Origin of the sequence: Tropicibacter sp. Alg240-R139, assembly GCF_900537075.1 — a bacterium.
Classification (GTDB): domain Bacteria; phylum Pseudomonadota; class Alphaproteobacteria; order Rhodobacterales; family Rhodobacteraceae; genus Falsiruegeria.
In genome coordinates, this window is the sequence record NZ_UNRA01000001.1 from 848493 (window position 1) to 1309865 (window position 461373).

At 58.0% G+C, this 461373-nt stretch carries 426 protein-coding genes, 5 tRNA genes, 1 other RNA gene and 2 pseudogenes (2 of these 434 running past the window's edge); 232 read left to right on the top strand and 202 right to left on the bottom strand.

The window, feature by feature from the left end:
• A protein-coding gene (gene xdhA / locus G6R15_RS04170) for a xanthine dehydrogenase small subunit (protein WP_164658513.1) crosses the window boundary here: on the bottom strand, positions 1-451 show its beginning. 935 nt of this gene lie to the left of the window's left edge; the window shows 451 of its 1386 coding nt (coding positions 1-451); the start codon lies at positions 449-451; the stop codon falls past the left edge of the window.
• Positions 452-797: 346 nt separating this feature from the next.
• On the opposite strand from xdhA, the gene dnaE reads away from it, so the two are divergent.
• The gene (gene dnaE / locus G6R15_RS04175) at positions 798-4301 is read left to right on the top strand and encodes a DNA polymerase III subunit alpha (protein WP_164658514.1); all 3504 of its coding nucleotides are present in this window, start codon (positions 798-800) and stop codon (positions 4299-4301) included.
• Between the two features lie 40 nt (positions 4302-4341).
• Here dnaE and G6R15_RS04180 read toward each other — a convergent pair whose 3' ends face one another.
• Positions 4342-6291, bottom strand: coding sequence for a DUF3604 domain-containing protein (locus G6R15_RS04180; RefSeq protein WP_164658515.1), 1950 nt, complete (start codon positions 6289-6291; stop codon positions 4342-4344).
• Between the two features lie 153 nt (positions 6292-6444).
• Complete coding sequence (locus tag G6R15_RS04185) at positions 6445-6639, bottom strand: SlyX family protein (protein ID WP_164658516.1); 195 nt, start codon at positions 6637-6639, stop codon at positions 6445-6447.
• A 102-nt stretch (positions 6640-6741) separates the two neighbouring features.
• Between G6R15_RS04185 and G6R15_RS04190 the strand changes: the two genes are divergently transcribed.
• The 4 genes from G6R15_RS04190 (at position 6742) to hisG (ending at position 10980) form a co-directional block, all read left to right on the top strand.
• Positions 6742-7545 (top strand): crotonase/enoyl-CoA hydratase family protein, encoded by an 804-nt coding sequence (locus G6R15_RS04190; protein WP_164658517.1) that lies wholly within the window; start codon positions 6742-6744, stop codon positions 7543-7545.
• Between the two features lie 121 nt (positions 7546-7666).
• Positions 7667-9193, top strand: a complete 1527-nt coding sequence (gene hisS, locus G6R15_RS04195; protein ID WP_164658518.1) for a histidine--tRNA ligase — start codon at positions 7667-7669, stop codon at positions 9191-9193.
• A gap of 3 nt (positions 9194-9196) precedes the next feature.
• The gene (locus tag G6R15_RS04200) at positions 9197-10285 is read left to right on the top strand and encodes an ATP phosphoribosyltransferase regulatory subunit (RefSeq protein WP_164658519.1); all 1089 of its coding nucleotides are present in this window, start codon (positions 9197-9199) and stop codon (positions 10283-10285) included.
• The gene (gene hisG, locus G6R15_RS04205; protein ID WP_164658520.1) at positions 10282-10980 is read left to right on the top strand and encodes an ATP phosphoribosyltransferase; all 699 of its coding nucleotides are present in this window, start codon (positions 10282-10284) and stop codon (positions 10978-10980) included. The genes G6R15_RS04200 and hisG overlap by 4 nt, the downstream gene beginning before the upstream one ends.
• A 19-nt stretch (positions 10981-10999) precedes the next feature.
• Here the strand turns inward: hisG and G6R15_RS04210 are convergent, their stop codons facing one another.
• Entirely contained in the window at positions 11000-11455 is a 456-nt protein-coding gene (locus G6R15_RS04210) for a cupin domain-containing protein (RefSeq protein WP_164658521.1), read from the bottom strand.
• A gap of 95 nt (positions 11456-11550) precedes the next feature.
• Between G6R15_RS04210 and G6R15_RS04215 the strand changes: the two genes are divergently transcribed.
• On the top strand, positions 11551-12090 hold the full coding sequence (locus G6R15_RS04215) for a LysR substrate-binding domain-containing protein (RefSeq protein ID WP_164658522.1): 540 nt from the start codon (positions 11551-11553) through the stop codon (positions 12088-12090).
• 97 nt (positions 12091-12187) lie between these two features.
• Here G6R15_RS04215 and G6R15_RS04220 read toward each other — a convergent pair whose 3' ends face one another.
• Complete coding sequence (locus G6R15_RS04220; protein ID WP_164658523.1) at positions 12188-13192, bottom strand: AraC family transcriptional regulator; 1005 nt, start codon at positions 13190-13192, stop codon at positions 12188-12190.
• Positions 13193-13352: 160 nt separating this feature from the next.
• Between G6R15_RS04220 and G6R15_RS04225 the strand changes: the two genes are divergently transcribed.
• The 5 genes from G6R15_RS04225 (at position 13353) to rpsD (ending at position 18826) form a co-directional block, all read left to right on the top strand.
• Entirely contained in the window at positions 13353-14741 is a 1389-nt protein-coding gene (locus G6R15_RS04225; RefSeq protein WP_164658524.1) for an amidohydrolase family protein, read from the top strand.
• Between the two features lie 60 nt (positions 14742-14801).
• Positions 14802-15551 (top strand): DUF3299 domain-containing protein, encoded by a 750-nt coding sequence (locus tag G6R15_RS04230; RefSeq protein WP_164658525.1) that lies wholly within the window; start codon positions 14802-14804, stop codon positions 15549-15551.
• Complete coding sequence (locus tag G6R15_RS04235) at positions 15541-16725, top strand: carbohydrate porin (protein WP_164658526.1); 1185 nt, start codon at positions 15541-15543, stop codon at positions 16723-16725. Before G6R15_RS04230 ends, G6R15_RS04235 begins: the two co-directional genes overlap by 11 nt.
• Before the next feature lie 164 nt (positions 16726-16889).
• Complete coding sequence (locus G6R15_RS04240) at positions 16890-17954, top strand: Hint domain-containing protein (RefSeq protein ID WP_164658527.1); 1065 nt, start codon at positions 16890-16892, stop codon at positions 17952-17954.
• Positions 17955-18205: 251 nt separating this feature from the next.
• Positions 18206-18826 (top strand): 30S ribosomal protein S4, encoded by a 621-nt coding sequence (rpsD, locus tag G6R15_RS04245; protein ID WP_164658528.1) that lies wholly within the window; start codon positions 18206-18208, stop codon positions 18824-18826.
• A gap of 140 nt (positions 18827-18966) precedes the next feature.
• On the opposite strand, the gene G6R15_RS04250 is transcribed toward rpsD, so the two are convergent.
• Positions 18967-19428: an Lrp/AsnC family transcriptional regulator gene (locus tag G6R15_RS04250; protein ID WP_164658529.1), complete on the bottom strand. Its 462-nt coding sequence runs from the start codon at positions 19426-19428 to the stop codon at positions 18967-18969.
• A 102-nt stretch (positions 19429-19530) separates the two neighbouring features.
• Between G6R15_RS04250 and G6R15_RS04255 the strand changes: the two genes are divergently transcribed.
• The 4 genes from G6R15_RS04255 to G6R15_RS04270 all read left to right on the top strand — a co-directional run bounded on the left by G6R15_RS04255 (position 19531) and on the right by G6R15_RS04270 (position 23882).
• Positions 19531-20946 (top strand): aminotransferase class V-fold PLP-dependent enzyme, encoded by a 1416-nt coding sequence (locus G6R15_RS04255; protein WP_164658530.1) that lies wholly within the window; start codon positions 19531-19533, stop codon positions 20944-20946.
• Positions 20947-21010: 64 nt separating this feature from the next.
• Positions 21011-22096, top strand: coding sequence for a histidinol-phosphate transaminase (gene hisC / locus G6R15_RS04260; RefSeq protein ID WP_164658531.1), 1086 nt, complete (start codon positions 21011-21013; stop codon positions 22094-22096).
• Positions 22093-23013 carry a prephenate/arogenate dehydrogenase family protein gene (locus G6R15_RS04265; protein ID WP_164658532.1) on the top strand — a complete coding sequence of 307 codons (921 nt, stop codon included), beginning with the start codon at positions 22093-22095 and terminating at the stop codon, positions 23011-23013. The genes hisC and G6R15_RS04265 overlap by 4 nt, the downstream gene beginning before the upstream one ends.
• The gene (locus tag G6R15_RS04270; protein ID WP_164658533.1) at positions 23010-23882 is read left to right on the top strand and encodes an extensin family protein; all 873 of its coding nucleotides are present in this window, start codon (positions 23010-23012) and stop codon (positions 23880-23882) included. The genes G6R15_RS04265 and G6R15_RS04270 overlap by 4 nt, the downstream gene beginning before the upstream one ends.
• On the opposite strand, the gene G6R15_RS04275 is transcribed toward G6R15_RS04270, so the two are convergent.
• Positions 23879-24880 (bottom strand): DUF2125 domain-containing protein, encoded by a 1002-nt coding sequence (locus tag G6R15_RS04275; protein ID WP_205520465.1) that lies wholly within the window; start codon positions 24878-24880, stop codon positions 23879-23881. The two genes, G6R15_RS04270 and G6R15_RS04275, sit on opposite strands and share 4 nt — an antisense overlap.
• 68 nt (positions 24881-24948) lie before the next feature.
• Between G6R15_RS04275 and G6R15_RS04280 the strand changes: the two genes are divergently transcribed.
• From G6R15_RS04280 to G6R15_RS04290, 3 genes are all read left to right on the top strand, one after another.
• Complete coding sequence (locus tag G6R15_RS04280) at positions 24949-25479, top strand: gamma-glutamylcyclotransferase (RefSeq protein ID WP_164658534.1); 531 nt, start codon at positions 24949-24951, stop codon at positions 25477-25479.
• 72 nt (positions 25480-25551) lie between these two features.
• A complete protein-coding gene (locus G6R15_RS04285) occupies positions 25552-26736 on the top strand; it encodes a biopolymer transporter ExbB (protein WP_164658535.1) in 1185 nt (394 codons plus the stop codon).
• 4 nt (positions 26737-26740) lie between these two features.
• Complete coding sequence (locus tag G6R15_RS04290; protein ID WP_164658536.1) at positions 26741-28792, top strand: peptidoglycan -binding protein; 2052 nt, start codon at positions 26741-26743, stop codon at positions 28790-28792.
• Between the two features lie 3 nt (positions 28793-28795).
• Here G6R15_RS04290 and G6R15_RS04295 read toward each other — a convergent pair whose 3' ends face one another.
• The 4 genes from G6R15_RS04295 to gloB form a co-directional block, all read right to left on the bottom strand.
• Positions 28796-29311, bottom strand: a complete 516-nt coding sequence (locus G6R15_RS04295) for a DinB family protein (RefSeq protein WP_164658537.1) — start codon at positions 29309-29311, stop codon at positions 28796-28798.
• Between the two features lie 30 nt (positions 29312-29341).
• On the bottom strand, positions 29342-30301 hold the full coding sequence (locus G6R15_RS04300) for a M23 family metallopeptidase (protein WP_164658538.1): 960 nt from the start codon (positions 30299-30301) through the stop codon (positions 29342-29344).
• The gene (gene clpA, locus G6R15_RS04305; protein WP_164658539.1) at positions 30301-32625 is read right to left on the bottom strand and encodes an ATP-dependent Clp protease ATP-binding subunit ClpA; all 2325 of its coding nucleotides are present in this window, start codon (positions 32623-32625) and stop codon (positions 30301-30303) included. Before clpA ends, G6R15_RS04300 begins: the two co-directional genes overlap by 1 nt.
• A 174-nt stretch (positions 32626-32799) precedes the next feature.
• The gene (gloB, locus tag G6R15_RS04310; protein WP_164658540.1) at positions 32800-33567 is read right to left on the bottom strand and encodes a hydroxyacylglutathione hydrolase; all 768 of its coding nucleotides are present in this window, start codon (positions 33565-33567) and stop codon (positions 32800-32802) included.
• 62 nt (positions 33568-33629) lie between these two features.
• On the opposite strand from gloB, the gene G6R15_RS04315 reads away from it, so the two are divergent.
• The 7 genes from G6R15_RS04315 (at position 33630) to G6R15_RS04345 (ending at position 40039) form a co-directional block, all read left to right on the top strand.
• Positions 33630-34400: a methyltransferase domain-containing protein gene (locus tag G6R15_RS04315; RefSeq protein WP_164658541.1), complete on the top strand. Its 771-nt coding sequence runs from the start codon at positions 33630-33632 to the stop codon at positions 34398-34400.
• A gap of 319 nt (positions 34401-34719) precedes the next feature.
• Entirely contained in the window at positions 34720-35280 is a 561-nt protein-coding gene (locus G6R15_RS04320; protein ID WP_164658542.1) for a F0F1 ATP synthase subunit delta, read from the top strand.
• A complete protein-coding gene (gene atpA / locus G6R15_RS04325; RefSeq protein ID WP_164658543.1) occupies positions 35281-36819 on the top strand; it encodes a F0F1 ATP synthase subunit alpha in 1539 nt (512 codons plus the stop codon). It abuts the gene before it with no gap.
• A gap of 12 nt (positions 36820-36831) precedes the next feature.
• The gene (locus G6R15_RS04330) at positions 36832-37710 is read left to right on the top strand and encodes a F0F1 ATP synthase subunit gamma (protein WP_164658544.1); all 879 of its coding nucleotides are present in this window, start codon (positions 36832-36834) and stop codon (positions 37708-37710) included.
• Positions 37711-37727: 17 nt separating this feature from the next.
• On the top strand, positions 37728-39152 hold the full coding sequence (gene atpD, locus G6R15_RS04335) for a F0F1 ATP synthase subunit beta (RefSeq protein ID WP_164658545.1): 1425 nt from the start codon (positions 37728-37730) through the stop codon (positions 39150-39152).
• Between the two features lie 12 nt (positions 39153-39164).
• On the top strand, positions 39165-39569 hold the full coding sequence (locus G6R15_RS04340; RefSeq protein WP_164658546.1) for a F0F1 ATP synthase subunit epsilon: 405 nt from the start codon (positions 39165-39167) through the stop codon (positions 39567-39569).
• Between the two features lie 119 nt (positions 39570-39688).
• Complete coding sequence (locus G6R15_RS04345) at positions 39689-40039, top strand: H-type lectin domain-containing protein (protein ID WP_164658547.1); 351 nt, start codon at positions 39689-39691, stop codon at positions 40037-40039.
• 257 nt (positions 40040-40296) lie between these two features.
• Here G6R15_RS04345 and G6R15_RS04350 read toward each other — a convergent pair whose 3' ends face one another.
• Positions 40297-41406, bottom strand: a complete 1110-nt coding sequence (locus G6R15_RS04350; protein WP_164658548.1) for a hypothetical protein — start codon at positions 41404-41406, stop codon at positions 40297-40299.
• Between the two features lie 160 nt (positions 41407-41566).
• On the opposite strand from G6R15_RS04350, the gene G6R15_RS04355 reads away from it, so the two are divergent.
• The 3 genes from G6R15_RS04355 to G6R15_RS04365 all read left to right on the top strand — a co-directional run bounded on the left by G6R15_RS04355 (position 41567) and on the right by G6R15_RS04365 (position 46228).
• Complete coding sequence (locus G6R15_RS04355; protein ID WP_164658549.1) at positions 41567-43321, top strand: amidohydrolase; 1755 nt, start codon at positions 41567-41569, stop codon at positions 43319-43321.
• Between the two features lie 264 nt (positions 43322-43585).
• Positions 43586-44956 carry a transposase gene (locus G6R15_RS04360; protein WP_164658550.1) on the top strand — a complete coding sequence of 457 codons (1371 nt, stop codon included), beginning with the start codon at positions 43586-43588 and terminating at the stop codon, positions 44954-44956.
• A gap of 222 nt (positions 44957-45178) precedes the next feature.
• Positions 45179-46228, top strand: coding sequence for an Ldh family oxidoreductase (locus G6R15_RS04365; protein WP_164658551.1), 1050 nt, complete (start codon positions 45179-45181; stop codon positions 46226-46228).
• Between the two features lie 59 nt (positions 46229-46287).
• Here the strand turns inward: G6R15_RS04365 and G6R15_RS04370 are convergent, their stop codons facing one another.
• Entirely contained in the window at positions 46288-46827 is a 540-nt protein-coding gene (locus G6R15_RS04370) for a DUF4375 domain-containing protein (RefSeq protein ID WP_164658552.1), read from the bottom strand.
• A gap of 123 nt (positions 46828-46950) precedes the next feature.
• Between G6R15_RS04370 and G6R15_RS04375 the strand changes: the two genes are divergently transcribed.
• A complete protein-coding gene (locus G6R15_RS04375) occupies positions 46951-47154 on the top strand; it encodes a hypothetical protein (protein ID WP_164658553.1) in 204 nt (67 codons plus the stop codon).
• Positions 47155-47319: 165 nt separating this feature from the next.
• On the opposite strand, the gene G6R15_RS04380 is transcribed toward G6R15_RS04375, so the two are convergent.
• From G6R15_RS04380 to G6R15_RS04395, 4 genes are read right to left on the bottom strand one after another with little or no spacing between them, the layout of a single operon-like run.
• The gene (locus G6R15_RS04380; RefSeq protein ID WP_164658554.1) at positions 47320-48633 is read right to left on the bottom strand and encodes an aspartate aminotransferase family protein; all 1314 of its coding nucleotides are present in this window, start codon (positions 48631-48633) and stop codon (positions 47320-47322) included.
• An 11-nt stretch (positions 48634-48644) separates the two neighbouring features.
• A complete protein-coding gene (locus G6R15_RS04385; protein WP_164658555.1) occupies positions 48645-51056 on the bottom strand; it encodes an FAD-dependent oxidoreductase in 2412 nt (803 codons plus the stop codon).
• Positions 51053-53446: an FAD-dependent oxidoreductase gene (locus G6R15_RS04390; protein ID WP_164658556.1), complete on the bottom strand. Its 2394-nt coding sequence runs from the start codon at positions 53444-53446 to the stop codon at positions 51053-51055. Before G6R15_RS04390 ends, G6R15_RS04385 begins: the two co-directional genes overlap by 4 nt.
• Complete coding sequence (locus tag G6R15_RS04395) at positions 53446-54984, bottom strand: trimethylamine methyltransferase family protein (protein ID WP_164658557.1); 1539 nt, start codon at positions 54982-54984, stop codon at positions 53446-53448. The genes G6R15_RS04390 and G6R15_RS04395 overlap by 1 nt, the downstream gene beginning before the upstream one ends.
• A 107-nt stretch (positions 54985-55091) precedes the next feature.
• Here G6R15_RS04395 and G6R15_RS04400 point away from each other — a divergent pair, with 107 nt between their 5' ends.
• From G6R15_RS04400 to G6R15_RS04425, 6 genes are all read left to right on the top strand, one after another.
• A complete protein-coding gene (locus tag G6R15_RS04400; protein ID WP_164658558.1) occupies positions 55092-56075 on the top strand; it encodes a LysR family transcriptional regulator in 984 nt (327 codons plus the stop codon).
• Entirely contained in the window at positions 56072-57124 is a 1053-nt protein-coding gene (locus G6R15_RS04405; RefSeq protein ID WP_164658559.1) for a TauD/TfdA family dioxygenase, read from the top strand. The genes G6R15_RS04400 and G6R15_RS04405 overlap by 4 nt, the downstream gene beginning before the upstream one ends.
• Before the next feature lie 107 nt (positions 57125-57231).
• Entirely contained in the window at positions 57232-58170 is a 939-nt protein-coding gene (locus tag G6R15_RS04410; RefSeq protein ID WP_164658560.1) for a pirin family protein, read from the top strand.
• Positions 58171-58418: 248 nt separating this feature from the next.
• Positions 58419-58691 (top strand): hypothetical protein, encoded by a 273-nt coding sequence (locus G6R15_RS04415; RefSeq protein ID WP_164658561.1) that lies wholly within the window; start codon positions 58419-58421, stop codon positions 58689-58691.
• A gap of 77 nt (positions 58692-58768) precedes the next feature.
• Positions 58769-58845: transfer RNA gene (locus G6R15_RS04420), tRNA-Asp, on the top strand.
• A 75-nt stretch (positions 58846-58920) separates the two neighbouring features.
• A tRNA-Asp gene (locus G6R15_RS04425) sits at positions 58921-58997 on the top strand.
• 90 nt (positions 58998-59087) lie between these two features.
• On the opposite strand, the gene G6R15_RS04430 is transcribed toward G6R15_RS04425, so the two are convergent.
• Positions 59088-59405, bottom strand: coding sequence for a hypothetical protein (locus tag G6R15_RS04430; protein WP_164658562.1), 318 nt, complete (start codon positions 59403-59405; stop codon positions 59088-59090).
• Positions 59406-59723: 318 nt separating this feature from the next.
• On the opposite strand from G6R15_RS04430, the gene G6R15_RS04435 reads away from it, so the two are divergent.
• Positions 59724-60572 carry an MBL fold metallo-hydrolase gene (locus G6R15_RS04435; protein WP_164658563.1) on the top strand — a complete coding sequence of 283 codons (849 nt, stop codon included), beginning with the start codon at positions 59724-59726 and terminating at the stop codon, positions 60570-60572.
• A 51-nt stretch (positions 60573-60623) separates the two neighbouring features.
• Here G6R15_RS04435 and G6R15_RS04440 read toward each other — a convergent pair whose 3' ends face one another.
• The gene (locus G6R15_RS04440; RefSeq protein WP_164658564.1) at positions 60624-61994 is read right to left on the bottom strand and encodes a M20/M25/M40 family metallo-hydrolase; all 1371 of its coding nucleotides are present in this window, start codon (positions 61992-61994) and stop codon (positions 60624-60626) included.
• 352 nt (positions 61995-62346) lie between these two features.
• Between G6R15_RS04440 and hemA the strand changes: the two genes are divergently transcribed.
• The 3 genes from hemA to ispG all read left to right on the top strand — a co-directional run bounded on the left by hemA (position 62347) and on the right by ispG (position 66170).
• Complete coding sequence (gene hemA, locus G6R15_RS04445) at positions 62347-63570, top strand: 5-aminolevulinate synthase (protein ID WP_164658565.1); 1224 nt, start codon at positions 62347-62349, stop codon at positions 63568-63570.
• A 130-nt stretch (positions 63571-63700) separates the two neighbouring features.
• A complete protein-coding gene (locus tag G6R15_RS04450) occupies positions 63701-64912 on the top strand; it encodes a helix-turn-helix domain-containing protein (RefSeq protein ID WP_164658566.1) in 1212 nt (403 codons plus the stop codon).
• 136 nt (positions 64913-65048) lie between these two features.
• Complete coding sequence (gene ispG, locus G6R15_RS04455) at positions 65049-66170, top strand: flavodoxin-dependent (E)-4-hydroxy-3-methylbut-2-enyl-diphosphate synthase (protein ID WP_164659257.1); 1122 nt, start codon at positions 65049-65051, stop codon at positions 66168-66170.
• 627 nt (positions 66171-66797) lie between these two features.
• Here the strand turns inward: ispG and G6R15_RS04460 are convergent.
• Positions 66798-67556 carry a DsbA family protein gene (locus G6R15_RS04460; protein WP_205520466.1) on the bottom strand — a complete coding sequence of 253 codons (759 nt, stop codon included), beginning with the start codon at positions 67554-67556 and terminating at the stop codon, positions 66798-66800.
• A complete protein-coding gene (locus G6R15_RS04465; protein ID WP_240336657.1) occupies positions 67553-68938 on the bottom strand; it encodes a M48 family metalloprotease in 1386 nt (461 codons plus the stop codon). Before G6R15_RS04465 ends, G6R15_RS04460 begins: the two co-directional genes overlap by 4 nt.
• Positions 68939-68960: 22 nt before the next feature.
• Between G6R15_RS04465 and G6R15_RS04470 the strand changes: the two genes are divergently transcribed.
• Both G6R15_RS04470 and G6R15_RS04475 read left to right on the top strand, forming a co-directional pair.
• Entirely contained in the window at positions 68961-70106 is a 1146-nt protein-coding gene (locus G6R15_RS04470) for a pyridoxal phosphate-dependent aminotransferase (protein WP_164658569.1), read from the top strand.
• Positions 70107-70332: 226 nt separating this feature from the next.
• Positions 70333-71553 carry an N-acetylmuramoyl-L-alanine amidase gene (locus tag G6R15_RS04475; RefSeq protein WP_164658570.1) on the top strand — a complete coding sequence of 407 codons (1221 nt, stop codon included), beginning with the start codon at positions 70333-70335 and terminating at the stop codon, positions 71551-71553.
• Between the two features lie 3 nt (positions 71554-71556).
• On the opposite strand, the gene G6R15_RS04480 is transcribed toward G6R15_RS04475, so the two are convergent.
• Together G6R15_RS04480 and G6R15_RS04485 are read right to left on the bottom strand one after the other, a co-directional pair.
• Positions 71557-72537 (bottom strand): Hint domain-containing protein, encoded by a 981-nt coding sequence (locus tag G6R15_RS04480; protein WP_164658571.1) that lies wholly within the window; start codon positions 72535-72537, stop codon positions 71557-71559.
• Positions 72527-73051, bottom strand: coding sequence for a toxin-activating lysine-acyltransferase (locus G6R15_RS04485; RefSeq protein WP_164658572.1), 525 nt, complete (start codon positions 73049-73051; stop codon positions 72527-72529). Before G6R15_RS04485 ends, G6R15_RS04480 begins: the two co-directional genes overlap by 11 nt.
• A 212-nt stretch (positions 73052-73263) precedes the next feature.
• On the opposite strand from G6R15_RS04485, the gene G6R15_RS04490 reads away from it, so the two are divergent.
• Together G6R15_RS04490 and G6R15_RS04495 are read left to right on the top strand one after the other, a co-directional pair.
• On the top strand, positions 73264-75756 hold the full coding sequence (locus G6R15_RS04490) for a penicillin-binding protein 1A (protein WP_164658573.1): 2493 nt from the start codon (positions 73264-73266) through the stop codon (positions 75754-75756).
• 19 nt (positions 75757-75775) lie between these two features.
• Positions 75776-76168 carry a RidA family protein gene (locus G6R15_RS04495; RefSeq protein ID WP_164658574.1) on the top strand — a complete coding sequence of 131 codons (393 nt, stop codon included), beginning with the start codon at positions 75776-75778 and terminating at the stop codon, positions 76166-76168.
• On the opposite strand, the gene G6R15_RS22985 is transcribed toward G6R15_RS04495, so the two are convergent.
• A complete protein-coding gene (locus G6R15_RS22985) occupies positions 76165-76527 on the bottom strand; it encodes an aminoglycoside phosphotransferase family protein (RefSeq protein ID WP_164658575.1) in 363 nt (120 codons plus the stop codon). The genes G6R15_RS04495 and G6R15_RS22985 overlap by 4 nt on opposite strands.
• Positions 76521-76889 (bottom strand): annotated as a pseudogene (locus G6R15_RS22990) (aminoglycoside phosphotransferase family protein); the annotation flags it as partial. The pseudogene G6R15_RS22990 and the gene G6R15_RS22985, both read right to left, overlap by 7 nt.
• A 188-nt stretch (positions 76890-77077) precedes the next feature.
• On the opposite strand from G6R15_RS22990, the gene prfB reads away from it, so the two are divergent.
• From prfB to G6R15_RS04520, 3 genes are all read left to right on the top strand, one after another.
• Positions 77078-78205: a peptide chain release factor 2 gene (gene prfB / locus G6R15_RS04510; RefSeq protein ID WP_164658576.1), complete on the top strand. Its 1128-nt coding sequence runs from the start codon at positions 77078-77080 to the stop codon at positions 78203-78205.
• A gap of 181 nt (positions 78206-78386) precedes the next feature.
• Positions 78387-79811: an amidase gene (locus G6R15_RS04515; protein ID WP_164658577.1), complete on the top strand. Its 1425-nt coding sequence runs from the start codon at positions 78387-78389 to the stop codon at positions 79809-79811.
• Between the two features lie 44 nt (positions 79812-79855).
• A complete protein-coding gene (locus tag G6R15_RS04520) occupies positions 79856-80581 on the top strand; it encodes a DUF2189 domain-containing protein (RefSeq protein ID WP_164659259.1) in 726 nt (241 codons plus the stop codon).
• A 141-nt stretch (positions 80582-80722) separates the two neighbouring features.
• On the opposite strand, the gene G6R15_RS04525 is transcribed toward G6R15_RS04520, so the two are convergent.
• From G6R15_RS04525 to G6R15_RS04535, 3 genes are all read right to left on the bottom strand, one after another.
• Entirely contained in the window at positions 80723-80950 is a 228-nt protein-coding gene (locus G6R15_RS04525; protein ID WP_164658578.1) for a hypothetical protein, read from the bottom strand.
• Positions 80947-82104: an aromatic ring-hydroxylating dioxygenase subunit alpha gene (locus G6R15_RS04530; protein ID WP_164658579.1), complete on the bottom strand. Its 1158-nt coding sequence runs from the start codon at positions 82102-82104 to the stop codon at positions 80947-80949. The genes G6R15_RS04525 and G6R15_RS04530 overlap by 4 nt, the downstream gene beginning before the upstream one ends.
• 125 nt (positions 82105-82229) lie before the next feature.
• A complete protein-coding gene (locus G6R15_RS04535) occupies positions 82230-83027 on the bottom strand; it encodes a helix-turn-helix domain-containing protein (RefSeq protein WP_164659260.1) in 798 nt (265 codons plus the stop codon).
• A gap of 222 nt (positions 83028-83249) precedes the next feature.
• Between G6R15_RS04535 and G6R15_RS04540 the strand changes: the two genes are divergently transcribed.
• Complete coding sequence (locus tag G6R15_RS04540) at positions 83250-83642, top strand: hypothetical protein (protein WP_164658580.1); 393 nt, start codon at positions 83250-83252, stop codon at positions 83640-83642.
• A gap of 27 nt (positions 83643-83669) precedes the next feature.
• Here the strand turns inward: G6R15_RS04540 and ilvN are convergent, their stop codons facing one another.
• Together ilvN and G6R15_RS04550 are read right to left on the bottom strand one after the other, a co-directional pair.
• A complete protein-coding gene (gene ilvN / locus G6R15_RS04545; protein ID WP_164658581.1) occupies positions 83670-84230 on the bottom strand; it encodes an acetolactate synthase small subunit in 561 nt (186 codons plus the stop codon).
• A gap of 76 nt (positions 84231-84306) precedes the next feature.
• Positions 84307-86058, bottom strand: a complete 1752-nt coding sequence (locus G6R15_RS04550) for an acetolactate synthase 3 large subunit (RefSeq protein ID WP_164658582.1) — start codon at positions 86056-86058, stop codon at positions 84307-84309.
• Between the two features lie 419 nt (positions 86059-86477).
• Between G6R15_RS04550 and G6R15_RS04555 the strand changes: the two genes are divergently transcribed.
• Positions 86478-87326, top strand: a complete 849-nt coding sequence (locus tag G6R15_RS04555) for a hypothetical protein (RefSeq protein ID WP_164658583.1) — start codon at positions 86478-86480, stop codon at positions 87324-87326.
• Between the two features lie 105 nt (positions 87327-87431).
• Here G6R15_RS04555 and G6R15_RS04560 read toward each other — a convergent pair whose 3' ends face one another.
• Both G6R15_RS04560 and G6R15_RS04565 read right to left on the bottom strand, forming a co-directional pair.
• Complete coding sequence (locus G6R15_RS04560; protein WP_164658584.1) at positions 87432-88079, bottom strand: response regulator transcription factor; 648 nt, start codon at positions 88077-88079, stop codon at positions 87432-87434.
• A complete protein-coding gene (locus G6R15_RS04565; RefSeq protein ID WP_164658585.1) occupies positions 88076-89506 on the bottom strand; it encodes a cache domain-containing protein in 1431 nt (476 codons plus the stop codon). Before G6R15_RS04565 ends, G6R15_RS04560 begins: the two co-directional genes overlap by 4 nt.
• Before the next feature lie 245 nt (positions 89507-89751).
• Here G6R15_RS04565 and G6R15_RS04570 point away from each other — a divergent pair, with 245 nt between their 5' ends.
• From G6R15_RS04570 to G6R15_RS04585, 4 genes are all read left to right on the top strand, one after another.
• Positions 89752-90837: a TRAP transporter substrate-binding protein gene (locus G6R15_RS04570; protein WP_164658586.1), complete on the top strand. Its 1086-nt coding sequence runs from the start codon at positions 89752-89754 to the stop codon at positions 90835-90837.
• 123 nt (positions 90838-90960) lie between these two features.
• Positions 90961-91896: a TRAP transporter small permease subunit gene (locus tag G6R15_RS04575; RefSeq protein ID WP_164658587.1), complete on the top strand. Its 936-nt coding sequence runs from the start codon at positions 90961-90963 to the stop codon at positions 91894-91896.
• Between the two features lie 17 nt (positions 91897-91913).
• Entirely contained in the window at positions 91914-94268 is a 2355-nt protein-coding gene (locus tag G6R15_RS04580; RefSeq protein WP_164658588.1) for a TRAP transporter large permease subunit, read from the top strand.
• A gap of 113 nt (positions 94269-94381) precedes the next feature.
• The gene (locus G6R15_RS04585; RefSeq protein WP_164658589.1) at positions 94382-95008 is read left to right on the top strand and encodes a hypothetical protein; all 627 of its coding nucleotides are present in this window, start codon (positions 94382-94384) and stop codon (positions 95006-95008) included.
• 6 nt (positions 95009-95014) lie between these two features.
• Here G6R15_RS04585 and G6R15_RS04590 read toward each other — a convergent pair whose 3' ends face one another.
• The 5 genes from G6R15_RS04590 to G6R15_RS04610 form a co-directional block, all read right to left on the bottom strand.
• Complete coding sequence (locus G6R15_RS04590) at positions 95015-96103, bottom strand: DUF2855 family protein (protein WP_164658590.1); 1089 nt, start codon at positions 96101-96103, stop codon at positions 95015-95017.
• A 237-nt stretch (positions 96104-96340) separates the two neighbouring features.
• The gene (locus G6R15_RS04595) at positions 96341-96730 is read right to left on the bottom strand and encodes a VOC family protein (RefSeq protein ID WP_164658591.1); all 390 of its coding nucleotides are present in this window, start codon (positions 96728-96730) and stop codon (positions 96341-96343) included.
• 6 nt (positions 96731-96736) lie between these two features.
• Positions 96737-97552, bottom strand: coding sequence for an arginyltransferase (locus tag G6R15_RS04600; RefSeq protein WP_164658592.1), 816 nt, complete (start codon positions 97550-97552; stop codon positions 96737-96739).
• A gap of 241 nt (positions 97553-97793) precedes the next feature.
• Complete coding sequence (locus G6R15_RS04605; protein WP_164658593.1) at positions 97794-98231, bottom strand: RDD family protein; 438 nt, start codon at positions 98229-98231, stop codon at positions 97794-97796.
• Between the two features lie 78 nt (positions 98232-98309).
• Positions 98310-98747: a DUF2852 domain-containing protein gene (locus tag G6R15_RS04610; protein ID WP_164658594.1), complete on the bottom strand. Its 438-nt coding sequence runs from the start codon at positions 98745-98747 to the stop codon at positions 98310-98312.
• Between the two features lie 401 nt (positions 98748-99148).
• On the opposite strand from G6R15_RS04610, the gene G6R15_RS04615 reads away from it, so the two are divergent.
• On the top strand, positions 99149-100780 hold the full coding sequence (locus G6R15_RS04615) for an arylsulfatase (RefSeq protein WP_164658595.1): 1632 nt from the start codon (positions 99149-99151) through the stop codon (positions 100778-100780).
• A 235-nt stretch (positions 100781-101015) separates the two neighbouring features.
• Here G6R15_RS04615 and G6R15_RS04620 read toward each other — a convergent pair whose 3' ends face one another.
• From G6R15_RS04620 to G6R15_RS04655, 8 genes are all read right to left on the bottom strand, one after another.
• Positions 101016-101822 (bottom strand): DNA adenine methylase, encoded by an 807-nt coding sequence (locus tag G6R15_RS04620; RefSeq protein WP_164658596.1) that lies wholly within the window; start codon positions 101820-101822, stop codon positions 101016-101018.
• The gene (locus G6R15_RS23085) at positions 101813-102049 is read right to left on the bottom strand and encodes a Com family DNA-binding transcriptional regulator (RefSeq protein WP_373456002.1); all 237 of its coding nucleotides are present in this window, start codon (positions 102047-102049) and stop codon (positions 101813-101815) included. The genes G6R15_RS04620 and G6R15_RS23085 overlap by 10 nt, the downstream gene beginning before the upstream one ends.
• Positions 102050-102139: 90 nt before the next feature.
• Positions 102140-103849, bottom strand: coding sequence for a tail fiber domain-containing protein (locus tag G6R15_RS04630; RefSeq protein ID WP_164658598.1), 1710 nt, complete (start codon positions 103847-103849; stop codon positions 102140-102142).
• A 20-nt stretch (positions 103850-103869) separates the two neighbouring features.
• Complete coding sequence (locus tag G6R15_RS04635) at positions 103870-107226, bottom strand: phage tail protein (RefSeq protein WP_164658599.1); 3357 nt, start codon at positions 107224-107226, stop codon at positions 103870-103872.
• A complete protein-coding gene (locus G6R15_RS04640) occupies positions 107223-107639 on the bottom strand; it encodes a C40 family peptidase (protein WP_164658600.1) in 417 nt (138 codons plus the stop codon). Before G6R15_RS04640 ends, G6R15_RS04635 begins: the two co-directional genes overlap by 4 nt.
• Entirely contained in the window at positions 107636-108160 is a 525-nt protein-coding gene (locus G6R15_RS04645) for a hypothetical protein (protein ID WP_164658601.1), read from the bottom strand. The genes G6R15_RS04640 and G6R15_RS04645 overlap by 4 nt, the downstream gene beginning before the upstream one ends.
• Complete coding sequence (locus tag G6R15_RS04650; protein ID WP_164658602.1) at positions 108157-108579, bottom strand: hypothetical protein; 423 nt, start codon at positions 108577-108579, stop codon at positions 108157-108159. Before G6R15_RS04650 ends, G6R15_RS04645 begins: the two co-directional genes overlap by 4 nt.
• Entirely contained in the window at positions 108576-109079 is a 504-nt protein-coding gene (locus tag G6R15_RS04655) for a hypothetical protein (protein ID WP_164658603.1), read from the bottom strand. Before G6R15_RS04655 ends, G6R15_RS04650 begins: the two co-directional genes overlap by 4 nt.
• A gap of 589 nt (positions 109080-109668) precedes the next feature.
• Here G6R15_RS04655 and G6R15_RS04660 point away from each other — a divergent pair.
• The 5 genes from G6R15_RS04660 to G6R15_RS04680 all read left to right on the top strand — a co-directional run bounded on the left by G6R15_RS04660 (position 109669) and on the right by G6R15_RS04680 (position 115479).
• The gene (locus G6R15_RS04660; RefSeq protein WP_164658604.1) at positions 109669-112455 is read left to right on the top strand and encodes a glutamine-synthetase adenylyltransferase; all 2787 of its coding nucleotides are present in this window, start codon (positions 109669-109671) and stop codon (positions 112453-112455) included.
• Positions 112455-112733: a hypothetical protein gene (locus G6R15_RS04665; protein ID WP_164658605.1), complete on the top strand. Its 279-nt coding sequence runs from the start codon at positions 112455-112457 to the stop codon at positions 112731-112733. Before G6R15_RS04660 ends, G6R15_RS04665 begins: the two co-directional genes overlap by 1 nt.
• Before the next feature lie 165 nt (positions 112734-112898).
• Entirely contained in the window at positions 112899-113678 is a 780-nt protein-coding gene (locus tag G6R15_RS04670; protein WP_164658606.1) for a DUF6778 family protein, read from the top strand.
• 38 nt (positions 113679-113716) lie between these two features.
• The gene (locus tag G6R15_RS04675) at positions 113717-114940 is read left to right on the top strand and encodes an RSP_2647 family RNA methyltransferase (protein WP_164658607.1); all 1224 of its coding nucleotides are present in this window, start codon (positions 113717-113719) and stop codon (positions 114938-114940) included.
• Positions 114937-115479 (top strand): RSP_2648 family PIN domain-containing protein, encoded by a 543-nt coding sequence (locus G6R15_RS04680; protein ID WP_164658608.1) that lies wholly within the window; start codon positions 114937-114939, stop codon positions 115477-115479. The genes G6R15_RS04675 and G6R15_RS04680 overlap by 4 nt, the downstream gene beginning before the upstream one ends.
• Before the next feature lie 85 nt (positions 115480-115564).
• Here G6R15_RS04680 and G6R15_RS04685 read toward each other — a convergent pair whose 3' ends face one another.
• The 6 genes from G6R15_RS04685 to G6R15_RS04710 all read right to left on the bottom strand — a co-directional run bounded on the left by G6R15_RS04685 (position 115565) and on the right by G6R15_RS04710 (position 122245).
• Entirely contained in the window at positions 115565-116251 is a 687-nt protein-coding gene (locus tag G6R15_RS04685) for a M48 family metallopeptidase (RefSeq protein WP_164658609.1), read from the bottom strand.
• 55 nt (positions 116252-116306) lie between these two features.
• Positions 116307-118226, bottom strand: a complete 1920-nt coding sequence (locus G6R15_RS04690; RefSeq protein WP_164658610.1) for a DUF3604 domain-containing protein — start codon at positions 118224-118226, stop codon at positions 116307-116309.
• A gap of 97 nt (positions 118227-118323) precedes the next feature.
• Positions 118324-119508, bottom strand: a complete 1185-nt coding sequence (locus G6R15_RS04695; RefSeq protein WP_164658611.1) for a VWA domain-containing protein — start codon at positions 119506-119508, stop codon at positions 118324-118326.
• Between the two features lie 4 nt (positions 119509-119512).
• Positions 119513-119680, bottom strand: a complete 168-nt coding sequence (locus G6R15_RS04700) for an apolipoprotein acyltransferase (RefSeq protein ID WP_164658612.1) — start codon at positions 119678-119680, stop codon at positions 119513-119515.
• Between the two features lie 6 nt (positions 119681-119686).
• On the bottom strand, positions 119687-121057 hold the full coding sequence (locus G6R15_RS04705) for a DUF2927 domain-containing protein (RefSeq protein ID WP_164658613.1): 1371 nt from the start codon (positions 121055-121057) through the stop codon (positions 119687-119689).
• 342 nt (positions 121058-121399) lie between these two features.
• Entirely contained in the window at positions 121400-122245 is an 846-nt protein-coding gene (locus tag G6R15_RS04710) for a MoxR family ATPase (RefSeq protein WP_164658614.1), read from the bottom strand.
• 451 nt (positions 122246-122696) lie between these two features.
• Between G6R15_RS04710 and dksA the strand changes: the two genes are divergently transcribed.
• On the top strand, positions 122697-123119 hold the full coding sequence (dksA, locus tag G6R15_RS04715) for an RNA polymerase-binding protein DksA (RefSeq protein WP_164659261.1): 423 nt from the start codon (positions 122697-122699) through the stop codon (positions 123117-123119).
• Between the two features lie 74 nt (positions 123120-123193).
• Complete coding sequence (locus G6R15_RS04720; protein ID WP_164658615.1) at positions 123194-124393, top strand: FAD-dependent monooxygenase; 1200 nt, start codon at positions 123194-123196, stop codon at positions 124391-124393.
• Here the strand turns inward: G6R15_RS04720 and xth are convergent.
• Positions 124360-125166: an exodeoxyribonuclease III gene (xth, locus tag G6R15_RS04725; RefSeq protein WP_164658616.1), complete on the bottom strand. Its 807-nt coding sequence runs from the start codon at positions 125164-125166 to the stop codon at positions 124360-124362. The two genes, G6R15_RS04720 and xth, sit on opposite strands and share 34 nt — an antisense overlap.
• Before the next feature lie 367 nt (positions 125167-125533).
• On the opposite strand from xth, the gene G6R15_RS04730 reads away from it, so the two are divergent.
• The 3 genes from G6R15_RS04730 (at position 125534) to G6R15_RS04740 (ending at position 128053) form a co-directional block, all read left to right on the top strand.
• The gene (locus G6R15_RS04730; protein WP_164658617.1) at positions 125534-126013 is read left to right on the top strand and encodes a DUF6749 family protein; all 480 of its coding nucleotides are present in this window, start codon (positions 125534-125536) and stop codon (positions 126011-126013) included.
• Positions 126014-126083: 70 nt separating this feature from the next.
• Positions 126084-127157 (top strand): hypothetical protein, encoded by a 1074-nt coding sequence (locus G6R15_RS04735; protein ID WP_164658618.1) that lies wholly within the window; start codon positions 126084-126086, stop codon positions 127155-127157.
• Entirely contained in the window at positions 127154-128053 is a 900-nt protein-coding gene (locus G6R15_RS04740) for a DMT family transporter (protein ID WP_164658619.1), read from the top strand. The genes G6R15_RS04735 and G6R15_RS04740 overlap by 4 nt, the downstream gene beginning before the upstream one ends.
• Before the next feature lie 9 nt (positions 128054-128062).
• On the opposite strand, the gene G6R15_RS04745 is transcribed toward G6R15_RS04740, so the two are convergent.
• Positions 128063-128386 (bottom strand): iron-sulfur cluster assembly accessory protein, encoded by a 324-nt coding sequence (locus G6R15_RS04745; RefSeq protein ID WP_164658620.1) that lies wholly within the window; start codon positions 128384-128386, stop codon positions 128063-128065.
• Positions 128387-128465: 79 nt separating this feature from the next.
• Here G6R15_RS04745 and G6R15_RS04750 point away from each other — a divergent pair, with 79 nt between their 5' ends.
• Positions 128466-129620, top strand: coding sequence for a deoxyguanosinetriphosphate triphosphohydrolase (locus tag G6R15_RS04750; protein ID WP_164658621.1), 1155 nt, complete (start codon positions 128466-128468; stop codon positions 129618-129620).
• On the opposite strand, the gene G6R15_RS04755 is transcribed toward G6R15_RS04750, so the two are convergent.
• The gene (locus tag G6R15_RS04755) at positions 129621-130178 is read right to left on the bottom strand and encodes a hypothetical protein (RefSeq protein ID WP_164658622.1); all 558 of its coding nucleotides are present in this window, start codon (positions 130176-130178) and stop codon (positions 129621-129623) included.
• A gap of 133 nt (positions 130179-130311) precedes the next feature.
• Here G6R15_RS04755 and argS point away from each other — a divergent pair, with 133 nt between their 5' ends.
• The 6 genes from argS to G6R15_RS04785 all read left to right on the top strand — a co-directional run bounded on the left by argS (position 130312) and on the right by G6R15_RS04785 (position 136024).
• Entirely contained in the window at positions 130312-132057 is a 1746-nt protein-coding gene (gene argS / locus G6R15_RS04760; protein WP_164659262.1) for an arginine--tRNA ligase, read from the top strand.
• 87 nt (positions 132058-132144) lie between these two features.
• Positions 132145-133254, top strand: coding sequence for an SPOR domain-containing protein (locus tag G6R15_RS04765; RefSeq protein ID WP_164658623.1), 1110 nt, complete (start codon positions 132145-132147; stop codon positions 133252-133254).
• The gene (gene nagZ / locus G6R15_RS04770; RefSeq protein WP_164658624.1) at positions 133251-134258 is read left to right on the top strand and encodes a beta-N-acetylhexosaminidase; all 1008 of its coding nucleotides are present in this window, start codon (positions 133251-133253) and stop codon (positions 134256-134258) included. The genes G6R15_RS04765 and nagZ overlap by 4 nt, the downstream gene beginning before the upstream one ends.
• Complete coding sequence (locus G6R15_RS04775; protein ID WP_164658625.1) at positions 134248-135036, top strand: ScpA family protein; 789 nt, start codon at positions 134248-134250, stop codon at positions 135034-135036. The genes nagZ and G6R15_RS04775 overlap by 11 nt, the downstream gene beginning before the upstream one ends.
• 68 nt (positions 135037-135104) lie before the next feature.
• Positions 135105-135710, top strand: a complete 606-nt coding sequence (gene scpB / locus G6R15_RS04780; protein WP_164659263.1) for an SMC-Scp complex subunit ScpB — start codon at positions 135105-135107, stop codon at positions 135708-135710.
• A gap of 68 nt (positions 135711-135778) precedes the next feature.
• Complete coding sequence (locus G6R15_RS04785; protein ID WP_164658626.1) at positions 135779-136024, top strand: hypothetical protein; 246 nt, start codon at positions 135779-135781, stop codon at positions 136022-136024.
• Between the two features lie 272 nt (positions 136025-136296).
• On the opposite strand, the gene G6R15_RS04790 is transcribed toward G6R15_RS04785, so the two are convergent.
• From G6R15_RS04790 to G6R15_RS04825, 8 genes are all read right to left on the bottom strand, one after another.
• Entirely contained in the window at positions 136297-137373 is a 1077-nt protein-coding gene (locus tag G6R15_RS04790; protein WP_164658627.1) for a 2'-deoxycytidine 5'-triphosphate deaminase, read from the bottom strand.
• Between the two features lie 85 nt (positions 137374-137458).
• Positions 137459-137535: transfer RNA gene (locus G6R15_RS04795), tRNA-Pro, on the bottom strand.
• Positions 137536-137594: 59 nt separating this feature from the next.
• Positions 137595-138386, bottom strand: a complete 792-nt coding sequence (locus tag G6R15_RS22835) for a MerR family transcriptional regulator (protein ID WP_240336658.1) — start codon at positions 138384-138386, stop codon at positions 137595-137597.
• Positions 138387-138404: 18 nt separating this feature from the next.
• Positions 138405-138707: an integration host factor subunit alpha gene (gene ihfA, locus G6R15_RS04805; protein ID WP_164658628.1), complete on the bottom strand. Its 303-nt coding sequence runs from the start codon at positions 138705-138707 to the stop codon at positions 138405-138407.
• Between the two features lie 122 nt (positions 138708-138829).
• Positions 138830-139801 (bottom strand): beta-ketoacyl-ACP synthase III, encoded by a 972-nt coding sequence (locus tag G6R15_RS04810; RefSeq protein WP_164658629.1) that lies wholly within the window; start codon positions 139799-139801, stop codon positions 138830-138832.
• A 3-nt stretch (positions 139802-139804) separates the two neighbouring features.
• Entirely contained in the window at positions 139805-140923 is a 1119-nt protein-coding gene (gene plsX / locus G6R15_RS04815; protein WP_164658630.1) for a phosphate acyltransferase PlsX, read from the bottom strand.
• Positions 140924-140950: 27 nt separating this feature from the next.
• Complete coding sequence (gene rpmF, locus G6R15_RS04820; protein ID WP_164658631.1) at positions 140951-141157, bottom strand: 50S ribosomal protein L32; 207 nt, start codon at positions 141155-141157, stop codon at positions 140951-140953.
• Between the two features lie 205 nt (positions 141158-141362).
• Entirely contained in the window at positions 141363-141899 is a 537-nt protein-coding gene (locus G6R15_RS04825) for a DUF177 domain-containing protein (protein ID WP_164658632.1), read from the bottom strand.
• Between the two features lie 84 nt (positions 141900-141983).
• On the opposite strand from G6R15_RS04825, the gene G6R15_RS04830 reads away from it, so the two are divergent.
• From G6R15_RS04830 to G6R15_RS04840, 3 genes are all read left to right on the top strand, one after another.
• A complete protein-coding gene (locus G6R15_RS04830; RefSeq protein WP_164658633.1) occupies positions 141984-142454 on the top strand; it encodes an outer membrane protein assembly factor BamE in 471 nt (156 codons plus the stop codon).
• Positions 142455-142542: 88 nt separating this feature from the next.
• On the top strand, positions 142543-143289 hold the full coding sequence (locus tag G6R15_RS04835) for a GNAT family N-acetyltransferase (RefSeq protein ID WP_240336659.1): 747 nt from the start codon (positions 142543-142545) through the stop codon (positions 143287-143289).
• 40 nt (positions 143290-143329) lie between these two features.
• Entirely contained in the window at positions 143330-145135 is a 1806-nt protein-coding gene (locus tag G6R15_RS04840; RefSeq protein ID WP_164658635.1) for an ABC-F family ATP-binding cassette domain-containing protein, read from the top strand.
• A gap of 4 nt (positions 145136-145139) precedes the next feature.
• On the opposite strand, the gene G6R15_RS04845 is transcribed toward G6R15_RS04840, so the two are convergent.
• The 3 genes from G6R15_RS04845 to G6R15_RS04855 are packed head-to-tail and all read right to left on the bottom strand — an operon-like array spanning position 145140 to position 147380.
• Positions 145140-145685: a sugar O-acetyltransferase gene (locus G6R15_RS04845; protein WP_164658636.1), complete on the bottom strand. Its 546-nt coding sequence runs from the start codon at positions 145683-145685 to the stop codon at positions 145140-145142.
• Between the two features lie 19 nt (positions 145686-145704).
• The gene (locus G6R15_RS04850) at positions 145705-146460 is read right to left on the bottom strand and encodes a 3-hydroxyacyl-CoA dehydrogenase (protein WP_164658637.1); all 756 of its coding nucleotides are present in this window, start codon (positions 146458-146460) and stop codon (positions 145705-145707) included.
• A 53-nt stretch (positions 146461-146513) separates the two neighbouring features.
• Positions 146514-147380 carry a GNAT family N-acetyltransferase gene (locus G6R15_RS04855; RefSeq protein ID WP_164658638.1) on the bottom strand — a complete coding sequence of 289 codons (867 nt, stop codon included), beginning with the start codon at positions 147378-147380 and terminating at the stop codon, positions 146514-146516.
• Between the two features lie 45 nt (positions 147381-147425).
• On the opposite strand from G6R15_RS04855, the gene G6R15_RS22995 reads away from it, so the two are divergent.
• Entirely contained in the window at positions 147426-147554 is a 129-nt protein-coding gene (locus G6R15_RS22995; RefSeq protein WP_255456118.1) for a hypothetical protein, read from the top strand.
• Positions 147555-147611: 57 nt separating this feature from the next.
• On the opposite strand, the gene tyrS is transcribed toward G6R15_RS22995, so the two are convergent.
• Positions 147612-148859, bottom strand: a complete 1248-nt coding sequence (tyrS, locus tag G6R15_RS04860; protein WP_164658639.1) for a tyrosine--tRNA ligase — start codon at positions 148857-148859, stop codon at positions 147612-147614.
• Between the two features lie 107 nt (positions 148860-148966).
• On the opposite strand from tyrS, the gene G6R15_RS04865 reads away from it, so the two are divergent.
• Positions 148967-150079 (top strand): anhydro-N-acetylmuramic acid kinase, encoded by a 1113-nt coding sequence (locus tag G6R15_RS04865; RefSeq protein ID WP_164658640.1) that lies wholly within the window; start codon positions 148967-148969, stop codon positions 150077-150079.
• 70 nt (positions 150080-150149) lie between these two features.
• Here the strand turns inward: G6R15_RS04865 and G6R15_RS04870 are convergent, their stop codons facing one another.
• A complete protein-coding gene (locus tag G6R15_RS04870; protein WP_164658641.1) occupies positions 150150-151040 on the bottom strand; it encodes a fatty acid desaturase in 891 nt (296 codons plus the stop codon).
• Positions 151041-151080: 40 nt separating this feature from the next.
• On the bottom strand, positions 151081-151500 hold the full coding sequence (locus tag G6R15_RS04875) for a cupin domain-containing protein (protein ID WP_164659264.1): 420 nt from the start codon (positions 151498-151500) through the stop codon (positions 151081-151083).
• A 91-nt stretch (positions 151501-151591) separates the two neighbouring features.
• Here G6R15_RS04875 and G6R15_RS04880 point away from each other — a divergent pair, with 91 nt between their 5' ends.
• On the top strand, positions 151592-153010 hold the full coding sequence (locus G6R15_RS04880) for a YdiU family protein (protein WP_164658642.1): 1419 nt from the start codon (positions 151592-151594) through the stop codon (positions 153008-153010).
• 128 nt (positions 153011-153138) lie between these two features.
• Here the strand turns inward: G6R15_RS04880 and G6R15_RS04885 are convergent, their stop codons facing one another.
• On the bottom strand, positions 153139-154014 hold the full coding sequence (locus G6R15_RS04885) for a DMT family transporter (protein ID WP_164658643.1): 876 nt from the start codon (positions 154012-154014) through the stop codon (positions 153139-153141).
• A 136-nt stretch (positions 154015-154150) separates the two neighbouring features.
• Here G6R15_RS04885 and G6R15_RS04890 point away from each other — a divergent pair, with 136 nt between their 5' ends.
• Positions 154151-154837, top strand: coding sequence for an endonuclease/exonuclease/phosphatase family protein (locus G6R15_RS04890; RefSeq protein ID WP_164659265.1), 687 nt, complete (start codon positions 154151-154153; stop codon positions 154835-154837).
• 78 nt (positions 154838-154915) lie between these two features.
• Here G6R15_RS04890 and G6R15_RS04895 read toward each other — a convergent pair whose 3' ends face one another.
• Positions 154916-155167 (bottom strand): hypothetical protein, encoded by a 252-nt coding sequence (locus G6R15_RS04895; RefSeq protein ID WP_164658644.1) that lies wholly within the window; start codon positions 155165-155167, stop codon positions 154916-154918.
• Positions 155168-155275: 108 nt separating this feature from the next.
• Here G6R15_RS04895 and G6R15_RS04900 point away from each other — a divergent pair, with 108 nt between their 5' ends.
• Positions 155276-155998 carry a helix-turn-helix domain-containing protein gene (locus G6R15_RS04900; RefSeq protein WP_164658645.1) on the top strand — a complete coding sequence of 241 codons (723 nt, stop codon included), beginning with the start codon at positions 155276-155278 and terminating at the stop codon, positions 155996-155998.
• 89 nt (positions 155999-156087) lie between these two features.
• On the opposite strand, the gene G6R15_RS04905 is transcribed toward G6R15_RS04900, so the two are convergent.
• From G6R15_RS04905 to G6R15_RS04915, 3 genes are all read right to left on the bottom strand, one after another.
• On the bottom strand, positions 156088-157395 hold the full coding sequence (locus G6R15_RS04905) for a DEAD/DEAH box helicase (RefSeq protein ID WP_240336660.1): 1308 nt from the start codon (positions 157393-157395) through the stop codon (positions 156088-156090).
• Between the two features lie 250 nt (positions 157396-157645).
• Positions 157646-158749, bottom strand: coding sequence for an acyltransferase (locus tag G6R15_RS04910; protein ID WP_164658646.1), 1104 nt, complete (start codon positions 158747-158749; stop codon positions 157646-157648).
• A gap of 4 nt (positions 158750-158753) precedes the next feature.
• Positions 158754-159734 (bottom strand): sterol desaturase family protein, encoded by a 981-nt coding sequence (locus G6R15_RS04915; protein ID WP_164658647.1) that lies wholly within the window; start codon positions 159732-159734, stop codon positions 158754-158756.
• Between the two features lie 139 nt (positions 159735-159873).
• Here G6R15_RS04915 and G6R15_RS04920 point away from each other — a divergent pair, with 139 nt between their 5' ends.
• Positions 159874-160287: a Fur family transcriptional regulator gene (locus G6R15_RS04920; protein ID WP_085795788.1), complete on the top strand. Its 414-nt coding sequence runs from the start codon at positions 159874-159876 to the stop codon at positions 160285-160287.
• On the opposite strand, the gene G6R15_RS04925 is transcribed toward G6R15_RS04920, so the two are convergent.
• Together G6R15_RS04925 and G6R15_RS04930 are read right to left on the bottom strand one after the other, a co-directional pair.
• Positions 160284-160676, bottom strand: a complete 393-nt coding sequence (locus G6R15_RS04925) for a hypothetical protein (RefSeq protein WP_164658648.1) — start codon at positions 160674-160676, stop codon at positions 160284-160286. The two genes, G6R15_RS04920 and G6R15_RS04925, sit on opposite strands and share 4 nt — an antisense overlap.
• Positions 160677-160726: 50 nt before the next feature.
• On the bottom strand, positions 160727-161590 hold the full coding sequence (locus tag G6R15_RS04930) for a DMT family transporter (RefSeq protein ID WP_164658649.1): 864 nt from the start codon (positions 161588-161590) through the stop codon (positions 160727-160729).
• Between the two features lie 149 nt (positions 161591-161739).
• On the opposite strand from G6R15_RS04930, the gene G6R15_RS04935 reads away from it, so the two are divergent.
• The 3 genes from G6R15_RS04935 to G6R15_RS04945 all read left to right on the top strand — a co-directional run bounded on the left by G6R15_RS04935 (position 161740) and on the right by G6R15_RS04945 (position 164221).
• Entirely contained in the window at positions 161740-162609 is an 870-nt protein-coding gene (locus tag G6R15_RS04935; protein WP_164658650.1) for a DMT family transporter, read from the top strand.
• A gap of 68 nt (positions 162610-162677) precedes the next feature.
• Positions 162678-163952, top strand: a complete 1275-nt coding sequence (gene eno, locus G6R15_RS04940) for a phosphopyruvate hydratase (RefSeq protein WP_164658651.1) — start codon at positions 162678-162680, stop codon at positions 163950-163952.
• Positions 163953-163990: 38 nt separating this feature from the next.
• A complete protein-coding gene (locus tag G6R15_RS04945; protein ID WP_164658652.1) occupies positions 163991-164221 on the top strand; it encodes a hypothetical protein in 231 nt (76 codons plus the stop codon).
• Positions 164222-164510: 289 nt separating this feature from the next.
• Here G6R15_RS04945 and G6R15_RS23090 read toward each other — a convergent pair whose 3' ends face one another.
• On the bottom strand, positions 164511-164678 hold the full coding sequence (locus tag G6R15_RS23090; protein ID WP_373456006.1) for a DUF1330 domain-containing protein: 168 nt from the start codon (positions 164676-164678) through the stop codon (positions 164511-164513).
• A 27-nt stretch (positions 164679-164705) separates the two neighbouring features.
• Here G6R15_RS23090 and G6R15_RS04955 point away from each other — a divergent pair.
• A pseudogene (locus G6R15_RS04955) lies at positions 164706-165545 on the top strand (IS5 family transposase).
• Here G6R15_RS04955 and G6R15_RS04960 read toward each other — a convergent pair.
• The 5 genes from G6R15_RS04960 to mazG form a co-directional block, all read right to left on the bottom strand.
• Positions 165529-165714 carry a DUF1330 domain-containing protein gene (locus G6R15_RS04960; protein WP_164658654.1) on the bottom strand — a complete coding sequence of 62 codons (186 nt, stop codon included), beginning with the start codon at positions 165712-165714 and terminating at the stop codon, positions 165529-165531. The pseudogene G6R15_RS04955 and the gene G6R15_RS04960 sit on opposite strands and share 17 nt — an antisense overlap.
• A gap of 201 nt (positions 165715-165915) precedes the next feature.
• Positions 165916-166365, bottom strand: a complete 450-nt coding sequence (locus G6R15_RS04965) for an N-acetyltransferase (RefSeq protein WP_164658655.1) — start codon at positions 166363-166365, stop codon at positions 165916-165918.
• Entirely contained in the window at positions 166362-166874 is a 513-nt protein-coding gene (locus G6R15_RS04970; protein ID WP_164658656.1) for a GrpB family protein, read from the bottom strand. Before G6R15_RS04970 ends, G6R15_RS04965 begins: the two co-directional genes overlap by 4 nt.
• Positions 166871-167812 (bottom strand): nucleoside hydrolase, encoded by a 942-nt coding sequence (locus tag G6R15_RS04975; protein ID WP_164658657.1) that lies wholly within the window; start codon positions 167810-167812, stop codon positions 166871-166873. The genes G6R15_RS04970 and G6R15_RS04975 overlap by 4 nt, the downstream gene beginning before the upstream one ends.
• Positions 167813-167900: 88 nt before the next feature.
• Positions 167901-168722 (bottom strand): nucleoside triphosphate pyrophosphohydrolase, encoded by an 822-nt coding sequence (mazG, locus tag G6R15_RS04980; protein WP_164658658.1) that lies wholly within the window; start codon positions 168720-168722, stop codon positions 167901-167903.
• 66 nt (positions 168723-168788) lie between these two features.
• Between mazG and G6R15_RS04985 the strand changes: the two genes are divergently transcribed.
• From G6R15_RS04985 to G6R15_RS05005, 5 genes are all read left to right on the top strand, one after another.
• Positions 168789-169955 (top strand): M20 aminoacylase family protein, encoded by a 1167-nt coding sequence (locus G6R15_RS04985; protein WP_164658659.1) that lies wholly within the window; start codon positions 168789-168791, stop codon positions 169953-169955.
• Between the two features lie 69 nt (positions 169956-170024).
• Positions 170025-170987, top strand: coding sequence for an agmatinase (speB, locus tag G6R15_RS04990; protein ID WP_164658660.1), 963 nt, complete (start codon positions 170025-170027; stop codon positions 170985-170987).
• Positions 170984-171379, top strand: a complete 396-nt coding sequence (locus G6R15_RS04995; RefSeq protein WP_164658661.1) for a DUF5360 family protein — start codon at positions 170984-170986, stop codon at positions 171377-171379. Before speB (G6R15_RS04990) ends, G6R15_RS04995 begins: the two co-directional genes overlap by 4 nt.
• A gap of 49 nt (positions 171380-171428) precedes the next feature.
• Positions 171429-172376: an agmatinase gene (gene speB, locus G6R15_RS05000; protein WP_164658662.1), complete on the top strand. Its 948-nt coding sequence runs from the start codon at positions 171429-171431 to the stop codon at positions 172374-172376.
• Positions 172377-172446: 70 nt separating this feature from the next.
• Positions 172447-172848 (top strand): DUF1499 domain-containing protein, encoded by a 402-nt coding sequence (locus tag G6R15_RS05005; protein WP_240336661.1) that lies wholly within the window; start codon positions 172447-172449, stop codon positions 172846-172848.
• Here G6R15_RS05005 and G6R15_RS05010 read toward each other — a convergent pair.
• Complete coding sequence (locus tag G6R15_RS05010; RefSeq protein ID WP_164658664.1) at positions 172789-173076, bottom strand: hypothetical protein; 288 nt, start codon at positions 173074-173076, stop codon at positions 172789-172791. The genes G6R15_RS05005 and G6R15_RS05010 overlap by 60 nt on opposite strands.
• Positions 173077-173138: 62 nt before the next feature.
• Here G6R15_RS05010 and prfA point away from each other — a divergent pair, with 62 nt between their 5' ends.
• The 3 genes from prfA (at position 173139) to G6R15_RS05025 (ending at position 175867) form a co-directional block, all read left to right on the top strand.
• Entirely contained in the window at positions 173139-174194 is a 1056-nt protein-coding gene (gene prfA / locus G6R15_RS05015) for a peptide chain release factor 1 (protein WP_164658665.1), read from the top strand.
• Entirely contained in the window at positions 174191-175036 is an 846-nt protein-coding gene (prmC, locus tag G6R15_RS05020) for a peptide chain release factor N(5)-glutamine methyltransferase (protein ID WP_164658666.1), read from the top strand. The genes prfA and prmC overlap by 4 nt, the downstream gene beginning before the upstream one ends.
• A gap of 234 nt (positions 175037-175270) precedes the next feature.
• On the top strand, positions 175271-175867 hold the full coding sequence (locus tag G6R15_RS05025; RefSeq protein WP_164658667.1) for a DUF4167 domain-containing protein: 597 nt from the start codon (positions 175271-175273) through the stop codon (positions 175865-175867).
• Positions 175868-177189: 1322 nt separating this feature from the next.
• Here the strand turns inward: G6R15_RS05025 and rsmA are convergent.
• The 6 genes from rsmA to lptF form a co-directional block, all read right to left on the bottom strand.
• Positions 177190-178032, bottom strand: a complete 843-nt coding sequence (gene rsmA, locus G6R15_RS05030; protein WP_164658668.1) for a 16S rRNA (adenine(1518)-N(6)/adenine(1519)-N(6))-dimethyltransferase RsmA — start codon at positions 178030-178032, stop codon at positions 177190-177192.
• A gap of 72 nt (positions 178033-178104) precedes the next feature.
• A complete protein-coding gene (pdxA, locus tag G6R15_RS05035; RefSeq protein WP_164658669.1) occupies positions 178105-179073 on the bottom strand; it encodes a 4-hydroxythreonine-4-phosphate dehydrogenase PdxA in 969 nt (322 codons plus the stop codon).
• Entirely contained in the window at positions 179070-180257 is a 1188-nt protein-coding gene (locus G6R15_RS05040; RefSeq protein ID WP_240336662.1) for a peptidylprolyl isomerase, read from the bottom strand. The genes pdxA and G6R15_RS05040 overlap by 4 nt, the downstream gene beginning before the upstream one ends.
• Before the next feature lie 59 nt (positions 180258-180316).
• The gene (locus G6R15_RS05045; protein ID WP_164658671.1) at positions 180317-182482 is read right to left on the bottom strand and encodes an LPS-assembly protein LptD; all 2166 of its coding nucleotides are present in this window, start codon (positions 182480-182482) and stop codon (positions 180317-180319) included.
• Positions 182482-183579: an LPS export ABC transporter permease LptG gene (gene lptG / locus G6R15_RS05050; RefSeq protein ID WP_164658672.1), complete on the bottom strand. Its 1098-nt coding sequence runs from the start codon at positions 183577-183579 to the stop codon at positions 182482-182484. Before lptG ends, G6R15_RS05045 begins: the two co-directional genes overlap by 1 nt.
• Entirely contained in the window at positions 183576-184712 is a 1137-nt protein-coding gene (lptF, locus tag G6R15_RS05055) for an LPS export ABC transporter permease LptF (RefSeq protein WP_164658673.1), read from the bottom strand. The genes lptG and lptF overlap by 4 nt, the downstream gene beginning before the upstream one ends.
• A 134-nt stretch (positions 184713-184846) precedes the next feature.
• Here lptF and G6R15_RS05060 point away from each other — a divergent pair, with 134 nt between their 5' ends.
• Together G6R15_RS05060 and G6R15_RS05065 are read left to right on the top strand one after the other, a co-directional pair.
• Positions 184847-186313 carry a leucyl aminopeptidase gene (locus G6R15_RS05060; RefSeq protein ID WP_164658674.1) on the top strand — a complete coding sequence of 489 codons (1467 nt, stop codon included), beginning with the start codon at positions 184847-184849 and terminating at the stop codon, positions 186311-186313.
• Between the two features lie 5 nt (positions 186314-186318).
• Positions 186319-186777: a DNA polymerase III subunit chi gene (locus tag G6R15_RS05065; RefSeq protein ID WP_164658675.1), complete on the top strand. Its 459-nt coding sequence runs from the start codon at positions 186319-186321 to the stop codon at positions 186775-186777.
• A 137-nt stretch (positions 186778-186914) separates the two neighbouring features.
• Here G6R15_RS05065 and G6R15_RS05070 read toward each other — a convergent pair whose 3' ends face one another.
• The 4 genes from G6R15_RS05070 to G6R15_RS05085 are packed head-to-tail and all read right to left on the bottom strand — an operon-like array spanning position 186915 to position 190404.
• Positions 186915-187502 (bottom strand): TIGR02281 family clan AA aspartic protease, encoded by a 588-nt coding sequence (locus G6R15_RS05070; RefSeq protein WP_164658676.1) that lies wholly within the window; start codon positions 187500-187502, stop codon positions 186915-186917.
• Positions 187503-187535: 33 nt separating this feature from the next.
• A complete protein-coding gene (locus tag G6R15_RS05075) occupies positions 187536-188156 on the bottom strand; it encodes a MarC family protein (RefSeq protein ID WP_164658677.1) in 621 nt (206 codons plus the stop codon).
• Positions 188153-188545 (bottom strand): ACT domain-containing protein, encoded by a 393-nt coding sequence (locus G6R15_RS05080; protein WP_164658678.1) that lies wholly within the window; start codon positions 188543-188545, stop codon positions 188153-188155. Before G6R15_RS05080 ends, G6R15_RS05075 begins: the two co-directional genes overlap by 4 nt.
• Positions 188542-190404 (bottom strand): ABC-F family ATP-binding cassette domain-containing protein, encoded by a 1863-nt coding sequence (locus G6R15_RS05085; protein ID WP_164658679.1) that lies wholly within the window; start codon positions 190402-190404, stop codon positions 188542-188544. The genes G6R15_RS05080 and G6R15_RS05085 overlap by 4 nt, the downstream gene beginning before the upstream one ends.
• Positions 190405-190520: 116 nt before the next feature.
• Here G6R15_RS05085 and G6R15_RS05090 point away from each other — a divergent pair, with 116 nt between their 5' ends.
• On the top strand, positions 190521-191723 hold the full coding sequence (locus G6R15_RS05090; RefSeq protein WP_164658680.1) for a multidrug effflux MFS transporter: 1203 nt from the start codon (positions 190521-190523) through the stop codon (positions 191721-191723).
• 111 nt (positions 191724-191834) lie between these two features.
• Positions 191835-192257, top strand: a complete 423-nt coding sequence (gene ndk, locus G6R15_RS05095; RefSeq protein ID WP_164658681.1) for a nucleoside-diphosphate kinase — start codon at positions 191835-191837, stop codon at positions 192255-192257.
• Between the two features lie 30 nt (positions 192258-192287).
• Here ndk and G6R15_RS05100 read toward each other — a convergent pair whose 3' ends face one another.
• Entirely contained in the window at positions 192288-192620 is a 333-nt protein-coding gene (locus G6R15_RS05100; RefSeq protein ID WP_164658682.1) for a TfoX/Sxy family DNA transformation protein, read from the bottom strand.
• A gap of 462 nt (positions 192621-193082) precedes the next feature.
• Between G6R15_RS05100 and G6R15_RS05105 the strand changes: the two genes are divergently transcribed.
• Positions 193083-194309: a cytochrome P450 gene (locus tag G6R15_RS05105; protein ID WP_164658683.1), complete on the top strand. Its 1227-nt coding sequence runs from the start codon at positions 193083-193085 to the stop codon at positions 194307-194309.
• Positions 194310-194323: 14 nt separating this feature from the next.
• On the opposite strand, the gene G6R15_RS05110 is transcribed toward G6R15_RS05105, so the two are convergent.
• The gene (locus tag G6R15_RS05110) at positions 194324-194905 is read right to left on the bottom strand and encodes a carboxymuconolactone decarboxylase family protein (RefSeq protein ID WP_164658684.1); all 582 of its coding nucleotides are present in this window, start codon (positions 194903-194905) and stop codon (positions 194324-194326) included.
• 172 nt (positions 194906-195077) lie between these two features.
• On the opposite strand from G6R15_RS05110, the gene G6R15_RS05115 reads away from it, so the two are divergent.
• Positions 195078-196184: a hypothetical protein gene (locus G6R15_RS05115; RefSeq protein ID WP_164658685.1), complete on the top strand. Its 1107-nt coding sequence runs from the start codon at positions 195078-195080 to the stop codon at positions 196182-196184.
• 313 nt (positions 196185-196497) lie between these two features.
• Here G6R15_RS05115 and G6R15_RS05120 read toward each other — a convergent pair whose 3' ends face one another.
• The 3 genes from G6R15_RS05120 to G6R15_RS05130 are packed head-to-tail and all read right to left on the bottom strand — an operon-like array spanning position 196498 to position 198364.
• Positions 196498-196833, bottom strand: a complete 336-nt coding sequence (locus tag G6R15_RS05120) for a carboxymuconolactone decarboxylase family protein (RefSeq protein ID WP_164658686.1) — start codon at positions 196831-196833, stop codon at positions 196498-196500.
• Positions 196834-196850: 17 nt separating this feature from the next.
• On the bottom strand, positions 196851-197609 hold the full coding sequence (locus tag G6R15_RS05125) for an amino acid ABC transporter permease (protein ID WP_164658687.1): 759 nt from the start codon (positions 197607-197609) through the stop codon (positions 196851-196853).
• Between the two features lie 14 nt (positions 197610-197623).
• Positions 197624-198364: an amino acid ABC transporter ATP-binding protein gene (locus G6R15_RS05130; protein WP_164658688.1), complete on the bottom strand. Its 741-nt coding sequence runs from the start codon at positions 198362-198364 to the stop codon at positions 197624-197626.
• 130 nt (positions 198365-198494) lie between these two features.
• On the opposite strand from G6R15_RS05130, the gene G6R15_RS05135 reads away from it, so the two are divergent.
• On the top strand, positions 198495-199265 hold the full coding sequence (locus G6R15_RS05135; protein ID WP_164658689.1) for a transporter substrate-binding domain-containing protein: 771 nt from the start codon (positions 198495-198497) through the stop codon (positions 199263-199265).
• Between the two features lie 48 nt (positions 199266-199313).
• Here the strand turns inward: G6R15_RS05135 and G6R15_RS05140 are convergent, their stop codons facing one another.
• Positions 199314-199940, bottom strand: coding sequence for an XRE family transcriptional regulator (locus G6R15_RS05140; protein ID WP_164658690.1), 627 nt, complete (start codon positions 199938-199940; stop codon positions 199314-199316).
• A 56-nt stretch (positions 199941-199996) separates the two neighbouring features.
• On the opposite strand from G6R15_RS05140, the gene G6R15_RS05145 reads away from it, so the two are divergent.
• The 3 genes from G6R15_RS05145 to G6R15_RS05155 all read left to right on the top strand — a co-directional run bounded on the left by G6R15_RS05145 (position 199997) and on the right by G6R15_RS05155 (position 202938).
• Positions 199997-200755 carry a creatininase family protein gene (locus G6R15_RS05145; protein ID WP_164658691.1) on the top strand — a complete coding sequence of 253 codons (759 nt, stop codon included), beginning with the start codon at positions 199997-199999 and terminating at the stop codon, positions 200753-200755.
• 338 nt (positions 200756-201093) lie between these two features.
• The gene (locus G6R15_RS05150; protein WP_164658692.1) at positions 201094-201384 is read left to right on the top strand and encodes an adenylate/guanylate cyclase domain-containing protein; all 291 of its coding nucleotides are present in this window, start codon (positions 201094-201096) and stop codon (positions 201382-201384) included.
• Positions 201385-201483: 99 nt separating this feature from the next.
• On the top strand, positions 201484-202938 hold the full coding sequence (locus G6R15_RS05155) for a hypothetical protein (RefSeq protein ID WP_164658693.1): 1455 nt from the start codon (positions 201484-201486) through the stop codon (positions 202936-202938).
• Positions 202939-203126: 188 nt separating this feature from the next.
• Here the strand turns inward: G6R15_RS05155 and G6R15_RS05160 are convergent, their stop codons facing one another.
• From G6R15_RS05160 to G6R15_RS05175, 4 genes are all read right to left on the bottom strand, one after another.
• Positions 203127-204434 (bottom strand): HAMP domain-containing sensor histidine kinase, encoded by a 1308-nt coding sequence (locus G6R15_RS05160; RefSeq protein ID WP_240336663.1) that lies wholly within the window; start codon positions 204432-204434, stop codon positions 203127-203129.
• Positions 204435-204483: 49 nt separating this feature from the next.
• The gene (locus G6R15_RS05165; protein ID WP_164658695.1) at positions 204484-205164 is read right to left on the bottom strand and encodes a response regulator transcription factor; all 681 of its coding nucleotides are present in this window, start codon (positions 205162-205164) and stop codon (positions 204484-204486) included.
• 208 nt (positions 205165-205372) lie between these two features.
• On the bottom strand, positions 205373-206806 hold the full coding sequence (locus G6R15_RS05170; protein WP_164658696.1) for a Do family serine endopeptidase: 1434 nt from the start codon (positions 206804-206806) through the stop codon (positions 205373-205375).
• A 95-nt stretch (positions 206807-206901) separates the two neighbouring features.
• The gene (locus G6R15_RS05175) at positions 206902-208308 is read right to left on the bottom strand and encodes a M20 family metallopeptidase (RefSeq protein WP_164658697.1); all 1407 of its coding nucleotides are present in this window, start codon (positions 208306-208308) and stop codon (positions 206902-206904) included.
• Positions 208309-208478: 170 nt separating this feature from the next.
• On the opposite strand from G6R15_RS05175, the gene G6R15_RS05180 reads away from it, so the two are divergent.
• A complete protein-coding gene (locus G6R15_RS05180; protein ID WP_164658698.1) occupies positions 208479-208934 on the top strand; it encodes a rhodanese-like domain-containing protein in 456 nt (151 codons plus the stop codon).
• Between the two features lie 189 nt (positions 208935-209123).
• Here the strand turns inward: G6R15_RS05180 and G6R15_RS05185 are convergent, their stop codons facing one another.
• On the bottom strand, positions 209124-209987 hold the full coding sequence (locus tag G6R15_RS05185) for a GTP-binding protein (RefSeq protein ID WP_306432339.1): 864 nt from the start codon (positions 209985-209987) through the stop codon (positions 209124-209126).
• Entirely contained in the window at positions 209987-211615 is a 1629-nt protein-coding gene (locus tag G6R15_RS05190; protein WP_164658700.1) for an amidohydrolase, read from the bottom strand. The genes G6R15_RS05185 and G6R15_RS05190 overlap by 1 nt, the downstream gene beginning before the upstream one ends.
• 96 nt (positions 211616-211711) lie before the next feature.
• Here G6R15_RS05190 and G6R15_RS05195 point away from each other — a divergent pair, with 96 nt between their 5' ends.
• The 7 genes from G6R15_RS05195 (at position 211712) to G6R15_RS22840 (ending at position 224748) form a co-directional block, all read left to right on the top strand.
• On the top strand, positions 211712-212653 hold the full coding sequence (locus tag G6R15_RS05195) for a LysR family transcriptional regulator (RefSeq protein WP_164658701.1): 942 nt from the start codon (positions 211712-211714) through the stop codon (positions 212651-212653).
• A gap of 102 nt (positions 212654-212755) precedes the next feature.
• Positions 212756-214309, top strand: a complete 1554-nt coding sequence (locus G6R15_RS05200) for an ABC transporter substrate-binding protein (protein WP_164658702.1) — start codon at positions 212756-212758, stop codon at positions 214307-214309.
• A gap of 60 nt (positions 214310-214369) precedes the next feature.
• On the top strand, positions 214370-215344 hold the full coding sequence (locus G6R15_RS05205) for an ABC transporter permease (protein ID WP_164658703.1): 975 nt from the start codon (positions 214370-214372) through the stop codon (positions 215342-215344).
• A gap of 114 nt (positions 215345-215458) precedes the next feature.
• Positions 215459-216334, top strand: coding sequence for an ABC transporter permease (locus G6R15_RS05210; RefSeq protein ID WP_164658704.1), 876 nt, complete (start codon positions 215459-215461; stop codon positions 216332-216334).
• On the top strand, positions 216331-217305 hold the full coding sequence (locus G6R15_RS05215; protein ID WP_164658705.1) for an ABC transporter ATP-binding protein: 975 nt from the start codon (positions 216331-216333) through the stop codon (positions 217303-217305). Before G6R15_RS05210 ends, G6R15_RS05215 begins: the two co-directional genes overlap by 4 nt.
• A complete protein-coding gene (locus G6R15_RS05220) occupies positions 217302-218288 on the top strand; it encodes an ABC transporter ATP-binding protein (RefSeq protein ID WP_164658706.1) in 987 nt (328 codons plus the stop codon). Before G6R15_RS05215 ends, G6R15_RS05220 begins: the two co-directional genes overlap by 4 nt.
• Before the next feature lie 772 nt (positions 218289-219060).
• Positions 219061-224748 carry a Hint domain-containing protein gene (locus G6R15_RS22840; RefSeq protein ID WP_164658707.1) on the top strand — a complete coding sequence of 1896 codons (5688 nt, stop codon included), beginning with the start codon at positions 219061-219063 and terminating at the stop codon, positions 224746-224748.
• Positions 224749-224854: 106 nt separating this feature from the next.
• On the opposite strand, the gene G6R15_RS05230 is transcribed toward G6R15_RS22840, so the two are convergent.
• Both G6R15_RS05230 and G6R15_RS05235 read right to left on the bottom strand, forming a co-directional pair.
• Positions 224855-225454 (bottom strand): NTP transferase domain-containing protein, encoded by a 600-nt coding sequence (locus G6R15_RS05230; RefSeq protein ID WP_164658708.1) that lies wholly within the window; start codon positions 225452-225454, stop codon positions 224855-224857.
• Positions 225455-225485: 31 nt separating this feature from the next.
• Positions 225486-227903 carry an FAD-dependent oxidoreductase gene (locus G6R15_RS05235; RefSeq protein ID WP_164658709.1) on the bottom strand — a complete coding sequence of 806 codons (2418 nt, stop codon included), beginning with the start codon at positions 227901-227903 and terminating at the stop codon, positions 225486-225488.
• A 464-nt stretch (positions 227904-228367) separates the two neighbouring features.
• Here G6R15_RS05235 and G6R15_RS05240 point away from each other — a divergent pair, with 464 nt between their 5' ends.
• Complete coding sequence (locus tag G6R15_RS05240; RefSeq protein WP_205520467.1) at positions 228368-229072, top strand: LytTR family DNA-binding domain-containing protein; 705 nt, start codon at positions 228368-228370, stop codon at positions 229070-229072.
• On the opposite strand, the gene G6R15_RS05245 is transcribed toward G6R15_RS05240, so the two are convergent.
• From G6R15_RS05245 to G6R15_RS05255, 3 genes are all read right to left on the bottom strand, one after another.
• Positions 229069-230376 carry an HlyC/CorC family transporter gene (locus tag G6R15_RS05245; RefSeq protein WP_164658711.1) on the bottom strand — a complete coding sequence of 436 codons (1308 nt, stop codon included), beginning with the start codon at positions 230374-230376 and terminating at the stop codon, positions 229069-229071. The genes G6R15_RS05240 and G6R15_RS05245 overlap by 4 nt on opposite strands.
• Before the next feature lie 64 nt (positions 230377-230440).
• On the bottom strand, positions 230441-231400 hold the full coding sequence (locus G6R15_RS05250; protein ID WP_164658712.1) for a tyrosine recombinase: 960 nt from the start codon (positions 231398-231400) through the stop codon (positions 230441-230443).
• A 4-nt stretch (positions 231401-231404) separates the two neighbouring features.
• Positions 231405-232928 carry a hypothetical protein gene (locus G6R15_RS05255; RefSeq protein ID WP_164658713.1) on the bottom strand — a complete coding sequence of 508 codons (1524 nt, stop codon included), beginning with the start codon at positions 232926-232928 and terminating at the stop codon, positions 231405-231407.
• A gap of 218 nt (positions 232929-233146) precedes the next feature.
• On the opposite strand from G6R15_RS05255, the gene G6R15_RS05260 reads away from it, so the two are divergent.
• Both G6R15_RS05260 and aroB read left to right on the top strand, forming a co-directional pair.
• A complete protein-coding gene (locus G6R15_RS05260; RefSeq protein ID WP_164658714.1) occupies positions 233147-233746 on the top strand; it encodes a shikimate kinase in 600 nt (199 codons plus the stop codon).
• A 6-nt stretch (positions 233747-233752) separates the two neighbouring features.
• Positions 233753-234865, top strand: coding sequence for a 3-dehydroquinate synthase (gene aroB / locus G6R15_RS05265; protein WP_164658715.1), 1113 nt, complete (start codon positions 233753-233755; stop codon positions 234863-234865).
• A 4-nt stretch (positions 234866-234869) separates the two neighbouring features.
• Here aroB and G6R15_RS05270 read toward each other — a convergent pair whose 3' ends face one another.
• Positions 234870-235940 (bottom strand): site-2 protease family protein, encoded by a 1071-nt coding sequence (locus tag G6R15_RS05270; RefSeq protein WP_164658716.1) that lies wholly within the window; start codon positions 235938-235940, stop codon positions 234870-234872.
• Positions 235941-235961: 21 nt separating this feature from the next.
• Entirely contained in the window at positions 235962-236513 is a 552-nt protein-coding gene (gene ssb, locus G6R15_RS05275) for a single-stranded DNA-binding protein (protein ID WP_164658717.1), read from the bottom strand.
• A 215-nt stretch (positions 236514-236728) separates the two neighbouring features.
• Here ssb and G6R15_RS05280 point away from each other — a divergent pair, with 215 nt between their 5' ends.
• The gene (locus G6R15_RS05280; protein WP_164658718.1) at positions 236729-237307 is read left to right on the top strand and encodes a lytic transglycosylase domain-containing protein; all 579 of its coding nucleotides are present in this window, start codon (positions 236729-236731) and stop codon (positions 237305-237307) included.
• A gap of 109 nt (positions 237308-237416) precedes the next feature.
• Entirely contained in the window at positions 237417-238568 is a 1152-nt protein-coding gene (locus G6R15_RS05285) for a cytochrome-c peroxidase (protein ID WP_164658719.1), read from the top strand.
• A 247-nt stretch (positions 238569-238815) separates the two neighbouring features.
• On the opposite strand, the gene G6R15_RS05290 is transcribed toward G6R15_RS05285, so the two are convergent.
• The 6 genes from G6R15_RS05290 to miaA all read right to left on the bottom strand — a co-directional run bounded on the left by G6R15_RS05290 (position 238816) and on the right by miaA (position 247363).
• Positions 238816-240903, bottom strand: coding sequence for an ABC transporter ATP-binding protein (locus G6R15_RS05290; protein ID WP_164658720.1), 2088 nt, complete (start codon positions 240901-240903; stop codon positions 238816-238818).
• Between the two features lie 93 nt (positions 240904-240996).
• On the bottom strand, positions 240997-242463 hold the full coding sequence (locus G6R15_RS05295; RefSeq protein ID WP_164658721.1) for an ABC transporter permease: 1467 nt from the start codon (positions 242461-242463) through the stop codon (positions 240997-240999).
• Positions 242464-242477: 14 nt separating this feature from the next.
• Positions 242478-243524, bottom strand: coding sequence for an ABC transporter permease (locus tag G6R15_RS05300; RefSeq protein WP_164658722.1), 1047 nt, complete (start codon positions 243522-243524; stop codon positions 242478-242480).
• A gap of 148 nt (positions 243525-243672) precedes the next feature.
• On the bottom strand, positions 243673-245337 hold the full coding sequence (locus tag G6R15_RS05305; RefSeq protein ID WP_164658723.1) for an ABC transporter substrate-binding protein: 1665 nt from the start codon (positions 245335-245337) through the stop codon (positions 243673-243675).
• Positions 245338-245562: 225 nt separating this feature from the next.
• Positions 245563-246381 carry a helix-turn-helix transcriptional regulator gene (locus G6R15_RS05310; protein ID WP_164658724.1) on the bottom strand — a complete coding sequence of 273 codons (819 nt, stop codon included), beginning with the start codon at positions 246379-246381 and terminating at the stop codon, positions 245563-245565.
• Positions 246382-246478: 97 nt separating this feature from the next.
• Entirely contained in the window at positions 246479-247363 is an 885-nt protein-coding gene (gene miaA, locus G6R15_RS05315; RefSeq protein ID WP_164658725.1) for a tRNA (adenosine(37)-N6)-dimethylallyltransferase MiaA, read from the bottom strand.
• A gap of 119 nt (positions 247364-247482) precedes the next feature.
• Here miaA and pyrH point away from each other — a divergent pair, with 119 nt between their 5' ends.
• The 14 genes from pyrH to G6R15_RS05380 all read left to right on the top strand — a co-directional run bounded on the left by pyrH (position 247483) and on the right by G6R15_RS05380 (position 260067).
• The gene (pyrH, locus tag G6R15_RS05320; protein WP_164658726.1) at positions 247483-248232 is read left to right on the top strand and encodes a UMP kinase; all 750 of its coding nucleotides are present in this window, start codon (positions 247483-247485) and stop codon (positions 248230-248232) included.
• Positions 248233-248280: 48 nt separating this feature from the next.
• Positions 248281-248847, top strand: coding sequence for a ribosome recycling factor (frr, locus tag G6R15_RS05325; protein ID WP_164658727.1), 567 nt, complete (start codon positions 248281-248283; stop codon positions 248845-248847).
• Positions 248848-248859: 12 nt separating this feature from the next.
• A complete protein-coding gene (locus G6R15_RS05330) occupies positions 248860-249591 on the top strand; it encodes an isoprenyl transferase (protein WP_164658728.1) in 732 nt (243 codons plus the stop codon).
• A complete protein-coding gene (locus tag G6R15_RS05335; RefSeq protein ID WP_164658730.1) occupies positions 249588-250370 on the top strand; it encodes a phosphatidate cytidylyltransferase in 783 nt (260 codons plus the stop codon). The genes G6R15_RS05330 and G6R15_RS05335 overlap by 4 nt, the downstream gene beginning before the upstream one ends.
• The gene (gene dxr / locus G6R15_RS05340) at positions 250370-251545 is read left to right on the top strand and encodes a 1-deoxy-D-xylulose-5-phosphate reductoisomerase (RefSeq protein ID WP_164658731.1); all 1176 of its coding nucleotides are present in this window, start codon (positions 250370-250372) and stop codon (positions 251543-251545) included. Before G6R15_RS05335 ends, dxr begins: the two co-directional genes overlap by 1 nt.
• Before the next feature lies 1 nt (position 251546).
• The gene (gene rseP / locus G6R15_RS05345) at positions 251547-252893 is read left to right on the top strand and encodes an RIP metalloprotease RseP (RefSeq protein WP_164658733.1); all 1347 of its coding nucleotides are present in this window, start codon (positions 251547-251549) and stop codon (positions 252891-252893) included.
• Positions 252894-252988: 95 nt separating this feature from the next.
• Positions 252989-253114 (top strand): hypothetical protein, encoded by a 126-nt coding sequence (locus G6R15_RS23000; protein WP_255456122.1) that lies wholly within the window; start codon positions 252989-252991, stop codon positions 253112-253114.
• A gap of 129 nt (positions 253115-253243) precedes the next feature.
• Positions 253244-255604 carry an outer membrane protein assembly factor BamA gene (gene bamA, locus G6R15_RS05350; protein ID WP_164658734.1) on the top strand — a complete coding sequence of 787 codons (2361 nt, stop codon included), beginning with the start codon at positions 253244-253246 and terminating at the stop codon, positions 255602-255604.
• A 7-nt stretch (positions 255605-255611) separates the two neighbouring features.
• Positions 255612-256202 carry an OmpH family outer membrane protein gene (locus G6R15_RS05355; protein ID WP_240336664.1) on the top strand — a complete coding sequence of 197 codons (591 nt, stop codon included), beginning with the start codon at positions 255612-255614 and terminating at the stop codon, positions 256200-256202.
• Positions 256203-256273: 71 nt separating this feature from the next.
• Positions 256274-256738 (top strand): 3-hydroxyacyl-ACP dehydratase FabZ, encoded by a 465-nt coding sequence (fabZ, locus tag G6R15_RS05360; RefSeq protein ID WP_164658736.1) that lies wholly within the window; start codon positions 256274-256276, stop codon positions 256736-256738.
• A gap of 3 nt (positions 256739-256741) precedes the next feature.
• A complete protein-coding gene (gene lpxA / locus G6R15_RS05365; protein ID WP_164658737.1) occupies positions 256742-257527 on the top strand; it encodes an acyl-ACP--UDP-N-acetylglucosamine O-acyltransferase in 786 nt (261 codons plus the stop codon).
• A gap of 2 nt (positions 257528-257529) precedes the next feature.
• Positions 257530-258324 (top strand): LpxI family protein, encoded by a 795-nt coding sequence (locus G6R15_RS05370; protein WP_164658739.1) that lies wholly within the window; start codon positions 257530-257532, stop codon positions 258322-258324.
• Positions 258324-259484, top strand: a complete 1161-nt coding sequence (lpxB, locus tag G6R15_RS05375; protein WP_164658741.1) for a lipid-A-disaccharide synthase — start codon at positions 258324-258326, stop codon at positions 259482-259484. The genes G6R15_RS05370 and lpxB overlap by 1 nt, the downstream gene beginning before the upstream one ends.
• A gap of 4 nt (positions 259485-259488) precedes the next feature.
• A complete protein-coding gene (locus tag G6R15_RS05380; RefSeq protein WP_164658742.1) occupies positions 259489-260067 on the top strand; it encodes a cadmium resistance transporter in 579 nt (192 codons plus the stop codon).
• 246 nt (positions 260068-260313) lie between these two features.
• Here the strand turns inward: G6R15_RS05380 and mnmA are convergent, their stop codons facing one another.
• On the bottom strand, positions 260314-261459 hold the full coding sequence (gene mnmA / locus G6R15_RS05385; RefSeq protein WP_164658743.1) for a tRNA 2-thiouridine(34) synthase MnmA: 1146 nt from the start codon (positions 261457-261459) through the stop codon (positions 260314-260316).
• A gap of 130 nt (positions 261460-261589) precedes the next feature.
• On the opposite strand from mnmA, the gene G6R15_RS05390 reads away from it, so the two are divergent.
• From G6R15_RS05390 to recG, 4 genes are all read left to right on the top strand, one after another.
• On the top strand, positions 261590-261868 hold the full coding sequence (locus G6R15_RS05390; protein ID WP_164658744.1) for a DUF1153 domain-containing protein: 279 nt from the start codon (positions 261590-261592) through the stop codon (positions 261866-261868).
• A gap of 98 nt (positions 261869-261966) precedes the next feature.
• Positions 261967-262683 (top strand): response regulator transcription factor CtrA, encoded by a 717-nt coding sequence (gene ctrA, locus G6R15_RS05395; RefSeq protein WP_164658746.1) that lies wholly within the window; start codon positions 261967-261969, stop codon positions 262681-262683.
• 147 nt (positions 262684-262830) lie between these two features.
• Complete coding sequence (gene ligA, locus G6R15_RS05400) at positions 262831-265056, top strand: NAD-dependent DNA ligase LigA (RefSeq protein ID WP_164659268.1); 2226 nt, start codon at positions 262831-262833, stop codon at positions 265054-265056.
• Complete coding sequence (gene recG / locus G6R15_RS05405) at positions 265053-267143, top strand: ATP-dependent DNA helicase RecG (protein ID WP_164658747.1); 2091 nt, start codon at positions 265053-265055, stop codon at positions 267141-267143. Before ligA ends, recG begins: the two co-directional genes overlap by 4 nt.
• Positions 267144-267623: 480 nt before the next feature.
• Here recG and G6R15_RS05410 read toward each other — a convergent pair whose 3' ends face one another.
• The gene (locus G6R15_RS05410; RefSeq protein ID WP_164658748.1) at positions 267624-268256 is read right to left on the bottom strand and encodes a MarC family protein; all 633 of its coding nucleotides are present in this window, start codon (positions 268254-268256) and stop codon (positions 267624-267626) included.
• A gap of 59 nt (positions 268257-268315) precedes the next feature.
• Complete coding sequence (locus tag G6R15_RS05415; protein WP_164658749.1) at positions 268316-268768, bottom strand: iron-sulfur cluster assembly scaffold protein; 453 nt, start codon at positions 268766-268768, stop codon at positions 268316-268318.
• 48 nt (positions 268769-268816) lie between these two features.
• Between G6R15_RS05415 and hisI the strand changes: the two genes are divergently transcribed.
• Positions 268817-269194: a phosphoribosyl-AMP cyclohydrolase gene (gene hisI, locus G6R15_RS05420; RefSeq protein ID WP_205520468.1), complete on the top strand. Its 378-nt coding sequence runs from the start codon at positions 268817-268819 to the stop codon at positions 269192-269194.
• 38 nt (positions 269195-269232) lie between these two features.
• Here hisI and gluQRS read toward each other — a convergent pair whose 3' ends face one another.
• The 4 genes from gluQRS to G6R15_RS05440 all read right to left on the bottom strand — a co-directional run bounded on the left by gluQRS (position 269233) and on the right by G6R15_RS05440 (position 273170).
• The gene (gene gluQRS, locus G6R15_RS05425; protein WP_164658753.1) at positions 269233-270096 is read right to left on the bottom strand and encodes a tRNA glutamyl-Q(34) synthetase GluQRS; all 864 of its coding nucleotides are present in this window, start codon (positions 270094-270096) and stop codon (positions 269233-269235) included.
• Complete coding sequence (locus tag G6R15_RS05430) at positions 270093-270707, bottom strand: class I SAM-dependent methyltransferase (RefSeq protein ID WP_164658755.1); 615 nt, start codon at positions 270705-270707, stop codon at positions 270093-270095. The genes gluQRS and G6R15_RS05430 overlap by 4 nt, the downstream gene beginning before the upstream one ends.
• Before the next feature lie 23 nt (positions 270708-270730).
• Complete coding sequence (gene trmFO / locus G6R15_RS05435; protein ID WP_164658757.1) at positions 270731-272086, bottom strand: methylenetetrahydrofolate--tRNA-(uracil(54)-C(5))-methyltransferase (FADH(2)-oxidizing) TrmFO; 1356 nt, start codon at positions 272084-272086, stop codon at positions 270731-270733.
• Between the two features lie 298 nt (positions 272087-272384).
• Positions 272385-273170 (bottom strand): enoyl-CoA hydratase, encoded by a 786-nt coding sequence (locus G6R15_RS05440; protein ID WP_164658759.1) that lies wholly within the window; start codon positions 273168-273170, stop codon positions 272385-272387.
• Positions 273171-273231: 61 nt separating this feature from the next.
• Between G6R15_RS05440 and G6R15_RS05445 the strand changes: the two genes are divergently transcribed.
• A complete protein-coding gene (locus G6R15_RS05445; RefSeq protein WP_164658761.1) occupies positions 273232-273675 on the top strand; it encodes a PaaI family thioesterase in 444 nt (147 codons plus the stop codon).
• A 69-nt stretch (positions 273676-273744) separates the two neighbouring features.
• Here G6R15_RS05445 and G6R15_RS05450 read toward each other — a convergent pair whose 3' ends face one another.
• Positions 273745-273972, bottom strand: coding sequence for a DUF1127 domain-containing protein (locus tag G6R15_RS05450; protein WP_164658763.1), 228 nt, complete (start codon positions 273970-273972; stop codon positions 273745-273747).
• A 98-nt stretch (positions 273973-274070) separates the two neighbouring features.
• On the opposite strand from G6R15_RS05450, the gene G6R15_RS05455 reads away from it, so the two are divergent.
• From G6R15_RS05455 to G6R15_RS05475, 5 genes are all read left to right on the top strand, one after another.
• The gene (locus tag G6R15_RS05455) at positions 274071-275483 is read left to right on the top strand and encodes a PLP-dependent aminotransferase family protein (protein WP_164658764.1); all 1413 of its coding nucleotides are present in this window, start codon (positions 274071-274073) and stop codon (positions 275481-275483) included.
• 490 nt (positions 275484-275973) lie between these two features.
• A complete protein-coding gene (gene rplM, locus G6R15_RS05460; RefSeq protein ID WP_164658766.1) occupies positions 275974-276432 on the top strand; it encodes a 50S ribosomal protein L13 in 459 nt (152 codons plus the stop codon).
• 6 nt (positions 276433-276438) lie between these two features.
• Positions 276439-276924, top strand: a complete 486-nt coding sequence (gene rpsI, locus G6R15_RS05465) for a 30S ribosomal protein S9 (protein WP_164658767.1) — start codon at positions 276439-276441, stop codon at positions 276922-276924.
• Positions 276925-277067: 143 nt separating this feature from the next.
• The gene (locus G6R15_RS05470; protein ID WP_164658769.1) at positions 277068-277436 is read left to right on the top strand and encodes a group 1 truncated hemoglobin; all 369 of its coding nucleotides are present in this window, start codon (positions 277068-277070) and stop codon (positions 277434-277436) included.
• Positions 277433-278482 carry an adenylate/guanylate cyclase domain-containing protein gene (locus tag G6R15_RS05475; RefSeq protein ID WP_164658771.1) on the top strand — a complete coding sequence of 350 codons (1050 nt, stop codon included), beginning with the start codon at positions 277433-277435 and terminating at the stop codon, positions 278480-278482. The genes G6R15_RS05470 and G6R15_RS05475 overlap by 4 nt, the downstream gene beginning before the upstream one ends.
• 2 nt (positions 278483-278484) lie before the next feature.
• On the opposite strand, the gene G6R15_RS05480 is transcribed toward G6R15_RS05475, so the two are convergent.
• Positions 278485-279321: a glycosyltransferase family 25 protein gene (locus G6R15_RS05480; protein WP_164658773.1), complete on the bottom strand. Its 837-nt coding sequence runs from the start codon at positions 279319-279321 to the stop codon at positions 278485-278487.
• A complete protein-coding gene (locus G6R15_RS05485; protein WP_164658774.1) occupies positions 279318-281555 on the bottom strand; it encodes an FkbM family methyltransferase in 2238 nt (745 codons plus the stop codon). The genes G6R15_RS05480 and G6R15_RS05485 overlap by 4 nt, the downstream gene beginning before the upstream one ends.
• 270 nt (positions 281556-281825) lie before the next feature.
• Here G6R15_RS05485 and G6R15_RS05490 point away from each other — a divergent pair, with 270 nt between their 5' ends.
• Positions 281826-282437, top strand: coding sequence for a class I SAM-dependent methyltransferase (locus G6R15_RS05490; RefSeq protein WP_164658775.1), 612 nt, complete (start codon positions 281826-281828; stop codon positions 282435-282437).
• Positions 282438-282444: 7 nt separating this feature from the next.
• On the opposite strand, the gene G6R15_RS05495 is transcribed toward G6R15_RS05490, so the two are convergent.
• The 8 genes from G6R15_RS05495 to guaA form a co-directional block, all read right to left on the bottom strand.
• On the bottom strand, positions 282445-283059 hold the full coding sequence (locus G6R15_RS05495; RefSeq protein ID WP_164658776.1) for a TetR/AcrR family transcriptional regulator: 615 nt from the start codon (positions 283057-283059) through the stop codon (positions 282445-282447).
• Positions 283052-283921 carry a polyphosphate kinase 2 gene (gene ppk2, locus G6R15_RS05500; protein ID WP_164658778.1) on the bottom strand — a complete coding sequence of 290 codons (870 nt, stop codon included), beginning with the start codon at positions 283919-283921 and terminating at the stop codon, positions 283052-283054. Before ppk2 ends, G6R15_RS05495 begins: the two co-directional genes overlap by 8 nt.
• A gap of 58 nt (positions 283922-283979) precedes the next feature.
• Positions 283980-284933 (bottom strand): alpha/beta fold hydrolase, encoded by a 954-nt coding sequence (locus tag G6R15_RS05505; protein WP_240336665.1) that lies wholly within the window; start codon positions 284931-284933, stop codon positions 283980-283982.
• Positions 284923-285840, bottom strand: a complete 918-nt coding sequence (gene metA, locus G6R15_RS05510) for a homoserine O-succinyltransferase (RefSeq protein ID WP_164658782.1) — start codon at positions 285838-285840, stop codon at positions 284923-284925. Before metA ends, G6R15_RS05505 begins: the two co-directional genes overlap by 11 nt.
• Positions 285841-285876: 36 nt before the next feature.
• The gene (locus tag G6R15_RS05515) at positions 285877-286749 is read right to left on the bottom strand and encodes an ATPase (protein ID WP_164658784.1); all 873 of its coding nucleotides are present in this window, start codon (positions 286747-286749) and stop codon (positions 285877-285879) included.
• Positions 286750-286810: 61 nt separating this feature from the next.
• Positions 286811-287713 carry a DMT family transporter gene (locus G6R15_RS05520; protein WP_164658785.1) on the bottom strand — a complete coding sequence of 301 codons (903 nt, stop codon included), beginning with the start codon at positions 287711-287713 and terminating at the stop codon, positions 286811-286813.
• Positions 287714-287771: 58 nt separating this feature from the next.
• Positions 287772-288650, bottom strand: coding sequence for a DMT family transporter (locus G6R15_RS05525; protein ID WP_164658786.1), 879 nt, complete (start codon positions 288648-288650; stop codon positions 287772-287774).
• 632 nt (positions 288651-289282) lie between these two features.
• A complete protein-coding gene (gene guaA / locus G6R15_RS05530) occupies positions 289283-290842 on the bottom strand; it encodes a glutamine-hydrolyzing GMP synthase (protein ID WP_164658787.1) in 1560 nt (519 codons plus the stop codon).
• Positions 290843-290929: 87 nt separating this feature from the next.
• Here guaA and G6R15_RS05535 point away from each other — a divergent pair, with 87 nt between their 5' ends.
• Positions 290930-291361, top strand: coding sequence for a GNAT family N-acetyltransferase (locus G6R15_RS05535; protein WP_164658788.1), 432 nt, complete (start codon positions 290930-290932; stop codon positions 291359-291361).
• 136 nt (positions 291362-291497) lie between these two features.
• The gene (locus G6R15_RS05540) at positions 291498-293042 is read left to right on the top strand and encodes a trimethylamine methyltransferase family protein (RefSeq protein WP_164658789.1); all 1545 of its coding nucleotides are present in this window, start codon (positions 291498-291500) and stop codon (positions 293040-293042) included.
• Positions 293043-293075: 33 nt separating this feature from the next.
• Here G6R15_RS05540 and G6R15_RS05545 read toward each other — a convergent pair whose 3' ends face one another.
• Positions 293076-293363, bottom strand: a complete 288-nt coding sequence (locus G6R15_RS05545; RefSeq protein ID WP_255456124.1) for a DUF6477 family protein — start codon at positions 293361-293363, stop codon at positions 293076-293078.
• A gap of 254 nt (positions 293364-293617) precedes the next feature.
• Between G6R15_RS05545 and G6R15_RS05550 the strand changes: the two genes are divergently transcribed.
• Both G6R15_RS05550 and G6R15_RS05555 read left to right on the top strand, forming a co-directional pair.
• On the top strand, positions 293618-294760 hold the full coding sequence (locus G6R15_RS05550; RefSeq protein ID WP_164658793.1) for a DUF6456 domain-containing protein: 1143 nt from the start codon (positions 293618-293620) through the stop codon (positions 294758-294760).
• Between the two features lie 241 nt (positions 294761-295001).
• Positions 295002-295931 (top strand): hydrogen peroxide-inducible genes activator, encoded by a 930-nt coding sequence (locus tag G6R15_RS05555; protein ID WP_164658795.1) that lies wholly within the window; start codon positions 295002-295004, stop codon positions 295929-295931.
• A 246-nt stretch (positions 295932-296177) separates the two neighbouring features.
• On the opposite strand, the gene G6R15_RS05560 is transcribed toward G6R15_RS05555, so the two are convergent.
• Positions 296178-296726: a peroxiredoxin gene (locus G6R15_RS05560; RefSeq protein WP_164658797.1), complete on the bottom strand. Its 549-nt coding sequence runs from the start codon at positions 296724-296726 to the stop codon at positions 296178-296180.
• 267 nt (positions 296727-296993) lie between these two features.
• Between G6R15_RS05560 and lipA the strand changes: the two genes are divergently transcribed.
• Both lipA and G6R15_RS05570 read left to right on the top strand, forming a co-directional pair.
• Positions 296994-297947 carry a lipoyl synthase gene (gene lipA / locus G6R15_RS05565; RefSeq protein ID WP_164658799.1) on the top strand — a complete coding sequence of 318 codons (954 nt, stop codon included), beginning with the start codon at positions 296994-296996 and terminating at the stop codon, positions 297945-297947.
• Positions 297944-299086, top strand: coding sequence for an amidohydrolase (locus tag G6R15_RS05570; RefSeq protein WP_164658801.1), 1143 nt, complete (start codon positions 297944-297946; stop codon positions 299084-299086). The genes lipA and G6R15_RS05570 overlap by 4 nt, the downstream gene beginning before the upstream one ends.
• 5 nt (positions 299087-299091) lie before the next feature.
• Here the strand turns inward: G6R15_RS05570 and G6R15_RS05575 are convergent, their stop codons facing one another.
• Positions 299092-299445 (bottom strand): hypothetical protein, encoded by a 354-nt coding sequence (locus tag G6R15_RS05575; protein ID WP_164658802.1) that lies wholly within the window; start codon positions 299443-299445, stop codon positions 299092-299094.
• Between the two features lie 404 nt (positions 299446-299849).
• On the opposite strand from G6R15_RS05575, the gene G6R15_RS05580 reads away from it, so the two are divergent.
• A complete protein-coding gene (locus G6R15_RS05580; protein ID WP_240336697.1) occupies positions 299850-300461 on the top strand; it encodes a thermonuclease family protein in 612 nt (203 codons plus the stop codon).
• A 363-nt stretch (positions 300462-300824) separates the two neighbouring features.
• Here G6R15_RS05580 and hpt read toward each other — a convergent pair whose 3' ends face one another.
• Positions 300825-301373, bottom strand: coding sequence for a hypoxanthine phosphoribosyltransferase (hpt, locus tag G6R15_RS05585; protein WP_164658804.1), 549 nt, complete (start codon positions 301371-301373; stop codon positions 300825-300827).
• 72 nt (positions 301374-301445) lie between these two features.
• On the opposite strand from hpt, the gene G6R15_RS05590 reads away from it, so the two are divergent.
• Positions 301446-301892, top strand: coding sequence for a type II toxin-antitoxin system RatA family toxin (locus tag G6R15_RS05590; protein WP_164658805.1), 447 nt, complete (start codon positions 301446-301448; stop codon positions 301890-301892).
• 37 nt (positions 301893-301929) lie between these two features.
• Positions 301930-303222 (top strand): MmgE/PrpD family protein, encoded by a 1293-nt coding sequence (locus G6R15_RS05595; protein ID WP_164658806.1) that lies wholly within the window; start codon positions 301930-301932, stop codon positions 303220-303222.
• Positions 303223-303555: 333 nt separating this feature from the next.
• Here G6R15_RS05595 and G6R15_RS05600 read toward each other — a convergent pair whose 3' ends face one another.
• The 4 genes from G6R15_RS05600 to G6R15_RS05615 all read right to left on the bottom strand — a co-directional run bounded on the left by G6R15_RS05600 (position 303556) and on the right by G6R15_RS05615 (position 306995).
• On the bottom strand, positions 303556-304737 hold the full coding sequence (locus tag G6R15_RS05600; protein WP_164658807.1) for an ammonium transporter: 1182 nt from the start codon (positions 304735-304737) through the stop codon (positions 303556-303558).
• 139 nt (positions 304738-304876) lie between these two features.
• Positions 304877-305368, bottom strand: coding sequence for a CinA family protein (locus tag G6R15_RS05605; RefSeq protein WP_164658808.1), 492 nt, complete (start codon positions 305366-305368; stop codon positions 304877-304879).
• On the bottom strand, positions 305365-305862 hold the full coding sequence (locus G6R15_RS05610) for a phosphatidylglycerophosphatase A (protein ID WP_164659270.1): 498 nt from the start codon (positions 305860-305862) through the stop codon (positions 305365-305367). Before G6R15_RS05610 ends, G6R15_RS05605 begins: the two co-directional genes overlap by 4 nt.
• The gene (locus tag G6R15_RS05615) at positions 305862-306995 is read right to left on the bottom strand and encodes a bifunctional 2-C-methyl-D-erythritol 4-phosphate cytidylyltransferase/2-C-methyl-D-erythritol 2,4-cyclodiphosphate synthase (protein ID WP_164658809.1); all 1134 of its coding nucleotides are present in this window, start codon (positions 306993-306995) and stop codon (positions 305862-305864) included. The genes G6R15_RS05610 and G6R15_RS05615 overlap by 1 nt, the downstream gene beginning before the upstream one ends.
• 184 nt (positions 306996-307179) lie before the next feature.
• Between G6R15_RS05615 and dusB the strand changes: the two genes are divergently transcribed.
• The 5 genes from dusB (at position 307180) to G6R15_RS05640 (ending at position 314420) form a co-directional block, all read left to right on the top strand.
• Positions 307180-308163, top strand: a complete 984-nt coding sequence (gene dusB / locus G6R15_RS05620; protein ID WP_164658810.1) for a tRNA dihydrouridine synthase DusB — start codon at positions 307180-307182, stop codon at positions 308161-308163.
• On the top strand, positions 308160-309236 hold the full coding sequence (locus G6R15_RS05625; RefSeq protein ID WP_164658811.1) for a nitrogen regulation protein NR(II): 1077 nt from the start codon (positions 308160-308162) through the stop codon (positions 309234-309236). The genes dusB and G6R15_RS05625 overlap by 4 nt, the downstream gene beginning before the upstream one ends.
• 5 nt (positions 309237-309241) lie before the next feature.
• Positions 309242-310609 (top strand): response regulator, encoded by a 1368-nt coding sequence (locus tag G6R15_RS05630; protein WP_164658812.1) that lies wholly within the window; start codon positions 309242-309244, stop codon positions 310607-310609.
• Positions 310610-310708: 99 nt separating this feature from the next.
• Positions 310709-312997, top strand: a complete 2289-nt coding sequence (locus tag G6R15_RS05635; protein WP_164658813.1) for a PAS domain-containing sensor histidine kinase — start codon at positions 310709-310711, stop codon at positions 312995-312997.
• Positions 312990-314420 (top strand): sigma-54 dependent transcriptional regulator, encoded by a 1431-nt coding sequence (locus G6R15_RS05640; RefSeq protein WP_164658814.1) that lies wholly within the window; start codon positions 312990-312992, stop codon positions 314418-314420. Before G6R15_RS05635 ends, G6R15_RS05640 begins: the two co-directional genes overlap by 8 nt.
• A 9-nt stretch (positions 314421-314429) precedes the next feature.
• On the opposite strand, the gene G6R15_RS05645 is transcribed toward G6R15_RS05640, so the two are convergent.
• Positions 314430-314918: a hypothetical protein gene (locus G6R15_RS05645; RefSeq protein WP_164658815.1), complete on the bottom strand. Its 489-nt coding sequence runs from the start codon at positions 314916-314918 to the stop codon at positions 314430-314432.
• A 98-nt stretch (positions 314919-315016) separates the two neighbouring features.
• Between G6R15_RS05645 and trkA the strand changes: the two genes are divergently transcribed.
• From trkA to hflX, 4 genes are all read left to right on the top strand, one after another.
• Positions 315017-316393, top strand: coding sequence for a Trk system potassium transporter TrkA (gene trkA / locus G6R15_RS05650; protein WP_164658816.1), 1377 nt, complete (start codon positions 315017-315019; stop codon positions 316391-316393).
• Positions 316393-317931 carry a TrkH family potassium uptake protein gene (locus tag G6R15_RS05655; protein ID WP_164658817.1) on the top strand — a complete coding sequence of 513 codons (1539 nt, stop codon included), beginning with the start codon at positions 316393-316395 and terminating at the stop codon, positions 317929-317931. The genes trkA and G6R15_RS05655 overlap by 1 nt, the downstream gene beginning before the upstream one ends.
• A 134-nt stretch (positions 317932-318065) precedes the next feature.
• The gene (gene hfq / locus G6R15_RS05660) at positions 318066-318305 is read left to right on the top strand and encodes an RNA chaperone Hfq (protein ID WP_007119530.1); all 240 of its coding nucleotides are present in this window, start codon (positions 318066-318068) and stop codon (positions 318303-318305) included.
• A complete protein-coding gene (gene hflX, locus G6R15_RS05665; protein ID WP_164658818.1) occupies positions 318305-319579 on the top strand; it encodes a GTPase HflX in 1275 nt (424 codons plus the stop codon). Before hfq ends, hflX begins: the two co-directional genes overlap by 1 nt.
• Before the next feature lie 12 nt (positions 319580-319591).
• Here hflX and G6R15_RS05670 read toward each other — a convergent pair whose 3' ends face one another.
• The 5 genes from G6R15_RS05670 to hemB all read right to left on the bottom strand — a co-directional run bounded on the left by G6R15_RS05670 (position 319592) and on the right by hemB (position 325607).
• Positions 319592-320584 (bottom strand): nitronate monooxygenase family protein, encoded by a 993-nt coding sequence (locus tag G6R15_RS05670; RefSeq protein ID WP_164658819.1) that lies wholly within the window; start codon positions 320582-320584, stop codon positions 319592-319594.
• 257 nt (positions 320585-320841) lie between these two features.
• Positions 320842-321237 (bottom strand): nuclear transport factor 2 family protein, encoded by a 396-nt coding sequence (locus G6R15_RS05675; protein WP_164658820.1) that lies wholly within the window; start codon positions 321235-321237, stop codon positions 320842-320844.
• 50 nt (positions 321238-321287) lie between these two features.
• Complete coding sequence (locus G6R15_RS05680) at positions 321288-323753, bottom strand: penicillin acylase family protein (protein ID WP_164658821.1); 2466 nt, start codon at positions 323751-323753, stop codon at positions 321288-321290.
• Between the two features lie 129 nt (positions 323754-323882).
• Positions 323883-324467 (bottom strand): YSC84-related protein, encoded by a 585-nt coding sequence (locus tag G6R15_RS05685; RefSeq protein ID WP_164658822.1) that lies wholly within the window; start codon positions 324465-324467, stop codon positions 323883-323885.
• A gap of 141 nt (positions 324468-324608) precedes the next feature.
• Positions 324609-325607 (bottom strand): porphobilinogen synthase, encoded by a 999-nt coding sequence (gene hemB / locus G6R15_RS05690; protein ID WP_164658823.1) that lies wholly within the window; start codon positions 325605-325607, stop codon positions 324609-324611.
• Between the two features lie 123 nt (positions 325608-325730).
• Here hemB and G6R15_RS05695 point away from each other — a divergent pair, with 123 nt between their 5' ends.
• The 3 genes from G6R15_RS05695 to G6R15_RS05705 are packed head-to-tail and all read left to right on the top strand — an operon-like array spanning position 325731 to position 330834.
• Positions 325731-326255 (top strand): component of SufBCD complex, encoded by a 525-nt coding sequence (locus G6R15_RS05695; RefSeq protein ID WP_164658824.1) that lies wholly within the window; start codon positions 325731-325733, stop codon positions 326253-326255.
• Between the two features lie 22 nt (positions 326256-326277).
• Positions 326278-329745 (top strand): transcription-repair coupling factor, encoded by a 3468-nt coding sequence (gene mfd, locus G6R15_RS05700; RefSeq protein WP_164658825.1) that lies wholly within the window; start codon positions 326278-326280, stop codon positions 329743-329745.
• A 51-nt stretch (positions 329746-329796) separates the two neighbouring features.
• A complete protein-coding gene (locus G6R15_RS05705; protein ID WP_164658826.1) occupies positions 329797-330834 on the top strand; it encodes a DUF3616 domain-containing protein in 1038 nt (345 codons plus the stop codon).
• Here the strand turns inward: G6R15_RS05705 and G6R15_RS05710 are convergent, their stop codons facing one another.
• The 4 genes from G6R15_RS05710 to G6R15_RS05725 all read right to left on the bottom strand — a co-directional run bounded on the left by G6R15_RS05710 (position 330835) and on the right by G6R15_RS05725 (position 336020).
• Positions 330835-332499 carry a tetratricopeptide repeat protein gene (locus G6R15_RS05710; protein WP_164658827.1) on the bottom strand — a complete coding sequence of 555 codons (1665 nt, stop codon included), beginning with the start codon at positions 332497-332499 and terminating at the stop codon, positions 330835-330837.
• Between the two features lie 57 nt (positions 332500-332556).
• On the bottom strand, positions 332557-333765 hold the full coding sequence (locus tag G6R15_RS05715; protein ID WP_164658828.1) for a multidrug effflux MFS transporter: 1209 nt from the start codon (positions 333763-333765) through the stop codon (positions 332557-332559).
• 90 nt (positions 333766-333855) lie between these two features.
• On the bottom strand, positions 333856-334506 hold the full coding sequence (locus tag G6R15_RS05720) for a DsbA family oxidoreductase (RefSeq protein ID WP_164658829.1): 651 nt from the start codon (positions 334504-334506) through the stop codon (positions 333856-333858).
• A gap of 2 nt (positions 334507-334508) precedes the next feature.
• Entirely contained in the window at positions 334509-336020 is a 1512-nt protein-coding gene (locus tag G6R15_RS05725; RefSeq protein WP_164658830.1) for a class I adenylate-forming enzyme family protein, read from the bottom strand.
• 64 nt (positions 336021-336084) lie between these two features.
• Between G6R15_RS05725 and G6R15_RS05730 the strand changes: the two genes are divergently transcribed.
• Positions 336085-336708 carry a helix-turn-helix domain-containing protein gene (locus tag G6R15_RS05730; RefSeq protein ID WP_164658831.1) on the top strand — a complete coding sequence of 208 codons (624 nt, stop codon included), beginning with the start codon at positions 336085-336087 and terminating at the stop codon, positions 336706-336708.
• A 15-nt stretch (positions 336709-336723) separates the two neighbouring features.
• On the opposite strand, the gene G6R15_RS05735 is transcribed toward G6R15_RS05730, so the two are convergent.
• From G6R15_RS05735 to G6R15_RS05755, 5 genes are all read right to left on the bottom strand, one after another.
• Positions 336724-336951, bottom strand: coding sequence for a hypothetical protein (locus G6R15_RS05735; protein ID WP_306432340.1), 228 nt, complete (start codon positions 336949-336951; stop codon positions 336724-336726).
• A 174-nt stretch (positions 336952-337125) separates the two neighbouring features.
• Positions 337126-337788, bottom strand: coding sequence for an MIP/aquaporin family protein (locus tag G6R15_RS05740; protein ID WP_164658832.1), 663 nt, complete (start codon positions 337786-337788; stop codon positions 337126-337128).
• On the bottom strand, positions 337785-338261 hold the full coding sequence (locus tag G6R15_RS05745; protein ID WP_164658833.1) for an arsenate reductase ArsC: 477 nt from the start codon (positions 338259-338261) through the stop codon (positions 337785-337787). The genes G6R15_RS05740 and G6R15_RS05745 overlap by 4 nt, the downstream gene beginning before the upstream one ends.
• Before the next feature lie 21 nt (positions 338262-338282).
• Complete coding sequence (locus G6R15_RS05750; protein ID WP_164658834.1) at positions 338283-339128, bottom strand: helix-turn-helix domain-containing protein; 846 nt, start codon at positions 339126-339128, stop codon at positions 338283-338285.
• Positions 339129-339160: 32 nt separating this feature from the next.
• A complete protein-coding gene (locus G6R15_RS05755) occupies positions 339161-340975 on the bottom strand; it encodes an extracellular solute-binding protein (protein WP_164658835.1) in 1815 nt (604 codons plus the stop codon).
• Positions 340976-341305: 330 nt separating this feature from the next.
• Between G6R15_RS05755 and G6R15_RS05760 the strand changes: the two genes are divergently transcribed.
• Together G6R15_RS05760 and G6R15_RS05765 are read left to right on the top strand one after the other, a co-directional pair.
• Positions 341306-342079 (top strand): 3-hydroxybutyrate dehydrogenase, encoded by a 774-nt coding sequence (locus G6R15_RS05760; protein WP_164658836.1) that lies wholly within the window; start codon positions 341306-341308, stop codon positions 342077-342079.
• 82 nt (positions 342080-342161) lie between these two features.
• Positions 342162-343187 (top strand): patatin-like phospholipase family protein, encoded by a 1026-nt coding sequence (locus G6R15_RS05765; protein WP_164658837.1) that lies wholly within the window; start codon positions 342162-342164, stop codon positions 343185-343187.
• A 1-nt stretch (position 343188) separates the two neighbouring features.
• Here G6R15_RS05765 and G6R15_RS05770 read toward each other — a convergent pair whose 3' ends face one another.
• The 4 genes from G6R15_RS05770 to G6R15_RS05785 form a co-directional block, all read right to left on the bottom strand.
• Positions 343189-343878 (bottom strand): DUF502 domain-containing protein, encoded by a 690-nt coding sequence (locus G6R15_RS05770; protein WP_164658838.1) that lies wholly within the window; start codon positions 343876-343878, stop codon positions 343189-343191.
• 90 nt (positions 343879-343968) lie between these two features.
• Positions 343969-344883 carry a pseudouridine-5'-phosphate glycosidase gene (locus G6R15_RS05775; protein WP_164658839.1) on the bottom strand — a complete coding sequence of 305 codons (915 nt, stop codon included), beginning with the start codon at positions 344881-344883 and terminating at the stop codon, positions 343969-343971.
• Positions 344880-345773 (bottom strand): PfkB family carbohydrate kinase, encoded by an 894-nt coding sequence (locus tag G6R15_RS05780; protein WP_164658840.1) that lies wholly within the window; start codon positions 345771-345773, stop codon positions 344880-344882. The genes G6R15_RS05775 and G6R15_RS05780 overlap by 4 nt, the downstream gene beginning before the upstream one ends.
• A 45-nt stretch (positions 345774-345818) precedes the next feature.
• Positions 345819-346622 carry a DUF4198 domain-containing protein gene (locus G6R15_RS05785; protein ID WP_164658841.1) on the bottom strand — a complete coding sequence of 268 codons (804 nt, stop codon included), beginning with the start codon at positions 346620-346622 and terminating at the stop codon, positions 345819-345821.
• Between G6R15_RS05785 and G6R15_RS05790 the strand changes: the two genes are divergently transcribed.
• Entirely contained in the window at positions 346597-347757 is a 1161-nt protein-coding gene (locus tag G6R15_RS05790) for a HupE/UreJ family protein (protein ID WP_240336668.1), read from the top strand. The genes G6R15_RS05785 and G6R15_RS05790 overlap by 26 nt on opposite strands.
• Here the strand turns inward: G6R15_RS05790 and G6R15_RS05795 are convergent.
• The gene (locus G6R15_RS05795; protein ID WP_164658842.1) at positions 347754-348374 is read right to left on the bottom strand and encodes a thiamine phosphate synthase; all 621 of its coding nucleotides are present in this window, start codon (positions 348372-348374) and stop codon (positions 347754-347756) included. The genes G6R15_RS05790 and G6R15_RS05795 overlap by 4 nt on opposite strands.
• Before the next feature lie 154 nt (positions 348375-348528).
• Here G6R15_RS05795 and G6R15_RS05800 point away from each other — a divergent pair, with 154 nt between their 5' ends.
• The 4 genes from G6R15_RS05800 to G6R15_RS05815 all read left to right on the top strand — a co-directional run bounded on the left by G6R15_RS05800 (position 348529) and on the right by G6R15_RS05815 (position 353235).
• On the top strand, positions 348529-349275 hold the full coding sequence (locus G6R15_RS05800; protein ID WP_164658843.1) for an RNA methyltransferase: 747 nt from the start codon (positions 348529-348531) through the stop codon (positions 349273-349275).
• A gap of 60 nt (positions 349276-349335) precedes the next feature.
• Positions 349336-350490, top strand: coding sequence for a heme A synthase (gene ctaA, locus G6R15_RS05805; RefSeq protein ID WP_164658844.1), 1155 nt, complete (start codon positions 349336-349338; stop codon positions 350488-350490).
• Positions 350487-351956, top strand: a complete 1470-nt coding sequence (locus G6R15_RS05810) for a carboxypeptidase M32 (RefSeq protein WP_164658845.1) — start codon at positions 350487-350489, stop codon at positions 351954-351956. The genes ctaA and G6R15_RS05810 overlap by 4 nt, the downstream gene beginning before the upstream one ends.
• 649 nt (positions 351957-352605) lie before the next feature.
• Complete coding sequence (locus tag G6R15_RS05815; protein ID WP_164658846.1) at positions 352606-353235, top strand: GNAT family N-acetyltransferase; 630 nt, start codon at positions 352606-352608, stop codon at positions 353233-353235.
• Between the two features lie 262 nt (positions 353236-353497).
• Here G6R15_RS05815 and gyrA read toward each other — a convergent pair whose 3' ends face one another.
• The gene (gene gyrA / locus G6R15_RS05820) at positions 353498-356227 is read right to left on the bottom strand and encodes a DNA gyrase subunit A (protein WP_164658847.1); all 2730 of its coding nucleotides are present in this window, start codon (positions 356225-356227) and stop codon (positions 353498-353500) included.
• A 192-nt stretch (positions 356228-356419) separates the two neighbouring features.
• Between gyrA and G6R15_RS05825 the strand changes: the two genes are divergently transcribed.
• Positions 356420-356689 carry an usg protein gene (locus tag G6R15_RS05825; protein WP_164658848.1) on the top strand — a complete coding sequence of 90 codons (270 nt, stop codon included), beginning with the start codon at positions 356420-356422 and terminating at the stop codon, positions 356687-356689.
• A 10-nt stretch (positions 356690-356699) separates the two neighbouring features.
• Here the strand turns inward: G6R15_RS05825 and G6R15_RS05830 are convergent, their stop codons facing one another.
• Together G6R15_RS05830 and G6R15_RS05835 are read right to left on the bottom strand one after the other, a co-directional pair.
• On the bottom strand, positions 356700-357728 hold the full coding sequence (locus G6R15_RS05830) for a Hint domain-containing protein (protein WP_164658849.1): 1029 nt from the start codon (positions 357726-357728) through the stop codon (positions 356700-356702).
• 125 nt (positions 357729-357853) lie between these two features.
• Entirely contained in the window at positions 357854-358807 is a 954-nt protein-coding gene (locus G6R15_RS05835) for a radical SAM protein (RefSeq protein WP_164658850.1), read from the bottom strand.
• Positions 358808-358963: 156 nt separating this feature from the next.
• Between G6R15_RS05835 and zwf the strand changes: the two genes are divergently transcribed.
• Genes zwf through pgi form a run of 3 tightly spaced genes read left to right on the top strand, consistent with a single transcriptional unit; the run spans position 358964 to position 362714 of the window.
• The gene (gene zwf, locus G6R15_RS05840) at positions 358964-360430 is read left to right on the top strand and encodes a glucose-6-phosphate dehydrogenase (RefSeq protein ID WP_164658851.1); all 1467 of its coding nucleotides are present in this window, start codon (positions 358964-358966) and stop codon (positions 360428-360430) included.
• Positions 360427-361098, top strand: a complete 672-nt coding sequence (pgl, locus tag G6R15_RS05845; protein ID WP_164658852.1) for a 6-phosphogluconolactonase — start codon at positions 360427-360429, stop codon at positions 361096-361098. The genes zwf and pgl overlap by 4 nt, the downstream gene beginning before the upstream one ends.
• An 8-nt stretch (positions 361099-361106) precedes the next feature.
• The gene (gene pgi, locus G6R15_RS05850; protein ID WP_373456007.1) at positions 361107-362714 is read left to right on the top strand and encodes a glucose-6-phosphate isomerase; all 1608 of its coding nucleotides are present in this window, start codon (positions 361107-361109) and stop codon (positions 362712-362714) included.
• Between the two features lies 1 nt (position 362715).
• On the opposite strand, the gene G6R15_RS05855 is transcribed toward pgi, so the two are convergent.
• On the bottom strand, positions 362716-363192 hold the full coding sequence (locus tag G6R15_RS05855; protein ID WP_164658854.1) for a thioesterase family protein: 477 nt from the start codon (positions 363190-363192) through the stop codon (positions 362716-362718).
• Between the two features lie 176 nt (positions 363193-363368).
• On the opposite strand from G6R15_RS05855, the gene G6R15_RS05860 reads away from it, so the two are divergent.
• Positions 363369-364988: a long-chain-fatty-acid--CoA ligase gene (locus G6R15_RS05860; protein ID WP_164658855.1), complete on the top strand. Its 1620-nt coding sequence runs from the start codon at positions 363369-363371 to the stop codon at positions 364986-364988.
• Between the two features lie 93 nt (positions 364989-365081).
• On the opposite strand, the gene G6R15_RS05865 is transcribed toward G6R15_RS05860, so the two are convergent.
• From G6R15_RS05865 to G6R15_RS05880, 4 genes are all read right to left on the bottom strand, one after another.
• A complete protein-coding gene (locus G6R15_RS05865; RefSeq protein ID WP_164658856.1) occupies positions 365082-365315 on the bottom strand; it encodes a hypothetical protein in 234 nt (77 codons plus the stop codon).
• A gap of 46 nt (positions 365316-365361) precedes the next feature.
• Positions 365362-366645, bottom strand: coding sequence for a mechanosensitive ion channel family protein (locus G6R15_RS05870; RefSeq protein ID WP_164658857.1), 1284 nt, complete (start codon positions 366643-366645; stop codon positions 365362-365364).
• A 272-nt stretch (positions 366646-366917) separates the two neighbouring features.
• Positions 366918-366991, bottom strand: a tRNA-Gly gene (locus tag G6R15_RS05875).
• 75 nt (positions 366992-367066) lie between these two features.
• Positions 367067-369112: an ASKHA domain-containing protein gene (locus tag G6R15_RS05880; RefSeq protein WP_164658858.1), complete on the bottom strand. Its 2046-nt coding sequence runs from the start codon at positions 369110-369112 to the stop codon at positions 367067-367069.
• Positions 369113-369437: 325 nt separating this feature from the next.
• On the opposite strand from G6R15_RS05880, the gene G6R15_RS05885 reads away from it, so the two are divergent.
• The 4 genes from G6R15_RS05885 (at position 369438) to G6R15_RS05900 (ending at position 375098) form a co-directional block, all read left to right on the top strand.
• On the top strand, positions 369438-369932 hold the full coding sequence (locus G6R15_RS05885) for a hypothetical protein (protein WP_164658859.1): 495 nt from the start codon (positions 369438-369440) through the stop codon (positions 369930-369932).
• Positions 369933-370062: 130 nt separating this feature from the next.
• Positions 370063-371511: an IMP dehydrogenase gene (gene guaB, locus G6R15_RS05890; protein ID WP_164658860.1), complete on the top strand. Its 1449-nt coding sequence runs from the start codon at positions 370063-370065 to the stop codon at positions 371509-371511.
• A 10-nt stretch (positions 371512-371521) separates the two neighbouring features.
• On the top strand, positions 371522-372691 hold the full coding sequence (locus G6R15_RS05895; protein ID WP_164658861.1) for an RsmB/NOP family class I SAM-dependent RNA methyltransferase: 1170 nt from the start codon (positions 371522-371524) through the stop codon (positions 372689-372691).
• Positions 372692-372788: 97 nt separating this feature from the next.
• On the top strand, positions 372789-375098 hold the full coding sequence (locus G6R15_RS05900; RefSeq protein ID WP_164658862.1) for an ATP-binding protein: 2310 nt from the start codon (positions 372789-372791) through the stop codon (positions 375096-375098).
• 12 nt (positions 375099-375110) lie between these two features.
• On the opposite strand, the gene G6R15_RS05905 is transcribed toward G6R15_RS05900, so the two are convergent.
• Complete coding sequence (locus G6R15_RS05905) at positions 375111-375704, bottom strand: gamma-glutamyl kinase (protein ID WP_164658863.1); 594 nt, start codon at positions 375702-375704, stop codon at positions 375111-375113.
• A gap of 193 nt (positions 375705-375897) precedes the next feature.
• Between G6R15_RS05905 and recA the strand changes: the two genes are divergently transcribed.
• The 5 genes from recA (at position 375898) to G6R15_RS05930 (ending at position 381722) form a co-directional block, all read left to right on the top strand.
• Positions 375898-376968 carry a recombinase RecA gene (gene recA / locus G6R15_RS05910; RefSeq protein ID WP_164658864.1) on the top strand — a complete coding sequence of 357 codons (1071 nt, stop codon included), beginning with the start codon at positions 375898-375900 and terminating at the stop codon, positions 376966-376968.
• A gap of 178 nt (positions 376969-377146) precedes the next feature.
• The gene (alaS, locus tag G6R15_RS05915; RefSeq protein WP_164658865.1) at positions 377147-379819 is read left to right on the top strand and encodes an alanine--tRNA ligase; all 2673 of its coding nucleotides are present in this window, start codon (positions 377147-377149) and stop codon (positions 379817-379819) included.
• Positions 379820-379894: 75 nt separating this feature from the next.
• Positions 379895-380182, top strand: coding sequence for a DUF1330 domain-containing protein (locus tag G6R15_RS05920; RefSeq protein WP_108787358.1), 288 nt, complete (start codon positions 379895-379897; stop codon positions 380180-380182).
• Positions 380183-380306: 124 nt separating this feature from the next.
• Positions 380307-381152, top strand: a complete 846-nt coding sequence (locus G6R15_RS05925) for a class I SAM-dependent methyltransferase (RefSeq protein WP_164658866.1) — start codon at positions 380307-380309, stop codon at positions 381150-381152.
• Positions 381153-381251: 99 nt separating this feature from the next.
• Positions 381252-381722, top strand: a complete 471-nt coding sequence (locus tag G6R15_RS05930) for a hypothetical protein (RefSeq protein ID WP_164658867.1) — start codon at positions 381252-381254, stop codon at positions 381720-381722.
• A 6-nt stretch (positions 381723-381728) separates the two neighbouring features.
• Here the strand turns inward: G6R15_RS05930 and G6R15_RS05935 are convergent, their stop codons facing one another.
• The gene (locus G6R15_RS05935; RefSeq protein WP_164658868.1) at positions 381729-382322 is read right to left on the bottom strand and encodes a L,D-transpeptidase; all 594 of its coding nucleotides are present in this window, start codon (positions 382320-382322) and stop codon (positions 381729-381731) included.
• A 176-nt stretch (positions 382323-382498) separates the two neighbouring features.
• Here G6R15_RS05935 and G6R15_RS05940 point away from each other — a divergent pair, with 176 nt between their 5' ends.
• On the top strand, positions 382499-383365 hold the full coding sequence (locus tag G6R15_RS05940) for a hypothetical protein (protein ID WP_164658869.1): 867 nt from the start codon (positions 382499-382501) through the stop codon (positions 383363-383365).
• Between the two features lie 54 nt (positions 383366-383419).
• Here the strand turns inward: G6R15_RS05940 and G6R15_RS05945 are convergent, their stop codons facing one another.
• Complete coding sequence (locus G6R15_RS05945) at positions 383420-384919, bottom strand: CoA-acylating methylmalonate-semialdehyde dehydrogenase (protein ID WP_164658870.1); 1500 nt, start codon at positions 384917-384919, stop codon at positions 383420-383422.
• A 102-nt stretch (positions 384920-385021) separates the two neighbouring features.
• Here G6R15_RS05945 and G6R15_RS05950 point away from each other — a divergent pair, with 102 nt between their 5' ends.
• The 4 genes from G6R15_RS05950 (at position 385022) to G6R15_RS05965 (ending at position 388824) form a co-directional block, all read left to right on the top strand.
• The gene (locus tag G6R15_RS05950) at positions 385022-385918 is read left to right on the top strand and encodes a LysR family transcriptional regulator (protein WP_164658871.1); all 897 of its coding nucleotides are present in this window, start codon (positions 385022-385024) and stop codon (positions 385916-385918) included.
• A 61-nt stretch (positions 385919-385979) separates the two neighbouring features.
• On the top strand, positions 385980-386414 hold the full coding sequence (locus G6R15_RS05955; protein ID WP_164658872.1) for a CBS domain-containing protein: 435 nt from the start codon (positions 385980-385982) through the stop codon (positions 386412-386414).
• A 71-nt stretch (positions 386415-386485) separates the two neighbouring features.
• A complete protein-coding gene (gene coaD, locus G6R15_RS05960; RefSeq protein WP_164658873.1) occupies positions 386486-386977 on the top strand; it encodes a pantetheine-phosphate adenylyltransferase in 492 nt (163 codons plus the stop codon).
• Between the two features lie 107 nt (positions 386978-387084).
• Entirely contained in the window at positions 387085-388824 is a 1740-nt protein-coding gene (locus tag G6R15_RS05965; RefSeq protein WP_164658874.1) for an adenylate/guanylate cyclase domain-containing protein, read from the top strand.
• Positions 388825-388829: 5 nt separating this feature from the next.
• Here the strand turns inward: G6R15_RS05965 and G6R15_RS22705 are convergent, their stop codons facing one another.
• Both G6R15_RS22705 and gap read right to left on the bottom strand, forming a co-directional pair.
• Positions 388830-388973: a hypothetical protein gene (locus tag G6R15_RS22705; protein ID WP_205520470.1), complete on the bottom strand. Its 144-nt coding sequence runs from the start codon at positions 388971-388973 to the stop codon at positions 388830-388832.
• Positions 388974-389046: 73 nt separating this feature from the next.
• Positions 389047-390048, bottom strand: coding sequence for a type I glyceraldehyde-3-phosphate dehydrogenase (gene gap, locus G6R15_RS05970; RefSeq protein ID WP_164658875.1), 1002 nt, complete (start codon positions 390046-390048; stop codon positions 389047-389049).
• 182 nt (positions 390049-390230) lie between these two features.
• On the opposite strand from gap, the gene G6R15_RS05975 reads away from it, so the two are divergent.
• From G6R15_RS05975 to G6R15_RS05985, 3 genes are all read left to right on the top strand, one after another.
• Positions 390231-391202, top strand: coding sequence for a DUF808 domain-containing protein (locus tag G6R15_RS05975; protein WP_164658876.1), 972 nt, complete (start codon positions 390231-390233; stop codon positions 391200-391202).
• 85 nt (positions 391203-391287) lie between these two features.
• Positions 391288-392778: a right-handed parallel beta-helix repeat-containing protein gene (locus G6R15_RS05980; protein WP_164658877.1), complete on the top strand. Its 1491-nt coding sequence runs from the start codon at positions 391288-391290 to the stop codon at positions 392776-392778.
• A 70-nt stretch (positions 392779-392848) separates the two neighbouring features.
• On the top strand, positions 392849-393646 hold the full coding sequence (locus G6R15_RS05985; protein WP_164658878.1) for a thioesterase family protein: 798 nt from the start codon (positions 392849-392851) through the stop codon (positions 393644-393646).
• A 90-nt stretch (positions 393647-393736) separates the two neighbouring features.
• On the opposite strand, the gene tkt is transcribed toward G6R15_RS05985, so the two are convergent.
• Positions 393737-395758 carry a transketolase gene (gene tkt, locus G6R15_RS05990; RefSeq protein WP_164658879.1) on the bottom strand — a complete coding sequence of 674 codons (2022 nt, stop codon included), beginning with the start codon at positions 395756-395758 and terminating at the stop codon, positions 393737-393739.
• Positions 395759-396015: 257 nt separating this feature from the next.
• Here tkt and G6R15_RS05995 point away from each other — a divergent pair, with 257 nt between their 5' ends.
• Together G6R15_RS05995 and G6R15_RS06000 are read left to right on the top strand one after the other, a co-directional pair.
• Positions 396016-396816 carry a hypothetical protein gene (locus tag G6R15_RS05995; protein WP_164658880.1) on the top strand — a complete coding sequence of 267 codons (801 nt, stop codon included), beginning with the start codon at positions 396016-396018 and terminating at the stop codon, positions 396814-396816.
• Entirely contained in the window at positions 396816-397214 is a 399-nt protein-coding gene (locus G6R15_RS06000) for a cell division protein ZapA (protein WP_164658881.1), read from the top strand. The genes G6R15_RS05995 and G6R15_RS06000 overlap by 1 nt, the downstream gene beginning before the upstream one ends.
• A gap of 86 nt (positions 397215-397300) precedes the next feature.
• On the opposite strand, the gene grxD is transcribed toward G6R15_RS06000, so the two are convergent.
• The 7 genes from grxD to G6R15_RS06035 form a co-directional block, all read right to left on the bottom strand.
• On the bottom strand, positions 397301-397675 hold the full coding sequence (grxD, locus tag G6R15_RS06005; RefSeq protein ID WP_164658882.1) for a Grx4 family monothiol glutaredoxin: 375 nt from the start codon (positions 397673-397675) through the stop codon (positions 397301-397303).
• 4 nt (positions 397676-397679) lie between these two features.
• The gene (locus tag G6R15_RS06010; protein WP_164658883.1) at positions 397680-397868 is read right to left on the bottom strand and encodes a hypothetical protein; all 189 of its coding nucleotides are present in this window, start codon (positions 397866-397868) and stop codon (positions 397680-397682) included.
• Between the two features lie 144 nt (positions 397869-398012).
• Positions 398013-398249, bottom strand: a complete 237-nt coding sequence (locus G6R15_RS06015; RefSeq protein ID WP_164658884.1) for a BolA/IbaG family iron-sulfur metabolism protein — start codon at positions 398247-398249, stop codon at positions 398013-398015.
• Positions 398250-398404: 155 nt separating this feature from the next.
• On the bottom strand, positions 398405-400564 hold the full coding sequence (gene purL, locus G6R15_RS06020) for a phosphoribosylformylglycinamidine synthase subunit PurL (RefSeq protein ID WP_164659273.1): 2160 nt from the start codon (positions 400562-400564) through the stop codon (positions 398405-398407).
• A 100-nt stretch (positions 400565-400664) separates the two neighbouring features.
• Positions 400665-401699 (bottom strand): BamA/TamA family outer membrane protein, encoded by a 1035-nt coding sequence (locus G6R15_RS06025; protein ID WP_164658885.1) that lies wholly within the window; start codon positions 401697-401699, stop codon positions 400665-400667.
• A gap of 143 nt (positions 401700-401842) precedes the next feature.
• Positions 401843-404089 carry a mechanosensitive ion channel family protein gene (locus G6R15_RS06030; protein ID WP_240336669.1) on the bottom strand — a complete coding sequence of 749 codons (2247 nt, stop codon included), beginning with the start codon at positions 404087-404089 and terminating at the stop codon, positions 401843-401845.
• 345 nt (positions 404090-404434) lie between these two features.
• Complete coding sequence (locus G6R15_RS06035) at positions 404435-405340, bottom strand: LysR family transcriptional regulator (RefSeq protein ID WP_164658887.1); 906 nt, start codon at positions 405338-405340, stop codon at positions 404435-404437.
• Positions 405341-405521: 181 nt separating this feature from the next.
• Between G6R15_RS06035 and G6R15_RS06040 the strand changes: the two genes are divergently transcribed.
• The 10 genes from G6R15_RS06040 to G6R15_RS06085 all read left to right on the top strand — a co-directional run bounded on the left by G6R15_RS06040 (position 405522) and on the right by G6R15_RS06085 (position 417003).
• Entirely contained in the window at positions 405522-408944 is a 3423-nt protein-coding gene (locus G6R15_RS06040) for an indolepyruvate ferredoxin oxidoreductase family protein (RefSeq protein ID WP_164658888.1), read from the top strand.
• A gap of 79 nt (positions 408945-409023) precedes the next feature.
• Positions 409024-409902, top strand: a complete 879-nt coding sequence (locus tag G6R15_RS06045; protein WP_164658889.1) for a lysophospholipid acyltransferase family protein — start codon at positions 409024-409026, stop codon at positions 409900-409902.
• 7 nt (positions 409903-409909) lie between these two features.
• Positions 409910-410719 (top strand): glutamate racemase, encoded by an 810-nt coding sequence (locus G6R15_RS06050; RefSeq protein ID WP_164658890.1) that lies wholly within the window; start codon positions 409910-409912, stop codon positions 410717-410719.
• A 96-nt stretch (positions 410720-410815) separates the two neighbouring features.
• The gene (argC, locus tag G6R15_RS06055; protein ID WP_164658891.1) at positions 410816-411844 is read left to right on the top strand and encodes an N-acetyl-gamma-glutamyl-phosphate reductase; all 1029 of its coding nucleotides are present in this window, start codon (positions 410816-410818) and stop codon (positions 411842-411844) included.
• Positions 411845-411862: 18 nt separating this feature from the next.
• A complete protein-coding gene (ccmE, locus tag G6R15_RS06060; protein ID WP_164658892.1) occupies positions 411863-412306 on the top strand; it encodes a cytochrome c maturation protein CcmE in 444 nt (147 codons plus the stop codon).
• A gap of 152 nt (positions 412307-412458) precedes the next feature.
• Entirely contained in the window at positions 412459-413070 is a 612-nt protein-coding gene (locus tag G6R15_RS06065) for a holin-associated N-acetylmuramidase (protein WP_164658893.1), read from the top strand.
• Complete coding sequence (locus G6R15_RS06070; protein WP_164658894.1) at positions 413061-413645, top strand: holin family protein; 585 nt, start codon at positions 413061-413063, stop codon at positions 413643-413645. Before G6R15_RS06065 ends, G6R15_RS06070 begins: the two co-directional genes overlap by 10 nt.
• 74 nt (positions 413646-413719) lie before the next feature.
• Positions 413720-415684 carry a heme lyase CcmF/NrfE family subunit gene (locus tag G6R15_RS06075; protein ID WP_164658895.1) on the top strand — a complete coding sequence of 655 codons (1965 nt, stop codon included), beginning with the start codon at positions 413720-413722 and terminating at the stop codon, positions 415682-415684.
• Entirely contained in the window at positions 415681-416151 is a 471-nt protein-coding gene (locus G6R15_RS06080) for a cytochrome c-type biogenesis protein (protein WP_164658896.1), read from the top strand. The genes G6R15_RS06075 and G6R15_RS06080 overlap by 4 nt, the downstream gene beginning before the upstream one ends.
• Before the next feature lie 75 nt (positions 416152-416226).
• A complete protein-coding gene (locus G6R15_RS06085; RefSeq protein WP_164658897.1) occupies positions 416227-417003 on the top strand; it encodes an enoyl-CoA hydratase-related protein in 777 nt (258 codons plus the stop codon).
• A gap of 88 nt (positions 417004-417091) precedes the next feature.
• Here the strand turns inward: G6R15_RS06085 and bmt are convergent, their stop codons facing one another.
• Together bmt and G6R15_RS06095 are read right to left on the bottom strand one after the other, a co-directional pair.
• Entirely contained in the window at positions 417092-418105 is a 1014-nt protein-coding gene (gene bmt / locus G6R15_RS06090; protein ID WP_164658898.1) for a betaine--homocysteine S-methyltransferase, read from the bottom strand.
• A 131-nt stretch (positions 418106-418236) separates the two neighbouring features.
• Positions 418237-418554 (bottom strand): DUF1476 domain-containing protein, encoded by a 318-nt coding sequence (locus G6R15_RS06095; protein ID WP_164658899.1) that lies wholly within the window; start codon positions 418552-418554, stop codon positions 418237-418239.
• A 160-nt stretch (positions 418555-418714) separates the two neighbouring features.
• Here G6R15_RS06095 and purC point away from each other — a divergent pair, with 160 nt between their 5' ends.
• The 6 genes from purC (at position 418715) to G6R15_RS06125 (ending at position 427148) form a co-directional block, all read left to right on the top strand.
• Entirely contained in the window at positions 418715-419476 is a 762-nt protein-coding gene (purC, locus tag G6R15_RS06100) for a phosphoribosylaminoimidazolesuccinocarboxamide synthase (protein ID WP_164658900.1), read from the top strand.
• An 86-nt stretch (positions 419477-419562) separates the two neighbouring features.
• On the top strand, positions 419563-419796 hold the full coding sequence (purS, locus tag G6R15_RS06105) for a phosphoribosylformylglycinamidine synthase subunit PurS (protein WP_164658901.1): 234 nt from the start codon (positions 419563-419565) through the stop codon (positions 419794-419796).
• A complete protein-coding gene (gene purQ, locus G6R15_RS06110; protein WP_164658902.1) occupies positions 419793-420461 on the top strand; it encodes a phosphoribosylformylglycinamidine synthase subunit PurQ in 669 nt (222 codons plus the stop codon). The genes purS and purQ overlap by 4 nt, the downstream gene beginning before the upstream one ends.
• 36 nt (positions 420462-420497) lie before the next feature.
• The gene (locus G6R15_RS06115; protein WP_164658903.1) at positions 420498-422273 is read left to right on the top strand and encodes an ATP-binding protein; all 1776 of its coding nucleotides are present in this window, start codon (positions 420498-420500) and stop codon (positions 422271-422273) included.
• A 12-nt stretch (positions 422274-422285) separates the two neighbouring features.
• Positions 422286-423620, top strand: a complete 1335-nt coding sequence (locus G6R15_RS06120) for a sigma-54 dependent transcriptional regulator (RefSeq protein WP_164658904.1) — start codon at positions 422286-422288, stop codon at positions 423618-423620.
• 516 nt (positions 423621-424136) lie between these two features.
• The gene (locus tag G6R15_RS06125) at positions 424137-427148 is read left to right on the top strand and encodes a ribonuclease E/G (RefSeq protein WP_164658905.1); all 3012 of its coding nucleotides are present in this window, start codon (positions 424137-424139) and stop codon (positions 427146-427148) included.
• Positions 427149-427192: 44 nt separating this feature from the next.
• On the opposite strand, the gene G6R15_RS06130 is transcribed toward G6R15_RS06125, so the two are convergent.
• The gene (locus G6R15_RS06130) at positions 427193-427423 is read right to left on the bottom strand and encodes a sulfurtransferase TusA family protein (RefSeq protein WP_164658906.1); all 231 of its coding nucleotides are present in this window, start codon (positions 427421-427423) and stop codon (positions 427193-427195) included.
• Positions 427424-427528: 105 nt separating this feature from the next.
• Here G6R15_RS06130 and G6R15_RS06135 point away from each other — a divergent pair, with 105 nt between their 5' ends.
• From G6R15_RS06135 to G6R15_RS06150, 4 genes are all read left to right on the top strand, one after another.
• Positions 427529-428281, top strand: coding sequence for a cytochrome c biogenesis CcdA family protein (locus G6R15_RS06135; RefSeq protein ID WP_164658907.1), 753 nt, complete (start codon positions 427529-427531; stop codon positions 428279-428281).
• Between the two features lie 258 nt (positions 428282-428539).
• Positions 428540-429784 (top strand): hypothetical protein, encoded by a 1245-nt coding sequence (locus tag G6R15_RS06140; RefSeq protein ID WP_164658908.1) that lies wholly within the window; start codon positions 428540-428542, stop codon positions 429782-429784.
• Entirely contained in the window at positions 429781-431130 is a 1350-nt protein-coding gene (locus G6R15_RS06145) for a cytochrome P450 (protein WP_164658909.1), read from the top strand. The genes G6R15_RS06140 and G6R15_RS06145 overlap by 4 nt, the downstream gene beginning before the upstream one ends.
• Positions 431131-431199: 69 nt before the next feature.
• Positions 431200-432081 (top strand): fructose bisphosphate aldolase, encoded by an 882-nt coding sequence (locus G6R15_RS06150; protein ID WP_164658910.1) that lies wholly within the window; start codon positions 431200-431202, stop codon positions 432079-432081.
• A gap of 50 nt (positions 432082-432131) precedes the next feature.
• Here the strand turns inward: G6R15_RS06150 and G6R15_RS06155 are convergent, their stop codons facing one another.
• Genes G6R15_RS06155 through fumC form a run of 4 tightly spaced genes read right to left on the bottom strand, consistent with a single transcriptional unit; the run spans position 432132 to position 434585 of the window.
• The gene (locus G6R15_RS06155) at positions 432132-432740 is read right to left on the bottom strand and encodes a DNA-3-methyladenine glycosylase I (protein ID WP_164658911.1); all 609 of its coding nucleotides are present in this window, start codon (positions 432738-432740) and stop codon (positions 432132-432134) included.
• Between the two features lie 50 nt (positions 432741-432790).
• Entirely contained in the window at positions 432791-433018 is a 228-nt protein-coding gene (locus G6R15_RS06160) for a ribbon-helix-helix domain-containing protein (protein ID WP_164658912.1), read from the bottom strand.
• The gene (locus G6R15_RS06165; protein ID WP_164658913.1) at positions 433015-433191 is read right to left on the bottom strand and encodes a DUF4169 family protein; all 177 of its coding nucleotides are present in this window, start codon (positions 433189-433191) and stop codon (positions 433015-433017) included. Before G6R15_RS06165 ends, G6R15_RS06160 begins: the two co-directional genes overlap by 4 nt.
• Positions 433191-434585: a class II fumarate hydratase gene (gene fumC, locus G6R15_RS06170; protein ID WP_164658914.1), complete on the bottom strand. Its 1395-nt coding sequence runs from the start codon at positions 434583-434585 to the stop codon at positions 433191-433193. Before fumC ends, G6R15_RS06165 begins: the two co-directional genes overlap by 1 nt.
• Before the next feature lie 241 nt (positions 434586-434826).
• Between fumC and G6R15_RS06175 the strand changes: the two genes are divergently transcribed.
• A complete protein-coding gene (locus G6R15_RS06175) occupies positions 434827-435366 on the top strand; it encodes a hypothetical protein (RefSeq protein WP_164658915.1) in 540 nt (179 codons plus the stop codon).
• Positions 435367-435427: 61 nt separating this feature from the next.
• On the opposite strand, the gene G6R15_RS06180 is transcribed toward G6R15_RS06175, so the two are convergent.
• The 8 genes from G6R15_RS06180 to G6R15_RS06215 all read right to left on the bottom strand — a co-directional run bounded on the left by G6R15_RS06180 (position 435428) and on the right by G6R15_RS06215 (position 440970).
• Positions 435428-435898: an SspB family protein gene (locus G6R15_RS06180; protein ID WP_164658916.1), complete on the bottom strand. Its 471-nt coding sequence runs from the start codon at positions 435896-435898 to the stop codon at positions 435428-435430.
• 77 nt (positions 435899-435975) lie between these two features.
• Positions 435976-437223 carry a chromate efflux transporter gene (gene chrA, locus G6R15_RS06185; protein WP_164658917.1) on the bottom strand — a complete coding sequence of 416 codons (1248 nt, stop codon included), beginning with the start codon at positions 437221-437223 and terminating at the stop codon, positions 435976-435978.
• The gene (locus G6R15_RS06190) at positions 437220-438032 is read right to left on the bottom strand and encodes a chromate resistance protein ChrB domain-containing protein (protein ID WP_164658918.1); all 813 of its coding nucleotides are present in this window, start codon (positions 438030-438032) and stop codon (positions 437220-437222) included. The genes chrA and G6R15_RS06190 overlap by 4 nt, the downstream gene beginning before the upstream one ends.
• Positions 438033-438188: 156 nt before the next feature.
• A complete protein-coding gene (locus G6R15_RS06195; RefSeq protein WP_164658919.1) occupies positions 438189-438620 on the bottom strand; it encodes an ester cyclase in 432 nt (143 codons plus the stop codon).
• A 103-nt stretch (positions 438621-438723) separates the two neighbouring features.
• Positions 438724-439071, bottom strand: a transfer-messenger RNA (tmRNA) gene (gene ssrA, locus G6R15_RS06200).
• Positions 439072-439108: 37 nt separating this feature from the next.
• Complete coding sequence (locus G6R15_RS06205; protein WP_164658920.1) at positions 439109-439471, bottom strand: DUF4345 family protein; 363 nt, start codon at positions 439469-439471, stop codon at positions 439109-439111.
• 49 nt (positions 439472-439520) lie between these two features.
• Complete coding sequence (locus G6R15_RS06210; RefSeq protein WP_164658921.1) at positions 439521-440168, bottom strand: TenA family protein; 648 nt, start codon at positions 440166-440168, stop codon at positions 439521-439523.
• A gap of 64 nt (positions 440169-440232) precedes the next feature.
• On the bottom strand, positions 440233-440970 hold the full coding sequence (locus tag G6R15_RS06215; protein ID WP_164658922.1) for a FadR/GntR family transcriptional regulator: 738 nt from the start codon (positions 440968-440970) through the stop codon (positions 440233-440235).
• A gap of 77 nt (positions 440971-441047) precedes the next feature.
• Here G6R15_RS06215 and G6R15_RS06220 point away from each other — a divergent pair, with 77 nt between their 5' ends.
• The 12 genes from G6R15_RS06220 (at position 441048) to G6R15_RS06275 (ending at position 454026) form a co-directional block, all read left to right on the top strand.
• Entirely contained in the window at positions 441048-441839 is a 792-nt protein-coding gene (locus tag G6R15_RS06220) for a DUF2182 domain-containing protein (protein ID WP_240336670.1), read from the top strand.
• 3 nt (positions 441840-441842) lie between these two features.
• Positions 441843-442547, top strand: a complete 705-nt coding sequence (locus G6R15_RS06225) for a DUF1326 domain-containing protein (protein ID WP_164658923.1) — start codon at positions 441843-441845, stop codon at positions 442545-442547.
• Between the two features lie 65 nt (positions 442548-442612).
• A complete protein-coding gene (locus tag G6R15_RS06230; protein WP_164658924.1) occupies positions 442613-443707 on the top strand; it encodes a dimethylsulfoniopropionate demethylase in 1095 nt (364 codons plus the stop codon).
• 105 nt (positions 443708-443812) lie between these two features.
• Entirely contained in the window at positions 443813-444808 is a 996-nt protein-coding gene (acuI, locus tag G6R15_RS06235; RefSeq protein ID WP_164658925.1) for an acryloyl-CoA reductase, read from the top strand.
• 560 nt (positions 444809-445368) lie between these two features.
• The gene (locus tag G6R15_RS06240; protein WP_164658926.1) at positions 445369-446595 is read left to right on the top strand and encodes an aminotransferase class V-fold PLP-dependent enzyme; all 1227 of its coding nucleotides are present in this window, start codon (positions 445369-445371) and stop codon (positions 446593-446595) included.
• Positions 446596-446795: 200 nt separating this feature from the next.
• Positions 446796-448004: a class I SAM-dependent methyltransferase gene (locus G6R15_RS06245; RefSeq protein WP_164658927.1), complete on the top strand. Its 1209-nt coding sequence runs from the start codon at positions 446796-446798 to the stop codon at positions 448002-448004.
• Positions 448005-448030: 26 nt separating this feature from the next.
• Positions 448031-448471, top strand: a complete 441-nt coding sequence (locus G6R15_RS06250) for a TrgA family protein (RefSeq protein ID WP_164658928.1) — start codon at positions 448031-448033, stop codon at positions 448469-448471.
• Between the two features lie 25 nt (positions 448472-448496).
• Entirely contained in the window at positions 448497-449618 is a 1122-nt protein-coding gene (locus G6R15_RS06255) for an NUDIX domain-containing protein (RefSeq protein WP_164658929.1), read from the top strand.
• A gap of 84 nt (positions 449619-449702) precedes the next feature.
• The gene (locus tag G6R15_RS06260; RefSeq protein WP_164658930.1) at positions 449703-450737 is read left to right on the top strand and encodes a cysteine synthase A; all 1035 of its coding nucleotides are present in this window, start codon (positions 449703-449705) and stop codon (positions 450735-450737) included.
• 1 nt (position 450738) lies between these two features.
• Positions 450739-453168, top strand: a complete 2430-nt coding sequence (locus tag G6R15_RS06265) for a DUF3772 domain-containing protein (RefSeq protein WP_164658931.1) — start codon at positions 450739-450741, stop codon at positions 453166-453168.
• Positions 453152-453880: an alanyl-tRNA editing protein gene (locus G6R15_RS06270; protein WP_164658932.1), complete on the top strand. Its 729-nt coding sequence runs from the start codon at positions 453152-453154 to the stop codon at positions 453878-453880. The genes G6R15_RS06265 and G6R15_RS06270 overlap by 17 nt, the downstream gene beginning before the upstream one ends.
• Before the next feature lie 56 nt (positions 453881-453936).
• A tRNA-Ser gene (locus G6R15_RS06275) sits at positions 453937-454026 on the top strand.
• Between the two features lie 67 nt (positions 454027-454093).
• Here G6R15_RS06275 and G6R15_RS06280 read toward each other — a convergent pair.
• From G6R15_RS06280 to G6R15_RS06290, 3 genes are all read right to left on the bottom strand, one after another.
• Complete coding sequence (locus G6R15_RS06280; RefSeq protein ID WP_164658933.1) at positions 454094-455215, bottom strand: AI-2E family transporter; 1122 nt, start codon at positions 455213-455215, stop codon at positions 454094-454096.
• Positions 455216-455488: 273 nt separating this feature from the next.
• Positions 455489-456670, bottom strand: a complete 1182-nt coding sequence (locus tag G6R15_RS06285; protein ID WP_164658934.1) for a cytochrome P450 — start codon at positions 456668-456670, stop codon at positions 455489-455491.
• A 209-nt stretch (positions 456671-456879) separates the two neighbouring features.
• A complete protein-coding gene (locus G6R15_RS06290) occupies positions 456880-457863 on the bottom strand; it encodes an AEC family transporter (RefSeq protein ID WP_240336671.1) in 984 nt (327 codons plus the stop codon).
• Positions 457864-458083: 220 nt separating this feature from the next.
• On the opposite strand from G6R15_RS06290, the gene G6R15_RS06295 reads away from it, so the two are divergent.
• The 6 genes from G6R15_RS06295 to G6R15_RS06320 all read left to right on the top strand — a co-directional run.
• Positions 458084-458944 carry a hypothetical protein gene (locus tag G6R15_RS06295; RefSeq protein WP_164658935.1) on the top strand — a complete coding sequence of 287 codons (861 nt, stop codon included), beginning with the start codon at positions 458084-458086 and terminating at the stop codon, positions 458942-458944.
• Positions 458945-459214: 270 nt separating this feature from the next.
• The gene (locus G6R15_RS06300; protein WP_164658936.1) at positions 459215-459538 is read left to right on the top strand and encodes a hypothetical protein; all 324 of its coding nucleotides are present in this window, start codon (positions 459215-459217) and stop codon (positions 459536-459538) included.
• A gap of 253 nt (positions 459539-459791) precedes the next feature.
• The gene (locus tag G6R15_RS06305) at positions 459792-459938 is read left to right on the top strand and encodes a DUF5993 family protein (protein ID WP_164657741.1); all 147 of its coding nucleotides are present in this window, start codon (positions 459792-459794) and stop codon (positions 459936-459938) included.
• A gap of 10 nt (positions 459939-459948) precedes the next feature.
• A complete protein-coding gene (locus G6R15_RS06310) occupies positions 459949-460530 on the top strand; it encodes a disulfide bond formation protein B (RefSeq protein WP_240336672.1) in 582 nt (193 codons plus the stop codon).
• A 62-nt stretch (positions 460531-460592) separates the two neighbouring features.
• On the top strand, positions 460593-461147 hold the full coding sequence (locus G6R15_RS06315; RefSeq protein ID WP_164658937.1) for an HdeD family acid-resistance protein: 555 nt from the start codon (positions 460593-460595) through the stop codon (positions 461145-461147).
• A gap of 28 nt (positions 461148-461175) precedes the next feature.
• Positions 461176-461373 carry the beginning of a DMT family transporter gene (locus tag G6R15_RS06320; protein ID WP_164658938.1) on the top strand. It continues 663 nt past the right edge of the window, so 198 of the gene's 861 nt are visible here — the first part of the coding sequence; its start codon is at positions 461176-461178; its stop codon lies off the right edge, out of view.

Consider the following 461373-nt stretch of genomic DNA (forward strand, 5'->3'; position numbering starts at 1 on the left):
CGCAAGCTTCAGCCGCGCGGATGATCGGGGCGTATCCGGTGCAGCGGCACAAGTTGCCTGCCAGTTGCGTGTCGTGATTGGTGGCGCCGTTGGCATGGGCCGCCGTCATCGACATCACGAAACCGGGCGTGCAGAACCCGCACTGTGATCCGTGATGCTCGATCATTGCGTCCTGCACGGGGTGCAGCGCGCCGTCGGATTCACCGACACCTTCGACGGTGCGGATCGCCTTGCCGTGCAGCTGCGGCAGAAACAGGATGCAAGAGTTCAGCGCCTTTGCGCCGTCCGCGTCGCTGATCATGACTGTGCAAGCCCCGCAGTCGCCCTCGTTGCAGCCTTCTTTGGTGCCACGCAGATGACGTTCCTCGCGTAACCAATCCAGCAGCGTGGCCGTGGGGGACACCCCGGTCAGCTCCACAGTCTCTCCGTTCAGAAGAAACGTGATGTCCATATTCGAAAACCCGTCGCGTTACCCCGTTGTGCCTGTAAGCGCGCCCCTTCGATGCGACGTAAAAAGAGCGCAGGCATATAATTGCCTCTCAGATTAGAAAGGAGGCGCGAGTTCTGGCAAGAAAAAGTCATTCTGCGATGCAACATTTTGACGCAAATTTAGTGCTATTTGGGGGGCGATTTACATCTTAATGGTTTGAAAAGTATGCCCAATGTATGTTTTGCTGCAAGTGCGGTGGTTGAAACACCTTCAAGAATACCCGAATAGTTATGCCTATTATTTCGACAATCCGAATAGCGGTCGCTTGCGTCTTTCCCCTCTTCACGGGCTGCGTTAGCTTGAGCGGATGAGCAGCGATCCCCGATTCATTCACCTCCGCGTCCACACCGAATACTCTCTTCTCGAAGGGGCCATGCGGCTGAAAAAGCTGCCTGGGCTCTGTGTGAACATGGATATGCCCGCGGTGGCCGTCACGGACACCAACAACCTGTTTTCCGCGCTTGAGTTTTCGGTGGGTGCTGCAGGGGCCGGGGTGCAACCTATCATCGGCTGTCAGGTCGATCTTGCCTATCTGACACCGCAGCCGGGGGAAAAGCCCAAGAACCCTGCAGGCGTCGTATTGCTGGCGCAGACGGAGCGTGGGTACGAGAACCTGATGAAACTGAACTCGTGTCTCTATGTGGACAAGGGCGGACAGCTGCCGCAGGTAACGATTGACGAGCTCGAAACATATTCCGAGGGTGTGATTTGCCTATCCGGTGGCCCCGAGGGCCCGATTGGGCGGCTCTTGCAGGGTGGTCAGCGTCCGGCAGCCGAGGCGCTTATGGACAGGCTCGCTAAGATCTATCCTGACCGGTTGTATGTCGAGTTGCAGCGCCATCCGGGCGAGGACGGTCAGCCCGAATCTGAACGATTGACCGAACGTGGTCATGTGGAAATGGCTTATGCCAAGAACCTGCCGCTGGTGGCGACCAATGACGCCTATTTCCCGACCACCAAGATGTATGAGGCGCATGATGCGCTGATCTGTATTTCCGAAGGGGCCTATGTCGACCAGCAAGAAGGACGGCGGCGTCTGACGGCGCAACACTATTTCAAATCTCAGCAGGAAATGGTGACGCTGTTTGCAGATCTGCCTGAAGCCATCGAAAACACGGTCGAGATCGCCAAGCGCTGCGCCTTCATGGCTTATCGCCGCGACCCGATCCTGCCAAAGTTTGCCGATGACGAGGTGGCCGAACTGCGCCGCATCGCCAACGACGGTCTGCAGAAACGACTGGCGGTGATCCCGCATGCTGTTTCTGTCGAGGAGTACCAAGAACGGTTGGACTTTGAACTGGGCATTATCGAGGGCATGGGATTCCCCGGCTACTTCCTGATCGTTGCCGACTTTATCCAGTGGTCCAAGGATCACGACATTCCGGTCGGACCGGGGCGGGGCTCGGGTGCGGGGTCGTTAGTGGCTTATGCGCTGACAATTACAGACCTTGATCCCTTGCGATATTCGCTGCTGTTCGAACGCTTCCTGAACCCCGAACGGGTTTCAATGCCCGACTTCGACATCGATTTTTGCATGGATCGCCGCGAAGAGGTGATCCGCTACGTGCAAGACAAATATGGTCGCGACAAGGTCGGGCAGATCATCACCTTTGGTGCGCTTTTGTCCAAGGCCGCCGTGCGCGACGTGGGCCGCGTGTTGCAGATGCCTTATGGCCAGGTGGATCGCCTGTCCAAGATGATTCCGGTCGAAGGAGTCAAACCGGTCAGCATCGAAAAGGCGCTACAAGACGAACCGCGCTTGGCTCAAGAGGCCCGAAACGAAGAGGTTGTTGACCGGTTGCTGACCTATGGTCAGCAGGTTGAGGGGCTGCTGAGGAACGCCTCGACCCACGCCGCCGGCGTTGTCATCGGGGACCGGCCGCTCGATGCGCTGGTGCCTCTGTATCAGGATCCGCGTTCGGACATGCCCGCAACCCAGTTCAACATGAAATGGGTGGAACAGGCCGGGCTGGTCAAATTCGACTTTCTGGGCTTGAAGACCCTGACAGTCATTCAGAACGCGATGGACCTTGTCTTTAAATCGGGGCGTGATTTGCACGTCGCAGCTGATGGGACCGAGCTTTATGAGCCCGCCGAAGGGGCCCAAAATCAGATCAACGCCATCCCCCTGGATGATGAGGCGACGTATAAACTCTATTCCGCTGCCAAGACGGTGGCCGTGTTCCAGGTGGAATCCACCGGTATGATGGATGCGCTCAAGCGCATGAAGCCGACCTGTATCGAGGACATCGTCGCTCTTGTGGCGCTTTATCGTCCCGGCCCGATGGAGAACATTCCGACCTATTGCGAGGTCAAAAACGGGCTCAAGGAAATTGAATCCGTCCATCCGCTGATTGACCACATTCTGTCCGAAACCCAAGGCATCATCGTTTATCAGGAGCAGGTGATGCAGATCGCGCAGGTCATGGCGGGATACTCGCTTGGCGGCGCTGACCTGCTGCGCCGCGCGATGGGTAAAAAGATCAAAGAGGCGATGGACGCCGAGCGCCCGAAATTCGAAAAGGGCGCTGCAGAAAACGGTGTCGCCAAGAAAAAGGCGTCCGAGGTTTTCGACCTTCTTGAGAAGTTCGCCAACTACGGCTTTAACAAATCTCACGCGGCGGCCTATGCGGTGGTGAGCTATCAGACCGGCTGGCTCAAGGCGAACCACCCTGTCGAGTTCATGGGCGGCGTCATGAACTGCGATATCCACCTGACCGACAAGCTGGCGATCTACTTTGAGGAAGTCCGCAAAGGACTGAAGCTGCCGTATGTGCCGCCCTGCGTGAACCGGTCTTTGGCCACGTTTGATGTAGTCAATGGCGAGTTGGTCTATGCGCTGGGCGCTTTGAAAAACGTTGGCGTCGAGGCAATGAATCTTGTCGTCGAAGGCCGCGGTGACAAGCCATTTGTCAATTTGTTCGACCTTGCGCGGCGTGTGGATTTGAAGCGGGTTGGCAAGCGGCCTTTGGAGATGATGGCGCGGGCGGGGGCCTTTGATCAGCTTGATCCGAACCGCCGCCGCGTGTTTGAAAGCCTGGAGCCGCTGGTGAATTATTCAGCGGCCATTCAGGAGCAAAAGAACTCGAACCAGGTCTCTCTGTTTGGTGAGGCGGGTGATGACCTGCCCGAACCGCGCCTGTCGAACTCGCCCGATTGGTTAGCGGCAGAACGCCTGAGCGAAGAATTCAAAGCGATTGGTTTTTACCTTTCAGGTCACCCACTGGACGATTACATGCCCGCGCTTAAACGCAAGGGCGTGCTGACGCTGGACGAAGTGATGGAAAAGGCGCGCTCCAGCCCTTTGATTGCCAAGATCGCCGGTGTTGTGGCCGGTCGGCAGGAACGCAAGTCTGCACGCGGCAACCGTTTCGCCTTTGCGCAGCTGTCGGATCCGACAGGGGCTTATGAGGTCACGCTGTTTTCCGAGGCGTTGGAAAAATGCCGGGAGCATCTGGAAACTGGTGCGCATGTGGTCGTTCAGGCCGAGGCGACGATGGAATCCGATCAATTGAAGCTGCTGGGTCGCTCGGTCGGGCCAATTGATGCAGCGATTTCTTCGTCCACAGGCACAAGTGGGCTGAGAGTGTTTCTTGAGGCGCCCGAAGCAGTGTCCACGGTCGCCAAGGTTCTGGCCGATGCCGCCGATGCCGCCAAGGGCGCGTCACGTGGACCGATTCAGGTGTGCCTGATCGCCGCTGGTTTGCCGGGTGATGTCGAGATGGATTTGGGCCGTGACTTTCCCATCAGTCCGCAGATCAAAGGTGCGCTCAAGTCGCTTGATGGAGTGATGGCGGTCGAAGAACTCTAAGACATGCGCGCCACACGTTGATGTGGCGCGCATGTTTTCCTTATCCTTTCGCTGGCGTGTACCAGATCGGCGAGGAATAGGCGCGTTCCTGATGGATCAGCTGTGCCTCTTCGGGCAGTTCGATGCCAAAGCGCAGTTTGTCATAGACCACCCAACGCGGCGTCGGGATTTCCAGCACGCGCACATAGTAGAACGCGCTCTCTCCGGTGTCGAAATCGGGATCGGTCCAGACTGTGGCCAGCTCCGCCGCGCCGATGGAATTGGTCCAACTTGCGGTTTCCAGATCGACGGTATTGCCAACCTCGGGCAGTTTGCCGTCCCCGTCCATCTCGCGGTCACCCGACCAAACGACATTAAAGACCTTTTCGTGCAGCTCTCCGTCCGCATCCATCCAGCCTTTGACAACCTGAACACGGTCCAGATTGGCGCCGATCGGATCGCGCAAGGCAAAGATCAGGAAACTGGGTGCTGCATCGCTGTCACGCGGACGCATATCGCCGCCCATGGGAACGCCCTTGTTATAGCCGATCAGGGCAGGCGAGCGTGACTTCAGGTCGTCATCGGTGAACTCCCACCCGCCAAAGAAGCGCAGCCCGATGCGCGGGCCAGTGGTGGCATAAGTTTCGCGCCGCTTGAAGGCGTCAAAGATGGAGCTGCGGGTGTTCTCCTCGGCCCAGACCGCAGTGTAACCAGACGCGACCAGCTGATAGCCTTCGATCCGACCCAGATCACTGGCGATAAACGGGTGTTCGATCCGTGTGGGTGAGGGTTCAACACTGGTCGACTTGCCAAAGAAATTGTCTTCTTCCGCTGTTGCCAGCGACGTGTGGCTGTCCGTCGCCCCGCCAAGACCGAACTTATAGGGGTTGGTCCCCAGCTTCGCCTCAAGCGCCAGACCTTGCTTGAGCGCCTCGCGGGCATATTCGCCCTTGAGCATCTCGTCGGTCTTCAGTTCGGTCAGATCAAGATTGCCGACATCCCAGTTCTCATAATCGGCGAAATCGTCATCCGGGCTCAGGAATGGGTGCGCTTCGCCGTCGCCCTTGATCTGGGTGATCTCATAATGTGGTTCCCACTTGGCACGCTGTTTGACGTAATCCTCATCAACAACCCCACCGTGATAGGTGTCCGTGGTAGGGAACATCCAGCCGTTCGACAAGTTGCCATTGTGGGAAAAGGCCACGGCGCGACCGCCGGTTTTTTCCTGATACATCTCAAGCCAGTCGTACAGGTAGTTGGGATCGGTATCGCCAAAAGGCGCTTGCGTAACAGGCGGTACGACTTGCATGGCGCGCGAGGGCCCGTCGCGCAACATCACGTTACGATGCAGGTTGAACCCCTTGGGGACGGACGTCCATTCAAACCCGATAAAGGCGGTGAATTCGCCCGGCTCGTTGGCATCCTCGGCCGCTTGAACAATCTTTTCCCAGACAAAGGCAAAGGCATCCGCGCCGGGACTGTAGGATTCCAATAGCAGCTCGGGCAAGGTGCCCTGCGAGAAGTTGGTGATCAGGTCAAAGGCGGATTTGCCAGCGGCCTCGCCACCCTTAGTGTAGCCTTCGTACCATTCGCGACCCTTTGGGTCGGCCAGAACGCCGGGTTTGCCCGCTTGCAGGTCGGGCGCAAAGCCCATCAGGTCGGTGTGATCGGTCAGTACCATCCAGTCCAGCGGACGACTGAGTTTCACCGGCAAGCCGGTGGATGACGTGACCTGCTCGCCTTTGGCAAAGGCCCAGGCATCATCAGGCCCTAGGATATTGCCGAATGCGCCTGCGTCCAGCGACAGGCTGGTGTGCAGGTGCGTCTCACCCCACAAAGGTTGAATCGGAATGGAACGGTTGGCATAGGGCGAAAAGGCCTCGGGCGGGAATGCGCTGGCGGCGGCCTCTTCCGTGGTTTTGATTTGGGCCTGTCCCGTTGTTGGCAGAGCCAGTGCAGCAGACAGGGCCACCGAGGACAGGAGTGTTTTTGAAAGTGTCTTGGTCTTCATACTGATCTCCCCGAACAGATTTTGGGACCGTACGCTCGTGGCAGCGGCAGGCCGTCTGGTTTAGGTATTCAAGTATTCAATTGGCAGTATGAAATTACTATCTGTTTTAAAACAGATAGTTGTCAATAGTCAGCTATGGGTTGAACCAACTGTTCAGTAATGTGGTGGACGTTCATCGCCCAGAACGACACCACCACCACCTGTTTGATCACGGTGGGCCTCACGCTCCATCAGCATCTGAACACGGCGGGTCAGGATCGCGATCTGGGTCTCTTGCCGCGCCACGACGTCGCTCATTTCCTCGACCGTACGGGTCAGGTGGGCGATCTGTTCCTCAAGCTGTTGCATGGGCGGGGTCCTTTGGGTTGCCGCCCCGTCATACAGGCGCAACGTCACGCTTGCCAGCCCGATATGTCAGGCCCGAAGCTGGACCAAATTGGAGAGAGCGCCATGACCATCACCATCGACAAACGCGACGGCATTACCGTTATCGCCATAAATCGGCCAGAGGCCCGCAATGCGGTGAACCCGGAAACGGCGCGACTGCTGTATCGGGCGTTTCTTGATTTCGAGGCGGAAGGCAGCCAGCAAGTGGCAATTCTAACTGGCACCGATGGGTACTTCTGCGCCGGTTTCGACCTCAAGGCAGCGGGCGCAGGGAACGCGGCAGAATGGATGGCCGAGGTTCAGATCCCCGAGGGTTGGAACGACCCGATGACCCGCCCAATTCCTGGACCAATGGGCCCCTCTCGTCTGATGCTGTCGAAACCGGTGATTGCCGCCATCGAAGGCCCTGCGGTGGCAGGTGGGATGGAGCTTGCCGCGTGGTGCGATATGCGTGTGATGGCGCAAGGCGCAGTGACCGGTGTGTTCTGTCGTCGCTGGGGCGTGCCGTTGATTGATGGCGGTACGGTCCGATTGCCGCGTATTATAGGGCAAGGGCGGGCCAATGACCTGATCCTGACCGGCCGTGAGGTCGATGCGGATGAGGCATTGGCGCTTGGGTTTGCCAATCGGGTCTGCCCGCAAGGCGATGCATTGAACATAGCTCAAGAGATTGCGGCGGACCTGATCCGCTTTCCCCAAGCATGCATGCGGGCCGACCATCTATCGGCGCGCATGACGCCTGCTGATCTGACTGATGCATTGCAACGTGAATGGCAGTCCTTTGCAGCCTTTGCCGCCGAAGGGCAGGCCGGTGCTGCCCGTTTTGCTTCTGGCAAAGGGCGGTCGGGGGACTTTGGCGACATCTGATCCGGTTCAGGGGCGCGCGCTCCAAGCAACATGGCGTTCGGTGTGCGCTGCCGTCACCTTGCCCCTTGGCGGGGCATGGGCTAGACCCCGCGCGACAGTTATGCCCCCTGAGGATACTTCAATGGCAAAGACCAAGAAACAGCCCCGCCCCAAGGCCGCAACGCCAAAAGGGTTCCGCGATTATTTCGGCTCCGAGGTCACGCAGCGCACCCAGATGCTGCAGCAGATTGCCCATGTGTATCATCAATACGGGTTTGACGCGTTGGAAAGCAGTGCCGTTGAGACGGTAGAGGCGCTTGGCAAGTTTCTGCCCGATGTCGACCGCCCGAACGAGGGTGTTTTCGCGTGGCAAGAGTTCGACGAGAAAGATAACGGCGACTGGATGGCGCTGCGCTATGATCTGACCGCGCCCTTGGCCCGCGTCTATGCGCAACACCGCAACGATCTGCCGACGCCTTATCGCCGCTACGCGATGGGTCCGGTCTGGCGCAACGAAAAGCCGGGACCGGGGCGTTATCGCCAGTTCTATCAGTGCGACGCGGACACCGTCGGCACGGCGTCCATGGCGGCGGACGCCGAGATCTGCGCGATGCTTTCCGATACGCTGGAAACCGTCGGCATTCCCCGCGGTGACTATCTGGTTCGTGTCAACAACCGTAAAGTTTTGAATGGGGTGCTCGAAAATGTCATGAGCATGGCTCTGCGGCCTGAAGAAGGTCCCCCTAGCTATTGGGATAATGCGAGTGAAAACGAAGCGAACATCCTTCGCACAATTGATAAATTCGACAAGGTCGGCGAAGATGGCGTTCGCGAATTGCTAGGGAAGGGGCGTCTAGATAGTTCAGGCGCCTTTATCGAAGGCGTTGGCTTGGAGGACTATCAAATCGAACCAGTGATAGGTTTCTTGACGTCGAAGGGCCCCACTTCCGAGGAAACTCTGGCGAACCTAGATTTGACAGTAGGTTCGTCGGAAATTGGTTTTGAAGGAATTCGGGAGCTGCGTCAGATCGTGGATTTGCTCGAGGCGCAAGGCTACGGCCCAGATCGAATCGTAATTGATCCTTCAGTCGTGCGTGGTCTGGGCTACTATACCGGCCCGGTCTATGAGGCTGAGCTGACGTTTGAGATCTTCGACGAAAAGGGCCGCAAGCGGCAGTTTGGTTCTGTTGCTGGTGGCGGTCGCTACGATGATCTGGTGAAACGTTTCACCGGGCAAGAGGTTCCGGCAACCGGTGTGTCCATCGGCGTTGACCGCCTGTTGGCAGCCTTGCGCGAAAAAGGCCGCATTCAGGCACATGAAGCCGGCCCCGTTGTCGTGACCGTCATGGATCGCGACCGCATGGCGGATTATCAGGCGATGGTCGCCGAGCTGCGCAATGCAGGCATCCGGGCAGAGGTTTACCTGGGCAACCCCAAGAACTTCGGCAACCAACTGAAATATGCGGACAAACGCAACTCTCCTATCGCGGTCATCGAAGGTGGCAGCGAGAAAGAAGCGGGTGTTATCCAGATCAAGGACCTGATCCTGGGCGCCAAGATTGCCGAAAGCGCCACGCTGGAGGAATGGAAAGAGCGCCCCAGCCAGTTCGAAGTGCCGCGCGGTGATCTGGTCGCCAAGGTGCGCGAAATTCTGGACGGGCGGGGCTGATCCATGGTCAAACGATCCGACATTCAGGCCCGCGCCGCAATGATGCGAGTGCGGTTCGAAGCGGCGGGCGGCCAGGTGGTCGATCCGCCTTTGTTGCAACCCGCGGGCACATTGCTAGATCTCTACGGCGAAGACATTCGTGCGCGCGCTTACGTCACCACTGACGCTTTGCGCGGCGAACAGATGATGCGCCCGGATTTCACGGTGCCGGTGGTGCAGATGCACATGAGAGATGGGGCAGAGCCCGCGCGCTATACCTACTCGGGCGAGGTGTTTCGCCGGCAGGAGCACGACCCCGACCGGTCCAACGAATATGTGCAGGTCGGGTATGAGGTCTTTGACCGCGATGACCCGGCAGCAGCGGATGCCGAGGTTTTTTCGCTCTTCGCATTGCAACTGCGCGGGCTCAGCTTGCGCGCTGCGACGGGCGATATTGGTATCCTGATCGCGGCCGTGCAAGGCCTGAAAACCACCGAACGCCGCAAGGCGGCGTTGATGCGCCATCTGTGGCGTCCGCGCCGGTTCCGCGCACTGCTAGATCGCTTTGCCGGGCGCACGCCGGTGCCTGCCAGCCGCGAGGCGTTGTTGGCGTCCGAGAACCCCATGGGGTTCGACACGCCGATGATCGGCAAACGCAAGGCGGCCGAGATCGAAGCACGGATCGAAGCGCTGCGCGAAGATGCAGACACGGGCCCGATCTCGGACACAGAAATGGTTGGCCTCGACAGCCTGCTGGCCGTGCGCGAAACGATGCCATTTGCCCTGGAACAGTTGCGAGATGTGGCGGTGGACTTGCCGCAGATTTCACCCGCGCTTGACCGGCTAGAGGCGCGGATCGCGGCGTTGGCGGCGCGGGGCGTCAATGTGCATGATCTGGATTTCGAAGCCGCTTATGGCCGCACCTCGATGGAATATTACGACGGATTTGTCTTTGGCTTTTATGCCGAACGCCGCCCCGATCTGCCCCCTATCGCTACCGGCGGGCGCTATGACGCGCTGACCCGGCAATTGGGCAATGGCACCGAAATTCCCGCTGTAGGAGGTGTGTTGCGTCCTGACCTGATGCTTGAAATCGAGGAGGGTGCGCAATGAGCCTGAAACTCGGTGTGCCGTCCAAGGGGCGGCTGATGGAAAAGACCTTTACCTGGTTCGAAAAGCGCGGCGTCAGCCTGTCGCGCACCGGATCGGATCGCGAATACGCGGGCAAGGTCGATGGGATCGAGAACGTGCAGTTGGTGCTGCTGTCGGCCGGGGAAATCCCGCGCGAGCTGGCCGCCGGGCGTGTTCATCTGGGCGTGACCGGCACCGACCTTGTGCACGAAAAGCTTCCCCGGTGGGAACAACAGGTCGAAGAGATTGCGCCCCTGGGGTTCGGTCAGGCCGATCTGATCATCGCTGTGCCGAACTGCTGGGTCGATGTTGATACGCTTGATGATTTGGACGCGGCAGCGTCAGCCTTTCGCGAGGTGCATGGTCACCGGATGCGGATCGCGACCAAGTATCACCGGCTGGTGCGCGAGTTTCTGACGGACAGCGGCGTGGCGGATTTTGCGCTGGTCGACAGTCAAGGCGCAACCGAGGGAACAGTGGCCAACGAAACAGCCGAGGGCATCGCCGACATCACGTCGACCGGGGAAACCCTGCGGGCCAACCATCTCAAGATCCTGTCAGATGGTTTGATCTTGCGGTCTCAAGCGACGCTTTGGCGGAGCCGCGAAGCGCAGTATTCTGCGCGGGACAAGGCGACGCTGGAAACGCTGTTGGACATGTTCGAAACCGTAAAGTGATCGGCGCTCGGGGTCGTCGTTAGAGCGGCGGCCCGACAAACTCCTGACCATGTACCTTGGCGATCCGTGCCATTTCGTCCGGCGTCAGTGCATCGGCCGTCAAGGCAGCGTGAAAGGCGCGGAACATTGCCTCGACCTGTAAGGCGGGGGAGAAGATGTACCGCAACCGCCCCGGCGTATTGCCTACATTCTTGAACGCATGCACCGTGCCGCGCGGAATAAAGGCCACGTCGCCGGGCGTCATGTGGTGCAGCTTGCCATCAATCTCGACGTCGAATTGCCCTTCGAGAAAGAAGAAGGTCTCGTCCTGGTTCAGGTGGATGTGACGACCGGGGCCGATGCCGGGCTGCACGATGTCCTCGAACACCTCCATAGAACCGCCGGTTTGATCGCCGGTCAGCAGAATGCGCAACGTGATGGCACCGGGAAATTCCAGCGTTTCGGCATCAGAATAGGGTCTCAGGGCTGGGGTCATGGGGCTCTCGTTCTGGCTGTTGTGAACGAGGACTAAGCATAGCGAAAAGGCACGACCTGTCAGGCCCGAAACCCCTGCGTGCGCGCACACGGGCTGTGCGGATCATCTGTTCGCCCGGCCTGTTCATCCGCTGGCTGTTTCGGCGCTTGCAAAGGTTTCGTGATCAGCACCCGGACATTCGCGTGCGTCTGACGACTGAAATTTATGGGGACCGGGGATTTGATGCAGCAGAGCAGGATGTAGAGATCTCGCTAGAGCATTGGCCCGGCCGCCCTGACGATATCAAAGCGCAATTCCTGTTTCCCATGTCGCTGATCCCAGCGTGTGCGCCGTCCCTTCGTGAACAAGGGCCGCTGCCGGTCGAACCTACCTATCTGCGCCGCCACCTGCTGTTGCACGAAAGTGCAAGGCGCGAGGACTGTGCAACCTGGTTGTATGCTTTTGCTGTCGACGGCACCGATGTGCAAACCGGCGAAGTGTTTCCAAATCTCGATATGTCAACCAAGGCGGCTGTTCTGGGCGCCGGTGTGGCTATGGTCGATCCGCTGCTCTGTGCCGAGGAGTTGGAGCGAGGGCTGTTGGTTTGTCCGTTTCCGGATATGGTTTGTGGTACCCAATTTGGCGGCTATCGGTGATTGCGGCACAAGACAAATGGGACAGCCCGCAGGTGCGTGCATTTCGGGCATGGGCAGTTGAAAACGCGGCGAAACCTGTTGGCGGGTGATCAACGTTTCAACTGTCGCCAGTTGATTTCAAAGATTGGCGGAACTCTTGCGGGGATTGGCCAGTCTGTGAGCGGAAAAACCGCGCAAAATGGGATTGATCTGCATAGCCAATGCTATGCCCAACGTCGCCAACGGACAGCGATTCATCTGCCAAGGCCTCGCGTGCGATCTCGATTTTCAACCGTTTGACTTCGCGAGCAGGGGTGGTCTGGTGCAACCGCAATGCGGCCTCAAGCCGACGTTGATCCAAGCCCAGGGCGCGGGACAGATCCTGAGAGGTCAATTTATCCTTCCACAGCAAGGGGCGGGCCGCACTGCGCAGGGCCGCCACGATTGACATGTCGGGCTCGTTTTTCGCAGGGGGCAGGGCCCGCTCTTTGGCGCGCAGCTTTAGCTCGGCATTCAGCCACTCGGACGGAAAAGAAAATGTGAGTGCCGGGTTTTCCGTGCGCGCCAAACGCGCGCCCATAAATCCGCGCGGAACGGCCTCGGGGAAGGCGGTTTCAACCAACACGTCCTGCGGCATCCAGGCCGGTCCCATGGCCGTTTTCAGCAGCCGCAGGTGTAGTGCAATCCCAAACCCGTCGACCTGGCGAGGTGGGTTTTCGGTCCGCACAAGCCGATTGACGCTATAGCTGGCACGATCAGCTTCCACGACCAGCTTATGCCTCACCGAGCTCGATTCCTGTGGCACCTGCATCAGATAGTTGATCAGGAACGCGCCGACTTTGTCCGACGTCCTGGCCGCGGTCGCGATTGGGGGCCAGACACTCAGGTCGAACTGTTGTCCGACCTCACACCCCAGATGCGGAATTTCGGATTGCTCGGCCAAGGTGTTGCACAGGCCGTAGATGATTTCAGCATGCACCGTGGTGTTCGAGTCTCGCAGCATTTGTTTGCTCAGCCCAAGCGTGGTCAGGGCAGGTCTTGGGTCGGTGCCGGTTCGCTCTATGTGTTCAAGAAACGGTTGAACCAGGATCAATCGAATAAAGCCGTCGTGAGTGCTTGGCATGGGGAAAGTCCGTACAAAAGGTATGGGCCACTATCGCACATTCCTGCAGCCTCTTTCGGCCATTTATTCGACTTTTTTGTTCCTAACTGTAAGGGAACTGGCCGACATGACGAATTCATAAGTGTTAATATTTATCCAATTTAATGACTTGGAGGGAATTATGATTCGAAGATTGGCCTTGGCCGCGATGTCCGTCGCGCTCTCGTTTTCCGCTTATTCCGCGCATGCGCAAGACGACGCCCCCGCCCAAACTCTCTTTACCAATGTTCATGTCTTTGACGGCGTGAACGAGTCCCGGATCGAGAACGCTAGCGTTCTGGTCGAAGGCAACCTGATCAAATCCGTTTCAACCGAAGCGATTGACGCACCAAACGCCACCGTGATTGACGGGGGCGGGCGGACGTTGACGCCAGGATTTATCGAAAACCACGCCCACTTGATGTTGCCGGGGCCGACCTTGCCTGCGATGGAGGCTAACGCGACATGGGAAGATTTCGGCATTCACGGAACCCGTATGGCCGAGATGTACTTGATGCAGGGCTTTACGACTGTCCGGGATGCGGGCGGTGCCAATGGCGGCTTGCGCCGCGCCATTGATGCCGGTCAGATTGTTGGGCCACGGTTCTACCCGTCTGGTGCATTCCTTGGCACCCGCGGCGGACATGCCGATTTCGCAAATTTCACTTCGCCAGTCGGTCAGAGCACCAATTTCAGCCGCTTGAACTTGGCACAGGAAGTTGACAGCGTAGCGGATGTGACGAAGTTTGGGCGTAACAACTTCCGCATGGGGGCGACGCAACTGAAGTACATGCAGTCTGGCGGTGTGGTGTCTGCTTTTGATCCCTGGCAACTGCTGGCTGGATCGCCCGAAGAAATCGCCGCAGCCGTGCAGGTGGCCGAATCCTATGGCAGCTATGTCATGGCACATTCCTACCGCAGAGAAGCGATCATTGATGCGCTGAACGCAGGTGTAAAGTCGATTGAGCACGGATTTGCTTTCGATTGCGAAATCGCTGCCCTGATGGAGGAGAAGGGTGCCTTCATCACAACAAACATGACCGCATTTGACCCGAATCTCTTCGATGTTCCGGCTGTGCGCGATGTTCCGGCCAGCCTGCGCAAGGCCGAATCCGCCGTGGCCGCGTTCTCGGGATATCTCGACAATATGCGGGAATGTCCGGTCAAGCGGGGCTGGCAGACCGACTGTGTCGGGTCGGTCGACGCCTGCAACATCCAGATTGCCTATGAAAAACATCTGAACAACGAGTTTTTTGGACCCTACACTTCGATGGTGGCCCTGACATCCGTAGGCGGTGAGATCGCAGCTCTGAGCGGTGCCTTCTCCAATCCCTATCCCGAAGCAAAGCTTGGCGTGATCGAGGAGGGTGCCTATGCGGATGTTTTACTGATCGACGGCAATCCGCTCGAGGACTTCTCTGTTGTCGGCACCGGAGACCAATGGTTTGGCGCTGACCCGCGCCCCGAAAGCCCGGAAACCCTTCGCATCATTATGAAAGATGGCGTGATCTACAAGAACACGCTGAACTGATCCCTTGGGGCGGCGTGGGCGTTTTGGTGCCCGCGTCGTCTTTTCAACAGGATATGAGATATGCGATTTTATCTTTGTCTGTGCGTTTTGATTCTGGGGGCGGTCACGGCCAACGCTGAACGCAGGATACTGGATTGGCCGGACCTGATTGACGAGACCGCTCAACATTATGAAGACCCGTATCGGGATTTGAGTGCTAAACAGCTTAACGCTCTGGTGAATGTGGCGCGTTTGCAGTCGCAGCTGGAGGGGGCACCCAAGGCCGATGAGCGTGAAGCGCTTGCGCAGAGCCTATCTGATGTAAAGGCTGCTTTTGCCGACGATGGTATTGATGCGGATTGGCTTATCGCCCAACGTTGGGTGGTGGCCGAGCGCCGAAAGAATGCGGCTTGGGCCGGGAATCCGGATGTGGACGGGCAGACGGTGACGCTGGGTGGTTATGCCATTCCGGCCCCCGCGGATAAGGACGGGGTTCCGACCGTGTATCTTGTTCCCGAGCGGGGCATGTGCAGCCACATGCCGCCGCCGTCTCCCAACCAGATGGTTCGGGTGCGCCTGAGTGGCGATTGGCGACCTCAGACCATGTATGAGCCGGTGCGTCTGACGGGGAGCATGTCAGTTGTGGCTACAGAACGAGACGTCGTCGTTGTGGACGGGCCCGTGCGCATGCAAGCTGCATTCACGATGGAGGCGACAGCCGTCGAGTCCCTCGCGTTCACGGGGGAGACGTCGACAGGCGGCAACGCCTGGGCCGAGAAGATGGCGCAACAGCTGCGTGGTGTGAAAGGGCAGGGCTTGGATGAAAACTAAGATGTTCACGGCCGCGTTCCTGCTGTTGTGGTTTGCCCTGCCGGGCTTCGCGCAAAGTAGTGGATTGAATGGCCCGTCCTCGGTGGGGGCAGAGTTGGACGGGGATGGCCTAACCGACCCACAGTTCCGCTCAAACTTTCCCAAGAATATTGCGCCGGGTTGGTTTGCCTGGAAAGACAGGCTGGCCGAAAACGGGTTTCGTTTCAGCGTAGACTATCTGACTCTGGGCCAGTCATCGGATTCCAACGTGGGCAACGGTCGTGCAGGTGGCGGCATTGCCCGGTTTTATGGGGCTTGGCAGGCGACGGACAATGGATCGCTGACGTTCAAAGTCGAGAACAGGCACGCATATGGAACGGTTGCGCCGCAATTCCTGGGTCTAAACGGGGGTGCTTTATCGATCACCGGCACGGCCTTTAACGACAATGGTACCATGCTGACGAACCTGTTCTGGACCCAGCGTGCCGCAGATGGCGGCTGGACGCTGCAAGTCGGGCAGATCGATGTCACCGATTTTGTCGATGTCTACGGGTTGGTCAGCCCATATACCGGATTTCAGAACCTGGCATTCAACACCAACCCGGCAATCAACGCACCGAACCCGGGCCTGGGGATTGCTGGGGGTATCAAACTGGGGGCAAACTTTTACGCGGTGGCCAGCGTGGCGGATGCCAATGCCGACCCTTCCAGCCCAGATTTCGACGTCTTTGACCACGGTGACCTCTTCAAGAGCCTCGAGATCGGCTATACGTCAGGCTTTGATCGGATCTATTTCGACAACGTGCACCTGACCCTATGGCATGCAGATGCTGCAGATGATGGCAGCCGAGCCGAGGATTATGGCGCGGCCTTTTCCGCAGCCTGGTTTATCGACAATCAATGGATGCCGTTTGTGCGGGCGGGGTGGGCCAAAGGCACGGCAGCGCTTTACGAGCGGTCGTTTTCGACTGGGATCGGGTATTATGGCCGCAACACGGATCTGGCGGGGCTTGGGTTGAACTGGGCAGAGGCGCGGGGCGTTCCGGGCACGCAGTTCACGACAGAGCTGTTCTACCGGTATTCCATCTCGCCGAATTTCCAGATTACACCTTCGGTGCAGTTCATCAATAATCCCCTGACCTCGGCACAAAGTGGCTTTGCTGTTCTAGGGCTGCGCGCGCGGGTGGTTTTCTGACGCTGTTTGGTGGCAATAATGCGTGTTGAATCAATAGGCTCTCATCCTGACACTGCGATATTAAGAACACGCTCTAACATTCTGTAATTATGCGTCTTCCTTTTGAACGCCCAAATTGTTAACGCTTCCTCAATAAAAAAATAAATAGGCAGGCATACAGGCAGATGAAAACGGGCTTTCGTGGCACGTTCGTCATTTCCTGGTCGCAAACAGATCTCGACGGCCTTGAGGCCGCTCCACTGGACTCGCTTTCGGTGGGCGCAGTCTGGTCGTGGCACGGTGAGGCAGTGCGCGTGGATGGTCCCACGGGTTTGTTGCGATTGGATCATGCGGACGGTGAAGATGCGCTCAGAAAACGGGCCGCGCGTACAGTGCGGCGTCTGGTGGGCGCGGCAGTACAACATAGATCAGATGTGGACGAGATAGAATTCGACGAACCTTTGGCGGATCAGAGTTTTGTCGTCACCAATGGGGCACAGAGTTACACAATCACGGTCATTGATCCCGAAAACGGTGCAGCGCCGCTGTTGATGTTTCTAGATCAGATTCCGCCGCGCAACACAGATTTGTGGGTGGTGCATCATTCCCTTTCACCTTCGGAGCCCGCGCATGCAGATACCAGCGGGCGTGGGGTTATCTGTTTCACGCCTGGCACGCGCATCGCAACGCCCACCGGCCCACGACTGGTCGAGGAGCTGCGCGAAGGCGATAAGGTGCAGACTCGCGATAGTGGTCCGCAGCAGATACAGTGGATCGGCCACCGCCGCATGAGTGGCGCGCGGCTGTTTGTCATGCCAAAGCTGCGCCCGGTTCGGTTGCGGATGGGGGCCTTGGGGATCGACCGTCCCGATGCTGAATTGCTGGTTTCACCCGAACACCGGATGCTGGTCAAAGGGGCGGCGGCGCAGGCGTTGTTCAACACCTCCGAGGTGCTGGTGCCCGCGCGTGAGTTGATCAATGGTTCGACAATCTCTGTTGATCTGACGGTGCGCCAGGTGACCTATATTCACTTGCTGCTACCCAGCCATCAGATCCTTTGGGCTAATGGCGTGGAAACCGAAAGTTTCCACCCGGCGAATGCATCCCTGACCTCACTTACGGACGAGGATAGGGTGCGACTGCTGGGGCAGATGCCGGGTCTTGAGGCGGACCCATATAGTTATGGTGGTTTCGCTCGTCGCAATCTGACGGACACCGAATCCGCGCTCTTGCGGCACGAGGCCGCTTGAGCCCTCAGAAAACTTGCTAACTGTTGTTGACTCTGGAGGCCGCGCAGATATAAGCGCGGCTTCATTGGTGTTGGTGGCCCTCGCAAGGGGATTCCTGTCATGTCTGCAAAGGCAAGAGGACAACGCCCTTTTAACGGCATAACGGCCCATCCGCCAGTTGCCCCTGTTCGAGTTGAAGCGCGATTTCAGCCCGAAAAGTGGGAACCGGTTTTCGGAGCAAGCTGAAATGCCACTCATAAAGGAGATCAGCCGTGACAAAACGCACGTCTGCCAAGTACAAAATTGACCGCCGTATGGGCGAAAACATCTGGGGCCGTCCCAAGTCGCCGGTTAACCGTCGTGAATATGGCCCCGGCCAGCACGGTCAGCGCCGCAAGGGCAAACTGTCCGACTTCGGTATCCAGCTGCGCGCCAAGCAGAAGCTCAAGGGTTACTACGGCGACCTGACCGAAAAGCAATTCCGCCGCATCTATGCCGAAGCTGTTCGTGTGAACGGCGACACTGGTGAAAACCTCATCGGTCTGCTGGAGCGCCGCCTGGACGCGGTTGTTTACCGTGCCAAGTTCGTTGCAACCGTTTTCGCCGCACGTCAGTTCGTAAACCACGGCCACGTCAAAGTGAACGGCAAAAAGGTCAACATCCCCTCCTACCGCGTCAAAGAAGGCGACGTGATCGAGGTTCGCGACAAGTCCAAGCAGTTGGCATTTGTCATGGAAGCTGTTGGTCTGGCCGAGCGTGACGTTCCAGATTACATCGAAACCGACCACTCGAAAATGACCGCCACTTTCGTGCGCACCCCCGGTCTGGGCGACGTGCCGTACCCGGTTCTGATGGAACCGAACCTGGTCGTCGAATTCTACGCGAAGAACTAAGGTTCTTCGCAGTAGTCAGAGTTTTGAAAGAGCCGCTCCGATTGGGGCGGTTCTTTTCATTTATTCGGTCGATTTTGGGGGCTCTGCCCCCGTCGCTGTGCTCCTCCCCCGGGATATTTTGAGCAAAAAGAAGAGGAGGGTCAGAGCGGGAGAGGGCGGCTTTCGGCAATGGCTTCCATCGCGAAATACGACGTTACGCTGTCCAGTTCGACCTTTTCGATCAAGCGCTGATAGACCTGATCATAAGACGTCATATCCTCGGTCACGACCTTGAGCTGATAGTCGTAGTCGCCCCCGATGCGGTGGAAATCGACCACTTCGGGGATGGTCAGGACGTGGCTGCGAAAGGCCTGTAGCCATTCAGACGAATGATGGCGGGTGCGCAGCATCACAAAGACCACCAGGTTCAGGCCCAGTTGTTGCCGGTCGATCCGCGCGGTAGAGCCTTGCAACACGCCGCTGTCGTTCAGCGCTTTCAGGCGCCGCCAGCAGGCGTTTTGAGACAGGCCGACGCGGTCGGCCAGTTCCCGTTGAGACAGGTTACCGTCTTTTTGCAGTTCGCGCAGCAAGCTGATGTCGATCTGATCGAGTATTTTCTTCATTCTAAATCATATGACCCAAAAATCCTGAACAACAAGCAAAATCTGGGTAAGTTTCTTCACTTCGACAATATCACATTGGTCCATGTAATAGGAGCCAATGCCATGACCCTGACCCATTTTCGCGAAACCATCGAAGCCTCCACTCACGACAACATCCTCGCGGATGGGCTGATCGGAGAGAATGTTCTGATTCCGGGTCTGCATGGGGACGTGCCGCTTGTTTACGCGGATTACGTCGCCTCGGGGCGGGCATTGAAACAGGTCGAGGAGTATGTGGCGACACATATCCTGCCGTTCTACGCCAACAGCCACACCGAGGCCTCTTATTGCGGTTCCTACATGACTCGGTTGCGTCGTGACGCGCGCGCCGAGATTGCCCGCCTGGGGGGCGCTACAGAAAAGGACGCGGTTATTTTCACCGGGTCCGGCGCAACGGCGGGTCTCAACCGGCTAGTCAACTTGATGGGAGTTGAGCAGGCTGACCGGCCGGTTGTACTGATTGGGCCGTATGAGCATCACTCTAACATTCTGCCCTGGCGCGAGAGCAAGGCTCAGGTGATCGAGATCCCCGAAGGGATCACAGGCGGCCCGGATCTCGCAGCGCTTGAGGCGGCACTGATCGAACACAAAGCGGCGGATCTGGTCATTGGCAGCTTTTCGGCCGCATCGAACGTGACCGGCATCATCACCGATCCCGACCCCGTAACCAGGTTGCTCAAGCGTTATGGCGCCTTGTCGGTTTGGGATTATGCAGGTGGCGGGCCGTATTTGCCTATGACAATGGGGCAGGGCGCGGTGCGCAAGGATGCTATCGTCGTCTCGCCTCACAAATTCCCCGGCGGTCCGGGGGCATCCGGCGTGTTGATCGTGAATAAGGCTGCTGTCAAACGAGATTGCCCCAGTTGGCCGGGCGGTGGGACTGTTTCTTTTGTCTCGCCTTGGGGGCACGATTATTCGGATGATCTTGCCGTGCGTGAAGAGGCCGGGACGCCCAACGTCATCGGAGACATCCGCGCAGCGCTGGCCTTTATCGTCAAAGATGTTGTGGGTGCTGACGAGATCGCAGCGCGTGAAGCGAAATACAACAAGATGGCTTTGGACGGCTGGGCCGACAACCCGCATCTGACGCTGCTGGGAACCGACGTCGGGCATCGCCTGCCGATCTTTTCCTTCCTTGTGCAGGATAAATCCGGCGCGCCGGTGCATCAGCAGCTATTCACCAGGATGCTCAGCGACATCTACGGCATTCAGGCCCGTGGCGGCTGTGCCTGTGCCGGGCCTTATGCGCACCGTCTGTTGGGCATCGACCATGAGATGTCGATGGCGCTGCATGCTGACCTTGAAGCCGGTCGCGAGTTGCAAAAGCCGGGCTGGGTGCGCTTAAACTTCTCTTATCTGATGGATGAAGGAACAGCTCAGTTCATCATCGACAGCGTCAACGATCTGTCGCGCCGAACCGAAGAATACGCGCCGTTCTACAACGTTGATCCCACCACCGCGCGGTTCAAGGCAGCGTGAGGGTTTTGGCGCTTTTCTACAAAGGGTGAGAGGGGTATGAGGGGCTATCCAAGGGAGCCCTGACATGAACAAACTCACCCCGCAGCCTGGCATCATGGACATCGCCCTGTACCAAGGGGGGGCGGCCCATGTGAAGGGCGTCGAGAATGTCATCAAGCTCAGCTCGAACGAGAACCCGTTCGGACCAAGCCCCAAGGCGATAGAGGCTGTGCGCGACAGCGCGGCAGACCTGCATCGCTATCCCAACACAGATCATGGCCCGTTGCGGGCGGCCATTGGCGCGCAGCATGGGCTGGACCCTGAGCGGATCATTTGCGGCGTCGGCAGTGACGAGGTGTTGCAATTTGTGGTGCAGTGCTATGCCGGTGTGGCCGACGAGGTGATCTATACCGAGCATGGGTTTTCCATGTACCCCATCCTGGCCCGTGCCGCAGGTGCAGTGCCGGTGCAGGTGTCCGAGAAGGATCGGATGGTTGATGTGGACGCTATTTTGGGGTCGTGCAATGACCGCACGCGGGTGGTGTTCCTGACCAATCCGGGCAATCCGACCTCGACCATGATCCCCGAAACAGAGGTTATGCGCCTTGCTGCAGGTCTGCCAGATCATGTGATCCTGGTGGTCGATGGGGCCTATACCGAATATGTCGATGGCTTTGACGGCGGCGCAGCCGTGGTCGATGCCCATGACAACGTGATCATGACGCGCACGTTTTCCAAGATTTACGGATTGGGTGGCATGCGCGTCGGGTGGGGCTATGCGCCCAAGTCGATCATTGATGTGCTGAACCGCGTGCGCCAGCCCTTTAACCTGTCCGCAACTGCTCTGGCTGCTGCTGAGGCCGCAGTGCGTGACCAAGGATACGTTGAGCACTGTCAGTCAGAAAACACGCGCCTGCGCGGCTGGCTGGCTGACGAACTGGCAAAACTTGGGGTGTTGTCGGACGCATCGCACACAAATTTCATACTCGCCCGCTTTGCCGATCAAGCGGAGGCCGACGCCTGTGACGCGCATTTTCAGCAGCAGGGGTTGATCGTGCGGCGGGTGGCTGGCTACAACCTTCCTACTGCCCTGCGGATCACCGTGGGCGATGAAGCGGCCTGCCGTCGTGTTGTGCGGGCGATTACCGAGTTCAAGGAGCGTACCCAATGAGCCAGGTTTACGACCGCGTCGCGTTGATCGGCCTGGGCCTGATCGCGTCGTCTATGTTCTGGGCGATCAAGCGTGCAGGGCTGGCAGGCGAAGTGACGGGCTATTCGCGCTCTGCCAAGACCCGCGACACCGCGCGCCAGATCGGGCTATGTGATCGTGTCTGTGACAGCGCGATTGAGGCAGTCAAAGACGCGGACCTTGTGGTGCTCTGTGTGCCGGTCGGAGCGATGGAAGCCGTGGCGCAAGAAATTTCGGGCGCGCTGAATCCCGGCGCGACTGTGACGGACGTGGGGTCGGTTAAACGCCACGTGATCCAAAGCGTGGCGCCATACATCCCCGAGGGTGTGCATTTCGTACCCGCACACCCGTTGGCCGGAACCGAGCATTCGGGACCCGAAAGCGGTTTTGCCGAGCTTTATGACAACCGTTGGTGCCTGCTGGTTCCGGCCGAAGGGTCGGACCGGGGCGCGGTCAAAAAACTACGGTCCTTGTGGGAAGGTATGGGCGCCAACGTCGAAGAAATGGACGCTGATCACCATGACTTGGTCCTTTCGGTGACCAGCCACGCGCCGCACCTGATTGCCTATACTATGGTTGGGGTCGCCGATGACCTGAGCCGCGTGACCGACAGCGAGGTGATCAAATACTCGGCCGCCGGTTTCCGCGATTTCACCCGGATCGCCGCGTCAGATCCAACCATGTGGCGCGATGTGTTCCTGACAAACAAAGACGCCACGTTGGAAATTCTGGGTCGGTTCACTGAAGAGCTTTTTGCGCTTCAGCGGGCCATTCGGACAGGCGATGGCGAACAACTGTTCGACTACTTCACCCGAACCCGCGCGATCCGGCGCGGTATCATCGAGGCGGGGCAGGACACCGACGCGCCCGACTTTGGCCGCGGGAAAGCGTCACAATGATCGCTCGGGCGCTCTTTCCTGCAACTTTGGCAACGGTGCTTTGTGCCCTGCCGGTTGCAGCGACGGCGCCCGAAACCTCGCTTAGACCTCAAGCACGCGCCACTCAATCCGTGGCCGTGTCGGCAGCCGTGCAAGAGGCATCCGTCCAGGTGGCCGCAGCCGAAGCGGCAACTTTTGTTGTCAGCAGTCGGGCCCGGCCAGTGTCACGCCCGGTGTCCGATCAATTGGTTCAAGTGGCCGCACGCCCTGCGGATTTGCCATCGTTGGGGCCTGACGTGTCGTTGCGCCCTTACTTGCGGCCCAAAGCGGTCGAGGAAGAAGCGTTCTTCAAGAGACGTAAGAAACGCAAGGGTTCGGTCTGCGGGAATATCGAAATCCAAGGGCAGGCGGCTGGGGACATTCCGGGTAAGATCCGTGGATGTGGCATTGATGATGCAGTGCGCGTGACGTCGGTTTCAGGCGTGCGACTAAGCCGCCCGTCTCTGATGACCTGCGACACAGCACGCAGCCTGAACAAGTGGGTTGATCGCAGTGTCATCCCAACGTTCCGGCGCCGTGGTCCCGTCGTGGAACTCAAGGTAGCGGCCCACTATTCCTGTCGAACCCGCAACAACAGGCCAGGTGCCAAGATTTCCGAGCATGGCAAGGGCAAAGCCATCGACATTTCGGCCTTTCGCATGAAGGACGGCGAAGAGATCACCGTGCTTGATGGTTGGAAACGTGGTTCAACCCGCAAGATGCTGCGCCGGGTGTGGAAAGCAGCCTGCGGTCCGTTCGGGACGGTTTTGGGCCCCAACGCCGACCGCTATCACCGCGATCACTTTCACTTGGATACGGCCCGTCACCGGGGTGGCTCTTACTGCCGCTAACGCAGGATTAATCGCGGGGAAGGGCCGATGGGCAAAGGCCCAAGGGCGACAAAACCATCGCGGAAATTCAACTGCACATCCAACGCGCTTGGGTTACCGCCCAGGCTGGCCAGCATGTTCAGAACACGTTCGGCGGGATCAACGGCTTTTGACGGAATCGCGCCAGCAGCCTCGGCCATGGCCAGCATCTCGCGCCAGTTCTCGGCCTTCAGGGCTATCTCTCCGGTCGGTATACCTTGCGCATCCACGGTCAGTTTACCTGCCGCGAACAGGCGCAATTCGCCCCAGTGCAGTTCGGCCAGTTTCAAATCAATCGCCACCGGCTGGGGGCGCATTTCTTCAAGCGCGCTGCGGTCCCATTGCTTGTCGAACTCAATGGCAGTGTCCAATTTCAACGCATCAAAACTGCGCGGCAATACGGCTGAGCTTGCCAGCACCCGGCGAATTTCCTCGCCCGGCGTGAAATCGGCCGCGTCCACGGTGATCTGATAGGTTTCGGGCTGCTCGGCCTGGACCATCGACAATGTCAAATCCCCAGCATTGGCGACGGGTCCCTTGGGGCTGGAAATCGCCCACTGACCGGCAGTCAGTGCAAGCCGGTCCAAAGCCAGGGCGATGCCCGGATGCAGATGCAAGTCTGCCTGCATGTTCTGCGCTTCGATGACCAGCGTTTGGTCAAAATACGACAAGCGTTGCGGTGTCGGTGCAAACCGGAGTGTCTGACGACCGGGCCAGATCGCGGGGCTGTCCAACTCTAGCCAATCGGCCTGCCAGGCGGCGCCAGTGGTGGGATCAGCCAGCGCAGGGCTGGTTATCATCGTGCGGTGCCGGGAGGGATAGCCCGAGGTCTCGACGGCAGCATAATCCGCCTGCCAGCCGCGCGCTCCTTGTGTGGCAAACCAGCCCTCGATCCCGGAACGCAGGCCAAATCCCGCGATGTACCAGTAGGCTGACCACAGCAAACCCAGAACAATGACCACTCGTATCAGCCGCAGCATGTGCAAAGGCCCCTTTTTCCTGCCCGTGTTTTGATGTTTATAGGTCGAAACAGGCAAGGACCAGCACCATGACGATGTGGGTATTCGGATACGGATCGCTTTTGTGGAACCCGGGATTTCCGGTGGCGCGTAGCGAATTGGCAACGCTGCATGGCTATGCGCGCTCGTTCTGCATGAGCTCAATTCACCACCGCGGGACCGAGGACAAGCCAGGTTTGGTTCTGGCGCTGGACGAGGTAACGGATGCCCATTGCCGTGGCCTGGCCCTGGCGGTCGAGCCGGGTCACGAAGAAAAGACGCTGGCCGAGCTTCGCGAACGCGAGTTGGTGTCGTCGGCCTATCTGGAGCGGATGCTGGATGTGCATCTGGATGACGGCAGTGTCGTGAATGCCGTCACCTATGTCATCGACGCCGACCACGTGCAGTATTGCGGCGGTATGGAGCTGGAACGTCAGGCTCAGATTATCGCGCGCGCCGTAGGTGGTCGCGGACCAAATACCGAATATCTCTACAACACGGCTCAACATCTGACTGAAATTGGTCTGCATGACCCAGATCTCGACTGGCTGTCGACCCGCGTGCGCGTGCTTTCGGTATAAATCCTTGGCGCAGCGCGCAATTCTTCGTTAGGTTCGGGCCAGAGCAGGCAACCCGTGTCAGGAAGACCGCGCATGGCGCAACTAGAACAAGAGACGAGACCGCAGTTCTCGCAACCGATTCAACAGATCGTAACTATGCTGATCGTTCTGGGCCTCTCCGGTGCCGGCGCGTTTCTGGCACTGCCGCGTGTTTTGCCGGTTTTCGAAGCGAACCCTTACCTGAACGGGTTTATCGTCTTTGTTTTTGTCATCGGCGTGTTGGCCTGCTTCTGGCAGGTGGTTCAGTTGATCGGCTCGGTCCGTTGGATCGAAACTTTTGCCGTGGGAGAGCACAACGCCAATGTCGTGCCGCCCCAACTGTTGGCGCCCTTGGCCTCGTTGTTGCGGTCTCGGGGTGCGCGGATGCAGCTGGGGTCATCATCGACTAGATCGATCCTGGATTCGGTGGCGCAACGGATTGATGAGGCGCGGGAAATCACCCGCTACATCGTTAATCTTCTGATTTTCCTTGGCCTTCTGGGCACATTTTACGGATTGGCCACCACAGTACCTGCCGTAGTCGACACCATTCGCAGCCTCGCCCCGCAGGAGGGCGAAGAGGGGATTACCGTTTTCAACCGCCTGATGACCGGGCTTGAAGCTCAGCTTGGCGGCATGGGCGTTGCTTTTGCTTCGTCTTTGTTGGGTCTGGCGGGGTCGCTGATCGTGGGTTTGCTGGAACTCTTCGCCGGGCACGGCCAGAACCGGTTCTATCGCGAGTTGGAAGAGTGGCTGTCCTCGATCACCCGCGTGGGCTTTAGCTCGGGAGACGGCGATGGCGACGGGAGCGGCGTTGATACAGGCGCTATCACGAATGTTATGGACCACATGGCCGAGCAGATGGACGGCCTGCGTGCCATGTTCGAAGCATCGGATAAATCTCAGGCCGAGGTAAACGCCCGGCTTGGCCATCTGGTTGACGCCATCAGCGCCATGAGTGACCGGGATGCGAGAACCGAAGGCACGATTGCTGCGCTTGATCGAGTTGCCGCAGGGCAGGACGCTCTGGTCGAGATCATGCGGACGCAGGGCCAGCACGAGGGATTGGATGCCGAAAGCCGGATGCGTCTGCGGTCAATTGACGTGCAGATGCTGCGTATCCTGGAAGAAATATCCGCAGGTCGTCAGGAAAGCATGACAGAGCTGCGCAAGGATATCGAGTTGCTGGTCGCGGCGATGTCAGCTGGACGGGTGCCAAAGCCAAGCAGCGGGGGCTGATCCCATGCCTCTGTCACGCCGCACAGGTCAAAGGTTCCAAGGGTCGATCTGGCCCGGTTTTGTGGACGCGATGACCGGCCTTTTGCTGGTTCTGATGTTTGTATTGACCATTTTCATGGTCGTGCAATTCGTCCTGCGCGAGACAATTTCAGGCCAGGAAACCGAGCTGGACGCGCTGTCGTCCGAAGTGTCGGCGCTGGCCTTGGCACTTGGGCTAGAAGAGCGTGAAAGCAATCAACTAGAGGCGCGTCTGGGTGCGCTCAATTCAACGCTCAATCAGGCGCAGGACAATCTGGATGCAGCGCAGGCAGAGCTGGTTGAACGTGCCTCGATCATCGCAACTTTGACCGCCGAGCGTGATGCGCAAAACGCGGCCCTGAGCGCGGCCCAAACGCAGATCACCGGATTCGAGGCGCAGGTTGCCGCGCTCTTGGCGGATCGTGATCGGGCGTTGTCGGACATTGCATCGCTTCAACAGGAACGGGACGCCTTGGATCAGGCGCGCACGGAATTGCTGTCCGAGCAAGAGGCACTGAACTTGGCGCTTGCGCAATCGCGCAGCGAGATCGACGCCCAGACCGAGGCCGCTCGCCTAGCTGCGGCCCGCCGCGAAGCGCTTGAGGCGCTGGTAGCGGATTTGGAAAAAGAGGGCGAGGCAAACGCCGGTCGCATCACTTCGCTAGAGCAGAAACTGACAGACGAAGAAGCCGCACGTTTGGCTGAGGCCACCGCCGCCGAAGCCCTGCGTGAGCGGTTGCAGAATGCCGATGCCGAGCTGACGGCGATGACGCTCGCATTGGAGCAACAGAGGCAAGACGCTGAGGACACCCTGACCCTTCTCGCTGCGGCCGACGTCGCGCGCGACGCCTTGCAGCAAGAGCTGGCGCAGGCTTTGGAGCAGATTGAGATTGCTCAAGCACAGGGGCGCGAGCGGGATGAATTGGCCGAACGCCTGACCCGCGCTTTGGCGCAGATGGAGCTGACGCAGTCAGAACAGACGGCCCAAGTGGACACGTTGGAAGGGCAACTGGCTCAGGCTCAGGCCGATTTAGATGCCGCTCGTGCGCGTGTCGCGGGCACCCAGGACAGTAAGGTCGAGGTTGAGGCGCGGCTGCTGCAAGCGCTTGAAGAGTTGGAGCGCGCGCAGGTTGCCGTTTCGGATCAGGACGTGTTGCAGGCCCGTTTACTGGCGGCGTTGAACGCGCAAGACAGTGCCAGTCAAGAAGCCGCCAGCCAGCGCAGCCTGGCCGAAGAGCGCGCGGCCCTTTTGGCCAAGGCGCGCGAAACACTGGCCGACGAACAAGAAATCTCGGCCGAAGCACAACGTCAGACGGCCCTGCTGAACCAACAGGTGGCTGCCCTACGCACGCAACTTGGTGGGTTGCAGGCACTGCTGGACGATTTTAAAGATCGCGATGCAGCGGCCCAGGTGCAGTTGCAGACGTTGGGGCAGGACTTGAATGCCGCTCTGGCTCGCGCCGCATCCGAAGAGCGCAAGCGCCGACTATTGGAAGAGGCCGAGCGTAAGCGGTTGGAGGCAGAGGCTATTAAACTGGCAGAAGAGGCCCTCGCGTTGCAAGCTCAGGCCAAGGATCTGGAGCAATACCGGTCTGAGTTCTTTGGCCGCTTGCGGGGACTGTTGGGCGACCAAGAGGGCGTGCGGATTGAGGGCGACAGGTTCGTGTTTTCGTCCGAGGTTTTGTTTGACCCTGGCAGCGCCGATCTGTCCGTTGATGGTCAGTTTGAAATCGCCAAAGTGGCGCGCATCCTGCAATCCATCGCCAGCGAAATCCCAAGCGAGATTGATTGGGTGATCCGTGTTGACGGTCACACCGACAATGTACCTCTGTTTGGAACGGGCAAATTCTCGGACAACTGGGAGCTTAGCCAGGGCCGGGCTTTGTCCGTGGTTCGCTATATGGTCGAATTTCTAGGCATCCCACCTGATCGCCTGTCGGCTAACGGCTTTGGCGAATACCAACCGCTCAACACCGCAGATTCGCCCGAAGCGCGGGCGCAAAACCGGCGCATCGAGCTGAAACTGACCGAAAAGTGACGTTCAGAGCGCGGCGTAGCTGTCAGGCATGAAGGGGATGTCAGTGTCGCCAGGGCGGGCGCCTGCGGCGGTCAGCATGGCGTGGATCTGACCCCTATGGTGGGTCTGGTGGTTGAAGAACTGCAAAACCAGCAGGGTTTTGGGCTTGGTCACTTCACGTTCAATCGCGCCTGAGTACCAGCTCAAGTCGCCCTCGAACCATTGATCCGGCACCTCTTTGGTCCACCTTAGGATTTGCTGATCCAAATCCTTGCGGTATGCGCAGAATGTTTCCCACTCTGGCAGGAATTGCGCAGAATCCTTGATCGCCAGATCGGGGGGGTAAATTCCGGCAAAGCGGCTGAACCACAGCGTGTCACCCCAGGCAAGATGCGAAAACGTGCGTTGAATCGAGTCGAAGAAGGCACCGCGATCTTTCTGGCGTTCGGCCTCGGTCAATGTGTTCGCTGCGGCGACTAGATTGTCGTTTTGCCAAAGGTTATAGCGAGCCATGTTCTGGCAATAAGCAACGTTGGGCATGAGATGCACCTGCTTGGTTGTTTCGGGGGGTCAGTTGATCGTCGCTTGGGTGGTGGCTCGGCTGAGCACCTGGCCATCGCGGATCATGGTCACGATGCCATCATATTCCCCACTTGGCCATCGTGATTTTTTCAACCGCTTGCCATAGGCGCGAAAAAACCGCGCCAGGTTCTTTTCCAGAATCGAGTCGTAATTGGCCATCAATCCTTCAGGCCCATGGATCTCGATCCGGATGACGTCGCCTTTGCGACCCCCATAGGCAAATCCATATAGAACCAGTGCCCCCGAGGCCGGTGACATCTGTGTCTGTTTTGCGGTTCCGGCGTGAATTTCGTCATAATCCGGCACACGATCGGCGAACCCTGCCTCGATCAAGGCGCCGGGCAGATAGTCGGGGACCGAGCGCCAAAGGTTCTCTCCCGCGACATCGCAGGCGACGACATCGCCAGTGTTGAACGGGTCAACCACCTTACCATTGTGGCGCACTGACATATGCAGGTGGGGGAATTGGGTTTTGCCGCTTAGGCCAATTTCGCCCAGCACTGTGCCCCGTTTGACTTTATAGCCAGTGCGCACCCGCACCGACCCCTTTTTCAGGTGGCAATACTGTGTTTCCCAGCCGTCATCATGGCGCACGACCACCCCGTTGCCGCATTCCTTGCCCTTGACGTCTTTGGCATTGTCGATGGTGTAAAGCTGGTCTTCCATCCCATCGCGTACACCACGCACCATACCCGGCGCAGCGGCGATAACATTCACGCCGTCCTGCATGGCTCTTAGGGTAGGAAGGGAGAAATCAGTGCCCTTGTGGCCATCATAAGCGAGGTTGCCGCACTGGTAGTCGCGATAGCCATCCCCGGCGTCGCGGTCGACATATTGTTGGATGTGGCAGGTTTCACCCAAGACGCAGTCAACGGGTAGGGTTAATATTGGTTCGCTCGCCGCAGGATATGCGGCAAGCGAGAACAGTGCGATCAGCGCCGCACGCATTAGTCCGCGGTCAAAAGCGGAGGCTTGTCGCCAGAAATGCGCGGTTTGTCGGGGCCGTCAATCTTCAGATCCAACTCGCCATTTTTGACGCCGACGAGGACGACGCCGCCTTTGGCAAGCTTACCGAACAGCAGCTCTTCGGCGAGTGGTTTCTTGATATATTCCTGAATCACTCGACCCAAGGGGCGTGCGCCCATTTTGTCGTCGTACCCTTTGTCTGCTAGCCACGCCGCTGCCGGACGCGTCAATTCGATCGACACATTGCGATCCATCAATTGGGCTTCCAACTGCAGCACGAACTTTTCAACCACCTGTAGAATGACCTCTTTCGGCAGTGGTGCGAATGAGATCACGGCATCCAGACGGTTGCGGAATTCAGGCGTAAACGTGCGCTCGATGGCAGCGGTGTCTTCGCCCTCGCGTCGGTCACGAGCAAAGCCGATGGCCGCCTTGGCCTGTTCTTGCGCGCCCGCGTTCGAGGTCATGATCAACACCACGTTGCGGAAGTTCACAGTACGCCCGTTGTGATCGGTCAGCTCGCCGTGGTCCATGACCTGCAGCAGAATGTTGAACACATCGGGGTGCGCCTTTTCGATCTCGTCAAGCAGCAGCACACAATGCGGGTGCTGGTCGACACCGTCGGTCAGCATGCCACCCTGATCGAAACCGACGTAACCCGGAGGGGCACCGATCAGACGCGAAACTGCGTGTTTCTCCATGTACTCAGACATGTCGAACCGCAGTAGTTCTACACCCAAGGTGTCAGCCAATTGCTTGGCCACCTCGGTTTTGCCCACACCTGTCGGACCGGCGAACAGGTAGTTGCCGATGGGTTTTTCAGGTTCACGCAGGCCGGCGCGAGCCAGTTTGATGGCGCTCGACAGTGCTTCGATCGCCTTGTCCTGACCAAAGACCACGCGCTTGAGCGACGCTTCCAGATCCTTGAGAACCTCGGCATCGTCCTTGGTGACATTCTTGGGCGGAATGCGGGCGATCTTGGCCACGACGGCCTCAATCTCTTTGACGCCGATGGTCTTGCGCCGCTTGCTTTCAGCGACCAGGTGCTGCGCTGCTCCAGCCTCGTCAATGACGTCGATGGCTTTGTCGGGCAGTTTGCGGTCGTTGATGTAACGCGCCGACAACTCGACCGCGGTTTTGATCGCATCCGCAGTGTATTTGATGTCGTGATGTTCCTCAAAATAGGGCTTCAGACCTTTCAGGATCTTGATGCTGTCTTCGACCGTTGGTTCGCTGACGTCAATCTTTTGGAATCGACGGCTTAGCGCACGGTCTTTTTCGAAATGCTGGCGGAACTCCTTGTAAGTGGTTGACCCCATGGTCCGCAGCTTGCCGCCTTGCAGCGCAGGCTTCAGCAAGTTGGACGCGTCCATCGCACCTCCCGACGTGGCACCAGCACCGATTACGGTGTGGATCTCGTCGATGAACAGAACTGCGTCGGGGTGGTCTTCCAGTTCGGTCACCACTGCCTTCAGGCGTTCTTCGAAGTCACCGCGATAGCGGGTGCCTGCAAGCAATGCGCCCATGTCCAGCGAATAGATCGTGGCATTCGACAAAACCTCGGGCGTGTTGCCGTTAACGATCTTGCGCGCCAAGCCTTCGGCAATCGCAGTTTTACCCACGCCGGGATCACCCACCAAAAGCGGGTTGTTCTTGCGGCGGCGGCACAGCACCTGAATGCAACGTTCCACTTCGGAATCGCGACCAATCAGTGGGTCAATGTCGCCTTCACGCGATTTGGCGTTCAGGTCGACGCAGTATTTGGCCAGCGCGCTTTCTTTCTGCTCGCCTTCGGTTGTGGCGGTGTGCACCTCTTCTTCGGCATCGGTTGCACCCGACACTGGGCGGCTTTCACCAAATTCCGGGTCTTTGGCGACGCCGTGCGCGATAAAGTTCACCGCATCATAGCGGGTCATATCCTGCTCTTGCAGAAAGTAAGCAGCGTTGCTTTCACGTTCAGCAAAGATCGCGACCAGAACGTTGGCGCCGGTGACCTCTGTGCGGCCCGACGACTGTACATGGATCGCGGCGCGCTGGATCACGCGCTGAAAAGCGGCTGTCGGCACGGCCTCGGATCCATCTATGTCTGTGACAAGGTTTGACAAATCCTCGTCGATAAACTCGACCAGAGTGCTACGCAGTTCGTTCAGATCCACACTACAGGCCTTCATGACACGCACCGAATCGGGTTCGTCCAGAAGCGCCAGAAGCAGATGCTCCAGCGTGGCAAATTCGTGACGCCGTTCGTTAGCAGCGGCCAGGGCTGCGTGAATGGCTTGTTCAAGTGTGCTCGAGAATGAAGGCACGCGGGTGCTCCTCTGTCTTGGGTCGGGCGGGGCGTGGGATGGAGGCACCCCCAACAGCCAACCATGTCCTCATAGTATTAGAGTTTGGTTGATGTTTGCCCGGCTTCAAGGGTTTTCTTTCATTTAGCGGTCACATTTGTTGTGACTGTTGTTATGTTCCAGGGTGCTAAAGGGTCAGAAACTGTCCTTGCGCGACCGGATTTCGGTGAACACAGCCGCCGGATCAGCGCCTGACATGTTCAGATTGTCTGCAATACCCGGCTCTGCGGCGCGCAGAAAGGGGTTAGTTGCCAATTCCAGTGCCAAAGATGACGGCACGGTAGGTTTTCCAGCCGCGCGAGCCTGTGCGATGTCGGCCACGCGGGCTTGCAAATCAGCGTTTTCGGGTTCAATCGTGATCGCAAAGGCACCATTTGACTGGGTGTATTCGTGGCCCGAACAAACGGTTGTTTCAGGGGGCAGGGACGCCATTTTGCACAGCGAGGTCCACATTTGATCCGGTGTACCCTCAAACAAGCGTCCACATCCAAGCGCCATCAGGCTGTCGGCGGTGAACAGAACGCGACTGGCAGGCATATGAAAGGCGATGTGGCCAATCGTGTGACCTGAGACGTCCATGACATTTACGGTCTCTCCGGCAAATTCGAAACTGTCCCCGTCCCTAACTTGGCTGTCCAAGGCAGGCAGGCGGTGCACATCAGCGGCAGCCCCGATGACCTTTGCCGGGTGTTTGGTCAGAATGTCTCCCAGGCCGTCCACGTGGTCCCAGTGGTGGTGTGTAAGCAACACATGGCTGAGCGCCCAACCGCGCGCTGCAAGCTCGGCCAGAATGGGGTCGGCTTCGGGCGTATCAACCAGAGCGGTTTCTCCGCTTGCGCGATCATGGGCCAGAAAGGCATAGTTGTCAGAGAGGCAGGGAATGGTGACGATCTCGAGAGGCATGGCCTTTTGACCTTTCGTTGCTAAACTGGCCCGCAGCTTGGCCGATCATACGGGCGTCCGCAATGCATCTTGATGTGCAGGATCTAAGGAATTTCTATTACCGCAGCACATTGGGGCGCGCGGCACAGGCGGCTGTGCGCGGACGTGTCCAGGCGATCTGGCCGCAGGCGACCGGGCAGACCATCGCGGGCTTCGGCTTTGCTGTACCCTTGTTGCGCCCTTATTTGGGGGATGCGCGCCGGGTGATTGGACTGATGCCGGGGCCGCAGGGGGTCATGGCTTGGCCCGCAGGGCAGCCCAATGTCTCGGTCCTGGTCGAAGAAACGCTCTGGCCGATCGAAACTGGTCACATTGATCGTTTGATCGTGATGCACGGGTTAGAGACGTCCGAGCGTCCTTCGGATCTGCTTGATGAATGCTGGCGGGTATTGGGACCGGGGGGCAGGGCGTTGTTTGTGGTGCCGAACCGGGCGGGGCTGTGGTCACGCTCGGACAAAACCCCATTTGGATATGGTCGACCCTATACGCTCACCCAACTTGAGGCACAGTTGCGCAAGCATGAGTTCGAGCCAGAATTTCATTGCTCCGCCCTATACCACCCACCGTCGTTCAAGCGGTTCTGGCTGAAAACGGGCCCGATGTTGGAGCGTACCGGCACCCGCATCCCGACGATCATGGCGGGCGGCGTGTTTCTGGTTGAGGTGTCAAAGCGCCTGCATCCTCCGCGCGGGGCCGGGATCAAGGACAAGGTTCCAAGCCGCATTCGCATTCTCGAAGGGTTGTCGAACCCGCTACCGAAACCAGCTTGGCGTGGTCCGACGGAGGTGGGATAAATTTCCGTTGAAACTGGACCTATTGATGAGGCCAGTTTCGCGGCAATCTGCAAGAAATCTGTCGCAGGAATCGCAAAAACCTGCAATTCGGTAACATTTTTCAACCCGGCAACCCGACACAAACGGTCGCAGTTTCGGTAAGGTATTGAAAAGAAACGATATGTGGATAATTCCGTTACCGCTATAGGTTATTGCTAGGTCGCAAACGCTCTGCTACATCCCCCAAGAATTTGATGCCCTGCCGTCCCGGCGGGGTTTCTTCACGCCCCCGTGTTACCTGCTCAGGTGATCTCGGGGCCAACGTATCGGAAGGGTGGACGTGTCCGAACCAGCTTCGATTTCCGCAGGCATCGCTGAACGCTATGCCACCGCGATCTTTGAGATCGCGAAAGAGAACAAAAACCTCGACGGTCTGGAAACCGGCATCAACGATCTGGTGGCAGCTTTGGCTGACAGCGACGATCTGCGTGACCTGATTGCATCACCGCTCGTGTCGCGTGCTGATCAGGAAGCCGCCATCGCGGCTGTCGCCACCAAGATGGGTCTGGATCCGGTTCTGACCAACAGCTTGGGTCTGATGGCGCAAAAGCGTCGACTGTTCGTCGTGCCGCAGTTGCTGACCGCGTTGCGGGAGGCTCTGGCAGACGCCCGCGGCGAAGTGACAGCTGATGTTGCATCGGCCAAGGCGCTGACCAAGACCCAGGTTGAAAAACTGTCCAAGACGCTGTCCGAGCGTGTGGGCAAGACTGTTACTATCAATGCGACCGTTGATGAGAGCCTCATCGGCGGTCTTGTCGTTAAAGTGGGCTCGAAGATGATCGACACCTCGATCCGCTCCAAGCTCAACTCCCTCCAGAATGCAATGAAAGAGGTCGGATAAATGGGTATCCAAGCTGCAGAGATTTCTGCAATCCTGAAGGACCAGATCAAGAACTTTGGTCAGGACGCAGAAGTGGCCGAAATCGGTCGCGTGCTGAGCGTCGGCGACGGTATCGCCCGCGTATACGGCCTCGACAATGTTCAGGCCGGTGAAATGGTCGAATTCCCCGGTGGCATCATGGGTATGGCGCTGAACCTGGAAAGCGACAACGTCGGTGTGGTTATCTTTGGGTCCGACCGTGACATCAAAGAAGGCGACACCGTCAAGCGCACCAACTCGATCGTGGACGTGCCAATCGGCAACGGTCTGCTGGGTCGTGTTGTTGACGGTCTGGGTAACCCCCTGGACGGCAAAGGCCCCATCGAATCCACCGAGCGCGGCGTTGCTGACGTCAAAGCGCCGGGCATCATCCCGCGTAAATCGGTTCACGAGCCGATGGCAACCGGCCTGAAGTCGGTCGACGCGATGATCCCGATTGGCCGTGGCCAGCGCGAGCTGATCATTGGTGACCGTCAAACTGGTAAGACCGCTGTCGCCCTCGACACCATCCTGAACCAGAAGTCGGTCAACGACGCTGCTGGCGATGACGAGAGCAAGAAGCTGTACTGTGTGTACGTTGCGATCGGCCAGAAGCGTTCGACCGTTGCTCAACTGGTGAAGAAGCTGGAAGAGTCCGGCGCGATCGACTACTCGATCGTTGTGGCTGCGACCGCGTCCGACCCGGCACCGATGCAGTTCCTGGCACCCTACGCCGCAACCGCGATGGCCGAATTCTTCCGTGACAACGGCAAGCACGCCCTGATCATCTATGATGACCTGTCCAAACAGGCCGTTTCGTATCGTCAGATGTCGCTGCTGCTGCGTCGTCCGCCCGGACGTGAAGCTTATCCTGGTGACGTTTTCTACCTCCACTCGCGCCTGCTCGAGCGTTCGGCAAAGCTGAACGAAGACTTCGGTGCCGGTTCGCTGACAGCTCTGCCGGTCATCGAAACCCAGGGCGGCGACGTTTCGGCGTTTATTCCGACCAACGTGATCTCGATTACCGACGGCCAGATCTTCCTGGAAACCGAACTTTTCTATCAGGGCATCCGTCCTGCTGTGAACACCGGTCTGTCGGTTTCGCGTGTGGGCTCTTCGGCTCAGACCAACTCGATGAAATCGGTTGCTGGTCCGGTGAAACTGGAACTGGCTCAGTATCGCGAAATGGCTGCGTTTGCGCAGTTTGGTTCCGACCTTGACGCCGCAACTCAGCAGCTGCTGAACCGTGGTGCGCGTCTGACCGAGCTGATGAAACAGCCGCAGTATTCGCCGCTGACCAACGCCGAAATCGTTTGCGTCATCTTTGCAGGCACCAACGGCTACCTCGACAAGATCGACGTAACCGATGTTGGTCGCTACGAGGCTGGCCTGTTGTCGCACCTGCGCGGCAAGCACGCTGACCTGCTGGAGTGGATCACCAACGAAGATCCTAAGATCAAGGGTGATGCGTCCGACAAGATCAAGGCTGCGCTGGACGAATACGCCGCAACCTTCGCCTAAGGAGACGCGGCAATGCCAAATCTTAAGGACCTTAAGAACAGGATCGAGTCGGTCAAATCGACCCGCAAGATCACCAAGGCCATGCAGATGGTCGCGGCCGCAAAATTGCGCCGCGCCCAGGAATCTGCCGAAAGCGCACGTCCCTATGCCGAACGGTTCAATGCCGTGATGGCGGGGCTGGCGGTCTCGGTCGGGGGCAGCGACAGCGCCCCCAAGCTGCTTCGTGGTACGGGCAGTGATGATGTGCACCTGCTGGTCGTAATGACAGCCGAACGCGGTCTCTGCGGCGGCTTTAACGGCAACATCGCCAAACTCGCCCGCGCCAAAGCGGGTGAACTGCGCGCGAACGGCAAGACGGTGAAAATCCTGACGGTCGGTAAAAAAGGTCGCGACGCGATCAAGCGCGATTACGGTGATATGTTCGTGGGTCACGTCGACCTGAGCGACGTCAAGCGTCTTGGCTATGCCAATGCGCAGGACATCGCCAAGGACGTATTGACCCGTTTCGATGCCGGGGATTTTGACGTCGCAACGATCTTCTACTCGAAGTTCGAAAACGTCGTCACGCAGATCCCGACCGCACAGCAGATCATCCCTGCCTCGTTCGAAGAGACCGAAGGCGGAGACGACAGCGGTGCGATCTTCGACTACGAGCCCAGCGAAGAGGCCATTCTGGCCGACCTGCTGCCCAAGGGGGTTGCCACGGCGATCTTCTCGGCTCTGCTCGAAAACGCGGCCTCGGAACAAGGTGCACGGATGTCCGCAATGGACAACGCGACACGCAACGCGGGTGAAATGATCGACAAGCTGACGATCCAGTTCAACCGTTCGCGTCAGGCCGTGATCACCAACGAGCTGATTGAAATTATTTCCGGCGCCGAAGCGCTGTAAGAAACCGGAGACACAACATGGCGAATGCAAAAGGCAAAGTCACACAGATCATCGGGGCCGTCGTCGACGTCCAATTCGATGATGCACTGCCTGAAATTCTGAACGCGCTGGACACCACCAACAACGGCAAAAAGCTGGTTTTGGAGGTTGCACAGCACCTGGGCGAAAACACTGTCCGTACCATTGCGATGGACGCGACCGAAGGTCTGGTTCGCGGCGAAGCCGTCACCGACACCGGCGCACCGATTGCGGTTCCGGTCGGCAACGCGACCCTGGGCCGGATCCTGAACGTTGTGGGCGAGCCCATCGACGAAAAAGGCCCGGTTGAAACCGACGAAACCCGCGCCATCCACCAGGACGCACCGGATTTTGCGGATCAGGCAACTGAATCCGAAGTTCTGGTCACCGGCATTAAGGTTGTTGACCTGCTGGCCCCTTACGCCAAAGGCGGTAAAATCGGTCTGTTCGGCGGCGCCGGCGTTGGTAAAACCGTTTTGATCATGGAACTGATCAACAACATCGCAAAAGTGCACTCGGGCGTGTCCGTGTTCGCGGGTGTTGGTGAGCGTACGCGTGAAGGTAACGACCTGTACCACGAGATGATTGAATCCGGCGTTATCGTTCCCGAGAACCTGAGCGAATCCAAAATCGCCCTGGTTTACGGCCAGATGAACGAGCCTCCGGGTGCGCGTATGCGTATTGCTCTGTCGGGTCTGACCCTGGCGGAACAGTTCCGTGATGCGACCGGTGCCGACGTTCTGTTCTTTGTCGACAACATCTTCCGCTTCACTCAGGCCGGTTCCGAAGTTTCGGCTCTGCTGGGTCGTATTCCTTCGGCTGTTGGCTATCAGCCGACACTGGCGACCGACATGGGCGCGATGCAGGAACGCATCACTTCGACCAAGTCCGGCTCGATCACGTCCGTTCAGGCCGTTTACGTGCCTGCGGATGACTTGACCGACCCTGCGCCTGCTACCTCGTTTGCACACCTGGACGCGACTACCGTTCTGAACCGTGCGATCTCGGAAAAAGGTATCTACCCGGCTGTTGACCCGCTCGACTCGACCTCGCGTCTGCTCGACCCCGCCATCGTGGGCGAAGAGCACTATGCGGTTGCGACCGAAGTTCAGCAGATCCTTCAGCGCTACAAGTCGCTGCAGGACATCATCGCCATCCTTGGCATGGACGAACTGTCCGAAGAGGATAAGATGACCGTTTCGCGCGCTCGTAAGATCGAGCGTTTCATGTCGCAGCCGTTTGACGTTGCTCAGGTGTTTACCGGCTCGCCGGGTGTTCAGGTTCCCCTGGATGTCACCATCGCTTCGTTCAAAGCAGTTGTGGCCGGTGAATACGACCACCTCCCCGAAGCAGCCTTCCTTATGGTTGGTGGCATCGATGAAGTGATCGCCAAAGCCGAGAAGATGGCCGCAGAAGCTGCCTAAGGAGTATCCCTGATGGCTAACACGATGCAATTCGACCTCGTCAGCCCGGAGCGGAGCCTTGCTTCGCTTCAGGTCAGCGCGGTCCAGATCCCGGGTGCGGACGGAGACATGACGGCAATGCCCGATCATGCTCCGACCATCACCACCTTGCGCCCTGGTGTGCTCAAGGCCGAAGGTCCCGAAGGTACCACCGAGTATCTCGTGACCGGCGGTTTTGCCCAGATCAACGGCGACGGTCTGTCGGTACTGGCTGAAAAAGCCATCCCGGTGGACGAGGTGACCCGTGCACATCTGGACGAGCTGATCGCAGAGGCACGTGGCGCCCATGAGGCGTCGCAAGAGCACCCCTCGATCGTTGATGAAGCAGCCAAGCTGCTCGCCGACATGGAAGCTCTGGGTGACCACATGAGCCTTTAAGCTCAACGTGAAATGAACATGAAAACCGGCCCTTGATACAGGGGTCGGTTTTTTTGTGCCTTGTTGTTGCCCAAGTTTTTCGGACAATGGCGGATGTAGGGAAAAGACCAGTAAGTTAAATGAGAACATTCAAAACCCATCCGATTGGAATTGCCCAAGGCGACGAACAGATTTTCGCAGACTTCGAAAACGACGGAGAGATGTGGACAGGACACGGTACCCGTGAACGGCGACATCCGGTTGTTTTTGACGAGGCGTTTCGCTCAAGCCCGGCTGTTCAGGTCGGGATTTCTCTGTGGGACGTGGACACGTCAGCGGCTGTCCGGGCCGAGGTGATTGCTGAGAACATCACATCTGACGGGTTCGAGATCGTATTCCGGACCTGGGCCGACAGCCGCGTCGCCCGCGTCCGCGTCGCCTGGACTGCCATTGGCGATGTGACGACGGATGATGATTGGGATGTGCCATAGTGCTTGCGACGACGTGTGGCCAGTGAATGTCGGTTGTGAGCCCAAAGGCGACCTCGGTCGGGGCCTCAATATCCGACGCGAAGGGCGAAATCCGGACGTTTGTAGTGCTCGATTATGGCAACCAAAAACACCTCGAAAGCGGAGAAATGTAAGATCAAGTTTCACAAATGAAACATGATGCCGGGTTTCATCCAAACCGTTTCAAAACAGACCAGTTTTTGATTGCAGAGGTTTGGCTCAATCACAGGTGCCGCCAGTTACTGAAGTCTCCTCAGGCCGGCTCTTTCCAAACCTTCCAACACATGCGCAGAAGCATCAGGATTTGTAATGTAGCGGGACAAGAAATAGACTGGATCACTCAAGAATTTCGGATTCAGGGCGTCGGCTTTCGAAAGCTCGTCTGATGCGGCGAGGTCCAAGCCAAGCTGAGCGAAGGCCGCTGCTCTTTCCAAATGGGACCAGAAGAAACCGGGCATCCCAAAATTGTTGGCATGAATCAATGCTTGCTCGTAGTCACCAAGTTCATAAGCGCGAACAAAGCTGTTGTGGTGCAGCCAACCAACGCCTTCGGTAGCCTGACGCGGAATGGATCCCTCCATCTCTGGTGAGGTTTGATTGCCGTTGGCAACTTCAAGAACCCATTGACCTCTGATCGCCCAGTTTTCATCTTTGGACTGGATCAGTGACCGGCCGCAATTCCTGACCTTGTCGAAATCGCCGTCTTCCAGAGACAGAAAAGCCCGGGCCAGCAATGCCCGTGGATTGGAGGGGGTGATGGAAAACGCCTTTTCCAACAGCCTGCCAGCTTTCTCAACCTGACCATGGTCACGCTGGTACCCGTGTTTGACGCCGTCCAGAAGAAGATCAGCAAAGGCCGCCAGAACATCCGGGTCTTCAGGTTGCAATGCGCTCATGTTGGCAAGCCGTCGATATGCGACGGAGTGGGCCTGTCTGGTTGCGACGCCCTGATACCAGTTGGCGATCTGCAGCGCGTTCTCCACGTCATCTGACTGGGTCAGATTCCAGCCAATGCGAAGCTTGTAGTTGCCCGGGTCCAACCCAATCACGACCTCCGGCCTGTTCCGTGCGTTGTAGAGTTCAAGCTCTGTCCGCAACCGTTTGACCGCGACCCGGACCCGTGAATCCTTTTTGCTGCGAAAATCTGGCCCAAGCCCAAACACATTCTGTGCGATCAATGAGGCGGTCGGCTTTTCATCGCGTATTTCCAGTTCGCATTCGACCAGGACCGTCAGAAGGTCGGAAAGGTAGTCGGAACCGCGAAAGCTCTTGCTTTGGCAAATCCTCTCCGCTGCGTGCAAAACCCGGTCTCTTGGGACATCGCCGCAACTATGGTCGTTGATTGGCATCGCGGAACTCCTTGATAGGGTGCCGTAAATGGAGGGGTGTTAGTCACATCTTCTCCAAAGTTGCCGGGATGCTAACTTTAGTCAATCTTTGTTGCCGGGAGGGCTACGGACAATGTCAGGCAAACTTGTTGCTACTTCAATCGCAGTATTTGCGTTTTCAATGGGACAAGTGCACGCTCAGTCTGCGGATACTGTTTACATCAATGGGAAAATCTACACGGTGAATGAGGCACAGCCCTGGGCTGAAGCCGTGGCAATCAACAACGGTATTTTCGAGGTTGTTGGCACGAATGACGAGGCTATGGCGGCTGTGGGCGATACAACCAAGATTATCGACCTGGATGGCGCGTTCGTCATGCCGGGGTTGATCGACGTTCATGCCCATCCGTTGTCGGTGGGAATTGATCGGGCCAATCTGAGCTTCTCGGACCCTACCAACGTCGATACTATGCTGGCCGACCTAAAGGCATTCGCCGAAGCGAACCCTGACCTTCAGGTGATCCGGGGTGGGAGTTGGAATCTCGGTGTCTTCGCTGGTGACAGTCCTACGAAGGATCTGCTGGACGCGGTTGTCTCAGACCGACCAGTGTATCTGGTCAGTCAGACGGGACACTCGGCGTGGGTCAATTCCAAGGCACTTGAGAACGCCGGAGTGACAGGCGAAACTGAAAATACCGCGACCATCATCTTCGACCGCGATAATGTCACAGGCGATCCAAGTGGCACAGTGCGTGAGTTCGCAATGGGCGTGATCCTTCAGTCCCTGCCAGAGGTAGCGATCGAACCAGTCGCCGAAGCGCAAGCTGGTATTTTTGCTGAGTGGAACTCCTTCGGGTTCACTTCGATCAAGGCTGCGGAAGGCCATCCGGTGCCGGTGGGAGCCGCCAACATTCTGGACAGGCGTGGCGATTTGACGATGCGGATCTTCGCGTCCTGGGACTGGCGCAGCCACTATATGGAGCAGTCCGCCGAGAAGCAGGCCGAAACGATTGCCGACTGGGAGTCCTACAAGAGCAGGCTGGTGGCACCTAATGCCGTCAAGATGTTCTTTGACGGCGGCCCAGACAGCTATACTGCCTTTCTGCTTGAAGATTATGAGGGGCGATCCGGTTTCCGCGGGCAGACAAATCTTCCGATCGAGCAATTCGAAGCGGAGGTACTCGACTTCAACCGCAAAGGTCTCGGGGTCATAGTGCATGTGATTGGGGACGCCGGCGGACGCGAATTGGCAAAGCTGTTCAAGCGCGTACGCGAAGAGATGGGACCGGACGGGCCGCTTCTACACTTTTCACACGCCTGGATGACGCGGCCGGAGGAATTTGACGTGTTGGCCGACTTAGAGGGTGTCTGTATGGATTTCTCACCTGCCCTTGCTTATCCGGCAGCCGAGATCGAAGGTAGCATGGCCCCTCCGGTGGGTGATCGCTACCAAACGTTCTTCAACGTTGTCGACTCCATCAAGGCATTTCAAACCGCCCGTGCGATAGATATGAGCATTCCTATTGGTTTCGGTAGCGACTGGGCTTCCGCGCTAATTCCCGACCCAAATGGCTTTCACCAGATGCAGGCATGGGTGATGCGTACCGACCCAGAGAATCCGTCTGGACCGGCACTAAATCCGACTCAGGCGATCACACTGGAAGAAGCAATTTATGGCTTCACGCAAGGTGGCGCACATTGCCTTGGTCAAGGATGGGAGGACAAGCTCGGGTCGCTGGAAGCCAGAAAACTCGCCGATTTCATCGTACTGGACTCCAATCCATTCGAAACCCCAATTGAAAACCTGTGGCAGACAAAGATCGAACGCACAGTGGTCGACGGACGCGTGGTCTATGATCGCACCTTGGACATCGTCGACGATCTAATCGACGAAGAAACCTTCAATCCAGGCACACGCTACACCACCGAGCCGTAAATGTTTGGCTCAACGCGGAGGACCCTTGATGCGAATCATGCTTATTGCGGGCGCAGTGGCGTTTCTGGTGTGAATAGGTTCCTATTGCGCTGACTCAAATGCCCGGTGTTCGTCTCACGTGATTTATTCGATGTCGCGAACCACAAACAGCAGCCATTCGAGAGCCGAGGCCGAACGGCGGGAACGTCCGGATCCTGTTGAAAAAGTCCGTTGATTGGTTGTTGTTGCTCTGATTCACTTGTTTTGAAAGTGGAGGGTTCGGCGATGATGGGACCAAGGCAGATGGCTCAAGGCGCGCTGTTTTATGAGTTCTCAATTGAATCGTTTGTGCCGCGGGACCACCCGATGCGGGGGATTGATCGGTTTCTTGACCTATYAGATGTGCGTCCGTTGCTTTCGCCGTTTTACAGTTTGCATGGCCGCCCTTTGATTGATCCTGAGCTGATGATCCGGATGTTGTTGCTTGGCTATTGCATGGGCATCCGGTTCGAGCGGCGGCTTTGCGAAGAGGTGCATGTCAATCTGGCCTACCGCTGGTTTTGTAGGCTGGACCTGGTCGATCCAGTGCCGGATCATGCTACCTTCTCGAAGAACCGTCACGGCCGTTTCCGTGAAAGTGGCCTGTTCCGGCATCTGTTCGAGACGGTTTCGCAGCGCTGCATGGATGAAGGGCTGGTCGGTGGTCACAGCTTTGGTGTCGATGCCAGTCTGATCCCGGCCAATGCGAACCAGACGCGTGGGGTTGATAGCAAAGAAGGATTGCCATCGAATCTGACGTCGCGCGCAGTAGATGAATATATTGAGACACTCGATCACGTTGCTTTCGGGGCAGCGACAAAGGTAATCCCCAAATACATCTCGCCGGTCGATCCCGCTGCTCGTTGGACAGGAGCAGATGGAGGTGCCGCATACTTTGCTTATTCTACCAACTACTTGGTGGATTTGGACAATGCGGTCATTGTGGATGTCGAACCGACAACCCCGATCCGGCCCGCTGAAGCGCGGGCCGCAAGGGACATGATTGACCGGGTGCAGGATCGGTTTGGGATCAAACCCGATAAGCTTGTGGGTGATACAGGCTATGGATCAGCCGAGATGTTGGGCTGGCTGGTGGAGGACCGTCAAATCGAACCCCACATTCCGGTCTGGGACAAATCCAAACGAACCGACGGAACATTCTCACGTGAGGATTTTGCATATGATCCAGCGACCGATAGCTACTCTTGCCCAGGAGGCCAATCGCTTCAGACGTACCGAAGGAAGTTCTCAAAGCCGCGTGTTGCGAACGGCGGAAAAGACGGGTTCATCAAATACCGCGCATCCAAACTGGATTGCGACGCATGCCCCTTGAAGCCAATGTGCTGCCCAACCCAACCGGCGCGAAATTTGCTCCGCTCGGTTCATGAAGCTGCACGCGATGTCGCCCGCGATATCCGCAAGACAGACGCCTACATTACCTCGTTCATCCAGCGACGAAAGGTCGAGATGCTATTTGCGCACCTAAAACGATACATCGGCCTGCGGATGATGCGGCTTCGCGGACCCAAAGGTGCAACAGAACAGTTCCAACTCGCAGCAACAGCCCAAAACCTCCGCAAACTGGCTAAATTGCTGCCAACACCAGCGCCTGCGTGAAGGGAAACGCGGCTGGCCTGTTTCTTGATCAACATCAAGCCCGCCAAAACACCGACTTCTTCAACAGTATCTCCGCGTCTCCGTCATCGGGTCCGATTTGAGGGTTGCGATGATCTAGATTTTTCGAAAACTCGATTTCCTCCTGACAAAGATCGGTTACCGTCAACAATGGGCGAGCGTGATCGGGTGAAGTTTTGGCCTTGAACGACGAAGGGGGCAGGGATGGCAAGCAAATACAGTGCAGATACGGAGCGGGTAGCGGTGGCGGCGGTTCAGGCGCAGTCGTTGGCTCGGGGCATTATGGTGGCCAATGGGTGCCCTGATGACATTGCCGAGGAGGTTGCGGCGCATCTGATCGATTCGGAATGGTCGGGAGTGGAGTCGCACGGGGTGTGGCGCATCTTGCCATATGCCGGGTATTACGACAGCGGGTACCTAAAGGCCGGTGTGCGGCCCGAGCTGAAACAGAACGCACAGGGCGCCTGGATGGTGGATGGGCATGGCGGCATCGGTATCCCCGCGATGAGCATTGCTACACGGGATGTCGTGGAACGCGCCAAGGCAGGCGGGCTGGCGGCCATTGCTTTGCAGAACGTGGGGCACACCGGGCGGCTGGGGGCCTTTGCCGAAGAGGCCGCCAAACAAGGCTGCCTGATGATTATCATCGGTGGGGGCGGGCGCGAGAACTGGCGGCTGGTGGCCCCATACGGGGGGCGCAAGGCGCTGATGTCCACCAACCCCTATAGCATCGGCATCCCCGGTGGTGATCGTGGGCCGGTGGTGGTGGACTTTGCCACCTCTGCTGCGGCAGCGGGCTGGGTTTATGGTGCCAAGATTGCAGGCGCGCAGCTGCCCGAGGGGGTGTTGATCGACATGGAGGGCGCGCCGACCACCGACCCGCAGGACTATTTCGACGGCGGTGCGATCCTGACGGCGGGCGGGGCCAAGGGCTATGCCCTGTCCGTGGCCGCCGAGATGATCGCCGAGGCGCTGTTGGGACCCGCAACGACCGAATGCAACTGGCTGATGCTGGCGATGGATTGCACGCTCTACCGCGCGCCCACACAGATGCAGAACATCGCCGAGGGAATTTTGGATGAGTTTCGCAATTGCCCCCCGGCGGCAGGTTTTGACCGGGTCGAGATCCCCGGAGAGCGTGAGGCGGATGCACGGGCGCGCAATGCCGATCAACCGATCCACCTGCCTCGGGCGACGTGGGAGAAGATCGTGACGTTGGCAGAGGAGTTGAGCGTGCCGACTGGCTCGCATTGATTTTTCGGTTTCACGAGAGTTCAAGGCGAAGGGAACAGAGGTCACCCGTTGGAATTTACCTACCCTGGAACAGCTGCATAGGCGTCAGCGAAAGGGACGCAGTCTGGCAGCTTGCGAAAGAACGTCTCAGTGTCCGCGAGCTCGTAAAACGCGTCATTAAGCTCACCAATGTCCATTCCGTCATCCCAAGGTCCAACAATGACCTCTCGCGTTGCTTTGTCACCAGGGTACGGCGTGCCAAGTTTTGACATAGCGTCTTGAACAATCGAACAGACTTCCGGCATCCCAATGGTGGCAAAACCCTCGACGACTTCTGGAGCAGACGTGCCCGTCGAGTTGTAGAAATATTGCCAAAAGCCGCCATTGTAGACGACCAAGTGAAGCCAATGGAGACTGAACAAGTGGACCGCCTTGAGGGGGGGGGTCGAAATACTCCTCAACCACTCTTTGCGGCCTTCACAGAAATTGAACGTATCGTAGTACGGCTCATAAAACGCTTGATACGCCTTGGTGCATTGAAAATGAAGCACATCGTCAAACTCGATTTTACGCTGTCTCTGCACGCGTCGCACGACAAGATGACGGTTCTCTGACTTCATTGGGCTGGCAACGGCCAAAAAAGTATCTAGCACAGTTTTATGAGACACGCCGAACGCTGGCTGGGTAAGCTGCGGCCTGACGAGGAGTTGCCTGCTCAATTCAGGCAGTCCCGCTCGAGGATCATGTTTATCGAGAACAGGTTAAAAGGGCAGGAAGGCCCCTCCGTGATCGGGCGCGTCTATCTTTCGAAATCTGGCAAGACGCCCTTCTACAACGGCGTCAAGTTTCGGAGCTTCAATCAGGAACGTACGGGCTGTCGAGTGAACCGGTCGCCACAAGCGGGCCAGGCGCCGCGCGCAGCGCGGCGCCTGGCCCAAAGCCGCTAGCGATGTCGACGAAGTCGGGATCGCTCGGGTGCGGGAGAGCCCCGAGTTCCTACAAGCCAACGGGTGCGAATAGAAAACGCCCGCTCCAAAAGGAACGGGCGTTGGCGCATATTTCTGCGCCACCTCACGGAGACCAATCATACCCCGCGAGAGATCTGGGATCCTTCAGAGGGACGAGAACGCTTGGTCCAACCCGTCCGCCACACGGTCCACATCCTCGAGCAAGAGGCACATAGGCGGAACCATACGCAGCGAGCTCTGGAAAGGACCGGATTTGGACAGGATCAGGCGTTGCGCGCGGCAGTGTTCGAACACCGCCGAAGTGGTTCCCGCATCCGGTTCCTTGTTCTTGCGGTCTTTGACCATCTCGATGGCCAGCATCAACCCGCGCCCGCGCACGTCGCCGATGGCGGCGTGTTTATCCTTTAGCGCGTGCAGGCGTGCCAGCAGGGCGGCGCCAACAGTTTTGGCGTTCTCCATCACCTTGTCTTCGCGAATGACTTGCAGAACTGCACGACCTGCTGCGCAGGAGGTCGGGTTGGCGCCATAGGTGTGGAACATGAACTTCTCGGCCATCGGCGCGGCGATCTCTTTCTTCGCCACCACGGCCCCGATGGGAAAGCCGTTGCCCAGCCCCTTTGCCATCACAACGATGTCCGGCACCACGCCGTCGGCCTCGAAACCCCACATGTGATCGCCGGTGCGTCCGAAACCTGACTGCACTTCATCCGCGATATAAAGGCCACCTGCAGCGCGCACTCGTTCGGCGGCACCCGACATGTAGCCCAGTGGCATTTCGATGATACCGCCGTAGCCCTGGACGCTTTCAACGAACATCCCCGCAATCTGCCCGGTGGTGGCGGTGCGGATGGTCTGCTCGATCTCGTCCAGATAGGGCGCGGCCCCGGCGTTTTCACCAAAGATGCCGCGATACTGGTTCGGCTCGGCGACAAAGGCCACGTTGCCGGGCATGCCGGGATGGCGCCAGCCCGAGATGCCGGTGAGCGACTGCGCCGATGCAGTCGGGCCATGATAGGCGGTGCGCAGTGCCAATAGGTCAAGGTTGCCGGTGTAGCTGCGCGCCATGGTCATCGCCAGATCCACCGCCTCGGACCCGGAATTGGTGAAATGCACCACCCACTCATGCCCTTTGGGCATGGTCGCAGCCAGTTCTTCGGCCAAATGCGCCGGAGTGGGGTGGTAGAACATCGTCGTGCAATGCGTCAGCTGTTGCGCCTGTTCCATCGCGGCGGCCACCACGGTGGGATGAGAATGCCCGACCGAGATGCAGACGTTCATGCCCAGAAGATCGGTATACTTGTTCCCCTCGGCGTCCCACAGGTATTGCATCGAGCCCTTCTGGAACACGATGGGGTCCTTGAAGGGGACAAATTTGCGCTGACTGGCAGCGTAATAAGCGTCGCGCCGGGCGGCGGTGGCCTCGGTGGACCATTCGGTGTTGAGCGGTTGGTGGGTCATGCTTGCCTCCCTCAGGCTTTCAAGCGCAGGTTTTTGGGGTCAAAGGGCGCGTCAGTCAGGATCGTGGCCTGCGTCTTGCGCCCTAGGATGGAAACAGTGAGACCCTCACGCGCCGTACGGTCGCGCAAATAGGCCAGTGCCAGTGTTTTTCCGGTGCGGTGCCCATGGGCACCAGAGGTGACAACGCCAACGATTTCATCGCCTCGCAGGACGGAATGCGCGTAGAACGGATCGAATTCCGGGTCGTGGATTTCAAGTAGGACCATGTCCCAGCGGTCGTCTTTGGCCTTACGCTCCTGCATGGCCTCGCGCCCGGTGAATGCGCGATCCTTGGCGCGGGCAAATAGACCAACGCCTGCTTCGTGCAGGGTGCGTTCGGTGGTCAGATCGCCGCCCCAACCGCGATACCCCTTTTCAAGGCGCATAGAGTTGGCTGCATAAGCGCCGTAGTACCCCATGCCGAGCGGTTTACCTGTGGCCTCAAGCGCAAGGAACACCTGTTCTGCGTCGGCGCGCTCCATGTGCAGTTCCCACCCCAACTCGCCTAGGTAAGACACCCGCAGGGCGCGCACCTGCGCGCCCGCCACGTCGATCACTTGCGCGCTGAGCCAAGGGAAACCCAAGCCCAGATCGGCGCTTGTGTGCTGGCAGAGGATGTCGCGCGACAGAGGCCCCATCAGGCCAATCACCGCCAGTTCCTCGCACCGGTTGGTCACGGCCACGTCGAAGCCTTTGGCATGCGCCACCAGCTGGTCCATGTCGATCTCTTCCGCCGCTGCGGCCGAGGTCAGATAGGCATGATCGTCGCTAAGCATCGTCACGGTGAATTCCGACAAAACACCTCCCGCCGGGGTCAACACATGGGTCAGCCCAATGCGCCCATTGGCAGGCGCGCGATTGGCGCCCAGGCTGTCGATGAACGCGCGGGCTTCCGGGCCGGTGACGTCGAATTTTGAAAACACCGACAGATCGGCCAGCCCGGCCTTGGTGGTGACGGTCTCGACCTCAGCTGCCACATGGAGGAACCAATTGGGGCGGCGAAAGCTTTCATGGGCGATGTCGCCCTGTTTGTCCGAAAACCAGTTGGGCCGTTCCCAGCCATAGGCCGCGCCCATGACCGCGCCGCGCTCGACCATCAGATCATGCAGCGGCGACAGGCGCTTGCCGCGCCCGGCGGTGCGTTCTTCGAACGGGTAGTGCACGCCAAACTGCAGGCCAAAGCATTCGATCGCTTTTTCGACGCGATAGTCGCGATCGGCCCAGCTCCCGAACCGGCGGCTGTCTACCGCCAAGGCATCTATCGGCGGACCGCCATGGGTCATCCAATGCGCCAGAAACCAGCCCGCGCCGCCGCCCTCCATCACGCCCATGGATGATCCGGTCAGCAACCATGCGTTTTCTAGCCCATGGGCGGGACCAATCAGCGGGTTGGCGTCGGGGGTAAAGGTGATCGGGCCATTCACCACGGTTTTCACGCCGCCATTCATCAGGGCTGGAATGCGCTCCATAGCCGCTTCGATGATATGTTCCACGCGGTCCAGATCGGGTGGCATCAGATCCGCGCCGAACTCGGGTGGCACGCCGTCAACTGACCAGACCTGCGCCTCTTTCTCGTAAGGCCCCAAGATCAGCCCGTCGCGCTCCTGTCGCACGTACCAGCTTTCTTCCGGGTCCCGGATCATCGGCAGTTCGGGCAGTTTGGCGTCAATGCGCTGGGTCACTTCGGGCACTGCATCAGTTACCAGATACTGGTGCAATACCGGGACCGAGGGGATATTGAGCCCCATCATATGCCCAATTTCCCAGCCCCAGGTTCCTGCGGCGTTGACGATATGGGTGGCGCGAAAGGTCTCTTTCGCCGTCTCAACGATCCACTTGCCATCCTCGCGCCGGATGGATTGCACCGCGCTGTAGCGGCTGATCTTGGCCCCATTGCGTGCGGCGACCTGCGCCATCGCATTGGTCGCCAGCGTCGGGTCCACATGGCCGTCGTCCGGTTCGTAAATGCCTCCCAACAGCCCATCCAGCTTGGCCAGCGGGTGCAATTCGGCTATCCGCTCGGGCGTCAGAACCTCCAGCGGATAGCCGGTGAACTCCGACAGGCCAGCGACATGGCGGAACTCGTCCATCCGGTCGGGGTTCGTCGTGATGCGCATCGCGCCCGAGCGGTGAAATCCGCAGTCCTGCCCGGTCTCTTCCGGCATGATATCGCGATAGAGGCGGACAGAAGTGGCGCGCAACTCCTGAATGGTTGGGTTGTGCGCAAAATGCGTGCACAGACCGGCGGCATGCCAGGTCGAGCCATGGGTGAGATCGTTCTTTTCGACCAGCACCACGTCGGACCAACCGGCTTTGGTAAGATGGTACATCAGCGACACGCCCATGGCGCCGCCGCCAATGATCAGAACCTGAGCGTCGCTCATCCGCGCATCCTTTCGCCTTTGGGGTCATATGGGGGGCGGGGCAGGGCCCGCGCCAGATAGGTCTTGCCTGCGATGTCAAAGGTGAAATCGCGGGCGCAGGTGTCTGTTAGCTTTTCGCCCGGCGCGATTTCGATCATCCCCAAGGCCAGCGTCAGGCCTGTGCGCGCGCCTTTTGCGCCAGACGTGGTCAGGCCGACGACGCGGTCACCCTCAAGGATCGGCTCGTCATGCAAAATCAGCGGATGGCCTTCGACCTGGAACAGGCACAGCTTGCGTGTCAGACCTCTGGCGCGTTGTGCTTCTAACGCCGCTTTGCCGGTAAAGTCCTTGTCCCAGTCGATGGTAAAGCCAAGTCCGGCCTCTAGCGGCGTGATCTCGGGGCCTAGATCGTGTCCCCAGTGGCGAAACGCTTTTTCGATCCGGCACGCCTCCAGCGCATACATGCCCATCGGTTTGGCACCGGCTGCAGAGAGCGCGTCAAAGACCGCACGGGACTGGGCGGCAGGCACATTCAACTCCCAGCCCAACTCGCCCACAAAGCTCATCCGCGTGGCCTGGCAGGGAATGCCTGCCAAAGCCACGTCCCGTGCGGTGGAGAAGGGGAAATCGACCCAATCGGCGTTGCTTAACTTGCTCAAGATATTTCGAGCGGCAGCGCCCATCAGGCCGATCACACACTCGTTCTCGGTGACATCGTGCAAGGAAACCCGCCAGACCGCGAAGCGGCGGCGCAGCAGCGCCCCGTCCCGCCAGCGCGTCGCAGCACCAGAGGTGATGCGGTAATGCTGGCTCCCAAGCCGGGTTACGGTCAAATCGCCCTCGATTCCGCCTTGCTCGTTCAGCATCGGCGTATACACCGCGCGGCCCACCGGCACGTCCATCTGTGCACAGACCAACTGGTTCATGGCGGCTACGGCATCGGGTCCAATGATGTCGAACTTGCCAAAGGGTGACAGATCCAGCAGCACCGCGCCGTTTTCCATCCGGGCCGTCTCGCGCTGCGCGATTGGATACCAGGGTTGTGCGCCCACCGAGTAGGGCAGATTGCGTTCAGCCTCAGTTTTTGCATACCACAGCCCACGCTCCCAGCCAGCGGTCAGGCCAAATACAGCACCCTGCGCCTTCCACGCCTCATGCAAGGCAGAACAGCGCAATCCACGTCCCGCCTTGGGTTGCTTGAACGGCCAGTGCATCGCCATCAGGTCGGCCACGCTTTCGGCCATGCGATCCGCCATATGGGTGTCGCGCGCCGCCAGGGGATCGGCCCGGGCCACATCGACCTCCCACAAATCCATGGGCGGCTGACCATCCACAACCCAATCCGCCAGAACCCGGCCAATCCCTGCGGACGACATGATGCCGACCGAGTTCATACCGGCAGCCACAAACAACCCATCGACGGCAGGTGCCGCGCCAACAAGGGGTCGCGTATCATTGGTGAAGCTCTCAGGCCCATTCATGAAGTGCTGAATGCCAATCTCAGCCAAGCCAGGAACCAGTTCCAGCGCAGCCTCCATGAACGGCATGAACTGTTCCCAATCTTCGGGCATCTCCAGGAAAGGCCGGTTGCCTTCAGGGCCAAAGGCATCCCATACCTTGGCGTCGGGTTCAAACCCGCCAATCACCAGTTTACCCGCATCCCCTTTGATGTAGATTCCTGTGTCCATGTCACGGATCACCGGAAAGGGATCAGGTAGGTTGGGTATGGGTTCGGTGACCACATACATATGCTCCGCGGCCTGCAGCGGCAGGTGTAACCCAGCACCTTCGGCCAAAGGTTTCGACCACGCTCCGGCGCAGATGACCACGCTCTCGGCTTCAATCTCTGTCCCATCGGCCAGCGCGACGCCCCGCGCGGTCCCGCCCTCTGTAGGGATACTGGAAACGGCGCAATTCTCGCGGATTTCCACACCTTTGGAACGGGCCGCGCGGGCATAGGCCATGCACAGGTCAACCGGGTTCACATTGGCATCCTCGGCGACCCACATGGCGCCTGTATGTCCCGAGACATCCAGCCCCGGCACATCCACCTCATCCGCACCTATGACCTGCGCGTTCAGCCCGAAATGCCGACCCAGAGTCGAAATCCGGTGCAGTTCATCCAACCGCTCAGATCGCCGGGCCAGCCAGTAGCCGCCGGTTTGACGGTAGCCGGTTGCCATGCCTGTCTCGGCTTCAAGCCGGGGAAACAACTCCAGCGCATAGCTCGCCAGCTTGGTCATGTTGGGCGTGGCCCTCAGCGGGCCGACGATGCCCGCAGCATGCCACGATGTGCCAGAGGTAAGCTGGTTGCGCTCCAACAGCAACACGTCCTCGGCCCCGCGATGTGCCAGGTGATAAGCGACTGATAGGCCGATGGCACCGCCGCCGATGATGATCGTGCGCCCCATCAGAAGTAATCCATATCTGGCGTCTCGGACTTGCGCTGCGCGATATAGGCCTGCAGCTCTTCGTCGATGGCCGGATCAAGGCCCGGGTCCTCATAGGCCTCCAGATGCGATTTCCACAACGCGTTGGCGCGCTGTGCGGTGTCCAGAGAGCCGGCCGCTTCCCAGTGCTCATAGGCGTTGTTGTCTGGCGTCTCAGGTCGGAAGAGGGCGGACATGAAGTTTGTCTGCGTGTGTTCCGACCCCAGAAAATGCGCGCCGGGGCCGGTGGCGGCGATGGCGGACATGGCCTGTGCGTTCTCGCTCAAGTCGATGCCATCAAAGAAGCGCCCCAGCTTGCCGCAGAGATCGGCGTCGATCATGGTTTTCTCGAAACTGGTCACAAGCCCGCCTTCCAACCAGCCAGTGGCATGGTTGATCAGGTTGGCGCCAGCAAACATCGACATCATCAGGCCCCAGGTGGCTTCCTGTTGGCTCTGCGCGTCCGGGATTTTCGACGCCGACAGCGTTCCGACCGTATGCAGTGGCACGCCCAGACGGCGCGCCAATTGTCCAGCGGCCAGAACCATCTGACCGGCCTCGGGCGTGCCAAAGGTGGGCGCGCCCGATTGCATCGACATGGTCGAAGCGAACGAGCCCATCAGCGCCGGTGCTCCGGGTTTGACCAGTTGAGTCAGCGTCAGGCAGGCCAAAGCCTCGGCCAGAACCTGCGCCATGGTGCCGGCAACGGTGCAGGGACTCATGGCACCTGTCAGAACCCAAGGGGCCGTGGCCACCGGCTGACCCGCGCGGGCGTAGGTTTTCAAAGCACCCGACATATGCGAATCCATCACCAGCGGCGCGTTGGTGTTCGACACGCAGTATAGCACCGGGTTTTCGGCTACATACTCCGCGCTAAAGACGATCCGCGCCATATCCAGCGCATGGCCCGCACGTTCCGCCCCGATAAAGGCGCCCATGAAGGGGCGGTCGGAATAGCGGATGTGGGCATAGAGCATGTCCAGATGGCGCTTGTTGGCGGGCAGGTCGACAGGTTCACAGACCACACCGCCAGAATGATGCAGCCACGGAATCGTGTGATGCAGTTTCACCAGTGCCTGGAAATCGTCAAAGGTCGCATAGCGGCGACCCCGGTCCAGGTCGTGCACAAATGGCGGCCCCCAGGACGGACAGAGCACCGTGGCATCGCCGCCCATTTGCACCGAATTGGCCGGGTTGCGGGCGTGTTGCATGAACTGTTTGGGGGCGGTGGCCTGAATGGTCTTGCGGCAAAATCCGCGTTCAAACCGTACCCGCGTGCCATCCACGTCGCAGCCCGCGTTCGCAAAAATCTCAAGGATCTCGGGGTCGTCCACAAACTCCATTCCTGTCTCTGCCAGGATGGTGTCGGCGTTTTCCTCAATCAGGCTCAAACCTTCTTCGCCAAGGATGTTGAAGGTGCCCAACTTGCGTAGGATGAACGGAGCACGAGGCTGTCCGACCTGACCACGCGCGGCCCCCCGGTCGCGTTTGCGACGACGTTTTACAGGTGTCTCAGTCATGGCCCGCCTCCCTCAGCTGCCTGCAATCTGGCGGTTGGCGGGCATTCGATCAATTGACAGTTGGTAGTATTAGGAATTCTAATGGTGATACATATGAAGGGCTGATCATGGACGTCAAATTCACAACCAATGCGAATATTATCAAAGCGTTAGAGGTATTTGTTGCAGTTGTCGAGGCCGGGCAAATGACAGCGGCTGCTCGGCTGGTGGGCATGACACAATCAGCGGCGTCCCAGCACATTGGTACTTTGGAAAAACACTATGATGTCAAACTGTTGGACCGCTCAACGCGCCCCATTAAACCGACGCAGGCAGGCGTCTTGATGTACCGCCACGCAGGCCGCATCTTACACGCAGTGGGTGAGTTGGCCGGTGACATGCGCCATCAGGGTCCGACGCCCATAAGTCGGCTGCGCCTGGGATTGCAGGCCTCGATCGCCACGACGCTTTCGCCCGGTCTGGTGCGGATGGCCAAGGACCGTTTCGGCGTACAGGACATGGCGCTGCATGCAGGCCAGAGCGGCGATCACGAGGCGCTTTTGAGGACCAAGCAGGCCGATATTGTCATCACCTCGGACCCGTTGTTGGACATGGACGGGTTGGAGCGTCATGAGGTTCTGACCGAAGCGTTCTTGTTGGTGCTGCCGCCCGGATTTGACCAGCCCGTGGAGGACTTGGAACAAGTGTTGCGCCACCTGTCTCTGGTGCGGTTTGCCGACACGACCAATGTGGGCCGCCGGATTGAGCAGCATCTTCGCCGCCTGCGCCTTCAACCCGAACGCGTGATCCAAGCTGACCGGTCCAGCATGGTGACGGCCTGTGTTGCGGACGGCATGGGGTTCACGTTGCTGACGCCGACCTTGCTGATTGATGGGCTCGTCGAACGGATGCCGCTGGATCTGCGGCCCTTGCCGGGCGCGGGAATGAGACGTTCGATCACCGTGGTTGCACGGGATGGAGAGTTGGGGGAGCTGCCCAAAGCATTTGCTGAATATGCCCGCGTGTCGTTGGTGGATCAGATAGCCGGGCAGATGGGCCAGATTGGCAGCGCCGCCGTAACAGAGCTGGAGTCCGAGGAGGAGCCCGCATGACACCGAATGAGTTGCCGCCCCAAATCGACACGCCTGCCGCATGGGTGGGACGCGACTTGGCCGAGCGGCCCGAGGACTGGTTGTATCAACTGAACCCCGGCGACATCAAAGATTTGGAGCAGGCAGCTCGGCAATTTCTGACTTTGGATCGCGATGTCGGAGAGATCACGGCAGAGGATTTCCCTCTGATGCAGTTTGCGGGGCACCTAAGCGCCCTGCGCAACAAGCTGCTGAACGGTGTCGGGGTCGAGGTGCTGCGCGGTTTGCCAATAGAACGCTACGATCAACGGACGGCCGCTGCCATATTCTGTGGCATCGGTGCGCATCTTGGTTCGGCCCGGTCACAGAACGCACAAGGCCATATTCTGGGCCATGTGCGCGATGTGGGGCGCGACCCGAACGATCCCACGGCACGGATTTATCAGACTTCGGCCCGGCAAAGCTTTCACACCGACAGCGCGGATGTGGTGGGCTTGCTGTGTTTGCGTGATGCGAAAGAGGGGGGCGACTCGCTGCTAGTGAGTGCCGAGACGATTTATAACCGGATGCGTGCCACGCGTCCCGATCTGCTGGCGCTGCTGTTTGACCCTATCGCCACCGATCGGCGCGGCGAGGTGCCCGACGGCATGGACCCCTATATGACCATCCCACCGTTCAGCTGGCATGCGGGCCGGTTAACTGTGTTTTATCAACGCCAATACATTGATAGCGCGCAGCGGTTCGAGGGGGCCTTGCTCCTGACGCCCGCTCATGTCGAGGCTTTGGATTTGTTCGATGCTTTGGCCAACGATCCTAATCTGCACATCACCATGCGGCTGCACCCCGGCGACATGCAATTTGTCTATAATCACGCGATGTTGCACGACCGGACTGGCTTTGTGGATTGGCCCGACCCGAACCAGCGCCGCCACTTGTTTCGCTTGTGGCTGTCTTTGCCGGGTGACCGGCTGCTGCCGCCGGTGTTTGCTGAACGCTACGGCGATTTGACGGTGGGTGCGCGTGGCGGAATCATCACCGACAAGACACGCCTACACGCACCGTTGGATTGACTTGGCACCGATCTGTGCAATTGCGCACTAATTGTATTCGGTTTCGCTCAATTGTTTGAACGGCACAGGTTGTTACGTTGAGGCTCAGGCAATCAGGAGGCACTGCAATGAGCTGGAACCCCATTCTTGACGCCGACATTCCCATTGGCGAAGCCGTGGACGCCATTGAAACCGTCATCGTGCCCCGTGCACGCGATCTGGGCGGGTTTGAAGTGCGTCGCGCCTTGCCCGCGCCCAAACGGCAAATGGTCGGGCCCTTTATCTTTTTCGACCAGATGGGGCCGGTGGAGTTTCTGACCGGGCAGGGGATCGACGTGCGCCCGCATCCCCATATTGGGTTGGCGACGGTCACCTATCTGTACAAGGGCAAGATGCACCACCGGGATTCACTGGGCACCGATCAATGGATCGAACCGGGGGCGGTGAACTGGATGGTCGCAGGCCGCGGTGTGACTCATTCCGAGCGCACGGATGAAGAGGCGCGCAAATCCCCCTTGTCGATGTTTGGCATTCAAACCTGGGTGGCGCTCCCGGATGAGCTGGAGGACATGCCAGCCTCGTTCGAGCATGTAGGGGCGGCTGACTTGCCAGAACTGAAAGGCGAGGGGAAAACCGTGCGCCTCATTCTGGGCGATGCCTACGGTGAGCGGGCATCGGTTAAAACACCAACAGAGATGTTCTATGTCGACGCGGTTCTGGACGCGGGCGCTGCTATCCCGATGCCCGACAATCACGAGGATCGCGGGCTTTATGTCGTTAGTGGCTCGGTCACTATCGCCGGGCAAGAATTTGAGGCGGGACAGATGGTTGTATTCCGTCCCGGCGACCGTATCAGCGCCAAGGCCGGGGCAGCGGGCGCGCGGTTGATGTTGCTGGGTGGCGCGACCATGAATGGGCCGCGCCACATCTGGTGGAATTTCGTCGCCTCGTCGAAAGAGCGGATCGAGGCCGCCAAGGAGGCTTGGCGCGCGGGCGATTGGATGCACGGCCGTTTCCAGCTACCTCCGGGTGATGATCAGGAGTTCATTCCCTTACCCCCACGCTAGGGGGCTGGCACCACGGGCGGCATGAAGATTCACCTGACGATCTGCCCGCACTCTGCGATATACATGTTCGGGGCTAGCGGACTTACCTATGCCGGTATGCTGCCCGATGACTTCCCGGATGCACGGCTTGAGGGCGCGATGACAGACCGATGGCGGCAGATACCAGGCCGCGAGCCGCTGTTGGTGGCAGGGGGAGAGAGGTTTCTTTGGTTTGCCTGTGTCCGCTGGAATCACACAGATCGCCCCTGTTGGAAAAACTGCATATGGCCCAGGCCGCGCAGGCACAGCGCGTCGGGTTGTGGTTGATGCGGGCGGTGGCTAAGCATCTGACAGTAATGGGGAAAGCCACGGTCCGGTTTGAGGTTTTAGAAACCGATGTCGCGGCACGGCGATTTTATGCAGGCCTTGGGGGCGTCGAAGGTCCCGTTTTTCAGGACGTTCTGGTCAGCAACCCGGTTCCTGTCCACAAGGTGATCTGGAACCGGTTCGAGAAAATCTTCTTACGGGGTGAAAAAAGTTGAACTCGCCGCTTGACGATGCCGAACCGTACCCATAATACACCCCAACGTTCCGCAGGGAACGACGACTAAAGCAGCGAGCGGTTGTAGCTCAGTTGGTTAGAGTACCGGCCTGTCACGCCGGGGGTCGCGGGTTCGAGCCCCGTCAACCGCGCCACTGCTTTGCCCCTTTCCCGGGGAATTGGGATCCGGCCCGGACAGGGCATTGGTGGTTTCCACCAGACTAAAATGCGCGGTTGTAGCTCAGTTGGTTAGAGTACCGGCCTGTCACGCCGGGGGTCGCGGGTTCGAGCCCCGTCAACCGCGCCATTTTAATCCTTCCCTCTCACGTCGAGCCCCAAATTTAGCAGTTGCGAGAAAGATCGCTGCCGCCCTCTCTCTTGGATTACGTCGGTGCGCCTAGACCTTGCACTTGCTGGAAATCGCAGCGATCCGTGCATCGATCTGCTTTTCGTACTCGCCGGACAAGACTTCTAACCTCTGGTTTTCGGTGCCTGTGACAAGGCCGAACAATGCACCAGCCGGCGTGACGGCAAGCACATCTTTGGCCTGTTGTTTCTTCGCGTATTCCTTTTCCGAGTTCAGGGCGCGAATATCGCCCTTGGCTGTTGAGCAGTTGATTGGGCCGTGTGGCACATTGCCTAGGGTGTCGGCTGCAAAGGCTGGATTTGTACTGACGATAACGGTTGCGAAAGAGATTGCGAAAAAGGTTCTCATGTGTGTCTCCGACCAAATAACCCAAACAGAAGTGTGAACTGATTTGAACTATCGAGGACGCTTTGATGTTTCGCAAGGGATCACAGTGTTATGGATCAAGCGCATTGCAACTGCTTGACGCTCATTGCCTGATCGGCCTCACATGCGCGGGTGTAGCTCGGTTGGTTAGAGTGTCGGCCTGTCACGCCGGGGGTCGCGGGGTCGAGTCCCGTGAACCGCGCCCCCTTCTTTTCTCACCTTTATGTGGATTTCCGTCTTGAAGCAGCGGCGCGCGGCGTATCTGATTGATGTAAGGGGTATTCCGGAAAGGGTATTCTCATGTTGTGTCGCATCGGTGAGGTTGAAGTTTGGCGAATCCTTGAGATCAACGGGCCATTCGTAGAACCCGAAAAGCTCTATCCAAATGCGGGACCAGAACTGCATCATATCCTGCGTGAACATGCGCCAGGGCAGCTGTGCGAACACAGTGGCAAGCTGATTTTGCCGATCCAAGGTTTTTTGCTGAAAACACCTGATCACGTGATCCTGGTGGATGCCTGTGTTGGCAACGACAAGACGGTGAAATCGCTACCAGATTGGAACCATCGTTCGGATGGAAGATTCATGTCTGCGCTGACAGCCGCCGGCGTTGCGCCCGCGGATGTGGATTATGTGCTCTGCACGCATCTGCACACCGATCACATCGGATGGAATACGCGGCTGGTGGATGGTCGTTGGGTGCCCACTTTTCCGAAGGCCAGATATCTGATCCCGGCTGAGGACAACCACGCCGATAGTGCAGACCCAACAGATTCATACACCGAAAGCGTTCTACCGGTGATCGAGGCCGGGCAGGCGGAAATGGTGCAACCGGGGCATTGCCTGGGCGATTATGTGAGGTTGGTGCCGACGCCTGGCCACACACCGGGCCATGTCTCGGTTCTGGTGCATAGCGGTGGGGCCGAAGTGCTAATCACCGGGGATGCGCTGCATTCGACCGCACAGTGTCACCGTCCCGATTGGCATTTCGCATATGACGACAACCCGGAGCTTGCGGTGCAATCCCGTGTGGCGCTGCTTGAGGATTCGTCAGAAGTGGGTCGACGTGTTCTGGGGAGCCATTTCACTTTGCCCTCGATTGGTCGCGTCCGTGCAGTCGGGGATGCATTCCGGTGGGAGCCGGACTGAAAAAGGCCGGAGTTGTGCTCCGGCCTTTGATATATTGATTTACTGCGGCTTTCAGCTCAACGCGGCCAATACGCGAGCCCACGAGCGGATGCCCTTGTGAAAACTCTCCATATCGTATTTCTCGTTTGGCGAGTGGATCTGGTCATCGTCCTTGCCAAAGCCGATCAGCATCGCGTCAGTATCCACGATGTCCTTGAAGAACCCGGCAATCGGGATCGACCCACCGCAACCCACGTAGGCCGCAGGAATACCCCATTCGTCGCTAAGTGCTTGGCGGGCCTTTTCGAAGGCCGGATCGTCGACTGACATCTGTGAGGCGGGGGAGCCTTTTTCGGTGCGGTACTCGACGGTGAAGCCATCAGGCAGATTGCTTTCCAGATAGTGACGGAAAGCATCGCGGATCGTGTCCGGGTCTTGCTGGCCGACCAGACGGAAGCTGACTTTGGCGCTTGCTTTGCTGGGCAAAACGGTCTTGAAGCCGTCGCCCGTGTAGCCACCCCAGATGCCGTTCACGTCACAGGTCGGGCGCGACCAGATCTGTTCCAGGGGCGTGCGGTCCTGTTCGCCTGCGGGCGCTGTCAGGTTGACGTCGCCCAGAAACGCCTGGTGGTCAAAGTTCAGGCCTTGCCACTGCGCGCGCATCTCGTCGGACAATTCTGTCACGCCATCATAAAAGCCGGGCAGGGTGATCGCGCCAGTGTCGTCGTGCAGACCGGCGAGAATCTTGGTCAGCACGCGGATCGGGTTCATCCCGATGCCGCCGTACATGCCAGAGTGCAGGTCGCGGTCGGGGCCGGTGATGGTGAAATCCTCGCCCAGCAGACCGCGCAGCATGGTGGTGATCGCTGGAACCTTGCTTTCGAACAGGCCGGTGTCACAGATCAACGCGATGTCCGATTTCAGCTCGTCGCGGTTTTCTTCCATGAAAGGGACCAGCGAGGGCGAACCCGATTCCTCTTCACCCTCGAAGAAGAACGTCAGCTTGCAGGGCAGGGCGCCGTGCACCTCTTTCCACGCCCGACACGCCTCGACAAAGGTCATCAGCTGACCCTTGTCGTCAGAGGAGCCGCGCGCGCGGATCACCTTGCCGTTGGGTGTGTCCTGAATTTCGGGATCAAATGGGTCGCGGTCCCAAAGTTCCAGCGGATCAACGGGTTGCACGTCATAGTGACCATAAAACAGCAGGTGTGGGCCGGGTCCGTCAACATGCCCGACAACCATCGGGTGGCCCGGCGTGGGGCGCTTCTGTGCGTCAACACCAAGGCCCTGCAGGTCAGCCACCAGCCAGTCGGCGGCGGCGTCACAGTGTTCCTTGAAGGCTGGGTCAGTCGAGATTGACGGGATCTTGAGCAGGTCGATCAGGCGATCGGTGGCAGCGGGCAGGTCGGCATCAATGCGCGACAGGACATCATCCAGGGACATCGCGGGTTCCTTTTGTTTGGGTGAAACGATTTGGCGCAAAAGGTATCAGCGCGGGCCGCACTGTCCAGAGGGGGCAAGCTGATCCCAATTTATTTCTATGAGCTCAATTCTCGGATCGGAAACTTTTGAAACTGCTTCAGGGCGACTTGCGACGTTTTCGCGCCCCCAAGAGACGCAGTTTGTCTTGTTACATGAGAATTGGGTGTATATTTGATGCAAATCAATGTCGCGTCCGTGTGTCCGGATATAGGCAATTGAGAACCATGACCTTTGTGCGTTCCGTTTGAGACGTGAAAATCCAAACGTCATGTGCCAAACTGGCCCTTGGGCCGAAAGACCAATGGAGACCTCGGTGGACTATACCGCGAAACTCGACGACGCCATTCAGAAGCTGCACGACGAAGGCCGCTATCGTACGTTCATCGACATTGAGCGTCGCAATGGTAATTTTCCCCATGCGGTCTGGACCCGTCCGGATGGCAGCGAGCAAGACATTACCGTCTGGTGTGGCAACGACTATCTGGGCATGGGCCAGCACCCGGTTGTTTTGGAAGCGATGCAAGAAGCCATTGAATCGGCCGGCGCAGGATCGGGCGGCACGCGCAACATTTCGGGCACCACAGTCTATCATAAGCAGCTTGAGGCCGAGTTGGCCGATTTGCACGGCAAAGAAGCTTCGCTGCTTTTCACCAGCGCCTACATCGCCAATGACGCAACGCTTTCGACGTTGCCCAAACTGTTTCCGGGTTTGATCATCTATTCAGATGCGCTTAACCATGCCTCGATGATCGAAGGGGTGCGCCGCAACGGCGGTGCCAAGCGCATCTTCCGTCACAACGATGTGGCGCATCTGCGCGAGCTGCTAGAGGCCGATGATCCGGCCGCGCCCAAGCTGATCGCGTTTGAATCGATCTATTCCATGGACGGTGATTTCGGTCCCATCGAAGAGATCTGCGATCTGGCGGATGAATTCGGCGCGCTGACCTACATCGACGAGGTGCATGCGGTTGGCATGTACGGCCCCCGTGGCGGTGGCGTGACCGAGCGGGATCGTCTGGCGCATCGCATTGACATCATTAACGGCACGCTTGCCAAAGCCTATGGCGTGATGGGCGGCTACATCGCCGCGAGCGAGAAAATGTGTGATGCGATACGCTCTTACGCGCCGGGGTTCATCTTTACCACCTCGCTGCCACCAGCGGTCGCAGCGGGTGCAGCCGTGTCCGTCGCTTACTTGAAAACCGCGCCTGAACTGCGCGAACGGCACCAGACACAAGCTAGCATCCTTAAGCTGCGCCTTAAGGGTATGGGCCTGCCGATCATCGATCACGGGTCGCACATTGTGCCAGTGATCGTGGGCAACCCGGTGCATACCAAAAAGCTCAGCGACATGTTGCTGGAGAATTTTGGCATCTACGTGCAGCCGATCAACTTCCCGACCGTTCCGCGCGGTACAGAGCGTCTGCGTTTTACCCCGTCGCCTGTTCACGGCCCGGATGAAATGAACCGTCTGGTACAAGCAATGGACGAGCTGTGGTCGCACTGTGCGCTGAATCGCGCCGAATTGGCGGGCTAAGTTCACGCGACTGTGTGCAAAACACTTGCCTCATGTTAAGCTAATGGTAACAAAAAGCGCGGACGAATCGTGATAGGGACGATTCCACGCGCTGCTGGCACATCGCGGCAGGCAACATGGGGCGGCAGGTATGATTGGGCGCAGATCACAGCGCAAATCAGAGGACGTAGAAATCGACAAACCGAAGGGGTTTGACGATTTCAAAGTGAGTCTCGGTGACATGATGCGCGGCGAACGGGCGACGATGGGGAAATCCCTGCTCGACGTTCAACGTGAATTACGCATCAAGGCGAACTATATCGCAGCCATCGAAAACTCGGACCCGACCGCTTTTGACACACCCGGCTTTATTGCCGGATATGTGCGGTCCTATGCTCGGTATCTGGGGATGAACCCGGATGATGCCTTTGGCACCTTCTGCGAGGAAAGCGGATTTGAGGTGGCACACGGCATGTCGGCCGAAGCCTCGAGTATTCGAAAATCCGGCCCTGATCTCATTTCGAGAAGATCCAAGTCCAGCGATCCATTCATAACACCTAACACGCCATTTGTTCCAACTGGCGAGAGTTTCCTTACTCATATCGAACCGCGCGCCATTGGCTCGACTCTGGTTTTGTTGGCCTTGATCGGCGGCATTGGGTACGGCGGTTGGTCGGTTCTGAAAGAAGTTCAGCAGGTGCAATTGGCTCCGGTTGAGCAGACACCTGCCGTGCTGTCAGATCTGGATCCGCTGGATCAGGCCACGCGCCAGACCACGGCGACCGCCAATGCCGGTCTGACACAGCCCACCGCGGACGCGCTGGACCGTCTCTATCGCCCGCAGGCGCTGGATGTTCCGGTACTTGTGTCGCGCGACGCGCCGATTTCTACGCTTGATCCGCGCACGGTTGGGAACTTTACCGCGCCGACACTGCCGGATGTGCAGTTGGCCGAGGTTCTTTCAACGCGAGACACCACGGGCCAGTCGATCCCGCAAGTGGTCGAAAATCTGGCACCTTCGCTTACTATGGTGGCGCTACGCCCATCCTGGGTTCGTGTAACGGCGGCGGATGGGACACATATCTATGAAGCCATCATGGAGCCCGGAAGCACCTACCAGGTGCCCCTGACCGAAGATGCGCCGACTCTGCACGCTGGAGAATCGAGCGGCATCTACTTTATCGTTAATGGCGAACATCGTGGCCCGGTGGGGGATCGTGGTGTTGTCACGCGCGGTGTGGTGTTGTCGCCAGACGCAGTGGAAGAGCGCTATCTTGTGGCAGAGATCGACGGCGATGATCGTGTGCTGCTCGAAAAGGTGGCCGAGGCGTTGACAGCTCCGGTGACCGAGACAACCGACTGATCTTTTTACATTGTGACTGTTTTTGCTGCCTGAGAATGGCCGCGGGCATTGGACTGTGTGTCAAGCGACCATTGCACCATGGGTGCCATCAGCCTATCTAGGGCACAGGCCCAACTGGATGCGGAATCCCAAAGCGATGTCACTCAACCACGTGCGCCCCTGGCGCAACATCTACCGCCGAAAATCTCGACAGATCATGGTTGGGAACGTACCCGTGGGTGGCGATGCACCGATTGCAGTGCAGACCATGACCAACACGCTTACTACCGACGCGCCGGCGACCATCGCGCAGGTGCAGGCCGCAGCCGAGGCGGGCGCGGACCTGGTGCGGGTGTCGGTGCCGGATGAAGCATCATCGAAGGCGCTGAAAGAGATTGTGCGCGAAAGCCCGGTGCCGATCGTGGCGGACATCCATTTCCACTATAAGCGCGGGATCGAGGCCGCCGAGGCGGGCGCTGCCTGCCTGCGCATCAACCCGGGCAACATTGGCGACGAAAAGCGCGTGGCCGAAGTGATCAGAGCGGCAAAGGACAACAACTGTTCCATTCGCATCGGCGTGAACGCCGGCAGCCTGGAAAAGCACTTGCTTGAGAAATACGGCGAGCCCTGCCCGGACGCGATGGTGGAATCCGGTCTGGATCACATCAAGATCCTGCAGGATCACGATTTCCACGAGTTCAAGATTTCCGTGAAAGCATCTGATGTGTTCATGTCGGCGGCTGCTTATCAGGCCTTGGCCGAGGCCACGGATGCGCCCATTCATCTGGGTATCACCGAGGCGGGCGGGCTGGTGTCGGGCACCATTAAGTCCGCTATCGGGCTGGGGCAGCTTTTGTGGATGGGTATCGGGGACACGATCCGTGTCAGCCTGTCCGCTGATCCGGTCGAGGAGGTCAAAGTCGGCTTCGAGATACTCAAGAGCCTCGGTTTGCGGCACCGGGGCGTCAACATCATATCCTGCCCGTCTTGCGCGCGTCAGGGGTTTGACGTGATCAAGACGGTGGAAACGCTGGAAAAGCGTCTGGAACACATTAAGACGCCCATGAGCCTGTCGATCATCGGCTGCGTGGTGAATGGCCCCGGAGAGGCGCTGATGACGGATGTGGGGTTCACGGGCGGTGGCGCCGGGTCCGGGATGGTTTATCTGGCAGGCAAGGCCAGCCATAAGATGTCCAACGACCAAATGGTCGATCACATCGTCGAAGAAGTCGAGAAGAAAGCCGCAGAGCTGGACACGACCAAGGACGCGGCCGAGTAATCGGACCGATTCCCGATGCGGTCCCGCCCGTCGTCAATGCCCCTAGTGGGACATCTCCTCCCGTTGGGCCAGGCTCATGCGGGCTTTGCCCGCATGAGCCTGGCCCCCCGCCGTCCGCAGGACGCAAGGCCGACAGGCCGCGCAGGTTGGGTGAGTTGGCAAAACCGATAGGTTCCAAGTGTATTGAGGTGGTGGGCTTCGGTGCGATGCAACGCCACCTCAAAGAAACACCAGCCGGGCGCTTGTCATACCGGCCGAGGGGCCAAATCACTGAACGAGGTCACGAGCCTTCAGTCGACCCGGTCGGGCAGGTTCCAAAAACAGAGGAGTCAAACGCGGGCAAACTTCGCACCCAACGCGATACAGAAAAACGGGTGTTGGCAGATGCCCCCCAAACGCGCAGGCCTTTAGGAGAAAACGAGGCCTGCCGCCCCTCTGACCTGGCCTCTCGCCCGCCGCACATGAGCGAAAAGCGCCTTGCCGGAGCGACGCGCGCAGAGGATTTTGGAACACGGGTGCACATGCTCCATTTGCCTGGTCTGACAGGGTGAAGATAGAGAACAGACGGCCGCGCTCTTTTGAGCCCGCTGCGAATATTGCGCCGTCTGCGCCCAATCCCGGCGCGTATTAGCCTCGCTCGGCGCGGATGCCTTCTGCGATCAGCTCCAATTGATCCGCAGGCAGGTAGCCACGCAGCAGTTCGGTGCCCATAACAAAGGTCGGGGTGCCCGAGATGTTCAGCTTTTGGGCCAAGGCACGGGTCTGCGCGATCTCTCGTGTCACGCTGTCGCTGTCCATTGCCGCAAACACAGCGTCCGTATCCAAGCCCAGGCTATCGGACAGGCGACGCAGGGTGACTTCGGTAGGCTCGCCACCAAACTCCAGCAGGGCATCGTGCACCTGTTTGTAGGCATCGTCCCCAGCAACATGTTTGGCCGCGACTGCAAAGCGGGACGAGACAACAGATGCCTCGCCGAGGATCGGAAACTCCTTGATCACCAACCGGATGTTACCGTCACTTTTTAGCAGCTTGGCCACCTCGGGCACGGCGCGACGGCAGTAGCCGCAGCGGTAGTCCATGAATTCGACCAACGTGATGTCCCCGTCAGGGTTGCCGCCAACCCACGAGTAGCCGTCGTTGAACAATTCGTCCTGGTTGGCCTCGACCAGTTGAATATCGGCCTGGGCCTCGGCCACCTCACGGCGTTGTTCCAAAATCTGGAAGGCTTCGAGGATCAGATCGGGGTTCTCAAGGATATACTCGCGAACCTGCGCGCCAAAGGCTTCGCGCTCAGTGGGCGACATGTCGGACAGGTCCAGGGCCTGAGCGGGCCCGGCGATCAGAGCCAGAGCAGTCAGGGCGGGGGCGGCAAGGCGGAGCATCATCTTTTCCTTTTGTTTGCACGTTCAGAAGCAAGGAGCACATCCTGCGCCCGTTGCCAACCCGTTGAACCAACGGGCAGTTGCCCGACGGCGCGCCGGGCGTGGAGTTCTGCGTCCTCAGTCCGACCTTGCAGCGCATAGCGCTCGGCCGTGACCAGTGAGGCCATTCCGTTTTGGCCGGTGCTGGCATAGGCAACACCCAGATCGCGCAGCATCCGCGCGTCGCGGGCCTCACGCGCACGGGCCCTTTCTAGGACCTCAAGCGCGGCTTTAGGCTGTTTGGCAGCCAGCAGAGCACGGCCGTGACCAGCCAGGATCAATGGATCGCGGGGAGCGAGTTCGACAGCTTTACCGTAAGAGTTTACAGCGGCATTGATACGCCGACTTTCCAGCAGGATCTGCCCCTTGAGCTCATAGTAGAATGGATCGTCTGGGCGCAGGGCGATGGCGGCATCAATAGCGGAGCGGGCTTTGGACAGGTTGTGATTGCGGTGGTGCGCCACAGCTTGGCGCATCAAGCGAACGTCTGCATGAGCTTCTTCGTCGGCGCGCAGCAGCGTCCACTTGGGCGCACGGGTAAAGGCCGAGATTTTGCCCCGAATGCGAGCAAACCAGTAATCTGCGTTAGGGTTGGTTTGCGAATGATCGCCGTGAGCCTCGAAATAGGACTGCGCGGCACGAATGCGGTCCTTGGACAGCGGGTGCGAGCGCATGTAGGGGTCTTGATTGCTGGGGGTCAGCAGATCTTGCCCTGCAAAAGCGCGGTGCAGATCCACCAATCCTTGGACGCTGATGCCCGACAGGCGCAAATAGTTGGCGGCTGAACGATCAGCTGACGATTCCTCGGCCCGGGTGTGCGCCAAAAAGGACCGGAACGCCGAGGATTGCGTGCCTGCCGCGATCCCTGCTGCCGCTTCACCTCCGCCCGCGGCTGCGGCGATTAGTGCCAGAGCAATCCCAAGGTTGGACACTGTACGTGCGCCCTCAAGGTTGCTGATCCGACGCTGGATGTGGCCATTGGCGATATGAGCGGCCTCATGGGCGATCACCGCCTGAAGCACATCGGCGCGGGGCACTTTCAGGATCAGACCGTAGTTCAGGAAGATCGTGTTGTGATCGACGACAAAGGCGTTGAAACCGCCGTCGTTGACCAACAGGATTTTGACGCGGTTGGGGCTGAGGCCGGCGGCCCTGAGAATGGGAAAGGCCAATTCTCGCAAACCGTTTTCGATATCCGGATCACGCAGCAGCCCGATGGCCGTGGCCGGAACTGCACTCGCCAGATAGACGGCGAGGCTGAGTACCATTGCCGACATTTGACGCAGGCCCCACCGACGCCAAATGCGCGGGATTGACGTCAGCCGGGATACGCGTTCAAAAGCCATGGCGGCAACATGGGAGAAGGCCATGCGAAACTCAACCCGGTCCAATGTCGATCCCTTCATTGTGATGGATGTGATGGAGGCCGCGCGCCGCGCTGAGGAGGCGGGCAGGCGTGTGATCCACATGGAGGTTGGCCAGCCCGGTACCGGCGCGCCCAAAGGGGCGCTCAAGGCTGTGGCAAGTGCTCTGGAGACAGACCCGCTTGGCTATACGGTTGCTTTAGGTCTGCCCGCGCTGCGCCGTCGGATCGCGCAGATGTATGGCGAATGGTACAATGTCGATCTGAACCCTGAGCGGGTTGTGATCACGCCCGGATCGTCGGGCGGATTTCTGCTGGCTTTTACTGCGCTATTCGACAGCGGCGACCGCGTGGGCATCGGCGCGCCCGGTTACCCGTCCTATCGCCAGATACTCTCGGCGCTTGGTCTGGTGCCCATTGACCTGCAGACTGCGCCGGAAAACCGGTTGCAACCAGTGCCTGCGGATTTTGCAAAGATGGACTTGGCGGGTCTTTTGGTGGCGTCGCCTGCGAACCCCACGGGCACCATGTTGGACCGCCCAGCCATGAGCGCGTTGATTGAGGCGACGCAAGCGCAGGGCGCCTCGTTTATCAGTGATGAGATTTATCATGGCATCGAGTATGAGGCCAAGGCCGTGACCGCGCTTGAAGTGTCGGATGAGTGTTATGTGATCAATTCGTTTTCCAAGTATTTCTCAATGACCGGGTGGCGCGTGGGGTGGATGGTCGTGCCAGAGGATCAAGTGCGTGTGGTCGAGAGGATTGCGCAGAACATGTTCATTTGCGCGCCCCACGCCAGTCAGGTTGCCGCGTTGACGGCGATGGATTGCCCCGACGAATTGCAGGCCAATCTGGATGTCTACAAGGCCAATCGGGCGCTGATGCTGGAAGGGCTGCCCAAAGCGGGCTTTACCAAAATCGCGCCGCCCGATGGGGCGTTTTACGTATATGCGGATGTGTCGGAAATCACCGATGACAGCCGCGCCTTTGCGGCCGAGATCTTGGAAAAGGCGGGTGTAGCCGTCACGCCGGGTTTGGATTTTGACCCTGTTCGGGGTGGCGGCACGCTGCGGTTTTCTTACGCGCGCTCGACCGAAGACATCGAAGAGGGGTTGCGCCGTTTGGCAGAGTTCATGGCTGGTCGAAGCTAGCAATTTTAAGGTGGTGGGAGTGGAGGGAGAACTCCCGCCCGTCGTCGATGTTTCTGGTGAAACATCTCCTCCCGCATGAGCCTGGCCTTCCTCTCGGTGTCGCGGCTTTCCGCAGGTCGCCTGGGCGGCAGGCTGCGCTGTTACTTCCCGAAAACGGTTCGTGATGCGTTGCCCCCAGCCTTGCCCTTAGGATAGGTTGTCGAAAAACAGGGGAGACGCCCGGCAAATGAGCAGGATTTTGACGAGCATTGCCCTGATTGGGTGGATGGCGGGCGCAGGACTAGCGCAAGAGTTTTCCGGGCTTGCCCGGATCGATCCTGACCAATCCAGCGTGTCTGACGAGGGGCGCAAGGGTGTAGCGGTGACGCTCGAGTTGAGCCAGGGTGTTCCTTACCGCCTGTTCACCTTGTCCGAGCCACCACGCCTGGTGATGGATTTCAAAGAGGTCGACTGGACCGGATTGACCCAGGATGCCTTTGTTCAGACAGACCTGATATCACAAGTGCAATTCGGCACTTACGTTCCTGGCTGGTCGCGTTTGGTTCTTAATCTTTCTTCCCCAATGGAGGTGTCTCAGGCGGGTTTGAGGATTAATCAGACCACAGGCAGTGCGCGGTTGGAAGTTGAGTTATCTCCGGTCTCTGGTGACGTCTTTGCCGCGCAGGCGGGCGCGCCGAGTGACGCGCGTTGGGATTTGCCTGACCCGGCCGAGATCGCCGCGCCGCCCGAGCGGGCCGAAGACGCGCCCTTGCGGGTGGTATTGGACCCGGGTCACGGCGGTATTGATCCGGGCGCAGAAAGCGGGGCTGTCACTGAAAAGCACCTGATGCTGACCTTTGCCCGAGAGTTGGAAGAGCTGTTGTTGCGGACGGGCGGGTTCGAAGTGGCCCTGACCCGCAACAACGATTATTTTGTTTCGCTGGAACAACGCATTGCGCTGGCCCACCGTGCCGGGGCGGATGTGTTCATTTCTTTGCATGCGGATTCGCTGGCCGAAGGGTTGGCGCATGGCGCGACCGTGCATGTTTTGTCAGCCGAAGCTTCGGACATTGCCAGTGCCAAACTGGCCGAACGGCAGGACCGAGCGGATTTGTTGTCAGGAGTGGATCTGAGCGAAACAGATGATCAGGTCACGGATGTGTTGCTGGACTTGGCCAGAACCGAGACGCAACCGCGCACCAACACGCTTGCGCGTGCGCTGGTTGAGGGGATGGCGCAGCAGGGGGGACCGATGAACCGCCGTCCGTTGAGGTCAGCGGCGTTTTCGGTGCTCAAAGCCGCTGATATTCCATCTGTTCTGATTGAGATCGGTTTTTTATCCAGCCCGCGCGACCTGAAGAACCTGCAAAACCCCGAATGGCGTCTGTCCATGGCCGAAGGGATTCGCAACGGTTTGGTCAATTGGCGCAAACAGGACCTTGAGAACAAGGATCTGGTTCGCCAGTAAGTTTCAGGCGTCTATCAGGGCTGGTTTTAAAATAGCTTGCGCCTCATAGCTGCGCAGCAGCATGCGGGCTGCCTGGCCAAATCCGGCGCCCGGGGGGCCTGGCACATCTTCGTCAAATATTGCCGCGAGTTCTTGCAAGGCCTCTGATGACAGTTGATAGAGCGCTTCTTCCCCCAAAAACAGGGATTCTGCCGGAACGCCGTCTGCATCCAGAATTTCATGGCGATCAAGAAGGATGTGATAATAACGGATGTCGTCATCCGGCAACACGATTTCGACCCCCGGCCAATGACATAGGTCGCTGGCACACACCAGTGCCTCGGGCTCTCCGAACAGCAATTCGACCGCTGGCCCGCAAACCAAAATGCGGTGCTGCTGCGAGACATAGATGTCGTTGCGCGGTTGGCCACGTCCCAACGCGTCTTTGCCGATCCGCACCGGCTGCAAAGCGGGATCACGCTTCATCCGCCCCAGACGCACCGCGCTGGATTCAATCCACTTGATGTGTTGCAGGCCGCGATCCCGGGTCCAGACTTTATCACCGGGCTTCAACTCCTCGATCGGAGTGTAGCCGCGCACTGCCCGGATCAACGTGCCCATGACGAAACAGACGCCTTCGATGTTGATCGTGATCTGCTGTGTGTCGGTTTCCACAAAAAGCTGACCGCCCGGGCTGAAGGCAAAGACGCTGATCTCAACCTCGAATGTGTCTTGCACGATTTCACCATCGTCGAGTGCATCAAACTCGGCTGGGTCGACGGTGTAGGTCCAGACACCGGTGGTGCCATTGATGGTCGCTGTGCCCAGATCCGGAGCGTCAGAGATTTCCCAGGATGAAAAGAAGAATGACCAGCCAGGATTGGGAAGATCAACGATAGCGTCCAGATCGCCTATCGCGACATTGGGCGGGGATCCGGTGACGGATCCGGTTGTGTCTCCGGTGATCGTGATGTCGATCGCATCGCGTGGGGCGTTAGAGACCATCGTCGTTCTCCTCGGCCTTCAATTGCTTGCGAAACGCAGAGTCGCGGTACAGGCGCATGCGAACCCCGCCCTGTTCATCCCGGCGCCATTCCACGATGCGATTGGTGCCCAGATCGCTGTCCAGTCGGTTGGCGCGGACACGCGGGTGCGGGATCGATGTCTTGAGCTGCTCAACCATCTGCCGAACCTGCCCGAAAGGGGCCACCAGATCAATCAACCAGAAGGACTTGCCAGATGCGTAATCTTCGGGTTTGAGCGCCTGGCGTTTCAGCCCAAAGCGGCGTTCGGCCTGGTTCGACAACCCGGCAAACGTGACAAAGCCCCGCGGATACCCGTTCTGGCGAAAGATGTGATACTGGCCCAGACGCAAAGGCGTTTCGAAAGTATAGACGGCTTGGGTGAGCATGCGATCACGGTGTACTGGTGTCAGGGATGACAGGTACAGCATCGCGCCAATGTCGGCGTATTTCTCGGGTGGCAAGTCAAACCACCCTTTGGGAAAGTGCTTTGCCAAGCGCTGCTCGCCTTTTGGACTTGTGTTAGTTTTGTACAATGATGGTCCTTTGGGAGGCAGTTTGGCAAGAACCAAGAGCTTTCCATTTAGTTCTGTTGCCGTTTGCCCCCACGGCATTGGCCAAAAAACGGCGGATATTGGCCATTGCAGAGCTTTGACCCTGTGCGTAAGCCACCCTATATAGGGTCCACTTATCAAAGGTGGGCAGCTACGTGATCCGGTTCATTCTTTCGTTCTTTGGGGCGATCTTCAGTCTTGTGACCCTGGGGGTCTTCATGGTCGCTCTGACCATTGGCGGGGTGTTCTGGATGTATGGCCGGGACCTTCCCAGCCATGAATCATTGGCCCAGTACAAGCCCCCCACCATCAGCCGGATCTATTCTGGCGAGGGGCACTTGATCGACGAGTTCGCCAAGGAACGCCGCCTGTTCACACCATCCGAAGAGATTCCGGACCTGGTCAAACAGGCGTTCATTTCGGCCGAAGACAAGAATTTCTATACCCACCAAGGCTATGACATCCGCGGGATCGCCGCTGCGGGGTTTGAGGCCGTGCGCTCGCGTGGGCAAACTGTGCGTGGCGCGTCGACCATCACCCAGCAGGTAATGAAAAACTTTCTGCTCTCGGGCGACCGTAAGGCAGAACGCAAGATCAAAGAGATTATCCTTGCCGCGCGTCTTGAAGATACACTCGACAAGGAACAGATCCTTGAACTGTACATGAACGAGATCTTCCTGGGTCAGAACTCTTACGGTGTGACGGCTGCCGCACAGACCTATTTCAACAAGACCTTGCAGGAGCTTGCCCCGCACGAGGCGGCATTCCTGGCCTCGCTGCCCAAAGCGCCGTCGGATTACCATCCTGTGCGCCGCAAGGATCGCCTGCAGTCCCGTCGTGATTTCGTTCTGAAAGAGATGTACGAGAACGGCTATATCGATCAGGCAACCTATGAGGTTGAGGTGGCGCAACCGCTGCGCTCGGTTCAGAACGGCGATTTTGAAAGCTTCCGCACTGCATTGCCGCCCCGCGATTACTTTACCGACGAAATCCGCCGCCAGCTGAGCGAAGATTTTGGGGAGGGTGAATTCTTTACCGGTGGCTTCACAGTGCGGGCCTCGATCGACGAGCAAATGCAAGTCGAGGCGGCGGATGCTCTGCGCACCGCATTGCAAAAGTATGACCGTGGTCGCGGTCTGTGGCGTGGCACCGAACAGACCATCCCGACCGAGGCTTTGGGGGATGAGGCCAGCTGGCGCGAGGCGTTGCGCAAGACCGAGGTGTCGCGTGATGTTGATCTGGGGGGCAAATGGTATCCGGCGGTGGTGCTGAATGTCGCCGACCAGTCCCTGACCGTGGGTGTCGAAAAGAATGCGGGCACCGGCACTGTGCCGCGCTCGGACATCAAATGGATGAAGGGCAATTTCAAAGACAACTTTACCACTGGTGATGTGGTGCTGGTGCGCAAGGCCGAAGAGGGAGGTGACTGGTCGCTGCGCCAGGTGCCCGAAGTGCAGGGCGGCTTTGTCGCGATGGACGTGAATTCGGGCCGTGTTCTGGCGATGCAGGGCGGGTTCTCTTATCAGGATTCTGTGTTCAACCGCGCTACGCAGGCGCAGCGTCAGCCGGGGTCGAGCTTTAAGCCATTTGTTTACGCCGCAGCGCTGGACAGTGGATACAGCCCGGCCACAATCGTGGTGGACGCACCGATCGAAGTGAACACGCCACAGGGTTTGTGGCGGCCCAGGAATTCGTCGAACAAATTCTACGGTCCCACTCCGTTGCGGACGGGGATCGAAAGGTCGCGGAACCTGATGACCATCCGTCTGGCACAAGAGGTGTCGATGCCGGTGGTTGCGGGATACGCTGAACGGTTCGGGGTCTATGACCACATGGGGCCGTTCCTGGCTAATGCTTTGGGGTCAGAAGAAACCACGCTGTATAAAATGGTTGCGGCCTATGCGATGTTTGCCAACGGTGGCGAGCGGGTGGAACCCACGTTGGTGGACCGGATTCAGGATCGGTACGGCGAGACGATCTATCGCCACGATGACCGCGATTGCGTCAACTGTAACTCGGCCAACATTGCACCAAACGCGGCGCCCACCATCGTGACCAACCGCGAGCAGGTGATGGATGCGATCACCGCCTATCAGCTGACGTCGATGATGACTGGCGTTGTGGATCGCGGCACCGCCAGCCGCACTGTGAACTTGCCGGTGCCCGCAGCGGGCAAGACCGGCACCACAAACGAGGCCAAGGACGTCTGGTTCGTGGGCTTTACGTCAAACATCGTGGCGGGTTGTTACATCGGTTATGATCGCCCGCGCGCGCTTGGCCGTGGGGCTTCGGGTGGGGGCATGTGTGGCCCCGTGTTCCAGAGTTTCATGGAAGAAGCGGTCAAGAAATACGGTGGTGGCCCGTTCGACGTGCCGCCCGGTGGTCATTTCATCAAGATCGATCGCTTTACCGGTGGCCGTTTGCCGGACGATGCTTCGGGTGAATATGTGGTGGCGGAATATTTCCGCGACGGCGAGCAGCCGATCTTTGGCCTGACGTATGACGGAGGCTTTGCCATGGGGTCTGATTTGCCGCTCTTTGACGAAGTGCAGCAATCGGGGCAGCAGGTCACCACATCGACCGGCGAAACCACCACAGTGGGACCCAAAGCAAACTTTGGCACCGTCAGTTCCGGGGGGCTTTACTAATTCCCACAGGGAACAAGACATGCCCAAAAAACCATTGATCCCGCCGACACTGTCAGCGCGCCCCGATCAACTTGCGATCTCGCCTGGCATACTGTCAGGCGGTCATGTCTTTTTGACCGGAATGACGGGCAGCGCGGCCGATGGCACTATGCCGCAGGACGCCGAAGCCCAATTCCGGTCGGCTTTTGGGAAAATTGCCGAGGTGCTGGCCGAAGCTGATCTTACCCTGGACGCAGTTGTTGAGATGACCACCTATCATGTCGGTATGGAGGATCATTTCGAGGTGTTCGACCAAGTGCGCCTAGACGTGTTGTCCGCACCATATCCCGCTTGGACTGCGGTCGAAGTGGTCGGGCTGCGCCGCAAGGGGGCTCTGGTCGAGATCAGGGCAATTGCCGCTGTTGAGTGCTAGGTGTTTCTTGCACAGGCAAGAAGAACTGAAAGCAAATTGGCCTCTGGGTCGTCGGTTAACGCACCGTTGGCGCGCCAGACAATGGAGAGCGCGCATTTGACAGCGGCCCACTGCGCCAGCCTTGCTTGAGGAAGGTTCAACGCTTCCGCATAAATGCCACGGCTCCAGGCGATCCAGGCTGGGTCGCGCAGCAAGTCGGGCAGGGCGCCGGGATAGCGAAAGGCGTTGGCCAGCTCGTATCCGATGTCACCATGATAGCCCTTGGCGTCCAACACGCGCGGACCTGCTTGTGTCACGATAACGTTTGAATGGTGAAGATCCCCGTGCAGGGGGCGCAGGTCCGTGGCAGTGCTCAGCAAGTGTCGCGCCAGAGAACAGGCATCTTTAGGTTTCTGCCCACGAGGGTAGGGTATTCATCTGTGCGGTGGACGCTTAACAAAGGTGCAAGTACATCGCCCACATCGGGCAGGTCCAACACAGGATGGATCGGCGTTTCATGCAGGCGGTGCGCGACCTCGGCCAACACCAAAACGGCCCGTTTTGGGTCATCCTTGGTCGCTATTTCCGCCAGCGACGTTCCCTCCAGCCACTCCATCAAAACGGCAGGTCCATCTTCGGCCAGAATACGCACGGCGCCCCGGTCGGCCCAGGCCCGTAACAGCATAGAACCCGCCGCTTCATTCCCGCGATTGGCGCGTTTGTGCAGTTTGAGAACGACCTGTGCGCCATCCGCCTACCGAACATGCCACAAGGTCGCCCCAGCCGTCTGGGTCAGCGGTTCCGGATCGCTTAAAACAAGCCGTGCAAGCGCTTGTTTCAACCCTTGATGCATTCCCACCTCAGTCACCTTGTAGAGCGTCTCTGGTCTTGGTATCACGCAAGCCTGACCAAGCAAATCGAGACCCGACCATGCGCGCCGAGACCCAAAACATCGTGACCGAGATCGAAAAATCGCTGGAGCTTCTGGCTCAGCGGATGGATCACGAAACGGCGCCCTTTCGGCTTGAAGAATTCAACGCCCGCGTCGAGGACCCCAACTTGTGGGACAACCCCGAAGCGGCGCAAAAGCTGATGCGCGAGCGTCAAGCGCTGGTCGATGCCTTGGACACGTTCACTTCCATCAAGACCGACCTGAGCGACAACATCGAGCTGATCGAATTGGGCGAGATGGAAGAGGACGAAGAGGTCGTCAAAGACGCCGAAGAGGCGTTGGCCGCTCTTGGAGTGAAGGCGGCAGAGAAAGAGCTTGAAGCGTTGCTGGATGGCGAAGCGGACAGCAATGATACCTTCCTTGAGATCAACTCGGGCGCGGGTGGCACCGAAAGCTGTGACTGGGCGTCGATGCTGGCGCGGATGTACGTCCGCTGGGCCGAGAAAAAAGGCTATAAGGTTGAACTCCAGTCCGAGAGCGCGGGCGAAGAGGCAGGGATTAAATCGGCGGCTTACAAGATTTCCGGGCACAACGCCTATGGCTGGTTGAAGTCCGAAAGCGGCGTGCACCGTCTGGTGCGGATTTCGCCCTTTGACAGCGCCGCCAAGCGTCACACCTCGTTCAGCTCGGTCTGGGTTTATCCGGTGGTGGATGACAACATCGAAATCGAAGTGAACCCTGCCGATATTCGCATCGACACCTACCGGTCGTCTGGTGCCGGTGGTCAGCACGTGAACACCACCGACTCGGCTGTGCGGATCACCCACAACCCAACGGGTATCGTTGTGACCAGCTCGGAAAAGTCACAGCATCAGAACCGCGACATCGCCATGAAAGCGTTGAAATCGCGGCTCTATCAGATGGAGTTGGACCGCCGGAACGCCGACATCAATGCTGCGCATGAGGCAAAGGGCGATGCAGGTTGGGGCAACCAGATCCGGTCGTATGTTTTGCAGCCCTATCAGATGGTCAAGGACCTGCGCACCAACCACGAAACCTCGGACACCAAGGGTGTGCTGGATGGTGATCTGGATGGGTTCATGGGGGCCACGCTGGCCATGGACGTATCGGGTAAGTCTCGGGCCGAGGCGCGAGGCGAAGACTAAGCGCCTTGGGGGCGTTAACTCTATTCCACGCGGCGACTCCCTCCTGACTGATTTTTGAGAAGATAAGGTAGCGATGGCTCCGCATTGGCGGCGTCCGGAAAAGATTCATTCAAACTGTGGCTTTTAATGGAAATTCCGCACGGCTAGGCTGACCCGACACCAAGATGCAAGGGGGAGCGGAATGGATGTGAGCCAGGTTTCGGCCACAGAGCTGGTAGCGGATTTGCGGGGAGGGCGGTTAAGCGCTGCTCAAATGATGCAAGCCACATTGGATCGGATTTCTGCGGTCAATGGGCAGGTCAACGCAATCGTGGCCCTGCGCGATGCCGATGCCCTGATGCGTGAGGCTGAAGCGGCGGATCAGGTCAAAGAGCGTGGGCCGTTGCATGGGCTGCCGATAGCGGTCAAAGACCTGGTTAATGTCGCAGGCATAGCATCAACCAGCGGCTCGCCGTCACTCAAGGATTTTGTGCCGGAAAAGGATGATGAGCTGGCTCGGCGTCTGCGCGCAGCAGGTGCCATTCTGATCGGCAAGACCAACACACCCGAATTTGGGTTGGGCTCTCACACGTTTAATCCGGTTTATGGCGCGACCTGCAATCCCTATGATGCCAGCCGCAGTTGCGGCGGATCATCGGGTGGCGCGGCGGTGGCGCTAGCGACAGGGATGCTGGCGTTGGCTGATGGGTCCGACATGATGGGCTCGCTGCGCAATCCAGCGGCTTGGAACAATGTCTATGGTCTGAGGCCAAGCTGGGGGCATGTACCGTCCGAGCCGGTAGGCGAGGTGTTTCTGCACCAGTTGTCCACCCTTGGACCCATGGCGCGCAGTCCAGAAGACATCGGACTGCTGCTCGACGTGCTCTCGGGTCCTGACCCGCGCCACCCGCACGGGATGCCAAGCGCGCCGGTGTCGCCGGTTGAGGCTCGTGACATGGATGGGCTGCGCATCGGTTGGCTTGGTGATTGGGGCGAGGCCTTTCCGACAGAGGATGGAATTCTTGCGCTTTGCGAGCAGGCGCTTGGTGTCTTTGCTGATCTGGGATGTCGCGTCGAGTCTGTACCGCCTCCTTTTGCGAGCGAAGAGATATGGGAGAGCTGGGTGAACTTGCGGTCTTGGGCCGTGTCGAACTCACTTGGTCCGCTGTTAGAAGCGCACGAAGACCTCAAGGACAGCGCCATTTGGGAGGTCGAGCGCGGGTTGGCCCTGACCGGTCGTCAGATCCAGCGGGCGAGCGCCATCCGGTCGGATTGGTTCCGCTGTGCGGCAGAGATATTCGAGCGTTATGATGCGCTGGTTCTGCCATCGGCGCAGGCCTGGCCTTTTGACGTAAGTCAACCTTATCCGACGCAGATAAATGGGATCGGGATGGACACCTACCACCGCTGGATGCAGGTAACGGTTCCGGTCAGCCTGATTGGGCTTCCCGCTCTGGCGGTTCCGGCTGGTTTCGGCGCGACAGGTTTGCCGATGGGCTTGCAACTGTTCGGTAAACGAGGGAGCGACGCGGCTTTGCTGAGCTTGGGCGCGGCCTACCATGCGGCAACGCAATGGCCACAAGTACGACCTGCTAAATCGGGTGCAATGGAGAGAGCAAAACAGTGACGAAACCTTTTGGCGTTCCCCCTCTTTATCCGGCGTCGGTGTCGATGTTGCGGCTTGCATTATCCTTGGGATGGTCTGACTTTCTCAAAGCACCTCTTTATGGGGTGTTGTTTTCGGGCCTTTACATCATCGCGGGTTGGGCGATGTATTGGATCACGGTGAGCACCGGGACAACTTTTTGGCTGGTGCTGGCCGCGATTGGCTTTCCCCTGATCGGGCCGTTTGCCGCCGTTGGTCTTTACGAAGTGTCACATCGGTTGAAACAGGGTCAGCCGTTGGAGTTTGGCGCGATCCTGGGGGTCGTCGTGCAACAAAGCCGCCGTCAGTTGCCCTCGATCTGTGCCATTATCGTGGTGGTGTTCCTGTTCTGGTTCTTCCTGGGCCACATGATCTTTGCGCTGTTCCTGGGTCTTTCGACGATGACCAATATCTCGTCTTCCTTCGAGGTGTTCCTGACTTTGAACGGGATCACGATGCTTGCATTTGGTACGATCGTGGGCGCACTTTTTGCCCTGTTGCTGTTTATGATCACTGTTCTGGCCATACCGATGTTGCTCGATCGCGAGCTGGACTTCGTGACCGCGATGATTTCAAGCTTTGCCTATGTTAAAACAAATGCTGTGGTCATGCTGGGGTGGGCGGCCTTCATCGCATTGGCGACATTTGCGGCACTGATCCCGGGCTTCTTGGGTCTTTTTGTCGTCTTGCCATGGTTGGGGCACGCAAGCTGGCATCTGTACGAACAGATCACCACCGAGCCTGCGACCTGAACCAAGACCGCTGCCGCAGGTGTTTTGTCCGGCGGGCTGCCACAAGAGAGGCTCACGCGGGCGCAGCCCGCGTGAGCTCGGCCCAACGGGAGGAGGTGTTTCGCCAGAAACATCGACGACGGGCGGGAGCGCCTCTTTCACTTAAAGGACAGGGGTGTTTGTTTCTCGACCATGTTGTGCCAGTTGGCTGCGCAGCTCATCGGCAATGGGCAGGCCCAGTTCCAGCGCAAAGATCATGGCGTGGGTTAGAAAGAAACACGCGGTGTCCATGTCTTTGGCTTGGTCTGCGGCCTCGGTGTACAAATCCACCAAGGCACGTGTGTCCCCTGTTTCATGCGCCGCCAGCAACCGGTCGTTCAGGTCGCTCATTCCGCGGCCTTCAACCCTCGGTAAGCTTGCAACTTGCTCGCGACCCAGTCGTGAAACACATGCGTTGGCCCATCCATCGCCGGAGAGAAGCGGCCGCCATCGAATCCGGGTGCCGCGCGACCCTTTTGCATGCCTTCGACGACAAAGATGTCTTCTTCGAAAACCGTTTTCCACTGCTCAGAATTCTTACGACGCAGCTCAGGGCTCGTGTCGTCCGTTGTATAGAATAGGTGCACATTCTCTACCGTGCGATCCTGCGCCTCGGGCACCAGAATGATGGCAAAGCTATGATCTCGGTGAACGCCTAGAAGAACGTTGGGATAAACGGCAATGTATTCGGCGGCTGTGTCCCACTTTTCGCTCAACCCCTCAAAGTCGGCAAAAACTTCGCCGTTGTCACCGGCAAGCTGGCGATAAACCAGGGTGCCCTGACCGGAATACGATCCGCGTTGTTGGATGTGATAGTGATCTTCCAGCCGAGAATAGCTGTTAAGCCCCGGATGCACCCAAGGCAGGTGATAGCTCTCGCAATAGTTCTCGACCGCAAGCTTCCAGTTGCAGTTTACCGCCAGTTGGAACCGACTGTCGGCGCCGCCGTGAAAGATGGGTTTGTCGAACTCGGACCAGCGACGCAGCAAATCGGCGTTTGCCTCTTCGAATGCCGGAGCGTTTCCAGAAATATTGATCCAGACTACCCCCATCCAGATGTGGCTGCGCACCTCGATCAGGCCCAAAGTGTCGCGATCAATGCCGTCATGGGTGTTCTGCCCGGGCCCACCCACGTGCGGGGTTGAGACCAGGCGCCCTTGGGTGGAATAGCACCAGCTGTGATAGGGGCAGCGGATTGCGCCTTCGATCTTGCGCGGCTCTTCCACCAGGATCATGCCGCGATGGCGGCAGATGTTTTGAAACACACGAACAGCGCCGTCACGTCCGTGCAGAAGCAGTAGAGGCATGCCCAGATACGTCAAAGGTACGGCATCGCCTGCCTCGGGCACGTCCGCGGTCACGGCCAGACCAGCCCATCCGTTGGCCAAAAGCGCCTGGTTTTCTTCGGCAAACACGGCCGGATCGGTGTAATGGGCGTTCGGCAGACCGTTGGCACGTTCAATCGGTTGGGTCACGTCCGAGAGGCTGGTGGTGGCTGTTGTCATGTCTGGCTCCATATTCCTGGGGACCAGAAAACACGAACAGCAGATGCCAGCCATTCAATCAGCGACGTGGGTTTGCAGGAAACGACATAGGTGTCGATTCCCGCAAACGAAGTCTGCGCAAGGTGTTATCTAAAGGGATCTTGCGGTTGCAACAGCCGCCGATGGAACGGCATCAAATCCTCTTCGGACAAGAAACCCGATGTTCGGGCCGCCTGAAAGATGCTGCCGCGGTCGCTTCCTAAATGTTCATACACCATGCGTGCTGCACGGGTGCCTGTGACGCTTTCGCGGACAGTGCGAGTGACATAGCCGACCCAAAAATTGTTTTCGAACGAGGCCACGCGCGACAGGTAGTTGAATGAACATGTCATTGCATTGCGACGCGAGATGACAAGAGCAACCCCATCTTCCTGTCGCGTTACAAATCCGCGGAATTCCCGTGTGGGGGCATCCGTTGATAAGCCTTGTTGCGCCATCGCGTCCTTGGCTTCATAGCCACGGACATATGTTTGCCCTTCGAAGCGATAGACATAAACCAGGCCAACAATGAACTGCGTGTCGTTCACAAAACTTCGACGCGAGAAGCGATAAAACCCACTCGGGAATGACTCTTCCGGCAAGTTGTTGACGCCAGCACCGAAAAATTCGTCCAGAATGGGACCGTTCAGGATATGGCCCTGAGACGGGATATTTGCGACAGGGTCTAGCAGAATGCGCGCATCGACGTCAAAAAAGACGCAAATCCGCTCCAGAACATCTGGTCTAGGAAAGCTCTCTCCGGACAAGTAACGGTTGAACTGTGTCCTGTTGATGCCCAACCTTCGAGATAACTCAGAGATTGAACGGTATTGCCGGGCAAGGCTGCGCAAGTTTTCCCCAAACATGTTGCGCAACTCCGCCGGTGTGCGTGTTGACTTGGTCATTTGTGCCCCAGCACTGTTATTCATTCTTTGTTCGAAACCAAAAAACGGACGAGTGGCGGCCGTTTTTGAACCAATATCGCACCATTGACGCAATTTAACGTCAAGTGAGACGCGCAAATGCGTCACAAAGCTATCGAGCTAGACACAAAAAGCAATAGCAAGACGCGCAAATAAGCATGTTTGTGGCATCAAATTTGTCCCAATCTTAAGGAAAACGATAGAATGGAATGGAATATGTTTGGTGTAGTTCTTTGGAGTGATCCAACCGACCACAAAGCGGTCATCTGGTGCGAAGATCAAGGTGACCTGGCGTTCTATCGCCATAAGGATGAAACGCAGAATTTGTCGTTAGAGGCAGGCGACTGGGTACAGTTCGACGTGGAGATGCAGCGCCAGCAACGACTTGCCTGCAATCCTAGGCTGATTCAGGGTGGCGCGTGCCGGTCTTTGCCGGACATGCTGACCGCTGCGCGCGAAGAAATGAGTGCAGGCTTGGAGCAGGGGGCCAATGATCGGGGGACTAGCAACGGTCAAGCGGCTAATGTCATTCCGTTCACGCCTGTTGGTCGCCCCGTTGGGGCAACCAAGATCGAGAGCAAAGCCCGCCACGCATAAGCGTCAGGCCCAGGTCCCAAAAATGCGTCAGTCGCCGCGTAACAGTGCGGCGACACCAGTGCGGGCAATCTCAGCTAGACCCAAAGGGCGCATCAGATCGGCAAAGGCGTCGATCTTGTCGGGCGCACCGGTGATTTCAAAGACAAACGAGGTCAGCGTGCTGTCGACAACATTGGCGCGGAAAATATCCGCCAACCGCAGCGCCTCGACCCGCTTTTCGCCGTCGCCGACAACTTTCAGCATCGCCAGTTCACGTTCGACTGAGGGGCCTTCGACGGTCAGGTCATGAACATCGTGAACAGACACGATGCGACCCAGCTGCGCCTTGATCTGTTCAATCACTTGCGGTGTTCCGGTGGTGACGATGGTGATGCGGCTCAGGTGGCCGGTGTGATCCACTTCGGCAACGGTCAGGCTTTCGATATTGTAACCGCGTCCCGAAAACAGGCCAATGACACGCGCCAGAACACCGGGTTCGTTTTCCACCAGCACGGCAATGGTGTGGCGTTCCTGAACATCTGAAAAGTTCGGACGTAGGTTATAGGCGGAATGGCGCGTGGCGCCTTTTTTGATGTGTAGGGCAGACATTTGCGTCCCTTTCCTAAAGTCGTTGGCGCATCTAGGGTGTGGCCTGCGCCGAATTCCGTAAGACAGGCGGTGTTGGTTAAACCAGCACCGAACCCTTTGAATCGATCACGCCCTGCGTCTCGGCCTCGCCAAGCAGCATTTCGTTGTGCGCCTTGCCCGACGGGATCATCGGGAAGCAGTTCTCGTGCTTCGCGACCAGACAGTCAAAGATCACTGGTCCGTCGTGGTTGATCATTTCCATGATCGCGTCATCCAGATCAGCCGGATCAGAGCACAGGATACCCTTGGCACCAAAGGCCTCGGCGAGTTTGACGAAGTCGGGCAGCGCCTCGGACCAGCTGTGCGAATAGCGTTCGCCATGCAGCAGCTCTTGCCACTGGCGCACCATGCCCAGGCGTTCGTTGTTCAGGATGAACTGTTTGACCGGCAGACGGTACTGCGTCGCCGTGCCCATTTCCTGCATGTTCATCAACCAAGATGCCTCGCCGGCCACGTTGATCACCAGTGCATCAGGGTGGGCCATTTGCACACCGATAGAGGCGGGAAAACCGTAACCCATGGTGCCCAGGCCGCCGGATGTCATGAAACGGTTAGGATCTTCGAAGCCCAGGTATTGCGCCGCCCACATCTGGTGCTGGCCCACTTCGGTGGTGATGTAGCGGTCGTGGTCCTTGGTCAGTTCCTCAAGCCTCGCCAGCGCGTGCTGAGGCTTGATGGTTTTGCCTTCTTGCGTGAAGGCCAAACAGTTGACCTTGCGCCAGTCGCTGATCTGCGCCTGCCACTGGGCTACGTTCGCGGAATCTGTCTTGCGACCACGTGATTTCCAGACTTTCAGAATATCCTCGAGCACATGGGCCACATCGCCCACGATCGGGATGTCGACGCGGATCACCTTGTTGATCGAGCTGGGGTCGATGTCGATGTGTGCTTTTTTGGAATCCGGGCTAAACGCATCAATGCGACCGGTGATCCGGTCGTCAAAGCGGGCCCCGATGTTGATCATCAGGTCGCAGTCGTGCATCGCCATGTTGGCCTCGTACAAACCATGCATGCCCAGCATCCCGATCCAGTTGTCACCGGATGCCGGATAGGCGCCAAGGCCCATCAACGTCGAGGTGATCGGAAAGCCGGTGGCTTCCACCAGTTCGCGCAGCAATTGGCTGGCCGCAGGGCCAGAGTTGATCACGCCGCCACCGGTGTAGAATACCGGCTTTTTGGCGGTTTCCATTGCAGCGACCAATTCGGTGATCTCTTGCATGTCACCCTTAACGGTCGGGTGATAGTGCGAGGCCGAAGGTTTCGGACCTTGGTATTCGCCGTTGGCAAACTGTACGTCCTTGGGTATGTCGATCAGAACCGGGCCGGGGCGGCCAGCAGTTGCGACGTGGAATGCCTCGTGGATGGTGCTCGCCAGCTTGTCGGTCTCTTTCACCAGCCAGTTGTGCTTGGTGCAGGGGCGGGTGATGCCCACGGTATCGGCCTCTTGGAAAGCGTCTGAACCGATCATGAATGTCGGAACCTGACCAGTCAAAACCACAATCGGGATTGAATCCAACAGCGCATCGGTCAGGCCGGTCACCGCATTAGTGGCACCGGGACCCGATGTCACCAGTGCGACACCCGGTTTCCCTGTTGATCGTGCATATCCCTCGGCGGCATGCACCGCGCCCTGTTCGTGGCGTACCAGGATGTGGCGGATGTCGTTTTGCTGGAAAATCTCATCATAAATCGGCAGAACGGCGCCGCCTGGGTATCCAAAGACGGTGTCGACGCCCTGATCCTTGAGGGCTTGAACTACCATTTTTGCGCCGGTCATTTCACGTGTCATCTGCTTTGCTCCATTGGCGACATGCGTCCTGTTTGCATAAAAAAAGCCCCCGAACTTTCGGAGGCGCATGGGTCAGATTGTGGTCTACCGTTACCGGCCCATGCGCGTTGTTCCTACGATTACGACTAGCTTTGTCATCGCCAGCGGCTCCTTTTTGCTTGGAGGGGACATTATGAGCGGCGCGCGGGGGCGTCAACAGGCAATGTGGGTGAATTAGTATCTTCAAGAGGTGATTTTGCGACATTTTCTTGCGTAAGCCGGGGGTATCGGTGAAATATCCGCGAAATTACCTGGCGCGACACCTGTGTGACGGCAATACCCGAGGTCTGAATCCGTCATTGCCTTGTCCAAAACATGCCAGATCGGCGAAGTTTGGAGTGGCAGGCTGAAGGCATTGGAAGGTTTTCAGGAGGTGAGCGATGGAATTGCACGATCTTGTGGATCTTGGGCGCTATCCCATCGACCGGCCCGACAGCCCGGCTTTTGAACGCATGATCATGGACCTGCGCCGCGAGCTGGACACTGACGGGTGTGCAGTGTTGCCGGGGTTCGTGCACGGAGATGGGATTGTGGCGCTGGTGAACGAAGCTGATGGCGTAGCGCCACAGGCGCATCGCTCGTTTGGGCGCACCAATGCCTATTTCAGTCAGGATGATCCCAAGTTGCGGCGCACCCACCCGATACGGCAGTTTTTCGATCGCTCCAACGCTTTTGTGCCCGCCGACAACTTCCCCGCCAAGGGATCATTGCGGCGGATTTACGAGTATCCGGGGTTCATGCCGTTCATTCGCGCGGCTCTGGATGAGCCCGAGGATCGGTTCTTTCGCTATGACGACCCGCTGGCGGATGTGATCATAAACGTGGTGGAGGAAGGGCAGGGGTTCCCTTGGCATTTCGACACCAACAATTTCACGGTTACGCTGGCGATCCAGAACGGCGAGACAGGCGGCCAGTTCGAATATGTGCCGGGATTGCGGACCAGCGAGGACGAGAATTTCGGGGGCGTTGCACGAGTGTTGGGTGGTGACATGCGAAATGTCCGGCAGCTGGAGTTGCAACCCGGTGATCTTCAGATCTTCAAGGGGCGCTATTCCTTGCACCGAGTGGCCGCAGTCAAAGGCGAGCGGACACGATACGTCGGAATCTTTTCCTTTGTCGAAACCGAAGGCATGTGTGGTGGGGTCGAACGCACCAAGCAGCTGTATGGCCGCGTTTTGAAGCACCACTATGACCGCGAAGGGCGTCGATCGGATCAATTGTTGGATTAATCCAGAAGGGCTCCCGCCCGGTTCACGCGCATCGTAGATGCACTGAAACCCGTTGGGCGTGGCAGCCCTGCGGGGCTTTGCCCCTTGTGCTGCTGGGCGTGGCGCTTAGAGCGGGGCGCCGGTGCCCTGTAGCATGCCGTGTTCCATGGCGTAGCGGGTCAGCCCAGCCGTCGAAGAGATGCCCAGCTTGCGTTTGATATTTTTGCGGTGAGTTTCCACCGTACGGACCGAGATGTCCAAGGCGATGGCGACCTCCTTGTTGGACTTGCCCTGTGCCAGTTGCAGCAGAATGGTCTGCTCGCGCCCCGTCAAAGCCTCGCGCGTGGTGCCGTCCTTGGGCTCCAGCGATCCCTTGGCCCCTGTGCACAGATAGCGTTCGCCATTCATGACCGTGTCGATGGCCTGTTTGATCTCGTCCGTGGGTACGTCTTTGAGCACATAGCCCATGGCACCGTGACTGAGGGCCGTAGAGATGTATTCGGGGCTGTCATGCATCGACAAGATCAGGATACGGGTGTCCGGGGCACGTTCCAGAATAATCTCGGTGGCAGAGAGCCCGCCCAGACCGGGCATGTTCAAATCCATCAGGATCACGTCTGGTTTCAAGGCAACGGTTTGATCCACCGCCTCCTGGCCGTTGCCGAGCGTGCCGACAACTTCGATATCTTCATAGCTTTCCAGAATTGACTGAATCCCTTCGGCGACCATGGGGTGATCGTCGACGATCAGCACGCGCACGGTGTCTGTTGTCATGACGTCATCTCCTTTGGCACGGTTTCGTCGTGTGGTGGCAACAAGTGGGACAGGGGCAGATGCACTTCGATCACCGTTCCGCTTTGCGCGCCGCGTGATGACAGAATGCGCAGGGTGCCGTCAAGTTGCTCGATCCGTTCCTGCATGTTGCGCAGGCCAAGGCCCGAGCTGACGTGATCGGGGCCAGAGCTGATGCCGCGCCCGTTGTCGGTGATCCGCATGGTAGCACCTTTTTTGTGGCCACGCAGGTCCATGGTCATGTGGGTTGCGCCGGAGTGGCGTTCGATGTTTGTCAGTGCCTCTTGCGCGATGCGGTAGAGCGCAATTTTGGCGTCCTGATCCAGACGGTTGCGGAAAACCACCGTCGTGAAATCGGTCTCGATCCCGGTGCGTTCGCTGAAATCGTCTGTCAGCGCCTTGAGCGCGGGGCCAAGGCCCAGATCATCCAATACGCCAGGACGCAGGTCGCGGCTGATGCGGCGCACTTCGGTGATGGCGGTGCCCAGGTTATCAAGGCCCTTGTCCAGCGGTTCCTGCGCGCCGTCATGATCGCCGCGCGCCAAACGGCGGCGGGTGTTGTCGAGCGCATAGCGCACCCCAACCAGAATCTGGCTGATCCCGTCATGCAGCTCGCGCGCCACGCGGCCGCGCTCTTCTTCTTGGGCGTCAAACACGCGCTGGGTCAGTTCCTTAAGCTTGGCATCGGCAAGGCGGCGTTCGCGGATATTGAGCATCATGCCTGACAGAAACACACTCAGCAGCGCGCCAAGGGTGATCGCGCCGATATAGACGAACGTGCGCTGAACGCGGGCCTCGACTTCGGCTCTTGCGGCAGCGACCGAGGCCAGGACATCGTCGATGAACACGCCCGTGCCTACGGCCCACCGCCAGCTTTGAAAGCCGGTGACATAGGCGACCATCTGCGCCTCTTCGCCGGTGGATGGCTTGGGCCACATGAAGGTGTGCCAACCCGCGCCCTGTCGGGCCAGGCGGATCAGCTCGTCCACCACCGGCGTACCGGCGCTGTCGGTCAGGCCGACCCAGTTTTCATTGATCATCTCGGTCTGGCGGGGACTGACAATGTTGGTGCCGTCGTATTCGTAGACAAAGAAGAAGCCGTCAGTGCCATAAATCATGGCCGACAGTATCTGCGTGACTTGATCCTTGGCGTTTTGGTCGTCTGGCTGAGCTGAGCCATAGATGTAATAGAACCCGTTGCGCGCCTGGGTGACATAGTTGCGCAGCTCGGCCTTCTTGGCCTCAAGCAATTGCTGTTCCAGTGCATCTATTTCACGGTCGGCCAGAGCGCGGCTTTGATAGGCGACCAGCGCAGCAATAGCGGCAACGGCACAGATCAAAGGCAATGTCGCCAAAAGCGAAAGCTTCTGCGCATAGTTGGGCCGTAGGATGTTGGTCAGAAACCGCATGGCGAATCGATACGAGAAGTTGAGCCAAAAAGCAAAGCGGTGAGAAAAATACATGTAACACTTGATCCAAATCGAAGTGATTTCAGTAACTTTCCGCACGTCAAAGGCAAAAAAAACGATTTCTACGCAGTACTAGGTATTCACATCAAAATGAGGTTCGCTAGGCTTGCGACACTGACAACGATCCGTCCGCGCCTTGTAAGAGGGGGAGCGGGCAACGAACAATTTTGGGAGGAATGTCTCTAATGGATCGCCGTTCTTTTTTGAAAACATCCGCACTGGGCGGTAGCGCCGCAGCTGCCACCACTCTGGCAGCCCCGGCCTATGCACAGGGCAAGAAGGTCCTGACCATGGTTCAGTCCTGGCCGCGCGGATTTGCGGTTTTGGATGATGCATCCAGCTATATGGTTGAAATGGTTGGCGCCATGTCCGACGGTCAGTTGACCATCGACAAGAAAGCTCCGGGCGAGTTGGTGGGTGCGCTGGAAGTGTTCGACGCCGTGTCGTCGGGCCAGGCGGACATGTATCACTCGGCTGACTACTACTATATCGGTCAGCACCCGGGGTACGCCTATTTCACCGCTGTGCCTTTTGGCGGTACCGCGCAGGAACTGACCAACTGGTACTACCACGGCGGCGGCGAAGAGCTGCACGACGAGCTGGGTCAGATCTTTAACATGAAAGGTCTGCTGGCCGGCAACTCGGGCTCGCAGTCCGGTGGTTGGTTCCGCAAGGAAATTAACTCGGCCGCTGACTTTAACGGTCTGAAGTTCCGTATGCCGGGTCTGGGCGGTAAAGTCCTGGGTAAACTGGGCGCATCCGTGCAGAACATCCCCGGTGGTGAACTGTATCAGGCGCTGTCTTCGGGCGCGCTGGACGGTCTGGAGTGGGTTGGCCCGTTCGCCGACGAACGCGCCGGTTTCCAGGAAGTCGCCAAGGTCTACTACACCGCTGGTTTCCACGAGCCGGGCTCGGGCCTGTCGTCGTCGGTTAACCTGGACGTCTGGAACGACCTTTCGCCTGCGCATCAGGCGATCTTGCGCAATGCATCGATGGCTGTGACCCATTATCAGCTGTCGGAAACTCTGGCCAACAATGGCGCGGCACTGGCCCGTCTGCAGGCACAGGGCGTCAAAACCCTGCAGTTCAGCGATGATGTCTGGGATGCGTTTGGCGCAGCTTCGAAAGAAGTTATGGACGAGAACATGAACGACGAGCTGTTCGCAAAGATCCGCAACAGCTTTGAAGATAGCCTCAAGACTTCGTCCGCATGGATCGAAAAGTCGGACGGCTACTATGTTCAGCAGCGTAACCGCGTACTGGGCGGTTAATCTGACCGTTAACACGAAAGGGGCCCCGGTTCGGGGCCTCTTTTGCAGTTCACCCGGACCCATCTGAAAAGGACCCGAATACGGGCGACAGATGGGCAGATCGGGGACAAACTGGGGGACACCATGCAGGAAGAGAGTTCTGCCAGCCTCGGCTCGGCGTTCGGGGCCCTATGGAATGGGCTGCTGTGGACGCTGCAAAACATTGCCGAAGCGTTTTGGAATATTGGATACGCCGTTGCGAACCCGTCGCTGTGGCTGGATTGGTCCAACAAAGAAGCGGTCATGCGCTTCGTTTACTACGGGGGATCGGTGGAGTTCTTCTTTGCCGTCTTTGCTATTGTTCTGGTGATCACGATCATCGGCATGATCCGCAATCAGTTCATGTGGGGCTGTGTGCGTGTCCTGGAAGGGTTCGCCAACACGGTTGGCCGCTTCTTTGCCTGGGCCGGTCTGCTGATGGTTCTGCAACAGATCATCATCGTCTTTATCCAGCGGATTTTCACCCGCCCGGACATCGTGTTCGCCTTTGGCATTCCGCTTCAGTATGACATCAGCTGGTACGCGGAAATGTTGAAGTTCTACAATGCGTTGGTGGTCTCTCTTTGTGTGACTTATGCCTTTGTACAGGGTGGTCATGTGCGTGTTGACCTGATCTACTCGGCGGTCAAATTCCGCACCAAAAAGGTCATCGACATGTTCGGCTCGGTCTTCTTCATGATTCCGACCGCAACGCTGATTTGGATGTACGGCTGGTACTTCATGTGGCGTCACTTGATCGTGCCGAAACCTTCGGCCAGTGACACGCTGGACCGCCTTCTGCTTAAATCGCGCGCGATGCGCTGGAATGTGGAAACCATCGGCTTTTCGCCCAACGGGTTCACCGCCTACTTCCTGTTCAAGATCCTGCTGGTGGCGTTCGCCGGTCTGGTCTTTCTGCACGCGATTGCCTTTTTCTACCGCTCGTATCTTGAGTTCATTGAGGGCGAAGGCAGCGAAAACAAATACCTCGACAAGGACAGCCTTGGTGAGGGTGAAGAAGCCTTTGAAGGCGTTCATTGAGAATAGGAACTTAAGCTATGCTATTCGGTCTTGATGGCGTCGAAGTCGGCCTCATTATCGTGTTCTTCTGCCTCTTCGGGGGCATCCTGTCCGGGTTTCCGGTGGCTTTCGCCATCGGCGGCGCCGGCATCATCTCATTCGGTATCATCGCCGCGCTCGACAGCGCGGGGCTGCTGATCCACCAAGCCATCGACACATCGTCGACGGTTTACCGGGATCTGGTCAATTCGGGCGTTAAAGCCGATAGTATCTCGGTCTTCCGATACCCAGACTTGCCAACGGTCGCCGAAGCGGTCTTTCCCAAAGGCTGGGAAACCGCCATGGACCGTAACATCTCGTTCATCGTCAACCGTATGAACGAACGGGTTCTGGCGGGCCAGTCGATCGAAACCCTGTTGGCGGTTCTGATGTTCGTCCTGATGGGCATCACGCTGGAGCGGTCCAAGATCGCTGACGACCTGCTGACCACCATGGCGCGAGTCTTTGGCCCGCTGCCCGGCGGTCTGGCCGTGTCGATTGTTGTTGTGGGGGCGTTCCTTGCGGCCTCGACCGGTATCGTTGGTGCGACTGTTGTGACCATGGGGCTTCTGGCGTTGCCTACGATGTTGCGCAACGGGTATTCACCCGAGCTGGCAACTGGGGTCATCGCCGCGTCAGGCACGTTGGGGCAGATCATTCCGCCCTCGATTGTGATCGTTCTGCTCGGTACATTGGCCGGTGACTTGTATTCGGCCGCACAAGAAAGCCGTGCAGTTGCCGCGGGTTGTACCGATGCGTTGACCTATTTGGGCAAACCGGCTGTTGTGTCTGTTGGTACGCTGTTCCAGGCGGCACTGTTGCCGGGGATCATGTTGGCGCTGCTCTATGCGTTGTATGCCTTTGGTTATGCGATGCTGAACCCGGACAAAGCACCTGCGGTGGCTATGGGTGAATCCAACAACGAACCTATTACCCGTAACGAGGGCCTGTTGTGGTTCCTTGCAGCACCCATCGGCCTGATCGGCGGCGCGTTCCTGTTGGGCAGCGTTGGTCTGATCGGCTCGCAAGACATTACCGTCTCGGCGTTCTCGGACATCGGTGAAGGTGCCAGCTTGCGCACCAACGTTGGTCCGGAATGCCAGGCGTCGATGATCGAACTGCACGGGCAAGAAGCGTGGGATACCGCAATCACCGAACAGAAAGCGATTTCTGATGCGGGTGGGGTGACACAAAGCGAACGCCTGAGTGATGAGCAGATCGCCGAGGCCCGCACGGCCAAGATCGCCGCCGCTGCGCCGATTGGCACAGGGTTGGCTGTTCTGGCGGTTTTGCTGGGGCTGACGCTGATCCTGGGTCGCGGTATTGCGCCGTCCAAGGACACCAAGCCGCTGATTGTCGGGGCCATTGGCCTGCTGCTGGTGGTGTTGGTTGATGTGCTCTTGGTCACGCCAACGACGTCCGCGGGTGTGATGGTGATCATGATGGCGATCCCGGCGGTGATTACCCTTTATGGCTGTAAAGAGGCCGCGATCCGCGCCACCAAGAATGAGCTGATCCGCGTGGTGTTCCCACCGTTGGTTCTGATCATCGCGGTTCTGGGCTCGATCCTGGGCGGTATCACCAACCCGACGCCGGCTGCGGCGCTTGGGGCAGGTGGGGCCATTATGCTTGCGGCCTATCGCAAGCTGCAAGACGACGGGCGTTCGGGCAAGGTCATCATCATGTCCACCTTTGCGATCCTGATCTGTATCCTTGTGGGCATCAACTTTGACCTGCGGATCAATCAGGACGGTGTCAGCGTCGAAAGCTGGATCGCTTTCTTTGTGGCCTATGCAGCGTATCTGTACGCTCTGTTTGGTCTGATCTTTGGCTGCTGGGTTCTGTATGGCGGTGGGGTTCTGTCACCGGTCGTGCGTGAAACGGCCAAAGTGACGTCGATGGTCTTTACCATCCTGATCGGTTCGCAGTTGCTCAACTTAGTGGTCATTTCTTTTGGTGGTGAGCATTACATTCAGCAGTTCCTGAAGAGCTTTGACAATGAGTTCACGGTCTTCCTGATCGTGATGCTGGTGCTCTTCATCCTGGGCTTTGTGCTCGACTTCCTGGAGATCATCTACATCGTGATCCCGATCGTGGGGCCGGTGATATATGGTGGGTCGTTCGACCCGAAATGGGTCACGATCATGGTGGCGGTGAACCTGCAGACCTCGTTCCTGACGCCACCCTTTGGCTTTGCGCTGTTCTACCTGCGCGGCGTGGCCCCAAAAGAGGTGACAACAGGGCACATCTACCGCGGGATCCTGCCGTTTGTGCTGATCCAGGTTGCGGGACTTGCGATCCTGTGGACCTTCCCCAGCATTGTGACCATCATCCCGGACCTGATCCCGAATTGATGTCGGTACTGATCTGAAACACCAAAAAGGGGCCGCAAGGCCCCTTTTTTCTTGTGCCGCGCCCGGTTGCCCATCGATGATAGGGGCACGCAGAAATTCAGAGCCAAGAGACCATGGAAATCGCGATCCAACCCCTGAAAGCCCACAACCTTGACGAGGCGTTCGAGTTGGCGACCGAGGTGTTTTCACACGCCAGCACGTTGCATCGGGCGCTTGGTGTGACATTGGAAGACTACCGCACCTATCTGCGGCCCCAGTTTCAACAGGTCGTCGCCCAAGGGCTGTCTGTTGTGGCCATCGACACCCGGACGGGTGACGTGATGGGGTGCATGATCGTCACCGATTACGCCAAACAGTCTGCCGGAGATGTCGGTACGCATCCAGTGATGACGCCTCTTGCTGCGTTGGCACGGGAGCTGGATCACCAGTACACCGCCGCCGGAACGGTCTCACCGGGGCAGGTGATCCTGATCGACATGGGCGCGGTCCGACCTAAGGGACAAGGCAGGGGGATTTATCAATCCATGCGGGCCCAGGTCCACACGATCGCAAAATCCAAAGGGTTTCTGCGTGTGGTCGGGGAGCTTTCCTCAGAGGCAACTCAGCATGTCGTGCTGACCCAACTCGGCCATGCCAAAGCGGCCGAAGTCTCACTTCATGATTTCGAATGCGATGGTGCATTTCCATTTCGCACCATCACCCAACCCCGCAGCATCGTGTTGGCCGAGGGGCAGTTGTAGCTGGCATCATTCGATCAAAGAGATCGTCCATGCCTGATCAGCTGGTGTTCCGCCCCCCAGCACCTCGCGATAGGCGGATTGTGCCTGGGCCAATCCCTGCGCGTGGTTGATCGTCAGCCAGTCCGTGCTCTTACGCATGGCTTGGCTCCAGAAGTCGCCCGAACGCCGTTCAAACTCACCCGGTCCCCAATCGGCATTGCGTTTGGCGATATGGCCGGGTGCAAAGAACATCTCGGACCGCTCGCGAATGTAACCATCGCCCATTCCGGCCTCGGAATAATGTGTCAGACCCACGTGGCTGGTAAAGCGCATGTTGTCGCCCAAGTGCTGGTGCAGGCGCGAGATCACCGGACCAGAGCCGGACATGTCGATGATCAGGGTCGGGACGTTTTCCAGTTCGGCCTCGATCTGATCATAGGTCAGCACCTGATCATAGAGATCCAGCGCATCGACCTTGGCCTTGTTCCCGGTTGAGGTCATCCCGACGATTTTGGGCGTATCTGGATCGGCCTGAAAGGCATAGCCCGTACCGATCCCGGTTTTGGACGAGGCCGAAACGATGAGAACCTGTTCGGCGCCATACCATTCCCCGGCCAGAGCAAAGTCATAAAGGCAGAAGGAGGTCGCATAGAGCGGCCAGAGCACCATGCGCATGTCATCAGTCGCGGGATCGTCCTGCGGATCGTTGGACAGGCGCAAATAGCGATTGTAAACGGCAGCAAGCTCCTTGCGATGCTCCGAGGCGTCGAAAAACCGTGATTGGTCAATGCGGCCAGGTTCCAGTACGGCATGGCTGCCCATTGGCCAATATCCATAAAGCCGTTCGCCAACCGCGATCTCGGGTAGGCCGCTGGCCTCGACAACGCCAATGCCCCAAACCGGGATGACACCGAAAGTGGTGTCCTCGGTTGGGAAAAACTTCCAATAGCCGATGCGGTCACCGACAACGCCATACGTGATGTTGTTTGCAGTCATCCCAAACCGCTCGATCCGCACAAGGATCTTTCCGCTTAGGTCTTCGGGGCTGTGGGTCGTGCTGACTCCAAGTTCGTCCAGGTTTGCCTTGCGGACCTGCATGGTTGTGATCTCGGTCATGCGCCTCTCCCATTTCACCTGATCTCTTTCCTGTCACACAGTGCCACGTCCGTTTTGAATGGGTAACGGTGACGTTGCGCTGCCGAATAGTACCTGTTTCTGCCATCAAGGACGATGAGCGTTCTGCGATGATGCGCCGAGCGACAAGCGAGGCGCCCGGCCCAACGGGAGGAGATATCCCGCAGGGGGCATCGACGACGGGCGGGAGAGCCTGGTTTGTTCTCAAGCGCGGAGGCGTCACGAGAACTGCAGCAAGTCCCACCGATTGCCAAAAGGATCGCGCCAGACTGCGACGGTGCCATAGGGCTCCTGGCGGGGGGATTCTTCGAAGTCGATCCCCTGGGTCAGCATGGCAGCGTGGTCCCGGGCAAAATCATCAGTGGTCAGAAAGAACCCCACACGCCCGCCGGTCTGCTTGCCAATCGCGGCCTCTTGCGTCGGTCCATCTGCCTTGGCCAAGATCAGCGATCCGGCTGTCCCACCTGGCGGTGTCACCCGAATCCAGCGTTTTCCATCTCCCAGGTCTTCGTCCTGATCCAGGGTGAACCCTAGCCGGTTGACGTAAAAGTCCAGCGCCGCGTCATAATCAGGCACCACGAGGGAAATTGCAAAAAGTTGTTGAGGCATATCGGCTCAGGTCGCGCGTCGGTCAGGCAATTGGATGTTGGCGACTTGTTCCGCAATCGGGTCGGTCGACAAAGGGTGTGAGGCGGATTCGTAGTCGCCCGGGTCTTTCATGGGTTGCCATTTGCCTGCGATATAAACCTCAAGCCCTGAAAACCGCGCCTTGTAGCCCATCTTTGGGCTCTCGGGCACCCAGTAGCCTAGGTAAACATATGGCAAGTCGGCCTCGCGGGCGATTTCGATATGATCCAAAATCATGAACGTGCCTAACGAATTGCTGCCCAACTCGGGCTCATAAAAGGAATAGACCATACTTAATCCGTCCTCGAGCACATCTGTCAGGCTCACGGCCGCCAGAGCGTCTGTTTCACGGTCGCTGTACTCAATGACCCGGCTGCGGATTGGGGTTTCCTCGATCATGGCGGCGAATTCGAACACATCCATATCGGCCATGCCGCCATCGGCGTGTCGGGTATCCAGGTAGCGCCGAAACAGATCGTATTGTTCGTCCGTGGCCCAAGGCGAAGTCGCGCGACGCCCCAGATGAGCATTTCGGCGACGCGCACGCCTTTGGCTCTTGTTGGCGACGAAATCGCTCACCTTGATGCGGGCTGACAGGCAGGCTGCACAGTCGGCACAGGAAGGGCGATAGAGCACATTTTGCGAACGCCGAAAACCCTGCCGGGACAAGGCGTTGTTCAGTTGATCAGCTCCGTCGCCCTGCAAAGCGGTGAACAGTTTCCGCTCCATTCGATTCTCAAGATAGGGGCAGGGTTGAGGGGCCGTCACGTAAAACTGTGGAACAATCGGCAGCGTGTGGCGCATCAAAAACTCTTAAAACGGCTCGCGGTTTCAGGGGATGATAGCAACCGACGCCAAAGCCGCCAAGTGGCGATTGCATGACCTGTCGATTGCAAGCCCGGTGGACGGTCCAATTGGAAATTGGAGGGCTGGGAAGGCGTGGGCAAAAGTTGTGCCCACCCAGCCCAAAGAGAACGTGTGTTTCGACGGAAACATCAGTGATTGGCCGCAGCGCCTTCGGGCGATTTTTCAGCAGGTTCAGAGGCTAGGCAACAGCACGCCGGTTGATCGCAACCGTACCTAGAAACGCGTCGGTCAAACCCTGGGCGCGTGCACTGGTCAGCATCATGATGATGGAGATCACCTGCAACACTGGCAGGGCCATCGACACAGTATAGCCTGCAGTATGCGCCAGCGCCAAACCGCCGTCCAAACGCGCGCCATGAGCGTCGCGCAGCTCGATCCCGACAAAGCGCATCCCCCAGGTGGCTGATCCGCTGGAGATGGATACCACACGGTAGACAAAGCCAATCGCCAAATAGAGCAACGGCCAAACAAATAGGCCCACAAAGGCGGTCATCAATACGGCGACCACACTCAGCGCCAGGATGATGCAGCTGTCCAGGATCCAGGCAAACAGTCGCTTCATTGCGACGGTTTCATAGAACTCAGGCTGGTGGTCGGGATGGGGAAGATGTGTCATCGCGCTCGTTGTCCGGGGAAGGGAAGGCTTTGGCCCCCGCAACATATGCGGGGACCAGTGGGGAGAGGCGCCTGCAAATCAGGCTGCGTCGTTCTTTTTGTCATCGTCATCGATGGCCGCCTCACGAGCGCGGTCATTCATGAACTGGTCGAATTCGGACTTGTCCTTGGCCTCGCGCAGACGTTCCAGGAAGGCCTCGAAGTCCACCTGCTCCTTTTCCAGACGGGCCAGTGTGTCGGCCTTGTAGCTGTCAAAAGCGGTGTTTCCGGTCTGGCGCATGGCGTGCATGCCATGACGTTTCCAAGATTTGCGTTGGCTGTTGCAAGATTTGCTGAACATGCGGTCACTCCAGATCATGTAGAACAGTAGGGCAAGGCCAATGGGCCAGAAAAAGACAAAGCCAAGGACCATGGCGGCGATCCATGCGCTTTTGCCCTTGCTGTCGAGCCAAGCTTCGGTGCGATGCAGCCAGCCCGGGTTCGAAGGGGCGGCAACGGGGTCGGTCATTGAGGTCATTGTCAGTCTCTCCAGATCAAGGTTTATGTGAATGCCTTTCACATTGATCAAGATGGGGACTGTGTTTGGGGATGCAAGGGCTGATGTGAATGTTTTTTACATTTGGTGTTGCGCGTGTAGCGCGACACAGATTTTTTCAATTTGGAACACATTGTAGCGCGACACATATTTTTGCAAATTGGAACACAGATAGTTGCAGCAACTCGTTTTTTGATTCTGGGGCAGGGGTGAAGCTCCAAAGGTCCGAGGTCAGCCCAAAGCAGACATGGCCTCTTGAGTGAATTTGGCGGAAGCGGACACTCACACAACTGAGCTGGACCTAGAGTGGGGTTGCTACAACAATCGATTGCGTCGTTAATGAACTCATCTTTTGGATAAAATCATAATTCCGGAGTTTTCTGATGCAGCGTCTAGTTCTCAATTTGTTTGTCCTATTTAGTTCGATCTTGTTTTCAGGGATTGCCCAAGCGGGGGATCGGCCAAACATCCTGCTGGTGATGGCGGACGATATGGGTTGGAGCGACATTGGCTCTTACGGCGGAGAAATCGATACGCCGCGCCTCGACCAACTTGCGGCGCAGGGAATGCTCTTTACTGATTTCCATGCATCGGTGTCCTGCTCTCCCACTCGGGCCATGTTGATGTCGGGAAATGACAATCACATCGCGGGGCTTGGAACCATGAGCGAGATGCTCGTCGATAACCAACGCGGCCAACCGGGATATGAGGGCTACTTGAATGATCGCGTTGCAGCGTTACCGGAAATCCTGAAGAGCGCGGGGTACAACACATACATGGCCGGTAAATGGCATCTGGGCCATTCAGAAGACCGGCTACCTTTCACCCGTGGATTCGACACAACCCTGACGATGCTTGTCGGCGGAGCCAGTCATTGGGCCGACAGGCTGGGGATACTGCCTGAAGACGACCCCGCCAAATATGCATCGAACGGAGCGTACCTAGAGACACTACCAGCGGATTTCTATTCCAGCCGCAGCTATGCGGATTTTCTGATCGATTCAATCAGGGCGGGTCGAGACAACGGAAAGCCGTTCTTTGGCTATCTGGCTTTTACCGCGCCACATGATCCTGTTCATGTACCAGAACCATGGATGTCGAAATACGACGGTTGGTACGACGAGGGATACGATGTCTTAAAGACGAAACGCTGGACCACGGCCAAAGATCTTGGCCTGATCCCAGAAGATGCGCCATTGCCGGGCCCTCAACCTCTGACGACACCATGGGAAAACCTGCAACTCTATGAGCGTCAAACAGAAGCGCGCGGCATGGAGGTCTATGCTGGCATGGTGGATGCTATGGACTATCACTATGGACGCGTCGTTGATTTTCTGGAGGACATTGGTGAGCTGGACAACACAATAATCGTATTCTTGTCCGACAACGGATCCAACCCGTTTTATTCAGTCGATTACCCGGGTGCAGATGATCCTGAATTCATTGCCCAGTTTGATCATAGTTACGAAAACCTCGGTCACCCGGGCTCAAACTATGCCTATGGTCCCGGATTTGCGGCCGCCTCAAGCGGCGCTCTTGGGTTATACAAACAAACCGTCGGCGAGGGTGGTATTCGTGTTCCCTTGATAATTTCGGGCCCGGGTATATCGAAGGACCAAAAAACAGGGGCATTTGCCTATGTTTGGGACATCCTTCCCACGCTGCTTGACGCCGCTGGTGTTGAATATCCTGCGACTTTCGATGGTCGTCAGGTTGAACCCCCACGAGGCCGTTCGATGCTGCCGCTTCTGACCGGCGACGTAAATTCGCTCTACGGTCCTGACGAAATTGTTGCCGGAGAAATGGCAGGGGGAAAATGGGCGCGCAAAGGCGACTTCAAAGCGGTTCTGGTTCCCGCACCCTATGGGGATGGGAATTGGCGTCTATTTGATCTTGCGTCTGACCCGGGCGAAAGCATCGACCTTTCAGGAAACATGCCAGAACTGCTCCTTGAACTGACGACCGCGTGGGAAGCCTATTCAGAAGAAGTCGGTGTTGTTCCGGCTCAACTGTAGTGCACCGCGCTTGTTCGACCCGGACGTATGAGATTAGTGCGACTTGCCGGTAGGGCAGTCGCACTGTGAGCTTCGACGTGTTGGGCTCTTCGTTGGCATTCTCTGAGCTCAGGATTAAAGTCCGCTTCAGGTAAACCGCTCAGACTTTGCAAAGCTCACTACCTGCGCATAGCAGGCCGTGGCCGGTCAAGGCCCACGGCAAACGAGGCGGCCGAACTTGTTGGTCCTTCCTCGCCTACAACTCGAAATTCGACACCAGCAACTCCCCTCGTTTCCCGCGAGATTTGGACTGTTTCGCAACGGTATAGGTTACCTTCACCTCTTCTATATGATGCGCCTTGAAGATCCGGCGGATCTCTGGCGTGTCGTTGATCGACATGAGCACCTTGCCAGTTGCGGTGGACATAATGTCCGCGAGCGCTTCGAAGTCCTCGGGGGCGAACATGGCCTTGCCGTAGTCGTCTTCACATCCCCAATAGGGCGGGTCCAGGTAGAAGAGCGCGCCAGGGCGATCATAGCGGCGCATGAAGTCGCCATAAGGCAGACACTCGATGACAACGGCCGAGAGGCGCGCGTGGACGTCCTCGAGCATGGGTTCCAGCGTGGACAGATTGAACGTCGCACGACCGCCACCGGAAATTCCGAAGTTGCGCCCAGTGACTTTGCCGCCGAAGGCCGTGCGCTGCAGGTACAGGAAGCGCGCAGCGCGCTCGAGGTCGGTCAGCGTTTCCGGCCGGGTGACGACGAGGCGCTCGAATTCGGCCCGTGTTGTGAGCTGGAAGCGCAGGCAGTCGATGAACTGGGGATAATGGCGCTGCAGGATGCGGAACAGGGTGGCGATGTCTCGACTTAGGTCGTTAATCACCTCAACACGGGGGCGCATGGAGCGGCGCAGGAAGATCCCGCCCATGCCAACGAAGGGCTCGCAATAGCTGTTGTGCGGAGTTCGATCGAGGATCGCGGTGATCCGTTTGGCCAGGTTGCGCTTGCCACCAAGCCAGGGTGCTACGGGATGAACAGGTTGGGTAGGAGTTAAAGGCATTCGAGATCCGCTTCATCACGCTCCAGGCGCTTGGGTGAAGGGCTCGTCTGTGGCCTCAGTTCGGTGATTGTCCCGCAGCGCGGGCATTTGATTTCGAGTGCGCCGCGCAGGGCGTTCTCTTCCATTTTGAGTAGCAGGCGGCGGCACCGCCCGCAACGTTGTTCATGTTTCATTAACCAGAATCGTCTCACCGTGGCCGAACCCCGCGCGGGGTGGGGAGCGGCCATAAGTTATGTCTGGTCGGCGGGGGTCATGTCAGAATTTGGACCCCGTGTCGGGCGGCGCTACAACGCTGCCTGGCCTCCCTTTCGGGGGCCTTAGAGCGCCGCGATGATGAAGGCCAGCAGCTCTTCGTAACGGATGCCGTACCGATTGCCTGCCTCTCTTGCTGGCTCGATCACCTTGTCGTCACGCACTACGGCTTCCTGGGCCTCCCATTCGTCATAGCAGACGATGCCGTACCGGAACGGATCGAGGCCGTTGGCCTCAAAGGCGGCGATCACCTCTTGTGCAATGACGCCCACGTGAATGCGGGCCGCATCGCCCTTTTGCTCAACCGCGTCCTTGTAGCGGAAGGTTCTGATCAAACCCTTGCAAGCGCGCGACGTCGCCTGCTCAGCGGCGTCGAGCAGGTTGATGTCGACCTTAGCGCGCGCATCCGAAACGTTGATTGTTCCATTGGTCGCATAGATGTTGGCCCAGCGGTTCGACGGCCCGCCCAGGTTGTCAGCCCCGTCGCCAATTGGACGAAAGTAGCCATCGGCCCACTGGTATTCGGATGTCCCGGAAACGGCCATGTAGCCGCCAGCAGACCCGCAGTTGATCATCGACCAGTTTGCACCCGTATCAGCGCCGAACGTGAAGTCATCCGACGCTGACAAAGTGACGGCGCTCTGAGGTGTCCCGCCGCCGTCCTTAATGCGAAAGGACTTGCCGTTCTCTAGTCCGATCGAACCGGGGAAAATCATATCGCCTGCTGTCGGGTCAACCGACTGCACAACACCATCCCCATCACCATAGGCAATCTTGTTTGTGCCGCCAGTCGATGTCTCGCGCATGATCAGATTGTTGGCGTTCCCGTCGTTGGTGATCGACTTAGGGCTAAGGTTGCTGACATCCCAGCGGCATCCGGAGGTTCCTGCCGCAAAGGTGACGTCGCATTCAGAGGACTCTGGCTGGTTGGCCACAAATACGGCGTTGGATTGTTCGACCAGAATATCTCGACCGATCCGACACCCCATGGTCATCCCGCCGTTGACACCACCAGGCTGAGTGCCCGCCTGGATGGTCAACTTGCCAAACAGCCCTCCGGCCAGGTAGTGCGACCCGGTGTCGATCAACAGAATGCCGCCATTGAAAGACCCCGCGTCCCAATTGACGATCCGGTGATAGAGCGTTGCAACACCACTCTGGCCCAGTTCGATGTCATAGCCGTCGCCGCTGGTATCCGCCGTGGCAATTGGGCCAATCGGGTCAGTGATCAAAACCTTGCCGCCCGTTGCCTTGATGGCCCGCCCCGGCGTCCACATCGACGCACAGCGCACGAACTGCGGTCTTTGCCCGGTCAGCATAACATTGTCACCGGTAAACCCGCCCGTCAGAGCGGCGTCTTCGTCGCCCCGGAACATCACGCCTGATAGGACCAGATCATCACCCGCGCCGCTGAACAATGGCCCGTTGCCAATCTTGGTGATCGTGGTGAAGCCAGAGCTGACAATGTGTTGTTGGTTTGCGCTCTGGGTCAGGTTCGCCGCCAGCAGTGGGATCTGCGGCATGAGGATGCTTTCGCCAGACGCAAAAGCGGCATTCAAAACCGCGCTGTGGTCCTGTCCGGGTACGATGGAACCGAACTCTTCCAAAGCCACCATGGGCGTTCTCTTCTTGACTTGGTCCACGCCCATGGCGGCTTCCATCTGGGCTTGCACGGCGGCAAATGAGACCTGCGCGGTTGCCCCTTCTCGGTTGCCCAGGAAAGCATCAATCAGCGTCTGCGGGGGGAGGTCGGTGGATCTAACTCCTGCGGGCATGAATTCGTCCTTTCGGTTGGTTAGCGAACCGTGACGCTGAACGGACCGCTGAGCGATCCCGGCAATCCGGCGTCTGTTTTGGGTTCCAGGTAGTAGGTGTAGGCACAGGGGCTGAGCGTTGCCCCGGTTGCCAGATAAAGCGCCGCCTCAGTGAGGCTGGCCACGCAGGCCGCCGAGGCCCCGATGGCAAAGCCGGTCTGGCCGGTCGGCACCACCAGGCTTTGCAGTTCGAGCCCGGCCGCGTTGATCGCATCGCCGTTCTGTGTCGTCGCGCCTGTCAGCTTTGGTGTCAGGGATCCGCCGCTCAACGTTCCCACATCGGTGCTGAAGTTGTAGGTCTCGCCCTCATCGAGGGCGATGGCCTGGCTCAGATCACCAGCGGTGCCATCTGCATGATCGGCAGTGCCGCCCGCGACGGTCCAATCGGTGCCAAGTGTCCAGCCAGCCCCGTCAAAGCTGGGATCGGCCAGCAGGTTTTGCCGGGTGGCGTCGCCGTCGGTGAAGGTGACAGTGGACCCGGTCGCGCCGGTCACGGGGGCGGCCAAAGCATGGGCATCCCGATCGAGCGCCTGGCCAAAGGGCACACGGTAGACGATGACCTGCGAGGCAGGTGCGGCAGGCATAGCCAACGTCAGTTTGGCGTGTCCCAGCCCGCCTTCGATCATGACCGAGGCATCCTCGACAGCCTGGGGAAGCTGCACGTCAGTGCCCCCCACATCAACCGGCAGGATCGGCGTCGGGTCGCTTTCGGTGCCATCATAGCTGACGGCATAGGCACGCAGCTCGATCTCATCCTCGGTGATGTAACCGGTGATGGTGGCGCGGGCGCTGGCTGCGGGCACGTCGATCGAAGCCCAGCCGCCGCCTGTTTGCGGGCGATGCTCGACCCGGTATCCGTTCAGGGCCACGCCGCCGCCCTGGGCAGGGGCCAGGTGCATGGTCACAGTCGTGGCCGCTGGCTCGGCTGGATCGCCAGGGTCTTCGCCGCCTGTATATTGCGGCTCGGTCACGATGCGCACCACACGCGGTGTGGGCGGCGTCTGATTGGCGATGACAATGGCCGACCCAACCCGCCCGGTCCAATCGGGCGGCACCTCGGCGTCGGTCAGCTCATCGATCTCAGGCGCGGCCGGGATCAGGGTCAGGGTTGAGGTGAAAGAGGTGCCGCTTTCCACCCCTCGGATCTTCATGGGCTCGCTGACTTTGGTGTAGGGGCCGATGTGAACCAACTCACCTACTGCGGGCAAGGGACCGTCGCCGACCAGCGCGAGCAAGGGCGCGTCGGGGACCGGTAACGTGACGGGGCGCACAACAGAGGCACCGATCACGTCATTCTCGTGCGCAAAGACCCGAAACCGAATGGCCATGGCCTGATCGTCCTCGGCCTCGATCACCTGATCCAACTCCACCAAACTGCCCTCAATCATCTTGACCCGTGCATCCTGCTGCTGATGGGACAACACATCGTAGGACCCCATCACCAGATCCCCTCTGGTCGCGACCCGCGCGGCTCCGCTCTGCGAGGTGGTGAAGGTGTCGGGCCGGTGCATCAGCTCATACATGCGGCGGCGCGCCTCGATCCAGATCTCGCGCGGGTCGGTTTTGCCGGGAAGCTGGATCTCTTCGGTGATGGTGATGTCGCCGGTGTGATCTGGCCACGGAATGATCCGCTCAGCCTCGGCATAATCGTTGGTCTCGTCCCGGAACCGGACCCGGAACGCATGCGGGGGATCAAAGTAGGACCGTGACCAGCTAAAACCGCCTGAGTTGCGCGGGCTGATGTGATCGACCACCAGATCCTCGGGCCGGTCGATGACCACGCCCCATCTGACGCCGTCGTGTCGGTGGAACGCGCGACCGGCGGCGCAAATCTCATTGGCCAGCTCGCGAAAGCTCAAGCCCCCCTCGAGCTCGCGGTCATATTTGAGGCCCTTGGCATCGCACCATTCATGCCAGTCGCGAAGGCCGTCCCAATCAACCTCGGCATCAGCCACGGGAAAGGGGTTTGACGGGCTTTGCAACAGGCCCACAAAGGCGGCGGCCGGGTTGCGCGATGTGCCCTCGCTCCAGGCCGTGCCATCCCACCGCCTGCCGATCCGTTCAGCAATGACGTTCAGGCTGTCCAGCGGCCCGTTGAGCTGGTGAGTAGCGCGAACACGCACGGCGAACAGCGCCAACGGCTGATCCATGTTGATCGGGTATTCCGGCCGGATCGACTGCAGGGCGGCCAGTTGCACAGTGCTGCCCGCTGGCGTGTCCTGCACATCGTCGGACATGCGGGTGATCTCGATCTCCCATTTGCCCCGGCTCGGCATTTGCCAGCGGTGCTGACGGAACATAGAGCTGTTCTCGTTGCCCCAGATGTCCAGCGTGGCCACGTCCTGCCAATCCTGATCGCCCTTCAGGCGTTGACGGATGCGGATGGTGATCTCGCGCCCGACACGGCGTCCTTTGTCGTCATACGCGTGCAGGCCTTGCGGGAACTGCAGGATCACATTGACGTCTTGTGTGTCCGCCGCTGTTTCTCGCACCACAGGGGTTTCCACGTTGGGCCCGGCGATTACTTCACCCGCGTCGTCATATTGGGGCGGGCGCACAAGCTCGGCCCCTTCGCTGTCCTCCAAAACCTGCTGGGGGTAGAGCGTCAACGGGGCATCGCCTGGATAGCCTTCGCGGATCTCGATCTCGACATCCTTGTATTCGTCGATCGACGTGTTGCCGATCCGAATGTCACTGATCTTGACCGGCCCGACGCCCAGGCAAAACAGCGCCCGGATGAACTGCTGATCCCCGACAATCTCGGAATAGCTGCGCGCGGCAAATGGCGGGGCAACGCGATGCCGGCCAAAGACCTCGGGCAGTGCCTCATTGGGTCGCGCCGTGTTCTGCCAGCCGGAAATCGAATAGCTGTTCTTCTGCCGTTCCTGTTCCGGTTCCGGCATTGGCACCAGGGCGTTGACCAGGAGGCTGCCGACAATCGTCAAACCCGCGCGAACCAGGGCCGTGCCGAAGGTAGAAGCCCCAACCCCCAAAGCACCTGCCAACGGACCGGTGAGGGCAAAGGCCGCAACGGTCACCACGGCCAGCAGAACCGAGCGCAGCGATTCCTTGCCCGGCACAATGCGAATGACCACCTGCACACCGGGCTTGGGGCGGGTCATATGCCAATACCGCGCATCGATCGCGGCCGCGCCGATCGGCGTGACCAGGACAACGCGCAGCGCGCCATGATTGGCCCGGCTCATCCCCGGAAAAGCATGCTCCACCATCTGCGCCAGGCTCAGGCCCTCGGGCACCTCCAATTCTTGCCGCGCCATGCCCGGATCGATGAGCGGGGCCGTCAGGATTGGGACGGTCTTCTTGGGTGCTTTGCTCATGTCCGCCGCTCCAGATCGCGGTGGCGGTAGGCCCCGCAGAAGCGGGTTTTATGTCGGGGCAAGCTGACATCGACATGGCAGGCCTGGCCGCTCTCATCCATATGCAGCATGCGCGGAAAATTGACCGCAAGCCCGACGTGCGAGCGGAACCGCCCACGCCTGAAGAGCAACAGATCGAAGGGGCGCACGGTCCCGGCCACCGCCCGCCAAGGCCCCCCGTCTTCGATCCGATCGACCAGGGCGGCGACCTCGCTGTGCTCATCGGGCGAGACATAATCGCCATCATAGCTCGGCAGTTTGATCCCCAGCTCTTGGCGATAGACCAGGCGCGTCAGCCCCCAGCAGTCACAGCCGCGCTCTGACGCCCCTTTGTCGGCCTGGGGAATGCCCACGTATGTGTTTGACCAGCTCATGAGAACAGCCCCGGAAAACGGTGTTTGGTGAACCGAAACTGCGGGATCGTCTCTTCCTCGATCATGGCCCGCGAGATCTGGATGCGAACTTCACCGGCATCACCGTCCGCGCTCATCATCCGCAGATCGCGGTATTCGACCTCGGCCAGATCCGGGCTGGAGGCCAGGACCACGGCCATATGCACCACGGGCCGATCGGTGAAGCTGCGCAGCTGCTCGGCGATCCGGTTGTCCACGTTCGACAGAACAATCGACCCGGCCGCGGGCGCGTCTTCCAGATCCGAGGGCACCTCGGCCGAGGCCAGGACAAACAGATACGGCTCGACCTGAGGGTCTGCTCCAAAGAGCCGCGAGCGGGTGGCGTACATCATCGGCGCGTCCGAGATCCGCTCGGTCGGATCGGTGGACAGGCGCACCGGCGTCTCGAGCGAGGGGTGTTCGATCGAGAACAGCGCCACCTCGACCTCGCCGCTATGGATGTCCTGGCTCGCGTTCCGGGCGTTCAGGGACACACGTCTCATGGCATCACCGAAACACTAAAGCTGATTTCAAAGCGGACACCCCGAATGCGCTCACGCGGCATCTCGTCGCCAAACAGGCAGAGCCAGCGGGCCGACAGTTCGATCGGAGTGCCGTCCTCCGTCAGCAGCGGTGCGTTCGCGTCATCCAGGAACGCCCAGCCTTCGGTTGTTGGATCGGGCATGTAGAAGGTGCCGGAGCCATGGCCGGTCATCTCCGTCAGGAAATTGTCAAAGACCGCCTTTTCCGAGCGCTCAACCTTGATCATCAGCGACACCTGGCGCGCCACATTGGACCAACCGCGCCGATAGCCGGGCAAGCCCTTGTCCGCCTTGCGCTTGAGGCGCGGGTCCATGTCCTGCGCCTGCCACCCCGATCGGGTGGGGCGCGGCAGTGTCTCTGGCCAAACCGCCGGGCTCATCGTTTCGGCCCCTGTGGTTTCAGCCCGTATTTCTGCTTCAGCGTCTTGCGGGCACCACCGCCCGGAAGGTCGATGGCTTCAGCAACCTTGGACGACAGGCCAAATACGAATTTCCGCCCACCATCAGCCTCACGCTCTTCCCCTTCAAACTTGGTTTGAACGCCCGATGAATAGTCGTTGAAGACGAATGTGTGAGCGCCGCCAGATGCACTACGAAGTGAGCCAGCGGCGGTACCCGCCACGGAAAGGGGGCCACCATTTGCGAAGCGGGGCAGGGTTCGGTTGCGAACGGCTTCCATGAAGTCGTGCCCATAATAGGCGACGGAGGCTTCTAGCTGCATGAACTCGCCAGCAGAGCCCCAGAACAGAATATCGTCCTGCTTGGGGCCGCCACGCCCGGCAAGCAGCCCGGCAGCCTGCCCGCCCATTTGCAGATCACCGCCACCCGCCAGGCAGGGGAGAGCGCTCAATGTCCGCAATGCAGGCAGCGAACGCAGCATGTCGGCACCGCATCGAGCGACCGCAATGGGCCGTTCGGGCGGCTTTGCAAAGCCCGCTCTCTGCGCATCGCCACTGCTCAGGCAATGTTTCAAACTCCGTTTGAACAAACTCTACGCAGGGCAGGTGCGACCAAGAGCCTGACCTCCCCAGGTGTGTGGGTCTCTCCGATTAGGTGGCGATAGTGGCGATGGACTTGAAGACAGCGGTCCCTCCCACGCCGCCCGTGGTGCAGATCCATCCCAAGTCTCCGCCGGGTGTGGGGGTATCGTTCCAGATCACGTCAGCGGCCACTTAGATCACGTCAGAATCGTTCGACACGGCGTCTGCCACAGTGTGCGTTAGGTCGCCGAACTGTTTGAAGTTCGAGCAACCCTGCACCCGGCCGTTGATCACTTTGAAATAATGTTCGTAGGATGAGCCAAGACCACACTCTCTCTATCAAATCACCCTATTTGAACCCATTGGCATTGACGTCAGACATTCGGTTCTAGGACGAAGGGCAATTTGGACGTCGATGACACGAGGCAAAGTGTTTGCCGTTGCTTTGACGCATTGACGCGGGCGGCAGGGGGTGGTCACCCTGCGGGCATGACCACACCGCTGCACATATCCCGGACGCCCCGACCTTTTGACACTGACCTTGGCAGTGAAACGTTAGACCGTTATCCCGCGCTGTCGCCCGAGCGAGCCGCGTTAATTGCTGGCACGGCAGGTAGCAGTCCCTATCTGAAGGGCGTGTTGGAGCATGAGTCTGAATGGTTGGCCGAGGCGTTGGATGATCCCGAGGGCGCAGTGGCACGTGTATTTGCTGATTGCCGAGCGCTGCCCTTTGATCAGCTCAAGCCGGGGCTGCGGCAAGCCAAGAGACGGATTGCGGGGCTGACAGCCTTGGCAGATCTGTCAGGCGGTTGGCAATTGGAGCAGGTGACGGGCGTGCTCACCGATTTTGGCGCGCTTGCTGCGGATGTGGCGGCCAAGGGCGAAATTGCCAACTTGATCCGCCGAAAGAAGCTGCCGGGTCAGGTCGAGGATGATGTCGAAACGGCCGGTGGTATGGTCATTCTGGCTATGGGGAAGATGGGCGCGCATGAGCTGAATTACAGTTCCGACATCGACCTGATCGTGCTCTTTGATGAAACCCGCTATGACCCGGACGATTTCTATGAGGCCCGCCAGGGGATGGTGCGCGCCACGCGAAACTTCTGCGCTACTCTCAGTGACCGAACGGCGGATGGCTATGTGTTTCGGACTGACTTGCGCCTGCGTCCTGATCCGGCGGTGACGCCTGTTTGCCTCGCGACCGAGGCGGCTGAGAGGTATTACGAAAGCCTTGGACGCACTTGGGAGCGAGCTGCTTACATCAAGGCCCGTGCCTGCGCCGGCGATATCGCAGCGGGCGAGCAGTTTCTGCAAACGTTGACGCCCTTTGTCTGGCGGCGGCATCTGGACTTTGCCGCCATCCAGGACGCCCACGACATGCGTCTGCGCATCCGTGAGAACAAGGGCACTGGTGGGCCGATCACGGTGCCCGGCCACGACATGAAGCTGGGTCGTGGCGGTATTCGTGAGATCGAGTTTTTCACACAGACGCGCCAGTTGATTGCAGGCGGTCGGGACCGTGATCTTCGGGTGAGGGGCACCGTGCCGGGGCTTGCGTCACTGGCGGACAAGGGTTGGATTCCACAGGACGTGGCCGAAAAGCTCGCCGATCACTACCGAGCACATCGCGATGTCGAGCATCGCATCCAAATGATTCATGACGCCCAAACCCACAGGGTGCCCAAATCCCAGGATGGGATGGAACGTGTGGCCTGTCTGATGGATCTGAATTTGGCCGACTTGCAAGCCGAGCTCAAAGAACGCCTGACCGAGGTGCATGACTTGACCGAAGGGTTCTTTGCGCCTGATGCGGCGCCAATTCCCGCACCTGAATCCGTGCCGGTGACGTTTGACACCGACGTCATTGCCCGGTGGCCCACCTATCCGGCGCTCCGGTCACAGCGGGGCGCGCAGATTTTCGAACGTATCAAGCCCGAGTTGCTGTCGCGCTTGTCGCGTACCGCCAAACCTGACGAGGCGCTGATGGCTTTGGACGGGTTTTTGTCGGGGCTGCCTGCCGGAGTGCAGCTGTTTTCTTTGTTCGAAGCCAATACACAGCTCATTGACCTGTTGGTGGATATTGTCGGCACTTCGCATGCTCTGGCGAGTCATCTGTCGCGCAATGCGTCCGTGTTTGACGCCGTCATTGGCGGTTCGTTCTTTGACGAGTGGCCAGGACAACAGGCCCTCCAGGCTGAACTCTCCGAGGCTTTGGGGGCCGAGGGCGACTATGAACGCCAACTCGACATGGCGCGACGCTGGACCAAGGAATGGCATTTCCGCATTGGAGTGCATCACCTGCGCGGATTGATCGACGGGGCCACGGCTGGACACCAGTATTCCGACCTGGCCAGTGCGGTGATCGCCTCGGTTCTTCCGATCGTCACGGCGCAGTTCGAGGCCAAACATGGGGCTGCACCGGGGCGCGGCATGACGGTTTTGGGTATGGGATCGTTGGGGGCTGAACGGCTTAATTCCACCTCTGATCTGGACTTGATTGTGATCTATGACCCGCAAGAGGTCGAAATGTCAGATGGCAAGCGCCCTTTGTCAACACGACCATACTTTGCGCGTTTTACGCAGGCGTTGATCACGGCGTTGACTGCGCCCATGGCGCAAGGGCGGCTTTATGAGGTGGACATGCGACTGCGTCCATCGGGCAGCCAAGGGCCGGTTGCCACGAGTTGGAGCAGCTTTGCCAACTATCAGCAGAACGAGGCGTGGGTTTGGGAACATCTGGCGTTAACCCGAGCGCGCGCCGTAGCGGGCGATCAAACTCTTGGTGAGGATATCGAGGGGTTCCGGCAAGAATTGCTGAAGCAACCGCGAGACCGTTCAAAGGTATTGACCGAGGTGACCGAGATGCGGGCGCGTCTTGCTGCTGCCAAGCATCCTACAGGCATTTGGGACGCCAAGACCGGTCCGGGCCGGATGCTGGATATTGAACTGATGGCGCAGACCGGAAGCCTGTTGGCGGGCAATCCTGCGCGCGATGTGCACTCAGGTCTTGATGCGGCGGTCGCTGTTGAGGTGCTGAATGTCGCGCACGCTCAAACCTTGAAACAAGCCTATGACCTATGCTGGTCAGTGCAAACGGCGGGACGATTGCTGTCGGGGCAGGGCATCGAAGTCGAAAAGATCGGCGAGGGTGGCGGCGCATTTCTGTGCCGCAGTGCCGGGTTCGAACAGCTTGGGGACCTCGAGGGGGTGTTGACCGACGGTTATGCACAGGCGGATGTGGTGATCACTGCAGCATTGGAGAAGGGGCAGAGATGATGGGTGAACGGGACATGTTGGACCCCAAGGGGCTGATCCGCGAATCCTATCGGATCGAGGGTATCGTGGCATCGCAATGCCGCAGCATCTTTTTGGACTGGGCGCTGAGCCTGCCGGACGGTCAGGATTCGCGTGATGCGATCACTGCGCTATTGGACCGTTATGCGGACCAGCCTGATGACCATCCGATGACTGTCGTTCTGCGTCAGGGGTTGGCTGAAATGAAATCTCCAAAGCGTCGAGGGGGCTGGCGCTCAAGACCTAGGAGCCAGGTTTGAGCGAATTTCTGGCGTTCGAAACAATCACCAAGTCAGCCTGAAATTGTCTCATAATCTCTAAATCGGTCAGAAATTGTCTCAAAGTTGCCTCAATTGGGCAGCAAACCTTGATGCATCAAAGGTGCAAAGAGTCCCATTTGGGGGCTCGTTCTAGGAGAAGAGACAATGAAATCCATGCGAATGATTATGCTGATGGGTTTGGGGCTGACTGTCTCGGCATGTGCTGCTGTCGACGTGCCGACGCGCAACGCCCCTTACGAGCAACTGCCTGATGGTGCCGTGTCGGCCCCCGCAGGTTATGAACTTACCCAAGCAGAACGCCAGCCCATCCCCACAGCCGCTGTAGGGCAGGTGTCCATTCAGGCATCGCGCGCCGCGACCACCGACCCTTCGGCAGGCCTTGAAAACGCGCTGACCATCGTGCCGGGCCAAGCTCCGGTTTCGGTGAACTCGGTGACCGTGCTGGTGCCCCGTGCGCTAAAGGTGTCCGAGGCAAACCGGTATCTGCCGCGCGGTGATATCGTGTGGCGCGAAGATCCCATCGGCGACCGCCATGCTCAGGTGCAAAAAATCGTGCAGGACGCGATTGTTCGTGGCGTGACCCCTTTGAACGGTCCCGTGTCTGCCGACGTCGTGATCCAGGTGAAACGCTTTCATGCATTGACCGAAAAGGCCCGCTACACCACTGGCGGCGTGCATTCGATCACATTTGATCTGGCCTTGAAGAATTCGAACACCGGCGAGCTTCTTGTTCCGGTCCGTGAAGTGCGCGCTGATCTAGATGGGTTTGGCGGCCAGCAGGCCCTACAAGCCGAGGCCCGCGGTCTGACCCAAAAGGTTCGCATCACCAATCACTTGGCCGAGGTAATCCGCCAGGAACTGACCAACCCCGAAGGGTACAAGAACGCCTCGCTTGGCTTCTTCCAGGTACTTAACAACATCTGAGCCTTTCACAGCCAGTCTATTGTTAGTAAGAGGGCGCCATGACAGCGCCCTCTTTTGCATCCCAAAGCCCCGCAGATCGCCCAACCGTCCGTATGAAACCCAAGACCAACGCCCGCGCCGTGCGGCATGGTTTCCCTTGGGTTTATGCCAACGAGATGGTCACCGACCGCCGCACCAAGAAACTCGCTCCCGGCACACTGGCGGTGCTAGAGGACGAAGGGCGGGTGCCTTTGGGGCTGGTGTCGGTTAATCCGAACTCAAAGATTTTCGCGCGGATGCTGGATCGTGATCCGAGTGCCGAATTGAACGCTGCCTGGTTCGAGGCGCGTTTGCGCAAAGCGCTGCAACTGCGTGAACAGATCTACGACGCGCCGTTTTATCGCCTTGTACATGCCGAAGCCGACGGGCTTCCGGGGGTAGTGATCGACCGATTTGGGGACGCTTGCGTTCTGCAGCCTAATGCGGCCTGGGCCGAAGCGAACCTGGATCTGTTGACGACTGCCATAGCTTCGGTCACGGGGGTCAGTACCATTCTTAAAAACGCCTCAGGGCGTACCCGTAGCCTTGAAGGATTGGATGACGTCAATACCGTGTTGTTGGGCACCGCGCCTGATGCACCGGTTCATGTGCCCATGAACGGGGCCACCTATATGGCCGACCTGACTGGCGGGCAAAAAACCGGTTTGTTTTTTGACCAACGCGAGAACCACGCCTTTGCGGCGCGATTGGTTCCTTCCTGCGCACGGGTTCTAGATGTCTTTTCACACGTCGGCGGCTTTGGTCTGGCGATGCTCGCCAACGGTGCAGGCGAAGCGGTGTCCGTCGATGGGTCTGCTGCCGCCCTGAGCCTAGCAGAACAGGGCGCCGAGGCGAGCGGATTGGGCGACCGGTTTGCCACCCGCAAGGGCGATGCATTCGATGTGCTGGCAGCACTGGCCGACGAGGGGCAGACCTTTGACGTAGTGATCTGCGATCCGCCCGCCTTTGCGCCGTCCAAACAGACGTTGGAGGCGGGATTGCGCGCCTATGAACGTGTGGCCCGTCTGGCGGCGCCACTGGTGCGTGAGGGTGGTTATCTGGGTCTGTGCTCGTGCTCTCATGCGGCTGACTTGGGCAAGTTCCGCTCTGCCTCTGCGCGTGGCATTGGTCGGGCCGGGCGCAATGCGCAACTGCTGCACACCGGATACGCAGGCCCCGACCACCCGCAACTGCCACAACTGGCGGAAAGCGGATACCTAAAGGCCGTGTTCTTCCGCCTATGAGGGCCGTTCTGGACACCTGCGTCATCTTTCCAACGGTGATGCGCGAGATGCTGTTGGGCGCGGCACGGGCAGAGTTTTATACCCCGCTTTGGTCTGCCCGCATACTCGAGGAGTGGGCCCGCGCCAGTATCAAGCTGGGACCGACGGGCGAAGCTCAGGCCCGGTCCGAGATCGCGTTGATCCGGGCGAACTGGCCGGGGGCAGAGGTGGCGCCGGCACCAGGCATCGAGCAGCGTCTCTGGCTACCCGACGCGGCAGATGTGCATGTGCTGGCGGCAGCTATTGCCGGATCGGCGGATACAATCGTCACGGTCAATCGTCGCGACTTTCCAAGACACCTGTTGGCAGAAGAGGATTTGGATCGGATCGATCCCGATACGATGCTTGTGCAGTTTTGGCAGGACCAGCCTGCTCAGATCGCCTCTGTCGCGGCAAAAGTACTGGATGAAGCCAATCGCCTGTCGGGAGGTACGTGGGAGATGCGCCCGCTGTTGAAAAAAGCCCGTCTACCGCGATTGGCGAAAGCGCTTACCAACTAAGTGGCAGTAGAGGCGGAAAAGCGGTCAAGTTGTCTTGAAATAAGACTCTGCTACGAGCGTTGCTCAGCGATCAAGCGGCGCGCGGTTAGGCCAGATCCCAACGGGTTTCCAGAACTTCCAGCGCCGCGATGCGCTCTGTGGTTTTGGGATGGCTCATCAACCACGCAGGCGTGACACCGGCGCGTTGTCCCGTTAGCTCTTCGAGCTTGTGGAACAACGACTTTTGCGGACCGATGCCGATACCTGCTTTGGTCAGAAGGGCAGCTGCGTATTCGTCGGCCTCGTATTCATCTGTTCGTGACAGGCGCGCGGCCAGCAGGGACGTTAGGCTGCCTGCGATCCACGCCCCAATAAACGGTATGAACCGGCTCAAAATCATCGCCAAAGCGGTGCGCATCGCGTTCTGGCCAGAAAAGTCGATCATCCGGCGGCGCGAATGCCCAAGCGCCACGTGACCCATTTCATGTGCGATGACCGAAGCCATTTCAGGCCCCGTAATCTCGCCATTCTGGTATTTGCGATAAAACCCACGAGTGATGAAAATTCGCCCGTCTGGCGCAGCCAGTCCATTCACCGGGTCGATTTCATAGATGTAAACCGGGATGCGCCGCAGATCGAGGGCCGCCGCCAGCCGATCGGTTAGTCCCTTTAGCCCTGGATCTGCCAATTCGGTCGAGCGCGCGTCCAGCTCGCGGTTGGTGCGCCAAACAGAGAACCGATACATTGCCAACGCATAGAGGATCGCCAGCAGGATTGGGGTGAATCTGATCATGGTTCAAAGATGGGGCGCAAAGGCGGGCAGGGCAAGGGACCTGCCCGCATTGTGATCACCCCTTGGGCGCGTACCAGATGGGCGAAGTATAGGCGCGTTCTTGCCCGACGCGTACGGCATCGGTGGGAACGTCGGCCCCCAGGCGAACCTGATCATAGAGCACCCATCGCGGCGTGGGGATTTCCAGCACGCGCGCGTAATAAAACGCCTGCTGACCTGCGTCGAAATCGGTGTCGGTCCAGACGGTGGCCAGTTCTGAAGCTCCGATTGTGTTGGTCCAGCTTGCAGCCTCTTCATCCACGGTGTTCCCGACGGGCGGAAGGTTTCCGTTTCCGTCCAGTTTCCGGTCGTCCGACCAGGCGACATCGTAGACCCGCTCGTGCAAGGCACCATCGGTATCCATCCATCCCTTGATGATCTGCACCCGGTCCAGATTGGCCCCGATGGGGTCGCGCAGGGCATAAACCATGAAGGTCGGCGCATCCGAGGTTGCCGCGCGCAAATCACCCCCCATGGGCACGCCTTTGTCATAGCCCACAAAGGCCGGGTTCCGGGTGCGCAGGTCAGCCTCTGAGAACTCCCAACCGCCAAAGAAACGCACCGCCATGCGGGGGCCGGTGGTGGCGTAAACCTCGCGCCGGACCATGGCGTCCCAGATGGACGCGCGGGTGTTTTCCTGGGCCCAGACCCCGGTGTAGCCCGATGCCACCAGAGACCAGCCGGGGAATTCGCCCTGATCGGTTTTGGTAAAGGGGTGGGCCATCCGGGTGGGGGATGGCTCCGCGTTGGTGGCTTTGCCGAAATAGTTGTCGCTGTCGGCAGTGGCCAACGAAGTGTGGCTGTCCGTGGCGCCAGAAAAGCCGAACCGATAGGGGTTGATGCCGAATTTCTTCTCCAGCGCAAACCCCTGTTTCAATGCCTCACGCGCATACTCCTGCCGAAGCATAGTCTCGGTCTTAGCTTCGCTAAGGTCCAGATTGCCCGCATCCCATGTCTCGTAATCGGCAAATTCGTCATCGGGGCTCAGGACCGGGTGGGTCTCGCCATCACCCTTGATTTGGGTGATCTCATACAGCGGCTCCCACTTGGCGCGAGCCATGACATAAGCCTCGTCCACCATGTCGCCAGTAAAGCGTTCCTCTGTGGGGAACATGATGCCGTTCGACAGGTTCCCGTTATGCGCAAGAGCAAAGGCCTGACCCCCGGTTTCGGCCACATAGTCTTCAAGCCAGGCATAAAGCCCCATGGGATCTGTCGTGCCACCGGGTCCTTGGGTGACCATTGGTTCGACCTGCAACGCCTTGCTGGCGCCATCGCGCAGGATGACGTTTCGGTGCAGGTTGTTGCCTTTGTCCAGCGAGGTCCATTCGAACCCGTGAAAGGTCGTGAACCGGCCCGGCTCGTTGTAGGTCTCGGCCGTCTGGACCAGATCCTCCCAGACCGAGGCGTAGATGGGCGAACCGGGCGAGTAGTCGCCGATCAACTTGGGGTCCATTTCACCCTGAGAAAAGGTGGTGATCAGATCAAGCGTGGCGTTGACTGAGGCCTCTCCGCCTTCATTGATGGCCTCGCTCCAGCGTCGGCCCTGTTCGGTGGCCAGAACATTTGGTGCGCCATCCTGCAGATCAAAGATCATGCCCATGCCATCGGAATGTTCCGTCACCACCAGCCAATCCAGCGGGCGGGCCAGCTTGACCGGTTGGCCAGAAGCTGCGGTGACTTCTTCTCCGCGCGCGAACTTATAGGCGGTGTCCGGGCCGGTGGTGTTGCCAAACAGGCCTGCATCCATCGAATACCCCGTGTGCAGGTGCGTATCGCCCCAGAACACGCGGCTGGGAAACGATCGCTTGGCGTAAGGCGAATAGGCCTTGCCGGGGTAAAGCCCCTGCAGCGATTCCTGCGAGGGGACGAACTGCGCGGCGGACGGCCCCGAAAGGGTCATTGCAGCAGCGGAAAGAAGCAATAAACGTCTCATGAAAACCCCCATGAGTCTGAAACAAAGTCATAGCAACGATGGCCACAGCTTTGCATGCAAGGGGCGGCATGTGAAAGAAAATCGAACCCGAAACGGGTTAGCGCGTCAACTCGCGCATACCTTGTTCCAGACCGGACAGGGTCATTGGCACCATGTTGTCAGCAAAGATTTCGCGGATCATGCCAATGGAATGGGTGTAATCCCAATATTTTTCTGGAACCGGGTTGATCCAGAGGTTTGAGTTCCACTGATCGCGCGCACGTTCCAGCCAGACCTGACCTGCTTCGGGGTTCCAATGCTCGTTGGCACCGCCGGGATAGGCGATTTCATAAGGCGACATGCTGGCGTCACCTACAAAGATGCATTTGTAATCCGGGCCATAAGTGCGCAGCACCTCATGCGTGGGCATCTGTTGGTCCCAACGACGGCGGTTATCGCGCCAGACACCTTCGTAGAGGCAGTTGTGGAAGTAGAAGTATTCCAGATGTTTGAACTCGGTACGGGCTGCTGAAAACAGTTCTTCTACCACTTTGATGTGGGGATCCATCGAGCCGCCCACGTCCAGAAACAACAGCACCTTGACCGCGTTGTGACGTTCGGGGCGGGTTTTGACGTCCAGATAACCGTGCTCGGCAGTGGCGCGGATGGTGCCGTCCAGATCCAGCTCATCATGTGCCCCTTCGCGCGCCCAACGGCGCAGGCGTTTCAGTGCAACCTTGATGTTGCGGGTGCCGAGTTCGACCGTGTCATCGAGGTTCTTGAACTCGCGCTTGTCCCAGACCTTGACCGCGCGCTTGTGGCGGCTTTCCTTCTGGCCGATGCGCACCCCTTCGGGGTTATAGCCATAGGCACCAAAGGGAGAGGTGCCGGCCGTGCCGATCCATTTGTTCCCGCCCTGATGGCGGCCTTCTTGTTCCTTGAGCCGCTCTTGCAGCGTCTCCATCAGCTTTTCAAAGCCGCCCATGGCCTCGATTTCGGCCATTTCTTCTGGGCTCAGGTGCTTTTCGGCCATCTTCTCCAGCCATTCGCTGGGAATATCGACGGCTTCCATCACCTGCTGAAAGCTGATCTCTTCCAAACCTTTGAAGCTGTTGGCAAACGCTTGATCAAACTTGTCGATGTTGCGCTCGTCTTTCACCATCGACACACGGGCGAGGTAATAAAACGCTTCGACATCATAGGTGGCCAGCCCTCGTTTCATCCCCTCCAGAAACGTCAGGTATTCGCGCAAGGAAACGGGAATGCTAGCTTTGCGAAGGTTTTCGAAAAAGGGCAGGAACATGAGATCAGAGTGCCATTCGGTGAAGGATAAGTGTTGCTACCACCCCCACCAGCGCAAAGGCAATTCCGTAACCGGCGGCATACTGGGCAATATCGGCCCGTGTGCCGTTACGTTTTTTGGCGGTCATTCCGCCCAGAACCGCCCCCACAAGGGCAAATCCGATAATGATCATCTGCGTTTAACCGCCCGCTCGCTTGTTGGGGTTCAGCGCCGAGATTTCACGCATCCGGGCGCGAACCGCGTGGTCCGAGCCAAATCCGTATCGTGCCCAACCCAGACTGTCCAGCCTGACCGAACGTGCTTCGCTGCCGCGGCCCTGGATCTCAAGCGCTTCGGCCTTGAGCAGCATCAGCATCGACAAGAGTGAGGCGTTTTCAGCCTTGGCCGCGATATTGATAGCTGGGTTTATCTGACGCAACGCGCCCTGGGCATTGCCGCGTGAGATTTCGTAGGCCGAAGTATACGTGGCGATATTGGCCTTGTGCAGTTCGGTTCCCGGGGTGCGGGCCAGGAACTGCTGGGCAGCACCAAAATACTGCTGGGCCTTGACCGGGTCTGTGGGTTGCGTCACGCGGCCCAGATTGAACAGGCTAAAGGCATGGCGGTGATCCTGCCAGCCTTCGCGCTGCGCGATGGCGACCGACCGCGAAGCGGCTGATTTGCGCTGACTGGTTGATGAACCGGGGCCAAATGTCTTTTGTACGGCGTCGATCCAATCCCGTGGGGTGGGGGTGATCGGATTTGCTGCGATCGAGTTTCCGCGTGGGTTCATCCGGGCCAAAATGCCGGGCAGGGCGCGGGCGACTTGCTCGCGGCTCATGCCGGTGCGCAGCTCGGGCGCATAGGTGGCGCGCAGGATCAGCATGTCGAACCCGGTCAGGACGGTATGGATGTTGTCGTCGTTGAACACGGAGTCGGGTAGGCGGTAAAGATCGTTGAGCGGTCCGATTGCCTGCGCCAGTTCCTCGTGCAGGCAATCGCGGATTTCTTGCGGGCTGGCGTTGTAAGGCAAGAAAATTCCCAAACGCTGGCGCGATTCAATTTCCAACCAATTGGTGCGTGATTTGCGTCGGTCGCGGCGGAATTCAGCCAGGCTGGACACGTTGGGGACCACGAAGCAGGCTGCTTGTGGCAGGGCCCGTCGGATCTCCGAGCGGCTGATCGCCTCGATCGTGATGTTTGCGGGCTGGTCCGAGCGGACCTGAGTGATGCTGATCCCGGCCTCGCGACGCAGGCGACCAAGCAGGCGTCCCAGGTCGCCGTTTAGTGTCGACGACGGCTGACCGGTGACACGCACGGTGATGGGCGTTTCAAACCGGGTGAACATAGGCAGATCGCGCCCGCTTTCCAATTGGAAATGCAGCGACAGGAAATCTTGGGCGATGTTGCTATTGGACCGGATCGGGGCCGTCGGATGGGGTGTCACAAAGGCCTTCATCGGCGGCAGCGAACTGTCGGCGATCTGGGCGCGAGTGGGCGTGTCTTCGAGGGGGACAGTGTTACAGCCAGCAACAAACAAGGCCATGGCCATCGCGGTTTTGCGGATCATCTAGTTACCCCCAAGCATCAGACGGAAGATGCTGTTGTCCCGTCAAAATGAATTTGTTCTAATACGTAAAATAGCTCGCGCGGCCCAAAGGCCAGCCAATTTTTGTCACAAGCGCCCAAAGCGCGGCTGTTGTGCAATCTGGTCACTCTTGTTCCAGTCCAATTGGCGTGAAGTGCGAATTCGCTCAACCTGTAGCGCCTTCGCGTCAGCAGTATGGTCGCATTCTGACGCTGTTAAGGCAAGGTGACTTCGGATTGCAACTTTGGATAATGGCGCGGGACAGGCTGACACAAAAAAGCCCGCAAACTGTGTTGCGGGCTTTTGCACAGGGGTGCGTTCGCGTCAGCGTTGGCCGCGCGCCATAAAGGCCAGACGCTCGAACAGATGGACGTCCTGCTCGTTCTTCAAAAGCGCACCGTGCAGTTTGGGCAGGGCGCTGGACCCATCGCGTTTCAGGTCCTCAGACGTCAAATCCTCGGCCAACAGAAGCTTAAGCCAATCCAAAACTTCGGATGTCGAGGGTTTTTTCTTGAGCCCCGAGGTTTCGCGGATCTCATAGAACTGCGTCAGCGCTGTAGTCAACAATGCTTCTTTGATGCCGGGGTGATGCACTTCGACGATCTTGCGCATGGTGGTCTCATCCGGGAAGCGGATGTAATGAAAGAAACAGCGACGCAGGAAGGCGTCGGGCAGTTCTTTTTCATTGTTCGAGGTGATGATCACGATCGGGCGCTGTTTCGCCTTGATGGTTTCGCCGGTCTCGTAGACGTGGAACTCCATCTTGTCGAGTTCCTGCAGCAGGTCGTTGGGGAACTCGATGTCCGCCTTGTCGATCTCATCAATCAGCAGCACGACTTTTTCGTCTGCGTCAAAGGCCTGCCAGAGCTTGCCTTTCTTGATGTAGTTGCTGACGTCGTGGACCTTTTCCTCGCCCAGTTGGCTGTCGCGCAGGCGGCTGACCGCATCATATTCGTACAGGCCCTGCTGGGCGCGTGTGGTTGATTTGATGTTCCATTCGATCATGCGCAAACCCAGGGCACCGGCCACCTGTTTGGCCAGTTCTGTCTTGCCTGTGCCGGGTTCGCCCTTGACCAGCAATGGACGTTCCAGCGTCACGGCGGCGTTCACGGCAATCGTCAGATCGTCTGTCGCCACATATTCGGCGGTTCCCTGGAAGCGTGCGGTCATGTTTGGCCCTCTTTCACTCGGATCTCGTGGCGCTCAGTGCGCGTTGCCTCTTTGCGTAGTTTGCTCCGGTGAATTTGACAAGATGCGCCGCTGCGTCTCAATTGCAGTATTTCTGCTGAATTTTTCAGCAGATCAGCTGTTTGGAAAGGCCATTAATGTTTCGGCTTGTGACTGAGTCGCAAAGTGAGAGTTCAACTCGGCCAATTTGCAGCAGAATTCGGCCAGAGGCGGAAACAAACGGTAACCAATGGGTAAACAATACAGGGCACAATGGCCAAATTAAATTGGGGTTTGGCCCGCTTTTGCCACAGGTCGGACCTTCCCAGTTCTCTGATCGTGTTTGTGTAGTGACATTCTTATTAGCGTCAGATAAATGCTGCGGCAGAAGGGGGAGCCAAATGTTCGGAGAAGCAAGATGACGGACGTTGTGGGCCATACCGAGGGAGCCAAGATGAAGCAGGAAGCTTTTCTGCCGGAGGACTACCGTCCGGCCGAAGATGAACCTTTTATGAATGATCGTCAGGTTGAGTATTTCCGCCGCAAGCTGAACAACTGGAAAACTGAACTTATGGCGGGAAGCCGTGACACCATCGAAGGTTTGCAAGACGGCACACGCAACATCCCAGATGTTGCCGACCGCGCCAGTGAGGAGACTGACCGCGCGCTGGAACTGCGAACCCGAGATCGCCAGCGCAAGCTGGTTGCAAAAATCGACAGCGCACTGCGCCGGATCGACGAGGGTGAATACGGTTACTGTGACGTGACCGGCGAGCCAATTTCGCTCAAACGTCTGGATGCCCGCCCAATTGCCACCATGAGCCTGGAAGCTCAGGAACGGCACGAGCGACGCGAAAAAGTTCACCGCGACGACTGAGGTTTAGTCGCGGATTGCATGATCAAAACGCCGGGGCCGGATGCTCCGGCGTTTTTCGGTTCAAGAGGCCTGAAATGGAACTGAGTGGTCAAAAAGTCATCGTCGTGGGTGCCGGTGTTGGCGGTCTGGTTGCGGCCCTGGCGTTTCGTCAAAAGGGTGCCGATGTCACCGTACTGGAACAGGCCGAAGCCATTTCCGAAGTGGGGGCAGGTCTGCAGATCAGCCCCAATGGCGGCGCAGTGCTACAGGCTCTGGGTTTAGCTGACTGCTTGGCGCGGGGCTCGGTTCGGGCCGAGGCTGTGCAACTGCGGGACTATCGCCGGGGTAAGCCCGTGGTGACATTGGACCTGGCCCGCTTTGCCGCTGATCAAACCTATCTGTTCGTGCACCGCGCCGATCTGATCGGTGTTCTGGCAACGGCGGTGCGCAAGGCGGGCGCACAAGTGCGGTTGTTGCAACGGATGGATCACGTTGTGCCGGGGCGCGTTCCTGCCGTGTCTCTGGCCAACGGGGCGCAAATGCAGGCGGATCTGATTGTGGGCGCTGATGGGCTGCATTCCAAAGCCCGCACTGCACTGAATGGTGACGCCGAGCCTCAGTTCACAGGTCAGGTGGCGTGGCGGGCAACCGTGCCCAATGATCTCGGCCTGGGGCCGCAGGCACAGGTTTTCATGGCACCGCATAGGCATCTGGTGTGCTATCCCTTGCGTGGCGGCGATCTGGTCAACATCGTTGCGGTGCAAGAGCGCGCGGCTTGGGTCGCCGAAGGGTGGAACCATCAGGATGACCCGGATGCGCTGCGCGAGGTTTTTTTAGATTTCGGCGGGCAGGCGAAACAGTTGCTTGATCGGGTCGACCAAGTGCACCTGTGGGGGCTGTTCCGCCATCCGGTGGCCGAACGCTGGCATGGTGATGGTTTGGCCATCCTGGGCGACGCCGCGCATCCGACGCTGCCATTCCTGGCGCAGGGCGCCAATCTTGCGTTCGAAGATGCCTGGACGCTGGTCGACAGTCTTGCCCAAGCCGGATCACAAGCCGAAGGGCTGTCGCGATATCAAAGCCGCCGCCGTGACCGCGCCGTGCGCGTGATCGAAGCCGCCAACGGCAATGCCTGGAAATACCACCTGAGCTTTCCGCCCGTGCGGTTTGCCGCCCACACGACCATGCGGCTGATGGGACGGTTTGCACCCGAAAAGATGGTCAGCCAATTTGACTGGCTCTATCGCCACGATGTGACGGATCAGAGGTCCAGTTCAACCCAGACCGGCACGTGATCTGACGGTTTCTCGCGTCCGCGCACTTCGGCGTCGATCTGGCAATCCTGCAGCAGGTCAGCCGCAGTTGGTGTTAGAAGGAAATGGTCGATGCGGATGCCGTCGTTGCGGTTCCAGGCGCCCGCCTGATAATCCCAGAACGAGTAATGCCCCGGACCTTGGGTTCGGGCGCGAAACGCTTCGGTAAAGCCCAGGTTCAAGATCCGGCGATAGGCAGCACGGCTTTCGGGGCGATGCAACGCATCCTCTAACCAGGCTTCGGGGCGTTTGGCGTCTTCGGCCTGTGGGATGATGTTGTAATCACCCGCCATCAGGGCAGGGGTCTCGTCTGCCAACAGCTCTTGCGCGCGGGCATACAGCCGATCCATCCAACGCAGCTTGTAGTCGTATTTGCCGTCGGGCATGGGCGAGCCGTCCGCTTGCAGCTCGACCGGGTTGCCGTTGGGCAGATACAGCCCACAAATCCGCAGCGCCTGTTTGCCCACCACAGTTGCCTCGATCCAGCGGGCCTGTTCGTCGCTATCATCACCCGGCAACCCGCGCGAGACATCCTCGAGCGGGAGTTTCGACAGGATCGCCACACCGTTAAAGCCCTTTTGACCGTGAGTTTCCACATTATAGCCGCGCTCTTCGAACAGCTCGCGAGGGAACGCCTCGTCCACGGATTTGATCTCTTGCAGTAGCACTACATCTGGTTGCGCTTCGTCCAGCCAGGCGGGCAAGGCCTGCGCGCGTGCTTTGATGCCATTGATGTTGAAGGTGGCGATTTTCATGGTGGGCCTCCGGCTGAGTGCGGTTTGATCTATCGCCGATGTGCGAGGACAGAGCAAGCGTTGGATCAGGAGAATCGGGGCAGGGGATTCGACCGGAATGGGGCCGAAATGTGACCGCAGTGTTATGTAATTAGAATTCAACCATGGGCAGAAAAAGGCAGAAAGCCATGAGAAACAGTGCTGTGGATAAGAATTTTTGTTCGACCCTCGGAAAGTTAAGAGTCCAGCTTTGCCATGTTTCTGCCCAATTTTCTTAATGTGGACAACTTTTGTTACCCACACCCTGTGATTGAAAAACTATTTTGAGATTCTCGTTTAAGCTGCAAGCGTGAAAGGGCATTCAACTTCGCAAAATAAGGAATTGACCATGTCTGCTCAGCACAAGATCACCGCCACCACCGAAGCTCTGATCACTGGCCGTAACAGCCTGTTTGATGGCGAGGGCACTCAGATGTTTTCATCCGGATCCGCCCCCACAATGACCACCGATGCCTTTGGTGGTGACGCGACCGAAATGTTCTCGTCCGGTTCTGCGCCCACCCTGACCACCGAGGCCATCACAGGCGACGCGGTCGAAATGTTTTCCTCGGGCTCCACGCCTGTCACCACCTCTGCCACAGCTGGTGACCTGGTGCAAATGTTCTCGTCAGGGTCCGCGCCTGTAGCCGGCGCTGACGTAATCACCGGTGAAGGCACGCAGATGTTTTCGTCAGGTTCCGCGCCTTCGGCCAGCGCAGGTGCGACCACCGGCGAAGGCACTCAGATGTTCTCATCGGGTTCTGCACCGGTTGCCACGGCGGACACCACCGCGGGCGACGGCACCCACATGTTCTCATCGGGCAGCTGATCTGACGCGCATGTCCTAAATGTTGAAACGGGGGCGTTCAGGTAACGCCATTTGAAACGGAGACCACCCCATGACAAATGTGATCCACCTGAACGCGCCTGTTCAACGTTTGGACCCAAATGTGCGCAATGCCAATCTGGTGGCTGGCTTTGCCCGCCACCGGAGGTTCGGTGACGATGTGTTCTGGCTGAAAGAGAACGCGGAACTGCTGAATATTTTGGAATGCACCGGCTTGCCACTCACCGATGACGCCCTGGCCCCGCATCAGGGGTTTTATGACCGGATCGAACAGCGGCTGGGGTTTTTCCCGCAATATTATCGCTTTCTTCTGTCGATCTGCCTGGATCTTGAGGATCTGGGAATGGATGGGTCCAAAGGAGAGGCCCTGTGCCACTGGATCGCCCGTGAGGGGGTGGCCGAGGCAGAGCTGTCGGACCTGCAACGCGCCGAAGCCCGGCGTTTGCTGGCACGGCGTGGCGTGGACAGCGGCGCAGATGACGGTCTGACCGAGCGCCTTCATGCATTTGTTAACCGTTCCGAAACTTTTGCGTTGCCCAATAAGAAAGCGGCGTACGAACTGACCCACATCCTGTTTTACCTAAGCGAATACGGCCGCCGCGACCCGCAGGTGTCTGAACAGGCGATCACCAGCTTGGAGTATGCCGGACTGTTGGCCTATCTCGATCAAAACGCCGATTTGTTGGCCGAGGTCTGCGTCGCCATGCGCTATGCCGGAGTTGCTCCGCCGCCTATCTGGGAGGGGTGGATCGAACGTGAAGTCGCCCGGTTCGCCATCCAGACCGAGGATCATGCTGATCCGCAAGACGATTATCACGACTTTTTTGTCTGCAACTGGCTGATGGCCATGTCGGGGCGCGAGGCGTTCAAACACACCGCCGGGGACACGAGAGTAAGCTTTCACCGCGCCAGCCACTGGCCGGGGCCGCTCCGGGACATGTCGGAATGCCTGTTCCAGCTTGACGACCACCGCTGCGAGGATTGGCAAGTGATGCGCTTGCGGGTTGAACCGTCACTCAGCGAGATCGGTCATGATATACTGGCCGAGGCTGAGGAAAGCACCACTAAATTTGACAAATTTTTCAGAGCCTTCTCGCGGACTGGGCTGCGTGGAGTGGCTCTATGAAGGTTTCACTTACTGGCGCGTTTCTGGTCTCGCTTTACACTATTCTGATTTCCTCTGCCGATGCAATTACCAAGCTGATTGCGGGCGGCTATGCGGCACCACAACTGTTCTGCCTATCTGGTTTGATCGTCGTTGCGCTCAGCCTGCTGGTGGATCGCTTGCCTTCGCAGCGTCAAGGGCTGCGCACCTGCAGCCCTTGGGCGATGGCGGTGCGGTCAGGGGCCACAGTGATGGCAGCGATTTGTTTTTTCAATGCTTTTGGAGCTTTGCCCTTGGCGGATGTTTTTCTGTTCATAGGGTTGATGCCGCTGTTGTCGGGGCTGATGTCGGGTCTGATCCTGAGCGAGCAAGTACGCCCGTCGACCTGGTTTGCACTGACGGCGGGGTTCATTGGGGTGCTCAGCCTCTTTCCCGGTGGGTTGCCAGCGATCACGACCGGCCATCTGTCTGGCTTGGGGGCCGCTGTTTTCGGGACACTTTCGATCGTGATGTCGCGTTACATCGGGCGGCATGAGTCGAACGTGCTGGCGCAGCTGTTTTATCCGAACCTGGCACTTTTTGGTGCCATGGGGGCGGCGCTGCCCTTTGTCTGGGTGCCGATGCCACTATCTGACTTGGCGTGGATCTTTGTCTATGCGGTCGTGCTGTTTTCGGCCCGCTGGGTTTTGGTCCTGTCGCTGCGCAACCTTGCAGTCTATGTGGTGACGCCCCTGATGAACCTGCAATTTGTCTGGATGGTGATCCTGGGCGCGGTGTTCTTTGGCGAATTACCCACGACCGCGACCCTGTTGGGGGTGGCGATTGTCATGGCCTCGGGGCTCTATCTGGTATGGGAACAATTCGCCCCGAAAGACGCCGGAAATATTCTGACGTATAACTTCAAGACAGATCCGTAAGATTTTGTTTTACATCGAAAATGAAGTGCCGCACCCGCACGACGATGTGGCATTTGGATTCTCAATTACAAAGCGCGCGCCGATCAGCTCTTCGGTGAAATCAATCACTGCATTTTCCAGAAATGGCAACGATACGGCATCGACAACAACCTTCTCGCCCTGACCTTCAAGGATCAGGTCCTCCGCTTCTGGCGCGTCCAAGGCAATCTCGTATTGAAAGCCGGAACACCCGCCACCTTCGACGGCCACGCGCAGGGCTTGGCCCTGATTGGACGCGCCGATTTCGGCAAGGCGGGCAAAGGCGCGGTCTGTGACTTTGGGAGGCAGTTTCATGCCGGACTCCAACGGTTTCTTTGTCGTGCATTGTGCAATATAGAAGTCTCAAGGACAGGCGACAAGGACGAGACTGCATATGAGGGCAGGTTTTGCCTCGGATCCGAACCAAGCGCGGGGGCGTCTGGTTCCTGAGGAGGAGAGTAGTTTCCGCTCCTGCTTTATGCGGGATCGGGACCGTATCATTCACGCAAGCGCCTTTCGGCGGCTCAAGCATAAGACGCAAGTGTTCGTCGAGCACGAAGGCGACAATTACCGCACGCGGCTGACCCATTCGATCGAGGTGGCGCAGGTGGCGCGCACAATTGCGGGCGCTTTGGGGTTGAACCCCGAACTGACCGAAGCTGTGGCTTTGGCCCATGACCTGGGCCACACGCCCTTTGGCCATACAGGTGAAGACGCACTACATGAAATGATGTTACCTTATGGTGGGTTCGATCACAACGCACAGGCTATTCGTATCGTTACCAACCTAGAGCGGCACTATGCCGAGTTCGACGGTTTGAACCTGACCTGGGAAACCCTTGAAGCCATTGCCAAACACAACGGACCAGTGACGGGCGACTTGCCTTGGGCCCTGGCCGAATGCAACACCGGTTTCGATCTGGAACTGCATACCCACGCGAGCGCCGAGGCGCAGGTGGCGGCGTTGTCCGACGACGTTGCCTATAACAACCACGATCTGCATGACGGGCTGCGGGCGGAACTGTTCACTGATGACGAGATCGCCGAGTTGCCCATCGTTGGCGAATGTTTCGACGAAGTGGACCGGATGTACCCAAGTACTGATGCCTACCGCAGGCGGCACGAGGCTTTGCGCCGTGTGTTTGGTGTGATGGTGGGGGATGTGATCGACACGTCCCGAACTCTGTTGGCAAGGTCGGGCGCTGAAACGGTCGAGGATGTGCGCCTGCTGGGCTATCCGGTGGTGCAGTTCTCCCCCAAACTTTGGGCGCAGCTCAAGGTGATCCGCGTGTTCCTGTTCACCCGCATGTATCGCGCGCCATCGGTGATGGTGAAGCGGGCCGAAGTGTCCAAGGTCGTCGAAGAGTTGTTTCCGATATATCTGAATGATCCCAGGCAGATGCCTGCACGCTGGCATGCGGAAATCGAAGCGGCCAACAGTGAAACTGCGCTGGCACGGATTGTTTCGGACTACATCGCGGGCATGACCGATCGCTTTGCGCTGCAGGACCACGCCCGGCTGACCGGAAGCGACCCTGCTCGCGTCTGATCACTTGATCCCGATATAGGCGATGGCCCAGACTTGCATGCTAGGGATAGCCTCTGCGTCCTTGGTATTGTTGGTTGGTGGAAAGACCACCATTGTCGGGCCAAAGCCGCCGATCCCCATTGGTGCGCCATCCGCATGGGTCGCCAAGATCGGGTTCAAGCGCTCGATCATGTCCCAGGGGATTTCAGCCTGATAGCCATCCATCGCCATCGGCAGGGCGGATTTGCCGCTGGCCCCAGCCAGGGCCATCACATCCGCCAAGACAGGCCCGGAAAAGACATAGTCACGCTGATTGTCTTCGGGCCCGTAGGGGATGGTGATGGTTTGCTGCGGCAAGTCGCCTAACATCGCCGTATCTAGACCTACGGCCGCATCATATTCGACCTCGAGAAACCCGAACAACCCGCCGTCGTCTGTACCGCGAGCGGGCAGGTTGCTGTGGCTGACCGCTCCACCGAGTGTCACCAGAACGGGGCCGACAGGCGCGGAAATGTCGGCCATCACGGGCAGGGTGGGCAGCAAGGAGACGCACAGGGCGACGGTTCGTGCAAATGTCATGAGAGGCTCCAATCGATTGATCTGCCCTGACCCTAACCGGGAAATGACATGGGCCAAGTGAAACCTTGTGCGTGCCGACATTGACCTTGGCGCTTTGCGTGGTAAACCGCCATCCAAGCAAAAGGACATCGCAATGAACCTGTTTTCCGAGATCCGCAGCCTCGTGCTGGACGCGCTTGCGCAAATGCAGGCCGAAGGGACCCTGCCCGAGGGGCTGAGCTTTGACAATGTCGCCGTGGAACCGCCGCGCGACGCAGCTCATGGCGATATGGCCACCAACGCCGCCATGGTGTTGGCGAAACCAGCCAAGATGAAGCCGCGCGACATTGCGGATGCTCTGGCCGCAAAGCTGGCCGATGATGCGCGTGTAACGTTGGCCGAGGTTGCTGGCCCAGGGTTTCTGAATCTGCGACTGGCGGATGCGGCGTGGCACGGAGTTCTATCCACAATCCTGGAACAGGGCACGGCCTATGGCCAGTCCGACATGGGGCAGAGCAAGAAGGTCAACGTCGAATATGTCTCGGCCAACCCGACCGGTCCGTTGCACGTGGGCCACACCCGTGGCGCGGTCTTTGGTGACGCTTTGGCAAGCCTTCTGGATTATGCCGGATACAATGTGACCCGTGAATATTACATCAATGACGGTGGCGCGCAGGTCGATGTCCTCGCGCGTTCGGTGTACCTGCGGTACCTTGAAGCGCACGGCGAGGCGGTCGAATTCCCCGATGGCACCTATCCGGGTGAGTATCTGGTCGAGGTCGGTCAGACGCTCAAGGACAAGGTCGGCGACGCCTATGTCGGCAAGGGCGAAGATGTCTGGCTGGAAGAGATCCGCAACTTTGCCACCGAGGCGATGATGGATCTGATCCGCGCCGACCTTTTGCAGCTTGGCGTCAAAATGGATGTCTTCTTTTCTGAAAAATCACTCTATGGCACCGGCCTGATTGAGGCCGCGTTGGAAAGTCTGGACAGCAAGGGCCTGATCTATGAAGGCGTGCTGGAGCCCCCCAAGGGCAAGAAGCCCGAAGACTGGGAGCCGCGGGAGCAGACCTTGTTTAAATCCACCGAACACGGTGACGACGTCGACCGCCCGGTGAAAAAGTCGGACGGCGGTTGGACTTATTTCGCACCAGATATCGCGTATCATTTCGATAAGGTTTCCAGAGGTTTCGACGAACTTATTGATGTGTTCGGTGCTGATCACGGCGGCTATGTCAAACGGATGAAGGCGGCTGTATCCGCGCTGTCGGATGGCAAAGTGCCATTGGATATCAAGCTGACGCAGCTGGTGAAACTGTGGAAAAACGGCGAACCGTTCAAGATGTCCAAGCGTGCCGGCAACTTCGTCACCCTGCGTGATGTTGTTGATCAGGTGGGACCGGATGTGACCCGTTTCGTGATGCTGACCCGCAAGAACGACGCCTCGCTGGATTTCGACTTCGACAAGGTGCTGGAACAAAGTCGCGAAAACCCGGTGTTCTATGTTCAGTATGCGCACGCCCGGATCCAAAGCGTTCTGCGTCGTGCGGCCGAGGCTGGGATCGCGACGGATGAAGCCACACTAAAAGCCGCCGATCTGGTCAAAGTGGGGCACGAGGCCGAGCTGACTGTGGCCAAGAAGCTGGCCGAATGGCCGCGCTTGGTCGAGATTGCGGCACGCACGAACGAACCACACCGCGTTGCCTTTTACCTCTATGAATTGGCTGGCGAATTTCACGCGCTGTGGAACCGTGGCAACGAATTGCATGAGCTGCGGTTCATCCAGGATGGCGATGCCGCCACAAGTCAGGCAAAAATTGCGTTGGCACAGACAGTTGCCGTTGTGATTTCGGCTGGCCTTGGTATTCTTGGCGTGAAACCGGCGCAGGAAATGCGGTAACAAACTCGCCAAACCGCCGGTCCGAGGCAGACGAAAAAGAGAACCTGAGCACGGCAACGTCCGTGCAATCGGGGCAGTGAGGCGGACATGGCAAGTTTTGACTATTCGGGGCAGGTGCCCCCGCAACAGGTGAATTACACCTATCAGATGCCCCAATTGGAGGCGTCTGAATATGTTGAAGACATCTATCCCGAGCCTGAGGGAGACTCGGCTAAATTCGGCCAGATCGCCGGGTTTTTGGGCGCAGCAGCCTCGATCGCGTTGGTCGTGGGCGTGGGGGTATGGGGCTATAAGCTGATCAGCCGTGATGTCAGTGGCGTGCCGGTTGTGCGCGCCATCGAAGGGCCGATGCGGGTTCAACCTGCTAGCCCCGGCGGAACGCCCGCGGATCATCAAGGCTTGGCAGTCAACACCGTTGCAGCCCAAGGCACGGCTGCGCCGCCGCCGGATCGTCTGGTTCTGGCACCCAAGCCTGTTTCACTAAGTGAAGACGACGCTCCGATGGGCGATTTGGAGCCGACTCCGGTCGCGTTGCAAACTTCCGCACAACCCGTTTCTTTGTCTGAACAGGCGGTTTCGTCGTTCCAGAACGGTGCTGTTGATGCGTTGGTGGCGGAACTGACAGAAGGGGTCGAGCCGCTGGTTGAAAGCAGTGACCCGGTATCGGCTGAAAACACCCAACTTGCCTCAATCGTGCAGCCAAGCCCGGTATCCCTGACGGATGCCGTGGAAGATGAAGTTGCCATTGATCCCGCCGATCTGATTGCATTGCAGCCTGACCCCGCAGTTCTGAGCGCTCCCGGCGTGCGACAATCCCTGCGCCCGCAGGTTCGCCCGGCTCGTGCTGTGCCGTCGACGACAAGCGAAAGCGCCACCTTGAACGCGGCCATCAACGCAGCCGTTGAAACTGCCGCTGGCTTGGATGTGGACCCTGAAGCCCTGCCAGTTGGCACGCGTCTGGCGCAGCTTGGCGCTTACGACACGCCCGAAGTTGCCCGTGTCGAATGGGATCGTCTGAACACACGGTTTGGCGATTATATGGACGGCAAAAAACGGGTGATCCAAAAAGCCAGCAGTGGCGGTCGTACCTTCTATCGCTTGCGCGCCATGGGGTTTGACGATCTGAGCGACGCGCGCCGTTTCTGTTCCGCCCTGGTGGCAGAGCGTGCCGATTGTATCCCGGTCACCGCGCGATGAGGTTTGGCGCCTCGATCCTGGGGGCCGAAGGTCTGCGGCTGACAATCGAAGAAAAAGCTCTCTATCGCGCGGTGAACCCTTTTGGGTTTATCCTGTTTGCCCGCAACATCGACACCGCTGATCAGGTTCGCGCGTTGTGTGACGAGCTGCGCGAGACCGTGGGCTACAACTGCCCCATCACTATTGATCAAGAAGGCGGGCGCGTGCAGCGCCTGCGCCCGCCGTTGGCGCGTGGGTGGTTACCGCCGTTGGAACATGTGAAGATTGCGGGCGGCAATGCTGCACGCGCGATGTATCTACGCTATCGCCTTATCGCGCACGAGCTTTGGTCGCTGGGAATAGACAGCAACTGCGCGCCCATGGTGGATATAGCTGGGGCTCAGACCCACGAATTCTTGCGCAACCGCTGTTACGGGGAAACTGCGGCCGAGGTTTCGGCCTTGGGTCGTGCCGTGGCGGATGCACATTTGGACGGTGGCGTTCTGCCAATCGTCAAACACATTCCCGGACACGGGCGTGCGACGCTCGACAGTCACTATGATCTGCCGCGCGTGAACCAAGAGCCCGAAGAGCTGTTCGATACGGATTTTGAGCCTTTTCGCGCGTTGAACGACTTGCCTTTGGGCATGACCGCGCATCTGGTCTATGACCGCATTGACCCGCAACCCGCGACGATTTCGACGCGGATGATGCAGCTGATCCGCGAGGACATTGGCTTTGTCGGGCTGATCATGACCGACGACATCTCGATGCAAGCGCTTGAAGGTACGCTGGCAGAGCGTTCGCGCGCGTCGATTGCCGCGGGCTGCGATGTGGTTTTGCATTGCAACGGACCGCTGTCGGATCGGGCCGAGGCCGCCGAAGCTGCTGGCGAGATGGCCCAGACCGCGCAAACCCGCGCAGACCGCGCCCTTGCAGCGCGCAAAAAGCCCGATGAGCTTGACATAAAGGCCGCCGAAGCGGAACTATCTCAGCTCATGAACGGGCAGGTGTATGACGGATAACCTTTTCACCGAAGATCAGACATCGGTCGCCGAACGGCTTGCTGCCGAGGCGCTGATTGTTGATGTGGACGGGTTCGAAGGGCCCCTGGACGTGCTGCTGACGCTGTCGCGCACGCAAAAGGTTGACCTGCGCAAAATCTCGGTTCTGGAACTCGCCCGGCAATACCTGACTTTTGTGGAAAAAGCCAAGGAACTGAGGATCGAATTGGCGGCTGACTATCTGGTGATGGCGGCTTGGCTGGCGTTCCTGAAATCCCGCCTGCTGTTGCCCCCTGATCCCAGCGAAGACGGACCTACCGGCGAAGAACTGGCTGCACATCTTGCGTTTCAGCTGGAGCGTTTGCAAGCCATGCGGGACGCCGCTGCACGGCTTATGGGGCAGGACCGTTTGGGGCGTGATTTCTTTGCGCGCGGTCAGAGCGAGGACGTGACCCGCATCCGCACTGTGACCTATTCTGCAACGCTTTTGGATCTGATGCAGGGCTACGCCCGCATTCGCACACGCGATGAATTCCGTCCCTTTGTGATGGACCGCGATTCAGTTTTCACAATGGAACAAGCGCTGGATCGAATGCGTGGACTGATCGGTTTTGCAGGAAGCTGGACGGATATGGTCAGTTATCTGCCAGAGGGGTGGGGGGCCGACCCGATGCGCCGACGCTCGGCCACTGCCGCGACTTTTGCGGCCTCGCTGGAATTGGTCAAGGAAGGGCATCTGGAGATCAAGCAATCGGACAGCTTTGCACCGATCCAACTGCGAAAAAGGCCCAATTCATAAATGAGGACAGACCACGCGTGACGGACAAGACAGAAGACGCAATCGACAGCCTGTTCGAAGCCCCGCCTATGGCCGAGCAGGAACGGATGGTCGAGGCGGTGCTCTTTGCCAGCACCGAACCCGTCACCGTGCGTGATCTGGAACATCGTATGCCTCATGGGTGCGACGCGGGACAAGCTCTGGAGCATCTGCGTAGTCGCTACGAGGGGCGTGGTGTCCGCGTTGTCCGAGTGGGCGAAGCATGGGCCATGCGTACGGCGCCCGATCTGGGGTTCCTGATGCAGAAAGAAACGGTCGAGACCCGCAAGCTTAGCCGCGCCGCGATCGAAACACTGGCGATCATCGCTTATCATCAGCCCTGTACGCGCGCCGAAATCGAAGAGATCCGTGGTGTGTCCGTATCGCGGGGCACCATCGATCAACTGATCGAGATGGAATGGGTTCGCCTGGGCCGTCGCCGCATGACTCCAGGTCGTCCAGTGACCTTTGTCGTGACGCCTGTATTTCTGGATCATTTTGGTCTGGAAAGCGCCCGCGATTTGCCGGGTCTCAAGGAGTTGCGCGCGGCCGGGTTGCTGGAGAACCGTCCTCCGCCGGGTTCTATGCCGCTTGCTGACGACCGGAGCGAGGAAGACAGCGATGACGGCCAACCGGAACTCTTCGAGGAAGAGTGATCGGTTCTGCGTGGAAAAATTGTGAAATTCATGTAGATTGTGGGTGAGCAGTCATAAAGGCAAATGCCATGAATACGAACCAGATTATCAACATGATCATGCGGACGGTGATGCGTAGGCTGGTCAATACTGGTGTTAACGCCGGGTTTGATGCCGCAGCAAAGATGGGTAAACCCAAGTCGCGCCGAGCGCCGCCGGCTCCTGATGTACAAGCCGATACCCAGACAAAACCCAAGGTGTCGCCAGAAGAGCGCGAACGCATCCGTGCAATTCGTCAAGCGCGTCGGGCGGCAAGGACCGAAAAGCAGGGTTGAGCGGGATCTACAGGTTTTTCAGTCGCCGCAACTAGTGAGCTTGCAGACGGGGGAACTCCTGCGCCCGGGCGGTCCCGACTGTGTCGGCCACGCCAGCGGTCTGGGGCGTAGCGCCGTGCGGAGCACGGCGCCCGGCCCAACGGGAGGAGCTGTTTCGTCAGAAACATCGACGACCGGCAGGAGTCCCCGAACGCTCAGAAATATTTACATTTAGGTTTCGCCACTGGGCACGCAGCCTCGCGACGTGAAATCGATGGTATATCAGTAATTTGTCAGGCGCTCTTGAAGTGTTTAGACAGCTTCAAACCCTGACCTTGATAGTTCGATGCAATGCCTGCGCCATAAAGTTGTGTCGGTAACTCTGACATTCGTTCATAGACCAACCGCCCGACCACTTGACCGTGCTCCAGCACAAAAGGCGCCTCGTGACAGCGCACTTCAAGAACCCCGCGCGAGCCAGTTCCCCCCGCCGCAGCATGGCCAAAGCCGGGATCGAAAAAGCCCGCATAGTGAACCCGGAACTCCCCAACCATTGCCAGATAAGGAGCCATCTCGGCTGCGTATTGCGGTGGGATGTGAACTGCCTCGCGGCTGACCAAAATGTAAAACGCTCCAGGATCAAGGATGATGCGCCCGTCGGAACTGCGCACTTCCTCCCAGTATTCGGCTGGGTCGTATTGCCCGATCAGATCCAAGTCGATGACGCCGGTATGGGGCTTTGCCCGATAGCCCACGAGATCGCTGCCCTCTAGACGCAGATCGACCGAAAATCCCAACCCGTCCTGAATGACAGCCTGGCCATCCACCAGCGGCGCCTGCGCGTGCAGGGCGCTCAACTCTGGGTCGGTCAGAACGGCTTGTCCTTTACGAAACCGAATCTGGTTCAAACGCATTCCCGGCCGCACCAGGACGGAAAAAGAGCGGGGGCAGATCTCGGCATAAAGCGGCCCGGTGTAACCTGCGGCCACCCGGTCGAATTCGGTTCCGCCGTCAGTGATTGTTCGCGTCAACAGATCCAGCCGCCCGGTCGAGCTTTTGGCGTTCGCCGCTGCGCTTACATCGCCCGGCAGAGCCAACGATTCGAGCAGCGGTACGAGATACACGCAGCCCTTTTCCAGAACCGCACCTTGGGACAGGTCAATCTGGTGCATTTCGAACTCTTTAAGGCGGTCCGCGACAGTGTTGCCGTCGCCTGCCAAGAACGAAGCACGCACGCGATAAGCTTTTGTTCCTAGACGTAAATCTAGGCTCGCAGGCTGAACCTGTTCAGGCAGAACTGCGACCTCGGCGCCGATGACGCCGTCGGTAATCATCGTTTCGATTTGCTGGTTTGGACACACGCCCGTCATCAGGCCTCTCCCCCTTGGCAGAGGCTCCGGCACCCGGTCCGGCTCCCCATTCGGGATCGCCTCAGTTTGTATCGTCGGTGTGATTTGGTCGGGCTAGCAGGACTCGAACCTGCGACCTTCCGTCCCCCAGACGGACGCGCTACCAGGCTGCGCCATAGCCCGACGATGTGGCGTTCATAACGGTTTTCACGGCAGGGGCAAGAGGAAATCATTGCCTTTTTTCATCCTGCCGAAATTGCCTCTTGCCGCCCGACCCAGGCGCGCAATTGCGCCGCCAGTGGTTTCAAGCCGATCGCCTGCTCGGGCGTGAGTGTGCCAACGGCCAAGAGGCCTGTCAGCAGGCCACTATGGGCGTCGATCATGTCATCGGCAGGCACTTCGGGTACATCCACGCGGGCGGGCTTTGGATGTTCGGCGGGTTCGGCCACGGCGGCGGATTCGCCGTCCGGAGATACGGCTTCCAGAGCAGGGGCTCCGTCTTTGTCTTCGGCAACCGCAAGCTCGTCAGACGGGTCTATTTTCAGCGAGGCTTGCTGTGGTTCGGTCGGCAGTTCGGTTTTGATTCGGGATGGTTTGGTCAGGAACGAAGGCAGTTCCTGTGCGGGGGGCTCTGCGGCGTTGTCCGGGGCAGGGAGGTCCATACCCATCTGCCCGTCGGTTACATCATCTGGCGTGCTCCTGGCACGTAGTTGAACAACCGTGTCGTCAGTTTGCACCGGCTCAACCACTGCCGCCTCATCCAGACCCTGCGACAGTTCGGATACATGGGCCACGCCTTGTTCGCGCAAGATTTTTTGCACACCCTTGATTGTCAGCCCATCATCATGCAGCAGCCGCTTGATGCCACCCAACAGCAGCATGTCGGCAGGGCGGTAATACCTGCGCCCGCCTGCACGTTTGACGGGTTTGACCTGGGTGAATTTGCTTTCCCAGAACCTCAACACATGGGCCTGAATCCCCAGCCACTCCGCAACTTCGCTAATGGTGCGAAAGGCGTCAGGTGATTTGCTCATGGGTTTGTATTCCTAAAGCTATTTTCGGTTTCCGGCCGCGACCCGGTCTTTCATCAAATGCGACGGCCGAAAGGTCAGAACGCGTCGAGGCTGAATTGGCACCTCTTCACCCGTTTTTGGATTCCTGCCGATGCGGGCCGATTTGTCCCGAACGCTAAAAGTTCCAAATGAAGAAATCTTTACTTGCTCGCCGTTCACCAAAGCGTCCGACATATGTTCGAGCATGCTTTCCACCAGCTGTGCGCTTTCATTGCGCGACAGGCCAACTTCGCGGAAAACCGCTTCGCTCAGATCCATCCGTGTTAGAGTTTTTTCACCCATACCGTCCCCCATGTCCTTGCAAGAGCATAGGGCGTCTGGAATTTCCCTGTCAATATCAATGAATTGCGTCAGGCGCTTTGCGCTGCATCGCGCCAAGTTGCCGCAGGGTCAGTTGTGCCGGATCACCAGCGCAAAACAACCGCGCCCCAGGCCAACCCACCACCGATGGCTTCGGTTACGATCAGATCGCCTTGTTTGATTTGTCCGCGTGCCTTGCCAACGGACAGGGCAAGTGGGATCGAGGCCGCCGAGGTGTTGCCGTGATCCTGTACTGTGACGACCACCTTGTCCATCGGCAAGCCCATCTTCTTGGCTGTGCCTTGAATGATGCGGATGTTGGCCTGATGGGGCACAATCCAATCGACATCGGCGTTTCCAAGACCTGCTTTGGTCAATGCTGATTCGGCGGTTTTCGCCAGTTTTTCAACGGCATGGCGGAACACTTGGTTGCCCTGCATCCGAAGGTGACCGGTGCTTTGGGTGGAGACACCCCCGTCAACATAGAGCAGATCCTTGTAGCGACCGTCCGAATTCAGATCGACCGACAGGATGCCGCGATCTTCGGTCGTGCCGGCGCTGTCCTGCTTTTCCAGAACAAGAGCACCTGCGCCGTCGCCAAAGAGAACACAGGTCGAGCGATCCGTCCAATCCATGATGCGCGAGAAGGTTTCGGCCCCGATGACAAGCACCCGGTTTGCCTGACCCGAAATTATCAGAGCATTGGCATTGCTGAGCGCATAAACGAATCCGGCGCAAACCGCCTGAACGTCAAAGGCAAAGCCACGCGTCATACCCAAAGTCGACTGCACCATGGTCGCGGCAGAGGGGAAGGTCAGGTCGGCTGTCGATGTGGCAACTACGATGGCGTCAATATCATCCGGTTCCAACCCAGCATCGGCCAGCGCCGCACGCGCTGCGTTGGCCGCGAGTTGCGAGGTTGTTTCACCCTCGGCCGCAAAATGTCGCTGCTCGATTCCCGAGCGGGCCCGAATCCATTCATCGGACGTATCAAGCATCGTCTCGAATTCGGAATTGGGTACGACGCGTTCAGGCAGATAATGCCCGACACCTGTGACGACTGCGCGGCCTGTCATGGGTTATTTTTGCCCTTCTTGTCCTTCTGCGTCTGCTGACGCTGGGTGAGCCTCATCTTGGGTAAGCTCGACGGTGGATGCAACCCGTGCGGCCAGTTTTTCGGCAAAACCTGACTGCGCCAGCGTAAATGCCAGTTTGACCGCAGACGACACGCCGGTGGCGTCAGCACCGCCGTGGGATTTGACCACCGTGCCGTTGAGACCCAAGAAAACGCCTCCGTTGACCCGGCGTGGATCAATACGTTTTTTCAAGCGGTTAAGCGATGTAATAGCCAAGACCGAAGCCAAGCGTGACAAGGGCGAGTACTTAAACGCCTCGCGCAGCAGTTGGCCAATCAGACTGGCGGTGCCTTCGCCCGTTTTGATCGCAACATTGCCGGTAAACCCGTCCGTCACGATGACGTCAGCCTTGTTGCCAGGGATGTCGCCGCCTTCGACAAAACCAACAAAATCGAAACTTGCGGCCTCGGCAAAGCCCGAGATCATGGCATGCGCTTCTTTTAGTTCAGGTCGGCCCTTGTGCTCTTCGGTGCCCACATTCAGCAACCCGATGCGCGGGCGTTTCAGCTCAAGCCCATTTCGGGCGTATGAGGCGCCCATGAGCGCATATTGCAGCAAGTCCTTGGCGTCAGCGCGAATGTCGGCGCCCACGTCCAGCATCACGTTGAACCCTTGCGGGTTGGTTGACGGCCACAGAACGGCGATGGCAGGGCGGTTCACGCCGGGCAATTTGCGCAGGCGCATCATGCTGAGCGCCATCAAAGCACCGGTATTGCCACACGAAACCGCACCAGCCGCGTCGCCTTTGCGCACCGATTCCAGCGTCGACCACATCGAGGTTCCCTTGCCATGGCGCACGACCTGGCTGGGTTTGTCCTCCATCGTAACAACGTCTTGAGAATCGCGAAAAGCGACGCGTCCATCCAGGATGCGTCGCTTGGCGACCAATGGGCGCAATGTATCCTCGGGGCCATGCAGAATGAAACCGATGTCCGGGTTCTTGTCTGCTGACTGTGCAATACCTGCCACCACGACCGACGGACCGGCGTCTCCGCCCATTGCGTCAACCGAGATAATGATGCGCCCGGCGGGAGTGCCGATCTGATCGGGCTGAGCCGTCATTATTGCGTGGCCTGTATCTGCAAGGACTTAGGCTGCGTCTTCGTCCAGATCGATCTCGTCGGCCTGAGCGACGATTTCTTTGTCGTCATAGTGGCCGCATGCTGCGCAAACGTGGTGCGGACGCTTCAGTTCGCCGCAGTTCGAACATTCGTTCGGGTTTGCAGCAACCAGAGCATCGTGCGCACGACGGTTGTTGCGGCGCGACTTGGATACTTTGTTCTGTTGGACAGCCATTGTCTCAACCTTTGTCTCAGTGGGCCCGGGAATTGTTCCCTTGGGCCGAGTTTCAGTGTTCGTTCTCGTGGTGTGACGCGCGTTTAGGCCTGTGCCGCCGCAATGTCCAACCGTAATTCCGATGAGCGCGCGAAAATACTGCGATTCTCGGTTTGCGCAAGGGTGTTTTTCTGCAGGGCTGCTATGACAGCTTTCACAGGCGCTGTCATTCCTCTTTTTTCAGCTTGTCGCGCAAATCTGCAAGACCCGCAAAGGGTTTGACATCTTCGTCTGTCATAGCCGCCTTTCCGGGCTCAGTGATATTCAATTGTCCCAGTTCAGCCTCGCCTGCACGCGGATACTCAGGCAAATTCAACGCCAAAGCTTCGACCATCATTGCAAAAATGTCGATTTCCGTGCCCAGTTGATCTGCGTCTTCATCTTGGGTCATTTCGATCTCGGGATCATCTGGGTCGACCCAGTCGGTCAGCAAAATGCGCCGCACGGAGGTATCCAGCCTCGTCGTCACAGGGTCGAGCGTGACCACGCAGGGCTGTACCACGGTGGCACCCAGAACGGCTGTGACTTCCCAGTCTTTCTTACCACAGGCTGTGATCTGACCCGCAAAGCTGAGCTTGCGCAGGCCCAGCAACGCCAGGTCGCTCTGAATCTGGCTCTGGGTGCTTGCATCGGGGCGCAGCACAAAAGAAGTCGGCGCATTTTGCGGCAGATCCGCGACCCGCCACACAGTTTTGTCGGACATGAAACAACTTTCGTTGGTTGAACCAGAGGCTCGGTTTCTGTAATCGGGATAAAAGGCGTCTACAGCCAAGGCAAGAGGGCAGACATGTTCAAGACCGCAGACCTGCTGAAATCGGCGTACCGTATCGCCATTCTGGGCGCAACGGTTGGCATCTTGTCAGCCTGCACCTCAATGTACCGCAATCATGGCTATGTTCCCAGCGAGGAAGACCTGGCCCAGGTTCAGGTTGGAGTGGACACGCGAGACAGTGTGATACAGGCGGTTGGGGCGCCCACCTCTTCCGGCGTGCTTGAGCAAAGCGGATACTACTATGTCTCTACCCGGATGCGCCACTATGGGCCCGTCAAACCTCAGGTGGTCTCACGTCAGCTCGTTGCTATCAGCTTCGACCAACGTGGGGTGGTGCGCAATATCGAACGGTTCAGCTTGGCCGATGGCCGGGTGATCCCGCTTGAACGCCGCGTGACCGACTCGAGCATCGAGGACAAGACCTTCCTGCGTCAGCTGCTTGGCAACCTGGGTAACTTCAACCCCGGTTCGGTTCTGAGCCAGTAAGCCGACAATCGGTCACCCCGGTGTCACATCTTGTATGCTAGGCGGGGCTTGGCTACGGTTGAGACGTGATCTTGCGGAGGACGAGACCTTGGCATCTGGGACACTTCTGAGCAAAGGTCGCTACTGCGCTCGCGTTGGTCGTGGAGCGGGGGATATTCTGGCCGCCCAACACTTGCGGACAAGAGCCTTTGGTACGACTGCTCTGGATCGGGATACTTTTGATGATTTCTGCGCCCATATCTTGATCGAGGATACCGAAGCGGACCAATTGGTGTGCTGTTTTCGAATGCTGATCATGGAGGGCGGGCACGAGGTCTCTAACAGCTACTCCGCCCAATACTATGATCTCTCCGCGCTTGGTGATTTTCAGGGCCGCATGGTCGAGATGGGGCGTTTTTGCATCGACCCTGCGCTGAACGATCCCGATGTCCTGCGTGTTGCATGGGGTGCAATGACCACTTTTGTTGACGGCAACGGGATTGAAATGCTCTTTGGTTGCTCGTCCTTTGCTGGCACCGCGACCGAAGAGTATCTGGATGCCTTCGCCATGCTCAAACACCGCCACTTGGCCCCCAAATGCTGGTTGCCACGGGTCAAAGCCCCCGATGTGTTCCGCTATGCAGCTCGGCTACGGCGCAAGCCGGATGCCAAAAAGGCAATGCTCGGGATGCCTCCGCTGCTGCGCACCTATCTGATGATGGGGGGGTGGGTCAGTGATCATGCAGTGGTCGACAAGCAGATGAACACACTGCATGTTTTTACCGGAGTTGAAATCCAGTCGATTCCGCCCGCTCGCAAGAAGCTTTTGCGAGGTGTGGCGAGCGGCGTCACCTGATCTTGTTGCAACGACCCGCGTGCTGACATAGTCAGCGCTTATGTCGACTATACCTCTTTTGCAGATGTCTGGGATTTCGCTGACCTTCGGCGGTGATCCGGTGTTTTCCGAACTTGATCTGGTGGTTCAACCCAGTGACCGTGTGGCCTTGGTCGGGCGCAACGGTTCGGGGAAATCCACCTTGATGAAAGTCATGGCCGGTCTGGTTGAATCGGACGAAGGCACCATCGTTGTGCCGCCAGGAAAATCCGTGGGCTACATGGAGCAAGACCCAACGATGGCGGGCTTTGCGACGCTTGGCGATTATGCCACCAGTGCACTGGAACCCGGAGAACTGTACAAGGTGGAACGCGCGGGTGAAGGGCTGAAATTTGATCCCGCGCGTGCTGTCGAAACGGCCTCGGGTGGTGAACGACGGCGCGCAGCGTTGGCCAAGCTGATGGCGGAAGCGCCGGATCTGATGTTGCTGGACGAGCCGACCAACCATCTGGATATCGAGGCGATCGCCTGGCTGGAACGTGAACTGGGCGCGACTCGGGCAGGTTTTGTCCTGATCTCGCACGACCGTGCGTTCCTGCGTGCGCTGACACGGGCAACGCTTTGGATCGACCGGGGGCAGGTGCGGCGGCAGGAGAAAGGGTTCGAAGCGTTCGAGGCCTGGCGAGACCAGGTCTGGGAAGAAGAGGACATGCAACGCCACAAGCTGAACCGCCTGATCAAGTCCGAAGCCCGTTGGGCCGTGGAAGGGATCAGCGCCCGGCGCAAGCGTAATCAGGGACGGGTGCGCGCCTTGCAAAACCTGCGCGCAGAACGTGCGGGGCAGATCAAGCGGCAAGGCACAGCGGATTTTGCCTTGGACGCAAGCCCCAAATCCGGCCGCAAAGTGATTGAGGTCGAAGGCATCGCCAAATCATATGGTGACAAGCAGATCGCACGAGATTTTGACCTTCAGGTGCAGCGCGGCGATCGGGTGGCTTTTGTCGGACCCAACGGTGTCGGCAAGACGACGTTGCTCAAACTGTTGTTGGGGCAGGAAACCCCGGACGAGGGAACAGTAAAGCTGGGCACCAACCTGGATATCGCCGTCTTTGATCAGGCCCGTGCGCAGTTGGACCCTGACATGAGCCTTTGGGACAGCCTGACGGGGGATCCCGAAATGCGCGTGTCCGGCAAGGCTGATCAGGTCATGGTACGCGGCACGCCAAAGCATGTTGTGGGCTACCTCAAGGATTTTCTGTTTGACGAACGCCAGGCCCGTGCACCTGTTCGCTCGCTCTCGGGTGGGGAAAAGGCGCGGCTTTTGCTGGCCAAGCTGATGGCGCAAAGCTCGAATTTGTTGGTGCTGGACGAACCGACCAATGATCTGGACGTGGAAACATTGGATCTGCTGCAAGAGCTTATGGATGACTATGACGGCACCGTTCTGCTGGTCAGTCACGACCGCGATTTCCTGGACAGGGTGGCCACGACGACCATCGCAATGGAGGGCGACGGTCGCGCTACGGTCTATGCCGGTGGTTGGAGCGACTACATCGCGCAACGCGGTCCGTTGGGTGGGGAAAAGGCCACAAAATCAAAAGCAAACAAGCCAAATATCAAGCAAGAACCCAAGCCGAAATCCGGGCTTTCGTATACCGAAAAACACCGCCTTGAAAAGCTGCCCGCCGAAATCGAGCGCCTTGAGGCCGAGATTGCCAAACTCGAAGAATTGATGGCAGACCCCGAGCTTTTCACCCGCGAACCAGTCAAGTTCCAAAAAGCGACCGAGGCTTTGGTGCTGCGGCAGGAAAAACTCGCTGCCATCGAAGAGGAATGGCTGCTGCTTGAGGAAAAGGCTGAGGGCTGAGAATTCAGGGCAACAGACGGGCGGGGTTGCCGACAACCTGCCCGTCATCGGGAACATCCTTTAACACGACGCTGCCCGCACCAACGATTGCCCGGTCACCGATGGTGACACCAGGCATGATGATTGCGCCGCCGCCGATCCACACGTTTTCGCCAATGGTGACGGGCAGGGCAAATTCCATCCCGTCTTTGCGCGCTTGCGGCTCTTTGGCGTGTTGGGCGCAATAAATCTGAACGGTCGGTCCCAGCATTGTGTCGGTTCCGATTTGAACAGTCGCCGAATCCAGAATGGTGCAGCCGGTATTCAGAAATACCCGATCCCCCAACGAGATATTCATGCCATAAGCGCAATGAAATTGCCCCTCAATATAACAATCCTCGCCAACGGTTTGGAACAATTCTACCAGTTCGGGAATCAAATCCCTGCGTTTATCGGGGGCGCGATGATTGTGCCGGAACAAGGCGGTCCGGGCACGATCGCGTAGCGCCTCCAATTCGGGATCTAGGCAGCTGTACCAGTCTCCGGTCAACATTTTTTGCAGCGGTGTCATCTGCGCCCCCTGTTTCGACTCAACGCATCCGCAGCGCGCCGTCCAGACGGATGACTTCACCGTTCAAATAGCCCATCTCAACCATGAACCCAGCCAGACGCCCGTATTCGGCCGGATCGCCCAAGCGGGCAGGGTTCGGAACATCCGCAGCCAGCTGCGCTTGGATCTCTTCAGGGAGACCGGCCAGCATAGGGGTCATGAAGATGCCCGGTGCGATGGTATTTACGCGAATGCCGCTTGACGACAGATCACGCGCCATGGGCAGGGTCATGCCCACAACACCGCCTTTGGAGGCCGAGTAGGCGGCCTGGCCCTTTTGGCCGTCAAAGGCAGCGATCGAGGCAGTGTTGATGATCACGCCACGCCCGCCATCTGGCTCTGGTTCGTTCCTGCCCATTTCCATCGCAGCCAGACGCGAAACGTTGAAGGTGCCCACCAGATTGATGTCGATGGTGCGCTGGAAAGCGTCCAACGGGTGCGGGCCGTCTTTGCCTACGGTCTTGATGCCATAGGCGATGCCGGCGCAGTTCACACAGGCTGTGATCTTGCCCATTTTGTCCATGGCATGCGCGATGGCAGCCGCGACCGAAGCTTCGTCGGTGACATCGGTCTGCGCGAAATAGCCGCCGATTTCTTCGGCAACTTTGGGGCCGCGTTCAGCGTCGCGGTCCAGGATGGTGACCAGCGCGCCCTTGTTGGCAAAGTGGCGGGCGGTGGCTTCGCCCAGACCCGAAGCGCCGCCGGTGATCACCGCGGCTGTGGTGGACAATTCCATTTTGGGTTCCTCTCCCCGTGATATGAACATATGTTCAAATAATCACGCGGACGTCAGCCTGTCCAGTCACCACTCATCAGCTTGGCGTCCAGCGCCGCGAGGGGACGCAGCGTTCTGCCCAACGGGGGCCACCAGAGCCATGTTCCACCCAACCTGCGCATCTGTGCCCCAGTGCCTAGTTTGAACCGCGCGAGCCCCGGCGCGTCTTCGGTCGAAATCACGCCAAGGTCCAGCCGTTGTAATCCCTTGCGGGCGGCCCAGGTCATGGCCTGCCACATAAGCAGGTTCTGCGCGCAAAGGTGGCGTCCTTGCGCTATGGTATGGGACACGTGATAGGTAGCAACCGACCCGTGCCGCAGCAACAACAGCCCCGCGACAGGGGACTTGCCGACAAAGGCCGTGAACAACTTGGCCTGACCGGGATTCCTTTCCGCGAACGCGCAGGTCAGCGCTGCAGGCCAATTGCGGTACCCGCGGTGACGTTGTCGGTGGGCATCTTCTTTTAGCAGCCAATGATGTGGGTCGGTGGGCATGTTTTGGCGGGCGACACGCAGGTTTTGCTGTTCTGCCTGCTTTAGGCGATTGCGCCACTTCTGATGGAGCCGGGCCCGCAGATCGCCAGTCAGGTCCAGTTCGGCGCATGTTGCTGGGCTGAAAAGAGGCAGGGCACCAATCTGCGACAGGTCAGGATCAAAGCGATCAGGATTCAACAGGATAGGCCCCCGAAAGCCCGCCAACACTTTGGGCAAATCCTGCGTTTTCGTCTGGTACCGTGACAACATCAGCAAGGGGCCGCGTTTCATGGCGACAGACCCGTCTGCCAGATATTTTGGGGCGCGACCAAATCGCACTAGCGCTGCGGCAAACTCTGCGCTTTGTTGCAGCGCGGGCAGGGGGTCAGTTGCGGCGAAATCGAACATCAGGCGATTAACGCATCTGAAACCTAAATCACGGTTAATGCGACCATGCCTCGCGTTTACGGAAAATCGGCAGCCAGCGCCCGAATGACCAAAACTGCGGCCTTGCTATTGGCGGTTGCCTTGTCGGTGCCCGTCTTTGCAGGCCTGAGCTTGATCGACTGGCTTTGGCTGTAAACAAAGATGAACCGCCGCCTTTTTGAAAGCGACGGTTTTCAAAAATAGTATAAGGGCTTAACCCAATTGCACTAGCGCGTGACGCTTTTTGCCCGCGCTCAGCTTGATCGGCGATGACAAAGCACCGGTGTCGATCATAAGGCCGCCGTCGGTCAAAGGCGCATCGTCCAGTTTGGCACCGTTTTCGGCGATCAGGCGCTTGGCCTCTTTGCCGGACTTGGCCAGACCAGATTTTACGATCAACTGCACAATGGATACAGGCAAGTCGCTCGCGTTCATGGTCAGAGTGGGCAGATCGTCGCCCACACCACCTTTTTCGAACACTTCGCGTGCGGTCGCCGCTGCCGCAGTTGCAGCATCTGCACCATGACACAACGTGGTCACCGCATTGGCGAGCACAATTTTGGCATCATTGATTTCAGACCCGGCCAGCGCACCCAGGCGCTCGCATTCATCCACTGGCAGTTCAGTATAGAGTTTCAGGAACCGGCAAACGTCTGCGTCGGTCGTATTGCGCCAGAACTGCCAGAATTCATAAGGCGAGCGCATGTCGGGGTTCAACCAGACTGCACCGTCCTGAGATTTGCCCATCTTCTTGCCGTCGCTGGTGGTCAGCAGCGGAGACGTCAGGCCAAAGACTTCGCCTTCGATGGTGCGGCGGGTCAGGTCGATGCCGTTGACGATATTGCCCCACTGATCAGACCCGCCCATCTGCAGCACACAGCCATAGCGGCGGTTCAGTTCCATGAAATCATAGGCCTGAAGGATCATGTAGTTGAATTCCAGGAACGACAGCGACTGTTCCCGATCAAGGCGGGATTTCACCGACTCAAACGCAAGCATGCGGTTGACTGAAAAATGCCTCCCGATGTCGCGCAGGAATTCGAGATAGTTCAGCCCGTCCAGCCATTCAGCGTTGTTGAGCATCAGGGCCGCGTTGTCTGCACCGCTGTCGTAGTCGATGTAAGCCGAAAACACCTTTTTGATGCCGGCGATATTGTCGTCGATCTGTGCCTCGGTCAGCAGTGGGCGTTCGTCCGCACGAAAGGACGGATCGCCGACCTTGGTGGTGCCGCCGCCCATCAGGGTGATCGGTTTGTGGCCAGTCTTTTGCAGCCACCGCAGCATCATGATTTGGATCAGCGAGCCGACATGCAGCGATTTGGCGGTCGCATCAAAGCCGATATAACCCGGTTGCACACCCTTCATCAGTGCCTCATCAAGGCCCTGATAATCGGTGCAGTCAGCCAAAAAGCCGCGCTCGATCATCACAGCGATGAAATCCGATTTGGGATGATAGGTCATGTCTTGCCTCGGGTTTATGTTGCGGGGCAGTGTATAGAGCGCAAAGCCACGAGAGGGAAACCATTTTCCATGTGTTTTTGCGGTGCGGGACAACAAAGGATAGCGCCATGAGCAGGGCCATCAGACAAGACGGGCCACTCCGGGCCTTGGGGGCGATGTCGGGAACGTCGCTGGATGGTGTGGATGCGGCCGTGATCGAGACCGATGGCGCCCGCATTTTCGGCTTCGGACCAAGTAGTTATCGGGCCTATTCCACTGAACAGCGCGCGGTCCTGAGGGCGGGCCTGGGACAGTGGACCGGGGACTCTGTTGATGCGGCGGGGCAGTTGGTGACCCAGGCGCATGCCACGGCCCTGGCGGGATTCGATGACGTGGAGCTTGTGGGCTTTCACGGGCAGACGCTGGCTCATGACCCTCAGGGGCGTCGCACATTACAGGTGGGCAACGGTGCCGAGTTGGCGCAGACTTTGGGGCGCCCGGTGGTCTGGGATTTCCGATCCGATGATGTGGCCATGGGCGGCGAGGGCGCGCCGCTGGCGCCGTTCTTTCACTTTGCCTGTGCCAAATGGGTGGGGGCGGATGCGCCTGTTTGTTTTCTGAACTTGGGTGGGGTTGGCAATCTAACGTATGTTGACCCGTCCTTTGATCAACCCGAAAAACCGGGCGCATTGCTGGCCTTTGATACTGGTCCGGCCAACGCGCCGATCAACGATCTGATGCAGGCCCGCCTTGGGTTGCCAATGGACAGAGACGGCGCTGTTGCGGCAGACGGCGAAGTTGAAACCGGCGCTCTGGAACTATTTCTCGCTGAGCCCTATTTCTCAAGAATGCCTCCGAAGTCATTGGATCGAAATGATTTTGATGAGATGATCGAATTGGTGAAGGAACTGGGAGACGCCGACGCTGTGGCAACCCTGACCGGTATGTGCGCCGCAGGCGTGGTTCAGGGGATCGAACACTGCCCCAAGCCGCCCTCCCGTGTTTTGGTTACCGGTGGCGGGCGTCACAACCCCGTGCTGATGGAGATGCTGCGGGTCTCGCTTGATTGCACGGTCGAGCCGGTCGAGGCCGTGGGGCTGGACGGCGACATGCTTGAGGCGCAGGCTTTTGCCTATCTTGCAGTACGCGTGGCTCGAGGGATGGCGACGTCTTGTCCGGGAACAACTGGGGTTGGAGCATTGGTTGGTGGCGGGATTTTGAGCGTTCCGGATGCTGGATAGCCGTTAGGGGCGCTGCCCCCGTCGCGTTGCGACTCCCCCGGGATATTTTTGGCCAGATGAAAGTTGGATCCTAGCGAATAAGCTTGCGGGTGTAGTCTGCCGTGAACTGGGTGTAGCCGTCTGATGTGGATTTCAGATGCTCTTGGGTCCAGCGGTGAAAGGCAGGGAGCTGGTGAAACGGCACGTTGGGGAAGCTGTGATGTTCGGCGTGATATGGCATGTTCCAGGCCAGAAACCGCACGATCTGGTTGGTGAATGTGGTGCGCGAATTCTCCAGCATATTGGCCACGGGCGGGCAAAGTCCGTGTTCGGCCAGCAGATAGAGGCGCAGAACCGGCTGGGCGGTGATCAGCGGCAGCAACCAGGCCCAGAACAGTAACGGTGACCAAATCAGGCTGAGGGCACCAAGAGCGTAGAGGCCAAGCAAAATGCGCGCCTCGTGTTGCATGGCGCCATGTTGGCGTTCGGGCAGGTAGGGGGCATCGAGCTGTCCCTTGGCGTTGGCGATTATCGTTTTTGCCATGCCGGACCAGTAGAACCAGCCGCTGAGGTAGATTAGCATATCTGGCCAGTTTCCGGGGCGCGGTTTGCCCGCCAGTTCCGGGTCACGCTTGGGATCGTTGGTCCATTTGTGATGGGCCAAGTGGAAATAGCGGAACCAGATAAAGGGGAGGGCGATCAGCAGGCCGACGATGTGGCCCACGAGTTCGTTCAGCCAGCGGCTTTTGAACGGGGTCTGGTGGGTGCATTCGTGGCTGAGTGTGAATAGGAACACCAACAGGATGCCTTGTGGCAAAATCAGCAGGCCCCAAAACGGGACCTGCATGGCTATGCCAAGGGTGCACAGCCCCAGGGCGGCAACATAAAGCGACAGGTGTTTCAGGCCGGCCTGATCAGACCGTTCAGTCAACTGTGATTTGGCCTCGGGCGGCAGGCTGGCGATGAGCGTGCGATGATCCATAGCATCAACCTGTCAGCGGCATTTACCTTTGGCAAGCGCTTCATGCGCGGGGGATGTCGAATCCCTTGTCTGCCAATTCGAACCCTTCGAATCGGAAGCCAGGAGAGACTGTGCAACTGACCAGAGTGTAGTTCCCGGTGCTGCGCGCGGCCTGCCAGTGGCCTTCGGGCACAATCAGTTGCGGCGCACCCTCGTTCAAATCAGGGCTTAGGGTGTGGTCAGTGGCCGGGCCTTCATCGGTGGCACTCATTGACAGGATCAGCGGTGCACCGGCGTGAAACAGCCAGATCTCGGTCGCATCGACCCGGTGCCAATGGCTGCTTTCCCCGGCTTGCAACAGGAAATAAATGCAGGTGCCTGTGGGGCGGCCTTCGTTCTCGGCTGCCCAAGTTTGGCGGTACCAACCACCCTCGGGGTGGCGGGAAAGGTCTAGATGGTCAATGATCTGCTCGGGGGTCATAGTGGCCTCTGTGGTGGGTTTGCTGCGACTATGCCGGGGGCGGGCGCATTGTGCTATGGCAATCGTGAGTTCAGCACTTATGTTGCGGACCATGACACTGATGATCCCCTTCGACAATTCCTATGCGCTCCTTCCAGGCGTGTTCTATTCCAAACAGGCGCCGGTCCCTGTGCGCGCCCCGCGATTGATAGCGTTCAACGCCGATCTGGCCGCCGTGATGGGCATTGCGCCTGGCGATGTTCAGGAAATGGCGCAGGTTTTTGCCGGCAATGAAGTGCCAGAGGGCGCTGACCCGCTCGCGCAGCTATATGCGGGGCACCAATTCGGCCATTATAACCCAAAACTTGGTGACGGGCGTGCGGTCCTGTTGGGTGAAACCGTGGGGGCGGACGGGCTGCGACGTGACTTGCAGCTCAAAGGTTCGGGGCGCACACCCTATTCGCGGCAAGGTGACGGGCGCGCCTGGCTGGGGCCGGTGCTTCGGGAATATGTGGTGTCTGAGGCGATGCATGCGCTTGGAATTGCGACGACCCGTGCGCTGGCTGCGGTTGAAACCGGTGAGACTGTTTTGCGTGAGGCACCGCTGCCAGGCGCTGTATTGGCGCGCGTGGCGTCCAGCCACTTGCGGGTGGGCACGTTTCAAATATTCGCTGCGCGAGGTGAAATGGGCAACCTCAAACGGCTCACAGACTACGCCATCGCGCGGCACTATCCGCACGCCAAGGGTCCGATGGGGCTGTTGCGCGCGGTTCGGGACGCACAGGTCAAACTGATTGCGCAATGGATGGGCGTGGGTTTCATCCATGGTGTCATGAACACTGACAACAGCTCGATCTCTGGTGAAACCATCGATTATGGCCCTTGCGCCTTTATGGACGGTTATCATCCCAACACGGTTTACAGCTCGATCGACCGGATGGGACGGTACGCCTATTCGAACCAGCCTGATATCGCGGTCTGGAATATGGCGCAGCTGGCGACGTCATTGATCCAACAGATGCCCGACCGCGAGGCTGCAGTCGAAGAGGCGACCGAGGTTGTGCACGCGATGCCAGATCTGTTGCAAAAGGCTTGGCTGGAACAGTTCCGGCGCAAACTGGGCCTGACCGGTGCACACGACGGCGACGCCGAGTTGATCGCGGACCTGCTGCAGCGAATGGCGCAAAATCAGGCTGATTTCACCAATACATTTCGGGCGTTGGGGCGGCCGGAAGGGCGGGACCAATTCATTGATCCGGCAGCTTATGACGTGTGGCTGGCAAAATGGCAGGGGCGAGCCGAATCCGAGGCCAACCCGTTGGTCGTGATCACTGACACCAACCCGGCATTTATTCCGCGCAACCACCGGGTAGAGCAGATGATTCAGGCGGCCCTGGTTGGGGACTATGTTTTGTTTCGTAGGTTGCAATCCGTCTTGGCGACCCCGTTTGCCGACCAGCCGGATCATGCGGATTTGCAAAGCCCACCCGATGAAAGCGAAGTTGTGCAGGCGACATTTTGCGGAACCTGATCAACGCAGTCGCTCAACGATAAGCTTGACGTTTTGCGGTGCCGCGCCTCGCTGCAAGCGAGGCGCCCGGCCCAACGCCGCAAAGGCCCGTCAGGGCACGAAGCGGGGGCGGGAGGAGCTCCGAATGATCAGGGACGGTTGATCAAGTAGATGCCAGCGGCGACAAGTGCCAAAGCGGCCCAGATCTGCAGGCCGATTTGTTCGCCCAGCAAGGCCCAGCCGAGCAGAACCGCCAACACTGGTGACAGAAAGCTGAACGAGGCAACGGCGCTGGCCTGATAGACCGCCAGCAGGCGAAACCAGGCCAGAAAGCCAAGGCCCACAACACCGATCGACTGAAATGCCAGCCCGGCCAAATGGATGGGCTGTAGATCGCGGATCAATTCGCCAAACAAAGGCGCCGCGAGCAAAAGCAAGGGCGCGGAGACCACAAGCTGACACATCAGTTGCATTTCGGCGCTGGCCTTAGACAGATCCGTCATCCGCACCACAAGCGCGATCCCGGCCCAACAAATAGCTGCCGCCAACGCAAGCAAATCGCCCAGCAGGCTGACGTGACCACCGTCCCGATCGGCAAAAGCCACGATGATGCCGCCCATGGCCAGAACCAGCCCGAAAATGCGCATTCGACTGAGCCGCTCTCCCGGCAACAGCACGTGCCCGGCGAGTGTCAGCCACACAGGCATTGAGTAAAACAGGATCGAAGAGCGCGATACCGTGGTCCGGTCTAGTGCGGAAAAAATGCAGATAAACTCCACTGTAAACAGCAGTCCAGACAACGCACCGCCCCAGAGCGCGGCGCGCGGCAGTTCAATAGGTGACCGAAAGACTCGCATCCATATCAACAGAAAGACCAATGCGCCGACAGACCTAAGACCTGCCTGAAACACGGGGCCAAAACCACTGCCGGTGACTTTGATCACCACCTGGTTAAAAGCGAGTAGCAGCGCGATCCCGATAAGGGCGGCAGCACCAGAGGCGTCAATGGGACGTTTTTGATCCATGTGCCCAAAGGATGAGCAATGTGTTGTTATGTCAACCCACAATGGAAGTGTCGCAGAGGGTGAGACCTTGCGTCCCTTGGACCTATCCCTCAACATCCTGCAGATTGCGGACAACTTCGAATTTGGACATGATTTTATGCTTCGATTGGCCAGCTACAACATCCAGAAATGCGTAGGCCTCGATTTTCGACGTCTCCCTCGGCGCATCCTGCAGGTGCTGGACCGAGTCGGTGCACAAATCGTAGTACTGCAAGAGGCCGATAAACGCCTGCCGCCGCGTCCTGCGGCGCTGCCACATTTCGTTTTGGACGAAGCGGGCTGGAATATCGTCGATCTGGGGGGCGCGGGTAGCCTGGGCTGGCACGGCAATGCTGTGATCTGGCGAGGCGAAGGGGTGCATGAGCTGGAAACCGGGCAAATGGCGCTGCCGGGGATAGAGCCGCGCGGCGCTGTTTGGGTGTCTTTTGATACGCCCATCGGCCCGCTGCGCGTGGTGGGCACGCATCTGGGGCTGTTGTCTCATTCGCGGCAACAGCAGGTGATGCATATCAGCCGTCACATTCAGGGCCTGCCCGAGATGCCCACCGTTTGGGCAGGGGACTTCAATGAATGGTCACGCCAGCCCGTGTTGGACCATCTGGCCCCTCAGATGCGGTTCCTTCCCCCGTTACCAAGCTTTCCATCGCCACAACCCATCGGGCCGCTGGATCGGATCGCGCTGGGGCCGGGTTTGCAGGCGACTGGACATGGGGTGCATTCGGACCGTCCGGCCCATATTGCGTCAGACCATTTGCCGATCTGGGCGGATATTCAGGCTGGATGACGTCGCACCCATCGTGTTTTGAACATCCAGTTGCGTCATGGGTACGCTGTAAACCCCGCGAAACAGAACTTCATGCATTTAGATGTCGTGGTCTTTCGCCATCAACAGGGCTGATTGGGCCAGCGCGTCTCGTCCCGCTGAATACTGGTCATGGGCTGGGTATCCTTTGACTGAAGGGGCTTGAATGGTGCGTGTTCTGGAAAACAATCGCGATAAAAGCTTTGTAGTCTGGTTCGGCTTCTTTCGCTTGTTTCCTTGAATATGGCCAAAGAAGCGCACTGTATCAGAGAATAGCATTTCGAACCCTCCTATGTTTTCCAGAAGGATCATCAAGCCGTCAATGCGCTTTGGATAGTTACACGATGAAACCCGATCAGTACGCTTTTGGGACTGGACAGAAAATCGCCAACAGAACTAGCCTAGTTATTGGAGGATCAGATGACATCAAGCAAGCCATACGGCCTTCTCTGTCCTGTGTCCAAAGCCTGCGATCTGCTTGGCGCCAGATGGACATTGCCAATTCTGTGCGAAATGTGGGCGGGGGAGACTCGGTTCAACGACATCCGGCGAGCTGTCGGAGGGGTTTCACCGACCGTTCTATCAAGGCGCTTGAGCGAAATGGAGCAGTCCGGATTGATTGCTCGGGTAGAAGATCGCGCTCAAGGCACAGTCGACTATGTCCGCACGCAAAAGGCAATTGATCTTGAACCGGCGTTGATGGCGCTTGGGCGTTGGTCACAGCGCAATATCGAGGCCGAAATAGCCCTGTCGTATGATGTGTCAACGCTCATGTGGGCAATGCGTCGACTTGATACCAGTGCGTTTCCCAACCGCCGCATCGTGATCCGCTTCAAGTTCACTGAAAGTTCCGGCAGACACGATACGTATTGGCTTTTGTTCCGTCCCGGCCTTCCGCTAGAGATCTGCGTCGATGTTCCGGGTTTTGATGTCGATGTGTTTGTCGAGACCTCCGAGCAGTCGTTCGCGGCTGTCATTCTGGGGCGGTCTACAATCGAAAGAGAGGTTGGGGACGGTCGGCTATACTTAACCGGAGACGCGGTCATGATGAGAACTCTGAACGAATGGTTTCCGCGCTCCGGCTATGCCGATACCGACGAGATCCTCCCGACGCGAGAACCAGCGTACACTGAAGTGTCCTAGAGGCTTCGTTGGGGTGTGTTCGTGGTCCTTGACCGCAGTCGTTCACAGCGAAAAAAAAACGCGCCACAATCGGGCGCGTTTTCCTTGCATCATGCGGCTGAACGAGGTCCGCTTTTAGCGCCGCGTTTGGGGCTGCGACGGCGGCGGTTGCCGTTTCCACCCGGTTTGGCGCCCATGCCACCCTGTGGCCCGCCACGGTTGCCGCCGCGGTTTCCACCGCGACCAGGACCTTTGCCACGCGCGGGTTTGGCCTCTTCTTCAACCGGTTGCCACGGACGGCCCGAGGCGACGGGGATCTGCTGGCCGATCACCTTCTGGATGGCGCGGAATTCGTCCATCTCGTCTGGAGCACAGAATGCGATGGCGGCGCCGTCCTTGCCCGCGCGTGCGGTGCGTCCGATCCGGTGCACATAGGCATCCGGAACGTTGGGCAAGTCATAGTTGTAGACGTGTTTGACGTCCGGGATGTCCAGACCACGCGCGGCCACATCCGTTGCCACCAACACTTTGACATCGCCAGCCTTGAAGGCGGCAATTGCGCGTTCGCGCTGACCTTGGCTTTTGTTGCCATGCACGGCGGCAGTGGCATACCCGGCTTTCTCAAGCACACGCGCCAGCTTATCCGACCCGTGTTTGGTGCGGCCGAAGACGATTGCCCGTTCTTCGCGGTGACCATCCAGCAGCTCGATCAAGAGCTTGGACTTTTCGGCCTTTGCGATGAAGTGGATCGCCTGCGTGACCTTGTCGGCGGTCTTGCCGGGGGGCGAGACTTCGATCCGTTTAGGGTTTTTCAGATAGCTTTGCGCGATCTCGTTCATCTGTTTGGGCATAGTGGCCGAAAACAGCATGGTCTGGCGATCCGTAGGCAGAACACCTGCAATCTTGCGCAGCGCGTGGATAAAGCCCAGGTCCAGCATCTGGTCGGCCTCGTCCAGCACCAGGAAAGAACATTCCTCCAGGTCCAGAGCCTTGCGGTCCATCAGGTCCAGCAAGCGTCCGGGCGTGGCCACCAGAATGTCGATGCCGCGTTCAAGCCGCTTGATCTGTGGGTTGATCGACACGCCGCCCACAACAATCGCAACTTTGATCGGAGTGTTTTCGGTTAACGTTTTGAGGGTCTCGGCAATCTGTTGAGCCAGCTCGCGGGTAGGGGCCAGGATCAGGCTGCGCACGACACCATGTGCAGGCTTGCGGCCGTATTTCAGCATCAAGGTCACCAGCGGCAGGCCAAAGGCCGCCGTTTTGCCGGTACCGGTCTGGGCAAGGCCCATCACGTCTTCACCGTTCAGAGCGTGCGGAATGGCACGTTTCTGGATCGGGGTCGGTTCGGTGATTCCCATGTCATTCAGACGGTTCACCAGGACCTTGGGCAGGTCCATCATGTCAAAATCGCTCAATTCATTTCCTTTCACGCCTGCCAACACGGCAAACGCAACATGGCCGCCCCTTATGGGCGACCGCTTGGGGCGCGCGGAGCCTCGGGCTTGCGGGGCCGAATGCCCTTCAAGCCGGTCCGGCGCTTTGCCCCACGCGTGATTTTGGGAACATCAGGTTCAGGTCCATGACGGCAATCCAATGTCTGGATCGGTCGGTTTATCCGCTCTTTGGTCTTATCTGCTCACGCGGCAGAGGACAAAAACCTTTGGCTCACATGGAGGGGCCAAGCGGCTTTGTCAAGTCGCGGTTGGAAGAACGAATGTGATATGCGGCGTTCAGCACCCACCGTCGCATGGCGGGTAGGGGGCGTTCAAAGACGGCTGCAAATCCAAAGCAAATCACGATTGTACCCGTGAGCAGGCCGAGATTGCTCAAAGCGGGCAGGCTCGCGTCGAGCCATTGTAAGACAGGGTAGTGCACCAGATAGAGCGAGAAACTGCCACCTGCGCACCAGTTTGCCGGGCGTGCAAGACGCGTCAGATCGGCGTGACGTGCCAGACCGGCGGCCCCCAGCAGGTGCAGGGTGGTCAGGCCTCCTAAAACTGCGTTCCACAAGTATTCATCCGAGAACCTCAGGTCATGACCGCCAAACACTGGTTGCATGTTGACCTGCAAAATATTTGGCAAGTCGATGGCCAAGCTTAGAGAATAGACCGCGACTGGAGCCAGCGTGAGAAGCATCAAGGCTTGTGGGGAAAGATCGTCGATCCGGTGCAAATTTCGATACAGCCAAACGCCCATCAGCCAGGCGGGCATCAGAAGCAGCACGTTCAGGCCAAACAGCAGGCAAAAAAGAACGAGCAAGGCCGCCCGGCGTAACCCGCTCAGGTAAAAGCAGACAGCAAAGAGAGCGTAATACGCGGCCTCGTAACTGAGCGACCAAAAGGGGCCGTTGCTGCCCAATCGGGCACTGAGCCCCGACCATTCGTTGGAAAAGCTCAAACCCCGCGCCAGCATCTCCCACAGGGGTAGGGGCGCGAAATAGGGGGCAAAATAACTGCTCGGGTCAACGCTGCTGCCCATCTGGTCCAATATCCAGGTCAGCACCAATGCAGGCAGGGCGACCGAGATCAGGCGCGATAGGCGCGAGAATGCAAAGCGGCCTATCGTGTCGTCTTTGCTTTCGGCGGTCAGCGCGATGACGAAACCGGACAGCACAAAAAAGATGACAACCGCGTCCGAGCCCAGGTTCAGCTCGCGCACCCACATCCAATCGCCGCCCGAAAAGCGGGGATAGGCAAAATGGGACAGCAGAACAACCATGGCCGCACCAAAGCGCAGCAGGTTGAGATAGGTGGAAAAGCCTGGGTTCATGTGCTCACTCGGCTGGTGTGACGGATGATTTGGCGTTTGTACGCTTGCGGCGCAGCTTTTTGCGGATCTGGCCCAGGCTGTCGCGGATCGGCACGACCAGTGCCGCCGTCAGACTGTCATGGCGTTGTGCTAGACGGTTGCCATGGGCATCGCCCAAGCCAAACTTCAGCTTCTCCGCTTCTTGCGGGACATAAAGCGTGCCGAACATCCAATCCCAGATGGCCAGAACCTCGCCATAATTGGTGTTGTGATGGGCCGGGTCGATGGAATGGTGGATCTGGTGTTGCGCGGGTGAAATCAGGATGTGTTCCATCACTCGGCCATAGCTGAGCCAGATGTGCGTGTGCCGGAAATTGGCGCCCAGCATATTGAACAGCAGATACCCTGTGTTCACTCCCAGCAACAGGCCCATTGTCACCCCTCCGGGGAACAGGGCCAGCAGCGCGCCTTGGGTCAGGCCGATCATGGCGCCATGGATAACCGATTTTGTCAGGTCATAGATCGGGTGCTTGCGATAGACGGTCACCGGCGTCATCACCTCTGCCGAATGATGCAGAGAATGGAAGGGCCAGAGGATGTGAACCTCGTGATGTAAGCGGTGCACCCAATAGGTTGCGAAATCACTGACCACCAGTAAAAGCAACGCGATAACAATCGGATGTGGTTGTACCTCGGCCAGTTGCGGCAAGGGCAGATGTGCCGCCACAAAGGGGGCAACAATCGTGCTGAGCGCTATCACGTTGAACGCGCCCGCCACAGTCAAAAGCCGCGACAGGGCAAAGACCTTGAGGTCAACGATGTGCGAGGGATGCAGCCAGACGGCCTTGGGCATCAACCATTGCAGAAACGGCTGCCGCTCGCCCCGCACACGGTATAGCGCCACTGCAATCACCAGAGTCGTGATCAGATACAGCGGCCAAAGACGGCTCTTGTTGCCAAAACCGGCATCCCACAGTTCGACTCCGATCCCAGTTAGATGTTCCATATCACCACGTCCGACTGCTCTTTTGTTATGCGGTCAGACTAGATGGCGTTTTCGTCAGCAATATGGCGCGATTTCCGGTTTTCCTGTGACATGTTATGGATTAAACCGGAAAGCCATTCGACCTCTGGGGGCCGCATACATGCCGGACACAATCATCTCGCGTTGCGAAGCCAAAGGCTTGCGCATGACCGGCCAGCGGCGTGTGATCGCTAAGGTTTTGCAGGAAAGCGACGATCATCCCGACGTCGAAGAGTTGTATGCGCGCGCAAGTGCGCTTGATTCCGCGATTTCGATTGCCACGGTCTATCGCACCGTCAAGCTGTTCGAAGAGGCGGGCATTCTCGAGCGGTTGGAGTTCGGCGATGGCCGCGCGCGCTATGAGGATGCCGAACGCGATCATCATGACCACCTGATCGACATGAATTCAGGCGAAGTGATCGAATTTTGCGACCCAGAGATCGAGGCGTTGCAGGAAAAGATCGCAGCGAAGCTGGGGTATGAGCTGCGCGGTCACAAGCTGGAACTCTACGGCGTGCCGCGCAACAAGGATTAATCCTTGATCGTTCTGTCGTAGCAGTACGCCCGCGCCTGAGCCGAGCTGAGGACGTTACCCACCAGATCAACCGTGTTCGAAGCCGAGGTGACTGCGCCCTGTTGTGGCGGTGTCAGGCTGAATTGCACGGATGTTTTGCCAGGCTCGCCGACGCTGGCGCCGCGACCCCTCCAGACAAAGATGCGGTCACTGGAGGATCTTGACAGCTGCGAGATCACATAGACCCCGGCACCACACCAATAGTCGCCGGGCGCGCGGCCACTTTTGACCACCACTTCGAACACGTTTGCAGCGACGGGATAGACGTTGAAGTTGTTGGCGTACCCGGCCTGTGCCATGTGGCCCGGCACCATGAGACCTGCCAATATGGCGGCTTTGATCATGTTCATGTTCTCTCTCCCCTTTGGTGTGCATGTTACGCATCACGGAAGGGGACGGATCACTCGCGCGCGCGGTTCACCGCCTCGCGGTGAAAGATGTAGAGCGATGAGGCGATGATGATTGCGGCCCCGAGCAGAGTCATCGCATCGGGTATTTCTGCAAAGAAAAAGAACCCAAAGGCTGAGGCATAGATCAGCTTCATGTATTGTACGTTGCCGATAATGCTCGCCTCGCCAAGGCGTAAGGCCTGCACCCCGATCCATTGCGCGACCGTGGCAATAACTCCCAGGGCAATCATGAACAGCAGATCGTCCATGTCCGGTGTTTGCCACAGCCAGATTAAGGGAATGCCAGCCATTAGCCCGACAAAGAACGACTGATAGATCAGCAGCGTCGCGGTGTCCTCGGTCTGGGACAGTTTACGAATGCACACACCCGCAGTGGCCGCACCCAAGGCCCCGACGACGGGGATCAAGGCATAGGGGTCGATGAACCCGTCCAGCCCGGGGCGCATGGCCACGAGAACGCCCAGGAATCCGATTCCAATGGCTGCAATCCGATGGCGGCCAACGTTTTCGCCCAGGAAAAAGGCTGCCAAGAGCGCGAGAAAGAATACCTGAGCAAAGGTCAGCGTCACGGCGGTGGCCAGTGGCAATACAGCCACTGCCCATATGCCGGTCGTCAACGCCACAAAGGCGGCAAAGATCCGAATGGCGTGAATGCCGGGTCGGCGGGTGCGCAGGCTGTTTGGAAAATCGCGGACTACCTGCGGTGTGGCAGACAGGAACACGACAATCTGGCGGATGAACAGGATCTGCAAAACGTGATATTCTGTCACCGCCACTTTGGCCATGGCTGCAGTGGTGGAAAATAGGGCCACCGATACCATCGACCAAAGGACGCCCTGAAGGTTCCTGGACATGCGCTGCTCTCTCCCCTTGGCCTCGCCGAGCGCGAGTATCCGACACGGGCACCGCAATGAAAAGTCCGACCGCATTGCTGCTTGCACAAGTGATGCGAATTCGTCATGGCTTGCTCAGGACACGACCCTTTTCTGTGGGATCCCAGACAATGGAAAATCTGCGCGGCGCCGGATTGATGACGCTGGCCATGCTTGGCTTTGCGTTCGAGGATATGCTCATCAAGCTGATGGCCGACGCCATGGCGACCTGGCAGATCATCTTGGTACTGGGCACAGGCGGGGCCGCGGTCTTTGCCTCGATGACGTTGCTGAAACGCCAGCCGCTGTTTACGCGCGCCTATCTGAGCGCACCGATCATAGTGCGCAATCTGGGCGAATTGATCGGCACTTTGGGCTTTGTCACTGCGATCGCGCTCACTCCGATTTCACAGGCTTCGGCCATTTTGCAGGCAACTCCGCTGGCCGTAACTTTGGGGGCGGCGCTGTTTCTGGACGAACCGGTGGGCTGGCGGCGCTGGGTGGCGATCTTGGTGGGGTTTGCAGGGGTCATGTTGGTCATCCGCCCCGGTACCGAAGGGTTTGACATACGCTCGCTGTTTGCCGTGCAGGGTGTTTTGGGGCTGGCAATCCGCGATTTGGCGACCCGCAAGGTTCCTGCCGAGACGTCTTCGTTCCAATTGAGCTTTCTGGCCTTTTTGACGTTAATCCCGGCGGCTTCTATCCTGTCGATGTTTAGCGATCAGGCATGGGTCGAACCGACTCCTGTTTTGTGGGGGCTGTTCGTTGGGGTCGTTGGTCTAGGTGTAGCTGCCTATTACGCGATCGTGGCCGCGATGCGAATTGGCGAAGTGTCTTTTGTGACCCCGTTTCGCTATTCGCGGATGATCTTTGCACTTGCTGTCGGTTTTGCGGTCTTCGATGAGCGTCCTGATGCGATGATGCTTGCGGGGGCGGTGGTGATCGTGGGCTCGGGCATTTACACGATCTGGCGTGAGCGCAAACATCGCCCTGCGGCTTAAGTGCCCCTTTTATCATGGGCTTTTGACCGGTATGAGGCGCGCAACGCATCTGACATCGGGACGAAACCATGAGCACCATTATCGACATTCACGCACGCGAAATTCTGGACAGCCGGGGCAATCCGACAGTCGAGGTGGACGTGATCCTGGAAGATGGCACCATGGGTCGCGCGGCTGTACCTTCAGGCGCGTCGACCGGCGCACACGAGGCTGTCGAAAAGCGCGATGGGGACAAGAACCGGTACCTTGGCAAAGGTGTGCTCGAAGCTGTGGCTGCCGTGAACGGTGAAATCGCGGAGGCTCTGGCCGGCTTTGACGCGACCGAACAGGTAGCCATCGACGCCACGATGATCGAACTGGACGGCACCCCCAACAAAGGCCGCCTGGGCGCCAACGCGATCCTGGGCGTGTCGATGGCCGTGGCCAAGGCCGCCGCCGAATTCACCGGCCAGCCGCTGTTCCGCTATGTGGGCGGCACTTCGGCGCGTGTTCTACCGGTGCCGATGATGAACATCATCAACGGCGGTGAACACGCCGACAACCCGATCGACATCCAGGAATTCATGATCATGCCTGTGTCGGCCACGAATATCCGCGAAGCCGTTCGCATGGGCGCCGAAGTGTTCCACACCCTGAAAAAAGAGCTGTCGGCAGCTGGCTTGTCCACCGGCATCGGCGACGAGGGCGGCTTTGCCCCCAACATCGCCTCGACCCGCGACGCACTGGACTTCATCAAAACGTCTGTCGAAAAAGCGGGCTACAAGCTGGGCGAAGACATCTACCTGGCGCTGGATTGTGCGTCGTCTGAATACTACAAGGACGGCAAGTACGAGCTGAAGGGCGAAGGCAAGTCGCTGACCTCGGAAGAGAACGCGCAATACCTGGCCGATCTCTGCGCCGACTACCCGATCATCTCGATCGAAGACGGCATGGACGAGGACGACTGGGCAGGCTGGAAACTGCTGACTGACAAGATCGGCGACAAGGTACAGTTGGTGGGCGATGACCTGTTCGTGACCAATCCCGTGCGTCTGGCCGATGGCATTGCGCAGGGCGTTGCGAATTCGATGCTGGTTAAAGTGAATCAGATCGGTTCGCTGAGCGAAACGCTGAAAGCGGTCGATATGGCCCACCGCGCGCGCTACACCAACGTAATGTCGCATCGTTCGGGCGAGACCGAAGACGCCACAATCGCCGACCTGGCAGTTGCCACCAACTGCGGCCAGATCAAAACCGGCTCGCTGGCGCGCTCGGACCGGTTGGCCAAATACAACCAACTGATCCGAATCGAGGAACTGCTGGGCGAGACGGCGGAATATGCAGGCCGCTCGATCTTGAAGTGACGATTAGGAAACGGTTCTCTCCAAAAATCAGGGCGGCCTTGTTCAAGGCCGCCATTGTCTTGGTTCCGTCATACGCAGCGGCTTATCTGACCGAGAAAATGGTCTATGTGGTCCCGACTTTGGCGGCGGCAGGCATGTTCGCAGCGACGATTGACGAAAAAGATGTCAATCGCATGCTGGACGAGACGGAAACAAATGAGCATTCCGGGCATTTAGACCATGCTCAACAACATCTTGATGTTGAAAGCGCGAATGACGTGGTTGACTGAAAGCAGTTTCGACTGATCCGTTTTGGTTTGGCCGCGGAATGTAACCATGATTTCGTGCAACGACTGGCTTGAAGTCAGGCTGTGTTTCAAATGAAACCATGATGAAAGACGGGGAAGCTCCCGCACCCGAGCGATCCCGACTTTGTCGGCACCGCTAGCGGCTTTGGGCCGGGCGCCGGGCAAAGCCCGGCGCCCGGCCCAACGGGAGGAGGTGTTTCGTCAGAAACATCGACGACGGGCGGGAGTTCTTCCTTTCCGGACGTCACGCCAAGCCCGACCCAGCCGACGTTTACAGGCCATCCACCAGCATCAGGTCTGTGTCCGCCGCCTGTTCGCGTACCAGCCGGGCCGCGGAGTATTCCCGCGATTCGTAGAATTTGCGCGCGCCAGTCATGTCGTCGAATTCGATCGCGATGGTTAGGCTCAGGACCCATTGATTTCCATCTGTTGGCGTGATTCACGGTTTGGAAAACGAGCGGTGAACATGCCTGATCTAATTTGGTTATCCGATGCGCAGATGGAGCGTCTTGAGCCCTACTTTCCCAAATCCCATGGCAAGCTTCGCGTTCACTGCCCGGCAGGGCATCACGCAGTGATGTCCCGAGAGGGATGACAGACGTGTTCTAAGCGGGATTATCTATTTTAATCGCAACGGCTTACGGTAGCGTGATGCGCCCAAAGAATATGGTCCGCACAAGACGCTATATAACCGTTGGAAGCGTTGGAGCGAAAAAGGCATCTTCGCACAGATGATGATTGGTTTGGCCGCTGAGCATTGCGAACAGACGACGGTCATGATCGACGCCACCTACCTCAAAGCCCATCGAACGGCGTCCAGTCTGGGCGTCAAAACGGGGGGCGTGGTCGCCTGAGTGGCCGCACCAAGGGCGGGATGAGCACGAAACAGCACGCGATCTGCGACAGTTACGGCCGTCCGCTAAATCTGTTCGTGACCGCCGGTCAGGTCAGCGACTACATCGGCGCAAGGGCGCTGCTGAGCGGTTTGTCAGATGTCGAATGGTTGCTCGGTGATCGAGGTTATGATGCTGATTGGTTCAGAGAAGCGTTGAACGACAAAGGGATACGCGCCTGCATCCCAGGCCGAAAGCGACGAAAGACGGCCACCCGATACGACAAGCGTCGTTACAAACGACGCAACCGCCCCTCTCGTGACATTGCTGCGCAATGCACTGCCGGGCAGTGATGCGAGATCATGTTCGGTAGGCTGAAGGATTGGCAGCGCGTGGCAACACGATACGACCGCTGTCCTAAGGTCTTCCTCTCAGCAATCGCTCTCGCTGCACTCTTCATTTATTGGTTATGAGTCCTGAGCCTAGGCCCCGCAAATTGCCTTCGCGGTGTTCGGCGGTAGGGTTTCGTATCAAAACGCGACCACCGTATTGCTGGATAGCGGGGCTGGACATGGCTTTGAACTCTTCGAATTTTTCGGGATCGTGCACCCGAATATGGGCGACCAGATAGGCCTTGGGCATGATGAACACCTCTTGTCTCGGTGTCTGATCCTACCACATGTTACGGCTGAAGAGTATGCAGCGGCCCGGCACGAGGTAATTCGCCGAGCCGCTGAAAAGTGCCGCCGACAGTGGCTGCGGGGCTGTCTCTAACTGATGTTGCCTGACGGGTTCAGGGGGAATGTCGGTCAACATTCGTCCATGACGTATGGTGCACGACTATTAGAGCGGTTTGCTCATCAGCACGAAGCGCTCACGGGGACGAAAACCGGTGCGCATGTACAGCCGCTGCGCGGTTTCGTTTTCGCGGTCAACCTCTAGATGCAGCGCGGTCAGGCCAGCCGCTGCGAGCGCTTTGGGTAATTGGATCAGAACTTCAGTGGCAATTCCGCGTCCCCGTATCGCGGGGCGGATATAGATTTCATCGATGAAACCATCCATGCCACCAAACTCGACCGACCAGCCGAAAGTGACGATGACATATCCTAACGGGGCACGGGCCGGACCAATCAGGTAGATGCATCCATGTGGGATACCTTCGAGCAACGGCATCAGAGCAGCATAACGCGCCTCGTCGGTGCTCTCTAACCCTTCTTCTTCATGAAAGGCTGCGACGAGTGCCAGCACGCGTTCGATGTCTTCAGGGCGGGCGAGGTGCAGGGCTGCGCTCATGTATAGTGCTCCAGGGCCTTGGTTTCCGCCTTGTCGATCCAGGTTCCCTTGCAGGCGCCATAGGCCCGGTGATCGCCGGGATGCAAAGCTGCACATCGGGCTTTGACAGAGGTATAGGCCGCACGCAAGGGCGCGTTGTCACGAAGCGCATCGCGAAAGACCAAATGCCGGGTGATCTCGGCAGAGCCTTGCGCATAACAATGAGCTTGAAACAGGCGTTTTCCGGTGTCGGGGTCGATCAGGCGGAAATAACGACGACCCGGCAGGCCAAATTCGCCCAGCCATTCGTATCCCAGCGTTTCAATTCGTGCCTGAGCCGCATCGCAGGTTTCGATTGCTTCGAACACGGGCAGCAGGTCGATGATCGGCTTGGCAGGCAAGCCGGGCACCGAGGTCGAGCCGATATGATGGATCGTCACCAACCCCGGCAGATCAAGCGCGCGCCAGCGATCGGCCTCGGCCTGCACCTGCGCGGGCCAGTTGGGATCGGGGGCGACGATCGGGCTCACAAATGGGCCAGGCGTTCGGTCAGCAGGGCAAAGAAGCCGTCGGCGTCCAGATCGCCCATGAACATGGCATTGGGTGCCCGGTCGGTGACGCGCCACCAGTCGGCGACGGTCATGCCAAGCGTCAGTTCAGATTGAGTTTCGATCTCGACGTTGATGTGGCGGCCCGTGAAAAGGTCGGGGCGGATCAGATAGGCGGTAACGCACGGATCATGGAGGGGGGCACCCACCGAGCCGTATTTTTCCTTGTCAAAGCGTTCGAAGAAGTCAGTCATCTCGGCCACGGCGATGCCGACTTTGGTGCCAAGAGCACGGAAGGCGTCGTTGCGCGGCTTGGTCACCAGCGCCTTATGAGTGACGTCAAGCGGCATGACCACAATCGGCACGCCAGATTTGAACGTTATTTCTGCGGCTTCTGGGTCGACGTAGATGTTGAATTCAGCAGCGGGCGTGATGTTGCCCACTTGGAAGTAAGCCCCACCCATGAGAACGATTTCCTGCACTCGATCGACAATATCCGGCGCTTTCTGAAAGGCGGTGGCGATGTTGGTGAGCGGCCCCAATGGACAGAGAGTGACGGTGCCAGCGTCCTGCGCGCGGAGGGTGTGGATGATGAAATCCACCGCGTGGCCGTCGGTCAGGGGCATCGAAGGGTCTGGCAGAACAGGCCCGTCGAGGCCGGTTTTTCCGTGCACATGCTCGGCAGTCACCAGCTTGCGGCTGAGCGGAACGTCGCAGCCGGCATAGACCGGAACGTCCGTCTTGCCCGCCAGTTCACAGACGATGCGGGCGTTTTTTTGGGTGAGCGGCAGGGGCACATTGCCGGCCACAGCCGTAATTCCCAGAACTTCGATCTCTTCGGGGCTGGCAAGCGCCAGCAGGATGGCAACCGCGTCGTCCTGGCCGGGGTCGGTGTCGATGATGATTTTGCGCGCTGTCATGGCGGTGCTCCGGATGTTGGGTGGGAAAGGGGGCTCTGCCCCCCGGACTGCGTCCTCCCCCCGGGATATTTTTAGCAAGAAGAAGAGGTCAGTTGGCGCCTTTTTCACGGGTTTTGGCGAGGTTCCAGAGGGTGTCCAATTCTTCGAGTGTTGAGGTTTGCGGGGTTTTGCCCTGATTGGTCAATTCGGCCTCGACCGCTTCGAACCGGCGGGTGAATTTGGCGTTGGTGCGGCGAAGGGCGGTTTCGGGCTCAACGCCCAGATGGCGGCCCAGGTTGACCAGGACGAAGAGAAGGTCGCCAAACTCATCCTCCATCGCGTCGGCGTCCAGATTGTCGCGTGCCTCGACCAGTTCGCCGGCCTCTTCGGTGATCTTGTCCAGTACATTGCTGGCATCGGGCCAGTCAAAGCCGACGCGGGCAGCGCGTTTTTGCAGCTTCAGCGCGCGCAGGAGCGCGGGTAGGTTGGGAGCCACGCCGTCGAGCGCGCCTTTTTGTGCCTTGCCTGCACGTTCAGAGGCTTTGATTGCCTCCCAATCAGCAGTTTGCTGATCGGCGGATTTGGCGTTGGATTCCTCTCCAAAGACATGCGGATGGCGGTTGACCATCTTGTCAGACATGGTGCGCACCACGTCCTGAAAAGTGAAATGGCCCGCTTCCTGTGCCATTTGCGCGTGAAACACCGATTGGAACAGCAGATCGCCCAACTCGCCTTTCAGCTCATCCCATGCCTCGCGCTCGATTGCGTCGGCGACTTCATAGGCCTCTTCGATGGTGTAAGGGGCGATGGTGGCAAAATCCTGCTCGACGTCCCAGGGGCAACCGGTTTCGGGATCGCGCAAGCGGCGCATGATTTCCAGCAGACGCTCTATCCCTGCGTCAGAGTCGTGGATCAGAGGGTTTTCGGGCATTGCGGCAGCTTTCATTCCGGTGTCAGATGCATCAATTCCGCACCTTACCTCAGGAGTCCAGACCATATGCCCATCGTGAACCGCATTGCCGAGTTTGCCGCCGATATGGCGACCTGGCGTCAGCATTTGCACACTATCCCTGAGTTGGAGTTGGAGTGCCATCAGACGGCTGCTTTTGTCGCCGCGCGTTTGCGTGAGTTTGGGGTGGATGAGGTGCACGAGGGGATCGCCAAAAGCGGTATCGTGGCGATCATCGAAGGGCGAGGGGCAGGCCTGACCATTGGATTGCGTGCCGACATGGATGCACTGCCCATAAGCGAGGAGACGCGGTTGGACTATGCCTCGACCCATCCCGGAAAAATGCATGCTTGTGGGCACGACGGGCACACCACGATGCTGTTGGGCGCGGCAAGGTATCTGGCAGAGACGCGGAATTTTGCGGGTCGCGTGGCGTTGATCTTTCAACCGGGTGAAGAGGCCGGTGGCGGTGCCGATGTGATGGTGCAAGAGGGCATCATGGAACGGTTTGCGATCACGCAGGTCTATGCGTTGCACAATGCGCCAGGCACCGAGGAGGGAACGTTCTTTACCACGCCCGGTCCGATCATGGCTGCGGTGGACACTTTTCACGTGCATATCCAGGGCAAGGGCGGGCATGGAGCGATGCCGCATGAGGCCCGCGATCCGGTGATGGCTGCATGTGGCATTGCGCAGGCGATCCAGACGATTGTGAGCCGCAACCATTATGCGCTGGACGATCTGGTGGTGTCTGTGACGCAGATCCACACGGGGACCGTCGACAATGTGATCCCCGATACTGCCTATATCAACGGAACAGTGCGAACGTTCGATCCGGCGGTGCAGAAAATGGTGATGGAGCGGATGGAGCAGATCGTGGCCGGACAGGCCGCGAGCTATGGGGTCGAGGCCGAACTGGACTACGACGTTGGGTATCCGGCAACCATCAACGATGCGGCGAAGGCCGGGTTTGCGGCCGGAGTAGCGCGTGAAGTGGTCGGCGAGGGCAAGGTTGTGGCCGACGCCGGGCGCGAAATGGGGGCCGAGGATTTTTCATACATGCTGAATGCACGACCGGGCGCTTATTTGTTTCTGGGGCAAGGTGAAAGCGCCGGGTTGCATCACCCCAAGTACAATTTCAACGATGAAATTGCGCCGATTGGTGCGTCGTTCTTTGCGCGAATTGTGGAAAAGGCACAGCCGGTTTCGCAGTAATTGACTTGGGAGACGCCCTTTTGAGCGTCGCCCACCCACCCACCCCGACACTCAAAAGGGCGTCAGAACATGGCTTTGGAAGATGCAAAAACTCAGGTGGACGAGGCGTTCACCAATCCTGACCTCAAAGGGTTGTCTTATGAGAACACATTTGGTGGGGCGACGTCCTTCCTGCGACGACTGTACACCAAGGATCTGACCGGGGTTGATATAGCCGTCACCGGCGTGCCATTTGACCAGGCCGTAACCAACCGTCCCGGCACCCGATTGGGTCCACGCGCGATCCGCGAGGCCAGCGCGCTGCAGTCGCCTGATGCGCCTTATGGCTGGCCCTTTGATGCGCTCAGCGAGTTGGCCATCGTGGATTATGGCGACATGGCTTATGATTATGCCAACGTTCCGGCCTTTCCCGGCACGTTGATGGATCACATCCGGGGGATCCTGAAGGAAGACGTGGCATCGGTCACGTTGGGCGGGGATCATTACATCAGCTTTCCGATCCTGAAAGCCTATGCCGAGAAATATGGGCCGATGTCGCTGTTGCAGTTCGATGCCCATACCGACACCTGGGCCGATGACGACATGGACCGGGTGGATCATGGCACCATGTTCTACAAAGCTGTGAAGTCCGGGATCGTAGATCCCAAACGGTCAGTTCAGGTGGGCATCCGCACCCATAATGAAGACACCTTGGGCGTCAACATCATCGACGCGCGCGAAGTTTATGAAAGCGGTCCGGCGGCGGTGGCGCAAAAGATCAAGGGCATTCTGGGCGACAATCCTGTCTACCTTAGTTTTGACATCGACGGGCTGGACCCGGCCTTTGCGCCGGGCACCGGCACGCCGGTTTGGGGCGGGATCACCTCCATTCAGGCGGCGATCATCCTGCGCGACATTGCCGGGATCAACATCAAGGGCGGTGATGTGGTCGAGGTCTCGCCGCCTTATGACACTTCCGGGGCTACGGCGATCGCCGGTGCTCATGTGGCGACGCAGATCATATGCCTGTTGGGGTGGAACAAGCTGACATGAAAGCACTTCTCACCCTGACAGAGGTTGGGATGTTGGCCTATTGGGTGCTGGCGTTGATTATGTTGGCAGGCTGGCAAGTGGTCCCGCCGGACGCCATGTATTCGGATTTCGACAACCCGCTGATCGTGGCGTGGAATTGGTCTTTTTTTCCGATTGATGTGGCCTTTGCTTTCCTGGGGTTGCTCAGCCGCTTTGTCGTTCGAGACACAGCAATGAAAGACCGGCTTGGGTTGATCGGATTGACGTTGATGTTCTGTGCGGGGCTGATGGCTTTGACCTTCTGGCTTATCCAGGGGTGGTTCGATCCTTTTTGGTGGGGGATGAACTTGTGGCTTGTGGTTTTGCCGATCCTGGCGTTCCGCCGGATTTTAACGATGCGCACAATCCGCTAGTATGTCACGCATAGGTTGCGCTAGTCAGAGGCAAAGAACAGGTGAGACGATGACCAACTTCAATCAACCTATCAGCGGTAACGATCTGGCGCGGTTTTCCGGGCCGAATACTTTCATGCGGTTGCCGGCGGCCGATAGCCTTGCGGGGTTGGATGTGGCGGTTCTGGGAATTCCACAGGACATTGGCACTTCGTGGCGCTCAGGTACCCGGTTCGGCCCCAAGCAGATACGCGCCGAGAGCGCGATGATCCGGCCCTACAACATGGCGACCGGAGCAGCCCCTTTTGATAGTCTGCAAATTGCGGATATCGGTGACCTGGCGATTAATACCTTTTCGCTGACCGAAAGCCTCAAGATCATCAAAGAGAGCTATGACGCCATCCTGACAAACGACCTAATTCCCATTGCTATGGGGGGCGATCATTCGATCACTTTGCCGATCCTGCGCGCGATTGCAGCCAAACACGGGCCGGTGGCGTTGGTTCATGTGGACGCCCATGCGGATGTGAATGACGAGATGTTTGGCGAGCGTGAAACTCACGGCACCGTGTTCCGGCGCGCTTACGAAGAGGGGCTGATCCAAGCCGACAAGACTTATCAGATCGGTATTCGTGGCTCTGGTTATGCGGCGTCGGACTTTACTGAGGCGCAGGGGTGGGGGTTTCAACATTTCCCGGCGCATGAGCTGTGGCATCGCTCTCTGGCACCACTGGGGGCTGAAATTCGCCGCGATATTGGAAACCGGCCGGTTTACGTGACCTATGACATCGACAGTCTGGATCCGGCCTATGCCCCTGGCACTGGCACGCCTGAAATTGGCGGTCTGACCACGCCACAGGCGCTTGAGCTGATCCACGCACTTAAGGGGTTGAACATCGTGGGCTGTGATCTGGTTGAGGTGTCGCCGCCCTATGACACCTCGGGCAATACTGCGCTGACAGCAGCCAATCTGCTCTATGAGCTGCTTTGTGTTCTGCCGGGGGTGACGTCACGATAGTCGTGTTCCGGGGCCATTTGTGCCGTATATCCAAGCCATCTTTTGATCTGGACCAAGGATGAGACGCACGATGACTTTTGTTTGGGTACTGTTGACACTTGTGATCCTTGGCGTGGCGTTTATCCGTTTGGCACCCAGTGACCCGACGCGCTGGCACGTTACGCCCAAGGGTGATGTGGACAAGGATCTGAAGGGCGGCGTCGTGCGTGTGGTGCAGGGCGGCCCTCAGGGACTGACGTGGTTTGATGCAGTGGCGCAGGCCGATTCGGCGACGAAAGTGCTGGCCGGTTCGGTGGGCGAGGGAATGGTGACCTATATCTCGCGGACCAAGGTCATGGGTTTTCCTGATTATACTACCGCGCAGCAGGATGGTGACACCTTGCGGATCTATGGCCGTCTGCGCTTTGGCCGGTCAGATTTTGGGGTAAACCGAAACCGTGTTGACGGTTGGCTGGCGCAGATCAAGCCCTGAAGACAGGCACCCCTCTTGCACTTCACGCCACATGGGCACGTTCAACGACATCTGGCATTGCGCCATGAACATGCGGCCGTCGACCTGCAGGCAGATGGTTTCACCTAGCTCGATCCGAGAGCCGGACGTGTCGGTGCAATAGCAATCCTGCACTTTGCCACCGGGGCCGACGACATCGGCGGCAACAGGCGTGGATAGGGCGATGAGCAAGAGTAAAATCCGGGTCATGGGCCAATTCTAGCATAGGCTTGCCCCTTGACCAACGCGCCTTGATATCGGACACCGGCCAAATGGTTCCTGAAGAACGCCTAGAACAAATCACGCAACGGTTTCAATTTCTTGAGGCCGCGATGGCCGATGGTGCGGCGGCTGGGGACATCGCCGCGCTCGCCAAAGAGTATTCTGACCTCAAACCCGTGGTAGAACAGATCGCTTCCTGGCGTCAGCTGAAGGCCGATCTGGCCGAGGCCGAGGTGATGCTGGATGACCCCGACATGCGTGAGCTGGCGGAAGAGGAAATTCCGGCACTGAAAGAACAAATGCCCGCGGCTGAACATGCGTTGCAATTGACTTTGTTGCCAAAGGATGCGGCGGATGCTCGCCCTGCGATGCTGGAAATCCGGCCCGGGACGGGCGGGGATGAGGCCGCCTTGTTCGCCGGAGATCTGTTGCGGATGTATCAGCGCCACTCTGAGGCGCGCGGTTGGAAGTTCGAGATCATCGAAGAACAGGCCACCGAATTGGGCGGCATCAAAGAGGTCGTGGCCCACATCAAAGGCGAGGGGGTCTTTGCCCGGATGAAATACGAATCCGGTGTGCACCGGGTGCAGCGGGTGCCCACTACCGAAAGCGGCGGGCGCATTCACACATCGGCGGCCACGGTGGCCGTGCTGCCCGAGGCCGAGGATGTGGACATTCACATCGACACCAACGACATCCGCATCGACACCATGCGCAGTTCAGGCGCCGGGGGACAGCACGTCAACACCACCGATTCGGCCGTGCGGATCACACACATCCCGTCCGGCATCGTGGTGACCAGCTCCGAAAAATCACAACACCGCAACCGCGAGATCGCCATGCAGGTGCTAAAGACGCGTTTGTATGATCAGGAACGTCAGCGAATTGACAGCGAACGTTCTGTTGACCGGGCCAACCAGGTCGGCTCGGGCGACCGGTCAGAGCGCATCCGCACCTACAATTTTCCCCAGGGCCGCATGACGGATCACCGGATCAACCTGACGCTCTATAAGCTGGATCAGGTCATGCAGGGCGACCTGGATGAGGTGATCGACGCGCTGACCGCCGACGATCAGGCCCGCATGCTGGCTGAGATGGGACAGTGACCGAGGCCCCAACAGCTGCTCAAGCCTTGGTGGCCGCAACGGCCCGATTGCGGGCTGCCGGGGTGCCGAATCCTGCACGCGATGCGCGTATTCTGTTGGCCCATGCCGCCCGGATCGAGGCCAGCCGCGTAACGCTGATTGCTCCAGAAGAATTGGCCCCGGACATCGGCGAACGCTATGAACAGCTAGTTGCATTGCGTGCCATTCGCGTGCCGGTATCGCATCTGTTAGGTGAGCGGGAATTCTATGGCCGCCGCTTCAAGGTCAGCGGCGATGTGCTTGATCCCAGGCCGGAAACCGAAACCTTGATCGAGGCGGCGTTGGCGTCTCCCATTGATCAGGTTCTTGATCTTGGGGTCGGGTCAGGTTGCATTCTAGTCACCCTGTTGGCCGAGATGCCGCATGCCCGTGGGGTGGGTACGGATCTGAGTGAGGCGGCATGTTTGCAAGCCAGCGCCAACGCAGTTCTGCACCGCGTTGAGGCGCGTGCGCAGATAATCTGTTCTGATTGGTTCGAGGATGTCAGCGGTAGCTATGATCTGATTGTGTCGAATCCGCCCTACATCGCGATGGACGAAATGCCGGGGCTGGACGTCGAAGTGCGCGAGCATGAGCCGGAAATGGCGTTGACCGATTACGGCGACGGTCTGGACGCTTATCGAAAAATTTCGAGAAAAATGTGCGATCATCTGACGACGGGTGGTCGTGTCCTGGTGGAAATCGGCCCAACGCAGGGGCAAGTGGTTGCGGATATGTTCCGCATTGCAGGTCTAAGCGATGTCGTGGTGATGCAGGATCTGGATGGGCGTGATCGGGTCGTTGGTGGGAGATTGGTTGGATGAGAACGGAAGATGCGGCTGAAATGTGCCAATCGCCGGGAAAAAGCATTAAAAAATGTCTGCGCCCCCTTGTCTGATCGGGCAGGACATGTTTACTCAGGGGTGTCCTGGCGGTTGATGCTTTGCAGCTCACGCTAGACATCAAGCCCAAAAAAGTCGATCACCCGGCAGCAGATGAACGCAAGAGGCGTCAAACGGGACAATCGACAGGTAATGATAAGGCTGACGTAAAGTAAGATGAGATCTTCCAAATCCCGCTCGCGGTCCAAAAACAACCGCAACCGGCCCTCTGGTGGTGGCAATGTCGTCAATCGCGTATTTGACAGCTCGGGCCCCGAAGGCAAGGTGCGCGGCACGCCGCAGCAGATTATCGACAAGTACAACCAGTTGGCGCGAGATGCGCAACTGAGCAATGATCGGGTCGCGACCGAAAACTTCCAGCAGCATGCGGAACATTATCTGCGCATGTTGAGCGAGGCACAGCGCGAACAGGATGCGCGCCGTGAAGAGCAGGAACGCCAGAACCGCGAACGCCAGGCCGAACGTGACCGCGAACGCGCTGAACGCCAGGAGCGTGACGTCGTAGCTGCTGAGGCTCCCAAAGACCCTGCAAACGCTCCACAGCCAGATGTTCTGGATCTGGACGATGCTGGCAAGGAAGAAGACAACGGTTTGGTGGAAACGCCTGAAAGCAAATCCCAAGGGGACGTTGCTGAGGCCAAGCTCAAAAAACCGCGTCGCCCGCGCGCCCCGCGCAAGCCAAAGGCAGAAACCGCGCCCGAAGCTCCTACTGATCCGGCACCATCGGGGGATGCACCAGAGGCAGCCGAGTAAAGCAGTCGGGTGCCAATTGACAGCAAATAACCTGACGCTCTGAAGCCGGTGGCTTCAGAGCGTCAGTCGTTTCTAGGCCCCGCCCAAAGCCGCTAGTGGTGCCGACGAAGTCGGGACCGCTCGGGTGCGGGAGCTCCCCCCGGCGCCTAACTTTGTTCCAGCATCTTTGTACGAATTCATCCATCCTCTGCGACCACACGTCAAAAGGATGCGTCCGCGCGCGCCATTGCAAGTGAGCGCAGGCAAAGCCGTGCCCGGCAAGTGATGGTGGCCGGATAAGTAATGGGCTTCAACTTTTGCAGTACCGATGACAGCACTTGATGCAGTGGCGTGGAACTCTCCTCTTCTCGCGTTGTGCAGGGTACGTCAGATGGGGCCAACTCGATCAAAGCGTTGCACAGGAAACACCACACTTTGCGTGCCGGTTAGCTCCGGTGGTATTCTGTATGCGAAAAAGAACGCCAGCAGCCGGTCACGGGCTGGGCCTTTTTGTAGATCATGCATCTCTGTCAGCGCCCAGCCTATATGGGTTTGTCATCGTGATCCTGTGCCCGCAGATGGACCAGGTGCTTCTCCTTGAAAGCCTTGTAGAACACTCCACGCGGCGGCGACATCGCGTCTAGAAGATCGGGCATATTGGTACCGGCAAATCCTCGTTTCTAGAAGCTGATCATCGCCCCGACGACCTTAACTTTTCGGCAGTTGCTAGCGGCGGAAAAACCCCGAAGCGGGGGAGAATGGTCGGTGAAATTTACAGATACATCCTGTAAGTCACAGTGAGCAAACACTTAATTGACCTCGAAGTGGGTCAGTAGGGTGATATATCCTGCAGGGAACACTTTTTGACATCCGCCGACCAAGTTACTCAAACCTTGTTGTCAGCAACGAACCAACCGTCGATGAAGTCGACCTTGGCGGCATAGCCATAGGCAACGGCTCGGGCGCACAAAGCATTGTTTTCCGGGGTGTAGCTAGGAATATGCTGCGGTTTTCAGTGTTGGCAACAAACCGAGTACGCCCCTGTTGTTCAGCGCGATATGTCTGTTCGTCTTTGGCGGGCTTGCTTTGGGGGCAATGTGCGACCGGGGTAATAACCGTCCATGGCCAGGCCCCGGTTGGTGGAATTGGCCAGGTGTTCCGCATATTGTCTGGCATGCGCCGCGGATGAACCAAAACCGATGGCCAATGCGCGGATTTCGCCGGGTATCAAGTGCTTCCTTGAGGGCAACCGCACTCAATTTGCGTGGTCATGTGCTGGCATCAATTTGATTAATATCAATAAACCCCAATGGGTAGAGGTGCGTTCCTGTTGCAGTTGACGCCTACGCTTGTTCGATTTCGCGAGCCAATGCGCAAAATGCTTCGAGCGACACCTCCTCGGCCCGTTGTGTCGGTTTGATGCCAGCGGCGATCAAGTGATCTTCGATGCCGGGCGTTACACCCTTGAGTGCGGCACGCAGCATCTTGCGACGTTGATTAAAGGCAGCAGCAACAACGCGGCTCAGAATGGCAGCGTCAGCCGGAAAACGGGGTTCAGGCAGGGCAGTCAGGTGCACAACTGCGCTCGACACTTTCGGCGGCGGGGTAAAGGCGCCCGGCGGCAAAGACAGCACGATGCGGGCATCAGAGCGCCATTGCGAGAGGATCGCCAACCGACCGTATGCCTTTGACCCCGGTTGGGCCACGATCCTTTCTGCGACCTCGCGCTGGAACATCAAGGTCAGGCTTTGCCAGAATGGGGGCCACTCTGGCGGAGTTAGCCAACGTACCAGCAACTCGGTTCCGACGTTGTAGGGCAGGTTGGCTGCGATCCGGATGGGGGGCGTCAGATGTGTGAGCGGATTGATTTCCAGCGCGTCGCCGTTGATCACCTCAAGCCGACCCGGATAGGCCTCGGCAATCTCTTGCAAAGCTGGCATGCAGCGGGTGTCCTTTTCCAGTGCCAGAACCTTGCGCGCGCCCTCGGACAGCAGCCCTCGGGTCAGCCCACCGGGGCCGGGGCCGATTTCCAATACGTCGCAGTCGGACAGATCACCCGCTTGGCGCGCGATTTTGGCGGTCAGGTTCAAGTCCAGTAAGAAGTTCTGCCCCAGAGATTTGCGGGCGGACAGCTGGTGGTTGGCGATGACCTCGCGCAGCGGGGGGAGATTGTCGATGGCACTCATGACGATGATGTAGTGCCTGATCTGGGGGAAAGGCCAGAGGTTTCATGACTCTCGGTACTGAAAAACAGATTTCTAGCTACTCTCGGCCATGCGTTGGGCCATTCGCAGTGCCTCGATCAGCGACGTAGGATTGGCGACACCCCGGCCTGCGATGTCAAAGGCCGTGCCGTGATCAGGTGAAGTGCGAACAAAAGGCAAGCCCAAGGTCACATTCACGCCCCGGTCGAAATCGAGTGTCTTAATCGGGATCAGGGCCTGGTCGTGGTACATGCAAACGGCCGCGTCGTAACGGGCACGGGCGGCGGCATGAAACAACGTATCGGCGGGGTGAGGACCGGTTAGAGTCAGGGTTTCATCCCGAGCCAGAGTTTCGACCAGCGCTGCGATCCAATCGCCTTCTTCATGCCCCATGGCGCCGCCTTCGCCCGCATGCGGGTTCATCCCGGCAACGGCAATGCGGGGATGCGCGATGCCGAATTGGCGTCGCAGGCCGCTTGCCGTGATAGCAATGGTTTCGCGCAGAAGCTCGGGCGTCAGAGCTTTGGGCACGTCGCTCAAAGCGATATGGATGGTGGCGGGGACGACCCGCAGTTGTTCGCTGGCCAACATCATGACGACACGATTCACGCCAGCCAGGGCGGCCAGAAACTCGGTATGTCCGGGATAGGCGAACCCGGCGCCGTCAATCAGCGCTTTCTTATGGATCGGTGCGGTGCACAACGCCGAAGCTTTGCCAGATGTCACAAGCTGCACCCCGGTTTCGATGGCGGCAATGACGCCTGCCGCATTTTCTGCAATGGGCGCGCCTGCTGTGGCAGGGGCGGCAAAGGGAACGGGCAGAACGGGCAGGGCTTTGGCGGTGACCTGCAAGGCCTCTGCAGGTTCGGAGACGATTTGATATGCTGTGCCAGACGGTAAGTGGCGCGGGTCCCCTAGCCAGACAAAGGGACAATCCTGACGCAGCTGATCCCAAGCCGCAACGGCGATCTCGGGGCCGATACCAGAGGGATCGCCGCAGCTGAGCGCGATGGGGCTGATCATTCTGCGATGATCGCGTCTGCCTTAAGCTGTGCCAACAGGCTTTCGGCAAAGGATTGCAGTCGCTGTTGCGTAAGCGCATTGGCCACGTCTTCGCGGCTGGCATCCTGGGCCAGATCGGCCGTGCGGTGGCACAGCATCAGGAACACCAATGTCTGGCCGTTGTTGCGGGTCAGCGCGGTCGAAGTTTCGCCTGGGTCCAGCTTGGCCAGTTCCAATGCGATGTCCTGGGGTATTTCCGACGGTTTGGCTGTGACCCGGTCCAACACGGTTTCAGGCTGCCCCTTTGCCACACCATAAAGGTCATCGCAATTGTCGACGTAACGCGCGATCTGACCCGCAGTGGTCAGCGTTTCGGCCGAACGACCACCCGACAGGAAATAGGTGGCGTATTCGATGCTGCTGTAGCGCGGTGTGCCAGTCGCAATCTCTTGGATGCCGCGCATCTGGAAGAGCGCAACCGCATTGGGCAAAGCGATGGGGTCGGTAATCTCGCCGGGGTTCAAGGCCAGGATAAGAGGTTGCAGGGCTGGCGGCAGGCTGCTGACGGACAGCCAGTTCATCCGCCCGCCGTTGTTGCGGGTGTCAGACGCGGAAAACTGCGCCGCCGCTTGCGAAAAGTCGTCATAGGATTTGAGCGAGGCAATCTGTTGCGCAACCTCATCCACCTGATCCACAGTTTGCGGGGTCACGGGAATGATCACCTCGGACAAGAGCACCCGGATGCCGCCGCCACCGCCACGACCCAGGGCGCGATCAATCTCGGCTTCTGTGGGGCGGGCCCGCGACAAGAACCGGGCCGAAACGTAGTCACGCCAGGCCAACTGCACCGTGATAAAATCTCGGACGGTTTCTTCGGAAACGCCTGCTTGGCCCAGGGCTTGAAGAAACTCGTCAGGTGACAAGTTACCCTGCGAGGCAAACTGATCAATGCCCTGCTGCACATCTTCTGGCGGAACTTCGAACCCCACCTCATTCATGACCTGCTGGCGCAGCCGATCTTCGATCAGACCTTTGCGGGCCACTTCGGTAGGGTTACCCGGAAAACGCAGAACCTCAAGAAACAACTCGCGCTGTTGCAACTCAAAGCCGGTGATGACCTCTTGGTTGACCCGGATCGCCGGGGCAAACAGGTTTTGTGACGATGCCTGAACCGGAGCCAGGCCCAGCACGCCGACCGTGGCCATTAGGCAAACCGGTTTGGACCAAAGACGAAGAGCTCTGCTCAGTGGGCCCATCAGGGGGGTCAGGATTTTCTGCATGATCGCCTGTATTCTTTATTACCGCTCGCTACCGCGAACCCGTTCAACGCAATGCTAAAGCCGAAATCAGTCGACGGTTCAACACTTGTCGAAGAGGTATAGCGCCTGTTGAGCGTGAGGTTAACCGTTACGCATTCATTTTGATAGACCAGCCCGACACCAGCCCGTGTGGCACGGCTGTCTTCGATGTCATATCGCAGGTTGGCCGAGGCCGTCCAATTGGGGTTGACCTTGTAGTCGCCGTCAAACCAGAATTCGGACACCGCCAGAGTGCGGTTTTCGGCCGGGTCGCGACCTAGCCAAAGATAGGAACCGGCGATCGCCGTGCGGTCGCTCGACCAATGGCCTCGCAATTCGGCCTTAGAGAAGTTGAGCGAATTGTTAAGCAGGCCACGCGCGGTCAATGCCAAGCCGCGGTCCAGTTTAACTTGGCCAGCCAACAGTATGTCGGATGATGTGCCGCTCAAACCTGAGGTTTTTGAGAAGTCCGGATCAGCAGTTTCGCGGAACACCTGTCCCAAGGTAGCAGAGGCCTGCCATCCAGCCGGAGCATAGCGCGCCCAATTCAGACCCACAACGGCTGACGGCCCATCCTCGCGCCGATCAGGTGCGGGAAAACGTGACAGTTCCAGAAGGTTGCCCTGGTCGAATTCGACAAATCCGCTTTCGTCGTTGGGAACTGTTGGACCAGACACTTTGGACCAACTGAACTGAGCAATTGGCTCCAGGAAATGTGTGGATCCGTCGCCCATGGCACGGGTCATGGGATAGCGCAGAGTCAAAGCTGCGCGTGGCGTGGTGACGGTTGCTCGGGATTGAAAGCTGGTATCGTTGTAGGTGTTGAACCCATCGGCCGAAGCACCCATCCGCCAATCGGCGCGCAGGCCTTGCGAAAAGGTCCAACTGCGCATCCATTCCACGTCTGCCGTTGCCCGGCCAACATCGCGCCCCACCATGTCGACGTTGGATGTTCTCTGGTGCGCATGCCCGTCAAAGCTTAGGCGAACTTCCCCCCCGACCAGAGAAGGAAAGAACCGCTTTTGGTAATTGATATCAACGATTTCCGAGGGGATCTCGTCTTCGCGCTCACTGTCCCGCAGTGTTTCATAATGGATGTAGCCGATACGCAGGGCGCTATCGCGCTTGATACGGTTGAGCGATATTTCACTCCGCAGACGGTCGAGGTCGGGCAGGCCATAGTCTGCTAGATAAGCGTTGTCCGACGCTGTTTGCACGTCGAACTCCAGCTTAAAGTCGTTCTTGAGGGCAAACTGACCAAAGGCAAAGACGTATCCACGATCCTCGTTGGGAACCAGGTCGTCACGGGTAAATGCGCCTTCGATTTCGATCCTGCCGCGTTTAAATGCCTGACGATACCGCAAGTCCAATGTGGTGGTTTTGGACGACACATAAGGCGACACTGTCAGGTCCGCATGATCCCCCAGCTTGAAGAAATAGGGCACCTTTAGGCCAGTCCCCAACTGAGAGGTGGTGCGCACGGATGGGATTAGGAAGCCGGTGGCCCGCTTCAGGTTAGGGTCGGGCAAGCGGATGCCCGGAAAATAGAAGATTGGCACATCCAGCACCCGGAACTGTGCCTCTTCAAAATAAAGCTGCTGCTCCAACTGGTCGTGTGTGACCTTCTTGGCCCGGATCTGCCATAGCGGTGGTTTGCCGTTTTCGCAAACATGACAAGAGGTTACGGCGGTTTTGTAAAGTTGCGTGTAGCGTCCGCCAACGCGCGTCATCTGCAAGGCAGCCAGTTGCAGCTGCTGGTCAAACACCAGCCGTGCGCCTGACAGCAGGCCGTTCTGAAGGCCTTCGTCCAGTTCGGCAGCATCGGCCAGCACAGTCGCTTTGCCGCCCTGATCGATGCGAATGGGCCCCTCGACGGTCAGCCTGCCGCTCTCGCGGTCAAATGTGATCTTGCGAGCTCGCAAGCGCATGTCGCCTTGGAAAGCTTCGACGTTGCCTTCGGCGATCATCTGGCGATCCGGGGTGATGAACACCGAATCCGCCACTAGGATGGCAGGCTGAACCTCTTCCTGTGTTTGATCGCCAGTTGCGGTTTGGGCGTTGCTGCCAAGCGGTGCGAACAGGGCAACGCTGGTCAACAGCAGGGGCAGTAGGCCGGGTAGACGGCGGAGCATTATCCGTCCTCCGCGTGCAATAACAGGCCAAGCGTCAGCATAATCGCGGCTATTGGTGGTGCCCAGGCGGCCAGAGCCACAGGGATCTGCCCGTTTTCACCCAGAATCTGCGCAAAGTTGCGAATGAAATAGAGCGAGAACCCCAGCAATACAGCCGCTAGCACCGAAACACCGGTACCGCCAAAGCGTGCATGGCGCATGGTGAATGCAGCCCCCACCAGAACCATCGAAACCAAAAACAGCGGTCGCGCCAATTCGACTTGCAGCCAGACCTCGTGCTGCTTGGTCGAAAAACCGGCCTGTTGCAGTTGCGTTATCATTGCGGGCAAGTCGTAGATGGAAATGCTTTCGCGCCGCCCCAGACTATCGCGGATGCGATCCTGGGTGAGGGTCGTAGGCAGTTTGATGGTTTCATATTCTTCAGCATTGGATTCGGGGTTCACTCCCCCGGTTAGTGGCCAAATCTTTACCTTGCTCAGAAGCCAGACGTCATCCTGCAGCTGCGCGCTGTCGGCAATTATCTGTTGGGTCGGCCCCCCATCCTTGGCATAGCTGATGATCGTCACTCCAAAAAGCGTTATGCCGTCACCACCAAAACCGGTTGCATGAATGACCGATTGCCCATCGGCACTGCCTTGGCGCAGCCACAGCCCTTCGCCGCTGAGCGACAGGACGGATGGCCCGCCGGTACGATAGGTGTCTGCCAGCCGCTGATACCGTTCGGCGGTGGCGGCCACGATCGGGTTCAGCGTGGTGACGGCAAGTCCGCCAATCACCAATGCCACTGAAACGGGGGCCACCAATGCCCGAATGCCCGACCGACCAATGGCGCGGGTCACCACCAGCTCGGAACTGCGGGCCAGGCCCACAAACAGCACGATGGTCGACAGGATCATCAGGAGGGGTAGGATTTCACTGATTGCAGCAGGGGCATTCAGAAGCGTCAGGCCAAACAACTGGCCAAAGCTGACATCAACACCTTCGAACCGACGCAGCTGTTCTATCAGGTCGATGAGCAGGATCAGCGTCAGGAACACCGCCCCTATGACCAGAAAGCTTTGGGTGAAGCGCCGGGCAAAATAACGGTCGAGGATCATGGCGCTGCCTCTGTCTTGGGAGAGCGCCTGAACAGCAGCGACAACGGGCGTGAGGAAAATTGCATGAACACGCAGGCGATGGCGATGCCCACCAGAGTTGGCAGGTAGATCAGCGGCCAGAAATCTGCGTTTTGCAGCACCGGATCAGACATGACACCCCGAAGAACTTCTAGGAAGACCAACATCACAAAAGCCAACAAGGCCTGTCGCCAGACCCCAAACCGGGAAAAGCCGCCCAGCATCAATGATGAATAGCCGATCAACGTCACAGCAACGCAAATCAGCGCCCGAGCAAAACGCAGATGCAGTTCTTCGGCGAGTTGTCCGGCAGTATATCCCTCGTCCTCTGTTATCTGGCCGGGTTCCTGGATCAGTTCGAGCGTGGGAATGGCGCGGATGTTGCGTTGGCGCGTGGTATCTTGCTTGATCAGAGAGCTGATATCATAGGAGAAATCGGCAAAGACCGTGGTCGACAGCCGGTTGTCTTCCATGTCCATCCGCTGCGCCAGACCATCCACCATGATCAGGTTGCTTTGCTCGCCATTGCGCACCAGAAAGGCCCGCGCGCCGGTGTAGATGACTGTTTGTTCGGGGTCGCGCCGATCTGACAGGAACACATCGTTTAATGTTCCATCCGCGTCGATCTGACGAATGTAGAAGGTCACGCCAGGGGCTGGGTGTAAAAAACTGCCCTCGCTCAGCAGCCGAGCGGTGACATTGCGCGCCACTTCGGCCTCGCGCACGGCCAGCTGGTTGATCGAGGCGGGCAACAGCACGTGGGTCAGCATGCTCATCATAGCAGCAGAAATCAGACCAAAGATCAGCGCAGGCCGCGCCAGCCGCCAAGGACTGGACCCTGTGGCCTGCATCACCGTCAGCTCGCTGTCGTTGTTCAGCCGGTTGGTGACATAGACCGAGGCTGCAAAAGCCGCCATCGGCAGCACCATGCGGATCAGGTTGGGCAGGGTGAGTGCGGTGAATTCCAGAAACACGAACGCCGACTGCCCGTCGCCGATCAGCTTGTCGAACAGGACCACGGCCCGGTTGATCCAGAACACGGCAACAAGAATCAGTGCAAAAAAGCCGAAGAACAGCAGAAATTGCGACAGGACGTATCTGTCGTATCGTGACACTGCGATCCCCCCGGAGCCTGCCAAGTTATTTTCCGGCAACTCTAATGGATTCGGTGGCCGGGGAAAACTGCTATCTGGTCAAGATGCAGTGGGCAGGCTACCTGTTGCCTAACCACATGTTGAGAGGAGCCCAAATGAGCAGCCTGACCGATATCCGTTTTCAGCCCGTCGACCTGGACACCATCGCCACAACCGAAGGGCGCGTTGCCATCATCATCCCGCCCGAGGGCAAGATGGACCCGGCCGTGCGCCGTGCCAATCGCCTGACCAAGGGGGCGGTGGCCCGTCTGGTGGAAAGCGAGCGCTTTGAAAAGGCCAAGCCGGGGCAGGTGATCACGTTGGCTTGGCCTGCGGGCATGGCTGCCGAGGCTTTGGATGTACTGATTTTGCCGCGCCGTGCGGACGCGACGCAGGCGCGCAAGGCGGGGGCGGCTTTGGCCAAATCGGCGGGAACTACTGCTTTGACGTTGATGGCAGGTAGCCAGGTGCGCGCGCAAGAGGTGGCTATGGGGTTCTCGATGCGGGCTTATGGCTTTGACGCTCACAAGTCGACGGATGCCGATCCGGCTGGCGCAGTAACCATCGCGCATACCAAACACGAAGAGGTTGAAGCCGCCTATGCGCCTCTGCGCGCTGTGGCTGAGGGCGTGCACATGACCCGCGATCTGGTGAATGAACCGGCCAACGTACTGACTACCACTGAATTCGCTGACCGTCTGAAAGAGATGGAGGCGATTGGCCTTGAGGTCGAAGTACTGGACGAGGACAAACTGGCCGAACTGGGCATGCGCACGCTGCTCAGCGTTGGGCAGGGCTCGGACAGCCCGTCCAAGGTTGTCGTCATGCAGTGGAACGGTGGCGAACAAGGCGATGCACCGTTGGCTCTGGTGGGCAAGGGCGTGGTGTTCGACACCGGTGGCATCTCGTTGAAACCGGCCGGCGGCATGGAAGACATGACCATGGACATGGGCGGCGCGGGCGTCGTCGCGGGCACCATGCGCGCGCTAGCTTTGCGCAAGGCCAAGGCCAATGTTGTGGGGCTGGTCGGGCTGGTGGAAAACATGCCGTCGGGCAATGCCACCCGTCCGGGTGATGTGGTCAAATCGATGAAGGGCGACACGGTCGAGATCATCAACACCGACGCCGAAGGTCGTTTGGTTCTATGTGACGTGATGTGGTATGCGCAGGAGCGGTTCAAGCCTGCGGGCATGATCGACTTGGCCACCCTGACGGGTGCCATCATCATCGGCTTGGGGCATGAAAACGCGGGCGTTTTCTCGAACAACGACGCGCTTTGCGATGCGTTCCTCAAGGCCGCAGGTAACGAGAATGAAGGCGCGTGGCGGATGCCGCTTGGTCAGGCGTATGACGATCAGCTTAAATCGCGGATCGCAGATATGAAGAACGTCGGCGGTCGCCCGGCGGGTTCGATCACGGCGGCGCAGTTCCTGCAGCGGTTTGTCAAGGATGACATGCCCTGGATTCACTTGGACATCGCAGGCGTCGCTTCGGTCAAGTCCGACACCGACTATGCCCCTAAGGGTGCAACCGGTTGGGGTGTGATGGCGTTATGCCGTTTGGTGCAGGACAATTTTGAGTAAATCCGATGGGTGCGGCCTATTTCTATCATCTGACACGGAACCCGTTGGACGTGACTTTGCCTGTCCTGCTGGGCAAGGCGCGACAGGCCGGGTGGAAAATCGCGGTTCGTGGCGCCGATTCTGGGCGATTGGAATGGCTGGATGAAAAATTGTGGCAGGGACCTGACGATGGGTTCCTGCCACATGGGCTGGCAGGCGGGGCGCATGACGCGCTGCAGCCAATCCTGCTAACGACCGTCGCGGATGCACCCAATGGGGCGTCTTGTGTGATGGCGGTCGATGGCGCGCAGGTGTCGCCCGAAGAGGTCGAGGCGTTGGATCGCGTCTGTATCCTGTTTGACGGCACCGACCCGGAAGCCGTTCAGCGTGCCCGTGTTCAGTGGAAGTCCCTGACAGGCGCAGGCTGCAAAGCGCAATACTGGTCCGAGGAATCGGGGCGGTGGGAAAAGATGGCTGAGGCCTGAGTGTTCTTGGCAAAAGGGGGGCTCCCGCCCTCGCTGCATGCCCTGACGGGCCCTTGCTTAGTTGGGCCGGGCGCCTCGCCTTCGGCTCGGCGCGCCACCGCAGAAAGCAAGCGTTGGATTTGGAGTGAGACAGGACGTCAGCGCGCGAGAGTCAGAGATTGCGGGCTGATCTGCAGTGTCGAGAACCGCTGCAGATACTCCATCCCCAAAAGGGACTGATCCATATCACCTTCGTTGACCCAAGCTGTCAGATCGCGATCTTCGAACGGCCCCAGCAGCACCGTGTCGAGTTCGGTGGGGGCGGTGCGAACCTCTCCATTTGCAGTAAGGGCGCGGCCGAAGTAGTTGAGATCGTTTACATCTATTCCGATACGGGTAGCATCCTGCTGGCTTAGGACGATCTGGCTGGCTCCGGTATCGACAAGGAAGTCCACCGATTTTCCGTTCACCAGAAGCTGCAGGTAATAGTGTCCGTCGTGCGCTCGGGGGACGACGATGCTGTTTTCGGTGATGGTCATGCGGCCAGATGGCGCCGTCGTGCTGCGGATGTCATCCCACAGCCCAACCACCGCAATCACGCCCATGAAGATGAAGATCCAGATCAGCGCCTGCTGCAGTGTCTTGCCCAGAGAGGCACGATTCTGCGTAACAAACCACATCAGAACAGCCGCGCCAAGCAGGCCCAGATATCCCAGTCGTGCAAAGTTGTCGGCGTCGAATTCCATGTCCAGTCCTTGGTTGTTTCTGAATATGGGGGCTCATCCCGCAAAGCCAAAGTCCTTGAGGCCGCTCAGGATAAATTGCACCGACAGGGCCGCCAGAAGCATGCCCAAAAGGCGTGTCACCACATTCAGCCCAGTTTTGCCCAAAAGCCGTGCGAGTGGGCCGGACACCAGATACAGTGCCAGAACAACGGCCATGACGGCCAGCATCACAGCGATCACCATTGCAAGCCCTGTCATGCCAGGATGCTGCCCGGCCAGCAGGATCATGGTGGCAATCGAGCCGGGACCTGCGATCAGCGGGATGCCCAGAGGGAAGACGGACGGGTCAGCGCGTTCTTCTTCTTCGGCGCGGTCTTCGCGGCGTTTGGTGCGGCGTTCGAACAGCATATCCATCGCCGTCAGGAACAGCAGCACACCACCCGCAACGCGGAAGGCTGGCATGGAGATGCCGACAAATCCAAGGACGGCCTCGCCAAAGGCTGCGAACATGGCCAGGATTCCAGCGGCTGTCAGGCAGGCGCGGATGGCAATACCGCGGCGGGTGCGGGTGTCCATGTCTTGAGTCAGCGCCATGAAGATCGGTGCCTGACCTGGCGGATCGATGACCACAAAGAGCGTGGTGAACGCAGTGATCAGAAACGCCATGTCGATCATTTGGCAGCCTCTTGCTGCAGCCTGCGCAAGATTTTCATCGCCAGGTCTGCTTTGTCACGAGGCAGATAGACATGATCGTGGTGGTAGCCTGCGACCACATTGGCCGGAATGTCTGCTGCGGCCAATCCCGCAGACACGGCCGCCGTCAACCCGACCCCTTCGAGCGAGGAATGAACCCGCAACGTAATGCAGCGCATCGCCACCGCATCTTTTGGTGCGGCTTCGACTGGGACGATCAGGGACAGTCCTTCATCTTCAACGCAGCTCGCACGGGTTCCTGCAGGCCACGCTTTACCCTTGGGCCAAGGAACAAAGGCAAACGAGCCTTCAACCAGAACGGGCTCCATCCCGGCGATCATTGCCGCGGTTTCCTTGACGGGTGTCGTCATCGTGCCGTCTCTGCTAAGTCGAGCTTGTCTTGCGCGGCAACCCAAAGCGTTTCGGCGCGCTCCATCGCGTCCACCACTTCGGCGAATTTGCGGTTCCAAACCTCTAGGTCGCTGGCCTTGCTGTCGTCATAAAGCGTGGGATCGGCCAGTTTGACTGACAGCTTGTCGTGCATGTCCGTCAGCTTTTCGAGGCGTTCTTCGCATTTGCGCACCTCGGCGCGCAGGACAAGCATTGCATCGCGGGATGGGCGCTTGGGTTTGGCGGGGGCGGCCTTGGTCTTGGCTTTGGACTTGGGCTTATCGCGGGCCAGCAACAGCGAGCGATAGGCCTCGAGATCATCGTCAAAGGGTTTGACCGTGCCGTCTGACACCAGCCACAGATGGTCTGCCACCAGACTGAGCAGATGCATGTCGTGAGTCACAAGGATCACGGCGCCGGAATACTGTGTCAGTGCCTCGACCAGTGCTTCGCGGCTTTCGATGTCCAGGTGGTTGGTCGGTTCGTCGAGGATCAGCATGTGCGGCGCGTCGATGGTGGCGATCAGCAGACTAAGCCGCGCCTTTTGCCCGCCAGACAAGCGACCGACCGTTGTGGTTGCCTGATCGGCATTCAATCCGAACCCGGCCAGTCTGGATCGCCATCTTGCAGGCGTTTCAGCCGGACGCAGACGGCGCAAATGTTCCAGCGGAGTTTCATCCACATACAGCTCGTCAACCTGATGTTGGGCAAAGAAGCCGATGCGCAGTTTTGACGATTTGGTCATTTTGCCAGCCATCAGCGGCAAGCGATCGGACAGCAGTTTCGACAGGGTTGATTTGCCTTGACCGTTCTTGCCAAGCAGGGCGATCCGGTCGTCCTGATCGATGCGCAGGTTCAGCTTGCCTAGCACCTCGACCTCGCCATAGCCGGTGACACCACCTTCTAGGTTGATGATGGGCGGCGACAGTTCCTCGGGATTGGGGAAGGTGAAACTGCGCAGCGCGGCCTCTTGAGGGCTGGTGATGGGCTGCATGCGCGCCAAAGCCTTCAGTCGCGATTGCGCCTGTTTTGCCTTATCCGCCTTGTACCGGAAGCGATCCACATAAGATTGCAGATGCGCACGACGTGCATCCTGTTTCTTGGACATCGCATCGGCCTGCGCCAGTCTTTCGGCGCGCTGGCGGGCAAATTGATCGTAGGGGCCTTGATAGAATGTCAGCTTGCGATCTTCGAGATGCAGAATTGACCCCACGGCCCGGTTCAGCAGGCCCCGGTCGTGGCTGATGATGATCACCGTGTGGGGGTATTTCGCCAGATAGCTTTCCAGCCACAGCGCCCCTTCGAGGTCGAGATAGTTGGTCGGCTCGTCAAGCAGCAGCAGATCGGGCTGTGAAAACAACACCGCCGCCAAAGCGACGCGCATCCGCCACCCCCCCGAAAAGTCCGAGCAGGGGCGTTTCTGGTCTTCGTCGTCAAAGCCAAGACCTTTGAGGATGGACGACGCCCGCGCCTCGGCAGACCAGGCGTCGATGTCGACCAGCCGGGTCTGGATTTCGGCGATGCGGGTGGGGTCCTGGGCGGTCTCAGATTCGGCCATCAGCTCGGTCCGCTCTATGTCGGCGGCCAGAACCGTGTCGACCAACGACACATCACTGGATGGGGCTTCTTGCGCGATGCCGCCAATGCGAGCGCGTTTGGGCAGGGCGATATCGCCCGATTCCAACGCCAGTTCACCCCGGATCAGACGAAAGAGCGTCGTCTTGCCGGTGCCGTTTCGACCCACCAGGCCCACCTTGTGGCCATCGGGAATGGTGGCGCTGGCACCCTCAAACAGAGGGCGGCCCTCGACCGCGTAGACGATATCCTGAATCCGTAACATAGGCCGCTCATAACAGAGGGTTGAAGACGCCGCTAGCGGGTAAGTCGGCGGGCAGGGTGGTCAGCCCAGTCTCAGGGTGATAGCCCTCGGTGAACCACAACCGGAAAGCCCCAGCAATGCGACCCGCTCAAAGCCCTCCGCACATCGTGACGCTGATCCTTGCATCGGCTCTGGCGGTGGTTTCGCTGAACATGTTCCTGCCGTCGCTGACGCAGATGGCGGTGGATTTTGAGACTGACTATGCGGTCATCAACCTGTCGATCGCAGGTTATCTGATCGTCTCTGGTGTCTTGCAACTGATAATGGGACCGTTGTCGGATCGGTACGGGCGTCGGCCCTTGATGCTGATTTCGATGATGATCTTTGTGGTGGCCTCGGTCGGGTGTGTGTTGGCCGAAAACGTCTGGGTCTTTTTAGGCTGGCGTATGCTGCAAGGGGCCGTGATCGCGGGGCAAGTGATTTCGCGCGCGACAATCCGGGACATGCATCCCCCGAATGAGGCCGCGAGCAAGCTGGGCTATGTCACCATGACCATGGCACTGGCGCCGATGCTGGGGCCTATGCTGGGCGGCGCGCTGGACATGGCGTTCGGCTGGCGGTCAGGGTTCCTGCTCTATGCGGTCATGGGGTTGGGTATGCTGGTGCTTTTATGGAGCGATCTGGGTGAAACCAACGCTGAGCCGTCAGCAACCTTGGGCGCGCAATTTCGGCAGTACCCACAGCTTTTCGCCTCGCGCCGGTTTTGGGGCTATGCGCTATGTGCGGCGTTTTCCATTGGCGGGTTTTATGCCTTTATCACCGGTGCACCGCTGGTCGCGGCGGCCTGGTTCGATCTGAGTCCTGCGATGCTGGGCCTGGGGATCGGCATCATCACCGGAGGATTCATGGTTGGCAACTTTGTCACCGGTCGACTGGCTGCGCACACCCAATTGACCACGATGATCCTGATCGGGCGGATTGTGGCCACGGTAGGTCCGTTGATCGGGTTGCTGTTGTTCATCAGCGGGGCGGGGTCGGTCTGGGTGTTCTTTGGGTCTGCGATCTTTGTGGGCTTTGGTAACGGGCTGACGGTGGCCAATGCAACTGTTGGTTTGATGTCAGTGCGCCCCAAACTGGCGGGCAGTGCCTCGGGGCTTTCTGGGGCTATGACCGTTGCCTTTGGGGCCGCTCTTACCGTGGCAACGGGCGGATTCGTCACCGAGGAAAATGCACCCTTTCTGGTGCTGACGATGATGATGATCGCCAGCGGTCTGGGACTGGTGTCGGTGCTCTATGTTCGCTGGGTTGACCGGGTTGAACCGCTGCCGGATACCGCCTGAGGTCAGAAAGCCGACATATCCCCATCAAGGCACTTTTCTTGCGTCGCAGACCGTGTTACGCGGCGCGCAGCATATTTCGGCGCAACCGCGCCAGAACAAGGAGAGGCCACCATGGCACTGGAACGCACGTTTTCGATCATCAAACCCGATGCAACCCGCCGCAACCTGACCGGCGCAATCAACGCCAAGTTCGAAGAGGCAGGCCTGCGCGTTGTCGCACAGAAGCGCATCCACCTGACCATGGCACAGGCGGGTGAGTTCTACGCTGTGCACAAAGAGCGCCCCTTCTACGGCGAGCTGTGCGAATTCATGGCGTCGGCTCCAATCGTCGCTCAGGTTCTCGAAGGCGAAGGCGCGATTGCAAAGAACCGCGAAGTCATGGGCGCCACCAACCCCGCAGACGCAGCTGCTGGCACCATCCGCGCTGAGTTCGCTGAATCGGTTGGCGAAAACTCGGTCCACGGTTCGGATGCTCCCGAAACCGCGGCTGTTGAGATCGCCTACTTCTTCTCGGGTCTCGAGCTGGTTGGCTAAACCTCGATAGGTAGCAGCCGGGAGATCCGGCTAGCTGCGCTTTTCGATCACACCGATCGCATCAAGGGCCGCTTCGAAATCGGAGCGGCCCTTGTCGTAGGACGCGGCCACAATCGTGTCAAACCGCTTGCGCAGGGCCTTTTTCTCTTCGCCTTTGCAATCGTTCCATGGGCGGCCTTGCAGTGCCATCACCAGCACATAATAGCCGATGAAATGGGGCTTGTTGCCTGAGCGTAGCAGGAGACCATAGGCCTCATCCGCGCCCAGATCTCGAAGATCCTGCGCTGATTTGATTCCCGCGCGCGTACAGCTTTCTTCGTAGGCCGGGCCAAGATTGCGGATCGAAGAGACAGGGTCTGACATGGGCGTGTCCTGTGGATTGGTCGGCGAGTGAGGTGTGTAAAAAGCACACCCCAAACGGAAAAGCCATCCAACCCGGGCCACATTACCAGGTATGCTTTGGTTAGGTCGATGAAATCTCGCGAAAAGGACGGGGGGCTCCCGCACCCGCGCGATCCTGACTGCGTCAGCACCACGAACGGCCTTGGGCGCGGTTCCGCGTGGAGCGTTTTTCCGTCAAAAGCCGCCTTTGCAAGGCGCACCTGTGCGTCCAATCAGGTTGGTCGACACATAGTGCCACCCGCCGAGCGAAGCGAGGCCCGGCCCAACGGGAGGAGGTGTTTCGTCAGAAACATCGACGACGGGCGGGAGCGCTTGGGTGATGTGAAGCACTGCAGAAGTGAAATTCTCGGCCTGCGACTTTCCTGACCTTGCGGTCGGTTAATTTCCTGTCCTATGCATGACATCAAGAGAAGGAGAGGATTGATGACCAAAATCTTGCCGCCCGAGGCTGTGGCCTCGTTGGACCTGATGAACCCGCCGTTTGGGTTTCTGGACGATCCGTTCCCGTTTTACGATGCGCTGCTCGCCCACGCACCGGTTCTGCCTCAAGCGGATGGTTCCATTCTGCTCAGCCGCCACGCTGACCTTGACCGGATCTATCGCGACACCACCCTCTATTCTTCGGACAAAAAGGCGGCGTTTGGTCCCAAGTTCGGCGTTGGCTCGCCCCTGTTCGAGCATCACACAACGTCGCTGGTTTTTTCTGACCCGCCTCTGCACACCCGCGTGCGCAAAATCATGACTTCGGCCCTGACCCCGCGTGCCATCGCAAAGATGGAACCGGGCCTGATCGCCACGGTAGATCATTTGCTGGACGCCTTGGCCGACAAGAGCCAGATGGATTTGATCGAGGATTTCGCCTCGACCATCCCGATCCAGATCATCGGCAACTTGCTGGACGTCCCGATGGAGGAACGTGGCCCTCTCCGTGATTGGTCCCTTGCGATTCTTGGGGCGCTGGAACCCACATTGACCGACGAACAACTGATGACTGGGCACAAAGCCGTTGAGGACTTCAAGTCCTATCTCGAAGACCTCGTGGCCCGAAGGCGGGCCACGCCGGGAGACGTGGAAACAGATGTTTTGACCCGCCTGATCAACGGAGAAGGCCCAGACGAGCAGCTATCCGAAATCGAGCTATTGCAGAACTGCATCTTCATTCTGAACGCGGGACACGAGACCACCACGAACCTGATAGGCAATGGCCTGGCACTTCTCGACGACCATCCAGAGCAACGTAGGCGGTTGCGGGATGATCCTGCGCTTCTGAACCCTGCCATCGAAGAGATCCTGCGTGTCCGGTCACCCAACCAGTTGGGCAACCGTGAAACCACGGTGGAGATCGAACTGGACGGTGCCATCGTTCCCGCAGGTACAAATCTACACCTATGTATAGGAGCAGCCAATCGGGACCCGACGGTATTTGACGACCCAACGCGGTTTGATATCGCGCGAAAACCGAACCGGCATCTGGCCTTTGCCGGTGGCCCGCATGTCTGCGTCGGCCTGACGTTGGCCCGGATGGAGGGGCGGATCGCCATTGGTCGGCTGCTAGAGCGTTTCCCTAATTATCGGGTTCAACCCGGACGCATATCAAGTGGTCGCATCCGGTTTAGAGGCTACGCAGCCTTGCCCGCCCAGATGAACTGACGGGCAAGCCGTGCTCAACCGTCGCCCTTGTAATACCCTATCACGTCATTCTCTGTCGTAGCGCCCAGCCCATTCAGCAGCCGGTTGGAGTAGTTGAAATAGGCGCAGACCTGGTTGACCTCCAAAACCTCTTCGTCGCTGGCGCCCGCGATCTTGAGCGCCTCAAAATCGGACTTTATCATTTTGCCCACATCTGTCGTCAGCTTGCCTGCATAACGCAGCAGGGCAAGCTCTTTGCCCTCAAACTCATCCTCGGGGCGGTGCGCTTTCAAAGCCAGAAAGATCCGGTCGCTTCGGGGTTGGTCGCGCAGCAGGTTACGCACGTTCATGAAGTGATGTGTTAGCGAATAGGTGCAGTCGTTCAGGATCGAAGTGTAGCTGGCGATCACCTCGAGAAACCAGAACGGCAGCGTGTTGTCATCAGAATGCAGGACTGACCGATAGAGCGTGACGTGACCGTTCATCGTCTCGGGCCGCAGGGAATGCACGCGCATCACGGTGTCCACAGTGCCGTGGGGTGTGCGGGCCTTGTCCAGCAGTTCTTTGAGCCGCCCTTCGGCCTCGGTGTCGTCGATCATGCGAATCCATGCGCTCATCTCGGTCTCCGTAAAATGGATAATTTGGAAACAGCTTAACTCATGTGCGCGCCGACTGGTCAGTGGAAATTTCTACTGAGAGGAAATATTTTTCTGGCGCGAAATTTTCGACTCACGTAGATGTGAGGTCAGCCGACGGGGCTTGCCCCGGTTGCCAATCGGGATTTTGGATATGAACACTGATCTGCAAAAGGGTGCGGATAATCTGCTACTGACCTGCGCGGGGCTGGTGCCGGGGGACCGCTTGCTTGTGCTGCATGAGGGGGCGGAAGAGACCTACTACCACAATGATATTCTGGACGCCGTTCTTGATCGCGCCCGGACCTTGGGTATCGAGGTCGCGACGCAAGAGGTGCCTGTCAGCCCCGATGGAGCTGTTCCTGATGAGACGCTGGTGACGCAGATGAAGGCGGCTACGCGCTCGTTGTTTCTGGCCCGTTTCGGTGATCAGATTCGGTTCAATGCCGATATGGCGGGGATTTGCCCGATCATGAGCTACGCGCTGGACGCGGGCATGCTGGCGTCCGGGTTCGGGCAGGGGCACTATCACGGTTTTGTAGCCATCAAGAATGCGGTCAACCGCATGGTGGCGCGGGCCGAGGACATTCACGTGACCTGCCCTCTGGGCACGGACTTTCGCGGCGACGGGGCCAAGTTTCCGACCCAGATTTCGGATGTTGCAGTGACACGCTTTCCAATGTCTGTATTTGCACCAGTGCCTGCGGGGAATTTCAGCGGACAGGTTGTGCAACATGGGTTCCTCGTCGGGACTGGATCACGGTTCTATGAACCCTACGCCTGCGCGTTGGAAACACCGGTGACCTTTACCGTGCACCAGGGCCGGATTACGGCGCTGGATGGGGACGATTCGGATGTCTCAACTGCGCGGCAGCATTATGATCGCGTGTCGGCGCGCTATGGGATTGACCCTTGGGTCATCCATTCGTGGCATGCTGGCATCCATCCAGGTTGCAATTATCGCCGCCCCGTTGCCGAGAATTTCGCCCGCTGGAGTGGGGCTGCTTTTGGCAATCCGCGTCTGCTGCATTTCCACACCTGTGGCAGCTATGCGCCGGGTGAGATTTCGCTGAATGTATTGGACCCGACGATCTGTCTGGATGGGGTCGCGGTTTGGAATGGGGGCAGGTTCGACGCGAATCTGGTGACAGGTGTGCCCGATATACTTAACAAGCATCCCGACATCGCACGCATCTTCGACGAGCCTTCTCGCAACGTTGGGCAATGCCCAGAAGAGACATTGTCCGGCACTTGGGCCTGATCAGGTTTCGAACCCCCGTCAGTGCCTTTATCACTTCCCGAAGGGCTCCCGCACCCGAGCGATCCCGACTTCGTCGGCACCGCTAACGGCCTTGGGCGTGGCGCCGCGCGGCGCGCGGCGCAGTCCCGCTTACGGCGTCTCTTCTGCCCAAAGCTGCCGTTGCAAAGGGCACCTGTGCACTCTTTCGGTCCGCTTAAAACAAGCGCCGCCCGCCGAGCGAAGCGAGGCCCGGCCCAACGGGAGGAGGTGATTCGTCAGAAACATCGACGACGGGCGGGAGTGCCCCCCGTCGTTGCACGCGGAACACACCTGTTTAGGCTGAGAATATGTCAAACGCCTTGAGCGCTTTTGCGGAATAGGCCAGCGACGGCCCGCCCCCCATGTAAGTCGCCATCGCCAACGCCTCGCACATCTCTTCGCGCGTCAGGCCAAGGCGCACCAGCGAGCGGACGTGAAACCCGATGCAGCTGTCGCAGCGGGTCGCAATCGCAATGCCAAGTGCCATGATTTCCTTGGTCTTCTCATCCAACGCGCCACTTTTCTTGGCCGCAGCGCCCATGGTGGCGAACCCTTTCATCGTGTCGGGCACTTCTTTGGCGTAGGTGCCGATGTCGCCCTCAATCTCGGCCATGAATGCGTTCCAGTCCATTTGTCAACTCTCCTAATTCAACGTTCGTCTGCCCCCATGCGCCGTTCCAGCCAGCGCACGCCCGCGCTGATGATCAGGACCAGCACCAGGTATTCCAGGATCAGCAGGGTATAGATTTCCAGCGGGCGGTATTCTGTCACCACCAACTCATTCGCGCGGCGGGTCAATTCCTGCATGCCGATGACGGAGGCAAAGGCGCTCATCTTCACGATATAGATGAACTGGTTTGCCAAGGGTGGCAAAATACGGCGGATCGCTTGCGGCAGGATCACATAACGCATTGACTGGCTGTAGGTCAGGCCAATGGTCTGAGCCGCTTCGCTTTGGCCTTTCGGGATCGACTGAATACCTGCGCGATATATCTCGGCGGTAAAGGCACTGTCCGAGATCGCCAGCGTGATGATTGCGCCCCAGAATGGGTCGATTGGAACGTTCAAACCCATCGACTGAAAGATGATCGGCAGCCCGTAAAACACCCAAAACAGCATTGGCAGCAGGGGGATCGAGCGAACAAATTCCACATAAACCCGGTTGATCATTCGGATTGGCCAACGGTTTGACAATCCGGGCATTGCCACAAGCAGCCCTAGAATGATCGAGATTGTCGCGGCGATCACCGAAATTAGGATAGTGTCGCCCATGCCCGAAATCAGGAATTTGATATTAATCCAGCCGGTATTGGTGCGCGGATCAATGACGTACCAACCCCAAATCGAAGAACTGGAACATCCCGAAAGGATAAGAAGTGGCAAGGTAAAGGTAAGTATTTTCTTCATGTTACGCCACATTGTTAATGTTGCAAGATTTGGCTGAGGAACTTTTGGCACCGCTCTGATCGGGGGGCACCAAAGAACTCTTCGGGTGGGCCGTGTTCGACGATCTCGCCCGCATCCATGAAAATCATGTTGTCAGCCACCTTGCGGGCAAACCCCATCTCATGGGTCACCACCACCATGGTCATCCCTTCATTGGCAAGATCAACCATCACGTCGAGCACTTCGGAAATCATTTCCGGATCAAGCGCGGAAGTAGGCTCATCAAAGAGAAGAACCTTGGGTTCCATGCACAATGACCGGGCAATCGCCACCCGTTGCTGTTGTCCACCGGACAGTTGACCGGGGCGCTTTTCGGCCTGATCGGGGATGTGAACCCGCTCAAGATAGTGGCGCGCGCGTTCTTCGGCTTCTTTTTTGGTCATGCCGCGCGCCTTGATCGGACCAAGGGTCAAATTGTCCAGAACAGTGAGGTGCGGGAACAGATTGAACTGCTGAAATACCATGCCGACTTCGGACCTGATCCGGTTCACCGAAGCCGCATCGTTGGTGAGTTCGACTCCATCGACGAGGATTTGACCTTTTTGGTGTTCTTCCAACCGGTTAATGCATCTGACGACCGTGGACTTTCCAGATCCAGAAGGGCCACAAATAACGACTTTTTGACCGGTCCCGACGGTCAGATTGATGTCCTTGAGCACATGAAACGTGCCATACCACTTGTTGACTCCAACAAGCTCGATTGCGGTTTCTGGCATGGCACTCTCCCTGGGGCTAATTTTCCTGGGGGGAAAATTTTTTCTTGAGAATATGAGTTATCTTTGCCTTAAATCAAGCAGCAATCGGGCTATCATGCCCACAACAAAATGCCACCAACGGGAGAATCTCATGAAATACCTTCTTAAGGCCGCTGCTGTTGCCGCTGTCAGCCTCGCGCTGGCGGGCGCGGCACAGGCGCAATCAGCGCTGAATGAAATCCTGGACGGCGGGGTGCTCAAGGTGGGCACGACCGGCGACTGGAACCCAATGACCCTGCGCGACCCGGCGACCAACAGCTACAAGGGGTTCGACATCGACGTCATGAACCAGCTGGCCGCCGATCTGGGAGTTGAGGTTGAATTTGTCCCGACGGACTGGAAAACGCTGGTTAATGGCGTCGTGGCTGGAAAGTACCACATGACAGGTTCGGCCTCGATCTCGCCACCGCGGATGAAGGTTGCAGGTTTTTCGGAAAGCTACATCTCGGTCGAACTGTACCCGTATACACTCAAGGACAAAGCTGGAAACTTTGACGGTTATGACTCGATCAACCAGCCCGGCGTGAAAGTGGCGACGACCCTTGGCACCACCTTTGAAAAGCGTGTCCGTGAATGGTTCCCGAACGCTGATATCAAGGTGGTCGAGGCACCCGCCCGTGGTTTCCAAGAAGTCCTGGCAGGCCGTGCGGATGTTTTCATTACCTCGAACATCGAAGGGTCCACGCTGGAACAGAAATTCCCTGTGACGCGCGTCCCCGGAACCGGTCCGCGCTCACCGTCGCCCATCGCCATGCTATTGCCACAGGCCGATCAGGTTTGGATCAACTACGTGAACAACTGGGTCAAAGTGAAACAGGCGCAGGGCTTCTTTGAGGAGACAAAGGCCAAGTGGGGCCTGTGATAACCGCCACTCACGGTGTGAAGGGGGTCGCTGTCGCAGCGGCCCCTTTTATGTTGTGGAGGGCCCGTTTTCTGCTTTTGAGATCACGGTAATGAACCGCACTTTGTCCGTCAGAAGCTTTTCAGGACAATGAGCCGAATTGCTGTCGAATGACAGGCTGTCACCTGGGCACATGTGGTATTTTGCGTCCCCGCATCGGAAAATCATCTCGCCTGCGACCATATGAATGAACTCGACCCCACGATGAATATAGACCGGACGCGAAGACAGTGGACGTTCCAAGGTGACGTCAAAGCTTTCGAAACTGACGTGATCGGCCTTGGCCCGACCGATCATCTTGTAGACATGGCCAAAATCGCTTCCTAGGCGCTGAACTGTCATCCCTTCGCCGGCTTTGACGAAGGTCATGTCAGACCAGCGCACAGTGCCGGCAAAAAAGTTAATCAGCGGAATGTCGATGCCCGTTGCCAATGCTTCCAGCGTTGCGAGCGAGGCAGAGACCTGACCGCGTTCGATTTTGGAAATCATTGCGGTCGACACGTGCGCCTGTCGCGAAAGTTCGGCCAGGGTCAAGCCCGCCAGCATTCGGTGATGCTTGACGGCGGCGCCAACGGTCTGATCCAGAGAGGGCGCAGTTTGTTGGGGCGCTTGCGGGGCAGGGGCTGAGTCTTCCATGTCAGAACCGTAGTATGCATAGATGCAAACCGAAAGAGCGCAAAAGGGGGCGGGCGATGCAACTGTCGGACATGACATGGCCAGACGTGGGCAAACGGATCGAAAGGGGCGCCTGTGTGATGCTACCCGTGGGCTCGACCGAGCAGCATGGCCCCATGGGCCGGATCGGGACGGACACGATTTGTGCGGATGCGATTGCGCAACGAGCGGCGAAACTGTGCGATGCCATCGTGGCACCTGCGCTGGCTTATACGCCTGCGCCTTTTAATACGGGCTTTCCGGGAACGGTCTCTGTTTCAGAAGGGGTGTTTGCGGCCCACGCTGGTGAAGTGATCCGAGGGCTGTTGGCCCAAGGGTTCGATGGTGTTTTTGTGGTCAACGGTCATGGCGCAAATATCGCGCCTCTGCGGCAGATCGCCGACACGTTGGAGTCCGGCGCGTTGACCTTACTGAGCTGGTGGGAACCACAAGAGGTCAACGCACTGCGGCAAGAGTTGTATGGCGCCTGGGAAGGGATGCATGCCACCCCGTCCGAAATTGCCATCACCCAGGCCCTGATTGGCGTGCTGCCTGCCAACGGTGCCGAAAACCCGCCCGAGGCCCTGAGCGCCGAGTACATCAACGCCCACAGGGGTGACAAGCACGGCCCTCCGGACGAACACCGCGCCATGTTCCCCGATGGCCGGGTTGGTTCTCATTCCGTTTTGGCCCGGCCAGATCACGGCGAGCGCTTGCTGCAACTGGCGGCTCAAGGCGTTGCCGATGCTTTTGTCAGCTATTCCGAAGGTCAGATGAATTTGAAGAGAGAGCAATAAGCTGAACCTATCGGCTCAAAGTGCATAAAAGACATGCTCGCGTTGAGCTCACTTTGATAGGTGCTGCACGTTGTCCAAAGGTCGGTTTGCATCAACTTGCCACTGTGGTGCGGATTTTCACCCGATTTAAGCCAAGGGTCAGTTGCAAGGTTTTTTCTCTCTTGTCGACAGTTTTGAACCGGCTTGCGATTGGCGCGTACCCCACGGTTCGCAAGCTCAATGAGGCGTCCAAGCTTTGATCGATTCCGAGAAGGACATTGCCGTAAGACCTTCAATCTGGCTACGATACGCCGAGATAGAAAGGGGTCAGATTGCAGCGGCGACTGTCAGCTATCGTGATGACCGACATGGTCGGATATTCTCGCCTTATGGAGCAGGATGAGGCGGCCACTCTTTCGCGGCAGAAATCGCATCGTAATGGCCTCATAAATCCAGCGTTGGCCAACCATCACGGTCGCGTGGTCAAGACAACAGGAGACGGCCTGCCGGCGGAATTCCCCAGTGTTGTAGAGGCGGTTGCTTATAGCGCTGACTTTCAGCGAGAGATGGCCAAGCGGGAGGCCGACCAGCCCAAGGACAAGCGTATCGACTACCGCATCGGCATTCACCTGGACGATGTTTTTCTTTAGGACGGGGATATTCATGGCGATGGCGTGAACATAGCGGCCCGCCTCGAGGCCCTGGCAGAACCTGGCGGCATTTGCCTATAGGGTGACGCCTACAACCAATTGCGAAATGTTGAAGACATCGGTTTCGAAGACCTGAGCGAGGTTCAGGTCAAAAACATTGCGCGCCCGATCCGCGCTTGGCGTGTGCTACTTGACCCGGATCTTGCAGGGAAACGAACCAGTGCGTCAAAAGCCCAAAGCGGCGCCCGCAGGTTTGTTGCTATCGCAGCCACTATCGTTCTGACGCTCGCGCTTGGCGGATACTGGTGGTCCCAGCGTACTGATTTCACACCCGCTGATCCAGACAAGATGGTGTTCGAATTGCCGAAGGACCCGTCCATCGCGGTTATGTCATTCGAAAACCTGTCCGACAGCGCAGAAACGGATTACCTTGGCCGTGGCTTGACCGAAACCCTCATTAACACGCTGGCCAGCTCGCCCATTTTGTTGGTTGTTACAGCGGAGTCCATTCCCGGAAGACAGGGTGTCTCGGCGGCGCAAGAGACTGCGGAAGCGAACAGTGTTCGCTACGTACTAAGTGGCACGTATCAGGTTCAGGGCGACAGTCTTCTGGTTTCAGCCCAACTTGTTGACGCGTTGCACGGGCGCTTGCTGTGGGGAGAAACCTTGGATCGGGCTTTGTCATTCGAGGCGTTGTTTGAGATCCAGGATGCGATTGCAGAACAGGTCGCATTCAACGTTGATGCCGAACTAGGGTCCGGAGCCACGCTGCGATCAAGATATTCCGAAGCCACGACGCTGGAAAGCATCCGCTTGGGCATTGAAGTCGTGGACACATTTCAACGTTGGGACCAAGCAGGAAACGCCCGAGCCAAGAGCATTGCGCATGAAATGTTGGCATTGAATTCGAATGACTCTGGTGCCCTGACAATGGCGGCTTGGGCCCATTGGCAAGCAGTGACAATGGGTTGGGCCGCGCCTGATTTTTCGATTGCACAGGGCTACGCTGAACAGGCAATTGAGGCTGATCCGGAAAATGCAGGTCTGCATGCCGTGTTGGCTTGGGTTTCACTTTCTCGACAAGATTTTTCAGCCACCCAGGATCAGGTGGATTTGCATATTGCCAAGGCCAATGGCGATGTAGAGGTCAGTGTCGGGCTGGCCCTGTTGCGACTGGATCGACCACAAGAGGCCGAGGTGGTCTTTCGCAACGTCCTGCGCCGTCAGCCACGATTTCACGACTGGACGCCGCGCGCGCTTGGTGATGCCTTGTTGCGGCAGGATCGGTACGAAGAGGCGCGTTTCTTCTATGACGCCGTATTGGGTTCTGACACACAAGACGTACGCCTTAAGCCGCAGACCTTGGCGAGACTTGTCGTTCTTTCAGCGCTGGCGGATAATCCCGACGACGTGACGCTTTATGCAAACCGCCTGAAGACGGAGGCCCCAGGCTATTCAATACAAAGCGTGCTTGGCAAATTCTATGGCGAAGTTAACAGAGATTGGGTCACAACTTTTGTGGAAGCGCTTCGCGCGGCTGAGATCCCTGAATGACTGGTGGACAATTTTAGGCAGAGTTTTGCCAATGTCTGAAAGCGGTCATTGAACCACCTGCAGCTAAAGGCGAGTTTGTCCGTCGTGCAGACATAGAGCCAGATCCGTTTGAAAGTTGAGACAGCTTCGAGTTTGATAAACGCGAACCTCCGCAATATTGCACAGCCTGCATCAATCTCCACGAGTGATCACCTCGTGATGGTGATCATCGCTTCCAACCCTGGATTAAGGTTGCGCGCTTCGAACCGTCCGCCATGCATCCGCGCAATGGCCGCAACCAGCGCCAAACCCAGTCCCGAGCTTTGGTTCGTGCGAGCCGGGTCAAGCGTGACAAAAGGCTGTGCCAAACGGTCGAGTTGGTCTTTGGGCACGCCAGGGCCCTGATCGCGCACGCTCAGGGTCAAGCCGCCCTCTACATTGGCCAAGGCCACCGTAAGGGTGCTGCTTGCAGGGGCATAGCGCAGCGCATTTTCCAGCAGGTTCGACAGTGCCTGCGCCAAAAGCGGTTTGTGCCCTGGGATCGGCCCGGCGGTGCCTTCGATGATGATGCTGATGTCCTGATCTGCAGCGACGGGTTCATAGAACTCGGCCACATCTTGCACCAAGGCCCCAACATCCACGTCTTCGAATTCATCCCGGCCCAAGCCCGCCTCGGCCCGCGAAATCTCGGTCAGTTGAGAAAAGACCCGCAACAGATGATCGACTTCGGCCAAGGCGCGGGCGGCGTCCGCCTCGCGGTCGGGCACTGCGCTGGTCGGATCGGTCAGACGTTCGACCCGTTGGCGCAACCGGCTGAGCGGGCTGCGCAAGTCGTGAGCGATGGAATTTGTGGTCATGCGCAGGTTGCCCACCAGCTCCTCGATCTTGTCGAGCATGTCGTTGAGCGTCTGCGCCATCTGGTCGAATTCATCACCGCTGCCACGCATCGGGATGCGTCGGGTCAAATCGCCGGAAACGATGTCGTCTGCAGTCTGCACGATATCAGCCAAGCGTGAGAACACCAGTCGCGTCAGCAACCATCCGGTGAGCAAGCTGAGCGCCAGTGCTGCCATCAACGCTAAACCGACTGACCGCAGTAGCACCCGGTCGAATTGCTGCCTGGCCGAGGCATCGCGACCCACCAGGAGCCGTTCATAAAGGGGCAGGCGGATCGAAGCGGCCGAGATCGACACATCCTCGCCCGAAGACATCTTGGTCAGGTCCAGATCGACCCAACCCGATCCGGGTTCGATCCCGTCAGGCCAACTTGCAAGATTGCCTGCCAGCACATTGCCCTGCGCGTCCGTTAGCAAGTACAGCGCATCGCGGTCGGCGGCATCTTGTACACGGCGATCAATCGCGACCATCAGGCCGATGGTTCCCAATCGCTCGTACTCATCGCGCAGGCCCGCCAATTCGGCGGTCACCACACTGCGGGTCTCGTTCTCGATGGTACGGTTGGCGGTGACATAAACCAGACCCAACACCAGTGCAGTGAGCAATGTGCTTAGAAACATGCTGGCGAATACAAGCCGTGTTCTAGCATTGCGCCATAAGATCAAAGATTTAGCCATCGGACATCATGTAGCCTGCGCCGCGCACGGTTTCGATTAGCGGCACATCGGCCCCATCGTCAACCTGACGGCGGAGTTTCGAGATGTGAACATCAACGATATTGGTATTGGGGTCGAAATGGTACTCCCACACACCCTCAAGCAGCATAGTGCGAGAAATAACGCGGTTTTTGCGCCGCAGAAAAAACTCCAGGATCTGAAATTCGCGCGGGGTCAGCGTCAGCTCTCGGCCGTCTCTGGTCACGCGGCGTTTGAGCAGATCCATTTCCAGATCACGGCATGAGAGCACCGAATTGTCTTCGGTGTCCTGTGGACGGCGCAACAGCGCTTCGATCCGCGCGTGCAGCTCTTGAAAGGAAAACGGTTTGACGAGGTAGTCGTCGGCGCCCGCGCGCAGACCCTTGACCCTTTCATCCACAGCGCTCATCGCGGTCAGCATCAATACAGGTGTTTTCAACCCAGCTGCCCGGATGGATTTGATCAGTGCCAACCCGTCCAACCCCGGTAGCATTCGGTCCAACACGATAGCATCGAACCCGCCGTCGGTCGCATGAAACAGCCCCTCGCGCCCGTCCGGTGCGGTTTCCACCGTGAACCCTTCTTCCGCAAACCCTTTGGCCAGGAATTCGCGGGTGTCAGTGTCGTCTTCAACAATCAGGAGGCGGCGGCTCATGCGCGGATTATCCTTGTTCTGTCGGTATATACGCGGGCTTTTTCTTCGCGACGTCAAGGGGGCGTCACGTGAGAGGCAAGGGGCAAACCGGGCGCGGATGGGCGCGCCCGGTCGGTTCAGCGACCTGGGGACAGGCCACGATCGCTGAACATCAGGGCGCGCGGCGAACTCCCCGTACATCACGCGCGCCCGTCTGGGTCAGGCTGGATCAGGCGATTTCGACCGCCACAAACAGCTGGTTGCCGCCCCGGTTGACCAGAACCAGCGCTGGATCGGTCTTTTCGTTTTTCAGGGCTGCTTTCAGCTCTTTGGGGGTCTCGGTCTCCTGACTGCCCAGTTTCACGATCACATCGCCGACCCGCAGGCCTGCCTTGGCAGCGGCTCCATCCTGATTTAGCGAGGTCACAACAACGCCCGAGACATCCTTGCTGACACCGATCTCGGCACGCGCTGTGTCGGTGAGCGGGGCGACCGTCACGCCCATTTGCTTGCCCGAGGTTTCGTCGATTTGTGGCTCGACCTGGGCCTGCGCCAACTGATGCGTGCCGATGGTGATGGTCACCTGCTCAGGTTCTCCATTGCGGATCACTTCGATCTTGCTGTCGGTACCGGTCTTGGTCGCGCCCACAAGGCGGGGCAGGTCGGCGCTGGATTTCACCGGTTTGCCATCAAAGCTCACGATCACGTCGCCGGATTTTAGGGCACCATCAGCGGGGCTGTCCGTGACCACATCCGAGACCAGAGCACCTTTTGCGCCATCCAGACCGATGGCAGCCGCGATGTCGGGGCTGACGTTCTGGATCGACACGCCCAGCCAACCACGATCTACCCGACCGTCGTCGACCAGATCTGCCACGATGGTGTCCACGATGTTGGATGTCACGGCAAAACCCAGACCCACCGACCCACCTGTGGGTGAATAGATTGCCGAGTTCACGCCGACAACTTCGCCGTCCATGTTGAAGAGAGGCCCGCCCGAGTTGCCTTTATTGATGGCCGCATCGGTTTGCAGGAAATCGGCATAAGGCCCTTCCGAGATGTTGCGCCCTTTGGCGGAAACGATGCCGGTGGTCACAGTCGAACTCAGGCCGAACGGGTTGCCAACAGCCACCACATCCTCGCCGACGCGGATTACATCGCTGTCGCCCAGGTCGACGGCGGGCAGGGGGCCGTCGGCCTCGATCTGCAGCACGGCCAGGTCGGTTAATGGGTCAGCGCCTACAATAGTGGCCTCGAACTCGCGATCATCGGCCAAGCGGACGGTTACCGTGTCGGCGCCATCAATCACGTGGTGGTTGGTGACGATCAGCCCGTCCTCTTCCAGGATAAAGCCCGAACCCAATCCCTGTTTCGGGCCTTGGGGGCCGGGCTTCATGCCTTCGGGCATGCCGAATTGGCGAAAGAACTCGCCGAACGGGTGGTTTTCCATCCCGCGGCCTTTCATGCTCGCAGGCTCGGTCGTGGCCTCCTGAGTGGCAAGGATGGTCACGACCGAGGGCCCGACCTCTTCGACCAAATCGGCCAACGCTTCGTCGGCTGCACCTGGCAGCGCGGTCGAGGCCAGCAACAGGGCCGAGAGGGCAGATGCGCCCGCCCATCCGGGCAGGCCAGCGGTGAAGCGGGTGGTTTTGCGAATGCTCATGAGTTTTCTCCTGTCATCGACCCGGATTTTCCCGGGGTTGAGACAAGGAATATTCTCTGCGTCTGTGGATTACCTGTTCGCCGGATTAAGGTTTCTTAATCTTCCGATAATTTTGGCGGGTGGGGTGTTTCGGTGTCACCCAAGTCCCAAAACAGCCCGGTCATCACTTGTCCGGCCTGCCGGCAGGTCGAGGCCAAAACATGCTCGTTGGGCGCGTGCTGATTACAACCACGGTAAGAGTGCGGAACCCAGATCGTTGGCAGGCCCAGCACCTTGGCAAAACATTCGTTGGGCAGCGAGCCGCCGAGATTTGGCAGCACATGGGGCGGTGCGCCAGTTGTCGCTTTGATCGAGAGGATGGCGAATTGCGCCCAAGGGTGGCCGGGATCAAGCCGGGTGGCCGGGAATGCGCCGCCATCCGTCGGCACGACCTCGACCTGATGAAACCCGTGTGTATCGAGGTGTTTTCGCAAGCTTGGCAGGATGTTGTCGGCGTCCGTTCCCACCACATAACGCAACTGACAGGTCGCAGATGCATGGCCCGAAATGGCGTTGACCGGCGCCTCGGGCTTGCCCGATTGCATGGCCAGAACGGCAAAAGAGTTCCAGCCAAACACCCGCTCGGCCGGGGTCAGATCGGCCTCGCCCCAATTGTGATCAATGGCGGGGTCCGACCCGTCGAAGGAGGGCAACGCCGCAAGAGTTCCCCGTATTTCAGGCGTCAGACTGTCAGGGCGCCATTCCGGGATGCGGATTTGGCCGCGCGGGTCTGTGATGGTCGACAGCGCCTGCGCAAGGATCATTGCCGGATCAGCGAGCAGTCCGCCCCAGTTGCCCGAGTGATGTGCCCCATCGCGCAAGTCTACACGCAGCTCAAAGCTCAAACCTCCGCGCGCGCCCATAAAGACGGTGGGCACGTCAGGTTGCAAACGTGGTCCATCTGAGGCGATCAGGACGTCCGCGTTGAGCAACTCTGTGTTCGCTGCGCAAAAGGCGTGCAGGCCGGGCGAACCGATCTCTTCGCCCATTTCGATCAGAAGTTTGACGTTGAATCCCAGGCTCCCACGCGCCTCGATCACCGAGGCCAAAGCGTGCAGGTTGATCAGATGCTGCCCCTTGTTGTCGGCGCTGCCCCGGCCATAGAACCGGTCGCCGATTTGGGTCAGCGCAAACGGTTCAACCCCGTCTTGCCAATCCCGGCGCTGGCCATGGGTGACATCGCCATGCCCGTATGACAACACAGTGGGAAAGTCTGGGTTTTCGATCCGTTCCGCCACCAGAAAAGCACACCCTGCGGGATCGGGGTTGTCATGCAGCGCCCATCTGAACCCCAAAGCCTGCAAATGGGTGGGCAAAGCTTCGGTCAGGTAAGACATCAGCGCGGCAAGGTTGTCGGGTTTCTGACTTTCGGTTTGCCGAGAGACTAGCCGCTCGAGGTTGGCCCAGAACCGGCCATCGGTAAAACGGGCTTCAACAGCGGACAGGGCAGCGGTGCGGGACATGAGAACCTCTTTGATTTGGCCAGTTGAACCAGATCAATGGGCAGACCACCAGATGTCAATCTGCTCGCGGGGCTGGCGGTCAGGTTGGCCAAACGCGACCAGCAGAGAATTGGCGCGTTTTTGGCCTTTTCGCTAGATGCTGATAGGCTCGTGAGAGGGAGGGACCCAAAATGTTAAAACGTTTGTCGATAGTTGCTGTGGCGGTAATCTTGACAGGTTTTGGCGCCGGAGAGTCCATATCGCAGGAAAATATTGATCGAACTGATTTGGTCACAAAAACAGATGCAGGTGAATTTGTCGTCGAAGGCGCTGAACGAATTGACTTGGATCGGGCGCTAGAGCTGTATTCAGAGGGTGCAGTATTTGTCGATCTTCGAAACGTTTGGAGGTACGACATTGCGCATATCAGAGGGGCGGTCGGCCTGGAACTTAACACGCAGTTTTCCGAGAGCAGTTTGGCCCAACACGCAGCCAAGGAGCAGCCAGTGGTGTTCTATTGCAATCACTCGGCCTGCCCGCGGTCTGCGATTGCCAGCGCTATGGCTCTGGAATGGGGCTATACCAACGTATACCATTTCGCCGATGGATGGTCAGCATGGTCAGGCAACAATCACGACCAAGACTAAGTTGTGAAACAATCGGAAATGCGCGGCATCTAACGACCGAAAGGTCCGCGCTGCGATTGTTAAATCAAAAACGCGGTTGTAAGGTGATCCCCTCAGTCCTGCTCACTGAAGGTTGAATACACGACGCATCAGTTCAAGGAGTAGAACCACGATTTACCTCTTTTTGACCATTGCGGTCATTCGATCTGGTCATCTTGCGAACCACCAGTCGTCTATCTGTCGAGTGGTCAGCCGGTCGGACAGTCCCAGGGCGACAAGAGCAGGGGCTTGTGCCGTCGAGGCGCGGACATCGAGGTGTTTGCCCACCACATGCACTTCGTTCATGCCGTCTGGCCCGGCAACAAACCCTTTTACACGATACAACCCGTCTGGCCGGGCCGTAAGGCGAGCCTTTAATTCGGATCGTGTTAGTTCCCCCGGATCGTCCGACGCCCACTTCACGTAAACCGGATGTGGCGCTGTGGCGCGCCCCTTTGGGCGAGGCAGAGTGTCCGACAGCAGGGGGGCAACGGGCGCTTTGACTTGTAGAACAGGCGGCACACGCAAATCATGCTCGGACAGGGTCTGTGACAGCTCTGGCGGGGGGGCATCTGCTTTGGTGATCAACACCATGTCCGCGACTTTGATCTGTTGCGCAACCTGAGGTGCGATCAGTGGATCGCGCAACAAATCAGCCCCGTTCAGCCCATCCACAAGCGTAATAATCCCGGCGTAAGATAAATCTGGTTCGGCAATGGCTGCGTTGGCGATGGCGGCGGGGTCAGCGATACCGCTGGCCTCGACGATCAGGTGATCGGGGCGCGGCGTCCGGTCCAGCGCATCGCCCAGCGCCATGTACAAATCCGCCCCCATGGTGCAGCAGACGCAGCCGTTGGACAGCGAGATCGTGTCGTCCTGACGGGATTCGATCAGCGCCGCGTCGATGTTGATGGCACCAAAATCATTGACCAGGATCATCAGGCGCAGCCCGTGATCCTCGGCCAATAACCGATTGATAAGCGTCGTCTTGCCAGCGCCCAGATAGCCGCTGATCACCGTCAGGGGCAGGCGCATCAATTCATCTGCACATTGCCGCCAAAGACGATGCCGTTGATCGGCACATCCTTGAGCGCCATCGGATCGACGCCTGTGGGGTCTTGGCCCAGTACTGCAAAATCCGCGCGCTTGCCGGTCTCGATACTGCCAATTTCAGCATCCAGGTTCAGCGTATAGGCGGCGCCGAGCGTGATGGCATACAGTGCTTCATCCACGGTGATCCGCTGATCATCGCCCAAAGTTCGTCCGCTCATGGTTTGACGGTTCACCGCACACCAGGCGGTGAACAACGGCCCCAGAGGCGTCACTGGCGCATCGGAATGCAGCGCGATATTTACCCCTTCGTCCAGTGCCGAGCGGGCCGCATCCATGCGAGTGGCGCGGTCTTCGCCAATGGTCAGGGCGGCGTGTTGGTCGCCGAAATACCAGATGTGGTTGGAAAAGATGTTGGTGCAAACGTTCATCTCTCGGCAGCGGCGGAATTGGTCCGGGCCCATCATCTGACAATGTTGCAGCACGTGCCGGGCCGAGGGCCAAGGGTGTTTACGCGACGCTTCTTCTAGTGCGTCGAGTGAAACAGACGACGCTTCATCCCCGTTCACATGAATATGCATCTGCACGCCATTGGCCTGCATGGTCTCACACAACGCAAAGATTTGCTCGGGCGGCGTGTTCCACAGGCCATTTGGATGGCCACCTACGTAACCGGGCCACTTTACCCGGGCAGTCCAGCCTTGGATCGAGCCGTCGGTCATCAATTTGACCGCGCCCATCCGCAGCTTGTCGGTCGATTTTTTGCCCAACCGGTTTGCCTTGTCCGCGATGTCTTGTGGCGAAGCACCTACAGCAGCCAGGGCTGGGACCAGGCGCAGGCCAAAGTCATCCCGTCCCGTGACCTGGGTCAGAACCTCCAGGTCTTCTTCCTCCATATGGGAGAACAGATCAGTGATCGTAGTCACGCCCGCCAGACGACACACATCGGCATAGGTTTTGACCGCCTCGGGGGTTTGCGACAAGCCGCGAAAGTCCAAACCCGTGCGGCGCATGACCGGGAACATCGCCGCCATTTCCTGCAACTCGCCGGTTGGTTCACCATCCGCGCCCCTGAGAACGCCCTCGACGTTGGTTTCGCGCGTGTAGTCCACCATCTCCAGGCAGGTCGAGTTCACGCACATCAGGTGGAAATTGGAAAACATCACCATGACAGGGCGGTCATCGGCGATGCTGTCAAGGTGGGTCCGATTCAGTCGCTCGGTTGGTAGAAAAATAGGGTCCAGTCCCCAAGCTACAACTGGCTTGCCAGGGGGGAGGTCAGCAGCGAATTCACGCAAGCGGGACACCACGGCGTCGATATCGGTCATGCCCTTGTGCAGCTTGCCCTTCGGATCGATCCGGTCGTGGAATCCAGCATAGGCGAACTGCCACATTGAGCCTGCCATCATATGCGCGTGGCCCTCGACAAATCCGGGCATCAGAACGCTGTCAGCTAGGCTTCCGTCATGGTTCACCGGCCCCCAGGCATCGGCGCAATCTGGGCCTCCGACCGCCAGAATTTTCCCATCCTGAACCGCCACATGGGTCGCCTCGGGCCTGCTTGGGTCCATTGTGACTATTTTTTGTGCAGCAAATACAGTAATTTCCGACATGTTGTCCTCCCCGATATGGTTTAGGCGTAGCGGGGGATTGATCCGCTGTAAAATAGAATTACTGTCAGGCATTGAGGGAAAAAATGAGGGAAGCGGATGAATTTCACGCTGAAGCAGCTGCGCTATTTTGATGCGGCGCTACGCAACGGGTCTATTGCCCGTGCCGCAGTCGAGATGAATATTTCACAATCATCTATCACGGCTGCGATCGACATGATCGAGCAAAGTGTGGGTGCCGAACTGTTTCGCCGAGTGCCTGCCAAAGGGATCGTCGCGACGCAAGTGGGCAAGCGGGTCGGGGACCGGGTGTCAGCCTTTCTGGACACGGCGCGAGTATTCGAGTCCGATCTGATGTCGCTGACCGGTGATCCAACCGGCACGTTGCGACTGGGGTGTTATGCACCAACAGCGCCCTACGTGTTGCCGCCGATCCTGTCGCGACTGGCGCAGCGGTACCCAGGCATTCGGATCGAACTGGCTGAGGGCGATATGAACACGATGGCCGAATTATTACTGTCGGGGGGGGTCGATTTGGCACTGACCTACCAGAAGGATCCGATCAAGGGATTGCCATTTGATCAACTGTTCGAGGCGCACCCTTGGGCGTTGTTGCCAAATAATTCGCCGCTCGCCGAACAAGCCTGGGTGAGCTTGCGGGATCTTGCGGAGCTGCCGATGATTTTGCTGGATTTGCCCCTGACCGAAGAATATTTTCGGTCTCTCTTCCAAGAGTTGAATTTGGAACCCAACGTTGTGCATTCCACCAAATCAAGCTCGGTTCTGCGCGGGTTGGTAGCAAGTGATTTCGGATATTCGATCCTGAACATCTGTGGCCCAAGCGACCGCGACGGGCGTAACGGGTATCGCGCCCTTCCGATTTCGGATGCGACTATTTCCCCAGCTTTGGGCGTGGCTTTTGTCGAGGGGCTCAAGGGGTCGGCCATTGTCAGCGCTGTACGGCGGATCACGCAGGAATTGACAGCTGAGCACGCCTTTGATCATCTGGTCATGCAGAGGGAGCTGCGCAAAACAGCATAAAATAGGGTTTTCCGCTACAGAAAGAACTGTTTTCTGTGACTACGGCCTTCGCTAACCTCTGACATGTAAGGTTCATAAAGAGCCTGCAAGGGAGGAAATACCATGAAGCATATGACACGCCTTTTGGGCGCTGTTTCCCTTGCCGTCACCAGTCTGACGGCTCCAGTATTTGCAGATGGCGGAACGCTTGTGATCGCGTCGACCCAGGTGCCGCGACATCTGAACGGTGCAGTGCAATCGGGGATCGCAACGGCTGTCCCGTCCACTCAGATTTTTGCATCACCTCTGCGGTACGACGAAAATTGGGAACCGCAGCCCTATTTGGCCGAAAGCTGGGAGGTCAGCGAAGACGGCCTGTCCGTGACATTGAACCTTGTGCAGAACGCCACGTTCCATGATGGCAAGCCGGTCACGTCCGAAGATGTCGCCTTTTCGATCATGACGACCAAGGAAAACCACCCCTTCAAGTCGATGTTCGCGCCGGTCGAAGACATCGAAACACCCGATGCGCATACGGTAGTAATCAAGCTCAGCCAGCCGCACCCCGCGCTGCTCTTGGCCCTGTCGCCCGCACTTGCGCCGGTTCTGCCCAAACACGTCTACGGCGACGGTCAGGACGCAAAATCGCACCCTGCAAACTCGGCACCCGTTGGTTCGGGCCCCTTCATGCTGGAAGAATTCACCCCGGGTGAGGCCGTGGTGATGAAGAAAAACCCGAATTTCTTCATTGATGGCCGTCCCAAGTTGGATGAGATCATTATCCGTATCATCAAGGACCCTTCGGCCCTGCTGATCGCGATGGAGAACGGTGAGGCGGATTTGTATCCCTTCATGGCCGGCAGTCAGGAAATCAAGCGTCTGGAAAAAGCCGAACACTTGGGTGTAACGACGGATGGCTATGCTGCCGTTGGACCGATTAACTGGCTGGCGTTCAACACCGCATCCGAAAAGCTGAGCGATGTGCGTGTGCGTCAGGCGATCGCCTATGCCGTGGACCGCGAGTTTATCACCAAGGCGCTGCATCGGGGTGTTTCGGCACCGCAGCGTGGTCCGATCATCGAAGGTTCGCCCTTCTTTGACGAGAGCATCCCGGCGTATGACGTCGATCTGGACAAGGCCAAGGCGCTGATGGCCGAGGCGGGTTTTGCTGATGGCATGGATCTGACCATCGACTATATCCCCGGTCCCAAGGAACAGCAGCAATCCCTTGCGGAATACATGAAGTCGCAGCTTAAAAAGATCGGCATCAACGTAACCGTTCGCGCGGCGCCGGATTTTCCGACTTGGGCGGGTCGTGTTGGTGGGCATGACTTTGAACTGTCCATGGACGTAGTGTTCAACTGGGGTGACCCGGTGATTGGTGTGCACCGCACCTATCTGTCGTCGAACATACGTCAGGGCGTGATCTGGTCGAATACCCAGCAGTACGCCAACGAAAAGGTCGATGAGGTCCTGAACGCGGCGGCGGTCGAGGCCGATCCGGTCAAGCGCAAGGCGCTCTATGGCGAATTCCAGCAACTGGTGGCGGCAGATCTACCAATCTACTGGATCAACGCGCTGCCCTATCACACGGCTTATGACAAGAAGCTTCAGAACGTGCCCACGGGCATCTGGGGCACCATGCATCCGATGGACATGGTCAGCTGGTCCGAGTGATCCACTAACCTATCAGACCAGGGTGGCTGACCCGCTACCCTGGTTGTTGAAAGGCACATTATGAACATCTCATATATATTGCGGCGCCTGTTTTACGGCCTGCTGCTGATGCTGGGTGTGGTGATCCTGAACTTCCTACTCATCCGACTGGCCCCCGGCGACCCGGCGGTGGTGATTGCGGGCGAAATGGGCGGTGCCACAGAAGAAATGCTGGAAAGCATCCGCGAGGAATACGGGCTGAATAAGCCGGTCTTGACCCAGTTGGGCATCTATATCGCCAATGTGGCGCAGTTCGACATGGGCGAGAGCTTTTTCTTCAACCAGCCGGTCACCACACTGATCGGGAACCGGATCGGGCCGACCATCTTGTTGGTGATCACTGCGCAGCTGTTGTCGATTGTGTTGGGCGTATTCCTGGGTGTCATCGCCGCGCGCAAACCCAACGGCCCGATGAGCGCCTTTGTCTCTATCTTTGCCACCATCGGCTATGCGGTGCCGGTGTTCTGGACCGGGATCATGCTGATCATCCTTTTTGCCAGCGTCGTGCCGATCTTTCCGGTCGAGGGGATGCAATCGGTCAAGCTGCGCGATGCAGGGTTCTTTGTGCGCGCCTTGGACGTATTACACCATTTGATCCTGCCGGCATTCACGCTCGCGATCATCTATCTGGCGCAATACGCGCGCCTGTCGCGGGCTTCGATGCTCGAAGTTTTGGGTTCGGATTATATCCGTACTGCGCGGGCCAAGGGCGCGTCCGAGGGATCGGTTCTGTTCAAACATGCCCTGCGCAATGCGGCGCTGCCGATTCTGACGGTAGCGGGCCTGCAGTTTGGCAACCTGATTTCTGGCGCGCTGCTGGTCGAGACGGTATTCAACTGGCCCGGCATGGGGCGGCTGGCCTTCGACAGCATTCTGCGGCGCGATTATCCGACCATTATGGGGGTACTGTTCTTTGCATCCTTCATGGTCGTGGTTGCCAATATTCTGACGGATCTGAGCTATCGCCTGGCTGATCCGAGATTGAGGGGGCGGTGATGTTGTTTTCTCGTTTCAAAGCTGGAGGGCAGGCCCCCCGGACCACGCCCATCGCCGGGGGGCCAGCCCCCCGGACCCCCCGGGATATTTTCAGCCAGATGAAGGGGGGCCCCGATGTCTGACGAAACCATGACTGAATTCAAGGCCGAAAGCCCCGCGTTAGAAGCGTGGCGGATGTTCCGGCGCAATATTCCGGCCGTTATCGGGGTCATCATGTTGTTGGTGATCGTGGGTGCAACGCTTTACGGCACCTTCCTCTATAGTGGCGACCCGTTCGATATCGTCTGGGCCCCGCATGAGCCACCTGGTGCGACGCCCGAGTTTCCCTTGGGCACAGACTATCTGGGACGCAACATCGTTGCAGGTATGCTGACTGGGGGCGGTCCGACGTTGGCCGTGGGCTTAGCGGCTGCTGCATTGACCATGGTGATTGGCATCTCTCTGGGTGCTTTGGCAGGCTATTATGGCGGCTGGGTCGACAATCTGCTGATGCGCATCACCGAGTTCTTTCAGGTGCTGCCCGCGCTCTTGTTTGCGATGGTACTGGTGACGCTTCTGTCACCGTCGCTCTGGACTATTGCCTTGGCCATTGGGGTCGTCAGCTGGCCACAGACCGCGCGTTTGACGCGGGCCGAGTTCCTGAAGATCAAGGAATTGGAGTACGTGACTGCCGCCCGTGCCATTGGCGCGCGCAACAAGAGGATCATCTGGAAAGTGATCCTACCCAACGCAGCGCCGCCGCTGATCGTGTCGGCGACGCTGACCATTGGGGTCGCCATCCTGTTCGAGGCGGGCCTGTCCTTCCTGGGCCTGGGCGATCCCAATGTGATGAGCTGGGGTCTGATGATTGGCGCCAACCGGGAATACATCCTGGACGCCTGGTGGCCGGTGACCTTCCCGGGGCTTGCGATCTTTTTCACCGTCTTCGCCGTAAGTCTGATCGGCGACGGACTGAACGATGCCTTTAATCCGAAGTTGAGGGAAAGATGAGCGCGCTTTTAGAAATCGAAGACCTGCGCGTGACCTTTCGGACGCGCCATGGCGAAGTGACGGCACTGGATTCCGTGTCGATGCATGTGAACGAGGGTGAGACGCTTGGCGTTGTCGGAGAATCCGGCTGCGGCAAGTCAATCACTGCGCTGTCGGTGATGGGGTTGATCCCATCGCCGCCGGGCAACATCGCGGGCGGGTCCATCCGCCTGAACGGAGAGGAGCTGACCACCGCCAGCCCGGCACGCCTTCGGGCGATGCGGGGGCCGGATGCGGCAATGATCTTTCAGGAACCGATGACCTCGCTCAACCCGGTGTTCACCGTGGGTGCCCAGATCGCCGAGGCGATCATGCTTCACCAAAAGGTCGACAAGCGGCAAGCGTTGAAAGATGCGGTCGCTTTGCTGGATCGCGTCGGCATTCCCAGCCCCGAGGCGCGGTCGCGGGATTATCCGCACCAGTTGTCCGGCGGGATGCGTCAGAGGGTGATGATCGCCATGGCGGTCAGCTGCCGCCCCAAGGTGCTGATCGCGGATGAGCCAACCACGGCGCTGGATGTGACGGTGCAGGCGCAGATCTTTGACTTGCTGAACGAGATCCAGCGCGACTTTGGCGTGGCTATTATCCTGATCACCCACGACATGGGCGCAATCAGCGAAATGGCCGATCGGGTGGCGGTGATGTACGCCGGTCGCGTGATCGAGGATGCCACGGCCGACGATGTGTTGGATTATCCGCAGCATCCATATGCACGCGGGCTAATCGACTGCATCCCTGCGCTTGGACGGGATGATCACCGTCTGGCCGAAATCCCAGGTGTCGTGCCGCCGCTACATCTGTTGGGGCAGGGGTGTGCTTTCGCCGACCGCTGCGCGTTTAAACAAGACCGCTGTACGCGTGAAAAGCCTCTGCTGGGCAGTCATGGTCATCACCCGGTGGCCTGCCACGGGATAGAGGAGGCGCGGCTATGAGTGTTCTGATGGAAGTGCGTGATCTGACTGTGCGTTTTTCCCTGCCGAAACCGTCGTTCTTTGCCGAACGCCCGCATCTGGAAGCGGTCAGGCAAGTGTCGTTTCAGCTGGAGGCGGGAAAGGCGCTTGGAATTGTTGGTGAAAGCGGTTCGGGCAAGACGACGACAGCGATGGCCGCGATCAGGCTGACCCAAGCCGCAGGAGGTCAGGTGCTGTTTGAGGGGGAGGATCTGTTGGAGTTGGACGACGAGGCGATGCGTCAGCGTCGCCGCGATGTGCAACTGATCTTTCAGGATCCCTATTCCTCGCTGAATCCTAGGGCGCGGGTGGTGGACATCGTGCGCGAGCCAATGGACCTGATGGAGATAGGCACACCCGAAGAACGCCATGCCAAGGTCGAGGAGCTCTTTGCTTTGGTGGGTTTGCGGCCCGATCAGTTGAACCTGTTTCCGCATCAGTTCTCGGGTGGACAACGTCAAAGGATATCGATCGCGCGGGCGCTAACGACAAATCCCAAACTACTGGTCTGTGACGAGCCGGTCAGCGCGCTTGATGTGGCCATCCAGGCTCAGATTCTGAACCTGTTGGCTGATCTCAAGACAGAACTGGGCCTAAGCTACCTGTTCATCAGTCACGATCTGGGCGTGGTGCGACACGTCTGTGACGAAGTGGCGGTGATGTATCTGGGCAAGATCGTCGAAAGCGGGCCGACTGCGGCGCTGTTTGAGGCACCACAGCATCCCTACACACAGGCGCTGTTGTCGGCAGCCCCGTCGCTCGCGCGGCGCAAATCCAAGGGATACGTGCGCCCGCTCAAGGTCTCGGGCGATCCGCCAAGCCCGATCAACCCACCACCGGGCTGCGCTTTTGCCGAGCGCTGCCCACGGGCGCAAGAGGTCTGTCGAAACACCCCGCCAGACCTTGTTTCAGGGGCGGGGACTGCGGTCGCCTGCCACTTTCCCGGACCGGCTGACCTAGCGTAAATAACTTTTAGAGAGAACGGCCCTTTAGGGGGCCGTTTTTCGTTCGAATCCCCCTTGTCAAAATTTCGACCTATTTGAGTTTGATTCGAGTGATTTTGCGGCGGATTGTTCGCCATTTTGCAAAAATCAGCCTATGAATTGGGGGATTGGTTCCATGTCTGGGGTTAACTGGGGCAGAAAGATGGCACAGTTGGGCGCTTGTCCTGTGGGTTGTGCCTGTCACTAGACTGTTTTCGTTAGGGAAACAAAAAACGTGCGAATTACCAGAACCGTGCAGTTCAACGCTGTTTGACACCCTCAGGTGGTCTGTTGCTTAGGAATTGGCTGGGAAACCGGAAACAATTATCAACCTTAGGTGGAAAACCTGTCAGCCTTACGTGGGGTTAATAGAGGCTCTGTTCGTCAAAGGTGCTGTTTCTAAATTTTTTTTCACTTTGACGGCTTTCTGGCGTCCGGTATTCATGAGTTAGCCCAACTGGGGGGCGATGTCTGTAGGTCACGGGGGCGACCGCACGAATTTAGCATCCGACCGGATGCGAGGGGATGTGTGTTCGCGCAGCGGCTGCCACGCTGTTTGTGACGATAACGCACCGTGATTGCCTATATTGGCAGTCGCGCACCTGTCTGCACGTAGACAGGGATCACTCTCTCCATTTGGTCATGGTGCTGTTGGTGCAGTCGCCAGTGAACACACGGTCATCGGCCTTTGGTTCACTTGGAGGTTTCCGCAGGTTAGCGGTTTGGTGTCACGGGCACCGCAAAGGAGAATGTGATGGCAACGAATTTTGACAATCCGTATCTGGCCAACGTAATCGGTCTGTGGGACTTTCGCCCAACTGCCGAGACCCGTGACACTGGTTTGGGCGATGGCATCGCGCAGGACGGTACACCTGTAAACGATCCCGATTTTGCAGCGGGATGGATGTTCACCGACAACACCGGCACCGAACGGTTCGACGTCGATGATGGTGACGACGCTGCGTTTGACCTGTCTCAGGGCACGATCATCACTGAATTCCGCAGCTTTGACACCACCGACGCTGGTTCGGAAACCGTAGTCAGCCGCGGTGTCGAGGATTCTGGCGAAGAAAGCGACGGCGGGCAGGGCACCGAAACCGACAGTGGTTTCTTTGAAATCCGCGTGACGGAAGACGGCGCTGTCGAGGTTTATCACCGCTCCGGGGGCACTGAATCCCTGTTGAGCACTTCGGAGGGCTTTGTCGGTAGCGGCGATATCGTTAAAGTATCGTACTCGTGGTCGGAAACCGGTGTCGCGGTTCAGGTGGAAAACACCACCCAGGGGACAACCGAAACCATCACTGGCGACACCCAGGGGCTGACACTTGACGTCACCACAGGCGAAGAACAGTCCTTCACCATTGGCGCACGCGAAGTGGTCGAAGGTGAGTTTGATCAACATTTCTATGGCGGCATCGACTACGTTGCGGTTCTGGACGAACCGGTTATCGGCGGTGGTGGCAATGGCATCGTTGAAGGCACCGAAGAAGACGACATCATCGACATTGACTATGACGGTGACCCTGATGGCGATGTGGTTGATGGTGGCGATGCGCCGAATCCGGCGGACGGGCCGGATGACGACGTTATCAACGGCGGTGCAGGTAACGACAGCATTGATGCCGGCGAAGGCGACGATACGGTTTATGCCGGTGGTGGCGATGACACTGTCAACGGCGAGGCTGGCGATGACCTGCTGATCGGAGACGGCGACGCTCCTGGTTTAACTGGCGGCTCGACCCGCGAAACATTTGAATGGAACCTGGCGCCCGATCCGGATGATGGCGGCGAAGTCGATGACGGCGACGACCTGAGCGGCGGATTCACGCAAAACACCGGCTCGGTAGACGTGACTTTTTCCGTCAATCAACAGTCGGGCGGTGTCGACACCGAGTTCCAGACACAAGAACAATACGTCGGCAACATCAACACCAACGGTCCCGATGCCACCGACACCAGCGCGCTGGAATCCGAGCTGAACGGTCAGGCCAATTCGGCCACCTATGAGCTTGAATTCTCGGACGAAGTGGAAAACGTCTCGTTCCGGATCAACGACATTGATGGTGATGGTCAGGTCCAGATTCAAGCCTACGACGCAGACGGCAACCAGATCCAAGTAGTGGTTTCCGGTGGCCTGGGCGTGACTGTCACGGATGAGGACAGCGTTTCGGGTGGCGATACCGCCACGGGTGACGGCGGATATGCCAACCCCGACAACTCGAACTACTCGGTTCTGGTCACAATTCCAGGCCCAGTTGCTAGCCTGACCATCAGTCACAGCCAGGACGGTTCGAGTCCATCTGAAATCGACGTCACGGATGTCTACTTTGACGTGCCAACTGACAGTGACGGTGGCGGTGATCCAGGTGAGGGCGGCGACGACAGCTTGACCGGCGGCGAGGGTGACGACACCCTAGTGGGCCAGGATGGTGACGACACATTGATCGGCGGCGACGGCAACGACAGCGTTGACGGTGGCGATGGCGATGATGTGATCGACACTGGCGGCGATGATGCCGACAATCTACCCGACCGAGGCTTCCCGTCTTACGAGGGCCTGCCTGCGGTACCCGCAGATCCGGACGTCAACAACGACCGAGACACCGTGGACGGCGGCGAAGGCAACGACATCATCTCGACGGGCGACGATAACGACCTGATCATGGGGGGCGACGGCTCGGACACCATCGACGGTGGTCTGGACGATGACACCATCTCGGGCGGAGCAGACGCAGACGTTATCGTCGGCAGCGAAGGCTCCGACGAGATCACCGGGGACGGTGGAGACGACACCATCTATGGCGGACTGGACCCGATCTTCCCTGATCTTCTGAACATCACCGATGATGGCTCGGACGGGCGTGACCCGGACCCTGAAGTCACCAACGGTATGGACACGCTGTCAGGTGGCGAAGGCAATGACCTGATCATGGGTCAGGACGACGATGACGTCCTGATGGGTGATGAAGGCGACGATACGCTAGACGGCGGCATCGACGAAGACAGCATCATGGGTGGCGTCGGCAACGACGAGATTATCGGTGGTCACGGCGATGACACGCTGAGCGGTGGCGACGACCGCGACACCTTCTTAGGTGGCGAAGGCTTCGACCAGGTCGATGGTGGTTCTGGCGGTGACGACTATGACACCCTCGACTTGAGCGGTCTGGGCGCCGTGGGCATTGTCTACACTTCGGAAGACCAAGAGGACGGCGTGGCTGTTGTAGGTGCAACAGGCGACATCATTGTCTTCGAAGAAATCGAAAACATCATTATTGATGAACCTCTTAACCCTGATGGGATCGTCGAAGGCACTTTTGATGATGATATCATTGACGCGCTTTATGACGGTGACCCGAACGGCGATTTCGTTGACAACGATGATGCGTTGTTGCCGGGCCAAGTAGGTGATCAGGACATCATCGTTGGCAAGACTGGCAATGACACCATCGATGCAGGCGATGACAGTGACTATGTCTTTGCAGGTGGTGGCGATGACGCTGTCAGCGGCGAAGACGGTGACGACACCATTCTGGGTCAGGACGGCGACGACCTTCTGGAAGGGGACGCAGGCGATGATCTTATCCAGGGCGGCCGGGGCAACGATATTCTCGACGCGGGTCGTGGCGACGACACGCTGCGTGGTGGTGAAGGCGATGATAATCTAACCGGCAACCCGGGCGACGATCTGCTCTATGGCGACGAGGGTGACGACACTCTGATCGGCAACGACGGCACCGACACTCTGTACGGCGGCACAGGCAACGACACGATTTCGACCGGGCCGGGCAACGACGAGGCCTATGGTGGCGACGATCGTGACACCATCATCGTCGTGGGTCAGGATGACCAGTTCGTAGATGGCAACGAAGGTGGCGATGACTTTGACACCCTGCGTGTCTTTGGCCGCGCCGAGGTCGAATATGACCCGGACAATGGGGAAAACGGCGTTGTCTACTATCTGGACGACACCGACACCCGCACTGGTGTGACGACGACCTTTATCAACATCGAAAACGTCGTGATCGTGGATCCGCAGCTGGATGGTGTGGTTGAAGGTGGCGACGGAGACGACTTGATCGACGCCAGCTATCTGGGCGACCCCGAAGGCGACCGGATCGATAATTTCGACAGCTTCGAAAACTTCCTGGACGAGCCGATCGCCAGCCTGACGCCCTCGGACTTCTTCGAGGATCTGGGTGGTACGCCGCGCGGGGACCAGCGTGACGCGGTCGACGCAGGCGCAGGTAACGATACCGTTATCTCAGGCGCAGGCGACGACATCGTGAAAGGCCGCGCAGGCAACGACTCGGTGATTGCAGGCATTGGCTTCGATGACGTCGATGGCGGTGAAGGCAACGATACGCTGGATGGCGGCGCCGGAAGCGACAAGCTCTATGGAAGCGGAGGCGACGACCTGCTGATCGGTGGCCTGGGTGGTGACACTCTGGTCGGCGGTGAAGGGAGCGATACGCTGGATGCGGGCTTGGGCGACAACTATGTTGAAGCTGGCTCGGGCGACGACCTGCTGACCGGTGGAGATGGTAATGATTCGCTGAATGCCGGCGACGGTGCCGATACGATCTTTGCGGGCGGTGGCGACGACGTGGTCGTGGCCTACGATCCCGCCTTTACCGGTGTCGCCTCGATCGGCCGCACGGCTGACTCGATCGACGGTGGTTCGGGTAATGACGAATTGGCCGGCGGTTCGGGCAATGACACGATCTTGGGGGGGACTGGCAACGATACGCTTTACGGCGGCATCGGTGGAGACCAGCTGGAAGGTCAGGAAGGCAACGATGTTGTCTACGGCGACAGCGACATCACCCTGGTCAAGCCAGCGGATTATGCTGCTGCACTGGCCATCGAGCCCGGCGATGACACCATCCTTGGTGGAGCGGGCGAAGACACGCTGTACGGTGAAGAAGGCAACGACGTCATCCTGGGCGGCGAAGATGCCGACATGGTGTTTGGTGGTGATGACCGCGATACAATTGGTGCGGGTATCGGCGACACCATCGAAGGTGGCGAAGGTGGTGATGATTTTGATGTTCTGATCGCACGCGGCCTGGCCGTTGTCGATTATGACGAAAGCGACCCAAGCGGCGAATCCGGAACGATCACCTACTACAACGATGATCTGACGGTTGCTGGTACCGCCGAATTCTCGGAAATCGAAAACGCCTATGTGATCGGGTCTCCGACAACCACGTCTGCGACGGGCGACGGTCCGGTCGTGTTGGGTGTCGACGGTGTTGTCGAGGGTACTGCAGGAAACGACACAATCGATCTGGCCTATACCGGAGATCCCGAAGGGGACATGGTGGATGGAGACGATGCGGTTGCACCGCTTGTCGGTGAACAGGATGTGATCCTCGCCGGTGGCGGCGACGACAGCGTTCGCGGCGAAGAAGATACCGACGTCATCTTTGGTGGAACCGGAGCTGACACCATCTTTGGTAACGGGGGTGGCGACGCCATCGACGGCGGCGAAGGTGCCGACATGCTGGATGGCGGCGAAGGTCGCGACATTGTGGTCGGCGGCGACGGCGATGACACCATCTCGGGCAGCAACGATGTTGTTGGCGACGGTGGCGACATCCTGTCGGGTCAGTTCGGAAATGATAGCTTTGTCAACGTTGGCCAGGGCGAAGTGATCGTCGGTGGCGAAGACACCGACGGTCTGGACAACGACATCTTGGACCTGACCGGCGCGGCCGAGGCCGTGAACGCGGGTGGCTCGCTGACGGTCGAATTCGATCCGACAGATGCCGAGGCCGGTACGGTTCGGTTCTTTGACAGCGATGGCGCTGAAACCGGCACGACCGAGTTCAGCGAGATCGAACAGGTCATCGTTCCCTGCTTTACACCGGGCACCTTGATCGCCACGCCGAAAGGCGAGCGTCGGGTAGAAGATCTGCAGATCGGTGATCGCATCATTACCCGCGACAATGGCATCCAAGAGATCAAGTGGCTGGGCACCAAGACCATGAGTGGTCAAGACTTGGTCCGCGCCGAGCATCTGAACCCGATCCTGATACGCGAAGGCGCATTGGGTGGCGGTCTGCCTGAGCGGGACATGATGGTCAGCCCGAACCACCGCGTTCTGGTTGCCAATGACAAGACGGCGCTCTACTTCGAAGATCGCGAAGTTCTGGTCGCGGCTAAGTACCTGACTGGTCTGGAAGGGGTCGACGTGGTCGATGTGTCTTCGGTGACCTACATTCACTTCATGTTCGACCAGCACGAGGTTGTCCTGTCGGATGGTACTTGGACTGAAAGCTTCCAGCCGGGCGATCACACGCTGGCCGGACTGGGCAACGCGCAGCGCAACGAAATCTTTGAACTCTTCCCTGAGCTGAAAGAGCGCGAAGGTTTGGACGGTTATGCAGCCGCGCGTCGCTCGCTGAAGAAGCACGAGGCGCATCTGCTGACCCACTAAACGCGAAATGGGGGCGTGTCCTGGCCGATCCGGGACACCACCGCTTGCGTAGGTAGGGGGACGCGAGCGAAAGGACAGGGCGCTAAGCGCCCTGTCTTTGTTGCGTTTAGGTCGTTTGTTTGGCGCGCCAGTCGGCCCAGGCTTCTGGCGTATCCAGATCCAGACGCGCGCGGTTGCCTTTCAGCGGGATCAGTTTGACCGTGCCCCTATGGCGCTTGACCACTGTCTGTGCGCCTTCATCGCCGCTGAGGGCGCGCAACTCTGCGAACAACGAGCGGTCAAAGGCCACTGGATGACCCGGCTTTCCATCTTGTGTGGATCCGCGATGGATTTTCCAATCTCGTTCTATTTCAACGGATTGAGATATATTCTTGATGTCATCCGTCGTCAGATCGGGCAGGTCAGCCAGCAGCACGATCACGGCAGATGCGTCATCCGGCAAATGTTGTATGGCCGTGCGCAGGCTGGCGTTCATGCCTTCGGCGGCGTCTGGCACCGGAACCATCTGCACGGCGAGGCCATCCAAAACAGCATACCGGTCGTGCGGCTCAGGTGGCAGCGCCACAATCACCGGCCCGGCGCCAAGGGCAATCTGGGCCGAGCGACGCAGCAGGGGCATGCCGTCCACGTGCTGTAACAGCTTGTCGGTGCCGCGCATTCGGCTGGATTGGCCAGCGGCCAAAAGGATGATGGGAATGGTGCTCATCCCGCCACCATGGCGCGGGATGAGTCGATTGTCATCCGCGCATCCGCGCGCCGTCCGTATCAAACAGCGGCTCGGTGATTACGCGCGCTTTGCGCATATGTCCCAATAGCTCGATCTCGACCTCAAGCCCGTCAGTCGCACGATCTGAGGGCAGGAAGCCCTGCGCAATCGACTTTTGTGCGTGATGCGAATAGCCGCCCGAAGTGCAAAAGCCCACGACTGTGCCGTCCAGCCAGATCGGCTCATAGGCGTTGACGTCCGCGTCATCGGCATCGACTTCGAACGCCACCAGCTTGCGGTCGGTGCCATTTGTGCGATCCGCCTCGGCTGCGGCGCGGCCGATGAAGTCCACGTTTTTCTTGAAGCTGATGAAGCGATCCAGACCGGTTTCAGCGGCGGTGTAGTCAGGCGAGAATTCAGACATCCACGAGCCAAAGAACTTGTCCAGACGCAAGGACATCATCGCACGCATGCCAAAGGGCGTCATGCCATGAGGTTGACCCGCCTCCCACAGCGTCCACCACAGCTGTCGTTGGGACAGAAGATCGCAATAAATCTCGTACCCCAAATCGCCGGTATAGCTGACGCGCTGCACGATGCAGTCGGTCATGCCAACGGTGATCTTGCGCACATCCATGAACCGCATCGAGGCCACGTCGTCACGGGAGCAAGCCTGTAGAACCTCCAGTGCCTTGGGGCCTGCAATTTGGAATCCGTTGCGTTTGTCGCTTATGTTTTCGACGGTTACGGCGTGTTCCTTATGTTGTAAGAACCAGCGCATGTGAAACGCTTGGCTTCCATAAGACGCAGTCAGTTGGAACTCTTCCTCATTCAGACACGAGACGGTGAAATCCCCGATCAGCTTGCCCTTGGGCGACAGCATCGGTGTCAGCGACAGGCGTCCGGGCTGCGGGATGCGACCGGCCATGATCTTGTCCAGCCAGGCGCGCGCATTCTTGCCCTTGATCAGGTATTTGCCAAAGTTGTGAACCTCGTTGATGCCGACGCTTTCGCGTACAGCACGCACTTCACGCCCGGTTGCCTCAAACGCGTCCGAGCGACGGAATGACGGAGTTTCATAAGTAGGCTCGTCCCCTTGAGCAAAGTAGTTCGCCACCTCAAGCCCGAATTGCTGACCCCAGACCGCGCCCAGATCGCTGAAGACGTCATACATCGGCGTAGTGCGGTTGGGGCGCGCAGCGGGCAGTTCTTCGTTGGGGTAGGCGACGCTGAACCGTTTTTGATAGTTCTCGATCACCTTGGGACGGGTGTAGCCGGGGCTGATCCAGTCGCCAAAGCGGGCCACATCCATGGCAAAGACATCGCGTTCAGGCTCGCCCTCGATCATCCATTGTGCCAACGTCAGGCCAACGCCGCCACCTTGGCTGAAGCCCGCCATGACGCCGCAAGCGGACCAGTAGTTCTGCACACCGGGCACGGGGCCAACCAGCGGGTTGCCATCAGGGGCAAAGGTGAATGGCCCGTGGATCACGGATTTCACACCCGCCTTGGCCAGCACAGGAAAACGTTCATAGGCAAATTCGATACTGTCGGTGATCTTGTCGAAATCGTCGGGCAGCAATTCGTGCCCAAAGTTCCACGGCGTGCCGTCCACCGCCCAGGGTTTGCAGGGCTGCTCATAAAAGCCAATGCACAGCCCGCGACCCTCTTGGCGAAGATAGCTTTCCCCGGCCGGGTCCATCACATGCGGATGCTCGCCACCGGCGTCGATGATCGCCTCGATCTCGGGGATGTTGTCGGTCACCAGATACTGATGCTCCATTGGGTGCAGCGGGAAGTAGATGCCAGCCATGGCCCCAACTTCGCGCGCCCAAAGACCACCTGCGTTGACAATATGTTCGGCATGGATGGTGCCCTTGTCGGTGACCACGTCCCAGGTGCCATCGGCGCGCTGATTTGTCTCGCGTACCATGCAATGGGTTTCGATGGTGGCGCCGCCCATACGTGCGGCCTTGGCGTAGGCATGCGTTGTGCCCGACGGGTCCAGGTGACCGTCGAGCGGATCGTACAAGGCGCCGATGATGCCGTCAGTGTTGGTGACCGGGGCAATCTTCTTGATGTCTTCGGCGCCGACGATTTCGGTTTCCAGCCCCATGAACCGGTGCTTGGCGCGTTCCGCCAGCAGCATGTCGAACCGGTCCTGATTGTCCGCCAGCGTCACGCCGCCCACATGGTGCAACCCACAGGACATGCCTGTGATCTCTTCCAGCTCTTTGTAGAGCCGAATGGTATAGCCCTGCAGCGCGGCCATGTTGGTATCGCCGTTGAGCGTGTGAAATCCGCCCGCCGCGTGCCAGGTCGAGCCGGACGTCAATTCCGAACGTTCAAGTAGCATCACATCGGACCAGCCCAACTTGGTCAGGTGATAGAGCACAGAACAGCCGACGACACCGCCACCAATGACGGCCACACGGGTGGTGGTTTGCATCGAAATCCTCCTTGATTGTCCGATTACCCTTTCGCGAAACTGATCGGGTCTCAAATCCAATTCCGACAAGATGTGTCGCTAAAAGCGCTTGACCGGTCGCCAAGCTAGAGTGTCCCGAAAACAAATCGGCCCCGGGGGCAATTCGCGGTGCGCCCGGGGCCGTCTTCCCACCCAGTAGGAGGTGGGTGGGAATTCTTCGGCCAGAGTCCCATTGAAGAGGGGGACAAGAACACACTAAGTACCAAGTCTGACCGCCCCAGAGGGCTGATTGTCTAATGCTACGAAAACAAACTGCTCTGAGGTGATTTAATTCCACCTTGAGAGCCGAGATGAAGAAAGACGAGAATCGCGAATACCGAGTTTTACTCACGAATGGAAAGGTTGTGTATTTCACGTTCCGTGAACTGCGGGGCTTTGTCATAAGTCCGAACGTACTGTTTTTGTGCGCAATCGTGCTCGTGGTCATGACATCGGGGCATCCTGTGTTGTTCCCGACTTTACCTGACGTCAATGCGCGTCTGTTTTATTGGGTGTTGGGTATCTTTCTGTATGTGCTGCTGGTCCTACCGTGGAGCCAATTGGCGTTGAACATCTGGGAGCGTTTCGTGTCAATTCCCATGCCATTGGCGATTGTAACCGTGCCGTTTGTTGCGGGAATTACAGTGCTGATGGAATTCTTACCGGAAACCTTTGGATCTTTGGTTCCGGCCCGCAGCGGGTCGTCGAACTGGTTCGGGTTCGCCAAGAACATTACGGTTGCACATCTCACCGAGATGATCGCCTTTCTTTGGCTGTTGCCCTTGTCGCGGAATGCCCAAAAGGAGATATCTGTTTCAGAGGCAGCAGAAGATGCAGCGCAATTCATCCGCATTGCGGGACGCACCCTGCCGTTGAACAGTGTGGCTTGCGTGCGCAACGAAGAGCATTATCTGGTGGTCAAGACGACCATGGGCACTCTGCGCTTGCGCGCGCGGATGAACGATCTTCTGATACAGGTGTCTGACGATGACGGTATACAGACGCACCGATCATTCTGGGTTTCAGTTGACGAGGCATTGGAATTGCGCGGCAGCACCATACTGACCCGTTCAGGGTACGTCATTCCGGTGTCGCGCTATCGAATAAAGGCCGTGCGCGCCTGGTGCAAGCGGCACGGCAAGCCGCATTAAAGCGGTCGAATTCTAAGGCCCGTGATTCGGTTGCCTTCGCGCGCGGTTACTTCGAACCGGAAGCCGTGGAACGAAAACACCTGTCCGACGGTGGGGATCATTTGCGCCTCGTGGATCACCAGACCGGCAACGGTGTTTGCCTCGTCGTCGGGCAGGGTCCAGTCGGTGGCACGGTTCAGGTCGCGGATCGTCATGGCGCCTTCGACCTGATACTGGCCGTCGGTGGTTGTTTCTATCTGGTCTTCTTCGGCGATGTCGAATTCATCCGCAATCTCGCCCACGATCTCTTCCAGAATATCCTCGAGCGTGATCAGACCCTGCAACGAGCCATATTCGTCCACCACCAGCGCAAAGTGGCTGCGGATGCGCAAGAACTCACGCATCTGATCATCCAGAGGCGTTGTCTCGGGGACGAAATAGGGTGGGTTGGCAACTTTGGAGACGTCAAAATCTTTTAGACGACCTGCTGCGCCCTCGGCCCCCCCAACTTGGTCATACATCGAGCGGAACAGGTCCTTGGCATGCACAAGCCCGATGATATTTTCCGGCTCATTGCGATAAACGGGCAGGCGAGTGTGCGAGCTTTCCAGGCATTGTTGCAGAATGACTTCGGGCGCTGCGTCCGAGTCGATCATCTCGATCTTGGAGCGGTGCAACATGATCTCTTCGACGGTTCGGTCGCTCAGGTCCAGCGCGCCCAGGATGCGGTCGCGGTCTTCTTTTTCGACGACGCCTTCGGAGTGACCCAGTTGCAGGGCACCCGCGATTTCTTCGCGCACGGCCAGCATATGGCTGTCGGGATCCACTTTGACCCCAAACAGGGCCAACACACCGCGCACCAGCACACGCACAACCCCGACAATTGGTGAAAACAACGTTACAAGAACACTGATCACCGGGGCGACGGCTGCGGCGGCCTTTTCGGCGTTGATGATGGCATAGGTCTTGGGCAGAACCTCGGCAAAGACCAGAACCAGCAAGGTCATGACCAAGGTTGCCAAAGCCACGCCGCTTTCTCCAAAGATTCGGGTAAACAGCGCCGTCGCGAGCGACGCGGCCAAGATGTTGACCAGGTTGTTGCCCAGCAAGACCGAACCGATCAGGCGTTCGTTGTCCTCGGTGATGTCCAACGCCTTTTGCGCCCCGCGCGAGCCCTTGTCGGCCTGCGCGCGCAGCTTCCCACGGGATGAGGCCGTCAATGCGGTCTCGGAGCCAGAGAAAAAGCCAGAAAGAACAAGAAGTAAGAGGATCGAGCCTACGCTAATCCAGAAAGCGCTGTCAATCACAGTAGGGGTCGGGTCCATTGGTCCTATATAAATCCTTGATGCTCATCCCGTTATGGGGATGGCTGAGTTCGCAATCAAGGGGTTACTCAATCTTCTTCTTGTCGCTGTCATTGGCCAGTGGATGGTGTTCCAGAACCAATTCGGCCAACCGCTCGTCCAGCACATGGGTGTAGATTTCGGTCGTGGCGACGTCCGCATGACCCAGTAGCGTCTGAATGGAACGCAAGTCGGCGCCGTTGGCCAGAAGATGCGTGGCAAAGGCATGGCGCAGGGTATGGGGAGTGACTTTTTCAGGCGAAACACCGCCCTCAACGGCAAATTCTTTGATGAGCAGATAGAACCGATGCCGTGTCAAATGCCCTAGCTTGCCACGCGAAGGGAACAGGAACTTGGATCGGCTGCCGCCTTTGGCGACGGCCTTGTCCTCGGTCTCGTCCCGTGCGGCCAACCACAGGGTCAGCGCGTTTCGGGCCGGGGGCGACAGCGGAACCATGCGTTCCTTGCCACCTTTGCCCAGGATTAGCAGCATGCGAGGATCACCCCGCGCGGACGAGGCGGGCAGGGAAACCAGTTCGGTCACGCGCATACCGGTGGCATAGAGCAGTTCCATCAAGCAAACGTTGCGCAGCCGGTCGTGCAGGGTGCGGCCTGAATTGCGCGCAGCATCCAGCAGACGGTCGACCTCGACTACCTCAAGCGTCTTGGGCAGGCGCTTGTCCCGGCCCGGTCCCTTGATCTGAATCGCAGGGTTGTCGGATCGCCAACCTTCTTCAAAAGCAAAGCGATAGATCTGTTTGATTGCCGACAACCGCCGCGCGCGGGTCGATTTGGCCAAGCCTTGCGCGTCGCAATTGATCAGATAAGCCTCGACCAGTTCCTGGTCTGCGGACGCGAAGTCGCGCTTACGGTGTTCGATCCAGCCCGCAAAGTCCTTGAGATCGCGGCCATAGGCCAACAACGTGTTTGTTGCAGCCCCCAATTCGGCAGCTTGCGCTTCGAGGAAGCTGGAAATCCATTGGTCGGATGTAGCAGGTGCAGGCATGGTGCTATCCCCGGCCCAAGAGCATCAGTTGCAAAGCCGCCCGGCGCGCCGTGTCCTCCAACCCCACCGATCGGAACGTAGCCAGCGCCGACGTCAGGTCCGCCTGATTGCCACGAGCGCCGCGAATGAACAGGTCCATCGCCATCAAGATCCCTTCACCCAAATGACCGCTTTCGATGGTGCGTTGCACGTCCATTGGCAGTTCTGGATTATCGGCAAATCCGTCCGAAATCGCCTGCGACTGTTTGTTCGGCGCAAAGGCGCGCCCTGGGTCACCTTGCGCCAGGGCGGCCAGGAAGGTGTGCATCTGCGAGTTGCTGGGCGGATTGCGCGCAGCATCTTCATATGTGTCAGCCAGCAGGCGAATGCGCCAGGCCAGGCTTGCGGCGTCAGGATCGGATAGCCGCTGGGTCGCCAGTTGATCGGCGAACAGGTCGGCAAAGGCGACCTCGAGCTGTACATCCTTCATTGCCTTCCAAACAGTGCTGAGTGCCTTGCCAATGGCGACCTCATTGCCGGTGCTCAGCGCCGTTTCAAATCTCTGCACGGCGCGCACCCGGTCCCAAACACCACCCGAGGCGGCGGCCTGCCGGTCGGTATAAAGCCCCAGCAGATGGTTGGGGGTCAAAGCACCTATGCGGGTCAACCGCTCAGCGGCCTCCAGCTGCGCCTTCCACCCAGCAATGTCACGCAAGTCGGCAGTGGCAAAGGCGCGTGGCAAAGACGCGGTTGGCAAACGCTCGCCAATCGTTTCGAACAGGCGAAAAGTCAGCGGGTCTGGCCTTTGTGGTTGTGGCAGGGGCGGGGCACCCTCAAAGATGTCAGGGCTTAGAAACCGATCAAGCAGCGCCAGCTCTTCGGGTGGTAACAGTTCCAGCGCATGGGCGGTTTCCAGTGTCAGCACAGCTGATTGCCAATCGCCCAGACGGGCCTTGCAAAAGATCTGGTGGCGGTAATCGTTGGACAAGTAGGGCGCCGCGATCAACGCCCCGCAAGCGCGATCTTCGTCTCCGGTAAGCAGCGTGGCGTCGAACCAGCGCTGAAACCGGTCCTTGGTGTCGGTGGGCCCCGCCAGTTGCACCAGGGCTTGTGTCGGATCGACAGCACCCAATTGCATCAATCGATTCAGACGGGCCAACAGCATGGCCTCGCCCGCAGCGGCGCCTTGGGGAGCGCGCGTTTCGGATAGCAGTAGGGTAAAAAGAAGCGTCTGCATTGCCGGGCTACCGCGCACGTTGATGCGGTCGATCATCTCGGCCAGCCGTTCAGGATCACTGCCCGACCACAGATCAACTGGCAAGCCGGTCACGTTTGATGCAACAAGCCCCAAGGGGGGTGTCAGCGCCTCAAGCGGCGTGGTTTCGATTTCGGGACCAAGACCAGATTTGGATACCGGCGGCTCAAGCAATACAGTGCCCGGCAGGTTCACCGGGGCAGTTTGTTTCAACCAATCGATTGCGGAAAGCGGTTGCTGGGCCAAACCGACGGCTGGAACGCAAAACAGAAAAAGGAAAACGCTAGTCCGCATTCAATATCACCGGTTGCGTTATCTCGGACTGTGGCGCCGAAAAGTCGACGCCAAAGAAGGGGCCAACGTAAGCATATCCTACCAATCCGATTACACACAGACACAGGACATACACCAGAAATTTGATCAAGCGACCCATTACGCCTCGCAGCCTCAATTTGTTCTTTTGACCAAGTTATAACTGGCCTTTTTCACAAGATCACGTCATTCACTGAAGAATGAGTGAAATTGAGCATAACACGGCCCATAGCCCTGCAAATAACCTTGGGGACAACGACCTTAAAGTCAGGAAAACCATAGTCATGGTGGGCATGATGGGTGCCGGCAAAACGGCAGTGGGGCGCGCTTTGGCCGTGCGGTTGGGGGTTCCTTTCCTTGATAGCGATGCCGAAATCGAATCAGCAGCCAACATGTCGATACCTGAGATTTTCGAGCGCGATGGAGAGCCATTCTTTCGCGCCAAGGAAAGTCAGGTGATCGGGCGGTTGCTGGAAGATACGTGTTGCGTGCTCTCGACTGGTGGTGGGGCGTTTTTGTCGCCCGAAAACCGCGCAATGATTTCCGAGCGTGGCGCGTCGGTCTGGCTTAAGGCCGATCTGGACGTGTTGTGGAACCGGGTCCGGCACAAGGACACGCGCCCGCTGCTGCGCACATCTGACCCGCGTGCGACGTTGCGCGCCTTGTACGAGGCGCGCGTACCGCTTTATGCGCAGGCAGATCTGATTGCCGTTTCTGATGGCGAGGCGTCGATCGAGGAAATGGTGGATCGGGTGATCGAGGTTTTGAAAACCCGCCCGGATGTTGTCGAGCAAGGATAGAAGTTGATGCAGCAAGTGGTACATGTCGATCTGGGTCAACGGTCTTATGATGTTCAGATCGGGCCAGGCCTGATTGATCAGGCGGGTGACTGGATCGCGCCGCTGCTAACGCGCCCGCGTGTTGCTGTGTTGACGGACGAAAACGTAGCGGAACTGCATTTGGACGCCCTGCGTCAAGGTCTGGCCAAGGCCGGGGTTGAAATGGTGTCGCTTGCGTTGCCTGCGGGGGAAGGCACCAAGCGTTGGCCGCAATTCACCCGAGCCGTCGAATGGCTGCTGGAACAAAAGATCGAACGCAACGACATCGTTGTCGCCTTTGGCGGCGGGGTCATTGGTGACTTGGCCGGGTTTGCAGCGGCTGTACTGCGGCGTGGGGTGCGGTTTGTGCAAATCCCAACTTCGCTGCTGGCTCAGGTCGACAGTTCGGTTGGCGGCAAGACCGGCATCAACGCGCCTGCGGGCAAGAACTTGATTGGTGCGTTTCACCAACCTTCTCTGGTGCTGGCCGACACGGCCGTTCTAGGTACGCTCACAGCGCGGGATTTCCTGGCCGGCTACGGCGAGGTTGTGAAATATGGCCTGCTGGAAGACGCTGATTTCTTTGACTGGTTGGAACATCAAGGCCCTGTGCTGGCTGCCGGTGATATGATCGCTCGGGTCGAGGCCGTCACACGCTCGGTCCAGATGAAGGCCGACATCGTCTCGCGTGACGAGACAGAGCAGGGCGAGCGTGCGCTGCTGAACCTTGGGCACACCTTTTGTCACGCGCTTGAGGCGGCGACGGATTATTCCGACCGGCTGCTGCACGGCGAAGGCGTGGCCATCGGCTGTGCCCTTGCGTTTGAACTGTCGTCCCGTCTGGGCCTGTGCTCGCAAGAGGATCCAAGCCGCGTGCGTGCCCACCTAAAAGCGATGGGAATGAAGACCGATCTGGCCGACATTCCCGGAGAGCTGCCAAACGCCCAAGCATTGGTCGATCTGATGGGGCAGGACAAAAAGGTGGTTGATGGCCAGCTGCGCTTTATCCTGGCACGCGGGATTGGCGAGGCGTTTGTGACTGCGGATGTGCCGCCCGACGCGGTTGTTCAGGTGCTCGAGGATGCACTGGCGACTGCCTAAAAAGTTAGCGCCCTTTTATGATCATCAGCTCGCCAACATTCTCACGCGTGATATAGCCAATCAGCTGCCCGTCAGGGGTGCAGACGGCCACGGCGGCGGCACCTTCGTGCAGCGAGCCAAGTACAGCCTCCAATCCGGTGGTCAGCGGCACACGCGGGATATTGGTGTCGATGATCTCACGCACGGATGTGTTGCGCGGGGTGTCCTCGGCCAGCACTTGAAACAGCCGCTCACGAGTGACGAACCCCAACAGATAACCCTGATGGTCAACCACTGGAAACTCATGCTGGGTTGTGCGGATCACCGCATCTGCGGTGGTGGTCAGAGTGTCATCCGGGCTTAGCCGCTCAAAGCTGGTGATCATGGCGTCGCGTGCCAGCAACCTGCGCGAGATCGAGCGCATGGCAACGTCCTGATTTTCGGCATTGGCCGCGACGAAAACAAAGACCGCAATCAGCACGAGCACTGGATTGCCGGTCATCAACCCGCTGAAACCCAACAGCACAGCCACTACCTGGCCCGCGATCGAGGCGATGCGCGTGGCCCGCACCCTGTCCATTGTTAGACAAAGAAAGGCGCGAAACACCCGGCCACCGTCCATCGGAAAGGCGGGGATCATGTTGAAAATGGCCAAAAACAGGTTCACCACCGCCAGCCGCGACATGAAATCCGCAGCCGGGGTGTCAATGTTGTTGAGCGTGTCGAATTGAGGCCAGGCCCCCAGCAAGATCAACACGCCCCAGATCACAACGTTCACCGCAGGACCGGCTAGCGCGACGGCGATTTCTTGCGCTGGTTTCTCAGGCATCCGTTCCAGCCGAGCCAGACCGCCGATGGGCAGCAACGTGATGTCCGGTGTCTTGACCCCATAGCGCCGCGCCATCAGGGCATGGCCAAACTCATGCGCCAGAACACATGCAAAAAGGGCCAGCACAAAAGCGATGTTTTCAATCGCCCCTGGCCAGCCCTGATTTGAATAGGCCCGCAGGCCAACCCATGCGAGCAAAAGGAAGAAGGTGACATGTATCCTGAGGTCCGAGCCCAAAAGGCGTCCCACAGAAAAGGACCATGTCATGCGCGTCCTCCTAGTGCGTCATTAGAACGGGATCTCGTCGTCGTCGATGCTACCCGATGCTGGTCCACGACCGCCGCCGCCACCTTGGCCACCTTGATTGCCGCCACCATAGGGATCGCCGCCACCCGCAGGGCCGCTGTCATAGCCGCCGCCACCGTAACCGCCACCTTGGCCGCCGCCGCCGCCATAGCCGCCGCCACCACCACCACCGCCGCCTTCGCCACGACCGTCCAGCATGGTCAGGGTCGAACCGAAGCCCTGCAACACAACCTCGGTCGAATAGCGGTCCTGACCCGATTGGTCCTGCCATTTGCGGGTTTGCAGCTGCCCTTCGACATAAACCTTTGACCCTTTTTTCAGATACTGCTCGGCGACGCGCACGAGACCCTCGTTGAAGATCGCGACCGAGTGCCACTCGGTCCGTTCACGGCGTTCGCCGGTGTTGCGGTCTTTCCAGTTTTCTGAGGTTGCGATGCGCAGATTGCACACCTTGCCGCCGTTCTGGAACGACCGCACCTCGGGGTCGCGGCCCAGGTTGCCGATGAGAATGACTTTGTTGACTGAGCCAGCCATGGTTTTCCCCGTGTTGTTTTTGTCTGCGTAAACCGAATCTGTTTCGGTTTGGTCAACAGACCCTATACGGCCTGCAACGTGGTTAAAACATCCGATCCTGGGCTGAAGCCCCGCAGATTCCCGCCCACGGGTCGCTGCTACTAAGGCAATGCTTTCAATCGTGCTAAAATACCCTATATTCCCGGTCGAGGTTGAACGATCAGGACAACAACAACATGCGCAGGCTTGGCCTTGGGATTATGGTTGTTTCGATGGGACTGACATCAGTTCCCGTCCACGCCGACATGTTTTCCAACAAGAACCGTCGCGACATTTTTCGCAATCAAGCCAAGCTGCTCGATACCCGCGGGGCCAGCCAGTACGAAAATTCCACACGGCTGAAACCGCCAAGTGCTTATGGCACCTTTGACAAACGCTATACCGGCAAATATCGCGGCGAATACATGGATATGGCGCGCAAAGCTGCACGCCGTCATAATGTCCCCGAAGAGCTGTTTCTGCGTCTGGTGCAGCAGGAAAGCAACTGGAACCCTCATGCGAAATCGCACAAGGGGGCCTTGGGGCTGGCGCAATTGATGCCTGCCACGGCCCGGTCGCTGGGGGTGAACCCCAAGGACCCGTATGAGAACCTTGATGGCGGGGCGCGGTATTTGTCGCGCCAGTACCGCAAGTTTAAATCCTGGCGCCTGGCGCTGGCTGCTTACAATGCAGGCCCCGAGGCGGTTGAACGGCATGGCGGCGTGCCGCCTTACAAAGAAACAAAGAATTACGTTAAAAAGATCTGGGGCAGCTGAGGCTGCGTGACTCTTTTCTGACAAAAACACATGGGAATTGCGCTGGATCAAGTTCCGGCTTAAGGGCCTGGGGCTAATTGATCTGGCCTGACCTATCGGAGCCCTCTGCATGTCCCTGACCCGTTTCAGCTTTGCCACTGCTATATCCGTGGCTGTGTTCCCATTGCAGGGCGCAACCGCGCCGTTCGACAGCATCGAGGCCTTGGGCGAGGCGCTGTTTTTCGACACCAACCTTTCGGCCAATCGCACACAAAGTTGTGCCAGCTGCCATGACCCCGAGGCGGGGTTTGCAGACCCGCGCGATACGGACGCAGGACAGGCCGTTTCACGTGGGGATGATGGGGCGTCTTTAGGGGACCGAAATGCACCGACAGCAAGTTATGCCGCGTTGACGCCTGCGTTTCACCTGAATGAAGAAGGTGAGTGGGTCGGTGGCATGTTCTGGGACGGGCGCGAGCCTGATCTGGCCGGGCAGGCGGGGGGGCCGCCCCTGAACCCGATCGAGATGGGAATGACGGACAAACCGGCAGTCGCCATGCGTCTGGCTGAAAATGCAGGGTACGTCTCCGCGTTTCAAAACCTGTTTGAGGTGGACATCATCACCCAGCCCGATCAGGCCTTTGGGGCTATGACACAGGCCATAGCGGCCTTTGAAGAAACCGAGCAGTTCGCGCCCTTTGACAGTAAATATGATCGCTACCTGCGCGGAGAAGTGGACTTGAGCCGGGACGAAGAGTTGGGTCGCGTGCTCTTCTTCTCGGAACAGTTCACCAACTGCAATCAGTGCCACCAATTGAAGACCAGCCCGTTGGACCCGGCCGAGACCTTTACCGATTATACCTATCGCAACATCGGCGTGCCTTCGAACCTGACCGCACGGGCCGTGAACGGCACGGCAAAGGACACCCAGGATCTGGGGCTTCTGGCAAACCCCTTGGTGGATGACCCGGCGCAGGGTGGCAAGTTCAAGGTACCTACGCTGCGCAATGTGGCCGTCACAGGTCCCTACATGCACAACGGAGTGTTCACCGACCTACGCACGGTCATTCTGTTTTACAACAAATACAACACCAAGGCCAAAGCGCGCCAGATCAACCCCGAGACCGGCGAACCCTGGCGCTGGCCCGAAGTGCCGCAGAACTTGGCGGTCAAGGAGTTGACCCAAGGGCCGGCCCTGGACGATCAACGCATCGACGCCCTTGTGGCGTTCCTGAAAACGCTCACGGACGCACGCTACGAACCGCTGCTGGAAGCGCGCTAGGCCAAACCGCAGAACAGCATACACTTTGCGTGATTGCTGCTTTTGCGCGGGCCTAGGTTGGAGGAGTTAGAAAGCCTCAACGTTCACAGGTCCGGCAATGTCTCACGTTGTGCCGAGTAGTTCAGTCGAACTGCTGAAGAATTGGCGGATGTCTCGGATTGCGAAGAGCCACGAGCACGGTTGAAATAAAAACAAACGGCTTGCCTAAGACAGACAAGCCGTTTGCAGTTGGGTTGGAATTTGGGCGTTATTCTGCTGCGATCTTGATCACCGGTTGCATCTTTTCCAGCGTCTCGTCGCTCAGATGACATTTGACCTGATGCCCGTCGGCCAATGTCCGCACCGGTGGAACCTCTTTATCACACAGACCACCCCCCACTTCGGATTTCCAGCGGCACCGCGTCTGGAATGGGCAACCCGGAGGCGGGTTCATGGCCGACGGAATATCACCATCGAGAACGATATGCTCTTTCTCGATCGAGGTGTCGGCGATGGGCACGGCCGAAAGCAATGCTTCTGTATAGGGGTGATAGGGCGGGCTGAACACCTGATCGGTGGTGCCCAGCTCGACGACATGGCCCAAATACATGACCATCACCCGATCCGACAGATAGCGCACAATCGACAGGTCGTGGCTGATAAACAGCAACGTCGTCTTGTGCTCGCGCTGGATTTCCATCAACAGGTCCGTCACGGCCGCCTGCACGGACACGTCCAGCGCCGAGACGGGTTCGTCCGCCACCACAATACGGGCGTCCCCGGCAAAGGCGCGGGCAATGCCAACACGCTGCTTTTGACCACCGGACAGCTGTCGCGGCATTCGGTCTGCAAAGGCGCGCGGCAGTTTCACCAGATCCAACAGTTCCAACATGCGCTGACGGCGCTCGGCTTCGGACTTTCCGATGCCAAAGATTTCCAGCGCACGGATGATCTGCCGCCCGACGGTCATCGACGGATTCAGCGTGTCAAACGGGTTCTGGAACACCATCTGAACCTCGCCAACGGTCTTGGCGTCACGCTCTTCGATGGGCAGGCTTTCGATGTTGCGATTGTCCAGCAGGATCTGGCCATCGGTGGCCGTTTCAAGCCCCATTAGGACTTTGGCAAACGTCGACTTGCCACAACCGGATTCGCCAACGATGGCAAGCGTCTCAGATTCGCGTGCCTCAAACGACAGGGTCTCGTTGGCTTTGACCACCTTCTTTTCCCCGCCTCCGAACAGGGCATTGGCTGCCACCTCATAATATTTCTTGAGGTTGTCCATCTTCAGGACGACCTTGCCGATCTCACCCTTCTTCTTCTGCTCGGCCAGTTCCAGCGGTGCGTTCCAATCGATCTCCTGGAATTTCAGGCAGCGGGTGTGATGACGGTCATTGCCCGGTACAGGATCCATCGGGATATCCTGAGCATCGCAACGCCCCTCTTCAAAGTAGTCGCAGCGCGGGCCAAAGTTGCAGCCGGGTGGGCGCTCATGAGGCAGGGGGAAGTTGCCAGGAATGGCGATCAGCGGGCGTGCATTCTTGTCGGCCCCTGGCAGCGGGATCGAGCGGAACAGCGCCTGTGTATAGGGGTGTTGCATTTCGTCGAAAACATCCTTAATCGAGCCGCGCTCGACCGCCTCGCCGGAATACATCACACACAGCCGGTCACAGGTTTCCAGGATAAGCCCCAAGTTGTGCGAAATGAACAGCATCGAGGTGCCGTATTTCTTGCCCAGATCCCTGACCAATTCAACCACGGCGGCCTCGACCGTCACGTCCAAGGCGGTCGTGGGTTCATCCAGAATTAGCAGGGCCGGCTTAGACATCAGTGCCATGGCGATGACGATCCGCTGCTGTTGACCACCCGACAGCTGGTGCGGGAACGAATTCAACATCCTCTCGGGGTCGGGCAGACGCACATCCGTGACCACATCCAACGCGCGGGCGTACGCCTCGTCCTTGCTCACGCCCTCGTGAATCATCGGCACTTCCATCAATTGCTGGCCGATCTTCATCGCGGGGTTCAGGGATGCCATCGGCTCCTGATAGATCATCGCTATTTCGTTGCCGCGAATATCGCGCAACTCTTCGGCGCTCATTTCCGCCAGATCGCGGCCTTTGAACTTGATCGTGCCGCCAACGACACGGCCGTTCTTGCCAAGATCTTGCATCACACCAAGCGCCACAGTGGATTTGCCGCAACCTGATTCACCTACAAGACCGACGGCCTCGCCGGGTTGCACCGCGACCGAGAAATCCATCACAGCGGGGATTTCCCGCAGGCGGGTGAAGAATGAGATGGACAGCTTGTCGATCTCCAGGATCGGGCCGTCGTAGTCCGCCATTTTGTTCATCTTGTATCTCCTCGCGAGAGTCCGGGAATCCCCTTCATCTGGCTAAAAATATCCCGGGGGGTCCGGGGGGCTGGCCCCCCGGCCTCGATCACATCAGTCCTTAAGACTTTCTTCGCGCAGACCATCTGCCAGCAGGTTCAGGCCCAACACCAGGCTCAGCAACGCAAAGGCAGGTGGCAGAGCAGGGTGCAGGTAGATCGACAAGAGCTTGCGGCCCTCGTTGATCGTCGAGCCCCAGTCCGGGCTTTCCGGCGGCAGACCCAGGCCAAAGAAACCCAAGGTTCCCAGCAGGATCGTCGTGTACCCGATACGCAGACAGAAATCGACAATCAGCGGGCCGCGTGCGTTGGGCAGGATCTCCCACAGCATGATGTACCACGGACCTTCGCCCCGGGTCTGTGCGGCGGCCACATAGTCGCGGGTTTTGATGTCCAGCGCCAGACCGCGCACGATGCGGAACACCGTGGGCGAGTTGACGAAGACCACCGAAACAAAGACCACCAGAATACCGCCGGGAATGTCGAACGGATCAAGCACCGTTGGCAAGCCGGGAATGGTCGTCTGATCGTTGTTGATCACATAACCTTTGGTTGAAATCAGCGCCAAGTACAGCCAGATCGCCAATCCAAGTACCCCGGTCAACAGCGGCGTGCGAAAATTGGGACGTGTGTAATAGCGCGAGTTCAGCAAAACCGCGATGAACACGATCGGGAAGATGAACAGCACGGCCGCCATATAGTTCGGCACACCGGTCGCGATGATTTCAGGCGTCACCAGAAGGTAGAACAGCAAGATCACCGGGAAGGCCAGGATCAGGTTTGCCAGGAACGACAGGAACGTGTCCAGACGACCGCCATAGTATCCTGCAGGCAGGCCAAGAGTGATGCCAACCATAAACGCAAACAGGGTGGCCAGCGGTGCGATCTGCACCACGATCCAGGCGCCGCTGACCATGCGGCTAAAGACATCGCGCGCCAGGTTGTCGCCGCCCAGCAAGTACCAGGCATACTGCCCGTCCTCGATATTGCGCAGCGGTGTACCCGGTACCTTGTTCTTCATTCCTGACACCTGCGACAGAGGATCATGGGTGACGATCATATCCATTGCGCCAAAGATGCCGACAAAAACCCAGAACATGACAATGCCAAAACCGATCATGCCAATGGGGCTGTCATAAAGTTTGCCATAAAGCCCAAGCCGACGTTTGAAGGCCATCGACAGTGCAAACAGCAGTATCAGAGCGACCCAAACGGACGAGAACTGATAGGAAATTGCACCAACGATGCCCGCGTTTGTACCCATCACCACGCCAAGCAGAAGGTATGCCAGAACAACCGCAACAAGGGCGTAAAAGACATACAGGATGCCCGTTTTGACAAGCTCATTGAACGCAGCAGGTCCGGATAACGTGGCTGTGTCGCCTTCGATGTTTATCACTGACACCGCGTCAAGAAGACCGATTGCGATCCAGACGGCAATTGCAACTGCCAGCGCTGCTATGATGATCATCAGGACGGGGTTGAGGAAACTGATCGAGCCAGTCCAGGTAAGTGGTTCCATATCTCGACCCTCCCTTATGAAATGCGAATGCGCGGGTTGAGGTAGACATAGCCGATGTCCGAGATGAGCTGCGTGAACAGCACCACAAAGACCGATACGACTGAAATCCCCAACAAGAGCTGGATGTCATTGTTGCCCGCGGCCTGAACCAGTGCCCAACCGAAACCTTTGTAGTTGAACAAGGTCTCTACGATCACCACGCCGTTCAGCAGCCATGGGAACTGCAGCATGATGACGGTAAAGGGCGCGATCAGCGCGTTGCGCAGGGCGTGTTTCATCACGATGTTCGGGAATGAAACGCCTTTGAGCCGTGCGGTGCGGATGTATTGCGCGGTCATGACCTCGGTCATGGAGGCGCGGGTCATCCGGGCGATATAGCCCATGCCATAAAGCGAGATGGTCAGCACCGGTAGAAAGAAATTCTCAAACGTCGGGTTATCCATTGCCGAAGTCGCCGTGCCCTTGAACCATTTCAGGCCCACCGTGGACGAGGTGAAGATCGCAATGAAGATAACGCCCGAGACATATTCCGGTGTTGCGGTCGTGATGATCGAGAAGGTGGACAGCGAACGGTCCAGTATCGAACCTTCCTTCATCCCGGCCAACACGCCCACGATCAGGGCTGAAGGGACCATAAGGACCAGAACCCAGAACATCAGGTAACCTGTGTTGCCCAAACGTTTTGAGACGATGGCGCCCACATCATCCTTGAAGACTGTGGATTGGCCCCATTCGCCTTGCAGCACCCCACAGAAATTGGGGGCATCTTCAGGCGCTATGCCGGGTCGGATACAGTTGCCAACCACTTGGCCGTCGCTCAGCGTGTTGGTAAAGCCGGGCGCAACACCCAGCCACTGGCCGTATTTTATCAGCAACGGCTGTGAATAACCCCTGTTTTCCAACCAGTTGGCGACTTGCTCGTCGCTCATGCGCTGGTTGCCTTGGGTCTTGGCCAGTTTTTCAAGGTTTGGATAAAGGTTGGTCAGAAAGAAGACCACGAAAGTAAGGCAAAGCGCTGTTAACAGCATAACGCCAAACCGTCGGAGTATGAACAGTCCCATGATGGCCCCTGTCGGTCAGGTCTATCCGCAGTACAGTTTTGGACCATTGTCTGGCCTCTGACACCGGTGCTTGGCACTCGGCTGTCTGCGGCTGGATAGGGGGGCCGAATGTCGGCCCCCCAATTGGGAGATTTTTCAGGCGGTCAGCTTAGGCTGCCCAGCCGTATTGATAGAGGTGCATCTCGAACGAGACGTGCATGTCGGTGCCAACCAGACCCTCTTTCATGTGGCGATAGAGCGAACGCCAGTATGGCTGAACGGTCACGCCCTCTTCCTGGATCAGCGCCTGACCACGGGCCGAGACTTCGCGGCGCTTGTCTGCGTCCGCAATGGCCAACGCTTCGGTCAGGATGCCGTCGAACTCTTCGTTGGCCCAGCCAAATTCGTTCCAAGCTTCACCAGATTTATAGGCCAGCGCCCAGATCTGCACGCCCAACGGACGGTGGTTCCAGTTGGTCGAGCTGTAAGGATACTTGGCCCAGTCGTTCCAGAAAGTGTTGCCCGGTAGAACGGTCCGCTTGACCTTGATGCCTGCGTCACGCAGCTGCGCGGCGACGGCGTCGGTGGTGTTGCGGCGCCAGTCGTCGTCGATCGACAGCAGCTCGTGCTCGAAATCGGCCATACCGGCCTCTTCCATCAGCTTGCGCGCGCCTTCGGGATCGACCTTTTGGGGCGGCAGTTCGGCGTACTCGGGGTGAATTGGACCAACGTGGTGGTTTTCGGCCGGTTCGCCGCGGCCACCAAAACCCAGTTCCAGACAGATCGAGTTGTCGACAGCCATCTGCAGAGCTTGACGAACGCGTTTGTCCGCGTAGGGCTTCATGCCATCCACTTCGGCCAATTGGTTCGGGCGGATCACGATCGAATTCATGGTGACAACTTCGGACTTCACATAGCCCAGGCCGTCCATCACGTCGACGAATTCGCCAACCGATTCATACAGCATGTCGACTTCGTCGGATTCCAGCGCTGCCAGCCATGCCGACGGGTCGGTGCCGTAGTCGATGAATTCGATCCGGTCGAGCGGCGGCTTGCCAAAGACATCGTTACCCCACCAGGTGTGGCCTTCATTGCGAACCAGTACCGATTTCACGCCAACTTCGAGCGATTCCATCGAATAGGGACCGGTGCCGACATTGTTCAGCAAGTCGTTCTCGCTAAAGCTATTGTGAACGATGGCGGCCGGATAATCGGCCATGCCGGGGATCAGCGAGATGTCGGACGCGGGTAGGTTCAGCTTGACGGTGTGGCTGTCGACAACTTCGATGCCACCTTCGATGGCCTGACCGGTCTCGGTGTCGACGAGCGTCGCGAAACGACCGGCCATCGAGTTGGTTTCCGAACTCTTGTCACACCAGCGAGCAACGTTAAAGGCCACGTCTTCGGCGGTAAAGTCGTCACCGTTGTTCCACTTGACGCCCTTGCGCACGTTCAGCGTATAGACGGTCGCGTCTTCGTTGACTTCCCAGCTTTCCAGCAGCATGCCGTTGAACGTACCGTCCGAGTTGTATTGGACCAGGTACTCCAATGCGCCGCGGCTGAAGTTGGCGATTTGCGACCAGTCATAGGTCCGAGGATCCTTGAGCGCGCGCACTTCCATCTGGATGCGCAGCGTGCCGCCTTCTTTGGCTGCTCCGGCAGCTTCGGCAGGCGCAGACAACCCAATCAAGCCATAGGCAGCGGCGGCAGTGACGCCAAGGCCGGTGGCACGGGTCAGGAACTCACGACGGTTGAGTTTACCGTCGCGAAATTCTTGTGCATGCATTTCGGCGGCCCAATGTACGGGTGCACCTGTGAGTGTTTTATGTGTCATCTAATTCTCCCTGTGACGCATTTTTGTTGTTGGAAGCTCACACGACGCGAACCGGCGAACGGCGCGGTTCTGCGTCGTGGATGTATCTGTCGTGGAAGTGGCAATTCCCCATGCACGTCATTCCGCACCAGATTTCGGGATACGTCAATGTTCTCTTTCGTCATTCCGAGGTAAAAAAACGACATTTGGTCGGTAAAAAAACGACTTGTATTTTGCGGCGATTCCTTAACTGCACGCTGGGTCAATCTTGATCGTGCGTCGAAGTGCAGTTGGGGACTGGCCCGTGTGCTGCTGCACAAAGCGGGTGAAATACGCCGCACTGCCAAAGCCCAGATGCTGTGCGATGTCCTGCATCGAAACATTCGTCGCCCCAAGCAGCTGATGGGCCGCATGTAGGATTCGCCCAGTCAACAGCGAGGCGGCGGTTTCGTCGGTTTCAGACTTGCAGACGCGAGTCAGATGCGTGGGAGTCACCCCAAGGGCCGCTGCGTGATCAGCCATGGTGCGCCCTTCGGCAAAGGTGGTCACAAGCTGTGCGAAAAACCGGCGCGTCAATCGCCGCGATGCAGGTTCGCGTCTGGAGGTTGGGCTACTCTCGATGTTGCGGCGCAACCAAATGCCCACCAGATCACAAGACGCAAGCATAGCACTTTGTGACAAGGGCTTCTCAGAGGTCTGCTCGCGCATAATCGCTTCAAGCAGGCCGGTCATCTCTGCCTGCACAGTGCCGTCTCGCACCCGCAAATGCAGCGGTGTTTCTGGCAGTGTGAGCGTGTTGCCCGGCGGGATCAAGAGAACGTGGCCTAGGGCCTGCCGACCCGTCGAAACGCTCATCAGATTACGAGAGGGAACAAACAGGGCGTTGTGTGCGCCAAGCCCGACTTTGACCCCATCCAGCAGAGCAGTGCCCTGTCCCCGTGTGATCCAGACAAGCGTATGTTCGGACCGGTCGTGCGGCAGTTCAAGCTGCCAACGCCCGGCTTGTGTCATCTGCGCCAAGGATCGCAAACGGATCAACGGCGACTCGATCGGATCAAAAGTCATCAATTAGGAAATTCAGAAATCTGCCCCATTTATTGACCGTGAACTACAACATGGAAAATGTGAGGAATCAACGATTTCCGACGGTTGAGCGACGTGTTCACATCCGCGTGAGGCGCGGCGTGACCCGCATCCAATCTTTCATTCGGGCGCGAAACCAGGTTCGCTGACGCTTGGCGAACTGCCGTGTCGCGATGCTGGCGCGTTCCCGCGCCGCGCTTATTGTCATGTCGCCGTTCAAATACGCCATCAACTCGGGCACCCCGATTGCCTTGCAGGATGGTAGCACCGGGTCATAACGATCACGCATCGCTTCAACTTCATCCAAAGCGCCCATTTCAAGCATCAGGTCAAAGCGGCGGGCAATGCGATCATTCAGCCAGTTCTTGTCGACGTCAAAAACGATCGGCAGGGTCTGATCCAACGGCAAAAGGGGCGGCGGCGTGTCATCCTGCCACGAGGCCAGCGGACGGCCCGTGGTTGTCAGAACCTCCCACGCGCGTTGAACCCGTGCCCGGTTGCGTATGTCGATGCGCGATGCCGTTTCCGGATCAAGCTCGGCCAGCAGTGCCTCACGCGTCATTTGGTCGGCGCATTGGCGGATTTCGGGCGGGGTGGCCGGGATATCGGCCATGCCTTGGGTCAACGTGTTAAAGTAAAGGCCGGTGCCGCCCACAATGATCGGGCGTTCGGGACCGGTCAGATAGGGTGTGACCTCGCGCATCCAATGCCCGGCAGAATAGGTCGCGTCATAGGGGATATGTCGATACAGGTGATGGGGGGTTTGTGCTTCTTCTTCTTTGGACGGGCAGGCGGTGATTACGCGCCAGCAGTCATATATCTGGCTTGCATCGGCGTTGATGATGACGCCCCCGTGCCGTTCGGCAATTTCCAACGCCAGCGCCGACTTTCCAGAAGCCGTCGGACCCGCGATCAGGATGGGCCGGTTGTCCGTGATTGGGGGCAATTGAGCTAGCAGTGACATGTGTTTTTCCGATGACCCATGAAATTCCTGCCCTGTCCTGTCTCATGCCGCATTGAACCTGACGGCCTTTTCCTTCATTTTGCGCGAGAAATTAACCCCGTGTGAGCCCGGAGCGCAACATGACCTCAAACTCCTCTTCCGAGATCGAGCAGACCGAAACAACTTATAATCGCGTTATGCTGAAAATATCGGGGGAGGCATTGATGGGAGACCAGGGCTTTGGTCTGCATCCGCCGACAGTCGAGCGCATCGCAAGAGAAGTGAAGACCGTGCACGATCTGGGTGTCGAAATCTGCATGGTTATCGGCGGGGGCAATATTTTCCGCGGTCTCAGCGGCTCGGCTCAGGGGATGGAACGGACCACGGCCGACTATATGGGGATGCTGGCCACGGTGATGAACGCGCTGGCGATGCAATCCGCCCTGGAAGGCGTAGGCGTCTTTACCCGTGTCATCAGCGCTATTCGCATGGATGAAGTGGCAGAACCTTACATCCGTCGCCGGGCGGTGCGTCACCTGGAAAAGAAACGGGTCTGCATCTTTGCCGCGGGCACCGGCAACCCTTATTTCACCACGGATACAGCAGCGACCCTGCGCGCCAATGAAATGGCGTGTGAGGCGATCTTTATGGGTAAGAACGGTGTGGATGGTGTCTATGACAAGGACCCGGCCACAAATGACGACGCTGTACGCTATGATGCGGTCAGCTATGACGACGTTCTGGCAAAGCGCCTGCGGGTCATGGATGCTTCGGCAATTGCGTTGGCGCGCGACAACAATTTGCCTTTGATCGTCTTTGGACTGGACGAACCGGGTGGGTTCCGTGGCATTCTGGCCGGCAGGGGCACCTATACAAAGGTATCCAGCTAGGGCTATAGCCTTTGGCAACCGATAATCCTGTTAAGGGGAGTGGGCAGCATGTCTGACGAATTTATGCTTGATACAGATGACCTTGAGCGCCGCATGGATGGCGCGATGGCCAATCTGAAAACCGAATTTGCCTCGTTGCGGACAGGCCGCGCGTCTGGCTCGATGCTGGAACCGGTGATGGTCGACGCCTATGGCTCGATGACGCCGATCAACCAGGTGGGCACCGTGAACGTGCCCGAACCGCGCATGGTCACCATCAACGTTTGGGACAAATCGCTGGTGAACAAGGTCGAAAAGGCCATCCGCGAAAGCGGTTTGGGCATCAACCCTCAGCTCAACGGCACGATCATCATGCTGCCGATCCCCGAGCTGAACGAAGAACGCCGCCGTGAATTGACTAAGGTTGCCGGCAGCTACGCCGAAAACGCGCGCGTTTCCGTCCGCAATGTTCGTCGCGACGGCATGGATCAGATCAAGAAAGCCAAATCCGACGGTGACGTGTCCGAGGACGATCAGAAGTTCTGGGAAACCGAAGTACAAGATCTGACTGACAAGCACATTGCGGCCGTGGACGCAGCGCTTGAGACGAAGCAAGCCGAAATTATGCAGGTCTGAGCGGTTCAATTGATGCCCAAAGACCCGCATTCCGACCTTCCCGCAGGTCCACGCCACGTTGCCATCATCATGGATGGCAACGGTCGTTGGGCCCAGGCGCGGGGTCGTCCCCGTTTGTTCGGCCATCACGCCGGTGCCAAACGTGTCCGCGAAGTGGTCGAGGCTTGCCCTGACTACGGCGTGAAATATTTGACCATTTTTGCCTTTTCGACAGAAAATTGGAAACGAACGCAGGTCGAAGTTGCCGGCCTAATGAGCTTGTTTCGCCGTTACATTACCAAAGAAGCGCGGGCGCTGGACGAAGAGGGCGTGCGCGTCCGTTTCATTGGTGACCGGGTGCGTTTGGATCCCAAGCTGATCAAGCTGATGGACAGCCTCGAAGAACTGACCGAAAACAACGATCGGGTTCACCTGACCATCGCGCTCAATTACGGCGGCCGGGATGAGGTGGCGCGCGCCACCAAACAATTGGCCCAAGACGTGGCCGACGGCAAACTGGACCCCGGTGAAGTGGACGAGGAAACGCTGCCCAAGTATCTGGATACACAGGTTTTACCTGATCCAGATCTGGTGATCCGAACCAGTGGCGAGGCGCGCATCTCGAACTTCCTTCTTTGGCAGTCGGCCTATTCTGAGTATGAATTTATCGACACGCTGTGGCCGGATTTTTCCGCCGAAGAGCTGGGTCGCCTGTGTCGTAGTTTTGGAAAACGTGATCGCCGGTTCGGGACCGTGAAGCCATGAGCGACGGACGGTGGGCAGACCTGTCGGCACGTGTTGGGTCGGCTGTCGTGTTGGTCGCCATTGGTGCGATCGAAGTTTGGCTGGGCGGATTGTGGTTCGAAGCCTTCATCGCTGTGGCTTGCGGGATCATGATCTGGGAGCTGGTCCGGATGGTAGATCCCGACAAACGGCAGGTGGCCATTCAACTGGCGATCCTGACTGCTGCTGCGGTGTTGCTGAGCTTTCATATCCCGGCCATTTTTGTGCTGCCCGTGCTTCTGGCGCCTGCCTTGGTGGGCGTTGGGCAGATCGGGGCCCGCAAGGGGCTGTATGCGGTTTTTGCCATCTGGATCACTTGTGCAGGGCTCGGCTTTATCTCGATCCGCGAGAACATGGGCTTTGAATGGATGTTGTGGCTGATCGGCGTTGTGGTGGCGACAGACGTTGCCGGATACTTTGCCGGCAAAGCTATTGGCGGTCCCAAGTTCTGGCCCGCAGTTAGCCCCAAAAAGACTTGGTCCGGCACCGCAGGTGGCTGGATCGCTGCGGCGTTGGTCGGTGTGGCCTTTGCCGCTTATGGTGGCTATGGTGTTCGGCTGGTCATCATCTCGGTCCTGGCTTCGATGTTCTCACAAGCCGGCGATGTTGCCGAAAGCGCGCTCAAGCGGCGCGTGGGTATCAAGGACAGTTCGCACCTGATCCCTGGGCACGGTGGGTTTTTAGACCGGTTTGACGGGATGATGGGGGCCGCCTTGTTTGTCCTGTTGGCTGGGCTACTTTACGCACCCGGAGATATGTGATGCGGAAAGTCTCGATTTTCGGGGCGACAGGATCCATCGGACAAAACACCGTCGATCTGATCGCCCGCGATCCAGACAGTTATGATGTCGTGGCGCTCACCGGCGGGGCAAACATAGCGCTGTTGGCGCAGGACGCCAAACGTTTGAATGCTGACATTGCGATCACGGCATACGATTCCCGTCTGGGCGAACTGCGCGATGCTTTGTCCGGAACCGGGATCAAGGTTGCAGCGGGGCAGGCGGCCCTGATCGAGGCGGGCGCACGCCCTGCCGATTGGGTCATGTCGGCAATTGTTGGCGCGGTCGGGCTTGCACCGGGGCTAGAGGCTCTTAAACAAGGTGCGACGCTGGCACTGGCCAACAAGGAAACGCTGGTCTGTGCCGGGCAACTGGTTCTGGAAACGGCACGTCGTCACGGCGCCCGTCTGCTGCCCGTGGACAGCGAGCATTCAGCGATCTTTCAGGCCTTGGTGGGCGAAGACATAACCGCGGTCGAACGGATCATCATCACCGCCAGTGGTGGCGCGTTCCGCGAATGGCCCTTGGAAGCGCTCGCGCACGCGACTTTGTCTGAGGCGTCGAGTCACCCGAATTGGGACATGGGGCAGCGGATCACGATTGACAGCGCGTCGATGTTCAATAAGGCGCTCGAAGTTATTGAAACGCGGGAATTCTTTGGTGTCGACCCGTCTCAGATCGAGGTGATAATCCATCCTGAATCCATGGTGCATTCGCTTGTGGGGTTCCGCGATGGTGCCCTGATGGCGCATCTTGGTGCGCCAGACATGCGTCATGCCATCGGGTACGCACTGCATTGGCCCGAACGGCTGGATCTGCCGGTCGCGCGGCTGGATTTGGCACAGCTGGGGCAGCTCAATTTCAAGGCGCCGGATGACGCGCGCTATCCGGCTTTGCGTCTGGCGTATGACGTGATGAATCGAGGTGGCTTGTCCGGCGCGGTGTTTAACGCCGCCAAGGAACGTGCGCTAGATGCATTCATTGCCGAGCGCATCGGATTTTTGGACATGGCGCGGGTGGTCGAGCAGGTGTTGGACCGATTTGAGGCCAATCCGGGTCTTATTGATGCCCAAATGACCCTTGATAACGTCACCCAAACAGACCATCTGGCCCGGAAATGGGCCGACGAAACAATGGCACAGCGAGCAGGTAGGTAACGTGGATTTTCTTGGATTGATTCCCCAATTTGGCGGCGCGATGTATACCATTGCGGCCTTTGTCCTGGCGCTGTCGGTCATCGTGTTCGTACATGAATACGGCCACTACATCGTGGGTCGCTGGTCTGGCATTCACCCCGAGGTTTTTTCGCTTGGGTTTGGCCCGGTGATCTACAGCCGCGTGGACAAGCGTGGCACCCGCTGGCAGCTGGCACTGTTGCCTTTTGGCGGCTACGTCAAGTTCATGGGCGATGCCAACGCGGCCTCGGGCAAGGATCCAGACGCGATGGAAGCCATCGAAGATCCCGAGACCCTGCGCCGCACTATGCATGGCGCGCCGCTTTGGGCCCGCTCTGCCACTGTTGCGGCGGGGCCGGTGTTTAACTTTATCATGTCGATTCTTGTGTTTGCGGCGATTTTCATGTTTCGGGGCGAGGCAACCGACCCGCTGACCGTGGGCGACCTCAGGACGTTGCCCAGCTCGGTGCAAGAGCTGCGGATCGGTGATGAAATCACGTCGATCAACGGCGTGCCCACACCCAGCTTCGATGAACCGCAACAATGGGATGCCTTTGTCGACGGGCTCGAGCCACAGCTTCAGCTGGACTATGGCATCATTCGCGATGGTCTAACGATGACCGTGACCGGCCCTTGGTTGTTCCCGCCGTATATTCAGCAGGTCGCACCGCGCAGCGCTGCCTTTGACATCGAGTTGAAGTCCGGCGACGTGATTACGGCCATCGAGGGCGAACCGATCTATGCCTTTTCGCAACTCAAAGAGCATGTGGAATCCTCGGACGGTCGAGTCCTGCTGCTGGATGTGTGGCGCGATGGTGCAATGCTGGAATTTGCCTTGGCTCCACGCCGCACGGATGAACCGCAGGCCGAAGGCGGATTCAAAACCCATTGGCGTATCGGTATCGTCGGGGGCATGGCGCTGGTTCCTGCGACTCAGACAGCCGGTCCCATCGACGCCTTGTCGGGCGGGGTGGCGCAGACCAAACGTATTATCGAAGGGTCGCTGTCAGGCGTTTGGCACATGATCACGGGGGCAATCAGCACCTGCAACATCTCGGGGCCTATCGGCATTGCAGAAACATCCGGAGCTTTGGCCAGCCAGGGCGCGCAAAGCTTCATCTGGTTCATTGCTGTGTTGTCGACGGCCGTCGGGTTGATCAACCTGTTCCCCGTGCCGGTTCTGGATGGTGGCCACCTGGTGTTTTATGCATACGAGGCTGTCTCGGGCAAACCTCCTAGCGATCGCGCGCTGCGTATTCTGATGTCAATTGGCATCACGCTGGTGTTGTCGTTGATGGTGTTTTCGGTCGGCAACGATCTTTTCTGCTGATCAAGGAGGTCGCACGGCCGCCGCAGAGGTGCCCAAGTCTCGCCACATTCGCGGGGTAGTTTTCTGGGAAAGATGAACTCCAGAGGATCGGGACCATGCAAACCTTGCAGCATTCGTATCGCGGATTGAGCCTATTGTTCGAGTTGAACTGGGACAGGTTGCTCTATCTCGGCACCATCGCTTTTGCGCTCATGCTCGGGGCGTATCTGGGAAGCCTTTGATTCTCATAAAATTGGTATGACATTGACACGCGGTCCTCTGGGCCGCGTGTCTTTTTGTGCTTTTGACATCGTGCTTCAATCCGGCTAGTGAACTGCGTAAGTCTGCTAAAAATTCGGGTTGATAAAAAGATGAATAACGGGAGAGACGCAGGAACATCCTGCGGTTATCAGATTTCAGGCTCCTACATGTTGTATCGGGTACTGTTTGTATTTTTCTTTGCTTTTGCAGCGACCTTGGCGGTTTTTCCGTCCCAGGCGGCAGCCCAGAATTACACGTTCAATTCCGTCCAGGTTGAGGGCAACCAACGTATCGAAACATCGACCATTGTGACGCGGGCGGGAATCGCTCGGGGGCAACAAGTTTCGGCGGGTCAGTTGAACGATGCCTATAAGCGTATTCTTGACAGTGGCGTTTTTGAGACAGTCGAGATTATCCCGCGTGGTAGCACTCTTGTGATCAAGGTCAGTGAATATCCCACGATCAACAAGATCAATTTCGAAGGCAACCGCCGGATCAAGGATGAAAACCTGATCGAGGCGGTGGGTTCGGAATCCCGTCGTGTGTTCACGCCCGAGCAGGCTGAACGGGACGCTCAAACCATCGCCGAGATTTATTCGGCGCAGGGCCGAGTGGCCGCCACCGTTGTACCACGCATCATCCGACGTGATGGCAACCGTGTTGATCTGGTGTTCGAGATCAGCGAAGGCGACACCATCGAGATCGAGCGCGTCAGCTTTGTTGGCAACCGTGCCTATTCGGATCGCCGCCTTCGCCGGGTGCTGGAAACAAAGCAGGCCGGCTTCCTGCGGGCCTTCATCCGGTCAGACACCTTTATCGCCGACCGGATCGAGTTCGACAAACAGGTACTGCGTGATTTTTACCTTTCTCGCGGCTACATCGATTTCCGCGTCAACAGCTCGAACGTTGAATTCACTCGTGAACGTGACGCCTTTTTCCTTGTTCTTGATGTGCAGGAAGGGCAGCAGTTCTCTTTTGGCCAGATCACCACAGTCAGCGAGATCAAGGGCGTGAACGCAGCCGAGTATCAGGACGCACTCAAGGTTAAGCCGGGGGTGGTCTATTCGCCGTCTCTGGTAGAAAATTCGATCGCCCGCCAGGAACGTCTGGGTCTGCGCAACGGCGTTGATTTCCTGCGGGTCGAACCGCGCATCACGCGCAATGACCGTGATCTGACGCTGGATGTGGAATTTGCCTTGGTCAAAGGCCCGCGCATCTTTGTTGAACGCATCGACATCGAAGGCAACACCACCACGCTGGACCGAGTGATCCGTCAACAGTTCCGCTCGGTCGAAGGTGACCCGTTCAACCCGCGTGAGATTCGCGAAAGCGCCGAGCGTATTCGTGCTCTTGGGTTCTTTGTAGAATCGAACGTCGAAACCCGTGAAGGCTCGACCCCGGACCGCGTGTTTGTCGACGTGGACGTCGAAGAGCAGCCCACTGGCTCACTGAGCCTGGGCGGTAGTTACTCGGTAAACGACGGTTTCGGTATCGCTATTGGACTGAGCGAAAGTAACTTCCTTGGCCGGGGCCAGACTTTGGGCGTTACCCTATCGACTGCCCAAGACGCCGAGCAGTATATTCTGGGTTTTTCTGAACCTCATTTGCTTGGTCGCAATCTCAAGTTCGACCTGGATCTGGGATTGGCGGCGCGAAATTCGAGCTTTGCCAACTATGACACCTCGCGAAAGTTCTTTAATCCCGCGTTGACCTTTGCAACGGGTGAGCTCTCGACGTTGGCGTTGCGTTATCGCTGGGAAGCCAGCGAGATGCTGGCCCGTTCCAATACAACGACCGGTACTGTGATTACCTCGGAAATCGCACAAGGTGAGCGTTCGTCCAGCACGATTGGGGCGTCCTATGTTTATGACAGCCGCTTGGGTGGCTTGAACCCCAATGCCGGTGTTCGTTTTGAGGTTGGCCTGGATGCCGCCGGTCTTGGGGGCGACAACAAGTACTTCAAGACGTCAGCGAAGACGATCGCTCAAACGCGTGTTTGGCACGAAGAGGTGACGTTGCGCGCAACATTGGAGGCGGGTGCGTTCAGCTGGCGCGGTACCGGTTCCAGCCGGACCATTGACCGCTTTATCTTTGGTCCCGATGTCTTCCGTGGGTTTGAGCCTGCTGGTATCGGTCCGCGCGACCTGTCAGGTGGTCAAGACGACGCTTTGGGTGGCAACTATTATGCCGTAGCACGTTTTGAGGCCGAATTCCCGCTGGGTCTGCCCGAAGAACTGGGTATCCGTGGCGGTCTTTTCTATGATGTCGGTAACCTGTGGGACCTCAAGAACGTGAATACGACAGGTGGTACGATCGTGGGTGCAGGGGGATCGTTCCGCCAGGTGATCGGGTTCTCGGTGCTCTGGACTACGGCTTTTGGCCCGTTGCGCTTCAACTTTTCAAAGGCCTTGAAAAAGGAAACATTTGACAAGGAACAGAGCTTTGACCTGACCATTCAGGCCCGGTTCTGAGCCTGGAATGAAGCTGAGTTCCATTCTCACAATGACACGGGGCCGAGTTCTGGCCCTGTGTTTTCTTTTCGCGGGAACACTCTGGGTTCCGACCATTCAGGCGCAGCAGTTGGGGGTGGCGCAAAGCCAGATCCTGACAATTTCGATAGAGCGCCTGTTTGCGGAATCCCAGTTCGGTCAGCGCATCGCCAACGAGATTGATGCTGAAAGTGCCGTACTTGCAGCAGAAAACCGACGGATCGAGGGTGAGCTGGAGCAGGAAGAGCAGGAGCTGACCGAGCGTCGCAAGACCTTGGACGCCAGTGCATTCCGGGTGCTGGCTGACGCCTTTGACCAAAAGGTGCAAACCCACCGGACCACGCAGAAACGCAAATATGAAGCGCTCAACCAAAAAGGCGACATCGCCCGCGCCGAGTTTTTGCAGGTCATTGTACCTATTCTTGAAGATCTGCGCCGCGAAGCGGGTGCGGCTGTACTGATCGAGCAATCGACGGTCATTCTGGCCGATCCAGCAGCTGATATCACGGCCATTGCCATATCCCGAGTGAACGTCGCCTTGGGTGACGGGGCGCGGATTGCGACGGACCCACAGCAATAGCAAAGCTTGCTCTGACTGGCTGGGGTTGTTAGTCAAACATCAACAAAAAGTTAAGACAGGACACCTGCGTCATGACCACAGAAACTCAGAGCGCCGACATCCAGCTGATCCAGCGCATCCTTCCGCATCGCTATCCGTTTCTATTGGTTGACCGGGTCGAGGATATTGATGGCTTCACATCGGCGCGTGGAATCAAGAATGTGACCATGAACGAGCCGCATTTCCAGGGTCATTTTCCTGGCGCTCCGATCATGCCCGGTGTCACCATTGTCGAGGCGATGGCGCAGACCGCGGGCGTGATGCTAGGTGTTGGCATGGACATGATCGACACTGAGATGTTGATCTATTTTATGAACATCGACAAATGCAAATTCCGTCGCAAGGTGGTACCGGGTGACGTGCTGGAAATGCATGTGACAACGGTGCGCGGTAAACCGGGTGGAAAAATCTTCAAATTCCACGGCAAGGCCGTCGTCGGGGACGAGGTCGCGGCCGAGGCCGAGTTTACAGCCATGATCGACCGGCAAGAGGGCTGAGGCATGTCTCAGATACACCCAAGCGCGGTGATCGAAGAAGGCGCCCAGTTGGGCGCCGACTGCATCGTTGGTCCGTTCTGCGTCATCGGCCCCAATGTCCGCCTTGGCGACCGGGTCGAGTTGAAGTCGCATGTGGTCGTGACCGGCGACACCGAGATCGGTGATGATTCCACCATCTTTTCCTTCGCAGTCGTCGGGGAAATCCCGCAAGACCTTAAATTCAAGGGCGAGAAATGCACGCTGGTGATCGGCAAGCGCAATCGCGTTCGCGAACATGTCACTATGAACCCAGGCACCGAGGGCGGCGGTGGCATCACCAAGGTGGGCGACGACAATCTGTTTATGGCCGGGTGCCACATCGCCCATGATGTCCAGATCGGCAACAACGTGATTGTGGTTAATTCTGCGGCTGTTGCGGGCCACTGCATCATCGAAGACGATGTGATCATCGGGGGGCTCTCGGGCGTGCATCAGTTTGTGCGCATCGGCAAGGGTGCCATCGTCGGTGCCGTGACCATGGTAACAAATGATGTGATCCCCTACGGTCTGGTGCAAGCGCCACGCGGCGAGCTGCACGGGCTGAACCTGGTGGGCCTGAAACGTCGCGGCGTGCCGCGGGCGGACATCACCGCGCTTAGGGCGGCCTTCCAGATGATGGCTCAGGGTGAGGGCACGTTCCAGAACCGCATTCAACGCATGAGCGACGAATTTGACAGCGACTACGTGCAAGAGATCGTCAATTTTGTTGTGGGCGATACAGATCGGTCTTTCCTGACACCGGGGAGTTGAGCATGTTGGCATTGATTGCGGGCAGCGGTGATCTTCCGTTGGAACTGGTGGGACGTTTGGCGGATCGTCCAGTGATCTGTGCGCTCGACGGGTTCGGTCCAGACAAGCTTGAGGTGGACCTGCTGTTCCGCCTGGAAACTCTGGGCTCTTTGTTGATGACACTGAAAGAGCAGGGCGTGACACGGATCTGCATGGCTGGGTCCGTTGGTCGCCCAGCTGTTGATCCGGCTCGGATCGATGCGGCTACTCTGCCACTGGTTCCGATCCTGCAGCAGGCGTTGGTATCTGGCGATGACGGAGCCCTGCGGGCGGTTATCGGCATCTTTGAACAGGCGGGGCTGGAAGTTCTGGCCGCCCATGACCTTGCTCCTGATCTGTTGCCTCAAGTGGGCGTTTTGACGGATGCCAGTCCGTCCGAGGGCGAGAAAATGGACGCAGACCGCGGTGTTGGCGTTGTGCGTGCAATGGCGGCCACCGACATCGGTCAGGCCTGCGTCGTGCTCAAGGGGCAAGCGCTGGCAATCGAAGGGTCCTATGGCACCGACTGGATGCTGCAATCACTGACACAGCGCCCGGATGCAGGTGGTGGTGTGATGATCAAGCTGCCAAAACCCGGGCAGGATCGCCGGGTCGATCTGCCAACCATTGGCCCGGATACCGTGACGGCGGCCGTGGCCGCTGGCCTGTCAGGTATCGTGATAGAAAAGGGCGGCGTCTTGGTTTTGGACCGCGACGCGGTGGTTGCCGAATGCAACCGCCTGGGCCTGTTTCTATGGGTGCGGGAGCGCGCGTCCTGATGCGGGTCTTTATCCTTGCCGGTGAACCTTCGGGCGACCGGCTGGGTGGGGCCCTTATGGCGGGTCTGCGGCTGTTACGACCAGATGTGCAGTTCGACGGCATCGGTGGACCGCTGATGGTGGCGCAAGGCCTGAGCAGCCAGTTCCCGATGCAGGAACTCAGCGTCATGGGCCTGACCGAGGTCCTGCCCAAGTACTTTCACCTCAAACGCCGTATTACCGAGACAGCGCAGGCCATTGTGGACCTGCACCCGGATGTGGTGATCACTATTGACAGCCCAGATTTCAGCCTGCGGGTGGCCAAGTTGGTGAAAGAGGCCAGCGACATCCGCACGGTGCACTACGTGGCCCCCAGTGTTTGGGCCTGGCGCCCCAAGCGGGCTGACAAGATGGCCAAAGTCATAGACCATGTGCTGGCGCTGTTGCCGTTCGAGCCGCCCTATATGGAACGTGCCGGGATGGAATGCGACTTTGTCGGTCACCCGGTTGTTGGCGAGCCAAAGGCGAGTGAGGCCGAGATCGCGCAACTGCGTGCCAAACATGGATTGGGTGACGCGCCAGTGCTGTTGGCCTTGCCGGGGTCGCGCCGCAGCGAAGTTGAGCGGCTCGCAGATGTATTTGGTGCGGCTTTGCAAGATTTCCTGAGTAAGCACCCGAACATGCGCATCGTCATCCCAACCGCGCCGCATGTGGCCGAGCTGGTGCGCCAGAAAACGGCACAGTGGCCCGGACAACCCGTGGTTCTGGCCTCGGACAAGCAGGATGCAGAAACCGCGGCAATCCACAAGCGCGCGGCTTTTGCCACAGCGGAACTGGCCCTTGCGGCCTCGGGGACCGTGTCCCTTGAACTGGCTGCGGCGCAAACACCGATGGTGATCGCCTATAAGTTCAGCTGGCTCACCTACAAGATCATGGAGAGTATGGCCCTGATCGACACCGTGACCCTGGTCAATCTGGTTAGCGAAACGCGGGTGATCCCCGAATGTCTGGGCCCGGCCTGTTTGCCGGTCAACATCGCACAGGCTCTGTCTAATGTACGCGCCAATCCGCAGGCGCAGACCGAGGCTATGCACGTGACAATGCAGCGTCTGGGGCAGGGCGGAGAGGCCCCGGGCCTACGAGCTGCGCGTGCGGTGTTGAGCCGACTGCCCACAGCGTAATCCCATGGAATTGATCGCCTTTGGCCTCTCGGCCGCCGTTGCCCAGGTGTTGACCAACATCGACAATCTTGCCGCGCTTCTGGCCTTGTCGCTGGTGGTTGGTAAATGGCGAGCCATCTCAGGATACATCGCGGCACAAGTGGTGATATTGGCGCTTGCCTTGGCAGTTGCAGTCGGGTCCGATCAACTGGTGCCTGCCAATGTGGGGCTGTTGGGCTTGATACCCATCGGGTTGGGGCTGCGAGGGATTTGGCAGCAGCTGCGGAACGAAGACGGGGATCAGGTAATGGCTTTTTCGCGTAGCAGTTCTTTTGCGATGACCGGCTTTCTGTTTCTTAGTCTGTCGATGGACAGCCTGGCTGTCATGGCACCGCTCTTGGCGGATTCAACGCCGCTGTTCCGGGTCGCCGCGCTGGTCGGTGCTGTGGTGGCTGTTCTGGCTCTTGGGGTCATTGGTTTGATCTTTGCACTTACAACGCGTCCGACTGGCCTGTGGACCCTGCGTTTCGAACGCCTTGCCCCTTTTGTGATGATCGCCGCCGGGATTTACGTTTTGCTCGACAGCGGCACGGACTTGATTTGAATGCCATCTTGATCACACGGATCGCATCAAAAACAAGCGCTCCCGTCCGTCGTCGATGTTCCTGGCGGAACACCTCCTCCCGTTGGGCCGGGCGCCGGGCTGTGCCCGGCGCCCGGCCCAAAGCCGCGAGCGATGCCGACGCAGTCGGGATCGCTCGGGTGGGGGAGCCCCTTGTCCAGCCAACGCCTAAGGCAAGTGTACGTGCATTCGGTCAGCGAATAGTGATCGTTGCCTACACCAAGTATGTCAGTACCCGCGCCAGATCCAGCCGCCGCCATAGATGCGGCTGCCGTCAGTTTCGTAGAACACGCAGGCCTGACCAGGGGACACGCCTTCTTCGGGGCTGAGCAGTTCAACCTCTGCTGTGGTGTCGCTCAGCGGGCGGATGATCGCCTCGCGCGGGGGGCGGGTCGACCGCACCTTGACCGAGACATGCCTTTCTTTTTGCGACATGAACGGTTCATCCCCCAGCCAGTTGATTTCACGCACTGGGATGGTTCGGGTCGACAGCATCTCTTTGGGACCGACGATGACCTGTTTGGTGTCCACGTCCAGCTTGACCACAAAAATCGGCTCGCTCAGCCCGCCAATGCCCAGACCCCGACGCTGACCGATGGTGTAGTGGATGACCCCGTTGTGCTCACCCAGAACGCGGCCGTCGGCGTGCACGATCTGACCTGGCTCGGCTGCACCGGGGCGCAATTTTTCGATCACGCTGGCATAGTTGCCGTTGGGCACAAAGCAGATGTCCTGGCTGTCGGGCTTGTCGGCGACCGACAGGCCATATTCGGCCGCCATTTCGCGTGTGGCGTCCTTGGACGGCAGATGGCCCAATGGGAACCGCAGATAATCCAGCTGTTCTGGCGTGGTAGAGAACAGGAAATACGACTGATCGCGATTGGCATCCTCGGCCGAATGCAGTTCGGGACCATTTTTGCCCATCATGCGCTGGATGTAGTGGCCGGTTGCCATGCAATCGGCCTCAAGGTCCTTGGCGGTTTCCAGCAGGTCTTTGAACTTCACTCGTTCATTGCAGCGAATACAGGGCACCGGTGTAGCGCCTGCCAGGTAACTGTCGGCAAACTCGTCGATCACCGCATCCTTGAAGATGTTTTCGTAGTCCAGCACATAGTGTGGAAAACCGCGCTCTTCGGCCACGCGGCGGGCATCATGAATGTCGATGCCCGCGCAGCAAGCACCCTTCTTGGCCAGCGCCGCGCCGTGGTCATACAACTGCAACGTAACACCAACCACGTCATAGCCCTGATCGGACAGGTAGGCGGCCACGACCGAGCTGTCGACCCCCCCCGACATGGCTACAACGACCCGTGTTTGTGACGGGGGTTTCGCAAATCCAAGCGAGTTCAGTGGTGCGTCGGTATCCAGCGCCATGGGGCGGCTCCTGTTCGAACGGGAAAGACCAGCGGAATATAAGAAAATCCTACATACTCTCAAGGGGCGGTTTCACCACCCGTTAAGTAGCCTGTTCCAGAGTCCTTGTATCAGGAAAAAGGGACAGGTGATGTTTTTGCGAAAAGTGGAAGGGCCCAGATCAGTAACTTTACCGGATGGCTCCATCATGACACGGGCCGATTTGCCGCCTCCGGACACACAACGGTGGGTTGCTTCCCGTAAAATTTCAGTGGTGCGAGGGGTGCTCTACGGGTTGATCACTTTGTCGGATGCGATGAAGCTCTATGGCCTTAGTGAAGAGGAGTTTAACTGTTGGGTGTCAGCAGTTGCAGACCATGGCACTGATGCATTGAAGGTGACCTCGCTAAAAAAATATAGACAACTTTAAGTTGATCTTCCATAACTGCATTAACGGTAACGCGAGGTTAACCTTTATTCGTCACGGTTGATCACAATCACGGGACCTGACTTAGGCGGAGACATTCAATGCGCGTACTTCTTGTTGAAGACGATCCAACGACATCCAAGAGCATCGAGTTGATGCTGACGCATGCCAACTTGAACGTATATGCAACGGACCTTGGCGAAGAGGGGATCGATCTGGCCAAGTTGTACGACTATGACCTGATCCTGCTGGACCTGAATCTGCCCGACATGAACGGGCATGAGGTGCTGCGCCAGTTGCGAATGGCCCGAATCGAAACTCCAATTTTGATCCTGTCAGGGGCCGACGATACCGAAAGCAAAATCAAGGGATTTGGCTTTGGGGCGGATGATTATCTGACCAAACCGTTCCATCGCGAGGAGTTGGTGGCGCGTATTCACGCGATCATCCGACGCTCCAAGGGGCATTCACAGTCGATCATCAGGACCGGCAAGATCTCGGTGAACCTGGATGCCAAAACCGTCGAGGTCGCAGGCCAGACCGTGCATCTGACCGGCAAGGAATACCAGATGCTCGAACTTTTGAGCCTGCGTAAGGGCACGACGCTTACCAAAGAGATGTTCCTGAATCACCTGTATGGCGGCATGGACGAGCCGGAACTCAAGATCATCGATGTGTTTATCTGCAAGTTGCGCAAAAAGCTCAGCAATGCGACCGACGGCGAAAACTATATCGAGACAGTCTGGGGCCGTGGTTATGTTCTGCGCGATCCGCAACCCAATGAAATGGCCGATCCGCGCCTTGCCGTAGGTGCGTGATCGAAACAGGTAAGTCCAGCTGCTGGTCCAGGCAGCTACCACCACTCACGATGAAGCATCTGGACCTGATCGTGGCCTCGCCCTATCACTTGGATCTACTATCAAGTTTGGGGCGAGGCCGTGACAGACACCATCGACATCAAAGCCATGACCGAGGAACAAGCCAGCGCTGAACTGGCCAGGTTGGCGGCTCTTTTGAGACAGGCAAATACTGCCTATCACACAGCTGACGACCCAGAGATGTCGGATGCGGATTATGATGCGCTGAAACGGCGCAATACCGCTATTGAGGCGCGCTTTCCCCAGTTCAAACGAGACGACAGCCCCACCGATCAGGTGGGTGCCGTCCCGGCCGAAACGTTTTCCAAGATCACCCATGTGGTGCGAATGCTGTCATTGGGTAATGCCTTTGACGACGAAGACGTCGATGGGTTCGACACCTCAATTCGTAAGTACCTTGGTTTTACAGCCAAGGACTCGTTGACCTATACGGCCGAACCCAAGATTGACGGCCTGTCCCTCTCGTTGCGCTACGAACAAGGTGTGCTGGTGCAGGCAGCTACGCGGGGAGATGGCGAGACGGGCGAAAACGTCACTGCCAATGCTCGCACCATCACGGATGTTCCCCATCAATTACAGGGCGCGCCTGATGTTCTCGAAGTGCGGGGTGAGGTCTATATGTCTCACACCGATTTTGAGGCGCTCAACGCGCGTCAGATAGAGCGCGGCGGCAAGACATTCGCCAACCCGCGCAATGCAGCCGCCGGTTCCCTGAGGCAATTGGACGCCGAGATCACCAAATCCCGCCCTTTGCGGTTCTTTGCATATGCTTGGGGGGATTTATCCGCACCGCTTGCTGCAACGCAGATAGGGGCCATCGAGAAGCTGGCCGATCTGGGGTTCCAGACCAACCCGCTTACGAAACTCTGTGCCACGCCGGGCGAGATGATCGCGCATTATCACGACATCGAGGACCAGCGTGCGACGCTTGGCTATGACATCGACGGTGTGGTCTATAAGGTTAACGATCTGGATCTGCAGGCGCGGCTTGGCTTCCGCTCGACAACGCCCCGTTGGGCGATTGCACATAAATTCCCTGCCGAATTGGCCTGGACCCGGCTGGAGGCCATCGACATTCAGGTCGGTCGCACCGGTGCGATCAGCCCGGTCGCGCGGCTTGCCTCGGTCACTGTTGGGGGAGTTGTCGTGTCCAACGCGACGCTGCACAACGAGGATTACATTCAGGGCCGCGACGCCTCGGGCAATGAAATCCGGGGTGGCAAAGACATCCGCGTCGACGATTGGGTGCAGGTTTACCGGGCCGGCGACGTGATCCCCAAGGTGGCCGATGTGGACCTGAGCAAACGGCTCGATGATGCGGAACCTTACGTTTTTCCTACGACATGCCCGGAATGCGGCAGCCCGGCGATCCGCGAAGAGGGTGACGCGGTGCGCCGCTGCACGGGCGGGATCATCTGCCCCGCGCAGGCCGTTGAAAAATTGAAACATTTCGTCTCGCGCAAGGCGTTCGACATCGAAGGTTTGGGCGCCAAACAGATCGAAATGTTCCAGGGCGACGATGTGCTGCCGATCCGCACACCCGAAGATATCTTCACGCTTCAGGCGCGCGACGCTCAGAACCTTGCGCGGCTCAAGAACCGTGATGGCTGGGGCGACACTTCGGCCAGCAACCTTTTTGCCGCGATTGATGAAAAGCGCACCATCCCTCTGGTCCGGCTGATTTTCGCCCTGGGTATCCGACATGTGGGCGAGGTCGGCGCGCGCGATCTGGCGTTGCACTACGGCGATTGGGGCGCGATGGCGCAGGCGGTCGACATTGCCCGCCCGGCAGCTTTGGCGCATCGTGCTGCGGATGAGGCGGAGGACGCGGAGCGGATCGCAGCCAAGGCCGGCGACCGCCGGGCCCGCGTGAAAGAGGCGCGCGACAAAGCAATCGCCTTGGCTGACATCCCAGCAGATGCAGCAGTGGCCTGGGCCGATCTGACAGGCATCGACGGCATTGGTGCCACTCTGGGCCTGTCGTTGTCCGACGCTTTTGCCAATGTCGACGAACGTGCGGCCTTTGACGCATTGTGCGCCCATCTGACCATTGTCCCACCCGAATCCCCTACACGAGACAGCCCCGTCGCGGGCAAAACTGTCGTCTTCACCGGCACATTGGAAAAGATGACCCGCGCCGAGGCGAAGGCGCGCGCAGAATCGCTGGGGGCGAAGGTTTCGGGTTCGGTCAGCAAGAAGACCGACCTGCTTGTGGCAGGCCCCGGTGCCGGGTCCAAGGCCAAGAAAGCCACCGATCTGGGGATCGAGACGCTGGACGAAGATGGCTGGCTTGAATTGATTGAGGGGCTATGAGCGGACGCCCCGAAGCCCTGTTCCCGCTGTTTGCTGGACTTGAAACGCTGGACGGCGTTGGCCCGAAAACAGCGCAGCTTTTGGCCGCGCTTGAGATCGAGACGCCGCGCGATGTGTTGTTTTCATTGCCTTATGCAGTTGTGGATCGCCGTCGCCGTGACACCATCAAGGGGGCGGATCTGCCCGGTACGCTGACGGTCACGGTGACCGTCGACAGCCACCGTCCGGCGCGCAACCGGGGTGGGGCCTATCGCATCCATGTGCATGACGCGCAGATGGATTTCCAGCTGGTGTTCTTTCACGCCCGCAGCGATTACTTGGACCGCGTTCTGCCGCAAGGAGCAGAGCGGGTGGTGTCTGGCAAGCTGGAACTCTTTGATGGGATGGCGCAGATGGTTCATCCCGATCACATCCTGCCGGTAAATGAGGCAGGCGATATCCCCGAATTCGAGCCGGTCTACCATCTGACCCAAGGTGTGACGCAAAAGACGGCTTATAAGGCGGCGCAAAGCGCGCTGGCCCGCGCGCCGGAATTGGTCGAATGGATCGATCCGGCGCATTTGGAACGGGAAGGCTGGCCTGGTTGGGTCACGGCCATGGACGCGGCACATCATCCGCAGGGGCTGGATGATGTCAGCCCGTTTTCGTCCGCACGGATGCGGTTGGCCTATGACGAGCTGATGGCACACCAGATGACGCTGGCCTTGGCACGCCAACGCGAGCGCAAGACGCGTGGTATCGTCAGCGTGGCCTCGGGTGTGCTGCAATCAAAGGTGCTTAACAAGTTGCCTTATCGACCGACCGGCGCGCAGGCTCGTGCGATCGAAGAGATCGCCGCCGACATGGCATCAAACGAGCGGATGAACCGTTTGCTGCAGGGGGATGTGGGTTCTGGCAAAACGCTGGTGGCTTTCATGGCGTTGCTGGTCGCGGTTGAGGCGGGCGGGCAGGGTGTGATGATGGCGCCCACCGAGATTTTGGCGCGTCAGCATCTCGAGGCGCTGCAGCCTCTGGCTGAAGATTCGGGCGTTGTGCTGGAATTGCTTACGGGTCGCGACAAAGGGGCGGAACGGCGGGCTAAGCTGGCGGCGCTGGAACGGGGCGATATTCAGATTCTGGTCGGTACGCACGCCGTGTTCCAGGCCGATGTGATATTCAACGACCTGCGGCTGGCGATCATCGACGAACAGCACCGATTTGGTGTGCGCCAGCGGATGGAGCTGGCAAAAAAGGGTGTCGGCGCGGATGTGCTGGTGATGACCGCGACACCGATCCCGCGCAGCCTGTCGTTGGCCCAATATGGCGATATGGATGTTTCGATCCTGGATGAAAAACCACCGGGGCGAAAACCGATCAAGACGGCCGTCATCAGCACAGAGCGGATGGACGCCGTTGTCGGGCGTTTGCATGAGGCAATTGACGACGGGCGGCAATGTTACTGGGTCTGCCCGCTGGTGGACGAATCCGAACTGGTCGACCTGACTGCCGCCGAAGAGCGGTTCAAACGACTGCGCGCCATTCTGGGTGAAGGGGTTGTGGGCCTGGTCCATGGTCAGATGCCGCCCGCCGAAAAAGATGCCGCCATGGCGGCGTTCCAGTCGGGCGAAACCAAAGTTCTGGTCGCCACCACAGTGATCGAGGTGGGGGTGAACGTGCCAAATGCGACGATCATGGTGATCGAACGGGCCGAGATTTTTGGCCTGGCGCAGCTGCACCAGCTGCGCGGCCGGGTGGGGCGCGGGGATGCGGAATCCACCTGTTTGCTGATGTATCAGGCGCCGCTGAGCGAGACGGGCCGCAAAAGGCTAGAAGTGCTGCGCGAGACCGAAGATGGGTTCCGCATCGCCGAGACCGACTTGCAAATGCGCGGCGCGGGCGACCTGATTGGGACGGCGCAATCGGGGCTGCCACGGTTCCGGATTGCGGACCTCGAAAGACAGGCCTCACTTATGGCCGTGGCGCAGTCCGATGCTCGGGCTTTGCTGGCTGCTGACCCGGATCTTTCGACGGATCGGGGGCAGGCGGCGCGTGTTCTTCTGTGGCTGATGAAACAGGATCAGGCGATCCGGTTGATTTCTGTGGGTTAAGATACTGTAATTAATTATTTTATTGTGGCGCCTCTCTCGTGCGCCCTCTTTGAAAGAACAAAAAAGTTCACAAATGTTCTCAAAAAGTTCTTTACAGAATCAATTGGAAATGAGAACAAAAGGTCAACAAAGACTTAACGCTGACATTGACCATTAACTCGGAGACGCCAGATGCTGAGCCAGATCAAAACCGCCTTGACCCGTTCCCAGAACACGTTGTTGCAAGATGCAGCAGGTGCGGCGTCTTTGGTTGTGATGTTGGTGGTCGCTCTGCATCTCCCCAGCCTCTGATTCACGAATTTCTGCCTGCGATCTCATGCCCGGACACATTCGCATCCTGTCCCATTGATGAAAGGGTGACCTGCCTATCCTTACCCTACCAAGGGCCTTGCCTCGGCCCTGGAGTGTTTTCGGACCCTACATGAGACCCGCACTACCTGCCGCCGCTCTTTCTGTCCGAAAGAGCGGCGGATTTTTCTTTCAAAGTTGACCAGTTTTCACAATCTCCAGGATCGCAGAAAGCACGGCATTTGCAGCGACCGAGGCCAGGATCATCCCCATGACCCGACTGACAATTGCCGACCCCGAGTGCCCAATCAGCCGGATGATCGGGTCGGCAAAGAGCATCAGCACAAAGGCCGCTGCAATGACCAACAGCATAACGCCACCAGTGATGGCCTGATCCACCACGCCAAAGCGGTTGTTGTCTGTGAGCATGACGATGGCCAACATCGCACCGGGCGAGGCCATCGAAGGCACGGCCAGTGGAAAGATCGCCGGATTGGGCTTTTCGATCTCTTGCGTGCCTTCGGCTTGTTTCTGTTCAGCTTCGGGTTTGCTTTCGCCAAAGATCATAGTGAGCGCAAACAGGAACAGAACAATCCCACCCGCAACCTGGAACGAGTTCAAGCCAATGTCCAGCGCGTCAATCAACACCTGCCCGAAAAGCAGAAAAAACAGTAAAACTCCTGCACTGACCAGTGCAGCCTGAAACGCGGTCTTGCGGCGGGCGGCGGCATCAATGCCTGCGGTTACCGCGATGAACACCGGAACCGTGCCAATAGGGTCAATGACCACCCAAAGCGTGACAAATCGCTCGATAAAATCCTGCAATGCAACTCTCCCCTGAAATCAGGGGCGAGCCTAGCGTCGTGATTGCGCGATGACTAGCCTCAGGCGCAGTTGGCCTGTTCCGCTTGATCCATCGCTTCAAGCGTCGCTTCAAGCGCCAACAGGATCGAGGCATGGCGGTTCTTATAGTCACGGGCGGGGATCAAAACCTCGAGCCCGTCAAAGGGAGCATCGGGGGCGGGGCCATCGGTCTTGAGCATCGCCTTAAGCTGATCGCGCGCGGTTTCCACCTGCGCTCGGGTCGCACCAATGATGGCGCCGCCCACAATCGAGGCCGAGGCTTGCCCAAGTGCGCAGGCTTTCACATCCTGACCAAACTCGGCAATCTTGCCATCCCTCATGGTCACATCCACGGTGACGGTTGAACCGCACAGGGGCGAGCGCCGTTTGACCGTGGCACCGGGGCTTTCCAGCCGGTCCAGATGCGGAATATCGGCGGCCAGCGCCAGAATCTTTGCCGAATAAAGCTTGATCAGATCGGTTTCGCCGGACATGGCTTTCCCTCGTTGTTCGTTCCCCATACATAGTCACCCAACGCTGCGATGCAAAAGGTTTTTGCCATGACTTTCGATCCTTCGACTTTGACCTATAACGAGGCCGGTCTGATCCCGGCAATTGCGCAGGACGCGACCTCGGGCGAGGTGTTGATGATGGCTTGGATGAACATCGAGGCTGTGAAAAAAACGTTGGAAACGGGGCGGGTGACCTATTGGTCGCGCTCGCGCCAGTCGTTTTGGATCAAGGGGGAAAGCTCGGGGCATGTGCAGGAGCTGGTAGACTTTCGCGTCGATTGTGACCGCGATTGCCTATTGGTGAGCGTGAAGCAGACCGGTGCGGCGTGCCACACCAATCGCCGGACGTGTTTCTACACAGCAGTGCGTCAGGGTGACGAAGTCGAGCTGATGAAGCCGATGGAGTGAACGGCGATGACGCGCCCTGGCCTCCGGCGACCGTGTTTTTAGCAATAAGAATCAGGGGATTGCGGTAGGCCCACAAGGCTGCGCAAGTCTGCAACTGTGGTGCCTTCGTCGCGGTATTTGGCGATGGCCTTGGAATCGTCGCGCTTGGCCAAGCGCTTGCCTGCCTCATCGCGGATCAGCCGGTGGTGGTGATAGATCGGTGTCGGCAGATCCAGCAGGTGTTGCAGAAGCACCTGCAGGAAGGTGGTTTGATACAGGTCCTCGCCGCGCACAACATGGGTGATTTCTTGCGCCGCGTCGTCGATGACGGCGGCCAGCACGTAGGATGGGGTTTCGATCTCTTTGCGGCCCAGAACCGGATCGCCGATTTCCTGGATGAGGTGCGCGGGGTTCACCGTGTGGGTGCCCGCGTGTTTCAGCCCGGTTTCGATCAGGCGAATCTCGGGCATTTGTTCCAAAGCCTTGGCCAAGTCCATGCGCAGCGCGTCACCAGGTTGGCGGCTGTCCATGTCGCGCATACGGCAGGTGCCGGGATAGACACCGGGGGCCAACGGCGCGCCTTCTTGTGGGGCGGAAAGGGCGGCGCGGATGTCGCTGCGGCGACAGGAGCAGGGGTAGATAAAGCCGCGATCGGCCAGTTGCATCAGGGATAGATTGTATCGCTGCAGATGCTCGGACTGTCGCAAGACAGGTGTTTCCCAACTCAGACCCAACCAGTGGAGGTCGTCGTAGATCTGGCTTTCCCAATAATCGCGGGCTCTGGCGGTATCGGTGTCTTCGATCCTGAGCAGGAACTGGCCGTGTTCGGCCTTGGCCATGTCGAACGCCACTAGCGCCGAATATGCATGCCCAAGGTGCAGCGGTCCGGTCGGAGATGGGGCAAAACGCGTTCTGAATGTCACGCTTTTTCAACAACGTAAACGTTTGATTTCATATCCATGCCGGGCAGGTGATCGCCGTACTCCTTGCTGAGCAATCGCGCCGCTCCCATATCCAGCCAATCATTCAGGCGCCCCTCAAAAGCTGGATCGCTGAGCGCGTGATCGTTGAAGGAAAATGCCAGCAAACCGCCACGTGGCAAGGCATGCATCAGTAGGTCAAAGGTTGCAGGTGGCGCCGCGCCGATACCGATGACGCCGGTTGCTGTAATGGCAGAGTAGGCGTTTTGGGCGACCGGGGCGGGGTCTGCGATGTCGAACCCCGTCAGGGTGCGATAGGCCTTTTTGCTGCGTGCGCCGTCGAGCATTTCGGATGATGGGTCCATTCCATCCACCGTCGAGAATCCCGCGCGTCGTAGTGCCAAACCCGACAGCCCGGTGCCACATCCGAAATCCAACACGGGCGTGCTCAGATCCGTGATCTGTGCTTTTAGCGCCTCGGCCACGCGCCCCGGCGTGGCATAGCCGTTTTCAGCGATCTCGGCATCATAAGACGCGGCCCATTTGTCGTAATGGTCACGGGTCGCTTCGGGGCTCTCAAGGCTATAGGCGTCGGTCAGGAACTTCTCACTCATGGCCTGCATGTTACGCGTGGGTGTCAAGCGGCGTCCAGAGTGGAATGACCCAACCAGTCACTCCAGGCGGTCTTGGCGCGGTCGGTGTAGGCCTTGTAGCGGTTCTTGCGTCCGCGACGCCCGCCTTTCAGGCCATCGACCGGGCGGAACAGACCAAAATTGACGTTCATCGGCTGGAATGTCTTGGCCTCGGCCCCGCCGGTGATGTGATGGATCAAGGCACCCATAGCGCTGTCTTGCGGCACCTGGGGCAGTTCAATGCCAAGGATTTCTGCCGCCGCCATCCGGCCCGCCAGTAGCCCCATGGCCGCGCTTTCGACATATCCTTCGACACCGGTGATCTGCCCGGCGAAACGCACATTGGGGCGCGATTTCAGGCGCATCTGGTCGTCCAGCAGGGTGGGTGAATTCAAGAATGTGTTGCGGTGGATGCCACCCAGGCGGGCAAAGCTGGCGTTTTCCAGTCCCGGAATCATGCGCAATACTTCGGCCTGGGCGCCGTATTTCATCTTGGTTTGAAAGCCCACGATGTTGAACAATGTGCCAAGCGCATTGTCTCGGCGCAGCTGCACCACAGCGTACGCTTTGATGTCTGGTTGGTGCGGGTTGGTCAGACCTACGGGTTTCATCGGGCCAAAACGCAAAGTCTCGCGACCTCGATCGGCCATCACTTCGATCGGCAGGCAGCCGTCAAAGTATCCGGCGGTTTCGCCTTCGTGGAACTCGGTCTTGTCGGCCGCCAGCAGCGCGTCGATGAAGGCCTCGTACTGGTCTTTGTCCATCGGGCAGTTCAGATAGGCGGTGCGCTCTTCCTCGGTTTCGCCCTTGTCATAGCGTGACTGCATCCACGCTTTGGACATGTCGATGCTTTCGGCATAGATGATCGGCGCGATGGCATCAAAAAACGCCAACGCCTCCGCGCCGGTCTCGGCCTGGATTGCGGCACCCAGATCGGGCGAGGTCAGCGGACCGGTCGCAAAGATCCAATTGCCGTCGTCGGGCAGGGTTGTGATCTCGTCATAAGACACAGTGACATGCGGATGCGACTTGAGCCGCTTGGTAATTGTCTCGGCAAAGGGCTCGCGGTCCACAGCCAGCGCGCCACCCGCAGGCAGGCGATGGTGATCCGCGGTTGTCATGATCAACCCATTTGCCGCGCGCATTTCCCAATGCAGCAGGCCAACGGCGTTCTGTTCATCGTCGTCCGAGCGGAAAGAGTTCGAGCACACCATCTCTCCCAGGTTGCCGGTCTGGTGGGCAAAGGTTTCGACCTTGGGGCGCATTTCGTGGATGACCACATCAACGCCCATTTCCGCCGCCTGCCAGGCGGCCTCGGACCCGGCCATGCCGCCGCCCACGATATGCAAAACTTGTGTCATGGGGTGCCATTTAGGGCAGGGCGGCCAATCACGCAACGCCCGACATCATCTGCCAAGAGAGCGAAACCGCCCTTTGTGCCATGTGCCCAGATCGTGAGGGGGTGTTTTTGGGGTCGCCGCTGCGGGAATGTCGGTGTCAGAGAGAGGCTGACAAGGAGGGACCTTCCGCCCACGGCGACCCAAAAATCGCTTAAGTGTCCAGCCGTTACCGGACCCTTGCCCAATGTTTGCCACAGTGTTGCCCAGATTGATAGTTCAAATTTGGAAACAATTTTACAAGTTTCGGGAAACGATCAACTCACTGCGTCCAATTGGGGTCTCGTTTCTCGATAAAGGCCGCGATTCCCTCTTCGGTGTCGCGATAGAGCATGTTTTCGACCATGACATCGCCGGTATAGGCATACGCCTGATCCAACGGCATCTGAACTTGCTGATAGAATGCCTGCTTGCCGGTCTTTACAGCAGCCCCCAATTTCCCTGCCAGAGTTTCAGCCAGCGCCGCTGTCTCATCAACAAGGTTGTCAAGCGGCACGGCGCGGTTGATCAAACCCAGTTCGGCGGCGCGCGCGGCGTTGATGAATTGCCCGGTGGTCAACATCTCGAAAGCATGTTTGCGTGGGATGTTGCGCGACAGGGCTACCATCGGGGTCGAACAGAAGAGGCCAATGTTCACGCCATTTACCCCAAATCGCGTGCCCTCTGCCGCGATGGCAAGATCACAGGTGGCAACCAGCTGGCACCCGGCTGCGGTGGCAATTCCGTGCACCTGCGCGATGACAGGCTGTGGCAATTGCTGCACGGTCATCATCATCCGGGCGCAGCGATCAAAGAGGTCCTTGAAATAGGCCTTGCCGCCATCTTCGGCTTGGCGCCCGGCGGTCATCTGTTTCAGGTCATGGCCAGCACAGAACGCCTTGCCAGACCCCGACAGGATCACGGCGCGAATTGACCGGTCACCCTTCAGCCTTTCGAACTCGTCCTGGAGCGCTCCCAACATCTCGTCGCTCAGCGCATTCAGCCGCTCGGGCGCGTTCATGTTCAGATGCGCGACCGCCCCTGTGTCGCTACGTTCCAGAATTGCCATCTTGCTCTCCACCCAAATCTGGGGGCAACTCTAGGGGCAAGTCGGGAAGAGGGAAAGAAGCATGTCATTGGCACTGAATATCGAAGACCTAATGGAATATTTAGCCAGTGTTTTCCCACAGGTATCTGATGACTTCGCCATCGAAGAGCTGAGTGAGGATCATCTGATCATGCGCCTGAAGGTGGCGCATCGGCATCTGCGACCCGGCGGCACGGTGTCGGGTCCGTCAATGTTTGCCCTGGCTGATTGCGGCGTTTACGCGATGGTACTGGCGCGGGTTGGTCGGCAGGGGCTGGCCGTGACGTCCGGTTGTTCGATGGATTTCCTGCGCAAACCCGAGGGCGACGTCGATATGCTGGCCGAGGTGCGCTTGCTGAAACTGGGCAAGCTGCTGGCCGTTGGTGATGTGCTAATGCGTTCTGAAGGGTCGGAAAAGATCGTGGCGCGTGCAACCATGACCTATTCTATCCCGCCTGCGGGGTCTGCGGCTGCGACGGCCGGATAACAAAAAAGGCCGGAGCAAGCTCCGGCCAGTGAAGAGGTCCCAAACGAAAAATGGGACGGGGATAACCTCTTAGATTTGCCAGAACCGGCGTTTGGCCTCGCGCGTGCGCTGTTTCGGGGTCAAGCCGACGTCAGCCAGCAAATGATCGTCCAAATAACTCAGGTTGACGCGGGTTCGGCGCCGTTGCTCCCATGTTGTGACCTTCGCTGCAAAGCGTACGGCCAGATCCGCGATCAGCGGCAGCCGTGGGCTCGCGTTCAGCAGGTTCAGGGCGGGGCTATGCATCAGACGTGTCATGACTGGGTCCTTTTCGAATTGTATTGACACAATTGTACGTCACTTGGCACATTGATTTGATACATTCCGAATTGTGTCTAATCAAAGAAAGAATTGTAATGGGTACAATTTGGCCAACGTCACTGCCTGACGCCAAGGGACCAAAATACAAAATGGTGGCAGATACGATCCGAAACGCCATCGAAAACAAGGACCTGCAGGCCGGGGCAAAGTTACCCCCTGTACGCGAGCTTGCCTATACTTTGTCTATTACGCCTGGCACGGTGGCGCGGGCCTATACGATCTTAACCGACGAAGGGTTGCTCGAAGCTGGGGTGGGACGAGGGACATTCGTGGCCGATCCACAAACCCAACACCAAGGATTCGCCCCGATTGAGGTGGACGTGATCGCCCACAACAGCCATGCGCAGGATGGTTATGCGGTCAATATGTTTTCTCCACACTTGCCCAGTGTCGGGCAAGCGCAGCTGATCCGGCAACTTTTGGCACAGATTGCCCAAGACCCCCCTTCAGGCTTGATGCATTATCCCAGCCGTGCAGGCGCGTTGCCAGCGCGGCAGGCAGCGCTCAAATGGCTATCGCAGGCCCCCTTGGGGCGGCTGAGCGAAAATGAAATCGTGCTGACCAATGGTGGGCAAAACGCAATCTCGATGATCTTGCAGGCTGTTTTGCGCGGCCGCCGCCCCGTGATTTTGGTCGAAGAGTTGTCTTATCCCGGCTTCCGCCGCGCTGCTGAATTGCTCCGGGCCGAGGTTGTGCCGGTGCCCATGGACGAACATGGTGTCATCCCCGAGGCTCTGGACGCTCTGGCGCGCCAGCATGAGGCTCAGGTCTTTTGCACGTCACCCGAAGTACACAACCCGACAACTGTGTTCACACCCCTGGATCGACGCGAGGCTGTGGTGGCCATCGCCCGTAAGCGGGGCTTTTTTCTGATCGAAGACGATTGTTATCGTCACATGCCTGCACAAGCGCCGGGATATCGGATGTTGGCGCCGGACCGTACGTGGTTTGTCACGTCCATCTCCAAATCCATCACGCCCGCGCTGCGCATCGGCATCGCGGTTGCGCCCGAAGGGCAGGTGGCCGACCTGCGGCGGGCGGTTGAACACGGGTTCTTTGGTCTCGCGACACCGATGTTGGATCTGAGCGCCGCGTTGCTTGGCCACCCGCAGTTGCCCCAGATGCTGGATGCGCTGCAAAGGGTGACCGGGGACTATATCAAGGCAGCTGTGAACATTCTTGGATCCTATTCTCTCAGATGGCGTCATCCGGTTCCATTTCTGTGGCTGACCCTGCCATCGGGCTGGCGCTCGGCGTCCTTTTGCCAGGCGGCTGAGGCGCAGGGTATTCAGATCCGTTCCGCCGAGGAATACGCCTGCCGTACGTCACGCACGCCCCATGCGGTACGGTTGGCGATCAACGCAGGCGTCAGCTTGCCAACCTACGAGGCTGCGCTGATGCGCCTACGCCATCTGCTGGATAACCCACCCGAGCGACTTAGCGTTTGAACCTGCCCAAAAGTCAGTTTTTACCAGTAGTCGGTACAGGGTCACCAAAGAACCCAACCAACTGCTTGATGTGCCCATCAGCGTGCGGCGTGCCAAAGCCGTGCCGTTTGAGCAAGACGATGCCGCCGAAAACCCTAATTTCCAAGTAATTGAGCCATCTCACGAATCTGGACTGCGGTGCCTGTCACCACGAATTGCGACAACTTCATCCAATGAGGCCGTGTCGCCCGAACCTCATGGCGCTTTGCCTATTTTCTGGCACAGCTCGGTGGTTTCGATCCCTGGGTATAATGTCGGAAGTGATTGAGAAGAGATTTTGAGTCGGAATTCGTGGGGTAAAATAATACCTATTTTGTATGTCTTTGATTTTATTGAGTAAAATAAGATTTGCAGTGCTTGACGCGACTATCAGGTGCACATAGAACCCATCCATCGAATTCGGAGCGGCTCGATTGGGTCGCTCTTTCACATCAAACAGGACTATCCTGCCATGAAAACCTTTTCTGCAACACCTGCAGACATCGACAAGAAATGGATCCTGATCGACGCCGAGGGCGTTGTTCTGGGCCGTCTTGCTTCGATCATTGCCATGCGTCTGCGTGGCAAGCACAAAGCGTCGTTCACCCCGAACATGGACATGGGCGACAATGTCATCGTGATCAACGCTGACAAGATCCAGATGACCGGCAAGAAGCGCGAAGAAAACTTCTACTGGCACACTGGGCACCCGGGCGGCATCAAGTCGCGCACCAAGCAGCAGATCCTCGAGGGTGCACACCCCGAGCGCGTCGTGACCCAAGCGGTCAAGCGCATGCTGCCGGGCAACCGTCTGGCCCGTACCCAGATGACCAACCTGCGCGTTTATGCTGGTGCTGAGCACCCGCACGAAGCCCAGTCGCCCGAAGTTCTGGATGTTGCATCCATGAACAAGAAAAACACCCGGAGCTAATGACCGATGGCTGATCAGATCAATACTCTCGAAGAGTTGAGCGCCGTTGCAGGCGTTGAAACCGTGGCCGAAGAAATCGTCCTGCGCGAACCCGTGCGTGACGAACTGGGCCGCTCGTATGCCACCGGCAAGCGTAAAGACGCTGTTGCGCGCGTTTGGATCAAACCGGGTTCCGGCAAGGTCACCGTGAACGGCAAAGACCAGGACATTTATTTTGCACGTCCCGTTCTGCAGCTGATCCTGCGCCAGCCGTTCCAGGTTGCCGGCGTTGAAGGTGAATTCGACGTTGTTGCGACCGTCAAAGGCGGCGGCCTGACCGGTCAGGCCGGTGCGGTCAAGCACGGCATCTCGAAAGCACTGCAACTGTACAACCCCGCTCTGCGTGGTGCTCTGAAAGCCGCTGGCTTCCTGACCCGCGACAGCCGCGTTGTGGAACGTAAGAAATACGGTAAGCGCAAAGCGCGTCGCTCGTTCCAGTTCTCCAAGCGTTAAGCTTCGGATTTATCGAACAGAAAAGGGCCACGCAATCGCGTGGCCCTTTTTCGTTTGGGCGTCACATTTGGTCTCAATTTGATTTAAGTGCCTCTTCTGGCTTAATGTGCATGCATATTGCATGAATATTGGCGGAATTTGTTATGGGCACCACGGTGTACGAAAAGTACGGCGGTTTCAAAACCATCAGCCGCATCGTTATGAACTTCTACGAAATGGCGCTGGATTCCGACCAGATCGGGGACTATTTTGCGGATGTAGACATGCCGCGTCTGATGGATCATCAAACCAAGTTCATTTCCTCGCTGGTGGGGGGGCCGGTGTCCTTTTCCGATGACAGATTGCGCGTTGTGCACGCCCAGCTGAACATCTCGCACGCGGATTTTGATGAAATGGGGCGGCTTCTGTCTGCGGCGCTGAGCGATCACGGAATGAAGCCGTCGGATGTGGATTTCGTGCTACACGAGATTGAAAGCAAACGCGCGATCATAGTGACGGCGGACGAGGGATGAGTATCACGGCCATCAACGAGCAATTGCTGCGCTCCATCGGGGTGGGTGTGGCCATTGTCGACGGGGTCAGTCACGAATTTGTCTTTGCCAACAAACCCTTTTGCGAATGGTTTGGAACCCCGGACGATAAGACCAGACTGAGTGAGTTGATCGAAGGGTTGTCGCCCGTCGACCTGGGCGAGGGCGATGCCGAAGGGCGCATGTTCACCGGAGAAGTGGAACTCAAGCGAAAGCGCAGAACGCTGGTCATCGCGGTTTCGATCTCGGCCACGCGGTCCGGCGATCAACGGTTGTTGGTGGTCGAATGTCAAAACATCACTCGCATCCGCGAGCTGGAATCGATGATCGACAGCTATTCGACCATGGTCGAACGCAACACGCGCGAGCTGGAGCGTGAAAAAGAGCGGGTGGAAAAGCTGTTGCTGAACCTGATGCCGCGTTCGGTCTATGAAGAATTCAAGACCTTTGGCGTGGTCACGCCACAACTGTACGATCAGGTTTCAGTCGTGATGTTGGATTTTGTCGATTTCACCGCGTTTGCGACCAAAACCGATCCGACGGTAACGTTGTCAGAACTGAACGACATCTTCACCGCCTTTGATCGCATCGTCGAGCAATACGGCTGCGAGCGGATCAAGACCATTGGCGACGCGTATCTGGCCGTCAGTGGTATGCCTGATCCGGCACCAGAACATGCCTCTGCCGTGGCCCATTGTGCCGTGCGATTCCTGAGGTATCTGGAACGGCGCAACGAAAGCCATCAGCACACATGGCGCGCGCGGATCGGATTGGGGACGGGCGCTGCGGTCGGGTCTGTCGTGGGCATTCAGAAATACGTCTATGACGTCTTTGGCCCGGCGGTGAACATGGCCTCACGGCTTCAGATGATGGCCGATCCGATGGGCATCGTTGCCCCCGAAGAGATGAAGTTCGACCTGATCGACGAGTTCCAGATCGGTGATTTTGGTGCCCATCAGATCAAGGGCCTGGGCGCGATGGACCTGATCACGGTCGAGGCGAACCTGAGGCCTGCCCATGTACGCTAAGCTCAGCGTTTGAATGGGGGCAGGTCGCCGCTCAGCGGGACTTCTCCGATAAACCCACCAGATGCCAGCAGCCGTTTGTCGCCACCGCGTTTCTGGTCGATCTTGCGGGCGGTGCGTTTGATCTCTTTCATCGCGCGATAGGTGAATGGCCCGCGCCCGTCGTCGGGGGCCGCTTTGCCGAAATCGGTGCGCTCGCTGCCAATGACACTGGCGGGAATGTCTACTCGGTTGGACAGGTCCGAAAACATGCCTTGAACGGCAACGGCGGGGTCCAGTTGATAGGCGCGAAAGCCGGGCCAAGGACGGGTGATGAAATCATCCAGATGGTCGCAATAACTTTGCGATTGCTCCAACAGCTGCGCGGCGCCGCTTGGGCTGAGCAGGTAAGCGGCGGCACTGGGAAGAACGCCGACAACCCGGCGCAGGTTTTGCCCCCCCAGAACGCGCATGGGACCAAATCGATAGCGCCCGCCAACCGCGTCCAGTTTGACCAGATCGAATTGCGCTTGTTCGGATCCCAAGGCGGTGATCACTGCACCAGCGGTGGACGACAACAAAATGTCGTCCTCAAAAATCGCACCGGGCCGGTCGGTTTCAACGATGGTTTCCCAGGTCTTGCGGTGGCTTTCGAACACCGCGACCTCGGTCTTTGTCATGCTCCAATAAGGCCCCCAACTGTGCGGCCTGTATCGGGGCGATGTGTAATCACGCGTGGCTGAGGCATCAGTGGCAGAAACACGAATGGGGGCGGTGATGCCCCCATGCGCGCATTGGTCTGTCATGAAAACGGCGCGGTCCGGGACGCGATCGAGGTTCAGGAAATAAACCTCTGTTTTCATTTGAAAATCTTGCGCACCTTGCGCCACTTGTACTTGGATCGGCCTTTGGCTTTTTCGCTCATGAACGCTTCGCCTGCATCTTCTGCCTCGACCTTGCGCAGCAAGACGGGTGCGTTCCAGGGATCATAATCGATCAGTTTTTCCTGGGTCAGGTCAGGCCGCATGAATGTCTGCGCGGTCTGGTTCAGCATGGACGCCGCAAACGAGAACGAACTGTTTGAAATCGCCAGATGATCTCCCATCGTCATCGCTGCAAAGTCAGTAAAGAACCCATGCTCCAGATCGCTCTCGGGCAGATCTTTTTCGGTGATCACGTTGAAGTCCTTGAACGCAGGCAGCACTGCCTCGGGCTCATCCGATGCAATATACAGCGTCAGATCCGGGTGCTGTTCGCGCAAGCCTTGCAGCCAATCCAGATACCAGGCCTCGGGCGCGATAAAGAACACGCCAGTGCCAAAGTCACCGCGCCGCAGGTGCAGCGGCACTACGGGTCCGGGCTGCGCATCAAACAGCGCCTTCAGCTGGGCTGCACGCTCGGCATAGGCGCCCTTGAACGCAAAATGCTCCTGCATCAGCTCTTTGTACGGTTTGTAGTAGCGTGTGTGATACTGAAAGAACCCGGCGAAATCGGTGGCGGGCCGCACTTCGGGGTCATTGGCGACCGTGCTGTTGGACAGCTCATAGCCTTGTTCTTCGATCTTGAACGGCAGTTCGGGCATCTCGGTCAGGCCGGGGGCCACGTTGAAAATGTCATCGCCAGCCCAGGTCGAGTTAACGGGGGTATAGTCATATTCGCGCGCATAGGTCTGGATGAACAGATATTGGAACACCTGATTGGCGAACCGCCCCATCGAACCCACGACCGAACAGCCCACCAACGGGCGACGAACATAAAGCGCATCGCCCCATTCCTCGCTGTAAGGCGTATTGGTCATCACGCGAATGAACCCGTGCTCTTCCAGAAATGCGTCGATCTCGTGGATCAGCGGGCAACCGCTGTAAAGCTCTGAGTAATTAACTTCGATCTGCAACGCTTTGATATTCTTTAGAAGTCCGGTCGCGCCTTTCAGCGCTTTCAGCTCGGCCCCTTGAATATCCATAGCGATGAAATCAAGGCTGGCTGGGTCAATCCCGGCTTCCTCCAGCAAAGTGTCGATCAGTGCCGTGCGCACGGTGATCTGCTTTTCAACGCCGATCTTGGGGTACAGCTTGGCGTGATCCTTAAGCTCGAGCAGCGAGCTGGATTGATTCATGGACGTGATGTTGAAGGTGGCTTGGCCTTCTTCTTCGGCGGCGGCGGATTCGATGACGCTCACATCACCGTCCGAGGTAAACCGATCACGCAGGCCACCGGCCAGATCGGGGTTTGCCTCAACAAACACAACAGGGCTGATACCCTTGGCGCGATAGGTCGTGATTTCGTTGCCCTCGTGACCACCCACATGCAGGACGCCTGTGGGTTTGATCCCGAAATGCGCCATTCGGTCGAAATCCAGCTCGATTTCGCCGCCCTCTTTCAGAAACGGTTTCATTAACCGTTCGTGCAGGGCCAAGTAGTTGGAATAGCTGTAATCTTCGGTCTTATCGGTGAACTTCTTCACCTCGGAAAACTTGCCGTTCTGCACCCGCAGCACGCGATAGCCGAAACGGCGCAAGTAAGACCAAACATTGCGCAAGGACGTGCCCGCGTCCAGGAAGGTGCCGCCGTATTCGAATTGCAAGAAGTCTACCTGACCGCGGCGCAAAAGCTCTCGGGTGCCGCGCAGTACGTCATATTCCGCCCCTTCGACATCAACTTTCAGGAACCGGATCTGTTCGGTTCGACCAGCCCAATAAGTGTCCATTGTGGTGCCGGGCACGGTGATGGCGTCAAAACCTGCAGTTAGCAGCTCGTCCTCGACACTGGTGCGCCGGTGCAGCGAGCTGAGCCGTGCGTCATCGCGATAGACGTGAAACGTCAGATCCTCGTCGCGGTTCGACACCGCATTCCAGTTTAGCGTGACCTTGTCGGCGATGGTGCCCTGCAGCACCTGATGAGCGTCCTTGGAGGCCTCAAAGGCGTGAATTTTAGCATCCGCCATCTTCAACACGCTTTCGGACCATTTGCCGTGGTGGGCGCCGACGTCGAACACGATATCCCCGGGGCGGATGCAATTCTTGATAATCATCCGCTCTTCGTCGGTGATTGGGTCATCCTTGTGGCTTTTGCCGCGGAGCTTTTTCAGGAACTTCATTCAAGCGCTTCCATGGTCTGCAGCGTTCGAAAACGCGCATGTTTGGGGTTGATCCGCACAAAGGCCAGATGAGGGGCCAAATGGCTGTGTGAACGGGGTTTGCGTTGCATCTGGTTTGGCAGAAACTCCCAGAGTTGTAAACGCTGCGACGACCCCAGACGCTGGGATTGGCCCAACGTGGGCCGACCTAAATGTGGATTGTTCGCAATTTGGTTTTCCCTCAGGATGAACTGCGATAGGGAGCTTGCTTATCGAAGGGCAGGAGGCATCATGAGCATCAAGAACACGGCGCTGTATCGTCGCATGCGGTATCGCAAGGGTTTGGAAGAATGGCTGGAAACGGGCTTTGACGTGCCTGCGCCCGCGATTGCGAAACGCTCGGTTCTCAAGCGCTATAGCTTGTCGGCATCCACTTGGGTCGAAACGGGCACCAACATGGGCAACACCACTGCCTATCTGGGTCAACTTGCCGACCGGGTGATAACGATCGAGCCCGAGCCGAATCTCTTTGCCAGCGCCAACGCGCGCTTTGGTAATGACCCTTCGATCGAGGTGATCAAGGACGTCAGCGAAAACGTTTTTCCCGCGCTCCTGCCGGACCTGACCGGCAATGTGTGCTTTTGGCTTGATGGGCATTATTCCGGCGACGGTACCTTTCAGGGCGAACTGGAATGCCCGATCCGCGAAGAATTGCAGGCGATTTCGGACAACATGGACAAATGGGACGGCGTTTCGATCATGATCGACGACATGCGATGCTTTGATCCCGAAAAACCCGGCTTCTCGCAGTATCCAACCAAGGAATTCCTGGTCGATTGGGCCGTGTCGCGCGGTTTGCGGTGGGACATCGAACACGATATTTTTATCGCGCGCTCGAAGTGATCCGGGCTTACTTGTCCGCTTCGATCAACCCCAACCCCCGCAGATAAATCCCGATCCCGGTTTCCAACAGATCCTCGGGCGGGAAGGGGGACGCAGTGCCCGTGTTGCGCGCATAAAGTTCAACCACACCATGGCTCATCGCCCAAATGTGGGCGCTGAACATGGACGCAGGTGGGCGTTTTTCCGCCGGAATATGCTCCGACAGTTCGCCTGCGGCACGTTCCAGAACCGCTTTGGCACGGTTGGCAGCCGCGGCCAGCTCGGGTGTTCGGTTCACCGAAATGCCGCTTTCGAACATGGAAATATAGTGTCCCGGGTGTCGCCGGGCAAAGGCCAGATAGGCACGTCCCGTTGCCTCGAACGCGGCCAGCGCGGACGGCTGCCCAGTGTCATAGGCGTATTGCATCAGGTCGGCGAACATGTCGAAGCCCTGACGCGCGGCTTCGGCGATCAGGTCTTCGCGTCCTGCGAAATGGCGATAGACGGCTGCCGGGGTGACGCCGGCCGTCTTGGCCGCTTCGGAAAGCGTGAACCCGGTTGGGCCCTTTTCTTCGATCAGCTTCAGGGCCGCCTCGATCAGGGCTTGGCGCAGATTGCCGTGATGATAACCGCGTTTAGGCATCCCAGATGTCCGGTCCACCGCAAATGTTGAGGTCAGGTTTGCCTACGGCCTTGGCGTCCTTGCCGTCATAATCCAGCTGGCTTAGCACCGTCTGAATTGCTGCAATGCGCGCGCGTTTCTTGTCGTCCGAACGCACAATGGTCCAAGGGTTTATATCTGAATGCGACCGCAGCAGAGTTTCTTGGATCGCAGCTGTATAATCATCCCACTTGTGCAGACCCTTGACGTCGATGGGGCTGAGCTTCCACTGTTTCAGGGGATCACCTTCGCGGTCGCGAAACCGACGCAGCTGCTCGGCGCGGCCAACATTCAGCCAGAACTTGAACGTGCGAATGCCGTCCTCGACAAATCCTTGCTCAAGGGGCAGAACCTGGCGGAAAAAGCGCTCACGCTCTTCGTCGGTGCAAAAGCCAAACACCTTTTCGACCACGCCGCGATTGTACCAACTGCGATCATAAAACACGATTTCCCCGGCCGAGGGCAGATGTTCGACGTAGCGCTGAAAATACCACTGACTGCGTTCGGACTCTGACGGTTTGGCCAGCGCCACGACGCGCGCACCACGGGGGTTCAGGTTTTCGCGGAACCGTTTGATCGTGCCGCCCTTGCCAGCCGCATCACGCCCTTCGAACAAGATAGCAATACGCTCGCCGGTCTGTTTGGTCCAGGCCTGCAACTTGACCAGCTCGATTTGCAGCGCCTCCATCCGCTTTTCATAATCCTTGCGTCCCATGCGTTCGTCATAGGGGTAGGTTGGGTTCAGGATGTCACCCTTGTCGGACTTCAAAACCCGCTCGCGGATATCCTGCGGCGCATCATCGTTGAGGTAGCTGGTGATCTCACCGTGCGTTGGGCGGGCCATCGGGGGTGCCTCCGGGATTATTGCTTTTGTTTCCGCCCACTATGTAATGTTAATCGTCTTAACGCAAACCCGCGCGCGCGGCGGCACGGTCAATGGCAGCAGTGACGTCGGGTACAGCAACGTGTTGTGGCATGTGGCCAATACCCGGCAAGAGAGTCAGCACAGCACCAGGAATGCGTTTCACCAAGTTTTCGGAATGCAAAGAATGGCTTACGATGTCATCCGCGTCCCCATGGATGATTTCGGTCGGTACCGATATTTCAGGGTATCGCGGATGAAGCGCGGCGATTTCGTCGAGCAGATTTGCCCTCTGTCTGGCATTCGCTCGGGCAGCCGACCGGCGCAGGCTTAGACGCGGATTGAAATACGCCAGATACCCCTCGGGCACGGCCTGAGGTGCAAAAACTTCGTTCATTGTACCCTCAATCCGGCTGTCGGGCACAAAGGCGGTGATCAATGGCACCACGAGCAAATTGCCAAAGGTTGATGTTATCAGCTGATAATATGGGTCCAGCGGGGTGGTCCATGGCGTCGACGGGGTCGACACGGGCACAAGTGCAGACAGCCGGTTCGGGAAGAGCACAGCCCACGCCAGTGCGACGGCGCCGCCATAGCTTTGGCCCATCACAATTGGTTTCTCAGCACCCAATCTTGCGGCTGCGGCGCTTAGGAACAGGGCTTGATCGCCAATGGTTTCATGACCTTTGGGCAGGGGGTCGGAATACCCATGTCCTGGCCGATCAAGCAAAATCACCCGGTAGCGGTCTGTCAGAGCAGGCGCGAGAGTAAAGCTCGTGTCGCGGGTTGATCCGCTAGAGCCGTGGATCAGCACCAGATCGGGACCTTCGCCCGAGACAACGGCGTGAATCTTGATTCCATCGACATCAACGAACTGACCGGGGGGCGGATGGCTGGCCTCGGCCTGACCCTCTTTCTGGCTCGCCTTCCATTGGGTGATCGCGACGCCCGCAACACCCAAAATCAAAAGCGATATCAGTGCCTTAACAACCAATTTTTGTCCTGTCGAACGGGGTCGACTGATAGATTTGATTGATCCAATTGCCATAAAGCAAATGCGCGTGGCTGCGCCAGCGGTTCTGCGGATCGCGGTTGGGATCATCATCGGGGTAGTAATTCATCGGCACGTTGATCGGATTACCATTGGCAACGTCGCGATCATATTCCTGCTTCAGCGTATCGCTGTCATATTCGAAATGGTTAAAGATATAGAGCGCGCGATGGCCGGTGTCTTCGACCAGACAGGGGCCGACCTCATCACTGCCCAAAAGCGTTTTCAAACCAGGAGCATCGTCGATCTCACCTTGTTTCATCTCGGTCCAGCGGCTGACCGGAATCACGCAGTCATCGGAAAACCCGCGCAAGAAAGGCGACGCAGGATCAAGGTTTTGATGCCGGAAACAGCCGAACGCCTTGGCGTCCAGCATGTGTTTCTTCACCCCGTGGAAATGGTTGATCATCGCCATCCCCCCCCAGCAGACGCCAAAGGTGGAATGCACGTTGGTCTGGGTCCAATCCATGACCTCACGCAGCTCTTTCCAATAAGTGACGTCGTCAAATTCCAGATGTTCGATCGGCGCGCCGGTGATGATCAGCCCGTCGAACTTCTGATCCTTGATCTCCTGGAAGGGGTGGTAGAACTCGACCATATGTTCCGCAGCCGTATTGCGGGTGCGGTGTTCGGACATCCGGATCAGGCTCAGGTCAATCTGCAGCGGCGTCGCACCGATAAGACGTGCGAACTGGTTCTCGGTCTGGATCTTCTTTGGCATCAGGTTCAACAGACCGATGCGCAAAGGGCGGATGTCCTGACGCGCCGCCTGATCCGGCGACATGACCATGACGCCCTCATCGGTGAGGACATCGTAGGCGGGCAGGTCGGAGGGGATCTTAATAGGCATCAGGTCAGCTTTTTCGTTGCGAATGAATGGGGCAACCTAGGTGGTCTGGCTTTTGGTCTCAAGGGCTTGCGCAATCACATCCTCGAAATCGGATGCATCGCGCACGGCGCTGATCTGGTCAGCGGTTATTGTCACGCCCCAGTTGCGCGCCATCGCCTCGTAGCGGGGCTGACGATGCGCCAGAGCTTGTGCATAGGTCCAGCGGATAAAGGCGTCCGGGTCAACCTCGTCGGGGTCACAGTCTTGCTGTGTCAGATATTGATCCCAGACGCGGGTTAGAAACGCGGGCTGGTACGACATCGGTTTGGGCGCTTTGTCGAACCGGCGGATCAGCTGCTCGGTGTGCGCCTCATCCCCCTTGATCCAGATCATCAGCGTGTGTTTGGACAGTTCTGACAGCAACGGATCGTCAGGGTTCTCGGCATCGACCCACTCACAGATCGAACCACCAGTGTCGCAGATGAAATTCGGATAACCATAAAGCCGTTGCGCCCGATCGCTGAAGTATTCGGTGTCCAGCAACGCATGGGTTTCGGCCAGTCGGAACTGTTCCTGGCGGCGATGATATTCGCCGATTTCCAGCCCGCTCTTGGTCGGATCACCCGGCTTGCCCAGATAGGTCGCCACAGGCGTCAGGTTCTCGAACGAGATGTTCGAGCCGATGTAGATCGAATCCGACAGCAGCAGGTCGCGCAGAAACGGCACCTTCATCGCCTCGGCCTTGGCGTTGTCAGTGATGTATTCGCCCATATAGCGGGTGCCGATGCGATAATCGATGGAGTAGTGGAACCAATCGCCCGTATCGCGCAGGATGTTGCTGACATAGGTCTTGCCCAGCCCCGACATGCCAAAAAACAGCACCTTTTTGCGCGCCGCTGCGCGCCAGTCCTGAGCCGAGCCGTAAATCATGTCCCGCCGTCCATTAAGCCAAAAGTCGTTTGGCCCTTGCTAGAGTGCAGGGCAGGCGGGGTCAATTGCGCCGACGCCCAATCGTGCCATTCAGGATCAACAGACCCACCGCCAGCAGGGTAAACCCCACAAAGGCTTGTGGCATCAGCGTCTCATCGCGCACAAAAGCGCCCAAAACGATGGCCACCGGCGGGATTAGCAGCGTCACCAGCATCAGGTTACCACTGCCCGCCATCGCCAGCACGCGGTAATACAGCAGATAGGCCCCAGCCGTTGCGATGACGGCGTAATAGCCAATCGCGAGCCAGGTGTCCGCTTGCAGCGACATCGACACCGGACCGTCAACAAGCAGAGCAAGAGGCAACAAAACAACGGTTGACCCCGTCAACATGCCCGCTGCTGCCACGTACGGGGACAGATGGCTTAGCTTGGCACGACCCCAGGCACTGGCCAGCGCATAGAAGAATGTCCCTGCAATAATAGCCAGTTGAGCGAGGCTTTGAATGTTGAAGGTGGTGAAGTTCTGCAATCCTATGGCCACGGCCACGCCCAGAAACCCCAACCCCACACCGATGATCTTACGCGCGGTCAAACTCTCGTCAGCAAAAACTACGGCGGCCACCAGAACACCAAAGATCGCCGTTGCTGCGTTCAGAATCGAAGTCAAACCAGTTTCAATATACAGCTGTCCCCAGGCCATCAGGCCAAAGGGGATCACGTTGTTCAGCAGTCCCATGACCAGAAACGCGCCCCAGACGCGCGGTTCTCGCGGGATGGGCAGGCGCATGGCCAGGATCACCAGCCACAGCGCGATCATCGCCCATCCGGTGCGGTGCAGCACAGACGTGATCACCGGCACCTCGTCCAATGCGACGCGGATAGCCAGAAAAGAACCGCCCCAGATCAGGGCCAGCAGGAACAATTCGGCCCAGGCGCGGGCGGACATGGTTTTTTGATCGCTCATGTCAGCAGCTTTGCCGGGTCGCGCCAAAAACTTCGACCCGAAACCTGCGCATTGTGTGTCATGCCGGGCGAGTTCGGGTTTCGCCGTAGATATTTAGATAATTTCCGCCAAAGATCACCGCGGCTCCCACCAGCACCCACATATCCAACGGCTCGCCGTACATCAGCATCCCAATGATCGCGATGAACGGCAGACGCACGAAATCAAACGGAACAACCACAGTAGCAGGCGCAATCGCAAGTGCATTGGTGATGCAAAAATGCGCCAGCAATCCGGCAAGACCGATCACAACCAGCCAGGGGGCAGTTTGGGCATCGGGCAATGCAATGTCGCCGTCAAAACCTGATGCCAAAAGGCCCAGACCCAACTGCATCACTGTCAGCCAGAACAGGATGCAGCCAATGGCCTCGGTCTTGGTCAGGTGTTTGGTGGTCATGATCGTGAAAGCAAAAAAGATGGCCGAGCTTGCAGCAGCGATCAGGCCGGGGCTGACGGTGTCGGGGCTGGGACGCGCAACAATCAGGATGCCCGCAAAACCCAGGATCGCGGCCCAAACCCGGATCTGCGTCAGCCGCTCGCCCAATACCAGCGGTGACAATACAATGACCCAGAGCGGCGTGGTGAATTCCAACGCGAAAACCTGCGCCAAAGGGATCACCGTCACCGCATAAAACCACAAGTTCTGCCCGGTGAAATGCGCCGCATTGCGAAACAGCTGCAACCCCATCGATCGCGTGGTGACCTGCGCCCATTTGCGCGTGATGGTCAGCACAAGGCAGACGATCACCAACCCCACAAGGCTGCGGTACATCATCGTTTCGAATGTATCGAGAGCGACGGACACTTCGCGCCCGGCAACGGCCATGGCCGAAAACGAACCGATGGCGCCAGTCATCCAAAGGGCGGCCTTGGCGATGTGATTGGGGGGCTGATCCATGGGGTACACGAACGCCGAATGCGTCTGCCGCGTCAACCCGCATTGTTCACTTAGCAACCACTTGTGTCGACTTGCGGCTTAGGTGCGAACCTGACGCGGGGACGATTCATCTGTTGCAGGTAAGATGATCAATATTTTGATTGGCGCGTCCGTATTGCGTGTTCTGGCCGCCTGAGTGGCAGCTAAAAAATCACTCGCTTGGGCAGGGCTCAAGCTCTTCGCCGCAGCAACGGCCTTATACTGGGGGAACACCACTCGTTATCAGCATGAATACAAGACCTGCCATCAGCATCAACACCGGGATCGCCCACCACCGATTCAGAGCTGACGTAGGTGCAAAGCAGTAACTGCAAGTGCCTCGTCCATAACGGTTTTTATAATTGCAGCTTTTACAAGAAATCAGTCGTGGTGTCATGAGCAGCCCGCGGTCCGGTTTTTCTGTTCAGCGGTGATGAATTTCCTGCGCTCAAGATCCAAATCAAAAACGAAGAAAGGGATCGCGGGGAAAAACTTGTCACCGCGCTCAGAAATTCGCGCTGTCAATCTGGCTGTATCGAGCCAAGACATGCGCGCGCCAGACTGGCGCGCGCAGGGAAACTATTACCAATAACCTAGGACGCAGTAAACCTGCGTCATTCCCACTCGATCGTTCCCGGAGGCTTCGAGGTGATGTCATAGGTGCATCGGTTGATGCCTTTGACCTCGTTGATGATCCGTGTGGCAGTTTCGCCCAGGAACTCGTGACTGAAGGGATAGTAATCCGCCGTCATGCCATCAACCGACGTGACCGCGCGCAAAGCGCAGGCAAAGTCATACGTCCGGCCGTCGCCCATTACGCCGACAGTTCGCACGGGCAGGATCGCAACAAAAGCCTGCCAAATGTCGTCATACAGACCATGTTTGCGGATTTGGTCGATGTAAACCGCGTCCGCCTCGCGCAGTATCTCCAGCTTTTCGCGGGTGATCTCGCCGGGGCAGCGAATTGCCAGACCCGGTCCGGGGAAAGGGTGGCGGCCAATGAAGCTTTGCGGCAGACCCAGCTCGCGACCAAGTGCGCGCACCTCGTCCTTGAACAACTCGCGCAACGGCTCGACCAGTTTCAGGCCCATCTTTTCTGGCAAACCGCCCACGTTGTGGTGCGATTTGATAGTAACCGACGGCCCGCCTGAAAAGCTGACCGATTCGATCACATCCGGGTACAAAGTCCCTTGGGCCAGGAATTCGGCGCCGTCGATGGTGTCGGCGTGTTTCTGGAACACGTCGATGAACAGCTTGCCGATGATCTTGCGCTTGGTTTCAGGGTCGGATTGCCCGTCAAGCTCGCCCAGGAACAGATCTGATTCATCGGCATGGATAAGCTGGATGTTGTAATTGTCGCGGAACATGCCGACGACTTCTTCGGCCTCGTTCTTGCGCAGCAGGCCGTGGTCGACAAACACGCACGTCAGCTGATCGCCGATCGCCTCGTGGATCAGCATGGCTGCAACCGAACTGTCGACGCCGCCTGACAGACCACAGATAACCTTCTTGTCGCCCACCTGATCGCGGATTGCCTGAATCATTTGCTCGCGGTACGCGCCCATGGTCCAGTCGCCGTTGAACCCCGCCAGTTTCACAAAGTTCTCGTATAGTTTCGCGCCATTGGGCGTGTGGTGCACCTCGGGGTGGAACTGCACCGCATAGAAATGGCGGCTGGGATCAGCGGTGATCGCAAAAGGAGCATTGGGCGAGGTGCCATAAACCTCAAAACCCGGTGCGATTTCAGATACATGATCGCCGTGGCTCATCCAGACTTGCTCGTCACCGTCGCCAAACCAACCGTCCAGAATATCCAAGCTGTCCTTGGGCGTGACATAGGCGCGGCCAAACTCGGCGGTGCCATGGCCGCTTTCAACCTTGCCGCCCAGCTGGGTCATCATCGTCTGCTGACCATAACAGATGCCAAGGATCGGCACACCATAGTCAAAGATTTCCTGCGGCGCGCGCGGCGACCCCTCGCGGGTCACGCTGTCGGGCCCACCGGAAAAGATCACGGCCTTGGGCGCCATCTCGCGCACAAAGTCCATCGTGACATTCTGATAGGGGTGGATTTCGCAATAGACGTTCAGCTCGCGCAGGCGGCGCGCAATAAGCTGCGTAACCTGGCTGCCAAAGTCGATGATCAAAAGGCGGTCGTGGGATGTCTGGCTCATGCGATGGCTCTTAGGTTGCAGCGGTGTTTTGTGCAAGGGTATTCAGGGAACCGAGGTTTGAAATGAACAGCACAGAAGGGTTCGGACATGATCGCCTTACGCCCCGCGAAGTCAGATGATGTGACGGCAATCGAATCCTGTCTGACCGCCGCCTATGCCCAAGCGCGGGCGCAGCTACCGGATTTACCGGACGTAACTGGTGGCATCGCTGGGGATGTTGCGGACAACCTTGTCTTTGTCGCTGAAAAGGGCACTGCGCTGGTTGGGGTCATCATTCTGGTGGTGCGCAGGGATGTCCTGCTGATCGCAAACCTGGGGGTTGATCCAGCCTATGCGGGGCAGGGCATCGGTGGCCGGTTGCTGAGCCTTGCCCGAAACGAAGCCGGCAAGATGCATTGTCGCGAAATGCATTTGCGCACGCATGCGGGCCTGACGGCGACGCGTGCGATGTATCTGCACCTGGGCTGGCAAGAAACCCAGCAAACGGGAAACGTGGTTTCGATGGTCAAACCGCTCTGATCAATCCGGCCTGTCGCTTTGGCGTTTAGAACATGTCGCTTTTACCTCTTAAGCGCCGTTCCAGACAATCGCGCGACAGGTCAGGTGGGGTAACAAGTGTACCAACGTGAACACTATCTATCCCGGGGACACTCCTATGGCAGAGGCAAACACACGGCGCAGATCTCGTGGGGGCGGTGGCGCCGCCCGTCGCGCCGAGCGTACAGCGGTCAAAATCGAAACCGCCAAATACATCGAGCGCAACATCCCGAACTTCGAGGTTCTGTCCGAAGAGGCTCTGGATATCATCGAGGCCAACGCCGAAACCATCCTCGAAGAGGTAGGCGTCAACTTTGTTGACAACCCTGCAGCACTGGAACGTTGGCGCGCAGCCGGTGCGAATATCGACGGCGAGCGCGTACGCATCCCGCGTGGCCTGGCCCGCGAGCTGATCAAGACCGCCCCCAGCCAGTTCACCCAGCACGCCCGCAACCCCGAAAAATCGGTGGTCATCGGCGGCAAGAACATGGTGCTGGCGCCGGTCTACGGCCCGCCGTTTGTACGCGATGCCGAGGGTGGTCGCCGGTATGCGACTATGGATGACTTCCAGAAGTTCGTGAAACTGGGCTACATGTCCAAATGGCTGCACCATTCAGGCGGTACCGTGTGCGAACCCACGGATGTGCCGGTGAACAAGCGTCACCTGGACATGCTGCTGGCCCACATGACCCTGTCGGACAAGCCTTTCATGGGCTCGGTCACTGAACCAAGCCGTGCACAAGATTCGGTCGAGATGTGCGAGATCCTGTTCGGCAAAGAGTTCGTGCAGGAAAACACGGTGATGACTTCGCTGATCAACATCAACTCGCCGATGACGTTTGACGACGTGATGATGGGCGCGATGGAGATTTACGCCAAGAACAATCAGGCTTGCATTGTCTCGCCCTTTATTGTGGGCGGCGCCATGGCGCCGGTTTCAGTCGCAGGCACCCTGACGCAGGTGATGGCCGAATGTCTGGCCGGAATCGCATACAATCAACTGTGCCGCCCCGGTGCGCCGGTGATCATGGGCGCTATGGTGACCTCGATCGACATGAATTCGGGCGCGCCGACCTTTGGCACACCTGAGGCGTCGCACATCACCTATGGTGCGGGCCAGTTGGCCCGCCGTCTGGGGCTGCCATACCGCTCGGCAGGGTCGTTCTGCGGATCGAAACTGCCCGATGCGCAGGCCGCTTATGAGACATCCAATTCGCTCAACATGGGCCTGCTGTCTGGTGTAAACTTCATGCTGCACTCATGTGGCTGGCTTGAGGGTGGTCTTGTGTCAGACTTCGAGAAGTTCGTGATGGATGCGGACCAGTTGGGCGTGCTGCACGGGTTGGCCAAAGGCGTTCAGATCGACGAGAACGCACAAGCCATGGACGCCATTCGCGAAGTTGGTCCCGGCGGTCACTATCTGGGATGCGCCCATACTCAAGCCAACTTCAAGGAAGCCTTCTGGAAAACCGAGGTTTTGGACTACAAACCGTTCGAAACCTGGGAAGAAGAGGGCGCGCGTGACACCCGCTCTTTGGCGACCAACCGCGTCGAATATCTGCTGGGCAATTACCAGCAGCCGCACCTCGATCCAGAAGTTGCGGACAAGCTGGCGGCTTATGTGGCCGAGAAAAAGGCGTCGATGCCGGATGCCTTTGTCTAAGACCAAAGCGTGGGGCTCAGCAGGCCCCGAACTTTAGGCAACAGGCGATGCGCGGTTGGCTTGAACCAGCTGCGCCTCGCCCATCATCGCAATCAGCACATCCAGATGTCGTGTCAGGGAATACCCGGCGTCATCGTCGCGCCGCTGATCGTCCAACACCCGTTCCACTTCCATCAATCGCATCAGCGCAGCCGCTGGACGAGGTAGGGCACCATAGCCCAGGACACGCTGGAGGTGGCGGTCTCGGTTGTATTCCTGCGCGCCAAAGCGGGCAGCCCGGATCAACAGGCGGGGGCGGCGGATGGTCGAAATCATCGTCATCAAGTCTTGCATAATCGTCCTCACGGGTTCGGATTGTTTCCGCCACATTGTTGCCACAACTTTAGCGGGTGTTGCTTTGCTGCAAGTTCGACCGTGCGTTGGGTTCATGAGTGTTTATCATTTGGAAACAATATTGATGGACGAAGCGGATTTTAACGAACGAGTAACCAATGCAGCCATAGGTTGTGTGGGTAACTCGTAGGATAACCGTTGGATAACAAGGTCAGCGATTTTGCCATTGAGGATGCAGTGAGATGAACAATACCTCTGCTTTACCGGTTCCGCGCTGGGTTCCCGAGGGTGCTCGGCGATACCTTGCGCACACCGAGGCGGGGCGGTCGATCCGCGATTTGGCCCGAGGAGCGGGGTGCCATGCCTCGACCGTGTTGCGCCAGATCCGCAAAGTCGAGCTGCGGCGGGACGACCCGTTGGTCGATGCCGCATTGCAGACGCTGGCCCAGACGCATTTCCCGCCGATTGATGCCTGCAAAAGCACCGTTCGAAGGGACAGTTCGAGGGGCATTGCCAAAATGGCTTCAGAAAACAAGTCGAACACCGATCCGTTGGACACGGCAACATTGGACGTCGAGGCAACGCGCGTGTTGCGCCGCCTTTGTGAAAGCGGCGCGGTTCTGGCTGTGGCCGAGGATATGGACAAAGCCGTAGTTGTGCGCGACGACGGCAAAACCGGCAGTACCCGCACGGCCGTGGTGGATTGTACCATTGCTCAGGCTTTGGCTCTGAAGGACTGGATTTCTTGCGACAACCCGGGTCGCATCAGCCGCTACAGGATCACTGCAACCGGGCGGACTGCCCTGGGTCAACTTCTGGCCGAGGCCGAAAACCGGGCCCGGTCTCGCAACGACAATGGCTTTGCCGAGGCGCAGGCGCCATTTTCGGCGGCGCGGGCAGAAGATGAGGCGGGCGACGAGACGGGCGGGCGCCCACGCCGCATGCGCTATAACATGATCGAAAGCCCGCTGGTGGCCCTGGCCCGGCGCAAGGATCGCGACGGGCAGCCGTTTCTAGAGGACCGGTTGGTGCGTGCAGGCGAACGTCTGCGCGAGGATTTCGAACTGGCCCAGATGGGCCCCAATGTGGCGCAAAACTGGGATCGGTTTCTGACCGGGGGTGGACGCGGAGGCGTTGTGCCAGACGCTGGTGCCGGGCACGGCCCAATGGATGCGCGTAATCGCGTGTCGCGCGCGCTGTCGGACTTGGGCCCAGGGTTAAGCGATGTCGCGCTGCGGTGCTGCTGCTACCTGGAGGGGTTGGAGATGGCTGAGAAACAATTGGGCTGGTCCGCCCGGTCCGGCAAGATCGTTTTGCGTATCGCGCTGCAACGGTTGAAGCGACACTATGATGAGCTCACCGGAAGCGATCAGATGATCGGTTGAACCTCAAACGCGGGGGAGCTCCCGCCCGTCGTCGATGTTTCTAACGAAACACCTCCTCCCGTTGGGCCGGGCACTGCGCTTTGCGCAGTGCCCGGCCCAAAGCCGCTAGCGGTGCCGACAAAGTCGGGATCGCTCGGGTGCGGGAGCTCCCCGTCCGGCGAATTGCGACGTGCGACCAAGCGATGAGGGAAAACCGATATATGGGACTTGTGAACAGGGCCCAATTCAATAAGTCTTCCCTATGAACTTTACACTTCGCCAACTGCAGTACTTCAAAGCTCTGGTTCAGCAGCGCAACTTTGGGCGGGCTGCTCAGACATGTCATGTCTCGCAGCCGGCACTCTCGGTCCAGATCAAACAGCTCGAAGAACTGATGGGCGGTGCACTGGTCGAACGCCATGCGCGCGACGTGGTGCCGACTCCCTTGGGCCGCGATGTGCTGTCTCTGGTTGAGGATGTGCTCGGCGCGGCCTCTCTTCTCGACCACCTCGCCCGAGATCAGAGCGACGGGCGGCGATCACTGTCCTTGGGCATTATTCCGACCATGGCCCCATACCTTCTCCCAGGCGTCCTGGCGGCATTACGGGCAGGTGACTTGTCGCTCCAGGTGCAGATTCGCGAGGCCAGGACCGAACGTCTGATTGCCGCGCTAAAGGCAGGAGAGATCGACGCCGCCGTTCTGGCTTTGCCGACGTCGACCAAAGGTCTCACCGAAATGTCGCTGTTCGAAGATCGCTTTTTGCTGGCAGGGTCCGAGGGTCGCTTGCGCAACCTGCCGCAAGGTGCAGATGCGGTACGGCCTACGGATCTGAAATCCGCTCATCTCATGCTGCTAGAAGATGGCCATTGCCTGACCGATCAAGCACTCGAGGTGTGTGGCCAGGACCGAAACAGCGCCCATATCAACATGGGCGCATCCTCGCTGCCCACCCTGTCGCGACTGGTGGCCGAGGGGTTTGGCCTGACCCTGATGCCGGAGCTTGCCGCGAAATCGGAACTGGCCGCAGTTCCGGGGCTGAACCTGATCCGGTTCTCGTCCCCCGAACCGGCCCGGACCGTTGGTCTGGTGCGGCGTGAAACCACCAGCGGCGATGGTTGGTTCGATGATCTGGCCGCCCTGATCCGTCAGGTGGGCGAGGGGATTGTTCACGACAGCCGCTCACCTGATTGATAGGCCCAAAACGACTGTGCCGGACGACTGCACGGCGGTACCATCGCAGTTCAGGCAAATCGGTTCGTTGTTTGGCCACGAAAATCAATTTTCATGGGAAGGCCCTGCAGGGTGAAATTGATTTTGTACAGTGATCAGGTCATTCCTGAGAATGACAAGGTCTACGCGCGCCTGCTCGACATGGCAGTGCCGACAAAAAAACAGGCCCGCCTGAGCGAGCCTGTCAGATTGGATCTTGTTGTCAGCTTACGCCAGCTCTGCCGTCTTTGCCGAAACCAGATGCTTCATCACGGTTTCAGGTGATGAAACGCCATAGGGGTCTTCGGGGCAGTTGTCCATCAGGCCGGGCTCTTCGAACCATGCCTCAACCACGCCGTTTGTAACGATGGCCGCATAACGCCACGAGCGCATGCCAAAGCCCAGGTTGTCCTTGTCGACCAGCATGCCCATCTTGCGGGTGAATTCGCCCGAACCGTCAGGGATCACCTTGACGTTCTTCAGGTTCTGACCTTCGGCCCATTTGTTCATGACAAAGCTGTCATTGACGGACATGCAATAGATCTCGTCGATGCCTTGCGCTGTGAAATCACCATGGCCGTTTTCAAAACCCGGCAGCTGGTAGGTCGAGCATGTGGGGGTGAAGGCACCCGGCAGCGAGAACAGGACGACGCGCTTGCCAGCAAAGTAGTCAGCGGTGGTCTTGTCTTCCCAGCGGAAGGGGTTGTCGCCGCCTACGGCCTCGTCGCGGACACGGGTGTGAAAGGTCACGTCGGGCAGTTTTGCACCAGCTTTCATCGTTCAAGCTCCTGTGAATTGGTGTGTTTCACTGGTGAATTAAAACGATTCTAAAACAGCTTCAATGGGCAAATTTGCTGCAGGCGCATGTTGTCGGTTTTACGTTGCGAAACAAATGTTTGCGCCGAGAATTCAAGCTTTAGATGCCGCATTTGCACCGCCCCGTGCATAGCCGCCATGCGATGCTGGTACTTTTTGTGACGCGGCGTTATGATAGAAGGGAATGAATGCTGACCCAAGCTTCACCCCCAGCCAAGGGACCCTGACGTGCGCGATCTGAAAATACCCGAGCAACGCCACCCGGAAAAAGCCCACCGCCCGGACAATGCCCAACCCAAGAAACCCAGCTGGATCCGCGTCAAGGCGCCCGGCGGCAAGGGCTATGCCGAAACCCACAAGATCATGCGCGAGAACAATCTGGTGACCGTGTGTGAAGAGGCCGGCTGCCCCAATGTGGGCGAATGCTGGTCCCAGGGGCACGCCACCATGATGATCATGGGCGAAGTTTGTACCCGCGCCTGCACCTTCTGCAATATTGCCACCGGCAAGCCGCCCGAGGATTTGGACGCGTACGAACCAGGCCGTGTCGCCCATGCGGTCGAAAAGCTGGGTCTGAACCACGTGGTCATCACCTCTGTGGATCGCGACGACATCAAGGACGGCGGCGCAGACCACTTCGCGCAAACCATCCGCGCCGTCCGCCACCGCTCTCCCAAAACCACGATCGAGATTCTGACACCGGACTTTATCAAATGTGACCCCGCGGTGCTGGAGGTCGTGGTCGAAGCGCGCCCTGACGTGTTCAATCACAACCTGGAGACCGTGCCGGGCCTCTATCCCGAGGTGCGCCCCGGCGCCCGCTACTTCCATTCCCTGCGCCTGTTGCAGCGGGTCAAGGAACTCGACCCCTCGATGTTCACCAAATCGGGCATCATGGTCGGCTTGGGCGAGGACGAACAATCCGTCCGCCAGGTCATGGACGACATGCGCGCCGCCGACATCGACTTCCTCACCATCGGCCAATACCTGCAGCCCACGCCCAAACATCACCGCGTCGACCGCTTTGTCACGCCCGAAGAATTCGCCAGCTACGAAAAAGCCGCCTATGGCAAGGGCTTCTTGATGGTTTCGGCTACGCCGCTGACCCGCTCGTCTTACCACGCGGGCGACGATTTTGCCCGCCTGCGGGATGCGCGTCAGGCCAAACTCGGCCAGCAATGACGCCCGAACAACTGGCGCGCCTGACCGCGCTGCGCCACGATCTGCACCGCACCCCCGAAATCTCGGGGGAAGAGGCGCAGACCGCCGCCAAAATCGCCCAGATCATGCGCGATCTGAACGCCGATCAGGTACTCACCGGAATCGGTGGGCATGGCGTCGCTGCGATCTTCAACGGCTCTGAACCGGGCCCCACCGTCGCCATCCGCTGTGAACTGGACGCGCTGCCCATCCCCGAAGAAACCGGCGCGCCCTATGCCTCTGAAACACCGGGCAAAGGCCACCTCTGCGGCCACGACGGCCATATGACGATTGTGATTGCAGTGGCCGAATCCCTCGCCGCCAAACGCCCCGCCAAAGGCCGCGCCGTGATGATCTTTCAACCGGCCGAAGAAACCGGCAAAGGTGCGCCTGCCTTCCGTGCTGACCCGCAATTCTCCCAAATCGCCCCCGACATGGTCTTTTCCCTGCACAACCTGCCGGGGCTGGCTTTGGGTCATGTCGAACTGTGCACGTCTGCCGCCAACTGCGCCTCGCGCGGCATGCGCGTGGTGCTCACCGGCAAAACCTCCCACGCCGCCGCCCCCCAGGACGGGCTGTCACCCGCCGCCGTGATGGCCGATCTGATGCCAAAACTGGCCGCACTGGGGCAGGGCGGCGACCTGAGCGCCGACTTTGCCCTGACCACACTGACCCACGCCCAGCTCGGCGAACCCACTTTCGGCGTCGCGCCCGGCCACGGCGAACTCTGGATCACCCTGCGTACCGTCACCGACACACGGATGGAGGCACTGGTGAACGAGGCCGAAACCCTCGTGCGCACATCTGCCCAAACCGCTGGGCTGCACGTCACCATCACCTACGACGACATATTCGAGGCCTGCACCAACGCACCCGAGGCCACCCGGCACCTGCGCCAGACCTGCCTGTCGCTGGACGTCCCCGTGCAGCTCACCGAAACCCCACAAAAATTCTCCGAAGACTTCGGGCAGTTCGCCAAATCCGCCCAGTCCGCCATGTTCTGGCTGGGAAGCGGCGAGGCCCACCCGCAACTCCACAACCCCGACTACGACTTCCCCGATGCCCTAATCCCGGTGGGAGCGGTCATCTTTCTGACCGCCCTGCGCACCGTTCTGGGCTGATCCGCCTAGTTCAGTAGATCACCGACGATCCCGACTGCGTCAACCACCGTCTTGGTGTCATCCGAGATCGACAGAATCTCGTCCCCAACCTTGACATAACGCTGACCTTTGGGCAGCGGTTTAAGCTTCCATTTGCTCAGGTCGTCGATGTAGTCGAAATTCAAATCACTCGGCAACTTGGCCCCACGGGTATAGCGCTTGATCTGCCCCGGAGGGACCTTGACGCCCTTGTCGACCTTGACTTTGGCGCCGCCCTTGTTGCCCCCTTTGTTGGGTTTGTCCTTGGCGTCAGCCATATCAGTTCCCAGAACCAAGGCTGACACGGCAAGCGCGCTTAGAACGATGTTGGCAATTTTCATAATCGACCTCCTGAATATGAGCACCGTAACGACCAACCCATACTGCGTCTACTCTGGTCTCCACCAAGGGCAAGGCCCGGCCTCGGTAGAGTGCAAAGCGCCCTGTAGTTTTGCTTGTGCAAACCTCCGGGTTGACGGGGGAGGTCAAGCGCTGCCCGGCGGTGCCAGGCTAGGGACAAGCGGTAGGCGTTTGCGAATTTCAAAATCAAAAACTTGCCCAGAGCTCTGGCCGTCAAACACCCTGAACTCGAAACAGCCGCAGTTCTCTAGGCAGGCCGAGACTGGCGATCTCTTAGGTTGACCGAAAATGCAAAAAGCTTGGCATCGAAACGAAATCACTCCCTCGTGACCAAAATTAAGTAAGCTTCAATTGAATTTGAAAGAGTGAGGGCGCCCAATTGGAAATGGTTTTTGGGTTAGTGGTTCTGATCGGTGTGTTGTTCCTAATATTTCGTTCTGGAAACGATGTTTCAGATGATGTGATTGATCCTTTTGATACATCGCCACACAAGGTTAAGACAAATAAATCGCGAAGCTCGACAAATCGCGCCCCGCGTGAAATGAGTCCGTTCGATAGTAGTAACGCCAAACATTTGCGCGAACCACGGATCCTGACCGGAGCGGCATGGATTACTGATGGTGATACAGTGACAATCAAGAAAACCCAAATACGCTTGTTTGGAATTGACGCTCCAGAACTGAACCATCCCTTTGGCGTTAAGGCCAAATGGGCGCTGCATAAACTTTGCAAGGGACAAGAAATTCGGGCCGAGATCGTTGATGTAGACGAATATGAACGAACCGTCGCAAAGTGCTATTTGCCCGACGGCCGCGATCTGTCAGCAGAAATGGTAAAGCAGGGTTTGGCGATCGATTGGCCCAAGTATTCTGGAAAGAAATATGCCCATCTCGAAGTGCCAGATATCCGCAAGAAGCTTTTCTTGGCTGATGCTCGACAGAAAGGCCATATGCACGTCTGGAAGCAATTCGAAGCCCGACAAGACAAGCGTTCTTAGGATTTGTGTTTGCTGCGGGATTTGCGTGGAACCATAGATGTTCGGTGACGCACTCTAAATTGCGGGATTCGAACTTTGGTATATCGGTTTTGACATTAGGGCTTCAACGAATTCACCGTCGCCCACTCCGGCCAGAACCCGAAATACTCAATCCCGAACAGGATCAGGCACACTCCCTAAACAGCCAGAAACCGCAGCACCTGTTTCTCGGACGGTGGGTTGCGGGCCCAGCGGGACATGCGCAGGAAATGGCGGATGTTCATACTCGGCCCCTTGAATCAAAACGTGCTGCATTGCGGCGCATCAGGCGGTGCACGCTTGGTGCACGGGTAGTGCACGCATATCACACCCCGATTTCAGCCGTTATTCTGCATCTGCAACAAAGCGCACCTTGCCGATGAACGGCAGGTTGCGGTTGCGTTGTGCATAGTCGATGCCATAACCCACGACAAATTCATCCGGGATTTCAAACCCGATCCAGTCCGAGCGGAAATCGACCTCACGCCGGGATGGTTTGTCCAACAAAGCGATGGATTTCAGGCGCGCAGGCGAGCGGCTTTGCAGCAGGTGGGTGACGTGATTCAGCGTGTGGCCGGTGTCCACGATGTCCTCGACCACCAGCACGTCACGCCCTTCAATTGCGCCGCGTAAGTCTTTGAGAATGCGAACCTCTCTGCTGCTTTCCATCGAGTCGCCATAAGACGACGCCTCCAGGAAATCGACCTCGATCGGCAGGTCCAACTCGCGCACCAGATCGGCAATAAACACAAACGAACCGCGCAACAGCCCGACGACCACCAGCTTGTCGGTGCCCTGAAATTCAACCTGAATCTCGCGACACAACTCCTCGATCCGGGCCGCAATGGCCTTGGCCGAGATCATCGTATCAATCACATATGCGCTCTCGCTCATCACTGCCCCCTTGATCTTTGCTGCGCAACATACGACATGATCGCCCAGAGTCACCCCAAAATATAGGCCCCCATGCCCACCCACTCCGAGACCCGCCATCTGCCGTACACAGCGCAACAGATGTATGATCTGGTGGCGGATGTGGGGCAGTATCCCAAGTTCCTGCCATGGTGCTCGGCAGCCCGGATACGGCGCACGCATCAAGTTGATGGGGCGACCGTGATGGATGCGGATTTGGTGATTTCTTTCAAGGTCTTCCGCGAACGGTTTGGCAGCCGGGTGACGTTGTTCCCGGACGAGCACAAGATCGTCACCGAATACCTTGATGGCCCCTTTAGTCACATGAAGTCCACCTGGGCCTTTGCCGATCACGCGAACGGCGGGTGCGAGGTTTCTTTCTATGTGGATTTCGAGTTCAAAAACGCGATTCTTCAAGGGGTTATCGGCGTCGTCTTCAACGAAGCGATGCACCGGATCGTGCGCGCTTTTGAACGTCGCGCAGCCGAGCTCTACACTTAAGCTTTACCAGACCGAAGGCGGCGCTAAACTGCGCCCCATGACTCAGCTGACTTCGCAATTGGCGGCCTTTGCCGCTGGCCCCGTGACCACAACTGCATCGGCCCGGCTGGTGACATCTCTTTCTGCGTTGGACTGGTTCGCAGTGGGCCAAGCGGGCCAAGATGAACCCGTGTCCAAGATCGTCCGCGACATGGTGTTCGTCGAGCAAGGGGCGGGGCAGGCGCATCTCTTTGGCGGCGGCGCTGCCCCGGGGCGGTCAGCGGCTTTGGCCAACGGCACCATCAGCCATGCATTGGATTATGACGATACCCATTTCGCCCACATCGGCCACCCTTCAGTTGCTGTGTTTCCCGCAGTGCTTGCGATGGCCGAGATGCGTGACCTGCCACTTGTTGAAGTCCTCGAAGCGGCGTTGGTCGGCATGGAGGTCTCGATCCGTGTCGGGCTGTGGCTGGGGCGCGGTCACTATCAAACCGGGTTTCATCAAACAGCAACCGCCGGTGCTTTTGGGGCCGCTGTGGCGGTCGGACGTTTGGTCGGATTTCAGGCGGACGGTATGGGGCAGGTCCTGGGCCTTGTGGCCACCCGCGCGGCTGGCCTCAAAGCGCAGTTCGGGACGATGGGAAAGCCATATAACGCGGGTCTTGCAGCCTCAGCCGGGGTCGAGGTTGTGCAGCTGGTGCAACGCGGATTTCAAGCTAACGCCGACGCGCTTGAGGGCAGTTTTGGCTTTGGTGCCACGCATCATGGTGAGGGCAACTTGGAAGAGGCGCTAGATGGTCTGGGCAATGAGTGGCTTTTCGAGGCGGTCAGCCACAAATTCCACGCCTGTTGCCATGGGTTGCACGCCGCGCTCGAGGCCGCGCGAACGCTGGACATCGCCGAGCCGGAGATTGCCGAGATTACGGTGCGTACTCATCCACGTTGGATGAGCGTGTGCAATCAGCCCACACCAACGACAGGATTGGGGGCCAAGTTTTCCTACCGTACGGTTCTGGCCATGCATGCTCTGGGGCACGACACGGCCCGCCTCGACAGCTATTCCGACGCGGTCTGTGCTGACCCGCGTCTGATCGCGCTGCGAGGCCGGATCAACGTCGAAGCGGATGAGAGCCTGACCGAGACCCAAGCCCATCTGTCAATCTTGCGCCGCGATGGCAGCCGGTCCGAGGCGACCCACGACTTGCAAGCGCCGCTGCCGCTCGCCACACGAGAGGAACGGGTGCGCACCAAGGCCGCCAAGCTGATCGGTGGTGCACTGACGGATGAAGTCTGGTCGCTGTTGCGCACTGGTGGTCGAGCGGCCGATCTGGCGGAGCGTCTGGCGTGACAGTGACGATGGGCAACCCCATGCGCGATGATTTGCAAAGTCGGTTTTCGCGCATCTCCGTTTGGTGAATAAGAAGACAGGGAGCTCCCGCGCCCGAGCGGACCCGACGTTGTCGGCTCCGCTAGCGGCTTTGGGCCGGGCGCCAGGCGCGGCGCCCGGCCCAACGGGAGGAGATGTTTCGATAGAAACATAGACGACGGACGGGAGTTCGCCAGACACCTGGATACCTTGCAGCAGTCTTTGTGCGGACTTGAGAAGGTCAAATAGAAAAGCGGGCCTCCGAAGAGACCCGCTTTTCGCTGCCCTTGCGGGCATAAGTCAGCCAAGGTGGGCTCAGCTGCTTATGTCATAGGCCCGTTCGCCGTGAACGCTCAGGTCCAGACCGTTTGTTTCGGTCTCGGCGTCTACGCGAAGCGGGGTGACAAGTGCAACCAGTTTCACCAGGATTACGGTCACAACTGCCGTAAAGACACCTACGATCACCAGGCCACCCAACTGGGCCGTCCAGCTTCCCAGGCCAAAGGCAGCGATCATGATGGTGCCAAAGATGCCGCCAACACCGTGCACGGCAAAGACGTCCAGCGTATCGTCGATTTTCAGAAGGTTGCGCACGACGTTCACGGCCTCCTGGCACAGGATACCTGCAACGGCACCAATCATCAGCGCCTGAACCGGGTCAACAAAACCGGACGCCGGCGTGATCGAAGCCAGCCCGGCGATGGTCCCGGTCACCAGACCCACCATTGACGCCTTGCCGTATTTGATCTTTTCCCACAACGCCCAGGTGAGTGACGCGGTTGCGGCCGAGATATGCGTCACGGTCAGCGCCATTGCCGCGCCGCCGTCTGCGGCCAGCTGCGAGCCGCCGTTGAAGCCGAACCAGCCAACCCACAGCATCGCAGCGCCGATCATCACATAGCCGGGGCTGTGTGGCGGGGTGGTGCGGTGACGACGCGGGCCAAGGATCACGGCAATGATCAATGCGGCCAAACCTGCGGTTTCGTGTACCACTATACCTCCGGCAAAGTCCTTCACACCGGTCTCACCAAAGATGCCGCCATCGGCCAGGAACCCGCCGCCCCAGATCCAATGCACCACGGGCGCATAGCACAGCAGCATCCAGAGGCCCGAGAAGGTCATGACAAAGCCAAAGCCTACACGTTCGACATAGGCACCAACGATCAGCGCCGGGGTGATAATGGCAAACGTCATCTGAAAGGCAAAGAACAGGATCTCGGGCAGGGTACCCGACAGCGTGTCCGATGTGATTCCGATCAACAGCAGTTTGTCCAGACCACCCCAATACCCGGATGTGCCACTGCCAAAGGCAATGGAATATCCCGCAACCAGCCACAGGATGCTCATCAAACAGGCAATAGCAAAGCAGTGCATGAACACGCTGAGTACATTTCGAGCACGCACAAGCCCGCCGTAAAACAGCGCAAGTCCCGGTAGCGTCATGAAGAGGACCAGGGCGGTTGCCACGATGATCCAGGCTGTATCGGCTCCATTCATGGGGCCTCTCCTTTTCGGTAAGCGAGTGGTTTCGAGCCTTGAAGCCAATGCAGTCTGGGGAAAAAAGAGGCACCTGTCGCAAAACCCGCCTGTTTTTGACGCTTTGTGCGATGTGGTGAAAAAATAGGCGGATTTTTGGTTAACCGCCCCTATTTTCAGCGATGCGTGAAAGTCCGATGTGCAGCAACTTTAGCGCATGATCCCGTGAGGCCAGGCGCACATGCTCGCGGCCACGGGCACCGAATTCGATGGTTTCGGTGGTGGTTTGCAGGCCTTTTCCCGCCAGCCCAAAGCACACGCGCCCCTCGGGCTTGAACTCGGATCCGCCGGGGCCTGCAATGCCGGTGATCGAGACGGTCAACTGTACAGGGGCATGGGCCAGGGCCCCCTCTGCCATTTCAAGCGCCACCTCTTCGGACACCGCGCCAACCGCATCCAGTGTCTCGGGCGTCACACCCAACATCTCTTGCTTGGCACGGTTGGTGTAGGTGACAAAGCTGCGCTCGACCACGGCGGAACTGCCGGGAATATCGGTGAGCGCGGCCGCAACCATGCCGCCGGTACAGCTTTCAGCGGTGGCAATCATGACGTTCAGGCGTTTGGCCTCGTCTAGCAGGTCACTCACGGTCATAGCCCGAGTACCCCATGCGAAAATCCGGCCAACAGCGCCACACCAATCGCGGCAAAGACACCCGCGATCAGGTCGTCCAGCATCACGCCAAGCGCATCGCCGCGCCGGTCGGCCCAGCCGATGGGGCCGGGTTTGGTGATGTCGCACAGGCGAAACAACAGAAACCCGGCGATCCAACCGGGCCACAGCGCCGTGATCTCGATCCCGTGCGCCCAGGCTGGATATGAAATCGCCATCAGTGCGATGAACTGGCCGGCAACCTCATCAATCACGATCTCGGACGGGTCGTGGTCGTCCTGCCCGGCGGTCATGACGCTAGTGGCCCAGATCCCTGCGACGATGACGATCACGGTTGCGACGGCCAGCAAGGGAAAACCGCCAAGCTGATGCAGAATATAAGCTAGGGGCAGGGCGACCAGCGACCCCCAGGTGCCCGGAGCGGGGCGCAGATAACCAACACCGCAAACCGTGCCGATTGCCTTCGCCAGCCCCATCATAGCGACACCAGGCAGGCAGAGGCGATCGAGGCGATGCCCTCGCTGCGGCCGGTGAAACCCAAACGCTCGGATGTGGTCGCCTTGACCGAAACCTGCCCCTCGTTTAGCCCCATGATCCGCGCCATTTCAGCGCGCATGGCGGCAGAATGCGGCCCGATCTTGGGGTATTCGCAGACCAACGTGCAATCGACGTTGGAAATGCGATAGCCCATGGATGCGGTCAACTCGACCGCATGGCGCAGGAAGATCTCGCTTGCCGCGCCCTTCCATTGCGGGTCAGAGGGCGGGAAATGTTGACCAATGTCGCCTTGCGCCAACGCGCCATAGATCGCATCCGTGACTGCGTGCATGCCCACATCCGCATCCGAATGCCCCTGCAACCCGCGATCATGCGGCAGCTTCACACCGCACAGCACGACGTGATCGCCGTCACCAAAGCGGTGCACGTCATAGCCATTGCCCAACCTGATATCCATGTCTGTCCCTAAGATCCGTTCCGCCCGGGCAAAATCCTCGGGTCGGGTTATTTTTAAGTTGTCGGCGTCGCCCGTCACGATAGCGACCGGCAATCCCGCATCCCGCGCCACCTGAACGTCGTCCGCCGCACCACCGGGATGAGCGGCGTGTGCTGCGACGATGGCATCATAGCGAAATCCTTGCGGAGTTTGCGCCGTATAAAGGCCATCGCGTTCCTGTGTGCCGCTTACTTGGCCATGCGCACCAGTCCAAAGCGCGTCCGTTACAGCAAGACCCGGAGCGGCCGCAGGCCTGTCGTTCAAGGCGATCAGCACATCCGAGATGACCCGCCTGCTGAGGCAAGGCCGTGCCACATCGTGGATCAAAACTTTGGTCACGCTCAGGTTTTCCAGTACAGCCAATCCGTTACGTACTGATCCTGCGCGATCTGTGCCGCCTGAAGCCAGAATGTAGCGGCTGCTTTCGAACTCTGCCCATGCGTCTCGATCATCGGCCGACAGCACCAATACGATATGATCCAATCCTGCCGCTTCGAACTTCGCCAATGTCCAATCCGCGACGCGCCGCCCAGCCAAAGACCGCCACTGTTTCGGAACACCGCCGCCCGCGCGCTGTCCGCGTCCTGCGGCGACGATGATGGCTGCTGTGGTCATGGCGTGACGGCTCCTAATCTGTTGTCATCTGTTTATGAGGTGGCGCACGCTTCGGCAATCACCCACGTCAACTTGCCTAAAAAATAGGCAAATGCCGATTTGATGCGCCTTGAAACAGTCCGTTTCATTGTGCCATTGGCGGCACTTCGTTACCAAAGTGGCACTTGCACAAGGATTAGGCACATTGACCCTGCGTCTTGCCAACAAAGATTTATCGCCGCCTGTGGTCCTCGCCCCGATGGCTGGAATCACTGACCGCCCGTTTCGCGATCTGGTTTCCAGTTTCGGCGCGGGCCTTGTGGTGAGCGAGATGGTCGCCAGCCAGGAGATGGTTCAGGCCAAACCCGGTGTGCGTGAACGCGCCGAGCTGAGCGCTGATGTGGAAAACACTGCCGTGCAGCTTGCGGGCCGCGAGGCGACTTGGATGGCCGAGGCTGCCCGTCAGGTGGCTGATCAAGGCGCGCGGATCATAGACATCAATATGGGTTGCCCGGCCAAAAAGGTGACCAACGGCTATTCAGGGTCGGCGTTGCTCAAAACCCCCGACCACGCTCTGACGCTCATCGAGGCGGTGGTCGCGGCGGTGGATGTCCCCGTCACGCTCAAAACGCGGTTGGGGTGGGACGACAAGCTGCTCAACGCGGCTGTTGTTGCCCGACGCGCGCAGGACGCAGGTGTACAGATGGTCACGATTCATGGGCGTACCCGCTGTCAATTCTATAAAGGACATGCTGATTGGGCGGCTATCCGGTCGGTGAGTGAGGCGGTGGATGTGCCCGTTGTGGCGAATGGGGACATTACCAGCACCCAAGCCGCAAGTCGGGCGCTGGAACTTTCTGGTGCGGCGGGTGTGATGATCGGGCGGGGCGCGCAGGGCAAGCCTTGGCTGCTGGCACAGGTCTCGCACGACCTGTACGAAACGTCCGCGCCGACCATTCCGCACGGTGCCGACCTGATCGACATGGTGCAGAGCCATTATCACGCGATGCTGTCGTTCTATGGCGTTGACCTGGGGTTGCGGGTCGCGCGTAAACATTTGGGGTGGTACATGGACGAGGCGGGCACAGCTGCTCTATTGCGCCGCGCCGTCCTGACATCTCGCGACACGGATGAGGTGACACGCCTCTTGGCCGATGCGCTTACCTCGACCGAGGAGGTGGCCGCATGACGTCGGATCAGTCCATCTGGGCCTCGTTGCCCGTTCCGGCTTTTCTGATTGATCCAGAGGACCGGATAGCCGACTTGAATTCCGCGGGCGAAGGTTTTTTGAATGCTTCGAAGAAAGCGGTCGAGGGCACTCCGGTTTGGGACCAGATCGCTATTGATGCGCCAATCGAAGAGGCGTTTGAGCGCGCCAGAACGAATGGTACACCGCTGTTTGTCAATGACATTGACGTCGGCTCGGGCAGCCGTGCGCCGTTGCAATGCGCGCTGCAAATCGCACCGCTGGTGGGGCATCCGGGCATGATGATCATGATCATCTCGCCACGCGAACTGGCTGGGCGGATGACTCAGAACCACACGGTCAAATCAGCGGCGCAATCGGCGATTGGCATGGCCGAGATGTTGGCGCATGAGATCAAGAACCCACTGGCAGGTATCACGGGGGCGGCGCAGCTTCTAAGCATGAACCTGAACGCCGAAGATCTTGAACTTACTGATCTAATCGTCGCCGAAAGCCGCCGGATCGTTAAGCTGCTGGAGCAGGTCGAGCAATTTGGCAATCTGAGTGCGCCAGATTTCAAACCTGTCAACATTCACGATGTTCTGGATCGCGCTCGCCGCTCGGCGCAATTGGGGTTTGGCGCGCATATGACCATCATCGAGGATTACGACCCCTCGTTGCCGATGGCCTTTGGCGATCCGGACCAACTGTTGCAGGTGGTCTTGAACCTGTTGCGCAACGCGTCCGAGGTAGCCGACCCTCAGAGGGGTACAATTCGCCTGCGCAGCTATTTCGAACACAGTTTTCGCCTGCGCCGCTCGGACGGCACGGGCCAGTCGCTGCCCTTGCAGATCGAGATCATCGACGATGGCCCCGGCCTGCCGGACAAGATCAAGGCCGATATCTTTGATCCTTTTGTTTCGGGGCGCGAGAACGGTACCGGGCTGGGATTGGCCTTGGTGAGCAAGATCATTTCGGACCACAACGGGTGGGTTTCGGTCACGTCTGTGCCGGGCCGCACGGTGTTCCGCCTGTCGCTGCCGCGAGTTCCGCGCGGACATATGGATAAGGAATAACTGGCATGGATGGCACAGTTCTGGTTGCCGATGACGACCGCACAATTCGCACAGTTTTGACGCAGGCGCTGACACGGGCAGGGTGCAAGGTGCACGCTACCAGCTCGTTGACCACGCTGATGCGTTGGGTGAGCGAGGGCAAGGGCGACGTGGTGATTTCGGACGTGGTCATGCCGGATGGCAACGGGTTGGAAATGCTGCCCAAGATCAACCAAGACCGGCCCGGCCTTCCGGTGATCGTGATTTCCGCGCAGAACACCATTATGACGGCAATTCAGGCGGCCGAGGCCGAAGCCTATGATTATCTGCCAAAACCCTTTGATCTGCCGGATCTGATGAAGCGGACAGCGCGGGCGTTGGACCAAAAACGCAAGGCCCCGCAATCTGCGTCCGATGAGAGTGGCGAGCGTCCGGACGACCTGCCTTTGGTGGGTCGCACGCCGGTGATGCAGGCGCTGTACCGTCTGGTGGCCAAGGTGATGAACACCGACCTGCCTGTGATGATTTCTGGTGAAAGTGGAACCGGCAAATCATTGATCGCGCGTGCTATTCATGATTTTTCCGACCGGCGCACATTGCCATTTGTTACCGTGACTGGGGCTGATCTGCAAAATCTTGAGGGGCCCGTTCGGGTGCTGGCGAGGGTCAAGGGCGGCACGTTGCTGATTGATGAAATCACCGACATAGACGAAGAGATTCAGGCTCGCATCGTGCGCATGATGGATGCACCGGGTGATCATGTCCCGCGCTTCATGGCCACCAGCCAGGGCGATTTATCCAAGGCCATGGAACAGGGGCGCGTGCGTCAGGATCTGTATTATCGCCTGTGCGGCGCACCGATTCATGTGCCCGCTTTACGCGAGCGCGTCGACGATATTCCGCTGCTGACAGAGCACTTCCTGGCCCGCGCTGAACGGGACGGTGCACCGAAACGCTGGCTCAGCGACGACGCCAAGGAGCTGTTTCGCGTCTACAGCTGGCCCGGCAATGTACGGCAGTTGGAACATGCCGTGCGCCGCCTGGGTTTGACCAGCCGGGCAATAGAGATTTCACGCACAGAAGTGGAGCTGGTCCTGGGCAGCCAGCCCGAGGTTGAGCCTGTTCTGGGTGGCGGTGATCATGAAAAACTCTCGGCTTCAGTCGAACGGCATCTGCGGCGCTATTTTGATCTGCACGGGGACATGTTACCTCCGCCGGGTCTATATCAGCGGATCCTGCGCGAGATTGAGGCACCTCTGATCGAAATTGCCCTCGATGCCACTGGTGGAAATCAGGCGAAATGCGCCGATCTGCTGGGGATCAATCGAAATACGCTGCGGAAAAAGATCACGGATCTGGATATTCAGGTGACACGGCGCCGCAAACTGATGTAATATCGCCACACAAACCGTGTCATCTGGGTTATGACCTAGGATAGATCACGAAATATGGCGGTTCGTTGCGCAAGCAACACATCAGTATGAGGGCAGCAGGTGGCAACGCGGTCACAGAACGGGCCAATCTTTTCGATTAGCCGGTGGCGAAAAACCCGAAAAGCCCGCAATTTGGGGACCTTGGGCCTTGTGGTTCTGGGCCCTTTTCTGACGCTTGCAACCTATCTGGCGATCGGCCCGTTTGATCAGGGCGCATCGTCAATGGCGCTGCGACTCATCCTGCTCGCGGATCTCGTCTATATTCTCGTTCTTGCGGCCTTGGTATTGGGGCAGGTGGGTCGGTTGATTGCGGCGCGCCGGGCCAAATCGGCGGGTTCCCGCCTGCACTTGCGCCTGATCGGTGTGTTTGCCCTGCTGGCGCTGATTCCGGCGGTGACGGTGGCGATTTTCGCAGGCCTGACCCTGAATGTCGGTCTTGAGGGGTGGTTTTCGGATCGGGTGCGCGCTGTGGTGGGGTCATCCCTGACTGCGGCTGAGGCGTATGAGAACGAGCAGCGGGTGGACCTGTCCGAGGATGCATTGGCTTTAGCCCAGTTTCTGGACCAAAGCCGGGGCGTGAATTTCTTTATTAACGATGCCGAGTTTCGGCAGTTGTTGGCGCAAGGACAATCGCAGATCCAACGGGGACTGCGCGAGGCTTATGTGATTGACGGAACCGGGGAAATCCTTTTTCGCGGTGACCGTTCCTATCTGTTTGATTTCGAGCGTCCACGCCCGGAACAAATTGCCGAGGCGCAGAAAAGCAGATTGTTGATCATACAGGATTGGGACAACAACGAGTTTCGCGCTCTGGTGCCTTTGAACGCTTTCCTGGATCGCTATCTTTATGTCAGCCGCGAAGTGGACGGACAGCTGTTAAACCTTTTGGACGACACAAAGGAAACGGCGAAGTTTTACCAACAGCTGGAAAGCGAACGGGGCCGCGTCTTGTTCCAATTTGGCTTGCTGTATCTGGGGTTTGCCGTGATCTTGCTGCTAGCGGCCGTTTGGTTGGGCCTTTGGTTTGCCGAACGTCTGTCGCGTCCAGTTGGGCGTCTAACCACCGCGGCTCAGCGCGTGGGCGGCGGTGATCTGGCAGTACAGGTGGTCGATGATGGCGGTGATGACGAAATTGCCATGTTGGGCCGCTATTTCAACCAAATGACGCGACAGCTGAAGGGGCAGCGTGATGCTCTGCTGGAAAACACCCGACAGATTGAACAGCGACGGCGGCTTTTTGATTCTGTCCTGTCTTCGGTGACATCCGGCGTTGTCGGGCTTGATCCAGATGGGCGCGTGACATTTGTAAACCGATCCGCAGAGCGCCTGTTGGATTGGTCGGGCGGTGAACAGAGCCTTGCCCTTGGTATTGCTGTACCGGAATTCGTACCGTTGTTTGAAACGATGCAGTCTACGGGGGCCGAGACGGTACAAGGCGAGATCAAGGTGACCCGAAAGGGGAGACTGGAGAACCTGTTGGTCCGCATGTCGACTCGACGGGGTGAGGATGGTGGGCTCGAAGGCTACGTGGTGGCCTTTGATGACGTGACCGATCTGGTCAGCGCGCAACGGCTGGCGGCCTGGGGTGACGTTGCGCGCCGGATTGCCCATGAGATCAAAAACCCTCTTACACCTATTCAGCTAAGTGCTGAGCGAATTAAGCGCAAATTCTCACGCGCATTGCCTGAGGAAGATTCTGAAAAGCTCAACGCTATGACAGATGTGATCGTGCGTCAGACCAACGATCTGCGCCGCATTGTCGATGAGTTTTCGAAATTCGCCCGCATGCCTGAACCTGACCGCCGAGCCGAGGATCTGACGCAGCTAGTACGTGATGCGGTGCTGTTGCAGCAAACCGGGCAGCCCGATCTGCGCATAGTGTCCGATGTGCCAGACGATCCGATCATGACGGATGTGGACGCAACGATGATGTCGCAGGCGCTGACTAATTTGATCAAGAACGCCGGCGAGGCCGTTGAAACGCTCAAGAAAAAAGGCGCACCAGATAATCTGGCGCCGCAGATCCAAGTAAGCCTGAGCGACAGTAACGCCGGGATCATCATTACAATTGCCGACAATGGCATCGGCCTGCCCGAAGATCGGGCACGGCTGTTCGAGCCTTATGTCACAACGCGGGACGAAGGGACGGGCCTGGGCTTGCCCATTGTCAAAAAGATCATCGAGGAACACGGCGGCACCCTCGTGCTTGAGGATGCACCTGTCTTTGACGGGCAGGACCATTTTGGCGCGATGGCTGTGATCCGACTGTTGCGGGACGATCCGCAGAAATCCAAGGCGCCGACTGAACAGGCGACAAAAACACTAGTGAAAGCAGGACAATATGAGTGATATTCTGATCGTTGACGACGAACGCGATATTCGCGAACTGGTGTCCGACATTTTGGAGGACGAAGGGTTCTCGACACGGCTCGCTGGCAATTCCGATGACTGCATGGCCGAAATAAATGCGGAACCTCCGGGGCTGCTCATTCTGGACATATGGCTGAAAGACAGCCGCATGGACGGTATCGACATCCTCAAGGCGGTGAAACGGGATAATCCGGATGTGCCCGTGGTGATCATTTCAGGTCATGGCAATATCGAGATCGCGGTCGCGGCGATCAAGCAAGGCGCCTATGACTTCATCGAGAAGCCATTTAACATCGACCAGCTTATGGTGGTGATCCGCCGCGCGATGGAGGCGTCGCGCCTGCGTCGTGAAAACAGTGCGCTGAAGCGGCGCGAGGTGACCAGTTCGGATATGATCGGCAGTTCCGCCGCTTATCGAACGATGGTAGGGCAGCTGGACAAAGTCACAAAATCCAATGGCCGCGTCATGCTGAAAGGCCCCGCTGGGGCGGGCAAGGAAATCGCCGCGCGCTATATTCATGCCCATTCCAACCGCGCCAACGCGCCGTTTGTAACGGTAAACTGCGCAGGGATCGAACCCGAACGCGTTGAAGAAGTGCTGTTTGGCCGCGAGTCTACCGAACGCGGTGTGGAATCAGGGCTGCTGGAACAGGCCCATGGCGGTGTGGTCTATTTCGACGAGGTTGCGGATATGCCACTGGGCACGCAGTCGAAAATACTTCGGGTGCTTGTCGATCAACAGTTCCAGCGTGTCGGCGGCAGCGATAAGGTGCGCGTCGATCTGCGGGTGATTTCGTCCACCAACAAGGATCTGGACACTGAAATCCGCGCCGATCGGTTCCGTGAAGAGCTGTATCACCGTTTGAACGTGGTGCCGATTGCCGTGCCCTCGCTGGAAGAACGCCGCGAGGATATACCGGTTCTGGCGGATCACTTTATCGAGGTCTGTAACTCGACCCAAGGTCTGCCACAGCGTGACCTCAGCGACGAAGCGGTGGCGTTGATGCAGACGATGCAATGGCCCGGCAACGTGCGCCAACTCAAAAACCTGGTCGAGCGGGTTTTGATCCTGGGTGACAGCAACGGCCCGATTGAGGCGCGCGAACTTCCCAGCGAGGAAGAAAAGCAGAGCGACGATGGCCGTGTGGTGCTTTCGGGTGCGTTGGCGACCCTGCCGCTGCGCGAGGCGCGCGAAGCATTCGAACGGGAATACCTGCTGACTCAGATCAATCGGTTTGGCGGCAATATCAGTCGCACCGCGAGCTTTGTTGGCATGGAACGCAGCGCACTGCATCGCAAGCTCAAATCACTGGGGGTTGTAACCTCGACCAAGGCAGGTGCCCGAGTTGCCCACGTAGATGATGACGCAACAGAAACAGAAGCAACCGAGGCCGCCGAATAATCGGCGGTTTCACCCTTGCTTGCTGGCAATGGTTGGCGTGATGATTTGGAACGATCCGTCTTCGAATTTGACGAAACATGAAGCAGACGACAGCGGCGGCAATTTGGTTGTGCGCTGTTGTGGGACTTGCGATTTCACATTCTGCTTGCACGGTTCCAGCGTAACCGGCTGATAGCCCCGGCGCGCCATGCACTGCGCTTCGACCTGACCGCGCAGACCTGCGTTTGCGTCTACGGTGTAGATGCGACCAGGCTCCCAATATCCGGGCGTTTGATAGCACTGTCCGGCAGAATTACAGATGGTTCGACCCGGAAAGAAGATGGGCGGGCTTTGCCGTACCTGATTGGCCACCGGAGCATCCTTGAGCGCTGCCACCTGGCAGTCGATCGTGTCGGACTGCATCCGAGACACAGATGCCCCCTCGCGATAATAGATCGACAAGGAACTGCAGGCTGCCAATGGCACGGACAAAACAATCAGGCGAAACAACATCTTCATGGTCGCATTCTGCCCCAAGTTGCGCAAAGTGACAATTGAATTGACCCTCATCCGGCCATCTGTCATTCAAAAACACCAGACATCCAGAGGTCAGGGACATGAAGGTCATAATTTGCGGTGCTGGTCAGGTTGGCTGGCAGATCGCGCGTCACCTGTCGGGCGAACTGAATGACGTCACGGTCGTGGACAGCAATCCTGACCTTGTTCGGCGTGCCACTGATACGCTTGATGTTCAGGGGATTGCCGGGTTTGCAAGCTATCCGGACGTGCTTGACCGGGCAGGGGCACGGGATGCGGACATGATTATTGCGGCTACCCATTCAGACGAGGTGAACATGGTCACCTGTCAGGTGGCGCATTCGGTCTTTGGCATCCAGCGCAAGATCGCCCGCCTGCGTTCGCAAAGCTATCTGACGGCAATCTATTCAGACCTCTATCGCCGCGATCACCTGCCCATCGACGTGGTCATCAGCCCCGAGCGCGAGGTCGCCGCCGCTGCCATGCGTCGGCTGTCAGCACCTGCTGCCTTTGACACCGAAACCTTCATGAACGGACAGGCGCAGTTGCTGGGCATCGTGATCCACGACGATTGCCCGATCATCAATACGCCGTTGCGGCAGTTAACAGATTTGTTCTCGACCCTGCGGGCCATCGTTGTCGGGGTGCGCCGCGAGGGAACTTTGTTTGCGCCCGAACCGGGGGATCAGCTGTTTGTCGGCGATCATTGCTATGTTTTCTCTCACGTCGAAGATGTCACTCGGACGATGGACGTCTTTGGTAAAACGCAGAAAAAGCAGGACCGTGTTGTCATTGTCGGTGGCGGCAACGTAGGGCTTGAAGTGGCCAAGACGCTTGAAGAGCAAGAGCAGCGAATTCGGTCTAAAGTGATCGAACGGGACCGCGCCTCAGCGGAACGCGCGGCCGAAGAGTTGGAGCGGACCATTGTCCTGAACGGCGACGGTCTTGATGCAGCATTGCTGAAAGAGGCGGGGATCGAACGGGCGGATGCCATGCTGGCAGTGACCGATGACGACAAGACCAACATGCTGGCCGCGGTGCGCGCAAAAGCCGAAGGCTGCCCACTGGCGATTGCCCTGATCAACGACCCGACGCTTGTGCCGTTGATGCAGCCTATGGGGATAGATGCCTATATTAACCCGCGCGCAACCACAGTCAGCTCGATCCTGCGCCACATTCGCCATGGTCGTGTGCGGCAGGTCTATTCCATCGGCGACGCCGAGGCCGAAGTGATCGAAGCCGAGGTGCTGTCTACCTCTCCCATGGCGGGCGTCCGACTGCGCGACATCGACTTCCCTGAAGGTGTGCTTGTGGGTGCTATACGCAAAGGCGATGACGTGGTGCGTCCAACTGGTGGAATGCGGATTGAAGAGGGGGATGTGATCGCAATCTTCTCGATGGCGGATGATGTGCCCGAGGTCGAGCGGCTTATGCAGGTCTCGATCGACTTTTTCTGATGCAACGGGTTCAACAAACACAGGTTCGATTACTGCGGCGCTTGCCGCTGTTTCTGCTGATCTGGGGGTTTGCTTCACTGTCGATGTGGATCCCGGCGGGCTATGCGCTTTTTCTGGACGACCACCCCGTATCGCGGTCGTTTTTCTATTCCGGTATTCTGGGTCTCTTTGGCGTTGGGATGGTCGCCATTGCAGTCAGCGGCCACACCCCCAAGCGTGGCGCCTTGGGTCAGCTGTTGGTGTTGTTGGCGACATTCGCAATCCTGCCTGTGTTCCTGGCCATCCCGTTCCATGACGCTTTGCAAACGACCAGCTTTCTAAACGCCTACTTCGACATGGTCAGCGCCATTACCACAACTGGCGCGGATCTGTTCAACGATCCGGGCCGATTGGCCGCGCCACTGCACCTATGGCGGGCGCAAGTGGGCTGGATCGGTGGTTTGATGATGTGGATCGCCGCTTCGGCGATTCTGGCGCCTTTGTCACTTGGCGGGTTCGAGGTGACCGCGCGCGGACAGCCTGGCCGCACAGTGTCGGGCTTCAACCAGGCTGAGCTGAGCGATCCACGCGGGCGGCTGATCCGGATCACCCGCACGCTTGCGCCGATCTATGCCGGTTTGACCTTGGTGATGACGATCCTGCTGATGATCGCAGGTGAACAGGGGCTGACAGCCATCTGTCACGCCATGTCGGTCATGGCGACTTCGGGCATTTCTCCAGTCGGCGGCATCGGCGGGTCGACCGCGGGATTGACGGGCGAGGCGATCCTGTTTCTGTTCATGTTCTTCGCGCTCTCTCGCCTGACATTCTCGGCTGATACAGCCAATCAGGGTTATGCGCGACTGGATAAAGATCCTGAGTTTCGCATTGGTCTGATGATCGTCATCGGCGTGCCGGTCTTGCTGTTCCTGCGCCATTGGCTGGCAGCTTATGACGTGGACATGGTTGGCGATCCTCTGCTGGCGCTGCGTTCGCTTTGGGGGGGGATGTTCACGGTGCTTTCGTTCCTGACCACTACCGGCTTTGAAAGTTCGGATTGGGAAGAGGCGCGCACCTGGTCCGGCCTGGGCACACCCGGTTTGATCTTGATGGGGCTTGCCTTAATCGGAGGAGGTGTGGCCACCACGGCAGGCGGCGTAAAACTGCTGCGGGTTTTTGCGCTCTACCTAAATGGTCTACGCGAGATGGAGCGGCTGGTGCACCCATCCTCAGTCAGTGGCGAGGGGGGCGGTAGCCGGCGCATTCAAAAGGACGGGGCGTTCATTGCCTGGATATTCTTCATGCTCTTTGCCTTGTCGCTGGCCACGGTTGCGGTGGTTTTGGCGGCACTGGGGTCCAGTTTCGAAGAGTCGTTGGTCCTGAGCATCGCAGCGCTTTCGACCACAGGGCCGTTGATCAACTTTGCAGCCGAGACACCCATTCGGATCGCCGAGTTGGGCAGCGCATCCAAAATTGTTCTGTGTTTTGCTATGGTTCTGGGGCGTCTGGAAACTTTGGCGATCATCGCTTTGCTGACACCGTCGCTTTGGCGAAATTAAGCATTTTTGGTTAACGTTAGGTCAGTCAGGTGCTTTTTATGGCTGGAATCTCAGTACACCTCACTCCATACTCCAATCGGAGGGACGTACTGGTCCGCAGTGCGTAGCAAGAACAAAGGCGAGAATTTAATAAAATGGCTTCGGACAGACAGAATCTTCAGGATGCATTCCTGAATCATGTGCGGAAAACCAAAGTTCCGGTAACTATTTTTCTGATCAACGGTGTGAAATTGCAGGGTGTCATCACCTGGTTCGACAACTTTTGCGTGCTGCTGCGCCGCGACGGACAGTCGCAGCTGGTCTACAAGCATGCGATCTCGACCATCATGCCGTCCCAGCCGATCAGCTTGTATGAGGGCGAAGACGCCTCTTGATGGAACACGAAAGGGAGCTGACCCGCGCTTGGGTCCTGCATCCCGAGATTAAATCCGATGAAAACCGCCGCGTTCCCCAGCCGGCGCTTGAAGAGGCTGTATCTCTTGCTGCGGCCTTGCCCGATCTGGATGTGATCGGATCAAATATCGTACGCCTGCCAAAACCGCAGCCCGGATACCTCTTTGGGTCAGGAAAGATCGAAGAGCTTGGGGCGCAGTTCAAGGCAAACGAGGTTGAATTGGTCCTGATTGATGGACCCGTGACACCGGTGCAGCAGCGTAATCTGGAAAAGGCGTGGAAGGTCAAGATTCTTGACCGGACTGGCCTGATCCTGGAGATTTTCAGTGATCGTGCCCGAACGCGCGAGGGTGTATTGCAGGTCGAAATGGCCGCGCTGTCATATCAGCGGACACGGCTTGTGCGCGCCTGGACCCACCTGGAACGGCAACGGGGTGGTTTGGGTTTTGTCGGCGGACCCGGCGAAACCCAGATTGAGGCAGACCGCCGCGCCATCGATGATCAACTAGTACGCTTACGTCGACAGCTCGACAAAGTGGTCAAGACACGCACCCTGCATCGCGCGGCCCGAGCCAAGGTGCCGTATCCGATTGTCGCTTTGGTGGGATACACCAACGCGGGAAAATCAACACTGTTCAACCGCCTGACGGGTGCGGATGTGATGGCCAAAGATATGCTCTTTGCCACGTTGGACCCGACCATGCGTCGTGTTGTGCTGCCAGACGGACCCGAAATCATCCTGTCGGACACTGTGGGGTTCATCTCTAGCCTGCCAACCGAATTGGTCGCGTCCTTTCGCGCCACGTTGGAAGAGGTGTTGGGCGCCAATCTGGTGGTGCATGTGCGCGACATCAGTCACGATGACACCGAAGCCCAGGCTCAGGACGTAGAGACGATTCTGGGGTCACTCGGCCTGGACGACGAACGCCCTCGGATCGAGGTCTGGAACAAGGTGGATCAGTTGGAAACAGACGAACGCGAGGCAATTGTAGCGCGCGCAGATCGCGAGACTGACACCTATGCCGTTTCCGCGCTGACCGGTCAGAGGTTGGACACCTTGCTCGAAGCGGTGGCGGTCAAGTTACAAGGTGCACGCCACGTAACCGAGTTGGAATTGACCTTTGCGCAAGGTCGTCAACGAGCGTGGTTGTTCCAGCAAGATCTTGTACAGGATGAAGAACAAACCGAAACTGGTTTCAAACTCTCAGTTTTTTGGACCGACAAGCAAAAAGCGCAGTTTCACGCGCTTGGGTAGTGGTCCATAGCGTCATAAGAGAGCGCTGTGATTTTGCATGACTGATCGTGCTTCTTTGTGCAGTTCTTTGACTATGTCGGCCGCGTTCAAGATGCGGTTCACCTGGGACACGCCTTGCCCGGACCACAGTGACATGGCACCCACGTCGCCGGTTGTGCCGGGCAGGGGTGTGTAGCTCTGATACCGCTCGACAGACTCACCATTTGGACGATGGCCGATAACTTCGCCTTCGTTTGGGCGGTGGCCCGGACGCTGCGCGCCAGCTGCATGCCAATCATGTGATGTCGTGTTCTTAAGGGCGCGGTGCGGGGCATCCGGCCATGAAACATCATAAAGTTCGTGATACCATTCTGTCTGATCCTCGCTCGCGCCCAGGATTTTCCGACGATAGGATTCATCGATTGTGGCTTCGGGGCTGGCCAAGAAGCGCGTTCCGACCCAAACGCCAGCGGCGCCGAGCATCAGCGCCGCCGCCACAGCGCGCCCGTCGGAAATTCCGCCCGCTGCCACGACCGGAATTTCGACCGCATCGACGACAGCCGGGATCAGCGCCAGGGTGGAAACCCGACCCCAGACATGGCCTCCGGCCTCCCACCCCTGAGCAATGATGACGTCGGCCCCGGCTTTTTCCGCGAACTTGGCTTCTTGTGCGGTGCCGACGCTGTAAAGAACCTTTAGCCCACCAGCCTTGGCTTTTTTGACCGCGTCGCTATCCAGGCCCCAAAACAGTGAAACGGCATGCACTTTGTGGTCGATACAGAGTTGCAGCTGTTCCTGATACGGATTGGAGACGTTCAAATTGACCGCGAAGTTTCGGTTGGTCAGAGATTGGGTTCGAATGAGGTCCGCAACAAAGTCATCCGGTGGTTTGTGCCACAACGGCAGAACACCATAGGCACCGGCATTGCACACCGAAGCCACCAGTTCAGGCCCGGCTGCCCCTGCCATTGGTGCAGAAAGGATCGGGCTTTCAATGCTTAGCAGGGCGTAGAGATCAGAAGTCATGAACAGGGTAGCCTTTGGGTCGGTTGTTGGAATGGATCATGTCTAGTGCCACATACCATGGGCAGAGAGAGCAAGCGCTCCCGCCCGTCGTCGATGCTCCTGACGAAACATCTCCTCCCGTTGGGCCGGGCACTGCGCATGGCGCAGTGCCCGGCCCAAAGCCGCTAGCGGTGCTGGCGAAGCCAGGATCGCTCGGGTGCGGGAGCCTCCCTGCTGCTAAAGGAAGCCGCATGTAATGAGGTTGCATGGATCAAGATTTACGTACCGTCGATTTGTCTTTGGTAATCGTCGGCGTCAAACCACCCCTTCGAGGACATGACCTGAAGATCGTCGTTCAGGTCCCACTCTTCCCATCCGCCGACAATCACGTGGTTCTTGGTCTCGGCATGGTGCCCTTCAAGCGTCCAGATGAATACCGCGTGTGACCCACCTTTGCGCATCAGATCGCAGCGCACTTCAAGGTCTGGGAATTCGGCATAAAACCCTGCGGCCATTTCCGCCACAGCAGCTCGGCCCTTGATTGGGTCTCCTCGATTGATCACGATTTCGCCGTCTTCGGCATAGAACGAAGCCACAGCCTCAGGCTCGCCGGAACTCCAGGCCAGCGCATAGTCCCGCGCCAGCTTTTGTAAAATGTCTTGCGCAGTTGCCATCGTGTTTCTCTCCCATTTCAAGAAGCCTACGCGAAACGATGGCGCTGCGTCTATGGCGCAGGGTGTAGGACTGTCACCCCAACGGCGGCAGCCCGCGCAAGCTCGGTGTCCAGCGACATCGGGATGTATTCCCCGCGCCGCCACAGCTGCGCCATGTCATCGTAGTGCCGCGAAAGGAAATGACCCGATTGGCCGGTTGATGAAATGAAGACCGAACTGTCGGGATCGGCAAAGTCATAGACTCCGCGATAACCTGCGCCGTGTACGTTGTAGAAGGGGTTCGGATCCTCACCTGATGTACGACCCCGTTGCAACGTGTTGTCACCACCGCTGGTGGATTGGCGGATGTTCACGAAAAAGCGCAGGATCGGAACTTTGCCCAAGGTTGGATGGTCATGTGTGGCCTGGTGCGCATCTCCCCAACGCAGGGATTCTAGGGCGGAACCATAGCGTTCTTCGATCCAGATCAGCGCATCATCCAACGCCAACTGCCCGATCTCGGTGCAGCTCTCAACCGGCGCACTCTGCCTGACGTCACACCACACCGAGGCGCCACCAATGTCGCGATAGACACGCTCTATGAACAGCGGTTCGACATGTTTGAATTCCTTGGCAAGGGGGCCCAACTCATCCGAGATGAGTCGAATTTGTAGTGCCCGCAGCCATGCCGCATAGATTAACGGTTCGGGCAGATGCTCGTTCATCTCGCCGTTCCATTCCGCCAGCAGAGACAAGGCAATCTGACGCTGACGGGCAGGGGTGCCGTCTGGGGCCGCTTGGCCCGTGAACCACAAGTCAGCCCCGATCAGAGGCAGCAATGTACGAGCCGTCGGACTGACGGGGTCCAGCTGCGCTTCGATAAAGCTGTCGCGGGTGTGGACCTGACGCGATTGCATCAGCCGCTGCCAACGGTTGACCCGTTGCGTGTCCCCCCAGATATATGAGACATGATTGGGGAAAGGACGTTCCAGCAGTTTGTTGTTGGTGTTGCCCAAAAGTCCACCACGGGGTTGGACGAACTGGGGGTTGGCGGCATACGGCGCACGCCCTAGCCAGCGGTTTTCGGCGCGCCATCCTTGGGACGGCAATCGCCCCTTGCTCTGGTGACGCGGATCGCGGCGCGGCACGGCGCCGATCATCTTTAGGCCCACGGTCTCGCTGTCTGCGACGGTCAGGTTAAGCGACGGTGCAACAAAACCTTCGGCAGACCGGATCGCCTCGCGCACGCTATTGGATCGCATCAAATCCATAGACGCAGTGAGCGAACTGTCGCGAGAGCTAAGCGCGGTCCAACCCAGTGAAACTACATGTCCTGGTGGTGTCACGGCGGCCAGATCATACATGCTACCCGGCAGGACCGGCCCATTTTCGGTCCAGCGTAGGGTCAGCGTGATGGGGGCGGTATCCTTGATTTCGATGATCGAGGGGCGCGTTTCGAACGATTTGAAACCGTCGGGGGTCAGGTACTCTTCGGGGTTCTGGGGGTTGAGCTGTTCGATGAACAAATCCTGATCATCCGCGTAAGACGCGGTCAGACCCCAGCCCATGCTGTTGCTGCGCCCGATCAGAATGGAAGGAACGCCGGGGATGCCGGCGCCGATCACACCACCTTCTTGCAGCTCCAAGCGGGCCAGATACCAGGTCGACGGCGCAGCAAAGCCCAAATGCGGGTCGTTGGCCAGCAAAGTTCCGCCGGACGCCGAACGTGACGGATCAGCGGCCCAGGCGTTTGATGCGCCAGCGAGCCCACGCTTGGGAAAAGGCGACAGGGGCGATGCGGGCATCGGCGCGCCTTGGGCATAACGGGGCAAGCTCGGAAACAGGTTGGCGTATTCAGGCAGGGCTGCAACGCCCGTTCCGGGGATATCTGGGAGAATGTCTAGCAAACGGTCCGCGTCGTTTAGCATCAGCGAGGTGCGGGCACGCAGCACCTCATCCTCCAGATGCCCCGTCAGTTGCAATGCCATCAGCTTGACGATGGCCAGGCTATCGCCGGGTTGCCAAGGTGCGATCGGGGCGTTGAACAGGAACATTTCTGGTGCGCCGCGGCCCAAGGCCTCTTCGTTGATTTCGGCCAGACGGGCGTTGACGCCTGCTGCATAGGCACGCAGCGCGGTTTTAGTGTAGTCGTCCTGCGCGTCGACAGATTGCAGGGACCGCGTGTAGAGGTCCAATCTCCGCATCAACCGGTCGATTCGTACGGTGCGCTCGCCGAACACCTCGGACAAGCGACCTTGAGCCGTGCGGCGAAAAATCGTCATCTGCCACAGGCGGTCCTGTGCGTGGGCATAGCCCATGCCAAAGAACACGTCCGGGTCGGATCGGCCAAAAATGTGGGGAACGTTGGCATTGTCGCGAACGATCTCGACCGGAGCGTTGAGGCCCTGAACCTCGACCGTCTGATTGTAGTCAGGCAAGGATTGGCTGGCCAGAAAATAGACCAGAACCATACCAGCGACGACCAAGCCGATCAAACCGGCGGCGATGCGCAGAAGCCAACGAAACAGAAGAGCCATGAACGTCCCGTACTTGAAGAATGGGTGGGCGATACGGGGCACCCTAAATCATGGTGCAGATAGGGAAAAGGCCTGCTGTGATGGCAGGCCTTTGCAATTCTTGAACACAGTGTTCAACACGGGCCGCAATTAGGGGATGATGCGGGTGTATTTCGTCCCTTCCAGCGTTGCGCCAACGCGCAGACCGGCGCGGCCAAAGACAGCCGCTAGAACAGGTGAGCGCAGCGTGTTGGTGTCAGCGGCCAGTGAATCACCCTGATCGCTGACCACATATTCCAAATCGGCACCGGCTGACCAACCGCGGGATTGGCGGAACTCGTTCAGCGCATCCTGCGTCATAAAGAACAGGACGTGGGCGTATTGTTGGGCGCCGATCTGGAACCCGGCGCTGCCTTTGATGGCGGAATAATAATCGACCGTCACGCCATTGATGCGCAAGGCACCCTGGCCATAACCCCCGCCAAAGACAAAACCGGCCTCGGTCAAAAGTGGCATGACCAGCATGCCGGACGCCTTGTTGGCAATTTCGATGGTGTTGGGGAACTGGCTGTACATTTCGTTCAGCGTCGAATCCACGCGGGCGTCGATGGTTGCGCCATTGTTGTTGCCAACGCCGTTGCCGCAAGCGGCAGTGACGGTCAGCCCGGCAAGGCCAAGGCCAAAGCCGCGACGCGAGACGCGCGGGGTTGCGCGGGAAGTGATGGAACTGCTCATGATGTTTTCTCTGTGTTCGTGCCTGAGTGAGCCGGTTTTTTCCGGTCTTGGCGCGACTTTACGCCGATAAAGGCGCTCTGTCACGGGGGCAGGGCGCCTGTTCGGCGAGTTGTCGCCATGATTTTTGCGTCAGATTGTCCGCTAGCCTTGCAGAATCCGCGCCACAGCCGGCGCAAAATAGGTCAGAACTCCGTCACAGCCCGCGCGCTTGAACGCCATCAGACTTTCCAGCATGACCTTTTCGCCATCGATCCAGCCGTTTTGCGCTGCCGCCTGAACCATCGCGTACTCGCCCGACACCTGGTAGGCGTAGGTCGGCACGCCAAAGCCGTCCTTCACGCGGCGGCAAATGTCCAAGTAGGGCATGCCTGGTTTGACCATGACCATATCTGCGCCCTCCGTCAGGTCGCGTTCGATCATGCGCATTGCCTCGTTCCCGTTGGCCGGGTCCATCTGATAAGTCTTCTTGTCCCCGGTCAGCGCGCCCGAAGCGCCAACTGCATCGCGGAACGGGCCATAAAACGCACTGGCATATTTCGCGGCATAGCTCAGGATCATGACGTTGTGATGGCCAGCACCTTCCAACGCTTGCCGCATGGCACTGATACGCCCGTCCATCATGTCCGATGGTCCAATGATGTCTGCGCCGGCATCCGCCTGTGCCAAGGTCATCTTGACCAATGCCTCAATGGTGCGATCGTTCACGATCTCGCCGTTTTCAACGTAACCGTCGTGCCCGTTGATGTTGTAGGGATCCAGCGCCACGTCCGTCATTACGGCGATGTCAGGCGCTGCGGCCTTGATCGCGCGAATGGAGCGATTGGACAGGTTGTCAGGGTTCCAGGCCTCGGCGCAATCTTCGGTCTTCAGGCTGGCATCGGTATTGGGAAAGATGCAGATCGCGGGGATGCCAAGCGCTTGCGCCTCGACCGCCGCCTTGGCAATCAAGTCGACCGAGCGACGCATTACGCCGGGCATAGACGGCACAGGTTCTTCGATCCCTTCACCGTCGCGCACAAAGACCGGCCAGATCATGTCATTGGCCGTCAACACATTCTCGCGCACGAGGCCGCGAATGGCCTCGGATTGGCGGGTTCTGCGGGCGCGGGCTGCCGGATAGGGGGCAATCGTCGGTTTCATGGCGCGGACTCCTTGCACAATTGCCCATTGGGTGGCATGGAATTGCTTCGGTCTCAAGAGTACCAATGGCCGCGTTTGGCCGGTAACACACGAATAAGGACCGCGAGCATAGGGGCAAGGTAATTGAACTGGTATTCCTCGATTTTCGAGCTGATCGACATGCGGAGTTTTTCGAACTTGTGGTTCTGGATCGCGCTGGCAGTGGTGTGGTCTTCGGCCAGTCACTGGGTTTTGGGTGTTCCGTTTGATATGGTGATCCGGGCCCGTCGCGTCGGTGGACAAGCAACCGTTGACTTGCATGACATCACCCGCGTGAACGTCAACCGCATCCTTTATGTGACCGATGTGTCCGGTATTTGGATCTTGGGGTTTGTCTGTTTCTTACTCTCCACACTTGTAGTGTTGGGGTTTTACTACTGGGTCGAATTCGCCCAAGCGCTGTTCCTAATTGGCTTTCCTATGTCGTTGGTTGGGTTGATAAACCTGTCGACAGCGCGCCGTATCCGTCGCGAAGACCTACAAAACGCGGATCTGTTCAAGCGATTGACTCGGTGTCGGCTCTATACGCAGATCATCGGCATGATCTCGATCTTTGTGACCGCGCTTTTTGGAATGTATCAGAACATGTCCATCGGCGTTTTGGGTTGATCCGCAACAGGGGTCTAAGGCTATGACAGCACAGAACCAAATCACCGTGGGCGGTGCGCCCGAAGGGTTTGATGCACAACTGATCCTGAATGAGGTGGCGCGCAGCGGCGGCCCAGTTCTGCACGTGGCGCGCGATGACAAGCGGATGGAAGCGACCCGCGCTGCGTTGTCGTTCTTCGCTCCCGACATGCCCGTCTTTGTGTTTCCGGGCTGGGATTGTCTGCCCTATGATCGCGTATCACCCAATGCCGACATCTCGGCGGCGCGGATGGCCACGCTGGCTGCTTTGGTTCATCAGATGCCAGAGCGTTTTGTGCTGCTTACCACGTTGAACGCGGCCACACAGCGGGTGCCGGCCCGTGACGTGCTGCGTGAGGCGGCCTTTACGGCGCGCGTGAACTATCAGGTCGACGAGCAGGAACTGCGCAATTTCCTGGTGCGCATGGGGTTCAGCCAAAGCCCAACCGTGATGGAACCCGGCGACTACGCGATCCGGGGCGGAATCATCGACATTTTCCCTCCGGGTGAGGGCGGGCCAGTGCGTCTGGACCTGTTTGGCGATGTGCTGGACGGCGCACGGCGGTTTGATCCCGTCAGCCAGCGTACCACCGAGAAGCTCGACATCATCGAACTGGCCCCGGTGAGCGAGGTCATTTTGGATGACGCCGCAATCATGCTGTTCCGCCAAAACTATCGCATTGAATTTGGCGCCGCTGGAACGGACGATCCGCTGTATGAAGCGGTGAGTGCAGGACGTAAGCATCAAGGCATCGAGCACTGGTTGCCGTTCTTTCACGAGAAACTCGAGACGCTGTTTGATTACCTGCCAAAGGCATCTGTGACGCTGGATGATCAACTGACCCCTGCGCGACTGGCGCGATGGGACAGCATCGCTGATCAGTACGAGACGCGCCAGCACGCGCTGCAAACCAAATCGCGGATGGACAGCGTCTATAAACCGACGCCGCCTGATCTGCTCTATCTGGATGATGAGTCTTGGGTCAAAGCCGTGGCTGACCGCCGCGTGCTGCAGTTCAACCCGCTGCCACAGGCGTCTGGCCCCGGTGTGATCGACGCAGGTGGCCGGATTGGGCGCAATTTCTCGCCTGAACGTCAGCAGGAAAACATTAGTCTTTTCGGCGCATTGGCGGATCATATCAAAGCTCGCATGGCTGAAGGGCCAGTCGTTGTCGCCTCCTATTCTGAAGGCGCGCGCGAGCGCTTGACTGGCCTGATCGAGGACGAGGGGCTGGCCGAAGCGATCCCGATCATGGACGGCACGCGCATCGGTAAGCGGGGCCTGCATCTGGCGGTCTGGGCCTTGGAGCATGGGTTCACCACACCTGACGTGACCGTCATTGCTGAGCAGGACGTTCTGGGTGATCGGTTGATCCGCGCCCCCAAGAAGCGGCGCAAGGCCGAGAATTTCCTGACCGAAACACAATCACTTTCACCCGGTGATCTGGTTGTTCATGTCGATCACGGCATCGGTCGCTACAAGGGGCTCGAGGTGATCACCGCCGCCGGGGCCGCCCACGAATGCATCCTGCTGGAATACGCCGAGGCTGCGAAGCTGTACTTGCCGGTTGAAAACATCGAACTGCTGTCGAAATACGGCCACGAAGAGGGGTTGCTCGACAAGCTGGGCGGTGGCGCGTGGCAGGCGAAGAAAGCCAAGCTCAAGGAACGCATCCGCGAGATGGCCGACAGGCTGATCCGTATCGCGGCCGAACGTGCCTTGCGCAAAGCGCCGATCATGGACCCGCCGTCCCACGCGTGGGAGGAGTTCAGCGCCCGCTTCCCCTATCAGGAAACCGATGACCAGATGCGCGCCATAGGCGAAGTGATGGACGACATGCATTCGGGCCAGCCAATGGACCGGCTGATCTGCGGTGATGTCGGATTTGGCAAGACCGAGGTTGCAATGCGTGCGGCCTTTGTGGCCGCCATGTCGGGCGTGCAGGTCGCGGTTGTGGCGCCCACAACCCTGCTGGCGCGTCAACACGCGGCCAGCTTTGCCGAACGTTTTCGGGGCTTCCCTTTAGAGGTGCGCCAGCTTAGCCGGTTTGTTACTGGAAAAGTGGCGCAGCAAACCCGCGATGGCATGGCGCGTGGTACGGTGGACATCGTGGTGGGCACTCATGCGCTCTTGGCCAAAGGGGTTCGGTTCAACAACCTTGGGTTATTGGTCATCGATGAAGAACAGCATTTTGGCGTGGCTCACAAAGAGCGCCTAAAACAGATGCGCAGCGACATTCACGTGTTGACCCTGACCGCCACACCGATCCCACGCACCCTGCAACTGTCGCTGACCGGCGTGCGCGATCTGTCGATCATCGGCACGCCGCCCGTCGACCGTCTGGCGATCCGCACCTATGTGAGCGAGTTTGACGCTGTGACGGTTCGCGAAGCGCTACTGCGCGAGCACTATCGCGGCGGTCAGAGTTTTTATGTGGTGCCGCGTATCAGCGACTTGCCCGACATCGAGGCGTTTTTGAAGGAGCAACTGCCAGAGCTGACTTACATGGTCGCGCACGGCCAGATGGCGGCGGGTGAGCTGGATGACCGCATGAATGCGTTTTATGACGGAAAATATGACGTGCTGCTTGCGACGACCATCGTTGAAAGCGGGTTAGATATCCCCACCGCCAACACAATGGTTGTGCATCGCGCTGACATGTTTGGCCTGGCTCAACTCTATCAGATCCGGGGTCGCGTGGGGCGTTCGAAAACCCGCGCCTATGCCTATCTGACCACAAAACCGCGCATGAAACTGACACCTGCAGCCGAGAAGCGATTGCGCGTATTGGGTTCGCTCGACACGTTGGGGGCCGGGTTCACGCTGGCCAGTCAAGACCTTGATATTCGGGGTGCTGGCAACCTGCTGGGTGAAGAGCAATCCGGTCAGATGCGCGACGTTGGTTATGAGTTGTACCAGTCGATGCTGGAAGAGGCGATTGCCAAGATCAAGGCGGGCGAGATGGAAGGGTTGTCCGACAGCGACGACCAATGGGCGCCTCAGATCAATCTGGGTGTTCCAGTCCTAATCCCCAACGGCTTTGTACCCGATCTCGACGTCCGTCTGGGGCTGTATCGTCGCCTGTCATCACTTACGACAAAGGTCGAGCTAGAGGGGTTCGCAGCTGAATTGATCGACCGATTTGGCAAGCTGCCGAAAGAGGTCAATACCCTGCTGCTGGTCGTGCGGATCAAAGCCATGTGTAAACGGGCAGGCATCGCCAAGCTGGACGGTGGCCCCAAGGGGGCAACGATCCAGTTCCATAACGACAAATACGGGTCGCCTCAGGGTTTGGTGGAATTCATCCAAGGTCAAAACGGGCTGGCCAAGGTCAAGGACAACAAAATCGTTGTGCGCCGGGATTGGAAAAAGGACAGCGACAAAATCAAAGGCGCCTTTGCCATCGCTCGCGACCTTGCGGAAAAGTTGATCGCCGAGAGAAAGAAGGCCAAAGCCAAAGCAAAGAGCTGATGTCTAAGGCTTTTCATGGTAGCGTTGATCATACAGATTTAGGTGATTGTTATGTGGTTTCCGCTGTCCTGTATGTTGCTGGCACTTACGGTGCCTTCGGTTTTGTGGTCCGAGTCGGGGCAATCCATCGAAGTGTACGGTCGGTTCGATGAATACGCGAAGGATGTTTCTGGCCCTTTCGCCGCCAAAAACCTGAGTGCTGCGCATTGCATGACTGCGAGTATGTGTTTCACGGCCTCAGATGAAGTGCGTTTCATTCAGAGCTTTCGTATCGATGGAGACAGGATAGAGGCGGGTGAACGGCTCTATCTTTGGGACACGCCCAAGGGGCTGGACGCGGATGAATTGGATGTTGAGGGGATCACCTCGGTCGATGGTCATCTGATCGCGATTGGTTCACATTCGGTATCCCGTCAGAAATGCAAAGTGCGCAAGAACAATGAGTATGTTTACGTCGGAGTTGTCGACGCCGCACAGTTGGGGACCAAAACGCCGTTGACTGCGATCCCTATTTCTTTGCGCCCTGTCTTTGCGAAGATTGATTTACTAAGACGGGCGTTTCACCAACCACTTCAGCAGAACGGCTTGAACATCGAAGGGGTGGCTGCGATTGATGATCAGGTGTTTTTTGGTTTTCGCGCACCGTATCCCAAGGGTGATCCAGCTGTTTTAATCCTGCAGATCGGGTTCGTTGCATTGCTGGCGCAAGATTGGTCCAAAGCAGAATTGCATCATGTATCGCTGGACAGCCCCATTGGGGGGCGAGGCATTCGTGGGATGGAGCAATGGGGTGACAGCCTGTTGATTCTGGTGGGCGACGCCGGGGCAAAGGCGCCCAAGAAAAAGAAGCAGGAAAGGAAATGTGGGGGCGATAGCCCGCACCTTACCGATCACTATGCCATTCACCGGTGGATTCTGGGGAATGATGCCGCCGAACTGATTTCCGATATTGTGCCCAAAAAGAGCAAATGGAAGGCCGAAGGACTGATGCGCGATCCGGCCCGAAGTGACGGGTCGGTATTGGTGTTCTTTGACGGGCCAGACAATGGTGGCCCGCGCCGATTTACTTTTCCTGCGCTCGCTGATTGATCACGATGCCGCCCGCATGGCCGCCTGAGCGCAAAAGCAAGACGCCGCGACGCTGGTATCTGCTCGGGCCAGGGCCAAATCCAGTCGCTGTTTGATCTGAAGGATCTCTATAGTCTCCTGGCGGGCGTTAAGACAGTCATACAAGCCTTTCAAACACCACACATTATCGGGGTGAACGCTGGCGCGACTCAGTGATCCACCCAAGCCCAGGTCTGCGCGATAGACCGCTTCAGCCTCGGCCGCGTGACCTTGCTCAAAAAGCAGCGCGCCAAGCGCATGGCGCGCCGGCTGCATCCAACCCCAGGGTTCGTCATACGGCAGATTATCGTCCAACTCGACCGAGCGGCGCAGATGAGCAAACGCGGCATCATAGTTTTCTTTGCGGTATTCGATTTCGCCTCGCAGCATTTTGTGTGCGATTTCAAGCAGATCAATAACGCGATTGTTATGTAGTAGCCTTGTCTCGGGAACTCGGTCCTTTGCGGCAAGGAAAAGTTGTTCTTCGGCTTCGGCCTCGGCCACACGGCCCAGGGCAGCATAAGCCACGGCGCGGGCGTAATGCGTATTGGCGGTCAATGTGCAGAACAGGTTGCGATCCTCGGGCAGCTCCATCTCGATCGCGTCTTGCCAGCGGCCAAAGCGGATCAGGATATGTGGTTTCATGGCCATGTAGCTTTCAAAGAAATCCGCCATTGGCGGGGACGGCACGCGCAACATGTCCTCGGGCACCGTGTCGATCATGCCCTGCACCGCATCCAAGGCCGGTTGCATCTGTCCCACAAACAGCGCGCCATAGATGACAAAATGATAATCGTGCTGGCGATAGCCGGTATAGATGTTGAACGCGCCTTCACGCTCGTAATACTTCAGATCCGCCTCAACCGCCTTTTGGTTCCAATGCACGACGTTCTGATAATGCCCGCAGAGCACGTCGATATGGGTGGGCATATGCACCAGGTGGCCCGCATCTGGCACCAATGTGCGAAGAATGTCGCCCGCTTTCAGCGCCTTTTCGGGCGTTGGCGACATTTCCATCAGATGGACGTACAAATGCAGCAATCCGGGATGTTTCATGGTGGCGGGATCGTCACGCATGGCGACTTCCAGCACCTCTTGGACCTCGACCGTCGCGGCGCCTTGGGCGGGCAGGCCGGATTTCAGGTCCCACATCTTCCAAGGGGTCAGGTTCATCAGCGATTCCACAAAGACCGAGCGCAAATCCAGATGGTCGGGATGGGTGGTAAAAGCCGCGCGCATTGCATCGGCATAATCGTGGTCCCAGGCGTGCATGTCTGCGCCCGGCTCACGCTGAGGATAACGTGCGGGCAAGGCACGGATCAGGGCCTGTTCGGCAGCGGTACAACCTTCGATGGCGGCCAAAGCGGCCTGTGTGGCATCAAACGCCTCGGCCAGGGCTTCTGCACGACCCTTGTCGTCGAGCAGATCCCACGGGAGATTGTAGTTGGGCCCAACGGCATAAGCCACGCCCCATTGGGCCATGGCGCAATCGGGATCATGCTCTAATGCGCGACGGTAACAGGCCACGGCCTCTTGATGGTTGAAGCCGTATGTCCAGTTCAGCCCTCGGTCAAACCATAGTTGCGCCTGATCGCTGATGGTCGTGATCGGACAGCTATGGCTCCCGAGGTCATAATAATCGCTCATGAAATCTCTCCCCAGAATATGGAGAGAGCTTACGCTGTTTTAGGCCAACGGAATAGCCTAGGCAGGCAGGCGAGTTTCGAGCCGACCCATGTGCAGCATCAGGCCAAAGCCTACAATGCACATGACCAACAAGGCTACGGTCAAAGGCAAAAGTGAGCCGTCAAACAGCAATCCCACGGGTGCTGCGATGGCCGCAGCCAGAACCGTCGAGATGCCACCAATGACCGAGGCCGCCATGCCTGCGATGTGGCCCATGGGTTCCATTGCGATGGCGTTGAGGTTGCCCATGGTCATGCCTGCCATGAAAAACACGGTAGCTTGCCAGAAGACAAAGATCGCAAATCCGGTCGTCAGCGGCAGATCAACTGTCGTCAGTGCAACCATGATGCCCGACAAGATGACTTGTGCCCCGAGCGTCCAAGTTACCAGACGGCGCATGCCCACCCGCACCACCAACATCGCGTTCAGCAAGCTGGCACTGCCCGAAATCAGCGCCACGGCCCCGAACCAGAACGGAAAGCTTTCTGCCCTGTCAAAAATGACGTCATAGACCGGTTGCACCATGGTCAGCATGGTAAAGAGGATGCTAAGCGCCAGCGTCTGTACCAGGATCGATAGGCGTACAGTTGGGTGGCGGAACATCTCGGCTACGGCGTCGATCATCAACGGAATACGGAATGCACGTCGCTCGGGCTTGGGCAGGGTTTCAGGCAAGCGGTTGCGCGTCCAAGTGATGATCACCAGTCCAAAAACCGCAAAGGCCGCAAAGATACCACGCCAGCCGACAAAATAGATGATGCCGGCACCCAGCATGGGCGCGAAGGCGGGAAAGAGGGTGAAGATCATCATCGCAATCGACATGATCCGTGCCATTTCGCGGCCTGAATAAAGGTCACGCACAATGGCGACACCCACGATACGCGGTGCGGCGGCGGCGACGCCTTGTAGCACACGTGCGGCCAGAACCAGTTCCAGTGAACTTGCGGCCCAAGCCAACCCCGAGGCCAGAACATACATCGCTGCCCCGATCAGCAGCACTGGTTTTCGACCAAAGGTGTCGGACAGCGGTCCTGTAAAAAACGTCCCGATTCCCATGCCCAAAACAAAGGACGTCAGGATCAGCTGCGCGCGGTTGGCGTCCGTCGGACTCAGTTCGGCCCCGATTTCGGGCAAAGCTGGGAGCATCGCGTCGATGGAAAAGGCAATGGTGGCAAACATCACCGCAATCAGCGCGATAAACTCTACCTTGGAAATACGATCAGCCATTGGGGGGACTCCTTACCCACTCGCGCTATCACGCAAGCAGACACAGAGCCACCCAATAGAAATGCACAGAGGTCTGTGTAAAAATGTAGATTAAGTCTCGATTTGAGACATGATATCCGCGATTACTTTTTGCCACAACTCGGGTGGTTGTGCACCCGGAACTGCATGTTGATTGGCAACGATAAAGGTGGGGACAGAGTTGACCCCCATCTGACGTGAATGGCTGTCACGCTCTTTCATGAGGTCGCGGTCTGCGTCGGAATTCAACAGTTTTCGCACCACAGCTGCATCCATGCCAATGCCATCTGCGATGTCGGCCAAAACGTCGTGATCGCCAATATCGCGGGTTTGCACAAAATACGCATCAAAGAGCGCGTCGACGGCTTGTGTCTGTTTGCCCTCGACTCCGGCCCAATGGATCAGGCGGTGCGCGTCCAGCGTGTTGGGGGTGCGCTGCATCCCTTCGAAATTGATCGCCAGGCCTGCTTTTTCCGCACTTTCGACAACCGGAGCATAGGCCCGTACAGCGCCTTCTTTACCGCCGAACTTGGTTTCGAGATATTCACGCCGGTCCATACCATCGTCGGGCATGTCGGGGTTCAGCTGAAAGGGATGCCATTCGATGACAAAGGGATGATCCGGCACGGCAGCCAACGCCTTGTCCAGGTGGGTCTTGCCGATGTAGCACCAGGGGCAGATCGGATCGGACAGGATGTCGAGCTTGACGGTTTTGTCGGTCATGGTCAGGTGGCCTTGAAATATGCGGGCAGGGCGCGGCGCAACAGTTTGCCATGGCCGCCTGCGGGCAGGGTTTCGAGATGGACAAAGGCGCGCGGTTGTTTGTAACGCGCCAGGTTGGCTTCGACATAGGCCTGCAAGTCGGCTTCGTCCAGCGTTTCGGGGCCGCTATAGAAGGCAGCTATCACAAAAGTGTTCTGTTTTACCTCGACCTGGGCCGCGCCGACCTGGGTGATCCCCGGGTGTTTGGCCAGGGCGTCCTCGACCTCGACCGGGGACACGCGATAACCGCCTGCGTTCATCATGTCGTCGTCACGACCCAGGTATGTGATCTGTCCATCAACCGCCATAGCACCCTGATCACCGGTCAGGAACCAGTCGCCCTGCATCTTGGCATCCGCCTCGTCAGGGGCGTTGAGGTAGGTGAGCATCAGCCCCGGGTCAGAGTTGTGCACGGCAATGGTGCCCTCGTCGCCCTGCGGAACCGGCCCATCAGGGCCAAGGATCGCGATCTTGCGGCCCGGCTGTGGTTGGCCCAAAGCCTCTCCCCGCGCCGGATGGGCAGGGCTGGATGAGATGAAGGTCGAGCATTCGGACATGCCATAGGCTTCGTACAATTCGGTCCCTGTGGCGGTGTTCCAGCGCGCGTGCAGGTCACGCGACAGTTTCTCACCCGCACTGAGGCCATGACGTAGATGGGGCAAGTCCAACGCTCTGTCAGAGCTGAGCAACTTTCGGTAAACGCCTGGAGCAGCGGCGAAAATAGTTGCCTTATGTTCCTTCAGCAGCGCAGCGATGTCTTCCATAACCGTACCCGGTTCCGGGATCAGAGCGGTCGCACCAATGGCCCAAGGGTCCATCAACCCAGTGCCCAGAGTGTAAGTCCAGTTAAACGCGCCCGCGTGACACAGCCGGTCGTCGGACTTGAGCCCATACCAGCCATCCACCATCATCTGCCGCGCCCAAATCGCGCGGTGCGCATGGGCCACAGCGCGGGGTTTGCCGGACGTTCCGGATGTGTAGACGACATAAGCCATGCGATTAAGATCACCCATATCATAGTCGGCAGGCGGCAGGTCTCGCATGGCGCACAACTGCGCGATGTCGATTTGCAGAGGGTGTTCGGCACAGGCCACAGCCGGATCTCGCAGGATGGCGGCCGGCGACAGCTCGTCGATCATCTTTTGTGTCTCTGGCGCGGTCAATTGCGATGAGGTTGGCACAGGCACGATCCCGGCGGCAATGGCACCCAAATAGGCCAACGGAAAATCAACCGTATTCCCCAGTCGCATGAGCACAATCTGACCCGGTTCGATGCCGACTTGTAACAGGCCGGTTGCGGTGCTGCGTATTGCGGCCTCAAGCGCGCCATAGGTCCAGTCGTCGGACCCGTCGCGCCGAACAACCGATAGAGCCACCTTATCGGGATGGCCTGCGGCACGGCGCATCACATGAGCGGCCAAGTTGAACGGGGTCGGGCAGGGCGTATACGCCCCCTGGTCAAAGATCGAAAGCATGCCCAATCGCTAGCCCGCCGGGCCGCGCGTTGCAAGCAGAGGCTTGGCACCTTATAGAGCGGTCATGACTGGCCGAGATCCCAAATCCATCATCCGCATCGCCCGAGATTCAGGCGTTGAGGATGCCGCAGAACCCTTGGACCTAGGCGCGCGCGTGCGCGAATTGCGCAAAGCTCGCGACTGGACGCTGGAGCAGGCGGCCACGCAGGCCGGATTGGCGCGATCAACGCTGTCCAAGATTGAAAACGGTCAGATGTCTCCCACCTATGACGCGTTGAAGAAGCTGGCCGTTGGGTTGCAAATCTCTGTTCCGCAGCTGTTCACCCCGCCGGAGCGGGACCAGATCAACGGGCGTATGGTGGTGACCAAGTTTGGCGATGGTGCCGCTCATGCTACGGCGACGTATGAACATGAGCTGCTGGCTGACACGCTGACAAAAAAAAACATGCTGCCGTACCGCGCGCGTGTCCGGGCGCGCAACATGGAAGAGTTCGACGGCTGGGTGCGCCATGATGGCGAAGAGTTCTTGTACGTGCTGACCGGTGTCGTCCGCCTGTACACGGAATTTTACGAACCTTTCGAAATGCGCCGCGGCGATAGCGCCTATTATGACGCCGCCATGGGGCACAACGTGATCTCGATGAGTGACGAGGACGCGACGATTTTGTGGGTTACGTCGCTGGCCTGAGTGCTGGCCTGACCGTCAGTCTGCAATCTCGCGGCTCAGTGATTCCACAAACAAGAAGTCCTCGAACTCCTCACGGGCCTCGGTCAGGGTCAGCTGGTGCTTTTCAGCCAGATACGCCTCGAACCGGGACCGGTCGAGTTTCAGATACGGCGCATCAGCCTCGTCGAGCTGCGGAAACCGCGATTTGACGCGCGGGAACGCTTGCGCCCAGTTCTGGGTTAGCTCGAACCAATTCATCATCATTGAGCATTCCTTGAATGAGTGACAGAAACGCTCCTCCCGTTGACCAGCCTATGGATGTAACGGCAGTGTGAAGATCGGGTAAAATGTCGCACTAAAAATAGGCTTGTTGCTAACAAAATAATCGCCCCATGCGTGTGGCAGGGGCGATTGTTGGTCCTGACTTGACCGTTGGGGTCAGTCGTCCGTTTCCGCAAACAGCCAGTTTAGCACCACATGGCCGATCAAGACGGCGATGATCTGCATCACGATGAACATGGCGATGTGGCCGGGATAAATGCCCGCAAAGGTGTCGCTAAAGCCTCGCGCGATGGTCACGGCCGGGTTCGCAAAGCTGGTCGACGATGTGTACCAATAGGCACCGGTGATATAGAGGCCCACCAGCGGCGGTACGGCGTCAGGCCGATGACGGATGCCGCCAAAGATCACGAACAGCAGGCCAAGCGTGGCTATGATCTCGGAAAACCACTGCGCGCCTCCGGTGCGGTGCATGGTGGTCGAGCTCTGCAGGATGCTCTGGTCGAACATGATGTGTGTGGCCCAGACCCCGATGATGCCACCCGCGATCTGGACGATCATATAGGGGGCAACCGCGCGCCACGGGTGTTCGCCGCGCAGGGCAAAAGCCAGTGTGACGGCGGGGTTGAAATGCGCGCCCGATACAGGGCCAAGCGTCGTGATGATCGCATAAAGCATGCAGCCGGTCGCGATCGCATTGGCCAGCAGCGCCAATGCAATGTTCCCGTCCGACAGCGTCTGCGCCATGATGCCCGAACCGACCACACCAATCAGCAGGAATGCGGTGCCCAGGAATTCGGCAAAAAGCTTGCGGGCGTTCATGTCAGGCTTCCAATGCGCTTGAGTTGCGTCGACAGCTCGGTCTGGTTCATCGTCTCGATGGGCAGGTCGAGCAGCGCGGCGGCACGCTTGCCCAGGATGTCATAGGCAGTGCGAAAGGCCGCGTCCCAATCAGGTTCGGCAGCGGCTGCCGGGTCCTCGACACCCCAATGGGCGCGCACAGGCGCACCGGGCCATATGGGGCAGGTTTCTTCGGCATCTGATCCGCAGACGGTGATCACCATATCCATCTCGGGCGCGTTATCGGCCCCGAATTCGTCCCAGCTTTTGGAGCGTGCCGCAGACGTGTCGTGACCTTCTTCGCCCAAAAGCACCAGAGATTGCGGGTGCACCTTACCCGACGGTTGAGAGCCGGCGGAAAAGGCGCGGACGCGGCTCGCGCTTTGCGTATTGAAAATCGATTCCAGCAGAATCGAGCGCGCGGAATTGCCCGTGCAGAGTACCAGGATGTTCATGTCACACGTCCCATGTTTTGGTTATGTAGGTTCGGACGGATCGGTCTGGCGACCGATGTCGTCTATTTTGTGTTGTAGGCTGATCCGATCGAGGGTTTCGAACGGCAGGCTGACAAAAGCGGTGATGCGGTTGCGCAAAAGGCCATAAGCCTGTTGGAACGCCAGGTTCCTTTGCGCATCCGTCCCTTCGGCCTTGACCGGATCGGGCAGGCCCCAATGGGCGCTCATCGGTTGGCCGGGCCAGGTCGGGCATTCCTCGTTTGCGGCGTGGTCGCAAACGGTAAAGACAAAATCCATTTTTGGGGCGTCTTCGCCGTTGAACTCTTCCACCGATTTCGACCGCAGCTGGCCTATGTCGTGATCTTTGACACCCAAAAGCTCGATCACTTTGGGATGTGGTTCAGCCGACGGCATGGTCCCGGCGGAATAGACGTTGAACCGGCCAGATCCTTCGGTGCGCAGGATCGCCTCTGCCATCAGTGACCGGGCAGAGTTTCCGGTGCAGATGAAAAGAGCATTCAATGGGCGTGTGGGGTCCGTCATAATCGGAGCCTCCGGGAACGTGGTCGGAATGCAAAGATCGGGGCGGCTTTGACAGCATCCGGCAAGCAGGCCGTCAAACAGCCCCCGAACTTCGCCTAGATTGGTGGTGTACTGCAACGACGTGCCGTTGCGGGTCTGTTCGATCAGCCCCGCATTCTTCAACGCCGCAAGATAGACCGACGCCGTATTGGGTTTGAGATTCAGCGCCTGCGCGATCTGTCCGGCAGGCACCGCATCCGGGTACCGGCGCATGAGCAGGCGGAACACCTCAAGCCGGTTGGGGTGGGCGAGGGCAGAAAGTTTATCGTGAATCACTATTTCCATAATTCATGAAATATGGAAATAGGTAGGTCAGGTCAATCCTGATACCACCAGACCTCGGGCATATAGCTGGGGCCGTCGCCGTAGATCGGGAATGTGTCGGGGTATTTGAGCTCTTTGATGTGAGCGATCCGGCCCACATCAAAGCTCCAGATCGGGATCACATAACGACCGGCGGTCAGCACACGGTCCAGCGCCCGGGTGGCGGCCACGAAATCTTCGCGCGTGTCCGAGTCGAGCATGGCGTCGATCATCGCGTCAACTGCGGGTTCGTCGATCCCCATCAGGTTGCGAGTGCCCGGCGTGTCGGCCACGTCGCCGCCCCAGTACAAGCGTTGTTCGTTGCCCGGAGACAGCGACAAAGCGCGCCGGAACGGGGTCACGTCGAAGTCCAGCTCGGCCAGCCGCCCGGTGTATTGCGCGTTGTCGACCTTTGCCTCGGTTACCTTGATGCCCAAGCGGGCAAGCGCCTGGCTGTAGATCTCGGTCACCGTCAGGTTGCCACTGTCGCCCTGACGCATGAGGATGGTGAATTCGAACGGCTTGCCTTGGGCATTGCGCAATACACCCTCTTGCACGTTCCATCCCGCATCTCCCAGCAACTTGATCGCCTTGCGCAGGTTCTTGCGATTGCGGCTGCTGCCGTCGCTTTGGGGCAGGACGTAACCATCAATCGTGCCTGCGGGCAGGGTGTCGGCAAATGGCGTCAGCAGGTCCAGAACGCGCCCTTGCGCCGGGCCAGGCAGCATCGCCAAGTCAGAACCCGAGAAATAGGACGTGATACGCGGTTGTGCGCCGCCTGTCATCGTGTCGTTGATAAATTCGAAATTGAACGCCAACATCAGCGCCTCTCGCACCCGCCAATCATTGAATAGGGGGCGCCGTGTGTTCATGACAAACCCGGTCATGCCGGATGGTTTTTCATGCGGGATTTCGGTCTTGATCACGTCGCCCCGTTGCGCGGCTGGAAAGTTGTACCTCGTAGCCCAGTTTTCTGCGTTAAACTCGCGCACGGCGCTCAACTCTCCGGCAGTGAAGGCCTCGAACAACACGGCTTGGTCGCCATAAAAGTCGATCCGCATTTCATCCAAATTGCGCGTGCCACGGCGGAGCGGCAGATCCTTGGCCCAATAATCCGGGTTGCGTATGTAAGTCACAAAGCGACCGGCCTCGTAGTCTTCGACCACATAGGCGCCAGTTCCGATGGGAATGTCTTGTAACTTGCCCTCGGCAAAGCTCTTGCCGTCCCATTGCGCCTTTTTCAGGATCGGACGCAGACCTGCGACCAAAGCCAGTTCGCGATCAGGGTCAGAGAACGTCAGGCGTACTGTGCGCGGGCCGGTTTGTTCGACGCTGGCGATTTTGCTCCACAATCCGCGATAACGCAGGTGCCCTTGGGTGCCCAACGTCTCATAGGACCAGATCACGTCTTCGACCGTGACCGGGCTGCCATCCGAGAATCGGGCCTGCGCGCGAAGGGTGAATTCGACCCAAGACCGGTCTGGCGCGGTCTCAATCGATTCGGCCAACAGCCCATAAAGAGAGAAAGGTTCGTCCTGTGAGCGGCCCATAAGCCCCTCGTAGCCCCAAAACCGCATCTGCCAGGGAACGGTGCCTTTCTGGATGAACGGGTTTAAACTGTCGAAACCACCAGTGTTGCCGAACACCGCGCGGCCGCCCTTGGGCGCGTCGGGGTTTACATAAGGGAGAGACACAAAATCCGGTGGAAGAGCGGGCTCTCCATACATAGCTATGCCATGGGCCGATTCTGCTGACGCCATTTGCGTGGCGAAAACGGTCGCGATTCCCGCCAACACAGGGCGGAAGTATTGGAAAAAAACTGGTCGCACTTTGGCAACAATCCTGCTCTGGCCTTATTTTATTAACGTTTAACCTAACTGGGGTTTCGCGTCTTTTCAAACTTTTAGCTTGGACGTTGCGGGGGAATTGCGTATAAAGGTTCCACTGCTCGATAGGTTTCTTGCCTGTATGAAACCTGCCTCAATAACTCAACGCCCGCTTCGTGCGGGCGTTTTTTTTGGTTCTGCATCCCTTGGCAAGAGGTGACTTGGATCACCCAAGTAAGTGGCAGTGTTTCGCCGGTCGGTTTTTCCCCGTTTTCTTTGCACCTGCAGCATGGCAGGGTTCGCGCGACTTTGGATCAACAGGGGAATACGGCAATGTCTCTCAAGGGTAAAACCGCCATCATCACCGGATCGAACTCGGGCATTGGTCTGGGCGTCGCGTGGGAAATTGCGCGGTCTGGTGCGAATGTGGTTTTGAACTCCTTCACTGACCGCGACGAAGATCACGCGCTTGCGGCCGAGATCGCCAAAGAAACCGGCGTTGAGGCGCGCTATATCAAGGCTGACATGTCCAAAGGCGATGAGTGCCGGGCGCTGATCGAACAAGCGGGCGTTTGTGACGTTCTGGTCAACAACGCAGGCATTCAGCATGTGGCGCCGATTGACGAATTTCCGGTCGACAAATGGGACGCAATCATCGCCATCAACATGAACTCTGCCTTCCACACCACAGCAGCTGCGTTGCCTATGATGCGCAAAGCGGGCTGGGGTCGGGTGGTCAACATCGCTTCGGCCCACGGCCTGACTGCTTCGCCGTTCAAGGCGGCGTATGTGGCCGCGAAACACGGGGTGGTCGGCATGACCAAGACTGTGGCGCTGGAGACTGCTGAAGAACCGATCACCGCTAATGCGATCTGCCCGGGCTATGTGCTGACCCCGCTGGTCGAGGCCCAGATCCCTGACACCATGGAAAAATACAACATGGGCCGCGAAGAGGTGATCAAGAAGGTCATGCTCGAGCGTCAACCCTCGCGTGAGTTTGCCACTGTCGAGCAACTGGGCGGCACCGTGGCGTTCTTGTGCTCGGACGCGGCCAAGCAGATCACCGGGACCACGATTTCTGTCGACGGCGGCTGGACCGCACTTTGATGTGAAACCGTGATTGGGGGCGCTGCCCCCGTCGCTGTGCTCCTCCCCTGGAGTATTTTCCAAAAGATGAAGGAATAGCCTCATGAAGCGGATCAATTTGGCTTTGCAGGGCGGCGGCGCTCATGGGGCTTTTACCTGGGGCGTGTTGGATCGTCTGTTGGATGAGTCAGATGTCGAGGTCGCGGCGATCACCGGCACCTCGGCTGGTGCGCTCAATGGGGCGGCGTTTAAATCTGGCATGGTCAAGGGTGGGCGCGACGGTGCGCGCCAGACGCTGAACTGGCTTTGGGGCAAGATGGGGGCCGTGGGCGACATGCGCATGGCGAACTGGATGCGTGGGTTCGAACCTGCGCAGATGGCGCAAGCTCTGGAATATTCATTGCCGTTTTCGATGGCCGACACGTTGTCGCGGATGGTGTCGCCTTACGCCTATGGGCCGTTTTACGTGAACCCGTTGAAGTCTGTGGTCGATGCCTTTGATTTCGACAACATCTGTGCAGATGAGGGGCCCGAACTGTTTATCTGTGCCACGCGGGTGCGCACCGGTAAAATCCGTATCTTTCAGGGTGAAGAGATTAGCAGCAATGCCATCCTCGCGTCGGCCTGTTTGCCGACGGTGTTCAAGGCGGTGGAGATTGATGATCCTGAAACCGGGCGGCGCGAGGCCTATTGGGACGGCGGCTATACTGGCAACCCGGCGTTGTTTCCGCTGTTCAATACCGGGCTGCCTGATGACGTGGTGGTGGTGAACATCAACCCGCTGGAACGGGATGAACTACCAGTGACACCGCAGCAGATCCACAATCGGGTGAATGAGATCAGCTTTAACTCGTCATTGTTGCGCGAACTGCGCGCGATCAACTTTGTCCAGCGATTGCTGGAGGATGGCACGCTGCAAAAGGGCACAATGAGCCGTGTTCTGGTGCATATGATTGCCGATGATGAGCTGATGACCGAATTGTCGGTGGCGACCAAGATGGTGCCGACGCCGATGGTTTTGAACAAGCTCAAAGAAGCCGGGCGCGCAGCAGCTGATGGTTTTTTGTCGGCGCACAAGTCGGACTTGGGTCAGCGCAGCACTGTCGACCTGTCGGACATGTTCGGCTAGTTCACTCTTCGTCAGGCGGTGACAGCGGGTCTTTGTCGTTGGGGTATACCAGGCCTGCCGAAATCACCAGTTTCGCTGCATCTTCGATGTTCATGTCCAGATAGATGATGTCTTCTTCGGGGAAGAATAGCAAAAAACCGGATGTCGGGTTTGGTGTGGTCGGGACAAAGACACTAACCAGATTGCCGCCTGTTTCGGCGCGTTCCGCGACCTCGCCTTTTGCATCTGTCGAAACAAAGCCTATGGCCCAGATCCCCCGACGCGGATATTGAATCAGGCAGGCTTTTTCAAAGCTGCGCTCAGTCTGTGCAAAGACCGTTTCCGAGATCTGCTTGATGCCGGAATAGATCGACCGCACGACCGGCATTCGATTGACCAGACCTTCGCCGAAATGGATCAGAGAACGGCCCAAAATACCTTTGGCGATCCAGCCGACGATGACGGTGAACACCAGAAAGAAGATGACGCCGACACCACGCAGGTTGATACCGATGTATTCCTCTGGCTGGAATTGCGCCGGCACCAATGGCAGCACGAAGCTGTCGAACCAGCCAACGACGGTCCAGATCAGCCACAGCGTCAACCCGATAGGGGCAATAACGACGATGCCGGTCAGGAATGAGGCGCGCAGCCCGGCAAACAGGCCAGGGCGGCGGTGGTGAGGAGGTTCCTCGTCAAAGGGCGTGTTCATTGAGTCGTCCGTCCGTTTCGCCGCTGAACCTATGCACGATTAAGCCCGCCGGCAATGGGCGGCAGGCCATTGTTGGGATCACCGCGGGGATCAGCGCGAAATGTTGATCAAATCCTGTGCGATTTGTGCAGCCAAACGAGCGTTATTGCGCACCAATGCGATGTTGGCGGTTAGCGACCGGCCCTCGGTCAGTTCAAAGATCCGTTGCAGCAAGTAGGGGGTGACACCCTTGCCGGAGATGCCGTGGGTGTCGGCGTCGGCCTGAGCGGCCTTGATGATCGGGGCCAGCTCCTCGGCTGGGATCTGATCGCCCTCTGGTATCGGGTTGGCCACCAGTTGCCCACCGGGCAGACCAAGAGCATTGCGGGCGGCGTGGGCCCGAGCGATTTGGGCCGCGTCATCCATACGCAAGGGAGCGGCCAGTTGGGATTGCGCCGACCAAAAGGCGGGAAAGGCGTCTTGTCCGTAAGCGATGACCGGAACGCCCAGGGTTTCCAGAACCTCAAGAGTTTTTGGCACGTCCAAAATTGCCTTAGCGCCTGCCGCCACGACGGTCACGCGGGTTTGGGCCAGTTCGTGCAGGTCAGCTGAGATGTCGAAAGTCGTTTCGGCCCCTTTGTGGACACCGCCAATGCCGCCCGTCGCAAAGATCTCAATTCCGGCGTAATGCGCGGCGATCATCGTAGCAGCAACAGTCGTAGCCCCGGTGCCGCCCGTGGCGATGCAGGCGGCCATATCTGCGCGCGACAGCTTGGCGACCCCTTTGGCCTGACCCAGCGATTGCAGCTGATCGGGCTCCAGGCCCACATGCAGCTTGCCGTTGATCACAGCGATGGTCGCAGGCGTGGCCCCTGCGTCACGGATGTCTTGTTCCACCTTCGCCGCAACTTCGACGTTTTGTGGATAAGGCATGCCGTGCGTGATGATGGTGCTTTCCAGCGCAACGATGGCGCGGCCTGCGTCTTTTGCGGCGCGGACTTCGGATGACAGAACAAGGTCGATCACAGTGGGGTGTCTCCTGAAACATAAGTTGCCGCGGCCTGCAGCGCGCGGGCAAGGGCGTCGGCGCGGGATGCACCGCTGGCCTCGGCCGCAATATGGGCGGCCATGAAGGTATCTCCCGCACCGGTCACGCGGGTGACCAGAACTTCGGGCGGGGTTTGGCTGATCAGGTCTGCGGCGTCTGCTTCGGTCGCGGCGTTACCGCCATCGGTGACCAGAACGCGTAAGGCGCCACGCGCCAGTAGGCCGCGCGCCGCATCGGCGGAGGTATCGAATTGCGTCTGACAGAGCAGCCCGGCCTCTTCGAGGTTCACATAAAGCGTGGCGCGGGCCGAGTTGACAAAGGGCAACAACCGTTCGGCCTTGCCGGGCGAGGCAGGGGCGACGCGCAGGTCTGCGGCAGAAAAGGCGGGGCTGCGGGCAATCTCTTCGAGCAGAGAAACGGTTAAGTTGCCGTCGAGCGCGACGAACCCGTCAAATGGCGCACCCTGACTGCCAAGCGACCCGTCGTGCAACGGGCCAAGGATTTTGGCTCCCGCGGCCTCAAGCGAATGGGCGTCCGCAATGGCAGCGATCAGCCCGTTGGCGCCCTCGACCGCCATGTAGCGGTCGGTTGGCAGGTCTTCGGACCGATAAATCAGATCAGTGCGCATGCCCATCTGCAGGCACGAGCGCACCAGCTCGTCTCCCTCGGCATCGCGACCGATTGCCGTGAGCAATGTCGGGGCCATTCCAAACCGGGCGAGTGTCATGGCGATGTTCATGGCCACACCGCCGGGGAGGCGGGTGATGCGGCCGGGAACGTCCGATCCCTGGCGCATGTGGCTGGCGGATCGACCGATAATGTCCCACAGGACGGATCCGATACATAGGATGTCTTTACGCTCTGTCATTTGCTGTACATGCAGCAGCGGGCAAGGCAGCGCAAGAGTTCGACGTCAGCGCCTCGGAACAAAGAAAGTAAGCGACGCCCAATAGGTGTCCCAGACTGCTTCGCCGCCGTTTTCCAGCGGACGCAAAACCACGGAATCCAACAGATAGGTACGACTGGGTTGGGTTTGGATCAGCACCTCACCCCGGCCATCGGTTTGCAAGATTTGCATGTTGACGGTTCCCGTCGGCGCACGTTCGAAGATCGTTACTTGTGTCCTTGCAAGAGGTTGATCTTGATGGAGCAATTGGACCAGAAACCCGTCAGAAAGGTCATCTGTGTAAGGGTTTGCGCCCGCAATGAACTCGATCTCCATTCCGGTTATTTGGTCAGAGCCTTGGCCAACCCCCACTGCGATCAGCGCCTTGGCGCAACGCGTGTAGCGTTCATAAAACCCGTCCTCGGGCAGACCGCGCGCGCGATGTTGGCTCAGAACGTCTCCAAGACTCTTTTCTTCAACGAAAGCCTGAAATTTGGCCCACTCATGATACTTCAGGGTCGAGGCTTGGGTCTGATGAACTATGGTCAACAGCCCGGGTTCTTGGACTGTTGTCTCTAGCGCCGGGATGTCACCCATCCGGCCCGTGTATTGCTCCACCTGACTGTTCTGGCGCAACTCAAATTGTTCAATTCGAGTGTCAAAGTACATCTGCGGACTGCCCTCAAACCCTTGACCGATCAAAAGATTGGCAACCACGAGCTCGCCAGTTTCAACTTGATATTTTTTCGGTTCGATCCAAAACTCGTGCCCAAGGGCCAGCCTTGGTAGCGGCAGGCAAAGGGCAATGAACAAAAGCAGACGGGGCAACATGCGTGAAACCTGTATTGGGGTGGTCCACAAGCTGCGGTTCCTGACGGCGCTGTCAACCCTATGGCTGTGGGCCTTCACGGCCACGGCCCATGAAGTTACTCCGACCATCGGCGATCTGAGCGTTCAGGAGGGGCAGCTGCGTCTAGAGCTGCGTCTGAATGTCGAAGCCTTTGTGGCTGGGATTGATCTGGATGGAATGGCAGACACGGATGCCTCTGATTTGTCGGATCAATACGATGACCTTCGTAAGATGGATTCGGTGTCGTTAGAGCGTCGGGTGGGCGATTTTGCGACTGGTTGGGCCGAAACGATCCGGGCCGAGGCGAACGGGCCAATCATTTGGGCCTATGAGGGTATCCGTATCCCCGTGGTGGGCAACGCCGAATTGCCGCGTGCGTCGGAACTCTTGTTGATCGGGGCGTTGCCCGAAAGATCCCAAAGCGTACGCATCACTTGGCCCGAGGGGGCAGGCGCTCTGGTCTTACGGCAGCAAGGCGTCGAGCAGCCCTATACCGGCTATTTGCAAGGCGGTGAAACCAGCCCACCTATTGCCTTGGACGGCGGCGCCTCGCGCAGCGCCTGGGAGGCGCTCGCCGCCTATGTTCCGGTTGGGTTTGACCACATCCTGCCACGTGGCACCGATCACATCCTGTTTGTGCTGGGTCTCTTTTTCCTCAGCGCGCGGTTGCGGCCTTTGCTGTGGCAGGTCACGGCCTTTACGCTGGCTCATACGGTCACGTTGGCGCTTGGGACGCTGGACGTGATCACCCTTAGCCCCGCCATTGTCGAGCCACTTATTGCCCTTTCAATCGTCTTTGTAGCGGTGGAAAACGTGTTTACCCGAAGATTGCACCGCTGGCGGCCCATGGTCGTGTTCGGCTTCGGCCTTTTGCACGGGTTGGGGTTTGCCAGCGTGTTGGGCAAGTTCGGTCTGCCGCAGGATCAGTTTTTTGCGGCGCTTCTGGGCTTCAACATAGGCGTCGAACTGGGGCAACTGGCTGTGATTGCCGCCGCCTTCCTGACCGTGGGCCTGTGGTTTCGCAACAAATATTGGTACCGAGGCCGGATTGCGATCCCGGCCTCGATCGTCATTGCTTTGATCGGGGCGTATTGGTTTGTGGAACGGGTGGTTTAACCCATCGCGGCGATCAAACCGTTGAGGGCCGCCAACGGGTCCTCGGCAGTCCAGATCTCCTCACCAATCCCAAAGAAGTCGGTGCACGGCGTCAAGGTGTGGATCAACTCAGGCGTCAAGCCGCCTTCGGCCACGATCGGGACTTCGACCACGTCGGACCACCACTGAAACAGGTCTGTTTCGGCGACAGATCCGTCACCTAGCGTGGTGCTGCCCATGGGGCCAAAGCTGACGTAATCCACGCCAGCTTCACCCGCGTTCAATCCGTCATGGCGCGAGGTGCCGCAAAAGCTGCCTACGATAGCGTCCGCGCCCAATTCCTTGCGGGCGGCACGGACCGATTTGGCCGCGTCGGTCAGATGGACCCCATCCAAGCCAAGTCGCTGCGCCATCAGAACATGGTCCGAAATGACGATGGCGATGTCGCGGGCATGAGCCACTTCGCGCACCGCGTCTGCGGCGCGTGCCACGTGATCCTCGTCCGTGCTGGCAAGAGACAGGCGCAGGCAGGCGATCTCGACCCCGTCTAAAACACGGGCAAGCGTGTCGGGGTAGACATCAAGATCCAGGCTGGATGGCGTGGAAAGATAGATCTGCGGCAGCTCGGGCGTGTCCATGGGCGTCGGTCCTTATCCGTGTTTGGCGCGGTTTAGCGGATTGCGCGGGGGAAGGAAACTTTATTGGCTTGTCGTCGGTGCGAAAACACTGCCTTCTCTTGCCCTGCGGTCACAGCAGCAGTAGAGCAGGCAAGGTTTTTCAGGAGACGTGACGATGCCAAGCGAGACCGCGCAACCCTCATTCGTGCTGGTACGGCCCCAGATGGGGGAAAACATCGGGGCCGCAGCGCGCGCGATGTGGAACTTTGGTCTGGACCGGATGCGTATTGTCGGACCGCGTGACGGCTGGCCCAACCCCAAGGCGGTTGCCATGTCGAGCGGGGCCGGTCGATTGCTGGACGAGGCGCAGATTTTTGACAATCTGGAAGGCGCCCTGTCGGACCGCACTTTTGTGTTTGCGACCACAGCGCGCTCGCGGGATCTGACTAAGCCTGTTTACAGTCCTGAACGTGCGATGAAGATGGCCGCCGAAAAAGTTGTTGCTGGCGAACAGGTGGCCGTTCTCTTTGGTCCCGAACGCGCAGGTCTGGAAAACGAAGACATCGCCAAGGCCAACGCCATCATCTCTGTTCCTGTGAACCCGGAATATGCCTCGCTCAACCTGGGCCAATGCGTGCTGCTGACCGCTTATGAATGGATGCGGCAGGTAAGTGATGTGACCCATGAATCTGAAGTACCTGGCAACAAGGGGGACTGGGCGACTGGTGTCGAGATTGAGAAACTCGTCGATCACTACGAGGAACGCCTCGGCGAGGCCGGGTTCTTTTATCCGCCTGCCAAGGCCGAAAGCATGAAGCTGAATTTGCGCAATCTGTGGAGCCGGATGCGGTTGACGCGCGCGGATGTGCAGATGTTGCACGGCATCATGCGGCAAATGGTTCGTTGGAAAGAACGCGGCTAAAGCTGGACGCCGCCCGACCACCGACATAGCTTTCCATCCAAGACAACATCCGAGGACGCGATGAGCCAAAAGCGCAATATCTTTGAAGAGGTCTCGGATCAGGCCCGTGACGAACAAACAGTGCAGCCGGGCATGATCGACAGGGGTCGCGGTGGTGCGCGCAATGCGATCAGGGCATGGTTGATGGTGCTCTTTGGGCTGGTCGTGGCGATGATCGTTGTGGGCGGGCTTACGCGGTTGACCGACAGTGGCTTGTCGATCACCGAATGGCGGCCGGTGACCGGTTCTATCCCGCCGATGTCCGAAGCTGAATGGCAGTCCGAATTCGACAAATACAAGCAGATCGACCAGTGGCGCATTCAAAACCAGTGGATGGAACTGTCTGATTTCAAAGAGATCTACTGGTGGGAATGGGGCCATCGCCAACTGGGCCGCCTGATCGGTGTGGTTTGGGCGCTTGGATTTTTTGGCTTCATGGCTGCGCGCAAGATCCCCACCGGTTGGACCGGGCGGTTGTTTCTACTGGGGGCTCTGGGGGGTGCTCAGGGCGCCATCGGCTGGTGGATGGTGGCATCCGGCGTGACGCAGGGCGAGGGGGTGACTTCGGTTGCAAGCTATCGCTTGGCAACGCATCTGGGGTTGGCCTTTGTGATCCTGGGTTTCATTGCATGGTATGTGTATATGTTGGGCCGGGACGAGCGTGACTTGATGCAGGCGCGGCGTGCGAAAGAAGCCAAACTGTTCTCTCTGTCCACGGGACTGATGCATTTCGCGTTCCTACAGATCGTTATCGGCGCATTTGTGGCTGGCATCGATGCGGGCCGATCCTTCACCGACTGGCCGCTGATCGGTGGGCAGCTTTTGCCACCGGACATGTCTGTGCTCGACCCGTGGTGGCGCAACCTGTTTGAAAGCCCTGGTCTGGTGCAGTTCATTCACCGCTGCGCGGGCTATCTGCTGTTTGTCTTTGGTGTCGTTGTCTGGCTGCGTGGCCGTCAGAGCGCACATCCCCAGACGCGCTTTGCCTTTAGCGCGGTTTTTGCTGCCCTGTCGCTGCAAGTCGTTCTGGGCATCACGACCGTCGTCTACGCCGCACCCTGGCAAATCGCGATTGTACACCAGCTGCTGGCTGTGATCCTGTGGGCGCTGATCCTGCGCGCCCGCTTCCTGAGCGCTTACCCCGTCGCAACGTCTGTTCGAGGAAACCCTGCATGACCGCCTTTGATAATCTAATGGCCTTTCAACGCGACACTTCTGCTCTGGGACAGATTGCGGGGCGTCTGGGTTGGGATCAGGAAACTATGATGCCGCGCGGTGCCGCAGGCCAGCGTGGGCTGGAAATGGCCGCGATTGAATCGGTGCTGCATGCGCGCAAATCCGATCCGCGCGTTGGCGAGTGGCTAGAGGCAGCCCAGGCCCCGGACGCGGTCGGATCAGCGCAGTTGCGCGAAATCCGCCGTGCTTATGAGCGCGCCCAAAAGGTGCCAGCCGATCTGGCCAAGAAACTGGCACAGGTGACGTCCGTGGCACAGGGAAAATGGGCTCAGGCCCGCGCCGACGAAGATGTGGCCACCTTTCTTCCCGTACTCGAAGAAGTGGTGGCGCTGAAGCGCGAAGAAGGCGAAGCTTTGGCCAATGGTGGCGACGTCTACGATGCCTTGGTTGAAGACTACGAACCCCATACCACAAGCGATGATATTGCCGCGATCTTCGACGCGATGCGTCCGCGCCTAGTGGCATTACGTGCTGCAGTTCTAGAGCGTCCTAAGCTCAAAGGCGTTGAGGGAGAGTTCGACGAAAACGCACAGATGAAGCTGTCGCGGCATTTGGCAAAAACCTTTGGATATGACATGAGCAAGGGGCGTGTGGACAAGGCGGTTCACCCTTTTAGCTCAGGCAGCGGCTCAGATGTTCGTATTACCACGAGAACCAGCCTGACCGACCCGTTCAACTGTTTTTATTCCACAATTCACGAAGTCGGCCACGCTGCCTATGAGCAGGGGATAGATCCGTCATTTGAACTGACCCCTTTGGGGCGTGGCGTGTCGATGGGTGTGCACGAAAGCCAAAGCCGGATCTACGAAAACCAGTTGGGCCGCAGCCGTGCCTTTACCGGTTGGTTGTTCGAGCAGATGAAAAACGCATTTGGTGATTTTGGTCTGGATACGGCGGATGAATTCTATGCGGCCGTGAACCGCGTGCAAAACGGGTGCATTCGGACCGAGGCGGACGAGGTGCAGTACAACCTGCACATCATGCTACGGTTCGATCTGGAGCGCGCAATAATGAGCGGCGATCTGCAGGTCGCAGAGATCGAATCCGCATGGAATGATCGTTTCAAAGCCGATTTCGGTTATGCCGTCGATAAACCCTCGAACGGCGTGTTGCAGGATGTGCATTGGTCGGTCGGTTATATGGGCTATTTCCCGACCTATTCTTTGGGCAATGTCTATGCCGGCTGCCTTTACGAGGCGCTGCGTGAGGCTGTGCCGAACCTTGATGATCAACTTGCCCAAGGCGATACCTCGGGTGCCACCGGTTGGCTGCGCAAAAACCTACAGCATCATGGCAGCCTTTTTGCACCGCGCGACGTGATCGAGCAAGCAAGCGGCAAGACGCCGGGACCGGATGCATTGTTGGGTTATGTCGAACGGAAATTCGGCGAAATATACGGATTGTAACGTCGAAAACGGGTCTCAATCGTGCCCCATTTCCGTGTTTGTCTGCGCTGGACTATTATCGGAACAGTCGCAGGTAAACATGGGCAACGCGCCAATCGAATTTGGAACCAGCACGCTGTTCCGACTCGACACAGGAAAGGCATTTGATCGCGTTCGGTTGATCTTCGAACGCGTTCATGCGTGCGACCCGGATGCCGGCGTGCATTTGAGTTGGGCTTGGCTGCGGAGTTTGTTTCAGGATTATCCGGGGCGCTGTCGGATCTATGCCTTTTCACCAACCAATAAGATAGAAGACTCGCTCGTGTTTCTCCCCCTTCGGATGGATTTGCATTGGAGCGACACCCGACAATCTTTCGTAACACGCTACGCCGCCATGGGACGGCTCAACCTCTCGGATTACACCGGTTTTATCTGCTCTGATGAAACGGTGATCAGCGCCTTTGCACGGGCCTTGCAATCCGAACCTTGGGCGCGCCTGTCTTTGAGGTATGAGATCACGGGGCGCAGAAGTCAGACTTTTACTGCGGGGTTTGACCAGAATGAGGTGACTGCCAGCTGGCCCGAAAGCCGGTCGTCCAAAGGGGTTGTCAACGATCTCTTGTGCCCAAGGATACCTGTTCCAAACACGCGGGATGAATATCTTGCGATGTTGAGCCAGAAGATGCGCAAAAAACTCCGCCGCGCGGAACGTCAAGTCGAACGCATGGGAGCGAGGGTGTTTCAATCTACGCGGGCAGAGCAGGCCGCACATCAGACCTTGATTCTGGAACATTGGGCAAAATTCTGGGACGGCAAGAAGACCATTGAAAACCGCGACAGATTTAGGGCGCGGTATCATGAACACCTCTCCCGTGCCATGCAGATGGGAGGACTCCAACTTATCACGCTTTGGGCTGGAGATCGTTTTTTGGGGGGGACGGCAAACCTGATCGATCAGGAGCAGGCGGTTCTGCACAGTATAGTAGAAGGGCGCGATGATGATGCTGGGATGGACATCGGCATTGTGTTGAATGCCGAAGTGGTAAGTCGCGCGGCCCAGATGAAGTTGAATTGGATCGATCTGGGACACGGCAATCACGACTACAAGTATCGACTGGGCGCCCAAGATCGCGCTGTGAGCTATCTGGTTTTGAGGCGGCGCAGCCGATCAATTTCCGAGCAATTGGACCCCGCCATGGTGCCGATGGCGATTGAGGCGACAAAAAGGTTCATACGAGCGCGAAAACATGAAAAAGCTCGTGCCGCAATTGGGCAATTGCGTGGATTTATCAAAATCTGACGTCTCTCAAGGTCAGGGGACGCGCTCCGGTATCCGAACACAGGCTTTCTGCGGTAACGCGCCGCGCGCAGCGCGGCGCTCGGCCCAACGGGAAGAGGTGTTTCGTTAGAAACATCGACGACGGGCGGGAACGCCCCCGGGACACTTTGGCGATGTCCCATCCTGTTACTCTCGATTTGCGCGCAACCAAAAACATGCGAGCCAACGAAAAAGCCCGCCCCTGTAGTAAACAGACGCGGGCCAATTTGCATACGCGGAACGATTAGCTCTCGGGCTCTTCCTCGTCACCTTGATCCGCAATCCAGGCTACGCTGACAACGCTTTCACCCTTGCCGGTGTTGAAAACCTTGACGCCACCCGCGCTGCGTGAGCGGAACGAGATGCCATCAACTGGAACTCGGATTGATTGTCCTTTGGACGTTGCCAACATGATCTGATCGTCGACCTCGACCGGGAAGGAGGCGATGAGTTCACCGCCACGCATCGCCTTGTCCATTGCCGCGACACCCATGCCACCGCGCCCGCGTACAGGATAGTCGTGGCTGGAGCTCAGCTTACCCGACCCGGATTCGGTGATGGTCAGGATCAAGTTTTCAGCCGCTGACATCTCGGCATAGAGCTCGGTCGAGAAATTGGGATCTGCCACGGCATCATCATCCGATGCATCCATTTCATCCGTCAAACCAGCCATTGCGCGGCGCATCCGCAGATAGGCTGTTCGTTGTTCCGGCGAATACTTGGAATGGCGAATGACCGACATCGACACCACACAGTCGTCACCGTTCAATCTGATCCCGCGAACACCGGTGGATTTCCGTCCCTTGAACACACGCACATCTGTCGTCTGGAAGCGGATCGCGCGACCCGAGTTGGTGACCAGCATCACGTCATCATCTTCCGAGCAGATGCGTGCATTTACCAACTCAATACCTTCGGGCAAGTCCATCGCGATCTTGCCGTTGCGTTTCACGTTGGTGAAGTCACTCAGCGCGTTGCGGCGCACGTCGCCTGCGCTTGTGGCAAAGACAATTTGCAGGTTTTCCCACTCATTCTCGGGCACATCGACCGGCATGATTGCGGCGATGGACACCCCGGTCGGGATCGGCAGGATGTTGACAATTGCCTTGCCCTTGCCGGTGCGACCCGATTGGGGCAGGCGCCAGGTCTTGAGTTTGTAGACCATCCCGTCAGTGGTGAAGAACAGCAGCTGTGTATGCGTGTTTGCCACAAAGAGGGTGGTGATCACATCCTCTTCCTTGGTCTGCATGCCAGACACGCCCTTGCCGCCGCGTTTTTGCGCGCGGAAATCGGCCAGCGGGGTCCGTTTGATGTAACCACCGGATGTGACAGTCACGACCATATCTTCACGCTCGATCAGGTCCTCGTCGTCCATGTCGCCCGACCAGTCGACAATCTCGGTCCGGCGGGGGACCGCGAACTGATCGCGCACTTCGCGCAACTCGTCCCCGATGATGCCCATGATCCGCTCGCGCGACGACAAGATTTCAAGGTATTCCTTGATCTTGCCTGCCAGCTCTTCCAACTCGTCGGTGACTTCCTTGACCCCGATCTGGGTCAGACGCTGCAGACGCAGTTCCAGAATAGCACGGGCCTGGGTTTCGGACAGGTTATAGGTTCCGTCCTCGTTTGCCGTGTGGGTCGGATCGTCGATCAGCGCGATGTATTCCAGGATCGGCTGCGCCGGCCAACGCCGGGTCATCAGCTTTTCGCGCGCCTCGGCAGCGTCGGCCGATTGGCGGATGGTCGCAACGATTTCATCGATGTTGGTGACGGCGACGGCCAGTCCACACAAGATGTGGCTGCGTTCGCGGGCCTTGCGCAGAAGATACGCAGTCCGGCGGGCCACGACATCCTCGCGGAAGTCGATGAAGCTGGTCAGAAACCGGCGCAGGGTCAACTGCTCGGGGCGACCCCCGTTCAGCGCCAGCATGTTGCAGCCGAAATAGGTCTGCATGGGCGAGAAACGGTAAAGCTGGTTCAGCACCACCTCGGGCGTTGCGTCGCGCTTAAGTTCAACAACAACTCGAACGCCGTTGCGATCGGATTCGTCCTGAACGTGGGCCACGCCTTCGATGCGTTTCTCGCGCACGGCTTCGGCGATCTTTTCGATCATCGAAGCTTTGTTCACCTGATAGGGAATCTCGTCCACGATGATGGCATAACGATCGCGGCGTATCTCTTCGACTCGGGTTTTGGCGCGGATGATCACGCTGCCTCGTCCCTCAAGATAGGCTTTTCGCGCGCCAGTTCGACCCAACATAATCGCCCCGGTCGGAAAGTCCGGCCCGGGAACGTAATCGATCAACTGCTCGCTGGTAAGGTCGGGTTCGTCAATCAATGCCAATGTGGCGTCTATGACTTCGCCAAGGTTATGGGGGGGGATGTTCGTCGCCATGCCGACGGCAATACCACCAGCGCCATTGACCAGCATGTTTGGGAAACGGGCTGGTAAAACGGTTGGTTCTTTATCCTTGCCGTCGTAGTTATCCTGAAAATCGACCGTGTCTTTTTCAATATCGGCCAGCAGCGACGCTGCGGGCTTGTCCATGCGCACTTCGGTGTAACGCATGGCCGCCGGGTTATCGCCATCCATCGAGCCAAAGTTGCCCTGACCGTCCAGCAGCGGCAGCGACATCGAAAAGTCCTGCGCCATCCGGACAAGAGCGTCGTAGATCGCGCTGTCGCCGTGCGGGTGATACTTACCCATGACGTCGCCAACCGGACGGGCCGACTTGCGATAGGATTTATCGTGGGTATTTCCAGTCTCATGCATGGCATAAAGGATGCGCCGGTGAACCGGTTTTAACCCGTCTCGAAGGTCGGGAATGGCACGCGAGACGATCACTGACATCGCATAGTCGAGATAAGATGTCTTCATCTCGGATTCGATGGATACCGTCGGCCCGTCGTAAACGGGGCGTTCTGGCGGTGTTTCGTCCATGTTTTCAGGAGTTTCTGGCGTATCGCTCACGTATGCTGCCCGATCTTTGTCCAGGGTCTATATCTTGTGGATGCATCTTATCAGAAGGGGCATATGGGGTGCAAGCAAGCTGCCTCTTTCCTTGTCAGAAATCCTTCACAGAATGATAACACATTGTTTTTGGACGCGATTAACTATTCCTGTGCTAGGGTGAAGGGACCAAACCAGAAATGGAGGTCAAGAATGGAGCAGAGCGAAACGGAATTGATGCTCAAAGGGTATGGGCTGACGACAGCGGAATTCTTCTATCACATGCCCGATTACATACACGTCCTGAACACATTCGTCTGGCAAGAATACGACCTTGCCCCGGATCACCCGAAGCTTTTCGAATTCGTTGAATTCTGGCAGCGCGAGATTGATGGCCCTTTACATTCAGTGCGGTTCACTCACCGCAAGATGATATCTCCTGGTGAGTGGCGCAATGTTGTGGGGGAATTTCGTTTGAACTGATTCCAGTTCCTCAGATCGCTTGTTGTCCAAGGGCCGCCCTTGCCTCGTAGCCACGCAGCACGGGCGCAATAAGGGGAAAGGGTTCTGTCGGCAGGGCTTTGAGCTGTGGGAACAGTTCAAAGATTTCTTGGCGACAAGCCTTTTCCAAGGCGGTCAATGCCTGTGCACCAGGATAGAAGCTCTCGCTAAGGGAACCGTTCGCCTCGACGATTTCATGTCCTTGAAACATGAAATGATAGTACTTTATGCTGTCTTGTGGCGCGCGGGTGACCCCGGGCAGACCGACATAGAAGTGGGCGGGGATCAGTACAGGTTGGTCGTCGAACAGCAGATGGGATTGCGTTGAGAAATGCAGCATCCGGTGGTTTGGCGACACGAGCAGTGGCGCTGAATTGCCCACCACACCAGTTTCGAACCGAACCGGAGCAAATTTGCCACGACCGTCGACCTCGGTACAGCCCACCCAGGCGACCATTCTGCGCCTACGAGATTGGGTCCAGATGCGATCACCGCGCTGTATGGTTTCGACAGGCACCTGTTTGTGCCCTGCCTTGATCATGGTTCCAGCGACGAAACAAGGGACCAGATCTGTATAACTGGAGTCGCCGTTGTTGGATCCGCTGACTTTTACGTATTGGCGACCGGGAACAAGAAAATCAGTGGCAGAGAACCCCCAGATGTTCGAGGTTTGCCCGTTCTGGGAATAGACATTGATCGTGATCTCATCACCGATCGGATTACCGTTGTCATCAAGCTCGCGCAGCACGATCAGGGACTCGGATTCTACCGGCGTCCCATCAGCAACCAGTGATCCCCCGTCGACGATAATATGGTTGAGCGGATCGTCATCATCAAAGACGTCGGGATTGTTGGTGTCATCAACCGTGATGATTTCGCTGAAACCACCGTTGAAATCATAGATTGTGCCGTTTGGTGAGCTCGAATTGTTGATAATAGAGCTTCCGGGAGCGAGAAATGGAGAGCTGACCGCGACTGTCAGGGCGCCGCTGCTGGCTGCCAGAATTGTTTTTTGTACCATGTCGAACTACCATTACTTGTTAGAGTATTAGGACTTGTAGCGCAGAAATGGTACGCAATTTGGGGGGAAACTTGGCGCTTGTTTGTCCTGGTGAAGTAGATTGTGGCCTGAAAGCGGACCCTCGATTATGCGGAACAGCTTGCGCCACCAAGAACGCAAAACTTGGCGCAGTGCGGGTGGTTCAACTGTACATCAGCCTCGGCTTCTTTCAAAGTATGACCCAATTCGAACTCGGGCTCGTAGGGGAGCAGCGTACACGCCACAACCGCAGGGCTTTCGGCCCCCCTGCGTTTTACAACCATGCGCGAACTGGCGCACATCACGCCATCGGGGTTTTTGCCTAAAATGCCCCAGCAGGCAGTGGTGATTTCCGGTACTTCGACTGTTTCGTCCATTTCCGGAAACAGTACGGTCTGACCGGGGTTTTGGGCGTCGATGTCAAAGCCATGTTGGGCAAAGAACCTGGCATAGCCTGCGCGACTTTGTGCCTCGTCATGTTGCCATAGCGTGCGGCCAGCGATGGCCATCTTGAACTTATTGTCGCGCAGCCACTGCATCCCCTCAAGCGTTTTAGCAAAACTGCCAGTGCCGCGTTCTTCGTCATGCAGTTCAGATTGATAATGATCAACAGAGATCCGCAGAGTGAGCTTGTCGGCATAATCCGTATGCAATGACAACAACCCCTCGCGCATTGATTTGCGCATCATCGGGCGCATGGCGTTGGTCAAAATCAGCACATTAAACCCGCGTTCAAGTGCAGCGCGTGTCATCTCGATCATCTGCGGGTTCATGAATGGTTCACCACCGGTGAATCCGATTTCTCGGACCGGCCAATCACGCTCTTCAATCTGGTTCAGATAGTCGCATACTTCGTCGGCGGTGATATAGACCAAAGCGTCATTTATCGGGCTGCTTTCAATGTAACAATTGATGCATTCGATGTTGCACAGGGTACCTGTGTTGAACCACAGCATCTCGGGGTGGCTCAGCGCGACCGAAGCGCGGGTTTCGCCCTTGGCTGTTACAAAACTGTCTTCGAACTTGCCGACATTGGCAATCTGCGATCCGAGGTCTTTCATAAACTTTCACCTTGCTGCCCGAGGTTTGATCTAGCCTATTTCGGGAAAGAAGTTAAAGTCGCCTGTGACCGCCTGACAGACTTGTGAAGCATTGGGAATGAAGAATTGTTTGCGCTAACATTGGACTTTTCGGGCCGAGGGGCATAAAGACGGATCATGGTCTCACGTGTCATCCCGGTCGACCCTTTCGACCTGATCATTTTTGGCGGAACAGGCGATCTTGCTCGGCGCAAGATCTTGCCGGCCTTGTTTCGCAGATATTGCGCAGGACAAATTCCGCAGGACGCGCGCATCATAGGGGCTGCACGCCGGACGCAGGATGCAAATGCCTATCGCGCATTTGTTGCGGACGCGATCAAAAAGTTTTCGACACCGCGCCACTGCGAAGACGGAACTCTAGACGGGTTCTTGTCCTGCCTGGATTACGTCGCCGTTGACGCCTTGGGGGACGAGGGGTGGCAGGACCTGGCTGCCAAGATCACAGGCGACCGTGTGCGTGCGTACTACTTTTCGGTCGGGCCACGTTTGTTTGGCCCGCTGGCGCAGCGCACCAAGGCGCATGGTTTGGTCAATAACCAGACACGGATCGTGGTCGAAAAGCCTTTTGGTCACGATCTGGGTAGCGCAAAAGCGTTGAACGCGACGCTGGCCGATCATTTTCGCGAAAGTCAAATCTATCGTATTGACCATTATCTGGGAAAAGAAACGGTGCAGAACCTGATGGCGGTCCGGTTCGGTAACATGTTGTTTGAACCCCTCTGGAACAGCCAATACGTCGATCATATTCAAATCACCGTCGCCGAAAGCGTTGGTGTTGGTGGCAGGGGCGAATACTATGACCGCGCCGGTGCGATGCGGGACATGATGCAGAACCATCTGATGCAGCTCTTGTGTCTGATCGCGATGGAACCGCCTGCCAAATTCGATCCTGACGCAGTACGCGATGAAAAGCTCAAGGTGATCCGCGCGCTTGATCCGGTTGAACCACATCATATCGTGCGTGGGCAGTATCTGGCGCGTGACGGCGAAGCCGAGGAACACCCGAGCTATCGCGAGGCAGTCGACAATCCGCGCAGCACTACCGAAAGCTATATTGCGCTGCGGACCAAGATCAGCAACTGGCGGTGGGCAGGTACTCCGTTCTATCTGCGCACAGGCAAGCGGCTCAAGGCACGCTCGTCCGTCATAAACGTTATGTTCAAGGACGCGCCGCATTCGATTTTTGGCGAAGAGGCCGGGCGCCATGCCAACGTTTTGTCGATCCGCCTACAGCCGAACGAGGGTATTACGCTCAAGGTGACCATCAAGGAGCCGGGGCAGGGTGGCATGCGTCTGGTGGATGTACCGCTGGACATGTCCTTTGCCGAGGCCTTGGGCCCTGAGGGGCAAGACCCACCCGATGCCTATGAACGACTGATCATGGACGTTGTACGGGGAAATCAAACGCTTTTCATGCGTGGTGATGAGGTCGAAGCGGCCTGGGCCTGGACCGATCCGGTGATCGCCGGATGGCAGGCACGCGGGGATGTGCCCAAACCTTATGAAAGCGGCAGCACGGGACCTGGCGACGCCGAGTTGTTGATCAAACGCGATGGTCGCCACTGGCAAGGGATCAACCCATGAGACTGGTGGAATACGCAGATCGTGACATGCTGGCCATCGATGTGGCCAATGTTCTGGCGGGCGCTTTGGAAACCGCGCTATTGCATCACGAAACCGTGTCTTTCGCGGTGCCAGGAGGAACCACGCCGGGCTCGGTTTTTGACGCCCTTTGCGCCGCCAATCTGGAATGGTACCGGGTGCATGTATTTCCGACCGATGAACGTTGTGTGGACGAAACCGATGAACGCTCGAACGCCAAACTGATCAAAGAACGGTTGCTTACCAATCGCGCGTCATCCGCCGTGTTCTTGCCTTTGTTTGGTGGTGGCTCGACGTCGGATCAAAACCTGGCTGAAACCGAAGCGATGCTTGCCCCGCACTTGCCACTGTCGGTGCTGTTGTTGGGCATGGGTGGCGACATGCACACCGCTTCGCTTTTCCCGGGGATGAAGGGGCTGGAGGCCGCGCTGTCATCCAACGCCCCTGTGCTGACCGTGGCCCGTCCCGAAACGCAACCCGAAGCCCGTGTTTCTTTGACTGGACAGGCCTTGGATGGAGCCCTGTCCAAACATCTGGTGATTTTTGGGGCGGAAAAACGCGAAGCGTTGGAACGCGCCATGACTTTGCCCCCCGAAGAGGCACCGATCTCGGCCGTTGTGAACAACACCAATGTCTATTGGGCAGAATAGGTACCATGATGTGGGATGAGCTGCACCGCCTGCGCGACGAAGGCAAGGATCGCGAAATCATTGATTTGTTTGCACAGGACGACGGGCGGGCCGAGGCTTTTTCTGTCGAGACAAGCGACTTGCGGTTCGACTATTCCAAGACCCTGATTGATGGTGCGGTGCGTTCGGCGCTGACAGAGCTGTGTGACACCGTCGGGTTGGCCGCGCGGCGGGACGGAATGTTCTCAGGCGCTCTCATCAACGAAACCGAGGGGCGCGCGGTTCTGCATACCGCGCTGCGTAATTTGGACGGCGGCCCAGTTCTGGTTGATGGTCAAGACGTCATGCCCGGCGTGCTGGATACCTTGGCGCGAATGCGCGCCTTTGCCTATGATGTGCGTACGGGCGCATTCACCGGGGCAGGTGGGTCGATCACGGATGTCGTCAACATTGGCATCGGTGGTTCGGATCTGGGTCCGGCAATGGCAACGCTGGCTTTGGCGCCATATCACGACGGGCCCGCCTGTCATTTCGTCTCCAATGTGGATGGCGCGCATATCTCGGATGTGCTGCGACCATTGGATCCGGCCCGCACGCTGATCATTGTGGCGTCCAAGACCTTTACCACCATCGAAACTATGACCAACGCCCGTACGGCGCGGGCTTGGATGTCCGAGGGTGGCGGTGATCCCGCGCGTCAATTCGCTGCGGTGTCCACTGCGCTCGACAAGACGGATGCTTTTGGCATCCCACCTGAGCGGGTGTTCGGGTTCGAGGATTGGGTTGGCGGACGGTATTCGGTCTGGGGTCCGATCGGGTTGCCGGTGATGCTGGCCATCGGGCCGCAGGCGTTTGACGCCTTCCTGCGTGGTGGGCAGGCGATGGACTTGCATTTCCGTTCTGCGATGTGGGCAGAGAATATGCCTGTGTTACTGGCTCTGACCGGTCTTTGGCACAATCAAATATGTGGGTACCCCACCCGTGCAGTGCTTCCTTATGACCAACGCCTGTCCCGATTGCCTGCCTATTTCCAACAGCTTGAAATGGAATCAAACGGCAAATCCGTGGCAATAGATGGGAGCGCGCTGATCGCGCCGTCCGGTCCGGTGGTCTGGGGTGAACCTGGCACCAATGGCCAGCATGCGTTTTATCAACTGATCCATCAGGGCACTGGTGTTGTCCCGTGCGAATTCATGGTGGCCGCCGAAGGTCACGAACCGGATTTGTCCCACCATCACCGCCTACTTGTTGCCAATTGCCTGGCCCAGTCCGAGGCGTTGATGCGCGGGCGGTCCCTGGATGAAGCACGAACCCGGATGATGGCCAAGGGGCTGACGGGGAACGAATTGGAACGCCAGTCCCGCCATCGTGTGTTTGCAGGAAACCGCCCTTCGACCACACTGATCTATCCCCAGCTGACGCCGTTTGTTTTGGGGCAGATCATAGCGCTTTATGAACATCGCGTGTTTGTCGAAGGGGTGCTTTTGGGGATCAACTCTTTCGATCAATGGGGCGTCGAATTGGGCAAGGAATTGGCCACCTCTCTGGCCCCGATTGTCGATGGCGACCAAAGCGCAGACGGTAAGGACGGATCAACCGCGGCCCTGGTCGACTTTGTTCAGAAACACCGGGCCTGAGTTACCCCTCAGCTGTTGCGCCGTCACGTTTGATGAACGCGTCCCGCAATTTTTGAGGCAACGGATAGCGTCCTGATCCGTCGGGGCGCAGCGTCACCATCACGCCGGTCAACGTGGCGCGTAGATCGCCCGACCACAGTTGCTGTTCGATGGTAAAGGAGGTGTTGCGAAAGTTGGTTACACGGGCGGTGGCCACATAGATTTCACCCATCACCATTTCGCGAATGTAGTAGATATTGGCGTTGCGGATCACCAGCCGGGGCGCTTCCATACCGTCGTAGCAAAACGCGCAAAGGTTATCGAAATATGACACCCGCAAGGTTTCGAACCATTCGATATAAGCCTTGTTGTTGACGTGATTGAGCGGATCGAGTTCCGCGAAACGAACCTTGTCGGCCAGGGCCAGTGGCTGAGGAGCGTCAAGGCCAAAGGTCAGCTGTTCTTTAGTGCTTAATGGGGCGTGAAATCGAATATCCATACGGTCACTGCTAGTGATCGCTCCGACAAATCGCAAGCCGAGAAAAATGAACGCTGTTCCGTGCGGTTTTGGCTTGACAGATCGCCCTTGGATCAATTGTCTGACATTTAATTGGAGGAGGCCTGACAAGGCCACAATCGACCTGGAACATGGTCGAATATTTGGGAGGATTTGGGATGCTCGGACAGATGATGACGCAGCCCTTGTTGATTTCATCGCTCGTTGATCACGCGGCGCGCTATCACGGACAAACCGAAATCTGGTCTGCAATCACCGGTGGCGGGATCGAGCAGACCAACTGGGCGGGAATTGCTACAAACGCCCGTCGTTTGGGCGGCGCTTTGACTGCTCTGGGGCTGGAACCACAGGCCCGTTGCGCCACCTTGGCATGGAACAACCGTCGGCATCTTGAGGTTTATTATGGCACGTCGGGGGCAGGGTATGTTTGCCACACGATTAATCCGCGACTGTTCCCTGAACAACTGGTCTACATTGTCAATCACGCGCAGGATAAGGTTCTGTTTCTGGACGAGACCTTTGTTCCACTGATCGCACCACTGCGAGATCAACTCAAAACGCTTGAACATGTGGTTCTGATGGGACCACGAAATGACGAAACCGCTGCAAAGATGCCAGGGCTCAAGTTTTACGACGAGTTGATTGCGCAGGGCGACCCAGATTTCTCTTGGCCTGATCTGGATGAAAATACAGCCTCAAGCCTTTGTTATACATCGGGAACAACGGGAGATCCCAAGGGCGTTCTGTATTCTCATCGGTCCACGGTCCTGCACAGTTTCGCGTCCAACACGCTGGATTGCGTGGGGTACTCGGCCCGTGACGTGGTGATGCCAGTTGTGCCGATGTTTCATGTCAACGCCTGGGGGTCGCCTTACGCAAGCGCGATGTCGGGTGCCCGGATGGTTCTGCCTGGCGGTGATCTGCAAGGCAGCGCGCTGGTCGGGCTGATCGACAGCTATGGCGTCACGCTGGCACTTGGGGTGCCGACAATCTGGGCAGGTCTGCTGGACTTTGCTCGCGAATCCGACACCACACTGGCAAGCTTGACGCGTACGGTGATCGGCGGATCTGCCTGTCCGCCTTCGATGATGGAAGAGTTCCGGGACGTCTATGGGGTCGAGACCATCCACGCTTGGGGCATGTCCGAGATGAGCCCGCTAGGATCGACCAACACACTTTTGGCCAAGCATTTGGATTTGCCTGAAGCAGAGCAACACAAGCTGCGTGAAAATCAGGGTCGCCCACCCTTTGGTGTCGAACTCAAAATCGTGGACGATGATGGCAACGATCTGCCCCATGATGGGGAAACCCAGGGCGATCTGATGGTGCGTGGGCATTGGGTGTTGGACAGCTACTTCCTGAAACAGGGGGAAGAATTGCTGCAAGATGGCTGGTTCGCAACGGGCGACGTGGCAACGCTCGACGCTGATGGATACATGACGATCCGGGACCGATCCAAGGACATCATCAAGTCGGGTGGCGAGTGGATCAGTTCGGTTGAGCTGGAAAACATTGCCGTAGGTCATCCGCATCTGGCCAGCGCGGCCGCCATCGGGTTACCGCATCCCAAATGGGATGAGCGCCCGGTAATCGTAGCCGTGCGGGCAATGGATCAGGACGTGACCGAAGAGCAAGTCCTGCAGTGGTTCGATGACAAGGTGGCGAAATGGCAAATCCCGGATCGCGCTGTATTTGTTGATGCACTGCCACTCGGCGCAACTGGCAAGGTGCTGAAACGGGAGCTAAAAGAGAAGTTCCGGGATCTGCTGACGGGATGAACCAATTGAGTCGGGGAGGGGCGGTAAAAGGCCCGTCCCTGGATTCATAACTCGTTTGCGGCGATGCGAACTAATTGTCCGTCGCAAGTCGCCTCAGGGTCTTTCAAATTCACCACCTTGAATTGTGATATCTATCTCATCCGGTGTGATAACGGCGGCGGTCTCGACGGTGCCGACCTGCATGGTTTCGGCCCGTTGCATTGCCGCCAGAGCAATTGAGCCGCGGATCACGAACACCTTATCCCAATCCAGGATGACAAGGGCGGGAAAGGATGGACTGTCCCGGTTTGTTTCACTGGACATAGGCGAGGCCGATAGAGCCAGCACGGCGATAACGCTGAGTTGCAAAAGGGCCAGGTCAAGCAGGACCGCCCTATCGCGCGGGCTCGTCGACTGGGATCAAGTGAACATCCCGCTGCGGGAAGGGGATCGACACGCCAACAGCGTCAAACTCGATCTTGGCCTGTCCTGTCAGGTTCCAGAACACTGTCCAGTAGTCGTCGTTCTTGACCCAAGGGCGGCAGAAAATATTGACCGAGCTTTCACCAAGCTCTCCGACAAAGATTTCGGCGACGGGGTCCTTGAGGCACAGTTCGTGATGATCAATAAGTTTTTGCAGCACTTCGATGGCCAGTGCAGCGTCATCGGAATAGCCGATACCAAAAACCAGATCGACACGCCGGGTTTCGGACGCGCTGACATTGGTGATGATGTCCCCCCAGATCTTGCTGTTGGGGACCACAATGATCTGATTGTCGAAGGTCCGTATCTTGGTCGAGACCACCGACATCTCATCAACAACGCCCGACGAGCTGCCGACCTGAATGAAGTCGCCCGTGTCAAAGGGTTTCAGCACCATGATCATCAAGCCACTTGCCAAGTTGCCAAGTGTCTCTTGCAGGGCGAAGCCCAGGATAAAAGACAGTCCTCCAAAGACCGCAAACAGTGGGGTGACGTTGACCCCGAAAAGCCCCAGCACGACCAGTACACCCAGGACCATCACGGCCCAGTACACGGCCGTGGAGATAAAGGTTTTGAGCAGTCTTGATAACGACGGAACGCGTGCAAGGCCCCGATCGCTCATGCGACGAGCAAGGCGCGCGACGAACATCAGCGCCCAGATCGCGATGATGACGGTCAGGACACTGATCAGAAACCCCAAGCCCCCATCAGTGTCGGTCAACCAATCCAGAGCAGCGTTTGCCAGAGTCTTCGGGTCCGTCGTCCGCAGCGCACCCGAGGTCGCAGCATAGGCATAGTCCTGATAGGGTTTGACTTCCTCCGGAGTGGCGCCCTTTTCAAGCCAACCGGTAATGGCGGTTTGGAAATTGGCGAGGTAGGCTTTTGACGTCTGTTGTACTTCTTCCAACTGCGTTCGCAGGCTGTCCACTTTGGCATCTGCGGCGCTATTGATGTCCAAGTTCAGGTTCGACATCCGTTCAAGTTGTGACCGTACATGCGCCTGCCATCCCTCAACGACTTGTGCCAATTCCGAGGCTGTGAGCGGAACCAAAAGGATGTGCAGGTCCTCGGGTGACACGTCTGCCTCAAGCGCGCGCGCAGCCAGATCAGAAAACTTTTGTGAAGTGTCACCCTGGTCTTCAACCGGGTTCGCGTCCTGAGCCATAGCTGGCGCGAGCGCCACAAGTACCGCCATAAAAGTTGCGACAATGAAAATTCTAAACGTCCAAAATAATTGAGCAAGGCAATTCATGTTCTCTCCCCTGAACAGTATCATTGTCCAATTCTCCGCACGTTACTGTGCGGTAATTGGAAGGTTCAGGCAATACAGAGCTATAGGCGCGCTGATCTGACGGAACAAAAAAATCCCGCTTTTCGATCTGTTTAACAAGTTGCTACCGGATCAAATCGCGTTGGTCGCGGTTGTCTCTCGGGCAATCGTTGTGGCCAAAAATTGATTGAAGAAGCTGGAGCGGGTAACGAGAATCGAACTCGTAACTTAAGCTTGGGAAGCTCGCGTGATACCTTTTCACCATACCCGCGCTCTGAAGGCTTGAGTAAGTCTTGGGGCAGAGGAGGTCAAGCGGGAATGAACCGCTTGACGGCCAGCCTCAGAATCAGCTTCGGCGACGACGACGACGTCCACCCGACGCTGTCGAAGCGTCGGTGCCCGTGTTGAAATTCACGTCCGGCAAGGTTACTTCGGTTGCTAGGATCGGGAAGGGCTCGGCTGAGTTTGGGATGGCCGAGGCGTTCACGAAATGCTCTTGAAAGCGCGGTTCGATTGCGGTCTCGATCTTGTGAATTGCGCGGACCGTCTCTTCGACCTCGGTGCGGGCCTTGCTGTTGAGCAATGCAATACGCGCACCAGTTCCGGCAGCGTTGCCCGCCGAAGTCACCTTGTCCAACACACAATCCGGGATCATACCCAGCACCATTGCGTGTTTCGGGCTGATGTGTGCCCCAAAGGCCCCGGCCAGCACGATACGGTCCACGGTGTCGACGCCGAATTTGTCCATCAGCAGTCGGGCACCGGAATAGAGCGCGGCCTTGGCCATCTGGATCTCGCGGATGTCACGGTTGGTGACGGTGATCACTGGGCCACCATCCGCGCTGCCGTCCCAAACCTTGTAGGAATAGGTGCGCCCATCCAGGAAACACCGCTCGGTGCCGGTCTGTTCGGGGCTGCCGATCAGGCCAGGTCCATCAACAATGCCCGCCATGCGCATTTCGGCCACCATTTCGATAATGCCGGACCCGCAGATTCCGGTGATGCCAGTGGTGGCTATGGCTTCGGCAAAGTCGTCTTCGTCCGACCACAGATCCGATCCTATGATACGGAAACGCGGTTCCTTGGTGACGGGGTCGATCTGCACGCGTTCAATGGCGCCGGGGGCGGCTCGTTGGCCTGAGCTGATCTGCGCGCCCTCAAACGCGGGTCCGGTGGGTGAGGAACAGGCCAGCACCTTGTCGGTGTTGCCCAGCAGGATCTCGGCGTTGGTGCCCACGTCGACAACCAGCACCAGATCTTTCGACTTATCGGGAGCCTCAGAGAGGGCAACAGCTGCGGCGTCCGCCCCCACGTGGCCGGCGATGCAGGGCAACAGATAGATTTGCGCCGAAGGGTGGATGCTGTTCAAATCCAGTTCAGAGGCGGCCAGGTTCATGCTGTTTGCAGTGGCAAGCGCAAAAGGCGCTTGTCCCAATTCGAACGGGTCGATCCCCAAGAACAGGTGGTGCATCACCGGATTGCAGACGAACACTGCATCAACAACTTGATGCGCTTCGATCTGCGCATCTGAAACGATGTTGCGGAACAGCTCGTTCATGCCGTCGCGCACGGCCAGGGTCATTTCCCGATCGCCGCCTGCGTTCATCATCGCGTAGCTGACCCGGCTCATCAGATCCTCGCCGAAGCGAATCTGCGGGTTCATCAAGCCGGAAGAAGCGACGACTTCACCGGTCGCCAGATCGCACAGATGCGCCGCGATTGTGGTGGAGCCCAGATCAACGGCCAGACCGTAGATCGCGTCCTCATACAGACCCGGGTAAAGGTCGAGCAGGCGGGTGGGGCGTCCTGGTGCTTCGTGGAGCAAGCAGGTGACGGTCCAGCCACCCTTGCGCAGCACTGGCTGCATCTTGGAAATGACCGGCAGAGCAATCTCAAATCCGTCGATCTTCCACTGATCGCGCAATGCATCGCGCAGACGCTCCAGATCGCCCGAGGGGTCGTGCATGTCCGGCTCTTGCACCTCGACATAGCAGAGGCGCACGGTGGGGTTCAGAGTGATGTCGCGTGCCTCGGCCCGTTTGCGAACCACCTGGCGGTGCACCTGGCTTTCGGGGGGGACGTCGATCACGATGTCGCCCTGAACGGCGGCCTGACAACCCAAACGGCGGCCCGGTGTCAGTCCGCGTTTGTCATCATAACGCTGTTCAACCTTGTTCCATTCCGAAAGCGCATCCTCTTTCACGGTCACGCCGTGTTTTGGAAACTCGCCATAAGATGGCGTAATCTGGCATTTCGAACAGATTCCGCGCCCACCACAGACCGAATCCAGATCGACGCCCAACTGGCGAGCAGCGGTCAGGATCGGTGTGCCGATAGGGAAATGCCCGCGTTTTCCGGACGGGGTGAATACGACGAGGGGATCGGTGCTCATTCAGGTGCTTTCTGGTTCCGCGTTTGACGCGGAGAATATGATGTTGTTCGCAAAGCGAAAGGTGGCTGGCGGCATATTTCGGTCACTGGGCGTCATTTTGTGAAAAAACTTGTACCCAAGATGCAATTTTTGGCTCAAGCCTCGTGGCTTTTCTTGATTACTTATTCTTGCGGCCGACACCAACCTCTGCCGCGTTAACCTTTTGGGCGCCTTGTCCGAATTCTTTCGCCAAATGGCGCAAAGCCTGCCGCAATCCCGACAGAATAGAGACGCTAAGTGGCGTCATGAGCATTTGGCGGCAGTATTTTCCAGTGAGGCATTTACAATGGATTTTGGGTTTGACGTAGCGGGCGCAGTGGCCGGGGTTTCAGAGGCGAAAAACGGCTTGTCCGGCAAGTTCTCGATGATCATGATTATTCTTGTTTTTGGGTTGGTTGGTCGGCAGGTCTTTGTGGCCTTCGGACCAAGCCTGAAGTTGTCCAATCCGTTTGCACGGTTGTCCGGTTTCGGAATGATGGGCGTTGCAGTCGCAGTTATTGTTGGCGGCCTGGTGGTGACGGGCAAGGGAAGAACGGCGATGATCCAGATAAAACGAAATATCTCGGATCCGTTCATCGTGAATGTGCTCGAGCGTGACAGCTGTTACGTGGCCTCGGGTGCCTATTGCGTTGTTGTCTTTGAAGAGGGTCGAGAAATCGTGGTGAATTGGTTCGACAAGCGGGTCGACATGTTTGCCATCGCCAATCCACAAACCGAGGTTCATTGGCTCTACGTCCGGCCAAAGTTTCGGCCCGAGAAGCTTTCAACGGGTGAAGGCTGACCGCCAAAACTGCCGACATCAAGGCATCCCACGTTGCCCCTTTTCAAATTACTTGGTCCCGGACCTTTTCACCAGTTTCGATCCATGTAATAGGGTGACCGTCAAACGGGGTTATGCATGGGGATGACAAATGCAGATTCGTGAGGCGCTCACATTTGATGATGTTCTACTGGAGCCGGCGGCATCGTCGGTCCTGCCGGCAACGGCGGATACGACCACGCGTGTGACACGTTCGATATCGATGAACATCCCGCTGCTCAGTTCGGCCATGGACACCGTGACCGAAGCTCGGATGGCGATTGCCATGGCGCAAGCGGGCGGCATCGGCGTAGTGCACAAGAACTTGGATGCTGAAACGCAGGCGCGTGAAGTGCGCCGGGTGAAACGGTTCGAATCTGGTATCGTTTACAACCCCGTTACACTGCGCGCAGACCAAACCGTAGCTGACGCCAAGGCACTGGTGCAGCGCTACAACTTTACCGGCTTCCCCGTGGTAGACGAAGCTGGCCGCGTCGTTGGCATCGTGACCAACCGAGATATGCGCTTTGCGTCGTCCGACGATACGCCGGTCAAGGCGGTGATGACCTCGGAGAACCTGGCGATCCTGCGGGAACCAGCCGATCGGGACGAGGCGAAATCACTGATGCGCGCGCGCCGGATCGAAAAGCTGTTGGTGACCGATGCTGAGGGCAAACTGACCGGTCTGTTGACGCTGAAAGACACGGAGCAAGCGGTGCTCAACCCCACGGCCTGCAAGGATCAGTTGGGTCGCCTGCGCGTGGCGGCTGCCAGCTCGGTCGGTGACAGTGGTTTTGCCCGCAGTGAAATGCTGGTGGACGCGGGTGTCGACATCATTGTTGTGGACACAGCACATGGGCATTCTGCTGGTGTGATCGATGCTGTGAAGCGAGCCAAGGCTCTGTCCAACGAGGTCCAGATCATCGCTGGCAACGTAGCCACAGGTGAGGCGACCAAAGCTCTGATTGATGCAGGTGCGGATGCGATCAAGGTTGGCATTGGGCCCGGCTCGATCTGCACCACGCGCATGGTTGCCGGTGTTGGTGTGCCGCAGCTGACCGCGATTATGGATTGTGCTGCGGCAGCGGGTGATGTGCCTGTGATTGCCGACGGCGGCATCAAATTCTCTGGCGATTTTGCCAAGGCAATTGCGGCCGGTGCATCCTGCGCCATGGTTGGTTCGATGATTGCCGGCACGGATGAAAGTCCGGGCGAAGTGATCCTGTATCAGGGCCGGTCATTCAAATCTTATCGTGGCATGGGGTCCTTGGGCGCCATGGCGCGTGGTTCAGCGGATCGCTATTTCCAGAAGGATGCAGCAAACGACAAGCTTGTGCCTGAAGGAATTGAAGGTCAGGTGCCTTACAAAGGGGCCGCAAGCGCTGTGATCCACCAATTGGTGGGGGGGCTTCGCGCCGCCATGGGCTATACTGGCTGCGCGACGGTCGAGGAAATGCGCCACAACTGCAATTTCGTCAAGATCACGGGCGCGGGCCTCAAAGAAAGCCACGTGCACGACGTGCAGATTACCCGCGAAAGCCCCAACTACCGTATTATGTGAGGCACCAGTCATGACCCCGGCGGCGCGCGTTGAGACCGCGATCACCATCTTGGATGACATAAGCGCCGGGTCCCCCGTCGAGAAAGCCTTGACTGGGTGGGCCCGGCGTAGCCGCTATGCTGGCTCAAAGGATCGGGCGGCCGTCCGGGATCATGTGTTCGATGTTACTCGCCAATGGCGGTCTTTAGCCGCATTGGGCGGCGGCGAAACTGGGCGGCAACTGATGTTGGGGTTGTGCCGTCGAAATGGAGCGGATCTTGAGGCATTGTTCAACGGCGCAACTCATGCGCCATCACCGTTAACTGACATAGAGTTAGCAGGCGGTCGCGCACCAATGGAGGGGGCCGAGGCAGCTGATATTCCTGATTGGCTATGGCCGGAATTCAGCGAAAGCCTGGGGAAAAACGCATCCCAAGCCGCGCGGATCATGCAAACGCGGGCTCCGGTCCATTTACGGGTCAACTTGGCCCGCACGACCCGTACGGATGCGACCCACATACTTGCAGAAGAGGGCATCACTTGCATTGCGCACCCTGCAGCTAATTCTGCGTTGGACGTAACCGAGGGTGCCCGTCGAATTAGCCAGAGCCGCGCTTTTAAGACTGGATTGGTTGAATTGCAGGACGCTGCCAGTCAAGCGGTTGTTGAAACCCTGCCACTGGAACCAGGTATGCGTGTTTTGGACTACTGCGCCGGGGGTGGCGGTAAGGCTCTGGCCATGGCGGCACACGCCGGAGTTGAGGTGGTGGCTCATGATGTGGCCCCACAACGCATGCGGGATCTGCCTGAACGCGCCAAAAGGGCCAAAGCCAAGATTACCATCGTGACGCCAGACAATCTACAATTTGCAGGTCAATTCGATCTTGTTTTGGCAGATTCGCCCTGCTCGGGAAGCGGGTCTTGGCGGCGCGCACCGGCAGGAAAATGGCAACTCACGCGGGACGGTTTGGATGACCTATTGAGTGCACAGACTCAAGTTATTGAAAAATCGTCACAATTGGTAAGGGCGCGTGGTGTTCTTGGCTATGCAACTTGCTCGTCGTTGAACGTCGAAAATACCGGTCGAACCTCGGCGTTTCTAGCGGCAAAAACGAACTGGATGCAGGTCTCGTCCAACTCTTGGTCCGTGTTGGATGGTACGGATGGCTTCTTCGTCGCGCTAATGAAGCGTATTCTTTGACTCTTCGCACAACCTAAGGTAGATTTTTATTTCGTTAAGCCGGGCTTAACCAGTGTGGCGCGAAATACTGTCAAAGAATCTCGAACGGAGTTGCGCATTGTCTGCCTTCAGCGCCTCATTCTCGCCAGTCATTCCTGACCAGAGCCCGAGCGGCGCACGTATTGGTGCGGTCTTACTGTTGGCACTTGTCTTGGCAGCGACCGGAGTCTGGGGCCCGTTCGCCGATTTTGTCGACCGGCTGCTGATCGCGGCGGCGGGCAGCATGACGGTTATTGCCATCGGTTTGGGTTTTAGGGGAAATCGGATTGCCGGAGCGCGCTCTTTGGCGGGAGAGATGCTGGCAGGATTTATCGAAAAGGACGCAAGTCCAAGTTTTGTTACAGATGACGAAGGGATGATACTGACGCGAAACACAGCCGCCCGCGTTCGGTTTTCTGACGATCAAGCTGAAACTCTGGCTGCAACCTTGCGTTCCATCTTTGCCAATCCGTCAGCAGTATTGTTTCGCCTGCAATCGCGCGCGCGCATTGATGGCAACGCCAGCGAAGACATCGTAACCCGGCGTGGCCACATTCGGTTGAGTGTGCATGGGTTGGTCAATGGTGGTTTGTTGTGGCGCGTCGAAGAGATGACAGACAGTGCAGGCAACGGACGCAGAGGTGAGCCGGCATTTGTCCCGATGCTCACCATCGGCCGTTCAGGCTCCGTGCTGTTCATGAATGAAGCCGCACGGAGCCTGGTTGGCGAGCGCGTGAAATCCTTGGACCGATTGTTTGTTTCCACCCCGGTTGAGCCTGGAACAGTGCAGGTCATCACGACCGCAAACGGCCCCCTCTCGGTTGTTGTGGCAGAGCATGGCCGCTCGTCGGTTCGGCGCGAACTCTACTTCATGCCAGTAGAGGCGACACCGGATGGGCCTGAAGGCGAGGAGGGGTTCAATACGTTGCCGGTCCCGATGCTTAAGATCGCGCCACATGGTGACGTGATCGAAGCCAACCGGCTGGCAGCGGAACTGCTAGGGCATCCCGTGTCCACTGGGACGCACATAAGCCAAGTCATGCAAGGTTTGGGGCGCCCGATCGCTGATTGGTTGCAGGATATGGTCGAGGGAATCGCCGCGCAAAAGTCGGAGTTTCTGCGCCTTTCGCGCAAGGACAAGGAAGTATTTGTGCAAGTCACGCTCAGTCGGATATCTGAGAATGGGAATACAGGACTGATTGCGGTCCTGAATGATGCCACTGAGTTGAAGACGCTTGAGGCGCAGTTTGTCCAAAGCCAGAAGATGCAGGCGATTGGTCAACTTGCGGGGGGTGTCGCACATGACTTTAATAATCTTTTAACAGCAATTTCAGGGCATTGCGATCTGCTCTTGTTGCGTCACGATCAAGGTGATCAGGACTATGGCGATCTGGTGCAGATCAATCAAAATGCCAATCGCGCAGCCGCTTTGGTAGGGCAATTGCTTGCTTTCTCCCGCAAACAGACCCTCCGACCCGAAACCCTGGATTTGCGGGACACACTCTCGGATCTGACCCATCTGCTCAACCGGTTGGTCGGAGAGAAAGTCACGCTGACACTTAGTCATGATCCGGTGCTGAAACCGGTCCGTGCCGACAAGCGACAACTTGAACAGGTTTTGATGAACCTGGTCGTCAATGCGCGGGATGCGATGCCACAGGGAGGCGAAATCCGGATCGAAACAGAAGTGATTCATCTGGATGACGCTCTGGAGCGCGACCGAGCAACTTTACAGCCAGGTGAGTATGTAACGGTGAAGGTACGTGATGAAGGGGATGGAATTGCCCCCGACAAAATCCAGAAGGTGTTCGAGCCGTTCTACACCACTAAACGCACTGGCGAGGGGACTGGTCTTGGTCTGTCGACCGCCTATGGGATCATCAAGCAAACCGGTGGATACATTTTCGTCGACAGCGTTGAAGGGCAGGGGACTGAATTCATCATTTACTTCCCTGTCCATGCCGAGATGCCCAATGCAGAGGTGCAGCCAAGGGACGAGCAGAAAGTCGTACAGGCCCGTCATGGTGAGGGTGTCATTCTTTTGGTTGAGGACGAAGCACCTGTACGGGCGTTCGCCTCGCGAGCGTTGAGGTTGCGGGGGTACACGGTGCTCGAGGCGGAGTCCGCCGAAGATGCCCTCGACACTCTCAGGGACCCGGATCTGACAGTGGACATTTTTGTTACTGACGTGGTCATGCCAGGACTGGATGGTCCCACATGGGTTCGCGAAGCCCTGAAAGAGCGTCCGCATGTTCGCGTGGTGTTTGTTTCAGGCTATGCCGAAGGTGCGTTTGGTGAATCCGACCCCGATATCCCCAATTCGGTGTTTTTGCCAAAGCCCTTTTCGTTGAATCAGCTCACCGAAACCGTGCATCAGCAATTGCACTGATGGCATGATGGATTAGCGCGCGGACGCGTGCAGTTCGAACTCAATGGCCAATTTGCGCTCAAGCTTGTTTAAGGTTTCAGGGGATAAGGACAGCTCCATCTCGGGAGAGGTGTTTTCACGCGACAACGAAAGTTTTGTATCCAAGCGTTCCTCAAGGAACGCGTTCAATCCAGCCTGGTTTTCGTATTTGAACAGATAAGTGATGCCAGTACCATTCGGGCGTGTTTCCAGAAACTTGGACTGACTTCCCACATTCGCATAGGCCGGGCGATCCCCCTTGAGGTAGGCATCGACAAAGGTGTCAAAACTAATGTTGTGGGTGGAATTTGAATGCCCCTCCATTCCGGGTCGACGGCGATACCTGTACCAGCTGCCCAACCAGCTGAGAGGATGGCGGATGACCGCCAATGTTTCGAGTTCAACGCCGCAAACACGGTCAAAAATTGGACGAAAGAACCGGTCATAGCGATACACAGGCGCATGTTTCAGCTCAGGGGGATTCGCAATCACCATATCTGCGCGTGTCCGTAGCGCAGACTGATACGCTGTCGTTCCGGTTTTCGGGACTGCCAGGAAAGCCAGCCTTTCTTTGTAGAAAACAAGCATTTGCGGGGTGCCCCTTGTCGTGGTTCCTGTGCGAAAATGCCGTAAACCTGCTGTTAACACAATTCGGAAAGAGTGGGATCAGAAAGATTTTAATTGAAATGTTCTACTTTTGATCTCATAAGGAACAAGAGGGGAACAAAGCAGTGATTGCCGCCTGCGGCAGGCTATGACAATAAGGAAGGCGAACGAGACAATGGCGGATCTTCTAACAATGAGCAGCAAGCAGAACGCGGACAAACAAAAGGCGCTGGACAGCGCTTTGGCCCAGATTGAGCGGCAGTTTGGCAAGGGATCAATCATGAAGCTGGGTGATGGTAACGCCATCCAGGAGATCGAGGCCAGTTCGACCGGTTCTTTGGGTCTGGACATCGCTTTGGGTATCGGCGGTTTGCCTATGGGACGAATTGTCGAGATTTACGGGCCGGAAAGCTCAGGCAAAACCACGCTGACGTTGCATTGTGCGGCTGAACAGCAAAAACGTGGCGGTGTTTGTGCCTTTGTTGACGCGGAACACGCGCTGGATCCGCAATATGCCCGCAAGCTGGGTGTCGATCTGGACGAACTGCTGATCTCGCAGCCCGACACCGGCGAACAGGCGCTTGAGATTACCGATACGTTGGTACGGTCCGGTGCTGTGAACATGGTTATCGTCGACTCGGTGGCGGCACTGACGCCAAAATCCGAACTTGAGGGTGATATGGGCGACAGCAGCGTCGGAGTGCAAGCCCGTTTGATGAGCCAGGCCATGCGCAAGCTGACCGGCTCGATCAGTCGTTCGAACTGCATGGTGATCTTCATCAACCAGATCCGGATGAAAATCGGCGTCATGTTCGGCTCGCCCGAAACCACAACCGGTGGCAACGCATTGAAATTCTACAGCTCGGTTCGCCTGGACATTCGTCGCATTGGTCAGATCAAAGACCGGGACGAAGTTGTCGGCAATGCCACGCGCGTGAAGGTTGTCAAAAACAAGGTGGCACCACCGTTCAAACAGGTGGAATTCGACATCATGTATGGTGAAGGCATCTCGAAGATGGGCGAACTGCTGGACCTGGGTGTCAAAGCCGGGGTGGTTGGCAAATCGGGTTCGTGGTTCAGCTATGGTGATGAGCGTATTGGTCAAGGCCGCGAAAACGCCAAGCAATTCCTGCGCGATAACAGCCGTATTGCTCTCGAGATCGAAGATAAGATCCGCGCCGCACACGGGCTGGAATTCGACATGCCACCGGGTGAAGCCGCAGATGACGACATTCTGGAAGCGTAAGCGACGCTGACGGGAACGGCGACAAATTCCAGATCCCAATCTACGGGGCAGAGAAAGCTCGGAACAAGGCGGCCTATGGGCCGTCTTGTTTCGTTTGCGGCATTGCAACCTGTGGACAGTCGGAAACCGTGGCGATACACCTGCACGCAAACACTTTCCCCTCCGCCGAGAGAACCTGATGGCCACGCTGAACGATATCCGCTCGACCTTTTTGAACTACTTCGCCAAGCAAGAACACGAGGTGGTCGCTTCGAGCCCGCTTGTACCGCGCAACGACCCCACACTGATGTTCGTAAACTCGGGCATGGTCCAGTTCAAAAACCTGTTCACCGGCTTAGAAGCCCGCGATTACAAACGCGCGACCACTTCGCAGAAATGCGTGCGGGCAGGCGGCAAGCACAACGATCTGGACAACGTTGGCTACACTGCGCGCCACCACACGTTTTTCGAAATGCTGGGGAACTTCTCGTTCGGGGACTATTTCAAACACGAGGCAATCGCGTTTGCGTGGAATCTGATCACCAAGGATTTCGAGATCGATAAATCGCGGCTCTGGGTCACGGTTTACCACACCGACGACGAGGCGTTCGAGATTTGGAAAAAGGTTGGTGTGCCCGAGGATCGGATTATTCGCATCGCTACATCTGACAATTTTTGGCAGATGGGTCCGACTGGTCCATGTGGTCCCTGCACCGAGATTTTTTATGATCACGGCGATCATATTTGGGGCGGCCCTCCGGGTTCGCCGGAAGAGGACGGTGACCGGTTTATCGAGATATGGAACATCGTTTTCATGCAAAACGAGCAATTCGAAGACGGCTCGATGGTTCCGCTAGATATGCAGTCAATTGACACTGGCATGGGGCTGGAACGCATCGGCGCACTGCTGCAGGGCAGTCACGACAATTATGACACAAATCTGTTCAAGGCGTTGATCGAGGCCAGTGCTGAGGCCACCAATGTCGACCCCTATGGTGACAAGAACGTGCATCACCGCGTTATTGCGGATCACTTGCGTTCGACTTCATTTCTGATTGCGGACGGAGTAATGCCGTCAAATGACGGGCGCGGTTATGTGCTGCGCCGGATCATGCGACGCGCCATGCGCCATGCCCACCTGCTGGGTGCCAAAGATCCTGTCATGCACCGCCTGGTGCCGTCGTTGGTACAGCAGATGGGCGCCGCTTACCCGGAATTGGGTCAGGCGCAAGCGCTGATCGAGGAAACATTGCAATCGGAAGAGACCCGGTTCAAGCAGACGCTGGATCGTGGTTTGAAACTGTTGGACGATGAGTTGAACGGTTTGGACGAGGGCGCGCCGCTCTCGGGTGAGGCTGCGTTCAAGCTCTATGACACTTTTGGATTTCCTCTTGATTTGACGCAGGATGCATTGCGCGAAAATGGACGTGCCGTTGACACCGACGGTTTTGATGCCGCCATGGCCGAGCAAAAAGCCAAGGCGCGTGCCGCATGGTCAGGGTCCGGCGAGGCTGCGGACAATGCGGTCTGGTTTGACGTGCTGGACAGTGCCAATGCCACGGATTTCCTGGGCTATGATACTGAAATGGCCGAGGGTCAGGTGATGGCTTTGGTTGTGGATGGTGCGCTGACGGACAAGATCGCCGAGGGTGAAGACGGCTGGATCATCGTAAACCAGACGCCGTTTTATGGCGAGGCCGGCGGTCAGGTAGGCGACAGCGGTTTGATCCGTCGTCTTGAAAATCGAGATGAGATTGCACTGGTCGAAGACACTAAGAAATTTGCCGAGGGTAAGATCTATGCTCACAAGGTGACGGTCGAGCGTGGCGCGATTTCCAAAGGGGATCCGGTAGAGCTGGAGGTGGATCAAAACCGCCGTTCAGCCATTCGCGCCAATCACTCGGCCACGCACCTGTTGCACGAGGCTTTGCGCGAACATCTGGGCGATCACGTAGCTCAGCGTGGCTCGCTCAATGCGTCTGATCGCCTGCGGTTCGATTTCAGTCACGCCAAGGCGCTAACAGACGAGGAATTGAAAAAAGTGGCGACGGATGTGAACACCTTCATCCGCCAGAATTCGACCGTGGAAACCCGAATCATGACGCCGGATGATGCCCGTGCCATTGGCGCACAAGCCTTGTTTGGCGAGAAATACGGCGACGAGGTGCGTGTTGTATCGATGGGGCAAGCCGAGACGGGCAAAGGTCAGGATGGCAACACCTATTCGATCGAGCTGTGCGGCGGTACGCATGTCAAACAGACTGGCGACATAGGAACTTTTGTCCTTTTGGGTGATAGCGCGTCGTCCGCCGGTGTGCGCCGGATCGAAGCGCTGACCGGTGCCGCAGCATTCGAACACCTGTCGACCGAGGCGACCCGGATGGGCGAGATTAGCGGTATGCTGAAAGCTCAGCCTATTGAAGCAGTGGACCGTGTCAAATCTCTTATGGATGAACGCAAGGCGCTGCAGAACGAGGTGGCCAGCCTGCGTCGTGAGCTTGCCATGGCCGGTGGTGCCGGGCAGGGCGGCGGTGCCGAGGCGCGCGAGATCAATGGCGTCAAGTTCCTGGCTCAAGCGCTCAGCGGTGTGTCGGGCAAGGATCTGCCCGCCCTGATCGACGAGCATAAAGAGCGCCTGGGATCCGGCGCGGTTCTGCTGATCGCAGATGCAGGTGGCAAGGCGGCAGTGGCGGCGGGTGTGACCAAAGATCTGACCGACACGGTGTCGGCGGTTGATCTGGTCAAGGCGGCAGTGGTCGAACTGGGCGGCAAGGGCGGCGGTGGTCGTCCTGACATGGCTCAGGGCGGCGGTAAGGATGCGTCGAACGCAGATGCAGCAATCAAGGCGGCCGAGGCGGTTCTTCAGGGTTGACCAATTGGTCAAAAATGGGTTGGCCTTTCCGGCAGATCGCGTAAGCTGCCGGAAAACACACTAAGGAGAAAACCCATGCCCGCACTCTGGATCGCACATGTAACCGTTACCGACGCCGAAGCCTATGGCAAATATGCCGAACTGGCGGGGCCCGCGATTGCCAAACATGGCGGCAGTTTCATTGCACGCGGCGGACGGTTTGTTCAGCTTGAAGGCAAAGAGCGTCCCCGTAATGTTGTGGCTCGATTTCCAAGTGTTGATGCTGCAGTCGACTGTTACAACTCGCCTGAATACCAAGAGGCGCTGAGCCATGCGCGCGATGCATCAGAGCGCGAATTGATGGTTGTCGAAACGTCAGAGTGACCGCTCCTGCAGAACAATATTTGAACCCGCTTCGGAGCACCGCGGCGGGTTCTGTTGTGTCAGGGTTGGACACAGGCGAAAAGCACGGTAAGGACAAGCAACTTATGCCTAAGGGGATCAGGTCGTGAAAAAAAGAAAATTTCCCAAGATCAACGCCTTGCTGGACCCTTTGGACGTTAAGGTGATCGACCGTACGGATGAGATCGCAGAGACCGAGCGTCTAGTTGCTTTTGAACGGCGCGGAGGGTTGGAAAAGCCCGCCTACGCACTGAGCCCCGGCATGGAAGGGTTCGATATTTCCGGGCTGGTTCGGGAATATGAAACCCACAAGGACGCGTTGGATGCATTGCATGATCCGAAGCGGAATAAGACGGGATATCGGTCAAGCAATGGGTATTATGACACGCCGGATGCCGAAGCTCTGTATTTGATGGTGCGGCGCCACCAGCCGAAACACGTGATCGAGGTTGGCTGTGGAAACTCCACCCGGATCACGCGGCAGGCTGTCATCGACGGAGGACTGAACACCAAGATCACCGCGATTGACCCCTATCCGCGCGCCGATATTGCCCATGTCGTCAATGCGTTCGAGCAGAAACGGCTGGAAGAAGTTGATCCGGCGCTATTTGATACCTTGGGTCCAGGTGACATCCTTTTCATCGACAGCAGCCATCAAGTTCGGATGAGCAACGATGTGGCACATCTGTTCTGCCGGATCATTCCACGGCTTGCGCCGGGTGTGGTGATTCATGTGCATGATGTCTTTTTGCCGTATGAGTACCCCAAGCGGTTCTTTTACGACTGCCCTTCATGGGCCGAGCAGTATGTGTTGCATACGTTGATTCAGACCAGCGGCTATCAATTGCTGTGGCCGGGTTACTTTTTGCAGCAGGACCGCCCCGACGCTGTCCGGGCGCTGCCATTCCTGGCCGGGGGACGGGCGCAGAGTTTCTGGATACGCAAGACGTAAAATCCCGCACGCTGCCATAGTCTGGTCGAATTCCATGGTTAACATGGGATGAAGCATGGTCAGCCCGGCGCAAGAGCGGGCGCAGGTAGAGGCAGTCGAGTGATGCAAGTGAAACAGGCCGTTTTGGCCGCGAGCGTACTGGCCGGCGGCGCAACCGCAGTGGATGCAGGTCCCGATCAGATATCAATCTTGCTGGGGTCACATCACGTGGGCGCAACGCGCGATTTCGAAGAGTTCAACCCCGGTGTCATTGTGACCTGGAAAGAGCTGTTGTGGCAGAACCGTTTGGATGTCGGCATCGGGATGTTTCGCAATAGCTACGGCGATGCATCTGTGGTGGCGACAACGGCTTTTCCGTTGGTTCGTAATCAGATTTGGGGTTTGGATCTATTTGCTGCGCTGGCAACTTATCCCGGAGAGGGCGACCAGTTTAGCCATTCCATCGGCGATGTGGTGCCAATTGCGGGCCTTCAGGCCCGTTATCGCAATGTGTTTGTTCAGGCGATCCCGTCAGGGGGAAACTCGGTCGATGCTACGCTGACCTATGGGTTGACCTTCGCGCTGGAGTGATCGCGCTTACATCAAGCGGACTTGGGTGCCGACTTTGACCAGCGCGTACAGCTCTTCCACGTGCTCATTATACAGGCCAATGCAGCCAGACGAGCTCTGACGGCCGATTTTGCGCGTGTCGTGGGTGCCATGCACCAAATAGGCGGGCCAGGTCAGATACATGGCGCGGGTGCCCAACGGGTTACCTTGTGCGCCGCCGTCGATACGCACCGGCAATGAGGGATCACGTTCGCGCATGGACGCCGTTGGGGTCCAACTGGGGTTTTCCCGTTTACGCACAACTTCGGTATAGCCGCGCTTTGTCAGTTCTTCGCTCATCGGTACGGACGAGGGATAGAGGCGATAGGAACCATCATCGCCCCAGTAATGCACCGCGCGGCTGGTGATATCGGCCAGCAGGCATCCAACCCCCAGTTTTTCGAAATGATCCTCCCACCGTTGCTGCGCAAAGGACGAGATATTGCGGCGCACCGGGATCTGTGTCTCGATCGGGGGCTCGTCTTGGGGAAAGGCATCCTGAGCGCGCAAAAGAGCTGGCGTGGACAGAGAAGCGACAACGCCCAACAGAGCGCTGCGGCGAGTGATCGTGCTGCTAGACATATGAACCTCGATTACCTGATGTTTGCGCCAAACTAGGGATTGGTTGGTATCTTTTCCATAGGGGCCGGGTTCACATTTTCGCGGGTTGATTTGCCTTTGGACCTACATGGCAAGAATGCGCCGATGCTAATTGGCGTCGGGTGTGTTAGACTGCCTGTATTTTCAAGGAGATAATTATGGCATCAAATAAAATTGCAGTTGCAGTCATTCACGGAATGGGAAGTCAGGGCAAGAAAACCCAAGGTGTCGACGAAATCAGTTTTTCTGCTGGGTTGTATAGGCGTCTGAAAGAGCAGTTAGGCGCTCAGTTCTTTCAACGTGTCGGCTGGCGTGAAATCTTTTGGGCCGACATCCTGCAGTCCAGGCAAGAGGATTTCATCAAGGACAATCTGGGCGCCAAGGGCGCGCGGTGGATGAAGACCCGCCGTTTCGTGATGCATAACCTGGCGGATGCTGCGTCGTATCGGCGCAACAAGGACGATACGCGTGACCAGATATATCACCGAATTCACGCCCGAGTGCATCAGACCATTGCCCGCCTCGAAGAGATTACGGGTGGGAATACGCCGCTTGTGATCTTTGCACACTCGTTAGGTGGGCACATCATGTCGAACTACATCTACGACATGATGAAAGGCGACCCCGAAGTTCCCGCCAGTTCGGATTTCCAAAAGCTCAAGACAGCAGCAGGCTTTGTCACCTTTGGGTGCAATATCCCGGTGTTCTCTTTTGCCTACAATCCCGACGACATTCGACCGATCAACTATCCTGGTACAAATATCCCCGGCTCGAAGCGGTTGCATCCCTGGTGGGTGAATATGAATGACAAAGACGATGCACTTGGCATGCCCCTGGCCGGAACTTCACCCGGGTATCAGGCCATGGCGAACTCTGGCCAGTTGGACGACCGATGGATCGACAGTGGCGGCGCGTTGGAGTTTTGGAATCCGGCCTCTCACAATGGGTATTGGACCGATCGGCATTTTTATCGCCCTGCTGCAACGATCTTGCGCAACGCAATGAACATCGGCCCTGTGGCCTGAACGAAAAACGCCCCGGCCAATAGGTCGGGGCGCGATCAGTCAGATCAGGTCTGATTATTCCATGACGGGGATAGAGAACTCACCGCCTTCTTTAATTCCCGACGGCCAGCGTGCGGTGATCGTCTTGGTACGCGTATAGAATTTGAACGCGTCCGGGCCGTGCTGATTCAGGTCACCAAAGGCCGATTTCTTCCAGCCACCAAAGGTGTGATAGGCCAGCGGAACCGGGATCGGAACGTTCACGCCAACCATGCCGATATTGATGCGGTTGGCAAAATCACGGGCGGTGTCGCCATCGCGGGTATAGATTGCTGTACCGTTGCCGTATTCGTGATCCATGGCCAGGCCGATGGCTTCCTCGTAGGTCTGCGCGCGCACGGTCGACAGAACCGGGCCAAAGATCTCTTTCTTGTAGATATCCATGTCGGGGGTCACGTTGTCGAACAGATGTGCGCCGACAAAGAACCCGTCTTCGTAACCTTGCAGGCTGAAGTCACGACCATCCACGACCAGCTTGGCACCTTGATCAATGCCGGACTGCACCAGGTTCAGGATGTTCTGCTTGGCTGCGCCGGTGACGACAGGGCCATAGTCGACATCGTTGCCAGAGGTGTAGGGGCCGACTTTGAGCGCCTCGACACGGGGAACCAGCTTTTCGATCAAACGGTCAGCGGTTTCCTCGCCAACAGGAACAGCGACCGAAATCGCCATGCAGCGTTCGCCGGCTGCACCGTAACCTGCACCAACCAGAGCGTCAGCGGCCTGATCCAGGTCGGCATCGGGCATGATGATCATGTGGTTCTTGGCACCGCCAAAGCATTGAACGCGCTTACCCTGCGCGCAACCGGTGCCATAGATATATTCGGCAATCGGGGTCGAGCCCACGAATCCAACCGATTGGATGGTGTCGTTGTACAGGATCGCGTCGACCGCTTCTTTGTCGCCATTGACGACCTGCAGGATGCCTTTGGGCAGGCCAGCCTCTTCCATCAATTCGGCCAGCATCAGCGGCACGGACGGATCACGCTCGGACGGCTTCAGGATAAAAGCGTTGCCGCAAGCGATGGCAGGTGCAAACATCCACATCGGGATCATGGCGGGGAAGTTGAACGGCGTGATACCAGCAGTCACCCCCAGAGCCTGACGCATGGAATACATGTCGATGCCAGGGCCCGCGCTGTCTGTGAATTCGCCTTTCAGCATCTGGGGTGCACCGACGCAGTATTCGACCACTTCCAGACCGCGCTGAACGTCACCGGCGGCATCGGGCAGTGTTTTGCCGTGCTCACGGCTCAGCGCTTCGGCCAGCTTGTCCATGTCGCGGTTTAGCAGGGCGACGAACTTCATCATGACGCGCGCGCGACGCTGTGGGTTGGTGGCGGCCCATGCGGGCTGTGCGGCTGCGGCAATTTCGACCGCTTGCGCCATCTCTTCGGTGCTGGCCAGCGGGCATTTCGCCTGAACGTCGCCGGTGGCCGGGTTGAATACATCGGCAAAGCGGCCCGACGTACCTTTTACGTGCTCGCCGTTGATATAGTGAGTCAGTTCCTGCATTGGACATCTCCCTAAAAAATTTCACCTAGGATAGGCTTGCAAATTTCCCCCGAACAGAGGCAAGATTTCAAAAAGGTTTTGCAAAACCGCAAGGGGGCAGGCATGGAACCACATTGGGATGATATGAAGATTTTTCTCGCCGTTGCACGCGAGGAGAGTTTGTCGGGGGCAGGGCGTATCCTTAAGCTTGATCCAGCCACGGTCGGACGGCGCATTGCCCGCCTCGAAGCCGCGCTTGAGGCACCTCTGTTCGTGAAATCTCCTCAGGGCTACACACTCAGCACCGCGGGTGAGCGTTTGCTTTCCCATGGGGAACAGGCCGAAGAGGCCATGCGTGCCGCCACAGAAGCCCTGGCTGGTCCCAAGGATACGTTAGAGGGGCAAATACGCATCGGGGCCCCGGATGGGTGTGCGAACTATCTGTTGCCGCATGTGTGCGCGCGAATATCGGAACAAAATCCGGACCTGGATATTCAGATCGTGTCGCTGCCCCGTGTGGTGAACCTATCGCGGCGCGAGGCGGATGTGGCGATTACCGTCAGCCCCCCGACGGCGGGGCGTTTGCTGGTGCAGAAGATCACCGATTACAAACTGAATCTCGTGGCCTCTCGTCGACTGTTGGCAAGTGAGCCTCCGGTCGAAACCCTTGAAGATCTCAAAGGGCGACGGTTTGTGGGGTACATACCGGACATGATCTTCGACGCGGAGCTCGACTATCTAAACGAGTTGGGAGTTGAAAGGGTACAACTGGCGTCCAATTCAGTGTCGGTGCAGCTCAAGATGATCGTGCAGCTTGGCGGAATTGGGATTGCTCACACCTTTGCGATGCCGTCGCACCGACCTTTGCGCAAAGTGTTGCCAGAAGAATTCGAACTAACACGCAGTTTCTATCTGGTGCGGCATCAATCTGATCAGCGAAGTGAGCGGATGAGCCGATTTGCAGACCTGCTAGTCTCGGGTCTCCGCGACGAAGTGGCCACCTTGGAAGCGGCGACTTGACACCGTCACTTATTGCGGCAACGCTTTGGAATATGAAAGATTATTGCGGAGGTCCAACGGGATGTTAGTTCGGGCAATTTTGAACTCCAAATCGGGTTCTGAAGTGGTCACAGTCAAAACCTCAGCGTCTGTTGCTGATGCGGCCAAGATACTGTCTGAAAAGCGGATCGGAACGGTGGTCGTCTCTGATGACGGCGAAACACCCAACGGGATTTTGTCCGAACGTGACATCGTGCGGGAACTGGCCAAGAGCGGCAGCGGCTGTTTGACACAAGCCGTGAGCACCTACATGACGTCCGAACTGGTGACCTGTACCAGCGATTCGAATGTGCAGGATGTCTTGGCTCAAATGACCGAAGGACGCTTTCGTCACATGCCGGTGGTTGAAGCCGGCAAGCTGGTTGGCATCGTGACTTTAGGTGATGCGGTCAAGGCGCAATTGGCAGAGGTTGCCATGGAAAAAGACGCACTTGCCGGCATGATCATGGGTCATTGAAAACCTGCTCTTGAACCAGCTGCGCACATGTGTTTGCGTGTGCAGAATAATGCCTCAAAGTGGAGACAATCATGCGCGTTGGTTTGTATCCGGGAACATTTGACCCGATTACTCTTGGCCATGTGGACATCATTCGCCGCGCTGCGGCGCTCGTGGATAAGCTGGTGATTGGGGTCGCGATCAATCGCGACAAGGGCCCGTTGTTCTCGCTCGAAGAGCGGGTGTCCATGATCGAAGCGGAATGCGCCAAACTGTCGGAGCAGACCGACACCGAGATTGTCGCTCACCCGTTTGAAAACCTGCTCATCGACTGTGCCCATGATGTGGGCGCTCAGATCATTGTACGCGGTCTGCGTGCGGTCGCGGATTTCGAATACGAATATCAAATGGTCGGTATGAACCGAGTGCTCGACGACTCGGTTGAAACTGTCTTTTTGATGGCTGAAGCCCGGCATCAGGCGGTCGCGTCGAAATTGGTCAAAGAAATTGCCCGACTGGGTGGTGATGTGTCAAAATTTGTTACGCCCCTCGTTCACGAGGCCCTGACTGATCGGCTGGGATAAAAACGCATGAGGTTTTGTGATCTGCGTCCGGCGTGTTAGCCTGGGCGCAGTATTTCTGTTGGGATTGACGAATTGCGTTTTGACTTAACTGCACGGTTCGATTTCTGATGAGCATTCGTGTCAGAACACTGTTTCTGATCGGAGTTGTTCTGACCGTTTCGACAATCGTTCTATACCAAGTCGTCGCCCACATTCAGATGGCCAGTTATCGCGAGTTGGAACGCTCCAGCGCCGAACAGGATCTGGAGAGAGTCTCGCGTATCATCCTGACCGACCTTGACGATTTGGGGTTCATAACGTCCGACTATGGATCCTGGGATCAGACATATGACTATGTTTCCGGCCTGCGCCCGGACTACCCAGAGGAGAATTTCTCGCTGCTGACGCTTAGCGATCTGCAGTGGAATTTCGTGGTGGTTGTCAATCGCACCGGGTCATTGGAATTTTCCGAGGGGGTCAACTTGTCGACCGGTCGTCGTATGGCGGTACCTGATGATTTGATCGCTTATCTCAACCCCGGTGGCCAATTTTTGGCCAGCCAAGAGGGCGCCGAGGATGTGAATGGGTTTTTGCAGGTTGGAGACCGTGTTGTGTTCGGATCAGCGGCACCCATTTTGCGCAGCGACGACAGCGGGCCAAAGGCAGGATATCTTTTGATGGGGCGCTACCTGGATCGGAAAAAACGCACCAATCTGGCCAATCGAATGCAACTTGATATGTCATTCCAAGGGCGTGGCGCGGATGGGTTTTCCGAACGAAGCCAATCGATCGTAACCCAGATACTTGAGAGCTCTGTTAGTCACCCGTTTGAGACAGAAGCTCCGCTAAAATATCTTGAATACGTGGATGACCAGATGTTGCGTGGACATGTCCTGTTTTCCGACCCTGATGGACAACCTATCCTGCTGACCTCTGCCTCGATTCCAAGAACGATCTATCAAGCAGGCAAGCAAAGCCTGACCATCCTATTGATGGCATTGGCTGCTGCGGGGGCAGTGTTGGTCCTGACCGTACTGGTTCTGCTGGACAGGATTGTTCTGCGCCGTCTGGCGATGCTGGGGCAGGACGTATCCCGGATCGGGCAGACTCAGGATCTTGGCTTGCGTGTAGCTGCAACTGGGTCGGATGAATTTTCACATGTTGGCCAGGCCGTAAATTGGATGTTGGAGCAGGTGGAGACCAGCAATCAAAAGCTGGCAGAAGAACATGAACGAGCCGAGGGATTGTTGCTTAACATTCTGCCTGAACCCATTGCCGAGCGTTTGAAGACCAACCCCAAGTCGATCGCTCAGAGTTACGACGAGGTCTCGATCCTGTTTGCGGATATTGTCGGTTTCACCGAGATGTCGGCGGCCATGCCTGCAGCCGAGCTGGTCGATATGCTCAACGGGTTGTTCAGCCGCTTTGACGATCTGGCGATGCAACTGGGGTTGGAAAAGATCAAGACCATCGGTGATGCCTATATGGTGGTATCGGGCCTGCCTGAACCGGACGAGCACCACGCTGACAAACTTGCGGGCATGGCGCTGAAGATGATCGAAACAACCCGTTCTTTTTCCCAGGAGCGAGGGTTGGATCTGTCTCTCAGGGTCGGGATCAACAGCGGCGTTGTTGTGGCCGGCGTCATTGGCAAGAACAAGTTCATCTATGATTTGTGGGGGGACGCTGTGAACTTGGCCAGCCGGATGGAATCCTCAGGGCAAAACGGGGCAATCCAATTGACCAAGGCAACCCGGGATCGTCTGTCGTATCGGTATGACGTTGTTGAGCGCGGCGAGGTCGACATTAAGGGGCGAGGGGTGATGACAACTTATCTGTTGAACGGCTTGACCGACATGGGGCGGTAGAGACCTTAACGCCAGAAGGCCAGCCACTCGAGGAAAGTGAAGAACTTTTTGCCCAGAAAATAGATGTGTTCGGTCCCGAAAAAGGTGATGTCGAGCATCAATGCTCCGAGGATGAACACCCCAAGCCAAACGGCGATCTGATTGGTCATGTCATCCCCAAGAGATAAGAAACACTCGCCCAGATAACCTGAGCGGGCGTTTTGCTTCAAGAGGTTGGACTGATTAGCCCAGCTTGCCCATGGCAACGGCCACATCGGCCATACGCACCGAGAAGCCCCATTCGTTGTCGTACCATGCCAGCACGCGAACCAGGCGATCACCAACGACGCGAGTCTGGTCGGGCGCAAAGATCGAGCTTTCGGGCGAGTGATTGAAGTCGGTCGACACCAGCGGCGCAGGCTCATACCCCAGCACACCCTTCAGCGCACCTTCGGCCGCGGCGCGGGCAGCCTCGTTCACCTCTTCTGCGGTCACTTCACGCGCCGCCCGGAACGTCAGGTCCACGGCTGAAACGTTGGGTGTCGGCACCCGGATCGCAGAGCCATCAAGACGGCCCTTGAGGTTGGGAAGCACTTCGCCAAGCGCTTTGGCGGCACCGGTCGAGGTCGGGATCATCGACATTGCTGCTGCACGCGCGCGGTACAGGTCCTTGTGACGACGGTCCAGCGTCGGTTGGTCACCAGTATAGGCGTGGATGGTGGTCATGATGCCATGTTCAATACCCACGGCTTCGTCCAGAACCTTGGCCAGCGGGGCCAGACAGTTGGTGGTGCACGACCCGTTCGACACCATCTTGTCATCTGCAGTCAGCTCACCATCGTTGACGCCGAAGACGATGGTCTTGTCAACGTTCTTGCCCGGCGCCGACAGCAGCACTTTTTTGGCACCACGATCGAGGTGCGCGCTTGCCTTGGTTCCGTCGTTGAATTTTCCGGTGCATTCCAGAACGACGTCGCAGCCGTCCCAGTCCAGTTCGTTCATGTCGTAGGTCGAGAACATTTGCATGTCGCTACGACCCAGGTTCATGGTGCCGTCGCCGATGGTGACATCGCCGGGAAAGCGGCCGTGAACGCTGTCGTATTTGATCAGGTGGGCAGCGGTTTCCAGGGGGCCGGTCGCGTTGACCTTGATCACTTCGATATCGTCGCGGCCAGATGCGGCGATGTGAGACAGGGTGCAGCGGCCGATGCGGCCAAAACCGTTGATGCCAACCTTGATGGTCATTTTGCGACTCCGAACATGTGCAGTTGCCTCGCCATATAGACCCCATTCACAGTTGCAGAAAGTCCAAAAGCGCCGCGATTTGAGCGTGTTAGCGCAAACTTTGCACGATTGCGCTAACGCTTGCACCAGGCGCGTGATCGTTTAGGGTGCGGCTGCGACAGATCAAGGTGAAAGGTATTGAGATGAGCGGTCTTCTGGCGTTGTTGGATGATGTGGCAGGTATCGCTAAGGTTGCAGCTGCGTCTGTTGATGACGTGGCCGCCCAAGCGCTCAAGGCTGGAACAAAGGCGGCCGGTGCCGTCATTGATGATGCCGCCGTCACGCCCAAGTACTTGCACGGCTTCTCTGCCGCTCGCGAGTTGCCGGTCATCTGGAAGATCGCCAAGGGATCGTTCAAGAATAAACTGTTGTTCCTGCTGCCCGCTGCGCTGTTGCTGAGCAGTTTTGCGCCTTGGGCCATAGCGCCGTTGTTAATGCTGGGTGGCGGCTATCTGTGTTTTGAGGGCGCCGAGAAGATCTATCACCTGTTGGTTCCCCATGATGACAGTCATGTATTCAAAGAGGACGCGCCGGGTGATCCGGCCCACCTTGAGGAGCAGAAAGCCTCTGGTGCGATCAAGACCGACTTTATTCTTTCGGCCGAGATCATGACTATCGCCTTGGCCGCCATACCGCCAAGCAACATCTGGATGCAGGCCGCGACGCTGGCGCTGGTTGGGATCGGGATCACCATTGCGGTCTATGGAGCAGTTGCTTTGATCGTTAAGGCGGACGATGTGGGGCTTTACGCGGCGCAAAACGGCAATTTTGCCCTGACCCGCGCGCTTGGTCGTGGTCTGGTGCGCGCGATGCCGGGGTTCATGAAGCTTCTGACCATTGTGGGCACTGCCGCGATGCTCTGGGTTGGTGGGTCAATCATCGTTCATGGGCTTGAAGAAATGGGATATGGGTGGCTTGGCCATCATATTCACGATTGGGCCTATGCAGCGGGTCATTTGGTCCCCGAGGCTTGGGCGGGTTTCGTAAAATGGTTCACCAAGGCGACCATGGACGGAGTTTTTGGATTGGTGATCGGCTTTGCGTTGATCCCAGTGGCGACCAAGGTGCTTGCGCCGATCATGGGGGCTGTATCCTCGATCTTTAAGCGGGCTTGAAGGAGAGTTTTGCACAAATTCCTTGCGCAAGCACCGGTTTCACTTGTCAAATCCCAGAATATTGCGATCAAAGGGATTTCGGAAAATGGCACGGATTTTTGCAGCCCCAACCACGCGGGTGACCAAGCAGCAAAGAAAAGACGAAGAAAACGTTTGGGCGCTTGATCTACAAACTGTGATCAACAAGGCGCAACCGGGCGATGTGATTGACCTGTTGCCCGGTGAGTATGTTGCCCCCGTGGTCATTGCGGTGTCTGGCACCAAGGACAAACCTATCACCATTCGCGGCCCAAAGGACGGCATTGCCCGGATGGAGGGAGGCCGCACCCGCGAACAGGGGCGGGCAGGGGGTATGAAACCCACCGACGGGGATTTTGCTTTTATCAAGATATTTCACGCTGAACATATCCGAATAGAGAGGCTGAACTTCGAGAACTGTTGGCCCTGTTCGATTTTTGTCCGCTCGGCTCAAAATATTGATATCCGAAATTGCCGTGGGCGGGGCTCGCGGTACTTCGTCTATGCGCGTCAGACGAACAATCGGGACACCAATGGGATCACATTGGATGGGGTCAACTGGATGCAGGACCCGTACTTTGAAATGTGGGACGGCAAGGTCACGTGGAAGGACGTCAAAGCCAAGCCCGACCATATCGACAACAGTTTTTTCAATGGCGCCATGTTTGGTTCGTTCGATATTAGGGGTGATGTGACGATCCGGAATTGTGAGGTATCCCATGCCTTTAATGCGATCCGCATGGACATTCGACGCAAGCGCATCAAAGGCACCAAGAGCAATCCGCGGATCAGCCGCAATCGCCATGTACGGATTTACAACAACAAGTTCTCTTTCATCCGCGACAATGCGGTCGAGCCCGAAAAAGGAGCCGAGGATTGGGCCGTCTACAATAACCGCTTTTTCAACTGCCACGCCGCACTGTCGCTGGATGGGGTAGCGATCCGCGATTATCTGATCATCGGGAATTGGTTCTTGAACACCGAACGTCCAGGTGGGCGACCCAAGCAAAAGAACACGGGTGGCAAGATATTCAAGTTTTTGGCGCCGCCGCATCTGACGGACGACATGGAACCGGCGCCGCGCAAGGGGTTGTGGTCCGTCTTTAATTCGGTCCAGGCCCGCACAAATTACGCGGTCGAAGGCCGGTCGGCACAATGGACCGACCGCTACACGCTGATGGGGCTGTATCCCAAAGAGCATCCTATCGAACCTGCACCGCTACAACAGGTGTTCGAGTTCATGACATGGACCGCAGGGATGGAGGTAACCGACATGGTGACCAACGAGCCCTGTTTCCCGCGGAAGTACACTGCTGAAGGAGGGCGGGTTTCAGGTCACAGCGTCAGCGAGCCGGTATTCGATGTCACCCCATTCCAGCCCAACCTCAGCGCGCCTCTCGGGGGATGGAATGGTGAGTTGAACCGTACAGACGCCGTGAAAGGATTCACGTCGACGGCGTTCAAGATCAAGCGTCGAACGGGCAAGTCTCTTACGTTTCGGACCGGTTTGCCCCATGGTGCCAGCCCGGTCGCAGAGCTGGGTCTCAAAGACATCTGACGCTGGGTTACAGTGGTCCCGTCGGGTTCGTCCGATAAGGTCGCTGCAATGACTTTGTGGAGATGACGTTATGAGCGACCTGACCTTCGGAGAGATCCTGAAGACGGCAGAAGACACACCCGAAGGCCTACGTTTTTCAGTGACCGACAACTGGAAACAGGGGCGGACCGCCTATGGTGGGTTCACATCCGGTCTGCTGCTGGCTGCGGCGCGCCGTGCGATGCCTGATCTGCCGCCGTTGCGCTCAGTTCTGATCAATTTCACAGGCCCTGTCGCCACCCCACCAACCGTGTCCACCCGCATCTTGCGCCAGGGGCGTAATGTCATCACGGTTCAGGCCGAAGCGTTCTGCGAGGACAAGCTTTGCGCGCAAGGCACGTTTTCGTTCGGGCAAGCACAAGAGAGCCATATTAGTCATGACCTGTCGGCCCCGGATGCACCATCGCCGGATGAAGTCGAAGATTTCCTGCCGCCCAATATTCCGTTGCCGATCAATTTCTTCAAGAATTTTGACGCCAAACTGATCGAAGGGCACCGTCCTTTTTCCGGCGCTGATCGCGGATACATCCGAGCATGGGTGCAGCATCGCGACGAAGAAGTACGGCAAACACCCGAAGGATTGATAAGCCTTGCGGATGTGTTGCCGCCTGCGGTCTTCTCCAAGGCGCGAAAACTGGGGCCGAATTCGTCGATGAACTGGATCTGCAATTTTCTAAGCGAGGATCTGACCAGTCGGGAAGGGTGGTGGATGATTGAAACCGATCTGACCGTTGCCCGTGATGGCTATAGCTCCCAAGTCATGCGGATGTGGAACGCGGATGGAGAGTTGGTGGTTGACGGCATGCAGTCGGTAGTCATTTTTGTCTGAGCCGGAAACAACCCTTTGCGAGGGCATGTTTCAAATAGGCAAACAAAGGGCGGCGACTGGCCGCCCTTTGTTTGTTCTGTTTCTCGGATATTAACCCAGCAGATCTTTGACCTTGGCAACTGTCGCCTCAGAAGTGATGCCAAATTTCTCGTACAGCTGGTCTGCCGGGGCCGATGCACCAAAGGATGACATACCGATAAAGTCAGCCTTGGCTTCGCGGCCACGCTCGCCAAGCAACCAGCGATCCCAACCGCCATCACGCACAGCGGCTTCGATGCCAACGCGTACCGCGCCCGCTGGCAGAACGCGCTTGCGATAAGCTTCGTCCTGCTGCGCAAACAGCTCCATGCAGGGCATGGACACGACGCGGGTGCCGATGCCTTCGGCTTCCAGCTTAGCCTTGGCTTCCATTGCGATGGCAACCTCGGAGCCGGTGGCGATCAGGATCGCCTGACGCTTGCCTTCGGCTTCGGCCAGAACATAAGCGCCTTGGGCTGTCAGGTTCTTGGTTTTGTGTTGGGTGCGCACAGTCGGCAAGCCCTGACGGGTCAGCGAAAGGACCGAGGGTGTTTCCTTGGAGCTCAGTGCGATCTCCCAGGCTTCTGCGGTTTCAACGGTGTCAGCGGGACGGAATACATATGTGTTGGGCGTCGCGCGACTGATGGCCAGATGCTCGACCGGCTGGTGGGTCGGGCCGTCTTCGCCCAAACCGATGCTGTCGTGGGTCATGACAAAGACCGTGGGGATTTTCATCAGGGCGGCCAGGCGCATCGCGGGGCGGGCGTAATCTGTGAAACACATAAAGGTGCCGCCGTAAGGCCGGATGCCACCGTGCAATGCCATGCCGTTCATCGCAGAGGCCATACCGTGCTCACGGATACCCCAGTGGATGTAGCGACCCTTGCGATTCTCGGGCAGGAAGATACCCATGTCGTCAGTCTTGGTGTTGTTCGAACCGGTCAAGTCGGCCGAACCGCCAACGGTTTCGGTCATGATCGGGTTCACGACCTTCAGCACTTCTTCCGAGCTTTTGCGGGTCGCCCATTTGGGCAGTTCTTCGGAAACCTGCTTTTTCAGCGAGCGGATAGCACCAGCCAGCTTTTTGGGCGCTTCAAACGCATAGGCACGTCGGAATTCATCCTGCTTGCGTTCTGAGATCTGAGCGAAACGCTCTTCCCATTCGACGCGTTCTGCTGCACCGCGTGAGCCAATCGCGCGCCAGCTGTTCAGGACATCCGATGGAACCTCAAATGCGCCGTGTGCCCAGCCGTAAGCATCCTTTGCTGCCTTAAGCTGCTCGGGGTCGGTCAGGGCGCCATGGCCTTTGGAGGTATCCTGTGCCGCGTGACCCAGTGCGATATGTGTCTTGCAAGCGACCATCGAAGGTTTGTTCGATGACTTGGCTTTGGCGAGCGCTGCGTCGATTTCGATGGGGTTGTGGCCGTCGATCTCGATCACTTGCCAGCCCGACGCTTTGAAGCGCGCGACCTGATCTGTGCGGTCGGCAATGTCGACGGTGCCGTCGATGGTGATATTGTTGTTATCCCACAAGACGATCAGCTTGCCGAGCTCATGACGGCCTGCCAGGCCAATGGCCTCTTGGCTGACGCCTTCCATCAGGCAGCCGTCACCGGCGATGACATAGGTGTAATGATCTACGACCTTTTTGCCGTAGCGGGCGCGCTGAACCTCTTCGGCCATGGCGAAGCCAACGGCATTTGTAATACCCTGACCCAGCGGGCCGGTGGTGGTTTCGATCCCCGACGCCAAGAAGTTTTCCGGATGTCCTGCAGTTACAGCGCCCATCTGGCGGAAATTCTTGATCTGATCCAACGTGATGTCCGGGTTGCCGGTCAAAAACAGCAGCGAATAGAGCAGCATCGAACCGTGGCCGGCAGACAGGATGAACCGGTCGCGATCTGGCCAGTTCGGGGCAGATGCATCAAATTTGAGATGCTTTTCATACAGCACAGTCGCCACATCTGCCATGCCCATGGGCATGCCCGAGTGGCCGGAATTTGCGGCATGAATGGCATCAAGGGTCAGGGCGCGAATAGCCGCGGCCTTGGTCCAATGTTCAGGGTTCGCAGTGCGCAGCGCAGTCAGATCCACGAGAAGCTTTCCTTTGGGTGTTCGGACAAGTTGGGCGCTCAATACCACCCATCCCCCAAAGATCAAGCAGAACCGAGCGAAACTCTGCTATGCAACATAAGGAGTGAGCCCCAAGTGACTGAAACCAAAGGGGGGGTATTTTCCGTTATGTTTGGTTAGACTAAGCCGGATACCACGCAAGTCCGATTCGCGTTTCAGCCCCTTTGGGGCAAATGCGACGAGCAAGAGAACGTAAATTACAAAGCAAGGTGAGGGGCATGAGCCAGATCGAGGAATTGCAAAGCCGCATCACCGCCGCGATGGATCGCATCGGGGCTGGGGTGGAAACGCTGGTTGACCAGATGGGCACCAACGCCGATGCGGATGCGGCCCTGCAGTCTGCGCTGGACGAAGAAAAGCTGGCCAACGCTCAGTTGGAAGAGCGGCTGAGATCCATCAAAGCCAAACATGCGGCCGAACTGGAAGAGGCGCAGGCAGCTGGACCGTCGGAGGGGCCCACCGTCGAAGAACTGCAAGCCGAGCTTGACAGGCTAAAGGCGGAATTGGCCGAAGCCACAGCCAAGCTGGTCGCGGCTGAAGCTGCAAAGGCCGAAGCGAACGCGGTGATCGCTGAACCCGGCGAAGTTGAAAGCCTGCGTGCCGAGCTAGAAGAGCTGCGTGCCAGTGCAGACAACACTGAAGAAATCGACGGGCTGAACGTTGAGATTGCGGCGCTAAAGGCCGAGTTGGCCAACTCCGAGCGGTTGGACGAGCTTAAGTCTGAGCTGGATATGCTGCGCGCAGAACGTGTCAGTCAGGCGGATGTCACGACGCAGCTGGACAAAGACCTGCAACGTTTACGCAAGGCCAACGACCAACTGCGCGAGGCCAACGCCGCCCTGCGTGAGGCCAATGAGGCCGGGGTAGGCGAGCCAAGCTTGATCAATCAGGCCATGCTGGCCGAGCTGGAGGCCCTGCGCGCCAGCCGGGCCACGGACGCGGCCGAAGCCAAAGCTATCCTGTCGCGGCTTGAGCCGCTATTGGCGCAAGCCAATTTGGCCGAAGGAGAGGATGAATAATGCCCGAGGTTACAATTCACATCGGTGGCCGCTCGTTCGAGGTGTCGTGTCAGGAGGGCGAAGAAAGCTATCTGCATTCTGCCGCCAAGATGCTTGATGATGAATCGCAAGTCCTGTCCGATCAAATTGGACGTATGCCGGAGGCGCGGATGTTGTTGATGGCCGGTTTGATGTTGGCCGACAAAACGGCAGCGGTCGAGGATCGGATCAAAGAGGTCGAGGGGCAATTGGCGGAGCGTGAGGCAGAGCTGTCTCAGCTGCGTAACGCCCCTGCGCCCGATCCCGAGCGAGTAGAGGTTGCGGTCATCCCCCCATCGGTGACAGATACTCTGGCCGAGCTGGCGGCTAGGGCCGAGGCTTTGGCAGCTGACGTCGAAGAGCGCGGAGCAGCATCCTGATTGCTCAGCTGATCCGACAGGAATAATGAAAAATGCCGGGGACGATGGTCCCCGGCATTTTCATTTTGGAAGAAGTTCGCTTGAAATCAGCCGTTTGCTTCTCGGATCTTATTTGCTGCGTCTTTGTCGTAGCCCACACCGTTGTCGTCAAACAAGGTGTCCAGCTCTCCGGACAGGGTCATCTCGGTGATGATATCGCATCCACCAACAAATTCACCTTTGACGTAAAGCTGCGGAATAGTCGGCCAGTCGGAATAGTCCTTGATGCCCTGGCGCAGCCCATCGTCAGCCAGAACGTTCACGTCGGAAAAATCAACGCCCATGTAATTCAGCACACCGGCCACGCGGGAAGAAAACCCGCACTGCGGCATTTCCTTGGTGCCTTTCATGAACAGCACAACGGTGTTGGCTTTGACGGTTTCGTCGATTTTTGCGTGGGCTGGGTTGGTTGTCTCAGTCATGGGGTTAGTCCTTTTTCCCGTAAGCCCGGTGATATTCCGCGGCGTAGGTTTCATCGTCTTTGAATTGGCGGACCGATCTTTCAGAAGCTTCGGTAAAGCTGCCTCGGTTGCGGCCAAAGATGGTGCTGGATCGTTCCAGTGAATGGTTTTGTCGGATCGTGGATTCTACGATGTCCAGATCCGTTGCTTCCATGCCTAGAGGAGATTCTCGCTCATCGAGTTTTGGCTGTCGCATGGCCAGGGGCCGACGCGGAGCTGATCGAAACAATGCAGTGAGTTGGTTCCAGAGAGACATGAGCTTCGGTCCTTGGGACAAGAGTGGAGTCCCGTGAGAGTGTTATTCCGGCACTTTGGTGGTCAGGGCAAGCGCGTGCAGATCCCCGTCCGGCCCATCCATTTTACCTTTCAGAGCGGCATAAACCGCGCGTTGTTGTTGAATCCGGTTCTTCCCGCGAAAGCTTTCGTCAACGACCATGGCTGCCATGTGAACACCGTCGTTGCCGCCGACCTGAATCTCTGCATCCGGAAAGGATTGGCGCAGCAGTTCTTCGATCTCATGGGTTGTCATTGGCATCAGGGGGGTCCTTGTGTTTTGCTCTTGCGGGAAATGTAGGGCGATGGGTCAGGGCGCGCAAGTGGGCGCGTTTTAGCTCAGAGAAAAGCCCCGCACCCGAGAGGAGCGCAGGGCCTTGCGTTAGTGAGGACTGAAAAAAGAGGCAGGGCCCTTGATCAGGCAACCGCGGCAGCGAAGCTGCTTCGGTACACTTCTGCCAGTTCCGCCAGCGGAGCTTCGGATCCGCCAATCTTGACGTTTTCTCCGATAAAGCGGCCAACAGAGGTGACCGGAACGCCAACCTGACCAGCAGCGATCATCAGCGCCTCGGCCTGGTCAAAGTTGCAGGCCACCAGGTAGCGCGCCTGATCTTCGCCGAACAGGATCTCGGTTGGGGCATCGTCAAGATGAACACCGACGCCAGCAGCCTCGGCCAGTTCGAACGCGGCCAGAGCCAGGCCACCGTCGCCAAGGTCCGTGCAGGCCTTGATCATCTCGCGGTTTTCGCGGACGAAGTTGCCATTGCGCTTTTCAGCGTCCAGATCAACGGTCGGCGCGTCGCCTTCCTCGCGGTTGAACACCTCGGCCAGCAGCGCTGATTGGCCCAGGTGGCCTTCGGTAACGCCGATAACCATGGCAATGTGGCCGTCGCGGACTTCGTTGCCGATGATGTCGTCGGTCGAGGTCAACAGGCCGACGGCACCAATCGTAGGTGTGGGCAGGATCGCCTGACCGTCGGTTTCATTATAGAGCGAGACATTGCCGGAAACGATCGGCACATCCAATGCGCCAACAGCTGCGCCAATGCCCTGAATGGCCCCCACGAACTGTCCCATGATTTCGGGCTTTTCGGGATTGCCGAAATTCAGGTTGTCGGTCGTGGCCAGCGGCTTTGCCCCAACAGCGATCAGGTTGCGATAGGCTTCGGCTACAGCCTGCTTGCCGCCCTCAACCGGGTTGGCGCGCACATAGCGCGGGGTCACATCCGAGGTGAAGGCCAGCACCTTGTCGGTTCCATGCACGCGCACCATGCCGGCGCCCAGACCCGGCGTGCGGGTGCTGTCGGCCATGACCATGGTGTCATACTGCTCATAGACCCATTGTTTGCCCGCATAGTTGGGCGAGGCGAGCAGGGCGCGCAGACCGTCGATCGGGTCGATCTGGGGCACATCTGCCAGCGGCTCGGCCTGCGGCGTGGGCTCCCACGGGCGGTCGTATTCAGGGGCGGTCGACGACAGTTTCGACAGCACCAGATCAGCCTTCACTTTGCCGTTGTGCATGATCAAAAAGCGGTCTTCGGCGACGGTTTCGCCGACGATGGCAAAATCCAGGTCCCATTTCTCGAATACGGCGCGAGCCTCGACCTCAAGCTCGGGTTTGAGAACCATCAGCATACGTTCCTGAGATTCCGACAGCATCATTTCATAGGCTGTCATGTTCTCTTCACGTTGGGGCACGTTTTCCAGATCAAGGCGCACACCCAGACCGCCCTTGTCGCCCATTTCTACGGCAGAGCAAGTCAGACCCGCTGCGCCCATATCCTGGATCGAGATCACGGCGCCGGTCTGCATCAGCTCCAACGTCGCCTCCATCAGGCGCTTTTCGGTAAAGGGGTCGCCGACCTGAACGGTGGGGCGTTTTTCTTCGATGGTGTCGTCAAATTCGGCCGAGGCCATGGTAGCCCCGCCAACGCCATCACGTCCGGTTTTGGCGCCCAGATAGACAACAGGCATACCAATGCCCGAGGCAGCAGAGTAGAAAATCTTGTCAGTGTCCGCCAGACCAGCGGCAAATGCGTTCACCAGGCAATTGCCGTTGTAGGCGGGGTGAAAACGGACCTCGCCGCCCACACAGGGAACACCAAAGCAGTTACCATAGCCGCCAACGCCTGCGACCACACCGTTGACCAGTTGACGGGTCTTGTGGTGATCGGGTTCACCAAACGACAGCGCGTTCATCGACGCAATCGGACGGGCACCCATGGTAAAGACGTCACGCAGGATGCCGCCCACGCCGGTCGCGGCGCCTTGATAGGGTTCGATGTAGGACGGGTGATTGTGGCTTTCCATCTTGAACACCACGGCCTGGCCGTCGCCGATGTCTACGATGCCGGCGTTCTCACCTGGACCACAGATGACCTGGGGGCCGTCGGTGGGCAACGTGCGCAGCCATTTCTTGGACGACTTGTACGAACAGTGCTCGTTCCACATGGCCGAAAAGATGCCGAGCTCGGTAAAGGTCGGTTCGCGCCCGATGATCTCGAGGATCATGTCGTATTCCTCGGGCTTGAGCCCATGGTTTGCGATCAGTTCGGGTGTGATGGCTGGCTCTTGCATCGTGTATCCGTATCCCCAAGGTGGCCGATATTGCGCGCCTTTTAGGGCAAGGGCGCGCCCGTGGAAAGGGTCAAGAACGCACATGGCGCGGGGAGGGGGGTCAAAACCGCTGACCCACGTAAATATAGAGCTGATCTTCGCGCTCGCTGTTGCGGGCATAATCAACCGAGAAATCGACCGGAAACTTCTTTGACACACGATAGCGGGCACCTATGCCGTACGAACTGTGTGTGCCGCCGATCTTGAGCTCGTTGAATTGGGGGCCAACCATGCCCACCCCTGCAAATGCGATAGCGCCCAGTCTCTCGGTAAATTGTTGGCGAAATTCGACTTGAGCCGAAAGAGACCTAAGATCCAGAAATTGCGTGGCTGAGAAGCCGCGGAACCCATCAGTGCCCCCCAACGAACATTGATCAAAAAAGGGCGTCGAGGTCGAGACGGCGCACGTCGAAAGACGCGCCGCAATGACCGCTTTTGCAAACGGCTGCATGTAGTGAGTGAAATTGATCCACCCTTTGGAGTAGTCGTCAGTTAACCCAGCTAACGTATAACCTCGGGTTGCCTCGCCTTCGACGATGAAACCCTTTGACGGATAGATCGTATCATCGCGGGTATCCCATTTCCCAACAAAGCCAACGTTGGCAATTTCGACGTTCAGGAACTGATTGAATGGCGGCGGGATCGGGGGAAGTCCGGGGACCGCGGGATTGATATCGGTGTTCAGATAACGGAGCGACAGCCCGGCCGAAGCATCTGGTGTAAACCCGTAAGACAAGCTGGCGCGCGCAAGGATGCCGCTCTGACTGATCGGCAAGGGTGCTGCCGGAGTGTAAAGATCGTAGTTGATCTGCGCGTTGGCAAACAACGTCTCAATTTGCCAGCGGTTGTTGTTTAAGTAGAAATTTGCAGCCAGCCCATAGCCTTCGCTGCCGTTGTCTGAACGCAGCGCGGCAACGCCCAAAAGCGAGGGATCAGACCCTTCATCAATGTTGAACAGATACCCAGCACCCAGAACCAACCCTGAGCCAATGGTCGGGTTGGAAAAAGGGATCGGGGCCACGACTACTGAGCCATTTCGAAAACCGATGGTTTCTTCGTTTTTGGCATCGTCGAACCCGTCCATCTGGGAGTCCATGACCCCAGATGTATGACCCTGTCCCGACAAGACAGAGATCCAAAGTGCAGCTGCTAAACCTGTGCGTTTCACGGCAGTATCAAAATCATTGTTGAGGAAAACAAAGATGCCCGCCCCGGATCAAACCGGGGCGGGAAAGCGTCTTAGCGATCGTCAGCCGGGGGACCAGCCTGGGATTGCTGGTTCGAGGCTTCTGACGCGGCCGCGGCAACAGCCTTTTTCTGATCATCGGTCATGTGGTCGTTATCATCCATTCCCGGAATGGCAACGCGCACCTCGCGGCGAGCAAAGTCGATCCCTGCTTCGTTGAACGACGCCTTGACCCGGTTGAAGATCTCTTTGCGCAGGGTGAACTGCTTGCCCGGAAGGGCCATGAACTTGCCCCGGATGATCATGCCAACATCGTCAAAGTCAAAGACACCTTGCGATTTGAATGGCTGCAGGAAACCATCTTTGTGAGTTTCGTCTGCCATCATCTCGGCACCGATCTTCTTGAAGATCTTCTTGACCTTGTTGGGGTCGGTATCGAAAGGCACAGTAAACTTGAGCTTCATGATCACCCAGTCACGGCTGAAGTTGGTTAGCTTCTGGATCTCGCCATAAGGGATCGTGTGGACCGCACCCCGGTGATGACGCAGTTGCATCGAGCGGATCGAAATCTTTTCGACCGTGCCCATTGTGCCGCCCACATCGACGTATTCCCCCACGCGGAAGGCATCGTCGATCAGGAAGAAGACCCCGCCGACGATGTCGGCAACCAATTTTTGCGCGCCAAAACCGATGGCGAGACCAAGGATACCAGCACCAGCCAGAAGCGGCGTGATGTCGACGCCAAGGGCCCCGACGGCCAGAAGGCCAAAGATAACCGAGATCGCCACCTGAGCACTGACTCGTAGAAGCGGCAGAACCGTGGCCAGACGCGAACCACCTGCGCCGCCGCCTTCACCGGCTTCCTCGTCTGGGCTCTGTTCGCTGGCTGTCATTTCGGCTGCCAGACGGCGGTTGATCCAAAGCGACACACCCTCGTTCACAATATAACCGATGGCCACGATCATCAGGAACTCGACCAAGGAACCAGCTACGTCATGACCCACACCGGCAGCTGCGACGTTGCGCAGGTCGATCTCCCAGGCGTTGGCGATCTGCAGGATTACGAAGATACCCGCCAGAACACGGCCGATACGGATGTAGCTGCGCTTGGTCGATCTATAGGCGCGTTCCGCAATCGGACCGTCGCCCATCATCGGCGGTGCCAGATGGCGTACCAACCCACGGATCAGCGTGTCAATGGCAGGGGCCATCAGCAGCCAGAACATCGTGGTGTAATGTGGAGCGGACCCCAGCAGCATCAAAAGCTGGCGGTCGCCCGAACCGATGATCATTTCGACCACCAACCACATGATAAAGGAGACGCCAATCGCCATGAAGGGATAAGCCTTGGCCACGGCCTCGTCAAAGCGCGAACGGTCTGGGTCAGTGCCGCGCATCATGTCGCTCAGGCCTTCGCGGGCGCGCCACGCGATGATGCCAATGTAGATGTGAACGGATGTATTAAGCCAGAATCCAAGGCGGGTTTCGCCCATCGGAACACCGTTTGCCTGGTTGAACCCGACAATAAAGATGGTGAAACCACCCAGAAGGAACAGGCCGATCAGGTTGCGGTGCAAATATTTGGCCCATTTGTCCGACACGTTGACGAGCCGCAAATCAGCCCGGTTTGGTGCCAGTACAAAGCGCGAAATCGCGGCCCCCAGACGTGGAACCCAGATCAGGTAGAAAACCATCGGGCCCGCAAAGTTCAATTCTTCCGCCGACAACAGATTTCTGCCGACAAAGCGCAAGACCACGTAAAAAACAACTAACCCGAGCAATTCACGGCAGAAGCGGCGGAACAGGAAGCCCACAGTAGACCAAAGGTCGCCCGCTTCTTCCCCGGTTTCCCGCCGGGCGCGGCGCAGTACCAGCCAAATGGTCAACTTTTCTGCGGCATAACCCGCAACAAGAGCAGCAAGGATGTAGCCAAACATCATGACCATTTCCCCGGACCCAAAGGCAGCGCCAAAGTTCGAGAATGCTTGAAGTTGATCAGACAACAGGTTGGGCAATTGTTGCAGGACATGCATCCAGCCAAGAACCATGTTGGTTCCTAGCTCGCTGATGACAGTCAGAATGCCTTTTTCGGGGGCGGCTTGGCTTTGCTGTTCGGCCACTGCGTCCAAGCGGTCCAGCAGCAATGCTCGAACCTGGTCATCGGACATCCGTGCCACTAGGTCGTCGACCTGCTCTGGCGACAGATCTTCGGGTACGACTGGGGTCGACGATGCAGACGAGCCGCTGGATGTTGGTAAAGGAACCTGCGCGTGCAGTGGGACCGCAAGCATGCTGGTCATTACCAGAACGGCAAGCAATCGGAACAAGTAGAACATAAATTTGCCCTCGAAACGTATTTTGGTTTGTTTCGCACAGCCTACTCAACCAAGCGCCGAGTTCATAGGGCAATGTTAAGCAATAAGAAGTGGGGGGGGCAAGTTTCTGGGGTATCGTAGGGACCTTGGGACGTGCGACCAAAAAAAAGGCCGAGCACTAAGCTCGGCCGAAGTCCAACAGGGAGGTATGAAGACGACCAGCGTTTCAGCATCACCGCCTTCGAGAGTTCATTTAGGTGGCACTTTGTGAACGATCAAGGACTATAATGTCGCGATCTTGACATTCCCGATATGCCCGGAACGCATAGCTCAGATTTTTCCTTGTTGGCGCAATTGCTTGCGGTGCGCAATGATCTCATCCTGGACAAAATCCTTGAACGCCGAGATGCGTTGGGAGTGCCGCAATTCTTCTGGATAGGCCAGAAACACGGGCACGTCGGCGGATTCCGTCTCTGTCATGACATGCACCAGATCGGGGAAATCCTGAGTCACATAGTCCGGTAAAACGCCAATCCCCAGATTGTGCAGCACACCTTGCAAAACACCGAAGTAATTGTTGACGGTTAGCAGGGATTGAGGGTTATGCGCCATCAGCGTCTGCACCAATAGCGCACCCGCGCCCACCTGGGCGGCGCTTGTGTTCTGACAAATCAAACGATGCTTGACGATGTCGTCGATCCCGTTTGGTGTGCCGTGCTGTGTCAGATATCCGCGCGAGGCATAAAGCTGCATGCGCACGGTCATCAGTCGCTTACGGATCAGATCTGCCTGGCTGGGTTCTTTCATGCGGATGGCGACGTCGGCCTCGCGCATTGGGAGGTCGAGCACACGCTCTTCCAACATCAAGTCAATTTTGAGGTCCGGGTATTTTTCGTAAAGCTTTGGCAGACGGGGCGCCAGCCACAGGGTGCCGAAACCAAATGTGGTCGTAACGCGCAATTCACCAAATACCTCTTCCTCGCTGTCGCGAATGCGCGCTGCAGCGGCGTCGAGGCGCTTGCTCATGGCGCTGGTGGCGTCGAACAGAAGCTCGCCTTGTTCGGTCAGAATCAGGCCGCGTGCGTGCCGATGGAACAGGGTCGAATTCAGAGATTCCTCGAGCGCACGGATTTGGCGGCTGACGGCGGATTGCGACAGATTCAACTTGTCGCCCGCATGCGTCAAACTACCTGCGTCGGCCACTGCATGAAAAATTCTTAGTTTATCCCAGTCCATTGTCCCAACTTTCGATTTGGAGCCGACGCCCTATATCAAAGGCATGGCGATGACCACAATCAACCGTCTTGCTGTCGCAGAGGCAAAAAAAGCGCCTATACAGGTCAGTAATTGTGACCTAAAGTGGATGGCGAGAGGGGAAAATACCCCAGCAAACTAATCTGACGTGGGGAGACGTTTGATGAGTCAGCACGAAATTTCGCTGAACGACCGCTTTGATCTGAACAAGAAACAGGTCCTGTTGAATGGCACGCAGGCACTGGTGCGCTTGATGTTAATGCAAAAAGCGCGGGACGATGCGGCAGGCCACAACACAGCAGGACTGGTCACGGGATATCGCGGCTCGCCTTTGGGCGCCGTGGACATGCAAATGAATCGCGCAGCCAAGCAATTGGCCAAATCTGACGTTACGTTTCAATTCGGACTGAACGAGGATCTGGCAGCCACCGCGCTCTGGGGATCGCAACAAGCGGGTTTGCGCGGGGACGGTAAATACGATGGCGTCTTTGGCCTGTGGTACGGCAAGGGACCCGGTGTGGACCGCTCTGGCGATGCAATCCGACACGCCAATATGGCGGGTACTGCGCCATTGGGCGGTGTTGTCATGGCTATGGGCGACGATCACACAGGTGAAAGTTCGACCGTGTTGCATCAGTCTGAATGGGCCTTGATGGATGCCTATATGCCCATCGTCAGCCCCGCCGGCGTGCAGGAGATTCTGGACTACGGGCTATATGGCATGGCGTTGTCGCGTTTTTCCGGTCTGTGGGTTGGGCTGAAGACGATGAAGGACACGATCGAGGTCACCTCTGTTGTGGACGGCGACCCGAACCGGATGCAGATCATCACGCCGGAATTCGAGATGCCCGAGGGGGGGCTAAACATCCGCCTGGTGGATGACCGCACTCCGCAAGAAGCGCGGATCATCGACCACAAGCGGTTCGCAGCCGAGGCATTCAGCCATGCCAACAAGATGGACAAGCGTGTTTGGGGCAAATCCGGGGCCAAGATTGGCTTTGTCGCGGCGGGCAAGAACTGGCTCGATCTGGTGCATGCCATGGCCCTGCTCAATATTGACGAAGCCGAGGCCGAACGTCTGGGAATCACGACCTACAAAGTTGGTCAGGTCTTCCCGCTGGATATGAAGGGATTCCACGATTGGGCCGAGGGTCTGGATCTGATCGTGGTGGTCGAAGAAAAGCGCAAGCTGATCGAGGTTCAGATCAAGGAAGCCATCTTTGATGACCGTCGCGGCCGCCGTGTCTATGGGTGGCACAAGGGTGGCGGTGCGGGCTCGATGCATGGCGAGGAACTGTTCCCGACGCGCGGCGCGCTGGACCCGATCATGATTGCCGAGAAGCTAGGTGGTATTCTGATTGATGAAGGTCATGACACAGATGGTGTAAGGGCGGGTTTGCAGGCGCTTGACGACGCCCGTCGTTCGGACAACGCCCAGGAGATCGCGGCACGTCTGCCGTATTTCTGTTCGGGTTGTCCGCATAACACCGGCACCAAAGTTCCCGATGGCAGCCGCGCCTATGCTGGTATCGGCTGTCATTTCATGGTCCAATGGATGGACCGCGAAACGCTTGGCTACACTCATATGGGCGGCGAAGGCGCGAACTGGATCGGCGAAGAACCGTTTTCCACGACTGGTCATGTATTCCAGAACCTGGGCGATGGCACCTACAACCATTCGGGCGTGCAGGCCATTCGCGCGGCTTTGGCGGCTGGCACAACGATCACCTACAAGATCCTTTACAATGATGCCGTTGCGATGACCGGAGGTCAGGACAACGAGGGGGGCCTGAGCGCCGAACGCATCGTGGCCGAGGTCAAGGCCATGGGGGTGAACGACGTCGCCGTCGTCTATGACGAGAAAGAAGACGTGAACTTCAAAGCGCTGCCATCGGGTATTGAAACCCACGAGCGCGCTGAACTGATGAATGTGCAGGAAAAGTTCCGCGAGATCGAAGGCGTCAGCGTCATCGTCTATATCCAGACCTGCGCGGCCGAAAAACGCCGCCGTCGCAAGCGGGGCACCTTCCCGGACCCGGACAAGCGCGTGTTCATCAACACTGACATTTGTGAGGGCTGCGGTGATTGCGGTGTGCAGTCGAACTGCGTCTCGATCGTGCCCAAGGAAACCGAACTGGGCCGCAAACGGGCAATTGATCAGTCCAGCTGCAACAAGGACTTTTCCTGCGTCAAGGGGTTCTGCCCGTCGTTTGTGACGCTCGAAGGGGCCAAGCTGCGCAAAGAGGCCACAACCGAGATTGTTTTGCCTGACCTGCCGATACCAGAGCTGCCGACGATCAACGGTACCCACAACGTGGTGATCACGGGCGTTGGTGGCACAGGCGTTGTGACCATCGGCGCAGTGCTGGCGCAGGCCGCTCAGATCGACGGCAAGGGCGCGGGCATGATGGAGATGGCCGGCCTGGCGCAAAAGGGCGGGGCGGTGCACATCCATTGTCGGCTGGCCAATGACCCCGACGACATCAGCGCCATTCGCGTGGCAACTGGTGAATGTGACGCGCTGATTGGCGGCGATCTGGTGGTCAGTGCGGGTGCCAAGACCATCGGTCTGCTGCGCAACGAAACGGCCGGGGCTGTGGTCAACAGCCACGAGATCATCACCGGCGATTTTACCCGCGATACCGAGTTTCAGATCCCGTCCGACCGGTTGGAACTGGCGCTTGAGGCGCGGCTGAAGGATCGGTTGGCGCTGTTTGACGCCTCGGATTTGGCGCGAGCTGTGATGGGCGATTCCATCTTTTCGAACATGATGGTCTTTGGCGCGGCCTGGCAGCGTGGTCTGCTGCCGCTGAGCCATGACGCGATCATGGCGGCCATCGACCTGAACGGGGCCGCAGTAGAGCGAAACAAGCGGGCGTTCGAGATTGGCCGTTGGGCCGTCCTGCATCCCGATCAGGTCGCCAAGGCGCTGACACCCAATGTGGTGGATCTGCCCAAATCGCTGGATGACAAGATCGCCTATCGCGCCGCTCACCTGACCGCCTACCAGAGCAAGCGACTGGCGAAACGTTATGCCAAGATGCTCGAGGGGATCGAGGATGCAGGAGTGAAGGAGGCGGTGGCCTTGGGCTATCACAAGCTCTTGTCCTACAAGGATGAATACGAGGTTGCGCGCCTGCTGCTGGACAGTCGCGACAAGGCCGCGGCTGAGTTTGACGGCGATCTGAAGATGACCCTGCATCTGGCGCCCCCGATCCTCGGCGGCACTGGGCCCAATGGTCGTCCCAAGAAGCGTGAATTCGGTGAATGGATGCTTGGGCCGATGAAGTTATTGTCGCGCATGAAGGGCCTGCGGGGGACTCCGTTGGACATCTTTGGCTACACGGCTGAGCGCAAGATGGAACGCGCGCTGATCCGTCAGTACGAAAAGGACATGAAGGGTGCTTTGACAAAAGTTACGCCTGAAACGAAGGACGCCATTTGCGCTCTCGCCCGATTGCCCTTGGACATTCGCGGCTTTGGCCCGGTCAAGATGCAAAACGAGGCCAAGGCCGCTAAACGACGTGAAGAGCTGCTGGCCGCGATCCGACAAGGTGGTGCTGACCTGAAACAGGCGGCTGAGTAATACCGTCACACTGGTGTCATGCACCCTTTGCATACTGGGTGCCCGTTCTTATCTAACGGGCATCCAAACGGAGAAGACCATGACCTCGCGCCGTCACATCGCTCGCGACATCTCTTACGCTCATTCGGCCGCCACCAAAGGCGGCCGAACGGTTATCCGGTTGATGGAGAACTCCACGGGGCGGCTTGGGCTGATCAAACGCGTAGATGGGTACGAACGTGAAGTGGCGAATGGGCGCGACTTTTGGTCGGTGATGGTCGAGCGGTATGGGCTGTCGCTGGATGTGATCGGCGGATCGCTGTCCAACCTTCCCAAGGACGGCCCGCTGATCCTGATTGCGAACCACCCGTACGGCATTCTTGATGGTCTGATGATGGGGCATATCCTGTCGCAGACGCGGGGCGATTTCCGCATTCTGGCGCATCGCGTGTTCCGCAAGGCCGAAGATATCAATCGCATCATCCTGCCGATCTCGTTTGACCAAACGAAAGAGGCGATGAAGCTGAACCTGGACACCCGCAAGACTGCGCTGAACTATCTGGGGCAGGGTGGTGCGATTGGCATTTTCCCCGGTGGCACTGTCAGCACAGCCGCCAATCCATTTGGCCAACCGATGGACCCCGGCTGGCGCGGGTTTACGGCGCGGATGGTGGGTAAATCGAGCGCGACCGTTGTACCGCTCTATTTCGATGGACACACCAGTCGTCTATTCCAAATCGCCAGCCATCTGCACAACACTTTGCGTATGGGGTTGCTGATCAAGGAGTTCAAGAAACGGGTCGATACCCCGGTCAAGGTTGTGGTTGGTGAACCCATTGGCCGTGACATTCTGGACCCGATGGCAAAAGATGGGCGCGCGATGATGGATTTCCTGCGCAAAGCCACGTATGAGCTGTCTCCAAAGCCGCTGAAGTCATACGACCACGGCTATGAGTTTGAGGAACGGCATCGCGCCTAAGGGGCAAATGGCAGTAGGTATCTTTGATTCTGGTCTGGGCGGATTGACCGTCCTGAACGCAGCGCAAAAGCGGCTGCCTGACGTCGGTTTTCTGTATTACGCAGACAGTGATCACGCGCCTTATGGGGTGCGCGACGCCGAGGATATTTTTCAGCTGACCAATAAGGCGGTGCATGCGCTATGGGATGCGGGCTGTAACTTGGTGATCCTGGCGTGCAATACGGCAAGCGCTGCTGCGCTGCGGCGGATGCAAGAGGCGGGTGTGCCTGAGGGTAAACGGGTGCTGGGCGTGTTCGTGCCGTTGATCGAGGCGCTGACCGAGCGGAACTGGGGCGACAATTCCCCGCCGCGTGAGGTTGAAACCAAACACGTCGCTTTGTTTGCCACGCCCGCGACAGTGATGAGCCGTGCGTTTCAACGGGAACTAGCGTTCCGCGCCATCGGTGTTGATGTCGAAGCGCAGGCTTGCGGCGGTGTAGTCGACGCCATCGAAGACGGTGACATGATCCTGGCCGAGGCGCTGGTGCGGTCACACGTCGATGCGCTGCAACGCAAGATGCCGCATCCTCAGGCCGCAATTCTGGGGTGCACGCATTACCCGTTGATGGAAGAAACGTTTCAGGCTGCATTGGGCGAAGGTGTCAAAGTCTTCAGTCAAGGCCAGCTCGTGGCGGATGCGCTTGCGGATTATCTGGACCGGCACCCGCATATGTTGGGCGCGGGCGCAGCGGGTTATCTGACGACGGGCAACCCTTCGCGGGTCAGCGACCGGGCGACGCAGTTCCTGCGACGACGGATCACCTTTCAAGCCGCTTGACCCCGATCAAGGACGGTGGGCATCTTGCCAGATAACTCCCGGACCGCGTTGCGCGGTCCACGACTGCACGACATTTATCAAGAAAAGAGGTCTGACATGACCCATAAGATCGCAATTCTGGGCGCCAGCGGATACACCGGTGTTGAATTGGTACGGCTGATCGCCGAGCACCCGAACATGGATATCGTGGCACTGGCCGCCGAGCGTAAGGCGGGCATGAGCATGGCGCAGGTGTTCCCCCATCTGCGCCACATGGATCTGCCGGATCTGTGCAAGATTGGCGAGATTGACTTCAGCCAGATCGACCTGTGTTTCTGCGCGCTGCCCCACAAAACCAGCCAAGAAGTCATTCGGGATCTGCCAAAGAGCCTTAAGATCGTCGATCTGTCGGCAGATTTCCGGCTGCGTGATCCGGCCGAGTATGAAAAGTGGTATGGCAACCCCCATGTCGCTTTGGAACAGCAGGAAGAGGCTGTTTATGGCCTGACAGAGTTCTATCGGGATGACATCCGGGACGCGCGGCTCGTGGCTGGAACCGGATGCAACGCGGCAACCGGTCAGTATGTACTGCGCCCGTTGATCGCGGCCAATGTGATCGACCTGGATGACATCATTCTGGACCTGAAATGCGCCGTTTCCGGCGCAGGGCGGAGCCTGAAGGAAAACCTGCTGCATGCCGAGCTGAGCGAAGGGTATAACGCGTACGCCGTTGGCGGCAAGCATCGGCACCTGGGCGAGTTTGATCAGGAGTTCTCCAAGATTGCGGGCCGGACGGTGCATGTGCAGTTCACGCCGCATCTGGTGCCGGCAAACCGGGGCATTCTGGCCACAACTTATGTGCATGGTGATCCACAGAGTATCTATGAGACGCTCTGTGCTGCCTATGAAAACGAACCCTTCATCCAGATGTTGCCCTTTGGCGAAGCACCGTCGACCCATCATGTGCGCGGATCGAACTTTTGTCACATCGGGGTCACGGCAGACCGAATTGAGCGGCGCGCGATTGTGATCGGAGCCTTGGATAACCTGACAAAAGGTAGCAGCGGCCAAGCCTTGCAGAACGCCAACCTGATGTTAGGTGAGGACGAGACATGCGGCCTGATGATGGCGCCGCTGTTCCCTTAAGCTCCTTTCGAGGTCGCCATGAAGTCACTGAAAAAACAACGTCGTATCCAAGTCATAGTCTTGGCTGTCGTGGCCCTTGTGGTCGCGACCGGCCTGATTGGTTATGCCATGCGCGACGGCATCAACTTCTTCCGCTCTCCCAGTCAGATCGCGGCTGAACCACCGCAACCGACCGAAGTGTTTCGGATCGGTGGGTTGGTCGAAGAAGGCAGCTTGCAACGCGGGCTCGGTGAAGTTGTGCGCTTTTCCGTGACGGATGGCGGGGCAACGATCCCAGTGGAGTTTTCAGGCGTTCTGCCCGATCTTTTCGCCGAAAATCAAGGTATGGTGGGTACTGGTTCTTATGTGAACGGTGTCTTCCAAGCTTCTGATATTTTGGCGAAACATGACGAAACGTATATGCCAAAAGAGGTCGTGGACGCTCTGAAGGAGCAGGGTGTATATCAGGGCGAAGACAGCTGAAGACAGCTGAAGACAGCTGTTGCAGCCAGTTTGCGGCACCCGAAATTGAAATTGAGAAAAAAGGGCGTTGCGCGGGCAGCGCCCTTTGGTTTTGGCGGCTGTTAACGCGATTGTGGCCTGATCCTCGCCGTTTCTGGTGAAGGTTTGGGTTGATGCAGACGGTACGACAGATTGCAGAAGACATCGTTGCCCGCGAGGGCGGCTATGTGAATGACCCCGATGATCCGGGCGGGGCGACGAAATTTGGTGTGACTATCCATACGATGCGCCGATTGGGCCTGGATTTGACAGGGGACGGGCGGATTTCTGTGGCGGATGTTAAAGCCCTGAGCCGCGATCAGGCGGTCGAGATATTTGCCGGTCACTACTTCGAACGTCCGCGGATCGACCGGTTGCCCGAGATTGTTCAGCCGTCGGTTTTTGACATGTACGTCAATGCCGGAGCAAACGCGGTTAAGATTCTTCAACAGTTGCTCAGGGACATGGGGTTCAACGTGTCCGTCGACGGCGCACTGGGGCCTCAGACCGAAGGGGCGGCCGAGCAGGCGGCGGAGCGGGGCGCGGTGGCCTTTCGGGATGCGTATGGCATCGCACGGCGGAACTACTATTTCCGGCTAGCTGATCGAAGGATTCAAAGCCGCAAGTACACGCGCACCCGACGCGGTGGCAAAGGCGGCTGGATCAAGCGGGCCGAAGAGTTCATTTCGCCCCGGTATCACCTGACGGATACAGAGTTTCAAGAAAGGGTCGCGGAATGGGGCTGATTTCGGGAGTAGTCGAGTTTCTGTTTGGTGGCGGACGCAACGTCGTGCGCGAAACAGCCGAGGTGTTTCGTGAAAACGCGGAAGCGGGGGCGCAACGGGCGCAATCGGTGCAAACGCAGTCCATGACCCAGTTCGGGGCCGAATTTGCAGTGCCGCGTCGCGGCATGTTTGACCGTTTCATGGATGGGCTGAACCGTCTGCCGCGCCCCGCACTGGCACTTGGTACATTGGGATTGTTTGTTTCGGCGATGGTGGACCCGTTGTGGTTTTCGGCTCGCATGCAAGGTATTGCGCTGGTGCCCGAGCCGCTGTGGTGGCTACTTGGCGTCATCGTGTCATTCTATTTTGGCGCGCGACATCAGACCAAGGTTCAGGATCTGCAACGTGACCTTGCTGATACAATGGCCCGTGCACCGCAGGTCATGGCCAACATCGTGGCTTTGGATCAGATGCGATCTGACGGCCCCGGCGTGGCAAATCCGACCAATGCCCCCCACACGATCGCCAAGGCCGTAACCCCGAGCGACAATCCAGCGCTGGAGGATTGGAAGGCGCTGCAACGCAAATCTGACTAGGCCGCGACACTATGCTCTGAGACCTCGCACAAAAGCGATTGGACCGCCACCTTTGGCAGTCTATACCGTTGGGCATGATTACAGAGCTTGGTCACTTCGCCCTCATCCTGGCCTTCATGGTCGCAATCGTACAGATGATCGTGCCGCTGATCGGCGCGCAGAAACGCTGGCCTGGATGGATGGCCGTGGCAGAGCCTGCGGCTAATGTTCAGTTCCTGTTGACGGGGTTTGCCTTCGCTGCCCTGATGTGGGCCTTTATCACATCTGATTTTTCGCTGCGGTTGGTGGTGTTGAACAGCCACTCCGCCAAACCGATGCTCTACAAGATCAGCGGCACCTGGGGAAACCACGAGGGGTCGATGTTGCTGTGGGTGCTGATCGTTACGCTTTTCGGTGCTATGGCGGCCTGGTTCGGTGGCAGCCTGCCACCTGGTTTGCGCGCGCGGGTGCTGAGTGTGCAGTCGGCCATTGCGGTGGCGTTTTTTGCCTTCATTCTGTTCACATCCAACCCGTTTTTGCGCATGGCGGTGCCGCCCTTTGACGGGCAGGATTTGAACCCTCTGTTGCAAGACCCTGGTTTGGCGTTTCACCCTCCGTTTCTTTACCTGGGATACGTTGGTTTGAGCATGTCGTTCTCGTTCGCCGTGGCTGCGCTGATTGAGGGCCGTGTTGATGCCGCTTGGGGGCGTTGGGTGCGCCCATGGACGCTTGCAGCCTGGGTGTTTCTGACCATTGGTATCGCGCTTGGATCGTGGTGGGCGTACTATGAATTGGGTTGGGGCGGATTCTGGTTCTGGGATCCGGTGGAAAACGCGTCATTCATGCCCTGGCTGCTGGCCGCTGCTTTGCTGCATTCCGCCATTGTCGTGGAAAAACGCGAAGCGTTGAAAAGCTGGACCATCCTATTGGCCATCTTGGCCTTTGGGTTCTCGCTTATCGGGACATTCATCGTGCGCTCGGGGCTTTTGACCTCGGTGCACGCATTTGCCAATGACCCCGAACGGGGGGTGTTCATCCTGATCATTCTGGCGGTCTTCACCGGCGGTGCTTTGACGCTTTTTGCCGCTCGAGCACAAGAGATGGAAGCCAAGGGTGTCTTTGGCATCGTCAGCCGTGAAAGTGCCTTGTTGACCAACAATATCCTGCTGGCAGTCAGCTGTTTTGTGGTTTTCTTTGGTACGCTTTGGCCCATCATAGCCGAGATGTTCTTTGATCGTAAGCTGTCGGTGGGACCACCGTTTTTCAATGCCGCCTTCACACCCTTCATGGTGTTGTTGGGTCTGATCCTTCCCGTGGGCTCGATGCTGCCGTGGAAACGCGGGCGTTTGGGGAGAGCGGCCTGGTCTCTGCGCTACGCCTTTGTTTTATCAGTGGCTTTGGCGCTTCTGGTCTGGACTATGCAGACCGGTCAAAGCGTTCTAGGACCGACAGGATTGTTCCTTGGCGCCTGGGTCGTCTCTGGTGCGGCCATGGACCTGTGGAGCCGTACCGGTCGTTCAGGTCGTTTGGGCCGATTGATGCGATTGCCACGCGCCGATTGGGGTAAAGCAACGGCGCATGCGGGTCTGGGCATCACCATCTTTGCCGTGGCAGGACTGACGGCATGGGAACAGGAAGATATCCGTGTTGTGCAATTCAACGAGCCGTTTGAGGTGGGTGAATACACATTGACACTCAAGAGGGTCGAGCGTGTGTCTGGGCCGAACTACATCTCGACCATGGGGTTTGTGCGCCTCGAAGAAGACGGGCACGAGATTGCCCTGCTGAGGCCTGAGAAACGGGATTACCCGGTGGCGCGCATGCCCACAACCGAGGCGGCGATCGACTATCGTTTGATGCGAGACGTCTATGTCGTGATCGGTGATCAACAGAATAATGGCGGCTGGACGGTGCGCACCTATATCAAACCGTTTGCCAACTGGATCTGGGGCGGATGTATCATGATGGCGCTTGGTGGCTTTATCAGCTTGTCGGATCGACGTTTCCGCGTGGCCGCCGGTGCTCGCAAGGCACCCGAAGGGGGAGTCCCTGCTGAATGACGCGCGTGCTTGTCCTTTGTGCTGCCTTGGTTGCCTTTCTGTTTGCACCGATTGCTGCATCGGCTGTGGAACCTGATGAGGTTCTGGATGATCCGGTGCTGGAGCAGCGCGCGCGCGATCTGAGCCAAGGGTTGCGCTGCCTAGTCTGCCGCAACGAGAGCATTGATGAAAGCAACGCCGATTTGGCGCGCGATCTGCGGTTGTTGGTGCGCGAACGGCTTGTGGCGGGCGATAGCGACGAAGACGCAATAGACTTCATTGTTGCCCGCTATGGTGAATATGTACTGCTGAAACCCACTGTTACGGGGGCCAATTGGCTGTTGTGGGCTGCAGGGCCGATCATGTTGTTGATCGCTGCAGGTGTTGGATTCATCTATCTGCGTGGGCGGTCACGGGCCGCACCCACGCCTGAAGAAAAGCTAAGCGACAGCGAAGTGGCGCGGTTGAAAGAAATTCTCGACGATTGACGCGCCGTCCTCCTTTTCACACGGGCGCGCTTGGGTCAGGCTGTGCCAAAACCTGCACAAGTGAAGGCTATAGTCATGGAATATCAAACCATCACGCTCGAAATCACTGACGGTCTGGCTGTTCTGACCCTCAATCGCCCTGAAAAGATGAACTCGCTCACTACGCAGATGCGGGCCGAGATCACCTATGCCATGCGCGAGGCTGCCAAGACGGCGCGCGCCATCGTGTTGACCGGGGCTGGCGGGGCCTTTTGCACGGGGCAGGATCTGGGTGACGCTGGTTCATCTGGCAAGATCGACCTCGAACGGACATTGCGCGACGAATACAATCCGATGCTTGAGGCGGTGTATGACTGCCCGGTACCGACAATTGCTGCTGTCAATGGCCCGGCCGCGGGTGCTGGTGCAAACCTCGCGCTTTGCGCCGATGTCGTGATCGCTACTGAAAGTGCATACTTCTTGCAAGCGTTTTCCCGTATCGGACTTATGCCTGACGCCGGTGGAACCTGGTTCATGCCACGTCAGATGGGGATGGCCAAAGCAATGGGGGCGGCACTGTTTGCTGACAAGATCTCTGCCCGTCAGGCCGATGATTGGGGCATGATTTGGGAAGCTGTCTCGGACGATACTTTTGATGCCCATTGGCGCAAGCGTGCGGCGAGCTTGGCGACGGGGCCAACAGCGGCCTATGGCGCGATCAAGACTGCGATCCGGGGCACGTTTGATAACAACTTGACGGATCAGCTGAATCGCGAGGCGCATTTGCAAGGCGAATGCGGCCGGACACGCGATTTTCAGGAGGGTGTTGTGGCCTTTACCCAAAAACGACCGGCCGAGTTCGAAGGCCGCTGAGGTCGGGCTGGGGCGCTGCCCCAGACCCCGGGATATTTTTGGCAAGAAGAATGAAGGGAGCGCCGCGTGACGCTCCCGTTTTTTTTGTTCAAGCGCGGCGGCGGCGGCGCGTGCGGCGTTCGGGTGCAGGCTCGTCACCTGTTCCATCGCTGGCCGACGTGAAAGGGCCGAGCGCTTCAGTGATTTGGTCCAGCGTGGGGCGGTCTCCACGCGGAGTCTCATCCAGAGCAGCGCGCATGGCGCGCAGATGATCGGGCATGGTACCACAGCAGCCGCCAATGACCTTTGCGCCCGAGTTGCGCGCCATCACAGCGTATTCACCCATCAGGTCCGGCGTGCCGTCATAGTGGATGTGACCGTCAACGTATTTCGGGATGCCGGCATTTCCCTTGGAGATGATAGGACGTTCTGTGCCTTGTGCGGCAAAGCCCAAAACAGTGCGCAGGATGTCGGACGCGCCGGTGCCGCAATTGGCGCCAAACGCTAGCGGCGCGTTGGGTAGTTTTTCGACCAGTTGAACTAGATCAGCCGAGGTCACGCCCATCATGGTGCGGCCCGCTGTATCAAAGCTCATGGTGCCGGCCCAAGGCATGTCCGCCAGGGCAAAGGCTTCGGCAGCTGCGCGGTATTCTTCGGGGGCCGAGATCGTCTCGAGCCACAGAATGTCAACGCCGCCCTCTTTCAGACCCTCGGCCTGTTCGTGGAACATCTCAACCGCGGCTGCGTGGCTCAACGAACCGACGGGCTCCATGATTTCACCTGTCGGGCCAACCGAGCCTGCAACGATGATCTTGCGACCTGCCTTGTCTGCAACCTCGCGTCCCAATTCAGCGCCCGCTCGGTTCAACTCACGCACGCGACCTTGGGCATCATGAAGTTTCAGGCGCGCTGAGGTGCCACCAAAAGTATTGGTCAGGAACATGTCGCTGCCCGCATCGACCGAGCCCTGATAGAGCGCGCGGATCTTGGCAGGCTCGTCTATGTTCCACAGTTCGGGCGCATCGCCGGACTGAAGGCCCATGTTGAACAGGTTGGTGCCGGTCGCGCCATCGGCAAGGATGACATCGTGGCTTTCCAGCATGGCGGAGAACGCATTGGTCATGGTCATGTTCCTGAAAAGAGGGGGCCGGAATCCAGGCCCGAAAATACAGACACCCCGTCTCTCATGAACGGGGTGTCAAATCAAATTCATAAAACTCATGAAGATCATGAGCCGGTGTCAGATGACGCGTCTTAGTCGGCTTCGCTCATGATCTGTGCCTGGGCTTCGGGCAGCAGCTCGGCCATCTTGGCGCGAATGGCGTCAGCGTCAGCGATGCCGTTCAAATCAGCCTCGACTTTGCGCACGACATCTTCGTGGCCAGCTTCTTCGAAATCCGACAGAACAACGGTTTTTGCATACTCGTCCGCATCTGCGCCGGATTTTCCCATCAGTTCGGCTGCCCAAAGACCCACCATCTTGTTGCGGCGTGCGACTGCTTTGAATTGCATCTCTTCATCATGCGCGAACTTGTTTTCAAACGCATTTTCACGATCGTCGAATGTGCTCATTGGGTAGGCCCTTTTGTCAGTAAAACCGTTGATCAACATATGACGCCGGACAATCATATCTGCAAGAGGGCGCGCCCAACTTGCGACACTGCGGCGCTTGCACTATGAGAGCCCCAAAGCGGGGGGACTCATTTCCCCACACATCCTGGAAAGGTTGCCCATGGCACGTCGCAAGAAGATCTACGAAGGCAAAGCCAAAACCCTGTATGAAGGTCCCGAGCCGGGCACCATCGTACAGTACTTCAAGGATGACGCCACCGCATTTAATGCCGAGAAAAAAGACGTGATCGACGGCAAGGGGGTTCTGAACAACCTGCTGAGCGAATACTTCATGGTGGGTTTGGGGCAGGTTGGCGTGCCGACGCACTTCCTCAAGCGCCTCAACATGCGCGAGCAACTGGTGCGCTCGTGTGAAATCGTGCCACTGGAAGTGATCGTGCGCAACTATGCGGCGGGCACCATGTCCAAGCGTCTTGGCATCGATGAGGGCACGCAGCTGCCGCGCCCGATTGTTGAATACTGTTACAAGGACGATAGCCTTGGTGATCCGCTGGTCACCGAAGAGCACATTGCCGCCTTTGGGTGGGCCAGCCAGCAGGACATGGACGACATCCTGAGCCTGGCGCTGCGTGTGAACGATTTCCTGTCGGGCATCATGTACGGCGTTGGCATCAAGCTGGTCGATTTCAAAATTGAAATTGGCCGCATCTATGATGGCGATTTCCAGCGTCTTGTGGTTGCTGACGAGATCAGCCCGGACAGCTGCCGCTTGTGGGACATGGAGACCAACCAAAAGCTGGACAAGGACGTGTTCCGCCGCGATTTGGGTAGCCTGACGGATGCCTATTCCGAAGTGGCACGCCGTTTGGGCCTGATGCCGAACAATCCGGCCTCGATCACCAAGCCGACACTGATCAACTGAACTTTTCGCCTCGTTGAGGCGACGAACGAGACAACAAGATGAAGCCTGAACAAGGGTTTCGAACCTGAGCCAAAGGACGACGCGACATGAAAGCACGGGTGCATGTAATGCTGAAAAACGGGGTTCTGGACCCGCAGGGTGAGGCCGTGCGCCACGCGTTGGGTGCCATGGGCTTTGACAAGGTCGAAGGCGTGCGTCAGGGCAAGGTGATTGACCTGGACTTGGTCGACGGCGCAACCGAAGCGGATGTGACGGACATGTGCGAAAAACTGCTGGCCAACACCGTGATCGAATCCTACAGCATCGAGATGCAGGGATGAAGGCGGCGGTTGTAGTCTTCCCGGGTTCGAACTGTGACCGCGATCTGGCGGTTGCGTTTGAGCAGGCGGGTTTTGATGTCTCGATGGTCTGGCACAAGGACGACGCTTTGCCCGAAGGCATGGATATCGTTGGCGTGCCGGGCGGGTTTTCGTATGGCGACTACCTGCGCTGCGGCGCGATAGCTGCGCAATCGCCGATTTGCAAAGCTGTGGCTGCGCATACCGAACGTGGCGGTTATGCATTCGGGGTTTGCAACGGATTTCAGGTGCTGACCGAGACCGGCATCCTGCCCGGCGCGCTGCTGCGCAATGCAGGGTTGAAATACATCTGCAAGACCGTCGGCCTGAAAGTTGAAACCAGCGACAGCGCCTTTACCGAAGGCTACAACGCGGGCGATGTGATCGGCATTCCGATCGCGCACCACGACGGCAACTACTTTGCCGATGACGAAACGCTAGCGGCGCTGCGTGATCAGGACCGGATCGCCTTCACCTACGCTGAGAACCCCAATGGCTCCCGCGATGACATCGCAGGCATCCTGTCAGAAAACCGTCGCGTGCTTGGTATGATGCCACACCCGGAACGGGCGGCGGACGAAGGCCATGGCGGCACTGACGGAACAGCGCTCTTTCGCGCATTGGCGGGCGTGCTGACGCCGGCTTGACTTGAGTAGATGGCCCCGTGCGCGTAGCGTGGGGCCATGAACACCACCCTAGGGAAAACAACGGAACCTGCATTGGCTTGGCCCAGATCCACAGCGGTCAGTTGGCGCGTCCGGCTGGCTTTGGTTGTTTTGCTGGTGGTGGCGACAGCAACGGTTTGGGTGACCAACCGCCTGCTGACCGACCGTTTCACCGAAAGCACCCGTAACCGGGCCGAGCTGCGCCTAACGCTGTATTCCGGCAACTTGCTGAGCGAGCTGCGCCGCAACGCCATCGTGCCGCAATTGTTGGCGCGGGACCCAACGCTGATCTCGGCGTTGCAATCCAACGATTTCAGCCGTTCGACCCAACGGCTTATCTCCTTTGTCGAAGAGATCGGGGCCGCGTCCCTGATGCTGCTTGATGCGGACGGTCGAACCGTGGCCGCAACTGACCGCAACCGACTGGGTGAACAGCATCGGGGCGAGGCGCATTTTGTCGATGCGATCCGCGCCAATGCGACTGTGTTCACAGTGCTCCAGCGCGAAGCAGGCGGATACAGTTTCACTTATGCGCGGCGACTTGAAGATGGGTCCGAGGTTCTGGGTGTTATCGTGGTCGAAGTTGATCTGGCCAAGTTTGAACGGGCCTGGGCCGGGATTTCGGACGCAGTGATGGTGACTGACAGTACTGGTTCCATCATTCTGGCGACCGAACCTCGTTGGCGCGGGTTGAACGAAGACGAAGCACTGCAACGTCAGACCCCGCAAGGCGCTATTCAGCGCGCTATTCGGGTCACGGCGGATTGGACCGCACTGCCGGCCGACGCATATCTGCAGGGTGAAGCGGTGATGCGGATGGAAAGCCGCATTCCGTTCCGCGGCTGGCAGATGACGTCTTTTACCACCTATGCCTCGATCCGCGAGCGGGTGAACGGGGTGCTGGCGCTGGAAATCATGGGATTCGCGATTCTGCTGGCCCTGGCGTTTTATGCGCTCAGCCGAAAGACGGCCGTGCGCATGGCCTTGTTCCAGCGAGAGTCGGCAGAGCTTCGCGCATTGAACGCACGCCTACAGCGGGAAATTGCTGAACGGGAGCGGGTTCAAAAGACCCTGGAAGTGGCTGAACAAAGCCTTGCCCAAAGCTCCAAACTCGCTGCTTTGGGCGAGATGTCAGCGGCCGTGAGCCACGAGTTGAACCAGCCGCTTGCGGCGATGAAAACCTATCTGGCGGGCGCCCGTCTGCTGCTGCGTCGAAACCGTCCAGAAGAGGCGCTGGCAAGCTTTGGACGGATCGACAGTCTGATCGAACGTATGGGCGGCATCACCCGGCAACTCAAGTCTTATGCCCGCAAGGGAGGGGACATGCTTTCGCCTGTAAACGTGGGGGATGCGCTTGCCGCGAGCTTGTCGATGATGGAGCCGCAGTTGCGTCAACGTCAGGTTCAAATCACCCAAATCCTGCCCGATGATCAGGTGCAGGTCATGGGGGACCGCCTGCGGATCGAGCAGGTGATGGTGAACCTCTTGCGCAACGCGCTCGACGCCACCAAATCAGTACGAGACCCTGAGGTGGAAATCATTCTGGCCGCAGGGGAAACCGCGACGCTGACCGTACGCGACAATGGCCAGGGGATCGAAGATTTTGATGCCCTGTTCGAGCCGTTCTACACCACCAAGCAGCCAGGTGATGGTGTGGGTCTGGGGCTTGCCATCTCGTCCGGGATCGTAAACGACCTTGGGGGGCGCCTGACGGCGCGTAACGGACAAAACGGCGGCGCGGTCTTTGAAATGCAGCTGCCGATTTTAGAGGACGGCCTTGAAGCCGCGGAATGACGAGGTATCAGTATGGCACAGGCCATGAAAATCGCGATTGTCGACGACGAACAGGATATGCGCCAATCCATCAGTCAGTGGTTGGCCCTGTCGGGATATGACACCGAAACCTTTGGCAGCGCCGAAGAGGCGCTCAAGGTGCTGGGACCGGATTACCCTGGAATCGTGATTTCGGACATCAAGATGCCCGGAATCGACGGGATGCAGTTCCTCAAGAAACTTATGGGCTCTGACAGCACACTGCCGGTAATCATGATCACCGGCCATGGTGACGTACCGATGGCGGTCGAGGCGATGCGCGTCGGCGCTTTTGATTTCCTTGAAAAACCGTTCAATCCCGACCGCATGTCCGAATTGGCCAAACGTGCCACCAATGCGCGGCGTTTGACGTTGGACAACCGGGCATTGCGGCGCGAGCTGAGTGATGGCACCCAACTGATGAATAAACTCATCGGCGCCAGCCCGGTGATGGAGCGGTTGAAAGAAGATATTCTGGATCTGGGGCAGGCCGATGGCCATGTTCTGATCGATGGCGAAACCGGCACTGGCAAGACGCTCGTGGCCCATGCGCTGCATGCCGTTGGCAGCCGGGCAGGCAAGAGATTTGTTCTGGTGTCTTGTGGCGCGCTGGAGGAAGAGGCCTTGGCCAAACGCCTCTTTGGTCCAATGCTGCCCGAGGATACGCAATTGCCGGCCGTCGAAGAGGCGCGCGGTGGGACATTGGTGCTGGAAGACATCGAAGCGCTGAGCGATACGCTGCAGGCCCGCCTGCTGAACGTGATCAACGAACAAGGCACGCCTGCCGAAACCCGGATCATCGCGATTTCGAACCTTCAAGAAGCTGGTCGCACGTGCGAGGATGCCCTGCGACCGGATCTGTTCTATCGTCTGGCCGCCCTGCGCATCACCATGCCGCCCCTGCGCCAACGAGGCGAGGATATTCTGTCGCTCTTCACCCGTCTGAGCGAGCAGTTCGCTGATGAATACGGCTGTGAGGCACCACAGGTGTCTGCTCAAGAAGCTGCACAATTGTTGCAAGCACCATGGCCGGGCAACGTACGCCAGTTGATCAACATCGCGGAACGGGCGGTGCTGCAGGCGCGGCGCGGCTCGGGCACGATTGCCTCGCTTCTGATGTCGGATCACGAGGAAATGCAACCGGTGATGACAACCGAAGGCAAGCCCCTAAAAGAGTATGTCGAGGCATTCGAGCGTATGCTGATCGACAACACTATGCGCCGCCACAAAGGGTCGATCGCCAGCGTAATGGACGAGCTCTGCCTGCCGCGCCGAACCCTGAACGAAAAGATGGCCAAATACGGCCTGCAACGGTCAGATTACTTGTGATTGAACAAGAGGGGGCCAGCCCCCTCTGCCGCCCGTGGTGGCATTCCTCCCCGGGAATATTTCAGCACGAAGATGGCTGAAGGTCTGCGCATTATCGGGAAAACTGGTGAAGACGCTTTGACCTATTGTCTTTTCCACAGGTCTGCCTTTATGTTGTCGGGACGGGCTGCGCGTATCGCGCGTTGTAAGACCCTGATTTGAGATTCGCTGTCTGATCGACTGCGGCAAGACGCCCCGAAGATCCGACAGACCGATTGAGCCCTGAAAAGGGCGCTGTAGTGCCTTCGCCCCAACGTGGGCGAAAGGAATAAATGGGCAGGTGCCAGGGACAGACCCGGCCTGTCGGAGAAGAACCGCGATGACGCGCGCGCAAGTTTCGAGAGTTCGGGCAGGGGGCCAATTGGCCAGACCCTGCCGCGCGCCGTTCCATATCGCCCCTACAAGCCATCTCCCCAATCTCACTGGACCGCCTGGACAGGTCAGGTGCGGTCGATTGCGGCGGTGCACCAAGGTAACATGGCAAAGAAAATGCTCATTGATGCCACCCACGCAGAGGAAACTCGCGTCGTGGTGGTCGACGGAAACAAGGTCGAGGAGTTCGATTTTGAATCCGAAAACAAACGCCAGCTTGCTGGCAACATCTATCTCGCAAAGGTAACCCGGGTCGAGCCGTCGCTGCAGGCGGCTTTTGTGGACTATGGCGGAAACCGTCATGGGTTTCTGGCGTTCTCGGAGATTCATCCAGACTATTATCAGATTCCGGTCGCTGACCGCGAAGCTCTGATGGAAGAAGAGCGCGCCTATGCAGAATCTATGAAGGCGCGGGACGAGGAAGACGAACCCAAGCCCAAACGTAAATCCCGGTCGCGATCAAAATCCAAGGCGGCCAAAGTAACATCCGGGGACGCGGTCGAAACCAAAGAGGTCGAAGCCGAAATCAGCGGCATGGAAACCATCGATCTGACCGACGAGTCGGATGAGGTCGAAGTGATGGATACGCTTGAGGGCAGCTCGCCCATGGAGCAGGTGACTGATACCCCTGTTGCAGAGCCAGAAGACATCGCACGTGATGCGACCGTTGAACCCGCTGTTGCGGTTGAAGACGTTGCCGAAGCGGATCCGGCGGAGACCCAAGACCTATCGGCCGAAGATGCTGAAGCACCCAAAGCTGATATAGACGCGTCGCAGGCCTCTGCTGCGCAACCTGAAGCGCTTGTGGCCGAAGACGTTAAAACAGAAGCAGAAGAAGCCACTGTTGAAGCAACGGAAGAAACCCAGGACGACGGCGAGGAAGAGACCGCGCGCAATACCGACGCGACCTCGAAAGATGACAGCATCGAATCCGTGGCCGATGAAGACGACAGCGATGATATCCGGCCGCCGCGCAAGCCGCGCCCGCGTCGCTACAAGATCCAAGAGGTCATCAAAGTCCGTCAGGTCCTGCTGGTGCAGGTTGTCAAAGAAGAGCGCGGCAACAAGGGCGCGGCCCTGACCACGTATCTGTCGCTAGCAGGTCGCTATTGCGTCCTGATGCCTAACACCGCCCGCGGCGGTGGCATCAGCCGTAAGATCACCAACGTTGCCGACCGCAAGAAGCTGAAAGAGATCGCTGCTGAAATTGACGTGCCCACCGGCGCGGGCCTTATCGTGCGCACCGCAGGTGCCAAACGCACAAAGGCCGAGATCAAGCGCGACTATGAATACCTGCAACGTCTGTGGGAACAGATCCGCGAACTGACGCTCAAGTCGATAGCGCCTGCCAAGATCTATGAAGAAGGCGACCTGATCAAACGCTCGATCCGCGATCTTTATAACCGCGAGATTGACGAAGTGTTTGTCGAAGGCGAGCGTGGCTATCGCATCGCCAAAGACTTCATGAAAATGATCATGCCATCTCACGCTAAGAACGTGAAAAGGTACGGTGACTCGCTGCCGTTGTTTGCGCGCTACCAGGTGGAAAGCTACTTGGCAGGTATGTTCAACCCGACCGTTCAGCTGAAATCGGGTGGGTACATTGTCATCGGCGTGACCGAAGCATTGGTTGCCATTGACGTGAACTCTGGCCGTGCCACCAAGGAAGGTTCGATCGAGGAGACTGCCACTAAGACCAATCTGGAGGCCGCCGAAGAAGTGGCCCGCCAGCTGCGTCTGCGCGACCTGGCCGGCCTGATTGTCATCGACTTCATCGATATGGACGAGCGCAAGAACAACGCTGCCGTCGAAAAGCGGATGAAGGACAAGCTGAAAACCGATCGCGCGCGCATCCAGGTGGGTCGCATCTCGGGCTTTGGCCTGATGGAGATGAGCCGTCAGCGTTTGCGCCCTGGCATGCTCGAAGCTACGACACAGCCGTGCCCCTCGTGCCATGGTACCGGCCTAATCCGATCGGACGACAACATGGCGCTGTCGATCCTGCGTCAGATCGAAGAAGAAGGCACCCGCCGACGCTCGCGCGAGGTTTTGGTGCGTTGCCCGGTGAATATCGCCAACTTCCTGATGAACCAAAAACGCGAACACATCGCCCAGATCGAAGCGCGATATGGCCTGTCCGTGCGCATCGAAGGCGACGTGCACTTGGTCAGCCCCGACTTCTCACTTGAGAAGTTCAAGACTGCGACCCGAACTGTGCCCGAGGCAACAGCACCCGTGGTGTCAGTGGACACGTCGCTGATGGATCAGATCGACGCGGACGAGGCCGACGAAGTGGACGAGGTGGACGAAGTCGAAGCTGAGGTCGAGAGTGTCGAAGTCGCTGAAGCGGACGATGATAAACCCAAGCGCAAGCGCCGCCGTCGCCGTCGCCGTCGTGGTGGAAACGGAGGTGATCAGGCACAGCATCAGTCTGAAGGTGACGAGAGCGACGAGGCGGAAGCTAAGGTGGATGGCGAAGGCCCTGCCGACGCTGTGAATCCTTCTAAAAGTGAGCAGGATGATCCGGCAGCCGCAGACGTATCCGAGGATGCGCCTAAGCCAAAGCGCCGTCGTCGTACCCGCAAGAAGGCCGAAGACGCCGCGGTTGACGTACCGGCTGGCGAAGGCAGCGAAACTACGCCTGCCGATGGGGATGCCGTCGCTGATGGGGAAGAAGAGCCCAAGAAAGAGGCCAAACCCAAACGGCGCCGCACCCGTAAGAAGGCCGAAGCTGTTGCCGATGACGCGGCACCAATAGCTTTGGTTGACGACGCTCGGGCGGATACATCTGACGAACCCGCTGTAGTAACCGAAGAGCCCGAAGCGCTGATTGAGGTTGCTGAGGAGCCGGTGACCGAAGCCACCGAAGCAAAGCCTGCCGAAGAGGCTGTGGATGAGCAATCGGTCGAAGCACCTGCAGTTGAAGAGGTAATTCCAGAGCCTGACGCACAGGATCAAGAGGTGGTTGCCATTGTGGAAGAGGCGGCTGAAGCCCAGGTAGAAGAACCGCGTCCCGAACCGGTTCTGGAAACCGTGGCTGAAGAACCAGCACTTACGCCTAAACCTGCGGAGCCGCCTAAGCCGAAGAAACGGGGCTGGTGGTCGATCGGCAGCTAAGTGTTAAGATGATCAACGAAAAGCGGGCCTTCTGGCCCGCTTTTTCATTTTCGCTCGATCACATAAACCTGATGGTTATCAGTTTCGGACTGGGACACTAGGCGATGGCCGCTTTCAGTGCAGAAATGCGGCACGTCGATCACCGCCGCAGGATCATCGGCCAACAGGCGCAATTGCGACCCAGGAGCCATGGATTTCAACCGTTTGCGGGCCTTGAGGACGGGTAAGGGACACAAAAGCCCCAGGGCGTCGAGCGTATCGGATTCATCAGTCATATACGTGAGATATTCCGCTTGTTCACGGCTGTCCACACACTCACCACGAGGATGTGACCGGATGGCCTCGTGACGAGGCCTTTGGGATGGCTTAAGTGCTTAGTCATGTTCGGAATTGAGATCATCGACGCGGGCCTGATTCCCGCCATGACAGTGGCCCTGTTTGGTGGGGTCATTAGCTTTTTATCGCCTTGTGTCCTGCCCATTGTGCCACCGTATCTGGCGTATATGAGCGGCGTTACAATCAACGAGATGCAGGATGAGGCGCGAGCGCGTCGAAAGGCCACGATCGCAGCACTATTTTTTGTGCTGGGTTTGTCTACGGTCTTTCTCCTGTTGGGTTTCACCGCGTCGGCCTTCGGTGCTTTTGTCCTGCAGAACCAAGAGCTTTTCACCAAGTTTTCGGGCGGCGTTGTGATCATCTTCGGTTTGCATTTTCTGGGGGTTTTCCGAATTTCGATCCTGGATCGCGAGGCGCGCATGGAAACAGGTGACGCGGGTGGATCGAGCTTTGGGGCCTATGTTCTGGGCCTCGCCTTTGCCTTTGGTTGGACGCCCTGCATTGGTCCGCAATTGGGCGCGATCCTGTCTTTGGCTGCGTCCGAGGCTTCGGTTGCACGAGGCACCTTGTTGCTTGGAGTTTACGCCGCAGGTCTTGGCATTCCGTTTTTGCTGGCTGCGATGTTCCTCAATCGCTCTATGCGGTTGATGAACAAGATCAAGCCGCATATGGGCACAATCGAAAAGGTGATGGGCGGACTATTGTTGGTGGTCGGCGTGATGCTGGTGACCGGCGCATTCACACAGTTCAGTTGGTGGCTTTTGGAAACCTTTCCTGGTTTGGCTCTGTTGGGCTGAGTGCGGCTGAAGATCTCGAAGCGCTCCCGCCCGTCGTCAATGTTTCTTACGAAACACCTCCTCCCGTTGGGCCGGGCACTGGGCAAAGCCCAGTGCCCGGCCCAAAAGCCGCTAGCGAAGCCGACGAAGTCGGGATCGCTCGGGTGCGGGAGCTCCTCCGGTCAACTGCGACCCACCAAGTGGCTGTGTTTTGATGGGCGCAAAATGCTGTAATCTTGCCGTAAAGATGGGTTATGCTTCGGCGCAAGAGGTCAGAGCATGAGCAGTCCAGTGCCCCAGATTCAGGTGCGTCGCCGCCGGGTGTTCTACATCCCTGGCTACGATCCCATTCACCCGCGTCGCTACCGCGAGTTATACCGCAAGGAAGGCGTCCTGCAGGCGCGAATATCGGGCTATGAGGTCAATCTCAAACCAAAGACGACCAAAGGGGGTCCGTATGGCTGGCATGTGGTGTCGACCCAGGCCGAGAAAGACGTCGCCGCAGATATCGACGTTCTGGTCTGGTCTGATATTGTGCGCGATAGCATGTCCTCGACCATTCCAGCGACGTATTTGCAGTTGGTACTAACAGCTTGGACATACATCATGTCCGGCACGTTGTGGCGGCTGATGAAACTGCGCAAGGGACCCGTAATCGCAGCACTTTATCCGGTTGGGATGTTGTTGCTGCAATTGCTGCTCGCGGTACTTCTGGGTTGGGGGGTGGCCAGCTCTGTCATGCTTTTGGATGACCATGTGCCAAAGCTTGCACTGCGATTTGCAGCGCTTTTTCTGGGTCTTGGTGCAGGCATTGCAGTGCTGCGTTGGTTTCGGGCGCGGGACGGCAAATTGTTTGCCTACTACTTGATGCACGACTATGCCTATTCGGCGAAATCAGCCGGCGCCAACCCACCCGAGCTGGAAGCGCGGATCGCGGAGTTCACCGATCTGGTGGCCGAAGCCGTGCAGAGTGACGTGGACGAAGTTCTGATTGTCGGCCATTCCTCTGGCGCGCATGTGGGCGTCTCGGTGCTTGCTGATCTGATCCGGCAAGGCCGGGTAACTGCAGATGGACCTGCGCTTGGGTTCCTGTCGCTGGGGCAAGTGGTGCCGATGGTGTCTTTCTTGCCTGATGCCACACGCTTGCGAACCGACCTGCAATATCTCTCGACCCGGGACGAGTTGGCCTGGATTGACGTTTCGGCGCCGGGGGACGGTTGCGCCTTTGCGCTGTGTGACCCGGTTACGGTGAGCGGGGTGGCACCCGAGGGCAAGCGCTGGCCGCTGGTCTTCTCTGCCGCCTTCACTCAAACTCTTTCACCTGAACGTTGGGCAGAACTGCGTTGGCGATTCTTTCGCCTGCATTTTCAGTACCTCTGCGCATTCGACCGGCCTGGCGATTACGACTATTTTCGCATCACGGCCGGTCCGCTGACCTTGGCCGAACGATACCACGATCGAGCCCCGTCCAAATCGCGCATTGAAGTGGCGGTGTCCAAATACACTGCGGTAGCAGCTCCATGATCCCGCCGAAACCGCCAGCTCGTCCTGACAAAGTCTCACTCCGCCAGTACATGCGCCTGTTTCGCCAGGACATTCTATCGGCGCAACCTGCGCGTCTGTATCGCGCGTGGATGGCCGAGTTTAAGACGCCGTTCTTTCGATCATACCTGATGAACCAGCCCGAATTGGTGGACGAGGTTCTGAAAGCGCGCCCTGATGACTTTCCCAAGTCCAGCCGCATCAGCGAAGGGTTGCGGCCCCTGTTAGGGGACTCGGTATTTCTGACCAATGGCGAAACTTGGAAGCGCCAACGTCGCATTATTGATCCGGCCTTTGAGGGTGGCCGACTACGAGATACCTTTCCGGCTATGTGGCAGGCGGCAGAGGCTTGTGTGGCACGTATTCAAGGGCAATCCGGACAGGTGGTTGAGGTCGAAGAAATCACGAGCCATGCCGCCGCTGACGTGATTTTTCGAACACTTTTTTCACTGCCCATCGAACATGAAGTGGCCAGCCAGGTGTTTCATCAGTTCCGTGCTTATCAGCGGGAACAACCTATCCTGAACATCGCCGCTTTCATCTCGCTGCCACGCTGGATGCCCCGATTTCACTCGCGCCGAACTAAAGCCACTGCCAAAGTAATCCGCACGCTGATCACCCAACTGACGACCGAACGGATGGCGCAGATCGGAGCGGGAACTGCGCCAGACGATCTGGCGACCAAGATCATGACCACGGCGGACCCGCAGACAGGTGAGCGATTCAGCACACAGGAAATGGTTGATCAGGTCGCGATCTTTTTTCTGGCTGGCCATGAAACCAGCGCCTCAGCTTTAGCTTGGACACTTTACCTGATGGCACTTTATCCTGAGTGGCAGGAGAAACTGGCAGAAGAGGCGCAAGTTCTGCACGATCCTAATTTCTCGGTCATGTCTAAACTCCGCCTCAGCCGCGATGTGTTTCGCGAGGCTTTGCGCCTGTATCCGCCAGTCCCGATGATGGTGCGCCAAGCCACGTGCCCGGAACGGTTTCGGGATCGCGACGTGCCCAAAGGCTCGCAGATCGTGCTCAGCCCCTGGCACCTCCACCGGCACGAACGGTTGTGGGACAACCCCGATGGCTTTGATCCGACTCGGTGGGCCACAGAGAACGGCAAGAAATGCCAGCGAGAAGCCTATATGCCGTTTTCGGCGGGCGCCCGTGTTTGCACCGGGGCAGGATTCGCCATGATCGAGGGGCCACTGATCCTGTCGATGATCCTGCAGGCCTATCGTGTGGAACGGATCGAAGGCCGCGACCCGGTCCCGGTGGCCCATCTAACGGTGCGTTCAAAAGACGGCATCTGGCTGCGTCTTGTCCGGCGCTAACAATCTACCATCCGTCAATCGCTTGCTGTATGCGAGGCAGGACGTGGAATCAATTTACGGGAAAGAGATATGTCCAAGGCAGAACAGCGCGAACAGATGACCAACGGCGCAGGTTTCATCGCGGCACTCGATCAGAGCGGCGGCTCGACCCCCAAGGCGCTGGCGCTCTACGGCGTTGATGCGGCGCAGTACGGTTCGGAAGAGGAAATGTTCGCCGAGATCCAGAACATGCGTGCCCGCATCATACTGTCGGACGACTTTGACAAGAACAAGGTGATCGGCGCGATCCTGTTCGAACGCACCTTGGGCGAGCAGATCAACGGCAAGTCCGTGGCCAATTTCATCTGGTCGGAAAAAGGTGTCGTGCCCTTCCTGAAGATCGACAAAGGACTGGAAGAGCAGGCAAACGGCGTTCAGATGATGAAGCCGATCCCGGGTCTGGCGGACACTCTGGCCAAGGCGGACGGAGTGTTTGGCACCAAAGAACGCTCGGTCATTCACGAAGCCAACGCCGAAGGCATTGCCGCTGTCGTGGCGCAGCAGTTCGATGTGGCCCGCGAAGTGATCGCTGCGGGCATGGTTCCGATTGTCGAGCCCGAGGTCAACATCCACTCGGAAACCAAAGCGCAGGCCGAAGCGATCCTGAAGGCGGAAATCCTGAAGAACCTGGACACCCTGGCCGAAGGTCAGGACGTGATGCTGAAGCTTACCATCCCGAACGAAGCGAACCTGTATGACAACCTGGCCGATCACGCCCGCGTTGTGCGTGTTGTGGCCCTTTCAGGTGGTTATTCGACTGAAGACGCTTGTGCGAAACTGGCCGAAAACGTCAAGATGATCGCATCGTTCTCGCGCGCGCTGACCGAAGGCCTGTCCAAGCAGCAGTCGGACGATGAATTCAATGCGGCTCTGGGCAGCAACATCGACAAGATCTATCGCGCGTCGATCTGATCTGTTTGATATGATTTGCAAAAAGCCGCCCTTATCGGGGGCGGATTTTTCTATCCCGCTTTGCGGAACTCGGCACGTAACATTGCGGCCTTCTCGCGCATGACACACCCGACGGCGTGATCATTGACCAGCCCCATGGCCTGCATGAATGCAAAGGCGGTGGTGGGGCCCACAAACTTCCACCCGCGTTTCTTCAAATCCTTGGACATGGCGGTCGATGCCGGGATGATGCTGGCCGTCTGTGGTTCAGGCAGGTCAGCGGGGTCGGGTTCATAGGACCAGACATAGGCGGCGAGAGAGCCGCGTTCGGCCACCAATTCTTGTGTGCGCTTGGCGTTGTTGATCACAGCTTCGATCTTGCCGCGATGGCGGATGATACTCGCATCTTGGAGCAAGCGTTCAACATCGCTGTCATCGAACTGAGCCATCTTGTTGAAATCGAACCCGGCAAAGGCCGCGCGAAAATTTTCGCGCTTAGCCAAAATTGTCCGCCAGCTGAGGCCGGATTGAAAGCTCTCAAGGCACAGCTTTTCAAACAACCTCTGATCATCCCCAACAGGATAACCCCATTCGGTATCGTGATACTCAAAGAACTCGGGCGCGGACCCGGCCCAAAAACATCGGGGTTTGCCGTCAGGCCCATCAACAAGTTTAGTCATTTTGATCCCCTTTTGTTCTGCATCCATAAGGGCAGCAAGATTTCATGTAATCAAGTGTTTTCTGCGTCGCGATGCCAGTTCAATACGTAGACACGGATGGCTGAAGCCAACCCAGTCTCGGGATCGCGGTTCACATCAATTTCGGCGGCCAGTACATTGATTGGCATGTTTTTTATCTTGGAAATGTCACGGAACGCCGTCCAAAATTCATCTTCCAAAGATACCGAAGTCCGGTGCCCTTTGAGCGTCAGGGATCGTTTGACCGGAGGGCCGCTCATTCGTCGGCCTTGTGTCCATCCAGATCACGAGCGGCCTTGTCAGTACGCGCTCGGTCTAGCTCTTTCTCGGATTTGGGACGGCCGAATTTCACGGCGTTCTGGTCTGCGCGGGCCTTTTTCTCGGCCCGCGCTTTGTCTTTTCGAAACCGGTTCAGGTTGACCGGTTGAGCCATCAGTCTTTCGGCCCGATCATTTGCTCGGGGCGTACCACCGCGTCAAACGTCGCTTCATCGACAAACCCAAGTGCGATGGCTTCCTCTTTCAAAGTGGTGCCGTTTTTGTGCGCAGTCTTGGCCACTTTGGTCGCGTTGTCATAACCGATGGTCGGCGCCAGAGCGGTCACCAGCATCAGCGATTCTTTCATCAGCTTTTCGATGCGCGGCTCGTTGGCTTGAATGCCCAGAAGCATCCGCTCGGTAAAGCTGTCGGCGACATCGCCCAACAGCTGCATGGATTGCAGCAGGTTGTAAGACATCATGGGGTTGTAAACGTTCAGCTCAAAGTGCCCCTGCGACCCGGCAAAGGTCATTGCCGCATTGTTGCCCATAACATGAGCTGCGACTTGCGTCATCGCTTCGGCCTGGGTTGGGTTGACCTTACCCGGCATGATCGACGATCCCGGTTCGTTTTCAGGCAGGATCAGCTCGCCCAGACCCGAACGCGGGCCTGAGCCAAGGAAACGGATGTCGTTGGCGATCTTGTACATCGAGCCGGCCACGGTGGCCAACGCACCAGACATGAACACCATAGCGTCATGCGCGGCCAGGGCTTCGAATTTGTTGGGCGCGGTGACAAAGGGCAGGCCGGTGATTTCGGCCATGTTGGCGGCGACTGTCTCGCTCCAGCCGTGTTGGGTGTTCAGGCCAGTGCCGACAGCCGTACCGCCTTGGGCCAGCTCATAGATGCCGGGCAGAGCAGCCTCGATCCGGGCGATGCCCTGACGGATCTGGTGCGCATAGCCGCCGAATTCCTGACCCAGGGTCAGCGGAGTCGCGTCTTGAGTGTGCGTCCGGCCGATCTTGATAATGTCTTTGAATTCTTCCGACTTCTGCTCCAGCCCCTCGGCCAGTTTGGTCAGGCCGGGCAGCAGCACGTCGCGCACGGACATTGCAGCGGCAATGTGCATGGCTGTGGGGAAGGTGTCGTTCGACGACTGGCCCATGTTGCAGTGATCGTTGGGGTGGACCGGATCCTTGGAGCCGATGACGCCGCCCAGGATTTCGATCGCGCGGTTGGCGATCACCTCATTCGAGTTCATGTTTGACTGGGTGCCCGAACCGGTCTGCCAGACAACCAACGGGAAGTTGTCGTCAAACTTGCCCTCGAAAACTTCGCCTGCTGCCTGGATCACCGCATCAGCGACGTTGGCGTCCATTTTGCCGCTTGCCTTGTTGGCCATGGCGCATGCCTTTTTAATCACGCCAAGCGCGCGTACGATTGGAACAGGCTGTTTTTCCCAACCGATGGGAAAGTTCATGATCGAACGCTGTGTCTGCGCGCCCCAATACTTGTCTGAGGGGACTTCCAGCGGGCCAAAGCTGTCGGTTTCGGTGCGGGTTTCGGACATGTGTTCACTCCGGTTGGTAGGCGTTTGTATGCCGTTTAGCCAAGGCAGCTCTGTCGCGCAATTGGCCAGTTGCGCGCAGCATAATTCCAACACCTGCGAAGGTATAGACGCCGATCGCGTTCATTTTTCCGCGCGCAGTGTGAACTGAGCCATTGTTCCCGACCGGGCGCGGGTTAGAATAAACCAAACACGCACATTTCCCGCGAAAGGACATTTGATGCACTATTCGAGCTTGAGACCAATGAGGCCAGCGATTTGGGCTCTGGCCGCGGCCTTTGTCCTGATTTTGGTTGGAATAGGACATGCGGGCAGCACCCTGATCGAACCTTTCATAGGTGAATACAAAGGCTCAGCCGATGTTGTTAATGCGGATGGATCCAGTGCGCCGCGCGATATGAGCGTGGAGATCAGCCAGAATGCCGACGGATTTAACGTCACTTGGAGCTCGACCACATACAAGCCTGATGGGCGCACTAAGGAGAAATCCTATTCTGTTGACTTCCTGACAACGGACCGCGCGGGTGTCTTTTCAGCGGCGATGAAGCGCAATGTGTTTGGCCATGCCGTGCAGCTCGACCCGATGAAGGGCGAACCATATGTTTGGGGTCAGATCGTGGGCGACACATTGACCGTCTACAACCTGTTCATCGATGCCACTGGTGGGTACGAGCTGCAGCAGTTTGATCGCACCATTTCCGAAGGGGGCCTGACGCTGGAGTTCTCGCGTCTCAGCAACGGAAAAGAGGCGCGCACGGTCGAAACCTTTCTGGAAAAGCAGTAGCGTTCTAGAAAAACAAAAACGCCCGCATCAAGCGGGCGTTCAGAGTGTTTCAACTAGGGTGTTACTTGCGGAAACTGTCCAGCGACACAACCTCGGCATCGTGGGGTGCGTCATCTTCGACGTCTTCCACCATGTCTGCCTCCACCACGATGGGTTTGTCTTCGTCGTCATCCTCGGACTCGGCGGTCTCGAACCGCAAACCAAACTCTACTGACGGGTCGACAAAGGTCTTGATTGCGTCATAGGGGATATAAAGCGGCTCAGGCGCATCACCAAAATTCAGGGTGATCGCAAACCCGTCGTCGCCGACATCCAGGTTTTCGAACCAATGCTGCACGACAACTGTCATCTCGCCTGGGTAGCGATCAGACAACCAATCGGCAAGCTCGGCATCTGGATGCGAGGTGTCGAACGTGATGAAAAAGTGGTGTGCACCAGGCAGTCCATGCTGGGCGATGTCTTGCAAAACGGTCTTGATCAGACCGCGCATCGCCGTGTGCATGAGGTTTCCGTAGTCGATGTCCCGAGACATGTCATTCCCTCAAAAAGTCTTGTCCTTACCATAATGGATTCGAACGGAAACAAAAGAGCAGCCGACACACAAATTGATCAAAGCAGATGGGCAGATGCGCCAAGGACCGCCATCAGGATCAAAGTCTCGCCCAAGCGCCGTTTCAAGCCCCACATCCAGATGGCCGAGATCAGGCAAAAGACACCCGCTGTGACGTCGAATGTTGCCCATTCAGGCATGGGAAGCTTAAGCACGCCCCATTTGAGTTGTGTGACGTGTTCAAACAGAACATGCAGGGCAAACCAGACCGACAGGTTCAGGATGATGCCAACAACCGTGGCTGTAATCGCTTGCAAGGCGGACGCCAAACGCGGGCGAGCGGCGATGTGGTCCAGATAGGGCGCGGCAAGGAATATCCATAGGAAACAAGGCACAAATGTCGCCCAAAGCGCCACGATCCCGGCGGCGATGGCGAGTGAAGCGCCACCAGCCAGCTGACCGGTCAGCATTGCCACGAACTGTGTCACCAGGATCAAGGGGCCGGGTGTTGTTTCAGCCAGCCCAAGCGCGTCGATCATCTGATCTGTGCCGATCCAACCGTATTGATCCACAATCGTCTGCGTCATGTACGCCAAAACGGCATATGCGCCGCCAAAGGTGACAACCGCGAGCTTGGCAAAGAACCAACCGAGATCGGAAAGCAGCGATTGCCCAGCCAGTGTCAAAGACACCAAGGGCAAGAGCCACAAGCCGCCCCAAATCACGGCTGTCCGTAACGTGGCTTTGGTGTCAACTTTGGGCAGGGCCGGTGTTTCGCCGGTTTGGGCGTTTGCATAGCCCCATAGGGCCGCCGCAGCGATGATGACCGGGAATGGCAGGTTCAGCGCAAAGATCGCCAGAAACCCCAACCCCGCAAGACACCAGGACGCCCGACCTTTGAGCGCCTTTCGTGACAGGTTTCTAAGAGCTTGCAAGACGATTACGATCACGGCCGCCTTGATGCCGAGGAACATGGATTGCACCACTGGCAGGTCGCCGTACTGCGCATAAAGCGCAACAAGAAGGGCGATAACAAAGGCGCCTGGCAAAACAAAGAGGCCACCGGCCAACAACCCGCCCCAGACACCGCGTAGTTTCCAACCCGAATAAGTGGCCAATTGCATCGCCTCAGGCCCAGGCAGCAACATACACAAGGAAAGCGCGCGCAGGTAGGATTGCTCGTCCAGCCAGGGGCGCTCTTCAACCAGTTCTTTGTGCATCAAGGCGATCTGGGCGGCTGGCCCCCCAAAGGACATCACACCGATGTGGCCAAAGACGCGGGTCATTTCGGAATAGCTTGGTGTCATGCGCCGTGCCCTTCGGACCAAGTATGCTGTTCGCCTTGACCGTCGCGTGCCCACCGATAGAGCGCGTCGTACAGGATCATACCAGCGTCAAGCTGATCGAGATCCGACTTGTAGGCGCGCGACAAACCAACGGAGATTGCCATCAATCCCGCCGCTTGCGGGGCCAGATCATGACAGTCGGTATCAGCCGCACGGATGACGGTCGCCATTTGCTCCAGCGCCGGGGTTAGTAGGCCAATATCCCGGATCATCGCGTCAAACGTGCAAAGCTCCCCTTCGTGGGTCCAGGGCGCGTTCACCGTATCAAACGCCGTCGCGGCGAATTTATCCGCCACAGCATCCACCTCGGACGGAGGGACAAACAGAAATCGGGCTTTGGGATCAACAAAGCGGCGGATCAACCAGGCGCAGGCGATGCGGTCAACCTTGGGTCGGTGGCGGGTGACCCAGCTGCTTTGGCCATCTGACATTTCTGGCAGCACGGTAGGATTGATCGTTGGAAATTTGGCATCCCGCCACGCAAACATTCCCCCTTCGAGCACCTGAGCGGGCACTCCAGCAGATCGCAGAACCGCAGCAGCCCCATGGCTGAGCTTCAACCCTTTTTGACAAACGATCAGAACCTCTTTGCCCTGCAGTTGGGCGCATAGATCGTGGATGTGGTTGTGAGGCCACCGATAAGAAATTGGGATCAGATGAGGATCGTCGCTGAAATCCGCATCGATGCGCACATCTACGATTACGGGACACTCGGGTGTTCCGATCCGGCGCATCAGGACATTGGCGGGAATAGAATTAAAGGCAGGCATATCGGCATCCTTCCGCTTTGGTACAGCAAAGAATGCGAAACTTGGGCCTGGGCCTGACGGGGCGTTCGCACGTTGACCCCATGCGCCATGGGTAACGGAAAGCGGCGCATGGGGTCAATGGCCTGGCCGATAATCAGCCAGAGAGGGAACTTGGTTCTACGCCCAGGAAAGCTGCTGGCCAGTCATGCAGACTGGCAGAGTATCCTCGGGCAGCTGTCCGAGCTGTTCGAACAACGAGATAAAGTCAAACTGATTATAAGCCTCGACGACTTTATCATCCTTGAAACGCGCCATCACCTGACCCGTCACCTCAATCGGGGCGCCGTTGTCGGCGCGCGAGGTGTGAACATGCAACATTGCCGCCACCCAGTCACCGTTCTCGACGGTTTTGGGCAGTTTCACGTCAATCTCACCCACGTGATAGCGAAAGGCCGTCACGAGATCGCGAAAGTCGTCAACGCCCACCTGCATTTCCGGGATTATCCCTTCGGCCATTGTTTCAGGGTCAAAGAATTTTTCGATGGCGTCGACATCGCCATGGACCCAAACTTGGTCATACCATTTCTTCAACAACTCGGATTTCGTCATCTTGCACCTCCATCGTTGCGAGGTCCAAACTGAGACTTAGTGGTGAACAAATGGTGAATAACTATGCGACAATGCACAATTAACACTAACAATTTAGGGATAAAGTGCAGGTTTCTGTTGCCAGGTACCTGCGAACCCCGCCTAACGCTGCAAAGCACTAGGACTTAATTTTCGGTGTTAGGTACAGCTTACGCTGCAACTGCTACCGGAGCACGATTGTCATTTGCAATTGTACATTTTGGGCCGATACGGTGGCACCCAGCCGAAACAAAGCTAACCCCTTTAGACGTCCGTCGATCCTATTTCGACCCCAATATGCCCAAATGAAGCATGTATGGTGGAGTCGCCGGGTACCGCCCCCGGGTCCGATCCGTTTATTACGAGCGCGTTTATGTCCATAGTCCCGAAGGACACACCCTATATAGGCAACCAGAGCGCAGGTTGCAATCATTGGGTTTTCCGTATTTTTGACAAAAAGAAGCAGGGCGTTACGTGCTGCGGCTCATGTTGGTGAGGATAAGAAAGCCGGCCAGGGCAGCCTCGATTCCTCCAAAGGTCAGCGCCTTAATAAATGGCGGGTTATCCAGGGCGAGCGACACCAACCGTCCCAAGGCGGCGCCGGCATATACAAAACCGAGCATGGTGAAGGCCGCAGGCGTGCCCAGCCAAAGAGCCGCAGCGGCGGTGACAACAAAAAGCCCCCCGACCGAGGCGCGCATTTCACTGAGCCCCATGTTGCTGTTTGTCGGCGCAAGGTCTAGCGCGCCCAACGTAAAGCTGGGTGCCAGAAAGCCGAAAAGGCCGAACGCAATGGTCAGCAGCGCGGAGAGGGTGTTGAGAGTGGGGATCATACGGGACTCCTTTGCATCCGAGTTAGAGCCCCGCTGGGTCAGGGCAACATCAGGCAGCGTAACAGGCGTCGAAGAAAGCGCGTTCAAGTTCAACGGCGCGTATGAATAGAGCCTCGACCTCATTTTGGGCGGCTTCATCCAGTGTTGGCCAAACTTGATCCAGCTGGGTTCGCAGGTAATCGACGACGCCTTCGAACCCTTCACCTGCGTGCAGTGTGATCCATTCGGCAAACCAGAACGGCAGATTTTCGCGTGGCGGATTCACCGGCGTGGCCCAGCTAAGATAAGTCCATTCAGCAACCACCAGCACAGCGAGCATCAACTCGTATCGGCCAGAGGCGACGGCTTGAGCCATCAGCGCTTGAAAATCCTTTGTAGCGGGGGCGGGCGTCGGATTTTGTTGTGCCTCATCCATTTCGAGCGCCTCAAACGATCGAAGAAAGTAGGTGTTCTCTGGGCCCGTGATGACCGCCAAAAACTGTGCGGCAGGGACACTGTCAGCTAATGACGGTGCATGCGCAATCGCACTGGCCAACAAACGCACAAAGCCGTCGATGAACTGATAATCCTGCGCAAGATACCAGCGCATTTTGTTCAACGGCAGCGTGCCGTCGGCCAGTTCGGTGGTGAACGCGTGGGTCGTGGCGGCATGCCAATCGTCGGCGGCCAGTTGGCGCAGGTGTTCCGTGGGGCGCATTGGTGTCTCCTTGATCTTGGTTCTTGACCGCGCGTCTAGGACGGAATGGGCCGTAGGCACAAGATCAGCTTTTGTCGCGCGCCGCCCGCGCGGCCATGACGTTGTCCTTTAGCGTCAATGTATAGGCCGTGAGCTCTTGCAAGGCTTCGTCCGCTGCGGCGGCATCGTTGTTTTCGATGGCGTCTGCGATACGGGTGTGCAGGGTCACGATTTCCTCGCGCGAGCGGGCTGTGAAAGTGATCATGTTCATAAGCGGCTGCATGGCCTCGACCGCGCCAGCCAGTTGATAGGATAGAACCGGATTGCTCGCCCCATCGACCAGCGCACGGTGAAAGGCCACGTCCGAGGCGCAGAAGGCCTCGTCCGTCAGTCCAAGTTGACTCTGGCGCACGATTTCAGCCCGCATCGTGGCAAGATGATCAGGCGTGCGACGGGTCGCAGATAACGGCGCGCAGGCCCGTTCCAAAGCAAAGCGCGCTTCACAGGCGGTGTCGAAGCTGACCGCGTTCATGCTGAGCAGCAGAGTTGAGGTTGTGACCTGCTGCGAATAGGCATCTTCAAAGCTGAGACGGTTCACAAACGCCCCGCCAGAGGCCCCGCGTTGGGTGCGGATCAAGGATTGCGCTGCAAGCCGTTTCAGAGCTTCGCGGACCGTCGAGCGAGAAACCTGGAACTGTTCGCACAGCTCTGTTTCAGACGGTAGGCGTTCATCCACGATCAGTTCTCCACCGATGATGGCATCCTTAATCGCCTGAGCAATCTGAACCGAAAGATCGGCGGAACTGTTGGGATCAATTTTCATTTCGGCACCATTTTTCATTTGTCTGACATTTAAAAGTCTGACATTTGAGTCGTAGGGGATGACTCGGGGAGGATCAAGTGAGCCGTCTGTCCGTCAGATCACTTTTGTGGCTTGGGTTCTACGGGATCATCCTGTGGGCATGGTGGGTTATGTACTCCATGGCCATTGATATGGATCTGGACCTGATCGGTCGCCCGGGCCCGATGGGCGAGGCGATGAGACAGATGAATCCGCGCATGGATATGTACATGCCCATGGCGGAATTCGGCCCGCTGTTCTCGATGTGGGGTATCATGATGGCCGCGATGATGTTGCCGACACTGGTGCCCACCTTACGCAGCTATGAAGACCTGATGGCTTCGGCCAATGGTACGCGGGCAGGGTGGGTCGGTGTTTTGCTGGGCTATTTCCTGATTTGGCTGGGTTTTGCAGCCGCCATCACCGGCGTTCAATTGGCGCTTCTTTTTGGGGGGGTGGTGGACATGCTGGGCATTGCCAAATCTCCTTGGCTGTCAGCTGGTCTGCTAGTCGCGGTGGGCGCCTTTCAGTTCACCCGTGCAAAAGAGGTCTGCCACGGCGTATGCCATGCCCCAATGATGTATTTCATCGCCAATTGGCGCACCGGGTTCGCGGGAGGTCTGCGCATGGGTGTTGGGCTGGGTGCGTTCTGCGCCGCCTGCTGCTGGGGCTTCATGGCGCTTGGCTTTGTCGGCGGCGTCATGAGCTTGTTGTGGATGGGGCTCGCCACCTTCTTCATGGTTTTGGAAAAACTACCGCAAATTGGCCACCATGTGACCAAACCCTTGGGCGTTCTGTTGATCGCCGCGGGTCTGTTCCTGCTGGTCTATGTCTATGTTATTGGAGGATAACCCATGGCAGTGAAACGAAAACCCAATGCCGACCGCTTGCCGGTCAGCCAGCGGATCGACAGCCGCATGGCCAACCCCAGCCGTCGCGACAAGACGCCCACAGATTGGGCCATCAAGGGCGAGCTGATCTTGAATTGTTCCTGCGATGTGTTCTGTCCCTGCGTGGTGTCGCTTGGTGCGCACCCCCCGACCGAGGGGCACTGCCACGCCTGGATGGGGATCATCATAGACGAAGGCCATTACGAGGGCGAGGACCTGTCGGGTCTGAACGTGGGCCTGCTGGTCGACATTCCCGGCCGTATGGGTGAGGGCCAGTGGAAGGTCGCTGCATATGTAGACGAAAACGCCAGCGGCAAGGCCTATAACGGGCTGCTCGAAATCTTCTCGGGCAAGGCGGGCGGCACCACGGGTCTGTTCACCATGCTGGTGAGCGACATCATCGGCGCCGAGCGCGCTCCGGTAGTGATCGAACGTGACGGCGCCAAGCGTCGCATCACGATCGGCCGCAAGATCCAGGGCGAAATCGAGATGATTGGCGGGTTGGATGCAGAACACCCGGTGATGGTCAGCAACTCCAAATACTGGATGGGACCGGACATCATCGTTGCGCGCGGTCTTAAATCCAAGGTCCGCGACTATGGCCGCGTCTGGGACTTTGGCGGCAAGTCCGCCGAGATTTGCCCGATCAATTGGAGCGGTGCACGCTAAGAAAACCTCCTGCCGTCGAATGAGAGCATCGACGGCAGATCATCATCTGTTGAAGGAGACAAGGCATGGCCATCATCATGCCGTCGCGCCGTGTGCGTAAGACACCATTTTCGCCGGGGGTCGAGGCCGCCGGTGTCAAAGGCTATACCGTTTATAACCATATGCTATTGCCGACCTGTTTCGAAAGCGTCGAGGCGGACGCCGCCCATCTGAAACAACATGTGCAGGTCTGGGATGTTTCTGTCGAACGGCAGGTTCAGATCAAAGGACCAGATGCGCTGCGGTTGATGAAGATGATCAGCCCGCGTGACATGGACAAGATGGCGAACGATCAATGCTATTATGTGCCGTCGGTCGACCACAACGGCGGCATGCTGAACGATCCGGTGTCGATCAAACTGGCCGATGATCATTACTGGCTGTCCGTGGCGGATGGAGATCTGTGGCAGTATGCCCTTGGCCTCTCCATCGGTTTGGGGCTGGATGTCGAGGTGGATGAACCGGACGTCTCGCCTTTGGCGGTCCAAGGTCCCAAGGCCGACGACTTGATGGCGCGGGTTTTCGGTGATGCGGCCCGTGACATCAAATTCTTCCGCTACAAGCGCTTGGCGTTTGAGGGGCAGGAGTTTGTTGTGGCGCGGTCTGGCTGGTCCAAACAGGGCGGGTTCGAGATCTATGTCGAAGGATCCGAGTACGGCATGCCGCTGTGGGATGCGCTGTTCGCGGCAGGTCATGACCTGAACGTGCGCGCCGGGTGCCCCAACAATATCGAGCGGATCGAAGGCGGGATGCTCAGCTTTGGCTCAGACATGCGGCGGGACAACACGCCCTATGAATGCGGGCTTGGGCGGTTCTGCAACTCGCCCGAGGATTACATCGGCAAGGCGGCCCTGGCCGAGCAAGCCAAGAACGGCCCGCCGCGCCAGATCCGCGCTATCGTGATCGAGGGCGAAATCGGGGCGTGTACCGGGTCTTGGCCGTTGCTGGCGGATGGGCGTCAGGTGGGGCAGGTGGCCTCGGCGGTGTTCAGCCCCGAGTTCGGGGTGAACGTCGCCATTGGCATGGTTGATCGATCGCATTGGGGCGCAGGCACACGGATGGAAATCGAGACCGAGTACGGGATGAAATGGGCCGTCGTGCAAGAGCGGTTCTGGAGATGAGACGGGTCAGGGGGCGCTGCCCCCATCGCGGCGAGCCGCGATTCCCCCGGGATATTTTTGGCCAGATGAAGTTGGATCTGGCGCTTTGGGAAATGGAGAACTGACATGTTCAACGCATTGGTTGTTGAGAAAGACGAAGAGAGTGGCAAGGCAAGCACATCGGTTCAGCAGATCGGTCTGGATGCTCTGCCCGAGGGCGAGGTGACCGTAGCGGTCGAATATTCCACCGTCAACTATAAGGACGGTCTGTGTCTAAGCCCTAGCGGCGGCGGGCTGGTGCGCAAATATCCGCATATTCCGGGCATCGATTTCGCCGGCACAGTCGAGGCATCGTCCGATGATCGCTACAAGCCCGGCGACAAGGTGGTGCTGACGGGTTGGCGCGTAGGGGAAGCCCATTGGGGAGGCTACAGCCAAAAAGCCAACGTGCGCGCTGATTGGCTGGTGCCGCTGCCCGATGGGTTGGATGCGCGTCAGGCAATGGCAGTGGGTACGGCAGGCTTCACCGCGATGTTGGCAGTTATGGCGCTGCAGGACCATGGTATGACGCCGGATCATGGCCCCGTTCTGGTCACCGGAGCAGCTGGCGGCGTGGGCTCTGTCGCGACTGCGATCCTTGCGCATTTGGGCTATGAGGTCGCTGGGGTTACTGGTCGCCCTGAGACGGCTGACTACCTTAAATCTTTGGGTGCGACTCAGATTGTGGCCCGCGAAGAGCTGAACGAAACAGTCAAACGTCCGCTGGAAAGTGAAACCTGGGCCGGATGTGTTGATGCAGTGGGCGGCACTATGCTGGCGCGTGTTCTGGGGCAGATGAAATACGGTGCTTCAGTCGCATCGGTCGGCCTTGCTGGTGGCGCGGGCCTTCCTGCAACCGTCATTCCGTTCCTGCTGCGCGGCGTGAATCTGCTGGGCATCGACAGCGTCATGCAGCCCTATGACAACCGCCTGCGTGCCTGGCAGCGCGTTGCAACCGATCTGCCGATGGACAAGTTGGAGGCGATGATCCACGCGGCCACTTTGAGCGACTTGCCACAGCTAGGCGCCGACATCTTGCAGGGGCAGGTCAAAGGTCGCGTCGTGGTTGATGTGAACGCCTGAACCCAAAATTAACAAAATTACTTCTACACCCAAGGCCCCGCCGAGCAATCTGCGGGGCCTTTCTTGGCTTAGTATTCATACGTCTCTCAGACATTTGACGCTCTGTTTCGAGCGTTCCAGTCCTGTCGTTGATTTCACCCGCTAGAAAAATGGTGCTGTGTTGTTTTCGGATGTGATGGTGTCAATATCCCCGTGTCCTTACTGCGAGATTTTAAGTCGCCCCCACACCAGCGGTCGATGAATCTCCCGGTTACAGATGAAGCACCACGCCAGTTGCACGCTCTGCAGGTTTCAGAAAAACCATCGGGTTCGGTCAGCTTTCACCCACCTCAAGTGTGGCGCCAGTGACAGTTCCATAGAATTGCAAGGCAGAGTGTAAATCGCTGACAAGGATTTCACCCCGGACCAGAAAATCCTTTGGTTGAAATGTCATCTTGTTGCTCCGTTGTTCGACGCCGAGTCACACCGCCAGCCCTTGATGACAGTTCACGTCATCAGAGGCTCTTGACCTTGTCCCTCAAGCCCGTCATCCATTTCGCAAAACAAGTCTGGGGGAGGCCATGGCGCTCGATATCGAATTTGTACGCAGTCAGTTTCCTGCGTTTTCCGAAACCGTGCTTGAAGGGCAGGCATTCTTTGAAAACGCAGGCGGGTCCTATACCTGTCAGCAGGTCATCAACCGGCTGACCCGATATTACACACAACGCAAAGTGCAGCCTTATGCCCCCTACGACGCCAGCCGTTTGGCGGGTGAAGAGATGGACGAGGCGCGTGTGCGCATGGCTGCGATCTTAGGGGTAGACACCGACGAGCTGAGCTTTGGCCCCTCTACCACTCAGAACACATATGTGTTGGCGCAGGCCTTTCGTCAGTGGATGAAACCCGGCGAAGCCATCATCGTCACCAATCAGGACCACGAAGCCAACACCGGCCCCTGGCGGCGTCTGGCGGATGAGGGGATCGAGGTTCGAGAATGGACCATCGATCCCGAAACCGGGCACCTAAACCCAAGCGATCTGGAAGATCTGCTAGATGAAAAGGTGCGACTGGTCTGTTTCCCGCATTGCTCAAACGTTGTGGGTGAGATCAACCCCGTGACCGAAATCACGTCGATTGCCCATGCAGCTGGCGCCTTTGTCTGCGTTGATGGCGTATCTTACGCGCCGCACGGATTTCCGAATGTGGGCGAGCTGGGGCCGGACATTTACCTGTTCTCAGCCTATAAGACCTATGGCCCGCATCAAGGATGCATGGTGATCCGCCGTGCCTTGGGCGAGCTTCTGCCAAATCAGGCGCATTATTTCAACGCGGGGGTGCTATACCAACGCTTCACACCAGCCGGACCCGACCACGCGCAAGTCGCTGCCTGCGCCGGTATGGCCGATTACATCGAGGACCTGAACACCCATCACGGCGGACCGTCCGAAGGGTCGGCTGAAAAGGGTGCCTTTGCCCATGACCTGATGCGCGCCCACGAGGTGGCGTTGCTGCAACCACTGTTGGATGCGGTCAAGGATCGCAATTCTGTCCGGTTGATTGGCCCGGCCAATGCCGAGATGCGCGCGCCTACAGTTGCTTTGGGCCTGAATCGCCCAGCCGAACCGGTGGCCGCTGAGCTGGCCAAACTTGGCATCATGGCTGGGGGGGGCGATTTTTATGCTGTGCGCGCTTTGCAGGGGATGGGAATTGACTCTGAAAAACACGGTGTTCTGCGGTTGAGCTTCACTCACTACACGTCTCAGGCCGAAGTTGACGCGCTGATCGCGGCCCTGGATCACGTGCTCTGATCGGTATCTCAGACTCAGACCTAAGACAGAATTCGGCGTCGTCCTTCGGGAGGCGCCGTTGTTTATTTCGACAGTCAACAGCCACGGAAAGAGTGAAATAACAGGCAGTAGCGGCCCAAAGTTCGGGCTAAATCATTCAAAACTTGCCAGAAACGCCATCTCGCCCTAGCGTTACCTTAGAGCCACTAAGGGGAGGAAAGATGGTTCTGACTTCAACGGACGGGCAGAAAGATCTGCCAAGATATTTCGCGCAGGTCCATCGGATGCTGCACAAATTGGAAGCCGGACGCTTGGACATCGTTTTGCCAGATGGGCGGCGGTTCCGTACAGAGGGTGCAATACCCGGTCCTGTTGCCCAGATCGACGTGCATCATCCTGATCTGTTTGCCAGATTAATCCGCGAGGGAGATCTGGGGTTTTCGGATGCCTATCTCGAGGAATGGTGGTCCTCACCGGATTTGCGCACCTTTATGGATCTAGTGCATCAAGGATCTGAAACGGTTTATGATCATTTCCCGGGCCGGGGGTTGATCCGCGCTTATGAGCGATTGCGGTTTTGGTTGCATCGAAATCACAAGGAACAAGCAAAGAAGAACATCTCGTATCACTATGATTTGGGGAATGATTTCTACTCTCTCTGGCTAGATGATACGATGACCTATTCCAGCGCGCTGTATGAAACCGGGCAAGAAAGCCTGGAGAATGCGCAGACCGCCAAATACGAAAGTTTGGTGGACGAGCTGGGTGTTAAGCCCGGTGATCACGTGCTGGAGATTGGCTGTGGCTGGGGCGGGTTTGCCGAATACGCTGCAAAGGAACGCGGGCTGAAAGTTACGGGGCTGACAATCAGTCAGGAGCAGTTCAATTATGCCACGCAAAGGATTGAGAAAGCTGGGCTTTCTGATCAGGTAACCTTCAAGTTAAAGGACTATCGCGACGAAACTGGAAGCTATGATGGCATCGCGAGCATCGAGATGTTCGAGGCGGTCGGGCAAAAGTACTGGCCGGTGTATTTTGATACTGTTCGCGACCGGTTGAAACCGGGTGCCCAGGCAACGTTGCAAATCATCACGGTGAATGATGCCCGGTGGGAGGTTTACAAAAACGGCGTTGATTTCATTCAGAAACACATCTTTCCGGGTGGCATGCTGCCTGCACCTAAGATCCTGCGCGAGCAGGTCGATCGTGCGGGGCTTACCTTTGTCAAATCCAAGGAGTTCGGCAAGAGTTATGACCTGACTTTGCGCCGCTGGTACGACACCTTTAACAACAAGTGGGAACAGATCACCGAGATGGGGTTTGACGACAGGTTCCGCCGGATGTGGAATTTCTACCTGACATCTTGCGGCGCGGCCTTTTACATGGGCAACTGCGATGTGACCCAGATCACCATTGCCCGCAAGGGCTGAAGCACGACCAAAGAAAGACCCATTAAATGCCCGACGCCGCCCGACTTGTTGCCGCCGTGAGCCTGGCCCTGATTGCCTTTATCGTTTCAGGTCTGGTTATGCCGCTGATGCCCGAGGGGATGGATTTTGGCTATTTCACCTGGGTAAACGTCGGGCTCGGTGTGCTTTGCGGCTGGGTTGTCATGGGCAAGCGGGCAGGGCGCGGTATTACGCCTGCCATCAACAACGGCGTGACAGGGGTGCTGGCCCTGCTGTTTTGGGGGCTGTTTGTGCAAGGCGCTTACGAGATGTTTCGTCAGGCCATGCGCAACCGGTTTGACGGCCCGTTCGAGGCATTGGGCGCGATTTTCACGATCGGGTTCGATTATGGGCTGACCATCATGGTGCCCAGCATTATATGGACCTTGCTTGTCGGCGGCGTGCTGGCCGGTCTCGCGACCGAGTTTGCTTGGCGTCAGTGGCGGTAAGACCCTAAATCAAAAGGTTCATTTCGTGTCCGATCTCTTTTTTTACGGCACTCTTCGGTATGTGCCACTTTTGGAACTTGTGCTGGGTCGCACAGCAGATCACATCAAGCTGACGCAAGCTGAATTGCATGGCTACGGTGCTTATGCGGTGCGTCACCAAATCTTTCCTATGGTCGACAAGGGCGAGGGGCGTGTGACCAAAGGTCTGCTGGTTCAGGGGCTGACACCTGAAGACATTGATCGGCTGATCTACTATGAGGGCGGTTTTGATTACGACCTGCACAGGTTGCCACTGCGCACCGACCGGGGGGAGCATGTAGTGGCCGAAGTCTTTCTTCCGGTACCGGGTCTGTGGGAACCTTCAACACCATGGTCACTAAAGGATTGGGCGGCTGATTGGGGCGAGCTGACAATTCTGGCCGCCGAAGAAGTCATGTCACACTATGGGCATCTGCCAGCTTCGGAAATCGAGCCGCGCTTTTCGGCGATCCGGATGCGGGCGCAAGGGCGGCTTGCAGCACGGCGGCGCGAGGCAAGCCAGACCTGGGACATCACGCGCGACGTGGTTGTTCACGAGCATTCCCGTCCGTACCTGGGATACTTCACGATGGAAGAGGCGACGCTGCAGCATCGCCGCTTTGACGGCTCGATGGGGCCGATCCTGCATCGCAGCGCGCTGATCAACGGTCATGCGGCCGTCATTGTGCCTTATGATCCGGTGCGCGATTGCGTCTTGGTCATTGAACAATTCCGCGCGCCTGCCTTCTTCGTAGGCGACCCCAACCCCTGGCTGATCGAAGCCGTCGCCGGCATGGTCGATCCCGGAGAATCACCCGAAGAAGCGGCCCGCCGTGAGACCCGTGAAGAGGCCAATGTTTCGGTGACGGAACTGTTTTCTGCCGGTGATGGATATTCCAGCAGCGGGTCGTCGGCGGAATTCCTCCATCTTTTTGTAGGTCTGGCGGATCTGGCCGAACCCGCTACGACCGGGGGGCTGGCCTCGGAAGGCGAGGACATTCGCAGCCATATCATCCCGTATGCCGAATTCATGGACCAGTTGGATCAGGGCAAGTTGAAAAACGTTCCGCTCATCTCGATCGCGAACTGGCTGGGCCGAAACCGGGATCGTTTGCGCAAGAACATTTGATCGTGGGCCGCGTGCGATGACAGCTTGAGGTCGCGTCATCTCAGCGATAAACCTGTTACACATATTCAGAACTTTGGGGGCACCATGCGCATTGCACGCGATCTGGCCGACGCCGTAGGCAAAACACCTTTGATCCGGCTGCGCCGTGTCAGCGAAGAAACCGGTTGTGAAATCCTGGGCAAGGCTGAGTTCATGAACCCCGGCCAGTCGGTCAAAGACCGCGCTGCGCTGTATATCATCAAAGATGCAATTGCGCGGGGTGAGCTGAAGCCCGGCGGAACCATTGTTGAAGGCACCGCCGGCAATACCGGTATCGGTCTGGCTCTGGTTGGGGCCTCGATGGGGTTCAAGACAGTGATCGTGATCCCGGAAACTCAATCCGAAGAGAAAAAAGACATGCTGCGATTGGCCGGTGCTCAGCTGGTGCAGGTGCCTGCCGCTCCCTATCGCAACCCCAACAACTTTGTGCGTTATTCTGAACGCTTGGCACATGAGCTTAACAAGACCGAGCCCAACGGCGCGATCTGGGCCAACCAATTCGATAATGTTGCTAACCGTCAGGCGCATGTTGAAACCACGGGGCCTGAAATCTGGGAGCAAACCGACGGAAAGGTCGATGGGTTTGTATCCGCGGTTGGGTCGGGTGGCACGCTGACTGGCATTGCTGAAGTGCTGCAACCCAAGGGCGTCAAGATCGCTTTGGCCGACCCGATGGGGGCTGCGTTGTTCAGCTACTACACAACCGGAGAGCTGGCGACCGAAGGCGGTTCGATCGCCGAAGGGATCGGGCAGGTGCGCATCACCAAGAACCTGGAAGGGTTCAAACCCGATCATGCCTATCAAATCACAGACACCGAAGCGCTGCCGTACATCTTTGACCTCCTGCGGGACGAAGGGCTGGTTATGGGTGGTTCGACCGCAATCAACATCGCAGGCGCCGTGCGTCTGGCCAAAGAGCTTGGTCCGGGCCATACCATCGTGACGATCCTGTGCGACTTTGGTACGCGTTATCAGTCGAAATTGTTCAACCCCGATTTCCTGCGCGAAAAAGAGCTGCCGGTGCCCGAGTGGATGACCCGCGCCCCCAGCTCTATCCCAGGCGTGTTCGAGGACACCTGACATGATTGGCCTGCGCCGCATATTACTGGCGGCCTGCGCCGTTTTATTGCTGGCCTTTACCAGCATGGCCCAAGCCCAACTGTCCGAAGAAAGTCGCGACTATTACAAGGGCTGGCTCAGCACTGCTGAACGGGCCGAAGAAGCGGTGGACGCCAACAAGGCGTCCAATGCAGCTTTTGAGCAGCTGCGCGCGGACATCAACGACTATCGCGAAATTTTTGACCGAGTCCGAAACCAGAACTCGGAACGCATTCGTACACTCGATGGGCAAATCGAAGCTCTTGGACCGGCGCCAACGGACGGCAAGACCGAAGCCACTGATTTGGCTCAGCTGCGCAAGCACCTGGAAGACCAGCTTGATGCAGTGCAGGTTCCCCGCATTATCGCCCAAGAGGCTTTCAGCCGCGCCAATGGCCTGATTGACGAGATCGACAGGGTCATACGGGGGCGACAAGCCAAGAAGATGCTGGAGCGGGGACCAACCCCACTGAACCCGGTCTACTGGCCCTTGGCTTGGCATGATATCCAGGAATCCAGCCGCGCCCTGGTCAATGAAACTGTTGTCAATATCCGCGCTGATACAGTGCGCGAGCAGGTTCAGAACAACGCACCTGCAATCATCGTATTGCTGGTCATCAGCGCGGTATTATTGTGGCGAGGTAAAACTTGGTCACAATACGCGGGCGATTACTTGCGGTCCTTGGGTGGACGCGGAACCGGTGTCTGGACCTTCGTCACGTCGCTGTTCCGAATTTTTCTGCCTTGGCTTGGGGTCATGTGTTTGTGGTCAGCGGTCTATCTTACCGGTGTCCTGGGCATTCGCGGCCTGCTGTTGTGGGAGCAAGTACCAGTTTGGGCTGCAACGATCTTGTATTTCAATTGGATCGGCCGACACCTTTTCCTGCTCGGAGCGCGCGAGAGCTTCAAGTTTTTGACCGCTGCTCAGATTGCGGTTCTAAGGGTGTATATCGACCTTCTTGCCATCATGCTTGTGTTGCATGACCTGGTTCTGCTGCAAGAGCAAATCGAAAACATCTCGGATGCGAGCCGAGCGGTGATATCGTTCCCGGTGATCCTGGTTACGGCATTCCTGCTGTTCCAACTGCAACGTGTACGCTCTCAGGATACTGAAGAAACGCCCAAATCAGCGGAAGACGGCCAAAAAGGCGCGGGCTTTGGCAAATTGGTCAATCTGTTCCGGCGGGGCCTGTATTTGTTGGGTATCTTTTCACCGGTTCTGGCCGCTGCCGGATATATCAATGCGGCCGAGGCTATCGTTTTTCCAGCCGTCAGAACCATTGCCCTGATCGCCGTGTTGGTGATCGCGCAGCAATTCCTTGGCAACCTCTATGGGTGGTTATCGGGCAAAGGGGATGCGGGCCGAGATTCTCTCTTTTCGGTCATCGTCGGATTCATCCTGGCCATTCTGGCCTTGCCAATCATCGCGCTCTACTGGGGCGCGCGCCAGGCGGATTTGACCGAACAGTGGTCACGCCTGTTGCAGGGGATCGATATTGGCGGAGTGGTCATTTCACCAACGAATTTCCTGACATTTGCGGTGATCTTTACTGTTGGCTACGGGCTCACTCGGTTAGTGCAGGGAGGGTTGCGCACGTCGTTGCTGCCCAAGACCAAACTGGATCCTGGCGGGCAAAATGCCATTGTTTCGGGCACCGGGTATATCGGTATTTTTCTGGCCGCTCTGGTTGCCATCACCGGTGCCGGCTTTGATTTGTCTTCGCTTGCGATTGTTGCAGGTGCCCTGTCGGTCGGTATCGGTTTTGGTTTGCAAACCATCGTTTCGAACTTTGTGTCTGGCATCATCCTGCTGGTCGAGAGGCCGATCTCGAAAGGCGACTGGATCGACGTGAACGGGCAAATGGGATACGTGCGCGATATCTCGGTTCGTTCGACCCGGATCGAGACCTTTGACCGGACGGACGTGATTGTCCCGAACTCGGATTTGATCAGCGGTTCGGTCACCAACTACACACGCGGCAACACAGTGGGTCGTGTTATTGTCCCCGTTGGCGTCGCTTATGGCACTGATACGAGGGTGGTCGAAAAGATCTTGGGCGAGATCGCCAATGCCCATCCGATGGTGCTGGCCAATCCGTCGCCCAGTGTGGTGTTCCAAGGTTTTGGTGCGGATTCGCTGGATTTTGAAATTCGCGCTATCTTGCGGGATGTGAACTGGGCGCTATCAGTCAAATCCGACATGAACCACGAGATTGCCAAACGGTTCACTGAAGAAGGGATCGAAATCCCCTTCGCACAGCGCGACGTCTGGCTGCGCAACCCCGAGGCCTTGCAATCCTCGTCGACGGCAAACGCGGCTGCTGCGCCAGCTGTTTCGCAAGGCCCAGTAGACATGACCGAAGGCGATCTCGATACAGATGCAGATGGAGACGCTGATGGCGACACCTACTGAACTTTTGTTCCGGCAGGACACCTATCTGCAAGAGGCCCCAGCGACCGTTGTGGCGCATACCGATCAGGGTGGCGTTATCTTGGACCAGAGTCTGTTCTACGCCACTGGCGGTGGCCAGCCGGGCGACGCAGGTGCCTTGCGGTGGGATGGTGGCGAGATGCCCGTGGCGACAACCGTCAGAGCAGAGGATGGCGCAATTGCTTTGGTTCCCGTCGAAGGCGCGCAATTGCCGCCTATCGGAACTCAGGTGACCCAATATCTGGACTGGGAGCAGCGCTATGCCTTCATGCGCGTCCACACGGCGTTGCATTTGCTGTCCGTCGTGATCCCGCTGGAGGTGACTGGCGGTTCGATCGGTGCGGCGAAGGGTCGGTTGGATTTCAATATGCCTGAAGCACCCGAAGATAAGGAAGCCCTACAAACGCACCTGCAGGAGTTGATAGATCGCGACCTACCGGTGACCGAGAATTGGATCACCGACGCCGAGTTGGACGCCAACCCAGGTTTAGTCAAGACGATGTCGGTGCAGCCACCGCGTGGCTCAGGCAAAATCCGCCTGGTTCGGATCGGGCAGGGCGACGCTCAGGTTGACCTGCAGCCCTGTGGCGGGACCCATGTGGCGCGCACTGGTGAGATCGGAAAAACCCGTCTGGGCAAGGTCGAAAAGAAGGGGCGGCAGAACCGCCGGGTCTACTTGCATTTAGATGGGTGATCGACGCGATTACCCCCTTGCAAATCCTTTCGGGATCATCCAAATAACCCCGACACGGAGAGGTGGCCGAGTGGTCGAAGGCGCACGCCTGGAAAGTGTGTAGGCGGGAGACCGTCTCCAGGGTTCGAATCCCTGTCTCTCCGCCATAATCCCCAAATAATTTCATTATTGGCTGGACATAAGTCCGTGACGGGCAGAGCTTTGATCAACTCGCTAACAATCAACTGCGTTTTTCCCAGTATCACTGTCGCAAGAAGGTTCTGGCTGGGGGAGCAACCCATCGCCCGACATAAGTATGGCCAATGGGCGACCCGCAGGAACATGTCCAAACGCAATCAGCAAACAAACGGTGATGGGTACACTCAAAAACGCGCCGGCGATTCCCCAGATTGTGCTCCAGACCGTGAGCGACAGGATCACCATGAAAGGCGCGAGGTTCAGCCTGCGTCCCATGATTGCAGGCTCAACGATGTTGCCAACCACAAATTGGACCAATCCGCAGCCCAACAACACGAACGAGAGCGGACCGATCGACTCAAATTGCAACAGGGCGACAATGGCAGGAAAAAGCACGGCCACGATCGCACCGATTGAAGGGATGAAATTCAGCGCAAATGTCAAAAGAGCCCAGGTTTCTGCAAAATCCAACCCGACCAGACGCAGGATCGTATAACAGAGTGCTCCGGCCACTGCGCTGCACAGGGTTTTGACACCGACATAGAGCTGCAATGCACTGACAACTTCCTTGCTGACGCGTTGGATGCGTTCATGTCGTTCACTGTCTCGAAATGCCAATGACATCTTGCGGGTCATCGGCTTGGCCTCGGCAAGCATGAACGCAATGTACAAAATCACCAAGATCAGGCCGCCGAGAAAGCCGCCGGCCTGATCAGCGGCATCCACTGCCACGCCGGAAATGTTCAGACTGCTCAGCTGCTCTTTTGCCATCTTTGCATTCTCTTCGCCGACAACTGATATGATCCTTTGAAAGATCTGCGCAAAGCGCTCTTGATAAAGCGGTACGGCTGCCGCGACCTGAGACGCCTGACGGCCAATGATTGTGGCGGCACCAAAGAGGCCAAGGATCACACCACAGATTGCCAGTATGTGGGCCAGCCAACGTGGGCATGAATATCCGCGCCATTCCAAAGAGGTGATCCACTGGATGGTTGCGGTCAAAAGGACGAACAATAGCAATGCAATCGAAAGCGGAATAAAAAAGGTCGCACCTAAGATCAGCGCGGTGACGATGATCGCGATTGATCCCAAAATCGCAAAGACGGAAACGGCGTACTGAGTTGATAGCCCAGAGATGTGCTCTTCTTTTTTGTCCAAGTTTGTTTCCTCCGAGTCTTTTCGTGATCGACAGCAAAGATGCAGCGACAACGGCCTCATCTTACAAAACTAATCCCAAAACGTCGTTCAGCGTGTCATGCAGTCAATTTCAGTCCGGGCCATCGTCGTTCATTTGCGTTAACTTTCAGCGACGTGCGCCGTATTCTTAATCGCCTTTGGAAAGAGCGCCGCAGTCCGTACACCAGTGTGATATGCCTGATTATGTAAGCGACTTGGAACGGCCATTGGTGGGTGTTTCACGCACAAGCAAGATCATGTGGGATGTATTTTCAGCCTCATGTGCTTGGGCCCACGAAGGTTCAGGTTATCAGCCCAGACAACTTCTGGTTCCAACAACTCAAACCGATGCAGGTATTGTAGCAGGAACTCAAACGCGACTTTGGCCTCGAACCGGGCCAATTGTATTCCGGCGCATAAATGAGTACCTGTTCCAAAGCTCAGGTGATGGTTTCGCGTACGGGTTATGTCGAATGCGTCAGGCGCATCAAATCTTTCTGGATCGCGATTGCCGGACGCCAGAAACATCAAGACCAAGTCCTCTTTTTGGATGTCATGACCGCCTAGTTCCATATCGCGCTCTGCAATCCGCCCGGACATCGTGACAGGTGTTTCAAAACGCATGATTTCTTCGATTGCGTCGGGGATCAGGCTGGGATCATTCTTGAGAAGCTCAAGCTGATCTGGGTTCTCCAGCAAAAGCCGCACGCCATTGGCGAGAACACAGGTCGTCGTCTCGTTTCCAGCATTCAGAAGGATCATGAGATTGGCTGTGACCTGCTCGCGGGTCAGGATACCTTGATCTTGGGCCGCAAGAGCCAGGCTGCTCAAAAGATCTTCTCCGGGTGACTTGAGGGCCGCTTCGACCTTTTCATCCAGATAATGTACAAAATCCATCACTTGCGCGGCACGCACCTCTAGATCAGCATCTTCGATATGGGTGTAGAATTTCAGGATGATCCAGGAATATGCGTCACACCATTCTTTGATTTGTTTAATGTCCTGTGGGGGAACACCTACAATCTTTGCAATCACAAGCAGGGGGAGGGGCACCGAAAACTCGCTCATGAATTCAATCTCGCCGCGATCAAGACCAGGTTGCAAGAGCTGCGCACACCGCGCCACAATATCCGCTTCGTATTCGATGACAGCGGTGCGCGTAAAGGCGGCATGAGTTGCGTCGCGCAGGTGACGGTGAACAGGGTCATCCACCTGGATCATGATCCGGGCGATGATGTCAAAGACGGGTTGGAATTCAGGCTTATAACGATACCTTGCCCGGCTGACGCGCTCTGCCGAGAATTCCTTGGATTTCAGAATCTTCGAAATATCTGAGTAGGTGAAGGCCATCCAAGCCTTCATCGACGGATCCCATGCAATTGGCGCGGTTTCACGCAGGTTTTTGTAGGTTTCGTAGGGATATTGCTGAACACGCATGCTCATTATCTCGGATACTTGCACGGTCATCTCCTCGATGGGTAGGGACCACACTGGCATCAAGAGGGATATTTTCACACCTTTTTGCATCCGATCATCAATGGTTTTTCTTTGGACGGTCAGTCATTAGTTGATGTCTCGACCCTAAAAGCATTCGCCAGTGTTGCGTTGCCAGCGACCGTCCGAGAGATGCTTGATCAATCTAGACACTAGATCCAAAAGGTCATGATCACGGGCAAAACCAAAACGGTTGAAAGCGTTGATAACAGTATAAACCCGGCTGCGTCTGGCGCATGCTCTGGAAAATTCTGTTCTATGAACAGATAGGTTGCGACGGAAGAAGGCATGAAGCAGCACAAGATAAACGCACTGCGCTCGACACCCTGAAGCCCGAACAACCAAGTAACACTCGTGGCAACGATTGCAGCCATTACAAGATGCAAAACGGTTAGAACAGCTGCCCGGCCAAACCTACCCATCTTAAGCGTCGCCAAGGTATGACCCAAAGTCAGAAGCATCAAAGGGATCGACATGCCACCCAAAATGCCGAACGATTTTGCGATGGGTTCCGGAAGTGTCTTGCCGGTCGACAAAAGGATCAAAGACAGCGCAACGGCATAAATTATGGGTGACGTGACCAGACTGCGCACAGAAAACTTTCCGGCGGGGATCCACATCCCAACGGTGAAGATACTGACCAGCACGGCCACCACAAAACCCATCGAATATGCCATCCCGCCACTGCCGAGCGCCAAAAGGGTAATTGGCAAGCCGACATTCCCCACGTTGCCGTGCATCAGAGGCGTCAGAAAGGCGCGCACCGGCATCCGGAGCACTTTGAGGGCAAGGAACCCTAGAACACCGAAGGCTGCGATGGCTGTAGCACTGGCGGCCAACATCGACAGGAAACTGTCAATTTCAATCTGGGTGGATGACAGATGGGAAACGATAAGCGTGGGGTAGCCTATGTTCTTTACCAAACTACCGATCGTCTGATGATCAAACGGCATTTTCCGAAGGGCCAAGACGTATCCTGCAGCGGCACAAATCAACACCGGCAGAACCACATTCATTACGTGGAAGATCAAGATTTCCACCGGCTGGTCCTTTCTCGCTAAAGACAACGATGAGATGATAAACAAAGGTGCAAGAAAGTCTCGGACAACAAAAGTCTTGACGGTTCTGTTTTTCAAATTGGACTGCAGTCATTGCGTAAGGGTGACAATGGCTGCTGCGTCTGGCCGGCCGATGCCTCTGAGGCGAAGCATGCTCTAGATGTCTTCGAATTTGAACTGATGTGCCTCCATAGCGATTTGTTGCACCAAGGGCCCATCATGCTCTAACTTTTTGAATGTAATGTTCAAAGGCGGCTGGTCACTTTCGCCAGGCGAACCTGGCAATGGAGCAAGATGCATGAACTCGGATTCCTACGCTGACGACGTTTATGTCGACACAAGTCTGGCTTTCATGGATCTCGAGAGATACGCCATTCTCATACTGGTTGCCCTGCCGCTGGCTGTGATCATAGGCTTTGGATTTGGAACCTGGCGCCGCAACATAATGGTGCGAAACGGAAAGGACGTTGACCTTTTTGTCGGCGAAACCACACTAGGGGCTTTCCTTTCGCTCCTTGGCTTACTTCTGGCGTTTACCTTTGGGAATGCCCTTACTCACAGCTTCGAAAGAAAAACCGCAATGGCCACCGAAGCTGCGGCGCTTGGGACGGCCTTTCTGTATGCCGACTTTCTAGGCGACCCGCAGCGCAATGAACTTAAGAAAACGCTGCTGGACTATTCGCGAACGCGGATTCTGCCAGAAGCCAGCTCTTTGCGTTCGGACAAGGATGTTTCACGCTATCTGGCACGTACACTTGAAATACAGGGGCAGCTCTGGCCAATCACGCAGGCTGCTTTTGAGACACCAACACCTGCGCCCATTGTATCGCTTGTTTCCAAATCGGTTACTGACGTGCTGGACGCGCATACGTTTCGCATGGTGTCTTTGCCGGCGCCCGTTTCGTTTTTTGGCAATTGGATGATGATCATTGCCGCTGGGGTGGCGTTGTTCTTGTTGGGAAACCGCGCGGCTTTGCTTGGAAGACAACTCAGTTGGCGAACCTTTGTGTTCTGCGTCTTTCTTGTCACCATTATCCTCGTCATACTCGACACTCAACGCGCCACAGAAGGCTATATTCGCCAGGACCAAGGCGTGCTGGTTTCTGCAATAATCCAGATGGAGCAAGCTTTTGATACGGAATCATCTTCAGCAGATTGATCGTGTTGGCCTTGCATAGGCGCTGGTTCAGGCTTGGACAAGACAATTGGAACCGACGGCATCCCGCAGTGTGAAAAGGGTGCGATCCCATCAAAGAAAGTTTGACTTGCAGAACCTCTTTCCGTTTTTGAAGCAGCCCCCGGTTTAGAATCCTCTTTATAGGACTCTACAGTCCAGGCAATTGAGACAGTTCCAATCTATATGCTCGACTTGTGACGGTAGGTCGGCCATTCTAACACCACTGGTTGGAATAAAGTCAGAGGCAAGAGTATGAAACAAAGTAATTTTGCGACTATGTTCTCGACGTTGATGGTCGTCCAAGGTTTGAGTATAGGCGCGGTTTGGGCTGCGGACACGTCACAACCACCAGCTGTAATATTGTGCACCATCGAAGGCACCACGCATTACGCTTATCTGTCTGTTGTCGGAGCAGATGGTACGGCCCGGTACCAAAGTGTTGGCGGTGGCGTTGCTGAGTTTTCGGCAGACGGAACAGTCAAAGCTGCGGGCACAATGAACACAGGCAACTGTTCTGGTAAAACCATCAAACAACTCAGACAAGATGGTCAGACGCGCGAATTTTCTCAGCCATAAAACCCATCTAGCCGGTGGCGAAAGCCGATTCAGCGATGAAATTGAACCATTCGCGTAACACGGCGATGGCTTTTCCAGGTTCACGTAAGGGCAAAAACAAAACGTCTTTCACGAACCAGAAGGTGATCAACGTGATTCAAAACTTAGGGTTTGAACCTTTCAAAGCTTGCGAGGAGCAAGAACGAGCGTCAGTGTGTTTCTAAGAGGTGCATTTTGACGACCGATTTTGCAAAGAGGGACAAAGATGATAGCAATGCTTTTCGCACTATTTTCTGCGGCAATGGTCCTAAGCTATTTCACCATGCCCAGAGCCGCCTACACAGTGTTCGGGGTGACCCTCGTCATTAGTCTGTATTGGCTGAAGTTCCACGCAACGTCCCAACTCACCATTCAGCTTTGAGAGGTGAGAGATGACACTGTCGTTTGAACAATCCAGAACATTGAACGCCCTAGGAATGTTGGCGGTCTGCGCTGTCCTTATCGGCGCGTATATCTATCAGTTTCTTTTGTATGAATTGCCATGTCCGCTTTGCCTGCTTCAACGGGTTGGATTCGTCGCCGTCGGGTTTGGTTTGGGGCTCAACCTGCTTTATGGGCCGCGTCCAAGGCACTATGCCTTGATGTTGATAGCAGCGATTTTTGGGATAAGCGTTTCGATCCGCCAAATTCTGCTGCACATTGTTCCGGGTACAGGGCACTATGGATCGCCCGTCCTAGGGTTGCACTACTATACTTGGGCCGGCATCTGCTTCTTCCTGATTATCCTTGGCACGTCGGTCATGCTGCTTTCTCAAAACCAGTACAAAGCCGATGACACACAAGGCGAGACGCTTCGGTTTGGTGGAAACGTGCTTGCCAAAGGTGCCTTTTTCCTGATGTTGTTCCTGGGTTTGGCAAATGCGGCTTCGACTTTGCTAGAGTGCGGCCCTGGGATCTGTGATGATCCGCCAACTGACTACAAGTTTCTGGATACGCTTGAAAAAAGTGAGTAGCCGCCACTGAAGTCACACAAATTGGCTGATGCGGAGTGATTCATAGGGGAACCTTCAACAAAATGACGCACAATACAGATGATGCAATGAGCGACCGTCTGAGTGGTATGCGACGCGCATACATGCTGCGAGGGGCTGCCTTTCTCGTTCTTGGGTTAATCGGTTTGTTTTGGCCAAGTGGCAGCGTCTCGCTAATGCTTAGGGTTTTTGGGTTCTTCCTGTTGCTGGACGGTGCGGTGCAACTGTGGAGCATCAGACAGGCAGGTGAGCCATCAAACCACCTTTGGACACCATTGGTTACGGCCATTGCGGGATTGGTGTTTTTGCTTTTGCCAACCGCTTCGATCAAGCTGACATTTGTTTTGTTGGGCCTGTGGGCGCTCGTAACAGGTGCCAGTTACCTTCTGACGTGGTGGCGGATGCCCAAAACGTATCCAGGGCGGGATAGTTCCCGCAATACTGGCATTCTGGCGCTTGTGCTTGGTTTGGTGCTGGTTTTCTGGCCCGGAACCGGGGCAGTGGCATTGGGGTGGACACTCGCGATTATGGCCCTCGTCGCCGCCCTTATCATGTTCTACCTCGCGTCCAGCTTCAAACGGATGAATGACATCTTATGATTGAGTACAGGACCTTAGGGACCAGGTTTTGAACCGTGGTCTGGCTCTAGGATTTGCTGCAGCTTTCCTTTGGGGCACGCACAGCGTCATTGTACAATTTCTGACTGGCGACATAGGTGCAATTCAGATCGCGACGATGCGGTTGTATATCGCGGCAACAACATTGCTTATTGTCTTGAAGGTGTTGGGGCAAAAGATCTCGGTTCCAACCAAGAACAAGTATTTC

Excerpts from the sequence above, each read along its gene's own strand:
- dnaE (WP_164658514.1), top strand. The coding sequence starts at position 798 with ATGAGCAGCGATCCCCGATTCATTCACCTCCGCGTCCACACCGAATAC.
- G6R15_RS04180 (WP_164658515.1), bottom strand. The coding sequence starts at position 6,291 with ATGAAGACCAAGACACTTTCAAAAACACTCCTGTCCTCGGTGGCCCTG.
- G6R15_RS04185 (WP_164658516.1), bottom strand. The coding sequence starts at position 6,639 with ATGCAACAGCTTGAGGAACAGATCGCCCACCTGACCCGTACGGTCGAG.
- G6R15_RS04190 (WP_164658517.1), top strand. The coding sequence starts at position 6,742 with ATGACCATCACCATCGACAAACGCGACGGCATTACCGTTATCGCCATA.
- hisS (WP_164658518.1), top strand. The coding sequence starts at position 7,667 with ATGGCAAAGACCAAGAAACAGCCCCGCCCCAAGGCCGCAACGCCAAAA.
- G6R15_RS04200 (WP_164658519.1), top strand. The coding sequence starts at position 9,197 with ATGGTCAAACGATCCGACATTCAGGCCCGCGCCGCAATGATGCGAGTG.
- hisG (WP_164658520.1), top strand. The coding sequence starts at position 10,282 with ATGAGCCTGAAACTCGGTGTGCCGTCCAAGGGGCGGCTGATGGAAAAG.
- G6R15_RS04210 (WP_164658521.1), bottom strand. The coding sequence starts at position 11,455 with ATGACCCCAGCCCTGAGACCCTATTCTGATGCCGAAACGCTGGAATTT.
- G6R15_RS04220 (WP_164658523.1), bottom strand. The coding sequence starts at position 13,192 with ATGCCAAGCACTCACGACGGCTTTATTCGATTGATCCTGGTTCAACCG.
- G6R15_RS04225 (WP_164658524.1), top strand. The coding sequence starts at position 13,353 with ATGATTCGAAGATTGGCCTTGGCCGCGATGTCCGTCGCGCTCTCGTTT.
- G6R15_RS04230 (WP_164658525.1), top strand. The coding sequence starts at position 14,802 with ATGCGATTTTATCTTTGTCTGTGCGTTTTGATTCTGGGGGCGGTCACG.
- G6R15_RS04235 (WP_164658526.1), top strand. The coding sequence starts at position 15,541 with ATGAAAACTAAGATGTTCACGGCCGCGTTCCTGCTGTTGTGGTTTGCC.
- G6R15_RS04240 (WP_164658527.1), top strand. The coding sequence starts at position 16,890 with ATGAAAACGGGCTTTCGTGGCACGTTCGTCATTTCCTGGTCGCAAACA.
- G6R15_RS04250 (WP_164658529.1), bottom strand. The coding sequence starts at position 19,428 with ATGAAGAAAATACTCGATCAGATCGACATCAGCTTGCTGCGCGAACTG.
- G6R15_RS04255 (WP_164658530.1), top strand. The coding sequence starts at position 19,531 with ATGACCCTGACCCATTTTCGCGAAACCATCGAAGCCTCCACTCACGAC.
- hisC (WP_164658531.1), top strand. The coding sequence starts at position 21,011 with ATGAACAAACTCACCCCGCAGCCTGGCATCATGGACATCGCCCTGTAC.
- G6R15_RS04265 (WP_164658532.1), top strand. The coding sequence starts at position 22,093 with ATGAGCCAGGTTTACGACCGCGTCGCGTTGATCGGCCTGGGCCTGATC.
- G6R15_RS04270 (WP_164658533.1), top strand. The coding sequence starts at position 23,010 with ATGATCGCTCGGGCGCTCTTTCCTGCAACTTTGGCAACGGTGCTTTGT.
- G6R15_RS04275 (WP_205520465.1), bottom strand. The coding sequence starts at position 24,880 with ATGCTGCGGCTGATACGAGTGGTCATTGTTCTGGGTTTGCTGTGGTCA.
- G6R15_RS04280 (WP_164658534.1), top strand. The coding sequence starts at position 24,949 with ATGACGATGTGGGTATTCGGATACGGATCGCTTTTGTGGAACCCGGGA.
- G6R15_RS04285 (WP_164658535.1), top strand. The coding sequence starts at position 25,552 with ATGGCGCAACTAGAACAAGAGACGAGACCGCAGTTCTCGCAACCGATT.
- G6R15_RS04290 (WP_164658536.1), top strand. The coding sequence starts at position 26,741 with ATGCCTCTGTCACGCCGCACAGGTCAAAGGTTCCAAGGGTCGATCTGG.
- G6R15_RS04295 (WP_164658537.1), bottom strand. The coding sequence starts at position 29,311 with ATGCCCAACGTTGCTTATTGCCAGAACATGGCTCGCTATAACCTTTGG.
- G6R15_RS04300 (WP_164658538.1), bottom strand. The coding sequence starts at position 30,301 with ATGCGTGCGGCGCTGATCGCACTGTTCTCGCTTGCCGCATATCCTGCG.
- gloB (WP_164658540.1), bottom strand. The coding sequence starts at position 33,567 with ATGCCTCTCGAGATCGTCACCATTCCCTGCCTCTCTGACAACTATGCC.
- G6R15_RS04315 (WP_164658541.1), top strand. The coding sequence starts at position 33,630 with ATGCATCTTGATGTGCAGGATCTAAGGAATTTCTATTACCGCAGCACA.
- atpA (WP_164658543.1), top strand. The coding sequence starts at position 35,281 with ATGGGTATCCAAGCTGCAGAGATTTCTGCAATCCTGAAGGACCAGATC.
- G6R15_RS04330 (WP_164658544.1), top strand. The coding sequence starts at position 36,832 with ATGCCAAATCTTAAGGACCTTAAGAACAGGATCGAGTCGGTCAAATCG.
- atpD (WP_164658545.1), top strand. The coding sequence starts at position 37,728 with ATGGCGAATGCAAAAGGCAAAGTCACACAGATCATCGGGGCCGTCGTC.
- G6R15_RS04340 (WP_164658546.1), top strand. The coding sequence starts at position 39,165 with ATGGCTAACACGATGCAATTCGACCTCGTCAGCCCGGAGCGGAGCCTT.
- G6R15_RS04345 (WP_164658547.1), top strand. The coding sequence starts at position 39,689 with ATGAGAACATTCAAAACCCATCCGATTGGAATTGCCCAAGGCGACGAA.
- G6R15_RS04350 (WP_164658548.1), bottom strand. The coding sequence starts at position 41,406 with ATGCCAATCAACGACCATAGTTGCGGCGATGTCCCAAGAGACCGGGTT.
- G6R15_RS04355 (WP_164658549.1), top strand. The coding sequence starts at position 41,567 with ATGGGACAAGTGCACGCTCAGTCTGCGGATACTGTTTACATCAATGGG.
- G6R15_RS04365 (WP_164658551.1), top strand. The coding sequence starts at position 45,179 with ATGGCAAGCAAATACAGTGCAGATACGGAGCGGGTAGCGGTGGCGGCG.
- G6R15_RS04370 (WP_164658552.1), bottom strand. The coding sequence starts at position 46,827 with ATGAAGTCAGAGAACCGTCATCTTGTCGTGCGACGCGTGCAGAGACAG.
- G6R15_RS04375 (WP_164658553.1), top strand. The coding sequence starts at position 46,951 with ATGTTTATCGAGAACAGGTTAAAAGGGCAGGAAGGCCCCTCCGTGATC.
- G6R15_RS04380 (WP_164658554.1), bottom strand. The coding sequence starts at position 48,633 with ATGACCCACCAACCGCTCAACACCGAATGGTCCACCGAGGCCACCGCC.
- G6R15_RS04385 (WP_164658555.1), bottom strand. The coding sequence starts at position 51,056 with ATGAGCGACGCTCAGGTTCTGATCATTGGCGGCGGCGCCATGGGCGTG.
- G6R15_RS04390 (WP_164658556.1), bottom strand. The coding sequence starts at position 53,446 with ATGGGGCGCACGATCATCATCGGCGGCGGTGCCATCGGCCTATCAGTC.
- G6R15_RS04395 (WP_164658557.1), bottom strand. The coding sequence starts at position 54,984 with ATGACTGAGACACCTGTAAAACGTCGTCGCAAACGCGACCGGGGGGCC.
- G6R15_RS04400 (WP_164658558.1), top strand. The coding sequence starts at position 55,092 with ATGGACGTCAAATTCACAACCAATGCGAATATTATCAAAGCGTTAGAG.
- G6R15_RS04405 (WP_164658559.1), top strand. The coding sequence starts at position 56,072 with ATGACACCGAATGAGTTGCCGCCCCAAATCGACACGCCTGCCGCATGG.
- G6R15_RS04410 (WP_164658560.1), top strand. The coding sequence starts at position 57,232 with ATGAGCTGGAACCCCATTCTTGACGCCGACATTCCCATTGGCGAAGCC.
- G6R15_RS04430 (WP_164658562.1), bottom strand. The coding sequence starts at position 59,405 with ATGAGAACCTTTTTCGCAATCTCTTTCGCAACCGTTATCGTCAGTACA.
- G6R15_RS04435 (WP_164658563.1), top strand. The coding sequence starts at position 59,724 with ATGTTGTGTCGCATCGGTGAGGTTGAAGTTTGGCGAATCCTTGAGATC.
- G6R15_RS04440 (WP_164658564.1), bottom strand. The coding sequence starts at position 61,994 with ATGTCCCTGGATGATGTCCTGTCGCGCATTGATGCCGACCTGCCCGCT.
- G6R15_RS04450 (WP_164658566.1), top strand. The coding sequence starts at position 63,701 with ATGATTGGGCGCAGATCACAGCGCAAATCAGAGGACGTAGAAATCGAC.
- ispG (WP_164659257.1), top strand. The coding sequence starts at position 65,049 with ATGTCACTCAACCACGTGCGCCCCTGGCGCAACATCTACCGCCGAAAA.
- G6R15_RS04460 (WP_205520466.1), bottom strand. The coding sequence starts at position 67,556 with ATGATGCTCCGCCTTGCCGCCCCCGCCCTGACTGCTCTGGCTCTGATC.
- G6R15_RS04465 (WP_240336657.1), bottom strand. The coding sequence starts at position 68,938 with ATGGCTTTTGAACGCGTATCCCGGCTGACGTCAATCCCGCGCATTTGG.
- G6R15_RS04470 (WP_164658569.1), top strand. The coding sequence starts at position 68,961 with ATGCGAAACTCAACCCGGTCCAATGTCGATCCCTTCATTGTGATGGAT.
- G6R15_RS04475 (WP_164658570.1), top strand. The coding sequence starts at position 70,333 with ATGAGCAGGATTTTGACGAGCATTGCCCTGATTGGGTGGATGGCGGGC.
- G6R15_RS04480 (WP_164658571.1), bottom strand. The coding sequence starts at position 72,537 with ATGGTCTCTAACGCCCCACGCGATGCGATCGACATCACGATCACCGGA.
- G6R15_RS04495 (WP_164658574.1), top strand. The coding sequence starts at position 75,776 with ATGCCCAAAAAACCATTGATCCCGCCGACACTGTCAGCGCGCCCCGAT.
- prfB (WP_164658576.1), top strand. The coding sequence starts at position 77,078 with ATGCGCGCCGAGACCCAAAACATCGTGACCGAGATCGAAAAATCGCTG.
- G6R15_RS04515 (WP_164658577.1), top strand. The coding sequence starts at position 78,387 with ATGGATGTGAGCCAGGTTTCGGCCACAGAGCTGGTAGCGGATTTGCGG.
- G6R15_RS04520 (WP_164659259.1), top strand. The coding sequence starts at position 79,856 with ATGTTGCGGCTTGCATTATCCTTGGGATGGTCTGACTTTCTCAAAGCA.
- G6R15_RS04525 (WP_164658578.1), bottom strand. The coding sequence starts at position 80,950 with ATGAGCGACCTGAACGACCGGTTGCTGGCGGCGCATGAAACAGGGGAC.
- G6R15_RS04530 (WP_164658579.1), bottom strand. The coding sequence starts at position 82,104 with ATGACAACAGCCACCACCAGCCTCTCGGACGTGACCCAACCGATTGAA.
- G6R15_RS04535 (WP_164659260.1), bottom strand. The coding sequence starts at position 83,027 with ATGACCAAGTCAACACGCACACCGGCGGAGTTGCGCAACATGTTTGGG.
- G6R15_RS04540 (WP_164658580.1), top strand. The coding sequence starts at position 83,250 with ATGGAATGGAATATGTTTGGTGTAGTTCTTTGGAGTGATCCAACCGAC.
- ilvN (WP_164658581.1), bottom strand. The coding sequence starts at position 84,230 with ATGTCTGCCCTACACATCAAAAAAGGCGCCACGCGCCATTCCGCCTAT.
- G6R15_RS04550 (WP_164658582.1), bottom strand. The coding sequence starts at position 86,058 with ATGACACGTGAAATGACCGGCGCAAAAATGGTAGTTCAAGCCCTCAAG.
- G6R15_RS04555 (WP_164658583.1), top strand. The coding sequence starts at position 86,478 with ATGGAATTGCACGATCTTGTGGATCTTGGGCGCTATCCCATCGACCGG.
- G6R15_RS04560 (WP_164658584.1), bottom strand. The coding sequence starts at position 88,079 with ATGACAACAGACACCGTGCGCGTGCTGATCGTCGACGATCACCCCATG.
- G6R15_RS04565 (WP_164658585.1), bottom strand. The coding sequence starts at position 89,506 with ATGCGGTTTCTGACCAACATCCTACGGCCCAACTATGCGCAGAAGCTT.
- G6R15_RS04570 (WP_164658586.1), top strand. The coding sequence starts at position 89,752 with ATGGATCGCCGTTCTTTTTTGAAAACATCCGCACTGGGCGGTAGCGCC.
- G6R15_RS04575 (WP_164658587.1), top strand. The coding sequence starts at position 90,961 with ATGCAGGAAGAGAGTTCTGCCAGCCTCGGCTCGGCGTTCGGGGCCCTA.
- G6R15_RS04580 (WP_164658588.1), top strand. The coding sequence starts at position 91,914 with ATGCTATTCGGTCTTGATGGCGTCGAAGTCGGCCTCATTATCGTGTTC.
- G6R15_RS04585 (WP_164658589.1), top strand. The coding sequence starts at position 94,382 with ATGGAAATCGCGATCCAACCCCTGAAAGCCCACAACCTTGACGAGGCG.
- G6R15_RS04590 (WP_164658590.1), bottom strand. The coding sequence starts at position 96,103 with ATGACCGAGATCACAACCATGCAGGTCCGCAAGGCAAACCTGGACGAA.
- G6R15_RS04595 (WP_164658591.1), bottom strand. The coding sequence starts at position 96,730 with ATGCCTCAACAACTTTTTGCAATTTCCCTCGTGGTGCCTGATTATGAC.
- G6R15_RS04600 (WP_164658592.1), bottom strand. The coding sequence starts at position 97,552 with ATGCGCCACACGCTGCCGATTGTTCCACAGTTTTACGTGACGGCCCCT.
- G6R15_RS04605 (WP_164658593.1), bottom strand. The coding sequence starts at position 98,231 with ATGACACATCTTCCCCATCCCGACCACCAGCCTGAGTTCTATGAAACC.
- G6R15_RS04610 (WP_164658594.1), bottom strand. The coding sequence starts at position 98,747 with ATGACCTCAATGACCGACCCCGTTGCCGCCCCTTCGAACCCGGGCTGG.
- G6R15_RS04615 (WP_164658595.1), top strand. The coding sequence starts at position 99,149 with ATGCAGCGTCTAGTTCTCAATTTGTTTGTCCTATTTAGTTCGATCTTG.
- G6R15_RS04620 (WP_164658596.1), bottom strand. The coding sequence starts at position 101,822 with ATGCCTTTAACTCCTACCCAACCTGTTCATCCCGTAGCACCCTGGCTT.
- G6R15_RS23085 (WP_373456002.1), bottom strand. The coding sequence starts at position 102,049 with ATGGCCGCTCCCCACCCCGCGCGGGGTTCGGCCACGGTGAGACGATTC.
- G6R15_RS04630 (WP_164658598.1), bottom strand. The coding sequence starts at position 103,849 with ATGCCCGCAGGAGTTAGATCCACCGACCTCCCCCCGCAGACGCTGATT.
- G6R15_RS04635 (WP_164658599.1), bottom strand. The coding sequence starts at position 107,226 with ATGAGCAAAGCACCCAAGAAGACCGTCCCAATCCTGACGGCCCCGCTC.
- G6R15_RS04640 (WP_164658600.1), bottom strand. The coding sequence starts at position 107,639 with ATGAGCTGGTCAAACACATACGTGGGCATTCCCCAGGCCGACAAAGGG.
- G6R15_RS04645 (WP_164658601.1), bottom strand. The coding sequence starts at position 108,160 with ATGAGACGTGTGTCCCTGAACGCCCGGAACGCGAGCCAGGACATCCAT.
- G6R15_RS04650 (WP_164658602.1), bottom strand. The coding sequence starts at position 108,579 with ATGAGCCCGGCGGTTTGGCCAGAGACACTGCCGCGCCCCACCCGATCG.
- G6R15_RS04655 (WP_164658603.1), bottom strand. The coding sequence starts at position 109,079 with ATGCTGCGTTCGCTGCCTGCATTGCGGACATTGAGCGCTCTCCCCTGC.
- G6R15_RS04660 (WP_164658604.1), top strand. The coding sequence starts at position 109,669 with ATGACCACACCGCTGCACATATCCCGGACGCCCCGACCTTTTGACACT.
- G6R15_RS04665 (WP_164658605.1), top strand. The coding sequence starts at position 112,455 with ATGGGTGAACGGGACATGTTGGACCCCAAGGGGCTGATCCGCGAATCC.
- G6R15_RS04670 (WP_164658606.1), top strand. The coding sequence starts at position 112,899 with ATGAAATCCATGCGAATGATTATGCTGATGGGTTTGGGGCTGACTGTC.
- G6R15_RS04675 (WP_164658607.1), top strand. The coding sequence starts at position 113,717 with ATGACAGCGCCCTCTTTTGCATCCCAAAGCCCCGCAGATCGCCCAACC.
- G6R15_RS04680 (WP_164658608.1), top strand. The coding sequence starts at position 114,937 with ATGAGGGCCGTTCTGGACACCTGCGTCATCTTTCCAACGGTGATGCGC.
- G6R15_RS04685 (WP_164658609.1), bottom strand. The coding sequence starts at position 116,251 with ATGATCAGATTCACCCCAATCCTGCTGGCGATCCTCTATGCGTTGGCA.
- G6R15_RS04690 (WP_164658610.1), bottom strand. The coding sequence starts at position 118,226 with ATGAGACGTTTATTGCTTCTTTCCGCTGCTGCAATGACCCTTTCGGGG.
- G6R15_RS04695 (WP_164658611.1), bottom strand. The coding sequence starts at position 119,508 with ATGTTCCTGCCCTTTTTCGAAAACCTTCGCAAAGCTAGCATTCCCGTT.
- G6R15_RS04700 (WP_164658612.1), bottom strand. The coding sequence starts at position 119,680 with ATGATCATTATCGGATTTGCCCTTGTGGGGGCGGTTCTGGGCGGAATG.
- G6R15_RS04705 (WP_164658613.1), bottom strand. The coding sequence starts at position 121,057 with ATGATCCGCAAAACCGCGATGGCCATGGCCTTGTTTGTTGCTGGCTGT.
- G6R15_RS04710 (WP_164658614.1), bottom strand. The coding sequence starts at position 122,245 with ATGACCGCACGCTTCCAGGGAACCGCCGAATATGTGGCGACAGACGAT.
- dksA (WP_164659261.1), top strand. The coding sequence starts at position 122,697 with ATGAAGCAGGAAGCTTTTCTGCCGGAGGACTACCGTCCGGCCGAAGAT.
- G6R15_RS04720 (WP_164658615.1), top strand. The coding sequence starts at position 123,194 with ATGGAACTGAGTGGTCAAAAAGTCATCGTCGTGGGTGCCGGTGTTGGC.
- xth (WP_164658616.1), bottom strand. The coding sequence starts at position 125,166 with ATGAAAATCGCCACCTTCAACATCAATGGCATCAAAGCACGCGCGCAG.
- G6R15_RS04730 (WP_164658617.1), top strand. The coding sequence starts at position 125,534 with ATGTCTGCTCAGCACAAGATCACCGCCACCACCGAAGCTCTGATCACT.
- G6R15_RS04735 (WP_164658618.1), top strand. The coding sequence starts at position 126,084 with ATGACAAATGTGATCCACCTGAACGCGCCTGTTCAACGTTTGGACCCA.
- G6R15_RS04740 (WP_164658619.1), top strand. The coding sequence starts at position 127,154 with ATGAAGGTTTCACTTACTGGCGCGTTTCTGGTCTCGCTTTACACTATT.
- G6R15_RS04745 (WP_164658620.1), bottom strand. The coding sequence starts at position 128,386 with ATGAAACTGCCTCCCAAAGTCACAGACCGCGCCTTTGCCCGCCTTGCC.
- G6R15_RS04750 (WP_164658621.1), top strand. The coding sequence starts at position 128,466 with ATGAGGGCAGGTTTTGCCTCGGATCCGAACCAAGCGCGGGGGCGTCTG.
- G6R15_RS04755 (WP_164658622.1), bottom strand. The coding sequence starts at position 130,178 with ATGACATTTGCACGAACCGTCGCCCTGTGCGTCTCCTTGCTGCCCACC.
- argS (WP_164659262.1), top strand. The coding sequence starts at position 130,312 with ATGAACCTGTTTTCCGAGATCCGCAGCCTCGTGCTGGACGCGCTTGCG.
- G6R15_RS04765 (WP_164658623.1), top strand. The coding sequence starts at position 132,145 with ATGGCAAGTTTTGACTATTCGGGGCAGGTGCCCCCGCAACAGGTGAAT.
- nagZ (WP_164658624.1), top strand. The coding sequence starts at position 133,251 with ATGAGGTTTGGCGCCTCGATCCTGGGGGCCGAAGGTCTGCGGCTGACA.
- G6R15_RS04775 (WP_164658625.1), top strand. The coding sequence starts at position 134,248 with ATGACGGATAACCTTTTCACCGAAGATCAGACATCGGTCGCCGAACGG.
- scpB (WP_164659263.1), top strand. The coding sequence starts at position 135,105 with ATGGCCGAGCAGGAACGGATGGTCGAGGCGGTGCTCTTTGCCAGCACC.
- G6R15_RS04785 (WP_164658626.1), top strand. The coding sequence starts at position 135,779 with ATGAATACGAACCAGATTATCAACATGATCATGCGGACGGTGATGCGT.
- G6R15_RS04790 (WP_164658627.1), bottom strand. The coding sequence starts at position 137,373 with ATGACGGGCGTGTGTCCAAACCAGCAAATCGAAACGATGATTACCGAC.
- G6R15_RS22835 (WP_240336658.1), bottom strand. The coding sequence starts at position 138,386 with ATGAGCAAATCACCTGACGCCTTTCGCACCATTAGCGAAGTTGCGGAG.
- ihfA (WP_164658628.1), bottom strand. The coding sequence starts at position 138,707 with ATGGGTGAAAAAACTCTAACACGGATGGATCTGAGCGAAGCGGTTTTC.
- G6R15_RS04810 (WP_164658629.1), bottom strand. The coding sequence starts at position 139,801 with ATGACAGGCCGCGCAGTCGTCACAGGTGTCGGGCATTATCTGCCTGAA.
- plsX (WP_164658630.1), bottom strand. The coding sequence starts at position 140,923 with ATGACGGCTCAGCCCGATCAGATCGGCACTCCCGCCGGGCGCATCATT.
- rpmF (WP_164658631.1), bottom strand. The coding sequence starts at position 141,157 with ATGGCTGTCCAACAGAACAAAGTATCCAAGTCGCGCCGCAACAACCGT.
- G6R15_RS04825 (WP_164658632.1), bottom strand. The coding sequence starts at position 141,899 with ATGTCCGACAAAACTGTGTGGCGGGTCGCGGATCTGCCGCAAAATGCG.
- G6R15_RS04830 (WP_164658633.1), top strand. The coding sequence starts at position 141,984 with ATGTTCAAGACCGCAGACCTGCTGAAATCGGCGTACCGTATCGCCATT.
- G6R15_RS04840 (WP_164658635.1), top strand. The coding sequence starts at position 143,330 with ATGTCGACTATACCTCTTTTGCAGATGTCTGGGATTTCGCTGACCTTC.
- G6R15_RS04845 (WP_164658636.1), bottom strand. The coding sequence starts at position 145,685 with ATGACACCGCTGCAAAAAATGTTGACCGGAGACTGGTACAGCTGCCTA.
- G6R15_RS04850 (WP_164658637.1), bottom strand. The coding sequence starts at position 146,460 with ATGGAATTGTCCACCACAGCCGCGGTGATCACCGGCGGCGCTTCGGGT.
- G6R15_RS04855 (WP_164658638.1), bottom strand. The coding sequence starts at position 147,380 with ATGTTCGATTTCGCCGCAACTGACCCCCTGCCCGCGCTGCAACAAAGC.
- G6R15_RS22995 (WP_255456118.1), top strand. The coding sequence starts at position 147,426 with ATGCCTCGCGTTTACGGAAAATCGGCAGCCAGCGCCCGAATGACCAAA.
- tyrS (WP_164658639.1), bottom strand. The coding sequence starts at position 148,859 with ATGACCTATCATCCCAAATCGGATTTCATCGCTGTGATGATCGAGCGC.
- G6R15_RS04865 (WP_164658640.1), top strand. The coding sequence starts at position 148,967 with ATGAGCAGGGCCATCAGACAAGACGGGCCACTCCGGGCCTTGGGGGCG.
- G6R15_RS04870 (WP_164658641.1), bottom strand. The coding sequence starts at position 151,040 with ATGGATCATCGCACGCTCATCGCCAGCCTGCCGCCCGAGGCCAAATCA.
- G6R15_RS04875 (WP_164659264.1), bottom strand. The coding sequence starts at position 151,500 with ATGACCCCCGAGCAGATCATTGACCATCTAGACCTTTCCCGCCACCCC.
- G6R15_RS04880 (WP_164658642.1), top strand. The coding sequence starts at position 151,592 with ATGACACTGATGATCCCCTTCGACAATTCCTATGCGCTCCTTCCAGGC.
- G6R15_RS04885 (WP_164658643.1), bottom strand. The coding sequence starts at position 154,014 with ATGGATCAAAAACGTCCCATTGACGCCTCTGGTGCTGCCGCCCTTATC.
- G6R15_RS04890 (WP_164659265.1), top strand. The coding sequence starts at position 154,151 with ATGCTTCGATTGGCCAGCTACAACATCCAGAAATGCGTAGGCCTCGAT.
- G6R15_RS04895 (WP_164658644.1), bottom strand. The coding sequence starts at position 155,167 with ATGATCCTTCTGGAAAACATAGGAGGGTTCGAAATGCTATTCTCTGAT.
- G6R15_RS04900 (WP_164658645.1), top strand. The coding sequence starts at position 155,276 with ATGACATCAAGCAAGCCATACGGCCTTCTCTGTCCTGTGTCCAAAGCC.
- G6R15_RS04910 (WP_164658646.1), bottom strand. The coding sequence starts at position 158,749 with ATGAACCCAGGCTTTTCCACCTATCTCAACCTGCTGCGCTTTGGTGCG.
- G6R15_RS04915 (WP_164658647.1), bottom strand. The coding sequence starts at position 159,734 with ATGGAACATCTAACTGGGATCGGAGTCGAACTGTGGGATGCCGGTTTT.
- G6R15_RS04920 (WP_085795788.1), top strand. The coding sequence starts at position 159,874 with ATGCCGGACACAATCATCTCGCGTTGCGAAGCCAAAGGCTTGCGCATG.
- G6R15_RS04925 (WP_164658648.1), bottom strand. The coding sequence starts at position 160,676 with ATGAACATGATCAAAGCCGCCATATTGGCAGGTCTCATGGTGCCGGGC.
- G6R15_RS04930 (WP_164658649.1), bottom strand. The coding sequence starts at position 161,590 with ATGTCCAGGAACCTTCAGGGCGTCCTTTGGTCGATGGTATCGGTGGCC.
- G6R15_RS04935 (WP_164658650.1), top strand. The coding sequence starts at position 161,740 with ATGGAAAATCTGCGCGGCGCCGGATTGATGACGCTGGCCATGCTTGGC.
- eno (WP_164658651.1), top strand. The coding sequence starts at position 162,678 with ATGAGCACCATTATCGACATTCACGCACGCGAAATTCTGGACAGCCGG.
- G6R15_RS04960 (WP_164658654.1), bottom strand. The coding sequence starts at position 165,714 with ATGCCCAAGGCCTATCTGGTCGCCCATATTCGGGTGCACGATCCCGAA.
- G6R15_RS04965 (WP_164658655.1), bottom strand. The coding sequence starts at position 166,365 with ATGAGCGCAGCCCTGCACCTCGCCCGCCCTGAAGACATCGAACGCGTG.
- G6R15_RS04975 (WP_164658657.1), bottom strand. The coding sequence starts at position 167,812 with ATGACAGCGCGCAAAATCATCATCGACACCGACCCCGGCCAGGACGAC.
- mazG (WP_164658658.1), bottom strand. The coding sequence starts at position 168,722 with ATGCCCGAAAACCCTCTGATCCACGACTCTGACGCAGGGATAGAGCGT.
- G6R15_RS04985 (WP_164658659.1), top strand. The coding sequence starts at position 168,789 with ATGCCCATCGTGAACCGCATTGCCGAGTTTGCCGCCGATATGGCGACC.
- speB (WP_164658660.1), top strand. The coding sequence starts at position 170,025 with ATGGCTTTGGAAGATGCAAAAACTCAGGTGGACGAGGCGTTCACCAAT.
- G6R15_RS04995 (WP_164658661.1), top strand. The coding sequence starts at position 170,984 with ATGAAAGCACTTCTCACCCTGACAGAGGTTGGGATGTTGGCCTATTGG.
- speB (WP_164658662.1), top strand. The coding sequence starts at position 171,429 with ATGACCAACTTCAATCAACCTATCAGCGGTAACGATCTGGCGCGGTTT.
- G6R15_RS05005 (WP_240336661.1), top strand. The coding sequence starts at position 172,447 with ATGACTTTTGTTTGGGTACTGTTGACACTTGTGATCCTTGGCGTGGCG.
- G6R15_RS05010 (WP_164658664.1), bottom strand. The coding sequence starts at position 173,076 with ATGACCCGGATTTTACTCTTGCTCATCGCCCTATCCACGCCTGTTGCC.
- prfA (WP_164658665.1), top strand. The coding sequence starts at position 173,139 with ATGGTTCCTGAAGAACGCCTAGAACAAATCACGCAACGGTTTCAATTT.
- G6R15_RS05025 (WP_164658667.1), top strand. The coding sequence starts at position 175,271 with ATGAGATCTTCCAAATCCCGCTCGCGGTCCAAAAACAACCGCAACCGG.
- rsmA (WP_164658668.1), bottom strand. The coding sequence starts at position 178,032 with ATGAGTGCCATCGACAATCTCCCCCCGCTGCGCGAGGTCATCGCCAAC.
- pdxA (WP_164658669.1), bottom strand. The coding sequence starts at position 179,073 with ATGATCAGCCCCATCGCGCTCAGCTGCGGCGATCCCTCTGGTATCGGC.
- G6R15_RS05040 (WP_240336662.1), bottom strand. The coding sequence starts at position 180,257 with ATGGCCACGGTCGGCGTGCTGGGCCTGGCTCCGGTTCAGGCATCGTCA.
- G6R15_RS05045 (WP_164658671.1), bottom strand. The coding sequence starts at position 182,482 with ATGCTCCGCCGTCTACCCGGCCTACTGCCCCTGCTGTTGACCAGCGTT.
- lptG (WP_164658672.1), bottom strand. The coding sequence starts at position 183,579 with ATGATCCTCGACCGTTATTTTGCCCGGCGCTTCACCCAAAGCTTTCTG.
- G6R15_RS05060 (WP_164658674.1), top strand. The coding sequence starts at position 184,847 with ATGAGCAGCCTGACCGATATCCGTTTTCAGCCCGTCGACCTGGACACC.
- G6R15_RS05065 (WP_164658675.1), top strand. The coding sequence starts at position 186,319 with ATGGGTGCGGCCTATTTCTATCATCTGACACGGAACCCGTTGGACGTG.
- G6R15_RS05070 (WP_164658676.1), bottom strand. The coding sequence starts at position 187,502 with ATGGAATTCGACGCCGACAACTTTGCACGACTGGGATATCTGGGCCTG.
- G6R15_RS05075 (WP_164658677.1), bottom strand. The coding sequence starts at position 188,156 with ATGATCGACATGGCGTTTCTGATCACTGCGTTCACCACGCTCTTTGTG.
- G6R15_RS05080 (WP_164658678.1), bottom strand. The coding sequence starts at position 188,545 with ATGACGACACCCGTCAAGGAAACCGCGGCAATGATCGCCGGGATGGAG.
- G6R15_RS05085 (WP_164658679.1), bottom strand. The coding sequence starts at position 190,404 with ATGTTACGGATTCAGGATATCGTCTACGCGGTCGAGGGCCGCCCTCTG.
- G6R15_RS05090 (WP_164658680.1), top strand. The coding sequence starts at position 190,521 with ATGCGACCCGCTCAAAGCCCTCCGCACATCGTGACGCTGATCCTTGCA.
- ndk (WP_164658681.1), top strand. The coding sequence starts at position 191,835 with ATGGCACTGGAACGCACGTTTTCGATCATCAAACCCGATGCAACCCGC.
- G6R15_RS05100 (WP_164658682.1), bottom strand. The coding sequence starts at position 192,620 with ATGTCAGACCCTGTCTCTTCGATCCGCAATCTTGGCCCGGCCTACGAA.
- G6R15_RS05105 (WP_164658683.1), top strand. The coding sequence starts at position 193,083 with ATGACCAAAATCTTGCCGCCCGAGGCTGTGGCCTCGTTGGACCTGATG.
- G6R15_RS05110 (WP_164658684.1), bottom strand. The coding sequence starts at position 194,905 with ATGAGCGCATGGATTCGCATGATCGACGACACCGAGGCCGAAGGGCGG.
- G6R15_RS05115 (WP_164658685.1), top strand. The coding sequence starts at position 195,078 with ATGAACACTGATCTGCAAAAGGGTGCGGATAATCTGCTACTGACCTGC.
- G6R15_RS05120 (WP_164658686.1), bottom strand. The coding sequence starts at position 196,833 with ATGGACTGGAACGCATTCATGGCCGAGATTGAGGGCGACATCGGCACC.
- G6R15_RS05125 (WP_164658687.1), bottom strand. The coding sequence starts at position 197,609 with ATGAAGAAAATACTTACCTTTACCTTGCCACTTCTTATCCTTTCGGGA.
- G6R15_RS05130 (WP_164658688.1), bottom strand. The coding sequence starts at position 198,364 with ATGCCAGAAACCGCAATCGAGCTTGTTGGAGTCAACAAGTGGTATGGC.
- G6R15_RS05135 (WP_164658689.1), top strand. The coding sequence starts at position 198,495 with ATGAAATACCTTCTTAAGGCCGCTGCTGTTGCCGCTGTCAGCCTCGCG.
- G6R15_RS05140 (WP_164658690.1), bottom strand. The coding sequence starts at position 199,940 with ATGGAAGACTCAGCCCCTGCCCCGCAAGCGCCCCAACAAACTGCGCCC.
- G6R15_RS05145 (WP_164658691.1), top strand. The coding sequence starts at position 199,997 with ATGCAACTGTCGGACATGACATGGCCAGACGTGGGCAAACGGATCGAA.
- G6R15_RS05150 (WP_164658692.1), top strand. The coding sequence starts at position 201,094 with ATGACCGACATGGTCGGATATTCTCGCCTTATGGAGCAGGATGAGGCG.
- G6R15_RS05160 (WP_240336663.1), bottom strand. The coding sequence starts at position 204,434 with ATGTTTCTAAGCACATTGCTCACTGCACTGGTGTTGGGTCTGGTTTAT.
- G6R15_RS05165 (WP_164658695.1), bottom strand. The coding sequence starts at position 205,164 with ATGAGCCGCCGCCTCCTGATTGTTGAAGACGACACTGACACCCGCGAA.
- G6R15_RS05170 (WP_164658696.1), bottom strand. The coding sequence starts at position 206,806 with ATGAGCATTCGCAAAACCACCCGCTTCACCGCTGGCCTGCCCGGATGG.
- G6R15_RS05175 (WP_164658697.1), bottom strand. The coding sequence starts at position 208,308 with ATGTCCCGCACCGCTGCCCTGTCCGCTGTTGAAGCCCGTTTTACCGAT.
- G6R15_RS05180 (WP_164658698.1), top strand. The coding sequence starts at position 208,479 with ATGTTAAAACGTTTGTCGATAGTTGCTGTGGCGGTAATCTTGACAGGT.
- G6R15_RS05185 (WP_306432339.1), bottom strand. The coding sequence starts at position 209,987 with ATGCGCCTGCCCCTGACGGTGATCAGCGGCTATCTGGGCGCTGGCAAG.
- G6R15_RS05190 (WP_164658700.1), bottom strand. The coding sequence starts at position 211,615 with ATGTCGGAAATTACTGTATTTGCTGCACAAAAAATAGTCACAATGGAC.
- G6R15_RS05195 (WP_164658701.1), top strand. The coding sequence starts at position 211,712 with ATGAATTTCACGCTGAAGCAGCTGCGCTATTTTGATGCGGCGCTACGC.
- G6R15_RS05200 (WP_164658702.1), top strand. The coding sequence starts at position 212,756 with ATGAAGCATATGACACGCCTTTTGGGCGCTGTTTCCCTTGCCGTCACC.
- G6R15_RS05205 (WP_164658703.1), top strand. The coding sequence starts at position 214,370 with ATGAACATCTCATATATATTGCGGCGCCTGTTTTACGGCCTGCTGCTG.
- G6R15_RS05210 (WP_164658704.1), top strand. The coding sequence starts at position 215,459 with ATGTCTGACGAAACCATGACTGAATTCAAGGCCGAAAGCCCCGCGTTA.
- G6R15_RS05215 (WP_164658705.1), top strand. The coding sequence starts at position 216,331 with ATGAGCGCGCTTTTAGAAATCGAAGACCTGCGCGTGACCTTTCGGACG.
- G6R15_RS05220 (WP_164658706.1), top strand. The coding sequence starts at position 217,302 with ATGAGTGTTCTGATGGAAGTGCGTGATCTGACTGTGCGTTTTTCCCTG.
- G6R15_RS22840 (WP_164658707.1), top strand. The coding sequence starts at position 219,061 with ATGGCAACGAATTTTGACAATCCGTATCTGGCCAACGTAATCGGTCTG.
- G6R15_RS05230 (WP_164658708.1), bottom strand. The coding sequence starts at position 225,454 with ATGAGCACCATTCCCATCATCCTTTTGGCCGCTGGCCAATCCAGCCGA.
- G6R15_RS05235 (WP_164658709.1), bottom strand. The coding sequence starts at position 227,903 with ATGCAAACCACCACCCGTGTGGCCGTCATTGGTGGCGGTGTCGTCGGC.
- G6R15_RS05240 (WP_205520467.1), top strand. The coding sequence starts at position 228,368 with ATGACATCGGGGCATCCTGTGTTGTTCCCGACTTTACCTGACGTCAAT.
- G6R15_RS05245 (WP_164658711.1), bottom strand. The coding sequence starts at position 230,376 with ATGGACCCGACCCCTACTGTGATTGACAGCGCTTTCTGGATTAGCGTA.
- G6R15_RS05250 (WP_164658712.1), bottom strand. The coding sequence starts at position 231,400 with ATGCCTGCACCTGCTACATCCGACCAATGGATTTCCAGCTTCCTCGAA.
- G6R15_RS05255 (WP_164658713.1), bottom strand. The coding sequence starts at position 232,928 with ATGCGGACTAGCGTTTTCCTTTTTCTGTTTTGCGTTCCAGCCGTCGGT.
- G6R15_RS05260 (WP_164658714.1), top strand. The coding sequence starts at position 233,147 with ATGAGTGAAATTGAGCATAACACGGCCCATAGCCCTGCAAATAACCTT.
- aroB (WP_164658715.1), top strand. The coding sequence starts at position 233,753 with ATGCAGCAAGTGGTACATGTCGATCTGGGTCAACGGTCTTATGATGTT.
- G6R15_RS05270 (WP_164658716.1), bottom strand. The coding sequence starts at position 235,940 with ATGACATGGTCCTTTTCTGTGGGACGCCTTTTGGGCTCGGACCTCAGG.
- ssb (WP_164658717.1), bottom strand. The coding sequence starts at position 236,513 with ATGGCTGGCTCAGTCAACAAAGTCATTCTCATCGGCAACCTGGGCCGC.
- G6R15_RS05280 (WP_164658718.1), top strand. The coding sequence starts at position 236,729 with ATGCGCAGGCTTGGCCTTGGGATTATGGTTGTTTCGATGGGACTGACA.
- G6R15_RS05285 (WP_164658719.1), top strand. The coding sequence starts at position 237,417 with ATGTCCCTGACCCGTTTCAGCTTTGCCACTGCTATATCCGTGGCTGTG.
- G6R15_RS05290 (WP_164658720.1), bottom strand. The coding sequence starts at position 240,903 with ATGAACAAAATGGCGGACTACGACGGCCCGATCCTGGAGATCGACAAG.
- G6R15_RS05295 (WP_164658721.1), bottom strand. The coding sequence starts at position 242,463 with ATGGAACCACTTACCTGGACTGGCTCGATCAGTTTCCTCAACCCCGTC.
- G6R15_RS05300 (WP_164658722.1), bottom strand. The coding sequence starts at position 243,524 with ATGGGACTGTTCATACTCCGACGGTTTGGCGTTATGCTGTTAACAGCG.
- G6R15_RS05305 (WP_164658723.1), bottom strand. The coding sequence starts at position 245,337 with ATGACACATAAAACACTCACAGGTGCACCCGTACATTGGGCCGCCGAA.
- G6R15_RS05310 (WP_164658724.1), bottom strand. The coding sequence starts at position 246,381 with ATGACTTTTGATCCGATCGAGTCGCCGTTGATCCGTTTGCGATCCTTG.
- miaA (WP_164658725.1), bottom strand. The coding sequence starts at position 247,363 with ATGTCACTGCTAGCTCAATTGCCCCCAATCACGGACAACCGGCCCATC.
- pyrH (WP_164658726.1), top strand. The coding sequence starts at position 247,483 with ATGACCTCAAACTCCTCTTCCGAGATCGAGCAGACCGAAACAACTTAT.
- frr (WP_164658727.1), top strand. The coding sequence starts at position 248,281 with ATGTCTGACGAATTTATGCTTGATACAGATGACCTTGAGCGCCGCATG.
- G6R15_RS05330 (WP_164658728.1), top strand. The coding sequence starts at position 248,860 with ATGCCCAAAGACCCGCATTCCGACCTTCCCGCAGGTCCACGCCACGTT.
- G6R15_RS05335 (WP_164658730.1), top strand. The coding sequence starts at position 249,588 with ATGAGCGACGGACGGTGGGCAGACCTGTCGGCACGTGTTGGGTCGGCT.
- dxr (WP_164658731.1), top strand. The coding sequence starts at position 250,370 with ATGCGGAAAGTCTCGATTTTCGGGGCGACAGGATCCATCGGACAAAAC.
- G6R15_RS23000 (WP_255456122.1), top strand. The coding sequence starts at position 252,989 with ATGCAAACCTTGCAGCATTCGTATCGCGGATTGAGCCTATTGTTCGAG.
- bamA (WP_164658734.1), top strand. The coding sequence starts at position 253,244 with ATGAATAACGGGAGAGACGCAGGAACATCCTGCGGTTATCAGATTTCA.
- G6R15_RS05355 (WP_240336664.1), top strand. The coding sequence starts at position 255,612 with ATGAAGCTGAGTTCCATTCTCACAATGACACGGGGCCGAGTTCTGGCC.
- fabZ (WP_164658736.1), top strand. The coding sequence starts at position 256,274 with ATGACCACAGAAACTCAGAGCGCCGACATCCAGCTGATCCAGCGCATC.
- lpxA (WP_164658737.1), top strand. The coding sequence starts at position 256,742 with ATGTCTCAGATACACCCAAGCGCGGTGATCGAAGAAGGCGCCCAGTTG.
- G6R15_RS05370 (WP_164658739.1), top strand. The coding sequence starts at position 257,530 with ATGTTGGCATTGATTGCGGGCAGCGGTGATCTTCCGTTGGAACTGGTG.
- lpxB (WP_164658741.1), top strand. The coding sequence starts at position 258,324 with ATGCGGGTCTTTATCCTTGCCGGTGAACCTTCGGGCGACCGGCTGGGT.
- G6R15_RS05380 (WP_164658742.1), top strand. The coding sequence starts at position 259,489 with ATGGAATTGATCGCCTTTGGCCTCTCGGCCGCCGTTGCCCAGGTGTTG.
- mnmA (WP_164658743.1), bottom strand. The coding sequence starts at position 261,459 with ATGGCGCTGGATACCGACGCACCACTGAACTCGCTTGGATTTGCGAAA.
- G6R15_RS05390 (WP_164658744.1), top strand. The coding sequence starts at position 261,590 with ATGTTTTTGCGAAAAGTGGAAGGGCCCAGATCAGTAACTTTACCGGAT.
- ctrA (WP_164658746.1), top strand. The coding sequence starts at position 261,967 with ATGCGCGTACTTCTTGTTGAAGACGATCCAACGACATCCAAGAGCATC.
- ligA (WP_164659268.1), top strand. The coding sequence starts at position 262,831 with ATGACCGAGGAACAAGCCAGCGCTGAACTGGCCAGGTTGGCGGCTCTT.
- recG (WP_164658747.1), top strand. The coding sequence starts at position 265,053 with ATGAGCGGACGCCCCGAAGCCCTGTTCCCGCTGTTTGCTGGACTTGAA.
- G6R15_RS05415 (WP_164658749.1), bottom strand. The coding sequence starts at position 268,768 with ATGTCCGGCGAAACCGATCTGATCAAGCTTTATTCGGCAAAGATTCTG.
- hisI (WP_205520468.1), top strand. The coding sequence starts at position 268,817 with ATGCAAAAGGTTTTTGCCATGACTTTCGATCCTTCGACTTTGACCTAT.
- G6R15_RS05430 (WP_164658755.1), bottom strand. The coding sequence starts at position 270,707 with ATGAGTGAGAAGTTCCTGACCGACGCCTATAGCCTTGAGAGCCCCGAA.
- trmFO (WP_164658757.1), bottom strand. The coding sequence starts at position 272,086 with ATGACACAAGTTTTGCATATCGTGGGCGGCGGCATGGCCGGGTCCGAG.
- G6R15_RS05440 (WP_164658759.1), bottom strand. The coding sequence starts at position 273,170 with ATGGCAATTCTGGAACGTAGCGACACAGGGGCGGTCGCGCATCTGAAC.
- G6R15_RS05445 (WP_164658761.1), top strand. The coding sequence starts at position 273,232 with ATGTCATTGGCACTGAATATCGAAGACCTAATGGAATATTTAGCCAGT.
- G6R15_RS05450 (WP_164658763.1), bottom strand. The coding sequence starts at position 273,972 with ATGACACGTCTGATGCATAGCCCCGCCCTGAACCTGCTGAACGCGAGC.
- G6R15_RS05455 (WP_164658764.1), top strand. The coding sequence starts at position 274,071 with ATGGGTACAATTTGGCCAACGTCACTGCCTGACGCCAAGGGACCAAAA.
- rplM (WP_164658766.1), top strand. The coding sequence starts at position 275,974 with ATGAAAACCTTTTCTGCAACACCTGCAGACATCGACAAGAAATGGATC.
- rpsI (WP_164658767.1), top strand. The coding sequence starts at position 276,439 with ATGGCTGATCAGATCAATACTCTCGAAGAGTTGAGCGCCGTTGCAGGC.
- G6R15_RS05470 (WP_164658769.1), top strand. The coding sequence starts at position 277,068 with ATGGGCACCACGGTGTACGAAAAGTACGGCGGTTTCAAAACCATCAGC.
- G6R15_RS05475 (WP_164658771.1), top strand. The coding sequence starts at position 277,433 with ATGAGTATCACGGCCATCAACGAGCAATTGCTGCGCTCCATCGGGGTG.
- G6R15_RS05480 (WP_164658773.1), bottom strand. The coding sequence starts at position 279,321 with ATGAAAACAGAGGTTTATTTCCTGAACCTCGATCGCGTCCCGGACCGC.
- G6R15_RS05485 (WP_164658774.1), bottom strand. The coding sequence starts at position 281,555 with ATGAAGTTCCTGAAAAAGCTCCGCGGCAAAAGCCACAAGGATGACCCA.
- G6R15_RS05490 (WP_164658775.1), top strand. The coding sequence starts at position 281,826 with ATGAGCATCAAGAACACGGCGCTGTATCGTCGCATGCGGTATCGCAAG.
- G6R15_RS05495 (WP_164658776.1), bottom strand. The coding sequence starts at position 283,059 with ATGCCTAAACGCGGTTATCATCACGGCAATCTGCGCCAAGCCCTGATC.
- ppk2 (WP_164658778.1), bottom strand. The coding sequence starts at position 283,921 with ATGGCCCGCCCAACGCACGGTGAGATCACCAGCTACCTCAACGATGAT.
- metA (WP_164658782.1), bottom strand. The coding sequence starts at position 285,840 with ATGCCTATTAAGATCCCCTCCGACCTGCCCGCCTACGATGTCCTCACC.
- G6R15_RS05515 (WP_164658784.1), bottom strand. The coding sequence starts at position 286,749 with ATGATTTACGGCTCGGCTCAGGACTGGCGCGCAGCGGCGCGCAAAAAG.
- G6R15_RS05520 (WP_164658785.1), bottom strand. The coding sequence starts at position 287,713 with ATGAGCGATCAAAAAACCATGTCCGCCCGCGCCTGGGCCGAATTGTTC.
- G6R15_RS05525 (WP_164658786.1), bottom strand. The coding sequence starts at position 288,650 with ATGGATCAGCCCCCCAATCACATCGCCAAGGCCGCCCTTTGGATGACT.
- guaA (WP_164658787.1), bottom strand. The coding sequence starts at position 290,842 with ATGAGCCAGACATCCCACGACCGCCTTTTGATCATCGACTTTGGCAGC.
- G6R15_RS05535 (WP_164658788.1), top strand. The coding sequence starts at position 290,930 with ATGATCGCCTTACGCCCCGCGAAGTCAGATGATGTGACGGCAATCGAA.
- G6R15_RS05540 (WP_164658789.1), top strand. The coding sequence starts at position 291,498 with ATGGCAGAGGCAAACACACGGCGCAGATCTCGTGGGGGCGGTGGCGCC.
- G6R15_RS05545 (WP_255456124.1), bottom strand. The coding sequence starts at position 293,363 with ATGACGATGATTTCGACCATCCGCCGCCCCCGCCTGTTGATCCGGGCT.
- G6R15_RS05550 (WP_164658793.1), top strand. The coding sequence starts at position 293,618 with ATGAACAATACCTCTGCTTTACCGGTTCCGCGCTGGGTTCCCGAGGGT.
- G6R15_RS05555 (WP_164658795.1), top strand. The coding sequence starts at position 295,002 with ATGAACTTTACACTTCGCCAACTGCAGTACTTCAAAGCTCTGGTTCAG.
- G6R15_RS05560 (WP_164658797.1), bottom strand. The coding sequence starts at position 296,726 with ATGAAAGCTGGTGCAAAACTGCCCGACGTGACCTTTCACACCCGTGTC.
- G6R15_RS05570 (WP_164658801.1), top strand. The coding sequence starts at position 297,944 with ATGACGCCCGAACAACTGGCGCGCCTGACCGCGCTGCGCCACGATCTG.
- G6R15_RS05575 (WP_164658802.1), bottom strand. The coding sequence starts at position 299,445 with ATGAAAATTGCCAACATCGTTCTAAGCGCGCTTGCCGTGTCAGCCTTG.
- G6R15_RS05580 (WP_240336697.1), top strand. The coding sequence starts at position 299,850 with ATGGTTTTTGGGTTAGTGGTTCTGATCGGTGTGTTGTTCCTAATATTT.
- hpt (WP_164658804.1), bottom strand. The coding sequence starts at position 301,373 with ATGAGCGAGAGCGCATATGTGATTGATACGATGATCTCGGCCAAGGCC.
- G6R15_RS05590 (WP_164658805.1), top strand. The coding sequence starts at position 301,446 with ATGCCCACCCACTCCGAGACCCGCCATCTGCCGTACACAGCGCAACAG.
- G6R15_RS05595 (WP_164658806.1), top strand. The coding sequence starts at position 301,930 with ATGACTCAGCTGACTTCGCAATTGGCGGCCTTTGCCGCTGGCCCCGTG.
- G6R15_RS05600 (WP_164658807.1), bottom strand. The coding sequence starts at position 304,737 with ATGAATGGAGCCGATACAGCCTGGATCATCGTGGCAACCGCCCTGGTC.
- G6R15_RS05605 (WP_164658808.1), bottom strand. The coding sequence starts at position 305,368 with ATGACCGTGAGTGACCTGCTAGACGAGGCCAAACGCCTGAACGTCATG.
- G6R15_RS05610 (WP_164659270.1), bottom strand. The coding sequence starts at position 305,862 with ATGGGGCTGGCGAAGGCAATCGGCACGGTTTGCGGTGTTGGTTATCTG.
- G6R15_RS05615 (WP_164658809.1), bottom strand. The coding sequence starts at position 306,995 with ATGACCACAGCAGCCATCATCGTCGCCGCAGGACGCGGACAGCGCGCG.
- G6R15_RS05625 (WP_164658811.1), top strand. The coding sequence starts at position 308,160 with ATGACGTCGGATCAGTCCATCTGGGCCTCGTTGCCCGTTCCGGCTTTT.
- G6R15_RS05630 (WP_164658812.1), top strand. The coding sequence starts at position 309,242 with ATGGATGGCACAGTTCTGGTTGCCGATGACGACCGCACAATTCGCACA.
- G6R15_RS05640 (WP_164658814.1), top strand. The coding sequence starts at position 312,990 with ATGAGTGATATTCTGATCGTTGACGACGAACGCGATATTCGCGAACTG.
- G6R15_RS05645 (WP_164658815.1), bottom strand. The coding sequence starts at position 314,918 with ATGAAGATGTTGTTTCGCCTGATTGTTTTGTCCGTGCCATTGGCAGCC.
- trkA (WP_164658816.1), top strand. The coding sequence starts at position 315,017 with ATGAAGGTCATAATTTGCGGTGCTGGTCAGGTTGGCTGGCAGATCGCG.
- G6R15_RS05655 (WP_164658817.1), top strand. The coding sequence starts at position 316,393 with ATGCAACGGGTTCAACAAACACAGGTTCGATTACTGCGGCGCTTGCCG.
- hfq (WP_007119530.1), top strand. The coding sequence starts at position 318,066 with ATGGCTTCGGACAGACAGAATCTTCAGGATGCATTCCTGAATCATGTG.
- hflX (WP_164658818.1), top strand. The coding sequence starts at position 318,305 with ATGGAACACGAAAGGGAGCTGACCCGCGCTTGGGTCCTGCATCCCGAG.
- G6R15_RS05670 (WP_164658819.1), bottom strand. The coding sequence starts at position 320,584 with ATGACTTCTGATCTCTACGCCCTGCTAAGCATTGAAAGCCCGATCCTT.
- G6R15_RS05675 (WP_164658820.1), bottom strand. The coding sequence starts at position 321,237 with ATGGCAACTGCGCAAGACATTTTACAAAAGCTGGCGCGGGACTATGCG.
- G6R15_RS05680 (WP_164658821.1), bottom strand. The coding sequence starts at position 323,753 with ATGGCTCTTCTGTTTCGTTGGCTTCTGCGCATCGCCGCCGGTTTGATC.
- G6R15_RS05685 (WP_164658822.1), bottom strand. The coding sequence starts at position 324,467 with ATGAGCAGTTCCATCACTTCCCGCGCAACCCCGCGCGTCTCGCGTCGC.
- hemB (WP_164658823.1), bottom strand. The coding sequence starts at position 325,607 with ATGAAACCGACGATTGCCCCCTATCCGGCAGCCCGCGCCCGCAGAACC.
- mfd (WP_164658825.1), top strand. The coding sequence starts at position 326,278 with ATGACAGCACAGAACCAAATCACCGTGGGCGGTGCGCCCGAAGGGTTT.
- G6R15_RS05705 (WP_164658826.1), top strand. The coding sequence starts at position 329,797 with ATGTGGTTTCCGCTGTCCTGTATGTTGCTGGCACTTACGGTGCCTTCG.
- G6R15_RS05710 (WP_164658827.1), bottom strand. The coding sequence starts at position 332,499 with ATGAGCGATTATTATGACCTCGGGAGCCATAGCTGTCCGATCACGACC.
- G6R15_RS05715 (WP_164658828.1), bottom strand. The coding sequence starts at position 333,765 with ATGGCTGATCGTATTTCCAAGGTAGAGTTTATCGCGCTGATTGCGGTG.
- G6R15_RS05720 (WP_164658829.1), bottom strand. The coding sequence starts at position 334,506 with ATGACCGACAAAACCGTCAAGCTCGACATCCTGTCCGATCCGATCTGC.
- G6R15_RS05725 (WP_164658830.1), bottom strand. The coding sequence starts at position 336,020 with ATGCTTTCGATCTTTGACCAGGGGGCGTATACGCCCTGCCCGACCCCG.
- G6R15_RS05730 (WP_164658831.1), top strand. The coding sequence starts at position 336,085 with ATGACTGGCCGAGATCCCAAATCCATCATCCGCATCGCCCGAGATTCA.
- G6R15_RS05735 (WP_306432340.1), bottom strand. The coding sequence starts at position 336,951 with ATGATGATGAATTGGTTCGAGCTAACCCAGAACTGGGCGCAAGCGTTC.
- G6R15_RS05740 (WP_164658832.1), bottom strand. The coding sequence starts at position 337,788 with ATGAACGCCCGCAAGCTTTTTGCCGAATTCCTGGGCACCGCATTCCTG.
- G6R15_RS05745 (WP_164658833.1), bottom strand. The coding sequence starts at position 338,261 with ATGAACATCCTGGTACTCTGCACGGGCAATTCCGCGCGCTCGATTCTG.
- G6R15_RS05750 (WP_164658834.1), bottom strand. The coding sequence starts at position 339,128 with ATGGAAATAGTGATTCACGATAAACTTTCTGCCCTCGCCCACCCCAAC.
- G6R15_RS05760 (WP_164658836.1), top strand. The coding sequence starts at position 341,306 with ATGTCTCTCAAGGGTAAAACCGCCATCATCACCGGATCGAACTCGGGC.
- G6R15_RS05765 (WP_164658837.1), top strand. The coding sequence starts at position 342,162 with ATGAAGCGGATCAATTTGGCTTTGCAGGGCGGCGGCGCTCATGGGGCT.
- G6R15_RS05770 (WP_164658838.1), bottom strand. The coding sequence starts at position 343,878 with ATGAACACGCCCTTTGACGAGGAACCTCCTCACCACCGCCGCCCTGGC.
- G6R15_RS05780 (WP_164658840.1), bottom strand. The coding sequence starts at position 345,773 with ATGACAGAGCGTAAAGACATCCTATGTATCGGATCCGTCCTGTGGGAC.
- G6R15_RS05790 (WP_240336668.1), top strand. The coding sequence starts at position 346,597 with ATGAACAAAAGCAGACGGGGCAACATGCGTGAAACCTGTATTGGGGTG.
- G6R15_RS05785 (WP_164658841.1), bottom strand. The coding sequence starts at position 346,622 with ATGTTGCCCCGTCTGCTTTTGTTCATTGCCCTTTGCCTGCCGCTACCA.
- G6R15_RS05795 (WP_164658842.1), bottom strand. The coding sequence starts at position 348,374 with ATGGACACGCCCGAGCTGCCGCAGATCTATCTTTCCACGCCATCCAGC.
- G6R15_RS05800 (WP_164658843.1), top strand. The coding sequence starts at position 348,529 with ATGCCAAGCGAGACCGCGCAACCCTCATTCGTGCTGGTACGGCCCCAG.
- ctaA (WP_164658844.1), top strand. The coding sequence starts at position 349,336 with ATGAGCCAAAAGCGCAATATCTTTGAAGAGGTCTCGGATCAGGCCCGT.
- G6R15_RS05810 (WP_164658845.1), top strand. The coding sequence starts at position 350,487 with ATGACCGCCTTTGATAATCTAATGGCCTTTCAACGCGACACTTCTGCT.
- G6R15_RS05825 (WP_164658848.1), top strand. The coding sequence starts at position 356,420 with ATGGAGCAGAGCGAAACGGAATTGATGCTCAAAGGGTATGGGCTGACG.
- G6R15_RS05830 (WP_164658849.1), bottom strand. The coding sequence starts at position 357,728 with ATGGTACAAAAAACAATTCTGGCAGCCAGCAGCGGCGCCCTGACAGTC.
- G6R15_RS05835 (WP_164658850.1), bottom strand. The coding sequence starts at position 358,807 with ATGAAAGACCTCGGATCGCAGATTGCCAATGTCGGCAAGTTCGAAGAC.
- zwf (WP_164658851.1), top strand. The coding sequence starts at position 358,964 with ATGGTCTCACGTGTCATCCCGGTCGACCCTTTCGACCTGATCATTTTT.
- pgl (WP_164658852.1), top strand. The coding sequence starts at position 360,427 with ATGAGACTGGTGGAATACGCAGATCGTGACATGCTGGCCATCGATGTG.
- pgi (WP_373456007.1), top strand. The coding sequence starts at position 361,107 with ATGTGGGATGAGCTGCACCGCCTGCGCGACGAAGGCAAGGATCGCGAA.
- G6R15_RS05855 (WP_164658854.1), bottom strand. The coding sequence starts at position 363,192 with ATGGATATTCGATTTCACGCCCCATTAAGCACTAAAGAACAGCTGACC.
- G6R15_RS05860 (WP_164658855.1), top strand. The coding sequence starts at position 363,369 with ATGCTCGGACAGATGATGACGCAGCCCTTGTTGATTTCATCGCTCGTT.
- G6R15_RS05870 (WP_164658857.1), bottom strand. The coding sequence starts at position 366,645 with ATGGCGGTACTTGTGGCGCTCGCGCCAGCTATGGCTCAGGACGCGAAC.
- G6R15_RS05880 (WP_164658858.1), bottom strand. The coding sequence starts at position 369,112 with ATGAGCACCGATCCCCTCGTCGTATTCACCCCGTCCGGAAAACGCGGG.
- G6R15_RS05885 (WP_164658859.1), top strand. The coding sequence starts at position 369,438 with ATGGATTTTGGGTTTGACGTAGCGGGCGCAGTGGCCGGGGTTTCAGAG.
- guaB (WP_164658860.1), top strand. The coding sequence starts at position 370,063 with ATGCAGATTCGTGAGGCGCTCACATTTGATGATGTTCTACTGGAGCCG.
- G6R15_RS05895 (WP_164658861.1), top strand. The coding sequence starts at position 371,522 with ATGACCCCGGCGGCGCGCGTTGAGACCGCGATCACCATCTTGGATGAC.
- G6R15_RS05905 (WP_164658863.1), bottom strand. The coding sequence starts at position 375,704 with ATGCTTGTTTTCTACAAAGAAAGGCTGGCTTTCCTGGCAGTCCCGAAA.
- recA (WP_164658864.1), top strand. The coding sequence starts at position 375,898 with ATGGCGGATCTTCTAACAATGAGCAGCAAGCAGAACGCGGACAAACAA.
- alaS (WP_164658865.1), top strand. The coding sequence starts at position 377,147 with ATGGCCACGCTGAACGATATCCGCTCGACCTTTTTGAACTACTTCGCC.
- G6R15_RS05920 (WP_108787358.1), top strand. The coding sequence starts at position 379,895 with ATGCCCGCACTCTGGATCGCACATGTAACCGTTACCGACGCCGAAGCC.
- G6R15_RS05935 (WP_164658868.1), bottom strand. The coding sequence starts at position 382,322 with ATGTCTAGCAGCACGATCACTCGCCGCAGCGCTCTGTTGGGCGTTGTC.
- G6R15_RS05940 (WP_164658869.1), top strand. The coding sequence starts at position 382,499 with ATGGCATCAAATAAAATTGCAGTTGCAGTCATTCACGGAATGGGAAGT.
- G6R15_RS05945 (WP_164658870.1), bottom strand. The coding sequence starts at position 384,919 with ATGCAGGAACTGACTCACTATATCAACGGCGAGCACGTAAAAGGTACG.
- G6R15_RS05950 (WP_164658871.1), top strand. The coding sequence starts at position 385,022 with ATGGAACCACATTGGGATGATATGAAGATTTTTCTCGCCGTTGCACGC.
- G6R15_RS05955 (WP_164658872.1), top strand. The coding sequence starts at position 385,980 with ATGTTAGTTCGGGCAATTTTGAACTCCAAATCGGGTTCTGAAGTGGTC.
- coaD (WP_164658873.1), top strand. The coding sequence starts at position 386,486 with ATGCGCGTTGGTTTGTATCCGGGAACATTTGACCCGATTACTCTTGGC.
- G6R15_RS05965 (WP_164658874.1), top strand. The coding sequence starts at position 387,085 with ATGAGCATTCGTGTCAGAACACTGTTTCTGATCGGAGTTGTTCTGACC.
- G6R15_RS22705 (WP_205520470.1), bottom strand. The coding sequence starts at position 388,973 with ATGACCAATCAGATCGCCGTTTGGCTTGGGGTGTTCATCCTCGGAGCA.
- gap (WP_164658875.1), bottom strand. The coding sequence starts at position 390,048 with ATGACCATCAAGGTTGGCATCAACGGTTTTGGCCGCATCGGCCGCTGC.
- G6R15_RS05975 (WP_164658876.1), top strand. The coding sequence starts at position 390,231 with ATGAGCGGTCTTCTGGCGTTGTTGGATGATGTGGCAGGTATCGCTAAG.
- G6R15_RS05980 (WP_164658877.1), top strand. The coding sequence starts at position 391,288 with ATGGCACGGATTTTTGCAGCCCCAACCACGCGGGTGACCAAGCAGCAA.
- G6R15_RS05985 (WP_164658878.1), top strand. The coding sequence starts at position 392,849 with ATGAGCGACCTGACCTTCGGAGAGATCCTGAAGACGGCAGAAGACACA.
- G6R15_RS05995 (WP_164658880.1), top strand. The coding sequence starts at position 396,016 with ATGAGCCAGATCGAGGAATTGCAAAGCCGCATCACCGCCGCGATGGAT.
- G6R15_RS06000 (WP_164658881.1), top strand. The coding sequence starts at position 396,816 with ATGCCCGAGGTTACAATTCACATCGGTGGCCGCTCGTTCGAGGTGTCG.
- grxD (WP_164658882.1), bottom strand. The coding sequence starts at position 397,675 with ATGACTGAGACAACCAACCCAGCCCACGCAAAAATCGACGAAACCGTC.
- G6R15_RS06010 (WP_164658883.1), bottom strand. The coding sequence starts at position 397,868 with ATGGAAGCAACGGATCTGGACATCGTAGAATCCACGATCCGACAAAAC.
- G6R15_RS06015 (WP_164658884.1), bottom strand. The coding sequence starts at position 398,249 with ATGCCAATGACAACCCATGAGATCGAAGAACTGCTGCGCCAATCCTTT.
- purL (WP_164659273.1), bottom strand. The coding sequence starts at position 400,564 with ATGCAAGAGCCAGCCATCACACCCGAACTGATCGCAAACCATGGGCTC.
- G6R15_RS06025 (WP_164658885.1), bottom strand. The coding sequence starts at position 401,699 with ATGGACTCCCAGATGGACGGGTTCGACGATGCCAAAAACGAAGAAACC.
- G6R15_RS06030 (WP_240336669.1), bottom strand. The coding sequence starts at position 404,089 with ATGACCAGCATGCTTGCGGTCCCACTGCACGCGCAGGTTCCTTTACCA.
- G6R15_RS06035 (WP_164658887.1), bottom strand. The coding sequence starts at position 405,340 with ATGGACTGGGATAAACTAAGAATTTTTCATGCAGTGGCCGACGCAGGT.
- G6R15_RS06040 (WP_164658888.1), top strand. The coding sequence starts at position 405,522 with ATGAGTCAGCACGAAATTTCGCTGAACGACCGCTTTGATCTGAACAAG.
- G6R15_RS06045 (WP_164658889.1), top strand. The coding sequence starts at position 409,024 with ATGACCTCGCGCCGTCACATCGCTCGCGACATCTCTTACGCTCATTCG.
- G6R15_RS06050 (WP_164658890.1), top strand. The coding sequence starts at position 409,910 with ATGGCAGTAGGTATCTTTGATTCTGGTCTGGGCGGATTGACCGTCCTG.
- argC (WP_164658891.1), top strand. The coding sequence starts at position 410,816 with ATGACCCATAAGATCGCAATTCTGGGCGCCAGCGGATACACCGGTGTT.
- ccmE (WP_164658892.1), top strand. The coding sequence starts at position 411,863 with ATGAAGTCACTGAAAAAACAACGTCGTATCCAAGTCATAGTCTTGGCT.
- G6R15_RS06065 (WP_164658893.1), top strand. The coding sequence starts at position 412,459 with ATGCAGACGGTACGACAGATTGCAGAAGACATCGTTGCCCGCGAGGGC.
- G6R15_RS06070 (WP_164658894.1), top strand. The coding sequence starts at position 413,061 with ATGGGGCTGATTTCGGGAGTAGTCGAGTTTCTGTTTGGTGGCGGACGC.
- G6R15_RS06075 (WP_164658895.1), top strand. The coding sequence starts at position 413,720 with ATGATTACAGAGCTTGGTCACTTCGCCCTCATCCTGGCCTTCATGGTC.
- G6R15_RS06080 (WP_164658896.1), top strand. The coding sequence starts at position 415,681 with ATGACGCGCGTGCTTGTCCTTTGTGCTGCCTTGGTTGCCTTTCTGTTT.
- G6R15_RS06085 (WP_164658897.1), top strand. The coding sequence starts at position 416,227 with ATGGAATATCAAACCATCACGCTCGAAATCACTGACGGTCTGGCTGTT.
- bmt (WP_164658898.1), bottom strand. The coding sequence starts at position 418,105 with ATGACCAATGCGTTCTCCGCCATGCTGGAAAGCCACGATGTCATCCTT.
- G6R15_RS06095 (WP_164658899.1), bottom strand. The coding sequence starts at position 418,554 with ATGAGCACATTCGACGATCGTGAAAATGCGTTTGAAAACAAGTTCGCG.
- purC (WP_164658900.1), top strand. The coding sequence starts at position 418,715 with ATGGCACGTCGCAAGAAGATCTACGAAGGCAAAGCCAAAACCCTGTAT.
- purS (WP_164658901.1), top strand. The coding sequence starts at position 419,563 with ATGAAAGCACGGGTGCATGTAATGCTGAAAAACGGGGTTCTGGACCCG.
- purQ (WP_164658902.1), top strand. The coding sequence starts at position 419,793 with ATGAAGGCGGCGGTTGTAGTCTTCCCGGGTTCGAACTGTGACCGCGAT.
- G6R15_RS06115 (WP_164658903.1), top strand. The coding sequence starts at position 420,498 with ATGAACACCACCCTAGGGAAAACAACGGAACCTGCATTGGCTTGGCCC.
- G6R15_RS06120 (WP_164658904.1), top strand. The coding sequence starts at position 422,286 with ATGGCACAGGCCATGAAAATCGCGATTGTCGACGACGAACAGGATATG.
- G6R15_RS06125 (WP_164658905.1), top strand. The coding sequence starts at position 424,137 with ATGGCAAAGAAAATGCTCATTGATGCCACCCACGCAGAGGAAACTCGC.
- G6R15_RS06130 (WP_164658906.1), bottom strand. The coding sequence starts at position 427,423 with ATGACTGATGAATCCGATACGCTCGACGCCCTGGGGCTTTTGTGTCCC.
- G6R15_RS06135 (WP_164658907.1), top strand. The coding sequence starts at position 427,529 with ATGTTCGGAATTGAGATCATCGACGCGGGCCTGATTCCCGCCATGACA.
- G6R15_RS06140 (WP_164658908.1), top strand. The coding sequence starts at position 428,540 with ATGAGCAGTCCAGTGCCCCAGATTCAGGTGCGTCGCCGCCGGGTGTTC.
- G6R15_RS06145 (WP_164658909.1), top strand. The coding sequence starts at position 429,781 with ATGATCCCGCCGAAACCGCCAGCTCGTCCTGACAAAGTCTCACTCCGC.
- G6R15_RS06150 (WP_164658910.1), top strand. The coding sequence starts at position 431,200 with ATGTCCAAGGCAGAACAGCGCGAACAGATGACCAACGGCGCAGGTTTC.
- G6R15_RS06155 (WP_164658911.1), bottom strand. The coding sequence starts at position 432,740 with ATGACTAAACTTGTTGATGGGCCTGACGGCAAACCCCGATGTTTTTGG.
- G6R15_RS06160 (WP_164658912.1), bottom strand. The coding sequence starts at position 433,018 with ATGAGCGGCCCTCCGGTCAAACGATCCCTGACGCTCAAAGGGCACCGG.
- G6R15_RS06165 (WP_164658913.1), bottom strand. The coding sequence starts at position 433,191 with ATGGCTCAACCGGTCAACCTGAACCGGTTTCGAAAAGACAAAGCGCGG.
- fumC (WP_164658914.1), bottom strand. The coding sequence starts at position 434,585 with ATGTCCGAAACCCGCACCGAAACCGACAGCTTTGGCCCGCTGGAAGTC.
- G6R15_RS06175 (WP_164658915.1), top strand. The coding sequence starts at position 434,827 with ATGAGGCCAGCGATTTGGGCTCTGGCCGCGGCCTTTGTCCTGATTTTG.
- G6R15_RS06180 (WP_164658916.1), bottom strand. The coding sequence starts at position 435,898 with ATGTCTCGGGACATCGACTACGGAAACCTCATGCACACGGCGATGCGC.
- chrA (WP_164658917.1), bottom strand. The coding sequence starts at position 437,223 with ATGACACCAAGCTATTCCGAAATGACCCGCGTCTTTGGCCACATCGGT.
- G6R15_RS06190 (WP_164658918.1), bottom strand. The coding sequence starts at position 438,032 with ATGCCTGCCTTTAATTCTATTCCCGCCAATGTCCTGATGCGCCGGATC.
- G6R15_RS06195 (WP_164658919.1), bottom strand. The coding sequence starts at position 438,620 with ATGACGAAATCCGAGTTGTTGAAGAAATGGTATGACCAAGTTTGGGTC.
- G6R15_RS06205 (WP_164658920.1), bottom strand. The coding sequence starts at position 439,471 with ATGATCCCCACTCTCAACACCCTCTCCGCGCTGCTGACCATTGCGTTC.
- G6R15_RS06210 (WP_164658921.1), bottom strand. The coding sequence starts at position 440,168 with ATGCGCCCCACGGAACACCTGCGCCAACTGGCCGCCGACGATTGGCAT.
- G6R15_RS06215 (WP_164658922.1), bottom strand. The coding sequence starts at position 440,970 with ATGAAAATTGATCCCAACAGTTCCGCCGATCTTTCGGTTCAGATTGCT.
- G6R15_RS06225 (WP_164658923.1), top strand. The coding sequence starts at position 441,843 with ATGGCAGTGAAACGAAAACCCAATGCCGACCGCTTGCCGGTCAGCCAG.
- G6R15_RS06230 (WP_164658924.1), top strand. The coding sequence starts at position 442,613 with ATGGCCATCATCATGCCGTCGCGCCGTGTGCGTAAGACACCATTTTCG.
- acuI (WP_164658925.1), top strand. The coding sequence starts at position 443,813 with ATGTTCAACGCATTGGTTGTTGAGAAAGACGAAGAGAGTGGCAAGGCA.
- G6R15_RS06240 (WP_164658926.1), top strand. The coding sequence starts at position 445,369 with ATGGCGCTCGATATCGAATTTGTACGCAGTCAGTTTCCTGCGTTTTCC.
- G6R15_RS06245 (WP_164658927.1), top strand. The coding sequence starts at position 446,796 with ATGGTTCTGACTTCAACGGACGGGCAGAAAGATCTGCCAAGATATTTC.
- G6R15_RS06250 (WP_164658928.1), top strand. The coding sequence starts at position 448,031 with ATGCCCGACGCCGCCCGACTTGTTGCCGCCGTGAGCCTGGCCCTGATT.
- G6R15_RS06260 (WP_164658930.1), top strand. The coding sequence starts at position 449,703 with ATGCGCATTGCACGCGATCTGGCCGACGCCGTAGGCAAAACACCTTTG.
- G6R15_RS06265 (WP_164658931.1), top strand. The coding sequence starts at position 450,739 with ATGATTGGCCTGCGCCGCATATTACTGGCGGCCTGCGCCGTTTTATTG.
- G6R15_RS06270 (WP_164658932.1), top strand. The coding sequence starts at position 453,152 with ATGGCGACACCTACTGAACTTTTGTTCCGGCAGGACACCTATCTGCAA.
- G6R15_RS06285 (WP_164658934.1), bottom strand. The coding sequence starts at position 456,670 with ATGCGTGTTCAGCAATATCCCTACGAAACCTACAAAAACCTGCGTGAA.
- G6R15_RS06295 (WP_164658935.1), top strand. The coding sequence starts at position 458,084 with ATGAACTCGGATTCCTACGCTGACGACGTTTATGTCGACACAAGTCTG.
- G6R15_RS06300 (WP_164658936.1), top strand. The coding sequence starts at position 459,215 with ATGAAACAAAGTAATTTTGCGACTATGTTCTCGACGTTGATGGTCGTC.
- G6R15_RS06305 (WP_164657741.1), top strand. The coding sequence starts at position 459,792 with ATGCTTTTCGCACTATTTTCTGCGGCAATGGTCCTAAGCTATTTCACC.
- G6R15_RS06310 (WP_240336672.1), top strand. The coding sequence starts at position 459,949 with ATGACACTGTCGTTTGAACAATCCAGAACATTGAACGCCCTAGGAATG.
- G6R15_RS06315 (WP_164658937.1), top strand. The coding sequence starts at position 460,593 with ATGACGCACAATACAGATGATGCAATGAGCGACCGTCTGAGTGGTATG.